General features: G+C 57.2%; 446 protein-coding genes, 12 tRNA genes, 1 other RNA gene and 2 pseudogenes (2 of these 461 cut by a window edge). 230 read left to right on the top strand and 231 right to left on the bottom strand.

Features of this window, described 5'->3' with window-relative positions:
• From argS to scpB, 5 genes are all read left to right on the top strand, one after another.
• Positions 1-878, top strand: the 3' portion of a protein-coding gene (gene argS / locus ACR0ES_RS03105; protein WP_480772822.1) for an arginine--tRNA ligase. The gene continues 868 nt to the left of window position 1, outside the view; the window shows 878 of its 1,746 coding nt (coding positions 869-1,746); the start codon falls outside the window, past its left edge; the stop codon is at positions 876-878.
• Positions 879-966: 88 nt separating this feature from the next.
• On the top strand, positions 967-2,031 hold the full coding sequence (locus ACR0ES_RS03100) for an SPOR domain-containing protein (protein ID WP_480772821.1): 1,065 nt from the start codon (positions 967-969) through the stop codon (positions 2,029-2,031).
• Positions 2,028-3,035: a beta-N-acetylhexosaminidase gene (nagZ, locus tag ACR0ES_RS03095; RefSeq protein WP_480830647.1), complete on the top strand. Its 1,008-nt coding sequence runs from the start codon at positions 2,028-2,030 to the stop codon at positions 3,033-3,035. The genes ACR0ES_RS03100 and nagZ overlap by 4 nt, the downstream gene beginning before the upstream one ends.
• On the top strand, positions 3,025-3,819 hold the full coding sequence (locus tag ACR0ES_RS03090) for a segregation and condensation protein A (protein ID WP_480480526.1): 795 nt from the start codon (positions 3,025-3,027) through the stop codon (positions 3,817-3,819). Before nagZ ends, ACR0ES_RS03090 begins: the two co-directional genes overlap by 11 nt.
• A complete protein-coding gene (gene scpB / locus ACR0ES_RS03085; RefSeq protein ID WP_267363960.1) occupies positions 3,812-4,459 on the top strand; it encodes an SMC-Scp complex subunit ScpB in 648 nt (215 codons plus the stop codon). Before ACR0ES_RS03090 ends, scpB begins: the two co-directional genes overlap by 8 nt.
• A 93-nt stretch (positions 4,460-4,552) precedes the next feature.
• Here scpB and ACR0ES_RS03080 read toward each other — a convergent pair whose 3' ends face one another.
• The 8 genes from ACR0ES_RS03080 to ACR0ES_RS03045 all read right to left on the bottom strand — a co-directional run bounded on the left by ACR0ES_RS03080 (position 4,553) and on the right by ACR0ES_RS03045 (position 9,910).
• Positions 4,553-5,632, bottom strand: a complete 1,080-nt coding sequence (locus ACR0ES_RS03080) for a 2'-deoxycytidine 5'-triphosphate deaminase (RefSeq protein WP_480869452.1) — start codon at positions 5,630-5,632, stop codon at positions 4,553-4,555.
• Positions 5,633-5,693: 61 nt separating this feature from the next.
• Positions 5,694-5,770, bottom strand: a tRNA-Pro gene (locus ACR0ES_RS03075).
• A 61-nt stretch (positions 5,771-5,831) separates the two neighbouring features.
• The gene (locus ACR0ES_RS03070; protein WP_480538040.1) at positions 5,832-6,437 is read right to left on the bottom strand and encodes a MerR family transcriptional regulator; all 606 of its coding nucleotides are present in this window, start codon (positions 6,435-6,437) and stop codon (positions 5,832-5,834) included.
• 18 nt (positions 6,438-6,455) lie between these two features.
• On the bottom strand, positions 6,456-6,758 hold the full coding sequence (gene ihfA / locus ACR0ES_RS03065) for an integration host factor subunit alpha (protein ID WP_209503673.1): 303 nt from the start codon (positions 6,756-6,758) through the stop codon (positions 6,456-6,458).
• Between the two features lie 96 nt (positions 6,759-6,854).
• A complete protein-coding gene (locus ACR0ES_RS03060) occupies positions 6,855-7,826 on the bottom strand; it encodes a beta-ketoacyl-ACP synthase III (protein ID WP_480772817.1) in 972 nt (323 codons plus the stop codon).
• A 22-nt stretch (positions 7,827-7,848) separates the two neighbouring features.
• Positions 7,849-8,937 (bottom strand): phosphate acyltransferase PlsX, encoded by a 1,089-nt coding sequence (gene plsX / locus ACR0ES_RS03055; protein ID WP_480480536.1) that lies wholly within the window; start codon positions 8,935-8,937, stop codon positions 7,849-7,851.
• Positions 8,938-8,961: 24 nt separating this feature from the next.
• Entirely contained in the window at positions 8,962-9,168 is a 207-nt protein-coding gene (rpmF, locus tag ACR0ES_RS03050; RefSeq protein ID WP_008756996.1) for a 50S ribosomal protein L32, read from the bottom strand.
• A 205-nt stretch (positions 9,169-9,373) separates the two neighbouring features.
• Positions 9,374-9,910 (bottom strand): YceD family protein, encoded by a 537-nt coding sequence (locus tag ACR0ES_RS03045; RefSeq protein ID WP_480480538.1) that lies wholly within the window; start codon positions 9,908-9,910, stop codon positions 9,374-9,376.
• 85 nt (positions 9,911-9,995) lie between these two features.
• Here ACR0ES_RS03045 and ACR0ES_RS03040 point away from each other — a divergent pair, with 85 nt between their 5' ends.
• The 3 genes from ACR0ES_RS03040 to ACR0ES_RS03030 all read left to right on the top strand — a co-directional run bounded on the left by ACR0ES_RS03040 (position 9,996) and on the right by ACR0ES_RS03030 (position 13,187).
• On the top strand, positions 9,996-10,469 hold the full coding sequence (locus tag ACR0ES_RS03040) for an outer membrane protein assembly factor BamE (protein ID WP_480545467.1): 474 nt from the start codon (positions 9,996-9,998) through the stop codon (positions 10,467-10,469).
• A gap of 100 nt (positions 10,470-10,569) precedes the next feature.
• A complete protein-coding gene (locus ACR0ES_RS03035) occupies positions 10,570-11,310 on the top strand; it encodes a GNAT family N-acetyltransferase (protein WP_480869450.1) in 741 nt (246 codons plus the stop codon).
• A gap of 68 nt (positions 11,311-11,378) precedes the next feature.
• The gene (locus tag ACR0ES_RS03030) at positions 11,379-13,187 is read left to right on the top strand and encodes an ABC-F family ATP-binding cassette domain-containing protein (RefSeq protein WP_480869448.1); all 1,809 of its coding nucleotides are present in this window, start codon (positions 11,379-11,381) and stop codon (positions 13,185-13,187) included.
• Here the strand turns inward: ACR0ES_RS03030 and ACR0ES_RS03025 are convergent.
• Both ACR0ES_RS03025 and ACR0ES_RS03020 read right to left on the bottom strand, forming a co-directional pair.
• A complete protein-coding gene (locus tag ACR0ES_RS03025) occupies positions 13,184-13,732 on the bottom strand; it encodes a sugar O-acetyltransferase (protein ID WP_480869446.1) in 549 nt (182 codons plus the stop codon). The two genes, ACR0ES_RS03030 and ACR0ES_RS03025, sit on opposite strands and share 4 nt — an antisense overlap.
• A gap of 9 nt (positions 13,733-13,741) precedes the next feature.
• The gene (locus tag ACR0ES_RS03020) at positions 13,742-14,497 is read right to left on the bottom strand and encodes a 3-hydroxyacyl-CoA dehydrogenase (RefSeq protein WP_267363947.1); all 756 of its coding nucleotides are present in this window, start codon (positions 14,495-14,497) and stop codon (positions 13,742-13,744) included.
• Positions 14,498-14,717: 220 nt separating this feature from the next.
• Between ACR0ES_RS03020 and ACR0ES_RS03015 the strand changes: the two genes are divergently transcribed.
• Positions 14,718-15,479, top strand: coding sequence for a hypothetical protein (locus tag ACR0ES_RS03015; protein WP_480869443.1), 762 nt, complete (start codon positions 14,718-14,720; stop codon positions 15,477-15,479).
• A 78-nt stretch (positions 15,480-15,557) separates the two neighbouring features.
• Here the strand turns inward: ACR0ES_RS03015 and tyrS are convergent, their stop codons facing one another.
• Positions 15,558-16,850 carry a tyrosine--tRNA ligase gene (gene tyrS, locus ACR0ES_RS03010; protein ID WP_480869440.1) on the bottom strand — a complete coding sequence of 431 codons (1,293 nt, stop codon included), beginning with the start codon at positions 16,848-16,850 and terminating at the stop codon, positions 15,558-15,560.
• Positions 16,851-17,155: 305 nt separating this feature from the next.
• Here tyrS and ACR0ES_RS03005 point away from each other — a divergent pair, with 305 nt between their 5' ends.
• Positions 17,156-18,250, top strand: a complete 1,095-nt coding sequence (locus tag ACR0ES_RS03005) for an anhydro-N-acetylmuramic acid kinase (protein WP_480517764.1) — start codon at positions 17,156-17,158, stop codon at positions 18,248-18,250.
• Between the two features lie 27 nt (positions 18,251-18,277).
• Here the strand turns inward: ACR0ES_RS03005 and ACR0ES_RS03000 are convergent, their stop codons facing one another.
• Positions 18,278-19,054 carry an extensin-like domain-containing protein gene (locus ACR0ES_RS03000; protein WP_480869438.1) on the bottom strand — a complete coding sequence of 259 codons (777 nt, stop codon included), beginning with the start codon at positions 19,052-19,054 and terminating at the stop codon, positions 18,278-18,280.
• Between the two features lie 90 nt (positions 19,055-19,144).
• Entirely contained in the window at positions 19,145-19,564 is a 420-nt protein-coding gene (locus ACR0ES_RS02995) for a cupin domain-containing protein (protein ID WP_480564409.1), read from the bottom strand.
• 85 nt (positions 19,565-19,649) lie between these two features.
• Here ACR0ES_RS02995 and ACR0ES_RS02990 point away from each other — a divergent pair, with 85 nt between their 5' ends.
• The 7 genes from ACR0ES_RS02990 to ACR0ES_RS02960 all read left to right on the top strand — a co-directional run bounded on the left by ACR0ES_RS02990 (position 19,650) and on the right by ACR0ES_RS02960 (position 25,887).
• Complete coding sequence (locus ACR0ES_RS02990; protein WP_480869436.1) at positions 19,650-21,068, top strand: protein adenylyltransferase SelO; 1,419 nt, start codon at positions 19,650-19,652, stop codon at positions 21,066-21,068.
• Positions 21,069-21,364: 296 nt separating this feature from the next.
• On the top strand, positions 21,365-22,069 hold the full coding sequence (locus tag ACR0ES_RS02985; protein WP_267364547.1) for an endonuclease/exonuclease/phosphatase family protein: 705 nt from the start codon (positions 21,365-21,367) through the stop codon (positions 22,067-22,069).
• A gap of 83 nt (positions 22,070-22,152) precedes the next feature.
• Entirely contained in the window at positions 22,153-22,566 is a 414-nt protein-coding gene (locus ACR0ES_RS02980; RefSeq protein WP_209503686.1) for a Fur family transcriptional regulator, read from the top strand.
• A gap of 135 nt (positions 22,567-22,701) precedes the next feature.
• Entirely contained in the window at positions 22,702-23,580 is an 879-nt protein-coding gene (locus tag ACR0ES_RS02975; protein WP_267364551.1) for a DMT family transporter, read from the top strand.
• 136 nt (positions 23,581-23,716) lie between these two features.
• Positions 23,717-24,994, top strand: coding sequence for a phosphopyruvate hydratase (gene eno, locus ACR0ES_RS02970; RefSeq protein WP_480772808.1), 1,278 nt, complete (start codon positions 23,717-23,719; stop codon positions 24,992-24,994).
• Between the two features lie 48 nt (positions 24,995-25,042).
• Positions 25,043-25,582 (top strand): GNAT family N-acetyltransferase, encoded by a 540-nt coding sequence (locus tag ACR0ES_RS02965; protein WP_480869433.1) that lies wholly within the window; start codon positions 25,043-25,045, stop codon positions 25,580-25,582.
• A gap of 140 nt (positions 25,583-25,722) precedes the next feature.
• A complete protein-coding gene (locus ACR0ES_RS02960; RefSeq protein WP_480480564.1) occupies positions 25,723-25,887 on the top strand; it encodes a hypothetical protein in 165 nt (54 codons plus the stop codon).
• Here the strand turns inward: ACR0ES_RS02960 and ACR0ES_RS02955 are convergent.
• Genes ACR0ES_RS02955 through mazG form a run of 3 tightly spaced genes read right to left on the bottom strand, consistent with a single transcriptional unit; the run spans position 25,884 to position 28,192 of the window.
• Complete coding sequence (locus ACR0ES_RS02955; protein ID WP_480772806.1) at positions 25,884-26,333, bottom strand: GNAT family N-acetyltransferase; 450 nt, start codon at positions 26,331-26,333, stop codon at positions 25,884-25,886. The genes ACR0ES_RS02960 and ACR0ES_RS02955 overlap by 4 nt on opposite strands.
• Positions 26,330-27,271 carry a nucleoside hydrolase gene (locus ACR0ES_RS02950; RefSeq protein ID WP_480772805.1) on the bottom strand — a complete coding sequence of 314 codons (942 nt, stop codon included), beginning with the start codon at positions 27,269-27,271 and terminating at the stop codon, positions 26,330-26,332. Before ACR0ES_RS02950 ends, ACR0ES_RS02955 begins: the two co-directional genes overlap by 4 nt.
• Positions 27,272-27,325: 54 nt before the next feature.
• A complete protein-coding gene (gene mazG / locus ACR0ES_RS02945) occupies positions 27,326-28,192 on the bottom strand; it encodes a nucleoside triphosphate pyrophosphohydrolase (protein WP_267364570.1) in 867 nt (288 codons plus the stop codon).
• Positions 28,193-28,258: 66 nt separating this feature from the next.
• Between mazG and ACR0ES_RS02940 the strand changes: the two genes are divergently transcribed.
• The 4 genes from ACR0ES_RS02940 to ACR0ES_RS02925 all read left to right on the top strand — a co-directional run bounded on the left by ACR0ES_RS02940 (position 28,259) and on the right by ACR0ES_RS02925 (position 31,931).
• Positions 28,259-29,422, top strand: a complete 1,164-nt coding sequence (locus ACR0ES_RS02940) for a M20 aminoacylase family protein (protein ID WP_209503692.1) — start codon at positions 28,259-28,261, stop codon at positions 29,420-29,422.
• Positions 29,423-29,452: 30 nt separating this feature from the next.
• On the top strand, positions 29,453-30,427 hold the full coding sequence (speB, locus tag ACR0ES_RS02935; RefSeq protein WP_480480570.1) for an agmatinase: 975 nt from the start codon (positions 29,453-29,455) through the stop codon (positions 30,425-30,427).
• 89 nt (positions 30,428-30,516) lie between these two features.
• Entirely contained in the window at positions 30,517-31,464 is a 948-nt protein-coding gene (gene speB, locus ACR0ES_RS02930) for an agmatinase (protein WP_480504872.1), read from the top strand.
• A gap of 65 nt (positions 31,465-31,529) precedes the next feature.
• A complete protein-coding gene (locus ACR0ES_RS02925) occupies positions 31,530-31,931 on the top strand; it encodes a DUF1499 domain-containing protein (RefSeq protein WP_480564421.1) in 402 nt (133 codons plus the stop codon).
• A gap of 15 nt (positions 31,932-31,946) precedes the next feature.
• Here the strand turns inward: ACR0ES_RS02925 and ACR0ES_RS02920 are convergent, their stop codons facing one another.
• Positions 31,947-32,228 carry a hypothetical protein gene (locus ACR0ES_RS02920; protein WP_480480576.1) on the bottom strand — a complete coding sequence of 94 codons (282 nt, stop codon included), beginning with the start codon at positions 32,226-32,228 and terminating at the stop codon, positions 31,947-31,949.
• 62 nt (positions 32,229-32,290) lie between these two features.
• Between ACR0ES_RS02920 and prfA the strand changes: the two genes are divergently transcribed.
• The 3 genes from prfA (at position 32,291) to ACR0ES_RS02905 (ending at position 35,021) form a co-directional block, all read left to right on the top strand.
• Entirely contained in the window at positions 32,291-33,346 is a 1,056-nt protein-coding gene (gene prfA, locus ACR0ES_RS02915) for a peptide chain release factor 1 (protein WP_480481653.1), read from the top strand.
• Positions 33,343-34,188 (top strand): peptide chain release factor N(5)-glutamine methyltransferase, encoded by an 846-nt coding sequence (gene prmC / locus ACR0ES_RS02910; protein ID WP_480869431.1) that lies wholly within the window; start codon positions 33,343-33,345, stop codon positions 34,186-34,188. Before prfA ends, prmC begins: the two co-directional genes overlap by 4 nt.
• Positions 34,189-34,427: 239 nt before the next feature.
• Complete coding sequence (locus ACR0ES_RS02905; protein WP_267364566.1) at positions 34,428-35,021, top strand: DUF4167 domain-containing protein; 594 nt, start codon at positions 34,428-34,430, stop codon at positions 35,019-35,021.
• A 55-nt stretch (positions 35,022-35,076) separates the two neighbouring features.
• Here ACR0ES_RS02905 and rsmA read toward each other — a convergent pair whose 3' ends face one another.
• The 5 genes from rsmA to lptG form a co-directional block, all read right to left on the bottom strand.
• Complete coding sequence (rsmA, locus tag ACR0ES_RS02900; protein WP_480772803.1) at positions 35,077-35,919, bottom strand: 16S rRNA (adenine(1518)-N(6)/adenine(1519)-N(6))-dimethyltransferase RsmA; 843 nt, start codon at positions 35,917-35,919, stop codon at positions 35,077-35,079.
• 85 nt (positions 35,920-36,004) lie between these two features.
• Complete coding sequence (gene pdxA / locus ACR0ES_RS02895) at positions 36,005-36,970, bottom strand: 4-hydroxythreonine-4-phosphate dehydrogenase PdxA (protein WP_480480582.1); 966 nt, start codon at positions 36,968-36,970, stop codon at positions 36,005-36,007.
• Entirely contained in the window at positions 36,967-38,220 is a 1,254-nt protein-coding gene (locus ACR0ES_RS02890) for a peptidylprolyl isomerase (protein WP_480480584.1), read from the bottom strand. Before ACR0ES_RS02890 ends, pdxA begins: the two co-directional genes overlap by 4 nt.
• Positions 38,211-40,373 (bottom strand): LPS-assembly protein LptD, encoded by a 2,163-nt coding sequence (locus ACR0ES_RS02885; protein WP_480869428.1) that lies wholly within the window; start codon positions 40,371-40,373, stop codon positions 38,211-38,213. The genes ACR0ES_RS02890 and ACR0ES_RS02885 overlap by 10 nt, the downstream gene beginning before the upstream one ends.
• The gene (gene lptG, locus ACR0ES_RS02880) at positions 40,373-41,473 is read right to left on the bottom strand and encodes an LPS export ABC transporter permease LptG (protein WP_480480588.1); all 1,101 of its coding nucleotides are present in this window, start codon (positions 41,471-41,473) and stop codon (positions 40,373-40,375) included. Before lptG ends, ACR0ES_RS02885 begins: the two co-directional genes overlap by 1 nt.
• A gap of 229 nt (positions 41,474-41,702) precedes the next feature.
• Here lptG and ACR0ES_RS02875 point away from each other — a divergent pair, with 229 nt between their 5' ends.
• The 3 genes from ACR0ES_RS02875 to ACR0ES_RS02865 are packed head-to-tail and all read left to right on the top strand — an operon-like array spanning position 41,703 to position 44,708.
• Positions 41,703-43,169 carry a leucyl aminopeptidase gene (locus ACR0ES_RS02875; protein WP_480869425.1) on the top strand — a complete coding sequence of 489 codons (1,467 nt, stop codon included), beginning with the start codon at positions 41,703-41,705 and terminating at the stop codon, positions 43,167-43,169.
• Positions 43,170-43,173: 4 nt separating this feature from the next.
• Entirely contained in the window at positions 43,174-43,632 is a 459-nt protein-coding gene (locus tag ACR0ES_RS02870) for a DNA polymerase III subunit chi (RefSeq protein ID WP_480869423.1), read from the top strand.
• A 29-nt stretch (positions 43,633-43,661) separates the two neighbouring features.
• On the top strand, positions 43,662-44,708 hold the full coding sequence (locus tag ACR0ES_RS02865; RefSeq protein ID WP_480772801.1) for an aldo/keto reductase: 1,047 nt from the start codon (positions 43,662-43,664) through the stop codon (positions 44,706-44,708).
• A gap of 67 nt (positions 44,709-44,775) precedes the next feature.
• Here ACR0ES_RS02865 and ACR0ES_RS02860 read toward each other — a convergent pair whose 3' ends face one another.
• The gene (locus ACR0ES_RS02860; protein WP_480772800.1) at positions 44,776-45,762 is read right to left on the bottom strand and encodes a GlxA family transcriptional regulator; all 987 of its coding nucleotides are present in this window, start codon (positions 45,760-45,762) and stop codon (positions 44,776-44,778) included.
• Between the two features lie 133 nt (positions 45,763-45,895).
• Between ACR0ES_RS02860 and bcoG the strand changes: the two genes are divergently transcribed.
• From bcoG to ACR0ES_RS02845, 3 genes are all read left to right on the top strand, one after another.
• Positions 45,896-46,810: a 3-dehydrocarnitine:acetyl-CoA trimethylamine transferase BcoG gene (gene bcoG, locus ACR0ES_RS02855; protein WP_480869420.1), complete on the top strand. Its 915-nt coding sequence runs from the start codon at positions 45,896-45,898 to the stop codon at positions 46,808-46,810.
• Positions 46,811-46,894: 84 nt separating this feature from the next.
• Positions 46,895-48,361 (top strand): carnitine 3-dehydrogenase, encoded by a 1,467-nt coding sequence (locus ACR0ES_RS02850; RefSeq protein ID WP_480869678.1) that lies wholly within the window; start codon positions 46,895-46,897, stop codon positions 48,359-48,361.
• Positions 48,358-49,116, top strand: coding sequence for an SDR family oxidoreductase (locus tag ACR0ES_RS02845; protein ID WP_480869418.1), 759 nt, complete (start codon positions 48,358-48,360; stop codon positions 49,114-49,116). Before ACR0ES_RS02850 ends, ACR0ES_RS02845 begins: the two co-directional genes overlap by 4 nt.
• A 1-nt stretch (position 49,117) precedes the next feature.
• Here ACR0ES_RS02845 and ACR0ES_RS02840 read toward each other — a convergent pair whose 3' ends face one another.
• Positions 49,118-49,300 carry a hypothetical protein gene (locus tag ACR0ES_RS02840; protein ID WP_267366128.1) on the bottom strand — a complete coding sequence of 61 codons (183 nt, stop codon included), beginning with the start codon at positions 49,298-49,300 and terminating at the stop codon, positions 49,118-49,120.
• A 79-nt stretch (positions 49,301-49,379) separates the two neighbouring features.
• Positions 49,380-50,249 (bottom strand): helix-turn-helix domain-containing protein, encoded by an 870-nt coding sequence (locus ACR0ES_RS02835; protein WP_480869415.1) that lies wholly within the window; start codon positions 50,247-50,249, stop codon positions 49,380-49,382.
• Positions 50,250-50,354: 105 nt separating this feature from the next.
• Here ACR0ES_RS02835 and ACR0ES_RS02830 point away from each other — a divergent pair, with 105 nt between their 5' ends.
• Genes ACR0ES_RS02830 through ACR0ES_RS02820 form a run of 3 tightly spaced genes read left to right on the top strand, consistent with a single transcriptional unit; the run spans position 50,355 to position 52,377 of the window.
• Positions 50,355-50,558, top strand: a complete 204-nt coding sequence (locus tag ACR0ES_RS02830; RefSeq protein ID WP_480869675.1) for a DUF2061 domain-containing protein — start codon at positions 50,355-50,357, stop codon at positions 50,556-50,558.
• Positions 50,551-51,453: a fatty acid desaturase gene (locus ACR0ES_RS02825; RefSeq protein WP_480558033.1), complete on the top strand. Its 903-nt coding sequence runs from the start codon at positions 50,551-50,553 to the stop codon at positions 51,451-51,453. The genes ACR0ES_RS02830 and ACR0ES_RS02825 overlap by 8 nt, the downstream gene beginning before the upstream one ends.
• A gap of 21 nt (positions 51,454-51,474) precedes the next feature.
• Positions 51,475-52,377 carry an EamA family transporter gene (locus tag ACR0ES_RS02820; RefSeq protein WP_480869413.1) on the top strand — a complete coding sequence of 301 codons (903 nt, stop codon included), beginning with the start codon at positions 51,475-51,477 and terminating at the stop codon, positions 52,375-52,377.
• Here ACR0ES_RS02820 and ACR0ES_RS02815 read toward each other — a convergent pair.
• From ACR0ES_RS02815 to ACR0ES_RS02800, 4 genes are all read right to left on the bottom strand, one after another.
• Positions 52,374-53,720 (bottom strand): DEAD/DEAH box helicase, encoded by a 1,347-nt coding sequence (locus ACR0ES_RS02815; protein ID WP_267366133.1) that lies wholly within the window; start codon positions 53,718-53,720, stop codon positions 52,374-52,376. The genes ACR0ES_RS02820 and ACR0ES_RS02815 overlap by 4 nt on opposite strands.
• Before the next feature lie 186 nt (positions 53,721-53,906).
• Positions 53,907-54,836, bottom strand: coding sequence for a glycosyltransferase family 2 protein (locus ACR0ES_RS02810; protein WP_480564456.1), 930 nt, complete (start codon positions 54,834-54,836; stop codon positions 53,907-53,909).
• Positions 54,833-55,576 (bottom strand): hypothetical protein, encoded by a 744-nt coding sequence (locus ACR0ES_RS02805; protein WP_480564459.1) that lies wholly within the window; start codon positions 55,574-55,576, stop codon positions 54,833-54,835. The genes ACR0ES_RS02810 and ACR0ES_RS02805 overlap by 4 nt, the downstream gene beginning before the upstream one ends.
• Before the next feature lie 49 nt (positions 55,577-55,625).
• On the bottom strand, positions 55,626-57,230 hold the full coding sequence (locus ACR0ES_RS02800) for a peptide chain release factor 3 (protein WP_267366522.1): 1,605 nt from the start codon (positions 57,228-57,230) through the stop codon (positions 55,626-55,628).
• A gap of 109 nt (positions 57,231-57,339) precedes the next feature.
• On the opposite strand from ACR0ES_RS02800, the gene ACR0ES_RS02795 reads away from it, so the two are divergent.
• The 8 genes from ACR0ES_RS02795 (at position 57,340) to ACR0ES_RS02760 (ending at position 64,779) form a co-directional block, all read left to right on the top strand.
• Positions 57,340-57,702, top strand: coding sequence for a SnoaL-like domain-containing protein (locus ACR0ES_RS02795; protein WP_480480611.1), 363 nt, complete (start codon positions 57,340-57,342; stop codon positions 57,700-57,702).
• Between the two features lie 72 nt (positions 57,703-57,774).
• Positions 57,775-58,554, top strand: a complete 780-nt coding sequence (locus tag ACR0ES_RS02790; RefSeq protein ID WP_480869410.1) for an SDR family oxidoreductase — start codon at positions 57,775-57,777, stop codon at positions 58,552-58,554.
• Between the two features lie 2 nt (positions 58,555-58,556).
• On the top strand, positions 58,557-59,669 hold the full coding sequence (locus ACR0ES_RS02785; RefSeq protein ID WP_480869409.1) for a hypothetical protein: 1,113 nt from the start codon (positions 58,557-58,559) through the stop codon (positions 59,667-59,669).
• Between the two features lie 106 nt (positions 59,670-59,775).
• Positions 59,776-60,825, top strand: a complete 1,050-nt coding sequence (locus ACR0ES_RS02780) for a methyltransferase domain-containing protein (RefSeq protein ID WP_480869407.1) — start codon at positions 59,776-59,778, stop codon at positions 60,823-60,825.
• Positions 60,826-60,932: 107 nt separating this feature from the next.
• Positions 60,933-62,000 (top strand): ABC transporter ATP-binding protein, encoded by a 1,068-nt coding sequence (locus tag ACR0ES_RS02775; protein ID WP_480869672.1) that lies wholly within the window; start codon positions 60,933-60,935, stop codon positions 61,998-62,000.
• Positions 62,001-62,114: 114 nt separating this feature from the next.
• Positions 62,115-62,897, top strand: coding sequence for a 5'/3'-nucleotidase SurE (gene surE / locus ACR0ES_RS02770; protein ID WP_480869405.1), 783 nt, complete (start codon positions 62,115-62,117; stop codon positions 62,895-62,897).
• Positions 62,894-63,544, top strand: coding sequence for a protein-L-isoaspartate(D-aspartate) O-methyltransferase (locus ACR0ES_RS02765; protein WP_209503723.1), 651 nt, complete (start codon positions 62,894-62,896; stop codon positions 63,542-63,544). Before surE ends, ACR0ES_RS02765 begins: the two co-directional genes overlap by 4 nt.
• A 62-nt stretch (positions 63,545-63,606) precedes the next feature.
• Positions 63,607-64,779, top strand: coding sequence for a peptidoglycan DD-metalloendopeptidase family protein (locus ACR0ES_RS02760; RefSeq protein ID WP_480869404.1), 1,173 nt, complete (start codon positions 63,607-63,609; stop codon positions 64,777-64,779).
• A 62-nt stretch (positions 64,780-64,841) separates the two neighbouring features.
• On the opposite strand, the gene ACR0ES_RS02755 is transcribed toward ACR0ES_RS02760, so the two are convergent.
• Positions 64,842-65,513: a helix-turn-helix transcriptional regulator gene (locus ACR0ES_RS02755; RefSeq protein ID WP_480869402.1), complete on the bottom strand. Its 672-nt coding sequence runs from the start codon at positions 65,511-65,513 to the stop codon at positions 64,842-64,844.
• 21 nt (positions 65,514-65,534) lie between these two features.
• Entirely contained in the window at positions 65,535-65,840 is a 306-nt protein-coding gene (locus tag ACR0ES_RS02750) for a hypothetical protein (protein WP_209503726.1), read from the bottom strand.
• Positions 65,841-66,062: 222 nt separating this feature from the next.
• On the opposite strand from ACR0ES_RS02750, the gene ACR0ES_RS02745 reads away from it, so the two are divergent.
• The 4 genes from ACR0ES_RS02745 to ACR0ES_RS02730 all read left to right on the top strand — a co-directional run bounded on the left by ACR0ES_RS02745 (position 66,063) and on the right by ACR0ES_RS02730 (position 68,578).
• Positions 66,063-66,278 (top strand): twin-arginine translocase TatA/TatE family subunit, encoded by a 216-nt coding sequence (locus ACR0ES_RS02745; protein ID WP_209503727.1) that lies wholly within the window; start codon positions 66,063-66,065, stop codon positions 66,276-66,278.
• 6 nt (positions 66,279-66,284) lie between these two features.
• The gene (gene tatB, locus ACR0ES_RS02740; protein ID WP_209503728.1) at positions 66,285-66,743 is read left to right on the top strand and encodes a Sec-independent protein translocase protein TatB; all 459 of its coding nucleotides are present in this window, start codon (positions 66,285-66,287) and stop codon (positions 66,741-66,743) included.
• A complete protein-coding gene (gene tatC / locus ACR0ES_RS02735; RefSeq protein ID WP_480772793.1) occupies positions 66,740-67,618 on the top strand; it encodes a twin-arginine translocase subunit TatC in 879 nt (292 codons plus the stop codon). Before tatB ends, tatC begins: the two co-directional genes overlap by 4 nt.
• Positions 67,619-67,735: 117 nt before the next feature.
• Positions 67,736-68,578 (top strand): ATP-binding protein, encoded by an 843-nt coding sequence (locus ACR0ES_RS02730; protein WP_267364184.1) that lies wholly within the window; start codon positions 67,736-67,738, stop codon positions 68,576-68,578.
• 60 nt (positions 68,579-68,638) lie between these two features.
• On the opposite strand, the gene ACR0ES_RS02725 is transcribed toward ACR0ES_RS02730, so the two are convergent.
• The 10 genes from ACR0ES_RS02725 to alr all read right to left on the bottom strand — a co-directional run bounded on the left by ACR0ES_RS02725 (position 68,639) and on the right by alr (position 77,774).
• A complete protein-coding gene (locus ACR0ES_RS02725; protein WP_267364183.1) occupies positions 68,639-69,283 on the bottom strand; it encodes an SDR family NAD(P)-dependent oxidoreductase in 645 nt (214 codons plus the stop codon).
• A gap of 42 nt (positions 69,284-69,325) precedes the next feature.
• A complete protein-coding gene (locus ACR0ES_RS02720; protein WP_209503732.1) occupies positions 69,326-69,574 on the bottom strand; it encodes a hypothetical protein in 249 nt (82 codons plus the stop codon).
• A 298-nt stretch (positions 69,575-69,872) separates the two neighbouring features.
• On the bottom strand, positions 69,873-71,396 hold the full coding sequence (purF, locus tag ACR0ES_RS02715; protein ID WP_480869401.1) for an amidophosphoribosyltransferase: 1,524 nt from the start codon (positions 71,394-71,396) through the stop codon (positions 69,873-69,875).
• A 651-nt stretch (positions 71,397-72,047) separates the two neighbouring features.
• Positions 72,048-72,641, bottom strand: coding sequence for a CvpA family protein (locus tag ACR0ES_RS02710; protein ID WP_267364181.1), 594 nt, complete (start codon positions 72,639-72,641; stop codon positions 72,048-72,050).
• 39 nt (positions 72,642-72,680) lie between these two features.
• Positions 72,681-74,042 (bottom strand): DNA repair protein RadA, encoded by a 1,362-nt coding sequence (gene radA / locus ACR0ES_RS02705; protein ID WP_480772792.1) that lies wholly within the window; start codon positions 74,040-74,042, stop codon positions 72,681-72,683.
• Positions 74,043-74,109: 67 nt separating this feature from the next.
• Positions 74,110-74,559: a paraquat-inducible protein A gene (locus tag ACR0ES_RS02700; protein WP_480869399.1), complete on the bottom strand. Its 450-nt coding sequence runs from the start codon at positions 74,557-74,559 to the stop codon at positions 74,110-74,112.
• A 77-nt stretch (positions 74,560-74,636) separates the two neighbouring features.
• Positions 74,637-75,119 carry a cytochrome b gene (locus tag ACR0ES_RS02695; protein ID WP_267364177.1) on the bottom strand — a complete coding sequence of 161 codons (483 nt, stop codon included), beginning with the start codon at positions 75,117-75,119 and terminating at the stop codon, positions 74,637-74,639.
• Between the two features lie 98 nt (positions 75,120-75,217).
• Positions 75,218-75,964 (bottom strand): ABC transporter ATP-binding protein, encoded by a 747-nt coding sequence (locus ACR0ES_RS02690; RefSeq protein WP_480869397.1) that lies wholly within the window; start codon positions 75,962-75,964, stop codon positions 75,218-75,220.
• Positions 75,961-76,743 (bottom strand): MlaE family ABC transporter permease, encoded by a 783-nt coding sequence (locus tag ACR0ES_RS02685; RefSeq protein WP_209503739.1) that lies wholly within the window; start codon positions 76,741-76,743, stop codon positions 75,961-75,963. Before ACR0ES_RS02685 ends, ACR0ES_RS02690 begins: the two co-directional genes overlap by 4 nt.
• Positions 76,740-77,774 (bottom strand): alanine racemase, encoded by a 1,035-nt coding sequence (gene alr / locus ACR0ES_RS02680; RefSeq protein ID WP_480869395.1) that lies wholly within the window; start codon positions 77,772-77,774, stop codon positions 76,740-76,742. Before alr ends, ACR0ES_RS02685 begins: the two co-directional genes overlap by 4 nt.
• A gap of 240 nt (positions 77,775-78,014) precedes the next feature.
• On the opposite strand from alr, the gene ACR0ES_RS02675 reads away from it, so the two are divergent.
• Positions 78,015-78,554, top strand: a complete 540-nt coding sequence (locus tag ACR0ES_RS02675) for a GNAT family N-acetyltransferase (protein WP_480538004.1) — start codon at positions 78,015-78,017, stop codon at positions 78,552-78,554.
• A gap of 155 nt (positions 78,555-78,709) precedes the next feature.
• Here ACR0ES_RS02675 and ACR0ES_RS02670 read toward each other — a convergent pair whose 3' ends face one another.
• From ACR0ES_RS02670 to ACR0ES_RS02620, 11 genes are all read right to left on the bottom strand, one after another.
• The gene (locus ACR0ES_RS02670; protein ID WP_267366870.1) at positions 78,710-80,200 is read right to left on the bottom strand and encodes a replicative DNA helicase; all 1,491 of its coding nucleotides are present in this window, start codon (positions 80,198-80,200) and stop codon (positions 78,710-78,712) included.
• Positions 80,201-80,459: 259 nt separating this feature from the next.
• Positions 80,460-81,137 (bottom strand): orotate phosphoribosyltransferase, encoded by a 678-nt coding sequence (locus tag ACR0ES_RS02665; protein ID WP_480485449.1) that lies wholly within the window; start codon positions 81,135-81,137, stop codon positions 80,460-80,462.
• A 148-nt stretch (positions 81,138-81,285) separates the two neighbouring features.
• Positions 81,286-82,278 carry a type II secretion system F family protein gene (locus tag ACR0ES_RS02660; protein WP_480538002.1) on the bottom strand — a complete coding sequence of 331 codons (993 nt, stop codon included), beginning with the start codon at positions 82,276-82,278 and terminating at the stop codon, positions 81,286-81,288.
• 13 nt (positions 82,279-82,291) lie between these two features.
• Complete coding sequence (locus ACR0ES_RS02655) at positions 82,292-83,260, bottom strand: type II secretion system F family protein (protein WP_480480649.1); 969 nt, start codon at positions 83,258-83,260, stop codon at positions 82,292-82,294.
• On the bottom strand, positions 83,257-84,645 hold the full coding sequence (locus ACR0ES_RS02650) for a TadA family conjugal transfer-associated ATPase (RefSeq protein ID WP_480504939.1): 1,389 nt from the start codon (positions 84,643-84,645) through the stop codon (positions 83,257-83,259). The genes ACR0ES_RS02655 and ACR0ES_RS02650 overlap by 4 nt, the downstream gene beginning before the upstream one ends.
• 12 nt (positions 84,646-84,657) lie before the next feature.
• Positions 84,658-85,884: a CpaE/TadZ family protein gene (locus tag ACR0ES_RS02645; protein ID WP_480869394.1), complete on the bottom strand. Its 1,227-nt coding sequence runs from the start codon at positions 85,882-85,884 to the stop codon at positions 84,658-84,660.
• Positions 85,884-86,531, bottom strand: a complete 648-nt coding sequence (locus tag ACR0ES_RS02640; RefSeq protein ID WP_480869392.1) for a TadE/TadG family type IV pilus assembly protein — start codon at positions 86,529-86,531, stop codon at positions 85,884-85,886. The genes ACR0ES_RS02645 and ACR0ES_RS02640 overlap by 1 nt, the downstream gene beginning before the upstream one ends.
• The gene (locus ACR0ES_RS02635; protein WP_480772786.1) at positions 86,528-87,025 is read right to left on the bottom strand and encodes a TadE/TadG family type IV pilus assembly protein; all 498 of its coding nucleotides are present in this window, start codon (positions 87,023-87,025) and stop codon (positions 86,528-86,530) included. Before ACR0ES_RS02635 ends, ACR0ES_RS02640 begins: the two co-directional genes overlap by 4 nt.
• A 13-nt stretch (positions 87,026-87,038) precedes the next feature.
• Positions 87,039-88,577, bottom strand: coding sequence for a pilus assembly protein TadG-related protein (locus ACR0ES_RS02630; protein WP_480869390.1), 1,539 nt, complete (start codon positions 88,575-88,577; stop codon positions 87,039-87,041).
• Between the two features lie 8 nt (positions 88,578-88,585).
• On the bottom strand, positions 88,586-89,545 hold the full coding sequence (gene cpaB, locus ACR0ES_RS02625) for a Flp pilus assembly protein CpaB (protein ID WP_480480662.1): 960 nt from the start codon (positions 89,543-89,545) through the stop codon (positions 88,586-88,588).
• A 135-nt stretch (positions 89,546-89,680) separates the two neighbouring features.
• A complete protein-coding gene (locus ACR0ES_RS02620; RefSeq protein ID WP_267367933.1) occupies positions 89,681-89,845 on the bottom strand; it encodes a Flp family type IVb pilin in 165 nt (54 codons plus the stop codon).
• Positions 89,846-90,491: 646 nt separating this feature from the next.
• Here ACR0ES_RS02620 and ACR0ES_RS02615 point away from each other — a divergent pair.
• Positions 90,492-91,208, top strand: coding sequence for a helix-turn-helix transcriptional regulator (locus tag ACR0ES_RS02615; RefSeq protein ID WP_480869388.1), 717 nt, complete (start codon positions 90,492-90,494; stop codon positions 91,206-91,208).
• A gap of 889 nt (positions 91,209-92,097) precedes the next feature.
• On the opposite strand, the gene ACR0ES_RS02610 is transcribed toward ACR0ES_RS02615, so the two are convergent.
• Entirely contained in the window at positions 92,098-93,144 is a 1,047-nt protein-coding gene (locus ACR0ES_RS02610; RefSeq protein ID WP_480485465.1) for a hypothetical protein, read from the bottom strand.
• A gap of 209 nt (positions 93,145-93,353) precedes the next feature.
• On the opposite strand from ACR0ES_RS02610, the gene ACR0ES_RS02605 reads away from it, so the two are divergent.
• The 3 genes from ACR0ES_RS02605 to ACR0ES_RS02595 are packed head-to-tail and all read left to right on the top strand — an operon-like array spanning position 93,354 to position 96,006.
• Positions 93,354-93,953, top strand: a complete 600-nt coding sequence (locus ACR0ES_RS02605; RefSeq protein WP_480485466.1) for a PepSY domain-containing protein — start codon at positions 93,354-93,356, stop codon at positions 93,951-93,953.
• Between the two features lie 38 nt (positions 93,954-93,991).
• Positions 93,992-94,651: a response regulator transcription factor gene (locus tag ACR0ES_RS02600; RefSeq protein ID WP_209503754.1), complete on the top strand. Its 660-nt coding sequence runs from the start codon at positions 93,992-93,994 to the stop codon at positions 94,649-94,651.
• Positions 94,651-96,006 carry an ATP-binding protein gene (locus ACR0ES_RS02595; RefSeq protein WP_480869386.1) on the top strand — a complete coding sequence of 452 codons (1,356 nt, stop codon included), beginning with the start codon at positions 94,651-94,653 and terminating at the stop codon, positions 96,004-96,006. Before ACR0ES_RS02600 ends, ACR0ES_RS02595 begins: the two co-directional genes overlap by 1 nt.
• 125 nt (positions 96,007-96,131) lie before the next feature.
• Here the strand turns inward: ACR0ES_RS02595 and ACR0ES_RS02590 are convergent, their stop codons facing one another.
• The 4 genes from ACR0ES_RS02590 to ACR0ES_RS02575 form a co-directional block, all read right to left on the bottom strand.
• The gene (locus tag ACR0ES_RS02590) at positions 96,132-97,313 is read right to left on the bottom strand and encodes an ammonium transporter (protein ID WP_480480673.1); all 1,182 of its coding nucleotides are present in this window, start codon (positions 97,311-97,313) and stop codon (positions 96,132-96,134) included.
• A gap of 209 nt (positions 97,314-97,522) precedes the next feature.
• Entirely contained in the window at positions 97,523-97,990 is a 468-nt protein-coding gene (locus tag ACR0ES_RS02585) for a CinA family protein (RefSeq protein WP_480480675.1), read from the bottom strand.
• Positions 97,987-98,484 (bottom strand): phosphatidylglycerophosphatase A family protein, encoded by a 498-nt coding sequence (locus ACR0ES_RS02580; RefSeq protein WP_480480677.1) that lies wholly within the window; start codon positions 98,482-98,484, stop codon positions 97,987-97,989. The genes ACR0ES_RS02585 and ACR0ES_RS02580 overlap by 4 nt, the downstream gene beginning before the upstream one ends.
• On the bottom strand, positions 98,481-99,611 hold the full coding sequence (locus tag ACR0ES_RS02575) for a bifunctional 2-C-methyl-D-erythritol 4-phosphate cytidylyltransferase/2-C-methyl-D-erythritol 2,4-cyclodiphosphate synthase (RefSeq protein WP_480537996.1): 1,131 nt from the start codon (positions 99,609-99,611) through the stop codon (positions 98,481-98,483). Before ACR0ES_RS02575 ends, ACR0ES_RS02580 begins: the two co-directional genes overlap by 4 nt.
• Positions 99,612-99,792: 181 nt before the next feature.
• On the opposite strand from ACR0ES_RS02575, the gene dusB reads away from it, so the two are divergent.
• The 7 genes from dusB to ACR0ES_RS02540 all read left to right on the top strand — a co-directional run bounded on the left by dusB (position 99,793) and on the right by ACR0ES_RS02540 (position 108,868).
• The gene (dusB, locus tag ACR0ES_RS02570) at positions 99,793-100,776 is read left to right on the top strand and encodes a tRNA dihydrouridine synthase DusB (RefSeq protein WP_480869384.1); all 984 of its coding nucleotides are present in this window, start codon (positions 99,793-99,795) and stop codon (positions 100,774-100,776) included.
• Positions 100,773-101,861 carry a two-component system sensor histidine kinase NtrB gene (locus tag ACR0ES_RS02565; RefSeq protein WP_480772779.1) on the top strand — a complete coding sequence of 363 codons (1,089 nt, stop codon included), beginning with the start codon at positions 100,773-100,775 and terminating at the stop codon, positions 101,859-101,861. The genes dusB and ACR0ES_RS02565 overlap by 4 nt, the downstream gene beginning before the upstream one ends.
• A complete protein-coding gene (locus ACR0ES_RS02560; protein ID WP_480480683.1) occupies positions 101,861-103,228 on the top strand; it encodes a response regulator in 1,368 nt (455 codons plus the stop codon). The genes ACR0ES_RS02565 and ACR0ES_RS02560 overlap by 1 nt, the downstream gene beginning before the upstream one ends.
• Positions 103,229-103,351: 123 nt before the next feature.
• Entirely contained in the window at positions 103,352-105,616 is a 2,265-nt protein-coding gene (locus tag ACR0ES_RS02555; protein WP_480869669.1) for a sensor histidine kinase NtrY-like, read from the top strand.
• On the top strand, positions 105,613-107,022 hold the full coding sequence (gene ntrX / locus ACR0ES_RS02550; RefSeq protein ID WP_480480685.1) for a nitrogen assimilation response regulator NtrX: 1,410 nt from the start codon (positions 105,613-105,615) through the stop codon (positions 107,020-107,022). The genes ACR0ES_RS02555 and ntrX overlap by 4 nt, the downstream gene beginning before the upstream one ends.
• Before the next feature lie 42 nt (positions 107,023-107,064).
• Positions 107,065-107,658 (top strand): helix-turn-helix transcriptional regulator, encoded by a 594-nt coding sequence (locus ACR0ES_RS02545; RefSeq protein ID WP_480869382.1) that lies wholly within the window; start codon positions 107,065-107,067, stop codon positions 107,656-107,658.
• Positions 107,659-107,701: 43 nt separating this feature from the next.
• Positions 107,702-108,868: an MFS transporter gene (locus tag ACR0ES_RS02540; protein WP_480869381.1), complete on the top strand. Its 1,167-nt coding sequence runs from the start codon at positions 107,702-107,704 to the stop codon at positions 108,866-108,868.
• A gap of 41 nt (positions 108,869-108,909) precedes the next feature.
• Here the strand turns inward: ACR0ES_RS02540 and ACR0ES_RS02535 are convergent, their stop codons facing one another.
• Positions 108,910-109,389: a hypothetical protein gene (locus tag ACR0ES_RS02535; protein ID WP_209503766.1), complete on the bottom strand. Its 480-nt coding sequence runs from the start codon at positions 109,387-109,389 to the stop codon at positions 108,910-108,912.
• Between the two features lie 96 nt (positions 109,390-109,485).
• Here ACR0ES_RS02535 and trkA point away from each other — a divergent pair, with 96 nt between their 5' ends.
• The 5 genes from trkA (at position 109,486) to ACR0ES_RS02510 (ending at position 114,372) form a co-directional block, all read left to right on the top strand.
• On the top strand, positions 109,486-110,862 hold the full coding sequence (gene trkA, locus ACR0ES_RS02530; protein WP_480504979.1) for a Trk system potassium transporter TrkA: 1,377 nt from the start codon (positions 109,486-109,488) through the stop codon (positions 110,860-110,862).
• Positions 110,862-112,400: a TrkH family potassium uptake protein gene (locus ACR0ES_RS02525; RefSeq protein WP_480869379.1), complete on the top strand. Its 1,539-nt coding sequence runs from the start codon at positions 110,862-110,864 to the stop codon at positions 112,398-112,400. The genes trkA and ACR0ES_RS02525 overlap by 1 nt, the downstream gene beginning before the upstream one ends.
• A 132-nt stretch (positions 112,401-112,532) precedes the next feature.
• On the top strand, positions 112,533-112,772 hold the full coding sequence (gene hfq / locus ACR0ES_RS02520; protein ID WP_005982826.1) for an RNA chaperone Hfq: 240 nt from the start codon (positions 112,533-112,535) through the stop codon (positions 112,770-112,772).
• Positions 112,772-114,043: a GTPase HflX gene (gene hflX, locus ACR0ES_RS02515; RefSeq protein ID WP_480504981.1), complete on the top strand. Its 1,272-nt coding sequence runs from the start codon at positions 112,772-112,774 to the stop codon at positions 114,041-114,043. The genes hfq and hflX overlap by 1 nt, the downstream gene beginning before the upstream one ends.
• A 20-nt stretch (positions 114,044-114,063) precedes the next feature.
• Positions 114,064-114,372 carry a putative quinol monooxygenase gene (locus ACR0ES_RS02510; protein ID WP_480557980.1) on the top strand — a complete coding sequence of 103 codons (309 nt, stop codon included), beginning with the start codon at positions 114,064-114,066 and terminating at the stop codon, positions 114,370-114,372.
• 1 nt (position 114,373) lies between these two features.
• On the opposite strand, the gene ACR0ES_RS02505 is transcribed toward ACR0ES_RS02510, so the two are convergent.
• From ACR0ES_RS02505 to hemB, 4 genes are all read right to left on the bottom strand, one after another.
• The gene (locus ACR0ES_RS02505) at positions 114,374-114,769 is read right to left on the bottom strand and encodes an SgcJ/EcaC family oxidoreductase (protein ID WP_480557978.1); all 396 of its coding nucleotides are present in this window, start codon (positions 114,767-114,769) and stop codon (positions 114,374-114,376) included.
• A gap of 108 nt (positions 114,770-114,877) precedes the next feature.
• A complete protein-coding gene (locus ACR0ES_RS02500; protein WP_480869377.1) occupies positions 114,878-117,340 on the bottom strand; it encodes a penicillin acylase family protein in 2,463 nt (820 codons plus the stop codon).
• Between the two features lie 165 nt (positions 117,341-117,505).
• Positions 117,506-118,078: a lipid-binding SYLF domain-containing protein gene (locus tag ACR0ES_RS02495; protein ID WP_209503773.1), complete on the bottom strand. Its 573-nt coding sequence runs from the start codon at positions 118,076-118,078 to the stop codon at positions 117,506-117,508.
• A gap of 143 nt (positions 118,079-118,221) precedes the next feature.
• Complete coding sequence (hemB, locus tag ACR0ES_RS02490; protein ID WP_480485484.1) at positions 118,222-119,220, bottom strand: porphobilinogen synthase; 999 nt, start codon at positions 119,218-119,220, stop codon at positions 118,222-118,224.
• Between the two features lie 119 nt (positions 119,221-119,339).
• Here hemB and ACR0ES_RS02485 point away from each other — a divergent pair, with 119 nt between their 5' ends.
• Positions 119,340-119,864, top strand: coding sequence for a component of SufBCD complex (locus ACR0ES_RS02485; protein WP_480486469.1), 525 nt, complete (start codon positions 119,340-119,342; stop codon positions 119,862-119,864).
• 21 nt (positions 119,865-119,885) lie between these two features.
• The gene (gene mfd / locus ACR0ES_RS02480; protein ID WP_480564523.1) at positions 119,886-123,344 is read left to right on the top strand and encodes a transcription-repair coupling factor; all 3,459 of its coding nucleotides are present in this window, start codon (positions 119,886-119,888) and stop codon (positions 123,342-123,344) included.
• A gap of 145 nt (positions 123,345-123,489) precedes the next feature.
• Here mfd and ACR0ES_RS02475 read toward each other — a convergent pair whose 3' ends face one another.
• From ACR0ES_RS02475 to ACR0ES_RS02460, 4 genes are all read right to left on the bottom strand, one after another.
• Positions 123,490-125,148 carry a tetratricopeptide repeat protein gene (locus tag ACR0ES_RS02475; RefSeq protein WP_480869375.1) on the bottom strand — a complete coding sequence of 553 codons (1,659 nt, stop codon included), beginning with the start codon at positions 125,146-125,148 and terminating at the stop codon, positions 123,490-123,492.
• A 57-nt stretch (positions 125,149-125,205) separates the two neighbouring features.
• Positions 125,206-126,414, bottom strand: a complete 1,209-nt coding sequence (locus ACR0ES_RS02470) for a multidrug effflux MFS transporter (RefSeq protein WP_480564529.1) — start codon at positions 126,412-126,414, stop codon at positions 125,206-125,208.
• 76 nt (positions 126,415-126,490) lie between these two features.
• Complete coding sequence (locus ACR0ES_RS02465; protein ID WP_480584548.1) at positions 126,491-127,150, bottom strand: DsbA family oxidoreductase; 660 nt, start codon at positions 127,148-127,150, stop codon at positions 126,491-126,493.
• Entirely contained in the window at positions 127,147-128,664 is a 1,518-nt protein-coding gene (locus ACR0ES_RS02460; RefSeq protein WP_480869667.1) for a class I adenylate-forming enzyme family protein, read from the bottom strand. The genes ACR0ES_RS02465 and ACR0ES_RS02460 overlap by 4 nt, the downstream gene beginning before the upstream one ends.
• A gap of 65 nt (positions 128,665-128,729) precedes the next feature.
• Between ACR0ES_RS02460 and ACR0ES_RS02455 the strand changes: the two genes are divergently transcribed.
• Complete coding sequence (locus tag ACR0ES_RS02455; RefSeq protein ID WP_209503779.1) at positions 128,730-129,353, top strand: helix-turn-helix domain-containing protein; 624 nt, start codon at positions 128,730-128,732, stop codon at positions 129,351-129,353.
• Here ACR0ES_RS02455 and ACR0ES_RS02450 read toward each other — a convergent pair.
• Together ACR0ES_RS02450 and ACR0ES_RS02445 are read right to left on the bottom strand one after the other, a co-directional pair.
• On the bottom strand, positions 129,342-129,581 hold the full coding sequence (locus ACR0ES_RS02450) for a hypothetical protein (RefSeq protein WP_209503780.1): 240 nt from the start codon (positions 129,579-129,581) through the stop codon (positions 129,342-129,344). The two genes, ACR0ES_RS02455 and ACR0ES_RS02450, sit on opposite strands and share 12 nt — an antisense overlap.
• 553 nt (positions 129,582-130,134) lie before the next feature.
• The gene (locus ACR0ES_RS02445) at positions 130,135-131,952 is read right to left on the bottom strand and encodes an extracellular solute-binding protein (RefSeq protein ID WP_480772769.1); all 1,818 of its coding nucleotides are present in this window, start codon (positions 131,950-131,952) and stop codon (positions 130,135-130,137) included.
• A 300-nt stretch (positions 131,953-132,252) separates the two neighbouring features.
• Between ACR0ES_RS02445 and ACR0ES_RS02440 the strand changes: the two genes are divergently transcribed.
• Both ACR0ES_RS02440 and ACR0ES_RS02435 read left to right on the top strand, forming a co-directional pair.
• Positions 132,253-133,026 (top strand): 3-hydroxybutyrate dehydrogenase, encoded by a 774-nt coding sequence (locus ACR0ES_RS02440; RefSeq protein WP_209503782.1) that lies wholly within the window; start codon positions 132,253-132,255, stop codon positions 133,024-133,026.
• A 64-nt stretch (positions 133,027-133,090) separates the two neighbouring features.
• Complete coding sequence (locus ACR0ES_RS02435) at positions 133,091-134,116, top strand: patatin-like phospholipase family protein (RefSeq protein WP_480584540.1); 1,026 nt, start codon at positions 133,091-133,093, stop codon at positions 134,114-134,116.
• Here ACR0ES_RS02435 and ACR0ES_RS02430 read toward each other — a convergent pair whose 3' ends face one another.
• The 3 genes from ACR0ES_RS02430 to ACR0ES_RS02420 form a co-directional block, all read right to left on the bottom strand.
• A complete protein-coding gene (locus ACR0ES_RS02430; RefSeq protein WP_480869373.1) occupies positions 134,117-134,797 on the bottom strand; it encodes a DUF502 domain-containing protein in 681 nt (226 codons plus the stop codon).
• Positions 134,798-134,862: 65 nt separating this feature from the next.
• Positions 134,863-135,774, bottom strand: a complete 912-nt coding sequence (locus tag ACR0ES_RS02425) for a pseudouridine-5'-phosphate glycosidase (RefSeq protein ID WP_480528362.1) — start codon at positions 135,772-135,774, stop codon at positions 134,863-134,865.
• On the bottom strand, positions 135,771-136,664 hold the full coding sequence (locus ACR0ES_RS02420) for a PfkB family carbohydrate kinase (protein WP_480772767.1): 894 nt from the start codon (positions 136,662-136,664) through the stop codon (positions 135,771-135,773). The genes ACR0ES_RS02425 and ACR0ES_RS02420 overlap by 4 nt, the downstream gene beginning before the upstream one ends.
• Positions 136,665-136,834: 170 nt before the next feature.
• On the opposite strand from ACR0ES_RS02420, the gene ACR0ES_RS02415 reads away from it, so the two are divergent.
• Positions 136,835-137,977 carry a HupE/UreJ family protein gene (locus ACR0ES_RS02415; RefSeq protein WP_480772766.1) on the top strand — a complete coding sequence of 381 codons (1,143 nt, stop codon included), beginning with the start codon at positions 136,835-136,837 and terminating at the stop codon, positions 137,975-137,977.
• Here the strand turns inward: ACR0ES_RS02415 and ACR0ES_RS02410 are convergent.
• The gene (locus tag ACR0ES_RS02410) at positions 137,974-138,594 is read right to left on the bottom strand and encodes a thiamine phosphate synthase (RefSeq protein WP_480564552.1); all 621 of its coding nucleotides are present in this window, start codon (positions 138,592-138,594) and stop codon (positions 137,974-137,976) included. The genes ACR0ES_RS02415 and ACR0ES_RS02410 overlap by 4 nt on opposite strands.
• Positions 138,595-138,748: 154 nt before the next feature.
• Between ACR0ES_RS02410 and ACR0ES_RS02405 the strand changes: the two genes are divergently transcribed.
• The 4 genes from ACR0ES_RS02405 to yghX all read left to right on the top strand — a co-directional run bounded on the left by ACR0ES_RS02405 (position 138,749) and on the right by yghX (position 143,131).
• On the top strand, positions 138,749-139,492 hold the full coding sequence (locus tag ACR0ES_RS02405; protein WP_480480728.1) for an RNA methyltransferase: 744 nt from the start codon (positions 138,749-138,751) through the stop codon (positions 139,490-139,492).
• Positions 139,493-139,551: 59 nt separating this feature from the next.
• Positions 139,552-140,697 carry a heme A synthase gene (ctaA, locus tag ACR0ES_RS02400; RefSeq protein ID WP_480480730.1) on the top strand — a complete coding sequence of 382 codons (1,146 nt, stop codon included), beginning with the start codon at positions 139,552-139,554 and terminating at the stop codon, positions 140,695-140,697.
• 4 nt (positions 140,698-140,701) lie between these two features.
• Positions 140,702-142,171, top strand: a complete 1,470-nt coding sequence (locus ACR0ES_RS02395; protein ID WP_480545539.1) for a carboxypeptidase M32 — start codon at positions 140,702-140,704, stop codon at positions 142,169-142,171.
• A gap of 63 nt (positions 142,172-142,234) precedes the next feature.
• The gene (gene yghX, locus ACR0ES_RS02390) at positions 142,235-143,131 is read left to right on the top strand and encodes a YghX family hydrolase (RefSeq protein ID WP_480537976.1); all 897 of its coding nucleotides are present in this window, start codon (positions 142,235-142,237) and stop codon (positions 143,129-143,131) included.
• A 42-nt stretch (positions 143,132-143,173) separates the two neighbouring features.
• On the opposite strand, the gene gyrA is transcribed toward yghX, so the two are convergent.
• A complete protein-coding gene (gene gyrA, locus ACR0ES_RS02385) occupies positions 143,174-145,894 on the bottom strand; it encodes a DNA gyrase subunit A (RefSeq protein WP_480564555.1) in 2,721 nt (906 codons plus the stop codon).
• A 192-nt stretch (positions 145,895-146,086) separates the two neighbouring features.
• Between gyrA and ACR0ES_RS02380 the strand changes: the two genes are divergently transcribed.
• On the top strand, positions 146,087-146,356 hold the full coding sequence (locus tag ACR0ES_RS02380) for an usg protein (RefSeq protein ID WP_267366492.1): 270 nt from the start codon (positions 146,087-146,089) through the stop codon (positions 146,354-146,356).
• A 111-nt stretch (positions 146,357-146,467) separates the two neighbouring features.
• Here the strand turns inward: ACR0ES_RS02380 and ACR0ES_RS02375 are convergent, their stop codons facing one another.
• Positions 146,468-147,421 (bottom strand): radical SAM protein, encoded by a 954-nt coding sequence (locus ACR0ES_RS02375; protein ID WP_480517191.1) that lies wholly within the window; start codon positions 147,419-147,421, stop codon positions 146,468-146,470.
• A gap of 163 nt (positions 147,422-147,584) precedes the next feature.
• On the opposite strand from ACR0ES_RS02375, the gene zwf reads away from it, so the two are divergent.
• The 4 genes from zwf (at position 147,585) to ACR0ES_RS02355 (ending at position 153,125) form a co-directional block, all read left to right on the top strand.
• Complete coding sequence (gene zwf, locus ACR0ES_RS02370) at positions 147,585-149,039, top strand: glucose-6-phosphate dehydrogenase (RefSeq protein ID WP_480517189.1); 1,455 nt, start codon at positions 147,585-147,587, stop codon at positions 149,037-149,039.
• Positions 149,036-149,707 carry a 6-phosphogluconolactonase gene (gene pgl, locus ACR0ES_RS02365; RefSeq protein WP_480564561.1) on the top strand — a complete coding sequence of 224 codons (672 nt, stop codon included), beginning with the start codon at positions 149,036-149,038 and terminating at the stop codon, positions 149,705-149,707. The genes zwf and pgl overlap by 4 nt, the downstream gene beginning before the upstream one ends.
• Before the next feature lie 4 nt (positions 149,708-149,711).
• Entirely contained in the window at positions 149,712-151,322 is a 1,611-nt protein-coding gene (pgi, locus tag ACR0ES_RS02360; protein WP_480869371.1) for a glucose-6-phosphate isomerase, read from the top strand.
• A gap of 183 nt (positions 151,323-151,505) precedes the next feature.
• Positions 151,506-153,125 (top strand): long-chain-fatty-acid--CoA ligase, encoded by a 1,620-nt coding sequence (locus ACR0ES_RS02355; protein ID WP_480869369.1) that lies wholly within the window; start codon positions 151,506-151,508, stop codon positions 153,123-153,125.
• Between the two features lie 22 nt (positions 153,126-153,147).
• Here the strand turns inward: ACR0ES_RS02355 and ACR0ES_RS02350 are convergent.
• The 3 genes from ACR0ES_RS02350 to ACR0ES_RS02340 form a co-directional block, all read right to left on the bottom strand.
• Positions 153,148-153,222, bottom strand: a tRNA-Asn gene (locus tag ACR0ES_RS02350).
• 128 nt (positions 153,223-153,350) lie between these two features.
• A tRNA-Asn gene (locus ACR0ES_RS02345) sits at positions 153,351-153,425 on the bottom strand.
• A 76-nt stretch (positions 153,426-153,501) separates the two neighbouring features.
• The gene (locus ACR0ES_RS02340) at positions 153,502-154,416 is read right to left on the bottom strand and encodes an MBL fold metallo-hydrolase (protein WP_480869368.1); all 915 of its coding nucleotides are present in this window, start codon (positions 154,414-154,416) and stop codon (positions 153,502-153,504) included.
• 44 nt (positions 154,417-154,460) lie between these two features.
• On the opposite strand from ACR0ES_RS02340, the gene ACR0ES_RS02335 reads away from it, so the two are divergent.
• On the top strand, positions 154,461-155,780 hold the full coding sequence (locus tag ACR0ES_RS02335; RefSeq protein WP_480869366.1) for an ATP-binding protein: 1,320 nt from the start codon (positions 154,461-154,463) through the stop codon (positions 155,778-155,780).
• Positions 155,781-156,053: 273 nt separating this feature from the next.
• Here ACR0ES_RS02335 and ACR0ES_RS02330 read toward each other — a convergent pair.
• A tRNA-Ile gene (locus tag ACR0ES_RS02330) sits at positions 156,054-156,130 on the bottom strand.
• A 107-nt stretch (positions 156,131-156,237) separates the two neighbouring features.
• On the opposite strand from ACR0ES_RS02330, the gene purM reads away from it, so the two are divergent.
• The 3 genes from purM to rnd all read left to right on the top strand — a co-directional run bounded on the left by purM (position 156,238) and on the right by rnd (position 159,149).
• Positions 156,238-157,284 carry a phosphoribosylformylglycinamidine cyclo-ligase gene (gene purM, locus ACR0ES_RS02325; protein ID WP_480772757.1) on the top strand — a complete coding sequence of 349 codons (1,047 nt, stop codon included), beginning with the start codon at positions 156,238-156,240 and terminating at the stop codon, positions 157,282-157,284.
• Positions 157,281-157,877: a phosphoribosylglycinamide formyltransferase gene (purN, locus tag ACR0ES_RS02320; RefSeq protein WP_480564576.1), complete on the top strand. Its 597-nt coding sequence runs from the start codon at positions 157,281-157,283 to the stop codon at positions 157,875-157,877. The genes purM and purN overlap by 4 nt, the downstream gene beginning before the upstream one ends.
• Positions 157,878-157,991: 114 nt before the next feature.
• On the top strand, positions 157,992-159,149 hold the full coding sequence (gene rnd / locus ACR0ES_RS02315) for a ribonuclease D (RefSeq protein ID WP_480557946.1): 1,158 nt from the start codon (positions 157,992-157,994) through the stop codon (positions 159,147-159,149).
• A gap of 6 nt (positions 159,150-159,155) precedes the next feature.
• Here rnd and ACR0ES_RS02310 read toward each other — a convergent pair whose 3' ends face one another.
• Positions 159,156-159,686, bottom strand: a complete 531-nt coding sequence (locus ACR0ES_RS02310; RefSeq protein WP_480564582.1) for a hypothetical protein — start codon at positions 159,684-159,686, stop codon at positions 159,156-159,158.
• 138 nt (positions 159,687-159,824) lie between these two features.
• On the opposite strand from ACR0ES_RS02310, the gene ACR0ES_RS02305 reads away from it, so the two are divergent.
• The gene (locus ACR0ES_RS02305) at positions 159,825-160,235 is read left to right on the top strand and encodes a SufE family protein (RefSeq protein ID WP_267367543.1); all 411 of its coding nucleotides are present in this window, start codon (positions 159,825-159,827) and stop codon (positions 160,233-160,235) included.
• Positions 160,236-160,237: 2 nt separating this feature from the next.
• On the opposite strand, the gene ACR0ES_RS02300 is transcribed toward ACR0ES_RS02305, so the two are convergent.
• The 4 genes from ACR0ES_RS02300 to ACR0ES_RS02285 form a co-directional block, all read right to left on the bottom strand.
• The gene (locus tag ACR0ES_RS02300) at positions 160,238-160,897 is read right to left on the bottom strand and encodes a DUF1638 domain-containing protein (RefSeq protein WP_480869364.1); all 660 of its coding nucleotides are present in this window, start codon (positions 160,895-160,897) and stop codon (positions 160,238-160,240) included.
• A 77-nt stretch (positions 160,898-160,974) separates the two neighbouring features.
• Positions 160,975-161,457: a Hint domain-containing protein gene (locus ACR0ES_RS02295; protein ID WP_480869362.1), complete on the bottom strand. Its 483-nt coding sequence runs from the start codon at positions 161,455-161,457 to the stop codon at positions 160,975-160,977.
• Positions 161,444-162,013 (bottom strand): hypothetical protein, encoded by a 570-nt coding sequence (locus tag ACR0ES_RS02290; protein WP_480869360.1) that lies wholly within the window; start codon positions 162,011-162,013, stop codon positions 161,444-161,446. The genes ACR0ES_RS02295 and ACR0ES_RS02290 overlap by 14 nt, the downstream gene beginning before the upstream one ends.
• A gap of 145 nt (positions 162,014-162,158) precedes the next feature.
• Positions 162,159-162,857 (bottom strand): corrinoid protein, encoded by a 699-nt coding sequence (locus ACR0ES_RS02285; protein ID WP_209503809.1) that lies wholly within the window; start codon positions 162,855-162,857, stop codon positions 162,159-162,161.
• A gap of 270 nt (positions 162,858-163,127) precedes the next feature.
• Between ACR0ES_RS02285 and ACR0ES_RS02280 the strand changes: the two genes are divergently transcribed.
• Positions 163,128-164,195 carry a PA0069 family radical SAM protein gene (locus ACR0ES_RS02280; protein WP_480493089.1) on the top strand — a complete coding sequence of 356 codons (1,068 nt, stop codon included), beginning with the start codon at positions 163,128-163,130 and terminating at the stop codon, positions 164,193-164,195.
• 93 nt (positions 164,196-164,288) lie between these two features.
• On the opposite strand, the gene gltA is transcribed toward ACR0ES_RS02280, so the two are convergent.
• Both gltA and gltX read right to left on the bottom strand, forming a co-directional pair.
• On the bottom strand, positions 164,289-165,584 hold the full coding sequence (gene gltA, locus ACR0ES_RS02275; RefSeq protein ID WP_480485519.1) for a citrate synthase: 1,296 nt from the start codon (positions 165,582-165,584) through the stop codon (positions 164,289-164,291).
• 121 nt (positions 165,585-165,705) lie between these two features.
• Positions 165,706-167,106: a glutamate--tRNA ligase gene (gene gltX / locus ACR0ES_RS02270; RefSeq protein ID WP_480481665.1), complete on the bottom strand. Its 1,401-nt coding sequence runs from the start codon at positions 167,104-167,106 to the stop codon at positions 165,706-165,708.
• 78 nt (positions 167,107-167,184) lie between these two features.
• Here gltX and ACR0ES_RS02265 point away from each other — a divergent pair, with 78 nt between their 5' ends.
• Positions 167,185-169,233 carry a ComEC/Rec2 family competence protein gene (locus ACR0ES_RS02265; protein WP_480869359.1) on the top strand — a complete coding sequence of 683 codons (2,049 nt, stop codon included), beginning with the start codon at positions 167,185-167,187 and terminating at the stop codon, positions 169,231-169,233.
• On the opposite strand, the gene lexA is transcribed toward ACR0ES_RS02265, so the two are convergent.
• The 6 genes from lexA to ACR0ES_RS02235 all read right to left on the bottom strand — a co-directional run bounded on the left by lexA (position 169,227) and on the right by ACR0ES_RS02235 (position 174,052).
• Positions 169,227-169,925 (bottom strand): transcriptional repressor LexA, encoded by a 699-nt coding sequence (lexA, locus tag ACR0ES_RS02260; protein ID WP_480472970.1) that lies wholly within the window; start codon positions 169,923-169,925, stop codon positions 169,227-169,229. The genes ACR0ES_RS02265 and lexA overlap by 7 nt on opposite strands.
• A 78-nt stretch (positions 169,926-170,003) precedes the next feature.
• On the bottom strand, positions 170,004-171,176 hold the full coding sequence (locus ACR0ES_RS02255; RefSeq protein WP_480869357.1) for a molybdopterin molybdotransferase MoeA: 1,173 nt from the start codon (positions 171,174-171,176) through the stop codon (positions 170,004-170,006).
• A complete protein-coding gene (gene moaC / locus ACR0ES_RS02250; RefSeq protein WP_480869355.1) occupies positions 171,173-171,646 on the bottom strand; it encodes a cyclic pyranopterin monophosphate synthase MoaC in 474 nt (157 codons plus the stop codon). Before moaC ends, ACR0ES_RS02255 begins: the two co-directional genes overlap by 4 nt.
• Positions 171,646-172,458 (bottom strand): indole-3-glycerol phosphate synthase TrpC, encoded by an 813-nt coding sequence (trpC, locus tag ACR0ES_RS02245; RefSeq protein WP_480869353.1) that lies wholly within the window; start codon positions 172,456-172,458, stop codon positions 171,646-171,648. The genes moaC and trpC overlap by 1 nt, the downstream gene beginning before the upstream one ends.
• Entirely contained in the window at positions 172,455-173,474 is a 1,020-nt protein-coding gene (gene trpD / locus ACR0ES_RS02240; RefSeq protein WP_480869351.1) for an anthranilate phosphoribosyltransferase, read from the bottom strand. The genes trpC and trpD overlap by 4 nt, the downstream gene beginning before the upstream one ends.
• Complete coding sequence (locus tag ACR0ES_RS02235) at positions 173,471-174,052, bottom strand: anthranilate synthase component II (protein WP_480869349.1); 582 nt, start codon at positions 174,050-174,052, stop codon at positions 173,471-173,473. Before ACR0ES_RS02235 ends, trpD begins: the two co-directional genes overlap by 4 nt.
• A gap of 199 nt (positions 174,053-174,251) precedes the next feature.
• Between ACR0ES_RS02235 and ACR0ES_RS02230 the strand changes: the two genes are divergently transcribed.
• Entirely contained in the window at positions 174,252-175,679 is a 1,428-nt protein-coding gene (locus ACR0ES_RS02230; RefSeq protein ID WP_480869347.1) for a divergent polysaccharide deacetylase family protein, read from the top strand.
• A 46-nt stretch (positions 175,680-175,725) separates the two neighbouring features.
• On the opposite strand, the gene trpE is transcribed toward ACR0ES_RS02230, so the two are convergent.
• From trpE to fabI, 5 genes are all read right to left on the bottom strand, one after another.
• The gene (gene trpE / locus ACR0ES_RS02225) at positions 175,726-177,237 is read right to left on the bottom strand and encodes an anthranilate synthase component I (protein ID WP_480869345.1); all 1,512 of its coding nucleotides are present in this window, start codon (positions 177,235-177,237) and stop codon (positions 175,726-175,728) included.
• Between the two features lie 11 nt (positions 177,238-177,248).
• Entirely contained in the window at positions 177,249-179,090 is a 1,842-nt protein-coding gene (locus tag ACR0ES_RS02220) for a SurA N-terminal domain-containing protein (protein WP_480869343.1), read from the bottom strand.
• 80 nt (positions 179,091-179,170) lie between these two features.
• On the bottom strand, positions 179,171-180,346 hold the full coding sequence (locus tag ACR0ES_RS02215) for an aminotransferase (protein ID WP_480869341.1): 1,176 nt from the start codon (positions 180,344-180,346) through the stop codon (positions 179,171-179,173).
• Positions 180,347-180,367: 21 nt separating this feature from the next.
• Positions 180,368-180,877 carry a xanthine phosphoribosyltransferase gene (gene gpt, locus ACR0ES_RS02210; RefSeq protein ID WP_267365342.1) on the bottom strand — a complete coding sequence of 170 codons (510 nt, stop codon included), beginning with the start codon at positions 180,875-180,877 and terminating at the stop codon, positions 180,368-180,370.
• Between the two features lie 4 nt (positions 180,878-180,881).
• Positions 180,882-181,688, bottom strand: coding sequence for an enoyl-ACP reductase FabI (fabI, locus tag ACR0ES_RS02205; protein ID WP_267365343.1), 807 nt, complete (start codon positions 181,686-181,688; stop codon positions 180,882-180,884).
• Positions 181,689-181,823: 135 nt separating this feature from the next.
• Here fabI and pdxH point away from each other — a divergent pair, with 135 nt between their 5' ends.
• The 4 genes from pdxH (at position 181,824) to ACR0ES_RS02185 (ending at position 183,673) form a co-directional block, all read left to right on the top strand.
• Entirely contained in the window at positions 181,824-182,429 is a 606-nt protein-coding gene (gene pdxH / locus ACR0ES_RS02200) for a pyridoxamine 5'-phosphate oxidase (RefSeq protein WP_480869339.1), read from the top strand.
• Between the two features lie 142 nt (positions 182,430-182,571).
• Positions 182,572-183,078: a cold-shock protein gene (locus ACR0ES_RS02195; RefSeq protein WP_245220458.1), complete on the top strand. Its 507-nt coding sequence runs from the start codon at positions 182,572-182,574 to the stop codon at positions 183,076-183,078.
• A 7-nt stretch (positions 183,079-183,085) separates the two neighbouring features.
• Positions 183,086-183,553, top strand: a complete 468-nt coding sequence (locus ACR0ES_RS02190; RefSeq protein WP_480869337.1) for a DUF192 domain-containing protein — start codon at positions 183,086-183,088, stop codon at positions 183,551-183,553.
• 43 nt (positions 183,554-183,596) lie between these two features.
• Positions 183,597-183,673: transfer RNA gene (locus tag ACR0ES_RS02185), tRNA-Pro, on the top strand.
• A gap of 14 nt (positions 183,674-183,687) precedes the next feature.
• On the opposite strand, the gene ACR0ES_RS02180 is transcribed toward ACR0ES_RS02185, so the two are convergent.
• Positions 183,688-184,122 carry a hypothetical protein gene (locus ACR0ES_RS02180; RefSeq protein ID WP_267365347.1) on the bottom strand — a complete coding sequence of 145 codons (435 nt, stop codon included), beginning with the start codon at positions 184,120-184,122 and terminating at the stop codon, positions 183,688-183,690.
• A 541-nt stretch (positions 184,123-184,663) separates the two neighbouring features.
• Between ACR0ES_RS02180 and ACR0ES_RS02175 the strand changes: the two genes are divergently transcribed.
• Positions 184,664-188,284, top strand: coding sequence for a vitamin B12-dependent ribonucleotide reductase (locus ACR0ES_RS02175; RefSeq protein ID WP_480564615.1), 3,621 nt, complete (start codon positions 184,664-184,666; stop codon positions 188,282-188,284).
• A gap of 541 nt (positions 188,285-188,825) precedes the next feature.
• The gene (locus tag ACR0ES_RS02170; protein ID WP_480472945.1) at positions 188,826-189,071 is read left to right on the top strand and encodes an EF-hand domain-containing protein; all 246 of its coding nucleotides are present in this window, start codon (positions 188,826-188,828) and stop codon (positions 189,069-189,071) included.
• Positions 189,072-189,123: 52 nt separating this feature from the next.
• On the opposite strand, the gene ACR0ES_RS02165 is transcribed toward ACR0ES_RS02170, so the two are convergent.
• Positions 189,124-190,668 carry a trimethylamine methyltransferase family protein gene (locus ACR0ES_RS02165; RefSeq protein WP_480480795.1) on the bottom strand — a complete coding sequence of 515 codons (1,545 nt, stop codon included), beginning with the start codon at positions 190,666-190,668 and terminating at the stop codon, positions 189,124-189,126.
• A 414-nt stretch (positions 190,669-191,082) separates the two neighbouring features.
• Here ACR0ES_RS02165 and ACR0ES_RS02160 point away from each other — a divergent pair, with 414 nt between their 5' ends.
• Entirely contained in the window at positions 191,083-191,601 is a 519-nt protein-coding gene (locus ACR0ES_RS02160; RefSeq protein ID WP_480480797.1) for an outer membrane protein, read from the top strand.
• Positions 191,602-191,607: 6 nt separating this feature from the next.
• On the opposite strand, the gene ACR0ES_RS02155 is transcribed toward ACR0ES_RS02160, so the two are convergent.
• Both ACR0ES_RS02155 and ACR0ES_RS02150 read right to left on the bottom strand, forming a co-directional pair.
• Entirely contained in the window at positions 191,608-192,792 is a 1,185-nt protein-coding gene (locus ACR0ES_RS02155) for a pyridoxal phosphate-dependent aminotransferase (protein ID WP_480869335.1), read from the bottom strand.
• Between the two features lie 56 nt (positions 192,793-192,848).
• The gene (locus ACR0ES_RS02150; protein ID WP_480564624.1) at positions 192,849-193,193 is read right to left on the bottom strand and encodes an MmcQ/YjbR family DNA-binding protein; all 345 of its coding nucleotides are present in this window, start codon (positions 193,191-193,193) and stop codon (positions 192,849-192,851) included.
• 222 nt (positions 193,194-193,415) lie between these two features.
• Here ACR0ES_RS02150 and cysS point away from each other — a divergent pair, with 222 nt between their 5' ends.
• The 3 genes from cysS to ACR0ES_RS02135 are packed head-to-tail and all read left to right on the top strand — an operon-like array spanning position 193,416 to position 197,226.
• Complete coding sequence (cysS, locus tag ACR0ES_RS02145) at positions 193,416-194,813, top strand: cysteine--tRNA ligase (RefSeq protein ID WP_480869334.1); 1,398 nt, start codon at positions 193,416-193,418, stop codon at positions 194,811-194,813.
• Positions 194,813-196,447, top strand: coding sequence for a citramalate synthase (gene cimA / locus ACR0ES_RS02140; RefSeq protein WP_480472933.1), 1,635 nt, complete (start codon positions 194,813-194,815; stop codon positions 196,445-196,447). Before cysS ends, cimA begins: the two co-directional genes overlap by 1 nt.
• Positions 196,448-196,449: 2 nt before the next feature.
• Positions 196,450-197,226, top strand: coding sequence for a squalene/phytoene synthase family protein (locus ACR0ES_RS02135; protein ID WP_480558322.1), 777 nt, complete (start codon positions 196,450-196,452; stop codon positions 197,224-197,226).
• Here the strand turns inward: ACR0ES_RS02135 and ACR0ES_RS02130 are convergent, their stop codons facing one another.
• Positions 197,227-198,453: an MFS transporter gene (locus ACR0ES_RS02130; protein ID WP_480869664.1), complete on the bottom strand. Its 1,227-nt coding sequence runs from the start codon at positions 198,451-198,453 to the stop codon at positions 197,227-197,229.
• Between the two features lie 97 nt (positions 198,454-198,550).
• Between ACR0ES_RS02130 and ACR0ES_RS02125 the strand changes: the two genes are divergently transcribed.
• Complete coding sequence (locus ACR0ES_RS02125) at positions 198,551-199,183, top strand: DNA-3-methyladenine glycosylase family protein (RefSeq protein WP_480869332.1); 633 nt, start codon at positions 198,551-198,553, stop codon at positions 199,181-199,183.
• Positions 199,180-199,845, top strand: a complete 666-nt coding sequence (locus ACR0ES_RS02120; RefSeq protein ID WP_267364470.1) for an alpha/beta hydrolase — start codon at positions 199,180-199,182, stop codon at positions 199,843-199,845. The genes ACR0ES_RS02125 and ACR0ES_RS02120 overlap by 4 nt, the downstream gene beginning before the upstream one ends.
• Positions 199,846-199,888: 43 nt before the next feature.
• Here ACR0ES_RS02120 and ACR0ES_RS02115 read toward each other — a convergent pair whose 3' ends face one another.
• Positions 199,889-200,314 (bottom strand): VOC family protein, encoded by a 426-nt coding sequence (locus ACR0ES_RS02115; RefSeq protein ID WP_480869330.1) that lies wholly within the window; start codon positions 200,312-200,314, stop codon positions 199,889-199,891.
• 32 nt (positions 200,315-200,346) lie between these two features.
• Complete coding sequence (locus ACR0ES_RS02110) at positions 200,347-200,952, bottom strand: rRNA large subunit pseudouridine synthase E (RefSeq protein WP_480485546.1); 606 nt, start codon at positions 200,950-200,952, stop codon at positions 200,347-200,349.
• 213 nt (positions 200,953-201,165) lie between these two features.
• On the opposite strand from ACR0ES_RS02110, the gene ACR0ES_RS02105 reads away from it, so the two are divergent.
• Complete coding sequence (locus ACR0ES_RS02105; RefSeq protein ID WP_480485548.1) at positions 201,166-201,753, top strand: HNH endonuclease; 588 nt, start codon at positions 201,166-201,168, stop codon at positions 201,751-201,753.
• Here the strand turns inward: ACR0ES_RS02105 and ACR0ES_RS02100 are convergent.
• On the bottom strand, positions 201,750-202,220 hold the full coding sequence (locus ACR0ES_RS02100; RefSeq protein WP_480584452.1) for a disulfide bond formation protein B: 471 nt from the start codon (positions 202,218-202,220) through the stop codon (positions 201,750-201,752). The genes ACR0ES_RS02105 and ACR0ES_RS02100 overlap by 4 nt on opposite strands.
• Complete coding sequence (locus tag ACR0ES_RS02095; RefSeq protein ID WP_480869328.1) at positions 202,217-202,795, bottom strand: YqaA family protein; 579 nt, start codon at positions 202,793-202,795, stop codon at positions 202,217-202,219. The genes ACR0ES_RS02100 and ACR0ES_RS02095 overlap by 4 nt, the downstream gene beginning before the upstream one ends.
• A gap of 145 nt (positions 202,796-202,940) precedes the next feature.
• On the opposite strand from ACR0ES_RS02095, the gene ACR0ES_RS02090 reads away from it, so the two are divergent.
• The 4 genes from ACR0ES_RS02090 (at position 202,941) to ACR0ES_RS02075 (ending at position 207,597) form a co-directional block, all read left to right on the top strand.
• Positions 202,941-203,026: transfer RNA gene (locus tag ACR0ES_RS02090), tRNA-Leu, on the top strand.
• A gap of 463 nt (positions 203,027-203,489) precedes the next feature.
• Positions 203,490-204,458, top strand: a complete 969-nt coding sequence (locus ACR0ES_RS02085) for a TAXI family TRAP transporter solute-binding subunit (protein WP_480564643.1) — start codon at positions 203,490-203,492, stop codon at positions 204,456-204,458.
• Between the two features lie 101 nt (positions 204,459-204,559).
• A complete protein-coding gene (locus tag ACR0ES_RS02080) occupies positions 204,560-207,169 on the top strand; it encodes a TRAP transporter permease (RefSeq protein ID WP_480869326.1) in 2,610 nt (869 codons plus the stop codon).
• The gene (locus ACR0ES_RS02075) at positions 207,166-207,597 is read left to right on the top strand and encodes a universal stress protein (RefSeq protein WP_267364463.1); all 432 of its coding nucleotides are present in this window, start codon (positions 207,166-207,168) and stop codon (positions 207,595-207,597) included. The genes ACR0ES_RS02080 and ACR0ES_RS02075 overlap by 4 nt, the downstream gene beginning before the upstream one ends.
• A 58-nt stretch (positions 207,598-207,655) precedes the next feature.
• Here the strand turns inward: ACR0ES_RS02075 and ACR0ES_RS02070 are convergent, their stop codons facing one another.
• From ACR0ES_RS02070 to ACR0ES_RS02060, 3 genes are read right to left on the bottom strand one after another with little or no spacing between them, the layout of a single operon-like run.
• Complete coding sequence (locus ACR0ES_RS02070) at positions 207,656-208,696, bottom strand: lipocalin-like domain-containing protein (RefSeq protein ID WP_480772737.1); 1,041 nt, start codon at positions 208,694-208,696, stop codon at positions 207,656-207,658.
• Positions 208,686-211,100 (bottom strand): FtsX-like permease family protein, encoded by a 2,415-nt coding sequence (locus ACR0ES_RS02065; protein ID WP_480772736.1) that lies wholly within the window; start codon positions 211,098-211,100, stop codon positions 208,686-208,688. The genes ACR0ES_RS02070 and ACR0ES_RS02065 overlap by 11 nt, the downstream gene beginning before the upstream one ends.
• Positions 211,097-211,744: an ABC transporter ATP-binding protein gene (locus ACR0ES_RS02060; protein WP_480772735.1), complete on the bottom strand. Its 648-nt coding sequence runs from the start codon at positions 211,742-211,744 to the stop codon at positions 211,097-211,099. Before ACR0ES_RS02060 ends, ACR0ES_RS02065 begins: the two co-directional genes overlap by 4 nt.
• A 171-nt stretch (positions 211,745-211,915) precedes the next feature.
• Between ACR0ES_RS02060 and ACR0ES_RS02055 the strand changes: the two genes are divergently transcribed.
• Positions 211,916-212,350 (top strand): ion channel, encoded by a 435-nt coding sequence (locus ACR0ES_RS02055; RefSeq protein WP_267366422.1) that lies wholly within the window; start codon positions 211,916-211,918, stop codon positions 212,348-212,350.
• Here ACR0ES_RS02055 and cls read toward each other — a convergent pair.
• The 3 genes from cls to ACR0ES_RS02040 form a co-directional block, all read right to left on the bottom strand.
• The gene (gene cls / locus ACR0ES_RS02050; protein WP_480772734.1) at positions 212,347-213,759 is read right to left on the bottom strand and encodes a cardiolipin synthase; all 1,413 of its coding nucleotides are present in this window, start codon (positions 213,757-213,759) and stop codon (positions 212,347-212,349) included. The genes ACR0ES_RS02055 and cls overlap by 4 nt on opposite strands.
• A 24-nt stretch (positions 213,760-213,783) precedes the next feature.
• Positions 213,784-214,755, bottom strand: a complete 972-nt coding sequence (locus tag ACR0ES_RS02045; RefSeq protein ID WP_480485564.1) for an HAD family hydrolase — start codon at positions 214,753-214,755, stop codon at positions 213,784-213,786.
• Between the two features lie 93 nt (positions 214,756-214,848).
• Positions 214,849-216,468 carry an arylsulfatase gene (locus tag ACR0ES_RS02040; RefSeq protein ID WP_480772733.1) on the bottom strand — a complete coding sequence of 540 codons (1,620 nt, stop codon included), beginning with the start codon at positions 216,466-216,468 and terminating at the stop codon, positions 214,849-214,851.
• Between the two features lie 205 nt (positions 216,469-216,673).
• On the opposite strand from ACR0ES_RS02040, the gene ACR0ES_RS02035 reads away from it, so the two are divergent.
• Entirely contained in the window at positions 216,674-217,342 is a 669-nt protein-coding gene (locus tag ACR0ES_RS02035) for a Crp/Fnr family transcriptional regulator (protein WP_480564661.1), read from the top strand.
• 99 nt (positions 217,343-217,441) lie between these two features.
• Here ACR0ES_RS02035 and ACR0ES_RS02030 read toward each other — a convergent pair whose 3' ends face one another.
• Complete coding sequence (locus tag ACR0ES_RS02030) at positions 217,442-218,530, bottom strand: AI-2E family transporter (RefSeq protein WP_480869324.1); 1,089 nt, start codon at positions 218,528-218,530, stop codon at positions 217,442-217,444.
• Between the two features lie 171 nt (positions 218,531-218,701).
• Between ACR0ES_RS02030 and ACR0ES_RS02025 the strand changes: the two genes are divergently transcribed.
• The 3 genes from ACR0ES_RS02025 to ACR0ES_RS02015 all read left to right on the top strand — a co-directional run bounded on the left by ACR0ES_RS02025 (position 218,702) and on the right by ACR0ES_RS02015 (position 221,745).
• A complete protein-coding gene (locus ACR0ES_RS02025; RefSeq protein WP_480869322.1) occupies positions 218,702-219,568 on the top strand; it encodes a YihY/virulence factor BrkB family protein in 867 nt (288 codons plus the stop codon).
• Positions 219,565-221,466: a tetratricopeptide repeat protein gene (locus tag ACR0ES_RS02020; RefSeq protein ID WP_480869321.1), complete on the top strand. Its 1,902-nt coding sequence runs from the start codon at positions 219,565-219,567 to the stop codon at positions 221,464-221,466. The genes ACR0ES_RS02025 and ACR0ES_RS02020 overlap by 4 nt, the downstream gene beginning before the upstream one ends.
• A gap of 87 nt (positions 221,467-221,553) precedes the next feature.
• On the top strand, positions 221,554-221,745 hold the full coding sequence (locus ACR0ES_RS02015; RefSeq protein ID WP_480869319.1) for a hypothetical protein: 192 nt from the start codon (positions 221,554-221,556) through the stop codon (positions 221,743-221,745).
• Positions 221,746-221,747: 2 nt separating this feature from the next.
• On the opposite strand, the gene ACR0ES_RS02010 is transcribed toward ACR0ES_RS02015, so the two are convergent.
• The gene (locus tag ACR0ES_RS02010; protein WP_209503858.1) at positions 221,748-222,464 is read right to left on the bottom strand and encodes an RlmE family RNA methyltransferase; all 717 of its coding nucleotides are present in this window, start codon (positions 222,462-222,464) and stop codon (positions 221,748-221,750) included.
• Entirely contained in the window at positions 222,464-223,576 is a 1,113-nt protein-coding gene (locus ACR0ES_RS02005) for a Ppx/GppA phosphatase family protein (protein WP_209503859.1), read from the bottom strand. Before ACR0ES_RS02005 ends, ACR0ES_RS02010 begins: the two co-directional genes overlap by 1 nt.
• Before the next feature lie 178 nt (positions 223,577-223,754).
• Between ACR0ES_RS02005 and ACR0ES_RS02000 the strand changes: the two genes are divergently transcribed.
• From ACR0ES_RS02000 to ACR0ES_RS01970, 7 genes are all read left to right on the top strand, one after another.
• Positions 223,755-225,641, top strand: a complete 1,887-nt coding sequence (locus tag ACR0ES_RS02000) for a PhoX family protein (protein WP_480869317.1) — start codon at positions 223,755-223,757, stop codon at positions 225,639-225,641.
• 249 nt (positions 225,642-225,890) lie between these two features.
• The gene (locus ACR0ES_RS01995) at positions 225,891-226,187 is read left to right on the top strand and encodes a virulence factor (RefSeq protein ID WP_480869315.1); all 297 of its coding nucleotides are present in this window, start codon (positions 225,891-225,893) and stop codon (positions 226,185-226,187) included.
• Between the two features lie 25 nt (positions 226,188-226,212).
• Positions 226,213-227,139 (top strand): methylenetetrahydrofolate reductase, encoded by a 927-nt coding sequence (locus tag ACR0ES_RS01990; RefSeq protein WP_267365938.1) that lies wholly within the window; start codon positions 226,213-226,215, stop codon positions 227,137-227,139.
• Between the two features lie 9 nt (positions 227,140-227,148).
• The gene (locus ACR0ES_RS01985) at positions 227,149-228,204 is read left to right on the top strand and encodes a methyltetrahydrofolate cobalamin methyltransferase (protein ID WP_480545562.1); all 1,056 of its coding nucleotides are present in this window, start codon (positions 227,149-227,151) and stop codon (positions 228,202-228,204) included.
• Positions 228,205-228,330: 126 nt separating this feature from the next.
• Positions 228,331-229,158, top strand: coding sequence for a polyphosphate kinase 2 family protein (locus ACR0ES_RS01980; protein ID WP_267365940.1), 828 nt, complete (start codon positions 228,331-228,333; stop codon positions 229,156-229,158).
• Between the two features lie 69 nt (positions 229,159-229,227).
• Positions 229,228-229,301, top strand: a tRNA-Gly gene (locus ACR0ES_RS01975).
• Positions 229,302-229,491: 190 nt separating this feature from the next.
• Positions 229,492-231,084 (top strand): trypsin-like peptidase domain-containing protein, encoded by a 1,593-nt coding sequence (locus ACR0ES_RS01970; protein WP_480869313.1) that lies wholly within the window; start codon positions 229,492-229,494, stop codon positions 231,082-231,084.
• Here ACR0ES_RS01970 and ACR0ES_RS01965 read toward each other — a convergent pair whose 3' ends face one another.
• The 3 genes from ACR0ES_RS01965 to ACR0ES_RS01955 form a co-directional block, all read right to left on the bottom strand.
• Positions 231,085-232,701 (bottom strand): MFS transporter, encoded by a 1,617-nt coding sequence (locus ACR0ES_RS01965; RefSeq protein ID WP_480869661.1) that lies wholly within the window; start codon positions 232,699-232,701, stop codon positions 231,085-231,087.
• Positions 232,702-232,749: 48 nt separating this feature from the next.
• Complete coding sequence (locus tag ACR0ES_RS01960) at positions 232,750-233,970, bottom strand: APC family permease (protein WP_480869311.1); 1,221 nt, start codon at positions 233,968-233,970, stop codon at positions 232,750-232,752.
• Positions 233,971-234,340: 370 nt separating this feature from the next.
• The gene (locus tag ACR0ES_RS01955; protein WP_480772725.1) at positions 234,341-235,363 is read right to left on the bottom strand and encodes a LacI family DNA-binding transcriptional regulator; all 1,023 of its coding nucleotides are present in this window, start codon (positions 235,361-235,363) and stop codon (positions 234,341-234,343) included.
• A 134-nt stretch (positions 235,364-235,497) separates the two neighbouring features.
• Between ACR0ES_RS01955 and ACR0ES_RS01950 the strand changes: the two genes are divergently transcribed.
• The 11 genes from ACR0ES_RS01950 to ACR0ES_RS01900 all read left to right on the top strand — a co-directional run bounded on the left by ACR0ES_RS01950 (position 235,498) and on the right by ACR0ES_RS01900 (position 244,507).
• Positions 235,498-235,683, top strand: a complete 186-nt coding sequence (locus ACR0ES_RS01950; protein ID WP_267366030.1) for a hypothetical protein — start codon at positions 235,498-235,500, stop codon at positions 235,681-235,683.
• A 23-nt stretch (positions 235,684-235,706) separates the two neighbouring features.
• Positions 235,707-236,852, top strand: coding sequence for a TRAP transporter substrate-binding protein (locus ACR0ES_RS01945; RefSeq protein WP_480772724.1), 1,146 nt, complete (start codon positions 235,707-235,709; stop codon positions 236,850-236,852).
• A gap of 107 nt (positions 236,853-236,959) precedes the next feature.
• The gene (locus tag ACR0ES_RS01940) at positions 236,960-237,472 is read left to right on the top strand and encodes a TRAP transporter small permease (RefSeq protein ID WP_480505117.1); all 513 of its coding nucleotides are present in this window, start codon (positions 236,960-236,962) and stop codon (positions 237,470-237,472) included.
• 11 nt (positions 237,473-237,483) lie between these two features.
• The gene (locus tag ACR0ES_RS01935) at positions 237,484-238,812 is read left to right on the top strand and encodes a TRAP transporter large permease (RefSeq protein ID WP_267366028.1); all 1,329 of its coding nucleotides are present in this window, start codon (positions 237,484-237,486) and stop codon (positions 238,810-238,812) included.
• 12 nt (positions 238,813-238,824) lie between these two features.
• Positions 238,825-240,132, top strand: a complete 1,308-nt coding sequence (hisD, locus tag ACR0ES_RS01930) for a histidinol dehydrogenase (RefSeq protein ID WP_480869309.1) — start codon at positions 238,825-238,827, stop codon at positions 240,130-240,132.
• Positions 240,125-240,886: an SDR family NAD(P)-dependent oxidoreductase gene (locus ACR0ES_RS01925; protein ID WP_480869308.1), complete on the top strand. Its 762-nt coding sequence runs from the start codon at positions 240,125-240,127 to the stop codon at positions 240,884-240,886. The genes hisD and ACR0ES_RS01925 overlap by 8 nt, the downstream gene beginning before the upstream one ends.
• Entirely contained in the window at positions 240,883-241,863 is a 981-nt protein-coding gene (locus ACR0ES_RS01920; protein WP_480772722.1) for an alcohol dehydrogenase catalytic domain-containing protein, read from the top strand. Before ACR0ES_RS01925 ends, ACR0ES_RS01920 begins: the two co-directional genes overlap by 4 nt.
• Before the next feature lie 23 nt (positions 241,864-241,886).
• Positions 241,887-242,297: a universal stress protein gene (locus ACR0ES_RS01915; protein ID WP_209503875.1), complete on the top strand. Its 411-nt coding sequence runs from the start codon at positions 241,887-241,889 to the stop codon at positions 242,295-242,297.
• A gap of 46 nt (positions 242,298-242,343) precedes the next feature.
• Positions 242,344-242,850: a sulfopyruvate decarboxylase subunit alpha gene (gene comD / locus ACR0ES_RS01910; protein WP_209503876.1), complete on the top strand. Its 507-nt coding sequence runs from the start codon at positions 242,344-242,346 to the stop codon at positions 242,848-242,850.
• Positions 242,847-243,401, top strand: coding sequence for a sulfopyruvate decarboxylase subunit beta (gene comE / locus ACR0ES_RS01905; RefSeq protein ID WP_209503877.1), 555 nt, complete (start codon positions 242,847-242,849; stop codon positions 243,399-243,401). The genes comD and comE overlap by 4 nt, the downstream gene beginning before the upstream one ends.
• On the top strand, positions 243,401-244,507 hold the full coding sequence (locus tag ACR0ES_RS01900; RefSeq protein WP_480485593.1) for an alpha-hydroxy acid oxidase: 1,107 nt from the start codon (positions 243,401-243,403) through the stop codon (positions 244,505-244,507). Before comE ends, ACR0ES_RS01900 begins: the two co-directional genes overlap by 1 nt.
• A gap of 53 nt (positions 244,508-244,560) precedes the next feature.
• Here the strand turns inward: ACR0ES_RS01900 and ACR0ES_RS01895 are convergent, their stop codons facing one another.
• Positions 244,561-246,606 (bottom strand): ASKHA domain-containing protein, encoded by a 2,046-nt coding sequence (locus ACR0ES_RS01895; RefSeq protein ID WP_480869306.1) that lies wholly within the window; start codon positions 246,604-246,606, stop codon positions 244,561-244,563.
• Between the two features lie 217 nt (positions 246,607-246,823).
• Between ACR0ES_RS01895 and guaB the strand changes: the two genes are divergently transcribed.
• From guaB to ACR0ES_RS01880, 3 genes are all read left to right on the top strand, one after another.
• Positions 246,824-248,272 (top strand): IMP dehydrogenase, encoded by a 1,449-nt coding sequence (guaB, locus tag ACR0ES_RS01890; protein WP_480485596.1) that lies wholly within the window; start codon positions 246,824-246,826, stop codon positions 248,270-248,272.
• Between the two features lie 93 nt (positions 248,273-248,365).
• On the top strand, positions 248,366-249,523 hold the full coding sequence (locus ACR0ES_RS01885; protein ID WP_480772719.1) for an RsmB/NOP family class I SAM-dependent RNA methyltransferase: 1,158 nt from the start codon (positions 248,366-248,368) through the stop codon (positions 249,521-249,523).
• A gap of 108 nt (positions 249,524-249,631) precedes the next feature.
• On the top strand, positions 249,632-251,923 hold the full coding sequence (locus ACR0ES_RS01880) for an ATP-binding response regulator (RefSeq protein WP_480869304.1): 2,292 nt from the start codon (positions 249,632-249,634) through the stop codon (positions 251,921-251,923).
• A gap of 4 nt (positions 251,924-251,927) precedes the next feature.
• Here ACR0ES_RS01880 and ACR0ES_RS01875 read toward each other — a convergent pair whose 3' ends face one another.
• Positions 251,928-252,521, bottom strand: a complete 594-nt coding sequence (locus tag ACR0ES_RS01875; protein WP_480480866.1) for a sulfotransferase family protein — start codon at positions 252,519-252,521, stop codon at positions 251,928-251,930.
• Positions 252,522-252,713: 192 nt separating this feature from the next.
• Here ACR0ES_RS01875 and recA point away from each other — a divergent pair, with 192 nt between their 5' ends.
• The 4 genes from recA (at position 252,714) to ACR0ES_RS01855 (ending at position 257,908) form a co-directional block, all read left to right on the top strand.
• Positions 252,714-253,781, top strand: a complete 1,068-nt coding sequence (recA, locus tag ACR0ES_RS01870) for a recombinase RecA (protein ID WP_267366220.1) — start codon at positions 252,714-252,716, stop codon at positions 253,779-253,781.
• Positions 253,782-253,950: 169 nt separating this feature from the next.
• Positions 253,951-256,623, top strand: coding sequence for an alanine--tRNA ligase (gene alaS / locus ACR0ES_RS01865; RefSeq protein ID WP_480772717.1), 2,673 nt, complete (start codon positions 253,951-253,953; stop codon positions 256,621-256,623).
• Between the two features lies 1 nt (position 256,624).
• Positions 256,625-256,912 carry a DUF1330 domain-containing protein gene (locus tag ACR0ES_RS01860; protein ID WP_480480870.1) on the top strand — a complete coding sequence of 96 codons (288 nt, stop codon included), beginning with the start codon at positions 256,625-256,627 and terminating at the stop codon, positions 256,910-256,912.
• A 411-nt stretch (positions 256,913-257,323) separates the two neighbouring features.
• The gene (locus ACR0ES_RS01855; RefSeq protein WP_480505139.1) at positions 257,324-257,908 is read left to right on the top strand and encodes a transglutaminase-like cysteine peptidase; all 585 of its coding nucleotides are present in this window, start codon (positions 257,324-257,326) and stop codon (positions 257,906-257,908) included.
• 217 nt (positions 257,909-258,125) lie between these two features.
• Here ACR0ES_RS01855 and ACR0ES_RS01850 read toward each other — a convergent pair whose 3' ends face one another.
• The 6 genes from ACR0ES_RS01850 to ACR0ES_RS01825 form a co-directional block, all read right to left on the bottom strand.
• Positions 258,126-258,764: a hypothetical protein gene (locus ACR0ES_RS01850; protein ID WP_480772716.1), complete on the bottom strand. Its 639-nt coding sequence runs from the start codon at positions 258,762-258,764 to the stop codon at positions 258,126-258,128.
• A gap of 301 nt (positions 258,765-259,065) precedes the next feature.
• Positions 259,066-260,883: a translational GTPase TypA gene (gene typA, locus ACR0ES_RS01845; protein ID WP_209596307.1), complete on the bottom strand. Its 1,818-nt coding sequence runs from the start codon at positions 260,881-260,883 to the stop codon at positions 259,066-259,068.
• Positions 260,884-260,959: 76 nt separating this feature from the next.
• Positions 260,960-261,295 carry an SMR family transporter gene (locus tag ACR0ES_RS01840; RefSeq protein ID WP_209596305.1) on the bottom strand — a complete coding sequence of 112 codons (336 nt, stop codon included), beginning with the start codon at positions 261,293-261,295 and terminating at the stop codon, positions 260,960-260,962.
• Positions 261,296-261,658: 363 nt separating this feature from the next.
• Entirely contained in the window at positions 261,659-262,828 is a 1,170-nt protein-coding gene (locus ACR0ES_RS01835) for an HD domain-containing protein (RefSeq protein WP_480480879.1), read from the bottom strand.
• A complete protein-coding gene (locus ACR0ES_RS01830; RefSeq protein ID WP_209503892.1) occupies positions 262,825-263,070 on the bottom strand; it encodes a hypothetical protein in 246 nt (81 codons plus the stop codon). Before ACR0ES_RS01830 ends, ACR0ES_RS01835 begins: the two co-directional genes overlap by 4 nt.
• Positions 263,070-263,723, bottom strand: a complete 654-nt coding sequence (locus tag ACR0ES_RS01825) for an alpha/beta hydrolase (RefSeq protein WP_209503893.1) — start codon at positions 263,721-263,723, stop codon at positions 263,070-263,072. The genes ACR0ES_RS01830 and ACR0ES_RS01825 overlap by 1 nt, the downstream gene beginning before the upstream one ends.
• 179 nt (positions 263,724-263,902) lie before the next feature.
• On the opposite strand from ACR0ES_RS01825, the gene iscR reads away from it, so the two are divergent.
• From iscR to ACR0ES_RS01775, 10 genes are all read left to right on the top strand, one after another.
• A complete protein-coding gene (gene iscR, locus ACR0ES_RS01820) occupies positions 263,903-264,361 on the top strand; it encodes a Fe-S cluster assembly transcriptional regulator IscR (protein WP_209596301.1) in 459 nt (152 codons plus the stop codon).
• A 51-nt stretch (positions 264,362-264,412) separates the two neighbouring features.
• A complete protein-coding gene (locus ACR0ES_RS01815) occupies positions 264,413-265,492 on the top strand; it encodes a cysteine desulfurase family protein (protein ID WP_480480881.1) in 1,080 nt (359 codons plus the stop codon).
• Between the two features lie 18 nt (positions 265,493-265,510).
• Complete coding sequence (gene sufB / locus ACR0ES_RS01810) at positions 265,511-267,031, top strand: Fe-S cluster assembly protein SufB (RefSeq protein WP_267365773.1); 1,521 nt, start codon at positions 265,511-265,513, stop codon at positions 267,029-267,031.
• On the top strand, positions 267,031-267,234 hold the full coding sequence (locus ACR0ES_RS01805; RefSeq protein ID WP_267365771.1) for a hypothetical protein: 204 nt from the start codon (positions 267,031-267,033) through the stop codon (positions 267,232-267,234). Before sufB ends, ACR0ES_RS01805 begins: the two co-directional genes overlap by 1 nt.
• A 48-nt stretch (positions 267,235-267,282) precedes the next feature.
• Positions 267,283-268,038: a Fe-S cluster assembly ATPase SufC gene (gene sufC / locus ACR0ES_RS01800; protein ID WP_267365769.1), complete on the top strand. Its 756-nt coding sequence runs from the start codon at positions 267,283-267,285 to the stop codon at positions 268,036-268,038.
• On the top strand, positions 268,038-269,318 hold the full coding sequence (sufD, locus tag ACR0ES_RS01795) for a Fe-S cluster assembly protein SufD (protein ID WP_480869302.1): 1,281 nt from the start codon (positions 268,038-268,040) through the stop codon (positions 269,316-269,318). Before sufC ends, sufD begins: the two co-directional genes overlap by 1 nt.
• Positions 269,318-269,803, top strand: a complete 486-nt coding sequence (locus ACR0ES_RS01790) for a YIP1 family protein (protein ID WP_267365776.1) — start codon at positions 269,318-269,320, stop codon at positions 269,801-269,803. Before sufD ends, ACR0ES_RS01790 begins: the two co-directional genes overlap by 1 nt.
• Positions 269,800-270,366, top strand: coding sequence for a YIP1 family protein (locus tag ACR0ES_RS01785; protein WP_480480889.1), 567 nt, complete (start codon positions 269,800-269,802; stop codon positions 270,364-270,366). Before ACR0ES_RS01790 ends, ACR0ES_RS01785 begins: the two co-directional genes overlap by 4 nt.
• Before the next feature lie 13 nt (positions 270,367-270,379).
• Positions 270,380-271,600 (top strand): cysteine desulfurase, encoded by a 1,221-nt coding sequence (locus tag ACR0ES_RS01780; protein WP_480564735.1) that lies wholly within the window; start codon positions 270,380-270,382, stop codon positions 271,598-271,600.
• Between the two features lie 77 nt (positions 271,601-271,677).
• A tRNA-Arg gene (locus ACR0ES_RS01775) sits at positions 271,678-271,754 on the top strand.
• A 276-nt stretch (positions 271,755-272,030) separates the two neighbouring features.
• On the opposite strand, the gene mepK is transcribed toward ACR0ES_RS01775, so the two are convergent.
• The gene (mepK, locus tag ACR0ES_RS01770; protein WP_480480893.1) at positions 272,031-272,600 is read right to left on the bottom strand and encodes a peptidoglycan L,D-endopeptidase MepK; all 570 of its coding nucleotides are present in this window, start codon (positions 272,598-272,600) and stop codon (positions 272,031-272,033) included.
• 353 nt (positions 272,601-272,953) lie between these two features.
• Between mepK and ACR0ES_RS01765 the strand changes: the two genes are divergently transcribed.
• From ACR0ES_RS01765 to ACR0ES_RS01750, 4 genes are read left to right on the top strand one after another with little or no spacing between them, the layout of a single operon-like run.
• On the top strand, positions 272,954-274,561 hold the full coding sequence (locus ACR0ES_RS01765) for a L,D-transpeptidase family protein (RefSeq protein ID WP_480480895.1): 1,608 nt from the start codon (positions 272,954-272,956) through the stop codon (positions 274,559-274,561).
• Positions 274,562-274,595: 34 nt separating this feature from the next.
• Complete coding sequence (locus ACR0ES_RS01760; RefSeq protein WP_480485621.1) at positions 274,596-275,687, top strand: UDP-3-O-(3-hydroxymyristoyl)glucosamine N-acyltransferase; 1,092 nt, start codon at positions 274,596-274,598, stop codon at positions 275,685-275,687.
• Between the two features lie 32 nt (positions 275,688-275,719).
• Positions 275,720-275,977, top strand: a complete 258-nt coding sequence (locus ACR0ES_RS01755; RefSeq protein WP_171723262.1) for an acyl carrier protein — start codon at positions 275,720-275,722, stop codon at positions 275,975-275,977.
• A 9-nt stretch (positions 275,978-275,986) separates the two neighbouring features.
• On the top strand, positions 275,987-277,195 hold the full coding sequence (locus ACR0ES_RS01750) for a beta-ketoacyl-[acyl-carrier-protein] synthase family protein (RefSeq protein WP_267366704.1): 1,209 nt from the start codon (positions 275,987-275,989) through the stop codon (positions 277,193-277,195).
• A 48-nt stretch (positions 277,196-277,243) separates the two neighbouring features.
• On the opposite strand, the gene ACR0ES_RS01745 is transcribed toward ACR0ES_RS01750, so the two are convergent.
• A complete protein-coding gene (locus ACR0ES_RS01745; protein WP_480869300.1) occupies positions 277,244-277,822 on the bottom strand; it encodes an invasion associated locus B family protein in 579 nt (192 codons plus the stop codon).
• Between the two features lie 432 nt (positions 277,823-278,254).
• Here ACR0ES_RS01745 and ACR0ES_RS01740 point away from each other — a divergent pair, with 432 nt between their 5' ends.
• Entirely contained in the window at positions 278,255-279,802 is a 1,548-nt protein-coding gene (locus ACR0ES_RS01740) for a helicase HerA-like domain-containing protein (RefSeq protein WP_480537880.1), read from the top strand.
• 32 nt (positions 279,803-279,834) lie between these two features.
• Here ACR0ES_RS01740 and ACR0ES_RS01735 read toward each other — a convergent pair whose 3' ends face one another.
• From ACR0ES_RS01735 to ACR0ES_RS01720, 4 genes are all read right to left on the bottom strand, one after another.
• Complete coding sequence (locus ACR0ES_RS01735) at positions 279,835-280,089, bottom strand: hypothetical protein (protein WP_209503910.1); 255 nt, start codon at positions 280,087-280,089, stop codon at positions 279,835-279,837.
• A 181-nt stretch (positions 280,090-280,270) separates the two neighbouring features.
• The gene (locus tag ACR0ES_RS01730; RefSeq protein ID WP_480480904.1) at positions 280,271-281,584 is read right to left on the bottom strand and encodes a branched-chain amino acid ABC transporter permease; all 1,314 of its coding nucleotides are present in this window, start codon (positions 281,582-281,584) and stop codon (positions 280,271-280,273) included.
• Complete coding sequence (locus tag ACR0ES_RS01725; RefSeq protein WP_267366195.1) at positions 281,581-282,591, bottom strand: branched-chain amino acid ABC transporter permease; 1,011 nt, start codon at positions 282,589-282,591, stop codon at positions 281,581-281,583. The genes ACR0ES_RS01730 and ACR0ES_RS01725 overlap by 4 nt, the downstream gene beginning before the upstream one ends.
• Positions 282,592-282,806: 215 nt before the next feature.
• The gene (locus ACR0ES_RS01720) at positions 282,807-283,136 is read right to left on the bottom strand and encodes a hypothetical protein (RefSeq protein ID WP_480564750.1); all 330 of its coding nucleotides are present in this window, start codon (positions 283,134-283,136) and stop codon (positions 282,807-282,809) included.
• A 561-nt stretch (positions 283,137-283,697) separates the two neighbouring features.
• Between ACR0ES_RS01720 and ACR0ES_RS01715 the strand changes: the two genes are divergently transcribed.
• Entirely contained in the window at positions 283,698-284,051 is a 354-nt protein-coding gene (locus ACR0ES_RS01715) for a hypothetical protein (RefSeq protein WP_480480909.1), read from the top strand.
• 138 nt (positions 284,052-284,189) lie between these two features.
• Here ACR0ES_RS01715 and ACR0ES_RS01710 read toward each other — a convergent pair whose 3' ends face one another.
• From ACR0ES_RS01710 to ACR0ES_RS01700, 3 genes are all read right to left on the bottom strand, one after another.
• The gene (locus ACR0ES_RS01710; protein ID WP_480869658.1) at positions 284,190-285,020 is read right to left on the bottom strand and encodes an ABC transporter ATP-binding protein; all 831 of its coding nucleotides are present in this window, start codon (positions 285,018-285,020) and stop codon (positions 284,190-284,192) included.
• Positions 285,021-285,028: 8 nt separating this feature from the next.
• A complete protein-coding gene (locus tag ACR0ES_RS01705; RefSeq protein WP_480553517.1) occupies positions 285,029-285,817 on the bottom strand; it encodes an ABC transporter ATP-binding protein in 789 nt (262 codons plus the stop codon).
• Positions 285,818-285,923: 106 nt separating this feature from the next.
• Positions 285,924-287,105, bottom strand: a complete 1,182-nt coding sequence (locus tag ACR0ES_RS01700) for an ABC transporter substrate-binding protein (RefSeq protein ID WP_480869298.1) — start codon at positions 287,103-287,105, stop codon at positions 285,924-285,926.
• Between the two features lie 154 nt (positions 287,106-287,259).
• On the opposite strand from ACR0ES_RS01700, the gene ACR0ES_RS01695 reads away from it, so the two are divergent.
• A complete protein-coding gene (locus ACR0ES_RS01695; RefSeq protein ID WP_480869295.1) occupies positions 287,260-288,363 on the top strand; it encodes a PQQ-dependent sugar dehydrogenase in 1,104 nt (367 codons plus the stop codon).
• 2 nt (positions 288,364-288,365) lie between these two features.
• On the opposite strand, the gene ACR0ES_RS01690 is transcribed toward ACR0ES_RS01695, so the two are convergent.
• Positions 288,366-289,370: a GlxA family transcriptional regulator gene (locus tag ACR0ES_RS01690; protein ID WP_267365697.1), complete on the bottom strand. Its 1,005-nt coding sequence runs from the start codon at positions 289,368-289,370 to the stop codon at positions 288,366-288,368.
• Positions 289,371-289,539: 169 nt separating this feature from the next.
• Between ACR0ES_RS01690 and ACR0ES_RS01685 the strand changes: the two genes are divergently transcribed.
• The gene (locus tag ACR0ES_RS01685; RefSeq protein ID WP_480485626.1) at positions 289,540-290,910 is read left to right on the top strand and encodes a class II 3-deoxy-7-phosphoheptulonate synthase; all 1,371 of its coding nucleotides are present in this window, start codon (positions 289,540-289,542) and stop codon (positions 290,908-290,910) included.
• A gap of 70 nt (positions 290,911-290,980) precedes the next feature.
• On the opposite strand, the gene ACR0ES_RS01680 is transcribed toward ACR0ES_RS01685, so the two are convergent.
• Positions 290,981-291,655: a PAS domain-containing protein gene (locus ACR0ES_RS01680; protein ID WP_480772698.1), complete on the bottom strand. Its 675-nt coding sequence runs from the start codon at positions 291,653-291,655 to the stop codon at positions 290,981-290,983.
• Positions 291,656-291,900: 245 nt separating this feature from the next.
• Here ACR0ES_RS01680 and ACR0ES_RS01675 point away from each other — a divergent pair, with 245 nt between their 5' ends.
• The 11 genes from ACR0ES_RS01675 (at position 291,901) to ACR0ES_RS01625 (ending at position 302,337) form a co-directional block, all read left to right on the top strand.
• Positions 291,901-292,791 (top strand): YicC/YloC family endoribonuclease, encoded by an 891-nt coding sequence (locus ACR0ES_RS01675; RefSeq protein WP_480869294.1) that lies wholly within the window; start codon positions 291,901-291,903, stop codon positions 292,789-292,791.
• A 17-nt stretch (positions 292,792-292,808) separates the two neighbouring features.
• Positions 292,809-293,450 carry a guanylate kinase gene (gene gmk, locus ACR0ES_RS01670; protein WP_480485630.1) on the top strand — a complete coding sequence of 214 codons (642 nt, stop codon included), beginning with the start codon at positions 292,809-292,811 and terminating at the stop codon, positions 293,448-293,450.
• Positions 293,447-293,971 (top strand): gamma carbonic anhydrase family protein, encoded by a 525-nt coding sequence (locus ACR0ES_RS01665; RefSeq protein ID WP_267365705.1) that lies wholly within the window; start codon positions 293,447-293,449, stop codon positions 293,969-293,971. Before gmk ends, ACR0ES_RS01665 begins: the two co-directional genes overlap by 4 nt.
• A gap of 28 nt (positions 293,972-293,999) precedes the next feature.
• Positions 294,000-295,046 (top strand): ATP-binding protein, encoded by a 1,047-nt coding sequence (locus tag ACR0ES_RS01660; RefSeq protein ID WP_480772696.1) that lies wholly within the window; start codon positions 294,000-294,002, stop codon positions 295,044-295,046.
• A gap of 185 nt (positions 295,047-295,231) precedes the next feature.
• A complete protein-coding gene (locus tag ACR0ES_RS01655; protein ID WP_267365708.1) occupies positions 295,232-296,272 on the top strand; it encodes a substrate-binding domain-containing protein in 1,041 nt (346 codons plus the stop codon).
• An 88-nt stretch (positions 296,273-296,360) separates the two neighbouring features.
• A complete protein-coding gene (pstC, locus tag ACR0ES_RS01650; protein ID WP_480564768.1) occupies positions 296,361-297,833 on the top strand; it encodes a phosphate ABC transporter permease subunit PstC in 1,473 nt (490 codons plus the stop codon).
• Positions 297,830-299,161, top strand: a complete 1,332-nt coding sequence (pstA, locus tag ACR0ES_RS01645) for a phosphate ABC transporter permease PstA (RefSeq protein WP_267366511.1) — start codon at positions 297,830-297,832, stop codon at positions 299,159-299,161. Before pstC ends, pstA begins: the two co-directional genes overlap by 4 nt.
• Before the next feature lie 12 nt (positions 299,162-299,173).
• Positions 299,174-299,971: a phosphate ABC transporter ATP-binding protein PstB gene (pstB, locus tag ACR0ES_RS01640; RefSeq protein ID WP_267366513.1), complete on the top strand. Its 798-nt coding sequence runs from the start codon at positions 299,174-299,176 to the stop codon at positions 299,969-299,971.
• A 16-nt stretch (positions 299,972-299,987) separates the two neighbouring features.
• Positions 299,988-300,689: a phosphate signaling complex protein PhoU gene (gene phoU / locus ACR0ES_RS01635; protein WP_267366515.1), complete on the top strand. Its 702-nt coding sequence runs from the start codon at positions 299,988-299,990 to the stop codon at positions 300,687-300,689.
• Positions 300,690-300,701: 12 nt separating this feature from the next.
• Positions 300,702-301,391 carry a phosphate regulon transcriptional regulator PhoB gene (gene phoB, locus ACR0ES_RS01630; protein WP_480480935.1) on the top strand — a complete coding sequence of 230 codons (690 nt, stop codon included), beginning with the start codon at positions 300,702-300,704 and terminating at the stop codon, positions 301,389-301,391.
• Positions 301,392-301,569: 178 nt separating this feature from the next.
• Positions 301,570-302,337, top strand: coding sequence for an SDR family oxidoreductase (locus tag ACR0ES_RS01625; protein ID WP_480830913.1), 768 nt, complete (start codon positions 301,570-301,572; stop codon positions 302,335-302,337).
• Here ACR0ES_RS01625 and ACR0ES_RS01620 read toward each other — a convergent pair.
• Both ACR0ES_RS01620 and ACR0ES_RS01615 read right to left on the bottom strand, forming a co-directional pair.
• A complete protein-coding gene (locus ACR0ES_RS01620; RefSeq protein ID WP_480564774.1) occupies positions 302,334-303,203 on the bottom strand; it encodes an acyl-CoA thioesterase in 870 nt (289 codons plus the stop codon). The two genes, ACR0ES_RS01625 and ACR0ES_RS01620, sit on opposite strands and share 4 nt — an antisense overlap.
• A 51-nt stretch (positions 303,204-303,254) precedes the next feature.
• The gene (locus ACR0ES_RS01615) at positions 303,255-304,469 is read right to left on the bottom strand and encodes a serine hydrolase domain-containing protein (protein ID WP_480564777.1); all 1,215 of its coding nucleotides are present in this window, start codon (positions 304,467-304,469) and stop codon (positions 303,255-303,257) included.
• An 85-nt stretch (positions 304,470-304,554) separates the two neighbouring features.
• Between ACR0ES_RS01615 and ACR0ES_RS01610 the strand changes: the two genes are divergently transcribed.
• The gene (locus ACR0ES_RS01610; protein ID WP_480869292.1) at positions 304,555-305,310 is read left to right on the top strand and encodes a DsbA family protein; all 756 of its coding nucleotides are present in this window, start codon (positions 304,555-304,557) and stop codon (positions 305,308-305,310) included.
• Positions 305,311-305,317: 7 nt separating this feature from the next.
• Here ACR0ES_RS01610 and ACR0ES_RS01605 read toward each other — a convergent pair whose 3' ends face one another.
• Both ACR0ES_RS01605 and ACR0ES_RS01600 read right to left on the bottom strand, forming a co-directional pair.
• The gene (locus tag ACR0ES_RS01605; RefSeq protein ID WP_480564783.1) at positions 305,318-306,352 is read right to left on the bottom strand and encodes a phosphotransferase family protein; all 1,035 of its coding nucleotides are present in this window, start codon (positions 306,350-306,352) and stop codon (positions 305,318-305,320) included.
• Between the two features lie 14 nt (positions 306,353-306,366).
• A complete protein-coding gene (locus tag ACR0ES_RS01600) occupies positions 306,367-307,185 on the bottom strand; it encodes an SDR family NAD(P)-dependent oxidoreductase (RefSeq protein ID WP_480564786.1) in 819 nt (272 codons plus the stop codon).
• 151 nt (positions 307,186-307,336) lie between these two features.
• On the opposite strand from ACR0ES_RS01600, the gene ACR0ES_RS01595 reads away from it, so the two are divergent.
• The 3 genes from ACR0ES_RS01595 (at position 307,337) to ACR0ES_RS01585 (ending at position 309,663) form a co-directional block, all read left to right on the top strand.
• Complete coding sequence (locus tag ACR0ES_RS01595; RefSeq protein WP_480869290.1) at positions 307,337-308,338, top strand: NADPH:quinone oxidoreductase family protein; 1,002 nt, start codon at positions 307,337-307,339, stop codon at positions 308,336-308,338.
• 123 nt (positions 308,339-308,461) lie between these two features.
• Positions 308,462-308,911 (top strand): type II 3-dehydroquinate dehydratase, encoded by a 450-nt coding sequence (gene aroQ, locus ACR0ES_RS01590; protein ID WP_480869289.1) that lies wholly within the window; start codon positions 308,462-308,464, stop codon positions 308,909-308,911.
• Positions 308,908-309,663 carry an autoinducer binding domain-containing protein gene (locus ACR0ES_RS01585; protein ID WP_480772690.1) on the top strand — a complete coding sequence of 252 codons (756 nt, stop codon included), beginning with the start codon at positions 308,908-308,910 and terminating at the stop codon, positions 309,661-309,663. Before aroQ ends, ACR0ES_RS01585 begins: the two co-directional genes overlap by 4 nt.
• Before the next feature lie 354 nt (positions 309,664-310,017).
• Here ACR0ES_RS01585 and tsf read toward each other — a convergent pair whose 3' ends face one another.
• The 5 genes from tsf to ACR0ES_RS01560 all read right to left on the bottom strand — a co-directional run bounded on the left by tsf (position 310,018) and on the right by ACR0ES_RS01560 (position 313,801).
• Complete coding sequence (gene tsf, locus ACR0ES_RS01580) at positions 310,018-310,893, bottom strand: translation elongation factor Ts (protein ID WP_480564795.1); 876 nt, start codon at positions 310,891-310,893, stop codon at positions 310,018-310,020.
• Between the two features lie 77 nt (positions 310,894-310,970).
• Positions 310,971-311,753 carry a 30S ribosomal protein S2 gene (rpsB, locus tag ACR0ES_RS01575; protein ID WP_209503940.1) on the bottom strand — a complete coding sequence of 261 codons (783 nt, stop codon included), beginning with the start codon at positions 311,751-311,753 and terminating at the stop codon, positions 310,971-310,973.
• 166 nt (positions 311,754-311,919) lie between these two features.
• Positions 311,920-312,795 (bottom strand): lyso-ornithine lipid O-acyltransferase, encoded by an 876-nt coding sequence (gene olsA, locus ACR0ES_RS01570; protein ID WP_480772689.1) that lies wholly within the window; start codon positions 312,793-312,795, stop codon positions 311,920-311,922.
• Positions 312,761-313,516, bottom strand: coding sequence for an L-ornithine N(alpha)-acyltransferase (gene olsB, locus ACR0ES_RS01565; RefSeq protein WP_480480957.1), 756 nt, complete (start codon positions 313,514-313,516; stop codon positions 312,761-312,763). Before olsB ends, olsA begins: the two co-directional genes overlap by 35 nt.
• 102 nt (positions 313,517-313,618) lie before the next feature.
• On the bottom strand, positions 313,619-313,801 hold the full coding sequence (locus ACR0ES_RS01560) for a DUF3553 domain-containing protein (protein ID WP_267364751.1): 183 nt from the start codon (positions 313,799-313,801) through the stop codon (positions 313,619-313,621).
• 42 nt (positions 313,802-313,843) lie between these two features.
• Here ACR0ES_RS01560 and ACR0ES_RS01555 point away from each other — a divergent pair, with 42 nt between their 5' ends.
• Entirely contained in the window at positions 313,844-314,440 is a 597-nt protein-coding gene (locus ACR0ES_RS01555; protein WP_480537855.1) for a histidine phosphotransferase family protein, read from the top strand.
• Here the strand turns inward: ACR0ES_RS01555 and ACR0ES_RS01550 are convergent.
• The 9 genes from ACR0ES_RS01550 to ACR0ES_RS01510 form a co-directional block, all read right to left on the bottom strand.
• The gene (locus tag ACR0ES_RS01550; RefSeq protein ID WP_480869287.1) at positions 314,437-315,699 is read right to left on the bottom strand and encodes a glutamate-5-semialdehyde dehydrogenase; all 1,263 of its coding nucleotides are present in this window, start codon (positions 315,697-315,699) and stop codon (positions 314,437-314,439) included. The genes ACR0ES_RS01555 and ACR0ES_RS01550 overlap by 4 nt on opposite strands.
• A 32-nt stretch (positions 315,700-315,731) precedes the next feature.
• Positions 315,732-316,838 carry a glutamate 5-kinase gene (gene proB / locus ACR0ES_RS01545; RefSeq protein WP_480869285.1) on the bottom strand — a complete coding sequence of 369 codons (1,107 nt, stop codon included), beginning with the start codon at positions 316,836-316,838 and terminating at the stop codon, positions 315,732-315,734.
• Positions 316,826-317,860: a GTPase ObgE gene (gene obgE / locus ACR0ES_RS01540; protein ID WP_209596239.1), complete on the bottom strand. Its 1,035-nt coding sequence runs from the start codon at positions 317,858-317,860 to the stop codon at positions 316,826-316,828. The genes proB and obgE overlap by 13 nt, the downstream gene beginning before the upstream one ends.
• Before the next feature lie 37 nt (positions 317,861-317,897).
• Positions 317,898-318,434 carry a GNAT family N-acetyltransferase gene (locus ACR0ES_RS01535; protein ID WP_480472732.1) on the bottom strand — a complete coding sequence of 179 codons (537 nt, stop codon included), beginning with the start codon at positions 318,432-318,434 and terminating at the stop codon, positions 317,898-317,900.
• Positions 318,431-319,039, bottom strand: coding sequence for a LysE family translocator (locus ACR0ES_RS01530; RefSeq protein ID WP_480485662.1), 609 nt, complete (start codon positions 319,037-319,039; stop codon positions 318,431-318,433). Before ACR0ES_RS01530 ends, ACR0ES_RS01535 begins: the two co-directional genes overlap by 4 nt.
• A gap of 96 nt (positions 319,040-319,135) precedes the next feature.
• A complete protein-coding gene (gene rpmA / locus ACR0ES_RS01525; protein WP_050602452.1) occupies positions 319,136-319,405 on the bottom strand; it encodes a 50S ribosomal protein L27 in 270 nt (89 codons plus the stop codon).
• An 11-nt stretch (positions 319,406-319,416) separates the two neighbouring features.
• A complete protein-coding gene (locus ACR0ES_RS01520; RefSeq protein WP_480480969.1) occupies positions 319,417-320,028 on the bottom strand; it encodes a 50S ribosomal protein L21 in 612 nt (203 codons plus the stop codon).
• A 220-nt stretch (positions 320,029-320,248) separates the two neighbouring features.
• The gene (locus tag ACR0ES_RS01515; RefSeq protein WP_480869283.1) at positions 320,249-321,052 is read right to left on the bottom strand and encodes a DUF2059 domain-containing protein; all 804 of its coding nucleotides are present in this window, start codon (positions 321,050-321,052) and stop codon (positions 320,249-320,251) included.
• Positions 321,052-321,894, bottom strand: a complete 843-nt coding sequence (locus tag ACR0ES_RS01510) for a DUF2059 domain-containing protein (protein WP_480545580.1) — start codon at positions 321,892-321,894, stop codon at positions 321,052-321,054. Before ACR0ES_RS01510 ends, ACR0ES_RS01515 begins: the two co-directional genes overlap by 1 nt.
• A gap of 123 nt (positions 321,895-322,017) precedes the next feature.
• On the opposite strand from ACR0ES_RS01510, the gene ACR0ES_RS01505 reads away from it, so the two are divergent.
• The 9 genes from ACR0ES_RS01505 (at position 322,018) to ACR0ES_RS01465 (ending at position 330,810) form a co-directional block, all read left to right on the top strand.
• A tRNA-Ser gene (locus ACR0ES_RS01505) sits at positions 322,018-322,107 on the top strand.
• A gap of 249 nt (positions 322,108-322,356) precedes the next feature.
• A complete protein-coding gene (locus ACR0ES_RS01500) occupies positions 322,357-322,911 on the top strand; it encodes a hypothetical protein (protein ID WP_480545581.1) in 555 nt (184 codons plus the stop codon).
• 209 nt (positions 322,912-323,120) lie between these two features.
• Positions 323,121-324,149: an alcohol dehydrogenase catalytic domain-containing protein gene (locus ACR0ES_RS01495; protein ID WP_480869281.1), complete on the top strand. Its 1,029-nt coding sequence runs from the start codon at positions 323,121-323,123 to the stop codon at positions 324,147-324,149.
• A gap of 75 nt (positions 324,150-324,224) precedes the next feature.
• The gene (locus tag ACR0ES_RS01490; RefSeq protein WP_480480979.1) at positions 324,225-325,100 is read left to right on the top strand and encodes a branched-chain amino acid ABC transporter permease; all 876 of its coding nucleotides are present in this window, start codon (positions 324,225-324,227) and stop codon (positions 325,098-325,100) included.
• Between the two features lie 3 nt (positions 325,101-325,103).
• A complete protein-coding gene (locus ACR0ES_RS01485) occupies positions 325,104-326,201 on the top strand; it encodes a branched-chain amino acid ABC transporter permease (RefSeq protein ID WP_480545583.1) in 1,098 nt (365 codons plus the stop codon).
• Positions 326,198-326,962 carry an ABC transporter ATP-binding protein gene (locus tag ACR0ES_RS01480; protein WP_480480983.1) on the top strand — a complete coding sequence of 255 codons (765 nt, stop codon included), beginning with the start codon at positions 326,198-326,200 and terminating at the stop codon, positions 326,960-326,962. Before ACR0ES_RS01485 ends, ACR0ES_RS01480 begins: the two co-directional genes overlap by 4 nt.
• A complete protein-coding gene (locus tag ACR0ES_RS01475; RefSeq protein WP_480480985.1) occupies positions 326,959-327,732 on the top strand; it encodes an ABC transporter ATP-binding protein in 774 nt (257 codons plus the stop codon). Before ACR0ES_RS01480 ends, ACR0ES_RS01475 begins: the two co-directional genes overlap by 4 nt.
• A gap of 5 nt (positions 327,733-327,737) precedes the next feature.
• Positions 327,738-329,624 carry an AMP-dependent synthetase/ligase gene (locus ACR0ES_RS01470; protein ID WP_480772684.1) on the top strand — a complete coding sequence of 629 codons (1,887 nt, stop codon included), beginning with the start codon at positions 327,738-327,740 and terminating at the stop codon, positions 329,622-329,624.
• Positions 329,625-329,649: 25 nt separating this feature from the next.
• A complete protein-coding gene (locus ACR0ES_RS01465) occupies positions 329,650-330,810 on the top strand; it encodes an ABC transporter substrate-binding protein (RefSeq protein ID WP_480480990.1) in 1,161 nt (386 codons plus the stop codon).
• 68 nt (positions 330,811-330,878) lie between these two features.
• Here ACR0ES_RS01465 and rpsI read toward each other — a convergent pair whose 3' ends face one another.
• From rpsI to ACR0ES_RS01450, 3 genes are all read right to left on the bottom strand, one after another.
• Positions 330,879-331,364, bottom strand: a complete 486-nt coding sequence (gene rpsI / locus ACR0ES_RS01460; protein ID WP_209503959.1) for a 30S ribosomal protein S9 — start codon at positions 331,362-331,364, stop codon at positions 330,879-330,881.
• Between the two features lie 6 nt (positions 331,365-331,370).
• On the bottom strand, positions 331,371-331,829 hold the full coding sequence (gene rplM / locus ACR0ES_RS01455; RefSeq protein ID WP_209503960.1) for a 50S ribosomal protein L13: 459 nt from the start codon (positions 331,827-331,829) through the stop codon (positions 331,371-331,373).
• A gap of 161 nt (positions 331,830-331,990) precedes the next feature.
• Complete coding sequence (locus ACR0ES_RS01450) at positions 331,991-333,394, bottom strand: aminotransferase-like domain-containing protein (RefSeq protein ID WP_480772683.1); 1,404 nt, start codon at positions 333,392-333,394, stop codon at positions 331,991-331,993.
• A 99-nt stretch (positions 333,395-333,493) separates the two neighbouring features.
• Here ACR0ES_RS01450 and ACR0ES_RS01445 point away from each other — a divergent pair, with 99 nt between their 5' ends.
• Complete coding sequence (locus ACR0ES_RS01445; protein ID WP_480472702.1) at positions 333,494-333,721, top strand: DUF1127 domain-containing protein; 228 nt, start codon at positions 333,494-333,496, stop codon at positions 333,719-333,721.
• A gap of 60 nt (positions 333,722-333,781) precedes the next feature.
• On the opposite strand, the gene ACR0ES_RS01440 is transcribed toward ACR0ES_RS01445, so the two are convergent.
• Entirely contained in the window at positions 333,782-334,225 is a 444-nt protein-coding gene (locus ACR0ES_RS01440; protein WP_480480994.1) for a PaaI family thioesterase, read from the bottom strand.
• A 58-nt stretch (positions 334,226-334,283) separates the two neighbouring features.
• Between ACR0ES_RS01440 and ACR0ES_RS01435 the strand changes: the two genes are divergently transcribed.
• From ACR0ES_RS01435 to gluQRS, 4 genes are all read left to right on the top strand, one after another.
• On the top strand, positions 334,284-335,069 hold the full coding sequence (locus tag ACR0ES_RS01435) for an enoyl-CoA hydratase (protein WP_480772682.1): 786 nt from the start codon (positions 334,284-334,286) through the stop codon (positions 335,067-335,069).
• Positions 335,070-335,324: 255 nt separating this feature from the next.
• Complete coding sequence (trmFO, locus tag ACR0ES_RS01430; protein WP_480772681.1) at positions 335,325-336,665, top strand: methylenetetrahydrofolate--tRNA-(uracil(54)-C(5))-methyltransferase (FADH(2)-oxidizing) TrmFO; 1,341 nt, start codon at positions 335,325-335,327, stop codon at positions 336,663-336,665.
• A 37-nt stretch (positions 336,666-336,702) separates the two neighbouring features.
• Positions 336,703-337,317 (top strand): class I SAM-dependent DNA methyltransferase, encoded by a 615-nt coding sequence (locus ACR0ES_RS01425; protein WP_480772680.1) that lies wholly within the window; start codon positions 336,703-336,705, stop codon positions 337,315-337,317.
• On the top strand, positions 337,314-338,195 hold the full coding sequence (gene gluQRS, locus ACR0ES_RS01420; protein ID WP_480772679.1) for a tRNA glutamyl-Q(34) synthetase GluQRS: 882 nt from the start codon (positions 337,314-337,316) through the stop codon (positions 338,193-338,195). The genes ACR0ES_RS01425 and gluQRS overlap by 4 nt, the downstream gene beginning before the upstream one ends.
• Positions 338,196-338,198: 3 nt before the next feature.
• Here gluQRS and hisI read toward each other — a convergent pair whose 3' ends face one another.
• A complete protein-coding gene (hisI, locus tag ACR0ES_RS01415; protein ID WP_480772678.1) occupies positions 338,199-338,588 on the bottom strand; it encodes a phosphoribosyl-AMP cyclohydrolase in 390 nt (129 codons plus the stop codon).
• 48 nt (positions 338,589-338,636) lie between these two features.
• Between hisI and ACR0ES_RS01410 the strand changes: the two genes are divergently transcribed.
• Both ACR0ES_RS01410 and ACR0ES_RS01405 read left to right on the top strand, forming a co-directional pair.
• A complete protein-coding gene (locus tag ACR0ES_RS01410; RefSeq protein WP_267366385.1) occupies positions 338,637-339,089 on the top strand; it encodes an iron-sulfur cluster assembly scaffold protein in 453 nt (150 codons plus the stop codon).
• A 58-nt stretch (positions 339,090-339,147) separates the two neighbouring features.
• A complete protein-coding gene (locus ACR0ES_RS01405) occupies positions 339,148-339,786 on the top strand; it encodes a MarC family protein (protein ID WP_480553457.1) in 639 nt (212 codons plus the stop codon).
• Positions 339,787-339,970: 184 nt separating this feature from the next.
• Here ACR0ES_RS01405 and ACR0ES_RS01400 read toward each other — a convergent pair whose 3' ends face one another.
• The 5 genes from ACR0ES_RS01400 to sciP form a co-directional block, all read right to left on the bottom strand.
• Complete coding sequence (locus ACR0ES_RS01400) at positions 339,971-340,093, bottom strand: hypothetical protein (RefSeq protein WP_480772677.1); 123 nt, start codon at positions 340,091-340,093, stop codon at positions 339,971-339,973.
• A 112-nt stretch (positions 340,094-340,205) separates the two neighbouring features.
• The gene (gene recG, locus ACR0ES_RS01395) at positions 340,206-342,296 is read right to left on the bottom strand and encodes an ATP-dependent DNA helicase RecG (RefSeq protein WP_480869279.1); all 2,091 of its coding nucleotides are present in this window, start codon (positions 342,294-342,296) and stop codon (positions 340,206-340,208) included.
• Positions 342,293-344,545, bottom strand: coding sequence for an NAD-dependent DNA ligase LigA (gene ligA / locus ACR0ES_RS01390; protein WP_480869277.1), 2,253 nt, complete (start codon positions 344,543-344,545; stop codon positions 342,293-342,295). The genes recG and ligA overlap by 4 nt, the downstream gene beginning before the upstream one ends.
• 123 nt (positions 344,546-344,668) lie before the next feature.
• The gene (ctrA, locus tag ACR0ES_RS01385) at positions 344,669-345,385 is read right to left on the bottom strand and encodes a response regulator transcription factor CtrA (RefSeq protein ID WP_267364745.1); all 717 of its coding nucleotides are present in this window, start codon (positions 345,383-345,385) and stop codon (positions 344,669-344,671) included.
• 85 nt (positions 345,386-345,470) lie between these two features.
• Complete coding sequence (sciP, locus tag ACR0ES_RS01380; RefSeq protein WP_480558432.1) at positions 345,471-345,764, bottom strand: CtrA inhibitor SciP; 294 nt, start codon at positions 345,762-345,764, stop codon at positions 345,471-345,473.
• Positions 345,765-345,892: 128 nt separating this feature from the next.
• On the opposite strand from sciP, the gene mnmA reads away from it, so the two are divergent.
• Positions 345,893-347,038 (top strand): tRNA 2-thiouridine(34) synthase MnmA, encoded by a 1,146-nt coding sequence (gene mnmA, locus ACR0ES_RS01375; RefSeq protein WP_480505229.1) that lies wholly within the window; start codon positions 345,893-345,895, stop codon positions 347,036-347,038.
• Here the strand turns inward: mnmA and ACR0ES_RS01370 are convergent.
• The 19 genes from ACR0ES_RS01370 to ACR0ES_RS01280 form a co-directional block, all read right to left on the bottom strand.
• On the bottom strand, positions 347,035-347,580 hold the full coding sequence (locus ACR0ES_RS01370) for a carboxymuconolactone decarboxylase family protein (protein WP_480772674.1): 546 nt from the start codon (positions 347,578-347,580) through the stop codon (positions 347,035-347,037). The two genes, mnmA and ACR0ES_RS01370, sit on opposite strands and share 4 nt — an antisense overlap.
• 98 nt (positions 347,581-347,678) lie before the next feature.
• On the bottom strand, positions 347,679-348,254 hold the full coding sequence (locus ACR0ES_RS01365; RefSeq protein WP_480472675.1) for a hypothetical protein: 576 nt from the start codon (positions 348,252-348,254) through the stop codon (positions 347,679-347,681).
• A complete protein-coding gene (gene lpxB, locus ACR0ES_RS01360) occupies positions 348,247-349,413 on the bottom strand; it encodes a lipid-A-disaccharide synthase (protein WP_480558438.1) in 1,167 nt (388 codons plus the stop codon). Before lpxB ends, ACR0ES_RS01365 begins: the two co-directional genes overlap by 8 nt.
• Positions 349,413-350,207: an LpxI family protein gene (locus ACR0ES_RS01355; protein ID WP_480558440.1), complete on the bottom strand. Its 795-nt coding sequence runs from the start codon at positions 350,205-350,207 to the stop codon at positions 349,413-349,415. The genes lpxB and ACR0ES_RS01355 overlap by 1 nt, the downstream gene beginning before the upstream one ends.
• Positions 350,208-350,211: 4 nt before the next feature.
• Positions 350,212-350,997, bottom strand: coding sequence for an acyl-ACP--UDP-N-acetylglucosamine O-acyltransferase (lpxA, locus tag ACR0ES_RS01350; protein ID WP_480558442.1), 786 nt, complete (start codon positions 350,995-350,997; stop codon positions 350,212-350,214).
• Positions 350,994-351,467 (bottom strand): 3-hydroxyacyl-ACP dehydratase FabZ, encoded by a 474-nt coding sequence (fabZ, locus tag ACR0ES_RS01345; RefSeq protein ID WP_480558444.1) that lies wholly within the window; start codon positions 351,465-351,467, stop codon positions 350,994-350,996. Before fabZ ends, lpxA begins: the two co-directional genes overlap by 4 nt.
• Positions 351,468-351,540: 73 nt before the next feature.
• Positions 351,541-352,119 carry an OmpH/Skp family outer membrane protein gene (locus ACR0ES_RS01340; RefSeq protein WP_480772671.1) on the bottom strand — a complete coding sequence of 193 codons (579 nt, stop codon included), beginning with the start codon at positions 352,117-352,119 and terminating at the stop codon, positions 351,541-351,543.
• A 6-nt stretch (positions 352,120-352,125) separates the two neighbouring features.
• Complete coding sequence (gene bamA, locus ACR0ES_RS01335) at positions 352,126-354,486, bottom strand: outer membrane protein assembly factor BamA (protein ID WP_267364733.1); 2,361 nt, start codon at positions 354,484-354,486, stop codon at positions 352,126-352,128.
• Positions 354,487-354,614: 128 nt separating this feature from the next.
• Positions 354,615-354,743 (bottom strand): hypothetical protein, encoded by a 129-nt coding sequence (locus ACR0ES_RS01330; RefSeq protein ID WP_267364732.1) that lies wholly within the window; start codon positions 354,741-354,743, stop codon positions 354,615-354,617.
• 79 nt (positions 354,744-354,822) lie between these two features.
• Positions 354,823-356,175 (bottom strand): RIP metalloprotease RseP, encoded by a 1,353-nt coding sequence (gene rseP / locus ACR0ES_RS01325; protein WP_480584175.1) that lies wholly within the window; start codon positions 356,173-356,175, stop codon positions 354,823-354,825.
• A gap of 4 nt (positions 356,176-356,179) precedes the next feature.
• On the bottom strand, positions 356,180-357,352 hold the full coding sequence (dxr, locus tag ACR0ES_RS01320) for a 1-deoxy-D-xylulose-5-phosphate reductoisomerase (RefSeq protein WP_480772670.1): 1,173 nt from the start codon (positions 357,350-357,352) through the stop codon (positions 356,180-356,182).
• On the bottom strand, positions 357,352-358,134 hold the full coding sequence (locus ACR0ES_RS01315; RefSeq protein WP_480564848.1) for a phosphatidate cytidylyltransferase: 783 nt from the start codon (positions 358,132-358,134) through the stop codon (positions 357,352-357,354). The genes dxr and ACR0ES_RS01315 overlap by 1 nt, the downstream gene beginning before the upstream one ends.
• Positions 358,131-358,862: an isoprenyl transferase gene (locus ACR0ES_RS01310; protein ID WP_480472659.1), complete on the bottom strand. Its 732-nt coding sequence runs from the start codon at positions 358,860-358,862 to the stop codon at positions 358,131-358,133. Before ACR0ES_RS01310 ends, ACR0ES_RS01315 begins: the two co-directional genes overlap by 4 nt.
• 9 nt (positions 358,863-358,871) lie before the next feature.
• A complete protein-coding gene (frr, locus tag ACR0ES_RS01305) occupies positions 358,872-359,435 on the bottom strand; it encodes a ribosome recycling factor (protein WP_480481034.1) in 564 nt (187 codons plus the stop codon).
• A gap of 180 nt (positions 359,436-359,615) precedes the next feature.
• Positions 359,616-360,611: an acryloyl-CoA reductase gene (acuI, locus tag ACR0ES_RS01300; RefSeq protein ID WP_480869275.1), complete on the bottom strand. Its 996-nt coding sequence runs from the start codon at positions 360,609-360,611 to the stop codon at positions 359,616-359,618.
• A gap of 106 nt (positions 360,612-360,717) precedes the next feature.
• Entirely contained in the window at positions 360,718-361,821 is a 1,104-nt protein-coding gene (locus ACR0ES_RS01295; protein ID WP_480772668.1) for a dimethylsulfoniopropionate demethylase, read from the bottom strand.
• Positions 361,822-361,956: a hypothetical protein gene (locus ACR0ES_RS01290; RefSeq protein ID WP_480869273.1), complete on the bottom strand. Its 135-nt coding sequence runs from the start codon at positions 361,954-361,956 to the stop codon at positions 361,822-361,824.
• Positions 361,957-362,088: 132 nt separating this feature from the next.
• A complete protein-coding gene (locus ACR0ES_RS01285; RefSeq protein ID WP_480553439.1) occupies positions 362,089-362,793 on the bottom strand; it encodes a DUF1326 domain-containing protein in 705 nt (234 codons plus the stop codon).
• 4 nt (positions 362,794-362,797) lie between these two features.
• A complete protein-coding gene (locus tag ACR0ES_RS01280) occupies positions 362,798-363,562 on the bottom strand; it encodes a DUF2182 domain-containing protein (protein WP_480556357.1) in 765 nt (254 codons plus the stop codon).
• A 115-nt stretch (positions 363,563-363,677) separates the two neighbouring features.
• On the opposite strand from ACR0ES_RS01280, the gene ACR0ES_RS01275 reads away from it, so the two are divergent.
• From ACR0ES_RS01275 to ACR0ES_RS01235, 9 genes are all read left to right on the top strand, one after another.
• Entirely contained in the window at positions 363,678-364,409 is a 732-nt protein-coding gene (locus ACR0ES_RS01275; RefSeq protein WP_480869271.1) for a FadR/GntR family transcriptional regulator, read from the top strand.
• A gap of 117 nt (positions 364,410-364,526) precedes the next feature.
• The gene (locus tag ACR0ES_RS01270) at positions 364,527-365,927 is read left to right on the top strand and encodes a selenium-binding protein SBP56-related protein (RefSeq protein WP_480869269.1); all 1,401 of its coding nucleotides are present in this window, start codon (positions 364,527-364,529) and stop codon (positions 365,925-365,927) included.
• 13 nt (positions 365,928-365,940) lie between these two features.
• Positions 365,941-366,591, top strand: a complete 651-nt coding sequence (locus ACR0ES_RS01265; RefSeq protein ID WP_480869267.1) for a hypothetical protein — start codon at positions 365,941-365,943, stop codon at positions 366,589-366,591.
• A gap of 65 nt (positions 366,592-366,656) precedes the next feature.
• Positions 366,657-367,019: a DUF4345 family protein gene (locus tag ACR0ES_RS01260; protein WP_209596172.1), complete on the top strand. Its 363-nt coding sequence runs from the start codon at positions 366,657-366,659 to the stop codon at positions 367,017-367,019.
• Positions 367,020-367,055: 36 nt separating this feature from the next.
• Positions 367,056-367,402, top strand: a transfer-messenger RNA (tmRNA) gene (gene ssrA, locus ACR0ES_RS01255).
• 99 nt (positions 367,403-367,501) lie between these two features.
• Positions 367,502-367,933 (top strand): ester cyclase, encoded by a 432-nt coding sequence (locus tag ACR0ES_RS01250; protein ID WP_209503996.1) that lies wholly within the window; start codon positions 367,502-367,504, stop codon positions 367,931-367,933.
• 131 nt (positions 367,934-368,064) lie between these two features.
• Positions 368,065-368,880, top strand: a complete 816-nt coding sequence (locus ACR0ES_RS01245; protein ID WP_480869265.1) for a chromate resistance protein ChrB domain-containing protein — start codon at positions 368,065-368,067, stop codon at positions 368,878-368,880.
• Complete coding sequence (chrA, locus tag ACR0ES_RS01240; RefSeq protein WP_480869263.1) at positions 368,877-370,130, top strand: chromate efflux transporter; 1,254 nt, start codon at positions 368,877-368,879, stop codon at positions 370,128-370,130. The genes ACR0ES_RS01245 and chrA overlap by 4 nt, the downstream gene beginning before the upstream one ends.
• Positions 370,131-370,206: 76 nt before the next feature.
• Positions 370,207-370,668 carry an SspB family protein gene (locus ACR0ES_RS01235; RefSeq protein WP_480481054.1) on the top strand — a complete coding sequence of 154 codons (462 nt, stop codon included), beginning with the start codon at positions 370,207-370,209 and terminating at the stop codon, positions 370,666-370,668.
• A 27-nt stretch (positions 370,669-370,695) separates the two neighbouring features.
• Here ACR0ES_RS01235 and ACR0ES_RS01230 read toward each other — a convergent pair whose 3' ends face one another.
• Positions 370,696-371,259 carry a hypothetical protein gene (locus tag ACR0ES_RS01230; protein ID WP_480869262.1) on the bottom strand — a complete coding sequence of 188 codons (564 nt, stop codon included), beginning with the start codon at positions 371,257-371,259 and terminating at the stop codon, positions 370,696-370,698.
• A gap of 206 nt (positions 371,260-371,465) precedes the next feature.
• Between ACR0ES_RS01230 and fumC the strand changes: the two genes are divergently transcribed.
• From fumC to ACR0ES_RS01210, 4 genes are read left to right on the top strand one after another with little or no spacing between them, the layout of a single operon-like run.
• Positions 371,466-372,860 (top strand): class II fumarate hydratase, encoded by a 1,395-nt coding sequence (fumC, locus tag ACR0ES_RS01225; RefSeq protein WP_480481058.1) that lies wholly within the window; start codon positions 371,466-371,468, stop codon positions 372,858-372,860.
• Positions 372,860-373,036: a DUF4169 family protein gene (locus ACR0ES_RS01220; protein WP_480481060.1), complete on the top strand. Its 177-nt coding sequence runs from the start codon at positions 372,860-372,862 to the stop codon at positions 373,034-373,036. Before fumC ends, ACR0ES_RS01220 begins: the two co-directional genes overlap by 1 nt.
• A complete protein-coding gene (locus ACR0ES_RS01215; RefSeq protein ID WP_480772662.1) occupies positions 373,033-373,254 on the top strand; it encodes a ribbon-helix-helix domain-containing protein in 222 nt (73 codons plus the stop codon). Before ACR0ES_RS01220 ends, ACR0ES_RS01215 begins: the two co-directional genes overlap by 4 nt.
• 59 nt (positions 373,255-373,313) lie before the next feature.
• A complete protein-coding gene (locus ACR0ES_RS01210; protein ID WP_480869260.1) occupies positions 373,314-373,916 on the top strand; it encodes a DNA-3-methyladenine glycosylase I in 603 nt (200 codons plus the stop codon).
• A 3-nt stretch (positions 373,917-373,919) separates the two neighbouring features.
• Here the strand turns inward: ACR0ES_RS01210 and ACR0ES_RS01205 are convergent, their stop codons facing one another.
• The 4 genes from ACR0ES_RS01205 to ACR0ES_RS01190 form a co-directional block, all read right to left on the bottom strand.
• Complete coding sequence (locus tag ACR0ES_RS01205) at positions 373,920-374,801, bottom strand: fructose bisphosphate aldolase (RefSeq protein WP_480537813.1); 882 nt, start codon at positions 374,799-374,801, stop codon at positions 373,920-373,922.
• Positions 374,802-374,874: 73 nt separating this feature from the next.
• On the bottom strand, positions 374,875-376,224 hold the full coding sequence (locus tag ACR0ES_RS01200; RefSeq protein ID WP_480869258.1) for a cytochrome P450: 1,350 nt from the start codon (positions 376,222-376,224) through the stop codon (positions 374,875-374,877).
• Positions 376,221-377,423 carry a hypothetical protein gene (locus ACR0ES_RS01195; RefSeq protein WP_480505280.1) on the bottom strand — a complete coding sequence of 401 codons (1,203 nt, stop codon included), beginning with the start codon at positions 377,421-377,423 and terminating at the stop codon, positions 376,221-376,223. The genes ACR0ES_RS01200 and ACR0ES_RS01195 overlap by 4 nt, the downstream gene beginning before the upstream one ends.
• 62 nt (positions 377,424-377,485) lie before the next feature.
• Positions 377,486-378,238 (bottom strand): cytochrome c biogenesis CcdA family protein, encoded by a 753-nt coding sequence (locus tag ACR0ES_RS01190; RefSeq protein ID WP_267364596.1) that lies wholly within the window; start codon positions 378,236-378,238, stop codon positions 377,486-377,488.
• 106 nt (positions 378,239-378,344) lie between these two features.
• On the opposite strand from ACR0ES_RS01190, the gene ACR0ES_RS01185 reads away from it, so the two are divergent.
• Entirely contained in the window at positions 378,345-378,578 is a 234-nt protein-coding gene (locus tag ACR0ES_RS01185; protein WP_480481072.1) for a sulfurtransferase TusA family protein, read from the top strand.
• 43 nt (positions 378,579-378,621) lie between these two features.
• On the opposite strand, the gene ACR0ES_RS01180 is transcribed toward ACR0ES_RS01185, so the two are convergent.
• The 7 genes from ACR0ES_RS01180 to purC all read right to left on the bottom strand — a co-directional run bounded on the left by ACR0ES_RS01180 (position 378,622) and on the right by purC (position 388,077).
• Positions 378,622-381,414 carry an Rne/Rng family ribonuclease gene (locus ACR0ES_RS01180; RefSeq protein ID WP_480869256.1) on the bottom strand — a complete coding sequence of 931 codons (2,793 nt, stop codon included), beginning with the start codon at positions 381,412-381,414 and terminating at the stop codon, positions 378,622-378,624.
• Positions 381,415-381,916: 502 nt separating this feature from the next.
• Positions 381,917-383,251, bottom strand: a complete 1,335-nt coding sequence (locus ACR0ES_RS01175) for a sigma-54-dependent transcriptional regulator (protein ID WP_480476731.1) — start codon at positions 383,249-383,251, stop codon at positions 381,917-381,919.
• Positions 383,252-383,263: 12 nt separating this feature from the next.
• Positions 383,264-385,009: a sensor histidine kinase gene (locus ACR0ES_RS01170; protein ID WP_480481076.1), complete on the bottom strand. Its 1,746-nt coding sequence runs from the start codon at positions 385,007-385,009 to the stop codon at positions 383,264-383,266.
• 69 nt (positions 385,010-385,078) lie between these two features.
• Positions 385,079-385,747 (bottom strand): phosphoribosylformylglycinamidine synthase subunit PurQ, encoded by a 669-nt coding sequence (gene purQ, locus ACR0ES_RS01165; RefSeq protein WP_267364602.1) that lies wholly within the window; start codon positions 385,745-385,747, stop codon positions 385,079-385,081.
• Positions 385,748-385,758: 11 nt separating this feature from the next.
• Positions 385,759-386,802: a zinc-dependent alcohol dehydrogenase family protein gene (locus tag ACR0ES_RS01160; protein ID WP_480772659.1), complete on the bottom strand. Its 1,044-nt coding sequence runs from the start codon at positions 386,800-386,802 to the stop codon at positions 385,759-385,761.
• Positions 386,803-386,805: 3 nt separating this feature from the next.
• Positions 386,806-387,036: a phosphoribosylformylglycinamidine synthase subunit PurS gene (purS, locus tag ACR0ES_RS01155; protein ID WP_480485730.1), complete on the bottom strand. Its 231-nt coding sequence runs from the start codon at positions 387,034-387,036 to the stop codon at positions 386,806-386,808.
• A gap of 285 nt (positions 387,037-387,321) precedes the next feature.
• Complete coding sequence (purC, locus tag ACR0ES_RS01150; RefSeq protein WP_209504015.1) at positions 387,322-388,077, bottom strand: phosphoribosylaminoimidazolesuccinocarboxamide synthase; 756 nt, start codon at positions 388,075-388,077, stop codon at positions 387,322-387,324.
• 186 nt (positions 388,078-388,263) lie between these two features.
• Between purC and ACR0ES_RS01145 the strand changes: the two genes are divergently transcribed.
• Together ACR0ES_RS01145 and bmt are read left to right on the top strand one after the other, a co-directional pair.
• Positions 388,264-388,584 (top strand): DUF1476 domain-containing protein, encoded by a 321-nt coding sequence (locus ACR0ES_RS01145; RefSeq protein ID WP_209596151.1) that lies wholly within the window; start codon positions 388,264-388,266, stop codon positions 388,582-388,584.
• A gap of 125 nt (positions 388,585-388,709) precedes the next feature.
• Entirely contained in the window at positions 388,710-389,723 is a 1,014-nt protein-coding gene (bmt, locus tag ACR0ES_RS01140; RefSeq protein ID WP_480869255.1) for a betaine--homocysteine S-methyltransferase, read from the top strand.
• 6 nt (positions 389,724-389,729) lie between these two features.
• Here the strand turns inward: bmt and ACR0ES_RS01135 are convergent, their stop codons facing one another.
• The 10 genes from ACR0ES_RS01135 to ACR0ES_RS01090 form a co-directional block, all read right to left on the bottom strand.
• On the bottom strand, positions 389,730-390,506 hold the full coding sequence (locus tag ACR0ES_RS01135) for an enoyl-CoA hydratase-related protein (protein WP_480869253.1): 777 nt from the start codon (positions 390,504-390,506) through the stop codon (positions 389,730-389,732).
• A 76-nt stretch (positions 390,507-390,582) separates the two neighbouring features.
• A complete protein-coding gene (locus ACR0ES_RS01130) occupies positions 390,583-391,038 on the bottom strand; it encodes a cytochrome c-type biogenesis protein (RefSeq protein ID WP_480505293.1) in 456 nt (151 codons plus the stop codon).
• Positions 391,035-392,999: a heme lyase CcmF/NrfE family subunit gene (locus ACR0ES_RS01125; RefSeq protein WP_480869252.1), complete on the bottom strand. Its 1,965-nt coding sequence runs from the start codon at positions 392,997-392,999 to the stop codon at positions 391,035-391,037. The genes ACR0ES_RS01130 and ACR0ES_RS01125 overlap by 4 nt, the downstream gene beginning before the upstream one ends.
• A gap of 75 nt (positions 393,000-393,074) precedes the next feature.
• A complete protein-coding gene (locus ACR0ES_RS01120; RefSeq protein ID WP_480584121.1) occupies positions 393,075-393,653 on the bottom strand; it encodes a holin family protein in 579 nt (192 codons plus the stop codon).
• Positions 393,644-394,255 (bottom strand): holin-associated N-acetylmuramidase, encoded by a 612-nt coding sequence (locus ACR0ES_RS01115; RefSeq protein WP_480869251.1) that lies wholly within the window; start codon positions 394,253-394,255, stop codon positions 393,644-393,646. Before ACR0ES_RS01115 ends, ACR0ES_RS01120 begins: the two co-directional genes overlap by 10 nt.
• Positions 394,256-394,371: 116 nt before the next feature.
• Positions 394,372-394,818, bottom strand: coding sequence for a cytochrome c maturation protein CcmE (ccmE, locus tag ACR0ES_RS01110; protein ID WP_209504023.1), 447 nt, complete (start codon positions 394,816-394,818; stop codon positions 394,372-394,374).
• A gap of 7 nt (positions 394,819-394,825) precedes the next feature.
• Complete coding sequence (gene argC, locus ACR0ES_RS01105; protein WP_480869249.1) at positions 394,826-395,854, bottom strand: N-acetyl-gamma-glutamyl-phosphate reductase; 1,029 nt, start codon at positions 395,852-395,854, stop codon at positions 394,826-394,828.
• Between the two features lie 94 nt (positions 395,855-395,948).
• Positions 395,949-396,758 carry a glutamate racemase gene (locus tag ACR0ES_RS01100; RefSeq protein WP_480869248.1) on the bottom strand — a complete coding sequence of 270 codons (810 nt, stop codon included), beginning with the start codon at positions 396,756-396,758 and terminating at the stop codon, positions 395,949-395,951.
• 8 nt (positions 396,759-396,766) lie between these two features.
• Entirely contained in the window at positions 396,767-397,645 is an 879-nt protein-coding gene (locus ACR0ES_RS01095) for a lysophospholipid acyltransferase family protein (protein WP_480564909.1), read from the bottom strand.
• Between the two features lie 78 nt (positions 397,646-397,723).
• Positions 397,724-401,143, bottom strand: a complete 3,420-nt coding sequence (locus ACR0ES_RS01090; protein ID WP_480869246.1) for an indolepyruvate ferredoxin oxidoreductase family protein — start codon at positions 401,141-401,143, stop codon at positions 397,724-397,726.
• A gap of 169 nt (positions 401,144-401,312) precedes the next feature.
• Between ACR0ES_RS01090 and ACR0ES_RS01085 the strand changes: the two genes are divergently transcribed.
• From ACR0ES_RS01085 to grxD, 6 genes are all read left to right on the top strand, one after another.
• Positions 401,313-402,221 (top strand): LysR family transcriptional regulator, encoded by a 909-nt coding sequence (locus ACR0ES_RS01085; protein ID WP_480481095.1) that lies wholly within the window; start codon positions 401,313-401,315, stop codon positions 402,219-402,221.
• Between the two features lie 269 nt (positions 402,222-402,490).
• Positions 402,491-404,737, top strand: coding sequence for a mechanosensitive ion channel family protein (locus tag ACR0ES_RS01080; RefSeq protein ID WP_480481097.1), 2,247 nt, complete (start codon positions 402,491-402,493; stop codon positions 404,735-404,737).
• 180 nt (positions 404,738-404,917) lie between these two features.
• Positions 404,918-407,077 (top strand): phosphoribosylformylglycinamidine synthase subunit PurL, encoded by a 2,160-nt coding sequence (gene purL / locus ACR0ES_RS01075; protein WP_480869245.1) that lies wholly within the window; start codon positions 404,918-404,920, stop codon positions 407,075-407,077.
• A 135-nt stretch (positions 407,078-407,212) separates the two neighbouring features.
• Positions 407,213-407,449 carry a BolA/IbaG family iron-sulfur metabolism protein gene (locus ACR0ES_RS01070; protein WP_267363417.1) on the top strand — a complete coding sequence of 79 codons (237 nt, stop codon included), beginning with the start codon at positions 407,213-407,215 and terminating at the stop codon, positions 407,447-407,449.
• 235 nt (positions 407,450-407,684) lie between these two features.
• On the top strand, positions 407,685-407,975 hold the full coding sequence (locus ACR0ES_RS01065; RefSeq protein WP_480558487.1) for a hypothetical protein: 291 nt from the start codon (positions 407,685-407,687) through the stop codon (positions 407,973-407,975).
• Positions 407,962-408,324 (top strand): Grx4 family monothiol glutaredoxin, encoded by a 363-nt coding sequence (grxD, locus tag ACR0ES_RS01060; protein WP_480481103.1) that lies wholly within the window; start codon positions 407,962-407,964, stop codon positions 408,322-408,324. The genes ACR0ES_RS01065 and grxD overlap by 14 nt, the downstream gene beginning before the upstream one ends.
• Before the next feature lie 6 nt (positions 408,325-408,330).
• Here grxD and ACR0ES_RS01055 read toward each other — a convergent pair whose 3' ends face one another.
• The 3 genes from ACR0ES_RS01055 to ACR0ES_RS01045 are packed head-to-tail and all read right to left on the bottom strand — an operon-like array spanning position 408,331 to position 409,813.
• Positions 408,331-408,678 (bottom strand): MliC family protein, encoded by a 348-nt coding sequence (locus ACR0ES_RS01055; RefSeq protein ID WP_480869243.1) that lies wholly within the window; start codon positions 408,676-408,678, stop codon positions 408,331-408,333.
• Entirely contained in the window at positions 408,675-409,070 is a 396-nt protein-coding gene (locus ACR0ES_RS01050; protein ID WP_209504034.1) for a cell division protein ZapA, read from the bottom strand. The genes ACR0ES_RS01055 and ACR0ES_RS01050 overlap by 4 nt, the downstream gene beginning before the upstream one ends.
• Positions 409,070-409,813 (bottom strand): hypothetical protein, encoded by a 744-nt coding sequence (locus ACR0ES_RS01045; protein ID WP_480481109.1) that lies wholly within the window; start codon positions 409,811-409,813, stop codon positions 409,070-409,072. Before ACR0ES_RS01045 ends, ACR0ES_RS01050 begins: the two co-directional genes overlap by 1 nt.
• Before the next feature lie 236 nt (positions 409,814-410,049).
• Between ACR0ES_RS01045 and tkt the strand changes: the two genes are divergently transcribed.
• A complete protein-coding gene (gene tkt / locus ACR0ES_RS01040; RefSeq protein ID WP_480485748.1) occupies positions 410,050-412,074 on the top strand; it encodes a transketolase in 2,025 nt (674 codons plus the stop codon).
• Positions 412,075-412,131: 57 nt separating this feature from the next.
• On the opposite strand, the gene ACR0ES_RS01035 is transcribed toward tkt, so the two are convergent.
• Complete coding sequence (locus ACR0ES_RS01035) at positions 412,132-413,091, bottom strand: DUF808 domain-containing protein (protein ID WP_480537784.1); 960 nt, start codon at positions 413,089-413,091, stop codon at positions 412,132-412,134.
• 181 nt (positions 413,092-413,272) lie between these two features.
• Here ACR0ES_RS01035 and gap (ACR0ES_RS01030) point away from each other — a divergent pair, with 181 nt between their 5' ends.
• From gap (ACR0ES_RS01030) to gap (ACR0ES_RS01020), 3 genes are all read left to right on the top strand, one after another.
• Positions 413,273-414,274, top strand: coding sequence for a type I glyceraldehyde-3-phosphate dehydrogenase (gap, locus tag ACR0ES_RS01030; protein ID WP_480869242.1), 1,002 nt, complete (start codon positions 413,273-413,275; stop codon positions 414,272-414,274).
• A gap of 71 nt (positions 414,275-414,345) precedes the next feature.
• The gene (locus ACR0ES_RS01025) at positions 414,346-414,489 is read left to right on the top strand and encodes a hypothetical protein (protein ID WP_209596120.1); all 144 of its coding nucleotides are present in this window, start codon (positions 414,346-414,348) and stop codon (positions 414,487-414,489) included.
• Between the two features lie 82 nt (positions 414,490-414,571).
• Complete coding sequence (gene gap / locus ACR0ES_RS01020) at positions 414,572-415,576, top strand: type I glyceraldehyde-3-phosphate dehydrogenase (RefSeq protein ID WP_480558493.1); 1,005 nt, start codon at positions 414,572-414,574, stop codon at positions 415,574-415,576.
• On the opposite strand, the gene coaD is transcribed toward gap (ACR0ES_RS01020), so the two are convergent.
• From coaD to ACR0ES_RS01005, 3 genes are all read right to left on the bottom strand, one after another.
• A complete protein-coding gene (gene coaD, locus ACR0ES_RS01015) occupies positions 415,568-416,059 on the bottom strand; it encodes a pantetheine-phosphate adenylyltransferase (RefSeq protein ID WP_209596116.1) in 492 nt (163 codons plus the stop codon). The genes gap (ACR0ES_RS01020) and coaD overlap by 9 nt on opposite strands.
• An 85-nt stretch (positions 416,060-416,144) precedes the next feature.
• Complete coding sequence (locus tag ACR0ES_RS01010; RefSeq protein ID WP_267363439.1) at positions 416,145-416,582, bottom strand: CBS domain-containing protein; 438 nt, start codon at positions 416,580-416,582, stop codon at positions 416,145-416,147.
• A gap of 60 nt (positions 416,583-416,642) precedes the next feature.
• A complete protein-coding gene (locus tag ACR0ES_RS01005) occupies positions 416,643-417,524 on the bottom strand; it encodes a LysR family transcriptional regulator (protein WP_480869655.1) in 882 nt (293 codons plus the stop codon).
• Between the two features lie 125 nt (positions 417,525-417,649).
• Between ACR0ES_RS01005 and ACR0ES_RS01000 the strand changes: the two genes are divergently transcribed.
• Both ACR0ES_RS01000 and ACR0ES_RS00995 read left to right on the top strand, forming a co-directional pair.
• Entirely contained in the window at positions 417,650-419,149 is a 1,500-nt protein-coding gene (locus ACR0ES_RS01000) for a CoA-acylating methylmalonate-semialdehyde dehydrogenase (RefSeq protein ID WP_209596112.1), read from the top strand.
• A gap of 239 nt (positions 419,150-419,388) precedes the next feature.
• Positions 419,389-419,934, top strand: coding sequence for a L,D-transpeptidase (locus ACR0ES_RS00995; RefSeq protein ID WP_480517736.1), 546 nt, complete (start codon positions 419,389-419,391; stop codon positions 419,932-419,934).
• Between the two features lie 68 nt (positions 419,935-420,002).
• On the opposite strand, the gene ACR0ES_RS00990 is transcribed toward ACR0ES_RS00995, so the two are convergent.
• Together ACR0ES_RS00990 and ACR0ES_RS00985 are read right to left on the bottom strand one after the other, a co-directional pair.
• A complete protein-coding gene (locus ACR0ES_RS00990) occupies positions 420,003-420,479 on the bottom strand; it encodes a fasciclin domain-containing protein (RefSeq protein ID WP_480869240.1) in 477 nt (158 codons plus the stop codon).
• 71 nt (positions 420,480-420,550) lie between these two features.
• Positions 420,551-421,402: a class I SAM-dependent methyltransferase gene (locus ACR0ES_RS00985; RefSeq protein WP_480772647.1), complete on the bottom strand. Its 852-nt coding sequence runs from the start codon at positions 421,400-421,402 to the stop codon at positions 420,551-420,553.
• 137 nt (positions 421,403-421,539) lie between these two features.
• On the opposite strand from ACR0ES_RS00985, the gene ACR0ES_RS00980 reads away from it, so the two are divergent.
• From ACR0ES_RS00980 to ACR0ES_RS00960, 5 genes are all read left to right on the top strand, one after another.
• Complete coding sequence (locus ACR0ES_RS00980; RefSeq protein ID WP_480485758.1) at positions 421,540-422,655, top strand: carboxylate-amine ligase; 1,116 nt, start codon at positions 421,540-421,542, stop codon at positions 422,653-422,655.
• Positions 422,656-422,765: 110 nt separating this feature from the next.
• Positions 422,766-423,908 carry an acyl-CoA dehydrogenase family protein gene (locus tag ACR0ES_RS00975; protein WP_209596109.1) on the top strand — a complete coding sequence of 381 codons (1,143 nt, stop codon included), beginning with the start codon at positions 422,766-422,768 and terminating at the stop codon, positions 423,906-423,908.
• Between the two features lie 7 nt (positions 423,909-423,915).
• Positions 423,916-424,956 carry a 3-hydroxyisobutyryl-CoA hydrolase gene (locus tag ACR0ES_RS00970; RefSeq protein ID WP_480869238.1) on the top strand — a complete coding sequence of 347 codons (1,041 nt, stop codon included), beginning with the start codon at positions 423,916-423,918 and terminating at the stop codon, positions 424,954-424,956.
• Between the two features lie 3 nt (positions 424,957-424,959).
• Positions 424,960-425,832 (top strand): 3-hydroxyisobutyrate dehydrogenase, encoded by an 873-nt coding sequence (gene mmsB, locus ACR0ES_RS00965; protein WP_480869236.1) that lies wholly within the window; start codon positions 424,960-424,962, stop codon positions 425,830-425,832.
• Between the two features lie 108 nt (positions 425,833-425,940).
• Complete coding sequence (locus ACR0ES_RS00960) at positions 425,941-426,264, top strand: hypothetical protein (RefSeq protein WP_480481119.1); 324 nt, start codon at positions 425,941-425,943, stop codon at positions 426,262-426,264.
• A gap of 16 nt (positions 426,265-426,280) precedes the next feature.
• Here ACR0ES_RS00960 and uvrA read toward each other — a convergent pair whose 3' ends face one another.
• The 3 genes from uvrA to ACR0ES_RS00945 all read right to left on the bottom strand — a co-directional run bounded on the left by uvrA (position 426,281) and on the right by ACR0ES_RS00945 (position 429,515).
• Positions 426,281-429,139, bottom strand: a complete 2,859-nt coding sequence (gene uvrA, locus ACR0ES_RS00955) for an excinuclease ABC subunit UvrA (protein WP_480481120.1) — start codon at positions 429,137-429,139, stop codon at positions 426,281-426,283.
• Positions 429,140-429,316: 177 nt separating this feature from the next.
• A tRNA-Asp gene (locus tag ACR0ES_RS00950) sits at positions 429,317-429,393 on the bottom strand.
• Between the two features lie 45 nt (positions 429,394-429,438).
• Positions 429,439-429,515, bottom strand: a tRNA-Asp gene (locus ACR0ES_RS00945).
• 181 nt (positions 429,516-429,696) lie between these two features.
• On the opposite strand from ACR0ES_RS00945, the gene ACR0ES_RS00940 reads away from it, so the two are divergent.
• Positions 429,697-429,771, top strand: a tRNA-Val gene (locus tag ACR0ES_RS00940).
• 138 nt (positions 429,772-429,909) lie between these two features.
• On the opposite strand, the gene lon is transcribed toward ACR0ES_RS00940, so the two are convergent.
• The 3 genes from lon to ACR0ES_RS00925 all read right to left on the bottom strand — a co-directional run bounded on the left by lon (position 429,910) and on the right by ACR0ES_RS00925 (position 434,703).
• Positions 429,910-432,318, bottom strand: a complete 2,409-nt coding sequence (gene lon, locus ACR0ES_RS00935) for an endopeptidase La (RefSeq protein WP_480869234.1) — start codon at positions 432,316-432,318, stop codon at positions 429,910-429,912.
• A 279-nt stretch (positions 432,319-432,597) separates the two neighbouring features.
• Positions 432,598-433,728, bottom strand: coding sequence for a tRNA guanosine(34) transglycosylase Tgt (gene tgt, locus ACR0ES_RS00930; RefSeq protein ID WP_480869232.1), 1,131 nt, complete (start codon positions 433,726-433,728; stop codon positions 432,598-432,600).
• A 63-nt stretch (positions 433,729-433,791) separates the two neighbouring features.
• Positions 433,792-434,703 (bottom strand): nucleoside hydrolase, encoded by a 912-nt coding sequence (locus ACR0ES_RS00925; RefSeq protein ID WP_480537774.1) that lies wholly within the window; start codon positions 434,701-434,703, stop codon positions 433,792-433,794.
• 175 nt (positions 434,704-434,878) lie between these two features.
• Here ACR0ES_RS00925 and ACR0ES_RS00920 point away from each other — a divergent pair, with 175 nt between their 5' ends.
• The 3 genes from ACR0ES_RS00920 to ACR0ES_RS00910 all read left to right on the top strand — a co-directional run bounded on the left by ACR0ES_RS00920 (position 434,879) and on the right by ACR0ES_RS00910 (position 436,504).
• Positions 434,879-435,769 (top strand): SPFH domain-containing protein, encoded by an 891-nt coding sequence (locus ACR0ES_RS00920; RefSeq protein WP_267364498.1) that lies wholly within the window; start codon positions 434,879-434,881, stop codon positions 435,767-435,769.
• Complete coding sequence (locus tag ACR0ES_RS00915; protein ID WP_267364499.1) at positions 435,769-436,047, top strand: NfeD family protein; 279 nt, start codon at positions 435,769-435,771, stop codon at positions 436,045-436,047. Before ACR0ES_RS00920 ends, ACR0ES_RS00915 begins: the two co-directional genes overlap by 1 nt.
• A gap of 94 nt (positions 436,048-436,141) precedes the next feature.
• Positions 436,142-436,504 (top strand): SUF system Fe-S cluster assembly protein, encoded by a 363-nt coding sequence (locus tag ACR0ES_RS00910; RefSeq protein ID WP_267364500.1) that lies wholly within the window; start codon positions 436,142-436,144, stop codon positions 436,502-436,504.
• 229 nt (positions 436,505-436,733) lie between these two features.
• Here ACR0ES_RS00910 and ACR0ES_RS00905 read toward each other — a convergent pair whose 3' ends face one another.
• Entirely contained in the window at positions 436,734-437,075 is a 342-nt protein-coding gene (locus tag ACR0ES_RS00905; protein WP_480505341.1) for a hypothetical protein, read from the bottom strand.
• 217 nt (positions 437,076-437,292) lie between these two features.
• On the opposite strand from ACR0ES_RS00905, the gene ACR0ES_RS00900 reads away from it, so the two are divergent.
• Entirely contained in the window at positions 437,293-437,658 is a 366-nt protein-coding gene (locus tag ACR0ES_RS00900) for a HesB/IscA family protein (RefSeq protein WP_480505343.1), read from the top strand.
• Positions 437,659-437,807: 149 nt separating this feature from the next.
• Complete coding sequence (gene tpiA, locus ACR0ES_RS00895; protein WP_480537770.1) at positions 437,808-438,557, top strand: triose-phosphate isomerase; 750 nt, start codon at positions 437,808-437,810, stop codon at positions 438,555-438,557.
• 9 nt (positions 438,558-438,566) lie between these two features.
• Here tpiA and ACR0ES_RS00890 read toward each other — a convergent pair whose 3' ends face one another.
• The 7 genes and pseudogenes from ACR0ES_RS00890 to ACR0ES_RS00860 form a co-directional block, all read right to left on the bottom strand.
• A complete protein-coding gene (locus ACR0ES_RS00890; RefSeq protein ID WP_480869231.1) occupies positions 438,567-439,013 on the bottom strand; it encodes a nucleoside deaminase in 447 nt (148 codons plus the stop codon).
• Positions 439,014-439,078: 65 nt separating this feature from the next.
• Positions 439,079-439,390, bottom strand: coding sequence for a DMT family transporter (locus tag ACR0ES_RS00885; protein WP_480505348.1), 312 nt, complete (start codon positions 439,388-439,390; stop codon positions 439,079-439,081).
• A gap of 153 nt (positions 439,391-439,543) precedes the next feature.
• Positions 439,544-440,920, bottom strand: coding sequence for a TRAP transporter large permease (locus ACR0ES_RS00880; protein ID WP_480869230.1), 1,377 nt, complete (start codon positions 440,918-440,920; stop codon positions 439,544-439,546).
• Positions 440,920-441,597, bottom strand: a complete 678-nt coding sequence (locus ACR0ES_RS00875; RefSeq protein ID WP_209504065.1) for a TRAP transporter small permease — start codon at positions 441,595-441,597, stop codon at positions 440,920-440,922. The genes ACR0ES_RS00880 and ACR0ES_RS00875 overlap by 1 nt, the downstream gene beginning before the upstream one ends.
• A gap of 116 nt (positions 441,598-441,713) precedes the next feature.
• A complete protein-coding gene (locus tag ACR0ES_RS00870; protein WP_209504066.1) occupies positions 441,714-442,715 on the bottom strand; it encodes a DctP family TRAP transporter solute-binding subunit in 1,002 nt (333 codons plus the stop codon).
• Between the two features lie 286 nt (positions 442,716-443,001).
• Positions 443,002-444,231 (bottom strand): sigma-54-dependent transcriptional regulator, encoded by a 1,230-nt coding sequence (locus ACR0ES_RS00865; RefSeq protein ID WP_480505351.1) that lies wholly within the window; start codon positions 444,229-444,231, stop codon positions 443,002-443,004.
• Positions 444,228-445,962 (bottom strand): annotated as a pseudogene (locus ACR0ES_RS00860) (sensor histidine kinase). The gene ACR0ES_RS00865 and the pseudogene ACR0ES_RS00860 overlap by 4 nt, the downstream one beginning before the upstream one ends.
• A 46-nt stretch (positions 445,963-446,008) precedes the next feature.
• On the opposite strand from ACR0ES_RS00860, the gene ACR0ES_RS00855 reads away from it, so the two are divergent.
• The gene (locus ACR0ES_RS00855; protein ID WP_480869228.1) at positions 446,009-447,190 is read left to right on the top strand and encodes a cytochrome P450; all 1,182 of its coding nucleotides are present in this window, start codon (positions 446,009-446,011) and stop codon (positions 447,188-447,190) included.
• 45 nt (positions 447,191-447,235) lie between these two features.
• Here ACR0ES_RS00855 and ACR0ES_RS00850 read toward each other — a convergent pair whose 3' ends face one another.
• Positions 447,236-447,718: an Lrp/AsnC family transcriptional regulator gene (locus tag ACR0ES_RS00850; protein WP_267365581.1), complete on the bottom strand. Its 483-nt coding sequence runs from the start codon at positions 447,716-447,718 to the stop codon at positions 447,236-447,238.
• Between the two features lie 174 nt (positions 447,719-447,892).
• Between ACR0ES_RS00850 and cobA the strand changes: the two are divergent.
• From cobA to infC, 7 genes and pseudogenes are all read left to right on the top strand, one after another.
• A pseudogene (cobA, locus tag ACR0ES_RS00845) lies at positions 447,893-448,639 on the top strand (uroporphyrinogen-III C-methyltransferase); the annotation flags it as partial.
• Positions 448,639-448,953, top strand: coding sequence for a DUF2849 domain-containing protein (locus ACR0ES_RS00840; RefSeq protein ID WP_480485783.1), 315 nt, complete (start codon positions 448,639-448,641; stop codon positions 448,951-448,953). The pseudogene cobA and the gene ACR0ES_RS00840, both read left to right, overlap by 1 nt.
• A gap of 65 nt (positions 448,954-449,018) precedes the next feature.
• Entirely contained in the window at positions 449,019-450,683 is a 1,665-nt protein-coding gene (locus tag ACR0ES_RS00835; protein WP_480869226.1) for a nitrite/sulfite reductase, read from the top strand.
• Positions 450,673-451,434 carry a phosphoadenylyl-sulfate reductase gene (locus ACR0ES_RS00830; RefSeq protein WP_480831033.1) on the top strand — a complete coding sequence of 254 codons (762 nt, stop codon included), beginning with the start codon at positions 450,673-450,675 and terminating at the stop codon, positions 451,432-451,434. The genes ACR0ES_RS00835 and ACR0ES_RS00830 overlap by 11 nt, the downstream gene beginning before the upstream one ends.
• Positions 451,431-451,838 (top strand): DUF934 domain-containing protein, encoded by a 408-nt coding sequence (locus ACR0ES_RS00825; protein ID WP_267365587.1) that lies wholly within the window; start codon positions 451,431-451,433, stop codon positions 451,836-451,838. Before ACR0ES_RS00830 ends, ACR0ES_RS00825 begins: the two co-directional genes overlap by 4 nt.
• Before the next feature lie 107 nt (positions 451,839-451,945).
• Entirely contained in the window at positions 451,946-452,779 is an 834-nt protein-coding gene (locus ACR0ES_RS00820) for a ferredoxin--NADP reductase (RefSeq protein ID WP_480869224.1), read from the top strand.
• Positions 452,780-452,895: 116 nt separating this feature from the next.
• Entirely contained in the window at positions 452,896-453,486 is a 591-nt protein-coding gene (gene infC / locus ACR0ES_RS00815) for a translation initiation factor IF-3 (RefSeq protein WP_480492811.1), read from the top strand.
• A gap of 57 nt (positions 453,487-453,543) precedes the next feature.
• Here the strand turns inward: infC and ACR0ES_RS00810 are convergent, their stop codons facing one another.
• Together ACR0ES_RS00810 and ACR0ES_RS00805 are read right to left on the bottom strand one after the other, a co-directional pair.
• Positions 453,544-453,933, bottom strand: a complete 390-nt coding sequence (locus ACR0ES_RS00810) for a hypothetical protein (RefSeq protein ID WP_480869222.1) — start codon at positions 453,931-453,933, stop codon at positions 453,544-453,546.
• A gap of 76 nt (positions 453,934-454,009) precedes the next feature.
• Positions 454,010-454,180, bottom strand: the end of a protein-coding gene (locus ACR0ES_RS00805; RefSeq protein WP_480869221.1) for an aspartate aminotransferase family protein. It continues 1,146 nt past the right edge of the window; only the last 171 of its 1,317 coding nucleotides appear in the window; the start codon falls outside the window, past its right edge; the stop codon is at positions 454,010-454,012.

Raw genomic sequence — 454,180 nt, 5'->3', positions numbered from 1 at the left:
AGCCGCCGAAAGGCAAAAAGCCCGAGGATTGGGAGCCACGCGAACAGACGCTGTTCAAATCGACCGAACATGGCGACGACGTCGACCGCCCTGTCAAGAAATCGGATGGTAGCTGGACTTATTTTGCCCCGGATATTGCTTATCACTATGACAAGGTGACCCGTGGTTTTGACGCACTGATCGACGTGTTTGGCGCCGACCATGGCGGCTATGTCAAACGGATGAAGGCGGCTGTTTCGGCACTGTCCGACGGTAAGGTGCCGCTTGATATCAAGCTGACACAGCTGGTGAAGCTGTGGAAGAATGGTGAGCCGTTCAAGATGTCCAAGCGGGCAGGGAACTTTGTCACTCTGCGCGATGTGGTCGATCAGGTGGGCCCGGACGTGACGCGGTTTGTTATGCTGACTCGCAAGAACGATGCGCCGTTGGATTTCGATTTTGACAAGGTGCTGGAACAAAGCCGCGAGAACCCCGTGTTCTACGTTCAGTATGCACATGCCCGTGTCATGAGCGTGCTGCGTCGTGCGGCCGAGGCTGGGATTGCGGCTGATGATGCGACCCTTGAGGGCGCTGACCTGAGCAAGAACGATCATGCCTCGGAACTGGTTGTTGCGAAGAAGCTGGCAGAATGGCCACGGCTGGTCGAGATTGCGGCCCGAACCAATGAACCGCACAGGGTCGCCTTTTATCTCTATGAACTCGCAGGCGACTTTCACGCGTTGTGGAACAAGGGCAATGACGAGACGCAACTGCGTTTCATCCAGGATGGCGATGTTGCCACAAGCCAGTCAAAAATCGCTTTGGCCCGGGCCGTTTCTGTTGTGATTTCAGCGGGCTTGGGTATTCTTGGCGTTACTCCGGCGCAGGAGATGCGGTAACGAATATCGCCCGAACCGCCGGTACGAGGTAGGCAAGAAATGACCCGCGGGCCTTATTTCCAGGCGCGAAACGGGCAGTGAGGCGGACATGGCGAGTTACGATTACTCGGGGCATCAACGCCCCGGGCAGATTCATTACCCGAATCAAGCGCATTCTGATGATGTGTATGATTTTCCCGAAGACATGCAGGAAGATGACGCGCCGCGTGGCTCGTTTGGTCTGGGCAGGGCGGTCAATTTTCTGGGGGCTGTTGCATCCTTGGCGCTGGTCGCCGGTGTCGGGGTCTGGGGCTATCAACTGATCATGCGCGATGTCAGCGGCGTGCCGGTTGTTCGTGCCGCCGAAGGGCCGATGCGTGTACAGCCAGAAAATCCGGGTGGAACTCCGGCCGATCATCAGGGCTTTGCCGTGAATGCCGTCGCCGCCGAAGGCAGTGCTGCGGCGCCGGCCGACCGGTTGATCCTTGCGCCGCGCCCGGTGTCCTTGACGGACGAAGATCTGCCCGCCGGAGAACTGAAGCCGACCCCTGCGCTGCATGTGGTCGAAGAACCGATCACCACGCAGGAGGCCGCGCGCTTGCGCCAGAACGCAGTAGATGCGCTGGTTGCGGAATTGGCGGGTGCGGCGGCAGAAACGCAGCAAGAGTTCGAAGATGGTGTGCAACTGGCATCGCTGACCACCCCTGATGAAGAACCCGCCATTGACCCGGCAGATTTTGCTGCGGCCTTGCCGGACCCGAGCTTCGCCGAGTTGCCGGGCGTGCGCCGATCATTGCGCCCTGTGACGCGTCCGGCACGGTCCACCCGCAGTCAGGTCGCGCCCAGTGAGACTTCCGAAGACGCCATCAATGCAGCGGTGAAAGCCGCGGTCGGGGTGGATGTTGATCCGGATACACTGGCCAAGGGAACCCGGCTGGCGCAGCTTGGAGCTTATGACAGCACGCAAGTGGCACAGGCCGAGTGGGACCGTTTGAATGGTCAATTTGGTGATTATTTGTCGGGAAAACAGCGGGTTATCCAGAAAACTTCAAGCGGTGGACGGACCTTCTACCGCCTTCGTGTTCTGGGGTTCGAAGACCTGAGCGACTCGCGCCAGTTCTGCGCTGCTCTGGTCGCGCAAGGCGCTGATTGTATCCCGGTGGCCGTGAGGTGAAGTTCGGAGCAGCGATCACAGATGCTGAAGGACTGCGCCTGACGCAGGAGGAAAGAGACCTGTTTCGCCAGATGAACCCGTTTGGGTTTATCCTGTTCTCCCGCAATATTGAAAGCGCCGATCAGGTGCGGGCCTTGTGTGATGATTTCCGCGAGGCCGTTGGGCGCAACTGCCCCATTACCATCGATCAGGAAGGTGGGCGCGTGCAGCGTTTGCGCGCACCCTTGGCCCGCGAATGGCTGCCGCCGCTGGATCATGTGATCAGGGCGGGTGATCAAGCGGAACGCGCCATGTACCTCAGGTACCGCCTGATTGCGGATGAGCTGTTTGGTCTGGGTATCGACAGCAACTGTGCCCCCATGGTCGATGTGGCGCGGCCCGAGACCCACGCGTTTTTGAAAAACCGCTGTTATGCCTTTGATCCTGAGCAGATTTCCAGGATCGGCAGGGCCGTGGCACAGGGTCATCTGGATGGGGGTGTTCTTCCGGTTCTCAAGCACATTCCCGGCCATGGCCGTGCCACTCTGGACAGTCACCATGACCTTCCGCACGTTGATTTGCCGCTGGAAGAGTTGGAATACAGCGATTTCGCGCCGTTCCGCGCCTTGAATGACCTGCCGATGGGGATGACAGCACATCTGGTCTTCGATCAGATCGATCCCCGGCCAGCCACTATTTCTGCGGCCATGATGGGCCTGATCCGAGACAATATCGGCTTTGGCGGGCTGATCATGACCGACGATATTTCGATGAGAGCGCTCAGTGGGGCGTTGACGGACCTCACACGGCAATCTTTGCAGGCGGGCTGTGATGTGGTCCTGCATTGCAATGGCAGTTTTTCTGAACGTGCCGCTGTGTTGGAAACTGCCGGTGAGATGTCGGATGTGGCACAAGCCCGCGCAGAACGGGCGCTGGCGATGCGGAAACCCCCGCGGGAACTTGACATCCAAGCCGCCGAAGCGGAACTATCTGCCCTAATGGGCGGGCAGGTATATGAACGATAATCTTTTTAGCGAAGACCCTGTCTCGGTCGCGGATCGTCTTGCGGCCGAAGCGCTGATTGTTGATGTCGACGGCTTCGAAGGCCCGTTGGATGTTCTGCTGACCCTGTCCCGCACGCAAAAAGTGGATCTGCGCAAGATCTCGGTTCTTGCGCTGGCGCAGCAATATCTGGCCTTTGTTGAAAAGGCGCGTGCGCTGCGCATTGAACTGGCCGCCGATTATCTGGTCATGGCGGCGTGGCTGGCCTTTCTCAAGTCCCGTCTACTGCTACCGCCAGACCCCGATGACGACGGGCCATCGGGTGAAGAGCTGGCCGCGCATCTGGCGTTTCAACTTGAACGCCTGCAGGCGATGCGTGACGTCGCTGCACGGTTGATGGCCCGCGACCAACTGGGGCGTGATTTTTTCAAACGCGGGCAGGGCGAGGACGTCACCCGCATTCGCACCGTGACTTATTCTGCCACGCTGCTGGACCTGATGCAGGGTTATGCCCGTATCCGCACCCGTGACGAATTCCGCCCCTTTGTGATGGACCGCGATGCGGTGTTCACGATGGAGCAGGCACTGGAGCGGATGCGCCCGCTGATCGGTTTTGCGGGGACGTGGACCGATATGGAAACCTATCTGCCCGATGGTTGGGATATTGACCCGGTGCGCCGCAGATCGGCGACGGCTGCGACCTTTGCGGCCTCGCTGGAACTGGTGAAAGAAGGACATATGGAGATCAAGCAGAGCGAGACATTCGCGCCGATCCAATTGCGCAAGAGGACCCAGACACGTGACTGACGCCCCAGAAGAAACCGGCACCCTGTTCGAGGCGCCACCGCTGGCGGAACAGGAGCGTATGGTCGAGGCCGTTTTGTTTGCCAGCGCCGATCCGGTGACGATTGCCGACCTTGAGGCGCGGATGCCGCATGGAAGCGACGCCGCGCAAGCCGTTGAATTGCTTCAGAGACGTTACGAAGGGCGTGGCGTGCGCGTGGTGCGCGTTGGTGAGGCATGGGCGATCCGTACGGCCCCTGATCTGGGCTTTCTGATGCAGAAGGAAACGGTTGAGACTCGCAAACTCAGCCGCGCCGCGATTGAGACATTGGCGATCGTGGCCTATCACCAGCCCTGCACCCGCGCCGAGATTGAGGAAATTCGCGGCGTATCAGTCTCTCGCGGGACGATTGATCAATTGCTAGAGATGGAGTGGATCAGGTTGGGCCGACGCCGCATGACACCGGGTCGTCCGGTGACATTTGTGGTAACGTCCGAATTTCTGGATCATTTTGGACTGGAGAACGCCCGCGATCTGCCGGGTCTCAAGGAATTGAGGGCTGCGGGATTGTTGGAAAACCGGCCTCCACCGGGGGCTATCCCACTGGGCGAGGGGCGCGAGGACGAAGTGGACGAGGACCAGTCGGAACTGTTTGAGGAGTAATAACCCGGACAGGTCACTACAGGTCAGGCGCGGAACCTGCGGCAGTAAACGCGGGTTATCCGACACATGCACCGTTGAAAGAAATTCTGAGGATTAGACGGCCGCTTTGAAGTGCTTGGACAGTTTCAGGCCTTGCCCCTGATAGTTCGATGCAATCCCGGCACCATATAGCTGCGTGGGCATCTCAGCCATTTTCTCATAGACAAGACGCCCGACCACCTGTCCGTGTTCCAGCACGAAAGGCGCTTCGTGGCATCGCACCTCAAGCACACCGCGTGACCCGGCACCGCCTGCTGCGGCATGGCCAAAGCCGGGATCGAAGAACCCGGCATAATGCACTCGGAATTCACCAACCATCGCCAGATAAGGTGCCATTTCGGCGGCATACATCGGCGGGATATGGACCGCCTCGCGGCTGACAAGGATATAGAATGCACCGGGGTCAAGTATGATGCGACCGTCCTTGGTGCGCACTTCCTCCCAATAGTCCTGGGGGTCGTATTCGCCAATTCGGTCCAGATCGATTACCCCGGTATGGGGCTTGGCGCGATAGCCGACCAGATCGGTATCGGGCAGTTGCAGATCGACCGAAAAGCCAAGACCGTCCTGAATTACAGCAGGGCCATCTACTAACGGCGATTCGGCGTGCAGGGCGGTCAGTTCCGCGTCAGACAAGACGGCCTGACCTTGACGGAAACGGATCTGGTTCAGACGCATACCGGGTCGGACCAGAACCGAAAACGAACGTGGACAGATCTCGGCATACAGCGGGCCTTTGTAGCCTGCGGGCACGCGATCGAACTCGGTGCCACCATCGGTGATGGTACGGGTCAGAAGGTCAAGCCGCCCGGTCGAGCTTTTGGCATTGGCGACGGCGGTTATATCGCGGGGCAGGGCAAGTGATTCCATCAGAGGCACCAGATAGACGCAGCCCTTTTCCAGAACAGCGCCGTCCGAGATGTCGATGCGGTGCATTTCAAACTCGGCCAAGCGATCCGTAACAGTCCGTCCTTCGCCCGCGAGAAACGAGGCACGTACTCGGTAAGCAACTGTTCCTAAACGCAAATCAAGGCTGGCCGGTTGAATTTGCGCTGGCAGAACATCGGGGTTGGCGGCAATCTCTCCGCGCGCGATCATCGCTTCGATTTGCTGGTTCGCGCAAACACCTGTCATCTCGATCCCCTCGTGTGCCAGAGCGGGATCTGGCCTTTGTGCCATAAACGTCGGTGTGATTTGGTCGGGCTAGCAGGACTCGAACCTGCGACCTTCCGTCCCCCAGACGGACGCGCTACCAGGCTGCGCCATAGCCCGACGTTGGGCCGTTCATAAAGATTTTCCCGGCAGGGGCAAGAGGAAAACACTGCCTTTTTTCCTAACCCGTCGCCTGTGTTTCGACCCGATCCAGCCAGCGGCGCAGGTCTTTTGCAATTGGTGCAATCCGGCGCAGAAGTTCGTCGTCAAAGTCGGCGCACTTCCACGCCAGCGAAGCAATTCCGCCCATCAGGGGCGCTGTGTTCAGGTCAGACTCTGGTTCTTGTTCTGACACAGCCGCGGGAAGTGCTTCGGCCTGCACACCTTCATTCACCGGCTGCTTGGCCGGTTCGTCCAGATCCATAGGGATTTGTTCGGTGGCTGCAGCTGGTTTGGGTTCGAACGGCACCACAGTACCTTGAACGGGTTCAATCAGGGCAGGGCCCGGTTCGTCCAGAGGCGGAGACAGTGCTGCGACATGTGCGACGCCTTGCTCGCGCAGGATGCGCTGCACGCCCTTGATTGTGGTCCCGTCTTCATGAAGCAGTTTCTTGATGCCCCCCAGAAGACGCATGTCATTGGGGCGATAATACCGGCGCCCGCCCGCGCGTTTGACCGGTTTGACCTGAGTGAAGCGGCTTTCCCAGAATCGCAAGACATGGGCCTGGACACCAAGCCAATCCGCTACTTCACTGATCGTGCGAAACGCGTCGCGGGATTTGCTCATATCCGCGTGACCCTGGGGTTACTTGCGATTCCCGACGGCGACGCGATCTTTCATAAGATGCGACGGGCGAAAGGTTAGTACACGGCGGGGCTGTATCGGAACCTCTTCGCCGGTTTTGGGGTTGCGGCCGACTCGCGCGGTCTTGTCGCGAACACTGAACGTACCGAAGGACGAGATTTTCACCTGCTCACCACGCACCAGAGCGTCGGACATGTGGTTCAGAACGCTTTCGACCAGCTGCGCACTTTCGTTGCGCGAAAGCCCAACTTCGCGAAAGACGGCCTCGCTCAGATCCATTCGAGTCAGTGTATTGTCGCCCATGTCATTTCCCCTGTTGCTGTCAAAGCATACGGGTACGGCAAATTCGCTGTCAATATCAATGAATTGCAAGAAGCTGTGTAAGCTGGATTGCGCCGGTTACCAGCGCAGAACCACCGCGCCCCAGGCCAGACCGCCGCCAATCGCTTCGGTCACGATCAGGTCGCCGGGTTTGATCTGCCCGCGTTGTTTACCAACCGACAATGCCAATGGGATGGATGCAGCCGAGGTGTTGCCGTGATCCTGAACGGTCACAACTACGTTTTCCATTGGCAGGCCCATCTTTTTGGCCGTGCCCTGAATGATGCGAATATTTGCCTGATGAGGAACAATCCAGTCTACGTCAGCGTTGCTCAGCCCCGCGCGGCCCAGGGCTGTCTCAGCGGTTTTGGTAAGCTTTTCAACGGCATGTCGGAAGACCTGATTGCCCTGCATACGCAGATGCCCGGTGGATTGGGTCGAAACCCCCCCATCGACATAAAGAAGGTCCTTGTAGCGCCCGTCCGAGTTCAGATCGGTTGCGAGTATGCCGCGATCCGCAGCGGTGCCTTCGCCGTCCTGCGCTTCGAGTACCAATGCGCCAGCACCATCCCCGAACAGAACGCAGGTCGAGCGGTCGGTCCAGTCCATAATCCGGGAAAAGGTTTCGGCACCAATGACCAGCACGCGTTTGGCCTGACCTGACAGAATCAAAGCATTTGCGTTGCTGAGGGCGAAAACGAATCCTGCGCAGACAGCCTGTACGTCGAAGGCAAACCCTTTGGTCATGCCCAGCCGGGCCTGAACCATGGTCGCGGCAGAAGGAAAGGTCAGGTCCGCGGTCGAGGTCGCCAGGACGATCGCGTCGATATCATCCGCTGTCAGGCCCGCATCGGCCAGCGCAGCTTCGGCAGCCTTGGTGGCCAGGTCCGACGTCGTTTCGTCATCGGCGGCAAAGTGACGGCGTTCGATCCCCGACCGGGTTCTGATCCACTCATCCGTCGTGTCCAGCGTTTTCTCGAACTCGGAATTTGGAACAATACGTGCCGGCAAATAATGCCCGACACCTACTACAACTGAACGGCCTGCCATTTTTGAGGTACTGCCTTTTTTGTTATTTATCGGTCTGCGGCGCAGCTTGCGCGGCATCTTGTGCAAGCTGGGCCGTGGATGCAACCCGCGCAGCTAATTTTTCGGCAAAGCCGGACTGTGCCAGGGTAAAGGCCAGTTTGATCGCCGCCGACACTCCGGTCGCATCTGCCCCGCCATGGGATTTAATAACTGTCCCGTTCAGACCCAGAAACACGCCACCGTTTACGCGCCGCGGATCAATGCGCTTTTTCAGGCGCTGTAGCGACGTGATGGCCAGGACCGAAGCCAATCGGGACAACGGAGAGTATTTGAACGCCTCGCGCAGAAGATCTCCGATCAGGCTGGCGGTGCCTTCACCCGTTTTGATCGCGACATTGCCGGTAAACCCATCGGTAACAATGACATCTGCCTTGTCACCGGGAATGTCGCTGCCTTCGACAAAGCCAACAAATTCGAAATTCGCCTGTTCCGCGAAATCCGAGATCAAGGCGTGTGCTTCTTTCAGTTCCGCGCGGCCTTTATGCTCTTCTGTGCCAACGTTCAGCAGCCCGATCCGGGGTCGGTTCAGGGCCATGCCGTTGCGCGCATAAGACGCGCCCATCAGGGCGAATTGCAGCAAGTCCTTGGCGTCGGCGCGCACATCGGCGCCCACGTCCAGCATCACATTGAACCCCTGCGGGTTGCGCGAAGGCCACAGGATCGCGATTGCGGGGCGGTTGACACCCGGTAATTTGCGCAGCCGCATCATCGACAGGGCCATCAGGGCGCCAGTGTTGCCGCAGGATACCGCGCCATGGGCTTCGCCCTGACGAACCGCTTCCAGCGCGGACCACATCGAGGTCTGCTTGCCGTTGCGCACAACCTGGCTGGGCTTGTCCTCCATCGTGACAACGTCGGGACAATCACGAAAAACGACGCGCCCTTCAAGGACACGTCGTTTGGCAACCAGCTTGCGCAATACCTGTTCGGGCCCGTGCAGCAGGAACCCGATATTCGGGTTCTTGCCAGCCGATTTTGCCAGACCTGCAACGACGACAGCGGGGCCTGCGTCCCCTCCCATTGCGTCAACCGAGATGGTGATCCGTCCGGCGTGCGTGGGCTGATCGTTCATGCCTTGGCCTGTGCTCGATCAGGCTTAGGCTGCGTCTTCGTCCAGATCGATTTCGTCGGCCTGTGCGACGACTTCGCGATCGTCATAGTGGCCGCAAGATGCACAAACGTGGTGCGGGCGTTTCAGCTCGCCGCAGTTCGGGCATTCGTTCGGGTTTGCAGCAACCAGAGCGTCGTGTGCGCGGCGGTTGTTGCGACGCGACTTGGAAACTTTGTTCTGTTGGACGGCCATGGTCTCAACCTTTGTCTGACTGGGGGCCGCAGATTCGCTGCCGACCCGGGTTTCGTAGTTCGTTTATCGTGGTTTGACGCGCGTTTAGGCGACGAGCCCCGCAATGTCCAACCCAAAATCCGATGAGCGCGCGAAAATACTGCGATTCTCGGCATGTTCAAGCGATTTTTCTGACCGCCTGCTATGACAGGAAATCCGGCACCTGTCACTCGTCTTTTTTTAGCACATCGCGCAATCCTGCCAATCCTGCAAAGGGTTTGGCATCGTCATCCGTCATCGCCTGTTTGCCCGGTTCTGTGTAGGCAGCCTGACCCAGTTCCGCGCCGTCTTTCCGTGGATATTGTGGCAGAGCCAGAGACAGGGTCTCGATCATGACAAGGGCCGGATCGATTTCAGGTCCCAAAGGTTCAGATTCGTCATCTTCCGGGATCTCGAACTCTGGATCATCAGGGTCCGCCCAATCCGCAAGAAATGTCCGGTGCACTGGAATGTCGATCCTTGTCGTCACCGGTTCCAGCGTCACCACGCAAGGTTGGGTGACAGTTGCGCCGAGTTTGCCGTTCAATACCCAGTCCCGTTTGCCTTGTGCCCGCAGTTCGCCGGAAAAGCTGAGCTTTCGCAGCCCCAGCAGCCCAAGGTCTTGCCTGATTTGCTCAAGCACGGTGGTTGCAGGGCGCAGATCAAACCGTGTCGGGGCGTTCTGCGGCAGGTCAGACACCCGAAATGATGTCGTGTTGCTCATTCGTGAGCCTTTCTATGTGTTGAACCGTGGCAACGGTTTATGTAATCGGATAGAAGCCGAAGAAGGCCAAGGCAAGAGGGTGCAGATGTTGAAGGTAGTGAACCGGTTGAAACCAGCTGCGAAATCGCTTGTGTTTGTTGCCTGTCTGGCTGCGACCGGAGCTTGTACGGCTGTCTTCAAGAATCACGGCTATGTGCCACCGGCCGAGGAACTGGCGGAAATCAAAGTTGGCGTAGATACGCGTGACAGCGTGCAAGAGGCCATCGGCGCGCCGGGCGCATCCGGCGTGGTTCGGGATTCGGGCTATTACTATGTCCGCTCTCGCGTGCGTCACTACGGTCCGAAACGGCCCGAGGTGGTATCGCGCGAACTGGTTGCCATCAGTTTTGATCAGCGCGGTGTTGTCAGAAACATCGAACGCTTTGGTCTTGAAGACGGGAATGTGATTGCTCTGGAGCGCCGCGTTACCGATTCCAACGTTCAGGACAAGGGCTTCCTGCGTCAGCTGCTGGGCAATATCGGCAACTTCAATCCGGCCAACATTCCGGGCGCCAACTAATTTGCGCCAAAACCTTGCGGTGGTCACAGGGCAGTCACATGTCTTGTGCTAACGGTGTCGTACCGACGCCTGAGGGTCGGTAACCGTGGAGGACGCGACCGTGGCAACGGCAGTTTTGTTAAGCAAGGGGCGCTATCGCGCCAGACTGGCGCAGTCGCCCGAGGATATCAGAACAGCTCAGGCATTGCGGAGCTTGGCGTTTGGCACAGAGCAACCGGACTGCGACGAGTTTGATGCACGCTGTAGCCATATCCTGATCGAGGATATGCGCTCGGCAGACCGGCTGGTCTGCTGCTTTCGGATACTGACCATGGATAGTGGCGGCGAAATCGGACAAAGTTATTCGGCACAGTTCTACGACCTGACCTCGCTCGAAGGCTTCGAAGGCCGGATGGTCGAAATGGGACGATTTTGTATCCACCCCAATCACAGCGACCCCGACATCCTGCGTGTAGCATGGGGGGCAATGACGGCCTACGTTGACCGGAACAACGTCGAGATGCTGTTTGGATGTTCCTCTTTTGCCGGAACCGCAACTGAGCAGTATCTGGATGCGTTTGCGATGCTCAAACACCGCCATCTGGGCCCGAAACGTTGGTTGCCGCGCGTGAAGGCTCCGGATGTGTTTCGTTTTGCCGCGCGTCTGCGGCGCAGACCGGATGTGAAAAAGGCAATGCTGCGGATGCCACCCTTGTTGCGGACCTATCTGATGATGGGCGGTTGGGTCAGCGATCATGCAGTGGTGGATCGCCACATGAACACGCTGCACGTTTTCACAGGGGTGGAAATCGGTGCGATCCCCCCGGCACGCAAACGTCTGTTGCGGGCGGTGGCCGGGTAGATTGAGTATTTTTCAAAAGGTGAAGACGGGGCGTTGACGCAATGTGTCAGCCGGTTTAGCTGGCGCACATGGCGAGAATTCCTTTGTTGCAGATGTCCGGCATTTCCCTGACTTTCGGGGGTGACCCGGTGTTTTCCGAACTGGATCTGGTGGTTCAGCCCGGTGATCGTGTTGCGCTGGTGGGGCGAAACGGGTCCGGAAAATCCACGCTGATGAAAGTGATGGCCGGTCTGGTCGAGGCGGATCGGGGCGAGATTGTCGTGCCGCCCGGAAAATCCGTTGGCTATATGGAGCAAGATCCGACGATGGAGGGCTTTGCCACGTTGGGGGATTACGCGTCCAGCGGGTTGGAGCCGGGAGAACTTTACAAGGTTGAACGGGCCGGTGAAGGGTTGAAGTTCGATCCTTCACGGGCAGTTGAGACGGCTTCGGGCGGAGAGAGGCGGCGGGCTGCGCTGGCCAAGCTGATGGCCGAAGCACCGGATCTGATGTTGCTGGACGAGCCGACCAACCATCTGGATATCGAAGCCATCGCGTGGCTGGAACGCGAACTTGGCGCGACCCGAGCGGCCTTTGTGCTGATCTCGCATGACAGGGCCTTTCTAAGGGCGCTGACGCGGGCAACACTTTGGATCGACCGGGGGGTTGTTCGGCGACAGGAACAGGGCTTTGAAGCCTTTGAGGCCTGGCGGGACAAGGTATGGGAGGAAGAAGACCAGCAACGCCACAAGCTGAACCGCCTGATTAAGTCAGAAGCGAAATGGGCGGTTGAGGGCATTAGCGCCCGACGCAAACGTAATCAAGGCCGGGTGCGGGCCTTGCAGGCGTTGCGGGCCGAAAAGGCGGCGCAGATCAAACGTCAGGGTTCGGCTGCAATGGCATTGGAGGCCGGGCCAAAATCAGGCCGTAAAGTGATTGAGGCCAGGGCGCTGGCCAAAGGGTTTGGCGACAAGCAGATCGTTCGGAACTTTGATCTGCTGGTACAGCGCGGCGACCGGGTGGCCTTTGTCGGGCCGAACGGTGTTGGCAAAACAACGTTGCTGAAGATGCTGCTGGGGCAGGTGGAGTCGGACGAGGGCTCGGTTTCCTTGGGGACGAACCTTGAAATCGCGGTGTTCGATCAGACCCGTGCCCAACTGGACCCCGAGATGAGCCTGTGGGACAGTCTGACCGGCGATCCGGAAATGCGGGTGTCGGGCAAGGCCGATCAGGTAATGGTGGGCGGGCAGCCCAAACATGTTGTAGGGTATCTCAAGGAATTTCTGTTTGACGAACGGCAGGCCCGAGCAGCCGTCAAATCCCTGTCGGGTGGGGAAAAAGCCCGGTTGTTACTGGCCAAACTGATGGCGAAACCCTCGAACCTTCTGGTGCTGGACGAACCGACCAACGATCTGGATGTCGAGACGCTGGACCTGCTGCAAGAGCTTTTGGATGATTATGACGGCACCGTTCTGCTGGTGAGCCATGACCGGGATTTTCTGGACCGCGTGGCGACAACCACCATCGCGATGGAGGGGAACGGACGGGCGGCAGTCTATGCTGGCGGCTGGTCGGATTACATCGCGCAGCGTGGCGACGTGATCCAAAAAAGCGTAGAAAAAGCAAAAGCTTCAAAGCCAAAGATCAAGCAGGAAGAAAAGCCGAAATCCGGCCTATCCTTCTCGGAAAAGCACCGGCTGGAGAAACTGCCTGCCGAGATCGCGCGCCTTGAGGCCGAGATTGCCAAGCTGGAAGAGCTGATGTCCGATCCCGAGCTGTTCACGCGTGAGCCGGTGAAGTTCCAAAAAGCGACCGAGGCGCTGGTTGAGAGGCAGGAAAAACTCTCGGCCGCTGAAGAGGAATGGCTGACGCTCGAAGAGAGGGCTGAAAGCGCTTAGCGCGCCAGACGTTTTGCCGGATTACCTGCCACGGTTTCTCTGGCGGGGACGTCTTTGGTGACGACGCTGCCTGCGCCGATTGTGGCGTAGTCGCCTATGGTAATGCTGGGCAACAGGATCGCTCCGCCGCCAACCCAAACCTGCCTGCCGATGGTGACGGGCAGGCCGATTTCCAACCCTTGTGCCCGATCAGCCGGGTCTTTGGCATGATGAGCGCAGTAAATCTGAACATTGGGGCCAAACATCGTGTCGTCGCCGACCCGAACGAGGGCCGTGTCCAGAACCACGCATCCGGCATTGAAGAAAACCCGGCTGCCCAGATGGATGTTCATTCCATACGCGCAGTGAAAAGGGGCTTCGAGAAAACAGTCCTCGCCGACATGGCCCAGCAGCGCGTGTAGTTCCGGGGCCATCGCGCCGCGTGTGTCGGGCGGACAGGTGTTGTGAGCGTGAACAGCCCGTCGTGCCCGCGCGCGCAGATCGTCCAACTCAGGATCGAGACAGCAATACCACTGCCCGGACTGCATTTTCTGGCGCTCCAACATAGAGCTGTCTTATCGCATCCGCAGAGCGCCGTCGATGCGGATGACCTCGCCGTTCAGGTAGCCCATTTCAACGATGAAACCGGCCAGCCGCCCGTATTCCTTAGGGTCGCCCAGGCGGGCCGGGTTCGGGACGTCGGCGGCCAGTTGTTTCTGCACGTCTTCGGGAAGGCCCGCCAGCATCGGGGTCATAAAGATACCCGGCGCGATGGTCATGACGCGAATCCCGGTCGAGGCCAGATCACGGGCCATTGGCAGGGTCATGCCAACAACCCCGCCTTTCGATGCAGCGTATGCCGCCTGTCCCTTTTGGCCGTCGAATGCGGCAATAGATGCAGTGTTGATGATCACACCGCGCGCCCCGTCCGGTTCGGGTTCGTTCTTTGCCATCTCGGCAGCGGCCAGCCTTGAGACGTTGAATGTGCCGACAAGATTGATGTCGATCGTACGCTGGAACGCGTCCAACGGGTGGGGCCCATCCTTGCCGACTGTCTTGATTCCATAAGCGATACCCGCGCAGTTCACAGTCGCGGTGATCTTGCCCATCTTGTCCATGCCGTGGCGCACGGCAGCAGCGACCGAGGTTTCGTCGGTTACATCCGTCAGCGCAAAATATCCGCCGATTTCGGAGGCGACTTGAGCGCCACGGTCCGCGTCACGGTCCAGAATAGTGACTTGCGCGCCCTGCGCGGCAAAGTGACGGGCGGTGGCTTCGCCCAGACCGGATGCGCCGCCGGTGACAAGAGCGGCTGTGGTGGACAAGTGCATCGGAGCTCCTCCCTGGGATATGAACAACTGTTCAATAACTGCTTTGCAGGGGCGGTGTCCACATCTTTGAGCCTGAACGCCAAAAGGGGCGGGGCGGACTGACCGCCGCCGGGTCAATACGCATCTTTAAGGCATCTTAATCCGCGCTTCACGAAAACGCGCCTGTTCGTGAACGAAGTAATCACAGCCATTGCGTGTTTTTTCGTCAGGAGGTTCCGATATGGTAAATAGTAAGAAACTAACACTGGGCGCTGTTCTGGCCGCGCCTGTCTTTGGGATTGTGGTTGCCGGTAATGCTTTTGCAGCGCCGGAAACCTGTAATTGGCAAACGGCTCGAAGTCTTGCCAATGCAGGCGACTACGCCGGGCTTTGCGATTGTGTTCAGGTGACCCCAAGCTTTCTGGACAGACTTCAGAAGAGACCGGATTTTGAGACAACGCTGCGCGTTACCGGGGCGCAATGCCCGGGCCTGGCCGCTTTGCTGACAGATGTGCCAACGGCAAGCTTGTCCGGTCTGGCAGAGAATCGGGGTGAAAGTCGCGGTTCAGAACCCGGCGGGGCGGGATTTGCGAACGCGGCTGGTCCAGACGGCCTCGGTGGTGGCGGAGAACCTGACAACGGCGGCCAAGAACCCGGTGGTGGCGGTGGACAGCCCGGCGGCGGTGACGGAGAGCCCGGCGGTGGCGGTGGAGAACCTAGCGGTGGCGGTGGAGAGCCCGGCGGTGGTGGCGGAGAACCCGGCGGTGGCGGTGGAGAGCCCGGCGGCGGTGGCGGGGAACCCGGTGGTGGCGACGGTGAACCCGGCGGTGGCAAAGGCAATAACGGCGGCGGAAAGGGCCATAACGGCGGCGGCAAAGGTGGCGATAAGGGTAACAATGGCGGCGGCAACGGCGGCGAGGGCAGCAGTCCGGGTCGCGGAAACAACGCCAATGACGACGAGGGCGAAAGCGACCGGCCCGGTCGCGGAAAGGGACGTCAGTAGCCTTGCCCATTCCAAAATAGATACGGCCACCCAATCGGGTGGCCGTTTCCTGCTTTGCAATCAAAGGTGAAAGGGGCGTCAGCCCAGTTGCACCAATGCGTGGCGTTTCTTGCCTGCACTCAGCTTGATCGGGGATGACAATGCGCCCGCGTCGATCATCAAACCTGCATCCGTCAGCGGAGCGTCGTCCAGTTTGGCCCCGTTTTCAGCAATCAGGCGCTTGGCCTCTTTGCCGGATTTGGCGAGGCCTGATTTGACAATGATCTGCACGATGGACATGCCGTCGCCCAGTTCTTCCTTAGTTAGAGTCAAGGTAGGGAGCGCGCTGATATTTCCGGTTGCGTAGAGGGTATCCTGACCTCCTTCACGAACAGACATGGAGCCAAAAATACCTTCCGATGTTGATCGGGCAGCTTTGGATGCGTCAGCACCATGAAGGAGTGTTGTAACTTCGTCAGCAAGTATCTTTTTGGCCTCATTGATCTCGGACCCGGCAAGCGCGCCAAGACGGTCACATTCATCCACTGGCAATTCGGTATAGAGCTTCAGGAACCGACCGACATCCGCGTCGGTGGTGTTGCGCCAGAACTGCCAGAATTCATAGGGCGAGCGCATCTCGGCGTTCAGCCAGACCGCGCCATCCTGCGATTTGCCCATCTTCTTGCCGTCGCTGGTGGTCAACAAGGGAGAGGTCAGGCCGTAGATTTCGTGATCCAGCACCCGGCGTGTCAGGTCGATACCGTTGACAATGTTGCCCCACTGGTCGCTGCCGCCCATTTGCAGAACACAGCCATAGCGGCGGTTCAGCTCCAGAAAGTCATAGGCTTGCAGGATCATGTAGTTGAACTCGAGAAACGACAGCGACTGTTCGCGATCCAGCCGGGATTTCACCGATTCAAAGCTGAGCATCCGGTTGACCGAAAAATGCCGCCCGATGTCGCGCAGGAAATCGAGGTAGTTCAGATCATCCAGCCATTCGGCATTGTTCAACATCAGTGCCTTGTTTTCGGCGTCAGTGTCGTAATCGATATAGGCCGCGAACACTTTCTTGATGCCCGCGATGTTTTCGTCGATCTGTTCGGGTCCCAGCAGGGGGCGTTCATCCGCGCGGAACGAAGGGTCACCCACCTTGGTGGTGCCGCCACCCATAAGGGTGATCGGCTGGTGGCCGGTCTTCTGGAACCAGCGCAGCATCATGATCTGAATCAGACTGCCCACATGCAACGACTTGGCCGTTGCATCAAAGCCGATATAAGCTGGCTTGCACCCACTGATCAGCGCGTCGTCAAGGCCCTGATAATCGGTGCAGTCGGCGAGGAAGCCGCGCTCGATCATCGTGGCGATGAAATCCGATTTGGGGTGGTAGGTCATATCGTGCCCTCGGGGTTTGTGTTGCGGGGCACTGTATAGGCGGCGCTGCGGATGAGGAAAAGCCACCTTTTCACTCTAAAACCGCGTGCCGTGATATGCGCGCGCAACTTGATGGCCGGGGTGTTGATCATGAAACGCGACGTCGGAAAAAAACCGACGCCCCCAATCAGAAGGCTTGCCAAGGCGGCATAACAAAAGCACCTTGACCAAGCTGCAACCCAGAGGTGAAGTCCAGAACCCCGGGCACGGCGGAAACATTGCCAGATCAGGAGGCAGGCGTGGGCCAAACCATCAAGAAACACGGAATGGTTCGGGCATTGGGCGCAATGTCCGGTACGTCGCTGGACGGGGTGGACGCTGCGGTGGTGGAAACCGACGGGCATTCCATCGCTGGATTCGGGAAAAGCGGCTATCGCGCCTATACCGATGCCGAACGCGAAATTCTGCGGGCGGCTTTGGGGCAATGGCACGGTCCACAGGTCGACGCGGCGGCTGAGATGGTGACCTTTGCCCATGCCGAAGCGCTGTCCGAGTTCGAAGATGTAGACCTGATCGGCTTTCACGGCCAGACTTTGGCGCATGAACCGCGCGGGCGCGGGACATTGCAGGTGGGCGATGGTCTTGGGTTGGCGCAGGCGCTGGGGCGCCCGGTGGTCTGGGACTTCCGAAGCGATGACGTGGCTATGGGGGGCGAGGGCGCTCCGTTAGCACCGTTTTTTCACTTTGCCTGCGCCAAGTGGTTTGGCGCGGACCGCCCGTTGTGCTTTCTGAACCTGGGCGGTGTTGGTAATCTGACCTATGTGGACCCAAGCTTTGATGGTCCCGAGGCGCCGGGGGCGCTGCTTGCCTTTGATACGGGGCCGGCGAATGCACCGGTCGATGACCTGATGCAGGCCCGGCTGGGGCAGCCGATGGACCGGGATGGAGCAGTTGCGCGCAATGGCACCGTCGAAATGGGTGCGCTGGAGCTGTTTCTGGCTGAGCCTTTCTTCGCACGCATGCCGCCCAAGTCGCTGGACCGGAATGATTTCTCTGAGATGATCGATCTGGTGAAAGAACTGGGTGACGCTGACGCGGTGGCGACCCTGACCGGGATGTGCGCAGCAGGGGTGGTGCAGGGGATGGAACACTGTCCGCAACCGCCGTCTTGCGTGCTGGTTACAGGCGGCGGTCGGCGCAATCCGGTGTTGATGGAGATGCTGCGCGTGTCCCTCGACTGCCCGGTCGAACCGGTCGAGGCCGTGGGGCTGGACGGTGACATGCTCGAGGCGCAGGCTTTTGCCTATCTGGCCGTGCGCGTGGCGCGGGGATTGCCAACCTCGTGCCCCGGAACAACCGGGGTGAAAGCACTGGTGGGCGGCGGCATGGTCAGTTCAGTGAACGTTCAACCGGTGGGTTGAGGCTACATCCTGGTACTGGCTAACGCGTTATCGACACACAGGTTTGCCACTGCGTCGGGCTGTGTCGAAGTGAAAATGCCCTTTGTGATACCGGTCAGCATCAGGACCAAGAACAGTTCCGAACAGGCCACAGGCTCCGCTGTGCAACTCTCGCAACACGGCGCTTTGATCGGTATCGCTCCACCCGTCCTGAACGGTGATCTGCGTTCCGTCCTGCAACACGAAGGTCGAGATATCGATGGCCCGACCCCGCGCATGTTCGGAAATGCGCGCATAGGGCTGGCTGTTCTGCGTCTTGCAGGCATAGTGGCCAACAACGCGCATCCCCTTGAGTCCACCACCCAGATCAGCGAAGACGGGTTTGGCGACGTTTTCGATCCACGTTTTCAGCGTGACAGCTGTCTGACAGTCCATCAGCGAAAACTGGCTGAGCGCAACATCCGAAATTCTGTAAATCCGGACCGGGTTGGCGATGCCGCAACCCTGCGCTTTTCCAGCCAAAGACGCGCGGGTTTCGCCCAGAATGGTCCAGTCGCCACAGACCGCGCCGCGGTCGCGCATACGCTGACGACCCACTTCAAACCGGCGGAACTTGCAAGGGCGCAGCGCAGGGCGTTTCGAGATCAGCACCGCAGGTTCAACAGTCGCTGCAGGTTCGATGTGTTCGGTTGCGACTTCCTCCTCCAGATCGGGTAGTGCCAATTCGGATGAAAGGGGGGATTCTGCGCAGGCGGTCTCGGCGTTTGCAAGACCGGTGCTTGCGAACAGAAGCAGAAGGACCAGAAAGATGTGTTTCGCAATCACCCGATGCTCCGATACCTGCGGTAGCGTTTACAGAATGATAAATGTGTAACTTTCTGTAAACTCACCTTTTCAGAGCATCCCCAGACCAGCCTATCCCCGAGGGATATCAAACCCAGGTTCTGCCAGTTGGAACCCATCGAATTGAAATCCGGGAGACACTGTACAACTGACCAGCGTGTAATCACCGGTGCTGCGCGCGGCCTGCCAATGGCCGGTGGGAACAATCAGTTGCGGTGCGCCCCGAGACAAATCGAGTGACAGCACATGGTCAACCGCCGGGCCCTTGTCTGTTGCGCTCAAGGACAGGATTAATGGCGCGCCCGCGTGGTAGAGCCAGATCTCGGTCGCGTCGACCCGGTGCCAGTGGCTGCTTTCCCCCGCCTGCAGCAAGAAGTAGATACAGGTGCCGGTCGGGCGGCCCTTGTTCTCGGCGCGCCAGGTTTCCGCGTACCAGCCGCCCTCGGGGTGAGGTTGCAGGTTCAGGCGGTCGATGATCTCTTGTGCGGTCATGTGGCCCCCGTGTGTTTGGCGCAATTATGCACGGCAAGGTGTGATCCGCTATGGTATTCGTGCGCACGGGGAATATGTATGCCGCATGACACTGACCATTCCATTCGATAACTCATATGCCCGCCTGCCGGACGCGTTTTTTGCGCGACAGAATCCGGTGCCTGTACGCGCGCCCAAGTTGATCGCGTTCAATGATGATCTGGCACGGCTGTTGCAGGTCCATCCGGGCGACGTGCAAGAGATGGCGGAAGCCTTTGCAGGTAATCGCATCCCCGATGGTGCGGACCCCATCGCGCAGCTTTATTCCGGGCATCAGTTTGGCCAGTTCAACCCGCAGCTTGGGGACGGGCGCGCGGTGCTGTTGGGCGAAACTGTCGGAACGGATGGTGTGCGGCGGGATGTTCAGCTGAAAGGCTCGGGCCCGACGCCGTTTTCACGTAGGGGCGACGGCAGGGCGTGGCTGGGTCCGGTTCTGCGCGAATACGTGGTGTCCGAGGCGATGCACGCGCTGGGCATCCCCACAACACGCGCACTGGCGGCGGTAGAGACCGGTGAAACCGTGTTCCGGGAGGGTCCGATGCCCGGTGCGGTGCTAACCCGGGTTGCAACCAGCCATTTGCGAGTAGGTACCTTTCAGGTCTTTGCCGCGCGGGGGCAGTTGGACAATCTGCGGTGCCTGACAGACTACGCCATCGCGCGCCACTATCCCGGCGTCGAAGGGCCAATGGGCCTGCTGCGGGCCGTTCGGGATGCGCAGGCCCGCCTGATCGCTTGGTGGATGAGCGTGGGCTTTATCCATGGGGTCATGAACACCGACAATTGCTCGATCGCGGGTGAGACCATCGATTATGGCCCCTGTGCCTTCATGGACGTTTATCACCCCAATACGGTCTACAGCTCGATAGATCGGATGGGCCGTTATGCCTATTCCAACCAGCCAGATATAGCAGTGTGGAATCTGGCGCAGCTGGCAACTTCACTGATCCAGCAGATGGACAACAAGGACGCCGCTGTTGAGGAGGCGACCGAGATCGTGCATGCCATGCCGGACCTGCTGCAACAGAACTGGTTGACCCGGTTCCGGGCAAAGGTCGGACTGACGACCGCTGAAGAAGGCGATCAGGCGCTGATCACCGATCTGCTAAAACGCATGGCCGAGGGGCAGGCTGATTTCACCAACACCTTCCGTGCGCTGGGCAAAGATACCACGCGCGATCAGTTTATCGACCCGCAGGCCTTTGACAGCTGGGCAGAGGGCTGGCGTGCGCGTTTGGCGCGTGAGGCGTCACCGGATGAAGTGATGACCGCAGCGAACCCGGCCTATATTCCGCGCAATCACCGTGTCGAGCAGATGATCCAATCAGCGGTGGCGGGGGATTACCAGCCGTTCCATCGGCTGAACGCCGTCCTCGCGCGGCCTTACGACGATCAGGCAGATGCGGACGATCTGAAACGGCCCCCGACCGATAACGAGGTCGTGCACGCCACGTTCTGTGGTACGTGACGGTCAAACATCTCTGGTAGTCGCTCGGTGCGGTATGGTTTCGCGGGGAGGGGCGAATTGTTTTGTCCGGTCTAAATCGGTGTTGGATGCGCTGAAACTGCGGCACTTCCGTTCTGCCGCTCCCGGATGAAATGAGGGGAAATCCATTTGTTTCTGGCCGCGTCACGTGCCGGGTTTTTAAGCGATATACCATTCCAAGGCGACTTCCCCGGTTGCCGTTGCTGCGAAGTGAAACTGAAGGGTTGCGTCCGGCGGCAGGCGTGTCACTTTGGGTCAAGCCCACTGGTCAGATCTATATGCAGTCATCTTCCACCCTTCGCATTGCCAGCTATAACATTCAGAAATGCCTCGGGCTGGATTTCCGGCGCCAGCCGCAGCGCATTTTGCAGGTCATCGAACATATGCAGGCCGATATCGTTGTGTTGCAGGAGGCCGACAAACGTCTGCCGCCGCGACCGGCGGCCCTGCCGCATTTCATGCTGGATGAAGCGGGGTGGCAGATCGTCGATCTGGGCGGTGCCGGCAGTCTGGGCTGGCATGGCAACGCGGTGATCTGGCGTGGCGAGGGCCTTTCGGTCCGGCGGACCGGACATCACGAATTGCCCGGGCTTGAACCGCGCGGCGCGGTCCGTGTCGAATTTGATACCCATATCGGGCCGTTGCGGGTGATGGGTATGCATCTGGGGCTGTTGCCTGCATCGCGACGTCAGCAGATCTCGCATATCAGGCGGTTTGATAAAGAGCTGGAGCAGATGCCGACTGTCTGGGCGGGGGATTTCAACGAATGGTCCCGACAGCCGATTCTGGATCACCTCGCGCCGGAAATGCGTTTCCTGCCCCCCAAGCCAAGTTTTCCCGCGGCGCAGCCGCTGGGCGCGCTGGATCGGATCGCGCTGGGCGCGGGCGTCAGGGCCACTGCGCATGGTGTCCATGACGCGCGCCCTGCACATATCGCATCGGATCATTTGCCGGTTTGGGCTGATTTGGCGCGCGTGGCTTAACTTCAACGGAAAAGAAGAAATCCCTGTGGCGCAAAGTGCGCAGACATACTAAGACAGACACCCGAGCAATTCTGAGGGGCATCATGTCGGAAACGATTATTGGACGTTGTGAGGCCAAGGGTCTGCGCATGACCGGTCAAAGAAGGATCATCGCGCAGGTATTGGAACAAAGCGACGACCATCCGGATGTCGAAGAACTGTACGCGCGTGCTTCTGCCATCGACACAGGCATCTCAATTGCGACGGTGTATCGTACGGTCAAACTGTTCGAAGAGGCCGGTATTCTGGAGCGTCTGGAGTTCGGCGATGGGCGGGCCCGTTACGAGGATGCCGAGCGTGATCACCACGATCACCTGATCGACATGCAGTCGGGGGAGGTTATCGAATTTGTCGACCCCGAGATCGAAGCCCTGCAGGAAAAGATCGCCGCCAAGCTTGGGTACAAGCTGAAAGGGCATCGGCTGGAGCTGTACGGCGTACCGCTCAAGCAGGAGTGATCCATCACAAATCGCGAATGGCCCCAACACGTTAATTCATTGAACGTGTCGGGAAATGGCTTGCCAGACGTCGCTGGTTGCGGTTCATGTGCCCGGACACTGCACCCCAAGTACCCTTTTCCTGTGGACGCGCGCATGAATAACGTAAACGGCATCCTTTTGCTGATCGGCTCGATGGCGGCCTTTTCGCTTGAGGATATGTTCATCAAGTTCCTGTCGGGCGCTGTGCCGACCGGTCAGATCATGGTGTGTCTGGGTGTGTTCTGCGGGCTTGTCTTTGCGGTGATGTCGGTGGTCACCCGCAAACGCATCTTCGATCCCGTGGCGTGGAAACTGCTGCCGATGCTGCGCGCAGGGACAGAAGGATTCGGTGCCGTGACCTTTGTCACCGCGCTGTCGCTGATCGATCTGTCCACTGTCGCCGCCGTGTTTCAGGCCATGCCGCTTGCCGTGACCATGGGCGCGGCCCTGTTTCTGGGAGAGCAGGTCGGCTGGCGCCGCTGGAGTGCCATTGGTGTCGGCTTTGTCGGTGTTCTGATGATCATTCGCCCCGGATTGGAAGGGTTTCAGCCGGACTCGCTGTTTGTCGTGCTGACCGTGTTTGCGATTGCGGCGCGTGATCTGATAACCCGCAAGCTGGATGTTCGGGTGGCTTCATCCGTTGTGGCGATGCAGGCGTATATCGCAGTGGCGCTGGCCGGGTTGCTGTTGATGGTCGTTTCAGGAACACCCTTCGTGCCGGTACAAAGCGGCCAGGCAGGTCCGTATCTGGGGGCGATCGGTTTTGGTGTTCTAGGGTATTACGGCATCGTCACGGCCATGCGGGTTGGCGAGGCTTCGGCCATGATGCCATTCCGTTACACGCGTCTGGTGTTTTCGATCCTTGCCGGAATGCTGATGTTCGGGGAACGCCCTGACGCGCTGACAATGGCAGGGGCGAGCCTCATCATCGGATCTGGCCTGTATACCTTTATCCGCGAGCGACGTTTGGCGCGCAATCTGGTCCCGGCGTGAACCTGTTGGCGCAAACAGCAAACTGTTAGCCCTAAAGGTCGGTAAATATGCGTGTTAGCGATAACGGAACCGGTTTACTTTTGGCCGGTTGCTGCTATGACGCGTGCAACCGACTGCAGCCATAGGGACAGACCTCATGAGCACCATTATTGACATCCACGCGCGCGAAATTCTGGACAGCCGGGGCAACCCGACGGTCGAGGTCGACGTGATTCTGGAAGACGGCACCATGGGCCGCGCCGCCGTACCGTCCGGTGCGTCCACCGGCGCACATGAAGCCGTTGAAAAACGCGACGGCGACAAATCCCGCTATATGGGCAAAGGGGTTCTGGAAGCCGTGGCCGCCGTGAATGGTGAGATCGCCGAGGAACTGGTGGGTTTTGACGCGACAGAACAAGTGGCCATCGATCAGGCGATGATTGAACTGGATGGAACCAATAACAAAGGCCGTCTGGGTGCCAACGCCATTCTGGGCGTGTCGCTGGCCACCGCAAAGGCGGCAGCCGATTTCACCACGCAGCCCCTTTTTCGCTACGTCGGTGGCACCTCGGCCCGCGTGCTGCCGGTGCCGATGATGAATATCATCAATGGCGGCGAACACGCCGACAACCCGATCGACATTCAGGAATTCATGATCATGCCAACCTCGGCCGCGAATATTCGCGAAGCCGTGCGCATGGGGTCCGAAGTGTTCCACACCCTGAAGAAAGAGCTGTCGGCTGCCGGTCTGGCCACCGGTGTCGGTGACGAGGGCGGTTTTGCCCCGAACATCGCCAGTACCCGCGAGGCGCTGGATTTCATCCTGAAGTCCATTGAAAAGGCGGGCTACAAACCGGGAGAAGAAATCCACCTGGCCTTGGATTGCGCGGCGACCGAGTATTACAAGGACGGCAAATACGTTCTGGCGGGCGAGGGGATCACCCTGACGTCCGAGGAAAACGCAGCCTATCTGGCGGCGCTGGTCAATGACTATCCGATCATCTCGATCGAAGACGGCATGTCCGAGGATGACTGGGACGGCTGGAAAGCCTTGACCGACGCCATCGGCGACAAGGTGCAGCTGGTGGGCGACGACCTGTTTGTGACCAATCCGGCGCGCTTGGCCGAAGGCATCAAGCGCGGCTGCGCGAACTCGATGCTGGTCAAGGTGAACCAGATCGGATCGCTGACTGAAACCCTGCGCGCCGTCGATATGGCGCACCGTGCGCGTTACACAAACGTGATGTCGCACCGTTCGGGCGAGACCGAGGATGCCACCATTGCTGATCTGGCGGTGGCGACCAATTGCGGTCAGATCAAAACTGGCTCGCTGGCGCGGTCGGACCGGTTGGCCAAATACAACCAGTTGATCCGCATCGAGGAATCACTGGGCGAGGTTGCGGAATACGCAGGCGCGTCGATCCTTCGCAAGTAACGCGCGTGGTGCTAGGCTGACCCCCGGGTTTAATCCGGGGGTCGCATTGTGCTGAACATCATCGAACCGGAAACGCCGGACCAGTTTGAAGCGGTTCGGCGTTTGTGTTGGGATTACAGGGATTTCCTGCTCGCACTGGATGAAAGAACCGCCCAGATCGTTCGGGCCTTCTACCCAAGCGAAAAATACACCCGTGTAATGGACAACATCGACGCGGAACACACGCCGCCGAACGGTGGGATCAAACTGGCATTACTGCATGGGGAACCGGTCGGCTGCGGCATGTTTCACACGTACGAGCCTGGTGTGGCTGAAATCAAACGCGTATTTGTAACTGACGCAGCAAGAGGGACCGGCGCAGGCTGTGCCATCATGCTTTCGCTGATCGAAATGTGTCGAGATCTTGGGTTCGACTATATTCGAATGGACACCGGCAAACCCCTGGAAGCGGCGACTCGGTTATACCTGTCTTTGGGCTTTCACCTGCGCGACGCCTATTACCAAACTCCTGTAATCGCACGCGACCACCTGCTTTTTTTCGAGATGCCGCTATTTGAGAAACACACACACGGGCCTGAGAAAAGTTAAAGTTTTCAGGGATATATCCGTCTGTTTTGGAGGTATTTGACAATAAAGATGTGACTTATTTATTCTTATGTGTGAACTTGTTACTTATCACGTCCACACCGAATGCCGTAGTTTGTCTTCATTGCAGAAAGGAGACTACGATGTCTGTATCCAAATTCCTTCTGATAATCGCCACAACGTCCATCACAGTATTGTCCGCCTGCGCGGGTCCGGGAACGTATCCGATAACCGGAGAACAGGTTTCGTCGAATGACCCGGTTCAGGACATGAATCCGGCAAATATCTTCCGCGGCGAGTCGCGCTAAAGTACCTTGCTCATCAGCATATACCTGTCACGTTGTCTGAACCCGGTGCGCAGATAGAGCTTTTGGGCAGAATCATTGTTTCGGTCGACTTCCAGATGAAGAGCCATCAGGCCTGCCCCGGCAAGAGCTTTGGGCAGGTCCAAAAGAACCTCGGTGGCAATGCCGCGGCCCCGAACGGCGGGGCGTATATAGATCTCGTCCACGAAACCGTCCATGCCGCCGAACTCGACTGACCAGCCAAAGGTCAGGATGATATATCCCAACGGCGCGCGTCCGGGCCCGATCAAATAGACACAGCCATGAGGGATGCCATCCAGCATGGGGGCGAGGGCATTGCGTGTCTTGTCGGCGTCCTGTGTCAGTCCGGCCTCGGTATGAAAGGCGGTGACCAGCGTCATAAGGCGATCCAGATCTTCGGGGCGCGCAAGGCGGAGGGCGGCGCTCATAATCTGGCCAGCCTTTCTGTCAGCAAGGTGAAAAAGCCGTCAGCGTCGATTTCCCCCATGAACAACGCATTTGGTGCGCGGTTGGTGACACCCCACCAATCCGCAACGGTCATGCCCATGGTCAGGTCGGACCCTGTTTCAATCTCGATATTCACGTGGCGACCCGAAAACAGCTCGGGGCGGATCAGATAGGCAGTGACGCAAGGGTCGTGCAGGGGGGCGCCTGCGCTGCCGTATTTCTCTTTGTCGAAGCGTTCAAAGAAATCCGTCATCTCGGCCACGGCATGTCCAACCTTGCTGTCCAATGCGCGGAACGCGTCGTTTCGTGATTTGGTCACCAGCGCTTTGTGTGTGACATCCAATGGCATGACAACGATTGGCCTTCCGGATTTAAAAACGATATCAGCAGCTTCTGGGTCGACATAGATGTTGAATTCAGCGGTGGGGGTGATGTTGCCGACTTCGAAATATGCCCCACCCATCAAGACGATTTCCTGCACGCGGTCGATGATATCGGGGGCTTTGCGAAATGCAGTCGCGATGTTTGTCAGCGGCCCCAGTGGACATAGGGTCACCGTCCCAGATTCTTCAGCGCGCAGGGTGTCGATGATGAAGTCCACAGCGTGACCTTCAGCCAAGGGCACCTGCGGATCCGGCAGGACCGGGCCATCCAGCCCGGTTTTCCCGTGCACGTGTTCCGCGGTGACAAGTGGGCGGTTCAGCGGTTTGTCGCAGCCCGCATAAACCGGCACATCCGTACGTCCGGCCAATTCACAAACGATTCGGGCGTTCTTGGCCGTGAGGGCGAGCGGGACGTTACCCGCGACGGCCGTGATACCCAGAACCTCGATCTCGTCCGGGCTGGCCAGCGCCAACAGTATGGCGACGGCGTCATCCTGACCGGGATCGGTGTCGATGATGATCTTGCGAGGGGGCATAGGCGTCTCCGGGGGTCGTGAAGGTGGGACACTCGCAAGTGTCGGATCGCTTGTCTACCCGTTTCTGGTCGCCGCCAGTGCATCCGCCGGCGGGAGTTTGCCGTTGGCGCGATGCTCTTCCGTTTTGACCTCGTCCCACAGCGCATCCATCTCGGCCAGATCGCTTTGCGTGGGGGTCTTGCCCCGTTCGGCCAGCCGGGCTTCGACCTTTTCAAAGCGACGGGTGAACTTGGCATTGGTGCGACGCAGGGCGGCTTCGGGTTCGATGCCAAGATGACGGCCCAGATTGACCATCACGAACAGCAGATCGCCGAACTCGTCTTCCAGCGCGTCGGCATCCATTTTGTCGCGCGCCTCTTCCAGTTCGGCCGCTTCTTCGGTGATCTTGGCCAGCACATGGCTGGCGTCAGGCCAGTCGAACCCCACTCGAGCGGCACGTTTTTGCAGCTTATGCGCGCGCAACAGGGCGGGCAGGTTTGCAGCCACACCGTCCAGTGCACCTTTTTGTTCTTTGCCCGCCCGCTCGGCGGCTTTGATGGCTTCCCAATCTTTGGTTTGCTGGTCGGCCGACTTGTCGCGGGATTCATCGCCAAACACATGCGGATGGCGGCTGACCATCTTGTCGGACATGGTGCGCACCACGTCCTGAAAGGTGAAATGTCCTGCTTCTTCTGCCATTTGGGCGTGAAACACGGATTGGAACAGCAAATCCCCCAGCTCTCCCTTAAGCTCGTCATAGGCTTCGCGTTCGATGGCGTCAGCGACCTCATAGGCCTCTTCGATCGTATAGGGGGCGATGGTCGCGAAATCCTGTTCGATATCCCACGGGCAGCCGGATTGCGGATCGCGCAGGCGGCGCATGATTTCCAGCAGCCGTTCGATACCTGCATTGCTGTCATGGATCAGAGGATTTTCAGCCATTGCGAACCCTTTCATTCCGGTGTCAGATGCATCCATTCCGCAGTCCCGATCAGGAGTCCACCCCAGATGCCCGTCGTCAACCGAATTGCCGATTTCTCTGCCGACATGACCAGATGGCGCCAGTATCTGCATACCATCCCCGAGTTGGAATTCGAATGCCATGAAACGGCAGCCTTTGTGGCCGAACGTCTGCGTGAGTTCGGGGTTGATGAGTTGCATGAGGGGATCGCAAAGACCGGGATGGTCGCGATCATCAACGGGCAGGGCGACGGGCCGACGATTGGCTTGCGCGCCGATATGGATGCGTTGCCAATTACCGAGGAAACGGGCGTTGACTATGCCTCTCAGAACCCCGGAAAGATGCATGCCTGCGGCCATGACGGGCATACTACCATGCTACTGGGCGCGGCACGTTATCTGGCCGAGACGCGAAATTTCAGCGGTCGCGTGGCGCTGATCTTTCAACCCGCCGAGGAAGATGGCGGTGGTGCTGGTGTGATGGTCGAAGAAGGCATCATGGACCGGTTCGACATCTCACAGGTCTACGCGCTGCACAACGCGCCGGGATTTGCCGAAGGGACATTCTATACCACGCCGGGGCCGATCATGGCGGCTGTCGATACGTTCGAAGTGCATATTCAGGGAGTCGGTGGCCACGGTGCGATGCCGCATGAAACCCGTGATCCGGTTATGGCGGCCTGTGGGATTGCGCAGGCCATTCAGACCATTGTCAGCCGCAACCATTATGCGCTGGATGATCTTGTTGTCTCGGTCACGCAAATCCACACCGGCACGGTCAACAACGTGATCCCGGATACGGCCTATATCAACGGCACCGTTCGAACATTCGACCCGAACGTCCAGCAGATGGTGATGCGGCGCATGGCCGAGATTGTCGAGGGGCAAGCCAAATCCTATGGGGTCGAGGCGCGATTGGAATACAATGTAGATTACCCTGCCACCATCAATGATGCCGAAAAGGCGGGATTTGCGACCGAGGTGGCGCGTGAAATATCCGGAGACGACCGCGTCACCGGCAATACCGGGCGCGAGATGGGGGCCGAGGATTTCTCGTACATGCTGCAAAAGCGCCCCGGTGCTTATTTGTTCCTTGGGCAGGGCGAAGGCGCAGGGCTGCATCATCCGAAATACAACTTTAACGACGAAATCGCGCCGGTGGGCGCGTCGTTTTTCGCGCGGATCGTGGAAAAAGCGCAGCCGTTGAGCTGATAAAGGTTCGGGAAAGGGACTACAGAAGACATGGCACTGGAAGACGCAAGAAACCAGGTGGATGAGGCATTCACCAATCCGGACCTCAAAGGGTTGTCTTATGAAAATACGTTCGGCGGGGCGACGTCTTTTCTGCGGCGGCTTTACACCAAGAACCTGAAGGGTGTGGACATCGCCGTTACTGGCGTGCCGTTTGATCAGGCAGTTACGAACCGGCCCGGCACGCGCCTTGGCCCGCGGGCGATCCGTGAGGCCAGCGCGCTTCAGTCGCCCGATGCGCCTTATGGCTGGCCCTTTGATGCGCTGAGTGAACTGGCGATCGTGGATTATGGCGATATGGCTTATGATTACGCCAATATCCCGGCCTTTCCTGACACGCTGACCGACCACATCCGAACCATTCTGGCTGCTGATGTGGCGTCGGTCGCGTTGGGTGGCGATCACTATATCAGCTTTCCGATCCTCAAGGCCTATGCCGAGAAATTCGGGCCAATGTCCCTGCTGCAATTCGATGCGCATACCGACACATGGGCCGACGACGACATGTCCCGCGTGGATCACGGGACAATGTTCTACAAGGCGGTAAAGTCGGGCATTGTCGATCCGAAACGCTCGGTCCAGGTGGGTATTCGCACGACGAACGAGGATACGCTGGGCGTGAACATCATCGATGCGCGCGAGGTTTATGAATCGGGACCAGCTGCTGTGGCAGAGAAGATCAAGAACATTCTTGGTGACAGCCCCGTTTACCTCAGCTTTGACATCGACGGTCTTGACCCGGCTTTTGCCCCTGGTACGGGCACGCCAGTCTGGGGTGGATTAAGCTCGATTCAGGCGCAAATCATCCTGCGCGACATTGCCGGGATCAATATCAAGGGCGGGGACGTTGTCGAAGTATCGCCGCCCTTTGACACCTCAGGTGCGACAGCGATTGCTGGGGCCCATGTGGCGACGCAGATCATTTGCCTGTTGGGGTGGAACAAGCTGGATAAAGCAGATGGGTAAACCCGCAAGGGTTCACGTTAACCAACAGTTAGCCATGCTTAAGGTATGTGCTGGATCAAGTGACGAACAGGGACGGGACCATTACGCACATGACCGAATTCAACCAACCACTTAGCGGGAATGATCTGGCCCGGTTTTCCGGGCCGAACACATTCATGCGCCTGCCGCAGGCCTCCTCGCTTGAGGGGTTGGATGTGGCGGTGCTGGGGGTGCCGATGGATATCGGCACGTCGTGGCGGTCGGGCACGCGCTTTGGCCCCAAGCAGATCCGCGGCGAAAGCGCGATGATCCGGCCCTATAACATGGCCACCAGAGCGGCCCCGTTCGACAGTTTGCAGATAGCCGATATTGGGGATCTGGCGATCAACACCTTCTCGCTTGCGGACAGCCTCAGGATCATCAAGGAAAGCTATGACGCCATTTTGGCGAAAGGCGTGATCCCGATGGCCATGGGGGGCGATCATTCGATCACCCTGCCGATCCTGCGAGCCATCAAGGCAATACACGGGCCCGTGGCGCTGGTGCATGTGGACGCTCATGCCGATGTGAATGACGAGATGTTCGGTGAACGCGAAACCCACGGCACCGTTTTCCGTCGTGCATATGAAGAGGGGCTGATTGTTCCCGACAAGACGTTCCAGATCGGCATTCGCGGCTCGGGTTATGCAGCCTCGGATTTTACCGAGGCCAAGGACTGGGGCTTCCGCCAGTTCCCCGCATGGGAGCTGTGGCAGCAGAACCTGACCCAGATCGGATCGCAGGTTCGCAAGATCATTGGGGACCACCCGGTTTACATCTCGTACGACATCGACAGCCTTGATCCCGCATACGCTCCGGGCACCGGCACGCCGGAAATCGCGGGTCTTTCGACACCGCAAGCGCTGCAACTGATCCATGCCCTGCATGGGGTAAACGTGGTGGGATGCGATCTGGTCGAAGTCTCACCCCCTTATGATCCATCGGGCAACACAGCACTGACAGCAGCCAATCTGATCTATGAGATGCTGTGCATCCTTCCGGGTGTGACGTCGCGGTAAGACGCGGTGGAATGTCTTGCCGCCGGTTTTGTTCCGCTTAGGGTTCACAAAAGGGATGGAGCGGGATGAAAAAGATGGCTTTGTGGGCAGTGATTGCGCTTGTGGTTGGGGCGGGCGCCTATGTCCGGCTGGCACCGTCAGACCCTGCGCGGTGGCACGTCGCTTTGGTTTCGCCCGAAAGCCAGAACTTGCCGGGTGGTGCGTTGCGCGTTGTTGAAACCGGTCCCGACGGGTTGCAGCGTCTTGATGAGATTGCCCAAGCCACGCCGCGCACCACTGTTTTGGCGGGTTCGGTCAGTGAGGGCATGATCACCTATGTTACCCGCACGAAATGGATCGGCTTTCCCGACTACACCACGGTACAGCAGGACGGAGACATCTTGCGCATCCATGGCCGTTTGCGGTTCGGTCGCAGGGATTTCGGTGTGAACAAGGCGCGGGTCGATGGGTGGTTGGCACAATTCTAGTCGTTGCGCAAACGGTCAGGACGCATCGTCCAGATCTATGGGGTCGAAAGGCTCACTCTGTAATTTGGACGACAAACACCCCTCCTGAACCTCGCGCCACATGGGAACGTTAAGGGACATCTGGCATTGCGCGGTGAACATGCGTCCGTCGACCTGAAGGCAGATCATCTCACCCAGTTCGATGCGAGACCCGGATGTGTCGGTGCAATAGCAATCCCGCGTCTTGCCGTCAGGGCCGATGTAATCGGCGAGGGCAGGCGTGGTTGTCAGCAGCAGAGCAAGTAAAACCCGTTTCATGGCCGCGAGCTTAGCATGACGTTGCCCTTGACCAAAGCCCCCGGATGAGAGACACCGCCGGGATGATCCCCGAAGAACGTCTTGAACAGATCACCCAGCGTTTTCAGTACCTCGAAGCTGCCATGGCAGATGGCGCATCGGGTGGTGATATTGCGGCGCTGGCCAAAGAATATTCCGACCTTAAGCCTGTGGTCGATCAGATCATGGCCTGGCGACAGCTGGTGGGGGATCTGGCCGAAGCGCAGGCGATGCTGACTGACCCGGACATGAAAGAGCTTGCCGAGGAGGAAATCCCCGAGTTGCAGGCCCGCATCCCCAAGGCGGAAAACGCGCTCCAACTGGCACTGTTGCCAAAGGATGCGGCAGATGCCCGTCCGGCGATGCTGGAAATTCGCCCTGGCACCGGCGGGGACGAGGCCGCTTTGTTCGCAAGCGATCTGTTGCGCATGTATCAGCGTTACGCCGAGGCGCGTGGCTGGAAATTCGAGATTATCGAAGAGCAGGCCTCGGATCTGGGCGGCATCAAGGAAGTAGTAGCCCATATCAAAGGCGACAATGTCTTTGCGCGACTGAAGTACGAATCCGGCGTCCATCGGGTGCAACGCGTGCCCGAAACCGAAAGCGGCGGGCGCATTCACACCTCGGCGGCGACTGTGGCGGTTCTGCCCGAGGCCGAGGATGTAGACATCCAGATCGACGCCAATGATATCCGAATCGATACGATGCGAAGCTCGGGCGCGGGCGGACAGCACGTGAACACGACTGACTCGGCTGTGCGGATCACGCATCTTCCTACTGGATTGGTGGTGACAAGTTCCGAGAAGTCCCAGCATCGCAACCGCGAGATCGCCATGCAAGTTCTGAAGACGCGCTTGTACGATCTGGAGCGGCAGCGGATTGACAGTGAACGCTCGGCAGATCGTGCCAGTCAGGTTGGCTCGGGGGATCGCTCGGAACGCATTCGTACTTATAACTTCCCGCAGGGGCGCATGACCGACCACCGGATCAACCTGACGCTATATAAGCTGGATCAGGTGATGCAGGGTGATCTGGACGAGGTGATTGATGCGCTGACGGCGGATGATCAGGCCCGGCTGCTGGCCGAGATGGCACAATGACAGGTCTGCAAACAGCGGCACAGGCGATGGTGGCGGCGACAGCGCGTCTGCGTGCGGCCGGTGTGGACGATCCGGCACGTGACGCGCGTCTGTTGCTGGCCCACGCTGCACGGATTGAAGCCAGCCGCGTGACATTGATTGCCCCGGAAGAATTACAGCCCGAGATCGCCGAGCGTTATGACCAGTTGATCTCCTTGCGGGCCATCCGGGTTCCGGTGTCGCATCTGTTGGGTGAGCGGGAGTTTTACGGCCGCAGGTTCCGCGTCAGCCGGGATGTCCTTGATCCGCGCCCGGAAACTGAAACCCTGATCGAAGCAGCGTTGAGCGAACCATTTGATCATGTCCTCGACCTAGGGCTGGGCTCGGGGTGTATCCTGATAACCCTTCTGGCCGAACGCAGCAGTGCCACGGGCGTGGGTGTTGATCTGAGCGAAGCCGCCTGCCTGCAAGCCAGTGCCAATGCGGTTCAGCATCAGGTAGAGACGCGGATTGAGATCCTTCGATCAAACTGGTTCGAAAACATTGAAGAAAAATTCGACCTGATTGTTTCCAACCCTCCGTATATCTCAGTGTCTGAGATGGAAGAACTGTCGCCCGAAGTGCGTGAGCACGAGCCGCGCATGGCCCTGACGGATGAGGGGGACGGGTTGGGCGCGTATCGTCGGATCGCGGCGGCGACCCCGGATTTTCTGTTGGCGGGCGGGCGAATTCTTGTCGAAATCGGTCCGACGCATGCGGCAAAAGTGTCAGCCTTGTTCGATGCCGCTGGGTTGGTGGACGTCCGGGTAATCCCCGATCTTGACGGTCGCGATCGTGTCGTCGGCGCAAGAATGCCGGGATGAGTGGTGGGTTTGCGGCAAAAAACGCCGACCTGTAGAAAAAAGCTGGTGAAAATCCGAGATTCCTCTTGTCTGCGCCGTCAGGACATGCTTACTCAGGATTAGTCGGCGAGGTTGACGCTGTTGCAGCGCACCCCTGACGCCAAGCCCAAAAAGTCGACTTCCCGTCACGGCAAACGCCTTAGAGCAGTGCAAAACACGGGTTGAGCGACAGCGCATTGATAAGGCTGACGTAAAGTAAGATGAGATCTTCCAAACCCCGTTCGCGGGCCAAGAATAACCGCAATCGTCCTTCTGGCGGCAACGTCGTAAATCGGGTTTTTGACAGCTCGGGTCCCGAAGGCAAGGTCCGTGGCACGCCGCAGCAGATTATTGACAAATACAACCAGTTGGCACGTGACGCTCAGCTGTCGAATGACCGCGTGGCGGCAGAGAACTTCCAGCAACACGCGGAACACTACCTGCGGATGCTGAGCGAAGCGCAGCGCGAGATTGACGCGCGCCGTGAAGAGCAGGAGCGCCAGAACCGCGAACGCCAGGCCGAGCGCGACCGTGAACGTGCCGAACGTCAGGAACGCGAAGCGACCCGCCAGGCTGATCCGGCCGAAGCACCGCAGCCTGATGTGATGGACCTGTCTCAGCAAGTTTCAGAGCCCGATAGCGGTCTGGTGGAGACCCCGGAAAACAAAGAAACCCCGGCGGCTGAAACACCGGAAGAGGCTCCGCGCAAGGAAAAACCCGCGCGCAAGCCACGCGCCCGGAAGCCCAAAGCTGCACCCGAGGCAAAAGAGGATGCTCCTGCCGACACGGGGGACGCACCGGAGGCGGCAGAATAAAGCCGATGTCCAAAGAACCAAGCCCCGAGGTTTAACTCGGGGCTTTTTCGTTTGTTCAGGTTTTCTTAACTTCGCGCGCCAAAGCGCAGAACGCTTCCAGCGGGACTTGCTCGGCACGGTCCGTGGGCTTGATACCTGCGGCCCAAAGGCGGTCTTCGATATCCGGGGCAATGCCTTTGAGTGAGGCGCGCAGCATCTTGCGGCGTTGGTTGAAGGCGGCAGCCACGACGCGCGACAGGGTGGCGGCATCGGCGGGATAGCGTGGCTCGGGCAATGCGGTCAGGTGGACCACGGCGCTTGAAACCTTGGGCGGCGGAGTGAAGGCCCCGGGGGGAAGCAACATGGCGATACGTGCCTCTGCCCGCCATTGGGCAAGGATGGCAAGGCGTCCATAGGCTTTGCTACCGGGTTGGGCAACAATACGCTCGGCCACTTCGCGTTGGAACATCAGCGTCAGGCTCTGCCAGAATGGGGGCCATTCGGGCGGTGTCAGCCAACGCACCAGCAGCTCGGTGCCGACATTGTAGGGCAGGTTGGCGGCGACGCGGATTGGCGGTGTCAGATATTCAAGCGGGTTGATCTCCAGTGCGTCGCCGTTGATCACCTCAAGCCGACCCGGATACGCGGCGGCGATGTCGTTCAGGGCGGCAATGCACCGTGTATCTTTTTCGACGGCCACGACCTTGCGCGCGCCTTCGGACAGCAGGCCTCGTGTCAACCCACCGGGACCGGGGCCGATTTCAAGCACATCGCATTCTGACAAATCGCCGGCTTGTCGGGCGATCTTGGCAGTCAGGTTCAGATCCAACAGGAAATTCTGCCCCAGCGATTTGCGCGCCGAAAGCTGGTGGGTTGCGATGACCTCGCGCAGAGGGGGAAGCGTGTCTATAGCGCTCATGATCGGAATACCTTGGCGCCTGTGAAAGGGGCTGTGCCCGAGATTTTTGTGCCTCCGGCGGGGATATTTTCAGCCAGGTGAAGGATCAAGAGCTTTTTACCATGCGTTGGGCAAGTTTCAGGGCTTCGATAAGGCTGGAGGGGTTGGCGATGCCTTTCCCCGCGATGTCCAGTGCTGTTCCGTGGTCGGGTGAGGTACGGATGAACGGCAGGCCAAGGGTGACATTCACGCCCCGGTCGAAATCCAGCGTCTTGATCGGGATCAGGGCCTGATCGTGATACATGGCGATGGCGGCGTCATAGCGGGCGCGGGCGGCTGCGTGAAACAGCGTATCCGCAGGGTGGGGGCCTGTAATCGTCGCGTCCTCGGGGTTCAGATCAGCCAGCATCGGAGCAATCCAGTCGAGCTCCTCTGTGCCCATCTTGCCGCCTTCACCTGCATGCGGGTTCAGGCCTGCAACTGCGATCCGGGGATGCGCGATACCGAACTGATCACGCAAACCGCGTGCAGTGATTTCAATCGTTTCGCGCAGAAGATCAGGGGTAAGTGCCGCGGGAACTTGTGACAATGGAATGTGAATCGTCGCGGGAACGACGCGCAACTGCTCGCTGGCCAGCATCATGACTACCCGGCGGGTTCCGGAAAGGGCTGCCAGAAACTCGGTATGGCCAGGAAAGGTGAACCCTGCGCCGTCAATCAGGGCTTTCTTGTTGATCGGTGCGGTGCAAAGCGCTGCGGCCTCACCGGTCTGTACCAGTTCGGTACCGGTTTCGATGGCATCAACCACCGATGGCGCGTTGGCCGGATTCGGCTGGCCGAATACGTTCGCGGCGGGAAAATCCATCTGAAGAACGGGCAGGGCCCGGCCACAGGCTTCAGCAACCTGACTTGGGTGTTCGATTTTAGCAACGGGTGTGCCTGCTGGCAGGTGGCTGGCGTCCCCGATATAGAAGAACGGGCAGGCATCGCGCAGTTCAGCCCACGCCTTGGCCGCGATTTCCGGGCCGATACCGGCCGGTTCGCCGCAGCTGAGCGCGACGGGCCGTATCATTCCTGAGTAATGACAGCGTCAGCCCGCAGCTGCTCCACCAGACTGGCCGCAAAGGCCTGAAGACGTTGCTGCGCCAGCGCGTTGGCGACATCGCCCCGAGAGGTGTCTTCGCCCAGATCCCGCGTGCGGTTGCACAGCATCAGAAACACAAGCGTCTGACCATTGTTGCGGGTCAGAGTCGCCGACGCTTCGTTCCGGTCCAGCTTGGCCAGTTCCACGGCAATATCACCGGGCACCTCGGAAGGTGCGGCTTCGACCCGGTCCAGAACTTCGGCGGGCTGATCCTTGGCAATGCCATAGAGATCATCACAAGTGTCGATTTCTTCTTTCAACTTCGCGGCCCGCGAAAGGGTTTCGGCGCTGCGCCCGCCAGGCAGGTAATAGGCGGCATAATCCAACTTTGAAATGCGCGGAGCGCCGGTTGCGACTTCGCGCAAGCCCCGCATCTGAAACAGGGCAACCGCGTTCGGCAGGGTGATCGGGTCGGTGATCTCACCGGTCTGAAGCCCCAGGATGACAGGTTGAAGCGCCGGGGGCAGGTTCGAGATGTTCAGCCACTCCAGACGTCCACCCTGACCCCGTGTTGCGGCTGCGGAATACTGAGCGGCGGCAGCAGAAAACGCGTCCTGCCCTTCAAGGCGCGAGATTTCTTCGGCCAACAGCTCGGTCTGGGCAACCGTTTGCGGGTTTACCGGGATAATGATTTCGGACAGCAGGACCTGCAATCCGCCACCGCCCGTCTGGCCCAGCGCGCGATCAATCTCATCCTCGGTCGGGCGCGCCTGCGACAGATAGCGCGAGCTGATGTAGTCGCGCCATGCCAGTTGATCCGCGACATAATCCCGGACCGTTTCAGGGTCGACGCCCGCGTCGCCGAGAAGTTTCAGGAATTGTTCGGATGACAATTGTCCGCGCGAGGCGAATTCGTCGATGCCCAGCTGAACGGCCTCGGGCGTCGCTTGTACGCCGGCGCTGCGCATGACCTGCCTGCGCAGTTTTTCATCAATCAGGGCATCCCTGACGTCAGCTTCGTTACCACCGGGCAAACCCAGAACATTCAGGAATTGCAGGCGCTGTTCAAGCTCGTACCAGGTGACAATATCCTGATTGACGCGGATCGCGGGTGAGAACAGGCTTTGCGCGCTTCCCTGAAGAGGCGCGATTGCAAAAACTGCGGCAACCAGTGCCGGTGTGACCGGTTTAAGCCAACCGGAACGGAGAAACCTGGAGAAACCTGATATCAACTGCATGTTCTCTTGTATGTCTTGCCACCGCCTTCAAGGGCGTACCCTGTCAGAGAAAGGGTAAAGCCGAATTCTGTCGAAGGCTCAATAGTGGATGTTGAAGTAAAGCGCCGACTTACGGACATGTTAACCCGAACGCATTCGTTCTGATAGGTCACACCCAGACCCAACCGGATCGGCTCCGACTCAGCCAGATCGTAGCGCGCCAGGGCATTGGTCAGCCAGTTCTGATCGACCTGGTAGCGTCCGAGAAGCAGAATTTCCGAGATTTCTTCGGTGATGTTTTCCGCCGGGTCCGGTTCCTGCCAGATATAGCTGCCGGAAAGGCCGGCATTTTCGGATGCCCATGCGCCGCGCAGTTCGGCTTTGACAAAGCTGAAATCCCCGTCGATCAGACCGCGTCCGGCAAGTGACCAGCCATTGGCCGTGCTGATCTGCCCGGCCACCAGCAAATCCGACGATGTGCCCTGCAATCCCGATGTCAGCGTGAAGTTTGGATCGGCGTCGGCCCGAAACACTTGGCCCACAGTCGCTTGGGCCTGCCAGCCACCCGCGCCATACCGGGCCCAGTTCAGGCCAACCACACCAGTGGCACTGTTCTCGCGCTGATCTTCAGCAGGGAACCGCGAGAGGGACAGAAGGTTGCCCTGATCGAATTCCTGAAAAGTGCTTTCATCATTCGGAACATCGGTGTCCGATACATGTGTCCATCCGAACTGCGCAATCGGTTCGAGGAACTGAACAGCCCCCGATTCCTCGCGCCGGGTCATTGGATAACGGAGAGTCAAAGCCGCGCGCGGCGTAGATCGGGTCACGTTGTCGGGGTAGTTGCTGTCGTGACGAATGTTGAAAGTGTCAACCGACGCCCCAAGCGTGGTATCGACCCGCAACCCCGATGAGAAAGTCCAGCTGCGTAGCCATTCGGCATCGAAGGTGGCCCGTGCCATGTCGCGACCAACAACATCTGTATCGCTGGTGCGTTCGTGCGCATGACCGATGAATGCCAGCCGAACCTCGCCCCCTAGCGTGCTGGGAAAATAGCGTTTTTCATAGTTGAGGTCGAAGACGCGGGACGGGATTTCGTCCTGATTTTCGCTGTCCCGAAGTGTTTTGTAGTAGATCAGGCCGGTTTTGAACGCACTATCGCGCTTGATCCGCTCCAGTGCGATTTCGCTGCGCAAGCGGTCCAGATCCGGCAAGCCGTAATCGGCCAGGTAGGCATCGTCGGATGTAGTTTCCAGATTGAAGGTCAGACGGAAATCGTTCTTCAGATTGAACCAGCCGGTGGCAAACAGGTAGCCGCGATCCTGATCGGGTTGCACATCGTCCCGTGTATAAGCGCCTTCCACCTGAATGCGTCCGTTCACAAAGGCCTGACGATAGCGGTATCCCAGAGTTGTCGTCTTGGCTGAGACGTAAGGCGTAAGTGTCAGGTCCTTGTGATCGCCAAGTTTGAAGAAATACGGAACCTGAACGCCAGTGCCCAATTGCGAGGTGCTGCGGATAGAAGGAACCAGAAAGCCGGTTGCCCTCTCTAGCGTTGGGTCGGGCAAGCGCAGATAGGGAAAGTAGAATACCGGATAATCCAGGACCCGAAGCTGCGCGCCTTCGAAATATAGTTGCCGTTCCAGTTGATCATGCGTGACTTTGCGCGCCCTGATCTGCCACAGAGGCGGCCTGCCGTCGGTGCAGACATGACAGGATGTGGCTGAAACCTTGCTGAATTGTGTATAACGTCCTGCGGCCCGTTTCGCCTGAACCGAGGCGATCTGTACCTGCTGTTCAAACACCATGCGTGCACCGATCAGCAGTCCATTCTGAATTCCGCTGTCCAGTTGCCCTGAATCCGCCAGCAGCGTAGTTTGACCACCCTGATCGATACGAATGGGGCCTTCCAATATCAGCTCGCCAGTCTCGCGGTCATACGTGATACGATGGGCGGACAACTTGGTGTCGCCCTGAAAGGCTTCGACATTGCCTTCAGCCACAAGTTTGCGCTCAGGCGTGATGAATACCTTGTCGGCCACCAGCAAGGCGGGCTCTTGCTGCGCTTGTGTGCCCTGTGGTTGTGGCCGGCCTTGGGATGTCTGTGCTGCAGTTCCCGCCGGGACGGACAAAGCCAGTGCACTGGTAAGCAATACAGGAACGATATGCCGCATCAGCCGTCCTCCGCATGCAGTAGCAGACCAAGAGACAGCAGAATTGCGGCAAAGGGCGGTGCCCAGGCAGCGATATAGATGGGCAATTGTCCGTTTTCCCCGAGGATTTGCGCGAAATTGCGCACGAAATAGATGGCAAACCCAAGCAGGACGGCTGTCAGAACGGCGATCCCAGTACCGCCGAACCGAACGTGGCGCATGGTAAACGCGGCCCCGATCAGAACCATCGAGATCAGAAAGAAAGGCCGGGCCAGCTGTACCTGCAGCCAGACCTCATATTGTTTGGTCGAAAACCCCGCCTCGCGAAGGTCGCTGATCAACTGGGGCAGGTCATAAACTGAAACCGAATCCTGTTGCCCAAACGTATCCATGATCCGCTGTCGGGTCAGCGAGGTCGGCAGCTCCAGACGCTCGTGCACAACTGAATTGGATTCAGGGTTCTGCCCATCCTGCAAGGCCCAGGTTTTTGCCTGATACAGAACCCAGTTCCCGTCTTCCAACTCTGCCCGATCCGCAACAATTTGCTGGGTTGGTTTGCCATCCCGCCCAAAGGTGATGACGGTAACACCGTCCAGCCGCAGCTTGTCTTGGTTCGATGTTGCCCGGGCGTGGATAACGGCCTGCCCATTCTCGGCAGACTGGCGCAGCCACAGGCCCTCGCTGCTGATCGAAAGGGCCGAGCTGCCGTTGTTTCGGTATGAATCCGACAAGCGGCGGAACTCTTCAGATGTGGCCGCTGCGATGGGATTCAACAGTGCAACGGCCAGAGCGCCGATGATCAGCGACAACAGGACAGGGGCGACCAAAGCGCGGATGCCCGAGCGGCCAGTTGCACGGGTCACCACAAGTTCGGACGTACGTGCCAGCCCAACGAACAGCGCGATGGTGGACAGGATGACCAGCAAAGGCAGCATTTCGCTGATGGCGGCTGGTGTATTCAGCAGTGTGAGGTGCAGCAACTGGGCAAAAGACAGGTCGAAATCGTCAAAGCGGCGAATCTGTTCGATCAGATCGATGAGAATCATCAAGGTCAGGAAAATACCTCCGATGACCATGAAACTTTGCAGGAACCGGCGAGCGAAATAACGGTCCAGGATCATAGGCACAACCCCGCTGCGCCTGTAGTGCGGGGCGTCGGGCTGATATCGCGCCTGCGCAATGCTGTGCGCGACGGCGTATGCCTGCCCTCTCGTACCACGTCTTTCTCCCCCGAGCCTGCCGGTCATTTTTTCGGGACCTTAATGCAATTGAAAGGCGGGGAAAACTGCTATCTGGTCAATGCGTGCCCCGCGGGCTAGGTCTTGGGGAACAGAATTCGAGGAGTGTACAATGAGCAGTCTGATACCGATCCGTTTTCAGGAATTTGACCTGGAGGCTATGGCGCAGGCCAAAGGGCGCATCGCCATCATCATTCCGGATGACGGTAAGATGAGCCCGGCAGCCCGCCGGGCAAACCGTCTGACGAAGGGCGGCTTGGCGCGGCTTGTTGAAAGCGAGAGTTTCAGAAAGTCGAAGACAGGTGATGTCATCTCGATGGCATGGCCCACAGGGATGGCGGCAGAGGCGCTGGATGTTCTGGTTCTGCCACGTCGCCCCGAGGCCGGCGAAGCCCGTAAGGCAGGGGCGGCACTGGCTAAGCTGGCAGGCGGCAAGGACATGCTGGTGATGGTGGGCAATCAGGCGCGGGCCGAGGATCTGGCACTGGGGATTGTTCTGCGCAGCTATGAATTCGACGCGCATAAAACCAAGGAAAGCCAGAAGGCGGGCACAGTGACAATCAGCCACGCAAAGCCTGCGGAGGCCGAGGCAGATTTTGCACCTCTCTATGCAATTGCTGATGGCGTTCGGATGACGCGCGATCTGACCAATGAACCAGCAAATGTTTTGACCACCACTGAATTCGCGGACCGCCTGGTTGAGATGCAGGGGCTGGGTCTTGAGGTCGAAGTACTGGACGAAGACAAGCTGGCCGAGCTGGGAATGCGCACGTTGCTAAGCGTCGGGCAGGGCTCGGACAGCCCTTCGAAAGTGGTGGTGATGCAGTGGAATGGCGGGGCCAAGGATGACGCGCCTTTGGCACTGGTCGGAAAGGGCGTGGTGTTCGACACGGGTGGTATCTCGCTCAAACCCGCTGCTGGCATGGAAGAGATGACCATGGACATGGGCGGCGCCGGCGTTGTTGCGGGCACCATGCGCGCGCTGGCCAAGCGCAAGGCAAAAGCCAATGTCGTGGCGCTGGTCGGTCTTGTCGAGAATATGCCATCAGGTAACGCCACCCGTCCGGGTGATGTGGTCAGGTCGATGAAGGGCGATACGGTCGAGATCATCAACACCGACGCCGAGGGCCGCCTAGTTCTGTGTGACGTGATGTGGTACGCGCAGGAACGATTCAAGCCGGTCGGTATGATTGACCTGGCAACTTTGACCGGTGCGATCATCATCGGGTTGGGCCATGAAAACGCTGGTGTCTTTTCGAACAATGACACGTTTTGTGATGCCTTCCTGAAATCTGCCAAGGCCGAGGATGAAGGCGCTTGGCGGATGCCATTGGGCGACGCCTATGACAAGTTGCTGAAATCGCGCATTGCCGACATGAAGAACGTGGGCGGTCGCCCCGCCGGTTCAGTCACCGCCGCGCAGTTCCTCCAGCGGTTCGTAAAAGAGGAAACACCGTGGATTCATCTGGACATTGCGGGCGTCGCATCGGTGTCTGAAGAGACCTCTTATGCGCCCAAAGGCGCCACCGGCTGGGGCGTGCGCGCGCTGAGCCGGTTTGTGCAGGACAATTTCGAGTAAGCATATGGGCGCTGTCTATTTCTACCACCTGACCCGCCAGCCGCTGGAGCACACCTTGCCCGTGCTGCTGGACAAGGCGCGGCAAGCCGGGTGGCGGATAGCCGTGCGGGGTACTGACCCTGCGCGGATGGACTGGCTGGATGAAAAGCTGTGGCTGGGCCCCGAGGAGGGATTCTTGCCGCATGGTCGCGCTGGCGGCCCGCACGACGCGGACCAGCCGATCCTGCTGACCACCAGCGCCGTGGCGGGAAACGACGCGACCTGCATCATGGCTGTGGATGGCGCGCCGGTCGAAGCGGAAGAAGTCGCCGCGTTGGAACGGGTTTGTATCCTGTTCGATGGCAATGACGACATGGCTGTACAACAGGCGCGCGGGCAGTGGAAAGCGCTGACGGATGCCGGATGTTCCGCACAATATTGGTCGGAGGAGTCCGGGCGATGGGAGAAGAAGGCTGAAGCCTGACCGGCCCGCAATTTTCAGGAGATACGACAATGCAGAAGAAGCCCTTGGGCCGTACCGGAATTATGGTGAGCGATCTGTGCCTTGGCACGATGACATTTGGCTCTCAAACGTCTGAAACGGATGCGCACCGGCAGATGGATATGGCGTTGGACGCGGGGATCAACTTTGTCGATGCGGCCGAAATGTATCCGGTGAACCCTGTCGCGAAAGAAACGATCGGGCGCACCGAAGAGATACTGGGAAACTGGAACGCGGCCAATACTACCCGCCGGGGAGATTATGTTTTGGCGACCAAGCATTCCGGCGCGGGGCTGTCCTTTGTCCGCGATGGTGCGCCGATCACTGCCCGCACAATACCCGAAGCAGTTGAGGGGTCTTTGCGACGTTTGCAGACCGGGTACATTGACCTCTATCAGTTTCACTGGCCCAATCGGGGCAGCTATATGTTTCGGCAGAACTGGGATTATGCGCCGTCTGGCGAAAACACAGATGAAGTGCTGAGCAACATGCTAGAATGCCTTGAGGCATTGCAGGCTCAGGTAGACAAGGGCAATATCCGTGCCTTTGGCCTGTCGAATGAAAGCGCTTGGGGAACCGCGCAATGGCTGCGGCTGGCCGACCAGATGGGGGCACCGCGCGTGGCATCGGTGCAGAACGAGTATTCATTGCTGTGCCGCCATTTTGACACCGACCTGGGTGAGTTGAGTGTGCATGAAGATGTTGGGTTGATGGCGTTTTCCCCTTTGGCAGCAGGCTTTCTGACCGGAAAGTACCAAAATGGCTGTGTGCCTGACGGATCGCGTATGTCCTTTGTGCCTGAGATGGGTGGCCGGAGATCAGGTCGTGTTTTCGAAGCGGTTGCAGCTTATCTGGACATCGCCGCACGGCATGGTCTGGATCCGGTGCATATGGCGTTGGCGTGGTGCCGGACGCGCCCGTTCATGATGTCGGCAATCTTCGGGGCCACGACCGTTGCACAGCTGGATCATATTCTGGCGGGCGTGGATCTTGAATTATCCAAGGATGTGTTGGCCGAGATCAGCAGGGCACATCGGGCGCACCCGATGCCGTTTTAGGGGCTCTGCCCCCGTCGCCTTTGGCGACGCCCCCGGGATATTTTTGGCCAGATGAAGAAGGATCCGGTCAGTGATGGGTGGGATGCGCGCGTTCGTGTCTCAGGTCGCGGGCCGATTGACCGTGGGCGGTGCGGAAAGCGCGGGCAAAGCTGGATTGCGAAGCAAAGCCGGTGGCGAGCGCCACATCCATCAGTGGCATGTCGGTGTCGGTGACCAGACGGCGGGCCTCGGCCAGGCGCAGTTGCAGATAGTGGTCCTGCGGCGTCGTGTTCAGGCGCAGTCGGAACTGTTGTTGCAGCGTCCGTGGGCTGGTGCCCAGGCGGTCTGCGATAAAGGCCAGCGGCAGGGGATCATCAAGTGACGCCTGCATCATCGAGTTGGCCTTGGCGGTCAGTGCTGTGTGGCGATGGGGTGCGCCTGTGCGGCTTTGCGGTTTTCCAGGGTCCGGAGCACCATCGTAAAGGAACAGGCCCGCAACGCGCGCGGCGAAACTTGCGCCATGACGGGCGGTGATGATGTGCAGCATCATCTCGACAGCCGGAATTGCGCCACCCGAAGTCAGTCGATTGCCCGAAACGGTGAAGCGGTCGGTGCGCACATCAACTTCGGGAAACCGCGTGGCGAAATTTTCTAGGTCTTCCCAGTGGGTTGTTGCCAGATGGCCATCCAGTAGCCCGGCCTCGGCCAGGAGCCACGGGCCGCCATCAATGCCTGCCATCGTTGCGCCTGTGCCCGCGATGCGCCGCAGACCAGCCAGCAGGCTTGGGGTGGCGTGGCGGGCCAGTTGGAACCCGGCGACCACGATCATCAGGTCGCAGGATTGCAACCGGGCCAGTGGAATACCGGGCACTTGCAACGCACTGGTCAGAATCGCGGGTTCTGGCGTCGCGGTTACATAGTCCCAATCAAAGGCCGGGCGGTCCGCCAGACGGTTCGCGGCCCGCATCGGGTCCACCGCAGAGGCAAAGCTGAGCGTGTTGCATTCGTCCAGTACAAGCACCGCAGTTTTTAGGGCGCGGTGTTCCGGTTGCAGTATGTTTTTTGCGGATTTCATCAAGTTTGATTCGCATATTGCCAAGTGGGTTTCCCAAAGCTGCGCCAGAGTCGGGTCAGAACGCAAATCGGAATCCGGGGAAAAGCCTGGGGAAAACCCAAGGCAGAACCGGGTATAACTTGGGGAAAACACCATGCCTCTGGAAATGAACCGCGAAGTCTTCATTACCTGTGCCGTAACCGGCTCGGGCGGAACGCAGGACCGCAGTCCGCATGTGCCGCGTTCACCGCGGCAGATCGCCGACAGCGCAATCGCTGCCGCCAAGGCCGGGGCGGCAGTGGTACACTGCCACGTGCGCGACCCTGAGACCGGTGCGCCAAGCCGCCAGTTGGATCTGTATCGCGAGGTGACAGACCGCATCCGCGACGCTGATGTGGACGTCGTATTGAATCTGACGGCCGGGATGGGCGGCGACATCGTGTTCGGCGGTGTTGAAAACCCGTTTCCCGTGGCCGCGGGCACGGACATGGTCGGAGCATCCGAACGTGTGGCGCATATTGCCGAATGTTTGCCCGAGATATGCACCCTGGACTGCGGCACAATGAACTTTGCCGAGGCCGATTATGTTATGACGAATACGCCCGGTGCATTGCGCGCCATGGGCAAAATGATGACTGATCTGGGTGTCAAACCCGAGATCGAAGCCTTTGACACTGGCCACCTGTGGTTTGCAAAGCAACTGGTGAAGGAAGGGATTCTGGCACCAAACGCTTTGGTCCAGCTGTGCATGGGGGTACCGTGGGGTGCGCCGGATGATCTGAATACCTTTATGGCGATGGTGAACAACGTGCCAGATGACTGGACCTTCAGCGCGTTTTCACTGGGACGGAACGAGATGCCGTTTGTCGCGGCTTCGGTTTTGGCGGGCGGCAATGTGCGCGTTGGGCTTGAGGACAACCTCTGGCTGGATAAGGGTGTAATGGCCGAGAACTGGCAACTGGTGGAACGTGCGGGATCCATCATCGAGAATATGGGCGCGCGCGTGATCGGCCCTGACGAAGTCCGTGCGAAGCTGGGGCTGACCAAGCAGGCACCTGTTGCAAAATAATGGACACGCGGGTTTTGGGGGCCAGCCCCCAAGCCCCCGGAGTACTTCTAAAAAGATGAAACATGCGCAGCCAGTAGGTGGGAAATCATGAAAACGGCAGCAATTATTGGGGGCGGAGTTATCGGCGGTGGATGGGCCGCGCGGTTCCTGCTCAATGGCTGGGATGTGCGGGTGTTTGACCCTGACCCCGAGGCGGAACGCAAGATTGGCGAGGTGCTGGACAACGCAAGACGGTCCTTGCCGGGGCTGAGTGACGTTCCGTTGCCAGCCGAGGGCTCGCTGAGCTTTCACAGCGATATGGCCGAAGCGGTTAAGGGTGCGCGTTGGATACAGGAGAGTGTGCCAGAACGACTGGATTTGAAACTGAAGGTTTACAAAGGCTTGCAGGAGGCTTGCGATCCGGGCGCGATCATTGGATCCTCGACCAGCGGGTTCAAGCCGTCCGAACTTCAGGATGGAGCGCTGCGCCCCGAGCAGATCGTGGTGACGCACCCCTTCAACCCGGTTTACCTGTTGCCTTTGATCGAGCTTGTACCAACGGACAAGAACCCGCCCGAGATGATCGAACAGGCGCAGGACCTGTTGAAATCGCTCGGGTTTTTCCCGCTGCACGTCAAGAAAGAGATCGATGCGCATATCGCCGACCGGTTCCTGGAAGCTGTCTGGCGCGAGGCGCTTTGGCTGGTCAAGGATGGCATCGCGACAACCGAAGAAATTGACGAGGCCATCCGTATGGGTTTCGGCATCCGCTGGGCGCAGATGGGTCTGTTCGAAACCTACCGCGTGGCCGGTGGCGAGGCGGGGATGCGGCATTTCATGGCGCAGTTCGGGCCTGCCTTGAAATGGCCGTGGACCAAGCTGATGGATGTTCCCGAGTTCACTGACGAACTGGTCGATTTGATCGCCAATCAATCTGACGCACAATCCGGGATGCATTCGATCCGAGAGCTGGAGCGTATTCGCGACAACAACCTTGTTGGCATGATGCGGGCCCTCAAGGCGCAGAATTACGGTGCGGGTGCGGTGCTGAACCAACATGACGCACGGTTGAAACCCGGTGCGCTGCCGACGCTGGATCAAGCGGATCTTAGCCAGCCCATCCTGACCCTGTCGCGGGCTGTTCCACTGGACTGGACGGATTACAACGGCCACATGAACGAAGCGAGATATCTGGAGGCCTTTGCCGCCGCCACCGATCGGTTCATGGAAATCATCGGATGCGATGCGGATTACATTGCCTCAGGCGGCAGCTACTTCACAGCGGAGAACCACATTCGCTATGTGGATGAAGCTCATGCCGGTGCAAAAATCGACGTGCGCACGCAGATGCTGTTGGGGCAGGGTAAGAAGCTGCATGTGTTCCACAGCATGTACGAGGGTGACAAGCTGCTGGCCACGGGTGAAAGTTTTCTGCTGCATGTCAGCCTGGAAACCCGCCGCCCCAGCGCGCCATCTGCTGAAATCGAAGCGGCTATGGCGCGGGTTGCAGAGGCTCAGGCCGGATTGCCTTATCCCGAGGGCGCAGGCGCAGCGATCAGGAAGCCTTCATGACGCGCCGGGTTCTGGTGACGGCTGGCGCGTCAGGCGTCGGCCGGGCCATGGCCGAGGCGTTTGACGCGGTTGGCTATGACGTCCGGGTTACTGATATCGATCAGGCGGCGTTGGATACTTTGCCCGAACATTGGACCAGGCACCGAGCCGATGTTGCGGACGAGGCTGACATGCGCACGGTATTTGACGCCGTCCGTTCGACGGGCGGGTTGGATGTGCTCTGCGCCAATGCCGGTATTGCCGGCCCGACAAATGCCATTGAGGATATTGATCTGGACGCGTGGCGTGCTTGTGTCGCGGTCAATCTGGACGGTGCTTTTCTGGCGGCAAAATATGCAGCGCCGCTGATGAAAACGGCGCGGGCGGGCAGCATCATTCTGACCTCGTCGACAGCCGGGCAGTATGGCTACCCGTTCCGGGCGCCCTATGCGTCGGCAAAATGGGCGGTCATCGGGTTGATGAAGACGCTGGCGATGGAGCTGGGGCCCTATGGCATCCGTGCCAATGCCATTTGTCCAGGCGCAGTTGAAGGCCCTCGGATGGAGGGCGTCCTGACCCGCGAGGCCGCAGCCAAGGGCATGACCCGTGACGAGGTCTATCGGGGCTATGCCTCGGGCACCTCAATGGGGCGCTTCGTCGAAGCGCAGGATGTCGCCAATATGGCAGTCTTCCTTGCCTCAGATGCGGCGCGTCTGGTTTCAGGTCAGGTGATCGCGGTGGATGGCCACACGGTCAACCCGGACCCGAAATTGTAACTCAGCCCTGGTTTGGACCACGGATCTGGCGGATGGTCTGACGGACCGCCTGCCAGTCCTGGGCTTCTTGCCGATTACCGGCAGCTTCGCAGTCGCGCATTTTTTGCGCGGCTTCGGCCTCGGCTTGGTCTCCATGGGCGGCAAAAAGTGCACGTGCGTATTGAGCGGTTTGAATTGCGTCCATTCCTGTGCTCCTCCGTCTGTGTTCGGAATGCCTTATGGTTCGCGCCAAAGTAGAATAGCACAGGTTGAGCGCTGCTGCATCACCCGTCGCGGGAAACCGCCGTTCTGAGGCGACGCAGGTGGTTTGGAAAATCCCGGGCGGCCACGTCGGCCTCGCGTACTAGTGTGTCGAAATGGCGTGAGAATGTCTCGATCCGATCCCGGTCGCGGAAGGCCATATAGTGACTTCCTGCGTAAAATACACAAAGCAGCGGGCCGAAAATCGTTACGGGTGCGGAATAAAGCCGTTTTGCGTCAAACAGATAGATGCGCATCCGCGGATAGAGCTGTTCGCACAGCGCCAACAAGTGATCGATCTGTTCCAGCCGAACCTCGGGGCTGAGACCCTGATAATACCCAGTGGCGCTTGCAAAGCTTTCGATTTCGAATAACGGCATGGCGATCTCATAGTCTGACTGGGCGCTACGCATCCATGCCAGACGATCGGCCGACGCGCCGATGGCTTGGTCAGCGGTCCGGCCCAGATGCGGGGCGTATTCCCATTCCAGTATCGAACGCGTCTTGAGCATGTCGGGCAGGGTGGCCGGGACATAGCGGATTTTGTACCCGGCGGCCTCCTGATGCCACTCGAAGATACGTTCATCGACAAGGGCGCGTGGGGCCTCGGTAAAGGTCAGCGAGCTAGCCAGAAGCTCAGCCGCGCTTTCCGGCCTGTCAGATAGGCTCAGCAACCAGTCGACCGAAACGCCGAGCGCCGCTGCACATCCGCCAACAACATGTGCGTTGGGCAACCGCGCGCCATGATCTGTCAGCAATTGGGAAACGGTCGAGCGGTCAACGCCAATATTGCGCGCAAGGGCACTTTGGCTGACATGGCGCTCTTCCATCGCGCGGGCGAGGCGGAGACGAAATTGCGCGGCACGGTCGCGCTTGTCGATATTTTCCTGCATGCCGTGATTTTTATCACATTTGATTAGTTTTGTTAATCATATTCAGAATTTTCAATGCCGGGGTCCGGATGTAACGCTTTGAGTAAGAAAAAAACGGGGTTCGGAATGGAAACGCGGCGAAGATCAGTCGTGAAAGCAATCGTTTGGAATGCGATGGGGTTGGCGATCATGACAATGGTGGGCCTGTTGGCAACAGGCTCGACCGCTGTAGGAGGGGCGCTGGCGCTGGTGAACACGGCCATCGGCCTGACGATGTACGTGATTTACGAAAGAATTTGGGCGAACATTTCGTGGGGCCGAAATGGCTGACCCCACGACACCCAAATCGCCCGAATGGGGCACGTTTTTCCTGATAGTCTTGTGTTATGCTGCGTGGCTTGCCGGTCTGTTCTGGCTGGCAAACACATCCTTGTGGTTGGCTATCCCTGCTCTGGGTGTTGTTGCGGCTTTGCATTCGTCACTGACGCATGAGGCCCTGCACGGGCACCCATTTCGTGCCAAATGGCTGAACGAGGCGTTGATGGCACTGCCGTTGACATTGGCAATTCCGTATAACCGCTTTCGGGACCTGCATCTGGCGCATCATCAGGATGCCACCCTGACAGACCCTTATGACGACCCGGAATCGAATTATCTGGATCCGCATATCTGGTCGGGATTGCCGCGGCTGGCGCAGATGATCCTGAGCCTGAACAACACGCTGTTGGGGCGGATGGTACTGGGGCCTGTCCTTGGTCAGGTTCTGTTTATGCGTGACGAATGGCGTGGGTTGATGCGCGGGGACAGGGCGGTCCTGCTGGCATGGGCTGTGCACCTTCCCGGCGCGGTGGTGGTTCTGTGGGTAGTTGCGCAATCGGCCATGCCGGTTTGGGCCTATCTGGTCGCGGCCTATATGGGGCTGTCGCTTTTGAAGATCCGCACGTTTCTGGAGCATCGTGCACATGAAAAATCCCGCGCCCGCACGGTGATAGTCGAAGATCGCGGACCTCTGGCATTTTTGTTTTTAAACAATAACCTACACGTCGTTCATCACATGAATCCGGCGGCTCCGTGGTATCGCTTGCCTGCATTGTACCGCGACGGAAAGGACAGGTACTTGGCTTGCAACGAAGCCTATGTTTACCGGTCCTATGCACAGATACTCCGGCAGTATTTCGTTCGCGCAAAAGACCCTGTGCCACATCCTCTCTGGCCAAAGCCTTGAATTGACGACACAACGGGTGGCATGAGTCTCTGGATCCCCGTCACCATCGCCGCCGCCAGTTTTCAGACTGTGCGTTTCATGCTGCAAAAATCTCTGGCCAGCGTGAAACTATCTGCTGCAGGTGCAACTTTTGCGCGGTTTGCCTATTCCATGCCGTTGGCGGTTATCGGGCTATATGTTGCGTTGCAGATAACCGGGGCGAGCATGCCTCGGCTTGGCAGTTTGTTCTGGCTTTACGCGGTCATCGGAGGGACAGCGCAAATCCTTGCAACGATCTGCGTGGTGGCGTTGTTCAAACAACGTAATTTTGCCGTTGGAATTACCTTCAAGAAAACCGAGGTGATCCAGACCGCGATCGTTGGTTTTTTGGTCTTGGGGGACAGTGTGTCGCGGGGCGCATTGTTCGCGATCCTGTTGGGGTTGATGGCTGTTCTTTTGTTGTCAAAAACACCTGGAGGGGACGGACCCTGGTGGCGCCATCTGACCAATCGGGCTTCGCAATTGGGGCTTGGATCAGGTGTTTTGTTTGCGTTTTCCGCCGTCAGCTATCGTGGGGCTTCACTGCAACTGGGCGATATCGATGCGTGGTTCCGAGCGCTGGTAACGTTGACCGCAGTGGTGACATTCCAGTTCGCCAGCATGGGGATATGGCTGCTGTGGCGCGACCGGGCCGAACTGCGCGCAGTCTGGCAAACGAGAAAGACCGGGGTATTTGTCGGCCTGACCAGCCTCGGCGGCTCGTTTTGCTGGTTCTGGGCCTTCACCTTGCAGAATGCGGCTTATGTCAAAGCGCTGGGGCAGGTTGAGCTGATCTTTAGCCTGATGGCGTCGATCCTGTTCTTCCGCGAGACGATCACCCGGCGCGAAATCGCCGGGATGATGTTGCTTGGGTTTTCGATTTTAGCGCTTGTTCTGGCAATCTAGCTGGCGCGACGTTCGTCAAAGCTGAGCGCGATGAAGCTGGGCAGGTGATCTCCCATGCCCACGACGGCCGGACCGGTGTCTTCCTTGCGCCCACGACTGCGCCCCTTCGGTTCGCGAACCTTTTTGCCTTCTTTCGGGCTCTCGGGGGCTTTGGCCTTTTTCTCAGGCTTTGGCTGTTCGGGTCTGGGGTCGTCCTGAACCGGGTTGTCTATGCGCGGGATGTCTTTCTGGATCAGCTTCTCGATCGCAACCAGTGCTTTTTCGTCGCGTCCCGAACAGATTGTGATGGCTTTACCTTCACGGCCGGCGCGGCCGGTGCGGCCAATGCGGTGCACATAATCCTCGGGATGGCCGGGGACGTCGAAATTGAACACATGGCTGACGGCTGGCACATCCAGGCCACGCGCAGCCACGTCCGAGGCGACCAGCAGGCGCAATGATCCCTCACGGAAACCGTCCAGTGTTTTCATCCGCTGCGACTGGTCCAGATCGCCATGGATGGCGGCCGCGTTGTAGCCGTGTTTTTTCAGGGATTTTGTGCAGATATCCACGTCAGTCTTGCGGTTGCAGAAGATGATCGCATTTGTGCATTTGTCGCCTTCAGCATCGATCAGCGCACGCAGAACCTTGCGTTTGTTGCTGGCTTCGCGGTCCCGACGGCCGCCTTTGAACATGACCACGCCCTGTTCGATGGTCTCGGATGCGGTCGCCTGACGGGCAACTTCGACCCGGGCAGGGGCCGACAGGAACGTGTCGGTTATCCGCTCGATCTCGGATGCCATGGTGGCTGAGAAGAACAGGGTCTGACGGGTGAAAGGTGTTAGTGAGAAGATGCGTTCGATATCGGGGATGAACCCCATGTCGAGCATACGGTCCGCTTCATCCACCACCATGATCTGCACGCCGGTCAGCAACAGCTTGCCGCGCTCGAAATGATCCAGCAGACGGCCCGGCGTGGCGATCAGAACGTCGACGCCACGGTCAATCAGGGCTTCTTGCTCTTTGAAGCTGACACCACCGATCAACAGCGCTTTGGTCAGTTTCAGGTGTTTGGTATAGGTGTCGAAATTCTCGGCCACCTGAGCGGCCAGTTCCCGCGTCGGGCACAAAACCAACGAACGTGGCATACGGGCACGCGCCCGGCCACGGGCCAGCAGTGTGATCATTGGCAGCGTAAAACTGGCGGTTTTACCCGTGCCTGTCTGAGCTATGCCCAAAACATCGCGCCCTTCCAATGCGGGCGGAATCGCACCTGCCTGGATCGGAGTTGGGGTTTCGTATCCGGCTTCCTCAATGGCTTTGAGGACCTTCGGGTTCAGGTTCAGTTCGTTAAACTTTGTCATGTAAGTCCGGTTGAATGCGGACACTTGACCTGGCCCGCGCGTATAAGATGTGCCGGGCCCGGATGGCCATGCGCGTGATGCGACATTTCGGCTTGGACGCGGACATAACAAAAACGTTGGTCGGGGTCAAATGAAGACCGCTACATCAGGGTTTCATCGAGACAGGTTCGAGTTTTGCGCAACAATTCAGCAACTTCCGGGAAAGTGTTTCGCCAATTTCCCGTCCAGATTCAACACGCGGTGGCGGATCAGCCCTTTCTGCTCCAGCCGGGCGCGGACTTCTGGGTCAGCGCCGCTCATCTCGTTGAAGAACGCGCGCAGCCCGTCCTCGCCGTGTTCGCTTTCAATCCAGCTGAGCAATTCATTCTTGTTCAGCCCCCCCATCTCGCGCGGGGCATTCGGGGCCATGCCAGCCTGATACGAGCCGCGATCCAAGCGGAACGGATAATGTGCGATCCAGTGATCCCAGTCCGGCGCGTGGCGGTGGCATAGATCGACCTGCGCAAGTTCGTATTTACACGGCAGCAATTTCCCGTTCTGAAACAGGTTGTGGATACGAAAACTCAGACGTTTCAATCCCGTGCGCGCAAACAACTTGCCCTGTACATGGCTGAGGAACCCGCCAAGGACGAAAGCCCCATAGTTGGGATAAAGCATCTCAATCAGCTGTGTTCGGGCCGGGCTTTGTGGAACATGCGCCTTGTACAGGTCTTCGCCGCCTGCCAGCGCCTCGATTGGGCGGACCCGGGCGGCGTGAACCTTGTCCCCGATATCGCGCAACACATCCGAGATTGGGGTCGGCGACCACAGAAACTCGTCAACATCGATATGGGCCAGCCAATCCAGGTGCGTTTCACGATAGGCATAGGTGGCGTTGACCGATTGGCGAACCTGGTGCTTGTCCGGTCGTGTGCGTTTTAGCTTTTGCCAATAGGCATCATCGCAAACCTGTACGCAAACACTGGGATGTGCCTTCAGCGCCTCGAACGTGCGCGGGTTTGGCTCATCCAGATAGATATAGATGGTCTCGGCGCCCAGATCGATGTGATGGGCCACGAACCGAAGGACATCTTCGGTCGGGCCCCTGACCATCGACACGACACCCCATGTGGTCATGTGCGCTGCGCGCGTGCTTCGCGCATGAGTTTCAGGCGGCGAAAGACACCGCCGGGATCTCTGTTGAGCTCGGTCATCAAGTGATCGACCAGCGGCGCGATGGTGGTGTCGCTTAGGGCCTTGGTCCAGACCGGAGCAATCAGATTGACGTCCAACCCACCGCTTCCAAGGGAAAACCCTTTCATCTGATAGGGCAGTGGCACGCGATTCAATTTTTGATACTGAAACGGTGTTTCCGGGATCAGCCCGGAAAAGCGCCTCTCGAACTCATAAAGCTTCATCATGCCGAACAACATGCGCAACGCATGACCAACCTCGCGCTGGGTTGCAGTTTGGCCGTGGTCCGCAAAGGTCTGAACCGACGAGACCAGCCATCGCAGGTCAAGCGTGGACAAAAGGTGGTCAGACTGTTCGTCCCAAAGGCGGCAAAACAGAAGCGGGGCGTGGCGCGGGAAGGACCGCTTTCGCAGGTTCGAGATCAACTGGGCATTCAGGAAGGCAAGTTCCGAATTTCCGACAAATTCCCGCGCAATCTGAGCACGCTTGCGATCCCAGCTTGTATTAGGCTTCGGCGGGGGCACAGTCGCGCTTTCGGGCAATGTGCGACCGGCCAGTTCAATAAGGTCAATGTCAAGGTCAGGCAACGAGGTGGTGCCGAACTGAAACGGGCTGCGCCGGTTTTCATACCTGTCCAGCATGTCGGGCAGACCGCCGGGGAAAGTCAGTTCATCCTTGCTCATGCGCGCAGAATTGCACAGGCAGACTCGGCTGTGCAATCAGTGAGTTGGATCACACCATCATCTCTTTGGTGGCGGTCAGGTTCAGGGCGGGATAGTCCCGAACCACCCGGTCGATGTCCCATTGCAGCCGGGTCAGATAGACAATGTCGCCGTCATGGTCGTGCGCGATGTGCTGCTTGTTTGCATTCACAAACTTTTCGACCTCGGCCTTGTCACCGCTGACCCAGCGGGCCGAGGTGAACTGAGACGCCTCGAAACGCACGGGCAGGCCGTATTCCATCTCGATCCGGCTGGCGAGCACTTCGAATTGCAACGCGCCGACGACACCCACGATAAAGCCTGACCCGATCGAAGGTTTGAACACCTTGGCCGCGCCTTCCTCGGCGAACTGCATCAGGGCTTTCTCCAGATGCTTGGCCTTCATCGGATCACCCGCACGGACGCCTTGCAGCAGTTCCGGCGCGAAAGAGGGGATGCCGGTGACGCGCAGCGCCTCACCCTCGGTCAGCGTGTCACCAATGCGCAACTGGCCGTGGTTGGGAATGCCGATGATGTCACCGGCCCAGGCCTCTTCTGCCAGTTCCCGGTCAGATGCCAGAAACAGCACTGGGTTTGAAATCGCCATCGGTTTCTTTGACCGCACATGGGTCAGTTTCATGCCGCGTTTGAAATGGCCTGATGCCATGCGGACAAAGGCCACCCTGTCGCGGTGCTTGGGGTCCATATTGGCCTGCACCTTGAAAACAAAGCCCGCGACCTTCTTTTCATCCGGCGATATCTGGCGGGGTTCGGCGGACTGAACCTGCGGCTGTGGGCCATAAGCGCCGATGCCTTCCATCAGTTCCTTGACGCCGAACGAGTTGATGGCCGAGCCGAACCAGATCGGTGTCATATGCCCTTCAAGCACCGCCTGCGGGTTCAGCGCGGGCAGCAACTCGCGCGCCATCTCAACCTCTTCCAGCAGCTTTTCCAGCAGGTGCGCAGGAATATGTTCCGACAGTTTCGGGTCATCAAGCCCGTTAATCTCGATGCTCTCTGCCACCTTGTTGCGGTCGGCGCGGTCCATCAGCTCCAGCCGGTCGCGCAGCATGTCGTAGCAGCCGATGAAATCACGACCTACGCCAATTGGCCATGCGGCGGGGGTGACGTCGATGGCCAGCATCTCTTGAATTTCGTCGATGATCTCGAACGTATCGCGGCTTTCGCGGTCCATCTTGTTACAGAAGGTCAGAATCGGCAGATCACGCAGGCGGCAGACCTCGAACAGCTTTTGCGTCTGGCTTTCGACACCCTTCGCGCCGTCGATCACCATCACGGCCGCATCCACGGCCGTCAGCGTGCGGTAGGTATCTTCCGAGAAATCGCTGTGGCCGGGCGTGTCAACAAGGTTGAACCGGAAATTGCCATAGTCGAACGACATGGCCGATGCGGAAACCGAGATTCCGCGATCCTTCTCCATCTGCATGAAGTCCGAGCGTGTCCGCCGTGCCTCGCCCTTGGCGCGCACCTGACCGGCCATCTGAATGGCGCCCCCGTACAGCAGGAACTTTTCAGTCAGCGTCGTTTTGCCCGCATCCGGGTGCGAGATGATGGCGAATGTCCGGCGACGGGCAATCTCGGGCGGCAGGGCAGGTTGGTTCGAGGTATCAAGCATGAACGCGCGTATAGGCGGGGAATCCTGCCGAGGCAAGACAAAGGGGCTGGTTCGAATCACGGCCTTGTGGCTATAAGAACATATAGTGAACAAATAATGGAGTAATTCGATGGATTTGAAAGAGATTGCCAATGAATTGGTGGCCGGCTGCCGTGAGGACCGCGCCAAGGAAAACCTTGAGAAATTGTATGCGCCAGACGCGGTTTCGGTCGAAGCAGTCGATTACTCAGGCATGGGGCGCGAAGTACAAGGGCGTGACGCGATCCGTGGCAAACATGAATGGTGGGAAGGAGCCCACGAGGTTTCTGGCGCTTCGGTCAGCGACCCGTTTGTGCACGGCGAGGACCGCTTTGCAGTGATTTTCGAAGTGCAGGGTAAGGTGAAGGAAACGGGCGAAGCCTTTGATATGCGTGAAGTGGGTGTCTATCACGTCGCAGATGGCAAGATCGTGCGAGAAGAGTTCTTCTACTGATCCCAAGCCATTTCTGGTCTTCCCTGTCTGGCCGATGCTAGACATGCGGCAATGACTGACAGGGAGGATCCGATGGACCTTGGAATAAAAGGAAAGCGCGCGCTGGTCTGTGCCAGCAGCAAAGGGTTGGGTTTGGGCTGTGCCGAGGCTTTGGCTGAGGCTGGCGTAAACCTTGTGATGAATGCGCGTGGTTCAGACGCTTTGGAGAGTGAGGCAGCACGCCTCAGGTCAGAGCAAGGTGTCGAGGTACAAACAGTCGCTTGTGACGTGACGACTGCGGAAGGGCAGGCGCAGGTGATCAAAGCAGCGCAGGGCGTTGATATTCTTGTGACAAATGCCGGCGGCCCGCCGCCGGGTTTATGGTCGGATTGGGGGCGTGATGATTTCATCAAGGCGCTGGATGCCAATATGTTGACCCCCATTGCGTTCATGAAGGCGCTGCTTCCTGGAATGATGGACAAAGGTTGGGGTCGGGTTGTGAACGTCACCTCGCAATCTGTGCGCGCGCCAATTGCGGTGCTGGGGCTTTCGAATGCAGCCCGCACGGGTTTGACCGGATATGTCGCGGGAACTTCACGCCAGGTTGCACCGCATGGCGTGACCATCAACAACCTGCTGCCCGGCATTCACGCGACGGATCGTGCAGATGCGCTGGACAGCGGCGTGGCTTCACAGCAAGGCATCTCGATCGAAGACGCACGCGCAAACCGTTCGGCATCCATTCCCGCGCGACGCTATGGAAGGCGGCAGGAATTCGGGGCAGCCTGCGCGTTCCTGTGCTCTCAACATGCGGGGTTCATCGTTGGTCAGAACATTCTGCTGGATGGTGGCGCAACCAATTTGACGATGTGACCATGGCGCAAGGGTTTTCGTTGAAAGATCAGATGTTCAACGCTGAGAAAGTAAATTATCTCAGTGGTTTGTTTTCCGAGTCTCATGCAGAATTTGATGCCCCGGCATTCCGATCTGCGGTCATGTCGCGATTGCTGGATCTAGAGATGAAGGATCGGATCATCTGGATCGCCACTTGTCTGCAACAGGCGGTGCCCGGTGACTTGCCTGCTGTTGCCCCGACGATCCTGCGCGCCTTGCCTGCGCCTTTGGACCCAACGAAAACGGATGACGATTTTGGCGATTTCATCTTTGCGCCGGTCGGTGAGTGGGTAGCGGCCATAGGTCTTGAGCATGTTGATCTGGCTTTAGACGTGATGGAGGAACTGACACAGAGGTTTTCCATGGAATGGGCAATCCGTCCGTTCCTGAACCATGACCCGGACCGGGTGTTGCGGCGGATGCAGGACTGGTGCTCTCATGACAGTTACCATGTGCGCAGGCTGGTCAGCGAAGGGACGCGCCCCCGATTGCCATGGGGGCAGGCGGTCGCATTGGGTTTGCAGGACCCGCTGCCGTTGCTGGACAAGTTGCACATGGATTCGACGCGGTATGTCACCCGGTCCGTATCCAATCACCTGAATGACATCACCAAGAAAGACCCGGATCTGGTATTGGATCGCCTGACGGCGTGGCGCAGCCAGGGTCATCAGAATCAGGACGAGCTGGACTGGATGACGTCACACACCCTGCGCGGACTTGTGAAAGCGGGGCATCCTGAAGCGATGAAGATGTTAGGCTATGACCCGGAAGCGGAAATCGAGGTCGCAGTCAACCTGACCTCCGAAGCTCGGATTGGGGACGCTCTGGCCTTTTCGGTCACTTTGAACGGGTTTGGAGATCTGCCAGTTCTGGTTGACTATGTCATTCATTTTCAAAGACCTGGCGGGAAAATCTCAGCCAAGGTGCACAAGTTGAAGCAGGCGGCTTTGAAGAACGGGAAACTGACGTTGGAAAAACGCCACAAGTTGAAGGGCGACGCCACAACATTCAAGTTGGTTCCCGGCGCACACCGGCTTGAGGTTCAGGTGAATGGCAAAATTCGCGCGGGCGTGGACTTCGACCTGCTTGGGTAATACCGCGCAGGACCACTCACGCTTTCGTCAAAAGCGCCTTCGCCGGATTGCGAACACCCGGCGCTTGCATTAGCTCGGACATGACCATTTGCGAGGGAAAAGCGCGATGAAACATGAATCGGTGCAGAACTATTATGGTGAAGTCCTGCAAAGCAGTGCTGACTTGCAGACCAATGCATGCTGCACGCCTGACGACATGCCCGGTCATGTCAAAAAGATCCTTTCAAAGATTCATGACGACGTACTGACACGCTACTATGGTTGCGGTCTGATTGCCCCACTTGATCTGGAAGGCATGTCGATCCTTGATCTGGGGTGTGGGGCCGGGCGGGATGTATATGCCTTGTCCGCCATGGTCGGCGAGACGGGCCGGGTGGTGGGTGTCGACATGACGCCCGAACAACTGGACGTCGCCCGCGCGCATCAGGAGTATCACGCCGAAGCATTTGGATATGCCCGCAGCAATGTGGAGTTCCATCACGGCTATATCGAAAAACTGGATGAGCTTGATCTGGAACCCGGATCGTTCGATATCATCGTCTCGAACTGCGTAATCAACCTGGCCACGGATAAGAATGCGGTTCTGCGCGGCGCGCATCGGTTGTTGAAAGAGGGCGGCGAGATGTATTTCTCGGATGTCTATGCAGACCGCCGTATTCCGCAGGCGATGGCCGAAGACGAAGTTCTTTATGGCGAGTGCCTGTCCGGCGCGCTTTATTGGAATGATTTCCTGTCAATGGCTCGAACGGCCGGTTTCGGCGACCCGCGCCGCGTGACACATCGTCCGCTGACGATCGAAAATCCCGTACTGGAAGAGCGTGTTGCGCCGTTGAAGTTCCTGTCCGCGACATACCGTCTGTTCAAACTACCTGCATTGGAACCGGCTTGTGAAGATTATGGGCAAGCCGTGATCTATAAGGGAACCGTGCCGAACGCACCGCATGAATTTGTTCTGGATGACCATCACGTTATCGAAGCCGGCAAGGTGTTTCCGGTCTGCGGCAACACCTGGATGATGCTGAAAGACACGCGATTTGCCCGTCACTTTGACTTTGTCGGCGATTTTTCGACCCATTATGGCATTTTCGAAGGCTGCGGTGGCGAAAGCCCTTTTGAAGCCGTGGGTGCATCTGTCGCTTCTGGCGGGTGTTGCTGATCCCTTGCACCTGAGGGGCGGGGTTGCTATCCCCGCTCAAGCCCGATGGATTTGATCGGGAAAGGCAACGGGGTCCATCGGTGACAGGTAACGCAATTCCACCGCGTCTGGAAATTCGCAACATTATCCGTCGGTTTGAGGGGCGGGTTGTTGTGGATGATGTTTCGCTGACCGTTCAGGCAGGCAAGGTGACTTGTCTGCTGGGGCCGTCGGGCTGCGGGAAATCCACCACGTTGCGCATGATCGCCGGTGTCGAGATGCAGGACTCGGGTGAGATTTATGTTGATGGCAAGCTGATCTGCGACACCGTGTTCCGGGTGCCTCCGGAACGGCGCGAGATCGGACTGATGTTTCAGGACTTTGCACTGTTCCCACATCTGAGCGTGGCCAAAAACGTAGCCTTCGGCCTTAAGGGCAACAAGGACGAAAAACGCGCCCGGGTCGAGGAGTTGTTGCAGAAGGTCGACCTGATGCGGTTCATCGATGGTTTTCCGCATCAACTATCAGGTGGCGAGCAACAACGCGTGGCGTTGGCGCGTGCCCTGGCGCCGCGCCCCCGCATCATGCTGATGGACGAGCCGTTTTCGGGCCTCGACAACCGTTTGCGTGATGGTATCCGTGACGAAACGCTGGCCATTCTAAAGGAAGAAGATGCCGCCGTGCTGCTGGTCACGCACGAGCCGGAAGAAGCGATGCGCATGGCCGACGAGATCGCCCTGATGCGGCGTGGCAAGATCGTGCAACAGGGCGCGCCCTATAACGTCTATACGCGTCCCGCAGACAAGGCAGCGGTGGCTTTTTTCAGTGATGTCAACGTTTTACGGGCGCAAGTGAATGGCGCATTGGCGGACACGCCCTTTGGTCAGTTCCTGGCACCGGGCATTCCGAATGGTACGGATGTCGAGATCGTATTTCGCCCTCAGCACATCAAGCTGGACTTTGACCGCAACGGCAAGGGGCCACTGCCGACGCCGACAGATGGTGTTGCGGCCCGTGGTGTCGTTGAACGTGCGCGATTTCTGGGCAATGAGAGTCTGGTAGAGTTCCGCATGGACTATGATGGTTCGATCCTAAAGGCGACGGTTCCGAACGTGTTTGTCCCCAACCCGGGCCGGGTCATGTGGCTGACCATCCGCCGCGACAGGTGCTTCGTTTTCCCCGAGACAAGGCGCTGATCCATCGATTTCCACCAAAGTGGTGCGCGAAATCCTCAGATTGGGGGACCACGTCGCTTGCCGCAACGCAGGCCCGGGTCTATCAAGAGCCAAACGCGGGGGTAAATCGGGCACATGCGAATTCTTTTGACCAATGATGACGGGATCAATGCGCCGGGCTTGATCACGCTTGAGGCGATTGCAGCTGAGCTGGCCGGACCGGATGGAGAAGTCTGGGTGGTCGCGCCCGCGTTTGAACAGTCCGGGGTCGGGCACTGCATCAGCTATACCCACCCGATGATGGTCGCCAAGCTGGGAGAGCGGCGCTTTGCAGCCGAAGGATCGCCTGCCGATTGTGTATTGGCAGGGCTTCACGATGTCATGTTGGATACCCCTCCCGATCTGGTTCTGTCCGGCGTGAACAGGGGTAATAACTCGGCCGAAAACACGTTGTATTCCGGTACGATCGGCGGCGCGATGGAAGCGGCATTGCAGGGCGTCCCAGCGATTGCCCTGTCGCAATACTTTGGCCCTCGCAACCTGGGCCTTGACGACCCGTTTGAGGCAGCCGCCCGGTATGGTGCAGATCTGGTGCGCCGGATTCTGGACGCAACTCCGGCAGAACAAGGTGATTACCGGCTGTTTTACAACGTGAATTTCCCCCCGGTTCCGGCAGCCGAAGTGCTGGGCACGCGGATCGCGGCGCAAGGGTTCCGGCGCGACACACGGTTTTCAGTCGAACCGCACAGTTCGCCTTCGGGGCGGCGGTTCCTGTGGATCAAGGGTGGCTATCAGCACAATCCGACCGCACCCGGAACGGATGCGGCTGTCAATCTGGAAGGCTATATCTCGGTCACGCCGATGCGCGCTGACCTGACTGCACATGACATGCTGGAGGCATTGAAGGCGGTCGAATGAGCGGACTGGACCCTGAAACCGTAATGCAATTCCTGTTTGCCCTGCGCAAACGGGGGGTCACGGATGCGCGCGTGCTGGCTGCGATGGAGCAGGTGGACCGCGGTCGCTTTGTCACGGGCCTGTTTGCAGGGCGTGCTTACGAGGACATGCCGCTGCCGATTTCCTGCGGTCAGACGATCAGTCAACCCTCGGTCGTTGGCCTGATGACGCAGGCCCTGAACGTGAGGCCTCGGGACACGGTGCTCGAGATTGGGACAGGTTCAGGTTATCAGGCAGCGATCCTGTCTAAACTGGCCCGCCGGGTCTATACAGTTGAACGCCACAGGCGGTTGGTGAGCGAAACAAGCAAGCTGTTTGCCGACCTAGGCCTGACGAATATCACGTCGATGTTGTCGGATGGGTCATTTGGCCTGCCGGAACAAGCCCCTTTTGACCGGATCATTGTCACAGCCGCAGCCGAGGATCCTCCGGGCCCGCTCTTGGCGCAGCTGAAAATCGGGGGTATTATGGTTTTACCCGTGGGCCAGTCGGACGCGGTGCAGCAGTTGATCAAAGTGACGCGCACCGAAGATGGTCTGGACTATGACGAATTAACGTCTGTCCGTTTCGTGCCCCTTCTGGAGGGGCTTGGAAAGGACGAGGCGTAATAGGCTTAAAGAATTGGTCGCCGGAACTCCGGGTAACAGGGGCAGGCGTTGAGGACAGAATTATGAGAGCAGTATCCAAATCAGCAATGCGCCGCTGTGCGACCGGGGTGGCCGCTCTGGCCATTCTGGCCGGGTGCGAGGGGCCTCTGGATTATGACCTTCGCGGGCAGATCGGTGGATTTTCGACCACCAATGCAGCGCAATCCGCGACGGCATCCCGCCCGGCACCAGACAGCAGGGGTGTCATTACCTATCCGAACTACCAGGTGGTCGTGGCGCGCCGCGGCGATACGGTGCGGGACGTGGCAGCGCGGGTTGGCCTGCCCGAGGGCGAGCTTTCGCGCTTCAACGGCCTGCAGACAACGGACACGCTGAGAGAGGGTGAGGTTCTTGCATTGCCACGCACTGTTGGTGCTGGCAGCGGCGTGGACATCGCGTCGGTTGCCGGGTCTGCAATTGACCAGGTGCCGGCGTCGGGTTCGGTTCAGACCACAACACTGGAACCCGCGAAACCGGCAACAACGCCTGCGCCGATTTCAACAGGACCGGAGCCGGTCAGGCATAAGGTCAAGCGGGGTGAGACGGCCTATACAATCTCGCGCCTCTACCAGGTTCCGGTTGAATCGCTGGCGGAATGGAACGGGCTGGGATCAGATTTTACCATGCGTGAAGGTCAATACTTGTTGATTCCGGTCAAGAACCAGCCAGCGCCCCGGCAAAATGCGGCTAGTGCCGCGCCCGTTCCCGCCACAGAGGTGACGGAACCGGGGCAGGGTTCTCCGACGCCGACGCCACCCAGCGCTACGCAGCCCTTGCCGGACGAAAAAATCGAGCCGCTGGCCGAGGCCCCCGACGTAACCGCCGAAGCGCCAACCAATACGCGCACAACTGCGCTGTCCCTGCCGGTTGGCGGCACTATCATTCGCGGCTATGACAAGGGCAAGAATGAGGGCATCGACATCGCTGCCGCTCCGGGTACGTCGGTTACAGCTGCCGAAGCCGGTACGGTCGCGGCGATCACCGCGGACGCGGATCAGGTGCCGATCATTGTGGTCAAGCACAACAACGATCTTCTGACTGTCTATGCAAATGTCGACAAGATCACTGTCAAGAAAGGCGATAAGGTACGCCGTGGCCAGAAGCTGGCGCAACTGCGGGGCGGCGACAATGCCTATGTGCATTTCGAAGTCCGCAAAGGGTTCGAGTCCGTAGACCCGGAACCTTATCTGAAGTGAGACTAGATGGCCCGTACCGGGCCATGCCTTCGGCGAGAGTATTTCTGAAAAGATGAAGCCTGTCAGACGTACGGGTCATAGTCGCTCAGGCGCTTTCCGGGTTCGTCGGCGAAGATCTCCGGAAGGGGTGAAACAGCTTCGATCAGGTCAATTCGAAAAACACGAAATCCGTTGCGCTGCTCGCACCAGGCGGTAAGGGTCCAGACCCGCCCCCAGTATTCCATATGGAGCGGACGGATGATGCGTTCTGTCAAAACACCGTCAATGCGACGATAGGACAGGTGAAGTTTCTGACGAGATTTGATGGCTGCACGGATCGGGGCCATATGGGCAAGGCCCCTTGCGGCATCGGCAAACGGGTAGACCGCGAATTTCCAGCTGTCCGCCTCGGCCACGACCTGCGTTGGCAAAACAGCGTCGATCTTGTCGGCAAGCGATTGTGCGGCTGCTTTCAGGTCAGTATCCGCAGCCTCGGCCACGATGGCCATGCCAAGGTTCAGCGCCTCAAGCTCGGCTGGGGTCAGGTTCAACGGGGGCAGGGTGATCTGCTCGCGCACCATGTAGCCGACACCGCGCTCTCCCTCGACCGGAACGCCCGAGGCCACCAGCGTATCCATGTCGCGATAGATGGTGCGGACCGACACCTCAAGCCGGTCCGCAATGTCCTGCGCGCGGTGCAGTTTGCCGTTGCGCAGGATCTGGATGATATCGAACAGGCGGTCAGTGCGGCGCATGACGCGCCATTCTGACTGCGTTTAGGCAGTCATGTTCCATAATACTTTCTCGTGACGCATCTGGATGCTATCTGGATTGATGACCGCCATCATGCCTGCTGCACATTCCTGTTGCGGAAATTGCGCAGCAGCGTCCTGTGCCGCCTTCAAATCGGTCCAGACAACATAGTCGGTCCAGCGACCATCTTCGCCCTGGCTAAGCTGCCGATGGGCAAATCCCGGAGCGCTGCGCACAAAGGCCTCAGAGGCCTGACTGAGTTTCACGAACTCTTCCGGGGTGGTGCCATTGGCCAGCGTGAAGGTGACGATTTCAGCAACGTGGGTCATTTATTTCTCCATTGACCTTGTTTCGATGCCAAAGTCTTAGCGGACAACAACTGACATAAACCTGTCAGTTGAGAATTGCGACCCCTTAGATTCCTCGCGTTTTCCAAAATTTTTGCCCGCAACCCGTTGCAGATGCCTTTTGAGACCAGCGATCGAGGCGTAAAGACTGAGTCAGTTGATGTTCCCGGCGCGCAAACGTGCCGACGAAAAAGGAGAGAAGACATGCTCAACAATATTGGCCTTCCTGGCCTGCTGCTGATCGCCGTTGTGGTTCTGGTTCTGTTCGGACGCGGCAAGATCAGTTCGCTGATGGGCGAAGTCGGCAAAGGCATCACCGCGTTCAAGAAGGGCGTCAAAGACGGTTCGGAAGAGCTGGAAAAGGACGCTTCTGAGCTGGCCAAGGACGTCACGCCTGAAACCGAGAAAGACAAGGCGTAAGCGCGGATGTTTGATCTGGGCTGGACCGAGCTTCTGGTCATCGGCATCGTTGCCCTGATCGTTGTGGGGCCAAAGGACCTGCCGGTGCTGTTCCGCAATGTCGGACGTTTTGTCGGCAAGGCACGCGGAATGGCGCGCGAGTTCAGCAGCGCCATGAACGAGGCCGCCGATCAGGCCGGGGTGAATGAGATCAAGAAAGGTCTCAACGCTGCCGTGAACCCTGTGGGATCGGCCATGGACGGTGTCAAGCAAGCCGCGCAGGAGATGGCGAAAAGCATCGATCCTACAAAGTTCGACCCTGAAAGCGAAACGGGTAAACTGGCGGCCGAGCGGGCCGAGCAGGCCAAAAAGGTTCAGGCGTCAGCCGCCCGTGCCACCGCCGAGCGCAAGGCCAAGGAAGCAGCCGATGCACTGGCCAAGGCAGAAGAGGCCGAAGCCGCGCTGAACACTGAAAGCAAGACATGAGCAAAACCGACGAGATTGACGATTCTTCGGCCCCGTTGATCGAACATCTGGCCGAACTGCGCACACGGCTGATCCATAGCGTTGTGGCGTTTCTGGTCGGTATGATCATCTGTTTTTCAGTGGCGACGCCGATCTTCAATTTCCTGACCAATCCCCTGTGTGACGTTCTGGCTGAGCGCGGGCAGGATTGTGGCCTGATCTTCATCTCGCCACAGGAAGGGTTCTTTGTTGCGATCAAGGTTTCCCTATTGGGTGGGTTCATTCTGGCGTTTCCCTATATCGGGATGCAGATGTGGCGCTTTGTAGCACCGGGCCTCTACAAGTCCGAGAAAAACGCGTTCCTGCCTTTCATGCTGGCTTCGCCCTTTATGTTTCTCCTGGGCGCAAGCTTTGCCTTCTACGTCGTCACGCCTCTGGCCTATGACTTTTTTCTCGGGTTCCAGCAATTCGGGGCTGAGGGTGAAGCCGTGGCCGACGGGGTCAACGCGGCACCGCTGAGTGTGGTGTTCCAGGGCTCAGCCCAAGAATATCTGAACCTGACGATCAAGTTCATCGTGGCCTTTGGATTATGTTTCCAACTGCCGGTTCTCCTGACCCTCATGGGGAAGGCAGGACTGGTCAGTGCCGAGGGGCTGGGTGCTGTTCGGAAATATGCGGTGGTCGGCATTCTGGTTCTGGCCGCAGTCGTCACACCACCGGATGTCATCACACAAATCATTCTGTTTGTGGTGGTCTACGGCCTGTACGAGATTTCGATCTTCCTGGTCGCGCGAGTAGAAAAGAAACGCGAGGACCAGTTGCGCGCTGACGGTTATTACGATGATGAGCCGGAAGCGGATGATGACCTGATGCAGGAATTCGAAGACGACAAGTAAATCTGCCGACGAAAACAAAAGGGCGCGCCATCCATGGGCGCGCCTTTTTCTTTTGAAACTCTTGTTGTGCCAATTGGAACGTGCTTTGAACCCCTCAAGACAAAACCGGAGGCCCATATGGACGACCAAGCCCTGAACCGTATCGCCGAGGCGTTGGAACGCATGGCACCGGCTCCTTTGGCGGCGCCTGATTTTGCCGTTGCTCCGGCATTTGTGTGGCATGTCGAACCGGATCGACTGGAACCTGTTACACATGTCAACCGGGTCGATCTGGATCTCCTGGTCGGCATCAATCGCTCTCGCGACACGTTGATGGACAATACGCGCCGGTTTGCAGCAGGGTACAAGGCAAATAACGCGCTGCTCTGGGGGGCGCGGGGGATGGGAAAGTCCAGCCTTGTAAAGGCCGTGCATGGCTCTCTGAGCGCTGATTATGCCGACCTTAAACTGGTCGAATTGCAGCGCGAGGATATGGGAACGGTGGCGCGGTTGCTGAACCATCTGCGCGCAGCGCCCTACAGGTTCATACTGTTTTGCGATGACCTGTCGTTCAGCCACGATGACCAGCACTACAAATCTCTCAAGGCTGTTCTGGATGGTGGTATTGAAGGCAGGCCAGAGAATGTGGTCTTCTATGCCACTTCAAACCGTCGCCATCTGATGCCGCGGGATATGATCGAAAACGAACGCTCCAGCGCCATCAATCCTTCCGAGGCGGTCGAAGAAAAAGTCTCGCTGTCGGATCGCTTCGGCCTGTGGCTTGGGTTCCATCCCTGTGATCAGGACGAGTATCTTGCGATGATCGACCGCTATTGCGCCGCCTATGGCGTTTCTGTTGATGCAGAGATCTTGCGCGCCGAGGCAATTGAGTGGCAAGCCACGCGCGGGTCGCGCTCTGGCCGTGTCGCCTGGCAATTCTTCGTCGATCTGGCTGGGCGCAACGGCGTGCATATCGCCTGATCCAGGCTTCACCTGGCTGCAAATATCCCCGCCAGAGGCATGGCCCGTCAGGGCCATTTCCTAAAGCAGTGCCAGAATCCGCGCAGCTTCATCCTTGGTGCTGTTCAACACGCTCCGGTCTTCCCCGGGATGAAAACGCGCACGGACGGCCGTGGGCATCGGCGCGGGTTCGACAACCGAAACCCGAGGACCGGTGCGTTCGGTTTCGACGGCCCAACTGCGGGCCAGAGCCATCTGCGCGGCCTTGGTGGCACCGTAGATGCCATAAAACTTCTCGCCAGCTTTCGGATCGTCAAAAAACACCGCATGGCCACTCTCGCCCAGAAGGGGTGAGACATAGGGGATCAGAACCGAGGTCGCGTTTGCATTTGTGTTGATCGCCTTGGCCCATTCCTTGGGGTCAACAAAATGCACTGGCGTCAGTGCTGATGTGTGGATGGCTGTGTGCATCCACAGGTCAACCTTGCCCCAACGGTCATGGATGCCACGACACAGGGTCGCCATGGCGTTTGGATCGGTGATGTCCATGGGGGCCAGAGTGGCTGACCCGCCCTTCGCCTTGATACGATCGTCCAGCTCTTCCAGCCCGCCGGTGGTCCGGGCGACGGCGACGATATGGTATTCAGGTGCCAGCGCTTCGGCCAGCGCAGCGCCCAACCCGCGAGAGGCCCCGGTGATAAGGGCGATTTTTGTCTGATCGGTCATGGCTGCGGTTTGAACCCCTGCGCGAGGGGCGTCAAGTCGCGATTAGCTTCCGGGAATGGCGATCCGCTTGGTCTGGCCGCTTTGTCGCAGCATGATGCCCTGTTCGTCGATTGCTATCACCGTACCCGAGGCGACACGGCTTCCGGGTTCAACCTCTTTCACGCGGCCCGATGACAGGCGTACCAAGGCGTGCAGTTCGGTTTTGGGCCCGAACACCCCCAGAACAGAAACAGAGTTCTTGTTTAACGCGCCCTGCTGTGTGGCCGCGCTTTTGACATTGGTGTTTGACATGGTCCGTGGCCCGGCATGAGTTCCGAACCCCTTATTTCGAGTGAGTGGTTGCCGCCCGATACCAAAACGATCAGGTAAGCAAAAGACCTTCACATACTCCACGATTCACGACGTAGCGACCTTTTTGTTAGTCCCTGTGATCGTGCAAGAATCGCCGCCGGGTTGTGGCAGATTTCCACTCATCGGTGGAACAGTATAGATGCGAGCCACCCTGAACAGGGTTGTCCTATCTGCATGCCGAACGGTTTGATTCGCGGTCTGAACAGAAGCTGGACGTGCACTCGGTGGGCGGAGTCATTCAGCCTGAGGCGAGTTTAGCCGCATTCCACGACCCGCCCGGAACCTGCATATCCGCGCGTTTCTGGCTGACACGGCGGCTGTTTTCCAGACTGTCCAGGTAATCCGCGCTAACGCTGCCTGTAATGTAATTGCCATCAAAGCAGGAACAATCAAATCCCTGGATGTCCGGGTTGCCTTCCTGGGCCGCCCAGATCAGGTCCTCCAGATGCTGATAGAACAGTGCATCAGCGCCCAGCTCTTCACGGATCTCTTCGATCTCTTTGCCATTTGCGATCAGCTCGGCCTTGGTCGGCATGTCGATGCCATAGACATTGGGGTATTTGACCGGCGGCGAGGCGCTGGCCACATAAACCTTCTTGGCCCCGGCGTCGCGGCACATCTGAACGATCTTTTTGATGGTGTTGCCGCGCACGATGGAATCGTCGATCAACAGAACGCTGTGGCCTTCGAATTCCAGCGGAACGGCGTTCAGCTTGCGGCGGACGGATTTCTGTCGCTCGGCCTGACCCGGCATGATGAAGGTACGCCCGACATAGCGGTTCTTCACCAACCCCTCGCGATAGGGGATGCCGGTGATTTTCGCCGCTTCCAGTGCCACGGGGCGGGCGCTGTCGGGTACGGGAATGATCCGGTCGATTTCCAGGCCCGAGTCCTGAATTTGTTTCGCCAGCGTCTGTCCCATGCGCATCTGGGTTTTATAAACCGAGACACCGTCCAGCAGTGAATCCGGACGTGCCAGATACACATACTCGAAGATACAGGGCGTCAGCTTGCCTTCGACCGCCTGAAACTCGTGCATGTTGCCTTTCAGGTCGATCAGGATGGCCTCGCCCGGGCGCAGATCGCGCAGCTTTTCAAAACTGTTGATGCCAAAGGCTACGTCTTCCGAAGCAAAGGCATAATCGTCCCCCTGACCGTCGACATTGCGTTTTGCGACCGAAAGGGGCCGAATGCCAAATGGGTCGCGGAACGCCAACATGCCAACACCTGCCACCAGACAAATGACTGAATAGGCGCCCTGAACCCGCTCCATCGTCATCTTCACACCGGCAAAGATGTTTCGGATCGGGTCCGAATTGCCGTTCACCTTGATAGCGTCAGCCACTTTGTCGGCCAGCACGTTCAGCAGGATTTCCGAATCCGATGTGGTGCGCAGGTGGCGGCTGTATTTCCCGGTCACTTTCTCGCGCTGTTCCGCTGTGTTGGTGATATTGCCGTTGTGAACAAGATAGATACCGTAGGGTGCGTTCACGAAGAAAGGTTGCGCTTCGGCCGCGCTGAGTGATCCGGCCGTTGGATAGCGAACATGCCCCATGCCGATATGACCCAAAAGGGTTTCAGCATCCTGGGCGTTGAACACGTCCTTGACCAGACCATTGGCTTTCTTTTCCCGGAAGAATTCGCCGTTGTAGGTCACGATCCCCGAGGCATCCTGACCCCGGTGCTGCAACATCAGCAGCCCGTCATAGATCTCAGCAAAGACATCATGTGTCCGGCTTGCGATTCCTAAAATCCCACACATTCAAGGGGCTCCAACTTCTATGACGATTTCATTCGAGGATTGGCCGCAGTTCGGCACCGGACTTTCTGCATCTTCAAAGCGGAACTGTTCGCAACACAGGAACAAGACGCCGTTAGGGCGACCATCACTGCGATCAGCGCGCATTCATACAGAAAGGACAAGATCGGTGGCTCCGATTCCGTGGCGGGTTGGCCCCCACATAATGCCTATTGGCGTGGCTGTCATCAAAGGATCACAATAGCCAAATGCCGCAGGCCAAGTTTACGCATGTCGACGTAGAAAAACGAAGATGGTGACATGCGCAAACATATGTGCTGTCATGCATTTGATTGCATACATGAACTGCTAAAACTCAGCACCTCGGGGGGACCTGAATGTGGCAACATAAACCTCCTCACAAGAACCAAGAACGGATCAGGCAGCGGTGCCATCGGTGCAGGGGATTGGGGCGCGCGTCGTGCCAGATCTGTAACGGAGCAGGCGAGGTCGCCAAAAGCAGAGATATCTTTGGAAAACCGGTTTTCAGTCGATGTGACGGATGCTTTGGCTTGAAAACAATCCGCTGCACCGTGTGCGGTGGAGAGGGGTTTGTCTGATCTGCAACAAAAAAGCCCGGCAGCGCCGGGCTTTCATGAATTGGTGAACTGCCTATCAGCCGTTGGAAGGCGCAGTTGTTGCCGGTTCAGCGTTTCCTGCCGTGCAACTGGCGACCAGCTGTTCATACTGCGTCGTAACCCAGCCCAAAGCCGCCTCGGGGTTTTGTTCCTCAATCTGGCCGCTGAACTGTTCAAACACCTTGGCCGACCGGCTTTCATCAACAATTGTGTAAGACTGGCCGGTCATGACGGTGTCGTAAACGAAGAACGCAATCGCAACCAGAAGAATGCCACGAGCGATGCCGAAGAACAGCCCCAGAGCCTGATCCAGGCCGCCAAGGGCCGAGCGCTGAACCAGCGATGAAAACAGCGGCGTGAAGATACTGACCACGATCAGCGCCACCGCAAAGACCGCTGCAAACCCGGTGATCACAGACAGTTCGCAGCTGTCACGCAGGAAATCTCCGACGACCGGGATTTCCTTGACCAGAGGTACCGCCTGCGGGGCGAAGATGAACGCCAGAACGGCCGCTGCGACCCAACCCGCGATGGCCAGAACTTCGCGCATAAAACCGCGCGAATAGGCCAGCAAGCCTGACAGCACGATGATCAGGGCAACCACCCCGTCGATTATTGTAAAACCTTCCATGGCCCTCGCCTGTTCTTTTCTGCCCCTCAAGGCGGGACTTTAACCTGCTCCGAAGGTTTCGCCAACAAACCCTACCAAATCAGAGGGCCGGGTGAGTGTCAGACCTGCCACAGTACCGGTTTTGCCACCTGCCGGAGCTATTGCCGCTGTGAAACCAAGTTTTTGTGCTTCTTTCAACCTGTTTTCTGTCTGCGGAGCCGGTCTAAGTGCCCCGGATAGCGAGATTTCCCCGAAAACGACGGTGTCTGAGGGCAGGGCCGTGTCCTCGCGCGCGCTCAGCAATGCAGCGGCAACGGCCAGATCGGCGGCGGGTTCACTGACTTTCAATCCACCGGCCACGTTCAGATAGACGTCGAGACCCGCAAAGGGAATGCCGCAACGCGCTTCGAGAACGGCAAGGATCATCGCCAGCCGCCCGCTGTCCCATCCCACCACTGTCCGGCGCGGCTGTGAATGGGGGGACGGGGCAACAAGGGCCTGCAATTCGACCAGAACCGGCCGTGTGCCCTCAATCCCGGCAAAGACGGCAGAGCCAGGGCTGGGCTTACCTCGTTCCGACAGGAACAAGGCCGAGGGGTTGGTGACCTGCGCCAGCCCTTTGCCTGTCATCTCGAATACGCCAATTTCGTCGGCGGGACCAAAGCGGTTCTTGACCGCCCGCAGAATACGAAACTGATGGCCGCGCTCGCCCTCGAAATACAGCACCGTATCAACCATGTGTTCGACAACACGGGGCCCTGCGATCTGGCCTTCCTTGGTGACGTGCCCGACCATGATGATCGACACACCATGCCGTTTCGCAAAGGCGGTCAATTCATGAGCAGCCGCCCGGACTTGCGACACGGACCCCGGCGCGCTGTCGACATTGTCCGCCCACATGGTCTGGATCGAGTCGATGATCGCCAGACCGGGTTTCTCGGCTTCAAGCGTGGTAAGAATGTCGCGCAGGTTGGTTTCGGCAGCAAGTTGCACCGGCGCATTCTCCAGCCCAAGGCGGCGCGCCCGCATGCGAACCTGCGCACTGGCTTCTTCACCCGAGACATAGATCGTCTTGACGCCAGCACGGGCAAATCGGGCAGCCGCTTGCAGCAGCAGGGTGGATTTGCCGATGCCGGGGTCGCCGCCCACCAACAGGGCGGAGGCCGGGACCAGCCCGCCGCCCAGAACACGGTCCAGCTCTTCCACTCCGCAGAGTGTGCGGGGTGGCGGGGTTTCCTCGGTCGACAGGTCGGTGAGCGTCATCGACCGTCCGCGTTTCGAGCCCAGCGATTTCTTGGCTGGGCCTGCCGACAGAGGTACGTCCTGGATGATCGAGTTCCACTCGCCGCACCCGTCGCAGCGGCCCGACCAGCGGGAATGGGATGCGCCGCAGGCGGAGCAGGAGAAGGTTGGTTTTGCCATGACGTCTTGGTGCCCGAGGATGGGCGGTTCTTCAAGCCCTTGCTGGGCTTTCCTCGTCGTCAGCGCCCTATGTCCGGGCGTTGGTTTTGCAGTGGCGTTCGGTGAGAATGCCCAAAGCGATGGAGGCAAGGATGCAGGCCGTGAACAGGTAGAGACCCCATGCGGTCTCAACAGTGGCGTAAGAGATGCCCTTGGCCAATGTGATGTAAAGCGCGATCAGGAAGATATCCGCCATCGCCAGCTTGCCTAGGATACTCAGCGCAGGCTGCACACGGGCATCTAGCAGGTTCCACTGTATCAGCGCGGTGCCAATGGTTTTGATGTAGGGCGCGAAGAGGGCAAAGATGGTGACGACCAGCGCAAGGAAGATGTCGGAATTCCAAAGCGACTGGAGGCCGGTGATGACGCTGATTTCGCTAAGGCCAAAGATCGGCAGGAACCCCGCGCGCATCAGCGGGGCGAACCACGCGACGGGGTAGAAAACCAAAAGTGACAGTGTTGCGAAACGCAATATCATGGCGGCCAACGCTATTAAGTGTGACCGCCTGACATTACGGTGTTGGATCGTGGGTTCAAGGATGCTTGTTCAAAAGCTTATCCTGCGCGCTTCATACGAGCCATCAGGTTGGTTTTGAGAATGAACTGATGGAACAAGGCAGCCAGAAAATGCAAGACAATCAGAACAAGCATTAGCGTTTTCAGGATCTCATGCACTTCGGCGGACGCTGCTATCCCACCAAACCAGGCCAAGGCACCTGAGGCGGGCACCAGCACCATCAACGCATAGAGTGAGAAGTGCGTGATATGTGCGGCGAGCTTCATCGCGGCTGTTTCTTTTTCCGGTAGCGGCGGCGCGCCGCGGGTCAGACGTAGTGCAATCCGCCAAATCGCGAGCGCAAGGACAAGCAATCCTCCGAATACATGAAGAGCAACTGGTGCTTGAAAAGAGACAGGCAATCCGCGTTCGAATTGATCCCAGGCTTCAGACATCGGCTCGTGAAAGAGAAATTGAATTGCGATCAGAACGAAAATGACCCAGTGAAGGGCGATTTGCGCGCGAGAATACGAAGTAGGCATGGGGAAGCTCCGACAAACTTTAACGTTGCGCTGGTTTAACGCAAAACTGTCAGATTTCCGTCGATGATTTTTGATTTATTTGTCCAGCATCACTGCTATCAACGCACCGCCTCAATCGGCCCCTCAGCGCTCCCGCTGATGAACTGCTCCACATAGGGATCACCTGAGGCATCCATCTGGCTGACCGGGCCGGTCCACTGGATCACCCCTCCGTGCAGCATGGCCACGTTGTCAGCAATCGCGCGGACGGAGCTCATGTCGTGGGTGATGGTCATCGCGGTGGCGCCCATCTCAGTTACGATCTCGCGGATCAGGTCGTTGATGACGCCGGACATGATCGGGTCGAGGCCGGTGGTGGGTTCGTCAAAAAAGATAATCTCAGGCTCGGCGGCGATGGCGCGGGCAAGGCCCACACGTTTTTGCATCCCGCCTGACAGCTCTGCCGGAAAGCGGTCGGCCACGTCGGATTTCAGGCCTACGCGGCGCAGTTTTTCGATGGCGATCTCGCGCGCTTCCTCGGTGGGACGTTTCAGGGATCCACGCAGCAGGCGGAAGGCGACATTCTGCCAGACGGTCAGCGAGTCAAACAGGGCCGCGCCCTGAAACAGCATGCCAAACCGCGCCAGAAACGCGTCACGGTCGCCTTTGGTTGCGTCTTTGCCGTCGACATAGATCATGCCGCTGTCGGGTTTGATCAGGCCCAGGATACATTTCAGGGCAACAGATTTCCCCGTGCCGGAACCCCCGATGATGACCATCGAGGTTCCTTTGGGTATCTCTAGGCTCATTCCACGCAATACGTGGTTGTCACCAAAGGCTTTTTCTACGTTCTCCATTCGGATCATAGCGAGAAGAACACCCCTGTGAGAACAAAGTTTGCGGCCAGGATCAAAACGGCTGCGGCCTCGACCGACCCTTTGGTAGCGCGACCGACACCCTGTGCGCCACGGCCCGAGTTCATGCCGTAATAGCAACCCATGATAGCCGCGATCACGCCAAAGGCCGCGCCTTTGACCAGAGACGATACTATGTCGCGCATCTCAAGGAAATCGACCGTGTTTTTCAGATACGCCGCCGGGTTGAAGCCCAGATTCTGCGTAGCGACAGTGTACCCGCCCGCAATCCCGATAACGTCACCTACGGCGACCAGTGCAGGCACGGTGATCAGCGCGGCCAGCACACGTGGAGCAGTAAGGTATTTCATCGGATGGGTCGACAGCGTGACCAGAGCGTCGATTTGTTCGGTCACTTTCATCGTGGCGATCTCGGCCGCGATGGACGAGGTCACGCGCGCGGCGATCATCAGGCCGACCAGAACCGGGCCAAGTTCGCGCACCATGCCGATAGCGACGATCTGGGGCACGACGGCCTCGGCGTTAAACCGTGCACCGCCCGCATAGATTTGCAAAGCCAGCGCGCCGCCGGTGAAAATGGCGGTCAGGCCGACGACGGGCAGGGACAGCCAGCCGATATTCAGCAGGGCCATCCCGAATTCACGCGGATAGAAGGGTGGGCGCAGGATGTGCGACACTGCATCAAGCGCGAACAGGGCCACCCGGCCAAAGGCCGCAAGCAGGCCCAGCACGGTGCGGCCCAGCCCCCCCAGCGCGCTGATTGGGTTCATTCCACGTAGCCCCGCGAATAGCGACTGCCCATGGATGTCAGGATTTCATAGCCAATTGTACCAGCGGCCTCGGCCAGATCATCAACGGTTTGATGACCGTTGAGAATGCGCAGGCGCTCCGGGTCTTTCGGCAGGTCCGTGACGTCCACAGTGATCAGGTCCATTGAGATACGTCCAACAACCGGGCAGGGTTGGTCGCCCGCAAATGTGTCGATGCCGCCGCCAATTGCGCGATGCAGGCCATCTGCATAGCCGGCAGCAACGGTGGCGATCCGGGACGGCCGTCGCGCCACCCAGGTGTTTCCATAACCCACGGTCTCGCCCACGGCCAACTTGCGCACCTGAATAACAGGAAGGTCGACGGTTACGACAGGCTTTGCACCGGCAAAGGGCATTCCGCCATAAAGACCGATACCCGGGCGGCAGAAATCGAAATGAAACTCAGGTCCCAAAAGCATCCCGCCCGTCGCTGCCAGGGAGCGCGGCGCAGCGACCCCATCAGTCATGTCGCGGAAGGTTTTCAGTTGTTGCTGGTTCATCGGGTGTTCCGGCTCGTCCGAGCAGGCCAGATGAGACATGATGAGCGCCGGGTTCAAGGCTTTGGCCTTGGAACGCAACTCAGCCCAGTCAGCAGGTTCAAGACCAAGCCGGTTCATACCGCTGTCCAGTTGGATACCAAACGGGTGGTCGGGCAGGGCCTCTGTGTGGCGTTGAAACTGCTCTGGCGAGTTGATCAGCGGTATCAGGTCGTTGCCGCGCAGCAGGTCGGCATCGCCGTCCATATGTCCCGAAAAAACGAAAATCACCGGGCCGGGGCCAACTGCCTCGCGAACTGTTGCGCCTTCTTCTGCGGCAGCCACAAAAAACTTGCGAACACCTTCTTCTGCCAACGTGTCGCTGACAGGTCCTGCGCCCAGCCCATAGGCATCTGCTTTGACCACGGCACCGGTTTCGACCCCGGTTTTCGCGTCGAGTGCCCGCCAGTTTCTGGCGAGGGCCTGAAGATTGATCGTTAAACGTGCAGTACTCATGGGACTGTTCATGACATTGCGCCGTCCAAGGTCAAGAGGGAAAGGGCTTTTTCCGCGACAGATTGCGCCCATCAAACGACAGGTATGGCGGAAAACACCCAAAAAAGCAGACATTTTGGCGACTTACTGCTGTGCTAGGCCGTTTTCGGGATTGTCTTCACATAGGTGTTAAAGTGATCTTGTGAACAAGATCGTCCCATCGCGGCAAAAAACGGTGCGGCGGCATATCCCGAGGAAATCATGGATTTTTATACCGAACAAACGCCAGATCCGTCCGAAACAGCCCGGTTTTTCGCAGAAGTGTTTTCGGCGTCGGAAGGCCCGGACGAGGGGGCGATTATCGAAGCTTTCGTGCAAGAGATGATCGATACCACCCCACCACAGGACCTGATGGTGTGCACCGCGCGACGCGATCAGGTGCTGCTTGGTTGTGCCATCTTTTCCCGAATGCTGTTTCCACAGGATGCGCGCCGGGTATTTATCCTGTCGCCTATGGCTGTCCGAACAGACAGGCAAAAAGCCGGGGTTGGACAGGCTTTGATTGCCTATGGTCTGGATTGCCTGCGGGCATCAGGCGTGAACGTGGCACTCACCTATGGTGATCCCGCTTACTATCGAAAAACAGGTTTTGAGCAGATTTCTGAGGCCACTGCACAACCGCCGCTAAAGCTGAGCCATCCGCATGGCTGGCTGGGGCAGTCGCTGGATGGTCAGGCGCTTGCGCCACTTAGCGGCCCTTCGCACTGCGTGTCTGCGTTGAACAATCCGACGCTTTGGTGAGTGCGGGGTTCAATCTGTCAGAAAACAGGCGGGCGGACCTCATTCTTGGTTCGCGCACCAGATCCTGAATCGCGCGAAAAGCTCAGAGAACGTTATTGCTTTGCCAACAATCAAAGGAAAGTCGGGAAAACCCAAGTAAGGCTGTCCTTTCGCGATCAATAACCTTCGATTTCACCACCCTGCTGCCAGGGTTTGACAAGATTACCGAACCGGGTGAATTGCGCCTCGAACGATAGCTCGACCGTGCCGATAGGACCGTGGCGCTGTTTGCCAACGATAATCTCGGCCTTGCCGTGCAGGCGTTCCATGGCCTGTTTCCATTCTTCCATCTTCTCAAGCTCGTGATCGCCGGGTTTTTCACGTTCTTTGTAGTATTCCTCGCGGAATACGAACATCACAACATCGGCGTCCTGTTCGATCGATCCTGATTCACGCAGGTCTGACAGCTGCGGACGTTTGTCGTCTCGGTTTTCGACCTGGCGGGAAAGCTGCGACAGGGCAATCACCGGAATGTTCAGTTCTTTGGCGATTGCTTTCATGCCCATTGAAATCTCGGCAATCTCGTTAACCCGGTTGTCGGACATGCCGCGGCACAGTTGCAGATAGTCGATCACCAGCAGGTCCAGCCCATGTGTGCGTTTCAACCGTCGCGCGCGTGCGGCAAGCTGAGAAATCGGAAGGGCGGGCGTGTCGTCGATAAAAAGCGGGCAGGCTTCAAGTTCTTTGGCCGCATCCACGAAACGGCGGAATTCGGCCTCGGTCATGTCGCCCTGACGGATCTTGTGGCTAGAGATTTCGGACGCCTCGGCCAGAACGCGCCCGGCCAGCTGTTCAGCGCTCATCTCAAGTGAGAAAAAGCCGACGACCCCGCCGTCAATTGCGCCTTCGGAACCATCCGGTTTCAGACCGCGTTTGTACGCTTTGGCCACGTTGAAGGCCACGTTGGTCGCCAGCGAGGTTTTGCCCATCGATGGACGACCTGCGAGAATGATCAGGTCCGAGGGGTGAAGACCACCCAGTTGTTTGTCGAGATCGACCAGACCGGTCGAGATCCCAGCCATGCCGCCACCGCGCTGGTAAGCTTCGTTGGTGACATTGACGGCTTCTGTGACCGCCTTGAGGAAGGACTGGAACCCCTGTTCGGTCTGGCCCTGCTCGGAAAGCTGATAAAGCTGTTGTTCGGCCTCGACGATTTGTTCTTTCGGTTCGCTGGCTACATCGACCCGCGCGGCCTTGTCGGAGATGTCGCGGCCCAAGCGGATCAACTCGCGCCGGATGGCGAGGTCATAGATCATCTGGGCGTAATCATGTACCGCAAAGGCACTGATCGACGCGCCGGCCAGTTTGACCAGATAAGCGGGCCCGCCCAATTCCTTCAGGCCCTCATCCTCGGCCATGAAGGATTTCAGCGTCACAGGCGAGGCCAGCGCGTTCTTTGCAATGCGTGCGGCCGCGACCTCATAAATGCGGGCATGAACCGGGTCATAGAAATGCTCGGACCCAATGATCGAAGCGACCCGGTCGTAAAGGTCGTTATTCGTCAAAATTGCACCCAGAAGCTGCTGTTCAGCCTCAATGGAATGCGGCATGGTTTCGGCGTTCTGAATATGCGCCGCTGCCTGCTCGATACTGCTGATCTCGTTCATAATGTCCCCGCTGCCCGTTCCGAGGTTCTACACGCCACGCCCCGGTTCAAGCTATCTGCAAATGAATGGGGGTAAGTTGGTATAACTGCCCCCCGCCTTGGGATAACTGCCCACCTCAATGGGGATAACTTAGCACCAGTTTTACACGGGCGCAGCGTTACCGCAACATTTGGTGTGTTGGCTGGATATCTTGACTAGATAGGCGCGCTTTGATGCGATTCGAAAATCAACTATCCCCAAGCCGTCCACAGGCTGAAAATCACGATTTTCGCGCGTCCTGCCAGCCTCGCGGGTCGTTCAGAAACGCCTCGACCCCGTCAAGTGTTTCCTGATCAAAGGCTTTTTGCGCCTTGGCCTCGGCCAGAACATCCCACCACGTGCAAAGGTGATGCAGCTTTACACCATGGTCGCCCAGCGTCTTCTCGGTTTCGGGGAAGATACCGTAGTAAAAAATCACAGCCGTATGCCCGCAGGTGGCACCAGTCTCGCGAATTGCATCGACGAAGGACAGTTTCGAACCGCCATCGGTAGTCAGGTCCTCGACCAGCAACACGCGTTCACCTTCGCTCATTGCGCCTTCAATGCGGGCGTTGCGCCCGTAACCTTTGGGTTTTTTGCGCACGTAGGTCATCGGCAATGCCATACGTTCGGCCACCATCGCGGCAAAGGGGATGCCCGCAGTTTCGCCGCCCGCAATGTTGTCAAAGGCTTCAAAACCCGCGTCCCGCATCACCGTAACGGTCAGAAAATCCATCAGCGTGGAACGAATGCGCGGGTAGGAGATCAGCTTGCGGCAATCGATATAGGTCGGGCTGGGAAGGCCACTTGCCAGCGTGAACGGCTCGCGCGCGTTGAAGTGGATGGCCTTGATCTCCAGCAGCATCCGGGCCGTCAGGCGAGCGATTTCAGTGCTATCGGGAAAAGAACTGGGGATCATGGCGGGACCTCGGCGATGAAATGATGTTTCGGGCTGATAGCCCGACCCTTGGCCCGGAGTCGAGAGCTGTTGGAACAAAAGAAAAGCGGACCCCCCTAAGGTCCGCTGTTTCCGGGTAGTCAGCTATGCGAACACCATTGTCGCTGCGTTACCCTTGCCCGAACATGTTGACCCACCGGATCAGCATTGGTGCCAGACAAATCAGCAATAGGACAGGCATCATGCACATGGCCATCACGGCAGACATCTGCACAGGCAGACGGTTTGCCTTTTCCTGGGCGCGAAGTTCTCGGTCAAGCCGCATGTCAGTGGCGAAGCGGCGTAACGATGCGGATATGCTGGTTCCGTACTGGTTGGATTGCAAAAAGGCGTTCGCGAACGAGTTCATCTCGTCGATACCGACCCGGTTCGCCATGTCCAGAAAGGCGGCCTGACGTTCTTTGCCTGCCTGCAACTCCAGTTGAAGAACCGAAAACTCCTGCGAGATTTCCGGAGCTGCCTTGGCCATTTCATGCGAGACCCGGATCATCGCCGCGTCAAAGCCCAGCCCGGCCTCGATAGCGACTTGCAGCAGGTCAAGCGCGTTAGGCAGGCTGTGTTCGATGGCCTGGCGGCGTTTCTTTATGCGGCGCCGCAACCACAGTGCCGGGCCATAAAAGCCCAGGACCATCAGTGCCGTCACGATCTGCATTGTGTTTATCCAGGTAACACCCTGCAAAAGGTCGGCGATCCCTAACTGAACTTGCGTTTCGATCGGCAATGCCATGGTTGCGACGAACGCGGCAGGCAACACAAATCCTAGGACGACCCGAAAGGTATAATAGGTGCGAATGGCGTGCTTTTGCCGAATCCCGGCCTGTTTCAACAGCTTCCCGATCCTGGAGCGTTCGCGTTTTGACGACGGGACGAAGGCCTTCAGCAGCCCGTGCGGGTCGCTATTGTCACCCTGGATAAGGTCAAAATCCTGCCCATGCCCTTGTGAAACCGACCCAACGCGCATACGGCGTGCTGCCGTGTTTTCACTTGCCGTAAATCCGGAAAGGCCCATGACGACAAAGAAAACACTAAGGGCAATTCCGACCAACAGGATCAACTGCGGTGTGATGCGCGGATCGTTTAGAATGTCCTGAAATATATCCATATCCCAATTCCCCTTAGAATCTGAATTTAACCAGCCGCTTCAGGATGAAACCCTGGGCAATTGTCAGGCCAATGATCACCTGGGCGAAATACGGAAACAGCGGATCGCTGCGTACGTCGCCGTAAAATGTTGGGGAGGAGACCTCGATCGAAAGATAAATGATGACCGGCAAAATCGTGAGGATAAGGCTGCTCAGGCGACCTTCGGCGGAAATTGCCTTGATCTTCTTTTGCATCGTGTGCCGGTCCCGGATGGTCTGGGACAGAATGCTTAGAACGCGGGACAGGTTGCCGCCAGTTCCATGCTGAATGCCGATACTTACAGCAAGGTATTTTGCATCCTCTGTTCCGACGCGGTGCGCAAAGTCGTGAAAGGCGGTCGCGACGTCATCACCATAGTTGATCTGGTCTTTGATGATGCCAAACTCTGACCCGATCGGATCCGGCAGATCAGAGGCAACGTTTCCAACCGTCACTGCAACGGGATGCCCCACCTTCAGCCCCCGGGCCATCAGGTCTAACGCGTCTGGCAGTTGTTTCGTCAGTTTCTTCGCGCGGGCGTCTTTCATGGCGACCAGCACGATAACCGGGCCGATGAGGCCGAACACAGCGCTCAGAATGACTGCCAGTTCCGGTGCAAGGAACCGGGAGGCCCCGAAAAAGATCATCAAAACCAGAAGGGAGACGGCGAGAACCACCCAAACCGGGTTGACCGCCAAACCGGCTTGCACAAGCAGACGACGAAACCGCGTAATCAGCCCGGCTTTTTCACCAGCAGCCAGCATTGCGGGATCGCGAAGCAGCTGCAACACCTGATCCGTCGAAGCCCCGTTCTGGATCAGTTTCATGCGGCGGTTTCTGGCTTCGCCATGCGTTTCCTTGCGCGCCAGAAGCTGGTGAACGCCTTCGTAGGCAAGCAGAATACCCAGAAAAATCGAAATATAGATCAGGATGTTCAGTATGTTGGGCTGAAGGTCAATCATGATGTCGTCACCCCATGAATAAACATGTTGGTGTCCACATCGACACCCGCCGCCACCAGCTGGTCGAAGCATTTTGGCCGTATTCCGGTTGGCAGGAACTCTCCCAGAACGTCGCCGTTTTCAGACTTGCCACGGCGCTTGAAGACAAAGATGTCCTGCATCGTGATCGTATCGTCTTCCATGCCCGTGATTTCGGAAATACTGACGACCCTGCGTGTCCCGTCGCTCAGACGGCTGAGTTGCAGGACGATCTGAATGGCCGAGGCGATTTGAGACCGGATGGTTCTGACGGGCAGGTCCGCCCCCAGCATCGTCACCATCTGTTCGACCCGGCTGAGCGCATCGCGGGCCGAATTCGCATGTACGGTCGTCATGGAGCCGTCATGTCCCGTATTCATGGCCTGAAGCATGTCAAAGCATTCGGCACCACGGACCTCGCCGACAATAATGCGGTCAGGCCGCATCCTGAGCGCGTTGCGCACCAGATCCCGCTGCGTAATCACCCCTTGACCTTCCGAGTTGGGGGGACGGGTTTCCAAGCGGACGACATGGCTTTGCTGCAACTGAAGTTCGGCCGCATCTTCGATTGTCACGATACGCTGCTTGCCGTCGATATAGGATGAAACGGCGTTCAGCATTGTTGTCTTGCCCGAACCGGTGCCGCCAGAAATCAGAATGTTCAGCCTGGCTTCGACCAGCGCGGCCAGAAGCTTGGCTGCCTGTTCGTTCATGCTGTCCCGCTGGACCAACTTGTCGATGGTCAGAGGATTGCGCGAGAATTTGCGGATCGACAGCGCCGGCCCATCAACTGAACACGGGCGGATAATCGCGTTGACCCGGCTTCCGTCTTCCAGACGCGCATCGACCCATGGCTGGGATTCATCAATACGGCGGCCGACCCGGCTGACGATCTTGTCAATGATCCGAAGCAGATGGCGTTCGTCGCGAAAGCGCACGGAGGATTGCTCCAGCAGGCCAAATCGTTCCACATAGACCTGATCATAAGAGTTGACGAGAATGTCGTTGATGGTCGGGTCTTCCAAAAGGGGTTCCAGCGGGCCCAGACCCATCACTTCGTGAATGAGCTCATCAACAAGGGCCGTAAATGCCTCGGACCGTAAATGAAGGCGTTCGGCCTCGATCAGCCCTGTGACCAGCGCGGCGATCTGACGTTTCAGTTCGGACCGTTCGACCTTGTCGATCACCGACAGGTTCAGACGGTCGAGAAGCTCGCTGTGCAGACGGCTTTTAAGCTCCAGATGCGCTTGCAGGTCAACGTCCACCGGCTCTGGTGTTGCTTTGGACTTTGACACCTCGATCGGCCGTTCCAGAACCAACACATTCGACTTGGACGCGGCCCGGCGTGATTTGTACTCGTTAAACACGGCGATCTCCCATTATGCAGTTTTTTGTGTGGCTGGCCGGGTGCCTTCGGACATGGACGCAGCCAGTTTCGTCAGGGCCTTGCCAAGGTCCGAATGCGGCTTCATGTCCACAATCGGTCGTCCCAGATCGACCGCGTTTCGCGCAATCTTGGGATTGTCCGGCAGCCAGTGCTTCAGTTTCGTTTCCAGCACTTTTTCGGCCTCGCGAACGTGTGCGGGTTTGATCAGCGTCTTCCGTTCGCGGTTCACGACAACCTCGACGGGCAGGGCCACGTTCGCCTCGCGATAGAAATCGATCAGGCGCCGGGTCTGGCGAACACACGGAACCGTGGTGTCAGTAACCAGTGCAAGTTGGTTCGCGCGTTTAAAGATGGGTTCGACCCATTCCACAACGGCACAGGGCAGGTCGATGACAACATAGTCGTACCGGCGCTGAAGCAGGTCGAGCATCCCCTCGATCAAGCCCGGTCGTATGGATTGAAGCGGAACCAGCGGCACGGGCGCGCACAACACATCAATGCCGAGCGTATGGTTCTGAAGGATCGACGTCAGGAAATGATCATCCGGCTCTTCCTGATTTTCGATGAGTTGGAGGCATCCCCCGTTATCTTCTAGATCCAGAAACACGTTCGCGTTTCCGAATTGCAGATCAAAATCCAGAAGCGCGACGCGGTTTTTCGCCTTTTTCCTCAGGAAGGATCCTTTCCCGCCCACCAGTGAGCAGGCAAGGTTGACTGCGACCGTTGACGCTCCGATTCCACCGCGGGATTTTGCAACCGGGATCACCGTGCCAAGGGCAGAGGGGCCATTTCGAATGAACCCTTGCGGAAGTGATCGGGAAGAGATTTTTTCTGCTACTGCAGCTTTCAGCCCATCCTCGTCAATGGACAGGGGCAGAACCTCGTCGATGCCGATTTTCCGCAGTTCGCGGGCGACCGAGATCGAAACATCATTCTGCGTCAGCGCGACAAACAAGGTGTCGTCTTGTCGATGGGTCAGCAGGTCTTTGACAGCCAGAACCTCGCCCGCGTCGCAGGGGTCGATTTCGAAAATAACCAGGTCATGCTTGAATGCCAGATTGCGTGCTGTTCCGTTCAAAGCTTTGAAAGAACCCGCATTCTCTGAGATTTCGTTATTTTGACCGGCGGGAAAGGCATTGGCGACCACCTGAGCGACGGTTTCGCTTTCAGATACAAGCATGACAGAATGTGAATTGAGATTGGAAACGTTCTTAACCATTAACCTGACTCTCCTGATGCCAGGTCTTCGGCAGGCAGCGAAACGCTGAAATTGGAAAACCCGGCTGTTGAAGGAATTGTGCTGCTGGTCGCGCCCGCGGCATTTGCAAGCGCGGCCAGCGGCGACACGAACTGAAAATCATTCAGGTTCAGCTCAACCGTGACCATGGGCGTGTAAGGGCCACCCAGGAAGCCCAGATTGGAATTGAAATCATAGGCAAACTGCAAGGCGTCAATCGTCGTGCCGGGGGGCAGCAACGGGTTGATGCGCCCCCAGATTTCAGATGCTGTGGTGTTGGTGGCGTCACCCACACAAGCTGGCGTTACGGGGTCGGCACATACGCCAGCCGACGCACTGCATGGGGTGCCAAAGCGAGGGGACAACGCGGATGTTCCCCGCGTGTGGGTTTGTGGCACACCCGGACAGGCCGCAGGGCGCACCACAGCGATGCGCGCCGCCAACTGTGCGGCTTTTTGCGCGTTCACTCCGCTGTATGATAGCCGGCCAAAGTCCAGCAATGCCAGGAACAGGAAGGAAAACAGGGACACAACCAAGGCAAACTCAACAAGAACCCCACCATTTTGGTCGCGCAGCATCTTGTCCGCGACCTGGCGCAAGATGGCGCGGTTATTTCGCAACCGTGTCATTGGCCAAATATCCGCGATGTGTCAGCGACGTCGGTGGTTATCGATGACGCGCCGCTGCCGAAAAGCTTCAGAATGCCCCCCAGCGGGAACTGAACGGTGATATTGGCGCTTACCTGACCGACGGGTGCCGGGTTTATGCGATACGTGCCCGACACACAGGACAAGCTGGGCGTTACTGAGTTGACGGTTATTCTGGGCGGAAACAGGCTGTTGCCGTGAATGTCACGCTCGACGATCCCTTTCAAAGTTGTGCTGAGCCCCGCGACAGTTCCGCCAGACGAACAGATATCCGAGGGCGTGACGCGCGACATATAGCGGCTGGCATCCCGGACACCGGCAATGACCGACTGGTACGACCACATAAGGCGTGCGGATTCCAATGTCACCGCCAACAGCAGCAGCATAATCGGCATGACGAGGCCGAACTCGACTAGGATCGCTCCATCGTCGCTTTTGGCGAAGCGCTTGAAAGGGGATTTGAGGCGAATACACATGAACCCTCAGCCCCTACCGATACAACTGTACGACGTCGCGAAAGATGCCGCCAAACCCGTTGCCGCCGCTGCCAACGCCGGTCACATCGGGGAAACCGACGACCTCTCCGTGGATGTCGAAACTGGGGGGGGAGCCACCGTCATCACCGACCGGTTCAGTCAGGAACACGGCAACAAATTTGGTGACCGGAACCCCAGTTGTCGAACCAGATACTGGGTTCAGCGCGCAATCAATACCGGCAGCTGTTACAACGCGCCGTGCCGGGTCGTTGGACATCTGGCTGGAACACATTGGACGGCCGGTTTCGGCAAGTGAAGGGTCAAGAATGGAATTTGCGTTCGGTGCCGCGTAGGGGTTCGTGTTCCCGTAGGCTATTTCCCTCAGATACATTCCATACCGCGTCCCGGAAAAAACGGTATCCGACCCGGACAGTGGTGGCAGATGTGTGTCGCTGCCGATGCCGTCGGCAATCCCATCTGCCAAATCGTGGTTTCGATTAAGGTACCCGGTTCGATCCCAGTTGCCGTCACCGAAACGGTTGTTTCCACCGCAGGTGCCTGCCGTCATGCACAGGTCGCGCCCTAGACCGGTTGTATCAGGGGTCGTCTGTTCATTACCCTGAATGCAAGCGCCGCCACCGTTGCTTTCAATCCCCTTGATCACATTTGGTGCGGGCGCGAAATCGATATTGTTCTTCTCACCGTTGAGAACCGAGCGGTAGATGTCAAAGCGGACGTTGAATGCAGCGTTGGTAATGCCGTTTTTCTGGCCGGGTTCGGTGTTCAGACCATTGGTCAGAACACATTGGGTGATCTGGCTTTGCGCCGCGATCAGACAGGCCAGCTTATTGCCCCCTTCGTCGGCACATACACCCGAGCTGTCTTGGAAATTCGCCAGATCAATAAAGCCGAAATTGCCCGGACCCCAAGCCGTTCCGTTGCCGCCACTGCGCAGCAATATCTGGTCGCCTACGGTCAAAGTGGATTCCCAATTCGGGGGCAGGCAGAACATTAGGGGTGAGATATCGCACGCCGCTTTCGAGTATCCGGCCACTGCCTCGGCTGAAACGCTGGCAGCAGAAAACCCAGCCCCACCAAGCATTTTGTCCAGCGCCGAAGCCAGGCTCATCGTCAGGGATTTAGGTGTCAACACGATCTGCGCGAACCTGGCCTTTCGTGGATCGGTTGTAATATCTGCGCCAAGCGGGGTCAGATCCGATGCCGGAAGCGCCGAGTGAAACAGGAGGGTATAATCCGAAGATCCTGAAAGCGTGGTCGCCCCGTTTGCGAATGTCTGGCTGTCGCTGACAAGATTTGCTGCTGCATTTGTGGCTCGCGTAATCGCGTCCGGTTGGCCGTCCAACTCTCCCGCTGCGGCCAAAGCTACGTTGTCGGCGAATGACTGAAGCTCTGCATGTGTCGAATTCAACCGGCCAACGTCCAGTGTGATTGCAAAGAACCCAAGGAATGCGACCAAAGCAGTGCCCCACAGGATCGCGACGGTGCCGTTCTCCTCTTGGGCGAATGCGGATATGATAGCGCGAGTTGGCATGGCTGAACTTATTGACCGGGTGTCTGACTGACTTTGATTGGGCGAATGCGGGGTTTGACGCGCGGAGTCGCGGACGCCGGCGCAAGCTGCGCATCTTTTTGGGTATCAGGTTGCAATTCGGCGGCGGGCGCAGTTTCTGTTGCCTGTTCCGCTTCTTCCTGTTGCCGCTGGATGGTCACAACCTCAGTCTCGGTTCCCCGGCGCAGCTTTACAGTGGGTTGAATATCCACCTTTTCTACCGGTCCTTCCTCCTGCAACAGATCGCGCAGGCGAACCATCTCCATGGGTTCATCCTCGACGCTGTCCAGGGTGCGCAGTGTCAGGCTCAGGGTTCCGGCCTTTTGAGCCAGGGCCAGACGTTGACCTTGCTGCGGGGTCACTTCCACCGTAATCGTGCGGGCGACCTCCGGCTGATCGCTTAATTCTTCCGACTGCTGGTCCACGCCAATGACGCGAATATTCTGCAAGATGGTGACCGCGCGCAGGTCCTGCTTGGCACCTTGGGTCAAGACGATATCAACGTGATCGCCTGGGGTAACAAAACCGCCCACGGCTGTTACAGCATCGACCTCGATCGCCATGGCGCGTGTGTTTTCACCCAACTTCTGAACAAGGGTGACTTTTTCTCCAAAGTTCGAAACCTTGGAAAGAAGCATTACTTCGCCGGGATAGAACCGGCCCTTGGCGCGCCGCAGCTGACGGCGATTGTTTGGAACAAGTACATCAATGTCCGTGAAAACTCCGGCCGGGAGCGCCTCGCGCGGCCAGGGGTGAATTGTGACGTCGTGCGCTTCGATCGTTTGACCAAACGCGATTTCTGATCGGGCCACGTAGATCTCAACCAGATCGGCATCTGGCGAGACACCGGCAGTGCTTGTCTTAAACTGAATGTGATCTTTCGCCAGGTAAACGGAACCGGACGCTATCGCAATTCCAAACAGTGTAGAAATGATTGGCCTGATACGCATCACTCTCTCCAACAATTACGTTCTGAAATATGGAACTTCGGTCGTCTTGTTTTCGCGAAATTCCTGGCGGTGAACTCTGCGCCGCAACAGTGGCGCGGCGGCACAGAGCTCTGTATTTTGGTAAGTGTGTTTGGGTCAGCAGGTCGCGCTACCCAGAGCAGCGCATGCACCAGTCACGTTTGTGTTGGTAGTGGTGCCCAGATACGAGAATGCGCCAACTGCAATCGACGCCACGACCAAAAGAGCCAGGCCATATTCGACAATTGCTGCACCGCTTTCATTCTTAACAAACTTCTTCATGAATTTAGTCATTATTTCCCCCAAATAGGTTAGACGTTATCAGCGCTCCGTATTCTTGAGCGCAAGCCAGGCGAAAATGCATTAGCTCGGGAATCAGAATAGGAACGGGGGAAATGCGTGCCTTCCTTCAAAGGTAATTGAAATACACCTTTTGGTTGAATCAATTGAAGAAAATCACCCTTTTGGGCGAATACATTTAACCCTGCGTTAACAACGTATTAACGTTCAGCGAATCGCCCTTTTTCGGAAACAATGAATTGAGCCGGGTCGCAATTGTGAGCGGGATGGTGGTTGATTTTTACTGACCGGTCTGGCGTTTGCGGATTGGCATCGTGCGGTTCAGTGATGACAAGACTTAGAAAAGCATATTAAAAACAGATATATAAAGTTTCTTAAAAGCCTTTGTTTGAAAACTTCCCGCGCAGACAAGCCGATAATTCCGGTTGCTGTGACTTCGAAAGGAACACAAATTTGTTGTAGTAACCCGAACCTGTTTGTTTGGTCGGTCTGTTTAGTTGAATGGTTAATTGTTATGAGTGTGAGTTTTTTAAAGAGCGCTCAGGCGAGGGAGAGTCTGGACTTTGTAGTGGAGTGGACTCAGGCCCTATGCGGTAATGGCTCCGTGTCTCGATCCGTAAATTGTTTAATGCGCCTGGCAAATGCTGATGCGGTTCTAATTGTCAGAATGCAGAAAAAGGATTGGAAGGCAAAGCATATTGCGCGCTGTTGTGTCCAGCAGGGGAAAATCTGGCCTTCACAGCCGCAAACGCAGGCAGAGTTGGTTATTGGAGAATGTATATCAACGGCAAGGCCGGGTTCAGTCTGGAAACTATCAGACTTGGTGTTATCCGACGCATCATCAATGTCACACTATCGGCTTCAAAAGCCTGAAGGGCTGGTGGAGGTTATCCTAATTCCGCTGGACGTAACCGGGGCGCAGGTTGATTACATTGAGCTGCATTACAGTATACGCCCGCAGGCCTGCGAACTGGATCTGCTAACTGCTCTGGCACCAACACTATCGTCTGGCTGGGGCAAACGCTTGCCCGGAACGGTTGCTGCCTGTTCCGAGGTTCTTCGGAGTCACCGGTCCAAATTCAACAGCAACAATCGCTTTGTCCCGATCCTTGATCCACACAATCCGGCCGACCTCAGCAGATGCGAGTTTCGGGTGTGCGCGATGATGAAAGAGGGAATGACTGTGAAGACGATTTCGGAGACTCTGTCCATTGGCCCGACAACAGTTCGTTCGCACCTAAGTTCTATATTTTCCAAAACAGGGGCAACGAGCCAGGTCGAGCTTTTGCATCTGTTAAACCGAAACGTTGATGCTGACAGGGGTTTTGCTCAGATCGCGGGTTAGTTAACCGAATGTATTGCTACCGGGACGACCTGAAGACCGTTTTGGTTTTCAAAGGATCCATCCGCCGTCATGGTCCTGCCCTTTATGGTGCCGCGCAGGTCGACCAACCGCTGAACTGTGTCGCAATTTCGTCGGCTGTTTCGTAGATTTCTTTCTTCGGCCGCAGTTTTACCCCCAAATTCGGTGTAAGAAACCTGACTCGCTCGCCATAGACGTATGTCGCTTTTCCTTGGGTTAAACAACCTTACGGAGTAGGGAGAGAGTGCCCTATTTTTTTATCCATCTGGCCTGATTGTATCTGTTGGCGAAATAATATCCTTTTTTGTTAATTACTTAGTCGTTGTTCATGATTTCGCGACAACATTAACATAATGTGAACAATGTATTCTCTGAGTGTTCAACTGGCTCGGGGCATACTGATCGCACAGGCCGGGCAAACCACGTCCGGTTGAATGGAAGGGGAACAGCATGATTAAGACTGCTATTGAGGTTGCGCCGTATGCATGTGCGACAATGCAACCCCATAATCCCGTCATGAACGGCGAAGTTTCAAGTAATACAAATTCGAGCAGCAGTCGCTTCCCTCCTATCGAAAATGCACTGACAGAAATCGTAAATAACAAGCGACTAGAAGAGGCAAACCGGGACTTCTGAAAATCAGACGTCCGATGGATTTCCGGATCAACTTGATCAGGGAAAGATAAAGCCCGCTCCGAATTGGAGCGGGCTAAATTTTTTCTCAGTAACCTTTGCCAACTTGCGTCGGGCATAAGCGCAATACAACCTGGCGGTCAGGATCTTAATGAGAAAGTCGGGCCAGCCAAACGGCTGGTAATCACTTAGCTGGCCCGGTCTTTTGCCCACTTCATAAGAATGAAGGCAAAAGCTGTTAGCTATCCAGTCCGAGCATTGCCTTTACAGCAGCCTCGACCTCGTCGGTGACGGGTTTGTTCGCAGCGTCTTCCAATGCCGCGCGCTCATCGAGTGACTGCTGCTCAACGGCGTCTGCCAGGTCTTCGACGTCTTGCATGGCTTCCTCGTACTCCAAGGCTGCCTGTTTTTCGGCATTCAGGCTGTCAGCGGCATCTTTGGAAGCTTGCAGATCATCGTTTGCGTCCTGAAGTGCGTCCTCGATATCAGGATTGGTGCCTCCCGCATCTGCCAGTTGCTGTTCGAGATCATCGACGATGTCCTGCTTTTCCTGAACATCGGCCAGCGCATCCTCAAGGTCGTCATTGATTTCAGCGCTGGAGCGCTCCGGCGGGGTCATATCATCCAGAAGGTCTTGTTTTTCGGCAAGCTCAGCTCGGATGCTGTCGCCAGCCAAAACCGTGTCGCGATAGGTTGCAATGCGACCGACGCGCGAATTCGGGGCAGCGTTCTGGAGGGCCTTCTCACTTGCGTTGGCTGCGTTCAGTGCGCCCAGTTCCGAAGGGTGGACGCCCAGCGCGGCAGCCAGTTTATTCCCCTTCTTGTGGGAATCGGTCAGGTCCGTTTCCTCGACCTGAACCTTAGATTTTGTCGCGTGCGCTGACGGTGCGGTCTTGGTCTGAGTTTTCGTGGACTTCTTACCGGTAAACAGTTCTTTCAAAGAGAACGATTTTCCCTTCGAAGATTTTGACTTCGAACCCTTTGCGCCAGAGGTAGTGCGCCCTGACTTGCCGGCGGATTTTGAGCCGCCACCTTTGGTCGCGCCATTACCGCCGCTGTTGCCTTTGCCCTTTCCGGCACTGTCGCTGTTTCCTTTGCCACCACCGTTACCACCGCCGTTTCCGTTACCACCACCATTGCCACCGCCGTTTCCTTTACCGCCGCCTTTGCCATCTTTTGCATAAGCCACGTCAGGAAATGCAATCGCGCCAACAATTGCGGTGGAGCCTAACATTGCGATTGCGAGTGCAGAGGCTTTCAGCAAGCCGGTCATATTGGTTTTCATAGCGTTCCTCGTAAATCGAAGGCGTGTTTCAGTGGTCCGACATAGTTTTCCAAGATTCGCACACAGGCAAACCGCTTGCCGGAATCAAGATCTGACAGGTGCTATCTAAACCGATCATCATTGAACCCACGCCAAACTGGTCGTTCATCCCCAGTTCATGTTGAAATCGGTAGATTATGTAGGTGGTTGCGCAGTAAAGAGTGCCGAAGATGAGAAAGCTCTTAACCATTATGTTTCTTATTGTCTTTCTCCAGCCCGGAGAAGGCAATGCAGCCGTTCGTGAGCTGAAGCAGGCAGAACTGCGCAAAGCAACAACCTCGGGCAACGCAATCCGGTTGCAGAAAGTCATCAAAGGGGTCGAACAGGTCTTTGGCGGTACGCCTATTGATGCGCGAGCTTTTCAGGCCGACAAAGTTTACTACCGCGTACTGGTCAAAAAGCCGAACGGGAAGATTGTCAGTGTTATTGTTAACGCAAAAACCGGCGTTGTCGTTTCCAACGGGTCCAAGATCGGCAAACAAATCTCAGAAGCGGCCAAATCTGCGCCCGGAAACTCGGCCAATGCGAAATCTCAAGGCAAGTCTTCAGTCAAAGCAAATGGCGGTCAAAGCGGCAACCGCGGGAACAGCGGTGGCGGTCGCGGCAACTCTGGTGGCAATGGCGGAGGCAACTCCGGAGGTAACGGCGGCGGCAACTCCGGTGGTAACGGTGGTGGCAATGGCGGTGGTAACGGTGGTGGCAATTCTGGTGGCAATTCTGGCGGCAACGGTGGTGGAAACGGTGGCGGCAACGGCGGTGGTAAAAAGTAATGGTTAAACTGCCATTCGCACGCCTATAATTCCCAAGTATGAGAGTCTTACTGGCAGAAGACGAACCGCACCTTTGCGAGCAGATCAAGAAACTGTTGAACGCTGAAGGTCGGGTCGTGGACATTGTGAACAGCGGCCTGGAAGCTTTGCATCTGGGTGCAACAGAACCCTATGACATGATCATCCTCGATATTGGATTGCCGGAACGCGATGGCATTTCAGTTCTGCGGGAATGGCGCAGTGCGGGCATCAAGACTCCGGTGCTGATCCTCACGGCCCGCGATGGCTGGAGCGAAAGGGTCGACGGATTGGACGCAGGCGCGGACGACTACATGACCAAGCCGTTCCATATGCCCGAACTGGCAGCGCGGGTCCGTGCCATACTGCGGCGGCAGAGCGGTCAGTTGAATCCCGTCGTCGAAATGGGAAATGTTGTGCTGGATACCCGCAACGGGCGTGTAACGGCGGATGGCGTGCCCATCGACCTGACCGCGCAGGAGTTGGCTGTTCTTACATATCTGGCCCATAATGTTGGGCGTATGATCTCAAGGACCGAGTTGTCGGAACATATCTACGAATACGATGGAGACAGGGACTCGAACACCATTGCGGTCTTCATAACCCGTCTGCGCAAAAAACTTGGCCCTGATCTGATCACAACGATTCGGGGCCGCGGATACATGATCGACTCTGCCTGATGTTATCTCTGCGTCAACGGGCTCTACTGGGGGGGATCGCGTCGGGTGCCCTTTCAGTGGGTGTTGGTACGCTGGCCGTGTTCTCGTTCATCAATGCCCGCGTTTCGGACAGGTTTGATACCGCACTACTTGATCGTCACACGCAACTGGTCGTTGGGTTGAGCGTTACGACCCATGACCCGGATGCGCTGCGCGATCTGATGTTCGATCCGGCCTATGGCACACCGTATTCTGGCCGATACTGGCAAGTCAGCAACAGCGAAGGCGAAATCTTTACGTCGGCTTCCTTGTTTGATGAAGTCATTGCCGAACCCCTTGGCACCCCTGATGTAACGACGCTTTGGAACACTCCCGGTCCGGAAAGCGAAGCTTTACGAGGAGCCTTTCAGAAAATTACCTATGAGGATGGCACGGTCTGGGGGGTCAGCGTTGCCGAAAGTCAGGCCCAGCTTGTCGCGGAACGCCGCGCTGCACAACAAAGCCTGCTTCCGGTTTTTGCGCTGGTTGGTCTGATCGGTGTCGTTGGGTCGCTACTTCTGACGTCAATCATCCTGACGCCACTCAGAAAGCTTCGGTCAGATGTGGCGCATCGTTGGGATCGGGACGAAGACCTTAGGCCAGGCGATTATCCAGAAGAGGTGTCTCCTCTGGTCGAGGATCTGAACCAGCTCTTGCGTCGAAACCGGGAAATCGTATCGGGATCACGTCGTCAGGCGGCAGATTTGGCCCATGCCCTGAAAACGCCTACTGCAATCATGCGCAATGAATTGGTGCTGTTGTCCGAAGCGGGAGGTTCTACGGAAACCGCTGTGGAAGCTCTCGACCGCATTGACGCGCAACTGGGCCGGTCTTTGGCCAGAATGCGGGCGCTGAACACTGCAGATTTGACCCATTCTCGTGCTGATCTGTCTCATTCGATTGATCGACTGGCGCGTCTGTTCACCACCATGGCCGAGCGCGAAGGAAAGTCATTGGAAATCGAACGCGACCCGGGTCTTTGGGTGCGTATGGACGCGCAGGATATCGAAGAAGTTTTGGGCAACCTGCTGGATAACGCGGTCAAATGGTGCAAACATAAGGTCCGCGTGACGGCCATGAGAACCTCGAACGGGATCGAAATTGTGATTGACGACGATGGTCCGGGAATTCCTCAGGACGCTCACCGCGAGGCGCTGCGATCGGGGGGGAGGCTGGATACCTCTGTTTCGGGCAGCGGCCTTGGGCTGGCCATCGCGGTTGATTTGTTAAAGGCCTATGACAGTCGACTTGATCTGGGTGCATCCAGCTCGCTTGGCGGTCTGGAATGCCGGATCGTAATTCCGAAGGGAACCAATGCGCATCCTGCGACGGGCTGATCATTTGCCCTGAAGGTTCAGGGTGCTTTGGGTGTGACGTAGGTGGACAAGGCGCCAAAACAAGAAAAGCGGACCCATGACAGGTCCGCTTTTGCCCTTGCGGGCGATAGGCAGCCAAGGTGGGCTTAGCTGCTCATGTCATAGGCCCGCTCACCATGTACCGAGAGGTCGAGGCCATTTGTCTCGGTCTCGGCGTTTACGCGAAGTGGTGTGATCAGTGCAACCAGTTTGACCAACACAAACGTGACAGCTGCCGCAAAGACACCCACGATAACCAGCCCGCCCAACTGTGCGGTCCATGTGCCAAGGCCGAACAGGGCGATCATGATGGTGCCGAAGATGCCTCCGACGCCATGTACCGCGAACACGTCCAATGTATCGTCGATATTCAGCTTGTTGCGCACCAGACTGACGGCTTCCTGACACAGAATGCCCGCGACAGCACCGATGATGAGGGCCTGAACCGGACCCACAAAACCCGAAGCGGGCGTGATCGAGGCCAGACCTGCAATTGTCCCGGTGACAAGACCCACCATCGAGGCTTTGCCAAAGCGGATGCGTTCCCAAAGCGCCCATGTCAGTGACGCAGTTGCGGCGGACAGGTGGGTAACGGTCATCGCCATCGCAGCGCCACCGTCCGCGGCCAGTTGCGAACCGCCATTGAAGCCGAACCAGCCGACCCACAGCATCGCGGCGCCGACCATGACATAGCCGGGATTATGCGGCGGGGTCGTTCGGTTTCGGCGCGGGCCAAGGATGACGGCGATGATCAGGGCTGCCAGACCAGCGGTTTCGTGCACCACGATACCGCCAGCGAAATCACGCACGCCAATGTCACCCAAAATACCACCATCGGACAGCATTCCACCGCCCCAGATCCAGTGAACCACCGGCGCATAGCACAGCAGCATCCACAGCGCCGAGAAGGTGAGCACAAAGCCAAAGCCCACCCGTTCAACATATGCGCCCACGATCAGGGCCGGGGTGATGATGGCAAAGGTCATCTGAAAGGCAAAGAACAGGATTTCTGGGAGAGTGCCAGCAAGGCTGTTCACATCAACACCGTTGAGGAAAGCCTTGCCCAAACCACCCCAAAGCCCACTTTCACCGGGTCCAAAGGCGATGGAGTACCCGGCCACCAGCCACAGAATGCTCATCAAACAGGCAATGGCAAAGCAATGCATAAAAACGCTGAGCACGTTTCGGGCACGTACAAGCCCGCCGTAAAACAAGGCCAGACCCGGTAATGTCATGAAAAGGACCAGTGCTGTAGCAACTATGATCCAGGCTGTATCGGCTCCATTCATGGGCCGCTCTCCTTTTCCCTGCATGGTTTCCCGGGCAGGTCATCTGACAACGCCCGGGATCGAGTGAGTGTATGTGCAGAGCCTTGAAGCGGAGGGCAGGTGAGGAAAAAAGAGGCAATACCCGAATTGGTCGCCTATTTTGTCGCCTTTTGTTCAAGTGATGACAGTTTTGGCGGCTATGGGCAGATAATGCCTAAAAAAGGTGCGCGTTATGAAAGCCCGGTCAGAAGCAACGCCAGCGCATGATCCCGCGCGGCGCGGCGCACCGCATCCCGCCCTTGCGCGCCAAACTCAATCGTTTCTGTTCGGGTTTCCCGGCCTTCTCTGGCCAGTCCGAAACATACGCGCCCTTCGGGTTTGAATTCAGACCCGCCCGGCCCGGCAATGCCGGTAATCGCGACGGCAAGCTGCGCTTGTGAGTTGCGCAATGCGCCTTCGGCCATTTCGCGAGCGACCTGCTCGGACACTGCGCCGAAAGCCTGCAGGGTTTCTGCCAGCACACCCAGCATGTCCTGCTTGGCCCCGTTGGTATAGGTAACAAAACCCCGATCCACGACGGCCGAGCTGCCGGGTATATCCGTCAGGGCCGCAGCGACCATACCGCCGGTGCAGCTTTCCGCAGTGGCGATCATAACGCCCTGCGCTTTGGCGCGGTTCAGCAGGTCGGGCACGTTCATAGGCCCAGAACCCCGTGCGTGATGCCAGCCAGAACCATCACGCCAACGGCTGCGAAAATACCCGCAATCACGTCGTCCAGCATCACTCCCATAGGATCGCCGCGACGATCTGCCCAACCGACGGGGCCGGGTTTGGTGATGTCGAACAGGCGGAACAGAGCGAACCCGGCAACCCAGCCGGGCCAGAGGGCGGTAATGTCGATCCCATGCGCCCAGGACGGATATGAGATCGCCCAGAGGGCAATGAACTGGCCCGCGACCTCATCGATGACGATTTCCGACGGGTCGTGATCGTCCTGGCCGTCGGTCATCACGCGCGTGGCCCACAGGCCGCCTGCGAACACCACGAGCGTTGCGATTGCCAGCAATGGGAATCCGCCCAGCGTGTGCAGGACCCAAGCCATCGGCAGCGCGGCCAGCGAACCCCAGGTGCCGGGGGCAGGGCGTATATATCCGACGCCGCCAACGGTGCCAATCAACTGCGCCGCGTTCATGATTTCACCAGACAGGCCGTCGCAATCGATGCGATGCCTTCACTGCGACCGGTGAAGCCCAGACGCTCGGACGTGGTGGCCTTGATCGAGACCTGATCGGCACGCAAGCCCATGATTTTGGACATTTCTTCGCGCATAACAGCGGCGTGAGGGCCAATCTTCGGGTATTCACAGACCAGCGTACAATCCACGTTCGAGATGCGATACCCCATCTGTCCAGCCAGTTCGACCGCGTGACGCAGAAAGATCTCGCTGGCGGCCCCTTTCCATTGCGGATCCGAGGGCGGAAAATGCTGTCCGATATCCCCTTGCGCCAATGCGCCATAAATCGCGTCGGTTACAGCATGCATCCCGACATCCGCATCCGAATGCCCCTGCAACCCGCGATCATGGGGAACCTTCACACCGCAAAGGACCACATGATCCCCGTCGCCAAATCGGTGCACGTCATAGCCGTTGCCAAGTCTTACATCCATATCCATTCCCATGATACGTTCCGCCCGGGCAAAATCCTCGGGGCGGGTGATCTTCAGGTTGTCCGCATCGCCCGGTACGATGCAGACATCTACCCCCGCCGCGCGTGCAACCTCAACATCATCAGCAGCACCGCCCGGATGCGCCGCATGGGCGGCGGTGATGGTGTCATAGTGAAAGCCTTGCGGTGTTTGCGCCGCAAACAGGTTGCTGCGGTCTTGTGTGCCAGTCACGGCCCCGTCTTGTCCTATCCACAAGGCGTCAGTCACCGTCAGTCCGGGGGCGGCGGCCTGATGTGCATCCAATGCGTTCAAGACGTCCTGAATGGTGCGCGACGAAACGCAGGGTCTGGCAACGTCATGAATCAGGACGCGCTTCACGTCGAGGTGCGCCAGGGCCTTCAAACCGTTGCGTACAGAACCCGTGCGATCTGTGCCGCCCGAGGCGAGGATCAGATCGGTATCACGAAACTCCTCCCAGACCAGAGTGTCTTCGTCGGATAAGACCAGAACGATATGGGCGACCTGTCCGCGGAACCGATCGATTGTCCAGTCTGCCACGCGACGGCCTGCAAGGCCGCGCCACTGTTTTGGGACGTCGCCCCCTGCGCGCAGGCCGCGGCCTGCGGCGACTATGATGGCAGCTGTGGTCATGCCGCGCGCCCTCCATTTTGTTGCGTTTGTTTAGGCGGCGGTGATTGCAGTGGCAATCACCTATGGTCGGGTGATTAAAAAATAGGCAGATGATGGTTTTGCGGGCTTGTTGCGCGTCGTTTTGTTGTTCATATGCGTGGAATTCGATATCAGAACTGCAACTGCCCAAGGATTAAGCACGTTGACTTTGCGCTTCGATGACAAATTCGTAACATCGCCGGTTTTGCTGGCCCCGATGGCCGGAATCACAGATCGCCCGTTTCGGGATCTGGTTATGCGCTTTGGTGCCGGCATGGTCGTCAGCGAAATGGTCGCCAGTCAGGAGATGGTGCAGGCCAAACCCGGAGTGCGGGAGCGCGCCGAACTGTCCGCCGATGTGGAAAACACAGCTGTGCAACTGGCAGGGCGCGAGGCGCATTGGATGGCCGAGGCCGCGCGTCAGGTTGCTGATCGTGGAGCGCGGGTGATCGACATTAACATGGGGTGTCCTGCCAAAAAGGTAACAAATGGGTATTCCGGTTCGGCCCTGCTGAAAACACCGGACCACGCACTGACGCTGATCGAGGCCGTTGTCAGTGTAGTCGACGTTCCAGTGACATTGAAAACCCGTCTGGGGTGGGATGACACCCTGCTGAATGCCCCCGAGGTTGCGCGCCGTGCACAAGAGGCAGGCGTTCAGATGGTTACGATCCACGGACGCACGCGATGCCAGTTCTACAAGGGGCGCGCTGACTGGAGCGCAATCCGGGCCGTGAAACAGGCCGTGTCGATTCCGGTTATTGCGAACGGAGATATTGTAGACACAGCAGCCGCACGAACCGCATTGGAACAATCTGGTGCAGATGGGGTCATGGTCGGGCGTGGCGCACAGGGTAAACCCTGGCTACTGGCGCAGATCAGTCACGACCTTTACGGGGCGGATGCGCCGGATATTCCGGTCGGGAATGACCTGATCGACATGGTGCGCACGCATTATCAGGCGATGCTGGGATTTTACGGTGCCGATCTGGGCCTGCGTGTCGCCCGCAAGCATCTGGGATGGTACATGGATCAGGCCGCAACCCCTGCGCCGCTGCGGCGGGCGGTTCTGACGTCGCGCAGCACGGATGAAGTCCTGCGTCTGCTTGGGGACGCACTTGCCGAAACGGGCGAGGTGGCGGCATGAATTCCAACGCCAACATCTGGAACTCATTGCCGGTTCCGGCTTTTATTATTGATGAAAACGACCGCATCGCAGATGTGAATTCGGCGGGCGAGGGGTTTTTGAATGCCTCGCGCCGGTCGGTAATCGGGCATCCGGTATGGGACCAGATCGCCGTTGACGCACCGCTGGAGGAAGCATTCCTGCGCGCCCGCTCGCAAGGCACGCCACTGTTTGTAAACGATGTGGATGCGGGTTCTGGGAATCGCGCGCCGTTGCAATGTGCGTTGCAGATCGCGCCTCTGGTCGGCCATCCGGGGTCGATGATCATGATCATAACGCCTCGTGAACTGGCGGGCAGGATGACCTTGGGCAACACGGTCAAGTCAGCGGCGCAGTCGGCGATTGGCATGGCCGAGATGCTGGCGCACGAGATTAAGAACCCGTTGGCAGGGATTACCGGTGCAGCGCAACTGCTGAGCATGAACATTTCGTCACAGGATCTTGAACTTACAGACCTTATTGTGGCCGAAAGCCGAAGGATCGTGAAGCTTCTGGAGCAGGTCGAGCAATTCGGCAACTTGCAGAAACCGGACCTCAGGCCGGTCAACATCCACGATGTGCTGGACCGTGCAAGGCGGTCCGCGCTGCTGGGATTTGGCGCGGATATGACAATCATCGAGGATTACGATCCTTCATTGCCGCTGGCCTATGGCGATCCGGACCAGTTTCTTCAGGTGGTCCTGAACCTGCTGAAAAACGCATCCGAGGCTGCGGGGCCGCAGGGCGGTACGATCCGTCTGCGCACTTATTTCGAACACTCCTTCCGCCTGCGCCGAAGCGACGGATCGGGTCATTCCCTGCCGTTGCAGATCGAGATCATCGATGACGGTCCGGGCCTGCCCGAGGATATCCGGGGTGATATCTTTGACCCGTTCGTGTCGGGCAAGGAAAACGGCACTGGTCTGGGGCTGGCGCTGGTCAGCAAGATCGTTTCCGACCATGACGGCTGGATTTCCGCCGACTCCGTGCCCGGCCGCACCGTATTCAAACTGTCGCTGCGCCGCGCGCCGCGAGATGCAACCGAACACAAGAAGGAGAGCACCTGATGGATGGCACCGTACTGGTTGCGGATGACGACCGCACAATCCGCACCGTTCTGACTCAGGCGCTGACGCGGGCCGGATGCAAGGTGCACGCAACATCTTCGCTGACCACCCTGATGCGTTGGGTCGGCGAAGGCAAAGGCGACGTGGTGATCTCGGACGTTGTCATGCCCGATGGCAACGGTCTGGAGATGCTGCCGAAGATAGCAAAGGATCGCCCTGGATTGCCGGTTATCGTGATTTCCGCGCAAAACACGATCATGACCGCAATTCAGGCGGCTGAGGCTGACGCATATGACTATCTGCCCAAACCGTTTGACCTGCCGGATTTGATGAAACGCACGGCGCGGGCGCTGGATCAGAAGCAGCGCGCACAGCCGGAACCCATACAGGCAGGTGGCGAACGCCCGGATGAGCTGCCTCTGGTCGGCCGCACGCCAGTTATGCAGGCCTTGTATCGTTTGGTCGCACGCGTGATGAATACCGACCTGCCGGTTATGATCTCGGGTGAAAGCGGAACGGGTAAGTCGCTGATTGCCCGGGCAATTCACGACTTTTCGGATCGGCGTACATTACCCTTTGTCACAGTCACCGCAGCCGACCTAAGCGATCTGGAGGGCCCGGCCCGCGTGATGGCGCGGGTGCGTGGCGGTACGCTGCTGATAGATGAAATCGCGGATATCGGCGATGAAATTCAAGCCCGCGTGGTGCGTATGATGGATACGCCCGGTGATCATGTTCCGCGTTTCATGGCAACCAGCCAGACAAACTTGACCGATGGGATGGAAAACGGTCGTATCCGTCAGGACCTGTATTATCGTTTGTGTGGGGCGACGATCCACGTGCCCTCATTGCGCGAAAGGGTCGACGATATTCCGCTGCTGGCCGAACATTTTCTGGCCCGGGAGGAGAAGGAAAATGGCAACAAGCGGTGGCTCAGCCCGGAAGCGGTTGAGTTGGTGCGGCGCTATTCATGGCCGGGGAATGTGCGGCAACTGGAAAACGCCGTTCGCCGTTTGGGGCTGACCAGTCGGGCAGATGAGATTTCAAAGGCCGAGGTGGAAATGGTGTTGGGCAGCCAGCCCGAAGCTGCACCGGTTCTGAGCGGCGGCGAACGCGAGAAGCTTTCAACCTCGGTCGAGCGTCACCTGCGACGGTATTTCGATCTGCACGGCAATATATTGCCGCCACCGGGCCTTTATCAGCGGATATTGCGTGAAGTTGAGGCCCCGCTGATCGAAATCGCACTGGATGCAACTGGTGGGAACCAGGCAAAATGTGCTGATTTACTGGGGATTAACCGAAATACGCTGCGAAAAAAGATTACAGATCTCGATATTCAGGTGACACGGCGCCGCAAACTGATGTAATATCGCCACACAAACCGTGGCATCCCGGCATCTGTCGGGAAAAGACCACGAAATATGGCGGTAAGCCGCACAAGCGGCACATCAGGATGAGGGCAGACGGTGGCAACCCGAGCACAGAGCGGGATGATCCCATCGATTGGTCGATGGCGTAAATCACGGAAACTGCGCAATTTCGGCACCTTTGGGCTGGTCCTCATGGGGCCTGTTCTGGCGCTTGCCACATATCTTGTCATTGGTCCCTTTGACTTGGGTGCGACCGCGCCGACATTGCGGCTGATTCTGCTGGCCGATCTTGTCTATGTTTTGGTCGTTGCGGCTTTGGTGCTCAGTCAGTTGGGCAGCCTAATTGCGGCCAGACGGGCCAAGTCGGCGGGCTCGCGCCTGCATTTGCGCCTGATCGGGGCGTTTACGCTGCTTGCGCTGGTTCCGACCGTTACGGTCGCCATTTTTGCCGGACTGACCGTGAATATCGGCCTGGAAGGCTGGTTTTCGGATCGCGTGCGCCAGGTTGTCGGGTCTTCCCTGACGGCGGCAGAGGCTTATGAGCAGGAACATCGCAGCGGTCTGACGCAGGACGCTACGGTTCTGGCGCGGTTCCTGAACAATGCACGTTCGGTGGAGTTTTACATTTCTGATGCCGAACTCCGCGAGGTTCTGGCGCAGGGGCAGGCCCGGATTCAGCGCGGGTTGCGCGAAGCCTATGTCATCGACGGCACGGGCGAAATCCGGTCGCGCGGGGATCGGTCCTATCTGTTCAACTATGAGGCACCAACAGCCGAGCAAATGACGGAAGCGGTAGATAAGGGGCTGTTGATCATTGCCGACTGGCCGAATAATGAATTCCGCGCGCTTGTACCTCTTACCGCTTATCTGGACCGCTACCTCTATGTCAGCCGCGAGGTGGATGGGCAGCTGTTGACACTGCTGGATGACACCAAGGAAACGGCGCAGTTCTATCAGCAGCTGGAAAGTGAACGGGGCAGGGTGTTGTTCGAATTCGGTCTGCTTTATCTGGGCTTTGCGCTGATCCTGATCCTGGCTGCGATGTCGCTGGGGATGTGGTTTGCCGAACGCCTGTCGCGCCCGGTCGGACGTTTGACCACAGCGGCGCAGCGGGTCGGCGCCGGAGACTTGAGCGTTCAGGTCATCGAAGAGGCCAGCGACGACGAAATTGCGATGTTGGGCCGATATTTCAACCAGATGACCCGACAACTAAAAGGGCAGCGGGACACGCTGCTGGAAAACACCCAGCAAATCGAAAGCAGGCGTCGCCTGTTTGATTCCGTGCTCAGTTCGGTCACGTCCGGTGTTGTCGGCGTGGACCCCGATGGATGCGTTACGTTTGTCAATCGCTCGGCTGAACGCTTGCTGGACTGGTCGCGTGGTGAAGAACACCTGGCTATCGGCATTGCGGTTCCCGAGTTTTTGCCTTTGTTTGAAAGCCTCAAGGACAGCGGGCAGGAGGCTGTTCAGGGTGAGGTTAAGGTCACACGTAAGGGGCAGCTTGAAAACCTGCTGGTTCGCATGGCTATCCGTCGTGGAGAGGATGGCGGGCTGGAAGGTTATGTGGTTGCCTTTGACGATGTAACCGATCTGGTCAGCGCGCAGCGAATGGCGGCGTGGGGTGACGTGGCCCGCCGCATTGCACATGAAATCAAGAACCCATTGACGCCGATCCAGCTCAGCGCAGAGCGCATCAAGCGCAAGTTCGCCCGCAAACTGGATGAGGAAGACAGCGGCAGCCTTGAATCGATGACCGGCGTCATCGTGCGGCAAACCAATGACCTGCGGCGTATCGTGGATGAGTTTTCCAAGTTCGCGCGGATGCCCGAGCCCGTTCGACGGGAGGAAGACCTTGTCGAACTGGTGCGCGAAGCCGTACTTTTGCAACAGGCGGGACAGCCGGACGTACAGATTGATGCCGACCTGCCGCAGCAGCCGATCATGGCGGATGTAGATGCGACCATGCTTAATCAAGCGTTGACGAACCTGATTAAGAATGCCGGAGAAGCCATTGCAACTCTGAAAGAAAAAGGGGCCCCGGAAAACCTGGTGCCGCAGATCAAGGTGGCGGTTTCAAGCGATGATGCGGGTACAATCATCACCATTGCAGACAATGGGATAGGTCTGCCGGAAGACCGGGCGCGTTTGTTTGAACCTTATGTAACGACACGCGACGAAGGGACCGGGTTGGGTCTTCCGATCGTCAAGAAAATCATAGAAGAGCATGGCGGCGCGCTGACCCTTGAGGACGCGCCCGTATTTGACGGACAGGACCATTTTGGCGCAATGGCTGTGATCCGTTTGCCTGGGGCAAGTATGTCCCCAACCGTTGCGCCGCAGAAGCAGGCAATTAGAACCAACAAACTGAAAGCAGGCCAAAGATGAGCGACATTCTGATCGTAGATGACGAGCGCGATATTCGCGAGCTGGTGTCCGACATTCTGGAGGACGAAGGCTATTCAACCCGGCTGGCAGCCAACTCGGACGAGTGCATGGCGTCGATCAATTCCGAACCGCCGGGTCTGTTGATCCTGGATATCTGGCTGAAAGACAGCCGCATGGACGGGATTGATATCCTCAAGACGGTAAAGCGCGATAACCCGGATGTGCCGGTGGTGATTATTTCGGGCCACGGCAATATCGAAATCGCTGTAGCGGCTATCAAACAGGGTGCTTACGACTTTATCGAGAAACCGTTTAACATTGACCAGTTGATGGTGGTGATCCGCCGCGCGATGGAGACGTCTCGTCTGCGGCGCGAGAACGCGTCGCTGAAGCGGAAAGAGGTCAACAACTCGGACATGATCGGCAAATCCGCGTCGTTCCGGGCCATGCAGGGGCAGTTGGACAAGGTGACCAAATCAAACGGTCGCGTCATGCTGCGTGGACCTGCGGGTTCGGGCAAGGAAATTGCTGCGCGTTATATCCATGCCCACTCCAACCGTGCGAACGCTCCGTTCGTGACCGTCAACTGTGCCGGGATTGAGCCTGAGCGTGTGGAAGAAGTTCTGTTTGGCCGGGAATCGGCCGAACGCGGTGTGGAATCCGGATTGCTGGAAGAAGCCCATGGCGGCGTGGTCTATTTTGATGAAGTTTCCGACATGCCTTTGGGCACACAGTCCAAAATCCTGCGGGTGCTGGTGGATCAGCAATTCCAGCGCGTGGGTGGCTCGGACAAGGTGCGCGTGGATCTTCGGGTGATCTCATCAACCAACAAGGATCTGGATGATGAAATCGCCGCCGAGCGTTTCCGGGAAGAGCTGTATCACCGTCTGAATGTGGTTCCGATCTCCGTTCCCTCACTCGAGGACCGGCGCGAGGATATACCGGTACTGGCCCAGCACTTCATCGAAATGTGCAACGAAACCCAAGGGTTGCCTATGCGGGAGCTGTCGGACGAGGCGGTCGCTTTGCTGCAGACAATGACCTGGCCGGGTAACGTGCGCCAGTTGAAGAACCTGATCGAACGTGTTTTGATTCTGGGTGACGGCACCGGCCCGATTGAGGCGCGCGAGCTGCCCAATGAAGAAGACAAGGCCGAAGAGTCGGGCCGCGTTGTCTTGTCGGGTGCGCTGGCCACTTTGCCGCTGCGCGAGGCCCGCGAAGCGTTCGAGCGGGAATATCTGCTGACCCAGATCAACCGCTTTGGCGGCAATATCAGCCGCACCGCCAGCTTTGTCGGCATGGAACGCAGTGCGCTGCATCGCAAGCTAAAGTCGCTGGGTGTTGTGACCTCGAACAAATCCGGTGCGCGGGTCGCGCAAATCGACGAACCCGAACCGGCAGAATGAGTCTGGGGTCATAGTTCACGGGCAGACGGATGTGTGGAACTGATGGCGAGAACGGTAAACTCTGATCTGACTGGCCGGTTCATCGAAGGCTACCCGGCTTTTGGCAGACGTTTAAAGCGTCTTCGACGGTCGATCGGGTTGAAACAAGCCGCGCTGGCCGAGGTTCTGGAGGTCGATCAGACCACGGTTTCCAGATGGGAGAACGGGGTTCAGCTTCCAACGCCTGATCTGCAACACTCAGTGTTTGCTGCGATGGCTCCTTTCAGGGCGGATGACAACGCGTTAAGACGGCTTGTCGTGAATTCGGCCGACTGCATCCATCTGGTTGAGGAGGCCAGCCACATGTGCCTGGCCTATTCCCGCCGGCGGGCGCGGGATTGGAAAACCTCCCAACGGGCACTGCTTGGCGTATCCCTCTGGCAATTTGCGACGGACGAGATCCGCCAAGCTGAGGCCGAGCTGCAGGACGAGGGATGGTGGGATTTGCAAGCGCCCAACCCCAAGTCGTTTGTAACCTCCGAAGCGCGGCACGACCGTATCCGGATCAGCGCCGGACAGATCACCTGGGAACGGTTGTACCTGTCGGATGGAACGCCGGTCCGGCTGGTCAGTGGGGCACGGTCGGGACGCGCATAATTTATGCGTATTCCTGTGCGGTCGGGTGCAGTAGAACCGGCTTATGCCCCATCCATTACGCATCTTGTTACAGGTTTTGTTGCTTTGGCTTGCCGGGCTAGGTGCGGCGACCCAATTCGCCAAGATTGCGGTTCCTTTTGCTCAGGTCGCAGCCCTCTATCCTGCGCACGCGGACAAGATTGGCTGGCTTTTGTCAGTCATCAGCCTGATTGGTGCGATTCTTGGTGCATTGTCCGGCGCGATAGCGGGGCGAGTGGGGCCTGTCCGGCTGCTGATGTTTGGCTTGATCCTTGGCGGGGCGGTGTCCCTGTTTCAGGCCAGTATCCCCGGTTTGGGCCTGATGCTGGTCAGCCGCGTTGTCGAAGGGGTCTCTCATCTGGCTATCGTTGTCGCAGCACCAACACTGATTGCGCAAATCACGATTGGAAAATGGCGCAACGCGGCAATGGTTTTGTGGAGCAGTTTCTTTGGCGTCGCCTTTGCCCTGAACGCATGGCTTGGGCTTCCATTGATCTCTCGGGTCGGGCTGCCGGTTTATTTTGCTACCCATGGCGTGCTGATGTTTCTGATCGTCGGCTTGATCGTGTCTTTCCGTCCCAACAGTGCGTCGGCTTTGGCGAACAATCCTTTTTGGAACGTTCGAACACTGATTGACATACACGTAGAGACCTATCGTTCTGCGTTTGTGTCGGCCCCGGCGCTCGGGTGGTTCTTTTACACGCTGACCTTCGTCTCGCTGCTGGCCATTCTTCCGGGAAGATTGCCGGACGATGTCAGTGCGATGATTGCTGGTCTGATGCCGTTGGCCGGGATCGTGATTTCCTGGATTACCGTCCCGGTATTGCTGAACGTTTGTTCTGCTGTTTTTGTTGTTACCCTCGGTTTCGGGTTGTCTATCCTTACGATAGGCGCCCTGTTTCTTGGTGCATCGTTACCGGTTGTCTGCATAGCGCTTTTTGCGGTGCTGGGGCTTGTTCAGGGCGGCAGCTTTGCGGCGGTGCCGCAGTTGAACTCGACACCCGAAAACCAGGCGCTGAGCTATGGTGCCATGGCGCAGATGGGGAATGCGGGTAACCTATTGGGCACACCTGTTTTGCTTGCATTACTGTGGCGGACCAGTGAAGCAGGCATGTTGATTGCCGTGGTCGGGTTCTATGCTGTTGCCATGGCGCTTCATTTGTGGCTTGCCGCGCGGCGCAAACGCGCTTGAACCGGACTGGAATGATCAATCGCGCGGTACCGTGGTTTTGCTTACCCGGCTTGCCCCGGAGTGATGATCTGAAACGACCCGTCATCGAATTTCACAAAGCATGAGGCACTGTTGAGGGGCGGCAATGTTGTTGTTCGCGCCAATGGTACCCGCGATTTCACATTTTGCTTGCAGGGCGGCAAACTGACAGGGCGAAATCCCTTTTCGGCCATGCATTGCGCCTCAACCGTGTTTCGCAGACCCTGATTCACATCGACGGTATAGACCCTGCCGGGCTGCCACCAGCCCGGGGATTGATAGCAACGACCTCTGCCGTCGCAATACGTGCGCCCGGGCCAATATGTCGGCGGGCTTTGGCGGATCTGATTGGCAACTGGCACCTCTTTGACCGCCCTAAGCTGGCACTGGGTGGTCTCTTTTTGCAGACGTGACACGGTTTCACCCTCGCGATAGTAAAGCGAGAGCGGCCCGCACGAGGACAGCACCATCAGCGGCACAAGCATAGGAAACAGCGTTTTCATATGCTTATCTTGCCGCAGCTGATCGGCGATGACAATTCAATTGACCGCTTTGGGGGCATCTGTCATTCAATCCTTTCAGGCAGAAGGGCCAGAAACATGAAGGTCATTATTTGCGGCGCGGGTCAGGTCGGCTGGCAGATTGCGCGGCACCTTTCGGGTGAATTGAACGACGTCACCGTTGTCGACAACAATCCCGACCTGGTTCGGCGGGCGACCGAAACGCTGGACGTGCAGGGGATCGCCGGGTTTGCAAGTTATCCCGATGTGCTTGAAAGGGCAGGCGCGCGCGATGCGGACATGATTATCGCTGCGACCCATTCGGATGAAGTGAACATGGTCACTTGCCAAATGGCGCATTCGGTCTTTTCGATCCAGCGCAAGATCGCGCGACTGCGGTCAAAATCCTATCTTGAGGCGATCCACTCGGACCTTTACCGGCGCGATCATCTGCCGATTGATGTGGTGATCAGCCCCGAACGCGAAGTGGCCGCAGCCGCGATGCGCCGACTGTCGGCCCCGTCCGCCTTTGACACCGAGATTTTCATGGACGGCAAGGCGCAGCTTTTGGGTATTCGCGTGGATGAAGACTGCCCGATTGTGAACACACCTTTGCGGCAATTGACCGATTTGTTCTCGACGCTCAGTTCGATCGTAGTCGGGGTGCGTCGCGATGGCACACTGTTTGCACCAGAATCCGAGGATCAGCTGTTTGTGGGCGACGAATGCTACGTCTTTACCAATGTAAAAGACGTGGATCGCACCATGGAGGTGTTTGGCAAGACCCAAAAGCGTCAGGATCGTGTGGTGATCGTGGGCGGGGGCAATGTCGGGCTTGAAGTGGCGCGAACTCTGGAAGAACAAAAAAGCCGCGTGCGCGCCAAAATCGTCGAGCGGGATCGCCGATGCGCCGAGATCGCCGCCGAGGCGCTGGAACGAACGATTGTGCTGCACGGTGATGGCCTTGATGCCAGTTTGTTGAGCGAAGCCGGTATCGACAGGGCGGATGCAATGCTGGCGGTTACGGATGACGACCGCACGAACATGCTGGCCGCTGTACGCGCCAAGGCCGAGGGTTGTGCCCTGGCGATCGCTTTGATCAATGATCCCAGTATGGTGGCCCTGATGGGACCTTTGGGGATTGATGCGTATATCAATCCACGGGCAACCACCGTCAGTTCGATCTTGCGCCACATCCGTCATGGCCGGGTGCGACAGGTCTACTCGATCGGAGATGCTGAGGCCGAAGTGATCGAGGCTGAGGTTCTTTCAACCTCTCCCATGGCCGGTCAAAAGCTGCGCGATATCGATTTTCCCGAGGGCGTACTGGTGGGGGCCGTACTCAAAGGAGATGAAGTTATGCGACCGACGGGCAGCCTCAGGATCGATGAAAAGGATGTCGTCGCGATCTTTGCCATGGCCAACGACGTGCCTGAGGTCGAACGCCTGATGCAGGTTTCAATCGATTTCTTCTGATGGCGCATGCGGGGATACAACAGATCGGGCTATTGCGGCGGTTGCCGCTGTTTCTTCTGATCTGGGCTATTGCGTCACTGGCCATGTGGATTCCGGCAGTTTACGCGCTGGCGCTGGATGATCACGATACATCGCGGTCGTTTTTGTACTCCGGTATCATAGGGTTGTTTCTGGTCGTCAGTGTCGCACTGGCCTCGTCCAACCGTGTGCCAAGGCGCGGAACTTTGGGACAATTGGCGGTGATGCTTGCATGTTTCACCATTCTGCCTGTCTTTCTTGCGATTCCATTTCACGATGCGCTGGGAACGACCACATTCCTGAACGCCTATTTTGACATGGTCAGTGCCCTGACAACCACGGGGGCGGATCTGTTTCCGGATCCAGACCGCCTGACGGCCCCGCTGCACCTGTGGCGCGCCTTGGTTGGATGGATGGGCGGTTTGCTGATGTGGATTGCCGCCGCGGCAATCCTTGCGCCTTTGTCGCTGGGTGGGTTCGAGGTCACGGCCCGCGGTCAGCCGGGTCGCCCGGTATCGGGTGTTGCGCAAAGCGAACGCGTTGATCCGCGCGGTCGACTGCTCCGTGTGGCAAAGGGACTGACCCCGGTCTATGCCGGGCTGACGGCTGTGATCTGGATCCTTCTTCTGATCGCAGGCGAAACCGGACTGACAGCCGTTTGCCACGCAATGTCGGTCATGGCGACGTCCGGAATTTCTCCGGTGGGCGGCATGGAAGGCGCGCAGGCGGGCTTCACGGGTGAGGCGATCTTGTTTTTGTTCCTGTTCTTTGCCCTTTCGCGCCTGACATTTTCGACCGACACGGCAACATCCGGTTATTCCCGCCTGGATACGGACCCGGAGTTTCGCATTGGCCTGATGATTGTGCTGGCCGTTGCTGCGTTACTGTTCTTTCGCGTTATTGCAGGCGTTACGGAAATCGGCGGGCAAATCGAACCTTTGCAGGCATTGCAGGTCATCTGGGGTATGCTGTTCACTGTTCTGGCCTTTCTGACAACCGCCGGGTTTGAAAGCGCAAACTGGGATGATGCGCAGCAATTGTCTGGTCTGGGAACGCCCGGATTGTTGCTGATGGGGTTGGCCTTGATCGGTGGCGGGGTTGCGACCACGGCTGGCGGCGTGAAATTACTGCGGGTCTTTGCCCTGTACCTGAACGGTGCGCGCGAGATCGACCGGTTGATCTATCCCTCGTCGGTCAGCGGGGTTGGGGGCGGCAACCGACGCATTCAAAGGGACGGCGCGTTTATCGCCTGGATCTTTCTGATGCTCTTTGCGCTGACACTGGCGGTGTTCAACCTTTTGCTGGCCGCAATGGGGGCTGGGTTCGAACAGGCCATGGTGCTCAGCGTCGCAACGCTCAGCACGACGGGTCCGCTGATTGAATTGGCCACTGATGTTCCAATCCGGTTGATCGACCTGTCCGCAGGGTCCAAGCTGACACTGTGCGCGGCGATGGTCATTGGCCGGCTCGAGACGCTTGCGATCATCGCCCTGATCACCCCTTCGCTGTGGCGGGATTGAACCGGTTGGATCCCTTCGTCTTTAGTGCTTAATTTTTCGTCTGGAATATCTTACCGCGGCACTCCATACTTACCGGGAGGGAGCGCGTTGGTCCGCAACGCGTGGCAAGAACAATGGCGAGATTATCAAAATATGGCTTCGGACAGACAGAATCTTCAGGATGCTTTCCTGAACAATGTACGGAAAGCTAAGGTTCCGGTTACAATTTTCCTGATCAATGGCGTGAAATTGCAGGGTGTGATCACCTGGTTCGACAATTTCTGTGTATTGTTGCGCCGCGACGGACAGTCGCAGCTGGTGTACAAACACGCGATATCAACCATCATGCCATCTCAGCCGATCAACCTGTATGAGGGCGAAGACGCCTCTTGATGGAACATGACCGGACGCGCACCCGGGCCTGGGTGCTGCATCCCGAAATCAAATCAGATGAACAGCGCCGCGTTCCTGAACCAGCGCTGGCCGAGGCGGTTGCGCTGGCTGCTGCTTTGCCCGATCTGGATGTGATCGGGTCTGAAATCGTACGCCTGCAACGTGCCCAACCCGGCTATTTGTTTGGCAGTGGCAAGATCGAAGAACTGGGTGAGCGGCTTCGTGAAAACGAGGTTGAGCTGGTTCTGATCGATGGGCCAGTGACTCCGGTTCAGCAGCGCAATCTGGAAAAGGCATGGAAGGTCAAGATCCTCGACCGGACCGGGCTGATCCTTGAGATTTTCAGCGACCGTGCGCGTACCCGAGAAGGGGTGTTGCAGGTCGAAATGGCTGCGCTCAGCTATCAGCGGACACGGCTGGTGCGGGCCTGGACCCACCTTGAACGTCAGCGTGGCGGCTTGGGATTTGTCGGCGGACCCGGCGAGACCCAGATCGAAGCCGACCGTCGCGCCATTGACGAACAACTGGTGCGTCTGCGTCGCCAATTGCAGAAAGTGGTCAAGACCCGCACATTGCATCGTGCCGCGCGGGCCAAGGTACCATACCCGATCGTTGCATTGGTTGGATATACCAATGCCGGGAAATCTACCCTGTTCAATCGGCTGACCGGGGCCGAAGTGTTGGCCAAGGACATGTTGTTTGCCACGCTGGATCCAACTATGCGCCGCGTGCAACTGCCCGATGGCCCAGAAGTGATCCTGTCGGATACGGTGGGTTTTATCTCGAACCTGCCGACCGAGCTTGTGGCGTCTTTTCGAGCCACGCTTGAAGAAGTGTTGGGCGCTGATCTGATTGTTCACGTGCGCGATATCAGCCATGAAGAAACCGAAGCACAGGCGCAGGATGTCGAAGCAATCCTGACCTCGCTTGGTGTCGACGAAGAACGCCCCCGGCTTGAGGTTTGGAACAAGACTGACTTGCTGAGCACGGAAGAAAAAGACGCCGCGTTGGCGAGGGCGGATCGCGATCCTGCTATATTTGCCATTTCGGCAGTTACCGGCGAAGGCGTGACCCCTTTACTGTCCGAGATTGCAGCAATCCTGCAAGGGGCCCGGCACGAGGTTGTTCTGAACCTGACCTTTGCGGAAGGGAACAAGCGGGCGTGGTTGTTCCGGCAGGATGTTGTACAATCTGAAGAGCAGACCGAAGAAGGGTTCCGTATCACTGTCCTTTGGACAGATAAGCAGGCCGCCCAATTCGACACACTATAGATACAGTGAAATTGCGGAAGATGGCTGATACATTGGATCAAAGAGTATTCCTGACCGGATTTATTGATGTCCCGGCGGACCGCCTTGAAGATGTGCGCGCCGCTCTGCCCACGCATATCGCCCTCACAAAGGCGGAAGAGGGTTGCCTGTCGTTCGACGTTGTCGAGGATCAGATCACACCCGGACGGTTCACTGTTTCAGAGGTTTTTGTGAATCAGCAGGCCTTTGATGCGCATCAGCAGCGGACGAAGGCATCCGAGTGGTTTCTGATTACACAAGGAATACCGCGGAGTTACAATATTGAAACCGCTGGCAAAAAGACGACCTAAGTCACACGCCTTCAAGTTGTCGCTGTAAGTCATCGGTGTCGAACCAGCCGACTGACGACTGTACAAGATGATCGGGCGCAAGTTCCCATTCATCCCATCCGCGTGCGATAACATGGTTGCCGGTCTGAGCATGATGCCCCTCACGTGTCCAGACAAATAGGGCATGAGATCCGGCCCATCGCATCATGTCGCAGCGCACCTCCAGATCAGGAAAATCGGCGTAGAAACCCCGGGCCATATCGGCAATCGCTGCGCGCCCTTCGATTGGGTCACCTCTGTTGATTGTAATCTGTCCGTCCAGCGAGAAAAAGCTGGCGACGGCATCTGCGTCACCTGAACTCCAGGCGATTGCGTAATCCCGGGCAAGGTTGTTCAGAGTATCCCGAATGCTGGCCATAGTTTCCCCCTGGTCCGAAACAGTTCGCTCGGTGATGGTAGGCGAAACTGCCGCATGTCGTCCACGGTCCGGGCAAAAAGGGGCGGGGAGTCGCCGAAACCCTGATGCTTAACGTGGGATCAGATTGGTCACTCCGACAGCAGCGGCGCGGGCAAGGTCAAGGTCCAGCGACATGGGAATATACTCGCCACGCCGCCACAGCTGCGCCTGATCGTCGTAATAGCGCGACAGGAAATGGCCCGATTGGCCGGTAGCGGTGATAAAGACTGAGCTGTTTGGATCGGCAAAGTCATACACACCGCGATACCCGGCCCCGTGCACATTCTGAAACGGGTCGAGCCCTTCGCCGGACGTGCGCCCGCGCAGCAAGGTGTTGTCGCCGCCACTGGTCGATTGGCGAATGTTCACAAAATACCGAAGTATAGGCACGTTCCCCAGAACCGGGTGGTCGTGGGTTGCCTGATGGGCATCACCCCAGCGCAGGGATTCCAGTGCGCTGCCGTAGCGTTCGGTGATCCAGATCAGCGCGTCATCCAGCGCAAGTCGTGCCATTTCGGTACAGGTTTCAACCGGCGCGCTTTGTCGTACATCGCACCAGACACCGGCGCCATCAATGTCACGATAGACCCGTTCGATGAACAGGGGCTCGACATGTTTGAATTCGCTGGCCAGCGGCCCAAGCTCGTCCGAAATCAGGCGGATCTGAAGCGCCCGCACCCAGGCTGCATAGATCAGCGGTTCGGGCAGGTGCTCGTTCATCTCGCCGTTCCAGTCCGCCAGCAGCGACAGCGCAATCTGGCGCTGTCGTTCGGGCGTCCCTTCAGGGGCCGAGGCACCGGTGTACCAAAGGTCAGCACCGATCAGCGGCAGCAGAGAGCGCGCGGTGAAACTGACCGTATCCAGTTGCGCCTCAATGAAACTGTCGCGGGTATGCACCTCACGCGATTGCATCAGGCGTTCCCAGCGATGTACGCGCTGAGTGTCACCCCACTCGTAGGACACATGATCCGGGAACGGGCGGTCGATGATCTTGTTGTTGGTGTTGCCCAGAACGCCACCGGCTGGGGCCACGAATTCCGGGTTGTTGGCGTAGGGCAGGCGGCCTTGCCAGCGGTTTGCTTCGATCCAGCCGGGTGTCGGAATGCGTCCGCGGCTTTGGTTTTGCAGATCACGCCGGGGCATGGCGCCAATCAGTTTCATCCCTATTGTCGTTTTGTCGACCAGTGACAGGTTTTGCGAGGGCGCAATGAATTGCCGGGCCACGGTTACGGCGTCCTGCACGTTGTCCGCGTTCATCAGGGCCATGGACGCCGTCATCGAAGTGTCTTGCGGGCTGAGCGCCGTCCAGGACAAAGACGCAACATGGCCCGGCGGTGTGATGGTTTCCAGCTTGTAATCCGTACCGGGCAACACTGGCCCGTTTTCAGTCCAGCGCAGCGTCAGTGTAACCGGAGCTTCCCCTTTGATTTCAATGATCGAAGGACGGGTCTGGAATTCCTTATAGCCATCCGGGGTCAGGTATTCTTCGGGGTTTTCCGGGTTCAGCTGCTCAATATGAATGTCCTGATCGTCAAGATAGGATGACGTCACCCCCCAACCCAACCGGTCACTGCGGCCGGTCATGATTGCGGGAATACCTGGGATCGAGGCCCCAATGACGCTTCCCTTTGCCAGACCAAGATGCGCCAGATACCACACGCCGGGTGCTGTGAAGCCCAGATGTGGGTCGTTGGCCAGCAACGTCCCACCGCTTGCCGAGCGCGAAGGCGCAGCAGTCCAGGCGTTTGATGCCCCCGCCAGCCCGCGTTTGGGAAGGGGTGACAGAGGCGTTTCAGGAAAACTCGTACCAGCGGCATAGCGCGGAAGGTTGGGAAACAGCGAAGCGTATTCAGGCAGCGCAGCAATGCCGGGGCCGGGAACATCGGGCAGAATGTCTGCCAGTCTGTCAGGATTGCTCAGCATCAAAGACGTACGCGCGCGCAGAACCTCGTCTGTCAGGTGACCGGACAGTTGCAGTGCCATAAGCTTGATCACGGCAATACTGTCGCCCGGTTGCCAGGGCGAGACGGGTGCATTGAACAGGAACATCTCAGGCGCGCCGCGCCCCAAGGCCTCGTCGTTGATCTCGGTCAGGCGTGCGTTGACCCCGGCCGCATAAGCACGAAGGGCAGCCTTGGTATAGTCGTCCTGCACTTCGACCGAGCGATGGGCAAGGCCGTACAGATCCAGCCGGCGCAAAAGCTTGTCAACGCGCAAGGTGCGCGGTCCAAAGATCTCGGACAAGCGGCCCTGCGCGGTGCGGCGCATGACCGTCATCTGCCACAATCGATCCTGCGCGTGGGCATATCCAAGACCGAAAAACACATCCGGGTCATTTTGGGCCAGTATGTGCGGCACATTGGCGGTGTCGCGCACGATCTCAACCGGTGCGGTCAACCCGTTGACTTCGAGTTTCTGGTCATAATCCGGCAGGGATTGGCTGGCCAGAAAATAGACAAGGCCCATTGCGGCGAGGATCAGCATGATCAGACCCGACACGATGCGCACCAGCCAGCGGAAAACAAGACCCATTACTGCCCCAAATTCTAGTACATGAAGGTTGCGCGGAGATTAGTGGATGGCGGGTCCAACCGAAAGAGGAACGCGGCAAGAACCTGTGCAGAAAGGATGAAAACAAATACCCCACCCCAGCATTCCGCTGTGATGGGGTTTGTCAGAAGAAGTGGGAAGCCCGAATTATGGAATAATGCGGGTGTATTTCGTGCCTTCCACGGTCGCACCGATCTGAAGCCCAGCCTGTCCGAAGATGGCGGCCAGAACGGGCGAGCGCAGTGTCGTTGTGTCTGTCGACAGGGAATCGCCCTGATCGCTGACCACATAGCCAATATCTGCTCCGGCTGTCCAACCACTGGAGCGCCGGAAATCGTTCAGGGCGTCTTCGGTCATGAAAAACAGAACATGCGCATATTGCTGCGCGCCGATCTGTAGCCCGGCCGTGCCCTTGACCGCCGAATAGAAGTCAACTGTTGCACCGCTGATGCGCAGTGCGCCGCGACCGTAACCGCCACCGAACACGAAACCGGCTTCGGTAATCAGCGGCATGACCAGCATGCCGTTGGCCTTGTTCGCAATTTCAACCGTATTGGGATAGCGGCTGTACATCTCGGTCAGCGTTGCGTCGACACGGGCATCGATTGTTGCTGCGTTGGAATTGCCGACACCGTTGCCGCAGGCGGCGGTCAAGCTCAGACCTGCCATGCCCAAGGCAAAGCCGCGACGATTCAGTCGGGGGGAGTTGGAACTGCTCATGGTTTTATATCTCTGTAACTGTGCCTGATATGCCGGGTGATCCCGGTCTTGGCGGCAAGGATACGCCGATCAGGGCGATGTGTCACGGGAAAGCTGCCCGATCGGGCAATCTTATCGGCGAAATATCGCGAAACTTGCGGGCTTTATCCCTGCAGGATGCGCGCAACCTGAGGAGAGAAATAGGTCAGAATTCCATCGCAACCGGCGCGTTTGAAGGCCAGAAGGCTTTCCAGCATCACCTTCTCGCCATCGATCCAGCCGTTCTGAGCTGCGGCCTGAATCATCGCGTATTCGCCCGATACCTGATAGGCATATGTCGGCGCACCGAAACTGTCTTTCACGCGGCGGCAGATATCCAGATATGGCATGCCCGGCTTGATCATCACCATATCCGCGCCTTCAGTCAGATCGCGTTCGATCAGGCGCAAAGCCTCGTCCGAGTTTGCGGGGTCCATCTGGTAGGTCTTCTTGTCGCCCGTCAGGGCCCCCGATGCGCCGACCGCATCGCGGAAGGGTCCGTAAAATGCACTGGCATATTTTGCGGCATAGCTGAGGATCATCACGTTGTGATAGCCTGCACCTTCCAGCGCGCGACGCATTTCCCCGATCCGGCCATCCATCATGTCCGACGGGCCGATGATATCCGCACCGGCGTCGGCCTGTGCCAGCGTCATCTTTACCAGTGCCTCGACGGTCTGGTCGTTGACGATTTCGCCGTCAACGACATATCCGTCGTGACCGTTGATGTTATACGGGTCAAGCGCCACATCCGTCATTACGGCAATGTCCGGAGCCGCTGCCTTGATTGCCCGAATGGCCCGGTTTGACAGGTTGTCGGGGTTCCATGCCTCGGCACAGTCTTCGGTTTTCAGCGCAGGGTCGGTGTAGGGAAAGAGGCAAATCGCAGGAATCCCAAGGGCCTGGGCCTCGACCGCCGCTTTGGCAATCAGGTCAACCGATCTGCGAACCACACCAGGCATCGAGGGCACGGGCTCTTCAATGCCTTCGCCTTCGCGTACGAAAACCGGCCAGATCAGGTCATCCGTTGTCAGAGTGTTCTCACGCACCAGCGCACGAATTGCCTGTGATTGACGGGCGCGGCGAAAGCGGGTCATGGGAAATGGGGCAATGGTCGGTTTCATGGCGCGTTCTCCTTGAACATTCGTGCATTGGGTGGCATGAATTCACAAAGGTCTCAAGGGTATCAATGGACGCGCGCCTAGATGGAACCCCCCTGAGTAGTGTGAATAAAGGGTTGGGTTTGGACTGGTACTCTTCGATCTTTGAACTCATCGATATGCGCAGCTTTTCGAATCTGTGGTTCTGGATCGTACTGGCGGTACTCTGGTCGTCGGCCAGCCACTGGGTGATGGGCATCCCATATGATCTGGTTGTCCGTGCCCGCCGGATCGGAGGTCAGGTTGAAACCGATCTGCTCGACATCGTTCGCATCCATACAAATCGGATTCTGCTGATTGTCGACATGTCTGGCACCATCCTTTTGGCGTTTGGGTGTTTTCTGTTCACCGGGATGGCCACGCTTGGGTTCTATTATGACGTCGAATTCGCGCAGGCCCTGTTTTTGCTTTTGTTCCCAATGACCTTGGTGCTTTTGGTCAATATCGTGCATGCAAGGCGTCTTCGGCGGCAGGAATTGACTCTCGAAACTGTCTCAAAAACAATTTCCCGCTGCCGACTGTATACCCAGATCATCGGCATGATCTCGATACTGGTCACTTCGTTCTGGGGCATGTATCAGAACCTTTCGATTGGCGTTCTGGGATAGAAGATTCTGAAAGGCGAGGCGATGAAGGCTCCGAACCACGTGACAGTTGGCGGCGCCCCCGAAGGGTTTGACGCGCAGCTGGTGCTGAACGAGATTGCCCGCAGCAAGGGGCCGGTGGCCCATGTCGCACGCGATGACAAGCGGATGGAAGCGATGCGTTCCGCACTGGCGTTCTTTGCGCCTCAGATGCCTGTCTTTGTGTTTCCGGGCTGGGATTGCCTTCCTTATGATCGGGTCTCGCCCAATGCGGATATCTCGGCGGCGCGCGTGGCCACACTGGCGGCGCTGGTTCACCAGATGCCCCAACAGTATGTATTGCTGACCACGCTGAACGCCGCGACCCAACGCGTCCCGGCACGAGAAGTTTTGCGAGAGGCGGCGTTTACTGCCCGAGTTGGCCATCGCATAGATGAAACCGCTCTGCGAAACTTTCTGGTGCGTATGGGGTTCACACAAAGTCCAACGGTGATGGAACCCGGCGATTACGCCATCCGTGGCGGCATCATCGACATCTTCCCTCCGGGAGAGACGGGCCCGGTTCGGCTGGACCTGTTCGGTGACGTTCTGGACGGTGCGCGACGCTTTGATCCGGCGTCCCAGCGAACAACCGAAAAGCTGGACATCGTTGAACTTGCACCGGTGTCCGAAGTCATCCTGGACGAGGCCGCCATAACCCGGTTCCGTCAGAACTATCGCATCGAGTTTGGTGCCGCCGGTACAGATGACCCATTGTATGAGGCCGTAAGCGTGGGCCGCAAACATCAGGGGATCGAACATTGGCTGCCGTTCTTCCACGAAAAACTTGAGACGTTATTCGACTATTTGCCGGATGCGGTGATCACTGTCGATGATCAGGTGACGCCCGCGCGTCTGGCGCGTTGGGATACGATTGCCGATCAGTACGAAACCCGGCGACTGGCGCTGGAAAACCGATCCCGCATGGACACGGTCTATAAACCCACACCTCCGGGGTTGTTGTATCTTGACGATACCGCCTGGGAGGCGGCGGTCGCGGATCGTCGGGTTTTGCAGTTCAGCCCGCTGCCGCAAGCCTCTGGCCCCGGTGTCATCGATGCGGGCGGACGCATCGGGCGCAACTTTGCACCGGAACGCCAGCAGGAAAGCATCAGCCTGTTCGGTGCTTTGGCCAGTCACATCACTGCAAAGCTCGACAAAGGACCGGTGCTGATCGCCTCATATTCCGATGGCGCGCGGGAACGCCTGACCGGCCTGATCGAAGACGAAGGGTTGGCCGAGGCGATACATGTGGCCAATGGCACCCGCATTGGTAAACGCGGCTTGCACCTTGCCGTCTGGGCGTTGGAGCACGGGTTCGAAAGTCCTGATCTAACGGTGATCGCTGAACAGGATGTGCTGGGCGACCGGCTGATCCGTCAGCCCAAAAAGCGCCGCAAGGCCGAAAACTTTCTGACCGAAACCCAATCGCTCAGCCCCGGTGATCTGGTTGTTCACGTGGATCACGGCATAGGTCGTTACATGGGCATGGAGGTCGTCACCGCAGCTGGTGCTGCCCATGAATGCCTGTTGCTGGAATATGCCGAGCAGGCAAAGCTGTACCTGCCGGTCGAAAACATAGAATTGCTGTCGAAATACGGACATGACGAAGGTCTGCTGGACCGTTTGGGCGGCGGTGCATGGCAGGCAAAGAAGGCCAAGCTGAAAGAGCGCATCCGCGAGATGGCCGATAAGCTGATCCGCATCGCCGCTGAACGCGCGCTGCGCAAAGCCCCGGTCATGGATCCGCCGCCCCACGCGTGGGAAGAATTCAGCGCGCGGTTCCCATATCAGGAAACCGAAGACCAGTTGCGAGCGATCTCGGATGTGATGGAAGATATCCATTCCGGCGCACCAATGGATCGTCTGATCTGCGGTGACGTCGGCTTTGGCAAGACCGAGGTTGCCATGCGCGCCGCATTTGTCGCCGCCATGTCGGGCGTTCAGGTTGCGGTTGTAGCGCCCACCACCCTTCTGTCCCGCCAGCATGCCGCGAGTTTCAGGGAGCGCTTTCGGGGATTCCCGCTGGAGGTGCGGCAATTGTCGCGCTTTGTTTCGTCGAAAGAAGCCCAGAAAACCCGTGACGGGCTGGCCCGCGGGACAGTGGACATCGTGATCGGAACGCATGCGCTTTTGGCCAAGAACATACGGTTCAACAATCTGGGGCTTTTGATCATCGACGAGGAACAGCATTTTGGCGTGGGTCATAAGGAACGGCTGAAACAGCTGCGCTCAGACATTCACGTGCTGACCCTGACCGCGACACCGATCCCACGAACGCTGCAACTATCGTTGACCGGCGTGCGCGACCTGTCGATTATCGGAACACCTCCAATCGACAGACTGGCGATCCGCACCTATGTCAGCGAGTTCGATGCCGTTACAATCCGAGAAGCGCTGCTGCGTGAACACTATCGTGGGGGGCAGAGTTTCTATGTTGTACCGCGCATCTCGGACCTGCCTGAGATCGAAGAATTTCTGAAAGATCAACTGCCTGAGCTCACTTACGTGGTCGCCCATGGCCAGATGGCAGCGGGTGAGCTCGATGATCGGATGAACGCGTTTTATGACGGGAAATTCGACGTGCTGCTGGCCACGACAATCGTCGAAAGCGGGCTGGATATTCCGACGGCGAATACGATGGTCGTGCACCGCGCGGACATGTTTGGCCTTGCGCAGCTCTATCAAATCCGGGGCAGGGTGGGGCGCTCGAAAACCCGTGCCTATGCTTACCTGACCACCAAACCGCGTCAGAAATTGACCGCTGCCGCCGAGAAACGCCTGCGTGTTCTGGGCTCGCTGGATACGTTGGGGGCCGGGTTCACTCTGGCCTCGCAGGACCTTGACATACGTGGTGCGGGCAACCTGTTGGGTGAAGAACAATCCGGCCAGATGCGCGATGTCGGCTACGAGCTTTACCAATCCATGCTGGAAGAGGCGATTGCCAAGATCAAAGCCGGCGAGATGGAGGGGCTTTCGGATGCGGACGATCAATGGGCCCCGCAGATCAATCTGGGTGTGCCGGTTCTGATCCCCGAGAACTATGTGCCAGATCTGGATGTGCGCCTGGGGCTCTATCGCCGCCTGTCATCGCTGTCGACAAAGGTCGAACTGGAAGGCTTTGCTGCGGAATTGATCGACCGTTTCGGTAAGTTGCCGAAAGAGGTGAATACCTTGATGCTGGTTGTGCGGATTAAGGCCATGTGTAAACGCGCCGGGATCGCAAAGCTTGACGGCGGGCCGAAAGGCGCGACCATCCAGTTTCACAATGACAAATTCGCCTCGCCGCAGGGACTGGTTGAGTTCATTCAGAATCAACGCGGTATGGCCAAGGTCAAAGACAACAAGATCGTCGTGCGCCGGGACTGGAAAAAAGACAGTGACAAAATCAAAGGGGCATTTGCAATTGCCCGCGATCTTGCTGAGAAAGCGGTTGTGGCGCAAAAAAAGGTCAAAGCAGGTTGAGATGTGAGAGGGGGCTCTGCCCCCGCTGCGCGTACCGCGCATCTCCCCCGGGATACTTACGGCCAGATGAAGAAGCGGATCCCTGCTTCATCTGGCTAAAAATATCCCCGCCGGAGGCATGGTGCGTCAGCACGATCAAGACGTTTTAGCTACGCATTGCCGCCTGCGCACAGAAGCAGGACGCAGCTACCATTCGGTCGGCGCGGGCCAACGTCAGGTCAAGCCGTTGTTTGACCTGTAGGATTTCAACATCTTCCCCGCGGGCTTTGAGACAATCGTACAGCCCCTTCAGGCTCCACACGTTGTCGGGATGGATCGAAGCGCGGCTGAGCGAGCCGCCAAGGCCAAGATCTTCGCGATAGACGGCCTCCGCTTCCGCCGCATGACCTTGTTCGAACAGCAACGCGCCAAGCGCGTGGCGGGTGGGCTGCATCCATCCCCAGGGTTCGTCATAGGGCAAGGTATCGTCCAGCTCGACCGAGCGGCGCAGATGGGCAAACGCGATTTCAAACTTGCCCTTGCGGTACTCGATCTCACCACGCAGCATTTCCCTCGCAATTTCCAGTAGGTCAATCACACGGTTGTTGTGCAGCCTGCGTGTTTCCGGAACGCATTCTTTGGCGGCAAGAAACAGATTTTCTTCGGCCTCGGCATTGGCGATATCACCGGTTGCTGCATGAGCGATGGCGCGCGCGTAGTGCGTTGTGGCGGTCAGAGTACGGAACAGGTCAGGATCTGAGGGCAGTTTCAGTGCCTTAGCCTCGTCCCAGCGGCCAAACCGGATCAGGATGTGAGGGCCCATGGACATGTAGCTTTCGAAGTAATCGGCCATCGGGGGGCTTTCGATGCGCAGCAATTCTTCGGGCGTTGTATCCCACAATCCCTGATTTGCACGTAGGGCGGGTTCGATCTGTCCAAGAAAAAGCGCACCGTAGATGGCAAAGTGATAATTGTGCTGGCGATAGCCTGTGTAAATGTTGAACGCGCCTTCGCGTTCGTAATACTTCTGGTCGGCTTCCGAGGCTTTCTCGTTCCAGTGCACAACGTTGTGGTAATGTCCGCAGAGCAAATCGATATGTGTCGGCATATGTACCAAGTGGCCTGCATCCGGAACCAATGTGCGCAGGACATCCCCTGCTTTCAGGGCTTTTTCTGGTGTTGGAGACATCTCCATCAGATGAACATAGAGGTGCAGCAGGCCCGGGTGAGACATCGCAGACGGATCGTTCGCCATGGCCCATTCAAGCGCATCTTGCGCTTCCTTCGTTGCCGCGCCCTGGGCGGGTTGACCCGTTTCCAGATCCCACATTTTCCACGGTGTCAGGTTCAGCAGTGCTTCGACATAGATGGTACGCAAGTCAAGGTGGTCCGGGTGCGCCGCAAATGCCGCGCGCATCGCGTCGGCAAAACCGTGGTCCCATTGGTGCATGTCCTCAACCGGACCGCGTTGCGGGTAACGCGCAGGCAAGGCCTGAATTAAGGCCTGTTCGACGGCAGTGCATCCTGCGAGCAGGCTAAGAGCTTTCTGCATCGCGTCGTAAGCCCGTGACAACGCTTCTTCCCGACCTCTCTCATCCAGCAGGTCCCAGGGGAGGTTGTAGTTTGGTCCGGCGGCATACGCGACACCCCAATGGGCCATCGCGCAGTTCGGATCATGCTCGGCCGCGCGTTGGAAACAGACAACCGCTTCTTCGTGGTTGTAGCCGTATGTCCAGTTCAGCCCTCGGTCGAACCACAGCTGAGCTTCGGGACTGGAAGTGGAAACTGGGCAGGAATAGCTGCCCAGATCGTAATAGTCGTTCATCGCAGTTCCTCCCGTAAGTTCAGGGTAGGATAGCGTGATTCACCCGCAATTCACAGGTCAGGCAGGCAGCCTTTCTTCGATGCGACCCATGTGGATCATCAGGCCAAACGCCAGAACGCACATACTCAGGATGCCAATTGTTAAAGGCGCGATGGACCCGTTGAACAGAAGCCCGATCGGGGCGGCGATTGCCGCGGCCAGTACGGTTGAAATCGACCCGACAACCGACGCGGCCATGCCCGCGATGTGGCCCATGGGTTCCATGGCAATGGCATTCAGATTGCCGATGGTTACACCAGCCATGAAAAAGACCATCGTCTGCCAGAAGACAAACAGGGCAAATGACATATCGGGCGAAAGGTTCGCCATGTTCAGGATGATGACGACAGACGTGATGGCAATCTGCGCGCCGAAGGCAAAAGTCACCATCCGGCGCATCCCGACACGCACCACCAAAGCCGCGTTCAAAAGGCTGGCCGAACCTGACATCAGGGCGACAAATCCGAACCAGAAGGGAAAGCTGTCGGCCCGATCATGGATCACATCATAGACCGGTTGCACCATAGTCAGCATGGTGAACAAGGTCCCCATGCACAAGGTTTGCACGAAGATAGACAAGCGCACAGTGGGATGCGCAAACATTTCGTTCACAGCCGCAATCATCAGATGCAGACGGAAGGGGCGGCGGTCCTCGACAGCCAGAGATTCGGGAAGTCGTGTGCTCATCCACAACACGACGATCAGAGCAAACAGGATAAAGGATACGAAGATCCCGCGCCAACCGAAGAGAACGATAACACCAGCGCCCAGCATCGGAGCCGCTGCTGGTACCAACGTAAAGATCATCATGGCAATCGAGATGATGCGTGCCATTTCCCGGCCCGAATACAAGTCACGCGTGATGGCCATCGCCACGACACGAGGCCCGGCAGCGCCCAGACCCTGCACAACACGCGCAATCAGTACCAGTTCCAGCGAAGAACTGGCCCAGGCAACAGCCGAAGCCGCAATGTACAAAAGCGCACCGCAAAAGATCACTGGCTTGCGCCCCAGCGCATCCGATAGCGGGCCGGTAAAGAATGTACCGATACCCATTCCCAGAACGAAGGATGTCAAGATCAGTTGGGCGCGATTGACGTCATCAGGGCTAAGCTGCGCGCCGATTTCAGGCAGGGCGGGCAGCATTGAATCGATCGAAAACGCGATAGTGGCGAACATCATTGCGATCAGCGCAATGAATTCCGCCTTCGACATGCGGTTGGCCATGAAGCACTCCTAACCTGTTCGCGCTATCATGGCGGGTCAGGTTAGACCAGACTGGAAATTCGCACAGACCTCTGTGCTATTCTGCAGGATAAGTGTCAAGTTGAGACATGATTTCAGCGATCACTTTCTCCCACATTTCAGGCGGTTGAGCACCCGGAACGGCATGTTGATTGGCAACAATGTAGGTCGGGACCGAGCTGACGCCCATTTCACGAGAATGAGTATCGCGGTTGCGAATATCCTCGCGATCAGCGTCGGATTTCAGCAGCTTCATGACCACCGCAGCGTCCATTCCGGCACTGTCTGCGATGTCGGACAGGACCTCGGGGTCGCCGATATCGCGGGCCTGAACGAAGTAGGCATCGAATAGCGCATCGACGACAGCATTCTGTTTGCCTTCGATCCCGGCCCAATGGATCAGGCGATGTGCATCCAGAGTATTGGGTGTGCGTTTCATGCCTTCGAAGTCGATCTTCAGACCAGCGTTTTCAGCGTGTTCAACCACGGGCGCATAAGCACGTACGGCACCGTCCTTGCCACCGAACTTGCGTTCCAGATATTCGCGACGATCCATACCTGCGTCCGGCATATCAGGGTTCAACTGAAACGGATGCCATTCGATGACAAAAGGGTGCTCGGGCACATTGGCCAATGCTTTGTCCAGATGCGTTTTGCCGATATAGCACCACGGGCAGATCGGATCGGACAGGATGTCGAGCTTGACGGTCTGGGTCATGTGGCTGGTGCCTCGAAATAGGCCGGCAACGCCCGGCGCAGGAGTTTGCCATTGCCACCGGTGGGCAGCGCAGACAGGTGGATGAAGGCGCGTGGTTGTTTGTAACGTGCCAAGTTTGCCTCGACATAGGTGCGCAGGGCTGCATCGTCCAGCTTTTCCGGGCCGGTATAGAAGGCTGCTATCACAAATGTGTCCGGTTTGACCTCGACCGCGGCCGCGCCGACCTGCGTGATGCCGGGAAAACGGGACAGGGCGGCTTCGACCTCGACCGGGGACACGCGGTAGCCTCCGGCATTCATCATGTCGTCGTCCCGGCCCAGATAACTGATCTGGCCGTCCACTGCCATTGCCCCTTGATCTCCGGTCAGGAACCATTCGCCTTGCATCCGGGTTTCAACTTCATCCGGTGCATTGAGGTAGGTCAGCATCAATCCAGCGTCAGACCGATGAATGGCGATGGTGCCTTCTTGCCCCTGCGGCACCGGGCCGTCCGGGCCCAGAATGGCCACGCGACGACCCGGTTGCGGGTGCCCCAATGCGTCGCCGCGTGCGGGATGGGCCGGGCTGGAGGATATGAAGGTCGAGCATTCAGACATGCCATAGGCTTCGAACAATTCCGTACCGGTGGCGCTTAGCCATTTCTCGTGCAGGGCGCGCGACAGCTTTTCCCCCGCGCATAAACCGTGGCGCAGGTCAGGTAAGTTGATTTGCTCATACTCTTGCACCAATTTTCGAAAGACCCCCGGTGCCGCCGCAAAGATCGTTGCGCGATGCTGGCGGAGCAGAGCGGGCAGGGCGGAGATGTCCGTGCCCGGTTCCGGGATCAAGGCGGTTGCGCCGATGGTCCACGGGTCCATCAGACCGGTGCCAAGTGTATAGGTCCAGTTGAACGCTCCGGCGTGACACAGCCGATCGGACGCGCGCAGACCATACCAACCATCGACCATCATCTGCCGCGCCCAGATTGCCCGATGGGCGTGGGCCACGGCACGCGGACTGCCCGAGGTTCCCGAGGTGTAGACGACATATGCCATGCGCTCGGGGTCGCCCAGGTCATAGCTGGCGGGTGGAATGTCGCGCATGGCCTTTAATGCATCCAACTCGATCTGTCTGGGATGAGGCGCGCATGAGACAGCGGGATCACGAAGAACCGCAGCCGGGGACAGATCGTCGATCATTCTGGCGGTTTCGGGTTCCGTCAGTTGCGACGAAGTCGGCACCGGAATGATACCCACTGAAATCGCGCCCAGATAGGCAATCGGGAAATCCACCGTATTGCCGAGCCGCATCAGAACGGTATCGCCGGGTGTCAGACCTGATTGCAGCAACCCCGCGCCTGTGCCCAACACGGCAGATTGCAGGTCGCGATAGGTCCAGTCCTGCGCGCCGTGGGGCATTAGTACCGACAACGCCACTTTGTCAGGGACCTGATCGGCACGGCCAAGGACATGCGCCGCCAGATTGAACGGTGCGGGGCAGGGCGCGGGCGCCCCCTGATCGAAGACAGATAACATGGCCATTGGCTAACGCGGTGTCTGGCGCGTTGCAAGCGCGGCTGGCCAAGCCTATAGAGAATGACATGAGCACCCAAGATCCCAAATCCCTGATCCGAATTGCCCGCGATTCCGGTGATCACACCGAAGTTGAACCGCTGGACCTTGGCGCGCGCGTGCGCGAATTGCGAAAAGCGCGGAAATGGACGCTGGAGCAGGCCGCCAGTCAGGCCGGTTTGGCCCGTTCTACGCTCAGCAAGATCGAGAACGGGCAGATGTCACCTACCTATGACGCGCTCAAAAAGCTTGCGGTTGGCTTGGAAATCTCGGTGCCTCAGCTTTTCACACCGCCGCAGCGGGACCAGGTCATCGGACGGATGGCGATTACCCGGATGGGCGAAGGGGCGGCCCACGCGACAACGACCTACGAGCATGAGTTGCTGGCCGAAACCCTGACCAAGAAACACATGCTGCCCTACCGCGCGCGGGTTCGGGCACGGTCCATGGACGAATTCGACGGCTGGGTGCGCCACGATGGCGAAGAGTTCATGTATGTTCTGACTGGTGTTGTCCGGCTCTATACCGAGTTCTATGAGCCGGTCGAAATGCGTAGGGGTGACAGCGCCTATTACGATGGCAGCATGGGCCATAACGTAATCTCCGTCAGTGACGAAGATGCGACAATCCTTTGGGTCACATCACTTGCTTAGCGACGCGCGGCAGAATTCTCTGTTCAGACCTTCGGTGAACAGGAAATCTTCGACCTCTTCATGAGCTTCGTTCATGGTTAACTGGTGACGCTCTGCCAGATAGGCTTCGAACCCTTTACGATCTTTTGATACGCGCATCATGTCTTGGTCACGCAAATTCGGAAAACGCCGCTTTGCACGTGCGTAGGCCGCATTCCAGTCTTGTGTCAGATCCGTCCAGTTCATCATGTATGAGCTTTCCTTATGTAGCGTTTAGGACTGCTCTCCCCCTCTTTAGGGTACGTAATGGGTGCCGTTAGGGAAGACATGACAAAATGTCGCAGCATGCCACTGCATTCCTTTTACAAGATTGTGCCTCTGCAATACCTGCCGCAACAGGGCGGCAGGCTTGAAACTGTTTAAAGCACCTGCGGATCAGGAGATCTGTTTGGTGCGGAACCGGGTATTCCCGGCGCGCGAGTTGTAAAGGCGACCTCCATCTTTGGGCTATGTCTAAATACCGCGATTCAATGCAGCTTTTAACGTTGACCGAAGCAGGCTGAAGGTGCGTCTCATGGGATCATCCGGCATCCGATATGGCCTGCATCTGATGCTGCGACCTGCTGTCGCGAAACGTATCCCTAGTGTGACGGCCATGTGCTGAATTCCGCCGACAGGCGTGGTTTTCCGGGGCCAATCGTGCTGGAAGCGCGAAGGAATCGCGTTTTTCAAGGGGTCCGCCAACACCGTGCGGAGAACAGCCGGTGTCGTGCAAAGCCCGGCTGCCCTGATGTTCAAGTGATTACCCGGCGTCGTACCACCACACTTCCGGCATGTATTGCGGTCCGTCGCCATAGATTGGCACAGTCTCAGGGAACTTGAGCTCGCGGATATGGGCAATCCGCCCGACATCAAAACTCCAGATCGGGATGACATAACGACCGGCCGTCAGAACCCGGTCAAGCGCGCGGGTTGCCGCGGTGAAATCTTCAGGTGTTTCCGAGGCAAGCATGGCGTCAATCATCGCATCAACAGCGGGCGAGGCCACGCCCATCAGGTTGCGTGTACCGGGTGTGTCCGCATTCTCGCTTCCCCAATACAAACGCTGTTCGTTGCCGGGAGACAGTGAAAGAGCACGCCGGAAAGGCGTAACATCAAAATCCAGCTCTCCGGTGCGCCCGACATACTGCGCGTTGTCGACCTGTTCCGCTGTGATCTGAATGCCAAGTCGTTCCAGCGCGCGGGAATAAATCTCGACCACCGACGCCATCTCGCTATCCCCCTGCTGTAGCAAGACCGTCATTTTGAACGGGTCACCATTCGTGTTGCGCAAAACCCCGTCCTGAACGGTCCAGCCCGATTCGGTCAGCAGTTTGGTGGCTTTGCGGATGTTTGCGCGGTTGCGGGCTGAACCGTCGCCCTTCGGCAGTTCATACCCTTCCAGCGTGCCGGGGATCAGATCCGAGGCAAAGGGTTCCAGCAGGGCTTTTACCTGCCCTTGGGCCGGTCCGGGCTGCATGGCCAGGTCTGAGCCCGAGAAGTAGGACGTGATCCTTGGCTGCGTCCCACCAGTGATCGTGTCGTTGATGAATTCGAAATTGAAGGCCAGCGTCAGGGCCTCGCGAACGCGCCAGTCGTTAAACGGGGCTTTGCGGGTGTTCATCACGAACCCGGTCATGCCTGACGGTTTGCCATGCGGTATCTCGGTCTTGATGACATCACCGCGCTGAACGGCGGGGAAGCTGTATTGCGTGTCCCATTTGTCGCCGTTGAACTCACGCACCGCTGATAGTTCACCGGCTTTGAAGGCTTCGAACAGGACGCTGCCGTCGCCGTAGAACTCGATCCGCATTTCGTCCAGATTCATGGTGCCGCGGCGGAACGGGATATCCTGCCCCCAATATTCGGGGTTGCGACGAAGGTTCACATAGCGCCCCGCCTCGTAGCTATCGATCACATAGGGGCCGGTGCCGATTGGGACATCTTGCAAGGCGGCGTCGGCAAAATCCTTGTCCTGCCACTGCGCCTTTTGCAGGATCGGACGCATCCCTGCGAGCAGGGCAAGTTCGCGATCAGGCACGTTGAAAGTAATCCGAACCGAACGCGGGCCGGTCTGTTCGATCCTGTCGACTTTGTCCCAAAAACCGCGATAGCGCAGATGCCCCTGAGTGCCGAGCGTCTCATATGACCAAATCACGTCGTCAATCGTGACCGGGCTGCCGTCAGAAAACCGGGCCTCTTCCCGCAGGGTAAATTCAACCCACGACCGGTCCGGCGCCGTCTCAACTGATTCGGCTAACAGCCCGTAAAGTGTGAAAGGTTCGTCCCAGGATCGCCCCATCAGACTTTCATGGGTCCAAAATGGCAATTGCCAAGGCGAGGTGCCTTTTTGCAAAAACGGGTTCAGGCTGTTATAGCCGCCGGTATTTCCGAAAACGACTTTGCCTCCTTTGGGGGCATCGGGGTTGGCATAGGGTAGGGACACAAAATCCGGTGGTAGGGCCGGGTCCCCATACATAGCTATGCCATGAGACGATTCTGCATGGGCGACAGAGATCATGAAAATGCTTGCGATTCCCGCCACAAGTGGTCGAAACGGTCGGAGAAAATCCGGGCTCATTTTGGAAACAATCCTGCTCTGGCCTTATTTTGTTGGGATTCACCGTAGTGATGATTTTTCATATTATCAAACTTTTAGCTTGGACGAAGGCGTGGAATTGCTTATAAAGGATGCACTGCTCGATAGGTTTCTTGCCTGTATGAAACCTGCCTCAATAACTTAACGCCCGCTTCGTGCGGGCGTTTTTTTTGACTGCTTGAGAAGTGTCAGGCTGGGATTTCGGACCGGTGTGTTTCCCCGTTTTCTTTGCAGGTGCAGCATGGCATTGTGCACCAAATCATCGCTTCAGGGAGAACGGTCATGAGCCTTTCCGGCAAAACAGCAATCATCACGGGGTCTAATTCTGGCATCGGACTGGGGGTCGCGCGCGAGCTGGCGAAGGCTGGAGCGGATGTCGTCCTGAATTCCTTTACGGACCGTGACGAAGATCACGCGCTGGCCGCTGAGATTGCCAAAGAGACCGGAACCAAAGCACGTTACATCAAGGCGGACATGTCAAAAGGTGAAGAGTGCCGCGCGCTGATTGAGCAGGCCGGATCTTGCGACATTCTCGTGAACAACGCGGGTATTCAACATGTATCCCCGATCGATCAGTTCCCGGTGGATAAATGGGATGCGATTATCGCGATCAACATGAACTCGGCCTTTCACACGACCGCTGCCGCGCTGCCGATGATGCGAAAGGCGGGTTGGGGTCGTATTGTGAATATCGCCTCGGCCCACGGCCTGACGGCGTCGCCGTTCAAGGCAGCCTATGTTGCCGCCAAGCACGGAGTGGTGGGGATGACCAAGACCGTTGCGCTGGAAACCGCGCAAGAACCGATCACCTGCAACGCTATTTGCCCGGGCTATGTGCTGACGCCTCTGGTCGAGGCCCAGATCCCGAACACAATGAAAGAATATAATATGAGCCGCGAGGAGGTTGTGAAAAACGTGCTTCTGGAACGGCAACCTTCCAAGGAATTCGCCACGGTTGAGCAACTGGGCGGAACAACCATTTTCCTTTGCTCGGACGCGGCGGCGCAGATCACGGGAACCACGATTTCTGTCGATGGCGGCTGGACCGCCTTGTGATTGGCCTTGGGGGCGCTGCCCCCAAACCCCCGGAGTATTTCTGAAAAGATGAAGGGTGAGGGCGGTGATACGGATCAATCTGGCTTTGCAGGGCGGCGGTGCGCATGGGGCATTCACCTGGGGTGTGCTTGACCGACTGCTGGATGAGGAAGACATCGAGGTTGCCGCGATCACCGGAACATCCGCCGGTGCGTTGAACGGTGCGGCGTTCAAATCGGGGATGGTTCATTCAGGACGTGAAGGTGCGCGCGCGCAACTGGACGGGCTTTGGAGGCGTATGGGTGCGATTGGAGACATGCGTATAGCCAATTGGTTTCGCGGGTTGGAACCGGCCGCAATCGCGCAGGCGATGGAATATTCGGTGCCGTTTTCAATCGGTGATGCCTGGTCGCGGATGGTGTCACCTTATGCCTATGGTCCATTCTACAGCAATCCGCTGGAGCCGGTGGTGGACAGGTTCAATTTTGCGGAAGTATGCGCCGATGCGGGACCCCGCCTGTTTGTGTGCGCCACCTGCGTGAGAAGTGGGAAAATCCGCGTCTTTACTGGCGAGGAGGTCTCGACAGATGCCATTCTGGCTTCAGCTTGCCTGCCGACCCTGTTCAAGGCAGTCGAGATATTTGATCCAAATACTAACCGGGTCGAAGCCTACTGGGATGGCGGTTATACTGGTAATCCGGCGCTCTATCCGCTGTTCAACAATGACCTGCCGGATGATGTAGTGATCGTGAATATCAACCCGTTGGAGCGCGACGCGGTGCCGGTCACACCGCAGCAGATCCAGAACCGGATCAACGAGATCAGCTTCAACTCATCCCTGTTTCGCGAATTGCGGGCAATCAGTTTTGTTCAGCGGCTTCTGAAAGAGGGCAAGCTGAAGGCCGGGGACATGAGCCGCGTTCTGGTGCATATGATTGCGGATAACGAGTTGATGAGCAGCCTGTCTGTTGCCACCAAAACCGTGCCCAACCCGGTTATTTTGCACAAGCTGAAACAGGCGGGGCGGGCGGCAGCGGATCGTTTTCTGACCAAGCACAAGAGTGATCTGGGCCAGACCAGTACAGTCGATCTGCCGACCATGTTCGGTTAATCACTCGGGTGGTTGCGTAGGGTCTTTTTCGTTGGGATAAACGAGCCCGGCCGAGATCACCAGTTTCGCGGCATCCTCAATTGTCATGTCCAGCAAAATTACGTCTTCCGCCGGGAAAAACAGCAAAAAGCCCGAGGTCGGGTTGGGGGTGGTCGGAACAAAGACGCTGAGCAGCTCTCCTCCGGTTTCTGCACGTTTGCTGATTTCGCCTTTGGCGGTTGTCGAGACGAACCCAATGGCCCAGATCCCGCGGCGGGGGTACTGGATCAGGCAAGCCTTTTCAAAAGAGCGTTCGGTTTGGGCAAATACGGTTTCCGAGATTTGTTTGATCCCGGAATAGATCGAGCGGACGACCGGCATCCGATCTACCACGCTTTCGGCGAACAGGATCAGGGACCGGCCCAGAATGCCTTTGGCGATCCACCCTACAATCACGGTAAAGATCAGGAAGATCACGACGCCCACACCGCGCAGGTTGATACCAACGTATTGTTCCGGTTGGAACTGATGAGGCACCAGTGGCAAAACGGCACTGTCGATCCAGCCGACTACCGACCAGATCAGCCAAACCGTCAGCCAGACCGGTGCAATGACAACGAGGCCGGTCAGGAAAGATGCGCGCAGCCGTGCCAGCATGCCAGGACGGCGATGATGCGGTTCTTCGTCGAACGGTGTATTCATCTTGGTTCCGAGTGGTTATCGGGATTTAGGTAGTCAATCGGTAGCCATGGCACAATAGGCTTGCGTTATCCCTGTTCTGCCAGTGCCCGTGCAATCGCCGCAGCAAGGCGCGCATTGTTGCGCACGAGGGCAATGTTGGCGGTAAGCGAACGTCCTTCGGTCTTTTCAAAGATACGTTGCAGCAGATAGGGCGTCACATCTTTTCCGGTGATCCGATGCGCATCTGCATCAGCCTGTGCCTCGGCGATGATGGGGGCCAGTATTTCGGAAGGGATCTGATCCGCGATCGGGATCGGGTTCGCCACAAGCTGCCCGCCGGGCAGGCCCAACGCGCGACGCGTTGCATGGGCCTTGGCGATAGCCTCAGGAGTGTCCATGCGCAGGGGGGCAGCATAGGGTGATTTTGCAGACCAGAAGGCAGGAAACGCATCCTGGCCATGGGCGATGACAGGCACCCCCAGCGTTTCCAGAACTTCAAGAGTTTTGGCCAGATCAAGGATGGCCTTGGCCCCGGCTGCGACGACGGTGACTGGTGTATGGCCAAGTTCGTGCAGATCAGCCGAGATGTCGAACGTGGTTTCAGCGCCCTGATGCACACCCCCGATGCCGCCGGTGGCAAATACCTCGATCCCGGCATAATGCGCGGCGATCATGGTGGCGGCGACGGTTGTGGCTCCGGTACCACCGGTCGAGATGCAGGCCGCCATATCTGCGCGCGAGATTTTGGCAACGCCTTGCGCCTGACCCAGCCATTGCAACTGGCCAGGCTCGAGCCCCACATGCAATTTGCCTTCAATCACCGCCATGGTCGCCGGAACCGCCCCCGCATCGCGGATGTCCTGTTCGACCTGCGCCGCAACTTCGACGTTTTGCGGGTAGGGCATGCCATGGGTGATGATGGTGCTTTCCAGCGCAACGATGGGATGACCCGCGTCCTTGGCAGCGCGGACCTCGGCTGAATATTGAATGTCGATCACAGTGGGGTTTCTCCGGAAACGTAGGTTGCTGCGGCATGCAGAGCGCGGGTCAGAGCCTCATCACTCGATGCGCCGCCGGATTCTGAGGCGATATGAGCCGCCATGAAGGTATCCCCGGCGCCGGTCACACGGGTGACCAGAACGGAGGGGGGTGTTTGGGTCAGAATTTCGTCCGAACTGCCGATCGTGGCCGAGCTGCCGCCATCGGTGACCAGCACGCGCAGTGCGCCACGATCCAGAAGGCCCTTTGCGGCAGATTCAGAATCGGTGAATTCACGCTGGCACAATATTCCTGCTTCTTCGAGGTTCACATAAAGCGTGGCGCGGGCATGTTTCAGGAAGGGCAACAGGCGCTCGGCCTTACCTGGCGAGGCCGGGGCAACACGCAGATCGGCACGGGCAAATGCAGGGCTTTGGGCGATTTCTTCCAGCAGGTTCAGGGTCAGGTTGCCGTCAAGCGCAATGGGCCCCTCAAAGGGCGTGTTTTCATAGCCTAGCGGGCCGTGCATCAGCGGACGCAGTATCTTAGCGCCAGCGGCTTCCAGCGAATGCGCGTCGGCAATGGCCGCGATCAACCCGTTGGCACCTTCGACGGCCATATATCGGTCGGTCGGCAGGTCCTGCGAGCGATAGATGTGATCCGTGACCATACCGAGGCGGGAACAGGCATGAATCAGCTCGTCGCCCTCGGGGTCGCGGCCAATGGCGGTCAGCAGGGTTGGCGTCATACCAAAACGCACCAGCGTCATGGCTATGTTCATCGCAACACCACCCGGCAGACGGGTAATCCGGCCAGGCACGTCCGAGCCTTGCCGCATGGCACTGGCCGATCGTCCGATCACGTCCCACAGGACCGAACCGATACACAGGATATTACTGTTCTGAGTCATAAAGGACGTCATGCCGCAGCGGTGATGCCCATGCAAGTCAGAACGTTACCGCAATCAGAGATTTACGGTGCACAGGTCCGATATGCCCTTTGGGCTTGCGATCTGCGGCCTTCGCGGGAACAATCGATAGCAATGATTGGTGATTTGATTTTCCTGTTGGAGCTTTTCGTATGAATGGCCCTGTTTTCCGCGCCATCTTTCGAACCCTCAAAACCTGTGCCCTGAGTTTTTTTGTTCTTGTAGCTTTGCATCCCGGATCCGGCAGAGCGCAATCCGCCCCGCCGACCGTCGTTGATTTCTGGGTCAAGTCCGACACTTTGTTTCTAGAGTTGAAATGGAATGCCGAGGCCATATTAACCGGGAACAATCCCGCGCAGCCCGCTGCGTTTTCCGACGATCCAAACTACAAATCCTTGCGGCGGCTGGTTTCCTCTGAGCTGGAACCCCAGATCAGAGAGTTCGTTCAGCTCTGGAAACATAATCTTATCGTGGAGGCACCAGAGCGATTGAGTTTGTCTTATGAAGGTGTGCGTATTCCTGTTGTAGGAGAAACGGAGAAAGTGCGGGTTTCCAAACTGTTGCTGACTGCTCCTTTGCCCGATCAGGCGTCAAACCTGCGTCTGACCTGGCCGTCAGAAAGCGGACCCATCGTTCTGCGACAGCAAAATGTCGCGGCCCCATACACCGGGTATTTGGCTGCCGGTGAAGCCAGCCCGCTGATCCCCTTGCAAGGCGGGGCGTCTCTGACAACGCAACAAACATTGCAGACATATTTCACAAAAGGGGTCGATCAGTTTCTCCGAAACCCAATTAAGGCATCCATTCTTGTTTTGGCGCTAGTGTTTCTGTCTTTGAAATTGCGCCCAGTGGTATCTCAACTGGTGTTCCTGTCAGCGGGCGCTCTGATCGGGCTTGGGCTGGGTTTGCATGGCGTATTGGATGCAGGAAAAGTGAGCGAGGCCCCGGTTCTGGTGGCTTCGACCATCGTTCTGGCGCTGTGGAACCTGGTTGCCCGGCGATTGCAGGTCTGGCGTTTGTTGGCGGTTCTCGCCATTGGCGGTCTTCAAGGTCTGGTATTTGCCTCGGCCCTGATCGGGATCGGAGTGCCGCCAGATCATCTGCCCCCGGCCATCTTGGGCTTTGGCGCCGGGAATATTCTGCCGCTTTTTGCCGTGGCCCTTGCCGGGCTTGCTCTGGCGCTTTTGTTTTCTGGCGGCTCACACCGTATACGAGGCCGGGTATCGGTTCTGGCCTCGATGCTGATTGCAGGTGCCGGGGTCTACTGGATAGTCGAGCCTTGGGTGCAGGGTTAAGGCAACGCGGCCAGCAGCATTTTCAGTGCGCCAAGCGGATCGTCACTGCCCCAGATCTCATCGCCGATGCCAAAGAAATCGGTGCAGGGGGCCAGATCGCGGATCAATTCGGGCGTCAACCCACCTTCGGCCACAACCGGAACCTCGATCATCTCGGACCACCATTGGAACAGGTCCTTTTCGGCGCGGGTCCCATCCCTCAGTTTGGCCGAGCCGACAGGACCGAAAGCCACATAATCCGCCCCGTTTTCACCAGCAGTCATGCCATCATGGCTGGACGCGCCGCAAAAGCTTCCGACGATTGCATCGGCGCCCAGTTCCTTGCGCGCGGTGCGGACCGAGCGTGCAGCATCATCCAGGTGCACCCCGTCCAGCCCCAAACGCTGCGCCAGCAATACATGGTTCGAGATCACGATGGCCACGTCGCGCGAATGGGCGACTTCGCGACAAGCGTCCGCTGCACGGGCGATGGTATCTTCGTCGCTTCCGGCCAACGCGAGGCGGATACAGGCAATCTCGACCCCGTCCAGCACAGTCGCCAGCTTGTTCGTGAACGTGCTCAACTCGATGGTCGGAGGCGTGATCAGGTAAATCTGCGGCTGCTCGGGGGTGTCCATGGGCGCGTCCTTCGGCTTTCAGTCTTTGGCGCGGTTTAGCGGATTGCGGCTGGGAAGCAAACTTTTATGGATCAGAGCCTGCAAATAACGCCCCTGCGCCTTGCCCTGCAAGAGCCTGCCAATTACAGCAGGCCAAGTTTTCTTAAGGTGAGCCATGCCCAGCGACAAACCCCAGCCTTCCTTCGTGCTTGTGCGCCCGCAAATGGGTGAAAACATCGGTGCTGCTGCGCGGGCGATGTGGAACTTTGGGCTTGACCGGATGCGTATCGTGGCCCCGCGTGACGGCTGGCCGAACCCCAAAGCGGTGGCAATGTCCAGCGGCGCAGGGCGCTTGCTGGATGAGGCGCAGCTGTTTGACGACTTGGCCGGGTCGCTGGCCGACAGCACGTTTGTCTTCGCCACGACAGCCCGTCAGCGGGGCTTGACCAAACCTGTCTACAGCCCAGAACACGCAATGAAGATTGCCGCCGGAAAGATCGCGGCAGGCGAGAAGGTTACCGTTCTGTTCGGCCCTGAACGCGCGGGGCTAGAGAATGAAGACATCGCCAAGGCCAACGCGATCATCTCGGTGCCGGTGAACCCGGAATATGCCTCGCTGAACCTTGGTCAATGCGTATTGCTGACCGCCTATGAGTGGATGCGCCAGACCGGGGATGTGGTGCATGAATCGACCGACCTGGGCAAAGGTGACTGGGCCACTGGGATCGAGGTCGAAAAACTTGTCGAGCATTACGAGGATAGGCTGGAGGAGGCGGGGTTCTTCTACCCTCCCGAAAAGGCCGAAGGGATGAAGGTTAACCTGCGCAACCTGTGGTCGCGGATGCGAATGACACGGGCCGATGTGCAGATGTTGCACGGGATCATGCGTCAGATGGTCCGCTGGAAGGATAAAGGCTGAGGCTGGACCTATCTTCACCCAAGCCCTAGCTTGCGACAAAATCAGGACATGAGGACAGCATGAGCGGTAAGCGCAGCATCTTCGAAGAGGTCACGGACACCAAAAAACAACAGGCGGTTCAACCCGGTATGATCGACCGGGGGCGCGGCGGCGCGCGCAATGCGATCCGCGTCTGGCTGATGATCCTGTTTGCTCTGGTCGTTGTGATGATCGCGGTTGGCGGCTTGACGCGCCTGACTGACAGCGGCCTCTCGATCACCGAATGGCGCCCGATCACCGGAGCTTTGCCGCCGATGACCGAAGCGGACTGGCAGGCAGAGTTCGACAAGTACAAGCAGATTGACCAATGGCGCATCCAGAACCAGTGGATGGAACTGGGTGATTTCAAATCCATCTATTGGTGGGAATGGGGCCATCGTCAGTTGGGCCGCATGATCGGTTTGGTCTGGGCCGTTGGATTTCTGACCTTTCTTCTCACCCGCAAGATCCCGACAGGGTGGATGGGAAAGCTGATCGTTCCGGGTCTTCTTGGCGGTCTGCAGGGCGCTGTTGGTTGGTGGATGGTGGCCTCGGGCGTCACCCAGGGTGAAGGCATGACGGCTGTTGCAAGTTACCGTCTGGCAACGCATTTGGGGCTGGCTTTTGTGATCCTGGGAGTCCTGGCCTGGTACATCTTTGAACTCGGCCGGGAAGAACGTGACCTGATGCAGGCGCGCCGGGCCAAAGAGGTCAGGCTGTTTTCATTGTCCACAGGGCTGATGCACTTCGCCTTTTTACAAATACTCATTGGCGCGCTTGTCGCCGGGATCGACGCCGGGCGGTCTTACACCGACTGGCCGCTGATGGGAGGGCAGTTGCTTCCACCGGATGCGACTATGTTGGAGCCGATGTGGCGAAACTTCTTTGAAAGCCCCGGTCTGGTACAGTTCATCCACCGGTGTGCAGGGTATCTGCTGTTCATCTTCGCCGTTGTCGTCTGGCGACGTGGCAGCGGCAGCGCGCATCCGCAGACGCGTTTTGCCTTCAACGCTGCTTTCGCCGCGCTTTCGTTACAGGTCGTCGTCGGCATCGTGACCGTGGTTTACGGCGCGCCATGGCAGGTCGCTATCTTCCACCAGTTTATGGCCGTCATCGTTTGGACGCTGATCCTGCGCGCGCGGTTCCTCACGGCTTATCCAATCGCAACATCTGTGCGCGGAGTTTGAAATTATGACCGCTTTCAATGAACTGATGACCTTTCAGCGGGAAACTTCGGCTTTGGGCCAGATCGCCGGTCGGCTTGGCTGGGACCAGGAAACCGTCATGCCGCGCGGCGCTGCGCCACAGCGCGCCGAAGAAATGGCAGCTATCGAATCTGTCCTGCACGCACGTCGTTCTGATCCTCGTGTTGCCGAATGGCTGGATCAGGCCGCGCCTCAGGATGAGGTCGGCAAGGCGCAGATGCGTGAAATCCGGCGCGCATATGATCGCGCGGTGAAGGTGCCTGCCGATCTGGCGACGGCGATTGCCCGTGTGACATCCGCTGCGCAGGGAAAGTGGGCGCAGGCGCGCGCGGACGAAGATGTCTCGGCCTTTCTTCCGGTTCTGGAAGAGGTCGTATCGCTGAAACGACAGGAAGGCGAGGCGCTGGCGCAAGGGGGCGACGTATACGACGCCATGGTCGAAGATTACGAGCCTTACACGACCAGCGCACAGATTGCGGATATCTTCGACCAGATGCGCCCACGACTGGTGGCCCTGCGCGCCGCTGTGCTGGAGCGGCCCGAGCCCGCTGCCCTGAACCGCAGTTTTGATGAGCAGACCCAGATGCGTCTGACACAAAAACTGGCGGTCGCCTTTGGCTATGACCTGAACAATGGCCGCGTGGACAAGGCGGTTCACCCGTTCAGTTCAGGCAGTGGTCTTGATGTCCGCATCACCACGCGAACCAGCGAAACGGACCCGTTCAATTGTTTCTATTCCACCATTCACGAGGTGGGCCACGCCGCCTATGAACAGGGGATCGACAGGAAATACCTGCTGACACCGCTCGGGTCTGGTGTGTCGATGGGCGTGCATGAAAGTCAAAGCCGGATCTACGAAAACCAGTTGGGTCGGTCGCGGGCCTTTACCGGTTGGTTGTTCGAACAAATGAAAGAGGCGTTCGGCGAGTTCGGCATTGCCGATCCGGATGCGTTTTATGCGACGGTCAACCGCGTCCACAACGGCTATATCCGCACCGAGGCGGATGAGGTTCAATACAATCTGCACATCATGCTGCGGTTTGATCTGGAACGCGCGCTGATGGCCGGAGACTTGCAGGTCGGCGATCTGGAAGCCGCCTGGAATGATCGATTCAAGGCAGATTTCGGTTATGCGGTCGACAAGCCCTCGAACGGTTGTTTGCAGGATGTGCACTGGTCGGTTGGGCTGTTCGGTTACTTCCCGACATACTCGCTGGGCAATGTCTATGCTGGGTGCCTTTATCAAGCCTTGCGCGGTTCAGAGCCCGATCTTGATGCGCAACTGGCTCGCGGCGACACCACCGGCGCAACCGGCTGGTTGCGTGAGCATGTCCAGCAGCATGGCGGCCTTTATGCACCGCGCGAGGTGATAGCCCGTGCAAGCGGCATCGAGCCCGGACCGGACCCATTGCTAAGCTATCTCGAGACCAAGTTCGGCGCGCTCTACGATTTGTGAGTTTCCGAATTGCAGCTCAGGCGTTAGAATCGGTGCACCGATACCATCGCCTGGGAGGCAACGATGACCGGAAACGCCCGCAAGAAAGCCAGTGATTTTGATCCGCGTATCCTCGAGATATTCGACGGATATGTGCACGGCACGATGTCCAAGCGTGAGTTCATCTCAAAAGCCGGTAAATACACGGCTGCCGGAATGACAGGCGCAATGATCCTGGACCAGTTGCAACCCAATTACGCCTGGGCGCAACAGGTGGCCCCGGACGATCCCGCGATCCAAACCATGGTGGTCGCATATGACAGCCCGGATGGGCATAGCGAAACCAGCGGCCTGATGGCGATGCCGGCAAATGCCGAAGGTAAACTGCCTGCGGTGTTGGTCGTGCACGAGAACCGGGGTCTAAACCCTTATATCGAGGACGTTGTGCGCCGCGCGGCCAAGGCCGGTTTCCTGGCTTTTGGACCTGATGGGTTGTCGCCCCTTGGCGGCTATCCCGGTACTGATGAAGAAGGGCGCGAGATGCAGCGCTCGATGGACCGGGAAAAACTGATGGCGGATTTCTTCGCCGCCTTTGAATTCCTTCGTGATCATGAACTTTCGACAGGCAAAGTTGGTGCTGTCGGCTTCTGCTATGGCGGAGGTGTTTGCAACGCGTTGGCCGTAGCCTATCCGGACCTTGCTGCCTCGGTGCCATTCTACGGTCGGCAACCACCAGCCGAAGATGTTCCGTCCATCGAAGCACCTCTTATGATTCACTATGCCGGTCTGGACGAGCGTATCAACGCTGGATGGCCTGCATATTCAGAGGCGTTGAAAGCCAATCAAAAGAAATTCAGCGTGCACTTCTATCCGGACGTCAATCACGGTTTTCACAACGATACGACGCCCAGGTATGACGAAGCTGCGGCATATCTGGCATGGAGCCGGACCATCGCTTTTTTCAATGCCTACCTGACATGAAGTGAACTCCGGGAACCGTCGAACCGGTGCCCGGGGTTACTGTCATTCTTCCTCGTCGGCTTGGTCGGCGATCCAGGCGACGCTGACGACTTCTTCGCCCTTGCCGGTATTGAACACTTTCACGCCACCTGCGGAACGTGAGCGGAAAGAGATGCCATCGACCGGCACCCGGATAGATTGGCCTTTCGATGTGGCCAGCATGATCTGATCGTCGATCTCGACCGGGAATGATGCAACCAAATCCCCACCGCGCATCGCCTTGTCCATCGCGGCTACGCCCATGCCGCCACGTCCGCGCACGGGGTAGTCGTGGCTTGAACTCAACTTGCCTGCACCACCAGCGGTGATAGTGAGGATAAGGTTTTCGGCAGCCGACATCTCGGCGTATTTCTCCTGACTGAAATCGCTGCTTGCTGCGGCTTCCTCGTCTTCACCAGCGTCTTCTTCGGTAAGCCCCGCAACCGCACGCCGCATCTTGAGATAGGCCACACGATCTTCGGGTGTCGCCTCGAAATGACGGATCACGGACATCGAAACGACGCGGTCACCGTTGGTCAGCCTGATCCCCCGGACACCTGTGGATTCGCGCGAGTTGAAGACACGCACGTCAGTTGTCCGGAAGCGGATCGCGCGGCCGGAATTGGTGACCAGCATCACGTCTTCGTCTTCCGAACAGATGCGCGCATTCACCAGTTCAATGCCGTCGGGCAGCTTCATGGCAATCTTGCCGTTGCGCCGGACATTGGTGAAGTCCGACAACCGGTTACGACGCACGTCACCTGCGCTGGTGGCAAAGACGATCTGGAGGTTTTCCCATTCCTCGTCCGGTACATCCACGGGCATTATCGCGGCGATGGAAACGCCAGTTGGGATCGGAAGGATGTTGACGATGGCCTTACCTTTGCCGGTGCGTCCGGATTGGGGCAAGCGCCAGGTCTTGAGCTTGTAGACCATCCCGTCCGTCGTGAAGAACAGCAGCTGTGTATGGGTGTTCGCAACGAAGAGGTTGGTCACAACATCCTCTTCCTTGGTTTGCATCCCCGACAGGCCCTTGCCACCGCGTTTCTGGGCGCGGAAATCTGCCAGCGGTGTGCGTTTGATGTACCCGCCCGAAGTGACGGTCACGACCATGTCTTCACGCTCGATCAGGTCTTCGTCTTCCATGTCACCGGACCAGTCGACGATCTCAGTGCGGCGGTCGACCGCGAACTGTTCACGCACGCTGCGCAGCTCATCAGCGATGATGCCCATGATCCGTTCGCGTGAGGACAGAATATCAAGGTATTCCTTGATCTTGGCCGCCAGTTCTTCCAGCTCGTCCGTGACCTCTTTGACACCCAGTTGGGTCAGGCGTTGCAAGCGCAACTCCAGAATGGCACGGGCCTGAACCTCGGTCAGATTATAGGTGCCATCGTCATTCATCTTGGACAGAGGATCATCGATCAGGCGCAGATAACTTTCGATTTCTGAGGCAGGCCAACGGCGGGTCATCAGTTTTTCGCGGGCCTCGGCGGCGTCCGCCGACGACCGGATCGTTGCGACCACTTCATCGACATTGGACACGGCCACAGCCAGACCACACAGGATGTGGCTGCGTTCGCGCGCCTTGCGCAGGTCATAGGCCGTACGGCGGGCAACGACATCTTCACGGAAGTCGATGAACGAGGTCAGGAACCGGCGCAGGGTCAGCTGTTCGGGGCGGCCACCATTCAGCGCCAGCATATTGCAGCCAAAGGAGGTCTGCATCGGCGAAAAGCGGTAGAGCTGGTTCAGCACCACCTCGGGCGTCGCATCGCGCTTGAGCTCGACCACAACGCGCACGCCGTTGCGGTCGGATTCGTCCTGTACATGGGCCACGCCTTCGATCCGCTTCTCGCGAACCGCCTCGGCGATCTTTTCGATCATCGCGGCCTTGTTCACCTGATAGGGAATCTCGTCGACAACGATGGCATAGCGGTCCTTGCGAATTTCTTCCACCCGGGTCTTGGCGCGGATGATGACGCTGCCGCGGCCCTCCAGATAGGCCTTACGCGCACCTGAGCGCCCAAGCATCACACCGCCGGTTGGAAAGTCGGGGCCGGGGACGTATTCGATCAACTGTTCTGATGTAAGGTCGGGATCGTCGATCAGCGCCAGAGTCGCATCGACTACTTCGCCAAGGTTGTGCGGTGGAATGTTTGTCGCCATCCCCACGGCGATTCCTCCGGCACCATTGACCAGCATGTTCGGGAAACGGGCCGGCAGAACTGTCGGCTCCCGGTCCTTGCCGTCATAGTTGTCCTGAAAATCGACCGTTTCTTTTTCGATATCAGCCAACAGGGAAGCGGCGGGCTTGTCCATCCGCACTTCGGTATACCGCATAGCCGCCGGGTTATCGCCGTCCATCGAGCCAAAGTTGCCCTGACCATCCAGCAGCGGCAGCGACATCGAGAAATCCTGCGCCATCCGCACCAGCGCGTCATAGATCGCACTGTCACCATGCGGGTGGTACTTACCCATCACGTCGCCCACCGGGCGTGCCGATTTGCGGTACGCCTTATCGTGGGTATTCCCCGTTTCGTGCATTGCATAAAGGATACGCCGGTGAACCGGTTTCAGCCCGTCGCGCAAATCAGGGATCGCGCGGCTGACGATGACCGACATGGCATAGTCCAGATAGGACGTGCGCATTTCGGATTCGATGGAAACCGTCGGGCCGTCATAGACTGGGCGCTCGGGCGGGGTTTCATCCATGTTTTCAGGAATTTCTGGCGTATCGCTCACGTAAACTGCCCGTGTCTTGTTCTGGGTCTATATCTTGTGGGTGTATCTTATCAGACCCGGCACATAAGGTGCAAGCAAGCAGCGCCTTTACGGGGAAATTCCCCGGTAATACTCAAGTAACATATTGTTATATAAGTATTAGAAGGTTTTCGTGATATCTTGAACAGGCCTTGTATCAAACAGGAGGTCTGCATGAATCCAAGCGAAACCGAATTGATGCTCAAGGGGTACGGGCTGACAACGGCTGAGTTTTTCTATCATATGCCCGACTATATCCACGTCTTGAACACGTTCATCTGGCAGGATTACGACCTTGCGCCGGATCATCCGAAACTGTTCAAATTCATCGACTTCTGGCAGCGCGAAATCGAAGGCCCGCTGCATTCGGTCAAATTCACCCATCGCAAAATGATCGCACCGGGTGAGTGGCGCAACATGGTGGGCGAGTTTCGTGTGAACTGAGCGAGAGGCAGGTACGAGTTCCGTTGGTGCATGCTCTTCAATCATTGAAGCGAAATGGTCGGCGCGTGTCTGATGATCCGTCCGAAGCGAAATCAGGAATTCCTGAATCGTTCAGCCAGAGCAACTGGCACCGCCCAGCACGCAGAATTTGGCACAATGGGGGTGGTTCAGGTGAACGTCAGCCTCGGATTCGGCCAGAGAATGCCCCATCTCGAACTCCGACTCGTAGGGCAGCAGGGTGCAGGCCAACACGGCAGGCCGGTCAGCGCCTTTCCGTTTCACCACCATGCGGGCGCTGGCGCACATCAATGCATCGGGTGATTTGTTCAGTATTCCCCAGCAAGCCGTTGTAATCTCGGGAACTTCGACAGTTTCGTCCATTTCCGGGAACAGGACGGTCCGAGCCGGGTTATGCGGGTCAATGTCAAAGCCGTGCTCTGTAAAGAATGCGGCATAACCCGCGCGACTTTCCGTGTCAGACTCACCCCAAACGGTGCGCCCGGCAACAGCCATGTTAAAGCCGTGATCGCGCAGCCACTTCATACCCGTCAGGGTTTTTTCAAAGCTCCCCTTGCCGCGTTCAAGGTCGTGCAGTTCTGCGCGGTAATGATCGACGGAAACACGCAGGGTCAGCTTGTCATTGAAAGTCCTTTGCAATGCCAGTAGCCCGTCGCGCACCTTGCGGCGCATCATCGGGGCCATCGCGTTGGTCAGGATCAGAACTTCGTATCCACGCTCCAGCGCGGCGCGGGTCATATCGATCATCTCGGGGTTCATAAAGGGCTCGCCGCCCGTAAAACCGATTTCACGCACAGGCCAATTGCGGGCTTCGATCTGATCCAGGTAGTCACGAACCTCGTCTGCAGTGATATAAACCAGTGCGTCATTGGTCGGGCTGCTGGCGATATAGCAGCTTACGCATTCAATATTGCACAGCGTGCCGGTGTTGAACCACAGGGTCTGAGGGTTGGTCAGGGAAACCTTTGCGCGGGTCTGGCCATCGGCCGTTACCAGTTTACGCTGAAACTTGCCGATATTGGCAAGCTGAGGGGCGTTGTCTTTCATTCCCGCATCCGGTTCGTTGAAGTCATCAGACTGATCTAGCCCTTTGTCGCGGATTTGGTAAGTCTGGTGCAGGGGTTCTGACAGAGTTTTGATCAACAAGATTTATTGAGCTTTGGTTGCGCTAACATTGGACATGCCGGAAGGGTCAGGGTAAGGACAACTCATGGTTTCACGTGTCATCCCTGTTGATCCATTTGATCTGATCATTTTCGGCGGCACCGGTGATCTGGCGCAGCGTAAGATCCTGCCTGCGCTTTTCCGTCGGTATTGTGCGGGTCAGTGGCACGAGGATGCCCGGATTATCGCAGCGGCGCGCGCCGGTCATTCGGCGGACGCCTTTCGTAAGATGGTTGCTGAGTCGCTGCAACGGCACGCTTCGGAACGCGCCCGGGATTCGCAAGCCCTGACCCGGTTCCTGCAACGGGTCGACTATGTATCGCTGGATGCCTTGACGTCGGAAGGTTGGGATGTACTGGGCGAAAAGCTCTCGCCGGACCGGGTTCGCGCTTTCTATTTCTCGGTCGGTCCCAGCCTGTTCGGGCCATTGGCCGAACGGGTTAGGGCGTATGATCTGGTGACAGAAGAAACCCGCATCGTGGTCGAAAAGCCGTTTGGACATGATTTGGCAAGCGCGCGGGACTTGAATGCCACGCTGGCCGCGCATTTTAATGAAAATCAGATCTACCGGATCGACCATTATCTAGGCAAAGAAACCGTCCAGAATCTGATGGCGGTCCGCTTTGGCAATATGCTGTTCGAACCGCTGTGGAACAGCCAGTATGTCGACCATATCCAGATAACGGTTGCGGAAACTGTCGGTATCGCGGGGCGCGAAGATTATTATGAGCGCGCGGGTGCGATGCGGGATATGGTGCAGAACCACCTGATGCAGCTGCTCTGCCTGATTGCGATGGAACCTCCGGCCAAGTTCGATCCTGACGCAGTTCGGGATGAAAAGCTCAAGGTGATCCGGGCGCTTAATCCTGTTGAACCGCATCACATCGTGCGGGGGCAGTTTGCGGCCGGATCGGACGGGCCGGGATACCGGGACTGCGTTGGCAACCTGCGATCAACCACCGAAAGCTATGTGGCGTTAAAGGCCCATATCAGCAATTGGCGTTGGGCAGGTACACCGTTCTACCTGCGCACCGGCAAGCGTCTGGTGGCGCGCTCGTCGGTGATCAACGTGATGTTCAAGGACGCGCCGCATTCGATTTTCGGGGAAGAAGCGGGGCGTCACGCCAACACGTTGTCGATCCGGTTGCAGCCGAATGAGGGGATCACGCTGAAGGTGACGATCAAGGAACCGGGGCAGGGCGGGATGCGTCTGATCGATGTTCCCTTGGACATGAGCTTTGCCGAAGCCCTCGGCCCCGAAAATCAGGACCCGCCAGATGCGTATGAACGACTGGTGATGGACGTGATCCGTGGAAACCAGACCCTGTTCATGCGCGGGGATGAGGTTGAGGCCGCCTGGGCCTGGACCGATCCGATCATCGCTGGATGGTTGGCGCGCGGGGACGTGCCGAAGCCTTATGACAGCGGCAGCACGGGGCCGGGCGACGCTGAACTGCTAATGAAACGTGATGGACGCCACTGGCAAGGGATAAAGCCATGAAAATTCAGGAATATGCTGATCGCGAAATGCTTGCCATCGACGTGGCCAACGTGTTGGCGGGCGATCTTGAGGCCGCATTGCTGCACCATGATACCGTTGCAATGGCCGTCCCCGGGGGAACAACTCCGGGCCCGGTATTTGACAGCCTGTGTGCCGCCGATCTTGAGTGGGATCGTGTGCGTGTGTTGCCAACGGATGAACGCTGTGTGCCAGCGGATCATGACCGCTCTAACGAGCGTTTGATCCGCGAAAGGTTGCTGACCAGCAGGGCCTCTGTGGCGCAATATATTCCGCTTTATGTCCCTGGTGCAGAACCTGAGGCAGCGTTGCCTGAAATCGAGTCGCTGATTGCGCCGGTATTGCCATTGTCGGTGCTGGTACTGGGAATGGGCGAAGACATGCACACGGCCTCATTGTTTCCGGGAATGGAAGGGCTGGACGAGGCATTGCGCAGTGATGCACCTACGTTGATCGTCGCCCGGACCGAAACGCAGCCAGAGGCGCGAATTTCCCTGACCGCTCCGGTCCTGGACGGGGCGCTGTCGAAACATCTGATCATCTATGGACAGGCAAAACGCGCCGTTCTTGAAAAAGCCATGTCGCTACCACCGGAAGAGGCACCGATCGCCGCAGTTCTTGGTGGCATGACCGTACACTGGGCGGAGTAAAGCAATGCATCTGGATGCTTTGAAAACACTGGCTCAGACGACAAGTGACCGTCGTATCCTTGACCTGTTTGCGGCAGATGCAAACCGGGCCGAAGTATTTTCAGCCTCAACCGGGGATGTGGTATTCGACTATTCAAAAACACAGATCGATGATGTGGTGCGATCCGCGCTCATTCAATTGTGTGCAGAGGCTGGTCTTGCGTCTCGGCGTGATGCGATGTTCGCGGGCGAGAAGATCAACGAGACCGAAGGGCGCGCGGTGTTGCACACGGCCTTGCGCAACCTTGATGGCGGGCCGGTTGAAGTGGACGGTCAGGACGTTATGCCCGAGGTTCTGGATACGCTGCAACGGATGCGCGTGTTCGCTGAGGAGGTGCGTGGCGGTGCTATCGCTGGAGCGGGGGGCAACTTTACCGATGTGGTCAATATCGGCATCGGCGGGTCAGACCTCGGCCCTGTCATGGCCACATTGGCGCTGGCACCTTATCACGATGGACCACGGGTGCATTACGTCTCGAACGTGGATGGGGCGCATATCGCGGATACGTTGCGGCAGCTCGACCCGACGCGCACGCTGGTCATTGTCGCCTCAAAAACCTTCACCACAATCGAAACAATGACCAATGCACGCACCGCCCGCGCGTGGATGTCCGAAGGCGGGGGCGATCCGTCGCGCCAGTTTGCCGCCGTTTCCAGCGCTTTGGACAAGACGAAAGCCTTCGGTATTCCCGAGGCGCATGTCTTCGGATTCGCCGATTGGGTCGGTGGGCGTTATTCGGTTTGGGGTCCGGTCGGCTTGCCGGTCATGATTGCAGTTGGTTCAAACGCATTTGACGCGTTATTACGCGGCGGGCAGGCGATGGACCTGCATTTCCGCTCGGCTGACTGGGATGAAAACATGCCTGTGATGCTGGCATTGGTTGGCATCTGGCATCGTCAGGTTCTGGGGCATACCAGCCGTGCGGTGCTGCCTTATGACCAGCGGCTTTTGCGCCTGCCCGCATATTTCCAGCAGTTGGAAATGGAATCGAATGGCAAATCCGTGGCGATGGATGGCTCAACCCTCGCCATGCCTTCAGGTCCTGTCGTCTGGGGTGAGCCGGGCACCAATGGACAACACGCGTTTTATCAGCTGATCCATCAGGGTACTGATGTCATTCCCTGCGAATTCATGGTTGCGGCCGAGGGGCATGAACCCGAACTGACCCATCACCACCGTCTGCTTTTGGCCAATTGTCTGGCGCAGTCCGAGGCCCTGATGCGTGGCCGTTCGTTCGAAGAAGCGCGCCAACGCATGACGCAGCAGGGGTATCTGGGTGATGAACTGGACCGGCAGGCCCGGCACCGGGTTTTCCCCGGCAATCGTCCCTCGACAACATTGATTTACCCCAAACTCACACCGTTTGTGTTGGGTCAGATTATTGCGCTTTACGAACACCGGGTGTTTGTCGAAGGCGTGTTGCTGGGCATCAACTCTTTCGACCAGTGGGGGGTTGAGCTGGGCAAGGAACTGGCCAATTCGCTTGGCCCCATCGTGGATGGCGAAGAAAGCGCCGAGGGCAAGGATGGGTCGACCGCAGCATTGGTCGCCTACGCGCTGAAACACCGGGATTAGGCGACGGGATGTATTCCGCTACCGGTGTGGGCTGCATTCTCTTATTGTCAGACAATTAAATGATTGGCAGGGTTCCTTCTAGGAAACGGCTGGACTGACGTGACGGGGAACACCCCTGCCTGTCAGTGCCAGACGGAACAGGCAGGGGCCAGGCAAGGTCCCGCCCATGACGGGAGGATGTCCATGCTGGGACAGATGATGACGCAGCCTTTGCTGATTTCGTCGCTGATTGATCACGCACAGCGCTACCACGGTCAGACTGAGATCATCTCGGTCGAAACGGATGGAACTGTGACCGAAACCAATTGGTCCGAGATAGCCGTGAACGCCCGGCGTTTGGCGTCGGCCCTGACGCAGCTGGGTCTGGAGCCGCAGGACAGGGTCGGGACGCTGGCCTGGAATAATCGTCGCCATCTGGAGATCTATTATGCCACCTCGGGTGCGGGATATGTCTGTCACACGGTCAATCCGAGGCTTTTTCCTGAACAACTGACGTATATCATCAACCATGCTCAGGATCGGGTGTTGTTCTTTGATGCAACCTTCGTCCCGCTGGTTGCCGCTTTGCACGGTGCGCTGACGGATGTTCGCCATTTTGTTCTGATGGGCCCTCGCAATGATGACGCTGCAACAAAGATACCCGACCTGAAATTTTATAACGAGCTGATCGAAACCGGTGACGCGGCCTTTGATTGGCCTGAGCTGGATGAAAACACCGCGTCAGGGCTGTGTTACACGTCGGGTACAACCGGCCATCCCAAGGGGGTTCTTTATTCCCACAGATCGACGGTCCTGCACAGTTTCGCGTCGAATACGCGCGACGTGATCGGCTTTTCGGCGATGGATGTCGTGATGCCCGTCGTTCCTATGTTCCACGTTAATGCATGGGGCTCGCCTTATGCCTGCGCCATGTCCGGATCGCGACTGGTTTTACCCGGCCCGGATTTGCATGGCGAGGCGCTGGTTAATCTGATCGACACCTATGGCGTGACGCTGGCCATGGGGGTGCCAACCATCTGGCAGGGACTGTTGGCGCATGCGGCCAAATGCGGGACGAGTTTGAAAAGCCTCAAACGGACCGTGATTGGAGGTGCCGCTTGCCCACCTTCGATGATGGAGACTTTCCGGAATAAATATGACGTAGATACGGTACATGCGTGGGGAATGAGCGAGATGAGCCCACTTGGTACGGCCAACTACCCATTGGCCAAACATCTGGTGCTGCCGCTTGAAGAACAACACCTTATCCGTCTGAGTCAGGGTCGGCCACCGTTTGGGGTTGAACTGAAAATCGTGGATGATGATGGCAAAGATCTGCCACATGACGGTGAAACGCAGGGCGATCTGATGGTGCGGGGGCATTGGGTACTGGACAGCTATTTCCTGATGCAGGATCAGGATCTGTTGCAAGACGGTTGGTTCGCCACAGGCGATGTCGCAACGCTGGACGCCGATGGTTACATGACCATCCGGGATCGATCCAAGGACATCATCAAGTCCGGAGGGGAGTGGATCAGCTCGGTCGAACTTGAAAATATCGCTGTTGCGCATCCGAAACTGGCAACTGCCGCCGTGGTCGGTGTTCCGCATCCGAAATGGGACGAACGCCCCTTGCTAGTTGCAGTAAGGGCCGAGGGCGAAAACCCAAGCGAAAAGGAACTTCTGGCCTTCTTCGAAGGGAAAATTGCCAAATGGCAGATTCCGGACAAGGTTGTTTTTGTTGACGCGCTGCCGCTGAACGCAACCGGAAAGGTGCTGAAACGCAACCTGCGTGCGGATTTCAAGGATGCCCTTGCGGGGTGAGATGTGATCTAGCGGGGTAAATTGGCTCCGGCGGTAGGGATCGAACCTACGACCAATTGATTAACAGTCAACTGCTCTACCGCTGAGCTACGCCGGAACGGTCCGCGCCGTATAGCAACCGGAGTATCCGGCGTCCAGAGGGCGGATATTATTTTTTCAACGAAAAAGCCCCAGAATACCGATGTGGTTTCTGACCCTGACAAAAGGTTGAATATTGGGAAGTTTTGGCTCCGGCGGTAGGGATCGAACCTACGACCAATTGATTAACAGTCAACTGCTCTACCGCTGAGCTACGCCGGAACTGAGGGGCGTATAACAATCCGGATTCCCGGCGTCCAGAGGGTAAGCGCATCAACCACAAAAATTTTTGGCGGTATTAAGAAACTCTGCGAAAAACCGCTGTGGCAGATAGTTCGCCGAGCGGTGACACCTGTTTTTTTCCCGTCAGATCAACGAGGTGGGCAAAAACGTTCCGCTCCGCGGCTGGCAGCAGGGTTGCGGGTGTGTCGGTGTAGATACGCTTGGCCAATTGCCGCGCCGTTCCGTCTGCATCCTCCAAGGCAGTCAGAATCTGAGCTTCGCGGTTTTGCCTGTGTCGGATCAGCCAGTCCAATCGCGCGGCAGGGTCTGAAATTGGCGCACCGTGGCCCGCGTGAAAAACCGACCAGTCGCGCGCGCGCAGGCGGTGGCAGGCTGTCATGAAATCGGTCAGGTCTCCGTCCGGTGGTGACACCAGCGAACTGGCCCATCCCATCACATGGTCGGCGGTGAAACAGGTATCCTGCCATGCCAGGGCAATGTGGTTTCCCAGATGCCCCGGAGTGTGAATAACCTCAAGCTGCCAGTCATCGCCAAAGATGACCTCACCATCCGCAACCTCGATATCCGGACGAAACGCGGTGTCGATGCCTTCGCCACCTCCGGCCAATCCACGCGCTGCAAGGGTCGCCATAACAGCGCTGCGACCGGATTCGGGACCACCAAACGCATAGATCGCAGCTCCCGTTCGCGCGGCAAGGGGTGCTGCCAAGGGTGAGTGATCCAGATGTGTGTGCGTGACGACTATGTGGCTGATTCTCTGGCCAGGTCGCAGTTCATTCAGGATCGCGTTCAAATGCTCTTCGCTTGCGGGGCCGGGATCAATGACGGCAATGTCACGATCGCCCAGCAGATAGGTGTTGGTGCCGCGATAGGTCATCGGAGACGGGTTGGGGGCCAGAATGCGCCGAAGACCCGGTTGCAATTCTGTCGCAACACCCGAAGGCGGATTGAATTCGTCAGGTGCCTGCATTCTGTGCTCTTCCTCTTGTACGGGCAGCCCGCTAGGTTTAGCGCATGTCCACGCACTGGCTCAAACCCTATATGCCACGCAGCCTTTACGCCCGGGCAGCATTGATTCTGGTTCTTCCTGTGATCGTGCTGCTTCTGGTCGTTGGAGTTGCTTTTCTTCAAAAGCATCTGGAAGATGTCACTGACCAGATGACTCGCGCAGCCTCAAGGGAAGTGATGCTGATCACCACCATGATGGATGGGGCCGAGACGCAGCACCAGGCATTGGCCGAAGTGCGCCCGGATCTTCTGGCGCTGGAAATGCAGGCCAGATTTCTGCCCGCCAACGAAACTCCCAAAATTGACCGTCCACGGTGGTACGACTTCATAGCACCGCAGGTCGAGGCCGAACTTCGTGCAAGGTTGCCAGAGCTGAGTGCTGTTGCGTTGCCAAGCAGCCGCGAAGCGCGTCTGTACCTGGATACACATCTGGGGGTGCTGGAACTGACCTTTGACCGGCGCAGATTGTCGCCAGCGGCGCCGCATCAGTTGATCGTGACGATGCTGTTTTTCGCGATCATAATGACCTCGATTTCATTTCTGTACATGCGAAACCAGTTGCGCCCTATCACACGGCTGGCCAATGCGGCGCAGGCGTTTGGACGAGGGCGGAGCGTACCATATTCACCGGGCGGTGCCATCGAAGTACGCGCGGCGGGGAATGCGTTTTTGGATATGCGGTCACGGATCGAACGTCAGATCGAACAACGGACGCTGATGTTGTCCGGCGTCAGTCATGACCTGCGCACGCCTCTGACGCGCCTGAAACTTGGACTGGCAATGTTACCTGAGGATGAGGCACGACCTTTGCTACAGGACGTGGCGGAAATGCAATCCTTGGTTGATGCATTCCTCGAATTTTCGCGCGGGGCGTCCGAAGGATCGCCCGAGGAAATCAACCCGGCGGAATTTGTTCGACAGATTGTGGATGACGCCAATCGGGCAGGGCATCGGGCCGAGTTGGTCACTGTCGAGGGTGAGGGAACGGCAATGCTGCGCCCTATGGCTGTTCGTCGGGCCGTTGAAAACCTGATCGGCAACGCCGTGCGCTACGGCAGCCGTGCTGAGGTCAGCCTGTCGCTGAACGCCAAGTCGATGCGCATCCGTGTCGAAGATGATGGCCCTGGAATTCCCGCAGAGCAGCGCACAGAGGCGGTCAAACCCTTTACGCGGCTCGACCCAGCGCGCAACCAGAATCAGGGCAGTGGCGTGGGTTTGGGGTTGGCGATCGTGGCGGACGTTGCGCGCGCCCATGGTGGAACTCTGAGACTGGCCAAAAGTGAACGCCTGGGCGGTTTGTGCGCGGATATAATTATTGGCCGGTAAAAGCCTGGCACCTTTGCCGCTCCAAACCTGCGCCAATATGACGATGTTCTGAGCCGAGGCGCTGGATTTCTCGCGAGATGATTTCGGAGTTTTTAGTAAGACCTGTCATCCCACGGCGATTAAACCGAAAGCGAAAATCGATGAACTGAATAAATTCTTCTGATTTCCAAGCGTATGTGGACAGGGTACGCAAGACGTGACGAACGCCTGAGGTCATAAATACAAACAAAACCAGCAGGATGGGCGGTGTGTTCAAGGAACGTGGCGGTGATTTGGTAGGCCCGGAGGGACTCGAACCCCCAACCAAAGCGTTATGAGCGCTCTGCTCTAACCAATTGAGCTACAGGCCCGCCTAGGCGCATTGCGTATCACGGTGAACAGCCGCGTCAAGCCTGACCGTTGCAACAAACGCCACAATCGAATAACCCGCCCGCAAAGCATTCAAAAGGAACTGGCCATGACAGCGGGCAAGAACGGAATCACCTATGCCGATGCAGGCGTGGATATTGACGCGGGCAATGCTCTGGTTGACCGGATCAAGCCCGCAGCAAAGCGAACCAACCGCCCCGGCGTGATGAGCGGTCTGGGCGGTTTCGGCGCATTGTTCGATCTGAAGGCTGCCGGGTATCAGGATCCCATTCTGGTTGGTGCCACGGACGGGGTTGGTACAAAACTGCGAATTGCGATCGATACCGGCGTCGTGGATGGGGTTGGCATCGATCTGGTGGCCATGTGTGTCAATGACCTGATCTGTCAGGGGGCCGAGCCCCTGTTTTTTCTCGACTATTTCGCGACAGGCAAGTTGGACACAGATACAGCCGCGCGGATCATTGAAGGAATTGCCGAAGGCTGTGCACAATCCGGTTGTGCTCTGATTGGTGGCGAAACTGCCGAGATGCCCGGCATGTACCCTGATGGCGATTTCGATCTGGCCGGATTCTCGGTCGGGGCAATGGAACGCGGTGCCGATCTGCCTTCGGGGGTGCAGGCGGGGGATGTGCTGCTTGGTCTGGCCTCGAACGGAGTGCATTCCAACGGATACTCACTGGTACGAAAACTCGTCGAACTGTCTGGGCTGGGCTGGGAAGCACCGTGCCCCTTTGGTGAAAGTTCGTTGGGCGAGGCGCTGCTTACACCGACGCGCCTTTATGTCAAACCGGCCCTGTCCGCGATCCGCGAAGGTGGCGTTCACGCACTGGCCCATATCACCGGTGGCGGTCTGACCGAGAACCTGCCGCGCGTATTGCCGGAAGGGTTGGGGGCCCAGATTGATCTGGACAGCTGGCAATTGCCGTCTGTTTTCAGCTGGATGGCGCAGATTGGCGGTATCGCGGAAGCCGAGATGCTCAAGACCTTCAACTGTGGCATCGGTCTGATCATGGTGTGCGATCCTGATAAGGCCGATCAGCTTTCGACCTTGCTGGCCGAGGCTGGCGAGACCGTGTCGCGGATCGGTACGGTCACCGAAACGCCCGGAGTTGCCTATTCGGGCAAACTGCTGTGAACCACAAGCGCGTCGCGATCCTGATTTCTGGGGGCGGGTCCAACATGGTGTCGCTTGTCGACAGCATGACCGGTGATCACCCGGCGCGGCCCTGTTTGGTCCTGTCCAACGATGCGCAGGCGGGTGGGCTGAAAAAAGCTGCGGACCGTGGCATTCCGACCGCAGTGGTCGATCACCGGCCATTCAAGGGCAATCGCGCAGCCTTTGAGGCTGAGTTGCTAAAGCCTTTGGAAGACGCGCGGCCGGATATTGTCTGTCTGGCCGGGTTCATGCGGGTCCTGACCGCGGATTTCGTAACGCGCTTTCAGGGGCGAATGCTGAACATCCACCCCTCATTGCTGCCCAAATACAAGGGGTTACATACCCACGCCCGCGCAATTGAAGCGGGTGATGCGAAACATGGCTGCTCGGTCCATGAGGTGACGGCGGCGCTGGATGATGGCCCAATTCTGGGTCAGGCACGGGTGGATATCGAACCAGCGGATACCTCGGAAACTCTGGCTTCAAAAGTTCTGATCCGGGAACATGAACTTTATCCAGCGGTGCTGCGCCGCTTTGCCGAAGGCAACAGGTCACCCGTTCTCATGCAGTGAGGTTCCGAGGGTGATTTACACTCGCCTGAAAATCGTCCTATGGTCGTCGGTATCGCTTGGGGGCGAGGGAAATTACGGGCACTCACAAGAGCAAGAGCAAAACTAGTACGGCGCATGAAAACTCTGACGACGACGCAAGAACTGGCTGATTTCTGCAAGGCGGCCGCAAGCTATCCATATATCACAGTCGATACCGAGTTTCTGCGCGAGCGGACCTATTATTCGAAACTGTGCCTCGTGCAACTGGCGCTTCCCTCTGATGATGAAGACAGCGCGGTTCTGGTTGATCCGCTGGTTGATGGCCTGTCTCTCGAACCGCTGTATGAGCTTTTCCGAAACGAGAACGTGGTCAAGGTGTTCCACGCCGCGCGTCAGGATCTTGAGATTTTCTGGGTCGAGGCCGGTGTGTTCCCCAACCCGTTGTTCGATACGCAGGTTGCTGCGATGGTCTGCGGGTTTGGCGAGCAAGTCGGCTATGAGACACTGGTGCGGAAAATCTGCAAACAGGGCGTCGACAAGACGTCGCGGTTTACCGATTGGTCCCGTCGTCCTTTGACGGAGGCGCAGAAAACATATGCATTGGCGGATGTGACGCATCTTCGCAAGATCTACGAATATCTTGCTGCGGAACTCAAAAAGACGATGCGCAGCCACTGGGTGGCTGAAGAGCTGCGTACGCTGACGCAGCCTGCCACGTATGACATTCGCCCCGAAGAGGCGTGGAAGCGGGTCAAAACGCGAACGAATTCGGCCAAGTTCCTGGCTGTTGTACGCGAGCTGGCGCAGTTCCGTGAAAGGTATGCGCAGGAAAATAACGTACCGCGCAACCGGGTCTTCAAGGATGACGCCTTGATCGAACTGGCGTCGACCAAGCCCAAGACAATCGCCGATCTCGGTGGATCGCGCCTTTTGTTGCGCGAGGCACGCAAAGGTCCGATTGCCGAAGGTATTCTTGCTGCGGTGACGAAGGGCACAAATTGTCCGCAGGAAAACCTGCCGAAGATCGACAATTCCCGTGACAACCTGAAGGTCAACCCGGCTTTGGCCGACTTGCTTCGGGTTCTGCTGAAATCCAAAACCGAAAGTTCGGGCGTTGCGGCCAAGCTGATCGCAACAAGTTCCGAGTTGGACCAGATTGCCGCGGGCGAGCGAGAATTGCCCGCGATGTCAGGTTGGCGTTACGAAGTCTTTGGTGAAGACGCGTTGAAACTGTGCGAGGGGAAAATCGCGCTGGCGGCCAAAGGGCAGGCGGTCAAGGTCGTCTCACTTTAACGGCGATTACCGCCGCCGCGATTCCAAGGTGTTCTGTTGCCCGACGACGCGGATCAGGCGAATGCCTTCAAGATCCTGAGTCGAGACATTTATTGCATCCGACACCATTCTTGTGCGTTCAGATCCTTGTGGGGTCTCTGAGTTGGGGTAGTTCACGCGAAATACAAATTCCAGAATCCCCTTTTCTTTGTTTTCTTCTGAATTAACCGAAACCAAGCGTGCGTTATAGGCACCCTGCCGAAGCGCGGTGCCAGAGGAATAAATGATCGCGCCTGACGGTATTGGCTCGATCCGCAGCTCATCGATTTTGGCGATTGGAACACTGGTGTCTTCGGCATCTGGGCGCGAAAACAGGCCGCTTCCCTCTCTTGCCTTGGGAACCAACGCATCGGCGGCATTTGGGTCCGGCGGTGTTTCAGACTTCACAGACTTGCTGGAGCCAAACCAGTTTGACGGATTCACCCGCGAGTCGCGCCAGCTGCCGCAGGCAGTCAGGGTCAGCATGGCGATGATAAGAACGGACAGAGACTTTTGCATGGACCCACTGCTTTTCACACGAATTCAGACAATGGGTTAGCGTATATTCTTCGCGTTGAAAAGCCACAGCTGGGGCTGGACAGCAGGTGGTCGTCGGCATAGGTCACATTGTGATTTCAACGAAAGGATCACTGCGCCATGGCCACGCCTGCCTTTGAAGACATTGTCGAGGATTTCGAGTTTCTCGAAGACTGGGAAGACCGGTATCGCCATGTCATCGAACAGGGCAAGGCGATGGAGCCTTTGGATGACGCGTTGAAAGTTCCGGCGACAAAGGTTCACGGCTGCGCCAGTCAGGTCTGGCTGCACCCGATGATCGAAGCAGGCGTGTTCAAGTTTGATGGCGACAGTGATGCACTGATCGTTCGCGGGCTGATCGCCGTGCTTCGGTCCCTATACAACGGGCTGCCGGTGTCCGAGGTGCCTCAGGTCGATGCGGCAGCGGAACTGGCCCGATTGGGCTTGAACGATCATCTGTCAGCGCAGCGGTCCAATGGTCTGCGGGCCATGATTGAACGCATCCGCCAGGTCGCGCAGGAAAACGCCTGAGGTCACTCGGGGCGGTTTGCCCAGTCTGACAAAGTGGTTTCCAGATCGCCGTAGCCGGTGAAACGCCGTTCGAACGCCAATCCCATGCGGTCCGCGCATTCCCGTGCGCGTTCGGTCAGTTTCGGATCGTCGATCTGGGCCTGATAAATCAGTTTGGTGTAATTGCCGAAATACATGTCCCGCAGTTCCGGGTGGCGATCCAGACCCAGTGGTTTCCAGACAAATGCGTCGAACTGGCGGGCCAGAAAATCAGTCAAGTAGAAGGCAGTTGTTTCGTCCTCGCCGCGTTCTTGAAAGGCCTGATTGCCTTCGAAGAACGAATAGCAATGAGGGCCTTTTACCATCTCGACGCCCAGTTTTGCGCAGGCGGATTGCAGCAGACCTCCGGTTCCGCAATCGGCGTAAACCACATAGATTTTTTCGAACCTGTCGCGGTGTTTGGCCACGGTGTCTTCAACTGCCTGCGTGATCCGTTCCGGATGAACATGCAGAATTGCAGGCAGGCAGGTCAGAGCCATGTGATCCCAGCCGTTGCGCGTTTTGATATCCAAAATTTCGCGCGCAAGTGCCCCGCAGGCGATCAGCAGGATGCTAGCGTTTTCCACGCCGTCATAGCCTTTGGTTGTCAGGCTTGCATCATCCGGTAGCGTATCGCTTGGCATAGGTCGGCTTCCTTATGGGCTCATGGCACAAGAGAATGAAAACAGCTTGCAGGCAAGCCTTCTTCCGACATCTCGTGTCAGGCTGCCGACGTTCGTGTTTCGAATGCCGATAACAGAGGCCAAGCGGGCGGGCCGTAGGCGACAGTACCTTGCTTTGATATCTCGGGGAACAAGGACAGGATCTCTTGTCGGGCTGACTGTTCAAGGGCGTTCCAGCTTTGGGCACCGGGATGAAAGCTCTCGCTCAGGCAGCCTTCCGACCAGAGCAGCTCATGCTGATCAAACAGAATGTGAATGTAGGTTACGACCCCGCCGGGTTTGAGGATGATGTCATGTCCGTTGATCAGGTGTTTGGCGGGGGCCAGTGCTTCGTTTTGGCCGGTATGCAGTTCCAGGCGCCAGCTCTGGATCAGCATCCTGTGTTGCTGCGACACCAGAAGATCGCGGGTGTTCCCAAGCGCGCCTGCCTTGAACAGGACCGGCGCGAACGCGCCAACCGCCTGAACCCGCCGCAGCCCGACCCAGCGCACCGTTTGAAACCCGTGATCAAGGGTTTCCACCCAGTCTCCGGGGCGCAGCGTTTCCACTGGGCGTTCCCCTTTTGCGGGTTCTGATCAGCGTGCCAGAGGTAAAGCAGGGGACCAGATCCCAGTGTTCACGGCTGGACACCATGCCTGAATATCGATTGCCAGCAAGGCTGTTGAAGGTGATCGAATGTATAGGCCCCGCTTCCAGAGCGGCTTGATCTGCATTGGCCGAGAACTCAGGCACCAAATATGTGTTGCCATCCACATCCTGCGCGACAACGGCAGTAATGTTTGCACTTGTGCCGTCGAAAAAAATGACGGTGGCGTGGTACACTGATGTGACATCAAAGGTTTGCGGCGCGCCGCCGTTGATCGAAAACCGATCATTGGCAGACATGATGTTCATGTCATAGGCAGAGCCGGAGTTTCCAACCACGTTCCACGTCACGCTGTTATGCGCCAGCGGCGCGTCCGCGTGACCGAAGGTTTGCCCAACCAGGGCAGAGGCGTTTTCGGCGACATTGTTGCCCTCGGCGATATCGATATCGGCAAGTTTGCCCAACGAAATGGCTGTGAAAGACTGCGGCACGGAACCCCCGAAACTTGGACGTTTCGGTTTTTAACCGCACTTTCGTTTACAAACGGATAAACGATACACCTCATGAAGGGGCGGAGCGCTAAAACGAAAAAGACCGCCCGAAACGGGCGGCCTTTTAAGAAAAACCTTAAAGGTCTTAGCCAGCCAGTTGGTTGTGCTTGCGGCCCACGAAATCCTTGGCGGTTTCCACTGCAACCGCAGCGTCACGGCAGTAGGCGTCTGCACCGATGGCTTTGCCGAACTCTTCGTTCAGCGGCGCGCCACCGACCAGAACAATATAATCGTCGCGCACGCCCTGTTCGACCAGGGTGTCGATAACGACTTTCATGTAGGGCATCGTGGTGGTCAGCAGGGCGGACATACCCAAAATGTCGGGCTGTTCCGTTTCCAGTGCTTCCAGGTAATTCTCGACCGGGTTGTTGATTCCCAGATCGACAACCTCGAATCCTGCACCTTCCATCATCATCGACACAAGGTTCTTGCCGATATCGTGGATGTCACCCTTCACGGTGCCGATGACCATCTTGCCAACACGCGGAGCACCGGTTTCGGCCAGCAGCGGCTTGAGGATCGACATGCCGCCTTTCATCGCGTTGGCTGCCAGCAGAACCTCGGGAACGAACAGAATGCCGTCGCGGAAGTCATGGCCCACAATGGTCATGCCGCCAACCAGAGCTTTGGTCAGGATGTCATACGGCGTCCATCCGCGTTCCAGCAGGATATTGGTGCCTTCTTCGATCTCTTCTTTCAATCCGTCATAGAGATCGTCGAACATCTGATCGACCAGTTCGTCATCATTCAGTTCGGACAGGACGATATCTTCTTCGTCGGACATGGGGTATTCCCTGTGCTGGGCGGGCCATCGGCCCGTGGTGGCATTTTTTCCGTTTTGGCCAAAACGTCGCATTCTGACTGTGACGATTGCGACGTTGGTCGTTTCGGGACCGACCTATATGCCAAAAATGGCACCGGCTCGATTGAAAAGTCTGCAATATTATCCTGTTTATTTTTCATCAATGCTTCCCGGTTTCTTCGCGGTGCTGGCTTGCACAGGATTCGTTTCAGGCTTATCGTGAGATAGGAACAAAAAGGGAACATATGTGCCGTGAGCATCGGGCATATCATCAAAGCAAGGGGGGTGACGTCCAATACGACCGGGCGGTTTGAACGGTTTGCAACGCAGGCTGTTGATGACGGGTGGGACATCGATGAAGACTTACCGCCCTTGCGAACCGAGACGCGGGATGAGGTGGCGCGCAGTGCTATCACCTATAACCGTTCACCTGATTTGCCTTTTGATCGTTCGATCAACCCATATCGGGGGTGTGAGCATGGCTGTGTCTATTGTTTCGCCAGACCAAGCCATGCCTATCTGGGCTTGTCCGCAGGACTGGATTTCGAAACCCGCCTTATTGCGCGCCCCAACATGAGCATCGTTCTGCGCAAGGAACTGTCGGCAAAGTCCTACAAGGTCGCCACGCTCGCGATCGGGACAAACACTGACCCTTACCAGCCCATCGAAAAAAACCGCCTGATTACAAGGTCGTGCCTTGAGGTCTTGCAAGAATTCAACCACCCGGTCGCAATCGTGACCAAAGGAACATTGATCGAGCGTGATCTGGATATTCTGGCTGACATGGCCAGCCGGGGATTGGCGCGGGTTGGTATATCGCTCACCACGCTGGATGCAGGTCTGTCCCGGCGGATGGAGCCTCGCGCACCGTCTCCGGCGCGTCGGTTGCAGACGATCAGAGCGTTGACCGATGCGGGCGTTCCGGTTCGCGTGATGACCTCGCCTATTGTGCCTGGGCTGACAGATCATGAGTTGGAGAGCCTGTTGGACGCTGGAAAAGAGGCGGGCGCAGATGCGGCAAGCTGGATCATGTTGCGATTGCCCCGCGAAGTCTCTCATCTTTGGCAGGACTGGCTGGCAGAGCACGAACCCGCCCGTGCAGAAAAGGTCATGTCCAAGCTGCGTGAAATGCATGGCGGGCGCGACTATGATCCGCGCTGGGGGCACAGGATGCGGGGTGAGGGGGAATACGCCGAGCTCATCGCCCTGAGGTTTGCTAAAACCTGCAAAAGACTGGGGCTTTCGATCAAATCCGCTCCGTTAAGATGCGGCCTGTTTGCAGTTCCGCCGCAACCCGGGGATCAAATGAGCTTGTTCTGAAACCAAATGCCGAACCGTCCGCTGCTTCAGTAACGAAAGCAAAAGACCCCGGTTTAACCGGGGCCTTCTGGATTGATTGCGAACCCTAATGGCTCAGCGGTTTTCGATGTCCACGTAGTCGCGCAGTGTCTCACCCAGATACAGCTGACGCGGACGGCCGATTTTGTTCTGTGGATCTTCAATCATCTCTTTCCACTGGCTAACCCAGCCAACGGTCCGTGAAAGTGCGAAGATTGGTGTGAACATTGAGGTCGGGAAACCCATCGCCTCGAGGATGATACCCGAATAGAAGTCAACGTTCGGGAACAGCTTTTTGTCGGCGAAATACGGGTCTTCCAGCGCTTCGCGTTCCAGCTCTTTAGCGACCTGCAGTTTCGGGTTGTCTTCAATGCCCAGAAGATCCAGAACCTCGTCGGCCGACTGCTTCATCACCTTGGCCCGTGGGTCAAAGTTTTTGTACACGCGGTGGCCAAAGCCCATCAGGCGGAACGGGTCGTTCTTGTCTTTGGCGCGGGCGATGAATTCGGGAATGCGATCAACGGTACCGATCTCTTCCAACATCTCCAGACATGCCTGGTTGGCGCCACCATGGGACGGTCCCCACAAGCAAGCAATGCCGGCGGCGATGCATGCAAACGGATTTGCGCCCGATGACGATGCCAAACGCACGGTAGACGTTGACGCATTTTGCTCGTGGTCCGCGTGAAGCGTGAAGATACGGTCCATCGCGCGGCTGAGGATCGGGTTGACCTCATATTCTTCGGCGGGAACGCTGAAACACATGCGCAGGAAGTTCGACGCATAATCCAAATCGTTGCGCGGATACACGAAAGGCTGCCCTGTGTGGTATTTGAAAGCCCATGCTGCGATTGTCGGCATTTTGGCGATCAGGCGATGCGAGGCGACCTCGCGCTGGTGCGGGTCCGCGATATCGGTCGAATCGTGATAGAAGGCCGACATTGCGCCGACAACACCGACCATGATGGCCATCGGGTGCGCGTCGCGGCGGAAACCACGGTAGAAATACTGCATCTGCTCATGCAGCATGGTGTGGCGTGTGATTGTGGTTTCGAATTTCTCCAGATCTTTTGCGACCGGCAGCTCTCCGTAGAGCAGCAGGTAGCAGACCTCAAGAAAGTGCGATTTTTCGGCCAGTTGGTCGATTGGATAGCCGCGGTGCAGCAACTCGCCTTTTTCACCATCGATAAAGGTTATGGTGCTGTCGCAGCTTGCTGTCGAAGTGAAACCGGGGTCATAGGTGAATACACCTGCCTGACCGTAAAGCTTTCGAATATCAATGACATCCGGACCGGCGGTCGGGGAATGAACCGGCAACTCATACTCTTTGCCGTGAACGGTCAGAGTGGCTGTTTTGTTGCTGTCAGTCATGGTTATCCCTTCTTCATTCATGCGCACGCCAAAGGAACCTCGGGCAGTGCGGGCAACGACTGCGCGCTTTCGCGCAGTCCGGGTGTTAGCGGAGCAGCGTTACCCGTTTATGAAATTCGGGTTACTTCGCTGCTTCTGAAAGCCGCGCCAGGGTTTCATCCCGTCCCAGCACAAGCATCATGTCAAAAACCGAAGGCGTGACGGCCCGACCAGCCAACGCGGCCCTGAGCGGGCCAGCCAGCTTGCCGAACGTGAGCTCCTTTGACTCGGCAAAGGAATTCAGGGTCTCCTCCAGTTCGTTCCGAGACCAGCTAGCATTTTGCAGCTGCGGCGTCAATTCTCCCAGTATACCGTCGGATACAGATGCCAGCGCCTTTGCCGCTTTCCCGTCGGGAACAATCGGGCGACCTGCCAGAACAAAATGAGCCTTTTCAAGGAGTTCAGGAAAAGTCCGTGCCCGATCCTTGAGGCAATACATCGCACGTTCCAAATCACTGGATTGTGAATCTGTCAGGGGCGGTAAAGCGGCTGCGGCCAAGTACGCTTCGATTTCACGCCGCAGCGCAGCATCATCAGAGATGGCGATGTGTTGACCACACAGGTTTTCCAATTTTTTCAGATCAAACCGGGCAGGGCTTTTGCCGATGCCGTTCAGATCAAACCAGTCCTTTGCCTGTGCATCCGTAAAGAATTCATCGTCACCATGACTCCAGCCCAAGCGGGCCAGATAGTTGCGCATTCCAGCGGCGGGATAGCCCATGGCCTGGTATTCCTGCGCGCCAAGCGCGCCATGGCGTTTGGACAGTTTCTTACCGTCTGGCCCGTGGATCAGCGGAATATGGGCCCAGACCGGAACATCCCAGCCCATCGCCTCGTAAATCATCATCTGGCGCGCCGCGTTATTGAGGTGATCGTCGCCGCGAATGACATGGGTAACACCCATATCATGATCGTCGACCACCACCGCCAGCATGTAGACCGGTGTCCCGTCGGAACGCAGCAAAACCATGTCATCCAGTTGGTCGTTGCGAATGGTCACGTTGCCCTGAACCTGATCGCGGATCACTGTTGTGCCGTCCTGCGGAGCCTTGATGCGAACGACAAATGGCAGGTCGGGATGTGCTGAAGGATCAGCGTCACGCCAGGGGCTGCGGAACAGGGTCGACTTGCCCTCGGCCCGTGCCTGTTCCCGAAAGGCGGCAATTTCGTGCTGCGTCGAGAAGCATTTATATGCCTTTCCCTCGGCCAGAAGCTGGTGCGCGACTTCAGCATGCCGGGCAGCTCCTTCGAACTGGCTGATTACATCGCCATCATGATCCAGTCCAAGCCATTCCATGCCCTGAAGGATCGCGGCGGTCGCCTCGGGGGTCGAGCGTTCCCGGTCGGTGTCTTCGATCCGCAGCAGGAACTTTCCACCACGTCCGCGGGCGTAAAGCCAATTGAACAATGCGGTGCGCGCGCCACCGATGTGCAGAAAACCTGTGGGCGAGGGGGCAAAACGTGTGACGACCTGTTCGGACATGTTGAGGATTAACCTTTTGGTAACCGTATCTGGCATAGTTTGACGCCTGTCTAACGAGCCCGAAGGACGGGGGCAACCATGCGTGTTCTTGCACGGGTCGAGGCCGCGCTGCTGCACCAGACAGGGTACCTGTTTCCGTGGACGCCAGTCATGCTGGCAACGGGGATCGGTCTCTATTTCGGTGCCCGGAGCGAGCCCGGCTGGCCGGTATACGCAGGTCTGTTTTGCTTGTTCCTGGCTCTTTTTGCCTTAAGCCGCCGGCTGCCACCGGGGGTGGGAACGTTAGCGACCGGGGGGGCGCTGATTGCGGTCGGTGTTATACTGGCAGGTACTCGCGCCCATATGGTGGCAGAACCGGTTCTGTCCTGGCGGTACTATGGCCCTGTCGAGGGGAGGGTCGTCGCCGTGGATCGGTCTGCCTCGGATGCGTTGCGGTTGACGCTCGATCAGGTGCGCGTAGGGGACGTACCGAATGAGCGCAGGCCGCGACGCATCCGTCTTTCTGTTCATGGCACGACAGACCCTTTTGCGCCTGGCCAACGGATCATGACCACAGCGCATCTTTCGCCGCCGCAGGGCCCGGTTGAACCTGGCGGGTTCGATTTTCGTCGCCATGCCTGGTTTCAGGGGCTGGGTGCAGTCGGGTATACCCGCGTTCCTGTTTTGACGATTGCGCCAGCCAAAGACGGTATTGGCGGTGTTCGGATTACCGCAATCCGAATGGCGATATCGCGGCGAGTGAAACAAATCCTGCCCGGAGAAATCGGTGGGTTTGCTGCTGCCGTCACCACAGGTGATCGCAGTGGTATGGGGCAAGAGACTCTCTTGTCCCTGCGCGCGTCGAACCTGGCGCATTTGCTTGCCATTTCCGGGCTTCACATGGGGTTACTGACGGGTTTTGTTTTTGTGGCCTGTCGCATTGGTTTGTCACTGATCCCCTACGTGGCATTGAGGCTACCTGTTCGAAAAGTTGCGGCTGTCTTCGCGCTGGTCGCGGCAACGCTTTATTTGCTGTTGTCCGGTGGGAATATCGCAACCGAACGCGCCTATGTCATGGTCAGTGTGATGCTGGGGGCCGTGTTGATCGACAGGCGTGCGATTTCATTGCGTGCGGTTTCCGTAGCCGCGCTGATCGTTCTGGTTCTTTGGCCCGAGTCGCTGCTGAGCCCGGGGTTTCAGATGTCCTTTGCTGCAACGACAGCCTTGGTCGCCGTCTTCGGTGCATTGCAAAAGGTGGGTCCGTTACCCGGCCCGAACTGGTTGAAACCGATTGCTGGCGTGGTGATGTCCTCGGCGATTGCCGGGCTTGCTACGGCCCCAATTGGCGCTGCGTATTTCAATACAATGTCTCACTATGGATTGCTGGCGAATCTGCTGTCCGTGCCCGTGATGGGCCTTGTCGTTGTACCTGCGGCAGTTGTCGCCGCACTGGCGGCCCCGTTTGGGTTGGAAACTTTTCCGCTGACCGTTATGGGCTGGGCGCTGCATTGGATCCTTGGGGTTTCAAACTGGGTGTCGCACCTGGATGGTGCTCAGGGTTTCGTCGTCAGTCCGCCCTGGTATGTATTGCCACTTGTTGCTGTTGGAGCTTTGTGGCTTGCCTTGTGGCAAGGGCGCGCGCGTTGGTACGGGGTCGGGCCCGTCATTTTGTCGTTTTTGCTTTGGAACTCCGGCCACAGGCCAGATGTTCTGATCGCGGAAAACGGGGGGTTAGTTGGCGTGATGACCTCTCAGGGCCGGGCCCTGAGTAAAAGCAAAGGCAGTGGGTTTGTTGCCAGCGTCTGGCTAGAGAATGACGGCGACGGTGCCGATCAGATCGCGGCAGCAGGCAGATGGCCTGATAGCAGCACCGTTCGTCGGTACCCTTATCAGGACAAGGAAATTATCCATATCCCGGGCAAAAGGGCTGCGCGCAAGTTCGACGAATGCGAAGGCAACCAGATCATTATTTCGACAGTTGCGCTGCCACTTGAGGGCGCGTGCGCCATCTTCGATCCGGATCACCTGTCCAAAACCGGCAGCCTGTCATTGTCGGATGGAAAGCTGACGTCAAGCGCAGAACTGACAGGTCACCGTCTCTGGTCCCCGAATCCTGTCGGGGACCGTCATTTGAAGCTGGGTCAATAGGTGCGGATCAGACCGACTAGGCGACCCTGAACCTTGACCTTTTCTTCGGGAAGAACGCGTGTCTCATAAGCCGGGTTGGCCGCTTCGAGCGCGATAGCGTTGCCGCGGCGGAAAAAGCGTTTCAGCGTCGCTTCTTGATCTTCTACCAGTGCAACTACGATATCACCGTTATCAGCAGTCGCGGTTTCGCGGATAACAACCACATCCCCGTCATTGATGCCCGCGTCAATCATCGAGTCGCCGCGAACCTCAAGCGCATAGTGCTGGCCCTTCCCGGACACCATGGGGCCGGGGACCGCCACGTGATGCGACACGTGGCTGATCGCCTCAATGGGGACACCCGCTGCGATCCGGCCCATCACCGGCAATTCCAGCGCGTCCACCGCAACCGGCTCAATATTGGCCGGGCGGGGGCCTTTGGGTCGGTCGCCTTCGATCACGCGGGGTGAAAATCCAGCAGTTGGTTCACCGCCTAGGCTTTCGGGAAGCTTTACGATTTCAATCGCGCGGGCACGATGCGCGAGGCGACGGATAAAGCCGCGTTCTTCCAGCGCAGTGATCAGCCTGTGGATGCCGGATTTCGACCGAAGATCAAGCGCGGCCTTCATTTCATCGAAACTGGGCGGAACACCGTCCGCCTGCACGCGTTTTTGGATGAATTTCAACAAATCCAATTGCTTCTTGGTCAGCATTGCTCACACCTCGTCGCTCATGCGTTTTCTTTTGTTCTACGCATGTTCACGTTTTGTGTCAATGAATTTGGGCGAAGTTCAGATAGGCAGGTACTGAACCGTTTCCCCGGTCTTGCGGGCGGGATCGTTTGGGGGACGGACCAAAAGGGCGTTTGCCTGCGCCAGAACGCTAAGGAGAGAGCTGTCCTGATCTGCACAGGCCTGGATGCCTGTTTCGCCCAGAACCGCGCGCATGTAATGCTCGCGCGGACCGTTTTCTGTCAATGGTTCGGTCAACCGGGCAGAGCGAAACGGCGGCAGAACCATTTCCAACCCCAGCATCCGGCGCACCATCGGGGCAAGGAACAGATAGCCACAGACCATCGCGCTGACCGGGTTCCCAGGAAGTCCGACCATCGCGGTGCCACCCATGCGACCAGCCATCAGGGGTTTTCCGGGGCGCATTCGGATCTTGTAGAAAGACCGATCCATCCCCAAACCCTGCGATACATCAGACACAAGGTCGTAGTCACCAACCGACGCACCGCCAATCGTCACGACGAGATCGGCCCCTCGCGCCAGATCAAACGCAGTCTCAAGCGATGAAACCGTGTCCCGTGCAATCGGAAGGACACGAACCACAGCACCGAGCCCCTCAAGCAATGCCCGCAATCCAAACGTGTTCGACGCGACAATCTGGTCCGGTCCCGGTTCTTCGCCGGGCATGACAAGTTCGTCGCCGGTCGAGATCAGGGCAATCACGGGTTTTCCAGAAACCGAGACCTGCGCGATATTCATCGCAGCCATCAGGGCAACGTCTTCGGCGCGGATCATACGTGGTGCCGTGATGGGCGTGCCTGCCATAAAATCCACACCGGCAGGGCGGATGTTCGTTTTGGGGCCGGGGTCGTCTGTGATCGTGATCAGATCGCCACGCCGGTCGGTATCTTCCTGAATCACAACGAAGTCTGCACCCTCGGGAACCGGAGCGCCGGTAAAGATACGTACGGCCTGACCGGGGCCTACTGAGCCGTCGAAACGACGGCCCGCGGCGGATTCTCCCACCACTTTGAACATGGCATGAAGCTCGACTTCGTCGGCTTTGACGGCGTAGCCATCCATCGATGATGCGGCAAATGGCGGCTGGTCGCGCGTTGCCACAACCTCGTGTGACAGAACACGTCCCGCAGACTGGGCCAGTGGAACCTGTTCCGAAGGTAGAGGGCTGACAAGATCGAACAGCAGGGCGCGCGCTTCTTCGACAGTAATCATTTCGCCTCGTAACGTCCTGATTTTCCGCCGTCTTTGAGGCTTACATGAATGCCGCCAATTTCCATCGCTTTGTCGACCGCCTTGGTCATGTCGTATACAGTCAAGGCTGCGGTGGAAACGGCGGTCAGGGCCTCCATTTCAACTCCGGTTTGACCTGACGTCTTGACTGTCGCTTCGATCTGAACACCCGGCAGATCCGGGTCGAGGGTCAGCTCAACGGCAACCTTGGTCACTGGCAAAGGATGGCAGAGCGGGATCAGATCCGGTGTCTTCTTTGCACCCATGATACCGGCCAGGCGGGCAACGCCCAAAACATCGCCCTTTGCCGCGCGTTGTTCTGAAATGATTTCATACGTTTCCGGTGCCATCTTCACGTGACCTAAAGCTACGGCAATGCGATCTGTGACCTCTTTGCCCGAGACGTCGACCATGTGCGCCTGACCTTGAGCATCGAAATGGGTCAGCGGCATCACATCACTCCGGGGATAAGCGGATTGGACAGGATGTGGCGGGTGGCCGCTTCGACATCGTCCTGGCGCATCAGGCTTTCGCCGATCAAAAAACACCGGGCGCCGTAGCGCGCAATATCCCGCAAATCTTCTGGCGTGCCCAACCCGCTTTCACACACGATAGTACGGTCTGCCGGTACCAGTTTGGACAGGCGTCGTGTTGTATCAAGAGTGGTCTCGAAGGTCTTGAGATTGCGGTTATTTATACCGATCAATGGGCTTTTCAGTTGGGCTGCGCGTTCAAGCTCGGCTTCGTCGTGCACCTCAATCAGAACATCCATCTCCCAATCAAAAGCGGTCTGTTCCAACTCGGCTGCCTGATCATCGCTGACAGATGCCATGATGATCAGAATACAGTCGGCTTCCAAAGCACGTGCCTCGACCACCTGATAAGGGTCAAACATGAAATCCTTACGCAAAGCGGGCAGAGATGTCGCGTTACGCGCTTGTGTCAGATATTCCTTGGCACCCTGAAAGCTGGGCGTGTCGGTGAGCACGGACAAACACGCAGCACCGCCTTCTTCATATGCCTTGGCCAAGGCAGGTGGATCAAAATCAGGCCGAATCAAACCCTTGGAGGGACTGGCTTTCTTGACCTCAGCGATCAGGCCGTAACCTTGCCGGGACGCAGCTTGAAGCGCTGCGGCAAACCCGCGGGTTTCCGAAGCGGCACGTGCGTCACTTTCCAGCGTTTCCAAGGACTTCTGAGCCTTGTCTGCTGCGATTTCTTCCAGTTTGTAGGCTTTGATCTTGTCCAGAACGGTTTCGGTCATGCGGCCTCCTGAGTCTTGGCGGCCAAGGCCGTAATTTTGTTTTTGGCTTCACCGCTGTCGATGCTCTCGGCGGCCATGGCCACACCTTCGCGCAGATCACTTGCCGCATCAGCGACAACCAATGCCGCGGCAGAGTTCAGCAACACTGCGTCACGATACGCGGACGGGGTGCCGTCCAGCAGCGCACGAAATGCGATGGCGTTCTCTTCAGGGGTTCCGCCGAGGATGTGTTCGAAAGGGTGCACAGGCAGGCCAGCATCCTCGGGGTGCAGCTCGACCTCTTTGATCACGTCATCTTCCAAAGCGGCAACCCAGCTGATACCGGTGATCGTCAACTCGTCTGTCCCGTCCGATCCGTGTACCAGCCACGCGCGGTCTGACCCCAGCAAGCCTAGTGTTTCAGCCATGGGGCGGATCAGCTCGCGGCTAAAGGCACCCGTCAGTTGCCGTTTGACACCGGCAGGGTTGGTCAGCGGGCCCAGGATATTGAAAATCGTGCGCGTTCCCAGTTCCTGCCGCGAGGGCATAACATGCGCAATGGCCGGGTGATGCATCGGTGCCATCATGAAACCGATACCGACATCTTTCAGAGCACTTTCAACAACTTGTGGTCCAACCAAAACGTTGATACCCATTTGCCCCAGTGCATCCGCTGCGCCGGATTTGGAGCTTAGGTTGCGGTTGCCGTGTTTGGCGACTGTCACGCCAGCGCCTGCGACGACAAATGCAGTCGCGGTCGAGATGTTCAGGGTGCCTTTCCCGTCTCCGCCCGTGCCAACGATGTCGATCGCCCCTTCGGGCGCCCGCACGGCATTGCACTTGGCGCGCATCACAGCCGCGGCTGCGGCATATTCATCAACCGTTTCCCCCCTTGTGCGCATGGCCATCAACAGCCCGCCGATCTGGCTTGGCGTGGCTTCGCCGTTGAACAGGATGCCAAAGGCAGTCTCGGCCTCTTTACGGGTCAGCGGACGATCGGCGGCTGCTCCGATCAGCGGTTTCAGCGCGTCGCTCATGCCGGGACTTTCAGTTCTTGAAGGAAATTCTTGAGAAGGGCGTGACCATGCTCGGACGCAATCGATTCAGGGTGGAACTGAACACCGTGAATAGGCAGTTCCTTGTGTTGCAGCCCCATGATCGTACCGTCTTCCAGCTCGGCTGTGATCTCAAGACAGTCGGGCAGCGTCTCGCGCTCGACCACCAGCGAATGATAGCGTGTGGCTTCAAAGGGCGATGGAAGGCCAGCAAAGACGCCTTTTCCCGTGTGGTGCATGATGCCCATCTTGCCATGCACAATTTCGTGGCATCTAACAACCTTGCCACCGAACGCCTGTCCGATGGTCTGATGCCCAAGACAAACCCCCAAAAGGGGCGTTTTAGTCTCGGCCGCGGTTTCGGTCAGAGCTAGACAGATGCCCGCCTGATCCGGGTCGCAGGGGCCGGGGCTTAGCAAGATGCCAGCCGGGTTCATGGCCATTGCTTCCTGTACATCCAGCGCATCATTGCGGCGAATGACCATTTCGGCACCAAGTTCGCCCAAATAATGTACCAAATTGTAGGTAAACGAGTCGTAGTTGTCGATCAGCAGCAGCATATGGGCACTTATCTTCGCTTGGGCATTTCGGGCTGGCGATGCAACCCCGGGCCACGGTATAATGTCCGCACATACATGCTCAGGCTTGGGCGGCAGCGTCAAGAGGACATACGGTTTCTGACGCCTCCAATTGACCGAGCGCCACACCAGATGGCGCAGAGCAGGGCGAGGCAGGGAAAAGAGGCGAAAGGCAGGAAATATGGGCGGATTTTTCGGAGGAATGGTCGCAGGGGCGATCGTTGTTTTGATCTTGGGTGCGGTCGTGTCGCTCAACACGCCGATGGTCAACACACCGGTTGTCGCGACCGAAGCACCAGCGCCGACGATTTCAGAAACACCAGAGGCGCCTACTGAACTTGCCGAGGATGTTTCTGATGCCGATCTGGTGGAACTGGCCCCGCGTGCGCCAGAAGCCGCCGATAATGCCAGCGAAGATCTGGCCGACCTGTCCGGGCTGGAAGCGTCATCCGAGCCGCAGCCCGAGGTTGGTAAAGCGGCTGAGGCCCCGAACGAGCCCACTGCAACGGTGGCGACCGAAGTGTCTGTCATGACCGAAGCCCCCGCTGCGCCGCCCGAGCCTAGCCAGGTGCCCGCAGTTCAGCAGGAACAGTCGTTGCCGGTTGTAATTGATGAAACCCCCACACCGCCGATCGAGTCCGACACAACCGAGGTCGCAGTTCTTGAGCCCGAACCAAATCCGTTGCCACAGGTCGAGGCTGAACCACAAACAAAAGACACTACGACTGATAATTCATTTGAAAGCAGTCCGATTGCGGTGGAAGGGGATGAAGATACCTTGCCCCGTGAGCTTCCGCGTATTGCTGCGCTGCCTCAGATCGGGGGAGAACAGGAAGAAAGTGCCAGTTCGATTGTCGGAAAACGTATCCTGCCGTTGACGGAACGCGATGATGAGCCTGTTGCAGAACAGGCGATTTCCGAACAGCCATCTGCGGAAAAACCGATTGAACGTTTTGCCGCCAAGTTCGAGAACCCGGAATCTAAGCCGCTGATGTCGATCATTCTGATTGATGACGAAGGCGCATTCGGCGCTGAAGCGTTGCAGGATTTCCCTTACCCGATCAGCTTTGCCGTGAACCCGTCTGATCCGGATGCGGCGGAAAAGATGGCACGGCACCGCGCGGCCGGGTTCGAAGTTCTGGCCCTTGCGGACTTGCCCAAGGCAGCAAGCGCGCAGGATGCCGAAGTTTCGCTGTCTGTGTGGCTGGATACATTGCCTGAAACAGTGGGTATTCTGGAAGGCGTGAACAGCGGCATTCAGGGAAATCGCAAGCTGGCCGATCAGGTCGCGGCGATTGCCGCCGGAACCGGACGAGGGTTGATCACTCAGGACAATGGGCTGAATACTGTCCAGAAGTTGGCGGTTCGCAATGGCATTCCGTCCAGCGTTGTGTTCCGCGATATCGATGGGGCGCGACAGGATCCCAGAATCATGCGCCGGTTCCTGGATCAAGCCGCGTTCCGGGCAGGTCAGGAAGGAACCGTTGTCATGCTGGGGCGGGTGCGGCCCGAGACAATCTCGGCCCTGTTGCTGTGGGGTCTTGAGGATCGCGGCAGCCGGGTAGCGATGGCGCCGATCTCGGCCGTCTTGATGAAACAGGTACAGTGACAGCTTGAGACAGGGCGGTGATCAATTGATCAGCCGCCCTTGTTTTTTAACTGTTGCCGTTTCCGGTGAACCGAGCGGCATCTTCCGCCGCGCGCCGAATGGCGTTTGACTTGTGGACAGTCTCCATGAACTCGGCCTCGGGGTCGCTGTCATAGACAACACCGCCGCCAGCCTGAATATAGAGTTTCTGATCCTTCACGATGGCGGTGCGCAGGGCAATGCACATGTCCATGTCACCGCCCGCACTGAAATAGCCGACACCTCCGCCATAGACGCCGCGTTTTTCCGGCTCAAGCTCGTCAATGATCTCCATCGCCCGCACTTTCGGCGCACCCGAGACGGTGCCCGCAGGCATCCCGGCAAAGAAGGCGTCCAGCGCATCTTTGTCTTCCGCCAGCTCACCCACCACGTTCGACACGATGTGCATCACATGGCTGTAGCGTTCGATCATGAACTCTTCGGTCGGGCGAACTGTGCCGATTTTGGACACGCGGCCGGTATCATTGCGCCCGAGGTCCAGAAGCATGAGATGTTCGGCCAGCTCTTTCTTATCGGCCAGCAGGTCAAGCTCGTTCGCTTTGTCTTCCTCGGGGGTCGCGCCACGGGGACGTGTGCCTGCAATCGGGCGAATGGTGACTTCGCTGCCGAACACCCGCACCAGAATCTCGGGGCTGGCCCCAACGACCTGAAAACCGCCGAAGTTGAAGTAGAACATAAACGGCGAGGGGTTGGTGCGCCGCAGCGAACGATAAAGCGCAAAAGGCGGCAGCGGAAATTCCTGCGTCCAACGCTGCGCTGGAACTACCTGGAAGATATCGCCAGCACGGATGTATTCCTTGGCCTTTTCAACCGCTTCCAAATAGCCGGATTTGGTGAAGTTCGACACCGGCGCCGCAATTTCGCGCGCGTCGCCCAGATCACGGGTTTCGGCGGGCATCGCACGTTCCAGATCGCGGACCGCATCCATCACACGCTCGGCCGCCTGCGCATAGGCAGCTTTGGCAGATTGACCGTCGCTGGCCCAGGCGGGTGAAACCACCGTCACCTCACCTTTGACGCCATCCAATACTGCGACAACAGACGGGCGCAACATGATCGCATCTGGCAGTCCCAGCGGATCGGGGTTCACGCCCGGCAAGTATTCGACCAGCCGGACCATGTCATAGCCCAGATATCCAAACAGCCCGGCGGCAGCCTGAGGCAGGTCGTCTGGCAGTTCAATACGGCTTTCGGCCAGCAAGGCACGCAGATTGTCCATCGGATTGCCGTCCTGCGCGGCAAAGGCGTCGGCATCGAACCGCGCCGAACGGTTCAACTCGGACGTTTCACCGTGGCAGCGCCAGATCAGGTCCGGTTTCATGCCGATGATCGAATAGCGGCCACGCACCTCACCGCCCGTAACCGACTCCAGCATGAACGCATCTTTCTGCGCTCCCGTCAGTTTGAGCATCAACGATACGGGTGTGTCCAGATCGGCGGCGAGACGTGTGTAAACCACCTGGTTTTCGCCCGCTTCATAGGCGCGTGCGAAGGTATCGAAATCGGGTGTCAGGGCCATCTTGGTCTCGCTTAAAAGCTCGCCTGCACGGCGTTTAGCGCCTGCTGATCCACGACCGGGCGGGCGCGGGTCTGAGCGTCCCGTACGTATGCGTCAAAAATATTCTGCGACAGCGCCTGATCCATCTGCGTTGCCAGTGCGTCGCGCAACCGGCGCAGCTCGTCGGAATCCTCGGGGGGCAGAACCTCGTCCAGACGCACCAGCAAGGCTGCACCATTTCCTCCAATGACGCGCAACTCACCGAGTTCCATCTGAAACACTTCATTCATGAAACTGGCGGGGACGTCATCAAGAAACGCGGTACGCGTCAGTGCGTTTTCAACGCGGAAGGGCAGGCCAGTCGCAGCGAAGTCACCATCAGTGGCCAGTTGGCTCAGTGCGGCGTTTGCTTTGTCCAACAGGGCTTTATTGGTCTCTGCCTGTACCCAAGCCGCAGCGACACTGTCGCGTGCGCTTTCCAGCGGTTCGGGGCGACGCGGCAGAACGTCGTTCAGGCGCAAGGCAAAGATCGATCCGTCTTCGAGAAATGCGATTTCAGGGAAATCTCCTTCTTGCACGGCTTCGGCGGCCGTGCGGAACCCGTCATAGGCCGCTATGTCCTCGGCGCTGTCTCGGGTCCAGTCGATCTGACCCAGTTCCATTTCGGTTTCATTTGCCAGTTCTTCGAGAGTCGCGCCGCCAGCCAACATGTCGTTTATGTCTTCGGACTGTGCCTCGATCAGGCGGCGGGCGCGTTCTGTCGCCAGTTCTTCGCGCAGGGCCGGTTCGGCCTCCTCAAAGGGAACGCTGTTTGCAGCCAGGGATCCGTTGACACGGAACAGGGCGGGGCCAAATACCGAAGGCAGAGGGCCAACAACAGCGTCAAGCTCTGCCGCGAACACGGCGTCGGCGGCCTCGCCCAGATCCTCACGTGTCAGGTCGCCTAGATCGATATCGGAAAGTTCCAGATCACGATCGCGAACCAGTTGTTCAAAGGTCGTTCCGCCGACCTCAAGTTGCGCCTTGGCGTCGTTGGCTGCTTGTTCATCCGGGAAATTCAGGCGCTCGACCAGACGGCGTTCCGGTTGATTATATTCGTCCGACCGCTCTTCAAAAAGTTTGCGAAGGGATTCTTCGTTAACCTCAACCGTGTCCACCAACATAGCCGGAGACAGAATCGCATACGTCAGTTGTTTCGTGCGGGGCAGGGTGAACTGTTCAGCGTTTTCGTCATAGTAGGTCTGAATCTGTGCGTCAGTCGGCTCGGCTACGGGGGTTTCCAATGCCTCGGCCCCTGCCGTCGCAACGGTAAAGCTGCGACGGGCGCCAATGTAGTTGGCCATCGTTTCTGTCACGGTGGCAGGCATTTCCACACCCCCCATGATCGCACCTTGAACGATCGTACGGGCAGATTCTTTGCGCAGGTCCGACTCGAACTCGGAATCCGTCATGCCGACCTGTTCAAGCTGAAAGCGGTATGCCTCGCGGTCGAAATTGCCGTCTACGCCCTGAAAGGCCGGAACTGACACGATCTCTTTTTGCAGGTTCTCATCCCCTATGGAAATCCCAAGCTGGCTCACCTCGTTGTCCAGCGACGCCAAGGCCGTCAGGCGGGCAAGCGCGTTTCGGTCCAGCCCCAGATCGCGTGCCTGCGACATTTGCAGGGGCTGACCCGATTGCGCCTCAACCGCTCGGATCTCGCGCTGCAACTCGCGGACAAAATCATCGATCGAGATGCTTTCATCACCAACTTGCGCCACTGTACGGACTGTACCGCTCAGGTTGACGGCGCCGAACCCCGCAAGCCCCAGCATCAGCATGCCCATCAGAATCCAGACAAAGGTTTTCGAAAGACTTTTAGCGCCTGCGGCCATGGTGCCCTCTTGTTATTACGGCAGCGTTCTGCCCTGTCGGTTGCCGCCTTGAATACGACGCACACCGCCGGGGGGCAAGCTTAGAAGGACAGGCCCTGCAACCGTTCGAACAATTGGCCCAAACCTGTGCGGTCGAGGTTGGCAAAGGCAATGCGCACTTGCCGTTTCCCGTCCGGGTGGTGATCGGGCATGAACATGGTGCCGGGCAATAGCAGAACACCGGCTTCACGCACCAAACGCCGGGCAAGTTCGTCGGACGGAATGTCAAACGGGTGCTCCAGATAGGCGAAATACGCCCCAAGTCCCAAAAGACGCCAGCCTTCGGTTTCCAGTGCGGGTATCCTCTCAAGGATGACAGCGCGACGGTCGAGTATTTCGTCGCGTTCCCCTGCCAGCCATTGCGACAAGTTCTGCATACCCCAAAGCGCGGCGAACTGTCCGATCTGACCGGGGCAAATGGCAACAGTGTCGAGAAACTTCTCGACCTCAGCCAGAAGTGCGGTGCCCGTTGCAATTGCGCCGACCCTGTGGCCCGTCAGCCTGTAGGCCTTGGAGAAGGAATAAAGGTGGATCAGCGTCTGATCCCAGTCTGGTTGCTGGAACAGGTCATGTGGTGGCCCGCTGCGACTGTCGAAGTCACGGTAGGTTTCGTCGACGATCAGGTGAATCCCGGTTTCGCTCGCAAGCTCAAAGAAGGCGCGGACAAGGTCTGCCGGGTATTCAACGCCGCCGGGATTGTTGGGCGTGACCAGAGCGATGGCGCGTGTTTTGTCCGTGATCAGCGCGCGTGCGCGCTCAGGATCGGGCAGCAAATCGTCGCCGGTCTTCAGGTCCACAGCGTGGACACCCGACATATCCAGCCACATTTTATGATTGAAATACCACGGGGTTGGTAGAATGACCTCATCCCCTTCGCCGGTGATGGCCGATATCACTGCTGAAAACGCCTGATTGCAGCCTGAGGTGATAGCAACCTGAGGTGCCCCAACCCTTGCTGCGTAGTGCGTGCTGATCTGCGCAGCCAGTTCCGCGCGAAGATTGTCGTTTCCCAGCACAGGGCCATAAAGATGCGCATGGTCTTCGCGCACGGTAAATTCGGCCATAGCCTCGCGCAAGGCCAGTGGCGGCGGGTCAACCGGCGCCGCCTGGCTTACGTTGATCAGCGGGCGTTCGGGTGGGAACGCAACGCCCTCGAGCCATCGGCGCGCTTCCATCACTGGCGGCGCGAATGTTGCGGCGGTCCGGCTGAGCGTCATGTGCTGCCTACTGATCTGATTTCAATCGGTGCCGCGATAGGGCTCGACATATTGAAGGGCCATGTCCCACGGGAAAAAGATCCATGTGTCCTGACTGACTTCGGTGATGAACGTATCCACCATAGGGCGTCCCTTGGGCTTGGCATAAACCGTCGCAAAATGCGCGTTCGGATACATCTCTCGAACCAGTTCCAGGGTTTTCCCGCTGTCCACAAGATCGTCGATGATCAGAATTCCGGTTCCGTCGCCCATTAACTTGGCATCGGGTGCTTTCAGAACTTCCGCCTCACCCTGAGCTTGATGGTGGTAGGATTTGACGCTGACCGTATCGACAGTACGAATATCCAGTTCCCGGCTGACGATCATCGCAGGGGCCATGCCGCCACGGGTGATCGCCACAACAGCACGCCAGCTGCCATCATCGGGGCCTTGCCCGTCCAGACGCCACGCCAATGCGCGCGAGTCGCGGTGGATCTGGTCCCAGCTGATGTGAAATCCTTTTTCGTGCGGCAGGCGGTCCTTAGCGCTCATGTTCTTAACCTTTTTCCACGTCAGGGGCGTCAACGGCCTTCATTCCGACAATATGGTAACCCGAATCCACGTGCAGATTCTCTCCGGTGACGCCGCTGCTGAGGTCCGACAACAGGTACAGGGCCGACTTGCCGACATCGTCAATGGTCACGTTGCGGCGCAGCGGAGAGTTGTACTCGTTCCATTTCATGATGTAGCGAAAATCGCCAATGCCGCTGGCAGCCAGGGTTTTGATCGGGCCGGCCGAGATCGCGTTCACGCGAATACCGTCCTTGCCCAGGTCCTCGGCCAGATACTTTACTGACGCCTCCAGCGCGGCCTTGGCAACACCCATCACGTTATAGTGGGGCATCACCTGCTCGGCTCCGTAATAGGTCAGTGTTATGGCACTGCCGCCTTCGGACATCATCTTTTCCGCGCGCTGCATAACCGCGGTGAACGAATAGACGGAGACATCCATTGTCAGCGTGAAGTTGGCCCGGCTGGTATCCACATAACGTCCACGCAATTCGTTCTTGTCAGAAAACCCGATGGCGTGAACGATAAAGTCCAGCTTGCCCCATTTCTCTTCCAGCGCCGAGAAAAGCCCATCAATTGAAGCCTCATCGCTCACGTCGCAGGGCAGAACAATTTCGCTGCCCAATTGCGCAGCCAGCGGGTCCACACGTTTTTTTAAAGCGTCACCCTGATAAGAAAAGGCAAGTTCAGCTCCGGCTTCGGACAAGGCGCGGGCGATTCCCCATGCGATTGATTTGTCATTGGCCAGTCCCATGATGAGGCCACGTTTGCCGGCCATCAACTGATTTGACATGTTTGGTTCTCCGCCTGTCTTCGCGTTAGATTGGCATGGTTTATGCCATTGGTAGCGCTGCATCAAGGCCGTGCGCTCTTGCTCGCAGCGGGTTCTCGCCTTAGGCTCGTCATTAATACTTTCCAGGGGATGGAAATGACCGAGCGTGATGGCATCTTTGCTGGCTCCGATCCGTTTGAAATTGCGGCCCGGTGGTTAGCTGAGGCTGAAGAAACTGAATCGAATGATCCGAATGCGATTGCGCTTGCAACCGTTGACCCGGATGGTTTGCCAAATGCACGCATGGTTCTGCTGAAAGAAATCGAAGCGGATTCATTTGTATTCTATACAAACTACGAAAGCGTCAAAGCGAGTGAGCTGGATACGTCGGAAAAAGCTGCATTTGTAATGCATTGGAAATCTTTGCGGCGTCAACTTCGTGTTCGTGGTACAGTATGTCGTGAAAACGGGCCCCAGGCTGATGCGTATTATGCATCAAGGTCATTGAAAAGCCGGTTGGGTGCCTGGGCTTCAAAGCAGTCACAACCGCTTTCAAGTCGGACAGCTTTGATGGCAGAGGTCGCGAAGGTGACCGCTAAACTTGGGCCGAATCCACCTCGTCCTCCATTCTGGGGCGGGTACCGATTAACGCCGACAGAGATTGAGTTCTGGGCTGATGGAGCATTTCGCTTGCATGACCGGTTCAGATGGAAACGAATTGAGCCGGGATCGGCATGGCATGTTGAAAGGTTGAATCCATGACGTTCACGTGTCGTGAAATGCAACAAGCAGAAAGTAAACAATTTTTTCGGCTTGAAATTGTCTGCCAATCCCATAAACAACAGACCCTTAACGAACTGCTAAAATTCGCGATGGGAAAACCGTGCCAGAAGACCTGAACAACATGTATCGCGTCCGTGGACACGTGAAATGGTTCGATCCCGCCAAGGGATACGGCTTTGTTGTGTCTGACGAAGGCGGCCCGGATATTCTGTTGCATGTGAACGTATTGCGCAATTTCGGTCAGAGTTCCGTCGCGGACGGAGCGGGTATCGAGATCATGACACACCGCACGGACAGAGGTGTTCAGGCGGTTGAGGTTGTTGCAATTGACCCGCCAGCGCGCGCCGAGTCGATGATGTTGGCCGATTTCGCCGAGTTGGATCCGGACGCTATCGCAGAAGCCCCTCTGGAGGCCGCGCGGGTGAAGTGGTTCGACAAAGGCAAGGGCTTCGGGTTCGCAAATGTTTTTGGGCGCGGTGAAGACGTGTTCTTGCATATCGAAGTGTTGCGGCGCTCGGGGCTTGCTGACCTCCAGCCCGGAGAGGCGCTTGCGATGCGCGTAATTGATGGCAAGCGCGGCCGAATGGCGGCGCAGGTTCTCGCCTGGGAAGCCGCGCTGGACGGCTGACACTTCGATGACTCGTTTTCTGGTATTCTGGACACTTCTGATCACACTGTGGACAGGGGGGGCATTTGCTGCGTGCAGCGTTGATCATATCACTCTCAGAAACGACAGCGCGACAATCCGATTTGACGTGGAATTGGCGGTTACGCCTCAGGAACGGTCAAAAGGGTTGATGTTTCGCGAGTCGTTGCCGAATCGATCCGGTATGCTGTTCGTGTTCGATCCACCGCAACCTGTCGCGTTCTGGATGAAGAACACACTGATTCCGCTCGACATGATATTTCTGGACCGTACGGGCACAGTGACACATGTGCATGAGAGTGCGATTCCCGGCGATCTGACACCGATTGAAGGTGGGGATGCCGTTTTTGCGGTACTGGAAATCAATTCCGGATTGTCCGCGCGCTACTCTATCGGCGTCGGCACTCAGATGCAGCACGAAATTTTTTCGCAAGGTCCTGCGATTTGGTCCTGTTAGGGCTTTTCAAATCAGATTGTCATCGTTAGGAAGGCGCACGGTCCGGGGCGTGGCGCAGTCTGGTAGCGCACCTGTTTTGGGTACAGGGGGTCGTAGGTTCGAATCCTGCCGCCCCGACCACTTCCTTCACATTCTCATGTGGGCGTTCCGCCCATCGCCAGATACAACGAGCTGATCGCCTGATCCAGCGCGTCACTTTCCAGTGGAACCTCAACGATTGCTCCGGTTTTCTGCGGCACTTTAAAGTACGATCGTGCGTCGACGCGATAGCCGGAACCTGTTTTTGACGATGTCAGGCGCATGACACTCTGGGGCAGGTCCTGCGGAAATCCGTCATAGTTCAGAATCAAATAGGCTGCCGCTTTTGGGGGCAGGTATTCGCTGCACTCAAAAGCCTGTTTGCCGATTTTCTCAAATACCTTGCCGGGTCCAGAACAACTGGATTCAAATGCCTCAAACAACCTTTGAGGCTGCGTTTCGAACAGCGCGCTACGTGACGGGGTGGGCGTTTCTTGTGGCGTGCAGGCCACGATACAGGCCAACGCGGGGATAAAGCGAAGCAACTTCATTCATTTGGCCTTTCTCATTCCGAAGTGAACCTTTGGTCGTTCAGCGTGGGTTCGACAGACCTGACGAAGATGATTCCTTTACAGCCTAACCAGCGCGGCGTTGGTTGATCAAATACAGATAACTATGCTGGTAAAAACGGTAATTCGATTTGAGACTTCGAGATGTGACCGAGAATTTGCCGAAGGCGAGCCTGTGGAGGAATCGGACCTTGAGTTTCACACCCCTCGTGTCTGGGTCTGGTCAACAAAAAAGATTTCAAATTTGGCTGAAAAAGGGCGTTGACCTTCTATGGCAATATACGTCAAATTGTATGAGCCGAAGAGATTGCCACAATATCTGGTGTTCAAGCCGGGACGGCAACAGGCGAGGGTCGGATAAGCACAGTCTATTAACGTGCAGCCGTTGTAACGGTTTTTTCGCTGTCCAAAACAGCGACCAGTACCTTTGCGCGCTTCTGTCGGCGTTGCGGGTGGTGCTCCGCAACTCAAAATGTAGTGCCGTGAACCGAAAATTAGGCGGAATTTAACTAGGGCTGCGGACATGAAGATTGAAAGAAAATTCACCAAACCAGATCAGGATGCCTATTCGGAACTGGATTTTGTGTCTGCGACATCTGAAATCCGAAACCCCGATGGAACCATTGTGTTCCGCCTGGAAGGGATCGAAGTTCCGTCAACCTGGTCGCAGGTGGCAAGCGACGTGATTGCCCAGAAGTACTTTCGCAAGGCTGGTGTCCCGTCCAAACTGACCAAAGTTAAGGAAAAAGACGTTCCTGAATTCCTGTGGCGGTCGGTTCCCGCTGAAGATGCTGAATTCGACGGCGAAATTTCCTCCAAGCAGGTCTTTGACCGGCTGGCCGGTGCGTGGGCATACTGGGGGTGGAAAGGTGGCTACTTTTCGACCGAAGAGGATGCGCGCGCCTATTTCGACGAAATGCGGTACATGCTGGCGACTCAGCGCGCCGCCCCAAACAGCCCGCAATGGTTCAATACTGGCCTGCACTGGGCCTATGGAATCGACGGTCCGGCGCAAGGGCACCACTATGTCGACTACAAGACCGGCAAACTGACCAAATCCAAATCCGCCTACGAACATCCGCAGCCACATGCCTGCTTCATCCAGTCCGTCGATGATGATCTGGTGAACGAAGGCGGCATCATGGATCTGTGGGTGCGCGAAGCACGGTTGTTCAAATACGGCTCGGGCACCGGGACCAACTTCAGCCATCTGCGTGCAGAAGGTGAGGCACTGTCGGGTGGCGGCAAATCCTCGGGCCTGATGGGCTTTCTCAAGATCGGCGACCGCGCCGCTGGCGCGATCAAATCAGGCGGGACAACCCGTCGGGCAGCAAAGATGGTTATTGTCGATGCGGATCACCCCGATATCGAACAATTCATCGAATGGAAGGTAATCGAAGAGCAGAAAGTGGCCTCGATCGTTGCCGGATCGAAGATGCACGAGAAGATGCTGAACGGTATTTTCGAGGCCATTCGCTCATGGGACGGTGCTGCCGAGGATGCCTATGATCCCAACAAGAACGAAGCGCTGAAAAAGGCGATCCGCGAGGCGAAAAAGGTAGCAATCCCCGAGACTTACATCAAACGTGTGTTGGATTATGCCAAGCAGGGTCACGACAGCATCGAATTCCCGACATATGACACGGACTGGGACTCGGAAGCCTATAGCTCGGTTTCGGGCCAGAACTCGAACAACTCCATCCGCGTGACCAATGCGTTTCTGACCGCTGTTGAGAAAGACGCCGATTGGGAGCTGATCAACCGCACCGATGGCAAGGTTGCCAAGACGGTCAAGGCGAGGGACCTGTGGGAGAAAGTCGGCCACGCTGCATGGGCCTGTGCCGATCCAGGTATCCAGTTCCACGACACGGTCAACGAATGGCACACATGCCCCGAAGATGGTGAAATTCGCGGATCGAATCCGTGTTCGGAATACATGTTCCTGGATGACACGGCCTGTAACCTGGCCTCGATGAACCTGCTGACCTTCCTCAAGGATGGTGAGTTCCAGGCAGCCGACTACATGCATGCCTCGCGCCTTTGGACCCTGACGCTGGAAATCTCGGTAACCATGGCGCAATTCCCGTCAAAGGAAATCGCGCAGCTGTCGTACGACTTCCGCACTCTGGGCCTGGGTTACGCAAACATTGGCGGCCTGCTGATGAACATGGGCTACAGCTATGACTCGGACGAGGGGCGGGCGATCTGCGGTGCCCTGACCGCGATCATGACCGGTGTGGCATATGCCACTTCAGCTGAAATTGCCGGTGAGCTTGGCCCGTTCAAGGGATACAAGCGCAATGCCGACCATATGCTGCGCGTTATCCGCAACCATCGCCGCGCGGCGCAGGGTGTGACCGAGGGGTATGAGAAGCTGGCCGTCAAGCCGGTGCCTCTGGACCATGGTAACTGCCCCGACAAGCGTTTGGTCGATCTGGCCATGTCGGCGTGGGATGAGGCGCTGAGCCTTGGCGAGCAGAACGGTTACCGCAACGCACAGGCCACTGTGATTGCCCCCACCGGCACCATCGGTCTGGTGATGGACTGCGACACCACGGGAATCGAGCCCGATTTTGCGCTGGTGAAGTTCAAGAAGCTGGCAGGCGGCGGTTACTTCAAGATCATCAACCGCTCGGTACCTTCTGCGCTGGAAAAGCTTGGCTATTCCTCGTCGCAGATCGAAGAGATTGTATCCTATGCGGTCGGCCACGGCACCATCGGCAACGCGCCGGGGATCAACCACACTTCACTGACGGGTCATGGCTTTGGCCCGAACGAGTTGGCCAAGGTGGATGCCGCGCTGGAAAGCGCCTTCGACATCCGGTTCGTCTTCAACCAGTGGACACTGGGCGAAGATTTCTGCACCGGTGTTCTGGGCATTCCAGCGACCAAGCTGAATGACCCAACGTTTGATCTGCTGCGCCATCTGGGCTTTACCAAGGCGGATATCGACGCGGCGAACGATCATGTCTGCGGAACCATGACTCTGGAAGGTGCACCGCATCTGAAGGAAGAACACTACGCGATCTTCGACTGCGCCAACCCGTGCGGCAAGAAAGGCAAGCGTTTCCTTGGGGTTGACAGCCACATCACCATGATGGCGGCGGCACAAAGTTTTATTTCGGGCGCGATCAGCAAAACGATCAACATGCCGAATGATGCGACAATCGAGGATTGCCAGAAGGCCTATGAACTCAGTTGGTCGCTGGGTGTGAAGGCCAATGCGCTGTACCGAGACGGCTCGAAACTGTCTCAGCCCCTTGCGGCTGCGCTGGTTGAGGATGATGACGAGGCGGCCGAGGTGCTGGAAAGCGGCTCAGCACAGGAAAAAGCCGTCGTTCTCGCCGAGAAGGTGATCGAGAAAGTTGTGGTCAAGGAAATCATCCGCAGCCATCGCGAGAAACTGCCGCATCGCCGCAAGGGGTATACTCAGAAGGCAATCGTTGGCGGCCACAAGGTGTACTTGCGCACGGGTGAGTTTGAAGACGGTCAATTGGGCGAGATTTTCATCGACATGCACAAGGAAGGCGCTGGCTTCCGGGCGATGATGAACAACTTTGCCATCGCCGTGTCGGTCGGCCTGCAATATGGCGTGCCGCTGGAGGAGTTTGTCGACGCCTTCACCTTTACCAAGTTCGAACCGGCAGGGATGGTGCAAGGCAACGACTCGATCAAGAACGCGACGTCGATCCTGGATTACATCTTCCGCGAACTGGCCGTGTCCTATCTGGACCGTACCGATTTGGCTCATGTGAAACCCGAGGGCGCGACCTTTGATGATCTGGGCCGCGGTGAAGAGGAAGGCGTTTCTAACGTCTCGGAAATTAGTGAAACTGCGGCGTCCAAGTCATTGGAAGTGTTGAAACAAATCAGCTCGACAGGGTATCTTCGCAAGCGTCTGCCGCAGGATCTGATGGTGTTAAACGGCAGTTATGGCGACGTGGCCGGAATGTCGGAAACGGCAACTGTGTTCGAAGCGCCTGCCACCGAAACGGCAGTGGCAACCGGGATGGACGCCCGCACCAAAGCCAAGATGCAGGGCTATGAGGGCGACCCCTGTGGCGAATGCGGAAACTACACGCTGGTGCGTAACGGCACTTGCATGAAGTGCAATACCTGCGGCGCGACAAGCGGGTGTAGCTGACTTTAGCGCCCCGGCGCCCCGGGGCGTAGGGGTCGGACGCTGCCCTAAGTAACCGACCCCGACGAATAAGGAGAACAGGTCTGAGACTTACAAAGTGACCTTTCTCCACTCGGCCGACATGCCCGTGTTGGCCGGGAACAGGGTGGGGCGGAATATTTGCTCCCTCCCACTCTTTCACGGGGCGGGTGCGCTCGCCCCATGCGCAGTCCAGGCCGCAGGCAAAAAAACACCGGGCGGTCAACGAAATGAGCCTGGAAGGCGAAACTGACAGGGGGCTTCGGCCCCCTTTCTTTTTACCCGCCGAGTCGTCCCGAATAAGCGCCACATTGCCGGATTGAGGTGGTCCTGTCGGGCAAGAGCCGCCGATACAGGTTTTGCCGCCTTCTTCAGGCGGAGGGCCGCAAACCCGACTCGGGCAAACACGCGAAGATTGGCGTGAAATCACGAAACTCTACCAAAGCGCGTGACGCGCCGGGGTGTCCATGTGCTTCTGGGCGCTGTCCGGACGTAAACACAAACACACCTTTCAGGAGGCACTGAAATGAAATCGCATTATTTGATCGGGCTTTCCGTGGCCGTTCTGGGCTTGCCCGGCGTTGCTTCGGCCCAATCCTCAGCCGATACCAACGGTGATGGTCTTTTGACCATCGAGGAAATTCAGGCAGTCGTACCGGAAATCAACGCTGACACTTTCTCGGCCATGGATGCCAATGGTGACGGAGCGTTGGATGCAGACGAGGTCGCGATCGCGCAGGAGGCAGGATTGCTGCCGCCCAGCGACGGGTAGGCATCGAGTGAACAGGCGGCCCGATCCATTTCGGGCCGCCTTTTCCATCACCTTAGGCGGGAAGATGGATTTTGAATTTTTTCCGAATCTCGGCGTCCAGAACCGGGTCGAACCTTGCAGGGGAAGGGGTGGAAAGGATTTCCTCTTTCCGGGCTACGGCTTTTTCCACCAGATCGGGCTTGCCAAGCTCCACCCACTCTTTCGGCGAGGAGCGATCTCCGAATGTTGGATAGACGTAATCTGACTGCATCCGGCTCAGCGTTGCGTCAGTTCCCAGATAGTGGCCTGGGCCGCCCATGCATACCGCCGCCATTTGATCCAGTGCCAGCGTGTCATCCGTCACCTCGATCCCGCGTACACAGCGTAGCGCCTGTCCGATCAGATCGTCGCTGAGGATCAGGCTTTCCAGGCAGAACCCCAGCAACGAGGCATGCATCCCGGCCGCCTCATATACCATGTTCAGACCGGACAGACCTGCCATGACATTCGAACACATCTGTTCCCAGCCGGCCTGCATATCGGGCAGTTTCGAATCCGATGCGCCAGCCGCAGCACCGCCCGGAAGGTCATAGAACCGGTGCATCTGGGCACATCCGGCAGTCAGAAGGGCCTGTTCCCCTGACCCGATCGACATGGCACCGGTCCGCAGGTCCAGACCAAATGGCCAGGTGCCAAAAATCGCCGGGGCACCGGGACTTACGGCATTAACATAAACCAATCCCGCCAGGCATTCCGCAGTTGCTTGCGTGATCGCACCGGCGATGGTCGACGGCGCTGTGGCACCGGCCATACCGGCAGATAGCAACAAGACAGGCATACCGGCCTTGATGCATGCTTCCATCACTTCGCAGCTTTCGGTTGCGAATTTCATTGGAGGAACAACAAAGCAGTTCGAGTTCGAAATGAAGGGTCGCTCGCGAAATTTGTCTTCACCGCCCGCAATCATATAGATCATCTCCATCGCCGGAGCGACGTGGCTTGGCTCGGTGAAGGATGTCCCGACATGTTTGAAGGACCCCGAACAGCAGGCGTAAATCGTGTTGAGGTCCATTTCGAGGTTGTCGGCGATGTCACGACAGACCATTGGCCGTTGCACAAAGTGAATGTTATCAAGCTGTTGGCAGATACGTGCGGCATCGTGCAGATCTTGCACGGTGGAATGGCGATATTCCCGACCGTGCACGTCAACCATGGACACGGCGGCTCCGGCCGTACCGTAGTGCACTTTGGTGCCGGACAATTCCAGATCGGTGTTTCCATCCCGGCTGTACAAAGTGACCGAGCGGTTCGCCTTTGCAATCGTGTCCTCGACAAGGGCGCGCGGGAAACGGATACGGCCATCGTCGCCCAAGGTGCAGCCCGCACCGACCAGATAGTCAATGCCACTTTGCGGGGCGTCCGCCAGGCCAATGGTTTCAAGCGCGGTCAGTGCTGCTTCGTGGATGCGTTCGATCTGCGCCTGCGTCAGTACATTCAGGACGCCGCCTTCCATTCCGGGGCGGACTGGTCGCAGGTGTTCGGGCAGCGCGGTTGCACGGGCAGCACGGCGCGCGGCGCGGCCGCCACTGCGCGATGAATTGCGGGGTTGGTCGTTCATTTCAAGAATCCGGTCGTTGAGTGATGTCTTAAGGTGTCAGCAAGCACACCTTTACGGCCGTCCTCGTGCGGCACGACCGCGATCTGCCCCAATGGTGCGGCTGATCAGGCTGATTTTCCAGTCGTCGTCTGCCATTTTGCCCCTCAACGTCTTGCGCGACCATTCCAAAACGCGGCGACACAATCTGTTCTATTTGCGACCTTTGATAATTATTCACATGGACAATTCTCACGGCTTTTGGGGTCAGAGAACCAAACGCCGAGATTTTCACACGTTTTGGAAGAAATCTGTTATACTGCATTCACTTACTTCCAAGGTCTGCTGAGCGGAGTTGAATTATGACCAGCAGGTCACAGATTGAATTGAAGTCATGCCTCTGATCGAAACCAGAGCGGTGTTGCATTGAGCCCGACTATGAACCCTTTTTCCGTCCTTGTTGTTGCGATATTGATCGCCGGAGCTAGCCCTGTTGCGGCTGAGGATTGGACTGGCGGGTATGCAGGCTTCAGTTTTGGATTTGCAGATGCCGACGGTCCGGGCGGTGCGAATGGCGATGATACGGCCTTTGGTGCGCATCTGGGCTATGATCAGGACTTTGGGAATTTCGTTCTGGGCGGTGAGTTGGAATATAACCGGCTGTCCCTGAACCTTGGCCAGTCTCAGGGCAGTCTCGACAGCATGACCAGCTTGAAACTGCGTGGCGGATATGAATTCGGTAACGCTCTGGGATACGTGGTCGTAGGCGCGGCGCGGGCTGATACGTCGATCGACAGTGACACGGCAGCGGTTTACGGAATCGGATTGGCCTATCCGATTGGCGAGAATTTCGTTATCAGCGGTGAAGCGCTGCGGCAGAATTTCGACGATGTCACCCGATCCAGCGGCAGTCTGGACACCAATGTTTTCAACCTGCGTACGACATTTCGGTTTTAGATGCGGCTATTCAGCCGCGTGTCGCTTGGCGAGCTGCGCTGAAAACGCGCACAGGGTTCTCAAGGCACTGACAAATTTCTCATCATCCACGGTCATGGCAACCCGAATGTGACCCGCTGCGGCTTTGCCAAAGCTTTCGCCCGGCATGACGGCAATCGCATGAGTGTCCAGCAGGGCGTTCGCAAACCCTTCGCCCGTCAGCCCGGTCGCCCGTATATCCAGCATCAGATACATAGAACCCTGCGCCGGGACGAGCCCCACTGTGTTCTGCGCCGCCAATATGTCCATCGCCAATGAACGGCGGCGACGGAATGGCGCGGCGATCTTGTTTTCAAGTTCGTGTCCTGCGGTCAGTGCAAAGCTGGCCGCGTCCTGAATGAACCCCGGAACGCCATAAGTTGTATGAGTAGCCAGATCTATCAGGTGGCGGATCACGTATTCCGGACCAACGATCCACCCGCATCGGGACCCGGTCATGGCATGTGATTTGGACATTGATCCAACCACTAAGGTACGGTCGGCCATTCCGGGCAGCGCGCGGGCAGACAGGTGCTCGCCCTCCCAGATCTGGGTGTCATAGACTTCGTCTGATATCAGCCACAGGTCACGGCGTTGGCAAACATCGGCAATGGATTCAAGTGACTGACGGGAATACACCACTCCGGTCGGGTTGTTCGGCGTGTTGATCAACAGCGAAACCGCGCCTTCCGCCGCTGCATCAATCAAATCTGCGCGCGGTTGAAATGCATCTTCTGCGGTGGTTCGAACAGCGCGGGCAATGGCCCCGGCACCGCGAATCGTTCCGGGGTAGGTGGCATAATACGGGTCCAGATACAGCCCGGTGTCGCCGGGATCGCACACCGCCATATGCGCGGCGAAAAGGGCGGACTGCCCACCGGGCGTGATCAGTACATTGTTACGCGTCGTTGGGATACCTGTGCGGGACTGAACCCGGGCAGCAACCGTATCGCGCAGCAAATCTGTTCCGGGCACCGTGGCATAACCGGTGTGACCGTTGCGGGCCGACAGGTCCATAGCGTGCAGGATCGACGAGTCGGTACGAACGTCATGCTCGCCGATTGTCAATTCTGTCACAGCATGCCCTTCATTCAGCATCCGTCGCGCCCGATTGAACACCTCCCACCCGTCGCTGCCGCCGGTGATCTGCGTGATGCGCTTGGACAATTCCATGACAAGGGCCCCGGTTACTCTGCGCTGAATGGGACAGAGCGGCAGGCGTTTGTCAATCAGCTTCGCGGCGCTATCGAGGCCTGAAGTTTTTTGGTCAATGATGCGCGGACAAGGTCATAGGACACAGTCAAACGATGGCGCATTTCGTCTGCACCGGTGTCAAACGGAAGACGCACCCAGCTGCGGTGGAAATAGGGGGCTTTTATGCCGATCCCAGTGTCTATCAGCATCTGCGCCGTTTCGATATCGGGCGTTTTTACGGAAACACCGTCATTTGCGATCCCGATACAGGCGAACATTTTGCCACCAATTTTCCAGGCGTCATGGCCACCGCCCCAGGGATCGGACAGTTCAGCGCCGGGCAGCGTTTTGCAGATGGAGTTGACGAAATCTCGGTCCATGTTCGGCACTGTGCCGAACGGGGATGGCAAACTCAACACTTGGCTTGGGAATGATCCCATGCTAACCGATGTCCCATGAACCCGGTGACCTGCACCATTATTATCTGCTGCATTACCTGCTGATTTATCAAGCGGGCCGGTTTCTTTCGTTTTCATCCCTGAGACAAGTTGCTAAGCCCGCGCCAACGCGCAAGTCTTTGCTGTTTCTTAGGAGCCCGACCGATGACGACGATCAAGCTGCACAACACACGGACGCGGACGAAGGAAGATTTCGTTCCGATTGACCCTGAAAATGTGCGGATGTATGTCTGCGGTCCGACCGTCTACGACCGCGCGCATCTTGGCAACGCCCGCCCGGTGGTTGTGTTCGATGTGCTCTACCGCCTGCTGCGTCACGTCTACGGCACAGATCATGTGACCTATGTGCGCAACTTCACCGACGTGGACGACAAGATCAACGCAACGGCATTGGCGCGCAAACAGGCGGGCGCAGAAGGCACGCTTGAGCAATTGGTGCAGGAGCGGTCGGACGAGACCATCGATTGGTACTTGCACGACATGGGCGCGTTGGGAGCGTTGGAACCCAACCAGATGCCACGCGCGACCCAGTATATCGCCCAGATGATCGCGATGATCGAAGACCTGATTGCAAAGGGTCACGCCTATGCCGCCGAAGGTCATGTTCTGTTCGCGGTCGACAGCTGGAAAGAAAGTTATGGCAAACTGTCTGGCCGGTCGGTCGATGACATGATCGCAGGTGCGCGGGTCGAGGTCGCGCCATACAAGAAAAACCCGATGGACTTCGTGTTGTGGAAGCCTTCGACTGATGATCTGCCGGGCTGGGACAGCCCGTGGGGCCGGGGACGTCCGGGCTGGCACATCGAATGCTCGGCCATGAGCTATGAACTGCTGGGCGAGAGCTTTGATATCCACGGGGGTGGCAATGACCTGATGTTCCCGCATCATGAGAACGAGATCGCCCAGAGCAAATGCGCTCACCCGCATGGAGAGTTTGCGCGGATGTGGATGCACAACGAGATGTTGCAGGTTGAGGGCAAGAAGATGTCCAAATCGCTGGGCAATTTCTTTACCGTGCATGATCTGTTGGAGCAGGGTGTGCCGGGCGAGGTAATCCGCTTCGTCTTTCTGCAGACGCATTATCGCAAGCCAATGGATTGGACCGAAAAGAAGGCGCGTGAGGCCGAGGCGACGCTGCGCAAGTGGCGGGCGCTGACAGCGGGCATCGAGCCCGCAGCCAACGCGGCACCTGAAGTCATCGCAGCACTAAGTGACGATCTGAATACGGCAGGTGCCATGAGCGAGCTTTATCGTCTGGCTTCAGACGGTGACGCCGCAGGTCTGCTGGCCAGTGCGCAACTGCTGGGTTTGCTTTTACCTGAGATGAGCGACTGGGCAGATACCGCATCTGTCGATTTGACCTCTCATGCGGACCGTTTAGCGAAGGCACGCGAAATCGCGATGCAAAGCAAGGACTTCTCAGAAGTTGATCGCTTGAAGGCAGCATATGTAGCGGCGGGGCTTGAGGTTCGAATGAGCAAGGACAGTGTCGAACTGGTGCCCGGCGCCGGTTTTGATGCTGCCAAGCTGGAGGAGGTCTGATGGCTAAGGAACGCCTCTACCTCTACGACACAACCCTGCGCGATGGGCAGCAAACGCAGGGCGTGCAGTTTTCGACCGCAGAAAAAGTGCAGATCGCGCAGGCGCTGGACACTTTGGGCGTGGACTACATCGAAGGCGGTTGGCCCGGTGCCAACCCGACCGATAGCGCGTTTTTCGAGGTGGCCCCAAAGACCGCGGCCCGGTTGACGGCGTTCGGCATGACCAAACGCGCAGGACGATCAGCCGAGAATGACGATGTGCTGGCAGCCGTGATGAATGCGGGAACGCAGGCTGTTTGTCTGGTCGGCAAGTCGCATGATTATCACGTCACCCACGCGCTTGGTATTTCACTGGAAGAGAACACAGAAAACGTGCGCGCCTCGGTCGCGCATATCGTCGCGCAGGGGCGAGAAGCGCTGTTTGATGCGGAACATTTCTTTGACGGCTACAAGGACAATCCGGAATATGCCGTGGATGTTTGTCGCGCAGCGCTTGAGGCTGGCGCGCGGTGGGTTGTCCTGTGCGACACAAATGGTGGCGCTTTGCCGTCCGAGGTCGGGCGGATTGTATCCGAGGTGATCGCAGCCGGGCTGCCCGGTGATCGGCTGGGCATTCACACCCATAACGATACCGAAAATGCCGTTGCCTGTTCTCTGGCTGCTGTTGAGGCCGGTGCACGGCAAATTCAGGGTACATTGAATGGTTTGGGCGAACGTTGCGGCAATGCGAACCTGACCGCTTTGATCCCGACGCTGTTGTTGAAGGAACCCTATGCGTCGCAGTTTGATATTGGTGTCAGCCGTGAGGCTTTGGCTGGTTTGACCCGGATCAGCCGGATGCTGGATGATGTCCTGAATCGGGTGCCCAGCAAGCAGGCGGCTTATGTCGGGGCGTCGGCTTTTGCACATAAGGCCGGACTGCACGCCAGCGCGATCCTCAAGGACCCATCGACATATGAGCATGTGGATCCCGCAAGCGTCGGGAACGCCCGCATCATTCCGATGTCGAACCAGGCTGGTCAGTCAAACCTGCGCAAGCGTTTGACCGAGGCCGGTTTGCGTGTTGAGGCAGGTGACCCCGCACTTGGCCGCATCCTTGACCAGATAAAGGCCCGCGAGGCGGATGGATATTCCTATGACACCGCTCAGGCCAGTTTTGAACTGCTGGCGCGGGAAGAGCTGGGTCAATTGCCCGAGTTCTTCGAGGTTAAGCGTTACAAAGTCACCGTTGAACGGCGTAAGAACAAATACAACAAGATGGTCAGCCTGTCCGAGGCCGTTGTTGTCGTAAGAGTGGATGGCGAAAAGAAGCTGTCTGTCAGCGAATCCATGGATGAGTCAGGCAGCGACAGGGGGCCGGTGAACGCCTTAGCCAAAGCCTTGGCCAAGGATCTGGGCCAGTATTCACAGGTGTTGTCAGATATGCGTCTGGTCGACTTCAAGGTGCGGATTACGCAAGGCGGCACCGAAGCGGTCACGCGTGTCATCATCGACAGCGAAGACGGGCAGGGGCGGCGCTGGTCCACCGTGGGCGTCAGCGCGAATATAGTCGATGCGTCTTTCGAGGCGCTTCTGGATGCGATTCAGTGGAAACTGGTGCGCGACTGTGATCCGAAAAAGGCAGCAGCCGAGTGAGCGTGGTCTTTGACCAAGACGTCAAGGCCTGCGCGGAACTTGTGCAACGGGCTGATCCAGATCGTTTCCGCGCTGCGATGGCTGCACCGGTGGCAGACCGTGTAGTCCTGTTCCCGATTTACGCGTTGAACGTCGAAGTTGCCCGCGCGCCCTGGGTGACGCAAGAGCCGATGATCGCCGAGATGCGGCTGCAATGGTGGCGTGACGCGTTACAGGAAATTGCTGAAGGGGCAACCGTACGGCGGCACGAGGTGGTAACACCCTTGTCACAGGTTCTTTCGCCCCATCTGGCTGGTGTTTTGGATGAATATGTGGCCGTAAGGCGTTGGGATATATATCGTGATCCGTTCGAAGATCAGGAGCACTTTGACGCCTACATCGATCAAAGCACGGGCTCATTGGTTGTTGCATCAGCCCAGGCGCTGGGGGTGGCCGATGAAACTGTGTTGCGTGACTTTGGATATGCGGTTGGGGTGGCGAATTGGCTCAGGGCTATTCCTGAACTGGAACAACGCGGGCGGATACCGCTTTTGGACGGTACCCTTGAAGGGGTGCGTGCCTTGGCCGGAACCGCCTTGAATCGCCTGCAAAAAGCCAGATCGCATCGGGCTGAGATTTCGGCCAAGGCACGGCCGGCATTATATTCCGGTTGGTTGGCCGAACGGATTTTGAAGCAAGCCATAGCTAGCCCAGAACGTGTTGCCACAGGTGCGCTTGCACCGGGAGAAATACGGCAACGACTGTCCTTGATGTGGACTGCGGGCAGCGGGCGCTGGTGATCAGGCCCGTTCCGGGTCGGCCGGTCGCAGAACCAGCCACAACAGGGCCCCGCCTGCCAGTGTCAGCAATGGGATCATTGCAAGGTTGACTGCTGTCCACCCTTCGACCGGGGAACCGCCCGAGCAGTTCATCAATCCACCCGAAGCCAGCGAGGCCATAGTCACTCCGCCAAACACCAGCAGGTCGTTGAGGCCCTGCATCCGGCCGCGCTCCTGCGGCTCATGCGATGCGGCCAGCATCGTGGTCGCGCCGATAAAGCCAAAGTTCCACCCAACACCAAGAAGAATGAGAGCGACGAAAAAGTTCCCTAAATCAACGCCCTGCAAGGCGACCAGTCCAGCGGCTGCAAGAATTGCCAGACCCAGCGCCACAATCCTTTCGATGCCAAACCGGGCGATCAGGTGACCCGTAAAGAAACTGGGCACATACATGGCCAGCACGTGGCTGGTGACGATGTCAGCCGCGTCATTAGCCGAGTAACCACAACCTACCACGGCCAACGGCGTCGAAGTCATCACAAGATTCATCAGCGCGTAAGATACCATGGCACATATGATGGCCACGGCGATGCGGGGTGTTTTCAGCAATTCCAGTCGCGACCGCCCCTTGGGCTCGGTGCCGGTGGGTTTTGCAGGCGTTGGGATATCAAGGAAGAAGAACAGGGCGGACCCCAGAACATTGATCCCAATGACAGCCAGATAGGTGCCCAGAAACGGGATGACGTAGGCTTCGGATGTGAGCTTGACGATCTGCGGGCCAATGATCGCAGCCGCGAGTCCACCAGCCATCACGTATGAAATCGCTTTTGGACGGTAATCGTCTGATGCGGTGTCTGCCGCTGCAAAGCGATAGAACCCGTGCGCGCTCATGTAGATGCCGGTCAGCAGGCTGCCGACAAGGAAGACGGGGAAAGAGCCAAGGAACAGGCCATAGGCTCCGATCAGCCCGCCCAACGCACCGGATGTTGCGCCAACAAGGAACCCGACCCGACGCCCCCATTTTTGCATGATGGCCGAGATTGGCGTGGCTGCCAGCATCGATCCCAGAACAATCAGCGAAATAGGCAATGTCGCCAGGCAGGGATTGGTCGCCAGAGACTGACCTGCCAGCCCTCCGACGATGAACATCATTGGCATCTGCGCGCCCAGAATGGCCTGCGCCGCCACCAAGACGGCGACGTTGCGTTTGGCCTGACGGTCATCGGGAAGGGTCGAGATCATGGTCATGGCCGAATGGTTATCGGCTAAGTGTTTGCGGCACAACCCGGTTGCATCTGCGGCACATGCGCCTAACGTGCCAGTAGCAACCGAGCAGGGAGACCAGATGCCTGTTGGCCGCATCATCGAAACGCCGGATTGTGTGGCGGAAGGGGCTGAATGGCTGGCCCAGAGCTGTCCGCGCATGGCCTATGCAATGGAACAGACTGGCCCATTGCCGTTACGTCGCCGTCCCGACGGGTTCGCGCAACTGCTGAGTGCCATTGTCAGCCAACAGGTCAGTGTGGCTTCGGCCAATGCAATATGGAAACGCCTGCAAGAGGCCAAACTGACGGGTCCGCGTAAGATCATGTGGGCAACGGATGACGATCTGCGGGCCGTAGGGTTAAGCCGTCAGAAGATCCGCTATGCAAAGGCTCTGGCAGAAGCGCGTATAGATTACAAAGCGTTACGTGATGCCTCTGATGCAGAAATTGTGGCCACGCTGACGCAAGTGTCAGGCATTGGCGTCTGGACTGCGGAGATATACGCCATGTTCTCGCTTGGTCGCGCTGATGTGATCGCACCTGGTGATCTGGCGCTGCAAGAGGCCGCGCGCATCCTTTATGACCTGCCCAACCGCCCAACGGATAAAGAACTGCGCAAGATGGCCGAGGCCTGGTCGCCCTGGCGCTCGGTTGCGGCGCGGGTGCTGTGGGCCTATTACCGGGTTGCAAAGCAAAGAGAAGGGATCAGATGACACGGGTTTTGAATGCGCTCCGGAAAGAGCCTGTTTCGGGCGACACGCGCTCGGTTGTGGTGTTCGTGCACGGCTATGGCGCAAACGGTGCCGATCTGCTGGGTTTGGCCGACCCGCTGGGTGAACATCTGCCCGACACATTGTTCGTGGCCCCGGACGCGCCCGAGCAGATCCCCGGAATGCCCAATGGTTTTCAGTGGTTTCCGATTCCCTGGATTGACGGGTCGTCCGAAGAAGAGGCGCGCAGGGGCATGGAAATGGCGGTCGAGGATTTCAACGCCTTTCTGGATGCTCTGATGGTGGATGAAGACCTGTTGCCAGAACAGGTTGTCCTGTTTGGTTTCAGCCAGGGCACGATGATGAGCCTGTATGTCGCGCCCCGCCGTGAAGACCCCGTGGCCGGAATTGTCGCTTTCTCAGGCCGTTTGCTAGAGGCGGACCTTCTGGCAGACGAAACCGTCAGCCGGATGCCTGTACTGCTGGTGCATGGCGATGCCGACGACGTCGTCCCGCCGCAATCCTTGCCCGAAGCGGCAGAGGCCCTGCAATCCGCCGGTTTCAAAGAGGTCTATGCTCATGTCATGAAGGGCACCGGGCACGGAATCGCCCCGGACGGGCTGAGTGTGGCTCTGGCCTTCATGCGCGACAAGCTGAGCCTTTAGCCAGTAAGGTCAGTTCAGCGGAACACGGTCGTTTTGTATTGGTTCAAGACCAAAGATGGGCTTCCGCAAATTCGACTGAGTTTCCGGCCGGGTCGCGCACGTACAAGGAACGTGCGCCTCCGGGCCAGTCAAACTCTGCATCTACGGGGACATTCCAGTCCAGAAGGTGCTTGCGCATTACCGCGATTTCATCTCGGGTCAGTACAAGACACACGTGTCCTGCACCACGGGCGCCGTGGGGCGGAACAGGCATGTCCGGGTTGAGGGGCGGCTGTTCCGTCTGTTCCGGGTTAAAGACCAGCAGGACCGATCCGCCAATTCGGTAAAACACGTGGCGGTCGGCGACACGCTGAATGCGTTCCAGGCCCAGTACTTCGCCGTAAAACTGTTCCGCTGCGTCCAGATCATCGACATAAAGCGACGCTTCCAGAATCGCCGAAGGGGCCGGTATTCCGGGGGTTAGTTTCATGACCCGAGTTTAGCAGATCAGGGTAGGGTATGTCACCGGCGCGGTCGACGGTCGCGTTTTCGTTGCGGTGTGGAGTTCAGGGACGGCATGGGCAGGCTGTCCCACTGGCCCGGTTCCAGATCGTCCAGTGTCCAGTCACCGATGCGGCAGCGGATCAGGCGCAGGGTCGGCAAGCCCACGGCGGCCGTCATTCGACGCACCTGACGGTTTTTGCCCTCGCGTATGGACAGTTCTATCCAACTGTCTGGAACAGTCTCGCGTTCGCGGATTGGTGGGGTGCGGGGCCACAGATCGTCCGGCTCGTCGATCTGCCGCACCTTCGCCGGACGGGTCAGGCCGTCTTTCAACTCGACGCCGTTTCGCAGCGCTTTCAGGGCGGTTTCGTCCGGAATACCTTCGACCTGAACCCAATAGGTTTTTGCCATCTTGTGCTTGGGGTCCGAGATCTGCGCCTGTAACTTGCCGTGGTCAGTCAGCAGCATCAAACCTTCGCTGTCACGGTCCAGTCGACCGGCGGGATACACCCCGGGCAGATCGATGAAATCGGACAGTGTACTGCGCGGAGTATCCGCATTGTCGCGGTCGGTGAACTGCGGCAGCACATCGTAAGGTTTGTTGAAGCGAATGAACCAGGACATGACGTGCGCATACCCCGAAGAGTACAGCCCGCGCAAGCTGTGGATAACTGTCATGTGCCTGTTACGGATTCGCATTACCCAGTTTGCGACATATTGTGGAAAATCAGGGCTTGTCAGAGTATTAACACGATATATAGTTATATTAAGGCCGGGGCGGGTGTTCCCCGCTCTGATGTCAAAAACGGGCAGAGCAGAGCGAGGAGCGATTCTGATATGGACGGAGACTTCAGGACCGAATTTGTCAGGGAGCCAGGTGCATTGAAGCATCATCCGGCATTGGTTTTGAACGCCGATTATCGCCCCCTGTCTTATTACCCGTTGTCCCTGTGGCCCTGGCAAGAGGCGATCAAGGCCGCCTGGCTGGACCGGGTCGACATCGTGGCCGAATACGACGAAGTGGTTCGCAGCCCGAGTACGCAGATCCGAATACCTTCGGTCGTTGTTTTGAAAGACTATGTAAAACCCAGAAAGCGCGTGGCCTTCACGCGCTTTAATTTATTTCTGAGGGACGAGTTCCGATGCCAGTACTGTGGCAGTCGCGGTGATCTGACCTTTGATCATGTGGTGCCACGCGCCGCTGGCGGGGTGACCAGTTGGCAGAACGTTGTGGCGGCGTGCAGCCCGTGCAACCTGCGCAAAGGGTCGAAATCACTGCGTCAGGCAGGAATGAACCTGCGTAAGCCGCCCCGCCAGCCTGACGCCGAAGCACTGCGCAATGTTGGTCGGAAATTCCCCCCCAATCACTTGCACGAAAGCTGGATCGATTTTCTGTATTGGGATGCGGAACTGGACGAATTCTAGGCCCGGCCTGACCGCCACGCCACGAGCCAGATCAACACCAGAACAGCCGAGGCAATGGCATTCCACCCAGCCATCGAGATGTTGAACAATTCCCACGGGATATCGTCGCAGCGAACCAAAGGCGCAGACATAATCTGATCGAACAGATCGTCATTCGACATCCCACTGATGCTGCCGGATGTGCAACTGGTCGGACCTTCCCACCACCCTTGCTCAACGCCAGCGTGATAGAACCCGATGCCCGAAGTGGCGGCGGCGGCCATTGCGCCACAGAGGGGCAGGAAACTTAGCCTTGGTAAGGCCAGCGCCAAAACGCCAATCGCGATTGCGACCCCATGCGGGTAGCGCTGCCAGATACACATTTTACACGGGGCAAGGCCGCCCAGATGCTGAAAGCCAAAAGCTGCCAGCAGAAGGGCCAGGGACCCAAGACTTGCCAGTGCGATAAGTTGTGAACGTCTCGTCATAGGTATTTCACCACCAGGAAGCCGCCAAACAACAGGATGATGAACAAGGTGAACATCAGCCCCAGGCGTTTTTCGATAAACTCACGGATCGGCTCGCCAAAGCCCCAAAGCAGGGCCGCAACAAGAAAGAACCTGAGCGCGCGTGCCAGTATCGACGTTGCGATGAATGTTCCAAGCGGCATTCCTGTCCAGCCGGACATAATGGTGATGACCTTGTACGGGAAAGGCGTCACACCGGCGGCCAGAACCGCCCAGAACCCGAAATCGTTGAAGCGGGTGTTGAATTCTTCCATCGCATGAGCCTTGCCCATGGATTCAAGAATGGGCTGCCCCAGACTTTCATAGAAATACGCACCAATCGCGTAGCCCAGCATCCCGCCCAGAACCGAAGCCACCAGGGCAACAGATGCAATCAGCCAGGCGCGCGAGGGGCGCGCAAGGATCATCGGAATCATCAGAACGTCGGGGGGGATTGGAAAGAACGAGCTTTCGACAAAAGCCACTACGGCCAGCGCCCACAGCGCATGAGGGTGTTCCGCCAGACGAATTGTCCAGTCATAAAGCGATCGCAACATTTAGCACTCAAATCCCGTTCTCGACCCGGGAAAGCCAAACCACGCACCTGACGGCCCGTCAACCATCGTAGTGGAAACAAATGGATTATTGGATGATTTTTGCCTCTGGACCTTCCCTTTGATGGGCGCTAATCCAGTGTCCGTGGCCCAAGTGGCGGAATGGTAGACGCAGGGGATTCAAAATCCCCCGGTAGTGATACCGTGCCGGTTCGAGTCCGGCCTTGGGTACCAAAGTAAAAACAGGGAGTTAGGGGAACCTGCTTCCTGTTTTTTCTTTTCGGGCCACTTGCGTGTTCGCACACTTAATTCTTACTTTTCGATCTGGTCTGGTTCCTTTCAGTCCTCTGGTATCAACTTCTCCCTGCGAAAGGGCACCATATACGACCCGCTGTTGAACCGACCTGAACATATTTGGGAGCAAAGACCAGGAAGACCGATCTGGCGGGTATTGCTGTGTGCCAGAGGGGAAAATTCGAAATCTGCGCTCATATATGCGGATTGATGCGAGTCAGGCTGGCGCTGGCCTTGACATTGATAGTATCTGAATGAACCCTCAAAGGGGTTGGGAGAAACTGGAAAATTCAACAGGTTGCACCTGCTGTAAGGCGGGCCGATTATCGTTATCGGCACAGTTTTATGGGCAGATGATCGATTTGAATTCCAACTGCCAGACAAAAAATGTGGGAGTATTGAAATGAGAAACAGCAGCAAATTGAGCCTCGGCGCGTTTGTAACCGCAGCCATGTTGGCTCCGGCGGCGTATGCCGAAGAGTTCATTACAATCGGTACCGGCGGCGTGACCGGTGTTTACTATCCGACAGGTGGCGCGATCTGCCGTCTGGTAAACAAGGGCCGGAAGGAACACGGTGTCCGCTGCTCGGTCGAATCGACCGGTGGCTCGGTCTACAACATCAACACAATTCGCGAAGGCGAGCTGGAATTCGGTGTTGCCCAGTCCGACTGGCAGTATCACGCGTATAACGGCACCTCGAAATTTGAAGAGGCCGGTCCTTTCGAAAACCTGCGCGCCGTCTTCTCGGTCCACCCCGAGCCCTTTACCGTTGTGGCCCGCGCCGATGCAGGCATCACAAACTTTGAAGACCTGAAAGGCAAGCGCGTGAACATCGGGAACCCCGGTTCCGGTCAGCGGGGCACCATGGAAGTTCTTCTGAGCGAAATGGGCTGGTCAACCGATGATTTCGAACTGGCGACAGAGCTGAAAGCGGCTGAACAATCGGCTGCCCTGTGCGACAACCAGATCGATGCTATGGTTTATACCGTTGGTCACCCGTCTGGTTCGATCCAGGAAGCCACCACAGCCTGTGACTCGGTTCTGGTGAATGTCAGCGGTGAAGCCGTGGACAAGCTGGTCAACGACAATTCGTTCTACCGTACTGCAACCATCCCCGGTGGCATGTACCGTGGTTCTGACGGCGACACCCAGACGTTTGGCGTAGGTGCGACTTTTGTGACTTCGGCAGATGTGTCGGACGACGCGGTATATGCGGTGGTCAGCTCGGTCTTTGAAAACTTTGAAGACTTCAAAAAACTGCACCCGGCGTTTGCCAACCTCAAGCCCGAAGAAATGATCGCGGACGGCCTGTCGGCGCCGCTGCATCCGGGGGCCGAGAAGTATTACAAAGAAAAAGGCTGGATTCAGTAAACCAGACCTGAAGCAGGGCGCTTTTTAGGGCGCCCTGCACAACGCCTGTACCAAGCAGGTGAGTTAGAAGGTCAAAAATGGCCGCGACGGGGAGACATTTGATGAATTCCGACACTCAATCCAATCGTCCGCTTTCCGAAGAAGAGCTTCAGGATCTGGTCGCATCATCCGACGCGGGCGGGCGTAATCCGGTCGGGAATGTAGGTGTCTTCCTGGCGATTGTAGCCGCGATCTGGTCGATTTTTCAGGTTATCCTGGCGTCGCCGCTCGCAAACTACGTGTTGCCAGGTAGCGTGGTAAACAATGCGCGGCAATTCCATCTTGCCTTCGCTCTGTTTCTGGCCTTTGCAGCTTATCCGGCACTAAAGTCCAGCCCGCGCGGCTATATTCCGGTTCAGGATTGGATCATGGGCTTGGTCGGTGCGTTCGTCGCGCTGTATGGCTATTTTTTCTATGACAAGATCGTAAATGCGGGCGGTTTGGCCGACGATACGGACAAATGGGTCGCGTTGCTTGGCTTGGTGCTACTGTTCGAGGCCGCGCGACGCGCGCTTGGCCCGGCCATGGCAATTATCGCGACGATCTTTTTGGCCTATGTCTTCTTTGGCGCATCTGAATGGGTGCCGGAAGTGATCCGCTGGAAGGGTGCAAGCCTGAAAAAGGCGATGAGCCACATGTGGATCACGTCAGAAGGCGTGTTTGGCATCGCATTGGGCGTTTCCACGAAGTTTGTGTTCCTGTTCGTGCTGTTTGGCGCGTTACTCGATAAAGCCGGGGCAGGGAACTATTTCATCAAGATGGCCTTTGGTGCGCTCGGGCATCTGCGCGGTGGTCCGGCAAAGGCGGCCGTTGTTGGTTCTGCTGCAACCGGCCTGATCTCGGGCTCGTCGATTGCCAACGTTGTGACGACCGGAACATTTACCATTCCGCTGATGAAGCGTGTGGGCTTTAGCAGTGAACAGGCCGGATCGGTCGAAGTGGCCTCATCGGTCAACGGTCAGATCATGCCACCTGTGATGGGCGCGGCTGCCTTCCTGATGGTGGAATATGTGGGCATCTCATATGTCGAGGTGATCACCCACGCCTTCCTCCCTGCGGCGATTTCTTACATCGCGCTGGTCTATATCGTGCATTTGGAAGCTGTGAAGCGAAACATGCCGACTTTGGGCGACCGTGACGTGCATCTGGCGCGAACCGTTGTGGGTATGTTGGCTTTCTTCCTGTTGTTTGCAGGGCTTTGTTACGGCTCGCAATTCCCGGTCGATGCTGTAACAAGCTGGGTACCGTCTGCGGCAGGCCTGGTGCTGAGCTTGATCGTCTGCGCGGTTTATGTCGGATTGCTCTATCTGGCCGCTCAGGTGCCGGACCTTGAGCCGGACGACCCGAATGCAAAAGAGGTCACGCTTCCTGTTATCGCTGATATTTATAAGGCAGGTTTGCATTACCTGCTGCCGATCATCGTTCTGGTTTACTTCCTGATGATCGAACAGAAATCGCCTGGACTGTCGGCGTTCTGGGCGACCGCTTTGCTGTTCGTAATCCTGCTGACGCAGAAACCGCTCAAGGCTCTTTTCCGGGGGCAGAGCAATCTCAAGAACACCTTTGTCGATGGCGTCGCTGACCTGTGGCAGGGGTTGATTGATGGTGCACGGAACATGATCGGTATCGCGCTGGCAACTGCCACTGCGGGCGTGATCGTCGGCACAGTGACTTTGACGGGTGTTGGTCAGGTAATGGCTGACCTGGTCGAGTTCCTTTCAGGCGGCAATCTTATCCTTATGCTGGTCATGGTTGGGCTGCTCAGCCTGATTCTGGGCATGGGTCTGCCGACCACGGCGAATTATATCGTAGTCAGCTCGTTGATGGCCGGGGTAGTCGTTGAACTGGGCGCGCAAAGCGGGCTGATTGTACCGTTGATCGCTGTGCACCTGTTTGTGTTTTACTTCGGGATTATGGCCGATGTTACACCGCCTGTTGGGCTTGCAAGCTTCGCGGCGGCGGCTGTGTCCGGCGGCGATGCGATCAAAACCGGTTTCACGGCGTTCTTCTACAGCCTGCGCACCGTGGCACTGCCTTTTGTGTTCATCTTCAACACTGATCTTCTTTTGATCGACGTTACATGGCTTGAAGGGATCACGGTGGCCGTTTTCGCGACCATAGCGATTCTGGTCTTCACGGCGGGTACGATGGGGTATTTCCTGACCCGCAGCCGTATCTATGAAAGTGTCGCGCTCGTTCTGGTGGCATTTGCCCTGTTCCGACCGGACTATTTCATGGATCGCATCTCGCCTCCGTTCAAATCGGTTGAACCTGCTGCATTCGAAGAAACCATTGGTCAGACACGGCCGGGAACAGATGTCCGCCTGGTCGTCGCGGGCCCCGATTTCGATACGCTCGAGATGGTGGATACAACCGTTGTTGTCACTGTGGGCGACGAAGAAGGAGGGGCCGCGCGAGTCGAGGCGATGGGCTTGCTGCTGGTCCCCGAGGACGGACTGATCAAGCTTGACGAGCCGCTGTTCGGCACGCCGGTGGCCGACGATCTGGGCATCTTCGACTACTATGGCGATGAACCCGTACGCCTGGCCTCGGTCAGCTTACCGTCCGACCAGCTGCCCAAGCAGCTTGTGTATATCCCAGCGATGATCCTTTTGGGTCTCATCGCGTTCCTGCAACGCGGCCGTGCCGCCAGACAAGGGGTGCCCGCATGACACGTTCTGTTCTGTGTGCCATTGATATCAGCAATGGCGAGATTGATGCTCCGGTCCTGCAAAAAGCCGCTGCTTTGGCGGATCTGGAAGGGGCACAGTTGGATGTTGTGACTGTGTTGCCCGATTTCGGAGAAAGCTGGGTGTCCGGGTTCTTTGAATCCGATTTTCACGACAAGGCGTTGGCTGAGGCGCAGGCCAAACTGACGGCGCTGTGTATTTCGGCATTGGGGGCCGAGCGCAATGAAAGCATCCGCCATGTCGTTGCGACAGGCACAGCCTATCAGGAGATTCTGAAAACCGCCGAAAGCGCCGGTTCCGATCTGATTGTGATCGGCGCGCATAAGCCGGATTTTAAGGACTACCTGCTTGGCCCGAATGCCGCGCGAGTGGTGCGGCATTCCAACGTCTCGGTGTATGTCGTTCGCTGACTGATTTTCCAGCGCGCAAAAGATCGCGTCGCTGGTCGTGAACAAATATCGGGTGGGTTCAGTAGCCTGTCATCTCAAGATAGCCAACGCCTTCATGGCTGCCGGTTACGGTGACAGGGCCTTCCCAGTATTCGAAACTGGTACCCATCCACGCATCAGGTGTCAGGGCTGAGACCTGAATATCTATGCCCCGGTCCACAAGATCGACTTGCCAGTGTGTCGGGATGTCACGCCCGGCAACCTCGTTGGTACTCAGCGGCAAAAGGCTGATTGAGCCTTTGGGGATGGCCTCAGTACTGCCGTCTGAATTGATCCAGGTGGCCGAAGTGAAGTCGCCTCGGTCCCCGCGCAGGCGAAAAGCCATCAACTTATCGCCGCCCTCAAAACTGAGCGAGAACCAATCCCAACCCCTCTGATCTGCCGCCAAGGGTTGTGAGGACCATTCCCGATCCAGCCAGCCCTGACCGGTTACACGGACTTCACTATCCGGCAAATGCAGCACGCCTTCGACAGAATAGAAGGGCTGCGAGTAATAGTAACTTGCCTGCCCATCAGAAGATTTGACCGAATAGCCCGCGTCTCCGTGAAGAACCAATGGCCCTTGCGCAGTCAGCGAAAGGTCATAGCCGAAGTCTTTACCATTTGCCGTCAGCGACAGGCTGTCCAGATCCGATCCGGCCATGCGCCATTCATCAATCCAGGCCTCAAACGGTTGTGCAGTTACACCGGCCTGGCCAATCCCCCCGCGTGACAATCGCTCGGTGAAAAAATGAGCCTTGGGGGTCGTAACAGCAGCATGACCCATCCAAAGTTGCGGGCTTTGCCATCCGTCATTGTCATAGGGTTTTAGGGCTGACCGGAACAGGGTCCATTGAATGCCATAGTCCAGACCGTCGTCCCCTTGGAGATTGGCGGTCAGATACCACCATTCGATGCGGTAGGCCGGGTGGGGGCCGTAGTCTCTTGGGAAATCAAACTCATACCCGGCTACTGGCACGTCAAAGCCTTCGGCCGACCCGCCGAGACCTGCGTAGCCCTGCGCCCAAAGCGGTATCGGGTAGAGCCACATAAGAAGGAACAGGAGGGTCCTAACGTTCATTGGCGAACACTCTCAGCAGATCGGCGGGTGGCAGGCGCAGCATCCGTAGCGCGGGCAGGGCGGCGGCAAGCAGGGCAGCAAGAAGGGTCAGTAGAAACAGCCACAGCCAATCCCAGGGGAAGACGAACATCGGCAGGCGCCAACCAAAAGCCTGAACGTTGATCACCGTCAGCAGAACCCATGCCAGAACAAGCCCAAGTGGCAACGCCAGACAGGCGGTCAATGCCGCCAGCAATAGGCTGCGCAACAGTTCCAGCCCTGCAAGTTGCGCCCTGTTCAGCCCCAGCGCCCAGACCGGTGCGATCTGTGGCAGGCGCTGGGTCCACAGGGTCAGCAGACTGGTGAGAATGGCAAATCCCGCCACGCCGAGGGTCAGCACATTCAAGGCCGAGGTCACGACAAAAGTCTTCTCAAATATCGACAACGACTGCGCCTTCATTGCAGCTTGCTGTACGACAGACTGACGTGGAAGGTTGAACCGTTCCCTTAAGGTTTGCGCCATTTCGGTTGCGTTTTCGGGGTTTAGACGAATGCCAAAGCGGCGGGCCTCCGTACCCGGAGCGATCCGGTTCAGTTGGTCCATCGAGACGATGGCTTGCCCGGTAGGATTCCCATAATCCGAATAGACCCCGGCGATGGTCAGGATGTGGTCCGGCGATAAGGCCAAAGCACCGCCGGGCCAGAGATCGGCACGCCGGGCCAGTTGCTCGTTGATCAGAACCGCACGCCCGGCCATGACGTCATCCCATGCATTCGGCGTTGAGGTGATCACTGGCCAGTTCTGCCGATAGACCGGATCATCCACGACACCGTAAAGAAACAGAGGCCCCGTTTCGTGCGACAATTCCACATTTCGGATTGGCAGAATGGCTTCGACCTGAGGGCGCAGCCAGTCGGTAATCTCCTGCCCCTGATCGTCGTCGCTGGCTGTCAGGTAGAGTTCTGACGTCAGGCGCTGGTCAAGCCACCCGACGAATGTCAGCCGGAAGCTGGACACCATCGTGCCTACGCCGACATTCGCTGCCAAAGCCAGCAACAGGGCCATCAGGGCAAGTGACAATCCGGGCAGTTGTGCCCGCATATCCGCCCAGATCCATTGGGCAACAGGCCCCCGCGCTGTGCTGGCGCAGAATGAAAGCATTACTGACAAAAGCGCAGGCAGCACCAGCGCTGCACCGGTCAGCAAGCCAGCCAACAGGGCAAACCCGGCGATCAGCCCCCCGAAACTGACATAGGCCAAACCGCCACCCAGGATCATCACCAATCCGAATGCCGCTGCAAGATTGCGCGCGCGGGGGTCGCCCCGCCACGCTTGAACGCCCGGACTTGTCAGCAGGGGCATACGCGACAGGCGCCACAATGCGTGGCCGCTGGCCAGCAATGTGCCAAAGACTGCCATGGCAATCCCAGCCAGAACCCATTCCGGTTGCAGCGTCAGTTGCCCTGTTACCGGTGCGCCGTAAAGGCCACGCAACGTGGCCGCGACATCGGGCAGAAGTGCTCCGGCCAGAAAGAAGCCCAAAAGCAACCCGACGAGCCCACCGATCAAGGCCAGAAATGTCAGCTCGGCAAGGATCAGCCAGACCAGTAATCGCATCGAGGCGCCCAGTGCCCGCAGCGTGCGGATAATGCCCCTGCGTTGCGCAAATGCCAGCCCGACTGTGCCGTTCACGATAAAAAGGCCGACCGCGAAGGACAGCAATCCAAAGGCTGACAGGTTCAGGTGGAAACTGTCGGTCAGTCGAGCAGTGTCGATCTTTTGTGACGGGCTGATGCGTTCCAGCTCTGGCGCGATCGTGGTCAGGGTCTGAAGCCTGCGGGGTTGATCGGGCAGAATAATGAGCCGCGAGACTGAACCGGGCTGATTCAGAAGACGTTCGGCAACGCCGATATCCGTCAGGATCACATCCGGCGGCAGCGCTGAGGTACTGAGAACCGGGGGCAGAGTGCCCTGATCGCGCAACAAGGGCTCCAACTCCGTCGAAACCAGCAGGCGGCCCGGAGCAGTCAATATGTCCGCCGGGCCGGGCGGCGCACCGCTTTGCTGGGCCTCGGTAATTGCGGGCAAGGCGCGATAGGCCACCATATCCACGCCCATCAAACGCAACGTACGTCCAGCGACCCGATAAGGGCCTTCCAGTACGGCGGCCACCTGCCATCCCGCGCGACGCAGATCGACATAGCGGGACATGGGGATGAAACCGGCTGGATCGCGCAACTCGTCAAACTGCCCAAGTGCCAGCTGGGCGTTGGCACGGGAATAGCTGGCGCGGGCCTCGGCGTTGATGGCCTGAACAGCGGACCACAAACCAGTTGCCAAGGCGATACCGATTAGCAGTGTTGCCAGTTGCAACCGGTGCACCCGCCAATGGGACAGCAGGGCCTGGACGACGGCCAATGTCATTGGATGCACCCGCCGCTCAGGCGTAGGTGCGTGTCCAGACGGGCCGCGATCTGCGGGGAATGCGTCACCAGCAGCAAAGCTGCGCCAGTATCAGACACAAGTGACAGCATCAGGTCCAGCACTTTGGCTCTGGCGGTTTCGTCAAGATTGCCCGTCGGCTCGTCCGCCAGCAACAGTTTCGGGCGCGCTGCCATGGCGCGTCCGATGGCCACCCGCTGCTGCTGTCCGCCCGACAAGCTTTCAGGGTAGCGGTCCAGCAGATCCAAAAGCCCAAGCCGTTCGGCCAGTTGCCCGGACCAATTGACATCCTCGGTACCTGCAAGGCGGGCATGAAAGGACAGGTTTTGCCCCACGGTCAGCGATGGGATGAGGTTGAACTGCTGGAACACCAACGAAACCTTACTGCGCCGCAACCCGGCCCGCCCGGCATCGTCCAACGGGGACAGTGGCGTGCCATCCAGCGTGATCTCGCCCCCGTCGAAATCGTCCAGGGCGGCTGCCAGGTTCAACAAGGTGCTTTTTCCGCTGCCGCTTTCACCGGTCAGTGCAAGCGTTTGTCCCTGATCCAGTGTCAGAGACACATCGCGCAGAACGGGCCGCCCGCCGGGATAAGTCTTTTGAACTCGGTCGATGATCAACAGCATGAAGCGCCCTTTTTGCACAGGATGTGCGTCGGACTTCCCAACTGTCCAGTGCAGACCTTACTCCGGTTCCTTTCGCCGCAGGCTACTTCATCTGGCGGCGGGGTTGTGCCTTGTGGTTCTAAAGGTCATTGTGCCCGGGCAATCCATGGTCGAAATTCAGGGTGAGAATACATGACGTTGCTGCATCAGATCGTTTGGGGCAGTACCTTTCTGGGTATTTGCATCCTGATCGAGATTCTCTTTCTGACCTGGTGCACGATATTCATTATCAAGATGGACAAAAAATGGGTCACACGCGGGGTGTTTGTGGCAACGGCGGGGCCGATTTCTGTTGCCCTGGGGTTCATTATCGCGACGCATACCATTCAGGTCTGGATCTGGGCTATCGTCTGGGTATTGCTGAATGTGCTGCCGGACTGGAACTCGGCCATCTATTTCTCTTTGGTGACGTTTACGACGCTCGGATACGGCGACATCGTTTTGGGTGAAGGGCTGCGCATCTTCGGCTCGTTTGCCTCGGTCACCGGGCTGTTGGCGTTTGGATTGTCGACCGCGTATCTGGTCGCACTGATGACACGCGTTTTTCAGGAGAAGTTCTTTTCCTAAAGGATCGGTGCAAACAACCGCGCCAGCGGCGCACCAAAGCGGATGTGGGCCGGTTGTTGACGCAACCTGCGGGTCAGTTCGTAGCTAGATTCGAAATCTTCTTGTAGCATCTGGTCGACGGCCTGCGCAGCCCGGGCATCAAAGAACAGCGCCATTGCTTCGAAGTTGAGGCGGAAGGATCGGTTGTCGAGGTTTGTTGTTCCAACAGCGGCCAGCGTCTCGTCAACAACGAACGCCTTTTGATGCATGAACCCACCGGTATAGCGGAACACGCGTACGCCGCAGTCGCGGATTTCATCGAAATAGGCAAACGCGGCCAGCCAGGGCAGGCGATGGTCGATCATGTCAGGAACAAGGATGCGTACATCCACACCGCGCATCGCGGCATGTTGCAGGGCTGTCATGACATCGATGTCGGGTACGAAGTAAGGCGACGCAATCCACAACCGTTCTTTTGCCTCGGCGATTGCCGCAAAGAACATCATGGCGCCAGTTTCGGTTTCGTCTCCGGGCCCGGTCGCAACCAGCAGGGCATTCATGTTCTGTTCGGATTCACTGCCCGCCCAGTCAAGTTCATCGATCAGGTCTTCGTTATGTGCCCAATGCCAGTCTTCGGTGAAGATAAGCTGCAATTGCCGGACGACATGACCGGACATCATGATGTGAGTGTCGCGCCAGTGGCCGAAATGCGGGTGTTTGCCCAGATATTCCTCGCCTACATTGTGCCCACCGATAAAGCCTGTCTCGCCATCGATAATGACGGTTTTGCGGTGGTTTCGGTAATTCAGCTGAAACCGAAAATTCGGGCCGCGTTGTTGACGAGGGTCGGCGACATCAATCCCGGCTTCACGCATGGTATCCAGATACGCGCGCGGCAAACCATAACTGCCGACTGCATCGGTCATGAAACGGACGTGAACCCCACGTTTCGTCGCCTCGATCAGCTTGGATTGCAGTTTGCGGCCCAGTGCGTCGTCTCTGATGATGTAGAACTGAATGAGGATATAGTTCTTGGCCTTGTCGATGGCGTCGAAAATGGCGTCGAATGTGGCGTGCCCGTCAACCAGCAGCCGGGCACCGTTTCCGCTGGACACAGGAAGATGCGCCAGAAACTCGAATGGGCGCGGATTGATGGACATTGTGGAGGGATCGGGCCTTGAGTAATCGGCAAAGGTTTTGATCCCTTCAACAACCCGCTCACTTTTCTGGCGCGCGATGCGATATCCGTGAAAGCGATGGTGTCCCAGAAAAAGATACAACGGCACCGCCAGGAAAGGTGCTGATACCAGAAAGACCACCCACCCAACTGCACCTTGCGGTGTTCGCGCGGTTTGTGCTGCTCGGATCGAAAACACAAATGCAGCCACGTACAACGTGAATACAAAGATAGATACCAGCGCTGTCCACATGGGGTCTTACATCTTTCGGGCCGTTCAGTTTGCCCCAGTGTAGATGCGTGACCAGTCTTGCGCCATATCGACAATGATCCATCCCTTGTCAGAACCCTGATCCAGCCCGTCTGCTAGCTTTCCTATTGGGCTTTCGCGGTCATAGGCCCATTCGCGTTCGGCGTCCGTGTGGTGGATCAGAATTCCCAAACGCGGGCCATCACCCGACGTTGTCCAATCCAGCATAGCGAAATCTCCGTCCGAGTTGCCTGCGGCCAGAATCGGGCGTCTGCCAATCGTACGTTCGATGTTGATCGGCTTGCCTTCCTTGTCGTCGATGAAGGCTAACCCCGGTGCCTTGATGATCGTCGGGTTGCCGTCGATCACCTTATAGGTGCTGTCTGCATAGCTCCCCAATATCTGTTCCGGCGGGATACCATATGCATCCTCGGCAAAGGCGCGCATGAAATGAATGCCGCCGCCGGATACGATGTAGGTTTTGAAACCCTCATCACGCAAGTAACGCAGCAACTCGACCATCGGCTGATAGGTCATCTGGTCATAGGGCAGGCCGGTGCCAGGGTGGCGTTCGGTTTCCAGCCACTGCGCAACACCTGCCTGAAAGTCATCGACGCTGGTGCCAGAATGCGATGCGTTGACAACTTCGATCAGCGCCTCATGCCCGCCTTCAAGAACGGCCGCTAGATCACCCTTTGCTGCAGCTTCCAAAGCAGGAGTTGCCAGGATCGACGGGTCCCGCTCGGCCAGATCGGCCAGTCGGTCCATGGCAAAAACAAACTGGAAATACACGGGCTGTTCGGCCCAAAGCGTTCCGTCATTGTCGAATACGGCGATCCGGTCATCGGGCGTCACGTAGTGAGCTGAGGCAGGGTCGGTCACCTCGTCAACAAACGAAACGATTTTCGCTTTGGATTCTAGATTGTTCCAAGAGGGCAAGGGGTCGGCGATGGCGACCGTCGCTCCTAGCACACTGCACAATATCAAAAACAGACGCACGGATTATTCCTCAATTTTCAACTGCCAATGAGAAGCGCCGGGCCCCGGTATCGGGACTCCGGCTTTGTCGTGTCTTGGATCAAACGGCCAGCATCACGGTGCGCCCGGGGGTGACGTCAACTTCTCCATCACCTTGTCGAGGCTGAAGCTCGCGGCTTCTTGCCGGGGAGGGTACTCCTTGAAGGTTTCAAGGAACTGCGCGACATAGGCTTGCGCAGGTACCAGCATGTAGGCACGGTCGAGCATCCAGTCATAGTAGGTGTTCGATGTGCGATAGCCACGCTCGTATGGGTCGCGTCGCAAGTTGGCGATCAATGGCACACGCAGAGGGGTCAGAGGCTCCATCCAGGCGCGCAAGGTTGCCCATGCCTTTTGTTCAAGGAAGGTGATCTTCCAATCACCGAAGCGCAGTGCCGCAAGGTCACCATCGTCGGTGAAATAGAAGATTTCCCTGCGCGGGCTCTCATTTGTTTCGCCGGTCAGCAACGGCAGGATGTTGTAGCCATCCAGATGCACGCGGTAGTCACGCCCGCCGCCAACTTCGGCCACGGTGACGCCTTCCAGAAGATCTTCTTTCACGGTTTCGTTGCCAGCCGCCGCTAGGAATGTTGGCAACCAATCCATATGGTGCACGATCTCGTTCGACACAGCGCCTTCGGCAATCTTGCCGGGCCACCGAACCATGGCGGGTACGCGCCATGCGCCTTCCCATTGGGTGTTTTTCTCACCCCAGAACGGTGTCATCGCGGCATCTGGCCACGTATTCATGTGCGGACCATTGTCGGTCGAATAAAACACGATGGTTTTATCGGCGATGCCCAGCTCGTCCAGCGCAGTAAGGAAGTCACCGATATGCATGTCGTGTTCGATCATGCCAGCCGTATACTCATCCACCTGCTTGCCCACGATTTCATTGGCTTTTGCCCATTTCTCTTCGGAAACATGCGTGCGGAAATGCATCCGGGTGCCTGACCACCAGACGAACCACGGTGTGCCGCTTTCCTCTTGTTTGCGGATGAATTCAATCGCTGCCGCTGCGGTTTCATCGTCGACTGTTTCCATACGCTTCTTGGTCAGCGGGCCGGTATCCTCGATCTCACCACCTGCTGTCGACTTGATCACGCCACGCGGTCCGAAAGCTTGTCGGAAGGTTCTGCCATCGGGCAGATTAGCATCATTGGGATAGTCAATGTTTTCCGGCTCCTCCTCAGCGTTGAGATGGTAGAGATTGCCAAAAAACTCGTCAAAACCGTGGTTTGTTGGAAGATGTTCATCCCGGTCACCCAGGTGGTTTTTTCCGAACTGACCTGTGGCATAGCCTTCTGCTTTCAGAAGGCCTGCAATGGTCGGGTCTTCGATCTGCATGCCTTCCTCAGCGCCGGGCAGGCCAACTTTGGACAGGCCCGTACGGAAAACGGATTGCCCCATGATGAAAGATGATCGCCCGGCCGTGCACGACTGTTCACCGTAGTAATCCGTGAACATCATGCCTTCTTCGGCAATACGGTCGATATTGGGTGTCTGATACCCCATCAGACCCCGCGTGTAGGCCGAGATATTGGACTGGCCGACATCGTCGCCCCAGATCACAAGGATATTCGGTTTCTGGTCCTGCGCCCAGGCGGGTATGGCCAGTGTCAATGTGGCGGTTACCACGGCAAGTCGGCGCAAGTTACTGCGCCAGGTGCCGGATAGCGAACATGGAGGTAACATGGTTTGCTCCTGATTTGAGAGGATCTTAGTGACCCTTGGAAAATTAAATCTCCGGCGTTCAAACGCATGAACAACACGGCAGCAATGTGTTGATTCCCATGTCGAAAATATCAGATCCTGGGAATCGAACGTTTTCAGCATAGGTCAGTTCTTGCGTTGGAAACTCATCATATGATTATATCTCAAAGTACAAATGTGAGACAAAATGAATAATCTGAAGCTATTACGAAACACCGGATGGTTCAGTGACCGCTCGTCAGAGTTTCAAGCCGATTTGGCAGCTCTTGGCATACTGAAATTGGTTGAGGCGGGTGAGACACTGTACCACTACGGTGATACGGCAAATGGAATCTACGCGATCCTCAGCGGTGGTGTGCAGATAACGGCCCCTGCGGATGACGGTCAGGAGTTCGTTTTGCACCGCGATGGCGCTGGGTTCTGGATCGGCGATCTTGCGTTGTTTGCAGGTGCACTGCGTCTGGTCAGTGTTGTCACGACGCAAGCCACTCAAGCCTTGTTTTTCCCTAACCTGAGCATCTCGCGGTTGATTCAGAACAATCCTGACTACATCCGGGATTTCTATGCGTTAACGCATGAGAATATGCGGACCGCATTGCGCATCATGGCAAATCTGGCCGTGACGGGAACGGAAAAGCGGCTGGTCCTGAGGTTGCTTCACTTGGACGAAGGGACCTCAAAAACCGAAGGCTGGATTGATGTTTCGCAAGACGATCTGGCGGCGATGATTGCTGTATCGCAGCCGACTTTGCACAGGAACCTTCACCGGCTTGTGGATTTGGGGTTAATCGAACTGGGGTATGGCCGGGTTCGACTGCTGGATCGGGGCGCATTGATAGCCAGTTGTCAGACCTGAGGTTTCGGGTCGCGACACCGCTATGCGGTCCAATATTCGCGGACAGGCTGGCCGCGGTGTACGGTGCCCGACGAGCTTAAATCAACGCTGCGTCTTGGTTCAGTTTTTCGCACGCGCCTGACCGTCCTCTTCGCCCAATTGGCCGTCCAGAGACATCATGATTGCGACCGGGCGTAAAGCAGGGATGTGGCTGAACACGATCAGGATGCAGACCGTCAGTGGCACGCTCAGGAAAGCGCCGATCAGGCCCCAGACAGTTGTCCAAAAGGTCAATGCCAGAATAACTAGGAATGTCGACATGTTCAGCGAACGTCCCAGCATGGCCGGATCAAGGAAGTTACCGATCAGGAATTGAAGGGTGCCGCACCCAAATAAGATAATCAAAAACGGAACGATCGTATCAAACTGAACAAGCGCGATCATGGCTGGGAAAAACACCGCTATGATCGACCCGATCGAGGGAATGAAGTTCAGAGCAAAGGTCAAAACGGCCCAGGTTTCCGCATATTCCAAACCAAGGACCCTGAATACAAAGTAACTGATGCCCGCTGTGATCAGGCTGATCAGCGTCTTTACCCCAACATATCGTTGCAGGCTGATCGATATGGCATCAAGCATGGTCGCAAAATCTGCGCCGGTTTGGGGGTCGCCAGCCGCAAGTTGAATTTTCTTGCGAAAGGCCAGACGCTCGGCCATCAGAAACGCGACATAGAGGCTGATCAGAAAGAACTGGTTTAGCAGGGACGTAGCGCTGCCCAGCAACAGGCGTGCGACATAGGTCATGTCGATGCTGACCAGATTGTCGCGGATGAAAGTGGTGACATCGTTGCCGACAAGACCGGTTATGCGCTCAACCGCCCCGTCGAACTGGTTTTCGTACGTGCTGACGGACCGAGCAAACTGCGTTGCCTGACTGCCCAGCACGTACATGATCATGAACAATCCCACCAGAACCACGGTCACTCCGGCGATATTGGCCAACCAGACCGGAGCACGGGACAGCGCGGTAACGCGGTCGCTCAGCGCAATGATCAGAACATTGACCAGCAGCGCCATGGCAAGTGGGATCAGGAAGTTCGCCCCGGCATAAAGCCCCAACACTATCAGCGTCGCGATAATGCAGGTGTCGCGGACAACAGACAGTTTTAGCCTGGGGCGAGCCGTGAAATCTTCCTGATCCGGGATCATTCAGTATCCTGTTTATCTGTTCTTACGCAGGCTGGTGATCGCCCCGCTTTACCCAATCCTGCACCTGCAATCCGTTTTTAGCAATGCAGTCAGCCGTTTGCAGATCGGCATTTGTCACTTTGATACCGATGACGGGTTCTGTGTTTTATTTCGGCAGGTTAGGGTTGCAGGATGACAAAGCCTACGATTCCCCCGTTTGGCCGCCCGCTTCAGGCACTGTGGCTGGCACTTCGCCGGTTCGTCAGGAAAAACGGACCTGTCATGAGCAGCCACGTCGCCATGTCGCTGATGATGGCCCTGTTTCCCTTTGTGTTGTTCACCGTGGCGCTGGCCGGGGCATTGTCGCAGGACTATGTCACTGACGAGTTGATTGATCTGCTGTTCGGGGCATGGCCCAAGGATGTTGCGGACCCTATCGTGGCCGAATTGCGTGCCGTTCTGGCCGGGGCAGGGTCGGGTGTGATTACGCTGGGTGGCTTACTTGCGATCTACTTTGCCTCCAACGGGGTTGCCGCAGTACGCGCCGCGATGAATCAGGCCTATCACGATCAGGACAGTTGGCCTTTTTGGAAAACCCGGCTTTTGTGTCTGATCCTGGTTATCCTTGGCGGTTCGGCAATCCTTGTTATTGCAACGGTCGAGGTGGTCTTGCCGGTCTACACGAAACTGGTGGCAGAGCATACCGAAGCTCCGGTAGCGGACTGGCTGTCCGTAGATCGCCTGCGGTGGACGTTTACCGTGGCCGTTCCGGCAGGCACCGTCCTGCTGGCTCATCTAATCCTGCCAACCCGCAGGCACAGCCTGACCCAGATCCTGCCCGGCGTCATACTGACATTGGTTTTGTGGGCAGCTGGCGGATGGGCATTTTCAGTCTATATCAGCCAGTTCGCCACCTACAGTGCCACATATGCGGGTTTGGCCGGGGCAATGGCTGCGCTGATCTTCCTGTATCTGTGTTCTGCGATGCTGATCCTTGGCGCTGAATACAACGGCGCATTAATCGACCTTCGGAACGCCGCTGAAGGAGATATGGCATGAGATTTGCCATTCTGGCGGCTTGCTTAACCCTCGCAAGTGAAGGGCAGGCGCAGTCACTGGAATATGTCGGGTCGGATCAATGTTCGGACTGCCATCAACGCGAGGCCGAGGCATGGGCTTCGTCTCATCATGCCTTGGCCTGGACGGAAGTTGGCGACGGCCATCTGGTCGCCGATTTCGATGGAACCCGGTTCGTGCAGAACGGGATGACGGTTGAATTTACTAAACAGGCAGACAGGTTCACAGCTCGTGTAACTGAAAAAGACGGTGCGACGACGGCATATGATGTGCATTCCGTCGTTGGGATTACGCCTCTGCAACAATTTCTGTTTGAAACCGAACCGGGGCGGTTGCAAAGTTTTGATGTGGTCTGGGATACCGAGCAGAAGCGCTGGTATCACTTATACCCCGATCAGGATCTGCCGCCAGAAGACGGGCTGCACTGGACGGGCCCTTACAAGAACTGGAACGCGCGCTGCGCCGAATGTCACGCCACAGGGTTTGAAAAGAACTACGACGCGCAATCCAGAACATACTCTTCCCGACAGGCTGAGATTGGAGTTGGCTGCGAAGCTTGCCATGGACCGGGGTCGGCACATATCGATTGGACCAAAGGGCAGGGTGTTGCCGGGGGGCTGAGTGATAGAGGCTTCTCGATGAGCTGGGGCAAGGGCCAGACCGAGGCCGAGATCCAGCAATGTGCCGGATGTCATTCGCGGCGCGAGGCGCATGGCAACGGAAATCCTTTGCCGGGAACCCTGTATCATGATGCCTATAACCTGGCTGTGTTGCGGCCCGGTTCGTATCATCCGGACGGGCAGATACTGGATGAGGTCTACGTTTACGGCTCATTCCTGCAATCCAAAATGTATGCCCGAGGGGTCGGATGCATGAACTGCCACGAGGCACATAGCGCGCAGTTGAAGGCCGAAGGCAACGGTATTTGCACGCAATGTCATTCCACGGCCGGAAACCCAGATTTCCCGACGCTAGCGAAAAGGGAATACGATACACCCAATCACCATCATCACGTCATGGATAGCGCGGGCGCCCAGTGCAAAAGCTGCCACATGATCGAACGCACATATATGGGTGTGGACGGTCGCCGGGATCACAGCTTTCGCGTGCCGCGACCGGATCTGGGATTAGGGACTGATGCCTGCACTGATTGCCACCAGAATAAGGATCAGGCCTGGGCTGCCAGCCGGATCAACGGCTGGTTTCCTGACACAGACAATAGGGGCGCGCATTTTGGTACGGTATTCAGAGCTGCTGCCGATCGTCAGTTGAATTCGCCAGAGGGTTTGATTGCTGTCACAATGGATCCCTCGCAACCCGCTATCGTGCGCGCAACAGCGGCGTATTTGCTGCAACCCTTCGGCTCGCCCGAGGTTGCCGCGCATACAGCGCCACTGTTGCAGGAAGACGATCCGCTGATACGCGCAAATGCAGCAGCCTTGCAGCGTCAGGCGAGCCCTACGGATCGTGCGCAAAGGTTAGAGCCACTTTTGTCTGATCCTTTTCGCAACGTTCGCATAGCCGCCGCCAAGGAATTTCTGAGTATTCCTCCTCAAGCTCTGACATCTCAGCAACAGGATTTGGCCGGGGAAGGGATGGCCGAGTGGCAGGCGGCGATCTCGAACAGGCTGGATGCCCCGGAAACCCATCTGGTTCTGGGGGGCATGGCGTTGACGCTGCGCAACGCCTCGGCCGCCGAACGGGCATTTCGTGAGGTTGTCGCGCTGGACCCTCAACGCGCCGAAGCGTGGCCCATGGTGGTACAGCTGGCGCAGATCAACAGCGGCCCGGAAGCCGCACGTATCGCCTTGCGCGAAGCCTTGATCAGGTTGCCCGATGACCCGGCTTTGCTGCAATTGTTGCAACAACTGGGCCCCTGATCCGGCACAGGCTTGCCCGATTTGTTCCATCTTCACGGCAAGATTTTACGCTAACAGCATTTCGGAACTGTTGTTTTGAGGTGATGCATGTCCGCTGAGTCAACAAGACAGAAAGCAACCGGAACGAACCCCGCTACGCTGGCGCAGCGCATTGAAGAGCTGCGCAATCGCGAGCCTGTATATGTTTCGCATGGGGACACACTGATGTTGCAGGGTATGGCCGCCACGTCGTTGCGCGAACAACGTCTGACCGGAAACCGTATCCGTTTGGAAGATTAAGTTCAGCCGCGAAATCCGGTTGCCACAACGAATTTTTCCGAACTGTCCGAACGGGATGCGGGCGGTTTCACATGCGCCACTTTCTGAAATTTCTGCTTCAGAAGTTTTTGCAAATCGCCTTCAGCACCGCCGGCAAGAACCTTGGCTACGAATGTGCCACCTTCTTCCAGCACGTCAAACGCAAAATGGGCCGCAGTTTCACACAGTGCAATGATCCGAAGATGGTCGGTCTGCTTGTGACCCGAGGACGCCGCGGCCATATCCGACATTACCACATCCGCCTTGCCACCCAGCCAGTCTTTGACCTTCTGGTCGGCGTCATCCTCCATGAAGTCCAGAACATGGGTATCGGCACCCGCAACCGGTTCCACTTCCTGCAAGTCGATACCCAGCACCGTTCCGACCCGTTTTCCTGACTTTTCGCCAAGCGCGTTTACCCGTTTGACTGCAACCTGGCACCAGCCACCAGGCGCGCACCCCAGATCAACAACCCGTGCTCCGGGAACGAGAAAGCGGAACTTGTCGTCAAGTTCCAAGATCTTATACGCGGCGCGCCCACGGTATCCTTCGGTCTGGGCGCGCTTGACATAGGGGTCGTTCAACTGCCGTTCGAGCCAACGGGTCGAACTCAGCTTGCGACCCCGTGCGGTCTTTACCTTTACCTTCAGGTCACGCTGCCCGCGCCCCGAGTTGTTTTTGCCAGTTGGTGTCTTCGCCATCAGAACGGTCCGTCTTCCAGTACCCCGTCCGCGCTCATCTGCGCATAAAGCAGGCCCTCGCGCAGGCCCCGATCTGCCACGGAAAGGCGATCAGTGGGCCAACAGCGCAACAATGCCTGCAAAATGGCCGAGCCGGACATGATCAGGGCCTGCCGGTCTTCCCCAATCCGAGGATCCCGGCGGCGCCCATGAGGGCCGAGTTCTAAATACCCGCGTATCACTTTGTCAATCTGGTCACTGGTCATACGCAGCCCGTCAACTTTGGTCCGGTCATACCGCTTGAGGCCCAGATGCGATGCCGCAACCGTAGTGACAGTTCCGCTGGTGCCGACGATCTGAAAACCTTCACGGGTTTGTTCATCTTTGTAAGGTGCGAAATCGGCCAGGTTTTCTTCGAAAAACCAGCTCATCAACGCAAACCGTGCCGCGTCGTTTTCGACGTCATTGAACTGATCCCGCAACGTGGCAACACCCAGCGGCACGCTGATCCAGTCCACAACTTTTGCGGCAGGAAAAGGGCTGTCGACCGTGTGAAATCCGTTATGCAAACGCATAATCGCAGCCGGGCGGTCACGGCGAGGGACGGACGAAATGTCGATCCAGACCAGCTCGGTCGAACCGCCGCCTATATCGACAACCAACAGCTGTTCGGTCTTGGTGGACACCAGCGGGGCGCAGGAGATCACCGCCAAACGGGCTTCTTCTTCGGGTTGAATGATTTCAAGCGTCAGCCCGGTTTCGCGTTTGACCTGTCGGATGAATTCGCGGGAATTCTTGGCGCGGCGGCAGGCCTCGGTTGCGATCAGACGCATCCGTTTTACTTTGTTCCGCTTCAGCTTTTGTTGACAGATTCGCAGCGCCTGAACGGTGCGTGCCATCGACGCCCGCGACAGACGTCCGGTGCGTTCCAGACCCGCGCCCAGCTGCACGGACTTGGAGAAGCTATCAACCACATGAAACCCGCTGCCCTTGGGCTGGGCTATCAACATGCGGCAACTATTTGTTCCCAAATCCAGAGCCGCATACAGGGCATCCGGATCGGGTCTTGCCGGCGCGGGGCTTTCGACCGCTTTCGGGAACGCGCCCGCACCTTTGGGACGCTTGGGCGCCATCGTAACGCCCTCCGATTTTCGAGTTGATTTGACCCTAGGCGGGGCGTCGTCGTCGTGCAAGCGATTTCCATTTCAAATTTGGTTTGGATGTCACACGCCGTTCATACTGAGGTGCGATTTGATCTTTGATCCCGGTTGAGGGATTCTTGATCGCAATTAGCCGCAGACGGAGCCTGCCATGAAAGATGAACGTGTCCTGACCTTTGACGAATTCGATGAAATGGTGAACCCGCGCCCCGAAGAATGTGAGTTTGACCGCGTCGTTGAGCGTGCCCTGTCACGTCGGGGATTTCTGGGCGGCGTATTGGCGACGGGAAGTTTCACGGCTTTGGCTGGGTCGCTGCTTCCGACTGGTGCGCGCGCAGCCGCAGATCGTTTTGCGTTCGAGGCGATTCCGGCGTCAACTGCCGACGACGTCATCGTGCCGCAGGGCTACAAGGCCGAGGTGTTGGTGCGCTGGGGCGATCCGCTTTGGTCTGATGCGCCCGAATTCGATCCGGCAACCCGTGGAACTGCCGCCAGTCAGGAGCGTGCATTCGGTGACAACACCGACGGACAGGATGTGTTTCTGCACGAGGGGCACGTTCTGCTGGTCGTGAACAACGAATATACCAATCGCGATATCCTTTGGGGAAACAATCCGGATGCCAAAGCCGCCTCGGATGACGATGTTGCCAAAGGCATGATGGCGCATGGTGTGACGGTGGTCGAGATTGCAGCTACCGATGGCAAGTGGGGCATTGTTAAGGATAGCCCGTATAACCGCCGCATCACGCCGCAGACAGACATGTCACTGACAGGACCTGCTGCGGGCCATGATCTGCTGAAAACTCACGCTGATCCGACGGGAACCGCCACTAAGGGCACCTGGAACAACTGTGGCAACGGCATGACCCCATGGGGGACGTATTTGGCCTGTGAAGAGAATTTCAACGGCTACTTCTCGGCTGAAGACGAAAACCACGAGGTCAGCGCCGAACTTCAGCGCTATGGCGTTTCGACCAAGGACTGGGGATACGGATGGGCCGGAATTGACGAGCGTTTCGATGTCTCGAAAAACCCCAACGAGCCGAACCGCGCTGGCTATGTTGTCGAAATCGACCCAACCGATCCGGCCTCGACGCCTCGCAAGCTGACTGCGCTTGGTCGGATCAAGCATGAAAACGCCGAGGCCATTGTGAACAATGACGGTCGCGTCGTCGTCTACATGGGTGATGATGAACGGGGTGAGTTCCTGTATCGCTTCGTCTCGGAAGGTGTTTATGCCGCTGGTGTGGATACGAAAGCGCTGCTTGAGAACGGTACGTTGTCGGTTGCAAAGTTCAACGACGACGGGACTGGTGAGTGGCTGGACCTGACCCCCGAAACAACTGGTATGACGTCGCAGGCCGAAATCTGCATCCATACGCGACAGGCAGCGTCGGCCGTGGGCGCGACCACTATGGATCGCCCGGAATGGGTTGCAGCCAATCCGAACGCGCCCGAGGTCTATTGCTGCCTGACCAACAACAAGAACCGCGGTGTGAAACCGAATGCCGGTGGCGACGACACTTCGGTCAACGGGCCGAATCCGCGCGAGTCGAACAAATACGGTCAGATCGTGCGCTGGCGTCCTGAAGGCGGAGACCATGGCGCATCGGGTTTCGGATGGGACCTGTATGTACTGGCCGGAAACCCGACCGTGCATCAGGATGCGTATGGCGGTTCGGACAATGTCAACGCCGACAACATGTTCAACTCGCCCGATGGGCTGAAGTTTGACAGCAACGGCCTGCTGTGGATCCAGACCGACGGCAAATACAGCAACGAGGGCGACTTCGAAGGGCAGGGGAATAACCAGATGCTGGCAGGCGACCCGGTTACCGGTGAAATCCGTCGTTTTCTGGTTGGCCCGAACGAGTGTGAGATCACTGGGCTCAGCTGGTCGCCGGATCGCCGCACCATGTTTGTTGGTATTCAGCACCCCGGTGAAGACGGCAACAGCCACTGGCCCGACGGTGGTAACTCGGTTCCACGTTCAGCCATTATTGCGGTTACTCGTCAAGACGGCGGGCTGGTCGGTTAACCCTGGCAAGACGCGCTGAATCAAGCCTCGGGCGGGTCATGCCGTCCGGGGCTTTTTGTTCATTATGCAGCGCTCTCATAGTGACAATGAGAATTTTGGTATGCGTTTTCGCCGCGAGACGGGTTAAAACCCCGCCACGCCACCGTGGGCGAAAACGTCGCTTGAAAAGCGCCGGGTGTCGAAAACCGACCGACCCATCCCCACATTGAAGTTTAGAACCGGCCCATCGGGTTAGGAGGAATCACAGTAATGCCTGACGTCACCATCGTGTACTGGCGCGACATTCCCGCTCAGGTCATCGTCGGCAAAGGCCGTCGCGGCGCGAAGCGGCAATTGGAAGAACGGTTCGAGCAAGCCATCGACCGCGCCGCCATGAAGGTAAACGCCAAGGACAGTGATGCCTATCTGGCCGAATGGCGCAAGGCCGAGCCTTTTGCGGTTGATGGCGACCCGGCAGAAGTAGCCGAGGCCGAGGCCCTGCGTCTGGAAAAGGAATACGATCAGAACCGCATCAAAGCGCTGATCGCAAATGACGGTTGGGCATAAGCCCGGATCTTAATGGGAGGCCTCAATGGCTTTGCTGAACTTCAAGAAACGTGATGTGGTCGAAAACAGCCCTGTGAACCCGACCGTCGAAGCCTTCCTGCAAGGCTATTCGATCGAGGTCATGCCGCGGACCGCCGAAAAGGTCGAGGATTTCCGCGCGCTGCTGCCCGAAGGCACACGCGTCTACATTGCCCATATCGAAGGCACCCCGATTGAAGATATGGTCAAGACAGCCAAGCGGATTGCAGCCGAAGGCTATCCTGTCATGCCCCACTTCCCGGCGCGGATCATCAAGGATGCGGCGACGTTGGAAAACTGGATCTCGATGTACCAGGGCGAGGCGGGCGTCGAACAGGCGCTGTTGCTGGCCGGTGGCGTGACAAAGCCGCATGGCGATTTCGACAGTTCCATGCAGCTGATGGAAACCGGTCTGTTCGACAAGGCAGGGTTCAAACGTCTTCATGTTGCCGGTCACCCCGAGGGGAACAAGGATATCGATCCCGATGGGTCCACCAAGAATGTCGATGACGCCCTGCGCTGGAAACAGAAATTCAACGAGACCACGGATGCCGAGATGGCGCTGGCAACCCAGTTTGCCTTCGATGCCAAACCGATCATCGCCTGGGCAGATAGTCTGAAAGAGGCGGGTATCGACCTGCCCATCCACATCGGTATCGCCGGTCCGGCCAAACTGCAGACCCTTATCAAGTTCGCAATTGCCTGCGGCGTCGGCCCGTCGCTGAAAGTTCTGCAAAAGCGCGCCATGGATGTGTCGAAGCTTCTGCTGCCCTATGAGCCGAATGATGTTGTGACTGAATTGGCCAACCACAAGGCGGCCAACCCGGATTTCAACATCACCAACGTGCACTTCTTCCCGCTGGGCGGGATCAAAACCAACGCCAACTGGGCGATCAATAATGGCGGCGCCTCGGCGCAGCCTGCAAACTCCTAAGGAACGGACATGACCCGTACAGTCGTAGAATCAAAAACAAAAACCGCCGTTCTGGGCTTTGACGAACCGTTCTGCGTGATCGGCGAGCGGATCAACCCGACCGGTCGGAAAAAGCTGGCGGCCGAACTGGAAGCAGGCGATTTCTCGACGGTTGAGAAAGATGCGCTGGCACAGGTGATGGCGGGCGCAACCGTTCTGGATATCAATGCGGGCGTCGTCTACAACTCGAACCCAAACCCGAACGAGACCGAACCGCCGCTTATGCGCAAGATCGTTGAGCTGGTGCAGGGTCTGGTTGAAGTTCCGCTGTGTATCGACTCGTCGGTTCCCGGTGCTCTGGAAGCGGGTCTTGAGGCGGCGGAAGGTCGCCCGCTGCTGAACTCGGTCACAGGTGAGGAAGAGCGTCTGGAACTGGTTCTGCCGCTGGTCAAAAAATACAATGTTCCTGTTGTGGCAATCTCGAACGACGACACAGGCATCTCGGAAGACCCCGATGTCCGTTTCGAAGTGGCCAAAAAGATCGTTGAACGTGCCGCTGATTTCGGCATCCCTGCGCACGACATCGTTGTTGATCCGCTGGTCATGCCGATCGGTGCGATGGCAACTGCCGGTCAGCAGGTGTTTGCTCTGGTCCGTCGCCTGCGCGAGGAGCTGGGCGTTAACACCACCTGTGGCGCGTCCAACATCTCGTTCGGTCTGCCGAACCGCCACGGCATCAACAATGCCTTCCTGCCGATGGCAATGGGTGCCGGCATGACCTCGGCGATCATGAACCCGGTGGCTCTGCCAGTGACGCAGGCAAAAATTGCCGAGAAAAAAGAAGCCGTTGCCGCAGCTGGCATCATCCTGCCCGAAGGCATGGATGACGAGGCGTTCGTTCAGATGTTCGGCTTGGGCTCCACAAAGCCGCGCGCCGGTAAGGAGATGGAGGCCATCCGCGCCGCCAACCTGCTGACCAACAACGACCCGCATGGTGGGGAGTGGATCAGGTTCAACAAATCACCTGACGAGGCCGGTGGCGCAGCCGGTGGTCGTCGCGGCGGTGGCCGTCGTCGCCGCGCCTGATTACATCAACAAAGACAGCTAAGGCCGGGCACTGTGCCCGGCCTTTTTCGTTTGACTCTGATCAATGTCGATTTTGCGCAAGGGTTCAGGATATCCTGATCCGGGACGCAACGATCAGGTGGCACCATGCGTAAACATCACCCCCCGAAACTCTCAGAAGCGGATCTGACCAAGCGGTTGGGCAAAAAGGAGTATTTCGAGCAACTGATTGATCTTCAGGCCAAGCTGGCCAGGATTCAACAAGCGTATCTGTTTCACGGGCTCAAGGGTGTGCTGGTGTTCGAGGGTTGGGATGCGGCAGGCAAGGGGGGAACCATTCGCAGGATCAGCCAGGCTCTGGACCCGCGCAGCTTTAAGGTCTGGCCAATTGGGGCGCCCCGGAACTACTACCTCAACCGGCATTACCTGCTGCGGTTTTGGGAACGTTTGCCACCGTCCGGAGCGATATCCGCTTTCGACCGCAGCTGGTACGGGCGCGTGTTGGTCGAGAGGATCGAGAACCTGACCCCGGAAACACGCTGGCGCGCTGCTTATCAGGAAATCAACGATTTCGAACGCATGCTGGTCGACGATGGTGCCCGGATCGTCAAGCTGTTCTTCCACATCTCTGAAGATGAACAGATGCAGCGGTTTACTGAACGACTAAGAAACCCGTTGAAGCGCTGGAAATTGACATACGAGGATTTCAGGAATCGCGAGAAATGGGATGATACCGAGATCGCCGTGGATGAAATGCTGGCCCGGACGTCGACCGATCTGGCACCGTGGCACGTGATACCGGCCAATAACAAAAGATACGCGCGCATCAGCGCCATGAAGGCCATTGTCAAAGCCTTTTCAGCCGGGGTCGATCTGAACCCGCAACATCTGGACAGCCGCACGCTTGAGGCGGCCATCCAGGCTTTGGATGTAGATGACTCGCTGATCGACAGTCTTCGTGCGCGGACCGAGTGACTTTTTCCGGGCAACCTGAAACGATCCGGCTTGCGTGTCAGGGAACTCTGGTTATATCTCAGGGGTGCGGCGGGTATGATGTAATGGTAGCCTGTCAGCTTCCCAAGCTGAACGCGCGGGTTCGATTCCCGCTACCCGCTCCAGAACTTTCAGGTCAGACGGCGATTTCCGGTGAAGGCCTGCTCCGGCAGGCATGGGGGTCGTATCGGGACGTTCCACCAAATTGACTTGTGCCAGTGGATATTTCCGGTTTTGGGCATCCCTCTCGCGATTGGTAGGATTCCGGGCGTCTTATGATAGAGTGACCCCATCACTGTTGAGCAGAGCCCAACTATGCGGGAAATTGATCAGACCGGCACGAGTACACCCCAAGAGCCTTGCGCAGGTGATGTTCATGCCTTTCTGGAGAGCCTGACCGGCCCGTCCCGTGGAACGGTTTCCTGGCTTGTTGACAGCGCATTGACTGTTTCTGTTGGCGAAGGCCGTGCGCTAGGTCTGCGCCTGAAAGACAACACACCACCCCATGACGAAGATATCGCAACGCTTCAGTGGTCCGAGGGGGGCTATGTGCTCAACGCGCTGGCAGGGCAAGACATCTGGGTCAATGGCCACAAGATTGTGTCGGCAACGCTGAAACACGGCGACATGATCGAGTTTGGCGAATTGGGCCCGATCTCCCGATACCGCATATGTACTCAGAGGTTTCCCATCCGTCATACGGTCGAGGATATCCTGAGCGACGCCTATGCTTATGCGCGGTCAAGTCGCCGGCCCTTTGCCCAAAGAATGTCGGGTGCGCTGCGTGAGAGTGGGCGACGGCTTGTTTCTCAAACCACTATGTTCTTCAGGATTACGGTGGTTGCCGCGATTGCGCTGATCGCAGGTCTGCTGTTCCTGCTTTATCAAAACGACCGGAGACTGGCCGACAGCCTGCAACAGGAAGCCCGCAAGATCGAAGCGGTGTCGGCCATGCTTAGCCAGACGCGGGAAGATGTGCTGACTCCAGAAGACCTTGTGGCGTTGAGGGATGCCTTTCAGAACCAGCTGATATCAACCGAGCAGCGGTTGGGTACCCTTGAACAGCGCGCGGGGGCGTCCACCCGGGTTATCACCGCCTCTACTCAATCCGTGGCTTTCATTCAGGGCGCCTACGGATTACGTCATATCGAAAGCGGTAAACTGCTGCGCCATGTGTTGGGGCCAAACGGAGAGAAGTTGCAAACACCCTTCGGTCAACCCTGGATCGAACCGGAGGCAACAGGTGAGCCCGCAGAGTTCCAGTTCACAGGCACCGGATTTCTGCTGGAGGGTACACCGCGGTTGGCCACCAACCGCCACGTTGCCTTGCCCTGGACATCCGGCGACAAGGCTCAGGCACTGAAAAACGCAGGTCTTGAGGCCGAGATGCTGCGGTTGCTGGCCTATCTGCCAGGTCAGGCCGACCCGATCGAGGCCACTTTGGACCGGTTCAGTGAGACCGCTGATCTGGCGCTTTTGTCGGTTGATCCAAACCGTATCGAGGGGCTGGGATTACGACTGGCCGATGACCTTCCTCGCAGCGGTGACGAAGTCTTTCTTCTGGGGTATCCTACTGGCCTGAAAGCGTTAATTGCGCAGGCGGGGCCGGAATTTCTGAAAACGCTCGAGAAAGACGGGTCCGTCAATTTCTGGACGATCGCCGCACGGTTATCTGCGCAAAACCAGGTTCAACCTCTCGCCAGCCGAGGAATCGTGGCGCAGACAAGCCCGGGTGCAGTCGTTTACGACGCAGAAACAACGTCAGGAGGAAGCGGAGGGCCGGCCCTGAACCGCAAGGGAGAGGTGGTCGCGATTAACGCCGCGATCCTGCCAGAGTTCGGGGGTTCAAACATCGGGGTTCCGGTTTTGCACCTGAAAACCTTGCTGAATGAAACTGTCAGCCAGTGATCAATCACTGGTCTGGAAAGGCGATTTTTGAACAAAGAATACGACCGTCAACGGAACGATCACAGAAATCAGGGCCACGGCGATCAACAGGTGTCCAAGTTGGCCGTAATCGGCAATCGATGTGACGACACCGGTTTCCGGGTCGGTTACTGCGCGCGACACCACGAAAATCTGGTTCAGGTATTTCGTTGCCAAACTGCTGGCCGACAAGGCCATGTTGGTGAATGACGCCATGACGGCAAAAAAAGTTGCCTTCAGATGCACAGGAGCATTACGTGCGATCCAGGCCAGCATCGGAACCATCGCGATTTGACCCAGCGGGGATTCAACTGCGGTGTCGAGGATTGCAATGAACCTCGCGTCTACGATCCCGCCGGTATGCGCAGATGTCCATTCATGCACGCCGTAATACAGCGCAAGGTTGGGCAGGGCGAGGACCCCCGACGCGATGGTCAGAATGATAACGACCTGCGCAATCGAGCGGTTGGCCATAAACGGTCTCAGAACGATGAGCCCGACCAGTGCAAGCAGGGACGTCAGAAGCGCCAGGATTGCCAGGAACTGCTCGTCAAACCCCAACTCGTCGATTTCGAACCAGGTCAGCCCCGGCCCGGGCAAAGGAACCGCACGAAACACGAAAATGATTATCGCCGTACCAATCAGAGCCTTTGCCTGATTTGGGTTCAGTTCCTTCACCAAGCGCGACATCAGGTACAAGATCACACTCAGTGAGACTACAAAAATAGTTTCCTGGGCGAGTTGGAAATTCGATGTTCCCAACACGATACTCAGTACAACAAAGGCGAGACCGCCCAGCAGGATTGGCCATTTGACCTCGGTGGTTTCGTCAGGAGTATGCGGGGGATGACCTAGGCGAAGATGTTGACGCTGTATCAAACCGTGCAAAACCACACCGCTGACGGACAACAGGGGAATGACAAGCGCGATCAGATAGACGTTGCCATACAATGCAAGACGGTCTGATTTCTGCATGCCCTCGGTTCCCGAGAACACCCAGATATTGACCGCGGCTACGGCTGCGAATCCCGAGAAAATGGCGATCCTGCCCAGTGTTTGCATTGTTGTATGCTGCGCACGGGTTTCCTCGGGCGAAAACGGCTGCCCGTGGGGATTGATCTTTGGAACGGCCTCGACCGTCATCGCGTCGGCGACGACATCCTGAATGGCATAGCCGGAAGGCGCCAAGAGCAGGGCAATGATATACCAGTGTTCCAGCGGTATGACATCAACCATATGTCCGGGAAAGGCCACAAGCCCGTACATGGTGAGCAGGGACAAGGTGATCAGGGTTGCCCCCAATAGGATCAGCAATGACTTCCACCGCCAAAACAGATCAACGATATGACCCAGTGGCATTTTCAAGATCCAGGGAAGCCCGGCCCAAAACGCCAACCCGGCTACAAAGGAAGCGGATAGGTTAAGATAGTCCTTAAGAAAAAAAGCGCCGACGACCGATGTCAGGCCAGAAACCCCGGCGGCAAAGTAGACCATGAGCGGTGGCAGGTAGGACCATCGCATCTGTCGCGCCAGATCAACAAAGGTTCTTTGCCACCATGCAGAAAGCGGCGCTCCTGTAGAAGGCTGGTCAGTGGTCATGTTCACGTAAATCGCATCGCAGGATTTCCTTGACCCAATGATACAGGCTTACAGAAACGCGGACGCAAAAAGCAACAAACTGGTCACCACCCCAAAGAGGGGAACAACAAGAGGCACGCGGAACTGCGGTTCATCGGTTTCAGCCCGGGTCTTCAAAAGGATCAGTGAAAGATTGACCAGCACAAAGACCCCCAGAACAATTTGCGACGTGCGCTCGGCCAGAATGGCGATTGGAAGCGTTTGGGTCAGCAACAGGATTATCGCCGTGACCATGATTGTCGCTACCGTTGGCGTCTGAGTGACCTGAGATACCGTAGCCAGAAACTTAGGCAAATGATCCCGATCCGCGAGCCCGTAAATCACGCGGGATGCCATGATCATCTGGATCAGAACACCATTGATCGTGGCTACGATGGCAATGGTCGAAAACCCCTGCTGGATAACCTCGGGCGCGTCCGTAAAAATCAGGGCCAGCGGTGCGGCGGACGTCGAAAGGACATCGATCGGCACCACATACAGAACAGTCATGGACGTACCAAGATACAAGACCGTGGCCAGAACAAGCGTCAACAGGATCGCTTTCGGGATTGTTCCGGCGGGGTCTTTAACTTCTTCAGCGACATTTGCCATGTCCTCGAAACCCACGAAGGCGAAAAACGCCAGAAGCGAAGCGGCCAAAATCCCTCTCCAGGCGTTTGGGTCCAGCCCGGGAACCATCTGGGTGAGCGCATAGCCCTGAGGCTCAGGAAGGGACAGGCCCCAACCAATAACGACAAGTAGCCCGCTGATCTCTATGATGGTAATGACTGCCGCCACCATTACCGACTGCGTGATCCCCCATAGGGCGATCAGCCCCATGATCAGAACTACACCGATTGTCAGACTTGAAATGCCTAAACCTGTAAGCGTTTGAAGGTACGACGCGGCCCCGATAGCCACGGCCGAGGCCGAGATGATGCCCGAGGCGGCCACCGCGAGACCAACCAGAACGGCCATCCAGCTTTTCTGAAACCCTGCTTCGACATAAGCGGCTTCACCCGCACTCACAGGATATCGGGTTGCCAGTTCTGCGTAGGACAGGGCAGTCAGCGCAACAACAAGCGCGGCAATCAGGAACGAAACAGCGGCATACGGGCCCGCTATCCCGGCCGTCGCACCAACAAGCACGTAAATTCCAGCGCCCACGGTTACCCCAAGCCCATAGAGCGTGAGCAGCGGGGTCGTCAGCGCCCGCCGCAGCTTTGGTGTCTTTTGTTCAACGATGGACATCATCTATCCGCCAATTGGAATGCGTTGCGTGTCTTGGTTTGACATTAAAGTTTCTATGCTTGGTCCCGTTGCCTCGATCATATGAGTGACTGACGTGCGGTTGGTCCCGAGAAGCCAGAGCGTAGTCGGCAGAAGAGCGCGCCTCGCATTTGCCGCGCCCGTGGAGTGAAACCTTCGCGCCGTTGAAGTACTGATCACCGGTAAATTTGCTTGGGGTCAGGCAGGTGAGCGTCGGGCCCGTTGATATATTCGTACTTCACTATGTGGTCACTTTGCGTGCTTTGACTCAGGTCAATGAAAGCGGATCGTCACACTGAATCGTAGACCGGTGCGCCTTTTACACGCAATGAACCGCCGAACTTTCTGAGCCTTAAGGAATGCGGTCAAGCAAGGAGTCTCGGGTGACCAAATGGGTCAAAAGCTCCAAAGACTGGCCCGCAGAGTTCGTTTCGATCATTCGTATCAACTCCTGCGCAGCCTTTTGACCCATTTCACGGTGGGGCACGTGAACCGTTGTCAGGGCAGGGCTGACAATGCGCGCGATTTCGATGTCGTCAAAGCCTGTAACCGACACGTCTTCGGGCACTCGGAGCCCCATTTTCTGCGCCTGCCTCAATGCGCCGACTGCCAGAACATCGTTTCCGCACAAAACTGCGGTCGGCGGCATGTCAGTCGCCATGAGATCCCTGAATGCCGTCGCGCCATTTTCGAATTCATACGTGGTTTCGATCACCATTAGGTCATCCGGCTGCAGGCCGTGTTCAGCCATGGCGCTTTTTATCCCAGCGATCCTGAGCCGCGCCCGGTCATTACCCGAACTGATACCCGATATCGTCGCAAGACGCGTATGTCCCTGTCTGATGATCTGGTCTGCCAGCGCTTTCATGGCCTTGCGGTTGTCGAACCCAACTGACGGCACAGGTTTATCCGGCAGAAAGGACCAGGCAACCAGCGCGGGCACTTTCCGTCTGTCCAGATAATCGTAAATATCTGCGTCCCTGTCATGACCGATCAATAACAGCCCATCCGCACCCCGTGCGACCAGGGTTCGGATCTGATCCTTTTCCGCTTCGGGCTCATAGGCTGAACTGGAGACCAGCAGCGTGTAACCACGCTGATGTATCTCTTCCTGAAACGCCTGCAACCCCCTTGCGAATATCGCGTTTTCCATGGTGGGGATGATGGCGCCAATGGTAAATGACCGCTTGGCCGCCATCACGCGGGCCGCGAAATTTGGCGTGTACCCCAATTCCTCGACCGTCGACAGGACACGCTTGCGCGTTGCTTCAACAACTTGTTGCGGGTTGTTCAGACACCGGGACACTGTCGCGGTCGAAACACCCGCGGCCTTGGCAACGTCATCCAGTGTCGGAGCAGACCGATGTTTTGACATTCTCGAACTCTCAATTCCAGTTGGCTTAAGTTAATCGCATTTTTCAAATGATGAAAGCACCAATGTAAGCGCTTGCAATATTGATGTAAGCGCTTACAAAGGTGTTGAGCCGATTCTGAACGGGAGTCCCGGAAATGGTCCTTGCTGCATCTGTCGTCGTTTTCGCGATCTATTTCGCCAACGTTGCTTTGGGTGCTTTCGCAGGCCGCGCGTTTCTTGGTGACGTAGGAGAGATGTTGGTTCTGTTCGCGGCGTCGATTTTGTTCGTTGTCGCGATTCTGAAAAAGGAAGCTGACCGAAACGCAACAGACGGCAGCTGAACTTTTGCTTGGGAGGGCAATTCATGAACAACGACGAGATTGAACTGACGTCAACAGAACGTCGCAACTTTCTGAAGCTGAGCGCGAGTGGCGCGTTCACGGCCGCATTGGTTGCTGGAGCAGGGGGTGTTTTGTGGTCTTCCGAGGCTGCCGCGCAAACCGCAAAAGAAGAGAGTGAGCGCGAAAAGGCCGCAGACCACGTTATGACGGTGGCTACAGCCTACGTGCTGGGCGCGTCGCGCAGCTATCCGATCATGCAGCTGGACCTGAAGGAAAACATCCAGAATGCTACCAACGGCAAGGTCTATGTCAAATTGGCCCCCGGCGGCCAGCTTGGCGCAGGCGGCGCGCTGGTGCAGAAAGTACAGGGTGGAACCATTCAGGCCGCGCAGCACTCGCTGTCGAATTTTGCACCTTTCGCGTCCACGGTCGACCTGATCAACATGCCGTATCTGTGCGGATCGAACCAGCGCTTCACCAACCTTGTCCATTCGGACACGTGGAAAAGCGAAGTCCACCCCAAGGTCGAGGCGGCAGGCTTCAAGGCCTTGTTCTATGTGAATATCGATCCGCGTGTTGTCGCTGTCCGGCAGGGTGGCAATGCGGTCATAACCCCGGGCGACATGAGTGGGATCAAGTTCCGTGTTCCCGGATCGAAGATGCTGCAACAATACTATCGTATGGTCGGTGCCAACCCGACGCCTGTGGCATGGGGTGAAACACCTTCGGCGATCAAGCAGGGTGTTGCCGACGCGCTCGATCCGTCGGTCGGGGCGCTTTATGTTTTCGGTTTCAAGGACATCCTTAGCCATGTGACCTTCACGCAAGCCGTTCCGGACAGCCAAGTGTATTCCTGTAATCTGGAGTGGTTCAACTCGATGCCTGCAGACGTGCAGGAAGGCATCATGTGGGGTGCCGAGATGACCGGGCATCAGAACCTGTCCAAAGTTCCGTCGGCCCGCGCCTATGCCATGGCCGAGTTGAACAAAGCTGGTGTTGAATTCCATTCGCTCAGCGATGATCAGCTGGCGGAATGGCAGGATGCCGGTGGGTATCAGCGTTCGGAATGGGATCCGTTCAAGACGGAACTGGCCGGTTCGATGGACAACTTTGAGAAGCTGGTCGAAGCGGCTGGTACGCAGGGCAAATACTACGTCCACGACGCCTAAGGTGAAACCCGTGGGCGCCTGCGGGCGTCCACGATCTTGTACTGCGCGGCCGACAGTGGCCCGTCAAGGCAGGTGCGGACTTGGCTGTTCCATCGCCGGAGGATCAGATGACCGTTCTTCAGAACATTGACCGAAACGCCGAACGCTGGTTGCTGCTGGTGTTCTACGTGATGCTGGTGATCACCATGGCCATCGAGGTGCTGCGGCGCGAGATATTCGCCTATTCCTCGATCTGGGGCGAAGAAATCGTACGGTATTCCTTTATCTACCTTGCCTGGATCGGTGCGGCTGCCGCGGTGAAAGAGCGCGCCCATATCCGGATCGACGTGATCATGCACTACGTCGGGCCGCGCCCCAAAGCACTGCTTTATATCTTCGGCGATCTGGTGATGTTCATGGTGGCGATCATCGCACTCTACTGGTCGTATGAAGCGGTTCACGTTTCGGCCAAGTTTGGTTCCGTTACGGACGGTTTGCGAATTTCCAAGGTTTGGTTCCTGATGGCTGTGCCGACCGGGTTTGCCCTGATGATCTGGCGGCTGATCCAATCCCTGTTACGCGATCTGAAATGCCTTCGCGACGGCACGCCCGTCTTCGAAGGCGACAAACTGTTTGACTGAGGAGAGACCGGATGCTTTGGAACTCCCTCAATCAAACCGTTGAACTGGGCTGGGATTTTTATCTGCCGGTGATCCTGTTTGTTGCCCTGATCGCTTTGGCCGTACCGGTTTGGGCGGCCATTGGAACGGCTGCGATCGTAATGCTGATCATGTCCGGTGACCTTCCGCTCAGCCTTGTCGGAGAGAGCCTGTTTACTGGCATCGACGCTTTTGCCCTGACTGCTGTGCCCTTGTTTATCCTGACCGGGGATGTTTTGGTTCGGACAGGGTTGTCACGCAAGTTTCTGGATGTTGCCGAGGCTTTGACATGCTTCGCCAAGGGGGGCTTTGGATCGGCCACGGTGCTGGTCTGCGGAATGTTTGCCGCGATTTCGGGGTCGGATGCTGCGGGGGCTGCTGCGGTGGGTCGGATGACCATCAACCGGTTGGTGGAAAGCGGGTATCCGCGCCCCTACGCCTGTGCTCTGGTCGCGGCCGGTGCCTGCACAGGCATCCTGATACCGCCCTCAATCGCCTATATCATCATCGGCCTTGTGCTGGGCATCTCCGCATCAACGCTTTTTCTGGCCGCTCTGATCCCGGGTCTGGCTATCCTGGTCTCGATCCTGATCACCAACATCATCATGAACCGCCTATATGCATACGAAGGCGGCGGCATGATGACCATGGGGGAATGGTTGGCCAATCTGGGCAAGGCGCTCAGGTCCGGCTGGTATGCCTTTATCGTACCGGGGATTATCTTTTACGGTATCTTCTCGGGGCGCCTGACGCCGACTGAGGCTGGTGCCACGGCTGTTGTCGTCACCATCATCATGGGCTTCATCTTGCGTACACTGACACTGGCCGACTTTCCGTCGATGCTGGTCAGTTCTGCCAAGGTGAACGGGGTGATCCTGCCGATCATCGCCTTTTCGGCACCGCTGGCCGAGGCGCTGGCGATCATGGGCGTTCCGCAAGGGTTTGTCACTTCGGTGACCTCGCTGACAGACGATCCGTATCTGCTGATCCTGCTGATGATCGGCATCCTGATCGCAGCGGGCTGCGTCATGGAGACGACACCGAATATCGTGATCCTGGCACCGATCCTGAAACCACTGGCTGACAATATCGGCATGAACGAGATCCAGTTCTGCATCATGATGATCACCGCGCTGGGAGTGGGTTTTATCACCCCGCCGCTGGGGCTGAACCTGTTCGTCGTATCTGGCATTACCGGTGAATCCATTCTGAAGATTGCCGCCCGAGCCGTGCCTTTCGTATTGACCATGCTGATCGTGGTGATCCTGATCGCCTACGTGCCAGCCGTGTCGACAACATTGCTACCTGAAATCTACCAATAGGACCTGCTGAACATGCCTCGTGAATATCTAAAAAAGGCAACTTTAACGGCTCAATCACACGCCTCAGAGGTGCATGATACGGTGAAGACAATTCTGACCGATATCGAGGCGGGCGGTGATGCAAAGGCAAGAGAATACGCCGCCAAGTTCGACAAGTACGAAGGGAATGTCTTGCTGACCCCGGCTGAGATTGAGGCCGCCTGTGCAAAAGTTTCCGAAAAGCTGAAGGCCGACATCCGTTTCGCCCACGACAATGTGCGGCGCTTTGCCGAGACGCAGAAAGCGACCGTATCTGACGTTCAGACCGAGATCGTTCCGGGCTTCGTTGCTGGGCAGAAGGCAATTCCAGTGGATGCTGCAGGGTGTTACGTGCCAGGGGGGCGATACAGCCACATCGCCAGTGCGATTATGACAGTGACCACCGCGAAAGTTGCCGGATGTCGCCACATCACGGCCTGCTCGCCCCCGCGTCCCGGCGAAGGGGTCGCGCCTGCCATCGTTTATGCGGCGCATATCTGCGGGGCCGACAGCATTCTGGCCATGGGGGGCGTGCAGGGTGTTGCCGCCATGACCTACGGCCTGTTTGGTCTACCGCGCGCCAACATCCTTGTGGGCCCCGGCAATCAGTTCGTGGCCGAAGCCAAGCGCATCCTTTACGGCAAGGTTGGTATCGACATGATCGCAGGTCCGACCGACAGTTTGATCCTTGCCGATCAGTCCGCCGATGCGCATGTCGTCGCCACCGATTTGGTCAGTCAGGCCGAGCACGGATACAACTCGCCGGTCTGGCTGGTCACCGATGATCGCGACCTTGCGCAAAAGGTGATGGAACTGGTGCCTGCGCTGATCGCAGATCTGCCGGAACTGAACCGCGAAAACGCCTCGGCCGCATGGCGCGATTATGCTGAGGTTATCGTCTGTTCCAACCGCGAAGAGATGGCCGCCTGTTCCGACGAATACGCACCTGAGCATCTAACGGTTCAGGCTGAGGATCTGGATTGGTGGCTGGAACGGCTGACCTGTTACGGATCGCTGTTTCTGGGCGAGGAAACAACCGTGTCATACGGAGATAAAGCGACCGGTACGAACCATGTTCTGCCAACCTCGGGCGCGGCCAGCTATACTGGCGGGCTGAGTGTCCATAAATACATGAAGATTGTGACGTGGCAGAAGGCCACGCGCGAAGGGTCGAAGCCCATTGCCGAAGCGACCGCGCGGATATCGCGGTTGGAAGGAATGGAAGGTCACGCCCGTGCCGCAGATGTGCGTCTTGCAAAGTATTTCCCGGACGAGCAATTCGACTTGACCGCCGATGGATGACCCGCGCTCATTGTTTGACCTGACTGGCCGGGTGGCGTGTATCACCGGTGCCAGCTCGGGACTTGGGCAGCAAGTGGCACGGACTCTTGCCGCAGCAGGTGCGCGTGTTGTCGGTATAGCCCGGCGCAGCGAGGCATTGGCGCAGATGCAGGCCGAGATTGGCACGCGCGCTGCAACGGTTGTTGCAGACGTTGCAGATCGAGATGGGGTAAATGCGTTGACACAGGCCGTCGCTTCCAAGTTTGGCCCTCCGGACATACTGGTCCATGCGGCTGGGGTGAACACGCGTGAGGCTGCGGATGATGTTACTCCTGAGGGGTGGGATGCCACGCTTGCCCTGAACCTCAGCGCACCGTTCTTCCTTAGCCAAGCCATGGTGCCGACAATGAAGGAAAAGGGGTGGGGGCGAATTGTCAATTTCGCCTCGCTGCAAACAACGCGCGCTTTTCCAGGTGGTATCGCCTATGGCGCGTCCAAGGCGGGGATCGGGCAGTTGACACGCGCCATGGCCGAGGCGTGGTCGCCCTTTGGCATAAACGCCAACGCCATCGGACCGGGGTTCTTTCCCACCGAACTGACGCAGGCTGTGTTCGACGACCCCAAGCGCGCGGAACGGAACGCCGCGCAAACCTGTATCGGACGCAATGGGCGGATGCAGGATATCGACGGGCCGATCCTGTTCTTATGCTCTCGGGCATCTGACTATGTCACGGGACAGGTTCTGATGGTTGACGGAGGGTTTACTGCCAAATGAAGGCTCTGGTTTACAAAGGTGTTGAACACATGGTTTTTGACGATGTGCCGAATGCCGAACCGGGCGCATCGGAACACCTGATCCGGGTCGAGGCGGTTGGCATCTGCGGATCGGACATGCACGCCTATCTGGGCCATGATGCACGTCGCCCAGCGCCCCTGATCCTCGGGCACGAGGCAGCCGGTGTCATAGCTGATGGTATCCGCGCCGGTGACCGGGTGACGATCAACCCGCTGGTAACCTGTGGCCAATGCGCGGCATGTCGGGCGGGTCGCGAGAATCTGTGCCCGGACCGCCAGATCATCTCGATGCCACCGCGCGAAGGGGCGTTCGCGCAATATGTCTCGATGCCAGGCAGAAATCTTGTCGACGTGCCCGATGATGTCCCTTTCGCCAAGGCTGCGCTGGCCGAACCTCTGGCGGTAAGCTGGCACGCAGTCAGACTGGGGATCGAGGCTCAGCATTCTGCGATGGACCGCCGCGCCTTGGTGATTGGCGGAGGGGCTATTGGCCTTGCGGCGGCCTTGGCCCTGCGGGCGCAGGGTATTGAAGACGTTACAATCGCGGAACCAAACGCGTTGCGCCGGACTTATCTGGCGGAAATCGAAAGTTTTGCACTTGTGGATGCGCCCAATGGGTCTTTCCCGTTGGTCATTGATGCTGTTGGATATGCCGCGACACGGTCGGTCGCTTCGGCCCTGGCCGCGCCGGGTGGCGTGATCGCGCATGTCGGATTGGGTGAAGATGCCAGAGGTCTGGACGTGCGTCGCATGACCTTGCAGGAGATCACCTTTATCGGAACCTACACCTACACCGCGCAGGATTTCCGCGACACGGCTCAGGCGATCTTTGACGGCCGTCTTGGCGCCCTGAATTGGGTTGATGAGCGTGCACTGGCCGATGGCGCGCAGGCGTTTCGCGATATCCGCTCTGGCTCTGTAGCCGCACCGAAGATTATCCTGAGACCCTGGGGATAAACCTGACAGAACTGGAGGCCACCATGTATAAGAAAATTCTGGTCCCGATGGCTTTGGATCACGGCATTTCACAGCATACGCTGGAAGTCGCGCGTGCCTTGTCCGAAAACGGGGCCGAGGTCATCGGCTTGCATGTCTACGAAATGCCACAGGGATCGGTCAGCGCCTATCTGGACAAATCCGCAGTAGCCGAAGGGTTCGAGCGCGCGAGGCAGGCCTTGTTGCAAAAAGTTGACGGGCTGGATGGTGTGAAAGCCGAAATCATCAAAGGGCACACCGCCCGCACCATCATTGACTACGCGACCAGCAACAATGTGGACTGCATTGTCATAGGTTCGCATAAACCGGATCTAAGCGACTACTTTCTGGGATCGACAGCGTCACGCGTTGTTCGTCATGCCCCCTGCGCTGTACATGTGCACCGCAGAACCTGATTTCCTTAATCGCGCCAAGCGCCCCAACAGGACCAACAGCCCGACCATGAACATAGACAAGAAGATAACCGACGACCTGGTGGCCAACGATATCTCGTTCGTCACCACCGTCCCCTGCAAGCAACTGGCAGGCGTCATCGCTGAAATCGACCAGCGAGAGGACATCTATCACATCCCGTCCAACAAGGAAGACGAGGGGATGGGCCTGTGCGCCGGGGCATGGATGGGCGGCAAGCGTCCCGCGATCATCATGCAAAACACCGCAATCGGTGTGACGATCAACACGCTGGCGACACTGATCCAGTTTTACCGCATGCCATTGCCGATGCTGATTTCCTATCGCGGAGAGCTGCGCGAACCGGTTGCCTGCCAGGTTGAAATGGCCGTGCATACCAAAGCGCTGCTGGCTCAGCTGAATATCCCGACTTATCATTTCCACCATCAGTCAGATGTTGAGGAGCTCGACACGATCCTCAAATACACCTTTATGTGCAATAAACCGGTCGCCATTCTGACCGATGCCAGTTTCTGGGGAGGCTATGGCGACCAATGATCCGTTCTGAGATTCTGAAAGAAATCGCTCCGATCCTGCGCGATCAGCTTGTTGTTTGTAACATCGGCATTCCAAGTCAGGAACTGCATGCCATCGACGACCAGCCCACCAATTTCTACATGCTGGGCACGATGGGGCTGGCCTCATCCATCGGTCTGGGTCTGGCCTTGTCGCAGCCCAAGCCGGTTATCGTGATCGATGGGGACGGGTCGGTTCTGACCAATCTGGGTACCTTGCCGACCATCGCCAACAACGTGGCGGACAACTATATCCTGTTGATCGTCGATAATGGGTCGTACGGGTCCACTGGGGATCAGCCGACGTATGCCGGGCAGAAGACCTCTCTGGCGAAAATGGCGGAAGCCGCAGGATGCGAGCGCGTAATCGAATGTCAGGCCGAAGACACCGGCCGCGTGCTGCAAGAAGCGCTGGATTCGAAACAGATGACCATCATCGTGGCTAAGTGCGAAAGCGGAAATGCCAAGATGCCTGTTATCACGATGGATCCGGTGGTGATCCGCGACCGGTTCATGAAGGCCGTACAGGCCTGATGTTATCCAGCGCTATCCACAGTTCCGAGGACGCCCGCCGCCTCGCGCGGCGGCGTCTGCCGTGGATGGTATTTGACTATATCGACGGTTCCGCCGGGTCCGAGGTTGGTGCAGCCCGAAACAGGGCTGCACTGGATGCGCTGACCCTTCGCCCTAGAATTCTGAATGATGTCAGCGAAAGGTCGCTTACTTGTTCCGTCTTTGGCAGGTCGACCCAACGCCCGTTTGGCATCGCACCGATGGGCATGTGCAATCTGTCGGCCCCCGGTGCAGATCTGATGCTGGCACGTCTTGCGGCGCGGTACGAGGTGCCGCTTGGGGTATCAACCGTCGCATCAACCCCGATGGAAGACCTGATTGTCGAGGCAGAAGGACATGCCTGGTTTCAACTGTATTTCAGCGGTGATGGCTGTGGTACGTTCAAGCTGGTCGAGCGCGCAAAGGCTGCGGGGTACGAAACGCTGGTGCTGACGGTGGACGTGCCCGAAGTGGGACGTCGCCCGCGTGAATTGCGCCATGGGTTCAGGATGCCATTCAAAATGGGGCCAAAACAGGTGCTTGATTTTGCCCTGCACCCCCGGTGGTCGCTATCAACGCTACTGCGGGGCAAGCCCGAAATGGCGAATTTCCTGATGGACGGATATGATTTTGATCGACGGGAAAGCCGGGCCAAGGCGACTTGGGAGACTTTGGACCGTCTGCGCGACCAGTGGGCCGGGAAACTGGTGGTCAAGGGCGTTCTGGATGCAGAGGACGCGCTGAACCTCAAGTCGGCAGGTGTCGATGCCATTCAGGTCTCAAGCCACGGTGGCCGCCAGTTGGACAGTGCGCCCGCGCCGATTGCCGTATTGCCTGAAATTCGGAACGCCGTCGGTCCGGAATATCCGCTGTTTTACGACAGCGGTTTGCGCTCGGGCGAGGATGTTTTGAAAGCCTTGGCAAACGGCGCAGATTTTGCCTTCTTCGGCCGCATCCTGCAATTTGCAATCGCGGCAGAAGGGGAAGAAGGGCTTGAGCAACTGTCGTCTGTGCTGAGTGATGAAATGAGTATTGCCATGGCGCAGATGGGCGTTTCGTCGCTGGACGAGGTGCGTCTCGAAACCTGAAACCAGTTTGGGGAACGACCCGAGGCGTACTTGCGAGTCGTTCCTATGCTGGTCTAACCGCGGCGTCTGCGACGGCGCCCACCGCCTGTTTCGCTCTCTCCACCTGTGTTGAAGCTTGGATTGGGCAGCGTGACAACCTGCGCCAGTTCCGGAAACGGATCGGTTTTGTGCGGGATCGCGTTGGCGGCCACGAAATGATCCTGGAACTTCGGCTCAATTGCGGTTTCGATCTTGGTGATCTCGCGCACGACGCGTTCGATTTCAGCGCGTGATCCGATATTGCACAGCGCAATCCGCGCACCTGTACCAGCGGCGTTACCCGCGCTGGTGACCTTGTCCAGCGGTGCATCAGGGATCATGCCCAGAACCATGGCGTGCTTGGTCGAGATATGAGCGCCAAAGGCACCGGCCAGAACCACACGATCCACCTTGTCGACTTCCATCTCGTCCATCAGAAGGCGCGCACCGGCATAAAGCGCGGATTTGGCCAGTTGGATGGCGCGGATGTCGCCTTGCGTGACAGTGATGCGGGGGCCACCTTCGGCGCTGGCATCGTGAATCAGGTAAGCGTGTGTGCGGCCTTCGGGGATGCAGCGGGCCGTTCCAGTCTGCTCGGCCGATCCGATCAGGCCGCTTTCATCCAGAAGGCCGGCCATACGCATCTCGGCCACAGCTTCGATAATGCCCGAGCCGCAGATACCGGTGATACCAGTGGTGGCGACATCAAGGTCAAAGCCGTCTTCGTCCGACCACTTCTCGGACCCGATGATGCGAAAGCGGGGTTCCTTGGTAAGGGGATCGATTTCGATCCGCTCGATCGCGCCGGGTGCTGCGCGCTGGCCAGAACTGATCTGAGCGCCTTCAAACGCAGGCCCGGTAGGTGAGGAACAGGCCAGAACGCGGCTGGTGTTGCCCAGCAGGATTTCGGCATTGGTGCCCACATCGACGATCAGAACCAAGTCCTCGGATTTGCCGGGTTCTTCGGACAGGGCAACCGCCGCACAATCCGCGCCCACATGGCCCGCGATGCAAGGCAGGATATAGACCTGCGCGCGGGGGTTCATGGTGGTCAGTTCCATCTCACGTGCGGGCAGGGACATCGACTCGGACGTGGCCAGGGCAAAGGGCGCCTGACCCAGCTCGACGGGATCCAGACCCAGCAGTAGATGGTGCATGACCGGGTTGCAGACAAACACCGTTTCAACGATCAGCGTGGTGTCAATGCCGGCTTCTTCGGCGATTGAGGTGGTCAGATCATTGATCGCCTCGCGCACGGCTTTTGTCATTTCCCGATCCCCGCCGGGGTTCATCATGGAATATGAAACACGGCTCATCAGGTCTTCGCCAAAGCGGATTTGCGGGTTCATCAGACCTGATGACGCTTTAACTTCGCCGGTTTCCAAGTCGGTCAGATGAGCCGCAATCGTAGTTGAGCCGAGGTCGATGGCCAGCCCATACAGCCCGCCTTCGTGCAGGCCGGGCCAGATTTCGACAATGCGTGCGACGCTGTCCTTGTGGCTTTTGTGAACTGCCACAGTGACTTCCCATTTGCCTTTGCGCAGAACCGGTTGCAGCTTGGACAGAAGCGATAGGTCCGCTGTGACCGCGTCAATTTTCCATTGCTCGCGCAGCGCGCGTTCAAGGCGCTCCAGATCGCCGGTTGGCGAATGCATGTCGGGCTCTTCCACCACCACGAAATACAGACGCGTTGCCGGATCCATGATGATGGCGCGTGCCGTGGCGGCCTTGCGAACGACCTGACGATGCACCTGGCTTTCCGGCGGCACGTCGATCACGACATCGCCCTGAACCGAGGCCTGACAGCCCAGACGACGACCGGGTTTCAGGCCGCGCTTGTCGTCATAACGTTGCTCGACCGCGTTCCATTCGCTCAGCGCATCCTGGGCCACCGTGACGCCGTGCTTGGGAAATTCGCCATAGCTTGGGGTGATCTGACACTTTGAACAGATACCACGGCCCCCGCAGACCGAATCCAGATCCACTCCCAATTGGCGGGCTGCGGTCAGAATGGGCGTGCCGACAGGAAAATGCCCGCGTTTGCCGGACGGGGTAAAGACGACAAGTGGGTCGTTGGTCATGAGTGACATGCCTTTTTGTGTTCGCGCGTTTTCCCGGCAAGATATGGGTTTGAGCGCAAAGGGAAAGGGCTATCAGCGGCACGATTTGCACGGCATGCGTCGTTTTCATCGGCTGTATAGTCAACTAGAGCCACAGAGTTGCCCTCAAGGGCTTTTCCTTTGGTTCAATCCATGCAATAGGGTCACCGCCAAACGGGCTTTTGCATGGGGTATTCAGATGCAGATTCGTGAGGCACTCACCTTTGACGACGTTCTTCTGGTTCCGGCCGCATCTTCAGTGCTGCCGGCAACAGCGGACACCACCACGCGTGTCACGCGTGAGATTACCATGAACATCCCGCTGCTGAGCTCGGCCATGGACACGGTGACCGAGGCGCGCATGGCCATTGCCATGGCACAGGCAGGCGGTATCGGGGTCATCCACAAGAACCTTTCCGTAGAAGAGCAGTCTCGCGAAGTTCGCCGCGTCAAACGGTTCGAGTCGGGTATCGTCTACAACCCTGTTACCTTGCGCGCGGATCAAACCCTGGCCGATGCGAAGGCTCTGGTCGAGCGCTATAATTTTACCGGTTTCCCGGTAGTTGACGCGGATGGCCGCGTTGTTGGTATCGTGACCAACAGGGATATGCGCTTTGCCAATTCCGACAACACTCCGATCAAGGCGATGATGACCTCGGAAAACCTGGCAATGCTGAAAGAACCCGCCGATCTGGAAGAGGCTAAAAGCCTGATGCGGGCCCGTCGTATCGAAAAATTGCTTGTGGTCGATGGCACGGGAAAACTTACAGGTCTGCTAACGTTGAAAGACACCGAACAGGCTGTTCTGAACCCAACAGCGTGCAAAGACCGGCTTGGCCGCCTGCGAGTGGCTGCCGCGACTTCGGTTGGAGACGCGGGTTTTGAGCGGTCCGAGCAGCTGGTGGCTTCGGGCGTTGATATCATTGTCGTCGATACGGCGCATGGTCACTCTCAGGGCGTGCTGGATGCGGTGAGACGGGTCAAAACCCTGTCGAACGAGGTTCAGATCATTGCCGGAAACGTTGCTACAGGCGAGGCGACAAAGGCGCTGATCGACGCAGGTGCTGACGCCATCAAGGTGGGTATTGGCCCCGGTTCGATCTGTACAACACGCATGGTGGCGGGCGTTGGTGTCCCTCAGTTGACCGCAATCAGTGATTGTGCCGCCGCGGCGGGGGATGTTCCGGTCATTGCGGATGGTGGCATCAAGTTTTCGGGCGATTTTGCCAAGGCAATTGCCGCCGGTGCGTCGTGCGCCATGGTGGGTTCGATGATCGCGGGCACAGACGAAAGCCCGGGTGAGGTCATTCTGTATCAGGGCCGGTCGTTCAAATCCTATCGCGGTATGGGCAGTCTTGGTGCGATGGCGCGCGGATCGGCGGATCGGTATTTCCAGAAGGACGCGGCAAATGACAAGCTGGTACCCGAAGGGATCGAAGGGCAGGTTCCTTACAAAGGATCAGCCAGTGCAGTGATCCACCAGCTTGTTGGTGGTTTGCGCGCTGCGATGGGATACACCGGCTGCGCGACCGTCGAAGAGATGCGCAGAAACTGCCAATTCGTGAAGATCACGGGCGCAGGTCTGAAAGAGAGCCACGTACACGATGTTCAGATCACACGTGAAAGCCCGAACTACCGGGTGATGTAAGCCATTGCGCATGACATACGGCACCCTAGCACGGGGTGCCGTAGTGATTTTGGATTGGCCTGTCACGGCCTTTTTCAGCCAAGGTAATCCGTGATGACACCTGCTGCCCGCGTTCAGGCCTCGATTGAAATTCTGGATGAAATTCTCGCCGGGGCCCCGGTTGAAAAGGCGCTGACCGGCTGGGCGCGGCGCAGCAGGTTTGCGGGCTCCAAGGATCGGGCAGCTATTCGCGATCATGTGTTTGACGCTTTGCGGTGCAAACGCTCGTTTGCTGCGTTGGGTGGTTCCGGAACTGGTCGCGGCCTGATGATCGGCGCCATTCGCGCATCGGATGAAGACCCTGTTGAGTTGTTTACCGGCGACCGCCACGCGCCCGAAGCCCTTCAAAATGACGAAGTATCAAGGGATTTTGCATCCGAAGCCGAGAGATATGATTTTCCCGACTGGCTGTGGCCAAAGCTCGTCGCATCCTTGAACGATGCCGCCGTTCCTTGCGCATTGGCATTGCAGGAACGCGCCCCGGTTTTTCTGCGGGTCAATTTATTGAAAACGGATGTAACCTGGGCGATTGATGCTTTGGCGACCGACGGTATTTCAGCCCGTCCAACGCCGATTTGTGAAACCGCTCTGGAGGTGACAGAGGGCGCGCGTCGGATTGCGCAAAGCCAGGCATACGCTCAGGGTTTGGTCGAGCTTCAGGATGCGGCAAGTCAGGCGGTTGTTGCTTCCTTGGATCTGCGCTCTGGAATGCGCGTTTTGGACTACTGCGCCGGGGGCGGTGGCAAGTCGCTTGCGATTGCTGCGAACAAGGGTGTCGAGGTTTACGCTCATGATGTGAACGCGCGCCGAATGAAGGATATTCCAGCGCGGGCAGAACGGGCCGGGGCCAGAATAACCATCCTGAACAGCGCAGATCTTGCCAATCACGGGCCTTTTGACGTCATTTTGGCCGACGCCCCGTGTTCCGGCAGCGGTTCGTGGCGGCGCGCACCGGCAGGTAAATGGGCATTGACTGAAGACCGTTTGCAAGATCTCACGGTCATCCAAGCTGACATTCTTGCACAAATCACGCCGTTGGTCCAAGCAGGTGGAGTGCTGGCATATGCAACATGTTCGGTTCTTGCCGACGAGAACGATGCGGTTGTCGACAGGTTTCTGGCGCAACATGCGGGCTGGCGTGAAACCTTCCGGCAGGCATGGCAGGTAACTCGCGGGTCCGACGGGTTCTTTACGTCACACTTGACGCGCTGATCTTTCGGTAAATACAACCTTGGGTAGCTAACTTGTTTTTTAACGCCGTTAGGCGAGTGTTAACCAATTCTACCTGTTATTACCGCAAAACCTGTGCCCGAGCCGTTTATGCCTGACATCACTGAATTTGTTCCAGCCCCTTCAGCCGCTAATACTCCATCGGTGTTTCGGATCGGGTCGTTAGTGTTTGTGGCGCTGTTGATCAGCCTGGCACCTGCGGTTGGGTTTCTGCCGTCGGATTGGACAAAAGGTTTGCTGGCAACAGGCATTTCCCTTTTGGTTGTGGCGCTCTTGTTTGGGATCAAGGGGGCGATTACGAACAGGCATTTGCAACAGATATCAGCCCTTTTGGCCGCTTTCGCAGAGCGCGAGGATGCTCCGGTCGTGATCTCAAACGGGTATGGTGACATATTGGCCGCGAACGTCCTGGCGGACAAAAAGCTGGGGGCCATACGAGGCGAAAACCTAGCCCGCTGTTTGCGCTCCAGGTTTGCTAACCCTTCGGCGATCTTGTTGAGCCTACAATCGCGGGCGCAATCCACAGGAAGCGCCCAGAGCGAGTTTCCCGGTGGCGATCGGACTATTTCGGTTTCCGTGCACCGATTGCGGCCGGGACTGTTCTACTGGAACTTTAGCTGTGTTCAACAGGATAGCTGGCAAACCCTTGGCTTGCCGGTCGTAACCCTTGGACGCGCAGGTGACGTATTGCGCGTCAATGCCACGGCCGAGCGTTTGTTTGGTGCGCACCCTGCCAGGGCGCAGGATATTTTCAGCGAAGCCGAACCGCGGACCGGGGCTGTCAACGCAGTCAGGACCCGCGATGGTCATATTCTGGCAGCCGTGTCCGAATTTTCTCAATCCGTGTCGGAACGAAGCCTTTGTTTGTTACCGATTACGCAGGTGCCCGCACAGGATGCGGTCATGTCCTTCTCTGACCTTCCGGTTCCAATCCTCAGACTTTCCGAGGACGGCATCATTCTGGACAGTAATCGGCTGGCGGCGAAACTGTTGGGAAAGAAGCAGCTTGAAGGCGGTAACATCAGCGACATCATGCGGGGCGTGGGGGGGCCTGTGCTGGATTGGTTGAAACGAACCGAGGCGCATGAAGAAACGCAGCGATCAGAGTTTTTGCAGTTCATTAGGGACGACAAGGAAATCTTTGTTCAAGTCACCCTGAGCCGTGTGTTTGTCGATGGAAAGATATGCCTGATCGCGGTTCTGAACGATGCGACTGAACTGAAGACGCTCGAAGCTCAATTCGTTCAGGGCCAGAAGATGCAGGCCGTGGGGCAATTGGCCGGAGGTGTTGCACATGATTTCAACAACCTGCTGACGGCCATTTCCGGTCACTGCGATCTGCTGCTGTTGCGCCATGACCAGAATGACCCGGACTACGGGGATTTGGTGCAGATCAATCAGAATGCCAACCGGGCCGCCGCGCTGGTCAGTCAGCTTTTGGCGTTTTCGCGAAAACAGACCCTCAGGCCCGAAGTGTTGGATCTGCGTGACACGATATCGGATCTTATTCACTTGCTGAACCGTTTGGTTGGCGAGAAGGTGCAATTGACGCTGAGCCACGATCCGGTGCTCAAACCCGTGCGGGCGGACAAGCGTCAACTTGAGCAGGTGCTGATGAACCTTGTCGTTAACGCACGAGATGCCATGCCGGACGGTGGTGAAATTCGCATTGAAACCAGTGTGTTGACCCTTTTGCAGCCTCTCATGCGGGACAGGGCAACCGTACAACCGGGCGACTATGTGACAGTCAAGGTTGTGGATGGCGGTGTTGGTATCCCAGCAGATAAGCTGCAGAAGATTTTCGAACCCTTCTACACCACGAAACGAACTGGTGAGGGCACCGGGTTGGGGTTGTCAACGGCCTACGGGATCGTAAAGCAAACCGGTGGGTTTATCTTTGTCGACAGCGCAATTGGACGGGGCACCGAGTTCACTGTCTTTCTTCCGGTTTGCGCGACGACGTCCGAGGTCGAAACTGAATCGCCAGTCCAGCCCGAAGCCCAGAGCGCCAGGCAGGGCGAAGGCGTGGTGCTGCTGGTCGAGGATGAGGCGCCTGTTCGCGCCTTTGCGACCCGCGCCCTGCGGCTGAAAGGTTACACCGTGCTCGAGGCGGACTCGGCGGAAGAGGCGCTTCGACTGCTTGAAGATTCCGCGTTAAGTGTTGATGTATTCGTCACAGATGTTGTCATGCCAAGAATGGACGGGCCCACTTGGGTGCGCAAGGCCATGGAGACGCGCCCGGATGCGCGTGTGATTTTCGTGTCCGGGTATACCGAAGGCGTTTTCGGCGATACCGGTCCGGATATTGCCAACTCAACCTTTCTGCCCAAACCGTTTTCCCTCACCCAACTGACAGAGGCCGTGTTTCAACAACTCAACTGATGGATCACAATGCGGCTTTGTGCAGCGCAAATTCTTCCGGGCAGGCATTTCGAAACTTCTGTTCGGTAGCAGGTGACAGATGCAAATCTCCCGGAGGCGATACGTTTTCGCGCTTCAGGTCGATCTGCATGTCCAGACGTGTTTGCAGAAAGTCCAACACCTTGTCCTGATGTTCGTATTTGAAGATATGACGAGCGCCAGCACTGTCGTTGCGGGTACGGAAGAATTGCGCCTGGCTGCCGACATTTGCGAACTCGGGACGTGTGTCCAGCAAATAGGCTTGAACGAATGCGTCAAAACTCATGTCACGTGTCGAGCGCGGTTGACCTATCAAGTCTTCACGACTGCGAAACCGGTACCAGCTGCCCAGCCAATCCAACGGCTCGCGCACAACGGCCATAATTTCCATCTCGGTATCAAACAGTTTTCGAAACATGGTCTGGAAAAACCGGTCATACCGACGCACCGGGGCGTGTTTCAGCTCTGGCGGATGTGTCACGATGAGATCGGCCCGGTCACGCAACGCCGTGTGATAAGCCGTGCTTCCGGTCTTGGGGACTGAAAGAAAAGCAAGTCGTTCTTTATAAAAAACAAGCATTTATCGGTTCCCGAGGTTGCCATGTTACTTGTGCAGATTGTCGTAAACGACTCTTTAATACAATTGCAGAAGACTGATTTCTGTAAGTTTTAGTTGAAATGTTCTCTTTTTGATCTCATAAGGAACAAGAGGCGAACAAAGCAGCGATTGCCGCCCGATTAAGGGTGTGACAAAAGGGAAGGCGACAGGACAATGGCGGATCTTCTGACAATGAGCGACAAGAAAAACGCAGACAAGCAAAAGGCGCTCGACAGTGCGCTGGCCCAGATCGAACGGCAGTTCGGCAAGGGGTCGATCATGAAGCTGGGAGAAGATGCCCGGCAGGATATCGAGGCGAGCTCGACCGGGTCGCTGGGTCTGGATATCGCGCTGGGTATCGGCGGGCTGCCGATGGGGCGTATCGTTGAGATTTACGGGCCTGAGAGCTCGGGTAAAACCACTTTGACCCTTCATTGCATTGCTGAGCAGCAAAAGCGCGGCGGAGTTTGCGCGTTCGTAGATGCGGAACACGCTCTGGACCCGCAATATGCCCGCAAGCTGGGCGTTGATCTGGATGAGCTTTTGATCTCGCAGCCTGACACCGGTGAGCAGGCGCTTGAAATCACAGATACTCTGGTACGCTCGGGCGCAGTCAATATGGTTGTTGTCGACTCGGTCGCTGCCCTGACGCCGAAATCGGAACTCGAAGGGGACATGGGCGACAGCAGCGTGGGTGTTCAGGCCCGGCTGATGAGCCAGGCAATGCGCAAACTGACAGGCTCGATCAGCCGTTCGAACTGCATGGTCATCTTCATCAACCAGATCCGTATGAAGATCGGCGTGATGTTCGGCAGCCCGGAAACCACAACCGGTGGTAACGCGCTGAAATTCTACAGCTCGGTTCGGCTGGATATCCGCCGGATTGGCGCGATCAAGGACCGGGATGAAGTGGTCGGGAACCAGACCCGCGTCAAAGTTGTGAAGAACAAGGTCGCACCGCCGTTCAAACAGGTCGAGTTCGACATCATGTATGGCGAAGGCATCTCGAAGATGGGCGAATTGCTGGATTTGGGTGTCAAAGCCGGCGTTGTTGAAAAGTCAGGATCCTGGTTCAGCTATGGTGATGAGCGGATCGGGCAGGGGCGCGAGAACGCCAAACAATACCTGCGGGAAAACAGTCGGGTGGCGCTGGACATCGAAGACAAGATCCGCGCGGCGCATGGGCTGGAATTCGATATGTCGCCAGGCGTTGCCGAGGATGACGATATTCTGGAGGCGTGATGTCCTGAGGTGGGTAACCCCTGACATCTGCGCAAAGACTATAACACTTGAAACAAGGCGACCTGATCGGGTCGCCTTGTTTCGTTCCTGTGTGCCTCTGCTGTGGACACTCACCTGACAGGGGGCTAAACCAACGGAGACCAAGATATATGTGCGCCGAGAGAGCCCTATGCCAACCCTGAACGACATCCGATCGACTTTTCTGAACTACTTTGAAAAACAAGGGCATGAGGTCGTCGCGTCCAGCCCGCTGGTGCCGCGCAATGACCCGACGCTGATGTTCGTGAACTCAGGCATGGTGCAGTTCAAGAACCTGTTCACCGGTCTGGAAACCCGCGATTACAAACGCGCCACTACGGCGCAGAAATGTGTGCGTGCGGGTGGCAAGCACAACGACCTCGACAATGTTGGCTATACGGCGCGTCACCATACGTTTTTTGAGATGCTGGGAAACTTCTCATTCGGGGATTATTTCAAACATGAAGCGATCCCTTTTGCCTGGGAACTGATCACCAGGGAATTCGGTATCGACAAGACTCGCCTGTTGACCACCGTCTATCATACCGATGATGAAGCCTTTGAAATCTGGAAAAAGGTCGGTGTGCCCGAGGACCGGATCATTCGTATCGCCACCAGTGACAATTTCTGGCAGATGGGTCCGACCGGACCTTGCGGCCCGTGCACCGAGATCTTCTATGATCACGGCGATCACATCTGGGGTGGCCCTCCGGGATCACCCGAGGAGGATGGCGACCGATTCATCGAAATCTGGAACGTCGTTTTCATGCAAAACGAGCAGTTCGAAGATGGCTCGATGGTCGAACTTGACATGCAGTCGATCGATACAGGTATGGGGCTCGAACGGATTGGGGCGCTGTTGCAGGGCAGTCATGACAATTATGACACCGACCTGTTCAAGACCTTGATCGAGGCTTCGGCAGATGCGACCGGTGTCGACCCGTATGGCGACCAGAACGTGCATCACAGGGTGATCGCGGATCACCTGCGGTCGACCTCGTTCCTGATTGCAGACGGTGTGATGCCCAGCAATGACGGCCGGGGATATGTTCTGCGCCGGATCATGCGCCGCGCCATGCGCCATGCGCACCTGCTGGGCGCCAAGGATCCTGTCATGCATCGCCTGGTACCTACGCTGGTGCAGCAGATGGGCGGGCATTATTCTGAACTGAAACAGGCGCAACCGCTTATCGAAGAGACGCTGCTGCTGGAAGAAACCCGGTTCAAGCAGACACTGGACCGTGGTCTGAAGTTGCTGGATGATGAGGTTTCAGGGCTTTCTGAGGGGGCACCCCTGTCAGGTGAAGCGGCCTTTAAGCTTTACGACACGTATGGCTTCCCACTGGATCTTACGCAGGATGCGCTGCGTGAAAAGGGCCTGAGCGTCGACACGGACGGTTTTGACACCGCGATGGCTGAACAGAAGGCCAAGGCACGTGCTGCATGGGCCGGGTCAGGTGAAGCAGCGGATCAGGTTGTATGGTTTGATGTGCTGGATACCGCCGGTGCGACGGATTTTCTGGGCTACGATACCGAGAAAGCCGAAGCGCAGGTTGCCGCTTTGGTTGTTGATGGCGCAATGGTCGACAAGATCGACGCGGGCAGCAGCGGTTGGGTCGTCGTGAACCAGACCCCGTTCTACGGGGAGGCCGGCGGTCAGGTCGGCGATACTGGCGCGTTGCGTAGGCTGGAGGATCGCGATCACCTGAGCCGCGTGGAGGACACGAGGAAGTTTGCCGACGGCAAGGTCTATGCTCATAAGGTGGCGGTTCAAAGCGGCGTTGTTTGCAAGGGCGACGCGGTAGAGCTTGAGGTTGATCACGCCCGCCGTTCCGCCATTCGCGCCAATCACTCGGCCACGCACCTGCTGCATGAAGCCCTGCGCGAAACGCTAGGTGACCACGTAGCACAACGCGGTTCGCTGAACGCAGCGGATCGTCTGCGGTTCGACTTCAGTCATTCCAAAGCGCTGAGCCTAGAGGAAATCCAGAAAGTCGAACGTGAGGTGAACGATTTCATCCGCCAGAATTCGACTGTTGAAACCCGGGTCATGACACCCGACGACGCGCGCGCATTGGGCGCGCAGGCCCTGTTCGGCGAGAAATATGGTGACGAGGTTCGTGTCGTCTCCATGGGCAAGGCACCAACAGGCAAAGGCCATGACGGCGATACGTGGTCGATAGAACTCTGTGGCGGCACACATGTGCGCCAGACAGGTGATATCGGCACCTTTGTTGTGTTGGGTGACAGCGCCAGCAGTGCAGGTGTGCGCCGGATCGAAGCGCTGACCGGGGATGAGGCCTTCCGCTATCTTTCGGCACAGGATCAACGTCTGGCTCAGGTGGCATCGGAACTGAAGGCGCAACCGGACGACGTGGTGGCGCGCGTGAAAAGCCTTCTGGACGAACGCAAGGCCTTGCAGAACGAAGTGGCTCAGTTGCGCCGGGATCTGGCTATGGCTGGCGGGGCCGGTCAGGGCGGTGGTGCCGAGGCGCGGGATGTAAACGGTGTGAAATTCCTGGCACAAGCGCTCAGCGGTGTTTCAGGCAAGGACCTTCCCGCGTTGATCGACGAACACAAAAGCCGCCTTGGATCGGGTGCGGTGTTGCTGATTGCGGATACGGGCGGCAAGGCGGCCGTTGCGGCTGGTGTGACAGAAGACCTGATCGGACGGATTTCGGCGGTGGATCTTGTCAAAGCTGCGGTAATCGAGTTGGGCGGAAAAGGCGGCGGCGGTCGTCCTGATATGGCCCAGGGCGGCGGCAAGGATGCATCAAATGCAGATGCGGCAATCAAGGCCGCACAACAGGTTTTGGGAGGTTAATATGGCTGCTCTTTGGATTGCGCATGTCACGGTGACGAACACTGAGGCTTACGGCAAATACGCGGAACTGGCCGGACCGGCCATCGCCAAGCACGGGGGCGAGTTTATCGCCCGTGCTGCACGGTACGTTCAGCTGGAAGGTAAGGAACGTCCACGAAACGTAGTGGCGCGCTTCCCAACGCTGGAGGCTGCGGTTGAATGCTATAACTCGGATGAGTACCAGCAGGCCCTGAATCACGCGCGCGGCGCAAGTGAGCGTGAACTGGTTGTGGTGGAAATCACCGAGTGACATATGGGCCTTGCGTCCAAGGCGCTGATATTTCCAAGAAAACCGGCAGTGAATAAGCAAGATTCGGCTTATGTCATGTTTGGTTGATACTGATTAGCCCGCGACAGCGGGCTGTTTTTTGTTTAATTGTTTTAATTCAATCACTTACCCTTTGATGCTCCTGTTCTGTCGAATGGGTCCTGGCAGAATTGTGGCCCCGCCAACAAAATTCTTACGTGAAATTGTCAGATTCTCGGACGAATTTCTGCCCTGTTTCCTTTGCAAGGTCTCAAAAGATTGCGCGTAACACCTGATCACAGATAGTTTCAAGAAACAGAATGTGGTGCAGGTGGCCATGTAATCATTCGAAGAACATCGGATCGGGGAACTCGCATGATTTCATTAGCGAATTTAACCAAGAGGTGTGTTTCCGTGCCTGCATCGGTTGCGGCGCGCGCATTGGGTATCTGCACCGTGTGTATCGGCGTAATCGCCTCCGCACCTGTCGCGCAGGCATCCGACGGCGTCTTTATCCCAATCGTTGCGTCTTCACCTCCGCCCTCAGGCGCAATCAACCTATGCAACCAATATAACTGGGCTTGCACTGCAAAACGCTCGGTCACGTTGTCCAGCCACCAAGAGCTGACGGTGGTAAATCAAGTGAATCGCCGCGTAAACGCGTCGACCCGGGAAGTTACGGATCAGTCCCAGTACAAAACGCGTGAGCGATGGGCCTTGCCAACACCCAGAGGCGGTGATTGTGAAGACTTTGCATTGTTGAAGAAAAGGGATCTGATCCATGCCGGGGTTGATCCAAGTAAGCTTTTGATTGCGACCGTTCTGGACACACGCCGGACGCCTCATGCGGTTCTGGTCTACCGCTCGGCGCAGGGCGACCTGATCTTGGACAATCTCACAAACCGGATCAAACCCTGGACAGCTACGCGCTATTTGTTCCTGCGCATGCAAGATCCGAAGCGACCCAGTCAATGGGTCGGCGTTTACGGGCGCAGTTGACCTCAGCGGTATATTTACCTACCCAAAATCTTACCCTTGGACGCAGATTTGGTCTGCGCCCAAGAGTGTAGTCTTTGACCTTACGCTTGGACGGATTAATCCGAACGTTTTGCGTATCGACGTATTCCAGCCCCGAAGCCTCGACCAGCAGAGTTTTTTCTATCGAATATGCTCCGCGTTCCTAGGGCCGGTTCGCTGGTATTCGGTTTCGTCTTTATCAGTCTTCTTCGTGCTCTTCACCACCGGGCTCTTCACCACCGGGTTCTTCCCCACCGGGTTCTTCTCCACCGGGCTCTTCGCCACCAGGTTCTTCACCACCGGGCTCTTCTCCACCGGGCTCTTCGCCACCGGGTTCTTCTCCACCGGGCTCTTCGCCACCGGGTTCTTCGCCACCGGGCTCTTCACCACCGGGTTCTTCACCACCAGGTTCTTCGCCACCGGGTTCTTCACCACCGGGCTCTTCGCCACCGGGTTCTTCACCACCAGGTTCTTCGCCACCGGTTGGGTTACCGCCGCCACCATTGGGGGGCGTGCCATTTTCCTGGGAAGGTCCGTCGCCGGATCTCTGGTCTGAGACACCGATCGATGCGGTCGGGAAGTCACTTAGCAGACCTGCCAGCGGGGCGCATTCTGCACCGACGCGCGCCAGGATCTGATCGAAGTCATGACGGCGTTGAATGTAGCGGATCATGCCGGATGTCACAGTATCGCATTCGCACAAAACCTGCGCGGACGCAGCGGATTGCCGTGCTGTTGCAACCGTACATGTCCCAGCGGCAAAGGTTTCACCGGCAGGTGAAAGCAGAAAAGTTGTCGCAATAAAAAACAGTGGAAACTTGCGAGCTCTATTACCCATTTTGAACTCCTTGGAACTCGATAACTAAACTACGTCCTTCTATGCACCATTCCCGTATCGGTGTTTGTGAAGGACGTCACACTTCTGACGTGTTTTGACCATAATTCGAGGGCGCCTACAATATCTTGTTGGTGAGGCCCGGGGCGGAAATTTTCAACCATGCGGAGAAAGGTGTTAGTTTTCAAATAAAAACCGGGCAGTGAGCCCGGTTTTTCTGATTTCGTCTTTTGTCGTATTGGAAGCAAATATGCCACACTATTGCCATTGTTTCCGTTTGGTCAGTTTGCAACCTGAGGGTGTTCTAGGCAGATTTGGCCATCCGCTTACGCTCGTGCGGGTCAAGAAAACGCTTCCGCAGGCGCACCGCGTTTGGTGTAACTTCCACCAGTTCATCATCGTCGATATAGGCAATTGCCTCTTCCAGTGAGAACTGAATATGCGGCGTCAGGCGGACCGCGTCGTCGGATCCACTGGCGCGCACGTTTGTCAACTTCTTGCCTTTGAGCGGGTTCACTTCCAGATCGTTGTCTCGCGAGTGTTCGCCGATCACCATACCCTGATATACGTCTGTTTGCGGACCAACAAACATACGGCCACGTTCTTCCAGGTTCCACAGCGCATAAGCCACAGCCTGACCTTTCTCCATCGAGATCAGAACGCCTGCGCGACGGCCCGGAATCTGCCCCTTATGTGGCGCCCAGTCATGGAACACGCGGTTAAGTACACCCGTACCGCGCGTGTCGGTCAGGAATTCGCCGTGGTAACCGATCAGACCGCGGGACGGGACATGGGCGATGATCCGCGTCTTGCCCGTACCGGCCGGGCGCATCTCGACCAGTTCACCCTTACGTGCGCCGGTAACCTTTTCAATAACGGAACCAGAATATTCGTCATCCACGTCGATGGTGACTTCTTCGATAGGCTCAAGCCGCTGCCCGTCTTCTTCACGGAACAGAACCTGCGGGCGCGAGATGCTGAGCTCAAAGCCTTCTCGGCGCATATTCTCGATCAGAACACCCATTTGCAACTCGCCGCGGCCCGCAACCTCGAACGCCTCACCGCCGGGGGTGTCGGTGACACGGATGGCGACGTTCGACTCGGCTTCCTTCATCAGCCGGTCACGAATGACGCGAGATTGAACTTTTTTGCCGTCACGGCCTGCCAGCGGAGAATCATTAATACCGAAGGTCACGGTAATGGTCGGTGGATCGATGGGCTGCGCGGGCAGGGCCTCAGTGACCTGAGGGGCAACCAGCGAATCCGCTACGGTGGCTTTGCTCATGCCAGCGATGGTCACGATGTCGCCTGCTTCGGCCACATCAATGGGCTGCTGGGCCAGTCCCCGGAACGCCAGGATTTTCGTGGCGCGGAAGTTTTCGATGACCGAACCATCGCGGCTGAGCGCCTTGAGGTTGTCGCCAGCCTTCAGCGTGCCACTTTCCACACGACCGGTCAGGATACGACCGATGAAGGGATCGCTGCCCAATGTCGTGGCCAGCATCCGGAAGGGTTCATTTTTGTGTTCGACCTGCTTCGGGGCAGGGACATGATCGACGATCAGGTCGAATAGCGCGCTCAAGTCTTTGCGGGGACCGTCCAACTCCATATCCGCCCAGCCCGAACGGCCCGAGGCGTACATTGAAGGAAAATCCAACTGGTCGTCATCCGCGCCGAGATTGGCGAACAGGTCAAAGCATTCGTCCAGTGCGCGGTCAGGTTCGGCATCCGGCTTATCGACCTTGTTCAGAACCACGATCGGGCGTAGGCCCAGCGCCAGTGCCTTGGACGTTACAAACTTGGTCTGGGGCATCGGGCCTTCTGCGGCGTCCACCAACAGAACAACACCGTCGACCATGCTGAGAATGCGCTCGACCTCGCCGCCGAAATCGGCGTGGCCAGGGGTGTCGACAATATTGATGCGCGTGTCTTTCCACTCAACCGAGGTGGCCTTGGCCAGGATGGTGATGCCGCGTTCACGCTCCAGGTCGTTACTGTCCATGGCGCGTTCCGCGACGGCCTGATTTTCCCGGAATGCACCGGATTGTTTGAGCAGCTCGTCCACCAGGGTCGTTTTGCCGTGGTCCACGTGAGCGATGATTGCGATGTTGCGCAGGTCCATGAGAGGTCAGCCTTTGAACGGGAAGTTGCCGCGCGCATAACGCGGCGCGGCAAAATATACCAGCCCTAACCGGCCTTCAGTGCCCGGCAGTCTTTGAAAAGAGGTGAATGATCAGGATTCCCGCCAGAATCATCGCCAATCCGAGTATTGCCGGCCAATCCAAACGCTGACCGAAAACGATAAAACCGATGAGCGCGATCAGAAAGATGCCTAGTCCGGACCAGATAGCATAAACAATGCCGACAGGCATGACCTTCAACGTCATCGCCAAAAGGTAGAATGCAAACGCGTACCCAACGATAACGATCACGGATGGCCAGAACCGCGTAAACTGCTGGCTGGCTTGCAGGGCCGTTGTGCCAATGGTTTCAGCCAGCACAGCCAGCAACAGATACAGATAGGCTTGGGGCATTTGAATACCTCGGAAAAGGGTGCGTCGGGTGGCCTGAGGGTGATTTGTGTGAGTGAAATACGCGGGCCGTCATGTTGTCTACAAGATTACCTTGGGTCAGGTATACCTGACTGTTTTTTCAGTCGAATGAATGTAATATTCGCTGCATATTTTTTCATTTTGTTAACGAGTTTTGAGCGATGACGTTATTTGCGAAATCAATCATATTTGCTTCGGGTCTGATAGTGGCGATTGGGTGGCTTGCTGACGGGGGGTCCGTCGAAGTGAATGCAGCCAACTTGGTTCAACAGTTTGATGGTAGTAGTGTTTTTTGAACGCCGCTAGAAACCAAGCAAGAAAGAAGGAGCCTTCAGGCTCCTTTTTTTATGCTTGAGGATCGGCTGTTTTACCATTTTCGAAATGCGCAACCAGTTGCGGTTGCAGCCAGTCCCATAGCTGAGGCGCTCCCGCTGCAATAGCTGGTCGGACACGCGTTACAATCTGGTCGAATTTCACTTTGTATTCGACCCATGACCCGCCACCTGTTTCCAGATTTGCTATGGGTGTCTGAAAGCGGTCAACAGCCTTTGCAAACCTGGCTTCTGCGGTCTCAGCCGCCTCAAACTCGTGCCAAAGTTCAGTAAATGGCCTGTGTTGACAGTCAGGCAAAAGGCCAAACAATCGCTTGGCGGCGGCCTGTTCCTTGGCTTCCTGTTCCGCGTGGTCGACATGTCCGTGGATCGGGTGGTCGCCCGCGTCGATTTCGACAACATCGTGCAAAAGCAACATCTGGAGGGTTCGGTCCACTTGAACGTCCGAATGCGCGTATTCTGACAATACCCATGCGTAGAGCATGACATGCCACGAATGTTCCGCCGAATTCTCGAACCTGTCACTGGCCATCAGGCGTGACGCGCGCAGAACGGATTTCAACTGGTCCGCTTCTGTAAGAAACGCCAATCTTTTCGTGAAGGCGTCATCCTGAGGGTCCGAGTTGGTCAAGAGGTTTGTGGCATGCTGGTGGGCCAATGGAAACGCATGGGCCAGATACGCTGCGCGACCGTCTGCCAGATTCGACCGCGCAATCTCCACATGATCCTCTCGTGGGTCGGCGGCGCACAGAACCTGAAACAGCGGCTGGCAGCGATCCAGAATCTTGGCAAACCGGGCATCCGGGGTTTGGTCCGCCTCGAATTCGTGCCAGAGCGAAAGAAATTCCTGCGCCTGTTCGTCGGGCAACAGGCCAAACAATTCCTGTGCGGCGGCCTGTTCAGCCTCGGCCACGGTGTCCCAATCCGTGTTGAGGTGAATCGGATGATCACCTGTCACGATCTCAACCAGATCATGCAGCAGCAACATGCGGATGACCCGGTCGACCGAGATGTCCGGCCCGGCCAGTGGTGCCATGACCATTGCCCACAAAGCCAAGTGCCAGCTGTGTTCGGCGGAGTTTTCGGGCCTTGACTGGTCAAGCAGGACATTTGCCCGCTCGACCAATTTCAGATTGTCGGCTCGCTTCAGAAATGCGACCTGCGCAACCAGGCGATCGGTCATTGCTTTTCAATCGCCTTGAGTTTCGCGCGATGCGTGGCGAGGCGCTTGATCACGAATTGTCTGGCCTTGCGTTCAGCCAGACGCACGCGGATTTCTGTCAGGAAAGCCTCTTCCAGAGATTGAGACGCCGCACCAAGCACTTCACCTACCTCCACGAAGAACCGGTCTTCGCCAGTTTCGTCCATGACCTTCATCGTATCTTCGGCCAGTTTGGCCGCGAGCGATGTGATGGTGTCGGACATTAGCGGGTGTTCTCGGTCAGCCGACGTTTCACATAGTCGCTGACATCTGTGATCAGCGTGTCCATGTGGCGTTCCTGGAAGAAATGATCCGCGCCCTCAACCTCGTTATGGGTGATCGTGATCCCTTTTTGCTCGTGCAGCTTGTTGACCAGCGCGGTGGTATCCGCTGGTGGTGCCACACGGTCAGCCGATCCGTTGATGATCAGGCCCGAAGACGGGCAGGGCGCAAGGAAGGAAAAGTCATACATGTTTGCAGGCGGCGACACGCTGATGAAACCCGTGATTTCGGGGCGGCGCATCAGCAACTGCATTCCAATCCACGCCCCAAACGAAAAGCCCGCAACCCAACAGTGTTTCGAGTTGTTGTTCATGGATTGAAGGTAATCCAGCGCAGATGCCGCATCGCTCAGCTCGCCTACGCCCTGATCGTATTCGCCCTGGCTGCGACCGACGCCGCGGAAGTTAAAGCGCAGCACGGTGAAGCCCATGTTGTAAAAGGCATAGTGCAGGTTATAGACCACCTTGTTGTTCATGGTCCCGCCGAACTGAGGATGCGGGTGAAGCACGATAGCGATCGGTGCGTCTTTTTCCTTTTGCGGGTGGTAGCGGCCTTCCAGGCGGCCTTCGGGTCCGGGAAAAATCACCTCGGGCATGTGTGCTTTGGTCCTGTCATTTTCGTGCGGGTATCCGGATATACTTGACTATAATCGTCGGACACCTTAGAACGGTTCTAATTACATTGCTTGGCGCAATCGCGCTGTCAGTCGGAGATACGCACTGGCAGCGTCGGCGTCAATGATTTCGCGCAGATCCGGCTAAAAGGGGGCAGGGAATGAAGCTTTCGACCAAAGGGCGTTACGCAATGGTCGCTTTGGCGGATATTGCGCTTCAGCCAACAGACCGGCTGGTAACCCTGGGCGAAATCTCGGAACGGCAGGACATTTCTCTGCCGTATCTTGAGCAGCTTTTCGTCAAGCTGCGTCGCGCGGAACTGGTTGCTTCTGTCCGTGGGCCCGGAGGGGGGTATCGTCTTGCACGCCCCGCGTCCGAGATTCGCGTGGTCGAGGTTCTGGCCGCTGTGGATGAGACAGTTGATGCGCTGCAAAAAGGGGCCGGAGCATCCGGTGCGTCATCGGGTAGCAGGGCGCAATCCCTGACGAACCGCTTGTGGGAAAGCCTGAGCGCGCATGTTTATGTCTTCCTGCACCAGACGCGCCTGTCGGATGTGATCAGAAACGACCTTGCGCCTTGCCCGGCAGTTCCAAGCCTGTTTTCCGTCGTCGATGAATGAGCTGGGTAAGTCGAACATGCATATGAGTTCTGTGCAGGAAAAGATGTATCCATGAAACGTGTTTATCTGGATCATAACGCGACTACGCCGCTGCGACGCGAAGCGCGCGAGGCAATGATCGCGGCGATGGATGTGGTCGGGAACCCGTCATCTGTTCATGCGGAAGGACGTGCCGCAAAAGCGCTGGTCGAACGCGCGCGGGCGCAGGTCGCCGAGGCCGTCGGTTGCCGTCCGCAAGAGGTCATATTTACCTCTGGCGCAACTGAAGCGGCGCGGGTTCTGCAAAATCGCCCCGAAGGCTGCGACGTCTTTGTCGACAGCACTGCCCACGATGCGCTGTGGTCGCATTTCGATCTGACCCATTGTAGCGAGCATCCCTTTGGCCCTGGGCACATATTGGCGATGGGGCTTGCGAACTCCGAAACCGGAGTCATCACGCAGCCGCCACAGAAAGTTGAGAACCAGTGGCCCTATGGCGCGCGGCGCGCGGACTGGCTGTTGCTGGATATTACGCAGGTTGTCGGACGCATTCCATTTTCCTTCGCCTGGAGCGGCGCTGATATGGCGATCCTGTCGGCGCATAAGATTGGCGGGCCAAAAGGTGTTGGCGCTTTGATCCTGCGGCAAGGTATCGATATCGAACCTTTGGCCAGCGGTGGCGGACAGGAAATGGGCCGAAGATCTGGTACTGAAAATGTGGTGGGCATTGCCGGATTTGGCGCGGCTGCCGAGGCTGCTCAGCGCGATCTGGCGGATGGAGTATGGGAAAAAGTCAGAGAACTTAGAAATATTCTAGAAAACGCCCTTGAGGCTGGTGCAATATCTACTATTTTTGTCGGGAAAGATCAGGAGCGACTCCCGAATACCCTGTGTTTCGCGACGCCCGGCTGGAAAGGCGAAACGCAGGTGATGCAGATGGATTTGTCTGGCTTTGCCATCAGTGCGGGATCCGCCTGTTCCAGCGGCAAGGTCAAAACCAGTCGGGTTCTGACGGCAATGGGATTTGATGAGACGGTGGCGTCATGCGCAATCCGCGTATCGCTGGGGCCAGAGACGACTGAAGAAGATGTGCTGCGTTTCGCCGAAACGTGGCTTGAAAAAGAGAAAAAGCATCGCGCGCGGGCTGCGTGATCTGACGGAGGGTAAGTCATGGCCGCTTTGGACCAGACCCAGGTAAAAGAAGGTGTCGATCAGGAAACCGTGGACGCGGTTCGCGAGGTCGGCACATACAAATATGGCTGGGATACCGATATCGAGATGGAATACGCGCCCAAAGGCGTGAACCCGGATATCGTCCGTCTGATCTCGGGGAAAAACGATGAGCCCGAGTGGATGACCGAATGGCGTCTGGCCGCGTTCGAGCGTTGGACCAAAATGGAAGAACCCAAATGGGCGATGGTTCACTATCCGCCAATCGATTTTCAAAACCAGTATTACTATGCCCGCCCCAAATCGATGGAAGAGAAACCCAAATCTTTGGATGAGGTTGATCCAAAGCTGCTCGCCACTTACGAGAAGCTTGGTATCCCTCTGAAAGAACAGATGATTCTGGCTGGTGTTGAAGGGGCTGAGGATGCACCTGCCGAAGGCCGCAAGGTGGCAGTCGATGCAGTGTTTGACTCGGTTTCCGTGGGCACGACTTTTCAGGCCGAACTGAAAAAGGCAGGCGTGATCTTCTGCTCGATCTCTGAGGCGATCAAAGAGCATCCTGAGCTGGTCAAGAAGTACTTGGGAACCGTGGTTCCCGTATCGGACAATTTCTATGCAACATTGAATTCAGCTGTATTCTCGGATGGCTCATTCGTCTACATCCCGCCGGGGGTTCGCTGCCCGATGGAACTAAGCACCTATTTCCGGATCAACGCCGAGAACACGGGCCAGTTCGAACGCACCCTGATCATTGCTGATAAGGGCTCGTACGTCTCATATCTGGAAGGCTGTACCGCACCCCAGCGCGACACGGCGCAACTGCATGCCGCTGTGGTCGAGATCATCGTCGAAGAAGATGCTGAGGTGAAATACTCGACCGTTCAGAACTGGTTTCCGGGGGATGAAAACGGCAAGGGTGGTATCTATAACTTCGTGACCAAACGCGCCGACTGCCGGGGTGACCGGTCCAAGGTGATGTGGACACAGGTGGAAACCGGATCGGCCGTGACATGGAAATACCCGTCCTGCATCCTGCGCGGCAATGAAAGCCAGGGTGAGTTCTATTCGATCGCGATAGCCAACAATTATCAGCAGGCCGACACCGGCACCAAGATGATTCATCTGGGCAGGAATACCAAGTCGCGCATCGTGTCCAAGGGCATCAGCGCGGGCAAGGCCCAGAACACCTATCGTGGACTTGTGTCGATGCACCCGAAAGCCAAGGACAGCCGGAACTACACGCAGTGTGACAGTCTGCTGATCGGCGACAAATGCGGTGCACATACGGTTCCCTATATCGAGGTCAAGAACAACTCGAGCCGCGTTGAGCACGAGGCGACGACGTCAAAAGTGGATGACGATCAGCTGTTCTACTGCCGTCAGCGCGGCATGGACGAAGAAGAAGCCGTAGCGCTGGTGGTCAACGGGTTCTGCAAAGATGTGCTTCAGGCGCTTCCAATGGAGTTTGCGATGGAAGCACAGCAGTTGGTGGCCATCTCACTTGAAGGTTCGGTTGGGTAATGACGCGGTCACCCGGAACCCGCATCCGTAAGGATGATGTGCTGACCTGGCTTGGGTACGCATTGCCGGTTCTGGGCGGTCTGCTTGGCGTGGCCTACGTCAACACCCATTACATGGAATTCATCAACCCGGTTTGGGCAGTAGGTGGCGGGGCAATCCTGGGTTGGATCCTCGCCAGACTGATCCGCAGATTACTGGGCTAGAACAATGCGGGGCCACGGCGCCCCTTGCGATACGCAAAAGGACAAAAAATGCTGGAAATCAAAAACCTGCACGTACAGCTTGAAGAAGAAGACAAACAGATTCTCAAAGGTGTGGACCTGACGGTCGAGGCTGGCAAGGTACACGCGATCATGGGGCCGAACGGGTCGGGCAAATCGACCCTCAGCTATGTTTTGTCGGGGCGCGACGGGTACGAAGTGACCGAAGGTTCGGCCACTCTGGACGGTCAGGACCTGCTGGAGATGGAACCGGAGGAACGCGCGGCAGCGGGTGTTTTCCTTGCTTTCCAATACCCGGTTGAAATCCCCGGCGTTGGCAACATGACGTTCCTGCGCACCGCAGTAAACGCGCAGCGCAAGGCCCGTGGAGAAGAGGAACTGTCTGCCGCAGACTTCTTGAAAGAGGTGCGTGCCAAGGCCAAGACGCTGAAGATCGACGCAGAAATGCTCAAGCGTCCGGTCAATGTTGGTTTTTCGGGTGGTGAGAAAAAGCGTAACGAAATCCTGCAGATGGCCATGCTTGAACCCAAGATGTGCATCATGGACGAAACCGACTCGGGCCTTGATGTGGACGCGATGAAGCTGGTGGCCGAAGGCGTGAATGCCCTGCGGGACGAAGGCCGTGGGTTTCTGGTGATCACGCATTATCAGCGCCTGCTGGATCATATTAAACCGGATGTTGTGCATATTATGGCCAATGGTCGCATCGTTAAGACGGGCGGACCTGAACTGGCGCTTGAAGTTGAAAACAACGGTTATGCTGACATTCTGGCCGAGGTGAACTGATGGCTTTGCCGCAAGCGAAACAATCCGCAACCGAGGCGCGTCTGGCTGCGCTGACCATGCCCGACGCGGGCTGCACCCGTGGTGCACGCGAAGACGCTTTGGCGCGTGTTCTGGAATCCGGGCTGCCGGGGCGCCGGGATGAGTATTGGAAATACACTCAGCCCGACAGTCTGATTTCTGCCGAGGCTTTGCCTGCGGCGGTGTTTATCAATGATGAACCGGTACTTTTCAACGACCTCGACCGTTTGAAAATAGTCTTTGTCGACGGGGTGTTCAGCGCCGAGGAATCCGATGAGCTGTCGCTGGACGGTGTCAAGATCGACCGGATTGAAGACATCTGCTGCAAAGACATTCATTGGGCAAAAGACCTGTATGGCGTTCTGGAAGCGCGTGGCCAGTCCCCGGTTCAACGTCCGTTGGCTGCATTGAACACGGCCTTTGCGTCGGACGGTGTCGCCATTCACGTTACGGGCAAACCCTCTAAACCGATCAACCTGATCTATCGTCATGCCTCACCGACATCCGACGCGATCCTGCATCACGTTATTCGTGTGGAAAGCGGGGCCGAGGTGACAATTCTTGAATCCGGTCCGGCGGCGTCGCGTTTCAACAAATGCATGGAGATTGAAATCGCCGACAAGGGGACGCTGCATCATGTGCGGGCACAAGGCAGGGACCATGAACGTCGCGCCGCGACCCATATGTTCACGCGTTTGGGGGCAGAGTCGGTCTACAAGTCCTTCACCTTGACAGCGAATGGGGTGCTGACCCGTAACGAACAGGTCGTTGAACTGACCGGCGACAATGCTGTGGCGCATGTGGCCGGGGCCTGTGTCGGGGATGGTGATTTCCACCATGATGACACGGTGTTCATCACCCATGACGCGGTGAATTGCGAAAGCCGTCAGGTCTTTAAGAAAGTGCTGCGCAACGGTGCGACCGGAGTGTTTCAGGGCAAGATCCTTGTAAAGGAAGGGGCCCAGAAAACCGATGGGTACCAGATCAGCCAATCGCTGCTTTTGGATGATGACAGCCAGTTCCTCGCCAAACCCGAACTTGAGATCTACGCCGATGACGTGGCGTGTTCCCACGGCTCAACCTCGGGGGCGATTGACGAAACAGCGCTGTTCTATCTTCGGTCACGGGGTGTTCCGGTCAAGGACGCGACCAACATGTTGACGCTGGCATTCCTGGCAGAAGCAGTGGACGAGATCGAAGACAGCGCTTTGGCAGATGAAATCGTAAGCCGTCTGGAAGGGTGGCTGGCGCGCCGAAGCTGATGGCCCTTTCGTCGGATATCCTGGCAACATACCGGGGGCCGGGGCGCGTGGTGCGCAGGCTTTTGGATATGGGCCAACGAGAAGACCGGGCGCTGATCTTTGTCATGGCGTTTTGCGTGGTGGCATTCATCGCCCAGATGCCTGGCCTTGCGCGCAAAGCGCATCTGGAAGGCGTTGAACTGAACATGCTATTGGGTGGCGCTCTGCTTGGATCAGTGTTCATTCTGCCCTTGGTTTTTTACACGCTGGCACTGGTATCTCATTGGGCGGCACGCCTGTTTGGCGGGCAGGGAAGCGCTTATGGTGCGCGCCTGGCACTGTTTTGGGCGCTGTTGTCCTCTGCGCCGCTGGTTCTGCTGAACGGCCTTGTCGCCGGATTCATCGGGCCAGGGCCTACCTTGACGTTTGTAGGTCTCGCCTGGGTTGCTGTTTTTGTCTGGTTCTGGGTATCCGGTCTCAGACAAGTGCAAAGGTCCGTCGCATGAATTCGAGTTTTCTGGGAAATCTGGCGGTCTTGACGATCAAGAACCCGGCCGAAGCGGCGCGACGGCTGATGGCGCTCAAGCTGGGACGAGAAGTGCTTTGGTTGGCATTTGCGCTGGCGGTCGTTTTGAACTGCGTTGTCCAATTGGGAATTGATCTGTCGATAACAATGGCGGCGGGTCAACCCTCTCCTGCGCTCGAAAGCATTCCCATGGTTTTGGTGCGCTCGGCCGGGGCCATGATGCTGAGCATTGTCGCGTTCCTGCTGGTCGGGCGAATGCTTGGAGGTCTGGCGAGGTTCGATGATCTGATGGTTCTGACGATCTGGCTGCAATTCCTGCAAATAGCCGCCTTGGTCGTGACGCTGATCTTGAGCCTGACCCTACCGTTCCTGATGATGATGACCTTGTTGGCGACAGCAATCCTGAGCCTTTACGTCACGCTTCATTTTCTGAACGAAGCGCATCAGCTCGGGTCGCTCTGGAAATCCTTTGCGGTAATTGTGTTGTCAGCCCTTGTCGCCATCCCTTTTGTTCTGTTTCTAAGCCCAACCGGGCCCGTCTAGGAATACCACTCTTATGTATGATGTGCAGAAAATCCGCTCTGACTTTCCGATCCTGTCGCGTCAGGTGAATGGCAAGCCTTTGACGTATCTCGACAATGGTGCTTCGGCTCAGAAACCTCAGGTGGTCATTGACGCGGTGACGCGGGCCTATGCCGAGGAGTATTCGAACGTCCATCGTGGCCTGCATTTTCTGTCCAATCTTGCGACAGAGAAATACGAGGCCGTTCGTGGCACGACCGCGCGGTTTCTGGGGGCATCGAACGAGAATGAGATCGTCCTGAACTCTGGTACCACCGAAGGGATCAACCTGATCGCCTATGGCTGGGCTATGCCGCGACTTAAAGCGGGGGATGAGATCGTTCTGAGTGTGATGGAGCATCATGCAAACATCGTACCCTGGCATTTCCTACGCGAACGACAGGGCATCGTGCTGAAATGGGTCGATGTCGACGCAGAGGGCGGGCTTGACCCTCAGGCGGTAATCGATGCAATCGGGCCGAAAACCAAGCTGGTTGCTGTGACACACTGCTCGAACGTGCTGGGTACGGTCGTGGATGTGAAAGCCATAACTGACGGTGCCCACGCCAAGGGCGTCCCGGTTCTGGTTGATGGCAGTCAGGGTGCCGTTCACATGCCGGTAAATGTCGAAGAGATCGGGTGCGATTTCTACGCGATCACTGGCCACAAGCTTTATGGTCCGTCAGGGTCGGGTGCGATTTTCATCAAATCCGACCGCATGGCCGAAATGCGCCCCTTTATCGGTGGCGGCGACATGATCAAAGAGGTCAGTAAGGATCAAGTCATCTATAATGACCCGCCTATGAAGTTCGAGGCCGGCACGCCGGGGATCGTTCAGACCATCGGTCTTGGCGTAGCGCTGGAGTATATGATGGACTTGGGGATGGAAAACATCGCTGCCCATGAATCCAGCTTGCGCGATTACGCGATGCAACGTCTGACAGGGCTGAACTGGTTGCAGGTTCAGGGCACTCGCCCGGACAAGGCCGCGATTTTCAGCTTTACGCTGGACGGTGCTGGCCATGCACACGACGTCTCAACCATTCTCGACAAGAAGGGTGTTGCGGTTCGTGCCGGTCACCACTGTGCCGGGCCACTGATGGACCACCTGGGGGTGACGGCAACGTGCCGCGCCAGCTTTGGTCTCTATAACACTACCGATGAAGTTGACACGCTGATCGAAGCGCTTGAATTGGCGCATGATCTGTTTGCCTGATTTTGGTCTTGATTGGGGTGCGGCAATCGCGATTTGCAGTTGCACCCGGATTGGAACAAGGTTAGCTAACGGCCAAGGCACCTGTAGCTCAGCTGGATAGAGCGCTGCCCTCCGAAGGCAGAGGCCAGAGGTTCGAATCCTCTCAGGTGCGCCACCCAATATTCAAAATTGGATCGAAGTCGGGAGCCCAGAACTGTAGGCTTGTGAATTAGCTCGCTTTGCGCGTTGATCGTGCAGTCATCACAACGGCCCGCAAGCTAATAACCATAGCCGAGTTGTAGTGCTTGAGAGAGGGATACCCTGCCAGGTACCGAGAAATTCAAATTAGCAGACTTGGCGGCTCTGCCGCCAATCGCCACGAAAACTATAAAACCGACCGGAATAAACAGTCAGCTAAAGTTCTGAACAAACCGGGAGGAGCGTCAAGGTGTTACCCGCGCCAGGTGCGAACTACGCCGCAATCCATGTGTACGAAGTTCGATCCATAATACTGACCAACACCGCCTGCGCGGCACGACATCGCCGCCTTGGCCATCTGCGATACCGAGCGGGAGGCAAGGCGCAAATCAGCTGCTTGCCCTTCCATGTGAAGCGAGTTGCGCGCCACACGGCGGGACCGGGAACGCAGCATTGCGTTGGTCTGAGGAGAGCGGTAGCCGGACAACAGCATATAGGGTTCGTTGACATCCAGCAGGCTGTGTGATGCCGCCATGATATCAATCGTGCGTAAATCGATGGATTTTACCTGATCTGTGCGCCAATCACGCATGAAGTTGTTCACTTCTTTGACAGCGTCCTTGATATACTTACCATCGACCCAATAGATCATATCCAACCGTTCGCCAGTGCGACCGGAATACATACGAATGCGACGAATATCGCCGCCACCGCGTAAAAAGCCTGCTGCGTTGGAGTAGGTGGGTGCTGCTACGACTGCCGTTGCTGCAAACGCTCCCAATAGGGCACGCCGGGTCAAGCCCGAGGAACTGCTCTCTGTCATTTTGGTTTCGTCCCGTACTGTTCCTGCCTGCACACGATGTTACGTGCACTGTCTTAATTATTCCCATCCCAGATGCGGGATTTATGGCACAATCGGAATCGACGGCCAAGAAGTGTTTCATTTTCACCTTTTCAAGGGGGAATTTTCGGCAGTTTTTTGCGCATTTGCCACAGAGCATCACAAATATTTCGCAGTTGTGGGCTTTGGGCCGCGCAGCCGATGCAAACGCGCATCAGGCCCACGAAGAAGCGATTTGGTAAGGATATCGTGAGTGGACAAGCGTTCTGGCACGACTGCATAGTTGATCGACGTATAAATCACCAGTTCAAACTATTGAATTCCAAGGCCATCCTATGTTTTCTGTTCTCCGCACCAGTACCAGCATCCTGTTTGCCGCGTGTTTCGTGGCTACCGCATCCGTCGCCAATGTGTCGTCTGAAGCTACGCCAGGAACTGCGTTTCAGATGGCGATGGCTGAACATACTCAGCAGGCGCCGCAACTGGTTGAGTTCTACCGGGCAAACGGGTTTTTGCCGCTTTGGGTCGGCGATACGCCTGAACACACTCAACGCCGGGCGGCGCTGATCAATGCGCTTACGAATGCGCATCTGCACGGCCTTCCACAGGCCGAGCCGACTGTTGCCGCCGTGATGGAGAAGATGGAAAAGGCCCGTTCGGTGCGCGATCTCGGTGCGGTTGAAGCAGAACTTAGCCGTATCTTTGTCGAATATGCCGACGCGCTTTATGCGGGCGCAATCCGGCCCGGCAGTGTGGATGATGGGCTGGTTCGGTCCGTAGAACGACGCAGCACTGTTGAGCATTTGCTGGGAATAAGCACTCTGGGCGCGGCCTACTTTACAGTCTTGGCGCCGCAATCACATCAATACCGCGCATTGATGAAGCAGAAGCTGTCCTTGGAAAAGCTGGTATTTCAAGGGGGATGGGGGCCAACAGTTCCCGAAAGCAAACTGGAATACGGCGACACGGGACCGAATGTTGTCAAGCTGCGCGACCGTCTGGTGGTGATGGGTTACATGAAACCGTCCGCCAGCCCGTCTTTCGACAGCGCGTTGCTTGAAGGCGTTCGTGCCTTTCAATCCGCGCATGGGCTTGAAACCGATGGTGTGGCGGGCAAGGGGACGATTGCCGAAATTAACCGTCCAGCCACAGACCGGTTGAAAGCCGTTTACGTTGCGTTGGAACGCGAACGCTGGCTGCCTCGGGAACGCGGCACGCGTCATATCCTTGTGAACCAAGCCGACTTCACGGCCAAGATCGTGGACGAAGGGCAAGTCACTTTTGAAACCCGCGCAGTCATCGGTAAAAATGTGCATGATCGAAGAAGTCCGGAATTTTCGGATGAGATGGAGCATATGGTGATCAACCCAAGCTGGCATGTTCCCCGCTCGATCGTGACCAAGGAATACCTTCCGAAACTGCAATCAAACCCGAATTCCGTGGGACATATTCTGATAACTGACAGAAGCGGCAGGCAGGTCGATCGGGGTGCGGTGGACTTTACCCAGTTTACGACCAGCAATTTTCCCTTCGCAATGCGTCAACCGCCCAGCCAAAGCAATGCGCTGGGTCTGGTGAAGTTCATGTTCCCCAATAAGCACAACATCTATCTGCATGATACTCCACAGAAAAACCTGTTCTCGCGCGAAGTTCGGGCCTTTTCACATGGGTGTATCCGCTTGGCCCAGCCATTTGAATTTGCTTACGCCTTGCTGGCCAAACAAGAGGAAGATCCAAAGGCATTCTTCCATCGCGTTCTGAACACCGGAAAAGAGACCAAAGTCAATTTGGAACAGAAAGTTCCGGTGCATCTGATTTACCGCACGGCCTATATCGGGCCCAAAGGCGAAGTGCAGTATCGTCGCGATGTCTATGGGCGGGACGGCAAGATTTGGGATGCCCTACAAAAGGCAGGGGTGGCCCTGCCGGACGTTCAGGGGTAAGCACAGGGCAAATCCTGCCAAAAGGAAGCCCGCCATGCAGTTTACCGTACAACAGATTGCCGAGTCTCTGGGTGCCGAATGTCAGGGCGATGGCGGCCTGACGATTGTGCGCGCCGCCGAACCGGGCGATGCAGGCCCGACAGATCTGGCGATGGCTATGTCTCCGAAGTACGCCGAGGCGCTTACCAACGGAGCCGCTCGTGCGGCCGTCCTTTGGGAGGGCGCCGACTGGCAGGCGATGGGATTGCGTGCGGCGATTTTTGTAAAACGTCCCCGTATGGCGATGGCTGGCATCACTTCCATGCTGGACCGTGGGCAAGGAGTTGAGCCGGGGATTCACCCCTCGGCCGTGATCGATCCAACAGCTGAAATCAGTTCTGACGTGGCGATTGGACCGTTGGTTGTTGTAGGAGCGCGCGCCCGGATCGGCGCAGGCTCTGTCATAGGGGCACATTGCACCGTGGGAATGGACGCCATATTGGGCGACCAGGCAGTGTTGCGCGAAATGGTCAGCATTGGCGCACGGGCGCAGATCGGAGATCGTTTTATTGCGCAACCCGGTGCCCGGATCGGAGGGGACGGGTTCAGTTTTGTTACCCCCGAAGTCTCGGGCGTCGAAAATGTACGCAAGACAATGGGCGATCAGGGTGAGGCCAAAGCTCAGAGCTGGCTGCGCATTCACTCGCTGGGTGCTGTGGAAATCGGTGACGATGTCGAAATTGGCGCGAATTGCACAATCGACAATGGCACGATCCGAAATACGTATATTGGCCACGGTTCCAAGTTGGATAACCTGGTCCATGTCGGGCACAACACCCGAGTCGGTCAGGACTGCCTGTTGTGCGGTCAGACTGGTGTGTCGGGTTCGGTTGAGATCGGAAACAACGTGGTTCTGGGCGGTCAGACCGGCGTTGTCGACAACATATTCATCGGGGATGGGGTTATTGCCGGTGGCGGCACCAAGATACTTTCCAACGTGCCTGCTGGTCGCGTGATCATGGGGTATCCCGGCGTCAAAATGGAAACGCATACGGACATCTACAAGGCACAACGGCGTTTGCCCCGTATGGCACGCGACGTCGAGGCATTGAAAAAGGCTGTTTTCAAACAGACCCCGAGCGATTAAATCAACCTCAAACTGATAATCAGGGGATCGACATGAGCATCAGCGACCGCGTCATCGCGATCATTGCAGAGCAGGCCGTTCTGGAGCCATCGGATGTAACACCCGAAAGCACGCTGGAAGATCTGGGTATCGACAGCCTAGGGCTGGTCGAAAGCATATTTGCCATCGAGGAAGAGTTCGACATTTCGATTCCTTTCAATGCCAACGAGCCCGAGGCCAACGATTTTGATATCTCCAATGTGGCTGCGATCATCTCTGGGATCGAAAAGCTTGTGTCGGAAAAGGTCTGACACACGCTCATGAAACGCGTTGTCATTACCGGAGCAGGTACGATCAACTCGCTGGGCCATTCGGTCCCTGACACGCTGGAAGCAATGCGCGAAGGTCGTTGTGGTATTTCGGAACTTGAATTCCGGGATGTTGATCGGTTGGCCATCAAGATCGGCGGACAGGTTCGGGGGTTCGAGGCGGAAGGGCGGTTCAACCGACAGCAGATGTCGCTGTACGACCGCTTCACCCAATTCACCCTGACGGCAGCCAAAGAGGCGATTGAACAGTCGGGTATCGAATTTCACGGCGAACTGGCGGCCAGATCAGGCGTCGTTCTGGGGACCGCAGGCGGTGGTGTTTCAACCTGGGATGACAATTACCGTTCCGTTTATGAGGACGGGAAGAACAGGGTACACCCCTTTGTCGTTCCAAAGCTCATGAACAATGCCGCCGCCAGTCATGTTTCAATGGAACATAACCTAAAAGGCCCCAGTTTCACCGTGTCGACGGCATGTGCGTCATCAAACCATGCGATGGCTCAGGCCTTTCAGATGGTGCGTAGTGGCGCGGCTCCGGTCATGGTTACGGGCGGGTCCGAATCGATGTTGTGTTTCGGCGGTGTAAAAGCCTGGGAAGGTCTGCGCGTGATGTCGAAAGACGCGTGCCGCCCGTTCAGTGCCAACCGCAACGGAATGGTGCAGGGTGAAGGGGCTGGCGTCTTTGTCTTTGAGGAATACGAACACGCCCGCGCCCGAGGGGCCGAAATACTGTGCGAAGTTGTCGGCTTTGCCATGTCATCGGATGCCTCTGACATTGTGATGCCCAGCAAACAAGGGGCCGCGCGTGCCATGGCCGGTGCCTTGGCCGATGCGAAGCTGAACGCAAAAGATGTAGGTTATATCAACGCGCATGGCACCGGAACAGCTGCAAATGACAAGACCGAATGCGCAGCCGTGGCCGACGTATTTGGCCCACACGCCGACGATCTGATGATCTCGTCCACGAAATCCATGCACGGCCACTTGATTGGAGGGACCGGCGCGGTGGAATTGCTGGCCTGCATCATGGCACTGCGGGACGGTGTCATTGCACCGACGATTGGATATGAGGAACCGGACCCGGAATGCGCGTTGGACGTGGTACCGAACGAAGCACGCGAAGCAAAGGTCGACGTCGCGCTTAGCAACGCATTCGCCTTTGGTGGGTTGAATGCCGTACTGGCCCTGAAGCGGGTTTAGTGAAAAAGCCGCCGTTAATAATACGGCGGCTTCCACGGATGTTTTTTCTTAGTTTGTGTTGACGTTCAGAGCGTCAAAGCCCGATGTGAAGCCGGAGAGCGACATGTCCATTTCAAGAACCTGATCCGGGAAACGGGCGGGAACCAGTGAAAACGTCGCTTTGGTTCCAGCTTTCATCGCATCGATATCCCCTTGGCTAAGACCCAGTTGCGCGATGCAGCCCACGGGAACGCATTGGTGATAGTTGTACAATTTACGCGGCGCGCCATCGATTGACAGGGCCAGCTGAGCTTGCAGCAGAGTTTCGAGGGGTACGATCACATTTGCCCAAGCAACGGCTGCCCCACCTTCCGGCAGTTTCCCGATGGATACTTCTGCGATCGGATCCCCATTTTTACCCTCCAGAACCTGAACGATGGCGCAAGGATCCTCGCCTTCCGGTGCCTTGATACAGGATACGTCCCAATCGCCGAATTCTTCCTTTACGAACTGTTCTCCGACCCGGGGGCCTTCCTGACCAAGGTCCAGACCGGCGTCTGGCGCGGTTGTGGTTGTGTCTTGTGCATACGCTGCGCCGGATAGCAGAACAGCGGCGACCGTGTTGAACGAGAGGATTTTCTTGAACATGAATGCCTCGGGTTGATGATTGATCTTTTTGCTTCGTTTAACACTCTTCTGAACCAGTGTCAGGCACTAACAGAACAGCCTTTGCGAACGTGAACGGATTCTTGCCTGAGGCCTGGAACCGCACCTTCGGAGATTAGAAAAAGGGAGCTGTTCGACCAGCTCCCTTCCCCATAAGTTTCTCCCCGTCGGACTGGCCGACTTATTTATGCGCAAACCCTACGGAAGGGGCGCACACGGGTCAACAGCTATCCTCATTTTTTAATCTATGCGCCAGAATAATAATCCGATGGCCAAACCAAAAAGGCCGTGCCAGCAGGCACGGCCAGTCGACAGGGAGGAAGTCTGCCCCGCACTGCAAGGCAAATAGACTATCGCAGTCAAAGGTTAACTTTGTATGCTGGCGGCAGATCGGTGAACAATAAGGCAATGTTAATGGGCACGAATATCTTTTTGGGCGGTGGCGGTGAAAACTATGGCCAGCCGCAGGAACTGGCGTTGAAATATGCCAACCGCCACGGGTTGATTGCCGGGGCAACCGGTACCGGCAAAACCGTGACATTGCAGATTCTTGCAGAAGGTTTTTCTCAGGCGGGTGTCCCGGTATTCCTCTCGGATGTGAAAGGGGATCTGTCTGGTCTGGCCCTTCCCGGAAGCGAGGCCCACAAACTGCATCAGGCCTTTCAGGACCGGGCCAGTCGGATCGGGTTCGAGGATTTTGCCTATTCTGCCTGCCCGGTGACATTCTGGGATTTGTTCGGTGAACAGGGCCATCCAGTGCGCACGACGGTGACGGAAATGGGTCCGCTGTTGCTGTCGCGGTTACTGGAGTTGAGCGAGGCGCAGGAAGGTATCCTGAATATCGCATTCCGCGTGGCCGACGAAGAAGGGATGCCGTTGCTGGACCTCAAGGATCTACAGGCGCTGCTGGTCTGGATCGGAGAGAATCGGGCGCAACTGTCATTGCGATACGGCAATGTATCCACGTCCTCGATTGGGGCGATCCAGCGACGTCTGTTGGTTCTCGAGAATCAGGGCGGAACAAAACTGTTTGGCGAACCGGCGCTGGATTTGGCCGATCTGATGCGAACTGACGAAAACGGGCACGGAATGGTGAACATTCTGGCATCAGACCAGCTGATGGCAGCCCCACGGCTATATGCAACGTTTCTGTTGTGGCTGTTGAGTGAACTGTTCGAAGAGCTGCCAGAGGTCGGAGACCCCGAAAAACCAAAGCTGGTGTTCTTTTTTGACGAAGCCCATCTGTTGTTCGACGATGCGCCAAAGGTTCTGGTGGACAAGGTCGAACAGGTCGCCCGCCTGATCCGTTCAAAGGGTGTGGGTGTATACTTCATTACTCAGAGCCCCGCCGATATCCCGGAAGATATTCTTGGACAGCTGGGCAACCGTATACAGCACGCATTAAGGGCATTCACGGCGCGGGACCGAAAGAACCTGCGGCTGGCCGCTGAAACCTATCGCGAGAACCCGACTTTTAACACGGAAACGGCAATTCGCGAAGTCGGTGTGGGGGAGGCCGTCACCTCAATGCTGCAAAAGAAAGGTGTTCCGGGCGTGGTCGAGCGTACGCTTATTCGTCCGCCGGGATCTCAGCTGGGGCCAATTTCAGATGCCGAACGCCGGGATATCCTTGCCGCCTCGGCGATGGCAGGAAAATACGACAAGAGCGTAGATCGAAAATCTGCCTTCGAGATTCTTCAGGCGCGGGCCCAAGCTGCGGCCAATGCCGCAGAACTGGCCGAATCCGACGAAGTTCTTGAAGCGCAATCGCCGATCGAACGCGAATATTCTTCGGCCCGCAGATATTCGGGCAGCCGGGTCGGCCGGTCCTCCTCCCGGGTTGAGCGCAAGCAGGACACGTTTGCCACGGCAATGACCGAAGCGGTGATCAAAGAGCTTAAGGGCACAACCGGGCGCCGGATCGTGCGCGGTATCCTCGGCGGATTGTTTCGCAACAGGTAAAAACGTAGCGTCCTTGGTGGGCGCTACAGCGTTTACTTCAGTCGGCGTTGGCCTTCCTGGCGACAATAGGCGTCAGCCTCGGGAACAGACATCTTCGTGGCTGGGAAGTCGATTGCACGGTCCCAGGTCACGCGATCCTGACGATACAACTGACAGGTCACGACACCTTTAGGTGTCTGAACCTTGACGGGCGTCGTCTCAAGATCTTCGGGGCTGGGGACACAAGCGGATACCGCAACCGCAATAGCCGGAAACAGAATGAGTGATTTCAGATGTGGTGCTTTCATTTTCTACTCTTGTCTACTCGTCTTGTTGATCGATTGAAACGGCATAGGCGAGGGTGAGTGCCAGCAACCTGCCGCAAATCGAAAACACTGTGGTGGGTTCGTTTATTCAGAAAAACCTTAAGAATCAAGAAACCGCGCCAGATAAGTGGCGCGGTTTTGCGCATTGGAACGTGGCGCGGACCTATTTCTCGGGGATCAGACCCCTTGGGCTGAATCTGAGAACAATCAACAGGATCAGGCCCATCGTGAACAGGCGCATATGTGCGGCACTATCAATAAGATGTGCCTTCAGCGCGCTGCCATCCGGCAAGCCTGCAGTGATAACACTCATCAACCACAAGCCAATCGGTTCGACCTGAACCCACAAGAACCATATCAGGAACGCACCCAAAACGGCCCCGAAGTTGTTGCCCGAACCGCCAACGATCACCATGACCCAAACCAGGAAGGTAAAGCGCAGCGGATTGTAAGTGCCCGGCGTCAGCTGTCCGTCCAGAGTGGTCATCATCGCGCCTGCGATGCCGCAAATGGCCGACCCTAATACGAAAATCTGCAAGTGGCGACGGGTGACGTCCTTGCCCATCGCTTCGGCTGCAATTTCATTGTCGCGGATTGCGCGCATCATACGGCCCCACGGGCTTTTCAGCGCCATTTGCGCCATCCAGAGCAGCACCAGAAGAACCAGCATGAACAGCAGCGAATACCCAAGTTTCACCGAGAGGGTGGATGCAGTGACCGGATCCAGCCCCAGCCATTCGGCGCGGGCAAGAAAAGCCGGATCTTGCTGCAAGTCAACTTCATACCCGACAACCGGGGAGGGACGCGGGATGCCATAGACGTTCTTCACGCCGCGGGCCAACCAGTCCTCGTTCTTCATGACGGCGATGATAATCTCGGCGATACCCAGTGTGGCAATTGCCAGATAATCTGACCGCAGCCCTAGCGCGGTTTTGCCAATCAGCCACGCCGCCCCGGCAGCCAGCAGACCTCCGGCAGGCCAGGCCAGCAGAACGGGCAGGTTCAGTCCACCGATGTTACCGGCAATCGCCGGGTCAATGGCCTCGACCGCGGCAACATTGGGGTCGAACACGGCCCGGTAGAGGAAGAAGCCGACGATAAGGACAGTGATTATTGTGAGCGTTTGCACCCGGCCTTTGGGTATTCTTGTTGCCACCAGTACGGCTGCAACAACGGTGGCAGCCCCCAGTAGCAAGGACAGAACGATACCATAACCGCCTGCGCCCCAGGCGCCCGGAGTAGGCTCTGTCGAAACCAGAACCACGGCCAGACCACCCAGCGCGACGAAGCCCATAACCCCTACGTTAAACAGGCCCGCAAAGCCCCACTGCAGGTTCACACCGATCGCCATGATGGCCGAGATCAGCCCCATGTTCAGGATCAGAACGGCAGTGTTCCAACTTTGCGTGAAACCGGTCAGCAGAATCAGACTGCCAACAGCTATGAAAAGCAGAGTGTTTTTGACAGATTCGGTCATACTGCTTTTCCCTTGAACAGGCCCGTGGGCTTAAACAGAAGCACGATCAGCAGGATGACAAAGCTGACAGCGAATTTGTAATCGGTGGACAGGAGCTGGACCAATCCGGACGGCTCCAAGTTTTCGGGGGCCACATAGGTCAGTACTTTTTTCCAGGCATAGGTGATCGTCACCTCGGAAAACGCGATGATGAACCCGCCGGCAATTGCGCCCAGTGGGTTACCAAGGCCACCCACGATGGCCGAAGCGAATATCGGCAGCAGAAGCTGGAAATAGACGAAGGGTTTAAAGCTCTTGTCCAACCCGTAAAGAACACCCGCTGTGGTCGCCAAGGCGGCCACGATGATCCAGGTGATCATCACAACACGTTCAGGGTTGATGCCGGACAAAAGCGCCAGATCCTCGTTGTCGGAATAGGCGCGCATCGATTTCCCGGTTCGTGTTTTATTGAGGAACCAGAACAACAAGGCCACGGCAATAACGGCCACTATCAGTGTAATCCCTTGCGAGGTCTTGATAGCCAGCCCCTCTTGTAGGCCTGTCATGGATTTGAAGTCCCGCGCGGATATCAGGAATCTTGCACCGTCCGAAAACTTTTGGTCATCCGGCCCGATGATAAAGCGCACCAAACCGTTCATGATGAACATTACACCCATTGATACGATCACAAGGATAACCGGCTTGGCCTTTTGTTCGCGGTAAAAGCGGTAGACCAGCCTGTCCGTGACCAACACCAGCAGGATGCAGCCAAGGATGGCAAAGGGCAGGGCGAGCAGGGCAGTCGGCAACGGCCCAAAGCTGACACCAGCGGCCTGTAAGCCCCAAGTGACAAGCACAGCGATCATCGCCCCAAAGGCCATGGTGTCACCATGGGCAAAGTTCGAAAACCGCAGGATGCCGTAGATCAGGGTCACGCCTAGCGCTCCCAATGCCAGCTGGCTGCCATAGGCAATCGCAGGCACGATGACAAAGTTGGCCAGTGTGACCAACGCGTTCAGTAAATCCATGAATTCTTCTCACTGTCCGGGTGCGGCTTTATGGCATGTGTACCATTGGTAATTCAACACACGGCTATGGTTTTCAACGAATTGGACGAACGTTTTTTGCCTGGATAACGCGGAACCAGAAAGGCTTGTGAGATTCCGAGAACCAAACCCGCAGGTGAAGCCGCGCGACTTTTGAGGTCAGCGTGGCCACCCGGCAGTATTGCTTGGATGCAAAGTCACGCCTGAACGTCTTGGCATTTGCCGAAATCCTCGTCGGCATGGGGACCTTTGACAGACAGATCATAGGACATGTCGTCAAGTTGAACCACCAGCGTCATCACGTTCTGACCTTCGATATACATGAACGTCATGCTGCCCACGCCTTTGAGGATCACAGCATCGCCTGCGGCTATTGGGGTTTCAATGCTACCTTTGTCACCGTCCGCGGCACGGCTAAGGCGGATTTCGCTGCCGTCGCGGTCGGAGGTGCACAATAGGTGGCGTTCTTCGGCTACTGCCTGAGTGGCCGAAAATAGGGCAAGCGGCAAAGCGATCCAGAGTTTCATAGTCTGCGGGTCCTTGTCTTCGATTTTGCATTCGCCTTCGAACTGTCGAGCCATTGGTTCAGTAATATGGCCCGACCGGCGTGGATGGCCCGCCTAAAGCTCCATTATGTCACAAATTGAACTTAAGCGTGTTTTTTGCCCTTTGAATCACGCGTGAAAATAACCGATTTGGTCTCGTGAAAGAGCCATTAAAACAAATAAATAATAGTCATGTTTAACGTCCTCAAATTTAACGCACCATTATCCTGACATATTGAAAACACAATCAGACATGGGTTGAGCGATTCAGGTTCAAAGTGACCCGCGCCGGGCCGTTTTGTCTGCCAATCTAGGGCCCCAGATTGTTTTTGTCTCAAGCTGAGCGCACACCACCTCACCTGGCCTCAAGTTCCGGTGAAATAGCTGGTTCAGGTCTATGATACGAAAGGGTTTTTCCTAAGTTCACTTCGTTGAGCTGCGGAAGATGTGATTGTCGAGCGCAGCCAGTACCGAAATATAAGGCTGATCTCGCGAGCGTAATAGCGCGCGAGGGCAGGCATAAGTAACCGAAGGAAGAAACTCATGAGATTTACCGCGCTGATCACGGCTGGCCTGTTGATGCCCACATTCGTACAAGCTGCAATCGACGACCCGCTGAATGGCGCGGATTTTGTCGTCAATTGCCTCTCCGACAAAAACGGGGGATCGGTGACTCTGGCGCGGTCGGGTGAGACGGACAAGGGGTTCATCGTGGCCGAAAACATCAAGGGCGAGGCGCAGATTATTCCCGGTCTGAACTCGCTCACCTTCCTGCATATCATGGATCAGGACGTGGTGACCTTTGTGGTGGATTTCGATAACCTGCACTATGACATGTCGGTCAAAGGTCCACATGCCGCGAATGACTCCGGATATTGTAGCAATCCGGCGGGGTGAGAATTAGGAAGGCGGTTGCACTTAGTTATGCAGTGATTTTCTGCACTGTTTTCCTTGAAGCAACGTGTTTCTGCGAACCCACTGCTAGAATGAGGAGGACGGTGCGCACCAAAAGGGAGTTTGCGCTCCGTCTCATCTTCAACCGCCCAAGAAACTCTTCCGCACTTCCGGATCGGCCAGCAATTCCTTGCCCGTACCAGAATAGGCGTTTCGCCCCTGAACCAGCACATATCCCTTATCGGCAATCTCCAGCGCCTGGCGGGCGTTTTGTTCAACCATCAGGATCGGCAGGCCGGTGCGTGCGACCTCAATGATGCGGTCAAAAAGCTCATCCATCACGATGGGTGAGACACCCGCGGTCGGCTCGTCCAGCATCAGGACCTTGGGTTGCGTCATCAGCGCGCGACCCACGGCAACCTGCTGGCGCTGACCGCCAGACAGTTCTCCGGCGGGCTGGTTGCGTTTGTCGCGCAGGATCGGGAACAGGTCATAGACCTGCTCCATCGTGTCCGAGAAATCGTCGTGCCGGATAAAGGCACCCATCTCCAGATTTTCCTCGACAGTCATCGAGGTGAAAATGTTCGATGTCTGAGGAACAAAGCCCATACCGCGGATTACGCGGTCTTGCGGGGTGAGGCTGGTGATATCCTCGCCGTCCAGACGTACAGAGCCCGCGCGCACATCCAGCATCCCAAACACGGCCTTCATCGCCGTTGACTTGCCCGCACCATTGGGGCCGACAATGACTGCGATCTCACCCTTGTCCACGGCAATGGTGCAGTCGTGCAGGATGTCCGGGCCTTTGCCATAACCGCCGGTCATGGTGTCGCCAATCAGAAACGGGCCGCCTTCAACGCGATGAGTCGTCCCGCTTTTCCGATGGGCAGGCGTCATAGTACCGATACCTTGCGTGTTGGTAATCGATGCGTCCTTGTTGCCCTTGTCGTCCTGATAGGGGTTGTCGCTTATGCCAGCGGTCATGTCTGGGCCTCCAGCTTGTCTTTGTTTTTGAGGCCGGTGCCAAGATAGGCTTCGATCACGTGCTCGTTTGCCTTGATCTCATCCAGAGTACCCTCGGCCAAAACCTTGCCCTCGGCCATGCAGATGACCGGGTCGCAGATCTTGCCGATGAAATCCATGTCGTGTTCGATAACGACGAACGTATAACCACGCTCTTTGTTCAGGCGCAGGATCGTATCGGCGATGGTCATCAGCAGGGTGCGGTTCACGCCTGCTCCGACCTCGTCCAGAAATACGATCTTGGCGTCCACCATCATGGTACGTCCAAGTTCCAGCAGTTTCTTTTGACCGCCCGAAACCTGACCGGCCTTGTGATCGGCCAGATGTTCGATGGTCAGAAATTCCAGTACCTCGTCTGCCTTGGCTTTCAGCGCGCGTTCTTCATCAGCAATGCGCTTGCGTCCGAACCAGGTATTCCACAGCGCCTCACCCGACTGCGAACCGGGCACCATCATCAGGTTTTCGCGGCAGGTCATCGACGAGAATTCATGCGCGATCTGGAACGTGCGCAGCAACCCCTTGTGAAACAACTCATGCGGGGGCAGGCCGGTGATATCTTCACCATCCATGACCACCTTGCCGCTGGTCGGGGGCAAAACACCGGCGATCACGTTGAACAGAGTGGTTTTTCCGGCCCCGTTGGGCCCGATCAGGCCGGTGATCGACCCTTTTTGGATTTCCAGCGACGCCCCATCCACCGCGTGAAATCCGCCGAAATGCTTATGCACGTCCTCGACGACGATCATGGTATCCCCTTGCCTTGTCCCCGTGAAACGAGGTGCAGCCTTTTGTCATTGAAACAGCCCGGGCACAAGGCCCGGGCTGTTTGATTTTATGGTTTGATATGCGGGATCAACGGAAGTTGACGGTCTTGTTTTCGCCGTTGGTCACTTCGATCTCGCGGTACGATCCTGCGCTTTCGCCGGGGCCGATCAACTCGACACCGGACGCGCCGACATAATCGATGTCCTGACCGGCGGCCAGCAGTTCCAGACCTTTGGCCAGTTCACCCGGATAAATCTTTTCACCCGGTGCGTTGGCGACGTCCATTACTTTGCCCGCGTAATCTGCCGGGTTGGTCGAACCGGCGGCTTGCATGGCGAACATGAACAGCGCTGCCGCGTCATAGGATTCGGGCGAATAGGGCGACGAGCCGTCAAACCCGGCTGCTTCGGCCAGTGCAAAGTACTTTTCTGCACCTTCACCACCCGACCCGGCGATCTGACCGAACGAGCCGTTCAGGTCGGGGCCGACATTTGCGGGCAGCGAGTCGCCAATCATGCCACCGGGCAGACCAAAGGTGTCAAACGCACCGCTGTCCAGCGACGACTGGATGATGCCCAGACCACCCTGGTCCAGATAACCCGCGACAACCAGAATGTCGCCACCGGCCGAGGCCAGCGCGCCAACTTCAGCCGAATAGTCGGCCTTGCCGTCTTCATGCGCCGTAACGATGGTCACTTCGCCGCCAACCGCTTCGAAGGACGTCTGGATCGCATCGGCCAGACCTTTGCCATAGTCGTTGTTGGTATAGGTCAGCGCGATCGAGTTGATGCCGCGATCCTTGAGGATATCAGCCATAACCTGACCTTCGCGTGCATCCGATGGCGCGGTGCGGAAGAACAGGCCGTTGTCCTCCATGGTCGACAGGCCGGGCGAGGTCGCCGAAGGCGAGATCATGACCATGCCGTTTGGAATGGCAACGTTTTGCAGAATCGCGCCGGTAACACCCGAACAGTCGCCGCCGATGATGCCTGCAACGCCGTCAGCGATCATACGCTCGCCGTTCGAGGTGGACAGACCATTGTCGATACAGCCGGTATCGGCACGTACACCAGCCACGCTGGCACCGTTCATGAACTTGCCGGATTCGTTGACTTCGGCGATTGCCAGCTCAGCACCCGACCCCATGGCAGGGGCCAGCGATTCAATGGGGCCGGTAAAGCCGATCAAAATCCCAAGTTTGACATCTTCGGCCATGGCTGCGCCGGCCAGCAATGCAGTTGCTGCAGTTGCAGTAAGCAGCTTTTTCATATGGTTACTCCCAGTTGTGAACGTATTCGTTCTGGCGACGACCCTAGGCAAGCTGTTCGGAAAAGAAAAGTCCTAACGCAAACGTGTCTTTTTCGGTTGAAAATCTATCTGTTTTGTTGGGACTCACCCCTGATTGTCACCGAAAGGGACCAGAATGCTCAGAACGGCGATGATTCTGTCTTTCTCACTCTGCGCCTTGAATGCCGCAGCTCAGACGTTGTCGGTTTCCACCGGGATGATCGAACTGGAAGAAATGATCGGCGGGCTAGAGACCCCATGGGCGGTTGGCATTTTGCCCGATGAAAGCTTCCTCGTCACGGAACGGGATGGAAGGTTGCTGTATGTGCGAAATGGACAAGTTGGGGATGTTTCAGGCGTTCCAAAGGTTGCCGCTCTGGGGCAGGGCGGATTGCTGGACGTCACGATTTCGCGCAATTTCAATCAAAGCCGAGAGATCTTTCTGACCTTCGCAAAACCTCAGGGCGACGGTGCAGGGACTGCGGTTGCGGTTGCGGTTGCGCACCTATCCGAGACTGGCAAAAACCTTCAGAACTTCCGAGTAATTTTCGAGGCATCGCCCGGTGGTACGGGTGGTCGGCATTTTGGCAGTCGTGTGGTCGAAGCGCTGGACGGGACATTGTTCGTGACCCTCGGTGACCGTGGGCATGCGGAGAATGCACAGGATCGGTCCAATCCCATGGGCTCGGTCATCCGTATCAACCGCGATGGGACGGTTCCGGCAGATAACCCCTTTGTCGGGCAATCGAATATCGAACCCGAAATATGGTCATACGGTCATCGAAATCCACAGGGCGCGGATTTGGACGCGCGTGGCCGACTTTGGACCTCGGAACACGGGGCGCGGGGTGGAGATGAAATCAACCAACCCCGCGCAGGCCGGAATTATGGTTGGCCTCTCATCTCCTATGGTACGCATTATTCGGGTGAAAAAATCGGAGAAGGTACAGCCAAAGAGGGGCTGGAACAGCCAGCTCACTACTGGGATCCTTCCATCGCGCCGTCTGGCCTGCTGGTTTATTCCGGCAAGCTCTGGCCGCAATGGGCAGGTGATGTTTTCGTAGGATCTTTGAAATTTGACTATATCGCCCGACTTCAGGGCCATCCAATGCATGAAGCCGAACAGATCAGAAGCCCTGAAACCGAGCGCGTCCGCGATATCGTCGAAGCGCCAGACGGGTCGATCTGGTTTATTTCGGTTGGGAAGGGGGCAATTTACAGAATATCTCCGGCGGAGTGACCTTAAACCGATAGCCGCCCGCTTTGCGCTCCGCGTTCGCGATAAGGTGTTGTGTTGTAATGCGCGCGGTAGCATTTTGAGAAATGGCTGGGCGAAGCGAATCCACAGGCCAGCGCTACGTTGATGACGCTCATATCCGTTTGCATCAGCAGGTTCCGCGCCTTGTGCAAGCGAAGTTCCATATAGTACCGCTTGGGCGAGCGGCTGAGATAGCGCCTGAACAGACGCTCAAGCTGTCGGGTCGACATGCCGACTTCCTTGGCCAGAATCGAAGGTGAGATCGGCTCTTCTATGTTCTTTTCCATCATCAGGATGACCTGACTCAACTTGGGGTGACGTACGCCAATCCGTGTCGGTGTAGATAGGCGCTGCGTGTCCTGATCTGTCCGGATAGACGAATAGATCATCTGATCCGCCACCGCATTTGCCAGGTCTTCGCCGAAATCGTCTGCAATCAACTTGAGCATCAGATCGATAGACGAGGTCCCTCCAGCCGTCGTCATACGACCGCCGTCAATCTGAAAGACAGCTTTCGTCAACTCGACCTCATCGAATTCTTCGATGAAACTGTCTGAGTTTTCCCAATGTATCGTGGCGCGTTTGTTATCTAGCAGACCCGCCTTGGCCAAGGTATAAGCAGCCGTGCACAGACCGCCGATCCGCAATCCGCGCCGTGCCTCGCGCCGCAACCAGTTCAGAATGCGTTTGGTGGTCGCGGCTTGTACGTCAACGCCCCCGCAAATCAGAACGACATCGTCGCGTTGCAGTTCGTCCAGGTCACGATCCAGTTTGAATTCGGTTCCGGCTGAACATGAAATCGAATCTCCGCCTTCACCTGAAAGCGTCCATGTATAAAGTTGTTTGTCGGCCATGCGGTTTGCGATGCGCAGGCTGTCGAGCGCCGACGCAAAAGACAGCAGCGAAAACTTGTCCAGCAGGACAAAAACGAAATGGCGGGGTGTGGCCCCAGCATTTTCCACCGTGACTGCTTGGCGTTGCACTTGCATGACAAAATGTCCTTAATTCTGCGCGGGAAAACCTGGTATCCGGCGACGTATTTGGCAGTCACCATGATCAAAGCTTGTTTGCGGCGTCAAGAGGCGCAAATGGGATATGGTCACTCTTCATTGCTTTTTGTATAGAGGCGACCTGAACACTTCAGCGGAGATCAAAGCTATGACCGAATGGCAAAAGTCGAACTGGCGCAACAAGCCCCGGGTTCAGATGCCAGACTATACCGATGCGGCCGCATTGGCCAAGGTCGAGGCCCAGCTTTCGCAGTATCCCCCGCTGGTCTTTGCCGGTGAAGCGCGGCGCCTCAAGCAACATCTTGGTGCCGCCGGTCGCGGCGAGGCCTTCCTGCTTCAGGGCGGGGATTGTGCTGAAAGCTTTGAACAATTCAGCGCCGATGCGATCCGTGACACCTTCAAGGTGATGCTGCAAATGGCGATGGTTCTGACCTACGGTGCCAAGGTGCCCGTGGTAAAGGTCGGTCGCATGGCCGGTCAATTTGCAAAGCCGCGCAGCGCCCCGACCGAGGTTGTGGATGGTGTAGAACTGCCCAGCTACCGGGGTGACATCATCAACGAACTGGCGTTCACGCCCGAAGCGCGGATTCCGAATCCCGGAAAGATGTTGCAGGCCTACACGCAGGCGGCGGCCACGTTGAACCTGCTGCGTGCCTTCTCAACCGGTGGCTTCGCCGACATGAGCCGTGTTCATTCGTGGACGCTGGGCTTTACCGACGAACAGGACGTTCAGAAGTATTCCGAAGTTGCGGACCGCATTCAGGACACCATCGACTTCATGGAAGCGGCTGGTATCACGGCAGACACGACGCACGAATTCTCGACCGTTGAATTCTACACCAGTCACGAAGGTCTGTTACTGGAATATGAAGAGGCGCTGACCCGTCTGGATTCGACCTCGGGCAACTGGCTGGCCGGGTCTGGCCACATGATCTGGATCGGCGACCGTACACGCCAACCTGACGGCGCACATGTCGAGTTCTGTCGTGGCGTTCTGAACCCGATCGGATTGAAATGTGGTCCGACGACGACGGCAGAAGATCTCAAGGTTCTCATGTCGAAGCTGAACCCTGAAAATGAAGAGGGCCGTCTGACCCTGATCGCGCGCTTTGGTGCAGGCAAGGCGGGTGAACACCTTCCGCGTCTGGTCAAGGCCGTGAAGGAAGAAGGCGCCAAGGTTACTTGGGTGTGCGACCCGATGCACGGCAATACGATCAAATCGGCCACGGGCTACAAAACCCGCCCGTTCGATTCTGTCCTGCGTGAGGTGCGCGATTTCTTTGGTGTGCATCAATCCGAGGGCACGATCCCTGGCGGTGTCCATTTCGAGATGACCGGTCTCGACGTTACCGAATGCACCGGTGGTGTGCGGGCCGTGACCGAAGAGGATCTGTCGGATCGTTACCACACCGCCTGCGACCCACGCCTGAACGCGTCTCAGTCACTGGAACTGGCGTTCCTTGTGGCGGAAGAACTGACCAACCTGCGCCGTAACGGATCAAAACGCGCCGCAAGTTAAGCGTGCGAAAAGAGGGAAAAACAGCGGGCCAACGGTCCGCTGTTTTTTAGTTCCGGGTGTTCAAACTGGTTCAGTCATCGCGCGACACGACCAGACGAAGGTGTTTGGCCGCGCGTTTGAAATCCGTTTGGTCTTCGGCAAAACCGTCAACGGTTTGAGGCACAGCAGGAACTGGTGCCTGAACTTCCGAAAACGATTTGATCCGCGTATCAGTAATCGAAAATCTGCGTGGGGTTTTACCAATCGCACCATCCGCAACCATGACGCCCAGAACCCGGCTGACGTCGCCCAGATCGCTTTTGAGCGGCAAAAGGATCATGCAGGCCTGCATCCGGGTACGTCCCAGTATCCCGTTCGACTCCAGACCCAGTTCTGCGACGGCGGGTGCTGCAAATACCTGCTCCAGAACGTCCTTAATCCTGGCGCGGTCATCAGGTTGAAAAAAGGCCGTCACAGGCATGCCGCGAACCTCCATCCCCGCAAGCGCGTTCAAGTGGCTTCCGGCAAGACGAAACCGGGCCAGTCCGGGCGCGATCCGTTCAAGAATGAAAGTATATTCAAGTATGTTTTCCAGTCCACGCGGGTCGACCTGAGACCGCATCGGAACACCGTCACCGCTCAGCAATGCAGTCCAATACGCCTCGGCCTGGCGGATCGGCGTAAGGCTGCGCCCACTGTCAAAGCGATCCATTGCGACGATCTTTCCAAAATCTGACCCGGAACCAGTCCCGAAAAAGGTTTTCATTTTCTTCACCCGAACGTCAATTGGCCGCCATTTTCATAAAATGCAACACAACCGGAGCATTTGTGGCCTGCAAGCCATTACCAGGGGTAGTTTGACTCGGGTTTATTCAATTTTGGAGTAATTCTTTAACGAATGGTTAACTTACGCCAAACAAATGCTGCCTCAGCAAACTCTTGCTCTGCACCGGCCAATCGCATTAGGTGCGGCACACATCCAAAAGGGTGAGGTCACAGGAAAGGACAGTCATGATCAGATCCATGACCGGGTTTGCCTCGGGGAAAGGGGAATACGGACCGCACAGCTGGACGTGGGAGTTGCGCAGTGTCAACGGCAAAGGCCTTGATATGCGCTTGCGCGTCCCTGATTGGCTGACCGGGCTTGAGGTGGTCCTTAGGGCCACGCTGTCAAAATCCCTGAGCCGTGGGAATGTGACCCTGTCAATGCGTCTGACCCGCGAGGACTCTGCCTCGGAGCTGGCCTTGAACGAGGTCGCTATGGCCGCTGCCCTGAGCGCATTGGATCAAACACACAAGATGGCAGCTGCGCGCGGTATCGCTCTGGAACCGGCGCGGGCTTCGGACCTTTTGACACTGAAAGGCATGTTGGATGCAACCGCAGATGCGGATGATCCCGCGCCATTGGTGGCGCGCCTGACCGAAGATTTCAACGACCTGTTGGCCGCTTTTGTCGATATGCGCCGGGCCGAGGGCGAAGCGTTGGCTACTGTGCTGAACACACAGCTGGACCAAGTTGCGGCGCTGACAGCTCGGGCAGCTGATCTGGCCGTGCATCGTAAGGACAAGATGGCCGCGACATTGCGGGACAATCTGGCGCACGTACTGGACAACGCGCAGGGCGCGGACCCGGATCGCGTCGCGCAGGAACTGGCATTGATCGCGGTTAAAGCCGACATTACCGAAGAGATTGACCGCCTGTCTGCACATGTCGTCGCAGCAAGAGAGCTGCTTGGGCAGGAAGGGGCTGTCGGACGCAAACTTGATTTCCTGATGCAGGAATTCAACCGCGAAACCAACACGCTGTGTTCCAAGGCTCAGAGTACGGAACTGACGGCTGTCGGGCTGGAACTGAAGGCGGTGATCGATCAGATGCGCGAACAAGTGCAAAACGTAGAATAATGATGGGAACGACTGATATGGCGGATCGCCGAGGCCTTTTAATCATCCTGTCTTCCCCGTCCGGGGCAGGCAAATCCACCCTGGCAAAGCGGCTGATGGACTGGGACAAGGACCTTGAGTTTTCGGTCTCGGCCACAACCCGCGCCCCGCGTCCGGGAGAAGAACATGGGCGGGATTACTATTTTCTTTCAGAGGACGAGTTCAAGCAGAAGGTCTCCAATGGCCAGATGCTGGAACATGCGCATGTTTTCGGCAATTTCTACGGCTCACCCGCTGATCCGGTGCGTAGCTCGATTCACGCGGGCAAGGACGTTCTGTTCGACGTGGACTGGCAAGGTGAGGTTCAGATCCGCAATTCGGACTTGGGTAAACACGCGCTGTCGATCTTCATCCTGCCGCCGTCGATCCCTGAACTGCGCCGCCGTCTGGAATCGCGTGGACAGGATAGCGATGAAGTTATCGCAAGGCGGATGCTCAAAAGCTGGGACGAGATCAGCCACTGGGGCTATTACGATTATGTCCTGATCAATGACGATCTTGAGGCGACCGAAAAGAAGCTGAAGACCATCGTCAGCGCCGAACGGATGCGCCGTATTCAACAGCCAAATCTGCAACAGCACGTGCGCAAACTTCAAAACGAATTCGAGGGGCTGTCATGACGATCTACGCGTTAGGCGAGCACATGCCCGAAATTCACGAGGACACGTGGGTTGCGCCCGATGCCAACCTAATCGGCAAGGTCGTGCTGGAACAGGGCGCCTCGGTTTGGTTCGGCTGCACGATACGCGCAGATCACGAGGAAATCCGCGTTGGTGCAGGCAGCAACGTTCAGGAAAACTGCGTCATGCATATCGATGCCGGGTATCCTTTGTCGATCGGTTCGAATTGCACCATCGGACACAAAGTGATGCTGCACGGGTGTACGATCGGAGAAAATACTCTGATCGGAATGGGCGCGATTGTTCTGAATGGTGCCCGGATCGGCCGGAATTGCCTGATCGGGGCAGGGGCCCTGATCACGGAAGGCAAGGAGATTCCGGATAATTCCCTTGTGATGGGGGCTCCGGGCAAAGTGGTACGCCAGCTGGACGAGGTCGCAGCAAAACGGATTACCCTAAGCGCGCTGCACTATCAGGAAAACATGCGCAGGTTTCGTGACACCCTGAGAGCTGCTCAATAAGGCGCGTGGATTGATCGGGGTTTGAAGCATGTCAGATGACCTTCTTGATGGATTTGTCCAGGCCATCCCTATGCCCGCGCTGATGGTGGATCAGACCGAACGGATCGTTGCCGCCAATACGGATGCGAAAACCCTTTTGGGGCAGAATATCGTGGGGCGGCATTTTGCGACCATCCTGCGGCAGCCACAGGTTCTTGAAGCAATTGAACAAAGCCTTCAATCGAAGGGAACTAAGACGGCGCGTCATCTTTCCAATGATGGTGCACAGGACACAACATTTGATGTGCAATGCCGGTATATGAACGGGGTCGGAGCCGTGTCGGGCGGGGCCGTTCTGACCACTTTTCAAGATGTCACGCATCTGGAACAGGCAAGTCAGATGCGCCGCGACTTTGTTGCCAATGTCAGTCACGAATTGCGGACGCCTTTGACGGCACTGATGGGCTTCATTGAAACCCTGCGCGGCCCTGCACGCAACGATCCGGCTGCGCGTGACCGGTTCCTGCAAATCATGGCTGATGAAGCCAACAGGATGAACCGGCTGGTTGGCGATCTTTTGTCCCTGAACCGCGTGGAAAGCGAAGAAAGAGTACGCCCAAATCAACAGCTGGAGCTGACAGGGCTGCTGCAATCCACCCTGAACTCGTTGCGCCCCCTGGCGGAAGAGGCGGGTGTGACGCTAACGCTTGACGCACAGGACGGCCCACTTTCCGTGACCGGAGACAGCGATCAGTTACGGCAGGTATTCACCAACCTGATCGAAAACGGAATCAAATACGGTGCCAGCGGTGGCAGCGTCACAGTCAGCGTTCTGTCATCAGAGCGTGACGCGGCGATGCGTGGACCTGGGGTGCGGGTGAAGGTCATCGACAAGGGGCCAGGAATTGATTCCGTGCATTTGCCACGTCTGACCGAGCGATTCTATCGCGCCGACAATCACAGATCCCGGCAGTTGGGTGGAACGGGGCTGGGGCTGGCCATCGTCAAGCACATCGTCAATCGCCACCGCGGACGGTTGCGCGTGGAAAGTGAGTTGGGAAAAGGTTCCGTCTTTACGGTCATCTTACCACGGTAGCCCTTCCCGCATTACCGCCCTTCAAAATCTGCCTCGTTACGATTTTTTGACCCGAAATCTCCGGATAAACGGAGGTTGTCATAAAAGCGTTACACACTTGTCACAAAAGGCTTACGCACGGCCCCTAGGGGTGCACGCAGGATCATCATGGGGGTGATCAATCATACCTTTTCAAGGAGACTGAAATGTCCTTTGTAAAACTGTCGGCTTCTGCGCTGGCAATCGCCACCGTCTCGGCAACCACCGCTGCTGCCCGTGACAACGTTCAGGTTGCCGGTTCGTCGACCGTTCTTCCATATGCCTCGATCGTTGCGGAACTGTTTGGTGAGAACACCGACTTCCCGACCCCGGTTGTTGAATCGGGCGGTTCGTCAGCCGGTTTAAAGCGTTTCTGTGAGGGTGTTGGTGAAAACACCATCGACATTGCAAACGCATCACGCGCGATCCGTGAAAAAGAAATCAAAGCCTGCGCCGAAAACGGTGTGACTGACATCATGGAAGTCCGCATCGGTTATGATGGCATCGTTTTTGCAAGCCAGCAGACCGGTCCTGCCTTCACCGCTTTTGAACCTGCTGACATCTTTAACGCTTTGGGCGCAAAAGTTTTGAAAGACGGCGAAGTGGTTGATAACCCTTACACCACCTGGGCTGAATTCAACCCCGAACTGCCTGATGTAGAAATCGCGGGCTTTATTCCGGGTACAAAGCACGGCACCCGTGAAGTGTTCGAAGAAAAAGTTCTGCTGATCGGGTGTGAAGCAACCGGCGCGATGGAAGCCATGATTGCTGGCGGTATGAGCGAAGACGACGCAGAAGATGCATGTCTGGCTGTACGTACCGACGGCAAGGCGGTCGACATCGATGGTGACTACACCGAAACGCTGGCGCGTATCGACACCAACCCCAATGGCATCGGCATCTTCGGCCTGGCGTTCTACGAGAACAACACCGACAAGCTGAAAGTGGCCACCATGTCGGGTATCGCTCCTTCGACCGAAACCATCTCGACCGGTGAATATCCGGTTTCGCGCCCGCTGTTCTTCTACGTGAAGAAAGCCCATATCGGCGTGATCCCCGGCCTGAAAGAATATGCCCAGTTCTTTACCCACGACGAAATCGCAGGCGCTTCGGGTCCTCTGGCAAACTATGGTCTGGTTGCGGACCCTGAGCTGGCAAAAACTCAGGATGCAATCGCCAACGAAGTCACCATGGGTTCGGGCAGCTAATCCCGCCTTTGGTTCGAAATACCGGGGGCGGCATTTATGTCGCCCCCACATTTTTCAGCTTTCCCGGCCAAGACCAAATGGGGGTTTCATGCCGATAGTATGGCTCGTTCTGATCGTGCTTGCGATTGCTTCAGTCGGTTACGTGTTGGGGCGCACACGCGCCCTGCAAAGCGCCACAGGAGATACCCGGGCTTTGCACTCGCTGCCGTCGTATTATGGCGCAAATGTCGCTCTCAAGACGATCGTACCCGCATTTGGCCTTATGATCCTCTGGTTGCTGGTACAACCGCTTTACGTGAACTCTCAGGTTTCTGAAACGATCTCGGGTTCCGCCATCCAAGACGGCTCGTCCCTAAATCTGGTCATGGCCGAGGTCCGTCGCACCGCGTACGGTCTGGATAACGCGGTTGCCGCCGGGCAGATACCCGAGGAACTGGCGCGCAACGCGCGCGCGGATGTAATCGACATGACCCAGCGTCTGAAGGATGCCGGGCAGGTGGTGACGTCGGATATCACGCAACCTGTGCTGCGCGCGGCGCAAAGTTATCGGATCATGAATGCGACCGGCTATTCGGTCATGACTGTCGCCGTCATACTGACGGCACTCGCCGGTGCTGCAGCCAGCTGGTTTCAAACTCACGCAGAATACCGCGCGCGTAATGTGGTCGAGCAGGGCGTGCGTTTTCTGTTGCTGGCGGCCGCATCCATCGCAATTCTGACCACTGTCGGGATCGTCCTGTCTCTGGTTTTCAATACTTGGGAATTCTTCAAGCTCTACCCTGCTACCGATTTCTTTTTCGGCACGACATGGGCCCCCAGTTTTTCGGGACGCGGCGGGTCGTCTGAGCTTGGTATTATTCCCTTGTTGTGGGGGACATTCTATATCTCTATCGTTGCGCTGCTGGTGGCCGTCCCGATCGGGTTGTTCGCCGCGATTTACCTCAGCGAATACGCCTCCCCCCGTGTCCGCGCCGTAGCAAAACCGCTGCTCGAGATTCTGGCCGGTATCCCGACCATCGTTTACGGCCTTTTTGCGCTGCTGACCGTTGGTCCGCTTTTGCTTGGCCTGTTCGGGGATGAGGGGCTTGGCTGGATGAAAGCTGGCACGGCAGTCATGACCGCTGGGTTGGTCATGGGCATCATGCTGATCCCGTTTGTGTCCTCTTTGTCCGATGACATCATCAATGCGGTGCCGCAGGCCATGCGTGACGGTTCTTACGGATTGGGCGCAACGCAATCGGAAACCATCCGTCAGGTCGTTCTGCCAGCTGCGCTTCCGGGTATCGTGGGGGCGATCCTGCTGGCCGCATCGCGCGCCATCGGTGAGACTATGATCGTGGTCCTTGGGGCAGGGGCGGCAGCACGGCTGAGCCTGAACCCGTTTGAAGCCATGACGACGGTAACCGCAAAAATCGTGAGCCAGCTAACCGGAGACGCGGATTTCGCATCGCCCGAGGCGCTTGTGGCCTTTGCACTGGGCATGACCCTTTTCACCCTCACGCTTGGGCTGAACATCTTTGCCCTCTACATCGTGCGTAAGTATCGGGAGCAATACGAATGACCGACGCCAGTATGCAAAGTCCTGAAACAGGTCATCGCTCTGTCTCGCTGACTGTAGCGGATGCACATACCAAAAAACGCGCAAATGCAGAGAAACGATTTCGGGCCTACGGGATTGTCGCGATTGCAACGGGCCTGTTCTTCCTGATCGTTCTGTTCGCCTCGATCCTGTCGCAGGGTATTCCGGCCTTTCAGCGCACTGTTGTCAGCGTGGATTTCACCTTGTCCGCTGCGCAGCGAGACGAGGCGGAAAGTACGTTGTTCAAGACTAAGGCCTATTCCAACCTGTTCATCGCTCAGTTGAGCAAGGAACTGGAAGACCAAGGGATCAGCGTTGATTTCGACGAAGCGGCGATCGAACGTCTTCTTGGTAAAATCGGCGGTACAATCCGAACTTACTATGCCGATAACCCCGGCAAGCTGGGTGATCCGGTCAAGTTTGATCTGGCCGCCTCCAGCCGGGTCGACGGGTATTTCAAAGGCCGCGTGTCCCGTGACACCTTGCAGGACAGCCGGTTTCTGCAGCTTAGCGATCTGGATCTGGTTGATGCGCTGGAACAGGCGGGCATCATCAAGCAGGCTTTCAACTGGCCGTTCATCACCGGTGCGGATTCTGGCGTTGACAACCCGGGCGGTGCCGGCATCGGCGCCTCGGTCATTGGGTCGTTTTTCATGATGCTGGTGGTTTTGGGCCTGTCACTGCCTATTGGTGTGGCAGCGTCGATTTATCTTGAAGAGTTCGCTCCACAGAACAGGTTCACCGACCTGATTGAAGTGAACATCTCGAACCTTGCAGCCGTGCCGTCGATTGTGTTCGGTATTCTGGGTCTGGCCGTGTTCATCCAGTTCATGCACCTGCCACAATCGGCGCCGCTGGTTGGTGGTCTGGTTCTGACCCTCATGACATTGCCGACGATCATCATCTCGACCCGCGCCTCGCTGAAAGCGGTTCCGCCGTCGATCCGTGATGCAGCGTTGGGGGTAGGGGCCTCGAAAATGCAGGCTGTGTTCCACCACGTGCTGCCTTTGGCCGCGCCGGGCATTCTGACCGGCACCATCATCGGTCTGGCACAAGCCTTGGGTGAAACCGCGCCGTTGTTGCTGATCGGCATGGTAGGCTTTGTGGCGCGGGGATATCCCGACGGGTTCCTTGCCGGCTTTACCGAGCCGAACTCGGCAATGCCCGCCCAGATTTACACTTGGGCCGCACGCGCTGATGTCGGGTTCTACGAAAAGGCCTGGGGCGGAATCATCATCCTTTTGATGTTCCTGCTGACCATGAATATCATCGCTATCATCCTGCGCCGCCGCTTTGAACGCCGCTGGTAATTGGGGGCAATAATGAACGACATGACACGAGTGGAGAGAACCGTGGACTCCAAAGACATCAAGATCAACGCGAAGAAGGTTCAGGTATACTACGGTGATACCCACGCCATCAAGGACGTGAGTGTTGAGATCGAAGACAAGACCGTCACGGCCTTTATCGGTCCTTCGGGTTGTGGAAAATCGACCTTCCTGCGGTGTCTGAACCGGATGAACGACACCATCGATATCTGCCGTGTCGAAGGTGATATCCTGTTGGACGGCGAAGACATTTATGACAAGCGGGTCGACCCCGTTCAGTTGCGCGCCAAAGTCGGCATGGTGTTCCAAAAACCGAACCCGTTCCCCAAGTCGATCTACGACAACGTGGCCTATGGTCCGCGTATCCACGGCTTGGCCAAGAATAAGGCGGAACTGGATGAGATCGTTGAGAAATCACTGCGTCGAGGCGCAATCTGGGATGAGGTCAAGGACCGTCTGGATTCGCCTGGCACGGGTTTGTCAGGGGGGCAACAGCAACGTTTGTGTATCGCGCGCGCCGTGGCAACTGAACCGGAAGTCCTGTTGATGGACGAGCCGTGCTCGGCGCTGGACCCGATTGCAACCGCACAGGTCGAAGAGTTGATCGACGAATTGCGTTCCCGATATTCGGTTGTGATCGTCACCCACTCGATGCAGCAGGCCGCGCGCGTCAGTCAGAAAACGGCCTTTTTCCACCTGGGTAATCTGGTGGAATTCGGTGAAACCGGTCAGATTTTTACCAATCCGGTCGATCCGCGCACGGAAAGCTACATTACAGGCCGTATCGGCTAAGCACAGGTATCAAACAATGAGCGAACAACATATTGCATCTGCTTTTGACCGCGACCTCGAAACAATCCAGGCGCATATCATGAAGATGGGCGGTCTGGTTGAGGCCGCTATCATGGGCGCGGCGCGCTCGCTTGAAAGCCGTGACGTTGAGCTGGCCCAGGAAGTACGACAAGGTGACAAGGCCATCGACGCGTTGGAAGACCTGATCGACGAGGAAACCGCGCGTCTGATTGCGTTGCGCGCGCCCACGGCCAGTGACCTGCGACTGGTTCTTTCGGTCCTGAAAGTATCCGGCAATCTTGAGCGGATTGGCGATTACGCGAAGAACATCGCCAAGCGTACGACCGTTCTGGCCAATGCGGGCGAGATCAGCGGCAGCGCAGCTGCCTTACGCCGCATGGCGCGCGAAGTTGAACGTATGCTGCGCGACGCGTTGGACGCCTATATTCAGCGCGACGCGGAACTGGCCACCGACGTCATCAACCGCGATGAAGAGGTCGACCAGATGTATAACGGCCTGTTCCGCGAATTCCTGACCTTTATGGCCGAGGATCCGCGCAATATTTCGGCCTGTATGCACCTGCATTTCATCGCCAAGAACATCGAGCGTATGGGCGACCATGTAACCTCGATTGCCGAGCAGGTGGTGTATCTGGTTACAGGCGACCGCCCGACCGAGGCTCGGCCCAAGGCCGATATAACGTCGCAAACAGCGTAGGAGAGGCTTGAGATGTCCGCAGATCAACCGACGGTTCTGGTGGTCGAGGATGAGTTGGCCCAACGCGAGGTGCTGGCCTACAACCTTGAAGCCGAAGGTTTTCGCGTCTCAAAGGCGGCCAACGGTGACGAAGCTATGCTGCTGGTCGACGAAGACTGCCCGGATATCATTGTTCTGGACTGGATGATGCCCAACCTAAGCGGGATTGAGGTTTGCCGCCGGCTCAAAAGCCGTCCGGACACACGTTCGATCCCGATAATAATGCTGTCGGCCAGATCAGAAGAGGTAGACAAGGTTCGCGGGCTGGAAACTGGTGCCGACGATTATGTGGTCAAACCATATTCGATCGTCGAACTGATGGCGCGTGTCCGAACACAACTGCGCCGCGTCCGACCTGCAACTGTTGGCTTGCGACTGGAGTACGATGACATCATTCTGGATTCGGAAACCCACAAGGTCAGCCGTGACAGCAAGCCCTTGAAACTTGGTCCAACCGAATTCCGGCTTCTTAGCACGTTCATGGAAAAGCCGGGCAGGGTCTGGAGCCGTGAACAATTGCTGGATCGGGTCTGGGGACGCGACATCTATGTCGATACGCGTACCGTTGATGTTCACATTGGACGACTGCGCAAAGCCTTAACGCAACACGGCGGGGATGATCCGGTTCGAACAGTCCGCGGTGCAGGTTACGCGTTGGGATAAATCGCATCAGACCTGTGTTGATCGCATTGGTCTGATGACTGATTGCAGTGGAATCTGAGTATATCTCCGCTACTTTCAATTAGCGTGTAATTGGTATTATGGTAAAAACGTAATACTTGTAATACGGAAGGCAAGCCAACACATTGAAAACACTGTAACGAACCTGTCCGGAATACGCATGGAGCTTAAGAACAAAACTGTCGTTGTCACCGGCGCTGCCCAAGGTATTGGTCGTGGTCTTGCAGAACGGTTTTCCCAAGAAGGTGCACGTGTAATCTGCTCGGATGTCGACATCGCTGGCGCAAATTTGGTCGCAGAGCAAATTGGTGGTCAGGCGTATCCCTGCGACGTTTCCAGCGAAGCGCAGATCAAGGCTCTGATTGATTTTGTTGAAGAAACTGTCGGTCCAATTGACCTGTTTTGCGCAAATGCCGGAATTCTGACGCTTGGCGGTCTCGATGTTGCGGACGAAGATTGGGATCGGATCTGGAAGATCAATGTCATGTCCCATGTCTGGACTGCTCGCCATCTGGTTCCACGCATGGTTCGTCGCGGCGGCGGATATATAATGATAACTGCGTCTGCGGCAGGTTTGCTGAACCAACCTGGTGCAGCCCCATATGGGGTTACCAAACACGCGGCTGTAGGATTTGCCGAATGGCTTTCGCTGACATATGGCGCTGAAGGATTGAAACTCTCGGTCCTGTGTCCGCAGGCGGTACGTTCGAAAATGACCGAAGGCCATGAAATCTCAGTAGCTTCGATTGATGGGATGCTTGAGCCCAGAGATGTGGCTGAATCCTGTGTGCAAGCTATTCGAAATGAACGGTTTTTGATTCTGCCTCATCCACAAGTCGCTGATTATTTGCAATTCAAAGCGGCTGATTACGATCGGTGGCTTAGCGGAATGCAGAAGTTAAATCAAAGGTTTATTGGCAATACTTAAGGTCGTGCGCGAATTCTGCGCATCAATCCTTCCTGTGCGACAGATGCAACAAGGGTACCGTCCTCGGAATAGATCGATCCACGGTTAAAACTGCGTCCCTGCCCCGTCCACGGCGAGTCCATTACGTACAGATGCCAGTTCTGAAAATTTACCGGTGCGTGAAACCATAGCGCGTGGTCCAGACTTGCGCCGTTGAACTCTCCGCTAAACCAGCTCAGACCGTGTGGCCGCAATCCAGAGGACATCAGGTTCATGTCAGACGCATAAGCCAGCAGTAAGTGCTGCGTTCTGGCGTCAACGGAAGCGGCTGCAGGCATACGGAACCAAGTCTGGTTTCGATCGTCAGAGACTTTCGGTGTGAATGGATCCAGGTGATCGACTTCCCGAACCTCTATCGGGCGCTCGCGCAGCAATTCGCCCCTCAACCTTTCGGGAACACGTTCAACGTATGTTTTACGCAATTCAGATCGGGACGGGTACGCTTCCGGTGCGTTCACGACGGGCATCGGATGCTGATGGTCCCAACCTTCGTCCCGGACATGAAAGGATGCCGACATGTTCAGGATTTGCTTTCCATGCTGAATCGCAACCACACGGCGGGTTGTGAACGAACCTCCGTCTCGCGCGCGATCAACTTGATAAATAACGGGTTTCTCTGGATCTCCCGGGCGAATGAAATAGGCGTGTAGCGAATGGCACAACCGTTCTTCAACAGTCCGATACGCCGCAGCGAGCGCTTGCGCGATGACCTGTCCGCCAAAGATGCGTGTGGGGGTTTCACCGCCCGACCCTGTCCCGCGAAACAGATCGATCTCAAGCCGTTCAATATCCAGAAGATCCAGTAAGATACGTTCCGCTTCGGTCATCGTCTGCTCGCAAGTTGTGTCGTCCGGCACCGGGTATCAGTACAGAGGAAATCATTCAATCATGGCCGCATGAACCAGTGCCTTGAGTTCGGCGCGGGATGGGTACGAACTTGAGGGGGACAGTTGGGTAAAGAAAATCGCCGTCAGGTCATTCTGCCAGTCAATCCAGAAATAGGTCGACGCCATTCCACCCCAGCTGAAATCCCCGATAGAGCCGGGAACCCTTACCAGACCGGGATTCAGAACAACCGCACCGGCTAGCCCAAAGCCCATTCCTTCCATCGGTTGCTCTGCGAAACTCTGCGGACCCATTGAAGCAATGTCCCCGGGAAGGTGATTGCGCATCATGAAATCGACGGTTTTCGGGCCAAGTATGCGGTACCCGTTCCCGGCCCCCCGATTTCGAAGCATGTCCGCGAATTTGGCATAATCATCGATTGTCGAAATCAGACCGCCACCGCCGGAAAAGGTCGTCGTGTTTTCGAACGGGGATTCTATGTGGGAATCGAACAGTCTAAGGCTTTCGCTACCGTGATCCGCGGAATTCAGCGCCATCGCGTCGCCAGCCAATGGGGTGTAAAGCGATGCGAAACGATCCCCTGCCCCAGCGGGTACGGAAAAACCTGTTTCGCGCATGTCCAGCGGCTCAAGGATTTCGCTTCGAAAGAACTGCTCCAATGACTGGCCCGAGACCAACTCGATCACACGACCCAGCACGTCAATCCCGACCGAGTATTCCCAGCGAGCACCGGGTTGGAACGCCAGTGGCAGCCCTGCCAGATCGCGCACAAGATGTTCCAGAAGCCCCTGATTGGGTTTGAAAATAAGGTCCTGTTCATCCATCGCTTGGGGCAAAAGCCCGGGGTTGAACGGGTAGCTTAGCCCACTGGTATGCGTCAGTAACTGATGTAGCGTTGGAGGCGGTGCAGCCTCGGTCTGATCCAGTTTCTCCGCCCCCGGGACCAGCGCCTGCATATCTTTGAATTCAGGTAGAAACTCAGACACAGGCGCGTTCAGGTGAACAAGCCCGCGTTCGACCAATGTCATCAACGCGACCGATGTGATCGGTTTGGTCATGGAATAAATGCGCACCAGCGTGTCGCGTTGGAATTGCCGGCCAGTCTCGAGGCTGCTGACACCACAGGCATGAAAAAAGGCCTCACTCCCTTTGTGGCGCAGCAAAAAGGATGATCCGGCATATTTGCGCTGCTCAACATAGTTTTCCATCCAATGGCTAAGCCGATCCAGCCGGGTTTGATCAAACATGGATTGCCTATGGGACATTTGGGAACTTCCGTGAGGTACTAAACTGCGACTGTTTGAGCTTGTGACCTGAAATAGCAGCAAAAAGTTGCGTGTTGCAGAGAAATTCGTGAATGGGCTTCATCAGCGTGCCTCACAATGGAATGTTAGACTGATTTCGACGCAGATTCGCCTGAAGTTCAATGAACAAGATTTCAAGGAACCGAAAGGGAGGAACCCCATGACGCAGACCATAGACTTCATTTACGATTTTTGCAGCCCGAACGCGTTTCTCGCCCATAAGATGCTCCCCGATCTTGCCGAGCGCTATGACGCAAGCATTACTTATGTTCCTGTCCTGCTGCCTGCGGTGTTCAAGGCGACGCATAACCAAAGCCCATTTCAGGCGTATTCCGAAAACCGCCAAAAGACAGCCTATTTGACGCATGATCTGCACCGGTTTGCCCGCCGTCGTGGGTTGAGCTTTCATATGAGCCCGCATTTTCCGATCAACACAAAACTTGCCATGCGCGGCGCGTGTTTTGCCAATGGAAAACCTTGGGAAGTCAGATATATAAACGCGGTTTTTGATGCGATATGGGTACATGGTCAGAAGGCGGACGAGATCGGTGTCCTAACGGATATCCTGCATGAAAACGACTTGCCCGTTCGCAAAATTCGCGAAGCCATGGCGAGCCCCGACGTTAAACTGAAACTGAAAGAGATGACCAAGTCGTCGGTTCGGCGAGGTGTGTTTGGGGTTCCCAGCATGTTCACCGGGGCTGAGCTGTTTTTTGGAAAGAACAGTCTGCCAAATCTTGAGGTTGAACTTTCAAGGCAAGATAGTGACATAAAAACAGCTTGATAGGTCGTCACTCTAATGTGGACTCAAGTGCTTTCAGGCCGTGCTGGGCGAATATAGGAACATATGCGCCAAAAGCCTTTGCGCGGTCGGGGTCTGACGCATTCCCATCCAGCGCGCGTTTGTAGACACCCTGTAGGATGCCTGCCATGCGAAAGAAATTGAAGCCGAGATAAAAGCCGAAATTGTCTATGCCATCCAGGCCTCGACGTTTGCAGTATTGGGCAATGAATGCCTCATCGCTGGGCAGGCCCAGGCTGTATCGATCCACACCCGCCAGCCCCCGGCCCTGTTTTCCCGGCGGCAACTGCCATTGCATGATTACTGCGGCCAGATCCGCATAAGGGTGACCGATCGTCGACAGTTCCCAATCCAGCACCCCGATACATTCCGCCCGGTTCGGCGCAAACATCAGGTTGTCGATGCGGTAATCCCCATGCACCAGCGTGCGCTGCCCGTCATCGGCCGGTACCGAGGTCTCGAGCGCTGAAGCCAGCGCATCCATATCCGCAATGGCCGAGGTCTCGGACGCGCGGTATTGCTTGGTCCAGCGCGCGATCTGACGCTCGTAATAGTTGCCAATCGGCCCATAGTCAGACAGGCCAACGGCATCGATATCCACCATGTGCAATTGGGCAAGAACCCTGTTCATTTCGTCAATGATGGCGGCGCGGGTTTCGTTGCTTTCTTTGGGCAGCGTTGGGTCCGGAAACACCCTGCCCTGCAAGCGTTCCATCACATAGAAGGCCGAGCCGATGACGTTGTCGTCTTCACACAGCAGATACATCTTGGGCACCGGAACCTCGCTCCCGGCAAGGGCGCTTTGAACCCGAAATTCGCGATCAACGGCATGTGCCGATTTCAGCAATACGCCGGCGGGCTTTCGGCGCAGCACATAGGCTTTCTCTGGTGTGCGTAACTCAAACGTCGGGTTGGATTGCCCGACATCAAATTTCCTCGCATCCAATGGCCCGTTGTAGCCGGAAAGATGCGCGCTCAGATACGCATCTACCGCCGCCAGATCCAGATTGATTTCGGTTTTCATTGGCTGTCTTCCCGTCACAGGGCCTCGGCAAAGATGTTTCCGGCGGTCACCACGTTGATCCCACCCGAAACCGGGATCACTGCGCCTGTCACATAGCTGCCGCCGCGACCGCACAGGAACAACATACAGCCTGCAATATCCTCGTCCCGTCCGACGCGACCCAGAGGTACAGACTTGCCAACCCGTTCTCTGGTATCCTCATCGGCTGTCGCAAAGGCAGTCATGCGCGACACAAACGGCCCCGGAGCGAGTGCGTTAACCGTGATGTGGTGCGGTGAAAGTTCCTTGGCCAAGACCTTGGTCAGGTGCAAAACAGCAGCCTTTGAGGCCGAATAGCTGTAGGCCCCATCGCCCATTGGGACTTCACCCATGACTGACCCCACATTGACAATGCGCGCCGGGTTTTCGGCGGTGCCTGATTTCATTAGCATTGGCAAAAGCCTCTGGGTCAGTTCGAATATCCCTGTCACGTTGACAGACATAACCTTTTCCCATGCATCGTAGGGAAACTGCCCCATGGGAGCACCCCAGGACACCCCCGAGTTGTTCATCAGGATGTCCAGTTTGTCCGTACGCTCCTGAATGTCAGAGACCAGCTTGCCTATACCGGCTGCGCTGCCAATGTCACCGGCAAAGCCTTCGGCGCTGCCCGGCGCGTCCAGCGCGTTCAGTTCTGCAGCGACCGTGGCACAGGCGTCTCCTTTTCTTGAGGCAATGAGCACGCGCGCGCCTGCCTGAACCAGCGCCTCGGCTGCCATGCGGCCAATACCTGTCGCCCCACCTGTTACCAAAGCGGTTTTGCCGTGAAGCGAAAAGAGGGTGTCGGGGGTCATTTTGTGCTCCTCAGTTTCTTTGTCGCCAGTTCATCCTGATACAAATTGCGTTCCTCTTGCCGTCGCGGCAGGCGTTGGACCGTAGCGTTGACAAAAAACCATGCTGCACCAAAACTTCCTCGACACAAAGTACAGGCAGATCAGAGGCGGTATGCAAGCATTACTCAGCGTCGCACCGGGCGGTCCCGAAACCCTGGAGCTTACGACCCTACCAGATCCGCAGCCGGGCAAAGGTCAGCTTTTGATCAGTGTGAAAGCAGCGGGCGTGAATTTTCCGGACACGTTGATTATCCGCGATCTGTACCAGATGAAGCCGCCACGGCCCTTTGCTCCGGGCGGTGAAATTGCGGGTGAAGTTCTGGCTGTGGGCGAAGGCGTCAATGGATTGAAGCCAGGCGACCGTGTTTTGGCCCTAACCGGGCATGGTGGGTTTTCGACCCATGTCACGCTCATGGCGGACACTGCAATCCGAATTCCTGATGCGATGCCCTATGAAGATGCCGCCTGTTTCATTTTCACCTACTGCACGTCCTACCACGCGTTGAAGGATCGGGCGGAGATTCAACCCGGTGAAACCCTGTTGGTACTGGGTGCCGCCGGAGGTGTGGGGTCAGCCGCCATTGAACTGGGCAAAGCCATGGGTGCCAGGGTGATCGCAGCCGTTTCATCACCTGAAAAGGCCGAATTCTGTAGCCAGATTGGTGCCGATGACGTGGTGATTTACCCGCGCGACATGGACAAGGATGCGCAAAAAGCCTTCTCAGCCGAAGTTAAGAAACTTGCCGGTCTTGACGGCGTAGACATCGTCTACGACGCTGTTGGCGGTACGCTGGCCGAACCGTCCCTGCGCAGCATGGCCTGGAAAGGTCGTTACCTTGTCGTCGGTTTTCCAGCGGGCATTCCGCGGATTCCCTTGAATTTGGCCCTTTTGAAAGGATGTCAGATCGTTGGTGTGTTTTGGGGCGCGTCAGTTTTCCGCGACCCAATCGGCCATGCTGACAACGTCAAGAACCTGTTCGATCTTTACACAGCCGGCAAAATCAAACCGCGAATTAGCGCGCGGTTCCCGCTTGCCCGCGCGCACGAGGCGCTTGAACAATTGTCACAACGTTCCGTTCTGGGAAAAATCGTTGTCACCATGGCGAAAAGTTGAAGCCGTGAACAAAATAGCGACCCGCTTCGCACACCGGTTTTTCGACTGTACTCGATCCGGCAAAGGCAGGTAGACAACCCAACCTTTAGGCGTCTATGTACCATTAATGGGGATCGTGAAGACATGCACAACGTTTTGGTATTGAATGGCCCAAACCTCAACCTGCTTGGCACACGGCAGCCCGAGGTTTACGGCAGCACCACTCTGAAGATGATCGAGGAGGAGTGCCAGCGCCATGGCGCGTCCATTGGCCTTGAAGTCTCGCATCTGCAATCCAACCATGAGGGTGTGTTAATTGATGCGATCCACGGCGCACGCGGTGTGCAGGATGGCCTTGTGATCAATGCGGGGGCATTCACACACACGTCGGTTGCGCTGATGGATGCCATCGCGTCAGTTGACCTGCCGGTTGTCGAGGTTCACCTGTCAAACATCCATGCAAGGGAAGCATTCCGGCACAAGTCCTATATCGCGCCTGTTGCTTCGGGGCAGATCTGTGGCTTTGGCGCCCAAGGCTATGTTCTTGCTCTGGACGCGCTTGCCGCCCATCTGAAAGCAGGTGACACGGCATGACCCTCAGGGATTATCTGCGGTTTGTCAGCTATGCCAAGACCCTGGAAGACCTGTGGGATGCGCATTGCCGACAGATGGCGAAATTCGGGTTCGATCGCCTTATCTACGGCCACACGCAATACAGGACGGCAACCTCATTGGGTGATCCAGAGGACTTTGTCATTCTGACTAACCATAACCGTGCCTATGTGGATGGTTTCATCAAGGACGGTTTGTATTTTCACGCCCCCATGTTGAAATGGGCGCTGGACAATGAAGGCGCCGCCAGTTGGAAAATGTTGCTGGACATGCATTCTCGAGGGTCGATGAGCGACAAAGAGCGTGAGGTTTTCGAGTTCAACAAGTCCATGGGCGTCGTTTCTGGTTACACCGTCAGCTTCAACTCGGTCTCTGTGCGCTCGAAAGGGGCGATTTCCCTATCCGCCAAGGAAGGGATGAGCCAGGAAGACATTGACGCGATCTGGCAAGAGCATGGCGAAGACATTCTTTTGATGAACAACGTTGCGCATCTGAAGATCCTGACATTGCCTTTCAACCCACCGAACCGGGCCCTGACAAAGCGTCAGCGCGAGGCGTTGCAATGGGTTGGTGACGGAAAAACCACGCAGGACATAGCCTTGCTGATGGGCCTGACAGCGGCAACTGTCGAAAAGCATCTTCGACTCGCCCGTGAGGCGTTGTCGGTTGAAACGACGGCTCAGGCTGTTTTGAAGGCATCTTTGCATAATCAGATGTTCATTATGGAAGTTTAGGAGTGTTTTTATGACGCCATCCCGCGTCAGTTTACCCTAGGTAAGGAAATCACTACTTTTCAAATCTAACCTAAAAGTTGCAAAGTGAGAGTGTTCCGTGAGTGGTGGCTTTAGCCAGGGAACATTCGGTTGGATCTTTGCGATTTCAAAGCTCTCCAATCACTCTGACAAGGGGGCGCCTATTCGTCCGCGTACCTGTGTCGGAATTTTGGGGGGCCTCGACCATCCCCATCATGCGGGGCCCTCCAATCCTTCACTTCTTTGCCAATTCTCTGATGTGCCACCAACAAAAAAGGGCTACGCGACGCGTAACCCTTTCACTTTGTTCAGCAAGGCCCCTGTCGGAGCCTTTCTTTAGCCCTGAGCAGCTTTTGCGACTTCGGCAGCGAAGTCTTCTTTTTCCACAACGATGCCTTCGCCAACTTCCAGGCGAACAAAGCCGGTGATGGTTGCGCCGGCTTCTTTTGCAGCGGCTTCAACGGTCAGATCAGGGTTCACAACGAATTGCTGGCTCAGCAATGTCGATTCGGCGACGAATTTTTTCATGCGACCTTCGATCATCTTTTCGATCACCTGCTCCGGCTTGCCGGATTCGCGGGCGATGTCCATCTGAACCTGCTTTTCCTTCTCGACAATTGCCGGGTCCATGTCGGCCTCGGATAGGGCAGCCGGGTTCACAGCGGCGATGTGCATCGCAACCTGCTTGCCGATAGCTTCATCACCACCCGACAGTGCAACCAGCACACCGATTTTGCCCATGCCGTTGGTCGCAGCGTTGTGCACATAAGACACAACAGTGTCGCCCGACAGTTTGGCCATGCGGCGCACTGACATGTTTTCGCCAATAGTGGCGATCTTGTCAGTCAGGGTGTCGGCAACGCTTTTGCCGCCCAGATCAGCGGTCAGTAGCGCTTCGATGTTGTCCACACCTTCAGCCGCGTTTGCAATTTTGCTGACCATTTCCTGGAATTCAGCGTTTTTCGCAACGAAATCGGTTTCCGAGTTCACTTCGACAGCAACACCGTTGCCACCGTTGACGTGAACAGCAACCAGACCTTCTGCTGCGGTACGGCCTGATTTCTTGGCCGCTTTGGCCAGGCCTTTGGTGCGCAGCCAATCAACGGCGTCGTCCATGTTGCCGCCGGTTTCGGTCAGCGCTTTTTTTGCGTCCATCATGCCTGCGCCGGTCGAGTCGCGCAGTTCTTTAACCATTGCTGCTGTGATTGCCATCTTTTGGCTCTCCTCAATTCAAACGGAATTGGGGCAGGTCATACCCTGCCCCATATGTCATTTACGTGACGGGCAGCTTACGCTTCGGCAGGGGCTTCTGCGGCTTCTTCCGCAAGAGCTTCTTCAACCGGAGCTTCTTCGAATGCGCCCAGATCAACGCCTGCTGCACCCATCTGCGCGGTCATACCGTCCAGAGCGGCGCGTGCGGCCAGATCGCAGTACAGAGCGATTGCGCGAGCTGCGTCGTCGTTGCCGGGAATGATGTAGTCAACGCCATCGGGCGAGCAGTTGGTGTCGACAACAGCCACAACCGGGATACCCAGTTTGTTGGCTTCTGCGATGGCCAGTGCTTCTTTCTTGACGTCGATGACGAACAGCAGGTCCGGAACGCCGCCCATTTCGCGGATACCACCCAGCGACGCCTGAAGTTTGCCCTGGTCACGTTCCATGCCCAGACGCTCTTTCTTGGTCAGGCCTTCTGCGCCCGATTCCATGGCTTCGTCGATCTGGTTCAGACGGTTGATAGACTGGGAAACGGTTTTCCAGTTGGTCAGCGTGCCGCCCAGCCAGCGGTGGTTCATATAGTACTGAGCCGACTTTTCGGCCGCTTCAGCGATCGGGCCAGCGGCCTGGCGCTTGGTACCAACGAACAGAATGCGGCCACCTTTTGCGACGGTGTCACGAACAGCCTGCAGAGCCTGATCCAGCATCGGAACGGTCTGGGTCAGGTCCATGATGTGGATACCATTGCGCGAGCCGTAGATGAACGGGCCCATGCGGGGGTTCCAACGCTGTGTCTGGTGACCAAAGTGAACGCCAGCTTCCAGCAGCTGACGCATGGTGAACTCGGGAAGAGCCATGCAATTTTCCTTTTCCGGTTTACGCCTGGGCGGGGGTGAAAGAAGCGGACGCTCCAACCGGCGGTCTTGATGAGGATGTCTCCCTCAAAAAGGCCAAACCCCGCCTGCGGGTTTGAATGGCGCGCGTATAAGGCAGGTTTGCGCGCTACGCAAGGGCCAATCGCCCCTATTTTTCAAGCTGCGCCAATGCGTGCGCATGCCTGACGGCGTCTTCACAATGGGCGGCCAGAGCCTTTCGGTTTTCAAAGTCGCTGACCCGCGCTGGCGCATGATAGATTAGTTCAACCGTTCCTTGCCGACGTGCGCCAAGGGTCTTCAGCAAATGTGGCCCGAACTCCATATCCCCCCACCAGCCATAAAAGCGTTTTGGCTGGCCTATGGGCGCGTGAAACACCACAGAAACGGGTTGGATATACATGAAATCACGCAACTCATCTGCAAAGAACGCGGCGAAAAGCGTTGTTTTGAAAGGTAAAATGCGAAGCCCGTCGGTTGAGGTGCCTTCGGGGAAAAACAACAGTTTGTGACCCACTTTCAGGCGGGTTTCAAACAGCTTGGTTTGTTCCTTGGCTTTCTTGCGATCCCGTTCGATAAACAGTGTCCCGGTCGCACGGGCCAGCCAGCCGATACCGGGCCATTTGGCAACTTCTGCCTTGGAGACAAAATAGACCCGCTTGCGCGCGTTCAGAGCAAAGATATCCAGCCAGGACGTGTGGTTTGCCACCACCGCCCCCCTCTCTTTCATCAGCGCGCCTGATGCGCGGAACCCGATGCCAAGAATTCGAAACGCGTTGCGGCAGACAAACTGTGTGATGAACGGCGTCACAGGTCGCCGGACGCCGAAAATCGGATACTCGATCAGGCGAACGGCCAGAAGGATGATCAGGCCACCAAAGACAAGGGCCGCTAGTGGTACTCCGCGCAGAATGACCAGAACCCATCCGGTAACGCCCAGCTCGATCGGATCGGGCGCGTCTTCACTATTCCAGAGCGGGTCGTTCACAGCGTCACGCCCCGCCATAAATTCGACGCTGCCGTTCATTCATGCGCGTCGTGTCGAGGATCAGGCACACATCCGTTGTGTTGAAGGTGTGGTCGATAAAGGCGCCCTCGCCCACGAAACCACCCAAGCGAAGGTAGGCTTTGATCAATGCTGGCACCTGAACCATGGCGGCGCGGCGGTCCAAAGCCTCTGGTTTCACAAGGTCCATCGACTGAAAAACATCGGGCTGCGCCCGTACGCGCAACTCTGGCGGAGCCAGATGGTTGTGGTGAAGCATCGACAAGGGCTGCGCCAATGTGGCCACGTCTGTTCCGTGAAAACTCGCAACGCCGAACAGCACCTCAATGTCACGTTCCGCTACATAAGCGGCCAAACCGTTCCACAGGTGGTACATTGCCGTACCCCCACGGTAGTCGGGGTGCAGGCACGACCGTCCCAACTCCAGCAGTTTGCGCCCACTGTTCTTGAGAACGGTCAGGTCATATTCATCTTCGGAATAGAATTGCCCTAGTTCCGCGGCACGTTCGCCCGGTAACATCCTGTAGACGCCAATAATTTCGCCGGTGTGATCATCATAGGCCAACATATGATCGAAATACGGGTCGAAACGGTCTTTCTCGAGGCCAGCATCGTGATCGACCATCTCTCCGCCGCCCCCCAACTCACGCACGAAGACGTCATAGCGCAGGCGTTGAGCTGCTTGCAGGTCGGCTTCGGTCTCGGCCAGTTTTACGGTGAAAGAAGGGCCAGTATCCGGCATATGGGGTGATCCGTGTTCTTTTGGCTGCTGATACCGCAGTTTTTCAGCCAAAGGCAACAAGCCCCGCTTCGGTCAGCGTTGTTAACCTTTCCTAAACCACTTTCACAGATCAAAGACCGGCATCAGGGCGATGCGCGTTCCGTCGATCACCACTTTTCCCTGCTCGCGAAAGTTCACGGTGATCTTGCCTGCAATGTTGGACTGAACCTGTCCGACGCCCCATTCGGGAAAATCCGGGTGGCGGACAAACATGCCCGGTGCAAGTATAGCATTCATGTCTGTCATAGGGGCCTCCGGGACGTGCGGCAGATACAGTCGGAGGTACGCATGGGCGAGAGCAACGTCAACCTGGCCGAATTGATCGGTTCGCGGATTTGCCATGATCTGATCAGCCCGATCGGGGCGATCACCAACGGGCTTGAGCTGTTGGATATGGTGGGCGCCGTACAGGGCCCCGAGATGGAACTGATCTCGGGCAGTGTCGGAAGTGCCGGGGCACGTATTCGCTTTTTCCGCGTTGCCTTTGGCTCGGCCAGTGATCAGCCGCTTGGTCGGACCGAAGTAACCGAACTGCTGAAAGATATCGAGCGTGCCGGGCGGATACGGGTCAACTGGAACCTGACCGGGCCAGTGCCGCGTAATCAGGTCAAACTGGCCTTTCTGGCGCTTATGTGCTGCGAAAGTGCCATGCCGCTGGGCGGCGCAGTCGAAATCGTCAATCAGGGCAACAATTGGATAGTGACCGGGGTTGCAGACCGGTTGAATGTCGATGGTGATCTTTGGAAGAACGTCGTGACAGGTCGGTTTCCCACCAAGATCACGCCCGCGCACGTTCAGTTCGCGTTGCTGCCTGAAACGGCAGCTGCGATGGGTCGGCGGATTGCCGTTGAAACCTCGGCAACCCGCGTGTCACTTCGGTTTTAAGCCCGGATCGTTCCGTTCCCGCGCACGAGATATTTGAAACTGGTCAATTGCGCCGCCCCAACCGGTCCGCGCGCGTGCATCTTGCCCGTCGCGATTCCGATTTCTGCCCCCATGCCAAACTCGCCACCATCCGCAAACTGAGTCGAGGCATTGTGCATCAGGATTGCGCTGTCCAGACGCTCAAAGAAACGGGCCGCTGCTGCGTCATCCTCGGTCATGATGCAATCGGTGTGGTTCGAGCCGTATTGCTGAATATGAGCAATCGCGGCATCAATATCGGCAACGGGCTTCGCCGCGATCACGCTGTCGAGGAACTCTTTTCCCCAGTCTTCCGCCGTAGCAGCAACTGTACCCTCCCCAGCGAGGACACCGTCGGCGTGAACCTCGACGCCTGACTGGACCAGTGCCGCAACCACGTCACGCCCCAGTGTGTCGGCGATATCCTGATGAACCAGCAAGCATTCAGCGGCTCCGCAAATACCAGTGCGGCGAGTCTTGGCATTCAGTACCACTTCCAGCGTTTTCTGCGGATCAGCAGCCTTGTCGATGTAAATGTGCACGATGCCTTCGAGATGGGCAAAGACCGGCACACGGGCCTCTCGTTGTACAAGGCCCACCAGTCCCTTGCCTCCGCGTGGAACGATGACGTCGACATAGTCGGTCAGCGTCAGCAGCTCCTGCACCGCGGCGCGGTCGCGTGTGGGCACAAGTTGAATGGCGTCTTCAGGCAGGTTCGCGGCCTTCAGCCCTTCGACCAGACAGGCATGGATCGCGGTTGAGGAATGAAAGCTTTCGGATCCGCCACGCAGGATTACCGCATTGCCCGATTTCAGGCACAGCGCCCCGGCATCCGCAGTCACGTTGGGTCGGCTTTCGTAGATCACGCCAATAACCCCCAACGGTGTCCGGACGCGCTGGATGTTAAGGCCCGTGGGCATATTCCACTCAGACAGAACCTCACCCACCGGGTCGGCCTGATCCGCGACGGTTCTCAGCCCGTCTACCATGCCCTGAACGCGCGCCTCATCCAGCATCAGGCGATCCATCATTGCGGGGCTCAGTCCCTTGTCGCGGCCGAATTCCAGATCTTTTTGATTAGCTTCGATGATCCGTGCCCGGTTGGCCCAAACCGCGTCGGCGGCTGCAATCAGCGCCGCGTGCTTTCGTTCAGCTGTTGCGAAAGCCAGTTCACGCGAAGCGGCTTTGGCACGTTTCCCAAGATCTTCCATCAGAGCAGGAATGCTGTTGAAGTCTTTCATATCGCGTGCCTTTCAGATCATCTTATTGAAGGTTAAAGGGCCAGGTCGTCCCGGTGGATCAGGGCTGCGCGACCGGGATAGCCCAGCGTCGCTTCAATCTCAGAAGACTTACGCCCCTTGATCGCATCGGCTTCCTGCGCCGTATACCGGCTGATCCCCTGAGCCAGACGGCGGGATTCCAGATCAAGGACGGCGACAGGATCGCCACGACCGAAATCTCCGGTCACTTCCACAATCCCGGCAGGGAGCAGGCTTTTGCCATTGGCCAGTGCCTTGGCCGCTCCCTCGTCCACTGTGATCTCACCCCGAGGTTTCATTGCCGAAATCCAGCGTTTGCGGGCTGCATGTGGATCCAATGTCGCAGTAAACCATGTGGAATTGGCACCGTTTTCGAGCGTTTTCAGAGGGTTCAGAACCGACCCTTCAGTAATTGCCATGGCGCAACCACCAGCGGTTGCCATCTTGGCCGCCAACAGCTTTGTCTTCATCCCGCCTTTGGACAGGCCCGATCCCGCATCACCAGCCATAGCTTCAATCTCAGGTGTGATCCTGTCGATTGTCTCGAAGCGCGTCGCCGAGGAATCTTCTTTTGGATTACCGGAATAGAAACCATCCACATCCGACAGCAGAATCAGTTGGTCGGCCCCTACTGTCACGGCGATTTGCGCGGCCAGACGGTCATTGTCGCCATACCGGATTTCGTCCGTTGCAACCGTGTCGTTTTCATTGACGATCGGAACGACGCCCAACCCAAGCAGAGTTTCCAAGGTTGCGCGTGAGTTTAGATACCTGCGGCGATCTTCGCTGTCTTCAAGCGTCACCAGAACCTGCGCCGTGGTGATCCCATGGGGTGCCAACGCTTCTTCATAAGCGCGTGCAAGCCGGATTTGCCCAACCGCAGCAGCAGCCTGTGACTGTTCCAAGGGCAGTGCCGCCATCGGCAGGCCCAATACTCCGCGACCCAGTGCAATCGAACCGGACGAAACAAGGATTACATCTTTCCCCTGCCCCTTGAGCCAGGAAACATCCTGCGCCAACGACAGCAGCCAGTCAGACCGCAGCAGGCCAGTGTCGCGATCAACCAGCAAAGCCGACCCGATTTTTACCACCAGACGGCGTGCCGAGGTCAGGGTTGCCAAGGCTGTGCCTCCTCAGCGGGTTTCTGACGCACACGGTTGTCGTCAATCTGGCTGCGCAGCGCCCGCAGAACTTCGGTTACACCCAGATGTGCCACACCGGACATAGTCATGACAGGGCCGCCCACGGCCTCCTCAAGCTCAGCGACGGCAAGGGCACGTTCTTCGTCATCCAGCGCGTCGATCTTGTTCAGAACAGTGATCCGGGGCTTTTCAGCCAGTTCACCGCCATAGGCTTCTAGCTCGTGAATGATCGTGCGGTAATCATCGGCGACCGTCGCAGAGGTGCCGTCGACCAGATGCAACAACACGGCACAGCGTTCCACGTGACCCAGAAAACGGTCACCAATGCCACGGCCTTCATGAGCGCCTTCGATCAGGCCCGGGATATCGGCCACAACAAATTCGACGTTGTCCACGCCGACAACGCCAAGATTGGGGTGCAGCGTGGTAAACGGATAGTCGGCAATCTTGGGCCGCGCATTCGACGTGGCCGCCAGAAAGGTCGACTTGCCTGCATTCGGCATACCCAAAAGACCCACATCGGCGATCAGCTTGAGCCGCAGCCAGATTGTGCGGTCAATCCCCGCCTGCCCCGAATTGGCGCGGCGCGGGGCCTGATTGGTGGCGGACTTGAAATGCAGGTTGCCAAAGCCGCCATTGCCGCCCTTGGCCAGCAGAACGCGTTGCCCGACTTCGGTCAGGTCGCAGATGACGGTTTCTTCGTCTTCGTCCAGGATTTCAGTGCCAACCGGAACACGCAGAACGATATCGTCCCCATCCTTGCCGGTGCGTTGCTGCCCCCGGCCCGGTTGCCCGTTTTTGGCGAAGAAGTGTTGCTGATAGCGGAAGTCGATCAGGGTGTTCAGCCCATCCACAACTTCGGCCCAGACAGACCCGCCTTTGCCGCCGTCCCCGCCATCGGGGCCGCCGTATTCGATAAACTTTTCGCGTCTGAAGCTGACGCAGCCGCTACCGCCGGCCCCGGACCGGATGTAGACCTTTGCGAGATCGAGAAATTTCATGTGTGTCCCCTACTGCAAAGGCCCCATCGGCCACAAGTCAGAGTTTTTTACTGTATGTCCAGGTGGGCACATTCGCATCGCGCGCCACCGAATAGCTTTCCGCATCGCCCAGATACTGGAACCCGCAATGGGTCAGGACCCGGGCCGAGGCCGGATTATCCTGAAACACACTGGCAAACATCGTCGCGTTTTCCAGCGGGTTGGCGTTAACAAGCGCTTCCACAGCCATCGAGGCAATGCCCGTGTTCCAATAGATCGGCGCGACCCAATAGCCGACTTCAGACTGATTCCGATCAAGCCGTTTCAGCGAAATCACACCGATCAGTTCCGGGCCACCGTCCTTGGTGGCATCCATGACCCAGACGTCCTCGTCCCGGTTGTCAGCCATCGAACGGGTTACAAAGGCTTCGATCGAACCGGGGGCCAGTGGATGTGCAATACTGGTGGTCATCCGCGCCACGCGCTCATCACCTGCGTAATGCTCGATAAGGCCCATATCCGACCGGCGCAGGGGGCGCAGGTCGAACCGCTCGGTTTCAATGACCGGCTGATTTATTATTGTCTCAAGCTTCATTGGTGTGTTCCTCCTCCGAACAACACGAATAGTACGGACGCGACCGTAAGACCCGCCAACGTCCACATCAGATATTTTTCCGCCGGGCGACCTTCAACCGCATGCGCGATTCTATCCCCCGCAAAAGTCCAGATCGGGTGCAAAAAAATCTGGCAGATCAACAAACTAAGAGCGATCGTGAGCGTTGCGTCAAAGCTGGACGTCCCCGCCGCGACAAAGCCCGTAAAACCTGCAACAATCATGGCCCAGGCTTTTGGATTCAGCGGATGCACGATCAACCCCGCCCAGAATCCCGGAACATCACCAACCGCAGTTTCGCGCGACAGTCGCAAATTCGCGATCTTCCACGCCAGCCAGCAAATATATGCAGCCGAAGCATATTTCAGCGCCGCAAAGGCCGTCGGAACCTGTTCCGCCAGTTGCAGCAAACCAAAGCCCACGGGCCAGATAATCAGCTGCTTACCAAGCACGACACCGGCCACAAAAGGTAATGCGGCACGAAACCCATAGCGCGCACCCGTTCCCAGCAGGACCATGTTGGCCGGCCCCGGCGTACCGACCTGAGAGGCGGCAAAGATCAGGAAACTGGTGGTTGCGACTGTCATCGGTTCTTTCGGTCACGACTGCGTTAAAACGAGAAAGGGGACCGGCACTTTGTGCCGGTCCCCCATGAATTTTTCTTAAACCTTCTGGGTCTCGGCTTACTCTGCGGCCTCCGCCACTGGCAGGACCGAAATAAAGGTGCGGTTTTTAAGTCCCTTGTGGAACTTCACGGCGCCATCGACAGTTGCAAAGATGGTGTGATCTTTGCCAATGCCTACGCCTTCACCCGGCCAGAACTTGGTGCCGCGCTGACGCACGATGATGTTGCCTGCGATAGCGGCCTGGCCACCATACAGTTTTACGCCAAGGCGACGACCAGCTGAGTCGCGACCGTTACGGGAGGAACCGCCAGCTTTTTTATGTGCCATTCTCTCTCTCCTTAGCCTTTAGCCAATTCTTTGGCTTGCTCAACCCATTCGGGTTTCACTTTGACCGTTTCGATAGCAGCAATCTGCTCATCCGACAAGGCGGCCAGAGCGGCAAAGCTCTCGATACCGGCCTCAACCAGCTTCTTGGCGGCGGCAGGGCCGACACCGTTCAGTTGGGTCAGATCGTCAGCAGCGGCAGCAGCGGGTGCTTCAGCCTTGGCTTCGGCTTTCTTGGCAGGCTTTGCAGCGGGTGCCGCTTCGCCAGCCGGAGCGGAACCGGTTGCAGCTTTGATGCCCGATTTGTCGGCGCCCGACGCCAGAATGTCGGTGATTTTGACCAGTGTCAGTTTCTGACGGTGGCCAACGGTACGCTTCGAGCTGTGCTTACGACGGCGTTTGACGAACTTGATGACCTTGTCACCTTTGATCTGTTCGATCACTTCGGCCTGAACGCCTGCGCCTGCAACGAAAGGTGCGCCAACAACCGGAGCGTCACCGCCCAGCATCAGAACATCGTTGAATTGAACTTTTTCACCTGCGTCGGCAGCCAGCTTTTCAACGCGGAGGATATCGCCCGCCTGAACCTTGTACTGCTTGCCGCCAGTCTTGAGGACCGCAAACATGCGTTTTTCCTTTTCTAACCCGCGTTCTGTGGTCCCCTTTGCGGGTGTTTTGGCCCCAAGAAACTTGAATGCCACCTCGAACAGCGCGCCCTTTTCGGGCTGTGTGAATGACCCCTGACAACGTCATGCAGGCCAAATAATAACGATACCCGGCGCGGAAAACCGGCCGGGATGCGCGCTTATCCATAGAATGCAGGTAAAAGTCAACACCAAAGCGGCGTTAAAGATCGGACGCCCTCAGCGCCTGTGCAACCGCCTGCCCCAGGCGATAGGAAATATCATTGAACATGCGGTCAAAGCCGTCAAACACGGCGTCATTCAGGGCCCGTCCCGTTTCGGTTCTTGAAAACGCGATATTTTCGCGCATCTGAGCCTCATCCAACGGGCGGTAGGCCATAAGAAGAAACGAGAAAAGCCACTCTTCGGTGTCCTCGCTCCGACTGTCCTTCTGCAACAAAAGCTCGGCCAGCAGTTCCTGATCGTCGGTCCGCGCATCAACATCAAGACCCCGAAAGAAGCTGTAGTCTGACGTCAATGCCCCCTGAACATTCTTTTCAATCAGGTTATTTGCCTCGATATATTCCTTGACCAAAGCAAACTGAGCGGTGCTGCGTTCTGCGGATTTGTAGGATTCTCGGGCCATGTCTTCGATTGCCTGATCCGACATGGCGCGCCGGGCCGAGTTTTCCAGTGTTACGATGGTCTGGCCAAGATCGCTTTCAAAAAACAAGATGGCCTGATCAAGCTGAACATCGGACATACCTTCTTTGAAGGCGTCCGTCAGATGTTCCCGCATCCAAAGGGGATCGTAGATACGATTGACCTGCGACTCGAAAAAAGCGCCACCCTTGTTATCCAAAAAAGTATCGTCAAGAGTTTCGCGATGGCCCTGCCCCTCGTGAACAAGGATTTCCATCACCTGTGTCAGACGCATGGCTTGTGCCAGCCGATCGACTTTTCCATCGGCATACAGCGGCAGTGCCCAACACAGGGCGACCACAAATGCCAGAATTACGCGCTGCATCAAATGTCCTGTGCCGGGTGCAACTCGGCCATCCGTGCGGCCAGAACCTCGAACCTCATGGCCATGATCTCATATTGGATGGCGTTCAACAGCTCGTAAACTTCCTGCATCAGCGGCTGTTCCAGCGCGTCAACATATGTATCGACATCAGCGTCGGAAAAACCCTGATAGGTGTAAGCAGCGCCCGCCAGATTGGACAATTGCAGTGACTGACGCATTGCCGGTTCATTTTGCTTCATCAATTCACGCAGTTCATCCCCGTCCAGCTGTAGCTCGATGACTCCCGATGCGCTGGCCGCCAGCAGGAAGCGCACCTGAATTTCCTGCAAGGCACGCAACGCCGTACCTGTGGAATCGATCGCGGCGTTCATGCGTTTAAAACTTTCGACCCGTTTCGACCCGTTCTTGATCAGATCAGAAATGATCCTTTGGCCTGCCAATTGCTTGACGTCATCGTCTTCTTGCATGTGTGAGGCATTTTCGGCCACGACCAGACGTTGACCAAGGTTAGACGCGTAAAACTCGACAGCGTGTGCCAGAGCCTCGTCACTTAGGGTCTGTTCCAGAATGGAAACTGCGGTGTCGTGCATTGCACCGACTTCAAAAACCTCGTCCGTCAAACGGGTCCAGTCCGAGCCGAAACCCTCTGGGTCAACACCCAACATCTGCGGCGCGGACCGTGAGCTCAGGGCGATGCTTTCAAGAGCTACGTCAAAACCGGTCGTCGTCAAAAAAGCCTCAATCCGATCCCGGTTCGCCGCAGAAAGCTCCAAAGGAACCAGAACAAGTGCCAGAAACGGGGCGAGAAACCAAAAGGCGATGCGGTGTGCAAACTGTGTCATACCTTTCAGAGTAGGTGTTTTGCGCTGGCAGGCAACGGAAAATCCCGGCAATCACGATTTCCGGAATTTTCTGCTTGCGCCCCCGTTCGTTCCTGACTAAATCCCCCCCTCACAGACCCCCGCGGAGAGGTGCCGGAGTGGTCGAACGGGGCGGTCTCGAAAACCGTTGTGGGTGCAAGCCCACCCAGGGTTCGAATCCCTGTCTCTCCGCCACAATCCCAATATCGAAGGCTGTCAGAAAACGTCTTCCGGTCTGATTTGGGTTCTCAACAAAATTGCAAGTGGTCCGCTGTCAGAAACTGTAGTGGCCTGGGTCACCCGGCGTGTTCTTGCCGTGAAATCTGGTGCAATCAGCGTAGCACGGCCCAAACCTGTATTCTGCTGAGAATTCACAGGAATTCCCCTTTGTATCCCCGCTACATTTAACGCATCCCAGCGACACATTTTCCAAAGGAGACACACATGTCGCGTATTCTTATCCTGATCATCATCGCCGCTGTTGGTGTTGGTGGTTACTACTATCTCAACCAGTCCGAACAAACCCCGGCTGAACAAGTGCAATCCGCAGCGCAGGAGGCGGGCGATGCAGTGGCTGATGCCGCGTCAACCGCTCAGGAAGCTGCGTCTGATGCGCTGGAAGGTGCAACAGAACAGGCCAGCGAGGCAGCTTCATCCTTGACCGAACAGGCGCAGGAAGCCGCATCGTCGGTTGCCGACCAAGCCAGTGAGGCAGCTTCGTCTGTTGCGGAACAAGCATCCGAGGCAGCGCAGCAAGCCGGTGATCAGGTGGCGGCGCTGGCGGGTCAGGGACAGGAATTGCTGAGCTCCTGGATTCAGGAAGGCAAGCTGGACCCCACCAATTTCGACTATGAAGGTATCATGAGCTCGATTCAGGACAGCACATTGGCCACGGATCTGAAAGAACAGGCGATCAAGATTGTAAATGACATTAAAGAGTCGCCTGAAACCATCGCCTTGAAGATTCAGGAACTGACCGCGCTGTTGACGCAGCAATAACAAAGAAGGGGCCGGTTGCCAGTTCCCGGCCCCTTCCTCTCACGCCAATTTTCCAGTCGTGCCCTTACGTTATCGTTTCTCTGAATTGACCCAGTGTGCGGCTTTTGATTGGCTGCCCCGACAACACATCCTCACCCCGAGGTCGCCCGTTGGCAATCTTATGTTCAAGGGGGTGTGCGCATTGAACAAGCCATCTTGAGGACGATCCCATGACTGACCTGCCCCAAACAATGAAAGCTGCCATCCTGAAACACGGCGGGTACTCGGCCACTTCGACCGGACCAGTCATCGAGAATGCGGCTGATTGGCTTGAAGCCGCGGAACTGCCCGTTCCCAATCCCGGCCCCGGTCAGGTTTTGATCCGCCTGCGCGCGTCGTCGGTCAATCCGTCCGACCTCCACTTCATCAAGGGTGAATACGGCCAGCCGCGCGTCAAAGGTGCCGCGGCCGGATTCGAAGGCTGTGGCGACGTCGTTGCAGCCGGAAAAGGTGCCGAAGCGCTGAAGGGACAGCGCGTCGCTTTCGTGGCCGCAGGTTCCGGCGCCTGGGCGGAATACATCGTGACGCAGATGCAAATGTGTATTCCCTTGCGTCCGGATATTTCAGATGATGACGGTGCCGCGCAAATCGTCAACCCTCTCACCGCGATGGCGATGGTGGACATGGCAAGGGAAGACGGCGATGCATTTGTGATATCCGCTGCGTCCAGCCAATTGGGAAAACTGATGTGCAGCCTTGGGCGTGATCTGGGGTTGAAACCCATTGCGCTGGTGCGCCGGGCCGAGACAGTCGATACGCTGAAAAGTCTTGGAGCAGCCGAAGTGCTTGTGACGTCCGATCCTGAAATCGTCGAGAAGTTTGCCGCGATAAGCGCCACGCTGAAGCCTCGGGTCTTCCTTGATGCTGTGACGGATCAACTGTCCGAGAAACTGTTCTGCGCCATGCCCAACCGGGCGCGCTGGGTTACCTACGGCAAACTTTCGACCGAAGCGCCAACGCTTTCTCAGACCGGCCAGCTGATCTTCATGGGCAAACGGATCGAAGGTTTCTGGCTGACGCAATGGATGATGTCGACACCGCACGCTGACCAGATGCGGGTTGTGGCCGAAGTTCAGGCCCGCTTTGCCGATGGTCGCTGGAAAACGGATGTTTCCGAACATCTTACACTCGAAAATCTTGTGTCGAATCTTGCCGATGCGCTGAAAAAGAGTGACGGAAAGGTGATTATAACCCCATAGTAGAACTCACCTGCGTTACCGGAGGATACACGCGGGCGGACGAAGACGCTGGAAAACCGGTGGAGGGAGGACAGTGTGGATAACGCGCAGCTGCTGATTAGCGGGCTGGCGAACGGGTGTGTCTACGGCCTGATCGCGCTTGGCTTTGTACTGATCTACAAGGCTACCGAAGCGGTGAACTTTGCGCAGGGCGATATCATGATGCTGGGCGCATTTGTGACCATCGGCCTGACAAATACCGAACACATGGGGTTGCCGTTCTGGCTCGCTCTGCCGGTATCATTGGGAATCATGGGCGCGCTTGGTTTTCTTCTGGATCGCCTGATCATTCGCCGCTTGTTCGGTGAAAGCCAGACCGCCGTTGTCATACTGACCATTGCTTTGGGCTTTGTGATCCGTTTCATTGCCGGTCTGATCTGGGGGCACGAGCCGCAAACGCTGCAAAACCCGCTTGCGGGCAAAGAAGTGCGCATGGGCGGTCTTGTACTGGGGATGGAGGATGTCGCGATAATCGTTGTTACGGTGCTGCTGACATGGGCACTCTATGTTTTCTTCAGCCGCACCAAGCTGGGTCTGGCGATGCAGGGCGCCTCGCAAAACCAGCTGGCAGCTTATTACATGGGCATTCCCGTCAGGCGTGTTCAGGGATGGGTCTGGGCTTTGGCCGGAGGCGTTGCAGGAATTGCCGGAATTCTCTTTGCTGCAAAAGGGGCTGTGGATCCGACAACAGGATTGCTGGGCATCAAGGCGTTTGCCGCCGCCGTTATCGGCGGGTTCGGCAGTTTGCCGGGTGCATTGGCCGGAGGGCTGATTGTCGGCATTATCGAACCCTTCGCCAGCCGGTACATTGCGGCAGGTTACAGCCAGGTCGCACCATACGCTTTGCTGCTTGCCGTCCTGATCTTCCGGCCAAACGGGCTGTTCAGTCAGGTCCGGGTCAAGAAGGTCTGAGCCATGCGGATCGTTTTCAAAACCGACTACATACAGGATATCCGCCCCTGGAAAGACGGGTTCCAGCTGTGCCTTTATCTGCTTCTATTGTTTGTCGTCGCGGCCGCGCCTTTCGCACTGGACGATTTCTATCTGGGTGAACTGACAAACGTTCTGATCTGGGCCATCGCCGGTCTGGGTCTGATGATACTGACCGGACATACAGGGCAAGTCAGCCTGGGCCATGCGGCCTTTCTGGCCTTTGGCTGTTACGCCAACGTGGCCCTGATTGAGGCAGGCGTTCCTTTTCTAGTCGCGTTTCCGCTGGCCGGAATTCTGACCGGGATCGCGGGTGTGACCGTCGCGGTCCCTGCCCTGCGGCTTCACGGTATCTACCTGGCGATCTTTACCATGGCGCTGTCCATCCTGATGGATGACATCATCGTTCTGTCCGAGCCGATCACTGGTGGTGTCGCTGGTAAATATATCGGCGGGGTCGAGATCTTTGGCCTTACGGTTGACCGCTGGGGGACGCCTGATCTTTTTTACTGGCTGGTTCTGTTCGTCACCGTTCTGGTCACGTTGGGATATATAAACCTGCTGCGGGCCCCATTGGGTCGCAGCTTCATCGCCGTGCGCGACTCCGAGGTTTCGGCGCAGGCGATGGGTATAGATATCGCGCGAACAAAGATGATTTCATTCGCCCTGTCCTGTGCGGTTACAGGTTGGGCCGGCGCGTTGATGGGTCTGTTTGCTGGTGCGTTTAACAATGAAACCTTCAGCGTCCTGATCTCGATCCAATTGCTGATGATGATTGTTATTGGCGGGCTGGGCTCGATCCATGGCGCGTTTCTGGGTGCAATCGTCATCGGGTTCTTACCGCAGTTTCTATCGATTTCAAAGGAATATGTCGGCGCGATTATCGGTGGAAACACCGTTGCCATTCCAGGGCTGGAGTTCGGCATCTTTGGCATGATCCTGATCGGCTTCATCCTTTTCGAACCCATGGGCATCTATGGCCGCTGGCTAAAAATCCGCACCTGGTTCGAACTGTTTCCTTTCTATCGCAAGGACATGTTCAAACGGCAGAAATCCTATCTCAAGACGGAGCGTCTGAGATGAGCTTGCTGGAATTTGAAAACGTTACCCTGAAATTTGGTGGTCTGACGGCCGTGGACAATTTGTCCTTCGAGGTTCAGAAGGGCGAAGTTTTTGCCATAGTCGGGCCGAATGGCGCGGGCAAATCGACGGTCTTCAACCTGATCTCGCGCTTTTACGAACCGTTTTCAGGGTCGATTAGGTTTGATGGTCACGATCTGCTTCAGGTCAAACCGTCTGGCGTGGCGGCCTTTGGTGTGGCGAGAACCTTCCAGAACATCGAGCTCTTCGAACACGCAACTGTCCTGCAAAACCTTTTGGTCGGACGACACAGGCATCGGACTACGAACCTGATTTCAGAACTTTTGTTCACCCCTGCAGTTCGACGGCAAGAGCTGGAGAACCGGGAAAAAGTTGAAAAAATCATCGATTTCCTCGACCTGCAGGCTTATCGCGACAAGATGATTTCAGGGCTGCCTTACGGCGTGCGCAAAGTGGTCGAAGTGGCACGTGCCCTGGCGACTGATCCCAAGCTACTGTTGCTGGATGAACCGGCGTCGGGGCTGTCGGTGGAAGAGACGACCGATATGCGCTGGTGGATCGACGATATCCGGCGGCAAATGGGAATTACCGTGCTGATGGTCGAACACGACATGGGATTGGTATCAGGCGTGTCCGACCGGGTCCTGGCCATGGCAGATGGGGCAAAGCTGGCCCTCGGGCCACCTGCAGACGTGCAATCGCATCCGGCCGTGATCGAGGCATATCTGGGGAAAGCCTCATGAACGCTCCGATCTTGCAAGTTCGCAATATCGAAAGTTTCTACGGTCCGATCATGGCCATTCGGGGCGTTTCTCTGGATGTGCACGAAGGAAAAATCGTGTCGATCCTTGGCGCAAACGGCGCAGGCAAAACCACTTTGATGAAAACCATATCTGGAGTGATGGACCCGGAAAAGGGAACGATTACCTTTGACGGCGGTGACATCCAGGGCTGGGAGCCGCACAAGGTTGTCCAGCGCGGGGTGGTCCACATCCCGGAAGGGCGCGAAGTGTTTCCTCTGTTAACGGTTGATGAAAACCTAAGCCTCGGCGCCTACACCCGCAAAGACAAAGACCAGATCGAACAGGATCGTGAGCTGGTTTTTCGTTATTTTCCGGTTCTGAAAAGCCGTCGGTCGCAAGAGGCCGGAACCCTTTCGGGTGGGCAGCAACAGATGCTGGCCATAGGGCGCGGATTGATGGCCAGACCTCGTATCATGTTGCTGGATGAGCCGTCTTTGGGCCTGTCCCCTCTGCTGGTGCAAGAGATATTCGGCATTCTCAAGCGCTTGAACGAAGAGCAGAATATGACGATGTTGCTGGTTGAACAGAATGCCAATGCGGCGCTGGAACTGGCGCATCACGGCTATGTCATGGAGGTGGGTCGCATCGTCATGGACGGGGCCGCGGACGCGCTTTTGCGATCCGACGATATCCAAAGCTTTTATCTTGGAAAACAGGAAGAAGGCGCGCGCGAAAGCCGCCGCTGGAAGCGGAAAAAGACGTGGAGGTAAAACGGATGGACGCCACGCCCCTACCCCCTCAGGTCGTGATAAACGGCGTTCAGTTCAACGCAACAACGGGTCAGCGACCGGTACGAGTTGATGGCTGCATCACCATTGCCGAGTTGTTCCAAGGCCGATGTGCCGAACTGGGCAGCCGAACGGCGCATCGCGAAAAAGACCTGGGTATCTGGAAATCCTATTCCTGGGCCGATTACTGGCAGCATGCCAAATGGATCGGGCTGGCCTTGCGAAAGCTGGGACTGGAACGCGGCGATGTGGTTTCAATCCTGTCCGAAGATCGCAAGGAATGGGCTTGGCTCGACATGGGTATTCAGGGTGTTGGCGGTATCGCTTCCGGCGTCTACACCACGGATTCCGCCAGTCAGTTGCAGTATCTGATCAACGACAGCGGCAGCCGGTTTCTGATTGTCGAGGACGAAGAACATCTGGACAAGTTTCTCGGAATTGAGACCGAGGTTCCCGATCTGATCAAGGTAATCATCCTTGAGGACGAAGGATTGCATGACCTGAACCATCCGCGCTGCATGATGATCGACGAGCTGTTCGCCTTGGGCCAAAAGGCAGAACTGGCCGAGCCCGGGCGCTTCGAAGCGGAAATTGCATTGGCCAAACCGCAGGACACTGCCTTGCTGGTCTATACGTCGGGAACAACGGGTCAGCCGAAAGGCGCAATGCTTAGCCATGAAAATATTCTGGCGGCCATCGAATCCGCGGCACGGGCGCTGCCAGCGCTGCCCAGCGATGAACAGCTGTGTTTCCTGCCTCTGTGTCACATTCTGGAACGTAATGTCTCGGTCTATTTTCCTTTGGCGGCCCGCTGCACTGTCAATTTTGCCGAAAGCCCTGAAACCGTTTTTGCAAACCTTCAGGAGGTCTCGCCCACAACCTTCACAGCGGTGCCAAGGGTTTGGGAAAAGATCTACTCACACGTCCAGATCCTAACGCAGGAAGCCACACCTTTGGGGCGGCTGGCATTCGGTTTGGCATTGAAAGCTGGTGCGCGCCGTGCCGGATATCTGAGCGCAGGCCAACCAGTTCCATCCGGCGTCGCCACCAGATTCTGGTTCTGGGATCAGCTGGTTTTGAAAAACCTGCGCCGGATGCTGGGTCTGGACAAACTGCGACGAGGCGGAACAGGTGCCGCCCCAATCTCGACTGATCTGCTGAAATGGTACTGGTCCATCGGCGTGCCGTTGGTGGAAGGGTTCGGGATGACCGAAACTTCGGGCCTTGCCACACTCAACACCACAGACAGTAATAAGATCGGAACCATAGGCAAAGCCGTCGAAGGGTGCGACATCCGTATCTCGGGCGATGGCGAAATCCAACTGAAGGGCCTGAACATTTTTCAGGGATACTGGCGCAACAACGCGAAAACGGCAGAAACCTTTACCGCCGACGGCTGGCTGCGTACCGGAGATATGGGGACATTAGATAAGGATGGCTATGTCACCATCACGGGCCGCCTGAAGGACATTATCATCACCGCAGGTGGTAAGAACATCACCCCAGCCGAGATCGAAAGCCGTCTTAAGTTCAGTCATTATGTCGCGGACGCAATCATCATCGGGGACAGGCGCAAATTTCTGACGGCTCTGATCATGATTGATCAGGAAAATGTCGAAAAATACGCGCAGGGCCATAAAATCCCCTTCTCGAATTTTGCCTCGCTATGCGCGGCACCGGAAATCAGGCAGTTGATCAGTTCGGAAATTGCCGCTGTGAATGCAGAATTTGCGCGGGTCGAGCAGATCAAGGATTTCCGTCTGATTGATGTCCTGCTGACCGCTGAAGACGACGAGCTTACAGCCACGATGAAGCTGAAACGCGGATTGGTTGAAAAGAAACACGGGCATCTGATCGAAGACATGTACACTTGACCAAAAGATTAACGGGAGGAAAGAGATGAAGAAATTACGCAACAGGCTGGCGGCTGCATCACTGCTGACAGCATCGGCAACACTTGGTTGGGCGCAAACACAGGGCGTGACCGATGATGAGATTGTCATTGGTTCGGTCAACGACCTGAGCGGGATTTTCGCCGCGGTGGGTGTTCCGGCAACCAAAGGTGCAAATGTTGTCTTTGATCGGGTGAATGCGGCTGGCGGCGTGCACGGGCGCAAAATTCGTTACGTGGTCGAAGACAATGGCTATCAGATGCCGCGAGCCATGCAGGGCTATAACAAACTGCTGAATCGCGACAAGGTATTTGCCATGTTGCAGTCGCTTGGAACGCCGATGAACATGGCGGGGTTCAAGCTGTTGGATCCCAAAGGCATTCCCAACGTGGCGCCTCTTACTGCTGCGCGTCAGATGTTGCAGGAACCTATGCGGAACAAGTTCACCTCCTTCTCGACCTATTTCGATCAGGCGCGTGTCGGTGTGAACTATCTGGCTGGCGAGTTTGGATCAAAGACGGTCTGCACCATGTACCTGCCGACAGATTTTGGTGAGGAAATTCTAGAAGGCAGCAAGGCCGGAGCCGAAGAAGCCGGGATCACTTTTGGATCAGAAACCACCCACAAACCGGATGAGACGGATTTCGTTGGATCGCTGAGCAAGCTCAAGGAAGAGGGTTGCGATATCGTCACCATGGCGCTTGGGGTGCGGCAGGCGATCACTGTCGTGGGCACCGCTAAGAAAATGGGCCTGACCGATATGAAATTTCTCGGCACCTCGGCCAGTTTCCTGACGGTCGTGGCGCAGGTGCCCGGTGGCGTGACTGATGGATTCTACGCGGCAGCTTCGTGGCAGGATCTTTGGGCGCGTGCGGATCAACCTGCTCCGGCCGCATTTATCGAGGAATACAAGGCAGCCACGGGCGAAGATCCGGTCGGATTTGCCATGCTGGGTTATTCGGCGGCTGAGATGATGGTCAAGGCGTTAGAAGCCGCAGGCCCCGATCTGACGCAGGACAGTTTCATCGCAGCGATGGAAACGCTGGATTATCAGGACGATCTGGTTGGCAACCATATCACCTATGGCCCTGAAGACCATCAGGGCGCGGATACTGTGTTCGTCAACGTTGTTGAAAACGGTGCGTGGAAACTCGTTCACGAAGAATGAATCCCTGACCCGCGCAAAGCAAAAGGGCTCGCAAGTGCGAGCCCTTTCTTTTGGGTATTCCCGGCGAATTAACGCTTCGAGAACTGGAACGAACGGCGGGCTTTGCGCTTACCGAATTTCTTACGTTCCACAACGCGGCTGTCGCGGGTCAGGAAGCCAGCGGCTTTCAGGGCACCACGCAGGTTCGGATCATAGAGTTGCAGCGCTTTCGAGATGCCGTGCTTGACCGCACCGGCCTGACCGGTCAGGCCACCGCCTTTGACGGTTGCAACAACGTCGAATTCACCTTCTACGCCGGCAACCTGGAACGGCTGGCGCAGAATCAGCTGCAGAACGGGGCGTGCAAAATAGACGTCCTGATCTTTGCCGTTCACGGTGACCTTGCCGGAACCCGGCTTGATCCAAACGCGGGCAACAGCGTCTTTACGCTTGCCAGTGGCATAGGAGCGGCCCAGCTCGTCACGTACGGGTTCACGCACGATGACTTCTTCGGCCACGGTTTCAACGCCTGCGACGGCGCTCAGCTCTTCGAGAGTATTGATCTGATCAACCATCGGTCATTAGCTCCGGGTGTTTTTCTTGTTCATGGACTTGACGTCCAGAACTTCGGGGGCCTGGGCCTCGTGCGGGTGCTCGGCACCGGCATAGATACGCAGGTTGGTCATCTGCTGGCGCGACAGGCGGTTGCCTGGCAGCATGCGCTTGACGGCCTGGAAGACCACGCGCTCGGGGTGCGCACCTTCCAAAATCTGCTGTTTGGTGCGCGACTTGATGCCGCCCGGGTGGCCAGTGTGCCAGTAGAAGTTTTCTTCGCGCTTCTTGCCGGTCATCTGGATTTTGTCAGCGTTGATCACGATGACGTTGTCGCCCATGTCCATGTTCGGGGTGAACGACGCTTTGTGCTTGCCACGCAGGCGCATGGCGACGATCGAAGCAAGACGGCCCAGAACAACGCCCTCGGCGTCGATCAGGATCCACTTCTTGTCGATGTCTGCAGGTGTTGCAGAAAAGGTTTTCATGGCAGGATAGTCCTGTTTGATGTGAAAGACCGCCCCAGCGGAGCGGCCCGAATTCGATGGACGGGTTTTATGAGGTGCCTGCACGCAGGTCAAGCGGCACTTGTCTTATTTATGCACGTAAAAACAAATACTTAAAAAATAGGTATTATTTTACCCCATCTTCAAACGCTGATTTGTTCAGGCGGATTGTCCAATAGAACCCGCAGGCGCTGCATCGCGTCCTCGAACCGTTCCAGCGACACATGGCCATTCATGGCAATACGTACCGCGTTCGGCGCGCGCCCATCGCGCAGCGCGAATTCGTCGGCGGATCGGAGCTGTATCCCTTCCCTCTCGGCTGCGCGACTGAATGCAGCCGACCGCCAGCCAGACGGAAGGCTCAGCCAGACAAAGGGAACGTCCGGGCCCCAGTTCAAATCAAACCCACCCAGGGTATTGACGGCGACGCGTAGATAATCCCCCATCCGTGTGCGCACATCCTTGGCGATCTGGCGCGTGCGCGGATCGGACAACAAATGACGGGTTAATTCCGCCAAGGGTTGGGCCAATCCGAAATATCCGTATTCAGCGGACCGGCGCAAATCGACACTTCTTTCTCTGGGGGCGATAGCAAAACCCACACGCAATGCCGGTGTCAGAATCTTCGAGATTGATGACACGTGCCATCCCCGTTCAGGCGCCAGCGCCCGAAAGCTGGGCTCTCGGGCATCGCCCATGCGATAGCAGTCATCTTCAATGATCTGCAAATCAAAGCGACGGGCAATCTCAACGATCTCTTTCCTCCGCTCCAACGGTGTGTGCGCGCCCGTTGGGTTCTGAACTTCTGGCGACACACAGACGGCCTGCGCTGTGGTCTGGCGCAGAACATGCTCCAACGCTGCGGGATCGACACCCCATTTGTCCATCTTCACACCGACCACTTCCGCGCGCATCAGTTCGCCTGCGCGACGGAACCCGGCATAAGACAGGTCCTCGACCAGTACGACAGGTTTGGGCCCACGCAGGATCGTCTGAAACACAACGCAAAGCCCGTTCTGGCCACCATGTGTCAACACAATATCATCATGGGTCAGTGCACCCAGCGGAAGATCTGACAACCAGTCCACAACCGCCTGTCGCACGGGCTGGTACGCATCGCGCGTCGGGTAATTCAGAAACAAACCCGGATCGGCTTGCGACACTTTTTTCAGACATTCACGGATCAGGGACACCTGCCCCATATCCGCCAACCTTGGGCTGAACAGGCTTACATTGGCATTGTACTTGTCGTCGCGAAGATGCAGTTGCCGCGCCCAAACGTCGTCAAGAATGGGCGATTTCGGCGGCGCAACAAATGTACCACGTCCGACTTCGGCTTGTAACAACCCCTCATCTGTCAGGATTGTATAGGCGCGCGCGACTGTACCAGGTGTTATTTGCAGACGATACGCCAGTTCGCGCACCGGAGGGAGTTTGACACCGACTTCCAAAGATTTGTTATCTATGGCTTTTCGAATTGTGTCAGCAACCAGAGTGTATTTCGGTCCTTTAGATTTTGACAGCGCCTCTGGCCAAATTGTATCCATTACAATTCTTCCTTTGCTTTTGACACAATTTCGAATGTATCAGTCATGTGTACCAAGTACAGCTAATTTGTGTCAATACAATTTGAAAGGAATTCCGAGATGACACGCACAATGCACACCCCCGCCCTTCTGCTGCTGACCGACAGCCCCCGGCTGCCTCTGGCCGCTGCACTGGCCGTGCGGTTTGCGGCAGCGGTCACTCAATGGGAGCGTCGTCGCCGCAGCCGCGTCAATCTTAGTTATCTGGATGACCGCTTGCTGAAAGACGTCGGTCTGACCCGTCATGATGCGCGCCGCGAAGTAAAGCGCCATTTTTGGCAGATTTAACTGATCCCCAGTCCCATTATTGGGACCTCTTCCTGGGCCGGGGCTTGTCCCCGGTCTTTTTTATCCGAATTTCGCGGCTGCAGACCCTGCAGGTGGCAGGGAATAGGTCATCGTCGCTCTGGCAACTGGGTCTTCTGCGCCATCGGAATACATAAGCACGTCACCGACGGCCAAAGTCCGGCCCAGTTTCAGCAGGCGACATTTGGCGATCATGTCCGTGTTGCCTTCTGGTTTGCGCAAAAAATCCAGGGAACTGTTCGTTGTGACCGCCAGGGATTGACGCCCTTTTCGCGCCAGAACCATTGCGTATACACAAACATCGGCCAACCCAAACATGGATGGCCCCGAAACCGTGCCCCCCGGCCGCAAATGCTGATCCTGCACAACAAGGCGCATGGTGATTGTATCTTCGGTCAGGTCCTCGACGACAAAGTCTTTGTGCACCTGCGGGAAAACCTGCTTAAGGTATTGTGACAGTTCGTCCCGGTTCAATGCCAAAGCCATGCTTTCCCTCCTGCTCATACCGACCTAGAGTTGGCCCAACATGGGATCGGAGGGCAAGATGGCAATTCTGGAACGTAACGACACTGGCGCTGTTGCGCGGCTTACAATGAACGCCCCAGAGCGGCTGAACGCGCTGAGTGACGAGATGCTGTCGGCGTTTCAGGCTGAACTGGACACGTTGCGTGAAGACACGTCGATCCGGGCAGTGATCCTGGCGGGTCAGGGCAAGGCTTTTTGCGCCGGTCACGACCTGAAACAGATGACGGCCGGACGCCAGTCCGAAGATGGCGGCAAAGCTTATTTCAATGACCTGTTTTCTCGCTGCGCGAAGGTGATGATGTCAATCCAGTCCCTGCCCCAGCCCGTCATCGCACAGGTCCACGGCATTGCAACCGCCGCCGGGTGTCAGTTGGTGGCCACCTGTGACATGGCCGTCGCCGCCGAAGACACGCGGTTTGGAGTGAACGGCGTTAATATCGGCTTATTCTGCTCCACCCCAATGGTGGCCCTCAGCCGCAATATCCCCAAAAAGCAGGCATTTGAAATGCTGACAACAGGAGAGTTCATATCAGCTGAACGTGCTGCCGATTTGGGTTTGGTCAACCGCGTTGTCCCCATGACGCATCTTAAACACGAAGCCAATGCGCTTGCAGAACAGGTTGCCTCCAAGCTAGGAGCCGCTGTCAAAATCGGTAAAGAGGCGTTTTATCAACAGCTTCTGATGCCGCTGGATCAGGCCTATGCCTATACCGGCGACGTAATGGCGCAAAACATGCTGTACCGGGATACAGAAGAAGGCATTTCAGCCTTTATCGAAAAACGCCCCCCAAATTGGTCCCAATAATGCAATTGTTTTGCACATTTTTCGCCACTGTTTTGAATTTTGCACTTTTCAAAAGGGCGACACTGTGGCAAAGCTGGGTCGAGGCCAAGGCCTCAGGACACTTTTGGGTCGCCGTGGGCGGAAGGTCCCTCCAGCTGGTCTCTCTCACCAGCGCTGACAATCCCGCAGCGGCGGCCCCAAGACCCCTTCGATAAAATTCGCGAAACCGCTTCGCCTCAGTTGCGCCCGATTGTGGTCTGCCCTATGTGGCATCGCATGACACAAGTTTTGCATATTGTAGGCGGCGGCATGGCCGGGTCAGAAGCGGCCTGGCAAGCTGCTGAAATGGGTGTGGGTGTTGTGATCCACGAAATGCGTCCGACCATCGGCACCTTTGCACATCAGACCGGCAATCTGGCGGAAATGGTGTGTTCGAACTCGTTCCGCTCGGATGATGATGAGCAGAATGCCGTGGGCCTGCTGCATTGGGAAATGCGCGCCGCCAATGGGTTGATCATGACAACGGCCGATGAACACCGCCTGCCAGCCGGTGGCGCGCTGGCTGTGGATCGTGACCCGTTTGCAGAAAGTGTGACCGCAAAACTTCGCACCCACCCGCGCGTGACGGTAACCGACGAAGAAGTGACGACCCTGCCCGACGAAGGCCAGTGGATCTTTGCGACCGGCCCCCTGACGTCGCCCGCGCTGGGCCAGGCCATCCAGACCGAGACAGGGTCTGACGCACTTGCCTTTTTCGACGCCATCGCACCGATCGTCTATGCCGAGAGCATCGACATGAGCAAAGCGTGGATGCAATCACGCTACGACAAGGGCGAGACCGAAGAAGAACGCACAGCCTATCTGAACTGTCCGATGGACCGGGATCAGTACGAAGCCTTCATAGACGCGCTTCTGGCAGCAGAAAAAACTGAATTTCACGAAGGAGAGACAGCAGGTTACTTCGACGGTTGCCTACCCATAGAGGTTATGGCCGAACGCGGTCGCGAAACGCTGCGCCATGGACCGATGAAACCGGTCGGGCTGACCAACCCGCATGAGCCCGACGTGAAACCTCATGCGGTGGTGCAGCTGCGCCGTGATAACGCTTTGGGCACCTTGTTCAACATCGTGGGTTTCCAGACCAAGATGAAATATGGTGCCCAGACCGAAGTGTTCCGTAAGATCCCGGGCTTGGAAAATGCCAGCTTTGCCCGGTTGGGTGGCATCCACCGCAATACGTTCATCAACTCTCCCACGCTTTTGGATTCGCAAATGCGGTTGAAATCCAAACCCAACATCCGCTTTGCCGGACAGATCACGGGTGTCGAAGGCTATGTAGAAAGCGCCGCGATGGGGTTGCTGGCCGGTCGGCTTGCCGCCGCTCAGATTTTGGGGCGTGACCTGCCAACCGTTCCGCAAGACAGCGCAATGGGTGCTTTGATTCACCACATAACGGGCGGTGCCGAGGCCAAGACCTTTCAGCCGATGAACGTGAATTTCGGCCTGTTTCGCCCCGTGGATGGTCTGAAAGGCGGGCGTCGGGGTCGTAAAGACCGGTACAAGGCCTATACCGACCGGGCCAAAGCCGAATGGAGTACCTGGTTGGAGCATTGCTGACTGGACGCGTAATGCGGTCTCGGCCTAGCATGCTGGAATGAACGACACGTTTCTGAACAGCACATACAATCTCGGCACGCCTGAAGCGACTGAAGCGCACTATCAGAACTGGGCTGCAACCTATGAAAAGGAAGTTGGTGAACACGGTTACGCCACGCCGGGCCGTGTTGCAGCGGCTTTGTGGTCTTTCGCACCGAAGCCTCAGACACCCATTCTGGATTACGGCTGCGGCACCGGGTTGTCGGGGCTTGCCCTGCGCGCAGTTGGCTTTGAGGTCATCGATGGGATGGATCCAACAGAGAACATGCTTCAGGAAGCCGCCAGCAAAGGCGTTTACCGAGCATTGACCGGATTCGATATCGCCAAACCCGCGCCGTTGAAGCGTGGGGAGTACACGATGATCACAGCCATAGGAGTGATCGGAAAAGGTGCTGCCCCGCCCGAGACACTGGATTTGTTGATGCACGCACTGCCCAAGGGCGGTTTGCTTGGCTTTTCGCTGAACGATCATGCGTTGGCGGACCATCAATTCACTTGCCGTCTGACGGATTGGGTCGACATGGGGGCAGCACGTTTGTTATTTCGTGAACACGGTCCCCACCTGCCTGGTATCAACCTTAACTCTGACGTGTATGTATTAGAAAAAGCGTGACTCTTGTAACGCGCTTTGCGCCATCCCCAACAGGCCCCCTTCACCTTGGGCACGCGTATTCTGCGTTGGTTGCCAGCGATAGGGCCGCATCTGAAAGCGGCCGGTTCTTGCTGCGAATTGAGGATATCGATCGATCCCGCTCACGACAGCTATGGGAGGATCAGATATACAGCGACCTCAGATGGCTGGGGCTGACATGGCCTGAACCCGTAATGCGCCAATCGGATCGTATGTACGTTTACCATAAGGCGCTGGACCAGCTATGGGCGCAGGGGCTTTTGTATCCGTGCACGTGTAATCGCAAAGATATCGCAGCAGCAGCCAGTGCGCCGCAGGAAGGCGCACCCATGCTTGGACCCGACGGGCTTGTTTATCCCGGGACCTGTCGAAAAAGGTTTGCTGGCAAAGATTTATCGAACCTTCCTCGTCCAACTCAGGACCCCTTGCGATTGGACGTGGTCAAGGCGTGTCAGGCGGTCCGCAACCCGGACAGGTACCAATTTCTTGAGTTAGGATCGGGTCCGGGCGGCGAAACCGGCATTATCACTTTCACGCCTGATGAGGTGGTCACCACCATAGGTGATGTAGTTCTGTCCCGCCGCGACATGGGGACGTCGTATCACTTGTCCGTTGTGCTTGACGATGCTGCTCAGGGCGTAACACAGGTGGTTCGAGGGAGGGACTTGTTCGAAGCAACCCGCATCCACGTTCTTTTGCAGGCGTTGTTGAACCTGCCGACACCCGTGTATTTCCATCATGATCTGATCCGCGATGATGCAGGCAAACGGCTGGCCAAACGCGACGATGCCCGCGCAATTGCAAAGTACCGGGCCGAAGGGGCCAGCCCAAATGACATACGCCGAATGGTTGGGCTTTGACCCCTATTCCATTGGCGCCATCAGTTCAGTTTCGTCCCCATCCCGAACGGCGGTAAAAAAACAGGTTCGTCGGTTGGTATGACAGGCTGCTCCGGTTTGACGGACAAGAACCAGTAGGCAGTCCCGGTCGCAATCGATCCGGAAATCCACAAGTTCCTGCACATGGCCCGAGGTTTCGCCCTTGATCCAGAAAGCCTGCCGCGAGCGTGACCAATAGGTCACCCGCCCGGATTCGAGGGTCTTTTCAACTGCCTGTACATTCATCCAGGCCATCATCAGAACCTCGCCTGATGTTTCATCCTGCGCAATCGCCGGGATCAGACCCGCCTCATTAAATCTCAAAGTAGAGGGATCAAACACGACTGGGTCAGACATCTCAAAAACCTTTTGCATCCGGTGGGCTCGCCACTATGTATGGGTAACACACGACGAGGGAAAGCCATGAGCGGCGAGAACGACCTGATTAAGCTGTACTCTGGGCGCATTCTGGCGCTGGCTGCGGATATTCCGCATCTTGAGCGATTGGAAGATCCCGATGCAACCGTCAAGAAACGCTCACCTTTATGCGGATCGACTGTAACTGTGGACATCAAGGTTCGTGATGGTCAGATCAGTGCCTTTGGTCAGGACGTCAAAGCCTGCGCTTTGGGGCAAGCGTCCGCCTCGGTCGTTGGGGAAGCGATAATTGGCGCGTCGCGGGCGCAGGTCGAAGCTGCGCGCGATCAGTTGGCGGCCATGCTCAAGACTGGCGGCCCTGCACCTGATGCGCCGTTTGATGGGCTTGAGGTGCTTATGCCCGCACGGGATTATAAAAACCGCCACGCGTCGATCCTGCTGGTTCTGGATGCCACGGCTGAGGCCATGGCGCAGGCTGAACAGGCAAACTGCGCCTGATTATAGCTATTTGGTGTAAACCCGTTTACCCTCTGCCCAGATTTCAGGAGGGATGGGTTTGAATAATTTGCTCGAGCATTTCGTTACGCTTTGGGTCGTTATCGACCCGATTGGAACAATTCCCGTTTTCATTGCAGTTACTGCCGGATTGGACGCGGCAGGCCGGCGGCGGACAGCGATGTTAGCAGCCGTGATAAGTGCTGCCGTATTGCTGTTCTTCCTTGTATTTGGTCAGGTGCTGATCGAAGCGCTGGATATCGGGTTGAATTCTTTTCAGGTCGCTGGCGGCATTATCCTGTTTCTGTTTGCCCTGACGATGATCTTTGGTGAAAGCAAACAAGAGGTCGAACAACGGCAAGCCGAAGAAGATCGTGAAGACGCGTACCACCAGCAGAACCCGGCGATTTTCCCGCTTGCCGTGCCTTCACTGGCATCCCCCGGCGCAATGCTGGCAATCGTTATTCTGACAGACAACCACCGCTATAGCATCGCGGATCAGGGTATCACAGCGCTTGTCATGCTTTCTGTATTGCTGGTTGCGTTTGTGCTGATGCTTTTGGCCGAGCCCATCATTCGGCTGATCGGTCATTCAGGCGCGGCAATCATCAGCCGTGTCATGGGGATGATCTTGGCCTCGGTTGCCGCCAACTCAGTCCTGTCCGCGCTGTTGGAAATCTTCAAAACCGGCCAATTGTAAAAAAAGCCGCCGCGCTTTCCGGGCGAAAAGGCGGCGGTAGGTATTGCGTGTCTCGCGTGGGGTCCGGTGTACCGCGCGGGGCCGAGGCATGGCCCCTCAAGGGGTTTGGGACAGGCAGGTCACCCTTGACTGAAATGGGGATGACAGCGCGGATTTTTCGGCACGAGATCGCAGGCAGAAAGGCTTAGAAACCAACCGGCAGGTGAAGGGCCACCATCAGCATCACGACCAAAGACACCACGCCAACGGCATCCTGCAGGATAGTCGATTGCGCGCGGCTGAAAGCGGTCTTGATCTGGGTCAGCATAGGGTCACCTCCGGTCAGAGTTTTAATCCTTTGTTGACCTTTTGTTCTCATATTTCCAAGCGCAGGTAAAGAACTTTTTGAGAACATTTGTGAACTTTAGGGGACGTTAAAGCTAACCCACTGAAATCAAACGGATCGCCTGATCCTGTTTCATCAGCCAAAGCAGAACACGCGCGGCCTGTCCCCTGTCCGAGGTCAGCTTGGGATCGGTCGTCAGCAACGCCCGCGCATCGGATTGGGCGACTGCCATCAATCCTGCCTGACGTTCCAGGTCCGCGATATGGAATTTTGGCAACCCGGATTGCGCAGTACCAATCAGATCGCCCGCGCCTCGCATCTTAAGGTCAGTTTCCGAGATTCGGAAGCCATCCTCTGTCTCGCGCAGAACCTCCAGCCGCTTGCGCCCTCCGTCGCTGAGCGGTGGTTGATACATCAGCAAACAGGTGGATTCCGCATCCCCGCGCCCAACGCGCCCCCGCAACTGGTGCAATTGCGCGAGCCCAAAGATCTCGGCCCGTTCAATGACCATGATCGTTGCGTTGGGTACGTTCACGCCGACCTCGATCACCGTCGTGGCAACAAGGACCTTTGTTTGCCCGTTCTGAAATGCGCTCATTGCGGCGTCTTTGTCGGCTGGTGGCATCTGACCATGAACCAGCCCCACAACGCCCTCACCCAAAATGGTCCGCAGGCGTTTGAAGCGTTCCTCGGCCGCTGTAAGGTCTGAAACTTCGGATTCGTCGACCAGAGGACACACCCAGTAACACTGTCGCCCCTCATCAATCGCGCGCCGCAGGTGGGCTATGACTTCGTCCATACGCTGTGTGCTGACAATTGCCGTTTTGATCGGTTTTCGCCCCGGAGGCTTTTCATCCAGCACCGAAACATCCATGTCGCCGTATTGCGCCAGCGCCAGACTGCGCGGGATGGGGGTGGCAGTCATTACCAGAACATCTGCCCCCTTGCCTTTTTCCGACAACTCCATCCTCTGCCGAACGCCAAACCGGTGCTGTTCGTCGACGATGGCCAATCTCAGCGCCTGGAATTCAACATCGCTTTGAAACACTGCATGTGTGCCAACCAGTATGTGAATATCGCCTTGTTTAAGCGCCTCAAGCTTGGCACGCCGCTCCGCGCCCTTGTCACGCCCGGTGAGCAGTTCCAGAACCACTCCAGCTTGCTCCGCCAGGGGGCGCAATCCTTCCAGATGCTGGCGCGCCAGAATTTCGGTCGGGGCCATCATCACGCCCTGCCCGCCTGCCTCAACCACGATCAGAAGGGCCATGAAGGCCACCAGCGTCTTACCGGCGCCGACGTCGCCCTGTAACAGCCGGTTCATTCGGGCGTCAGATGCCATATCAGCCGAAATCTCATCAATGGCGCGCGTTTGTGCGCCGGTCGGGCGATATGGAAGGCTTGCCAGCACTTTCGATTGCAGTACCCCGGTTCCCACGCTGACGATTCCCCGCGACTTGCGCTCTCGCTGCCGGGCCAAAGCGAGCGTCAGCTGATGCGCAAACAACTCGTCATACGCCAACCTCTGACGTGCAGGGGCAAACGGCGCTACATCATCCGCGCCGCGCGGATTGTGACCGGCGTGAATGGCCGCGGACCAGTTCGGCCAGTTTTGCTGCGACACCTGCGCCGGATCGATCCATTCCTCAAGTTCGGGTGCGCGTGCCAATGCGCTGCGGCTGGCCTTGAACGCTGTTTTCTGCGTCAGCCCTTGCGTCAGGTGGTAAACCGGTTCGAATTCCGGGATATCTCCTGCTTGTTCAACGGGCAGCATGTGGTCCGGATGCACCATCTGCGCCATACCGTCGAACAGTTCCAACTTGCCGGAAACCACGCGGCGTGATCCTTGTGGCAACACTTTCTTCAGATACTCACCACGTGCGTGGAAGAAGACCAGCTGGAAATCGGCCTGACTGTCTTCGACATGAACGCGATAGGCACCCCCCTTGCTGCGGGGCGGTCTGTGCGGGCCAACTGTCACTTCCACGGTCAGAGTGGCCGGCAGGTTCACCCCCTGTATTGAATCCCGCCTGCGCCGATCCACCACGGCATAAGGCAGGCTGAACAGAACATCGCGCGGGGATTCCACCCCGGTCTGCGCCATGGCCTGCGCTGTCTTGGGGCCGACGCCATCCAACGTTTCCAGCCCCGCAAATAGCGGGAAAAGCTGTTCGGGCCGTCCGCTCATGCGCCTTCTATCAGCTGAAGCCAGCCATCCTCGTCCAAAGTTTCGATCCCAAGTTCCGCTGCCTTTTTCGCCTTTGACCCGGCCCCGGGACCCGCGACCAGAATATCGGTTTTCTTGCTGACAGATCCGGAAACCTTGGCGCCCAACGCCTCGGCCCGCGCTTTGGCTTCGGCGCGGGTCAATTTTTCCAGCGTTCCGGTGAACACTACGGTTTTACCCGCGACCGGACTGTCCGAGGCTGGCGCGTCGGGGGCGATAACCGTCAATTCGCTGCGCAGCGTGTCGAAAGCCCGTCGTTCCTCTTCATTGGCAAATGCGTCCGACAGTGAAAGGCCAAGCGTTGCGCCAATTCCGTCGATGCCAATCAGCTCTGCCCAGGCGGCATTGGCATCGGCTGCGACATTGGCCTCCGCGATGGCTGCGTCCCGCACTTCTTTCACGCGTGCGCGACGCCCTTCAAGCTGCGCTGCCGCACGCTCTGCGTCTTCCGCCTCATCCGCCCGCCGTTGCGCCAGTGCAGCCGGTCGTGCAGTGTCCAACGCGAGCGCCATCGCATCCCAATCACGATAATACAGTGCCAGATCGCGCGCACCGACTTCGCCCACATGTCGAATGCCCAGTGCAAACAACAAGCGCGCAAAAGGAATTTTCCGCTTTTCATCAATGGCTTCGAACAGGTTCCTGGCGGATGTTTCGCCCCACCCGTCCCGGTTTTTCAACCGCGTCAGACTGGCTGCGTCCCGCTGTTCCAGCGTGAAGATATCAGCTGGCGCATTGATCGGAAGGGTTGGATCCCCATAGAACATTTCAATCTGTTTTGCACCCAGCCCTTCTATATCAAAGGCTTTGCGCGACACGAAATGTTTCAGCTTTTCAACGGCCTGCGCAGGACAGATCAGGCCGCCAGTGCACCGTCGAACCGCGTCGCCTTCTTCGCGGATCGCATCGCTCTCGCATTCGGGGCAATGTGTCGGAAAGGCAAAGGGGCGTGCATCGGCGGGGCGTTTGGACAAGTCGACATCCGACAGTTTGGGGATCACGTCGCCCGCGCGATAGACCTGAACCCAATCGCCCACTCGGATATCTTTTCCATCACGGATCGTGCCGCCTTTGGCGTCGCGCCCAGCGATATAATCCTCGTTGTGCAAAGTGGCATTGGAGACGACCACCCCGCCAACCGTTACAGGATGCAACCGTGCCACAGGGCTGAGCGCCCCTGTACGACCAACCTGAATGTCAATCGCCTCCAATCTGGTCCAGGCCAGTTCGGCTGGGAACTTATGTGCGATTGCCCATCTTGGCGTCGTCGAACGGAAACCCAAACGCGCCTGCAATGACAGATCGTTTACCTTGTAGACGACCCCATCGATATCATACCCCAAAGTCGCACGCTGCGCTTCGATATCCCGGTAATGAGCGATCATGTCCTCAGTCGTGGCACATAGGCGCGTCAAGGAATTCGTGGGGAACCCAAGCGTAGCAAGACGCTCAATCGCTCCCATCTGGGTATCCGCCAAAGGCTCTGACAGTTCACCCCAGGCATAGGCGAAGAAGCGCAATGGGCGGGATCGGGTAACTTCCGAATCCAGCTGGCGCAGTGACCCTGCCGCCGCATTGCGCGGGTTGGCAAAGGGTTTGCCCCCCCGTTCAGCCTGCCGCTCATTCAACGCTTCGAAATCAGAGTGAGACATGTAAATCTCGCCCCGGACCTCAAGAATTTCGGGCGCGTTTTCAATCTGCTGTGGAATATCAGAGACGGTGCACGCGTTGGCCGTCACGTTCTCGCCAACTTCACCGTCGCCCCGCGTTGCGGCCTGAACCAGCTGTCCGCTCTCATAGCGCAAGGACAAAGACAGGCCGTCAATCTTGGGTTCGGCTGTGAAAGCCAGCGGCGCGCCTGCATCAAGGCCCAGATATTTGCGAATCGAGGTGTCGAAATCGGCAATGTCCCCATCGTCGAACGCGTTGCCCAGTGACATCATTCGGACGGCATGAGTAACTTTCGAAAACCCGTCCGCCGGTTTGGCACCGACTTGCTCTGTTGGGCTGTCAGCACGTTTCAAGTGGGGGAAACGCGCCTCGATCTCGGCGTTTCTGCGTTTGAGGGCATCATAATCCGCATCCGACAACTCGGGCGCATCTTCTGCGTGATACAGAGTGTTGGCTCGCGACAGGATGTCCGCCAACCGCGCCAGTTCGGCACGCGCCTCATCATCCGTCAGGTCTGATATGGGAATGGAATTGCTCATGGCCTCGCCCTGTCACGCGTTCTTGGACCTCAGTGATAGGGCGAGGTCATGGCCAGGTCCAGATGTGCTGAGCCGTGAGTGCAACGTGCCGCCCTGGACTACCAGCGACACAAACGGTTCAAATCAGAGGCCGACCGCCATTCTCGTCTCGTCCAGAGTGTTGCTTTGCGGATCGCGCAACACGTAACCCCGGCCCCATACGGTTTCGATATAATTCTCGCCACCCGTTGCGTTGCTGAGCTTTTTGCGCAGTTTGCAGATGAAGACGTCGATGATTTTCAGCTCGGGTTCATCCATGCCGCCGTATAAGTGATTCAGAAACATTTCCTTGGTCAGAGTCGTACCCTTACGCAAGCTGAGCAATTCCAGCATCTGGTATTCTTTTCCTGTCAGGTGCACGGTTTTTCCGTCCACCTCAACGGTCTTGGCGTCCAGATTTACAGCCACGCGACCTGTGTGGATGATGGACTGCGAATGCCCTTTCGACCGGCGAATTATGGCATGAATGCGGGCCACCAGTTCTTCGCGGTGGAAGGGTTTGGTCAGATAGTCATCCGCGCCAAACCCGAAACCTTTGATCTTGCTGTCCGTATCATCTGCGCCCGAAAGGATCAGGATCGGTGTTTCCACACGGGCAATCCGTAGCTGGCGCAACACTTCATGCCCGTTCATGTCCGGCAGGTTCAGGTCCAGCAAGATCAGGTCGTAATCGTAGAGCTTTGCCAGATCGATACCTTCTTCGCCAAGATCCGTTGCATAAACGTTTAGGTTCGCATGCGTCAGCATCAGTTCGATGCTTTTAGACGTGGTCGGATCATCCTCGACAAGAAGTATACGCATTTTCACTGCTCCAATTCGGGTCAATAATTCCAATTAAAATCAAACCTGACCAAGAATGGTTAATCTGACGTTACCGTTGAATCATTTATTCTCGCTCGCCTTTAGGTTGTCTATACTTTTTTAAGGCCGTGGCTTTCAAAGCCTCGGCACCGTGTTCCGCGACCAGGGAAACCCAGCCGTTGAATTCTTCGTCGCTGATGCCGTATTTCTGTTTTGCCTCAGACAGGCTGATCAGCCCGTAAAGTACCCCACGCACGACCAGAATCTTGCGTGAAGCTACCCACCGCCTAGTGCTTGTCGGCGGCAGATCGGCGCGCGTCAGTATGGATCCATCCGGCAGAGAAACAGACCTTGGCCCTTCCACTTTGTGCAAATACATCGCTTTACCCTTTTTGCTGCATCAAAGCTGGCACCAGCCTACTTAAGGTCGTATGAAACCGCCCCTTGAGAGTGTGTAGAATTTTCCTATATTCTGCCGGTCTTTCTTAACCCGGACAGGAACCGCCAATGGCCCTCGACACCGAGACCCCGCTGAACTCGCTTGGCTTTGCCAAACCGCCCTCGGAAACGCGGGTGGTTGTGGCCATGTCAGGGGGCGTCGATAGCTCCGTCGTCGCGGCTTACTTGGCCGATCAGGGCTATGATGTGGTGGGGGTGACACTGCAACTCTATGACCATGGCGCGGCTTTGGCCAAGAAAGGGGCGTGCTGTGCCGGGATCGATATCCACGATGCGCGCCGCGTAGCGGAAGAGCGTGGATTTCCCCATTATGTTCTGGACTATGAAAACATCTTCAAGGACGCGGTGATCGATGAATTTGCGGAAAGCTATCTGGCAGGCGCAACACCCGTCCCCTGCATTCGCTGCAACGAGCGCGTAAAATTCAAGGACCTTCTGGAAACCGCCAAGGATCTTGAGGCCGACTGTATGGCCACCGGGCACTATATCCAACGCAAGATGGGGCCAAACGGCCCGGAACTGCACAGCGCCGAAGACGCTAACCGGGATCAATCCTATTTCCTGTTCTCGACAACGCCCGAACAGCTTGATTTCCTGCGCTTCCCGTTGGGTCATTTGCCGTCAAAAGACGCGACCCGCGAAATGGCGGCTCAATATGGGTTGTCTGTGGCGGACAAACCCGACAGTCAGGACATCTGCTTTGTGCCCGACGGCAACTATGCCAACGTCATTGAAAAGCTGCGCCCCGGTGCTGCGGAACCGGGTGAGATTGTTCATGCCGATGGCCGCGTTCTGGCGCAGCACAACGGGGTGATCCAATACACGATCGGCCAAAGGCGCGGCTTGGGCATCGGCGGCCTGAGCGAGCCGCTTTATGTGGTCAAGCTGGACGTGGACAAAAAACAGGTCGTTGTCGGCCCCAAAGAGATGCTGGCAACGCGTGTCGTTCCCGTGCGTGAGATCAACTGGCTGGGCGATGAAGCCTTCACATCGCGCGAAGAATGGCACCTGTCAGTCAAGGTCCGTTCGACCCGCCCCCCGCGCGAGGCCATTATTCGACCGCTGTCCGACACCGCTGCTGAGGTGGAATTGCTGACACCCGAAGAAGGCATCTCGCCCGGTCAGGCCTGCGTCTTCTATGCCTCAGAAGGCAGCCGCATCTTTGGCGGTGGCTGGATCTGGCGCGGATACTAGGCTGAAACGGGTTCAACCACGGGTTCGATCTGGATCTGAAGCGCATCGTTGAACCGGTTGAATGCACCGCACAATGCGATGCGCCAGGTTAACTCGACAATCTGGGCATCGCTGAACCAGTCCCGCAGGTTGGAAACCTCAGCGTCGCGCATGCGGCCTGATCGTGTCGTCACCGCCTCGGCGTATCGCACGACTGCCTTGTCGCACGCGTCCAGTTCGGGGTGGTTGTCGACATCTGGCAGGCGCGCCGCGCCTTCGGGGCTGAGACCTGCAACCGTCAACAGCGGAGTATGATGCGAGACGCAGTAGTCACAGGCGTTCAATTTGGAAACCGTCACCATGGCCAGTTCCAGCGCACGACGCGGCAAGGTTTGCTGTTCCCGCAACGCCGTCAACATGCCCGCGACATGTTCCAGAACCGGTGGACAATGTGCGGCAACCCGGGCCCAATTGTCGAACGGGCCATAAGCACCCAAAGCCGCATGTGACGCGCGTGTCTCGTCTGCCATCTCAGGGTCTGACAAAGGGGGGATGCGGGTCATGATGAAATCTCCTTTTCAGCGAGGATATCTTAAGTCCGCACCGCTGCAACAGACGGTCTCGGATAACAAACCCGAGACGGAATGCCGAAACAGGCCTGTTACAGGGCATCCGTGGGCGAATTGAAGAGGATGTAAAGCCCGACGCAGACCATGATATATGGGGCGATCCGATCCATACGGGCGACGCGTGGCCCAAGGCTTTTGGCCCGAGGTGCGCCCCAGGCGGCAACTACGACCAGAACTGAAGCGGCCAGTGCTGCGCCGATCAAGGCGGCAACACGGTATGAAGGGGCAGACTCCGCCAATAGCGGTGTCATGACCGCGAAACTGTCAATCGACAGGCTCAGGAACAGGGAAACCACCGATGTTACGGCCCCTTTTACCTCGGTTCCTTCAGAATTGGCCCCGAAAAACTGCCGCCAGATTCCGCGCAAACCAAAGGCCAGTGGTACAAGACCCAGAAACCCGATCCAAAACGGTGCGCCGCTCTGGTCAACACCCAATGCGACGGTCATGGCCAATGTCAGAACAATTGTCTGCGCGACGGCAAAGCCAATGATGGCGCGGCGTTGCTCGATCACCAATATCAAACCCAGTAGGACGGCCAGATTGTCCAGATTGGTGGATATCATGGCAACCCCGGCTGAAGCGGCGAACAGCGTGTGATCAAGCATGCTTAATCTGCATTCTGTCCAGCACAGCTCGTGCCGCCCGCAACCCCGGAGCTTCTCCTCCGCGCCCCAACCGTTCCATTGTCAGGTTCATCGCGAGTTGCTGAGCGTCAGGGGCATTGGTCACATCATGCAGGGCTTTGGCGATCTTGTCTGGCTGGCAATCGTTCAGCAGGCATTCAGGCACGGCGCGTGTTTCAGATACCAGATTGACCAATGTAACAGTGTCCAGCTTGACCATGCGTTCGGCCATTTTCTGGGTCAGCCAATTGAGTTTGTAGGCGATCACCATAGGTGTATTCTGCGCCGCCAGTTCCAAAGAAACCGTACCCGAAGCGGCCAGCGCGATACATGCCGTGCCAAAAGCCGCGCGTTTTTCGACCGTGGCTTGCCCGGCCCCCATTTGTCGCGGGTCGAGCACTATTGGTGCGCCCGGCCAGCTTTGCGTCAGAGCGTTGACCAGGTCAGTTGTCGCACCCACGGTTGGAACCACGACACGATAACTGGGATGGTCCGTCAAAAACAGCCGCAATGCCTCACCGAACGTGTCTGCCAGACGTTCGATCTCACCCCGGCGCGATCCGGGCAGAGCCAGCAGGACAGGTGCATCCCCTAGGTCGTACCTGCTCCGGAAGGCCGCAATCTCGGCCTGTGTTGCCGTCGGTTCGCTGGCAACAGGGTGGCCGACAAAGTCGCACTCCATCCCTGCCCGCTCCATGTATGGCGGCTCAAACGGAAGCAGTGCCAGCACATGGTCGATGACCTTTGCCATTTTGTCCGCTCGCCCCGGACGCCAGGCCCAGACACTGGGCGCGACGTAATGCACGGTGCGGATATCACTGGCGACTTTGACGATTTTGGCGACACGCAGGCTGAAATCGGGGCTGTCGATGGTGATCAGAACGTCCGGCCGCGTGTCCAACACTGCTTGCGCGGTCTCCGAGATTCGACGCTTGAGGTGGAAAAACTTCGGCAGAACCTCGATCAAACCCATCACCGAAAGTTCCGACATCGGAAACCGGCTGGTCAGCCCCTGAGCCGCCATCAATGGTCCGCCCACGCCGTCGAATTCAATATCGGGGATCAGTGTTTTCAGCCCCTCCATCAACGCGCCGCCCAGCCGGTCGCCCGAAGGTTCACCGGCGACCAGAAAGACGCGCATCAGACCGCCCGCTCGCGAATATACAGGAACAGCCCAAGGCGGTTACATTCGGCGATGACCTGTTCTTTGTCCAAAACCAACACACCGCCCTTTTCCAGAACGATGCCAGACAAGCCTGCCGCGACCGCATCCGTGACGGTATCTGGCCCGATGGCCGGCAGATCAGCACGCCGATCTTGATCGGGCTTTGGGCCTTTGAACAGTATGCCGCCCCCCGCGTCCGGGCGTTGCGTCAGGGATTGAAGCATCCAGGCGGTTCCAAAGATGCCTTCGATTGCCAACACCTGCCCTTTTGAGACTGCACAGGCCTGACCAATATCCACAGCCCCCATGGCCCGCAGAATTCCGGCAGCGCGGTCTGCATCTGCCATATCACTCTCGGATGGGTGCACATCAGTCAGACAGCCCAAAGGCGGCAACAGGCCAGGGGCGATTTCATGCGCGGCGCACACCCGCAATCCTGCGCCTTCCAACAGGCCAATGACAGCCCGCAATGCTCCGTCATCACCCGACAGCATGGCCTGCTGGATCACCGGAACCAATGGCATCGTCGCCGCGTCAATACGTTTAGGATCAACCTTCGGGCGCCGAACTGCGCCGGCCATACAAATCTCGGTCACGCCCTTCGCCTGAAGCCCGGCAATAAAACTGCCAAGCTGTTCAAGCGGAAACACGATATCTGCGACCAGATCATCCGGCAGGAACCCTTCCATCGCGCAGATCAGCGGACGTTCCGCCAGTTGGGCAACCAATTCGGTCGGCAGTGCCCCGGTTCCCGCAATCAACGCAAGCATGTTCCTATTTCCTCGGTGTCAGGAACGACCGATCGCTGTGTCCGGTGACAAAATCAACGATCCGCTGCACATAGTCGCTGTCGTTACCCTGACCAAGACGGTAGGCGCGATCCATGAATGTTCCATCGCCTTCAGACAGCTCCTTGAACGCGGCACGCAACGCCGAGATGTCTTCGCGCGAAACACCTTTACGCTTGAGACCCACGAGGTTCAGACCTTCAAGCTCACCCCGGGAGGCTTGTACCAAACCGTAGGGAATGACGTCCTTTGGCACCATGGTGAGCGCACCGATGATCGCCCCGCGACCAACACGCACCCACTGGTGCAGGCCCGAAATGCCACCGACGATCACATCATCCTCGACGATGCAGTGACCAGCTGCCCCTGCGTGGTTCACCATGATAACCCGGTTGCCGATCTGCACGTCATGGGCCACATGAACACCTGCCATCAGCAGGCAATCATCCCCGATCCGGGTTACACCGCCGCCACCTTCGGTCCCGGTATTGATCGTCACGTGCTCGCGAATGCGGTTGCGCTGACCGATTTCAAGGCGCGTGTTTTCACCGCCAAATTTCAGGTCCTGCGGAATCTCACCGATCACCGAAAAATTAAAGATCACGGTGTCTTCGCCAATCGATGTGTCACCGGTCACAACGACATGAGACTTCAGTTCGACCCGATCAGCCAGTTTTACATTGGCGCCCACATAGCTAAAAGGACCGATGACGCAATCCTGCCCGATCTGCGCCCCGTCTTCGATAATCGCGCTGGGGTGGATACCGCTCATGTTGTTTTTTCCATATCCCAATCGACATAGGCCGAGAATTCTGCCTCGGCGGCCACTTCACCTTCAACAGTTGCGCGGCCGTTGAATTTGAAAAGCTTGCCACCTTTCTTGCCGCGAACCGTTTCGACATGCATTTCCAGGACGTCGCCAGGAACAACTTTCCTGCGGAATTTGCATTTGTCGATGCTCATGAAATAGATCAGCAACTCGGTGTCGATGACATCCATACCCACGCCCAGCATTACGCCTGCTGTCTGCGCCATCGCCTCGACGATGGTAACACCCGGCATGATCGGTGTTCCCGGGAAGTGGCCCTGGAAATGCGGCTCGTTCATGGTGACGTTCTTGATACCTCGGGCTGATTGATAGCCAGAGATGTCCACCACCTTGTCGACCAGCAAAAACGGATAACGATGCGGCAGGATCCTTTGGATCAACTGAATATCGGCGCTTTTGGGTTCCGTTGTCATGATTCAGGTATCCCGTTCTGAATGTTTCTTTTTCAGCGTGGTTAGCAATACAGCCTCGCAAGGGCAAGCGAACCTATTCGCTTGTGTCCTTTTGCAACCCGCTGCCATCGCCAATTGCCGTGTTCACGCGGATTATCGCGGCCTCGGTGATATCTGACGTGCTTACAACGACATTGGAGCGTTCGATGATCACGCTGGCCCCGAATTCGCGTAGCAAATCAACAAGGATCGGGCGAACAATTTCAAAAAACGTTTGCTGCGCTTCCTCGCTACGACGTGCCAGCGCGTCCAGCTTTGCCCTTTGTCCGTCTCGATGGGACTGAACCTTGACATCGAACGCTTCGGCCAGCGGGCGAAACTCCTCCGCTGGCATGGTCGCACGCTTTTCGGTCAGGTCTTTTTCTTCTCGGCTGAGTTCCGCGACAATCCGTTCATTTTCTTCCGCAAGCATTGCGCTTTCTTTTTCGATCTCGCGCAACACACGTTGCCCAAATGCGGAATTCTTGAACAGCTGCTCACCGGACAACGTAACCACGCTGGCTTGCGGAACACCCAGCTGCTGCGCATCAGCCGAAAGGGCCTGAAACAGCATCATAAATGCACACAGGGCCCAAAGCGGGCCCTGTATCGAGGTAAAGAACCTGTTCGTCATCGCAGATCAGAACCGGGCCTGAATGGTCAGGTCAAAGTTCTGTTCCTTGTCGAACGTCTCCTTTTTCAGAGCCTTCGAAAAGTTGAACTGCAAAGGTCCAAACGGCGTTTCCCACAAGACCGAGATACCGATAACGTGACGAATGGACCCGTCTGCGCCAACGATATTTGCCCCTGCGGTGTTCACATCGTTGATGTTGTAAAGGTTTCCAACGTCATAGAACAGACCGCCCCGCAGGCCCAGTTCCTCGGGCAGACCCAAGGGAAAATCGGTTTCAAAACGCGCGACCCAGTAATAGTTGCCGCCGATGGCATCGTCCTGACCATTGGACAAATCACGCGGGCCAAGACCCGCAGGCTCAAAACCGCGGAAAGTACGAGGCCCCAACACAAAACGGTCGACGGTGCGGCTGAAGTCATTTCCACTCCAATTCAACGCACCCAGCTCCAATGTGGCCCGTAGTACCACTTCTTCATTCCAGACCCGCGTTTGAGCGATACCGCGCGCAGTGGTTTTGAAATACTTGTTATCACCGCCAAGGCCTGCCGCGTCGACGCCTACCTCGAACAGAACACCAGAATTCGGGTCCAGACCACCAATCCGGCTGTCATAAATGTAGGACAGTCCCAGTGAACTGGACGTCCGTTTGCCTTGTGCGATCTCGGATGCGATCACTGCGCCATTGGTCTGATTGCTTTGTTGCGTCATCTCGCTGCGGTCCCAGCCATAGCGCAGACGAAGAGCGGACAGTTCACCGATTGCATAGGTCAGCTGAGGTGTGAAGAACAACGAGCTCGTGTCGTAGCTGGCAAAGCCGGAATTGGTTGCCGACAGTCCCAGTCCAAGATCGAAACGCAGCTTTCGGCCCAGCAAATAGGGTTCGGTAAAGTTAATCGTGTACTGTTCTGAATCCTGTGCTGTCGAGATCGAAACACCAAGATTCTGACCGCGTCCCAGGAAGTTTGCCTCGTTCAGGCCGATTGCAATCCCGAAGCCGTCTGTGACCGAGTAGCTGCCGCCAAGGCTCAGCGAACCTGTAGGCTGTTCCTCGACATCCACATCCAGAATGACCTGGCTGGGTGACGATCCTTCCCGAGGCTCGACCTCCGCAACTGCAAAGAACCCAAGCGCATTGATGCGTTCCGCGGCCTGACGGATTTCACGCGGGTTGAAGGGGTCACCTTCTACAGTGTCAAACTGGCGGCGGATCACACGGTCCAGCGTGGTGGTGTTGCCTTCGATATCGATCCGTTCAACAAAAATCCGCGGACCTTTCGTCAGAACAAATTCAATGTCCAGGGTAAGATCACGGTCATTGCGCGTCACACGCGGTTCAACCCGCAGGAAATCGACACCCTGTTTCAACCCAAGGCGTTCTTGCCGCGCGATCGAGTTTTCCACCAGCGTCGGCGTATACGTCACGCCCGGTTTGATTTTCAGCACATCCTGATAAGGCGCTGCATCAACGCCGGCGATTTCACTAACCGTCGTGATCTTTCCAAACGAGAACTTCTGACCTTCGGTGACGTTCATCACCAGAAAGAACGCATCCCGTTCGCGGGTAAATTCGACGTTGGCGCTGTTCACACGGAAATCGATATAGCCCCGCGAAAGGTAGAAATCGCGAATGACCTGTTTGTCGAATTCAATGCGGTCGCCGATAAACGTGTCGTTGCGGAAGAATGTCCGCAGGAAGGTTGCCTGCTTGGTTTCCAGAACCCGGCGCAACCGGCGGTCCGAATAGGCGCGGTTGCCGACAAAGCTGACGCGCTCGACCTCAATGGTCGTGCCTTCTGCCACTTCAAAGACCAGATCAACCCGGTTGTCGCTGCGACGGATAATGCGAGGAATAACGGTTGCCGCGACGCGACCCTGGGCGGAATACACTTCGGCAATGGTGTCGGCGTCTGCTTCGGCCGCCTGTGGCGTAAAGACCCGGCGGGGTTGCGACGAGATCACGTCCAGAAGAACGTCGTCTTTGACGCGAGCGTTCCCTTCGATGCTGATCTGGTTGATCGTTGGATATTCCTGGACCTGAATGACCAGAGTCGTGCCGCGCGGCGTCAGTTCAACTGTCTCAAATACACCACTGTCAAGCAAACGCTGATAGGCATCGTTAAGCTGCCCGGCAGTTACAGTCTGGCCCGGTTCGATTCCGGTCCGAGCGATAATTGTTCCGGTTTCGATCCGGCGGTTCCCTTCAACATCGAACGAGTTGATTGTGTAGTTTTGCGCCGATGCCGCATGCGGAAACGCCAGTAAACTTACCGCAACAAAAAGGAAAAAAACCGTTAGCGCCTGCCACAAAATATTGTTTGTCGGCATATGCCCCCCGCAGGATGTGCCTGCGTCTCGCCTGTCAGTCATTTTATGCTCTACCCAGAATTTTGAGACTTTAATGCTGAGTAACGGGATTGAATGAGCTTGTCAAAAGGCGATATCGAAGCAGTTAGGCAGACGGCTTCGCGACAACAGACCTACGATTTTCCCGAGAATCACATTCCCGCCAGATAGGCGGCCCCAGCCATCGCCAACGCTGTAACGGCAAAACTCAGCATAACATCCCAATTCAACATGAACAGGAAGCTAAAGCTTTGATACGATTTTTTCAGCGTTTTGGACATGACTGTTCCCTTTAGACGGGAATGTTGTAGCGCTAAAATATGGCGGTAATGCGGCTGGAATCTGCTCCAGCCGCCACATTCAGCAGAACAGGTCGTTGCTGACCGAAAACAGCATCAGGGTTAGAATGATCGAGATTCCAATGCCCATGAGTATTCGCAACGCCCGATCGCTGGGCGGTTTCCCGGCAATGGCCTCATAGGCGTAGAAGACGAGATGTCCGCCATCCAGCGCGGGAATGGGAAACAGGTTCAACAACCCGACCGCCGTCGACAGGACAGCAATGAAGAAGATAAAATTCTGTGCCCCCTGGCTGGCCATCGCCCCCGAAGTTTCGGCAATTCCGATTGGCCCCGAGATGTTGCAGGTGCTGATTGCACCTGTCACCATGTGCCACATGCCGGACAAGGACCCTTCGATGATGCGGCCAGTCTGGATGACACCGCCCTTTAGGGAATCAAAAAGACCAGCCGGTACGGTTGCAGGCTCCAGCATCATGCCGCCGACGATTCCGATGCGCCAATGGGTGACAAAACCACCATCAGGCTGCGGTTCATCCGTGCGCCGGGGCGCCAGGGCAAATTCCAACTCGGACCCATCCCGCCAGACTTCAAGCAACAAGACGCGGCCGTCCGATCCTTCGACATGATCCTTTAGCTGTTCGAAAGCAAAGATCGGTTCACCATTGACCGAGGTGATGACATCCCCTTGCTTCAGTTGGATATCCATAGCCGCGCTACGCGGAGCAACCTGACGGATCAGCGGCGGAAGCATCCAGGGGGCCTGAACCTCAAGGGGTTGGCCATCGCGGATCACGGAATAATCCAGAACCGGTTGAACAGGCAGCTGGTCGATGAATTCCTTCCATGCGACTTCTTCGTCATAGTCCGGTGTCGGACGACCGGCGATAGCCGTAATCACATCTCCCTCGCGCAATTCCTGCACGGTGCCTGGCAAAGGCTGCAACGCGCCAACGGTCAGGGGTTCACGCGAAACGCCCTGTGACCAGAAGATCAGGCCAAAAACCAGAATGGACATGGCGAAATTAAAGACCGGGCCAGCCGCGACAGTTGCCGCCCTTGCCCACAGCGGGGCGCCGTGCATGGTGCGGCGCAACTCCTCAGGATTTTGGGTCGCGATGTCTTCCATTGCCTCTTCATCCTTGCCCGAGGCCGCATTGGCGTCGCCCAGAAATTTCACGTATCCACCAAAAGGCAACGCTGCGATCTGCCACTTGGTTCCGCGCTTATCCTTGCGGCTCCAGAGCACCGGCCCAAACCCGAGCGAAAAGACTTCGGCATGGATACCAGACCACCGGCCCACAATGTAATGGCCATATTCATGCACGGCCACAATGACCGACAGCGCAATAACAAATGCAACAATCGTCCACAGCAGATTGCCGAATTGCGGGATCAGCGAAAGTACGTCCAAATTTCTATCCTGCTCGTTCCATCAAAGTGTTATCGACCCACTGACGTGCCAGATGGTCGGTTTGCTGCACGTTATCAAGTGTCATCGGGGCATCAATAAGGCCGCCCGTTGCGTCAAACCTGTCCAATACGGCAGAAACGGTATCCGCCATATCAAGAAAGCCGATCCGGCCCGCAATGAAGTGATCCAGCGCGCGTTCCTTGGCGGCATTGAATACTGCGCCAGCCAGCCCACCACGCTGCATCACGTCCCAGGCGAGTTTCAGGGCTGGATAGCGTGTCAGATCCGGTTCGTAAAAGCGCAGCTGTCCCAGCTTTGCCAGGTCCAGCCGCTGAACCGGCAGCTCCTGCCTGTCGGGCCAGTGCAACGCATACCCAATGGCGTGGCGCATATCGGGGGCCCCCATATGTGCCATCATCGCGCCATCCCGAAACCCGACCATTGCATGGACAATGGATTCGGGATGAACCAAAACTTCGATCTGGTCCGGGGAAACTCCGAAATATTCTTTTGTTTCTATAACTTCCAACGCCTTGTTGAACATCGAGGCACTGTCGATCGTGATCCGCTGGCCCATATCCCAATTCGGATGGCTGGACGCTTGTTCGACGGTGGCGTTTGCCAGATCTTTCAGCGGCCAATCGCGGAACGCTCCGCCACTTGCGGTGATAATCACCCTCTCGACAGCGTCGATATCTTCACCAACCAATGCCTGAAACACCGCCGAATGTTCACTGTCGACAGGAAGCAAACGCGCGCCATGGTTTTTTGCAGTGTCCAGAACCAATGATCCTGCGCAGACCAATGTTTCCTTGTTGGCCAAGGCCAGTGTTGTTCCTTGTTTCAGGGCTTCGATCCCAGGCGCAAGGCCCGCTGCTCCGACGATGGCTGACATGACCCAATCCGCCGGGCGCGCTGCGGCTTCGGCGATCGCACGCGGCCCGGCCGCCGCTTCGACCCCACTTCCGGCCAGTGCGGCGCGCAAATCCTCCAACCTGTCTTCATGTGCCGTGACAGCCAAATCGGCACGCAACCGACGAGCGTCATCAGCAAGTTGTCGAATATTTGCGCCGCCGGTAAGGGCCACCACATCATAGTCTTCGGGTTTACGTGAAATCAGATCAAGCGTGTTTTGCCCGATCGAACCCGTGGCCCCAAGAACGGAAATCCGTCGCATTACATCTCACCCGGCGTGTACAAAAGCCCTGCGATCAGAACAAACACCGCAGCCCCCATCATGCCGTCGAACCGATCCAGAAAGCCGCCATGGCCGGGGATCAGATTTGAACTGTCCTTGACCCCGAATTTACGTTTGATCGCGCTTTCGATTATGTCACCCGCCTGACTGGCCATTGATGCGAGAACGGAAACAACAACAAAGGCAAAGCCGAAACCCGCGTGGCTTGCAAAGGCGATACCGACACAGGCCGCAGCAGCCCATCCGCCTGCCGTTCCCGACCATGTTTTCTTAGGGCTGACCTTTGGCCAGAACTTGGGTCCACCGACCATTTTACCCACAAAATAGCCCGCCACATCGGTGGCAACCACCACCGCGATCAGCCAGACCATCCAGCCAAAACCCGAGTTTTCGCGAATGGATATGAAACCCAGACCAGCCGCAACAATCCAGACCGCGAACAAGCCGTACAGGGGTTTCGAACGGCTGATCTGTCCCATGCCCACCAAAGCCGGCGCAAGCACGACCGGGAGCGTGTACAGCGCCGGCAGGTGGTAGCTGAGGATAACCGCAATCGCAGTCAGAACGCCCAACTGGACGGCCACACCCTGGCTTTCAGGGTCAATCATCCGAACCAGTTCCCAGGTCATCAGGCCACAAGCAGCCGCAATGAAGACCTCGAACCAGAGACCGCCAAGCCAGACTTCGATGGCCCCTATCGCAACCAGAACGGCGGCAGAAAGGACCCGGCTCGTCAGATCAGACCACCGGCCATCACTCATGCCAGAACCGCCCCGTAACGGCGTTCTCTGGCCCCGTAGTTGCGACAAAGCCTTTCGAGTTCCGCCGCAGTGAAATCCGGCCACAAGGTATCTATGAATTCGTACTCGGAATAGGCGGACTGCCACAGCAGAAAGTTCGAAATCCGTGCTTCGCCACTGGTCCGAATGACAAGGTCAGGATCCGGAAGAACGCGTGTATCCAGATACTTAGGTAACGTTTCTTCATCCACATCCTCGGGTTTAAGCCGCCCGTCGGCCACATCCCGCGCAAGACGTTTGGTCGCGCGCGCCACCTCGTCCCGACCGCCATAGTTCAGGGCGACCGTTAGATGAACAAGGTCGTTGTCCTTGGTTTCCTCTTCCAGTGAATCCATCAATTCGATCAGTTTCGAATCCAACCGTACCCGATCACCTATGAACCGAACCCGGATGCCATTGTCCGCCAGGGTCCGTGTCTCCTTAATGATGTAGCGCCGAAACAGGCTCATCAACCCGGCCACCTCAACCTGCGTTCGCTTCCAGTTCTCGGTCGAGAATGCAAATACAGTCAGGTACTTGATCCCCAGGTGCGGGCAGGCCTCGACAACCTCGCGAACACGCCGCGCACCGGCATGGTGCCCAAACAACCTGGGGCGACCGCGCGCCTGCGCCCAACGGCCATTGCCATCCATGATGATAGCGACATGGCGCGGGCCGCAGACCGGATCGGTTTGGGGATCTTTCGGCATCAGACCAGATCAGACCTGCATGATTTCAGTTTGCTTGGTTTCAAGCGCCGCATCGACCGCCTTGATCATCGCATCCGTGAGATCCTGCACTTCGCTTTCCCAAAGCTTCTGGTCGTCTTCAGACATACCATCCGCTTTTGCCTTCTTGATCTGATCCATGCCATCCCGGCGCACATTGCGGATCGCGATCCGGGCGCTTTCCGCATATTGGCCAGCGACCTTGCCCAGTTCACGGCGACGCTCTTCGTTCAACTCAGGAATCGGTAGCATGATGATGGTGCCGTTCAGCTGCGGGTTGATGCCTAGGCCGCTTTCTCGAATGGCTTTTTCAACCTTCCCGACCAATGACTTATCCCACACATTTATAGTGACCATGCGGGGCTCAGGCACGTTGACGGTGCCCACCTGGTTGATCGGTGTCATCGAGCCATACGCGTCGACCATGACAGGTTCCAGCATCGAGGCCGAGGCGCGCCCGGTTCTCAGCGAGGCAAATTCGGTTCTCAGATTGGCCATTGCGCCATCCATACGGCGTTTCAGGTCATCGGTGTCCAGTTCGAAGTCGTCAGACATGCTGCTCACTCCCCGTATTCAGGTACTCTTTGGATGGGTCTTACGCCATCACATTTGGGATGTATAGCAATCATGAGATGGTTTTGTACCAATGGCCAGAGGTGTTGCGATCATTTTGTACCAAACCGCCTGCGCAAAACCCGACACGGCATCGTATCGGGTTCAGGCTGTCAACTGCGCTCAGGCATTCACATCGACAACAACGCGCCCTTTGACCTGCCCTTTCAGGATATCAGCACCCAGTTGCGGAAGGTCGGACAAGGCCGCTGGTTGAACCATCGACTCAAGCTTGTCCATGGGCAGGTCGGTTGCAATCCTTTTCCAGGCACGAACCCGGTTTTCATAGGGCTGCATCACACTGTCGATGCCAAGAAGGTTCACGCCGCGCAGCAGGAAGGGAATCACCGTTGCAGGAAGCGCCGCACCGCCCGCAAGTCCCACGGCCGCAACCGAACAGCCGTATTTCATTTGCCCAAGCACACGCGCCAGCATCGCACCGCCCACGGCATCCACGCAACCCGCCCAGGTTTCACTTTCCAGTGGGCGCTTGGTTGTCTCATTCAGCTCATCGCGGGGCACTATTGTCGTTGCGCCCAGCGATTTCAGATAATCGCCGGTTTCAGGTCGCCCGGTCACGGCGGCCACCTCATACCCGAGATGGCCCAGAATGGCTGTCGCCACCGACCCAACACCACCGGCCGCCCCGGTTACCAGAACCGGGCCGCGATCGGGGGTCAGCCCATGATCCTCCAGCGCCATCACGGCCAGCATCGCGGTGAACCCGGCGGTGCCTACGGCCATCGCCTGCCGGGCATCAAGCCTATTCGGCAGAGGCACCAGCCAGTCCGCCTTGGCACTGGCTTTCTGCGAATAACCACCCCAATGCGCCTCGCCTACCCGCCACCCGGTCAGAACAACCTTGTCACCCGGCTTGTAACGCGCATCGGTCGATGCCTCGACGGTACCGGCATAATCAATTCCGGGAACATGCGGGTACGCCCGCACCAAACCGCCCCCCTTCGGGGACAGGCACAAACCATCCTTGTAGTTTACCGTGGAATATTCAACCGCGACCGTGACGTCGCCATGCGGCAGATCATCCAGCGTAAGCTGCCTGACCGACGCGCTCGCCAAACCGCTTTCTTCATCCTTGTCCATCACAAGTGCATTGAACATCTCTCAATTCCTTTCGTGTTTCTGTAACCGGCCCGTTGCTTCACCTGGCCCTAAATATCCCGGGGGAGTCGCGCAGCGACGGGGGCAGCGCCCCCAAAACCCCCCTTTAAATCCAGAAATGCGACTGCACGGTCGCGCGGCGCATCCCATCTGGCGTTTCCACGTCCAGCTCCGTTCCCGCATCCCAATGGCTCAGGCGTACCATGCCAATGGCTACGTTGGTGTTGAAATCGGGTGACCACGCGGCCGAGGTCACCTGCCCCACACGCTTGCCGTCGGCGTAAAGGCCCCATGGGCGGTCGCAGCCAGGCACCGGATCGCCCGCAATGGCGATGGGGCGGATTTGCTGAACGGGCCCCTCCTTGGCCACACGCAGCAACGCGTCCCTGCCGATACAGCCAATCGCGGTATGTGTGTTGCAGAACTTGCCCAAACCGCACTCATGCGGTGTGTTGTCGTCGGTCATGTCATTGCCATAGGACAGCAGACCGCCTTCAATCCGTTCGATCAGGTTCGGGCATCCGGCGCGCACCTGCAAATCTTCCCCTGCCGCAAACAGAGCGTTCCACAGGGGCATGCCGATATCGCTGCCTTCCACATAAATCTCGAACCCGCCCTGTTTGGAATAACCGGATCGCGCCACAGCCAGATCGCGACCTTCAAACTGGAACATATCGAATTTGAAGAACCGGATGTCGCGCACCCGGTCGCCAAAGACACGCGCCATCAGATCGTCAGCTTTGGGACCCTGAACAGCAAGAGGTGACACATCCGGTTCGTCCACCAGCACATCCAGACGATATCCAACGGCGATTCCCTTGACCCACAACAACAGATCGCTGTCAGCGATAGAAATCCACCAGCGGTCTTCGGACAGTTTTACCGCAACCGGGTCATTCAGCATGCCGCCGGTTTCATCCACAATGGGGACATAGAAACATTGCCCCGGCAGCATCCCCCGCAAATCGCGCGGGGTCAGCATCTGCATCAGGCGCGCGGCGTCCGGTCCACGCAGCTCGATCTGCCGCTCGCACGCGACATCCCAGACCTGCACATGGGATTTCAGATGCCGGTAATCGGCTTCGACGCTTTCGAAGACCGTGGGCAACAGCATACGATTATAAACCGTGTACCCCTTGACCCCTGCGGCTTCGACCCCGTCTGAAAACGGTGTGCGCCGCAAGCGGCGCGAAGCGGAAATCTGCGGCATTCAAACCTCCTCGGGCATAAAGACGATGTCGCTAACGGGCGCTTGCGACCGAACTTCGGTCAGCACTTTGAGCAATGGACCCCCATGGTGGGTCTGATGGTTGAAGAAATGGATCACATAGTTTTCGTAAGGCATTGTGACATCGACCTCTTTTGCGGCGAAGCACCAGATGGGTGTCCTTGGGATCAGGTCAGATCCAGATATGACAATGCTCGCTTTGCCAGCGATTAAAGCGCGCCATCTCTTGCGCATAAGCGCCGGTGATCATCACTTGGGCCCGTGCCAATCGATCGGACAGATTTCAGCGGACTTGCCGCCAAAATCCCAAACGCGCCCGTAGTCGCGCACTTTCGACTTGGTGCCGCGCGCCACGATGATGTCAGGACCCATCCAGTATTTGGAGTTTGAAACCATCACGGGATGTTCGGGGTCTTTGCCCGCCAGCATCTCGATCTCACCCTGAATCTTGCGACCTATCATGATGCGGCGCTTGGTGCCGTCACGCTCGATCTGAACAGGCGCCCGTTCGGCCCCGATGATTTCGCTGACGAGCATGGTGAACAGACCGGTGGTACCGCCCGCCTGCCCGCTGAAGATTTGCAGCAGCCCGTTATAGGCTTTGCCGCTGGCGCGCTCATCTACGTAAGCCGCCACTTTCCACTGGCCTTCGCCCATCCGGCCGGGAATATCGACCAGCAGGCCGACATTCAGACCCGACAGGTCCTCGCCCTCGTAATGGCCCTCATCAACGACAATACCCATCCAGGCATGACAATGCCCTTCGGTCGGAGGGTGCGCGCCCAGTGAAACGACGCAGGGACAGAACACATCGCACGAGCAGTTCAGGATCAACTCCCCCTTGATGGCCCAGTCCGTCGGGCTCATCTCGCGACGTTTGGGATTGGGCATCCGGCTGTCGATACGCTGGCTGACGGGCAACCGATCGGCATCTGGTTTTCTGTTCTTAGCCATTGGCTTATCCTCCGTAGCTAATAGGGTAGACGAGCAGGAAAAGACCGCCCGCAATCAATGCAACTCCCACCGGTCGGGTTACAGCATGCCCGATCTGGGGAAGTTTTTCCAAAACCATGAACAGGGTCGCAAGACCCATCCACAACAGGCTCATGACGCCGCCTACAAAACCCAGCGCCATGAAACCCCAGCAGCATCCGACGCAGAAGGTACCAAGGCCCAGTCCCATGCGAACGCCGCCCGCAAATCCGGTTTTCCAATGGCCCAGGAAATAGGTCATCGGGGCGTGGCACACGCCATGGCAGACCTCTTTGACGCGCGAGAACTGAAACGCGCCAACCGCTATCATCAACCCGCCCGCAACCCAGCCGGATCTGGCAATGCCTAGCATGTCGATCACGTCACCAAACAGCAAAGCCAGTTGCGTTCCCGCGATCACAGCCGCAAACCCGACCCAAACCAAGGAATACCCTGCAAGCACACCCAGCCACCCGGCACGGGTGCCATTGGCGCTGCGGATCAGGTCGTCATAACTGCGCAGGGTTGGCACAAGCGTCGGCAGCATCATGGCGGCCATCATGATCGCCCACATCCAGAACAGCGTGCCAAACTCGGCCATGGGCATGTACATGTCCATGCGCGGGTCCATCGCAGCCATCGCCTGCCCCATAGGCCCCGGACGACCGATCAGGTCCAAGTCCATGTCGCGGCCCATCGCGAACATGACCCACCATGCCCACAGGATCAGGACATAAAAGCCCAGCCACATTCCGCTGCGTAGCCAAGTACGACTCACTTCGGCCTCCCGACTCAACTCTCTTGCTTTTCAAATGTCAGACTTTTAAATGTCAGACAAATAAAAATTTGCTCAGGGTCTTCTGAACATGAAAACCGCGCCTCGGAAAACCGCCGACCTGTCTGCCCAGATTGCACATGCCATCCGGGACGCGATTGTCTCAGGCGAGTTGATCGTGGATGCGCGCCTACCCTCGGAAGCGGAACTTTCCGAGCAATTTCAAGTCTCGCGCCCAACTGTGCGTGAGGCTTTGAAACGACTGGCGGCGCAATCCCTGATCCGCACGCAGCGTGGCGCAACCGGAGGTGCGTTCGTAAACCGTCTGAGTTTCGAAGATGCCTATTCGCAGCAGATCACGACCTCGACCCTGCTGCTGTCGATGAACGCGGTCAGCTTTGATACGGCCTGCGAGGCCCGCTATGCGCTGGAACGGGCCTGTGCCCCCCTGTCTGCCCAAAGACGAACGGCGGATCAGCTTGCCACGATGCGGGCGGAAATCTTTCGCCAGTCCCAGCCCGGTCTGACGGATGAGGCGTTTTGTGCCTCAGACGTCACCTTTCACAGGGCCCTGGTAGACGGGGCCGACAACCCGGTCCTGTCCTATCAACTGGCTGGCGCGGTCGAGGCGATGCAACCTTTGATGAACATGATTACCTTCACAGCTCGGTCGCGCGAAGAAATCATCGCATTGCACACCAGAATTGCAGACGCGCTTGAGGCCAGAGACGCAGATACCGTCGACACGGCGTTGGTCGACCTGGAGCATTACACACAGCAACTGGCCCACGATGTGGCCGTACGCAAACGCAAACCGGCCTGAAGACTTAGACGGAAACATACTATCAAAGGCAGAGGTACGAGCAGGCAGAATGTCATCCGGCGCCAAGACCGGAACTCTCAATAAGAATTGAATGACAATGATTTACGGGAGGACGTTATGAACAAAAGACCGGACCCAACCTTTTATCCGTCGGCCAAGCTGGCGATGGAAGGCCCCGCTGAAACGCTTGCATTCACGCTGATGCTCAGCCCCGATTTTTCGCAACCTGACGGGCTGGCAGTTGTGAATGTCGATCCGACCTCGGCCGATTTCGGGAAGATCGTGCATCAGGTGATCATGCCCGAAAAAGGCGACGAATTTCACCATTTTGGCTGGAACGCCTGTTCTTCTTCCCTGTCGCCGCTGAGCGGTCATGCGTTTCTGGAGCGGCGCTATCTGATCATCCCGGGCATCCGGTCCAGCCGGATTTATGTCATTGACGTGAAGAACCCGCTTGAGGCCAAGATTCACAAGATCATCGAACCCGAAGAAGTCTTTGCAAAGACAGGGTATTCCCGCCCGCATACGATCCATTGCGGGCCCGAGGGCATCTATGTCAGCACCCTTGGTGGCGGCGGCCCTGACGGCACAGATGGCCCTCCGGGCATATTCATCATGGATTGCGAGACCTTCGATATCATCGGGCGCTATGAGATCGAGCGCGGCGTGCAGGACAAACACTATGATTTCTGGTGGAACCTGCCGCGTGACTACATGGTCAGTTCCGAATGGGGGCTGCCGCCGCAATTCGAAAACGGGCTGGTGGCCGAGGATCTGTTGTCCAACAAATACGGCCACCGCATCCATTTCTGGAACCTTCGGAACCGGACGAATATTCAAACCATCGATCTGGGCGAAAACCATCAGATGGCCCTGGAAATCCGCCCCGCGCATGATCCCGTAAAACAATACGGGTTCTGCGGCGTTGTTGTCGATACGACCAACCTGCAAGGGGCGATCTTCACCTGGTGGCGCAATGATGACGGCACGTTCGAAGCCAAGAAGACCATAACAATCGATCCGCAACCCGCTGATCCTGATGATCTTCCTGACCTTCTGAAGGGCTTCTCTGCCGTTCCGCCGCTGGTCACTGATATCGACCTGAGCCTGGACGACAAGTACCTCTATGTCGCGTGCTGGGGAACCGGCGAGATGCATCAATACGATGTATCCGACCCGATGAACCCAACCCTGGCAGGCAAGGTCGAGATCGGCGGAATCGTCAAAAAGACAAAGCATCCAAATGGTCAAACCTTTGGCTATGGTCCACAGATGGTCGAAATCAGCCGCGACGGCAAACGCGTCTATTGGACCAATTCGCTTTATTCCACGTGGGACGACCAATTCTACCCCGAGGAAGGTGGTGCGGCCATGGTCAAGGCTGATGTCGGTGAAAATGGTGGTCTGACACTGGATCCGAAGTTCTGGGTAGAGTTTCCCAAGGGCTATCGCAGCCACCAGATCCGGCTGGAGGGCGGAGATTGTTCAACCGACAGTTTCTGTTACCCCTCGGTCTGAATTGGAAATCCTGATGTCATCAACGGCTGGCCTGTGGCTGGCCGTTGTTCTGAGCGGCGCGTATCACGGGCTGAACCCCGGGATGGGCTGGCCGCTGGCGGTTTCGTCAGCCCTGATGGAGCAGCGCCAATCCGCCCTCTGGCGCGCGCTGGCAGCTTTGGCCGGCGGGCATTTTGTTGCTATGCTGGGTGTCCTTCTGCCCTTTGCCCTGATGGCCGTTCTGGTTGATTATCAACGGGAAATCCGCATCGGGGCTGCGTTGATTGTCATCGCGATGGGGCTTTACGTTGCGATCACCCGCCGTCACCCCCGTTTTCTGTCGCGCATACCACCCAGCAAACTGGCGCTGTGGTCGTTTCTCGTGGCGCTTGCCCACGGGGCCGCCCTTATGCTGGTTCCGATCTATCTTGGTCTGTGCCAGTTGGATGAACTGGATGCCGGTCATCAGGCGATCTCCAAAATCATGACAACAAACGGTCTGCTGGTTCTGGGAGTTGCGGCCTTGCACACCGCCGCCATGGTTCTGGGCGGAGGGTTTCTGGCCTTCGCTGTTTATCGTTGGCTGGGGCTGCGTTTCCTGTCCCGCAGCTGGTTCAACCTTGAACTCATCTGGGCGCTCAGCCTTGTTTTGGTCGGTCTTTTGGGGCTGTGGTCGGCGGTTTAATCGCTTTCCTTTGGGTCGCAACACACTATCCTTAGGTGCTGATACCGCAATTCAATGAGGCCCGGATGATCACGACCCTGAATGTCATTGCCGCGTTGCTGACAATCGGTTTTGGCCTGTTCGGCTTTCTGGCACCAGCTCATACCGCCAACGCGCTGGATCTGGCACCCACCAACAGCACCATGGGTCTGAGCGAACTGCGCGCTTCGGTCGGAGGGCTGTTTGTCGTCTCGGGCATTGCTGTCATCTGGCTGAATTCTCCGATGGCCTACACGATGTTGGGCATTGTCTATGCCGGTGCCGCACTGGGCCGCTTCCTGTCACTGGCGCTAGATAACCCGCCTTTTTTGAAGGCAGCGACTTTTGGAGGAATCGAACTGGTTCTGGCGACATGGTTGATCGCCGCCAACTTCAATAGGGCCGCGTAACGATCTGTAATTAAAGCTAACAAAGATGTGCAATCCGGGTTTGCATCCGTCGCTGACCTCACCTATATATGAGGTGTCCTTCGGGACTATGGACATAAACGCGCTCGTAATAAGCGGATCGGACCCGGGGGCGGTACCCGGCGGCTCCACCAAAATCCTTCGTTTGAGGATCACGGGGCCGAAACAGGATCGACGAACGTCTAAAGGGGTAAGCTTTGTCTCGGCTGTCTGCCACCGTTACCGGCGAAAACAGTACAATTGCAAACGACAATCGTGCTCCGGTTGCAGTTGCTGCGTAAGCAGTAACAAGACCGAAACTTAAGTCCTTGCGCCTAGCCGCGTAAGGCGGGGTTCGCAGGTACCTGGCAACAGAAACCTGCACTTCCCCCCAATATGTCTGAGATTTATGCCGCCTTTGCGCAGATTCAGAGTTTGTTCATTCCTTTTTGCCATCGTGTTCGCAGTTGGACAGGAGCGTTGGGATGACGAATTCAGAGATACTCAGATCCTGGTATTCTGAGGTTTGGGAAAACGGAAACACCGAGGCGATCGATCAGTTCTTTGCGCCCGAAACCATGGCCGAGGGGCTGATCCCCGAAATGCAGGTGGGTGCAGACGATTTTCGGGATCTCGTCACGGCATTTCGCCATGTCCTGGGGGATATCAAGGTGGATTTGCCCAAGATCATCGAGAATGGCGATTGGGTATCCGCAATCCTGCATGTGCAGACGTGCCGGGCCGATAACGGTGCCCCTTTGGAGGTGACCGGTCAGGTCATGGCCCGGTTCAAAAACAATAAGATGGTCGAAGCGTATAATCATTTCGATTTCATCTCGTTCTTTGAAGAGATGGGTCAGTTTCCCGCCGACACCCTTCCCGTGTGTATGACCGGTCAGCGGCTCGACTGGGCCTGACGGTTCAAAACGCAAACTTGACCCCCTATGTTCTTGCAAGGTAGCACTGGCGCAGGGGGTCAGCTTGCGAACACCCCGTGAGGCGTCAGCCCAAGCTTCGCATGGATCCGAACGACTAAAGGAGACATGCTATGGCTGCTCTTAACGCCATCACACCGACCCAATTGAGCCGGTTAATCGGAACGCCTCGGGCGCCGGTTCTGATCGATATACGCACCGATGCGGATTTCAGCGACGATCCGCGGCTGATTCCGGGGTCAATTCGCTGCCCGCACACGGAAATCGACGCAATAAGCCGTCTGATTGGCAACGACCCTTGCGTAGTAATCTGCCACAAGGGCAAAAAGCTCAGCCAAGGGGTGGCCTCCTGGCTGCGCGGGATGGGCAAAAACGCCGAACATCTGGAAGGCGGGTTTGAAGGGTGGCACGAACAGCGCGAGGCGCCGTTGGTCCCCCAATCGATTTTGCCGGCGCGCATTGACGGCAGCACATTGTGGGTTACGCGCCAAAGGCCTAAAATTGACCGGATCGCCTGCCCCTGGCTGATCCGCCGGTTTGTTGACCGCAATGCACGGTTCCTTTTCGTCGCGTCGGAAGAAGTTCAGGGAGTCGTTGATCATTTTGATGCCACCCCCTTTGACGTTCCGAATGCATTTTGGACACATCAGGACAGCGGCTGCACATTTGACACGATGATCCGGGCATTTGACCTGCGAACCGAGGCGCTTGAGCGTATGGCCCGGATCATACGCGCTGCGGATACCGACCAGCACGATCTGGCCCCGGAAGCCGCTGGGTTGCTGGCGTTCTCGGTTGGTTTGTCCCGCCAGTATCGCGATGATCATGCTCAGCTTGAAGCCGGGTTGCACCTTTATGATGCCCTGTTCCGCTGGGCACGCGACGGGTTTGATGAAAAGCATGACTGGCCATCGGGTCATGGCGCATGAGACCTACGGCACTGGACCTTTTCAAGGTATTTGGACGGATCGGCCTGTTGTCGTTTGGGGGGCCCGCTGCCCAGATCTCGCTGATGCATCAGGAATTGGTCGAGCGCAGGCCCTGGCTGGATGAACAGACCTATCTGCGCGCGCTTTCCTTGTGCATGTTGCTGCCCGGTCCCGAGGCAATGCAATTGGCAACCTACGCAGGCTGGCGCTTGCGCGGCGTCGCGGGCGGGCTGATTGCGGGTAGCCTGTTCGTTTTGCCAGGGGCGTTTGTCATTACTGTCCTGGTCGCGCTTTATTCAGCATTCGGCGACATTCCACTGGTGCAATCCGCATTTACCGGCATCAAGGCGACCGTCATTGTGATCGTCCTGCAAGCCCTGCGCAAGCTGTCAGGTAAGGCGCTGACGGATACGGAGCATCGTGTCATCGCGGGTCTGTCGTTTCTGTCGATCTTTCTGTTCAACCTGCCCTTCCCCCTGATCATTTTGATCGCGGCCCTTTGGGGGTATTTGCGTTATAATGGACCCATCGGGAAAACCGCGGCTCAGGACACGCCGCACCTTGCCCGCTCGGCCCGGACGATAGCGATCTGGTTGCCGCTTTGGCTGGGGCCACTTGTCGCGTTAACACTCAGCGGCCACCAATTGCTCAGCGATCTGGGATGGTTCTTTGCCCGGCTGGCTGTTGTGACCTTTGGCGGCGCCTATGCCGTTCTGGCCTATATGTCGCAAACGGTTGTGGATCAGTACCACTGGATCAGTGCAGACCAGATGATCGACGGATTGGGGCTGGCAGAAACCACCCCTGGACCACTGATACTGGTTACGCAGTTCGTCGCCATGCTGGCGGGCCAGATCAACGGTGGGTTCTCATTGGCGCTTGCAGCGGGCGCTGTCGCGCTATGGGCAACGTTTGTGCCCTGCTTTCTGTGGATTTTCCTGACGGCCCCTTACCTTGACCGTCTGGCCACACTCCCCCGCCTGTCTGCCGCCCTTCACGGCATTACCGCCGCTGTTGTCGGAGTGATTCTCAACCTTTCCGTGTGGTTTGCCCTGAACGTTCTTTTCGAATCGGTGCCAGACATGAATTTGGGTCCGGCGGCAATACCCGTGCCCCAAGTGTCTTCGCTCAACATCCCGGCGCTTGCGTTAACCTTTATTGCTGGAATATTGATATTTCGACTAAAATTGGGGATCGGAACAGTGTTGGTTCTGATGTCACTGGCAGGGCTGGTTGCGCATAATATCTGATCAATCCGATCATACCTGCCCTTTCGTTTCCGAACAAAACCCCTATGCTGAGCTTAACCACTTTTGAGGATGACACATGTCGCAAGGCATCGACTATGGCAACCTGATGCACACCGCCATGCGCGGGCTTATCAAGACTGTGCTGACGGATGTATCGAAATCCGGTCTGCCCGGAGCGCATCACTTTTTCATTACCTTCGACACACGCGAAGATGGCGTGGATATCGCCGATTGGCTGCGCGACCGGTATCCGGAAGAAATGACAATCGTCATGCAACACTGGTTTGAAAACCTCGAGGTCGGAGAGAACGGATTCGCCATTACCCTTAATTTCGGAGACGCGCCGGAACCGCTTTACATCCCCTATGGCGCGATCAAGACCTTTGTCGATCCATCGGTGGAATTTGGACTGCGGTTCGAAAGCCCGGACGACGAAGATGAGGACGATTATGTTGCAGAGGACTTGATCGAAGTCGAAGAGGAAGAACAGGCGCATCACGACGCCGATGTCGTGTCGCTGGACAGCTTCCGCAAATAAGCCTTTGAGCCCCGCCCTGCGCGGGGTTCAGCGTTTCATCAGAAATGTTTCGACAGATCGGGATTTCTGACCGTCTATGAAGCGCGAGAATGACAGGTTCAGCCCGTCTTCGGCCAGGGTTCGGTCGAACTGCTGCAATTCATATCCGCCGTCAACGTCAATGAACAACGAAAACACCGTCAGCGTATCGCCTTCGATACGCCCCCAGACGAAGGGTTCACCTTTCATCGGATCCAGCGGAACCTCATGACCGAACACGTTGCGTTTCATTGCGGCCGAAAATACATCCGGGCGGTCCGAGTGCACGAAGTCGATGGAAAACTGCTGTTCTTTTACCCGCCCGTCCAGCTTGTAGGTCGTGGTTTGCCAGCTGACGTTGAACCCGTTTTTGGTCTCGAAAATGGAAACGCTCATATCCCGCGGGGTTGAGGTTCCGTCCGCATCCACGACATTTGCCGAGCCCACATAATCCCCCAGGAACGGGGTAATGTCCGCGGCGCGCGCAGATGCGCCCAGAACAGACAGCCACAAAGCACAGACAGCAAATAACACGATCGCTTTTTCAAGCGTAATGCGATGGAAATTCGACATCTTGTCCTCCAAGGCGGCTACGAACCTATTGTAGCTGAGAGGGGGCCGCGCACAATGGCACATTCCCCGACGATAACAATAAAAGTGACGCACCCCGCGCCTATACCTTTGACGCCCTTGGGTTTAAGGTGCGCGCAACTGGCCGATTGCGTCACAGCTTGGCTGCGGCTAAACGGCATACAACAGCATACCAGACGGAGTGACAGATGTCTCAGACCCGCACCGAATCCGACAGCTTTGGCCCGCTCGAGGTTCCTGTCGACAAGTATTGGGGCGCGCAAACGCAGCGTTCGATCATGAACTTCCCGATCGGTTGGGAGAAACAACCCATTGCCATTGTGCGTGCGCTGGGCGTGATCAAGCAAGCCTGCGCGATGGAGAACAAGGCGACCGGAAAACTGGATGCCAGGATTGCCGATGCCATCATTCAGGCCGCGGGTGAGGTGATCGAAGGCAAGTTTGACGACAACTTTCCGCTGGTCGTCTGGCAGACGGGTTCCGGCACCCAGTCGAACATGAACTCGAACGAGGTCATCGCGAACCGCGCCATCGAAATTCTGGGCGGTGTCATCGGTTCAAAAGACCCCGTGCATCCGAACGATCACTGCAACATGGGTCAGTCGTCGAATGACACCTTTCCCACCGCGATGCACATCGCCACAGCGATGAGTGTTCGTGACGTCCTTCTGCCTGGGCTTGAAAAACTGGCCTCTGGTCTTGAGCAGAAGGCTGATGAGTTCAAGGACATCATCAAGATCGGCCGGACTCATACGCAGGATGCAACGCCTCTGACACTGGGGCAGGAATTCAGCGGTTATGCCCACCAGATTCGTCAGGGGATTGCACGCGTTCACGCAGCGCTGCCCGGCATCTACGAACTGGCGCAAGGCGGCACCGCCGTAGGCACCGGCCTGAACACCCAAAACGGTTGGGGCGAAGCGGTTGCGGGCCATATGGCGCAGATCACCGGCCTGCCCTTCGTGACCGCGCCGAACAAGTTCGAAGCGCTGGCCGCCCATGACGCCATGGTCTTTATGTCCGGGGCTTTGGCGACCATCGCGGGCAGCTGCTATAAAATCGCCAACGACATCCGTTTCCTGGGCTCTGGCCCGCGTTCGGGGCTTGGAGAACTGATCCTGCCCGAGAACGAGCCCGGCTCGTCCATCATGCCCGGCAAGGTGAACCCGACCCAGGCCGAGGCTCTGACACAGGTTGCTGCGCACGTGATGGGCAACAACGCCGCGATGAATTTTGCAGGCAGTCAGGGCCATTTCGAGCTGAACGTCTATAACCCGATGATGTCCTACAACCTGTTGCAATCCATCCAGTTGCTGGGCGACGCTGCCGACAGCTTTACCGAGCGGATGTTGCTGGGCATCAAGGCCAATGAGCCGCGCATCGACAAGCTGATGAAGGAATCGCTGATGCTGGTGACGGCGCTGGCCCCGACCATCGGCTATGACAACGCCACCACGGTCGCCAAGACCGCGCATAAGAACGGCACAACCCTCAAGGAAGAAGCCATTGCGCTGGGGTTTGTGGACGAGGCAACCTTTGATGCCGTTGTGCGCCCCGAACAGATGATCGGCCCGAAAGACTGATGGGCAAGCCGGTCAACCTGAACCGGTATCGAAAAGAAAAGGCGCGGGCCGAAAAGAAGGCCCGCGCAGACCAGAATGCCGTCGCCTTTGGGCGCACCAAGTCCGAGAAAACAATCGTCAGGCTTCAGCAGGACAAGCAGAGGCGTGACCTTGACAATCACGAGCTGGATGAATGAGCGGCCGCCCGGTAAAACGTTCATTGACCCTCAAAGGACACCGGACATCTGTCTCGCTTGAAGATGAGTTTTGGCGGGCATTTCGCGACATTGCGAAAGAAAAAGATCAGCCAATCAATGCACTGGCCGCGCAAATTGATGTTGACCGCGACCCGGAAGCCGGATTGGCCTCGGCTATTCGCGTGTTTATTCTGAACTGGTACCGAGACAAGGTTTAACGCTTGTCAGATCTTGGCTGTTGGGTATAACGTCCTCTAGGAACAAAAGGGGTACATTCATGGGTAGCACGGTATTGGGACCTGACGGTCAACCTCGGTGTTCCTGGTGCCAGGCAGCGCCGGAATTCTTTGACTATCATGACAACGAATGGGGGTTTCCGGTCTCGGATGATCAGCGATTGTTCGAAAAACTGTGCCTGGAAAGTTTTCAATCGGGTCTTAGCTGGCGCACGATCCTGAACAAGCGCGAGAATTTCCGAGAAGCGTTTTACGGATTTGATTTCAACAAGATGGCTGAGTTCTCTGAAGCCGATGTTGAACGTCTGCTGCAAAATGATGGGATCATTCGCCACCGGGGCAAGATCGAGGCGGTGATCAACAACGCCCGCCGCGCGCAGGAACTGGTGGCGTCAGAAGGATCGCTGGCAGCCTATGTCTGGCGGTATGAGGCGGAAACCCCGCCGCCCCCGCAATCGGCATCAACATCGCCCGAGTCGGTGGCCATGTCGAAGAACCTCAAGAAACGGGGTTGGAAATTTGTTGGCCCCACGACGGTGTTTGCGTTCATGCAGGCCATGGGGCTGGTCAATGACCATGCCAAAGGCTGTATCAGCAGAATAAAAGCGGCACAGTTGCGCCGCTCTTTCACGAAACCTGTCTGAGGATCAGACAGAGGCTTTGAAGATCTTGTCGATATTGCCGCCCAAAGCGGCGTTGAATTCGGCGTCCGACTGCTGTTTCGAGAGACCTTCGGTCAGTGCGCGCGAGAAAGACGCGATCATTTTGCCGTTCTGTTCCAACAGGTTGCAGGCCTCTTCGGTCGAATACCCGCCTGACAGCGCGACAACGCGCAGAACGCGAGGATGGTCGGCCAGTTCGTCATACAGGTTTGCCTGTGTCGGGATCGTCAGCTTCAGCATGACCTCCTGCCCCTCACCCAGCTGGTCGAGGTTCTTCAGGATTTCAGCTTTCAGAATCTCCTCGGCCTCAGCCTTGGTTTCTGAATGAATGTTGACCTCAGGCTCGACGATCGGAACCATTCCGGCGTCAGTCACTTCACGGGCAACGTCGAATTGCTGGGCAACCACGGCCGCGATGCCTTCGGCATTGGCCTCGTGGATGACCGAACGTTCTTTGGTACCGAACACGCCTTCTGCCTTAGCCAGCGTGTCGGCCAGACCGGGGATCGGTTTCATCAACTGAACACCGTTGGCCTGATCCTCAAGGCCCTTGTCGATTTTCAGGAATGGCACGATTCCTTTGACCGACCAGAGGTAATCAGCGACTTTGCGGCCCTCGATCTCTTCACCAAGGGTGCGTTCGAACAGGATCGCACCGATGACTTTGTCTTTGGTGAAGTCATTTGCCAGAATGATCCGCGCGCGCATCTTTTGAATTTCGCCGAACATCTCAGCGTCCGAGCCGTAGGTCGACGCGTCAACGCCGTACAACGCCAGAGCTTTCGGGGTCGAGCCGCCGCTTTGATCCAATGCCGCGATAAAGCCTGCGCCGTTGATCATCTGCGCGCGCTGTTCTGCTTTGGCCATAATGTTTTCCCGTTCAATGATGATTCCGATGTCTTCCCCCGCATACATCACAGTCAGGACCGATGGTAGTTTGTTAGCGCTCAACCAGCCGCAACCATATGCCATCCTTGGATCGAACGGTCAGATGGGCCACCGGAACCGGCGTTTTGCCGCTGATTGTTTCGAATTTGAAATTCCGCACCAGCATCGACAGGATCAGCGGCCCTTCGACCATGGCAAACCCGGCCCCGGTACAGACGCGGGGACCTGCGGAAAACGGGATATATGCCTTACGCTGGCATGTTTTGCCGTTTTCACTGTTCCAGCGGGTCGGGTCAAAGCCATCGGGATTGTCCCATAACCGTTCGTGACGGTGCAGGTGCCAGGGGCTGATTACGATTTGTGACCCGTTGGGAACGTCTCTGTTTCGGAACTGGTGTGGGCACTTGGCCTCTCGCACCATCATGGGAACCGGTGGGTACAGGCGCAGTGCCTCGCGAAACACGTCGCGGCTGATCTTGAGTTTGGAAACCGAGGCAAAGGTCGGGTCGTCCAGAGCGGCAGCTTCGTCAGTAATCCTTTCCTGCCATTCGGGATAAAGCGCCAGCAGATACAATGTCCACGCCAGGGCCGATGCGCTGGTTTCATGGCCTGCCAGAAAGAAGATCGCGACCTGATCAACCATTTCTTTGGGCCCGAAAAACTGACCGGTTTCAGGGTCAGCGGTTGTCATGATCTTGGTTGCCAGATCATCGGGGGCGGTTCCGGCCTTGATCGCCTCTGCCCGCTCATGGGTCAGGTCAGTGATCAGGTTACGAATGTCTTCGGCGTTTTTCCGTGTCGTCCGGGAGTGGAACCGAGGCATCCATTTGGGCAGCGGAACGAAAGCTGCAAGGTTCAGCAGAGGTTGTTCGCGCTGGTAGTTGCGGAACTTTTCAAACACCTTGCTGGCTATGGCGTGGTCGATCGGCACCGAAAACAAGGTGCGAAAAATCACATCTGCTGCGGCGTGGCTTGTCTGTTCTTCGACTTCGATCTGTTTGCCGACATGGGGGCGCAACCGCTCAACACAAGCGTCTGCTGCGGCCAGCATGGCGGGAAACGTGTCTTTCAGCCGCCCGCCCTCAAATGCCGGGTCAATGATGCGTCGCTGACGTTTCCACGTCTCTCCATTGGTTAGAAACACCGAATTTCCAAGCAAGGGGCGCAGGCCTTCGCTGATCCGGCCCGATTTAGGAAAATCTTCGGGGCTTTTCCTGAGGACGATGTCAATCAGGTCCGGTTCATTGACCAGGAAGGACCGGAAGAAGGGTGTCCTGAATTCGGCCATCCACGCGCGATAAAGGCGCGCTGGCTGTGCAGACAGCAGATCCTGACGAAACAGTTTCAGGTAACGCAGTAGGGAAACCTTGTCTGCGCGCGGCTGGGGCTTGGGCGGGGTCATGGACGCACCGACGTGTATTTGGACACTGGCGTCTCAATCCGGCTGCGCGAAGGTGTGCGCCCAAGGAACCGCTGTTTCAGCGTCAAAGGGCCTGCCGTAATTCGGAAATAGTCGTACGGACCCGGCTTATCGAATGCGCAAAGGTATTGAAAATGCAGCCGGAAAAACCGCCAGCGCAGGGCTTTCCAACGTTCAGGCGCCAGGGTTTGGGTAAAGGCCGCCGACAGGACAAGCGGCCAGCGTTTGTCCGGCCTGGCCACCCCTGTAACGGCCACCGGATCACACAGCGCAAATGCGCAGCCATCCCCGGGGGCCGAGACATCGACCCATGTGATGGCTGAACTGGAGGACAGGAATTGAAGGTCGGACCGAAGGCCATGCGCTTTTGGCAGAAAGGACACCATAGGCATCACCTGCCCCAGGCTGAGGAACGACAACTCTGCCCCCTGTTGCGGCACGGCCCTGTCGCGGATCAGGTCGGCCAGAACAGACACCCCCAGATGCGCACCCGAACTGTGGCCCACCACCAGAACCTCATCCACACTGGATATCAGCGCGGCTTCAATCGCTTTGCGGAATGCGGCCAGCCTTTCCTTCAGTTTTAGCGGAGTTTCCCCCTTTAACTGTGCGGAATAGGCGTAATCATGCATCAGGTAGTAGGCAAACAACCGGTTGTCGATCTTGCGGAACCACAGCATCAGCGCAACCGCAACGGCGATACCCGGAAACAGACCCCACCAGCCAGCCATCGCCACGGATGCCCACACGACTGCAAACGCAACCAGCAGCTGAGACACCAACATCGCCACCGGATAGAGCGCCGCAATCACCGGGCCTTTGCGCAACCGCATCAGGCGCCACAAAGCACCGGTCGAAATGTATATCCACGCCGTGTGGGCCAACTGCGCATAGGTGGCAGGGATCGACGCGGACATGCTGTCGCGCACGATGTCTGACCAGACCAGTACTTCAATTTCAGTCTCGACGGACGCACCGTCCTGAATGGACGTCACGGACCAGCCGAACAGACCCTCCGCGGACTTGGGAGCCATGGCGATCTCATATCCCGAAATCCGGGCCTGCGCTTGCGACTCGGTTCGGTAAAGCTCGCGATATCGTCGCGGCGGCATCGGGTCATAACCGGGGATGTAGAACACCCGGCGTTTGCGCACCTGTGACTGATTTCTCTGACTGCTCATGCCTTTACCTTCTGCCGCGCAGGTTAACGCAGGCTTTAGGTCAAGGTAAGGGGGTCAGACGCTCAGCCGAAATTCGCAAGTGCCGGGAAGGTTTCCAGCAACCACCAGCTGAAGCGGGTGAACAGGCCTGTGACCAGCATGATGCCCACGAACAGAAGCAGCCCCCCCATGACCTTTTCGATCACACCCATATAGGGCTTGATCCGGTTCATCACCGTCATAGAGCGGTTTAGGAACATGGCTGCGAGCAGGAACGGAATACCCAATCCGGCTGCATAGACACCCAGCAACAGCGTGCCCCGCGCCACCGAGGCTTCGGTCGCCGCAAGGGACAGGATCGCGCCCAGTTGGGGCCCGATACAGGGCGTCCAGCCGAATGCGAAGGCCAATCCAAGAATATAAGCACCAAAGACCGAGCCACCGGAATCACCGGTTTCGATCCGCGCTTCGCGGTCCAGAAAGGGGATGCGGAAGACATTCAGGAAATGCAGGCCAAAGACAATGACAACGGCCCCCGACAGCTTGGCAAAAAGTACCTGATTTTGCAGCACGAACACTCCAAAAGCAGAAGCGGTAAAGCCCAACAGCAGAAAAACCGTCGACAGGCCCAGCACAAAGAACAGCGCTGACATGGTTGCCTTGCGCCGGGCGCGGGTCTCATCCTGCATTTCGTTGATCGTGACGCCGCTCATATATGCCAGATAGGGCGGCACGATGGGCAGCACACAAGGCGACAGAAAGCTGATCAGGCCACCCAGCAGGGCAACAAACATGGCGGGCAGCAGCCCCGCGTCTATGATTTCTATTCCGAACATGTCTAAGCACATAAGTGATGATTGGCGGTCCGTCACGGGGCCAATGAGTCACATCCTCGTGCTTGGAATCTGGACAATATTACAACTACGCCCTATCCCGAAAATCATGTCAGAGATTACAGATACGCTGGATGCGCTGGGCCTTCTTTGCCCCCTGCCCGTCCTCAAGGCCCGCAAACGGCTGAAATCCATGCCGCAAGGTTCTGTGTTGCGTGTACTGGCTGATGACCCGGCAGCCATCATCGATGTCCCGCATTTTTGCGCCGAAGCTGGCCACACATTGCTGTCTCAGGATTTGGATGGCGAACATCAGGTCTATCTGATCCAAAAATCCGACTGACTTAATGATATAAAAAAGGCGGGCAAATCTGCCCGCCCTTTCATCAGTTGCCCAACGACCACCATCCGCGCCGTTTGGGCCTGTCGGATTCTGGCTCAGGTTCATCTGCCACAGTTTCAAGCACCGGTTCAGGTTCTGCTGCCACGGGTGTTTCTTCCACGGGCGCGTCTTCGACCGGCTCATCGGCAGATTGAACTTCAGGTTCTTCCATCGCAACGATCGCTTCAGCTTGCGCGACTTCCTCAGTCTGCTCGGCCACCTCTGTTGCTTCCGGCTTAGCTTCAGCAGCCTCAGCCGCTTCGCTTTGCTCGGCGACAACCGCCTCGGCAGGTTCGGATTCAGCGTCTGAGGCCGCCTCTTCAACTACCGGTGCATCAGCCGCGGTATCGGCATCAGTTGCTTCTGTCTGTTCCGAAGCCTCTTCTGCCACCGCATCTTTCTTACGACGGCGCGGAGCGCGCTTGCGTTTGGGCTTGGCGGGTTTTTCCTCTTCCGTCGCTTCGGCTTCGGTTGCCTCGACAGCGGTCTCGGTTTCAGCGGATTCGCCTGCGGCATCCTCCTGCTCTGTCCCTTCACCGTCATCCGCGCCCTGTTCCGGCGCGTCACCATTGCCCCCGCCCTTCTTGCGACGACGACGGCGGCGCTTGCGCTTGGGTTTGGTGTCATCTTCGGTCGGCGCGATATCCTCTTCGGTTTCTTCCTCGTCCGAAGAATCGACCAGATCCATCAGCGAGGCATCGACCGACACGACAGGTGCTGTCGCTTCGGGAACAATGCGGCTGGCGGTCTTGAATTTCTCCATCGAGAAATCCGGGCTGACCAGATGCACATCGCCTTCGATCCGTACAGACAGGCCATAGCGCGATTCGATCTGTGCAATATGCTCGCGCTTCTGGTTCATCAGGAAGTTCGCGATACTGACCGGGCAGCGCACCAGAACCTCGCGCGAGCGGCGGCGGGTGCCTTCCTCTTCGATCTGACGCAGGATCGACAGTGCCATGTTGTCGTCCGAACGGATCAGGCCGGTGCCGTGGCATGCCGGGCATGGCTGCGTGGTCGCCTCGATCATACCGGGGCGCAGCCTCTGACGGCTCATCTCGAGCAGGCCAAAACCTGAAATCCGGCCGACCTGAATGCGGGCACGGTCGGTTTTCAGCTTGTCCTTCAGACGCTTTTCAACGGACGCATTGTTCTTGCGCTCGTCCATATCGATGAAATCGATGACAATCAGACCGGCAAGGTCACGCAGACGCAACTGGCGGGCCACTTCTTCCGCAGCCTCAAGGTTGGTTTTCAGCGCCGTTTCCTCGATCGAGCCTTCTTTCGTGGCCCGGCCCGAGTTCACGTCGATTGCCACCAGCGCTTCGGTCACGCCGATCACGATATACCCGCCAGATTTCAGCTGAACAGTCGGGTTGAACATCCCCGCCAGGTAGCTTTCCACCTGATAGCGTGCAAACAGCGGCAGCGCGTCCTCGTACCGTTTCACATTCTTGGCGTGCGACGGCATGATCATCTTCATGAAGTCTTTGGCGATGCGGTATCCGCCCTCGCCCTCGACCAAAACCTCATCGATATCGCGGTTATAAAGGTCCCGGATCGACCGTTTGATCAGATCGCCTTCTTCATAGATCTTCGCAGGTGCGATGGATTCCAGGGTCAGTGCCCGGATCTGCTCCCACAGGCGTTGCAGGTATTCATAGTCGCGCTTGATTTCCGATTTGGTGCGCTTGGCGCCCGCAGTCCGGATAATCAAACCCGCCCCCGTGGGCACATCAATATCCGCGGCGATTTCTTTCAGTTTCTTGCGGTCAACCGCGTTGGTGATCTTGCGGCTGATCCCACCGCCACGCGCGGTGTTTGGCATCAGAACACAATAGCGACCGGCCAGCGACAGATATGTCGTCAGGGCTGCCCCCTTGTTGCCGCGCTCTTCCTTGACGACCTGCACCAGCAACACCTGGCGCACTTTGATCACTTCCTGAATCTTGTACCGGCGCGGGCGTGGCTTGCGCGGAGGGCGGATGTCTTCGCTGTCGTCTTCCTCGGCCACGGATTCAATCGTGTCATCTTTCGCGGCAGCGTCTGCGTGTTCTTCATCCGCGTCGCCATCATCTTCGTCCTGGTCATCTTCAGACAATTCAGACGCTTCATCGCCATCGTCAGCGCTTGAAACATCCGCCGCGTCATCAGAATCCCCTGCTGCGTCGTCTTGTGAAGACTCAACTGTTTCAGCCTCTGCCTCGTCTTCCGAAGCCGTTCCCTCTACAGTTTCATCTGACACAGCTTCCGGCGCTTCGTTGTCCTCAGGCTCCTCAACAGGGGTCTCAGCGACGACTTCCATTGGCGATGTCCCCTCGGGCACCTCCATGTCCGCTTCGTCACTGTCGTCAAAATCGATGGTTTCCATACCGGTCGGCTCGGTCGAAACTTCCATCGTTTCGACCAAATCGTCCGACTTCAGATCCGCGGCCTTTGATCGGGACCGAGAACGCCGCTTTTTCGGCTTGCCCTCGTCGGCCTCATCCCGCGCCTTCATGGCCTCGGCATAAGCGCGCTCTTCCTCCATCAACGCCTCGCGGTCGGCGATGGGGATCTGGTAATAGTCCGGGTGAATTTCCGAAAACGCCAGGAAGCCGTGCCGGTTCCCGCCATAATCCACAAAGGCCGCCTGAAGCGACGGCTCAACCCGTGTTACTTTTGCAAGATAGATGTTGCCAGCAAGCTGGCGCTTGTTTTCGGATTCAAAATCGAACTCCTCGACCTTGTTTCCGTCGACCACCACGACGCGGGTTTCCTCCGCGTGGGTGGCATCGATAAGCATTTTCTTAGCCATGTGTCCTTGGTGCACCGCGCCAAACGCGTTATCCTGACCCGTCCAGGTGGACAGGCACATTTGGGGAGGTGTCTTGTCAGGGCGATATTGGACGGCGCGCGGCAGGGTCTGGCGCTGTGGCCCCCTGCCCGGTCACTCAATCGTTGCGCGCGCGTCATCGCGGTTCTTCTCCGACAGGCGCGTTAGCCGCAGCCTGCCCATTATTCCTTTCGCCCGACATGTCGGACTCAGGTACTACATTGCCCCAAATGAGGCACAATCGGTCTGCTTTGCGGCGAACAATCCGTCATCACCATCAGCAAAGCAGCGAAACTCAATGATTCGGGGCTTATGGACACAAAACTGGCCCGGCCCGTCCGGACACAATAAAAGCAGTCCTGTGGAAAAGACAATGGGCAAACTGCACCGCCCCTGCGACGGCGTGCGGGATCGCCTTCATCTGGCCAAAAACATCCCGGGGGAGTCGCCAAAGGCGACGGGGGCAGAGCCCCCGCCACAAAGTTTACAGATAGTCCGACCGCTGGAGGCCGTATTTGGCCATCTTTTCATTCAGCGTCCGGCGCGGCAGGCACAGCTCATCCATCACAGACGCGATTGAGCCTTTGTGCCGCCGCATAGTGTTATCGATCAGCATCCGTTCAAAGGCTTCGACATATTCCTTCAGCGGCTTGCCTTCAGTGGTCATGACCGGCTGCATTTCCTCGTGATCCGACATCAACAGCGAGGCGATCGTTCCGGACCCACGGCGCGATTGCAGCACCGCGCGTTCGGCAATGTTGATCAACTGGCGCACGTTCCCCGGCCAGGGTGCCTGCAACAGCTGCGCGGCTTCCTGAGCGCTTACCTGAGGCGCATCGCAGCCGTATTCTTCGGCGAACTGCTCGCTCAGACGGGTAAACAGGGTCAGAATATCCTCGCCCCTCTGGCGCAGGGGCGGCATGGTGATGCGCAAGGCGGCCAGTCGGTAGAACAGGTCCGGCCGTAAGACATCTTCGGAGGTTTTTCCCGCCTCTTGCAGGTTCGAGATCGCTACGATGCGTGTCTCGGCCGGCGTGCCCTGCTCGTTCATCACGCTGAGCAGCTTGGCTTGCAGGGAATCGTTGAGCGCTTCGACATCTTCCAGAACCAGCGTTCCGCCCCGCGCCTCTTCGATGGCGGGCAATTGGGCGTCTTCAGGCATCATCGGCCCAAACAGACGTTTGGCCAACGCGTCTTCCTCGTGCGCCGCGCAGGACACCAGCACGAATTTCTTGCCGGCACGGCTTCCAACCGCATGCAGGGCGTGTGCGACAAGCGTCTTTCCGGTCCCTGTCTCTCCGTCGATCAGCACATGGCCATCCGCCTGACCTAGATCGAGGATATCCTCGCGCAGGCGTTCCATAACCGGGCTGGCACCGATCAGTTTGTTCATGATCTGGGTGCCGCCGGACAATTCCCGGCGCAGCGCGCGGTTGTCCAGCGTCAGACGCCGCGCATTGCTGGCCCGTTTGGCCAGTTCAGACATGCGGTCGGGGTTGAAGGGTTTTTCAAGGAAATCGAATGCACCGACACGCATCGCCTCGACAGCCATCGGAACATCGCCGTGACCGGTGATCATGATCACGGGCAAGGTGCTGTCAGCGCCCATCAGCTTTTTGAGAAGCTGAATGCCGTCCATTCCGGGCATCTTGATGTCCGAAATCACTATCCCCGGATAATCCGGACCCAACACCTTGAGCGCATCTTCCGCGCTGGCGAAGGTTTCCGTGTCATAGCCGGACAAAGCGAGCCACTGGCTGATCGATTGGCGCATGTCCTGTTCATCGTCAACAATGGCAATTTTCATGGCTTGTGCCATAGTCATTCCTCGTTATTCCGCGGCTTCAAGGCCGTCGCTTCCCAGTGCAGGCAACTGCATTTCAAACACCGCACCGCCATATTGGCCGTTGCGTGCAGTCAGCCGTCCCCCATGGTCGTTCACGATCCCCGACGAGATGGCAAGCCCCAGACCAACACCGTCTCCGGGCTGTTTGGTTGTGTAGAACGGCTCGAACAGGTTTTCGATATCCTCGATTCCGTGCCCGTTGTCGCGTACGGTCAGCACAGCCGTGTCACCAGCTGCCAGGATGATTTCCACATCTGGCTCCGCCACTGATTTGGTGGCGTCCAGCGCGTTTCGCAAGAGGTTGACCATGACCTGCTCGATGCGCATTCGGTCCCCCATCACGATCACGGGTTCCTCTGGTACGATCTGTGTGATCTTCACGTGTCGCTGACGCAATTGCGGCTCCATCATCGACAGGGACGAGGCCAGCGCTTCACCAAGATTTACTGGTGAAAACGCATCCGCACCCTTGCGCGCATAAGACTTGAGCTGCCGGGTAATTGCCCCCATCCGTTCGATCAGACCATCAATGCGGCCAAAGCTGGCAAGGGCCTCTTCCGGGCGGTTGCGGCGCAGCAACAGGCGGGCCCCGGCCAGATAGGTTTTCATCGCCGCCAGTGGCTGGTTCAGCTCGTGACTGACCGCCGCCGACATCTCGCCCAGGGCGGCCAGTTTCGAGCTTTGCGCAAGCGTCTGTTCCGCCAAATCCAGCGTCTTTTCAACCCGTTCACGTTCAGCGATTTCCCGCTGTAGCCGTGCGTTCAATGCGCGAAGCTCTGCCGACTCGCGCTGGAACAGGGTCATGCGCAACGTGGCGCGACGGCTCAACGCATAGAACGCAAGCGCCAGAAGAATCGCAAACCCCATGATTTCCAGCGCCAGAACGCTGTTCACCTTTTCCCGGATCGAGGCATAGGTCGTGAACGAGGTCATCTGCCAGCCGCGGAACGGAATGCGCGTCTCGATCCGCATTACCGCTTCGCCCTGAAGATAGGCATCAGGCGGCAGCGCGGTCCAATCGGTTGTAGCGCGGATGGCGCGCTGGATCGCACCTTGTGGAGGTTGGCGCAGCATCGCCGTGTTCTCATCCAGCCCGCGCCACCGGGGTTCCGTAGACAGAATGATGTTGCCGGTGCTGTCGGTAACCATCACTGCATCCGAGATACCGGCCCAGGCGCGTTCGAACTTCTGCAGGTCAACCTCGACGACGATCACCCCCAGAAACTCCGCCCCGTTCTCCAACCGGCGCGAATATACAAAGCTGTATCCGCCTGCATCCTTGGGAATAACGGAGAAGATCGTCGCGTTCGAGCGGATCGCATCCACAAAATAGGGCGTGTTCCGGTGCCCCTCGCCCAACCTGTTCCGGTCGGTCGCGGCAACTGTGCGCCCGTCGCTGTCCAGCAATACCAGTGAGGCCGCGCCGATCTCTTCTACGAATGAAATAAGGCGCTGTGTCGACAGGGTGTAATCGCCTGACTGCAATGCCGAAATCAATGTCGGGTCGCGGGCAAGCAATTGCGGAACAATCGAGTTGCGGCGCAGTTCACTCAGCAAGTTGCCCGAATACAGCGTCAGCCGCAGTTCCGCCCGGTTGCGCGTGGATTCGGTGAACCTGTCGGTCAACAGCCGGTTCGTGACCCACACCGTTGCAATTGTCGCGACCAGCAGAACAAGAACCGCCAGCCGCAACCGCCAGCCCAGCGGTGCACCACGAAACGGTTTCAACATATTTGACCAGCCAGATCGAACTTCGGGGTTCATGGCGAAAGGTTACGCCCCGGCGGGCGAGACCTCAAGTCACGCCGCTTCAAACACACCTGACAATGCGCGGAACAACGCCACCCCATCTGTGCCGCCATGGCCCTGATCTGCTGCGCGTTCGGGGTGCGGCATCATTCCAAGCACGCGGCGGTTTTCCGACAGGATCCCGGCGATATCCCCGACCGAGCCGTTCGGGTTTTCGGCATAGGTGAACGCGATCCGGTCCTGATCTTTCAAAGCGGCCAGTGTCGTGTCATCCGCAAAATAGTTGCCATCGTGGTGCGCAATCGGAATACCGATCACATCGCCTGCGTTGTAACCGCTGGTAAACGCGCTGTCGCTGGTTTCAACCCTTAGGCCAACGGTCTTGCAGATGTATTTCAGCCCGGCATTACGCAGCAAGGCGCCCGGCAAAATGCCGGTTTCGGTCAGAACCTGAAAACCGTTGCAAATTCCAACGGCATAACCGCCACGTTGCGTGTGTTCGACCACGGCCTTGCAAATCGGCGATTGCGCCGCGATTGCGCCGCAACGCAGGTAATCTCCGTAAGAGAACCCGCCCGGCACACCCACGATATCAATACCTTTGGGCAAAGCCGCGTCTTTGTGCCAGACCATATCGACCTGAAAACCGGCCTGCTCAAAGGCGACGGCAAGATCTCGGTCACAGTTGGATCCGGGGAATACGATTACGGCTGCACGCATGGCGGGCCCTCCTACGAGACAAAATCTGTGACAACCGCAACACCCGGAGGCGTTGGATGGTCAAAAGCGGCAAGCTCGGCGCTTACCTGGTTCAGGGTTATTTTCCGGGTCACCAGCGGGCTCAGGTCGACCCCTTGACCCGCGATCAGCGACAACAGCGACGGATAGCGCCAGCTTGGCATCCCGCGGGTGCCAAATACGGAGAGCTGACCAGAATAGAGCACATCCATCGGCAGCGACATCTGCGCATGGTCCCCTGCGGGCATTCCGATTTGCACCATGCGCCCCATTTTGCGCAGGGATCGCATGGCGGAAACGGTCGTGGCTTCGACGCCAAGTGCCTCGATCGCAACATCGGCGCCGCCACCGGTGATGTCCTTCACCGCCTGAGGGGCATCGCATGTCGCAGCGTTGACCACCGCATCGGCGCCCAGAGTTTCGGCATAGGCCAGCTTGTCCTCGGCGATATCGACAACGATTACACGCGCGCCAAGCGCCTTGCCCAGAAGAAGTGTTGATATTCCGACGCCGCCGCCGCCAAAGACAGCGATCCACTCACCACCCTGCACTTGCGCCCGGCTAACAAGCGCCTGCCACGCCGTGGTTACGCGGCACCCCAATGCGGCAGCGATTTCGGGCGCGATGCTGTCGGGCAAGGATGTCAGGTTGGCATCGGCATGAGCGACGGCAACATATTCAGCAAAAGCCCCGTCACAGGTAAAGCCGGGTACGACCTGGTTCGGACAGATTGTCTGATGACCCTGCGCGCAGTCCGGGCAATGCCCACAGGCAAGGATAAAGGGCGCAATCACCCGGTCCCCGACACGCCACCGTGTGACGCGCGCACCGACCGAGACCACCTCGCCGCAAAACTCGTGGCCGGGTGTCATGGGCAGGACAACGTCCGGGTCAGAGCCCGACCAGGCGTGCCAGTCGGACCTGCACACGCCGCAAGCCAGCACCCGCACCACAACACCGTCTTCGGCGGGAACCGGGTCGGGGATCGTCGACACCTCAAGCGGTTGACGATAGGTGATCAGACGCGCGGCCCGCATCAATCAGGCCAGTTCGATCTCGTAGCGTTCGATGACGGTGTTGGCCAAAAGCTTCTCGCACATCTCGGTCACGTCTGCCTCGGTCGCGCCATCGGCAAGCTCAAGATCGATGACTTTGCCTTGGCGCACGCCTTCGACCTGATCAAAGCCCATCGCACCCAATGCGTGCCGTACTGCTTCGCCCTGCGGGTCCAGCACCCCGTTCTTGAGCATCACATGAACCCGTGCTTTCATTTTGGCAACTCCACCTGAGGGCCGCATACAAGGCCCATTTCGTTGCGCGGGGGATAGCGCGCCTGATGGGTTTCGACAACCCTGTTTCAAACGCAGTTTGCCGCAGGCGGGTGACGATCCTGCGCCGTCAGATGGACCCGAGTAGTTGTGCTGGCACGGCGGCTGGAAACTTCGGAATAGTCATCTGATCAAACGGCCCGGCCACACGCAAACACCCTGCTCTGCCAATAACTTGGCAAAGGCAAAACGCCGCCCTGAGGGGGCGGCGCTGCTGAGATGGAATGTTTAGTTGATCAGCGTCGGCTTGGTGACATTACTGGCAGGCAGCACACCCAGCCTTCGGGCGACCTCGGAATAGGCATCTGTCAGACTGCCCAGATCGCGGCGGAATACATCCTTGTCCAGTTTCTGACCGGTCTTGATATCCCACAGGCGGCAGCTGTCCGGGCTGATTTCGTCCGCAACAACCAGCCGCTGATAGTCGCCTTCAAACACGCGCCCAATTTCGATCTTGAAGTCAACCAGACGGATTCCCACCGCCAGCATCACGCCGCTCAGGAAATCGTTCACGCGCAGCGCAAGGCTGAGGATGTCGTCCATGTCCTGCTGGCTGGCCCAGCCAAACGCGGCGATGTGTTCCTCGGTGACAAGAGGATCGCCCAAGGCATCATCCTTGAAGCAATATTCAACGATCGGACGAGGCAATTGCGTCCCTTCGGCAATGCCAAGACGTTTCGACATCGAACCCGCCGCGTAATTGCGCACGATCACTTCCAGCGGAATGATCTCGCAATTGCGCACCAGTTGTTCGCGCATATTCAGGCGCCGGATGAAGTGGTTCGGAATGCCAATCTGGGTCAGCCCGGTCATGAAGAACTCGGACAAACGGTTGTTCAGCACGCCTTTGCCGTCAATCACGTCCTTCTTCTCGGCATTGAACGCGGTGGCATCATCCTTGAAATACTGTACGATGGTGCCCGGCTCAGGGCCTTCATACAGAATTTTGGCCTTGCCTTCGTAGATTTTCTTGCGACGCGCCATAAGCGACCTTTCCAGACTGGCGAAAGGGAATGAGTCCCTTCACGTTGGCGTCCTCATAGTGCAAGCCCTGCGTTCCCGCAAGTTCGCTGCCCCGAGGGCCTTTGACGCAGCGCAAATACCTTGCACCCAGAGTGTCCTATTGTCATATCATCAGTGAGAAACGGTAATCCAAGGGGTCCCCAACCAATGACCACATTCGACGAACGTGAAGCCGCGTTTGAAAGCAAATTCGCCCATGACGAAAAGATGCAATTCATCGCACGGATGCGCCGCAACCGCTTTATGGCTGTCTGGGCATCTGCGCTGAAGGGCGAAACTGTTGAACAGGCACGGAAATACGGACAGGAACTGGTTCACACCGACCTGCAGCATGTCGGTGAGGACGACGTTGTTGAGGCGGTCAAGGCCTACCTGGGTGATCTTGCGGATGAAGCCACGATCCGTTCGAAGATGGCCGAGCTTCTGGTTGAGGCCAAAGAACAGGTGATGGTGGAAAGCGAGCACTGATTGCCTGAAATGCAAAATTCATGATCTTCATGAGTTTTATGAAATTGATTTGACGCCCTGGTCATGAGACATGGGGCGTCTCTGTTTTTTTTGCAGCGTTTACACGCTTTTTCTGGAATAACCCTATGACAAACGCGCTGAGCAAACTTCTGGACACCAAAGACGCCATCCTTGCGGACGGTGCAACCGGGACCAACTTATTTAACATGGGTCTGCAATCAGGTGATGCGCCTGAGCTGTGGAACGTGGATGCTCCGGACAAGATCAGGGCGCTGTATCAGGGGTCCGTCGACGCGGGCAGCGACCTGTTTCTGACCAATACGTTTGGGGGTACTGCCGCGCGTCTGAAACTGCATGATGCGCAGAACCGCGTGGGCGAGTTGAACCGTATCGGCGCAGAACTTGGACGTGAAGTCGCGGACAAAGCCGGGCGCCCTGTTGTCGTGGCCGGATCGGTTGGACCCACCGGCGAGATTATGGAACCGGTCGGCAGCCTGTCGCATTCCGAAGCGGTTGAAATGTTCCATGAACAAGCCGAGGCTTTGAAAGCGGGCGGAGTTGACGTTCTTTGGGTAGAAACCATCAGCGCACCAGAGGAATTCCGCGCAGCAGCCGAGGCCTTTGCACTGGCCGACATGCCCTGGTGCGGCACGATGAGCTTTGACACGGCCGGGCGCACGATGATGGGTGTCACCTCGGCCGATCTTGCGCTTTTGGTTGAAACCTTGCCAAACCCACCGATCGCTTTTGGGGCCAATTGTGGTACCGGCGCGTCGGATATCCTGCGCACGGTTCTGGGTTTTGCAGCGCAAGGCACCGAGCGCCCGCTGATCTCAAAGGGCAATGCGGGCATTCCGAAATACGTGGATGGCCATATCCACTATGACGGGACACCCGAACTGATGGGTCGGTATGCCACCATGGCGCGGGATTCGGGCGCAACAATCATCGGCGGGTGCTGCGGGACCATGCCCGATCATCTGCGCAAAATGCGCGAAGCGCTGGATACCACTTCGCGCGGCGAGCGTCCGACACTGGATCAGATCACCGAGGCACTGGGGCCGTTTTCGTCGGCTTCGGACGGAACCGAGGGAGACGCAGGCCCCGAACGCCGCACGCGTCGCCGTCGCCGCGCCTAACGTTTATCAACGCCCTTCGAATTTCGGAGGGCGTTTTTCCATGAACGCCACCACGCCTTCTGCAAAATCCCGCGACCGGCCACATTCACCTTGAAGATGCGCTTCGGTCGCAAGCTGCTGCTGCAATGTGTTTTCATACGTCCCGCGAATGGCACGTTTGATCGCGCCATAGGCGGCAGTTGGACCTTTGGCTAGATACTCTGCCCTTTTGTGCCAATGTGCGGCGAACGCATCATCGGGCACAGCTTCCCAGATCATGCCCCATTCTTCGGCCTGTCGGGCGCTGATCTTGTCAGCAAACAAGGCGGCCCCCATCGCTTTGGCCAAGCCCATCTGGCGCGGCATGAACCAGGTGCCCCCGGCATCGGGCAGCAGACCGATACGCGCAAAGGCCTGTAGGAAATACGCACTCTCAGTTGCAATAACCACATCCGCACACAGTGCAAGATTGGCCCCTGCCCCCGCAGCAGGTCCGTTCACAGCTGCAATCGTCGGAACCGGACAGCTGTGGATGGTTTCCAGCATCGGCTCGTATTCGTCGCGCAATGACCGTTCCAGATCGATCTTGCCAGTTGATGATGCATCGCCCAGATCCTGCCCGGAACAAAACGCCGGCCCTGCCCCGGTGATAACGATACAGCGCGCCTTAACCGCGGCGTCTTTCATCGCGTGGGTAATCTCTGCCCGCATCCGAGTGGTCAGCGCGTTCATCTTGTTCGGCCTGTTCAAGGTCAGAACCGCCAGACCGTCCGATATGTCCAATAGAACCGTTTCGTAATTCATGAAGACTTTTTCCCTCGCGCCACGTGTTTCAGCACATTTACTTGTCCGGGCAGGTTGGGAAAAGCAGAACCAAACGTCAGTCTTCAAGAATTTGGCGAAGGCGTTCCTGTTCTTCTGCGCTTAGAGCTTCGGTTTCATCTGAAACCTGCGCCCTAGCGCGTGTGCGAAGAAAGTTCAACCCGACTGCGGCAGCGATCAGCAACATGATTGGCCCGGCAAGCCACAACAGCAGATTCGAACCGCTGGTGGTGGGCTTGAGCAAGACATATTCGCCGTAGCGGTCAACGATAAACGCGACAGCCTCTTCGTCGCTGTCACCCGCAACCAGGCGTTCACGCAAAAGCAAGCGCAGATCGCGTGCCAGTTCAGCGTTGCTTTCGTCAATGCTTTCATTGCGACACACCAGGCATCGCAACCCGACACTCAGGTCGCGCGCCCGCTGCTCCAGAACAGGGTCGTCCAGAACTTCGTCAGGTTGTACCGCAAACACCGGCGCTGCCAGCAGCAGCAGGATCAATACAAGGCGTTTCATTCTGCGGGTACTCCGCCAGCGGGGGATTTGCGCGCACCTGCGGCGACACGGAACCGCCTGTCGCTCAGGCTAAGGACACCGCCGAGCGCCATCAGGATACATCCACCCCAGATCCAGTTCGCCAAAGGCTTGATATAGGTGCGCATGACCCAGCCGCCATCTGCCTGCTGATCCCCGATGACGACGTAAAGATCACCAAGAAAACGATAGTCAATCGCGGCCTCGGTCGTCGGCATGCGTGCAACGGGATAATCCCGTTTCTCGGGATGCAGCGTTCCGATGACGCGACCGCCCTTTTCGACCAGAACATCAGCCGTGGTTGAAAAATAGTTCGGCCCCTGTACCCGTCGCACGTCCTGCAATGTCAGTGTAAACTGACCCACTTCGAACGGCTGGTTCAGTTGCGCTACACGGATATCTTCCGCCTCCCACGCGGTCAGACCGGCAATCGCAAAGATCGTCACCCCAAGGCCGGTATGGGCAACTGCCTTACCCCAATCGGCGCCTGGAAGTCGGATCAGACGTATGAAGCTGCCATTGCGGCCTGTCCGGCTCCACAAATCAATGGCGGCACCGAATGTGATCCAAGCCCCCAGGAACAAGCCTACGGGTCCTAACGCGCTGCGGCCGGTCTGCATTGCCCAAACCAACAGCGCAATCGCCAGCGCCAGACCAAAGGCATAGCGCAGGGACCAGGCCGTTTTGCCCAGCCGACCGCGTTTCCACGGCAGCATTGCCCCGATTGGCAGGATAAGCCCCAGCAAAACCATGAATGGAGAAAACGCCGCGTTGAAAAACGGAGCCCCAACCGAAAGTTTGCGGTCAAACATCATCTCGGCCACCATCGGCCACATCGTCCCAACAAAAACGACGAAGCAACTGACCGCCAGAAGGACATTGTTCACGATCAGCGCGCTTTCGCGGCTGACCATGCCAAAAACGCCCTTGGCCTCCATCGCTTGCGCGCGTGCGGCAAACAAGGTAAGCGCGCCGCCGATGAAGAAGACCAGAATGATAAGGATGAACACACCGCGTTCCGGATCATTGGCAAAGGCGTGAACCGAGGTCAGCAGCCCTGATCGTACGATAAACGTACCGATGAGGGAAAATCCAAACGCGATGATTGCCAGCAGAATGGTCCAACTTTTCAATGCTTCGCGCTTTTCCACAACAATTGCCGAGTGCAACAGCGCCGCCGCCAGCAGCCAGGGCATGAAGGACGCGTTTTCGACCGGGTCCCAGAACCAGAAGCCGCCCCAGCCCAGCTCGTAATAGGCCCACCAGGATCCCAGCGCGATACCGATGGTCAGGAAAACCCAGGCCGCCAGCGTCCAGGGGCGTACCCACCGGCCCCAGGCCGCATCAATGCGCCCTTCGATCAGGGCAGCAATCGCAAAGCTGAATGCCATGCTCAAGCCGACGTAGCCGAGGTACAGAAACGGCGGGTGGAAGGCCAGCCCGGGGTCTTGCAGCAGCGGGTTCAGGTCGCGCCCGTCAAACGGAGCGATGGCAAGCCGGTCAAACGGGTTCGACGTGAACAGGATAAAACCGAAAAACGCCACGGCAATAGCCGATTGAACGGCCAGAACACGGGCTTTAAGTGTCGGTGGCAAGCCGCCACCAAAGAAGGCCGCCATCGCACCAAACAGGGTGACAATCAGCACCCACAGCAGCATAGATCCTTCGTGGTTGCCCCATGTTCCACTGATCTTGTACAGCATCGGCTTTGCCGTGTGGCTATTCTCGACCACAATCCTGAGGGAGAAGTCAGACGTTACAAACGCCCAGATCAATGCACCAAATGCAAACGCCGTCAGCAGGAACTGGACGATCGCGGCGGGCTCTGCAAAGCCCATCCAGCCGGTCCAGCGTTTTGAGGCGCCGATCAGGGGAACAACGCTTTGCACAATTGCGACAAAGAACGCGAGGATCAGGGTGAAGTGGCCAAGCTCTGTAATCATGCCCCGGAATATACGCCGGTGCGGAACCGGGGGCCATGACCTTTAGCTTGTTCTGCACGCACAAAGTGTCGCGGGTCAGATACCGCGTAGCTTTCGCCAATCGTTCAGCGCCTGGTTTTCCTCGGGACTTATGACATCGCTGTTCAGCACAGCATCCGGACCGGGATCAGCAACTCCCGGGCTGTCGCTCTGCATCGTGCGCAAGGCCTCGATATTGCTCATGACCGTTGGCAGTTGCGTCATGGTTGAGCGGATATCCCGCTGAAAATCCTGCATTTTACTTTGGTGACGCGCGCCAAAGTAAAACGATACGATCACGCCCAGCAACCACCAAAGCGGCTCTGGGACCAAGGCTATGCCCTGCATCCGTGCGGCAAACCATATTGGGTCGACCATGGCGGCAACAAACAAGCCAAGCGTTCCCAATGCCAGCGCCGGGCGCGGTAACCTGTTCACGCCGTCCATGACACGGTCAAAAAGACCCTTCTGAGGTGCCTGAAATTCAGAGCCAAACTGTAACATGGCTTGAGTTTGAATCTCATTGGCGCGTACTGCGCTTGCTTCGGTGTTTTCACGATAGAGTTCTGCGGTTTCCTGCAAGACGTTGCGCCCGTTACCAAACAAAAGCGCCAGCACACCTGAAATCAGCCCCATGCCGCGATCCTTCTGGTAAATTCGCTGTCCGAAAGATGATAACGCGGCGACAGAAACTCTTCGGCCCGTATTATCCAGCCACCTTTGCCGCCTGAACGGTTGCGCGCGTATTTTCTGGATGCAGGCCGCTGATCAGCAAGGCGAAAATAGTAGTTTCGCCGCGCAATCCCGTAGGCGTCGCGCAGGACATCGGGCTCTGGCTGCGCCGCGCTTTGGCAGGCCGCCACGGTTTGCGGGCCTATCACGCCGTCGGCGGTGACGTTAAACCCCATTTCCTGTAGCAGCCGCTGAAGGATCTTCACCGCCTGCGCACCGGCATTCACATACATGTCGAAAACCGAAGCATGCAGGGTTTCGGGAAGCTCCGCAATGTGCGGCTTGTCGAAATAGTGCTGCACAAAGATGTCGACCGCTTGTCGAGCGGACACTGCGCGCACATCCGCCTCGTCAACCCGACCGTCGCCAGTCAGATCCAAACCCAGCCTGCGCAGGGTGTGAATCGTGACCCCGAACTTGGTTGCCCCGCCCGGATCGTCGGGGTCATCAACAAAGCCCCCTTCACGGGCCACAATCTCTTTGGCAATTTGCCGAACCGTTTGCATACCACCCTCGTAACGTTAGGTGGCCACACCGTTTCCGACAGACATTAACGATTCAAAACGAAACGGAGCGCTGCATGCACCATGCACGCAACGCTCCGTAACAGAGTCAAACGGCTTCAGCTTTCTTCCGCGCCTTTGTAGACACCTTGCTCTTTCAGAGCGTCCATGACCTCTTTCGGCATGTAGGTCTCATCATGTTTGGCAAGAATTTCAGTCGCTTCAAAGACGCCGTTCACGTAACTTCCCGTGCCGATCATTCCCTGATTTTCCGAGAAAAGGTCAGGTAGAACACCTGTGAACGAGACCGGAACGCTTTCGCCGCCATCCGTTACAACAAAACGGATGGTTTCGCCCTGTCCGCGGATGATCGAGCCTTCTTCGACCAAGCCGCCAATCCGAAACACTTCGGTCGGTTTCGGCGGCTCTGCAATCACCTCGCTGGGCGAGCGGAAAAAGTTGATCCCGTCCTGCAATGCCCAACCAATCAACGCAGTTGCCGCCACCAAGGCAACAACTGCCACCAGAATGACTTGTACACGCCGACGTTTCTTGAGCGTTTTCATACCATCCTCACGGGAAAAGCGGGGCCATCATCAGGCCCAGAGTTTCATCTTCACCTAACATCAGGTTCGCGTTCTGCAAGGCTTGCCCACTGCTACCTTTTGTCAGGTTGTCCAGCGCCGCAATCACAATTGCGCGCCGCTCAATCCGATCGGCCACAACACCGATGTGACAGAAATTCGACCCCCGCACATGGTGGGTCGAAGGGGTCTCACCCATCGGCAGCATCTGGATGAACGGCTCATCCGCATAGGCTTTGGCAAGCGTTTCGTAGATGCTGTGCGGGTTACCCTTCACATAGGTTGTGGCCAGAATACCCCTGTTTGCAGGGATAAGGTGGGGCGTGAACTGCACATGCACAGCCCGACCGGCAAGTTTCGAAAACTCTTGATCGAACTCGCCAAGATGCCTGTGTGTCCCACCGACGGAATAGGCATTGCTGCCTTCGCTCAGTTCAGCGTGCAGCAGGTTTTCCTTCAGTGACCGCCCTGCCCCTGATACGGCGCATTTCAGATCAAGAACGATATCGTCCAGATCAATGACCCCGGCGGATATCAGTGGCCGCAGAACATATTGCCCGGTCGCCGCATTGCACCCGGTGCCCGCAACAAGCCGTGCCCCCTTGATGTCTTCGCGGTAGAACTCGGTCAGACCATAAATCGCCTCTTCCTGCTGTTTTAGCGCGGTATGCGGATTGCCATACCATTTTTCGTACTCGTCGGGGTCGGCCAGCCGGAAGTCGGCAGACAGGTCAATGATTTTCAGGTCTTTCGGCAAGTCCCGGATCACTTCCTGACTGGTTTTGTGCGGCAAGGCGCAAAAACACAGGTCGACCTGCGCAAAGTCGATCTCGGAGATTTTGCACAGATCCGGCAGATCCATGTGGCGCAGATGCGGGAAGACCTGCGCCATGGTCATGCCAGCCTTACGTTCGGCGGCCAGCGCGACGATATCCATGTTCGGGTGCTCGGCGATCAGCCGCACCAGTTCAGCGCCAGTATAGCCCGAAGCGCCCAGAATTGCGATTTTATGGGTCATGTCAGACCTCTTTCACTTGAGTGTCACATGTTTCGACCGCCGATGCGACGGCCTTGAAATAAGGGAAGCAGAGCGGCTGCGTCCTTGACCTAAGTCAGGCAGCCTGGAACGTGATTTGTCGTCGGAGGAACTGCGTCGCCCGGTCGCTGACAACATTGGGTTTGCCCGTTGTCAGAAAACCACTTGGGCCGTCGCCCAACATGGTGGGATGACGTTGCAGGTAATCTGCCAGACTGTCAGCAACAAGCGCACCCTGGCTGTAAACCTGCACATCGTCACCCAACGCCGCCTGGAATGCTTCGGCCATCAACGGGTAATGCGTGCAGCCCAGAATAGCAGCCTGAGGTTCTGGCATTTTGCGTTTCAGCGCATCCACATGGCTGCGCACCAAGGCTTCGGCCAGGATCATGTCACCGTCTTCTATGGCATCCACAACGCCGCCACATGCCTGTGCCTCGACATCTACTCCGATGGCCCGAAATGCCAGTTCCCGCTGAAAGGCCCTGCTGGACACGGTGGCAGGCGTTGCAAACAACGCCACATGTTTGACGGCCACTTCGCGCGGCGGAGAATTGTCGCCCCATTGCCGTTCGGTCAGTGCTTCGATCAACGGGACAAAAACGCCAAGAACGCGTTTGCCGCTGGGCACGCCTTCTTCCTGCATCCGCCGCAACGCTGCGGCGCTGGCCGTGTTGCAGGCCAGAATCACCAGATTGCAGCCACGCGACCACAGATCTTGAACCGCCTTGCGGGTCAGCTGATAGATATCCTCGGCATCACGCACACCGTATGGCGCGTGTGCACTATCTGCAAAATACAGGAAATCAACGTCCGGCAGACGTTGCTGTGCGGCACTCAGGACGGTCAGACCGCCCAAACCGGAATCGAAGATACCTACTGCCATTAGATCCTTCAGGCGCGATGCCGTTCCTCAAACTCATAGCCGTAATCATAAGACTTCAACGGCGTTGGAGACAGCTCATACGTGGCTTTGCGCAGGAAATCCATCATCTTGCGTGTATCCTTGCTGAGCGGGTCCAGAATGTCACGGCCTATCGGCTCTCCGATCACGACTTTCACCGGTGTATCAACGCGTTTCTTGAATTCTTTGATCAGCAGGCCCATCCGCAAAGTACTGTGCAGATGGCTGGCGATCTGAAACAGACGAGAGGTGTGGCCATCAAAGAAAACCGGAACAACCGTGGCATTCGATTTGGCCACCATCCGCGCGGTAAACCCGCGCCAACCCGGATCCATGGGGTGGGAGAACAGCTTAACCCCGGTGCTGACCGTCCCGCCGGGGAAAATGCCGATCGCCCCGCCTTCGCCCAGATAGTTGAGCGCGGTTTTTCGGGTCTCAAGGTTCAGTTGCATCGCCTCTTTCGTTTCATCAAACGAAATTGGCAAAATGATGCGATTCAGGTCTTCGGCCTTGCGAAACACCCGATGAGCCAGAATGCGGAAATCTCCCCGCGTCTCGGACAGGATATGTCCCATCATCAGGCCATCCAGAATTCCGTAGGGATGATTGGCAATCAGGATCAGAGGACCGTCTTTCGGAATATTCGAAAGCGATCCCCCCGCCACGTCCAGAGTCAGCCCATAGCGTTCGACCATCACGGCCCAAAAGTCGCGCCCATTGGCAACTTCTTTCTCGTACCCGTCCGCGCGTTTGATCAGGCGCATACGGCCCGTCGTGTTCTCCATCAGCTTGATAACCATCCGCCCGCCTTTGGTTTCGGCGGAATGCGCGTAGGAAATGTCGCGAACGGCATGACGACGAGAAGGCATATGGGTCTCCGGCTTGCTGCCTGCAAAATAAGTGCAAGTAACAATTTTGCCTAGCTATCGTGACACGCTTGTGACGTTTTATTCCGCCGCGGCCTGCAACCCTGCCCCTCCGCCGCGAATGACGGCCAGCAATTCCTCGCGCCGCTTGGCTGCTTTGGCCTCGTTCTCGCGCAATACTGGGCCAAATCCACGGATATCCAGCGGCAAACGGGCCAGGGCGGCAATCGCATCGCGTGTGGTCTGCGACACAAGCGGCAGAACCTCGCGCATGTCCTTTTCATATTGGCGGATCAATGCACGTTCCATCCTGCGTTCCGACGAGTAGCCAAAGATATCCAATGGCGTACCGCGCAGCACCTTCAACCGGGTCAAAAGCTTCAGTGGGCCAAGGATGGCTTCGCCAAACGCACGTTTGCGGGGTCTGCCGGTGCTGCCCGAACCCCCTAAAAAGGGTGGAGCCAGATGGAACGTCATCTTGAAATCGCCATCGAACTCGGCAGCCGCTTTGTCACGGCTTGACAGAAGAAGGCGCGCGACTTCGTATTCATCCTTGTAAGACAACAGCTTGTGATAGCCTTTTGCCACCGCCTCGCGGATATCCGCATCCTCCACACTGTCGACCAGCTTGCGATACCGTTTGGCCAGCCGCGCACTTTGGTAGTCGGTCAGATGGCTTTCGCGGAATTCGATCTTCTGATCCAGAGATTTGGGCATCTCGGTCACGGTCGGGGACAGAATGGACTGTACCTCTGCCGGATGCAGAACCGCCCAACGCCCGATATCAAACGCACGCTTGTTCCGTTCAATCGTAGTTCCGTTCAATTCGATGGCATCAAAAACCGCCTGATGGCTGACGGGCAACAACCCGCGCTGCCAAGCCGCGCCAAAGATCATCATGTTGGAATAGATCGAGTCGCCCATCACGGCGCGTGCCAACTCGGTCGCGTCAAACAGCGAGACATCTTCTTTCAGTCGTGCCTGAAGAGCCAGTTCCAGCTGGTCGGCAGGAATGCGGAACTCGGTATTGCGCGTAAAGTCGCCTGTTACCGTCTCATGGCTGTTCACAACGGCGCCTGTATGGCCTGTGCGCGTCAGGCCCAATGTTTTGGCTCCGGCGGATACCACCAGATCACCGCCGATCAACGCATGGGCTTCGCCGGTTGCGACGCGGATGGCGCTGATGTCTTCGGGTGCGTTGGCCAGACGGCAATGGATGTGTACCGCGCCGCCTTTCTGCGCCAGGCCCGCCATTTCCATCATGCCCGCGCCTTTGCCGTCAATCTGGGCAGCTTGCGCAAGGATCGCACCCAGCGTGACAACACCGGTTCCCCCGACACCCGTGATCACTATGTTATGCGTACCGCTGATCTTGGGCAGCACCGGCATTGGCAGGTCCGGCAAGTCGATTTCGGTTGTTGCCTCTTTGCGGATCTTCGCCCCCTCAAGCGTAACGAAGGACGGGCAAAAACCGTTCAGGCAGGAATAATCCTTGTTGCAGCTTGACTGATCGATGGCCCGCTTGCGCCCGAGTTCTGTTTCCTTGGGTACGATCGACACGCAGTTCGATTGCACCCCGCAATCGCCGCAGCCCTCGCAGACATCGGTATTGATAAACACGCGCTTGTCCGGATCCGGGAACGTGCCGCGTTTGCGGCGGCGGCGCTTCTCGGCCGCACAGGTCTGAACGTAGACAATGACCGAAACACCCTCGATCTCGCGGAACTTCTCCTGCACCTGCATCAGTTCCGCACGCTCGAACGTCTGAACACTCGACGGCAGAGCCTTGAAGTTCACGTCTTCTTTTTCGTCATAGACCAGAGCAACCTCACGGACACCCATGGCTTTGACTTCGGCAACGATCCGTTCTGCAGTCAGATCGCCTTCATTCTCCTGCCCGCCCGTCATGGCGACGGCATCGTTAAACAGGATCTTAAAGGTGATGTTCGTGCCCGCAGACAACGCCGCACGGATCGCCTGAACGCCCGAGTGGTTATAGGTGCCATCGCCAAGGTTCTGGAACACGTGTTTGGTGGTCGAAAACGGGGCCTCACCGATCCAGTTCGCGCCTTCACCGCCCATCTGGGTAAAGCCGGTGGTATTCCGGTCCATCCACTGAACCATGTAATGACAACCGATCCCTGCATAGGCACGGCTGCCATCCGGGACTTTGGTCGAACTGTTGTGCGGACAGCCCGAGCAGAAATACGGAAGCCTTGTTGCGATTTCCTGTGCGTTGTCGGCCCGGCGCGCCTCGGACAAAGAGGCCAGCCCGGCCCGAATACCATCGGTTTCACGCCCTTCTTCGATCAGGATTTCACCCAGCTTTTCAGCAATCATGATCGGGTCGAGCGCGCCACGGGTCGGAAACAGTTCGTCGCGGTGCAACGTACCGGCACCGCCCTTGTACCACCCATAAACCCGGCGGCCGCGACGGTCGTCAAAGATAGCCTCTTTGACCTGAACTTCGATCAGCTTGCGCTTTTCCTCGACGATCACGATCAGGTCCAGCCCTTCGGCCCAGTCGTGGAACCCGACCATGTCCAGCGGGAAGGTCTGCCCCACCTTGTAGGTGGTGATCCCCAGCCGTTCGGCTTCGGATTCATTGATATTCAAAAGCGACAGCGCATGGGTCAGGTCCAGCCAGTTCTTGCCCGCCGCAACAAACCCGATCTTTGCACCCGGTTTGCCCCATATCCGCCTGTCCAGCTTGTTGGCATGCGAAAACGTCTCGGCTGCAAACCTTTTGTAATCGATGACGCGCGTTTCCTGCAGGTGCGGCGTGTCCCCCAGGCGGATATTCAAACCGCCTTCCGGCATATCGAAATCAGGTACGACGACCTGCATTCGGTCGGGGCGACCATCCACAACCGAGGTAACCTCGATTGTGTCCTTCATGGTCTTTAGCCCAACCCAAACCCCAGCAAAACGGCTGAGCGCAAAGCCATATATTCCGTAGTCGAGGATTTCCTGCACACCCGCCGGGCTGACGACAGGCATATACATATCTACCAGTGACCATTCGGACTGATGCAACACGGTCGAGCTTTCGCCGGTATGATCATCACCCATCGCCATAAGCACACCGCCATGCTTGGCGGTACCGGCCATATTCGCGTGGCGCATGACATCACCGGACCGGTCTACGCCCGGCCCCTTGCCGTACCAAAGCCCAAAAACCCCATCGAACTTGCCGTCTCCGCGCAAGCCGGCCTGTTGGCTGCCCCACAGCGCCGTTGCCGCCAGATCTTCGTTCAATCCGAACTGAAACGTAACATCGCTTTGGGATAACTGCTTTTGCGCCCGCATCATCTGCTGATCAACAGCGCCAAGTGGCGAGCCACGATATCCAGTCACCAGCCCCGCAGTGTTCAGCCCCGCCTGCCGGTCTCTGGCCTTTTGCATCAACATCAACCGGACAAGCGCCTGTGTTCCGTTCAGAAGAACGGGGCTTTTCTCAAGATCGAACCGGTCGTTTAACGTAATCTGTGGCTGACTCATCAGACGTCTCCCCTCGCCAGATCAGTGTGCATGTTCGTAGTGCATTTTAGGTCATAATTTCTGACCTGTATAGGTTTTATGCACTGAACCGTAACGATTTCGGCCTTTGATTGTAGAACTTGTTACCTGTTTCATATAGGCGTTCGAAAAGATAACGAAAGTTGCGGCGATGGATTGGGACAAGCTTAGAATATTTCACGCGGTGGCCGATGCGGGCAGCCTCACACATGCCGGGGACAAGCTCAATTTGTCTCAATCCGCCGTGAGCAGACAGATCCGTGCGCTGGAAGAGTCGTTGGATGCCACCCTTTTTCACCGTCACGCCCGGGGGCTGATTCTCACCGAACAGGGTGAATTGTTGTTCGACGCCACATCCGCCATGTCAAAACGGCTGGACGCAGCTGCCGCACGCATTCGCGACAGTGAAGAAGAGGTCTTTGGCGTTCTTCGGGTCACGACGACCTTTGGGTTCGGCACACTGTGGCTCGCCCCTCGCCTGCCCAAGCTTTATGAACAATATCCTGATCTGAACATCGACCTGATGCTGGAAGAACGAGTTCTGGACCTTCCCATGCGAGAAGCGGATGTCGCCATTCGCATGAAGGAACCCAGCCAGGCAGATCTTGTGCGAAAACGCCTGATGACGGTTCAGATGGCGCTTTACGCGACGCACAACTACATCGAAGCCCATGGTGGAATGCTGAAATCTCTGGAGGATATCCAAAATCACCGGCTGATCTGTCAAACACCCGCGGCACCCCAGGTGGGCGCCAGCGCGGCCATGGTTCGCCACCTTATGACCTACAATCCCGCATCCCTGTTGACGGTAAACAACTACTTCGGCGTCCTTCAGGGAGTGTTGCACAATCTCGGCATTGGGGTTCTGCCAGATTACGTCACACAGGATTTCCCGCATCTTGTGCCAGTTCTGTCGGATGTCGAAACCGCTGACGTGCCGGTCTATCTGGCTTATCCCGAAGAACTCCGACACTCCAAACGTGTCGGGGCGTTCCGCGACTTTGTGCAGGACGAGATCATCGCACAGCGCAAACAACTGAAAAAGATGGGAAAACTTTAGCTATGCATAAATGGCATAGCGGGCATGAGGACATTTCAGGGTTAAATTCCTTGAACGTTTACAATCTGACCCCTAAATGAGCACTCGAAGGCGGTGATGCTGAAACGCTCATCATCTTCATACCTCCCTGTTGGACTACGGCCGAGCTTATTGCTCGGCCTTTTTTTTGCTCTAGGCGTTGCATCAAGTCAGCGAAAGCTCTGGGAAAAATACACGCATAGGCATATGATCCCAAAAAAACGAGATAATTTCGTGTTCGAGGGAGAATCATGTTCCACCCATTCCGCCTTATGTTGGCGATTGTCTGCACTCTATTTTTGGCGGTTCCGCTTTATGCGCAAGATACCGGCTCAACTTCTTCAGTGACCATTCCGGACGATCTAACACCTGAGCAGGTCGATGGTCTGGTTGCCCGCATGTCAGATGACCAGGTGCGCGCCATTCTGTTAGAGCGCCTTGATGCGGTCGCCGAAAAGCAGGCTGCCGAGAAGGCGAACGTGGAAGACCCGCTGACCGAAATCAGTGAGATATGGGCCGAGATGGTCTCGTCCTGGACACATGTTCTGACCACGCTTCCCAATATTGTCACGGCACAGATAACTGCGTTTGGCAATTTCAGCGACACGTTTGGAACGTCCGGCGTCCTTACCCTGTTTGGGCTTATTCTTTCTGTGTTGATTGCGGGTTTCATAGCCGAGAAACTGTTCATTTTCCTGACCCGTCGCTGGCATGAAGCGACCGAAGTTGGGGATGAGGCCGATCTCAGGGGCGCCATCAGTTACCTGTTCCGAAGGTTCTGCCGCGAAATTGCCGGGCTGATCGTGTTCTATGTTGTCATTCGCGCGATTGGTCGCGGGCTTCTGACACCCGAACAGATCACTTATGCCGCTCCGTTTGTTTTCTATCTGATCTGGATTCCACGCCTGGGGGCTGCGGCCTCACGTTTTGTTCTGGCACCGGAGAAGCCAAAATATCGGCTGGTGAGTATTGACGACCATTGGGCAAAATATCTGCATCGCAATCTGATCGGGCTGTTGATCCTGATCGGGTTCACACTGTTTGTTGTGCGATTCAACGCCCTAAATGGTATCACAGGGGACGACACACGCATCGCCTTCTGGCTGAATGCGGCAATCCATGTCTATATCGCCGTCATCGCTTGGACCGCGCGCGACGGGTTGTCTCAGATGATGCTGGGAACAGACCCGGACCGCACAAAATTCGATGAAGAAGTTGCGCATTATTATCCCTACTTCGCCATTGGCGTTTCGGTGACAATCTGGCTGCTGGTCGAATTCCTGGTCGCGCAACGCGATCCGTCGACGCTCAGATTGCTTGGAGGTGGTGCGCATTTCACAACCATGTTCTGGTTGCTGATTGCCCCTGCCCTCGACACTTTGATCCGCGGGCTGGTGCGCCACTTGCAGCCGCCAATGTCAGGAGAAGGCCCGCTGGCCGAACGCGCTCATCGCGCGGCCAAGCGCAGCTATATCCGGATTGGGCGGGTTATTGCGGGTTTGGTCGTGGTTTTCATGATCGCCCGCACGTGGCATCTTGACCTGCGCAATGTCGCCTCGGCCGGTGTCAGTGCCGAAGTTGGCGGCGCTGTTATTGAATTCCTTCTGATCATTGCGGTCGGCTACATCCTGAACGAGGTTGTTTCACTATGGATCAACCGCAGGCTGGCCAAGGAACAGACCGCAGCTGAAGCAGTCGACGAGGAAGCAAGCGGTGAAGGCGGCGGTGCCGGGGGCTCTCGTCTGGCGACGGTTCTGCCGCTGATGCGGATTACGGCCCAAGTCACAATTTCGGTAATCTTTGGCCTGCTGGCCTTGGGTGCGCTGGGTATCAACATCACACCGCTTCTGGCCGGTGCCGGTGTTCTGGGTCTGGCCATCGGCTTTGGTGCTCAGAAACTGGTGGCGGATATCGTCGGTGGTGTTTTCTTTCTGGTCGATGATGCCTTCCGCGTCGGCGAATATGTCGATGTGGGCGGAACCACCGGAACGGTCGAAAAAATCTCGATCCGTTCAATGCAACTGCGTCATCACAGGGGGCCTGTGCACACAATCCCTTATGGTGAAATCCAGAAGCTGACGAATTACAGCCGTGACTGGGTGATTATGAAGCTGAAGTTCACCGTGCCCTTCGATACCGATCCCAACAAGGTCAAGAAAATCTTCAAGAAGATCGGGGCCGAAATGATGGAGGACGAAACCCACAAAGAAGGCTTCCTGCAACCCTTCAAGTCTCAGGGTGTGTTCGACTTCGACGATGTGGGCATGATCATTCGCGGTAAATTCATGGCCAAACCGGGCAAGCAGTTCACCTTGCGCAAAGAAATCTTCAACAAGGTCAAGGCCGAGTTCAAGGCCAACGGCATCGACTTTGCCCGCCGCGAGGTGCGCGTTGCAATTCCCGGGCTGGAAGAGGTCGAGCATCTGACGCCCGAACAGAAGACTGCTGTTGGCGCCGCAGCTGCTGCCGAGGTCAACAAAGACCAGGGATCGGCGTAACCTTCGGGGTTTACGTCGGCGATTTGCAGCAGGACTGCTGTGCGGTTTAACGGAACCGGCCGTGATGCCGGTTCCGTTTTTCTTTGAAAGACGCGACCTGCGCCGTCTTGACCCTTTCCACACGCGCGCGCTTGCCCTACAAGGCGCGCAATCTCGGCCCACTTGGACACAGGACAGAAGATGCAAGAGCCCGCCATCACACCCGATCTGATTGCAGCACATGGGCTCAAGCCCGAGGAATACGATATGATCCTCGAGATCATCGGGCGTGAACCGACCTTTACCGAGCTTGGTATTTTCTCGGCTATGTGGAACGAACATTGTTCCTACAAGTCGTCGAAGAAATGGCTGCGCACTCTTCCGACCTCGGGGCCTCAGGTCATTTGCGGACCGGGCGAGAATGCCGGTGTCGTGGATATCGGCGATGGACAGGCCGTGGTTTTCAAGATGGAAAGTCACAATCACCCGTCTTACATCGAACCCTACCAGGGTGCGGCAACGGGTGTCGGCGGCATCCTTCGGGACGTGTTCACCATGGGTGCGCGCCCGATCGCTTCGATGAACGCGCTGTCCTTCGGAGAACCCGGCCACCACAAAACCCGCCAGCTGGTCAACGGCGTGGTCGAAGGTGTTGGCGGCTATGGCAACTGTTTCGGTGTTCCCTGCGTTGGGGGCGAGGTGCGCTTTCACCCGGCTTACAACGGCAACTGCCTTGTGAACGCCTTTGCCGCCGGTTTGGCCGACAGTGACAAGATTTTCTACTCTGCCGCGTCGGGCGTGGGCATGCCTGTGGTTTATCTTGGCGCCAAGACCGGACGCGACGGTGTTGGTGGCGCAACGATGGCCTCGGCCGAGTTTGACGATACCATCGAGGAAAAACGCCCCACTGTTCAGGTGGGTGATCCCTTCACCGAAAAACGCCTGATGGAAGCGACGCTGGAGCTGATGCAGACCGGTGCCGTGATCTCAATTCAAGACATGGGTGCTGCGGGCCTGACCTGTTCCGCGGTTGAGATGGGCGACAAGGGTGGTCTGGGCGTGCGCCTGGATCTGGAAAACGTCCCCCAGCGCGAAGAGAATATGACAGCCTATGAAATGATGCTGTCCGAATCTCAGGAACGCATGCTGATGGTTCTCAAACCCGAGCTTGAAGCCGAGGCCCGCGCCGTATTCGAGAAATGGGACCTGGACTTTGCCATCGTCGGCGAAACGATTGCCGAGGACCGTTTCCTGATCATGCATAACGGTGAGGTCAAGGCCGATCTCGTCCTGTCCAAACTGTCTTCGACCGCGCCCGAATATGATCGCCCTTGGGTGCCGACGCCCGAAGCCGAGGACCTGGCCGAAGTGCCTCAGATCGACCCGATTGACGGCCTGCGCGCCCTGTTGTCATCGCCCAACTACGCGGGCAAGCAATGGGTTTATGAGCAGTACGACACGATGGTGATGGCGGATACAAACCGAACACCGGGTCTGGGTGCGGGTATGGTGCGCGTCCACGGCACCGACAAGGTGCTGGCGTTTACCTCTGATGTGACCCCACGCTACGTCCGTGCCAACCCGGTTGAGGGCGGCAAACAGGCGGTGGCCGAAGCCTACCGCAACCTGACGGCTGTTGGCGCCAAACCGCTGGCCACAACGGACAACCTGAATTTCGGCAACCCGGAAAAGCCCGAAATCATGGGTCAGTTTGTCGGCGCCATTCAGGGCATCGGCGCCGCAGTCGGCGCGCTGGATATGCCGATCGTGTCAGGCAACGTGTCACTGTATAATGAAACCGACGGTCAGGCGATCCTGCCCACCCCCACAATTGGCGCTGTCGGGCTGCTGAAACACAGTGATGAAATCATCGGCAATGAGGTGCGCGAAGGCCACGTGGCTTTGGTGATCGGCGAAACCAAAGGCCATCTGGGTCAGTCCGCCCTTCTGGCCGAGGTCTTCAACCGAGAAGATGGCGACGCGCCACATGTGAATCTGGACGCCGAGAAACGCAATGGTGATTTCATTCGCGCCAATCGAGGTATGATCAAGGCTTGCACAGACCTGAGTGATGGCGGTCTTGCGCTTGCGGCCTTCGAACTGGCCGAGGCCGCCGGGGTTGGCGTTTGTCTCGATGATGCACCGACGGACTTCCTGTTCGGGGAAGATCAGGCACGGTATCTGATCGCGTGCAACTTTGATCAGGCCGAGGCGTTGATGATCGCGGCAGGTCAGGCAGGTGTTCCGCTGGCCTCTGTAGGTCGTTTTACTGGAGATACCGTCAGGATCGGCGGTTCGGAGGCCTCGCTAGAAGACCTGACGACCGTTTTCCGCAACAGCTTTGCCGACGCCGTCGCCTGATCAGGCTGAATAAATCTCGCTCGAAACCTGCGTTCTGAATAAGCGCAGGTTTCGTCGTTTTGGCATATTCATGTGCCCTTGCGCGCCCGGTTCAGGCGCTCTACATCTTTGGAAAGACCTTCAGGAGTTACCTACATGCCGATGAGCGCCCATCAAATCGAACACCTGCTGCGAGAAGCTTTTCCTGATGCGGATATTCAGGTCGGCGGCAACGACGGTGTTCATATGTCCGCCATGGTGGTGGACGAGAGCTTTCGCGGCAAAAACCGGGTGCAGCAACAACGCGCGGTTTATGCCGCGCTGAAAGGCAAGATGGATGGCCCAGATGGTGAGCTGCACGCGCTGGCGCTGACGACGAAAGTACCTGAGTGAGTGCAACCGTCTGGATATACGGCATTTGTGGACTGATTGCCTTTGCCGGCAGCGCCTTTATTATCAGATCGGCAATGAAAAATAGGCGCTCCGACAAAATTCGGGGTGTGAAACCTGGTCACGGAGACCAATTGATAGACCACGGAACCGTGTTGGGAGGCGGCGGTGGTCATGTAACCGTGTCTCGGGTCACCAGAGACCCACAGGCCTACGCCAAAGCGATGGTTCCCAAAAAATGAGTTCATGGCAGGTTTGGATATCAGCAATCGCAGCTTTGATAGTTGCCGCCGCGCTGATCGAAGCCTATGTGAAGCGGAACAGAAAACGCAACCTCGCCGACATGCGTCCAGATCCGGGTGAACTCAGCAAAGTGGGCGGCCTTGAGAGGTACGGGCTTGATCCGGTGGAAATGGCGCAGGCCGAACACCGGCGGCTTGAAACGGAAGGATGGGCACCCAGTTTGCCCAGTGATGGAACAATCCCCGCAGGTGCGGATGAAAAGGAAAAACAAGATGACCGACGTTAAGACCCAGATCGACCAAACCGTCAAAGCCAACGATGTGGTGCTGTATATGAAAGGCACCAAGGAAATGCCGCAATGCGGGTTCTCCTCGCGCGTGGCCGGGGTGTTGAACTACATGGGCGTTGAATACACGGATGTGAACGTTCTGGCCGATGAAGAGGTGCGTCAGGGGATCAAGGATTATTCCGACTGGCCCACTGTGCCCCAGCTTTACGTCAAAGGTGAGTTTGTTGGCGGCTGCGATATCATCACCGAGATGACTCTGTCGGGCGAACTGGACGCGTTGTTCGACGAAAACAACGTCGGCTACAACAAGGAAGCAGCCGACAAAATTCGCGAAGCAAACGCGTAATCCAGCCTAACGGCTGGAACAACCCCGGTAGATCTCCTGCTCAACGGCGGCGCCTGCCGCCAAATAGCTTACGGACGCGTCCCACCCTTTCGAACGCAGGATGTAGGTTCCACCATCACCAATGGATTCGTAGCGGATACCAGACCCGCTTTGGACCTGACGCATCACAACCAGAGAATTGTCCACCAAGGTTGCCGCTGCACCCGTACTGTCCGGCGCGTTGAAATAGGTGACAGGCAGCGGTATTCCGTTCTCGCAGGTGAAGGTGACAGACAGAATATCGATCTCAGCCAATGCTGTTGTCGCGGGCGCAATCAGCGCCACCGCACAGATGAATTTGCTCAGGAACCTCATCGTGCCTTTTTCTCCTCAACTACTGCGGCCAGCGCTTCGGCCCGTGCGGCCAGTTCGGCCAGCGTATCGGTAACGGATGGTGGAACCACAGCCACTTCAATGCGCTCAGGTTCGGGCGCCGGGGCGCTTCGCAGCGCCTGAAGCTCGGCTTCGGCTTCGGCCAGTTTCCCTTCGAGCGACTTGACCTTGTCCTCTGTCGCCGCAGTCTTGTCGGCCAGCATCAAACCGGCCATCAGCAACATGCGGGATTCCGGCATACGACCGATCTGATCGGACAGCACCTGCGCCTCGTCGTCCAACACTTTGGCGGCAGCGTGCAGAAAGGGCTCTTCCCCGTCCCGGCAGGATACGTCAAAACCGCGCCCGCCGATATGAATGGTCACTTCGGGCATTACTCTACCTCACCTTCAACAAGTTTCGCCTGCGAGAGCAGAGGTTCCAACCTTGCAAGAACGGCCTGCGCTTCGGCGGCGTCTGACGCCTGCGCCGCGCGCGTTGCTTCCAGTTCCGCGACGGTGGCCCGGTTCAGCAGCTCGGCATCTGCGACACCTTCTGCGGCGGCGGCGCGCAATTCGTCTATCGCAGTGCGCAACTGCTCGTTTGCCTTGCGCATCCGTTGCAGATCGTCGTCCAGCCGCGACATTGCAGCGCCGTGGCTGGTCCGTTCAGCGCGCAGCATCTCAAGCTCGGCGCTCAGGTCGTCGACGCGGACAGTGTCTGACAGTTCTTCCTTTAGACGGCTGTTTTCCGCCTTCAGCGCCTCCAGCTCGGTGCTATTGTCCAATGCGGCCTTGGCTTCGGCCAATTCAGCGCGCGCGGCTTCGACCGATGCGATTTTCGCACGGGCTTCTTCCAGCTCGGATCGCAGAGCGTCTGTTTCGGCTGTATCGGCCGGAGCGGTTCGCAACTCCTCAAGATCGGCACGCAACCCGTCCACTTCCTGTTCGTGCTGTTCCTTCAGGGTTCTCAGACGTTCCTGAAGCTGCGCGTTCGCAACTTTTTCATCTTCAAGCGCTGCCTGGAGGCCGTCATCTGGCCGGGCATCTACGGTCGCACCGCCCAATGCGTCGACGCCCGCTCCGATACGGTCCATCGCCGCAATAATGCGGTGCTGTAATTCCTCAAGTTGGCTCATGCCCCTGTCACCTCTTTATCAAGGTTCATTCTGTCGCGAAGCGATCCGAATCAAAATCGAATCCCGCCTGCCGCCAGTCTAACGGAATGCGACAGAAAATACCCACTGTTTGCTTTCAACCACTTGGGCCGCGCACTTCAAGCAATCCAAGCGGATAAACCCCGGTTCTGCTTGCACTTTGAGTGCTGAGTGGTATTGAGCCCGCAATCTGCTTTTTATCCAAAGGAACAACGCCCGTGGACCTGACTGCGCTGCGCAATGCCAACCCCGAACACTGGGACAAAGCTGCGGCCATCCGCACATTGACCCTTGATGCCGTCGCCGCTGCAAACTCCGGACATTCCGGTATGCCCATGGGCATGGCTGATGTCGCCACCGTCCTGTTCGAAAAGCATCTGAAGTTTGACGCCTCGGCCCCGAACTGGCCGGATCGCGACCGCTTCATCCTGTCCGCCGGCCATGGTTCGATGCTGGTCTATTCGCTGCTGTACCTTACGGGATATGCAGATGTGACGCTGGAGGAGATCAAGAATTTCCGCCAGTTGGGCGCAAAAACCGCAGGCCACCCCGAAAACTTTCTGGTCGCTGGTGTTGAGACCACGACCGGCCCGCTGGGTCAGGGTATCTCGAACGCCGTGGGCTTTGCGATGGCCGAAGAAATCCAGCGTGCACATTATGGCAAGAAGGTTGTTGACCACTATACCTATGTCATCGCGGGCGACGGTTGCCTTATGGAAGGCGTAAGCCAGGAGGCAATCACGCTGGCCGGCCGTCACGAGCTGAGCAAGCTGATCGTCTTCTGGGACAACAACAACATCACCATCGACGGCACCGTCGACATCGCGGACCGCACCGATCAGGTTCGCCGCTTTGCGGCGTCGGGCTGGCATGTGATCGAAATCGACGGTCATGACCCCAAGGCCATCGACGCGGCCATCGTTCAGGCGAAGAAGTCGAACAAGCCGACCATGATCGCGTGCGAAACCCACATCGCTTTGGGCCACGCGGCTCAGGACACGTCAAAGGGGCACGGTGCGCTGACCGATCCGGATCAGCTGAAGGCTGCCAAGAAGGCCTATGGCTGGACGCATGACGCGTTTGACGTGCCTGCCAATGTCAAATCCGCATGGGAAGCCATCGGTGCGCGTGGCGCTGCCGAGCGTGCGGAATGGGAAGCGCGTTTCGCACAACTGTCCGAGCGTAAGCAGGCTGAGTTCACCCGCGCCTATGCGTTCGAGACCCCCAAGCGACTGGCTGGCGCCATTCGTGCCTTCAAAAAGCAGATGTCCGAAGACCAGCCAAAACTGGCCACCCGTTCGTCGTCGGAGAAGGTCCTGAACGTTGTGAACCCGATCATGACCGAAACCGTTGGTGGTTCGGCGGACCTGACCGGATCGAACAACACCAAATCGGCCGATATGGGGGTATTCCTACCGGAAAACCGCAAGGGTCGCTACATCCATTACGGTATCCGTGAACACGGCATGGCGGCCGCGATGAACGGTATGGCGCTGCATGGTGGTATCCGTCCCTATGGCGGCACGTTCATGGCCTTCACAGATTATGCCCGCCCGTCCATGCGTCTGGCCGCGCTGATGAAGATCCCCAGCGTCTTTGTGATGACCCATGACTCGATCGGTCTGGGCGAAGATGGCCCGACCCACCAGCCGGTTGAACATCTGGCGATCTCGCGTGCAACCCCCAACACTTTTGTGTTCCGCCCCGCTGACACCATTGAAACGGCCGAGGCATGGGAACTGGCGCTGACCTTCAAGGAAAGCCCCTCGGTCCTGTCGCTGACCCGTCAGGGTGTTCCAACGGTTCGTACCGAGCACAAGACCAAGAACCTGACCGCTCAGGGTGCTTACGTTCTGGCCGAGGCAGAAGGTAAGCGTCAGGCGATCCTGATTGCAACAGGTTCCGAAGTGTCGCTGGCCATGGAAGCCAAAGCGACGCTCGAGGCCGAAGGTATCGGCACGCGTGTTGTTTCGATGCCCTGCATGGAGCTGTTCGCAGAGCAGGACGAAGCCTACCGCAAGCGCGTCCTTCCGGCAGGTCCGGTCCGCGTTGGTATCGAAGCCGCGGTTCGTGCTGGCGGCTGGGATCGTTGGTTGCTGGGTGAACGTGGCCGCGAAGCCAAAGCCGGGTTCATCGGCATGTCGAGCTTTGGTGCCTCGGCCCCTGCCGGTGAGCTATACAAGCATTTCAGCATCTCCGCCGAAGCAACCGTGGCCAAGGTCAAGGAATTGTTGGGGCTGTAAGCTTATACCAGAACAATCAACCAAAGGGCGGCTTCAGCCGCCCTTTTCCGTTTCTTTTCAGTGCGCTTTGGACTTGCCGAACAAAGGCATGATCACCTTGGTGGCCATTGGGATCAAAACCAGTCCCCAGGCTAGGCCCAGAACTCCGTCCATTGTCGCTTTGGCCAGCCATTTCACCGCAGCGGCCCAGTCCTCGGGCGCTGAATACGCAATCGCTTTGGCCCAGTCATAGATCTGATGCTGCAGCCAACCAAAACCAAGCACTTCCAGACCGTGGATGACAATCGAGCCACCGACCCAAAGCATCGCCGCAGTTCCGACGACCGACAAGGTTTTCATCACAGCCGGCATTGCCTTGACCAGACCGCGACCCAAGCCACGACCAACAGGCGTTGGAGCGTTACTCGCCAGATAAAGCCCAACATCATCCATCTTCACGATCAACGCCACCGAGCCATAAACCGCCACAGTCACGCCAATCCCCACAACGGCCAAAGTTGCGGCCTGCATCCAAAGGTTTGGCGCTTCGATCGCCGCCAGTGCAATGGTCATAATCTCGGCTGAGAGGATAAAATCAGTTTTGATCGCGCCCTTGACCTTCTGCTCTTCCAGATGGCCCGGATCCCGGTTTTTCATGTCTTCCTCTATGACGTGACTTCCATGAGGAAACAGAACGTGAAAAATCTTCTCGGCACCTTCAAAACACAAATATGATCCACCCAGCATCAACAGTGGGGTGATCAGCCACGGGGCGAAATTGGCCAGCAGCAAGGCTACCGGCAACAGGAGTATGATTTTGTTGAAAACCGAACCGCGCGCGATACGCCAGATGATCGGCAATTCGCGCGCCGGGGCAAAGCCTTGAACGTATTTTGGTGTTACCGCAGCGTCGTCGATGATCACACCGGCCGTCTTGGCCCCTGCCTTGCCCGCCGCGGCCACGACATCGTCCACCGATGTCGCCGCAACCTTGGCGATCCCGGCCACATCGTCCAACAAGGCCAAAAGACCACTCATTGCGTTTCCTTTCCCAATCACTGCCGCATCTGGACCCTACCTGATCCAACGGCTAGCGCAAGCGTTAGCGCAACCGTCGCAGGTTTGCGCTAACACCTTAAAAATATGCCGTTTTTGCCCTTTTGAGATTCCCATTTCGCCGCTATATGGCCCTCAACGCAAGCGCATCAGGAGACGTCACATGACCATCAAGGTCGGTATCAATGGTTTTGGCCGTATTGGCCGCTGCACCCTGTCGCACATCGCCGCGTCGGGGCGTAACGACATCGAAGTGATCAAAGTCAACGCAACCGGCCCATTGGAAACCTCTGCGCATCTGCTGAAATATGACAGCGTTCACGGGCGGTTCCCGCGCGAAGTTTCGATCGAAGGCAACACAATGGATCTGGGCCGTGGCCCGATGCAGATGTTTTCCACCTACGATATGAATGAACTGGACTGGGAAGGCTGTGACGTCGTTCTGGAATGCACCGGTAAATTCAATGACGGCAACAAGGCCAAAACACATCTGGATCGCGGTGCAGGTAAGGTGCTGTTGTCCGCTCCCGGCAAGAACGTGAACAAAACCATCGTTTTTGGTGTGAACCACAACACTCTGACCGCGAACGACAACATGGTGTCGAACGGCTCCTGCACCACCAACTGCCTGGCCCCGCTGGCCAAGGCGCTGGACGAGGGCGTCGGCATTGAACACGGTATCATGACCACCATTCACGCCTATACCGGCGACCAGCCCACGCTGGACCGTCGTCACAGCGACCTCTATCGCGCCCGCGCTGCCGCAATGTCGATGATCCCGACCTCAACCGGTGCGGCCAAAGCTTTGGGTGAAGTTCTGCCAAACCTGAAAGGCCGTCTGGACGGGTCTGCCATCCGGGTCCCTACCCCGAACGTTTCAGCGGTTGACCTGACCTTCCGCGCGTCGCGTGACACCTCGGTGGCCGAGATCAACGCAATCGTCGAAGAAGCAGCCAAGGGCCCGATGCAGCGCGTTCTGGGATATGAGCCCGCACCGCTGGTATCAACCGATTTCAACCACACCGAAGAAAGCTCGATCTTCGCACCTGATCAGACCCGTGTCGTCGATGATCGCATGGTGCGTGTGCTGGCCTGGTATGACAACGAGTGGGGTTTCTCGGTTCGCATGGCAGACGTAGCCGTCGCCATGGGCCGCCTTAACTGACCCTTCGGACTTCGCTTGTACGTTGGTGCCCGCTCAGGTTATCTGGGCGGGCATTTTCGTTCGGAACCGACATGAACAATCAAATCGCTATCTGGCTTGGCGTCCTGTTGCTTGGGGGCATGATGCTGGACGTAGCCTTGTATGGAACCGAGCACATGTTGTTCCTCGGTAAGAAGCTATACGACTTTCTGGACTGGCTCGCTTTTTGGCGATGACAGAGGTTTTTCTTGACATTTCGCTTGATCTGTAATTGTTAGCGCTAACTCATATGGCTGAGATATTTGTACGGAGCGAACCATGACCCTGAAACTAGCGATCAACGGATTTGGACGGATCGGGCGCGGGGTTCTGCGCGCGGTGATGGAAAGCGGACGTAAAGACGTTGAAATCGTCGCGATCAACGACTTGGGCAAGCCCGACATGAACGCGCATCTGTTCGAATTTGACAGCGTTCATGGCCGTTATCCCAACCCTGTCACGCTTACAGACGCCGGTCTGGATGTGGGCCGCGGCCCGATCCGCCTGAGCAGTGAGCGTAATCCCGAAGACCTGCCCTGGTCTGATATCGACGTTGTTCTGGAATGCACCGGGGTTTTCCGCACACGAGAAGCGGCTGAACGTCACTTCAAGAACGGATCACGGAAAGTCCTGATCTCAGCCCCTGCACGGGGTGACGGCGGTGTGAAAACCATCGTCTTTGGTGTCAACGATAGCGAACTAACCGCCGACGATCTGATCGTTTCGAACGCATCCTGCACCACGAATTGCCTTTCTCCGGTTGCCGCAGCGCTGGACGCTGGTCTTGGCATCAAACATGGCAACATGACCACCGTTCACGCCTATACCGCCAGCCAGCCTGTGCATGACACGGTTGGAAAAGACCCCTACCTGTCGCGCGCCGCAGCCCTGTCGATGATCCCTACCACAACCGGTGCAGCCGCCGCTGTGGGGCTGGTACTACCGCAACTCAAGGGCAAATTGACGGGTCAGGCCATCCGGGTACCAACCCCGAATGTTTCAGTCGTTGATCTGGTTGCCGAGGTTTCGCGCCCAACGACCGAAGATGAGGTCAATCAACTGTTCATTGATGCCGCGGCAAAGATCCCCGGTGTTCTGGCCGCGGAAAGCCGTCCTCTGGTCTCGGTCGATTTCAACCACGACTCGCACAGCTCGACGGTGTCACTGGCAGAAACCAAAGTCACCGACGGTACGCTGGTTCGCGTGCTGGCCTGGTATGACAACGAATGGGGCTTTTCAAACCGGATGCTGGATACGGCCGCCGCGATGGGCGCCCTAGCCTAACCGCTCACGCAGTGCGGCATTGACACGGGGCGTGACAAACTTTGACACGTCCCCGTTCAAGCGGGCAATTTCTTTCACCAGTTTTGAAGCAATCGCCTGATGGCGTGCCTCGGCCATCAAAAAGACAGTCTCGATCGAGTCGTCCAGTGCGCGGTTCATACCAACCATCTGGAATTCATACTCGAAATCCGCGACAGCGCGCAAACCGCGCACGATGATCTGTGCACCGACATCCCTTGCGCAATCGATCAGTAGATTTTCGAAGGGATGAGCGATGATTTCTGTGCCGGTTTGTTCGGTCAGTTCGGCGCATTCGGCCTCGATCATCGCGACGCGCTCTTCCAGCGAGAACAACGGGCCTTTGTCCCGGTTGATGGCGACGCCAATGACAAGTTTATCCACCAATGCAGCCGCCCGGCGAATGATATCGATGTGCCCTATGGTGATAGGGTCAAAGGTTCCCGGATACAAACCAACCCGCATCACGCCCTCCTGCGCAATAAAATTTCTGCGCAAGCAAACACAACTTTGCTGCAGGTGCAAGTGATTGCTTTGGCACCCCTTGCTGTTAGTGCCCCATTATCATGCCTTCCAGGGCATCTTTTTCCATCGCCAGTTCGGCCAGCTGGGCCTTTACCACGTCACCAAGTGTGACGATGCCGATCAGTTTACCGTCTTCGACAACCGGCATATGGCGAAAGCGCCCTTCTGTCATGCGGGCCATGATATCCTGAACCGAGGCCTGACGCGTCGTCGTGATCAGGTCCTGCGTCATGTAGGATTTTACAGGCTGGTCGAGACAGCCACTACCGCTGGCGGCAAGCTCGCGGACGATGTCGCGTTCAGACAGAATTCCAATCGCGGTTTCTCCGCCATCGTCAGAAACAACAACCGTCCCGATCCGCTTTTCCGCAAGAATCTTCGAGGCTTCTGAAACCGTCGCCATTGGCGCCACCGTTACAACGCCGTCTGTCGCTTTGGACGTCAGGATAGCCTGTACCAACATGAAGAATTCCTCCGGAATAATAACACTTATTCCAAAGCGTTGCGCGATTGTGGCGACCTGTCAAGCACCGGCATCTGCTTCCAATCGAAGCACTTCCTCGCGAATACCGCGCGTCAGGGCATCGGCAAAGCGGTTCAACCGTTCGTTGCGCTGATCTCCTTCATGCCGGACCAGATAGAAACTGCGCGTCAGACTCACTTGATCCGTCAGGATTTTCCGAAGCCCCTGATGGAAAGGCAACGTAAAGTCATGTGCCACGCAAACGCCAGTTCCCAAACTGACCTGCCGCAATTGCACCGAGACCGAGTTCGATGCAAGCGCGACACGGTCAACCCCAATATCGTTCAGGTAATCCAGTTCCCGGTCAAAGATCATGTCGGGAATGTAACCGATCAATCGGTGCCCCTTGAGGTCAGCGACCGAGTGGATTGGATCGTGACGTTTCAGATATTCATCGGTCGCGACCATGTGCAATTTGTAATCACTGACTTTCTTGACCAAAAGCTGCCCTGCGGTTGGCGCGCTGACGGTCACGGCCATATCGGCCTCGCGCCTTGAAAGGTTGATCACCCTCGGCAGAGCCAGAATCTGAATATCCAGTTCCGGGTTAGAATCGCTGATCCTGGCGCAGACCTGGGGCAACAGGTAATTTGCGCTGCCATCTGGCGCGCCGATCCGGATTTGCCCGCTGAGTGATTTCGTGGATCCGGCCACAGCTCCGGCGGCTGCCCGCATCGCCTCTTCCGCATGCAACCCATGCTCCAACAGGCGCTGACCTGCCGGTGTCAGGACATAGCCCTGCTGCGACTTGGTGAACAACGTGGAATCCAGCGTCGCCTCCAATCGCGCAACACGCCGCCCCACCGTAGCGGGATCGATTTTCAGGATACGACCTGCGGAAGAAAGACTTTCCTCGCGTGCCACGGCCAGAAAGATCCGCATATCATCCCAGTTTGGGGTCACACCATTTACCTTTGCATTTTTGCAAAACTCTTTTGAGATATTGCCTCTGTTCGCGGGATTTCTGCAAGCCTATTGTGCGCACAAATCTATCGGAGGAGTTATTGATGCAAGATCTGACCCATTTCCTGAACGGCGAAATGGTCGCCGGTACATCCGGTCGTTTCGACAACGTCTACAACCCGGCAACGGGCGAGGTTCAATACAAGTGCCCGATGGCCAGTGCTGCGGAAACCACGGCGGCGATTGAGGCCGCAGCCGCTGCCCAGCCCGAATGGGGCGCAACCAACCCTCAGAAACGTGCACGTGTCATGATGGCAATGGTCGGCCTGATGAACCGCGACATGGACAAACTGGCCGAGGCACTAAGCCGCGAGCACGGCAAGACCATTCCCGATGCCAAAGGCGACTTGCAGCGTGGTCTGGAAGTGATCGAATACTGCATCGGTGCGCCTCAGATGCTGAAAGGCGAGTTCACCGACAGCGCAGGCCCCGGCATCGACATGTATTCCATGCGCCAGCCGCTGGGTGTCGTGGGTTCGATCATGCCCTTTAACTTCCCTGCGATGATGCCCCTGTGGCATGTCGGTCCTGCACTGGCCTGCGGTAACGCCGTTGTTCTGAAACCGTCCGAGCGTGACCCCTCGGTTCCGCTGATGCTGGCCGAACTGTTTGTCGAAGCCGGCCTGCCCAAGGGTGTGTTCCAGGTCGTGAATGGTGACAAAGAGGCCGTTGATACGATCCTCGACAGCGAGATCATTCAGGGTGTCAGCTTTGTAGGATCTACCCCGATCGCTCAGTATATCTACAGCCGTGCCACCGCAAACGGCAAACGCGCCCAGTGTTTTGGTGGTGCCAAGAACCACATGATCGTCATGCCCGACGCCGATCTGGATCAGGCCGCCGACGCGCTGGTCGGTGCCGGGTTTGGCGCAGCAGGCGAACGCTGCATGGCAATCTCTGTTGCGGTTCCGGTTGGTGAAGAAACCGCGGACAAGCTGATCGAAAAGCTGATCCCGCGCGTCGAAAAGCTGAAAGTGGGCCCCTACACCGCTGGTGACGATGTCGACATGGGCCCTGTAGTAACCGCCGCCGCGAAAGAGCGTATCCTTGGTCTGATCAATTCGGGTGTCGAGCAAGGCGCAAAGCTGGTCGTCGATAACCGTGATTTCAGCCTGCAAGGTTATGAGGACGGCTTCTTTGTCGGCCCGCACCTGTTTGACCACGTCACTCCGGACATGGACATCTACAAACAGGAGATCTTTGGCCCGGTTCTGTCGACTGTCCGTGCAGGTTCCTACGAAGAGGCGATCGGTCTGGCGATGGACCACGAATACGGAAACGGCACAGCGATCTTTACCCGCGACGGTGACACAGCGCGCGATTTTGCCAGCCGGATCAATATCGGCATGGTGGGTATCAACGTTCCGATCCCCGTTCCGCTGGCTTATCACACTTTTGGTGGTTGGAAAAAATCCATGTTTGGCGATCTGAACCAGCATGGCCCGGACAGCTTCAAGTTCTACACCCGCACCAAAACAGTAACCGCACGCTGGCCGTCGGGCATCAAGGAAGGTGGCGAGTTCAACTTCAAAGCCATGGACTGATTTCAGCCTGCATGACTATGGAACCCGGCCCTATTCAGGGCCGGGTTTTTGCATTTTTCCGCCGAGCAGCGTTCAAATTCCCCACGTTCACAAGAAATTCAGGTGCGTCACTCTGGAAAATTGCGACCAATGGAAATATCTTGCCGCCAAATACACATTGAGCAGTGAATTTACCGGAGGCACCCTTGTCCCACTCCCGAATAACCCGTCGTTCCGCCCTGCTAGGCGTTGCATCCCTGATGGCGACCCCCGCCCTTGTTCGGGCACAAAGCACTGATGCTTTCCCGCAAACCGAAGACGCGATCAGCACACAGTTGCCGGTACGGCGCAATGTGTCGTCCTTCTCGCAGCAAAACTGGCAGGACCATTTTGATGAGCTGGGCGTAGGCTGCCTGTTGGCCGACATTACCAGCCGCGCGGTTCACTATTGGGCACCGGATGGCACCTATAAGCTGTACCCCAGCTCTGTGCCCATGAGCGAAGAGCTTACAAAACGCGGCTACACAAAAGTTGTGCGCAAGACCGAGTTTCCAAGCTGGACACCGACTGCCTCGATGCGCGAGCGTGACCCCAGCCTGCCTATTCGGATCGATGGCGGTGATCCCGGAAACCCGCTGGGCACACGTGCAATGTATTTGGACTGGCCCGCTTACCTGGTTCATGGCACGCATGACACCCGCAAGATCGGCCGGCAGAGCTCTTCTGGCTGTATCGGCCTTTACAACCAGCATGTCGAAGAACTGTATCCGCTGGTTAAGGTCGGCACACAGGTTCGTTTGATCTAATCTACCAGCTCAGAAAAGCAAAAGCCCCGGTCATACGCCGGGGCTTTGATCTCTTAAGGAACAGAGCGTCATTCCGGCAGGATAACAGCGTCAACCACGTGGATCACGCCATTGCTGGCTTCGATATCTGCCTGTATGACCTTGGCGTCATTCACTTTGACGCCGTTTTTGGCATTCACGCTCAGCCGATCACCCTGTACAGTCAGAACCTTCGCGCGCTTGCCAGCTATGTCGCCGGACATCACCTTGGCTGGTACAACATGGTACGTAAGGATTGACACGAGTTGATCCTTGTTCTCCGGCAACAACAACGTTTCCACCGTGCCTTCGGGTAAAGCGGCAAACGCTTCGTCTGTTGGGGCAAAGACGGTGAATGGACCTTTTCCTTTCAGGGTATCTACCAAACCTGCAGCTTGAACTGCGGCAACCAACGTGTTGAACGATCCGGCCGCTACAGCGGTATCAACGATATCTGCAGCCTGCGCCTTGACCGGCATGGCAAATGCAAATGCGGCGGCGGCGCCCAAAAAAGTACGACGAAACATGGCTGTCTTCTCCTCTCCAGCTTGTTATGGAAAGGGATACGGGGCTTTCGTCACGCCGGATCAGTCTGAGATCATTTTTCTTTTAGCTGCACCCAGATGCTTTGCGCGCGCCCTTCAGCCAAAAAGGGCAAATCGGCGACGGCATCGGGTCGATCCTGTTGCAGGTAATATCCCGGCCAAAGCATTGAATACGCGCCAGATTGCAGCAAAGCGTGCAGCATGTATTGCTCACCCCAACCCGGGCAGTCATAGAAGAACCGCTTGGGGTATTCGTAGGGCAGAAAAACATCGTGCACATGGATCACCACTCCGGGCTTCAGTGTTGGAATGATGCGGCAAAAAAGATGAGCGACGTCGTTGCTCATCCGCACGACGTGGCTGGAATCAATAAACAGGATGTCGCCGGCTTCCAGCTCTGAAAACAGCGCCGGATCGGCATCCTCCAGCCGTTTTTGTTCGAACCGATCAACAACTTGGGCGATGTCAGCGCGGGGATACGGATCAATTGCCGTAATGTTGGTGTCAAACCCGCCATCGATGACCGCCTGCCGGGTTACTCTGGTCGAGTTTCCGCATCCAACCTCAATAACCCGCCGGGGTTGAAAGCGTCGGATCATCAGATACAAGGCATCCGCGTCGGGGCTGTCGTAATAGCCGTTTCCAGCACGATAGCCGGTCTGATTGCGCTCAGGATCCTTCAGCGCGTCCAGCGCATGCTTATTCGCGGCGTATTCACTGACCAGTTGCGAAATATCAAACCCATCCATTCCCGGCGACAAAGCATAGACGGGGCGCGTCAGACCTCCGGCAGCCTCAAAAGCTTCCAGCCGCGCGCGCTCATCCTGTTCGGTGACCTTGTCGACCAGTTTCACACCCAGCTCATCCAGGGCGGCGTTGATCTGCGGGAATTTTCTGGGTTTCAAGTCGCTGGCTCCGTGGTCTTTGCTGCGTTATTCCATACCTTTGGTGGTCGTTCCTCTGCAAGGACAAGCCGGGCAAACCCTTGGCAAAAAGAAAATTTCCGTATTCACTGATCAAAATAACTACCGCGAGGGCCGCCATGCAGCAGGAATTCACGATCGGGATCGAAGAAGAATACCTTCTTGTAGACCGCGACAGCCTCCAATTGTCCGAAGCTCCCGAAGCGCTGATGGAAGCCTGTCAGAATGATTTCGAAGGACAGGTCAGCCCCGAATTCCTGCAATGTCAGATAGAAGTCGGCACCCGCCCGCATGCAACCGTTGCTTCGGCGCGCGAGGACCTGAAACGCCTGCGCTCCTGTGTATCGGAACGGGCTGCGGAATATAACCTGTCACCAATAGCCGTGTCGTGCCACCCTTTTGCGAACTGGAAGGATCAGCATCACACCCGAAAGGAACGCTATGATGCGCTGCAACACGCGCTTGGGGGCGTGGCCCGCCGGATGTTGATCTGCGGCATGCATGTTCATGTCGGGGTCGAAGACCGAGCCTTGCGTTCTGATCTGATGCCGCAATTGTCTTACTTCCTGCCGCATCTTCTGGCGTTGTCAACGTCCTCGCCTTTCTGGAACGGCGAGGATACGGGCCTGTCGTCGTACCGTCTGACCGTCTTTGACAATCTGCCACGTACCGGTCTGCCACCGGTCTTTGCAAGCTGGGGCGAATATGAGCGCACCACGGGTATTTTGATTGAACTTGGGGTCATCGAAGATACCACTAAGATCTGGTGGGACCTGCGCCCCTCGCATCGCTTTCCAACGCTTGAAACGCGGATTATGGATGTCCAGCCAAGGTTGGAACACACGCTTTCACTGGCCGCCCTTGTTCAGGCGTTGACCAGAATGTTGTGCCGCTTGAAAGATCGCAACTTGCGCTGGCGGCAATATGATCGCTTTCTGATAGGTGAAAACCGCTGGCGCGCGCAGCGATATGGTGTGGGCGAAGGATTGATCGATTTCGGCGATCGCTCGATCAAACCCATGTCCGACCTGATCGGTGATCTGATGGGATTGCTGGCCGAAGACGCCGAGGCACTGGGCACAATGTCGGAACTGGCCCGCCTGCGGCAGATCGCCGAAAACGGCACCTCGGCCACACGCCAGCGCCGCGTTCATGCCGAGGCTTCCGCGCGCGGGGAAGATCCTGGCAAGGCCGTCGTGCGCCACCTGATCGAAGAGTTCCACGCGGATCTTTAGACACTGGCGACAACAGTCCCCTGCCCAGAGCCATTGTTGAGCCTGCAAAATTTCTGTAAGAATTCAGAAATAAACAACTGTTCAATTCATTGCCGATGGGAGGGAGCGCCATGGATTTCGCACTCAGCGAGGAACAAACAGCCATTTTCGACATGGCACATGCCTTTGGTCAGGAACATATCGCCCCTTTTGCCCGGCAATGGGAGGCTGATGGAACGATCCCCAAAACCTTATGGCCCCAAATCGGAGAGCTTGGCTTCGGCGCCCTTTACGTGTCCGAGGCCAGCGGTGGGTCAAACCTGACCCGTCTGGATGCAACTCTGGTTTTTGAGGCCCTATCGATGGCCTGCCCGTCGGTCGCGGCGTTCCTGTCGATCCATAATATGTGCGCCAAGATGCTCGACAACTTTGCCGACGATGACCTCAAGGCGCGCATCATGCCCGATGTTCTAAGCTTGAAAACTGTGTTGAGTTATTGCTTGACCGAGCCCGGTTCTGGATCGGATGCGGCAGCGCTGAAAACACGCGCCGAACGGACCAACGAAGGCTATACGCTGAACGGAACAAAGGCCTTCATTTCAGGCGGCGGATATTCCGACGCTTACGTCTGCATGGTGCGTACCGGTCAGGACGGGCCTAAAGGGATTTCGACAGTTTACGTTGAAGACGGCACGCCCGGCCTCAGCTTTGGCGCGCTCGAGCAGAAGATGGGCTGGAAAAGCCAACCCACCGCGCAAGTTCAGTTCGACGATTGCAAGATACCGGCCGGAAACCTTGTGGGCACGGAAGGTGACGGATTCAAATATGCGATGATGGGGTTGGATGGCGGACGGCTTAACATTTCTGCTTGCTCGCTTGGGGCCGCTCAGGCCGGGCTGGATATGACGCTGCAATACATGTCCGAACGAAAGGCTTTTGGCCAGTCCATCGACCAGTTTCAGGCCCTTCAGTTCCGTCTGGCGGATATGGAGATCGAATTGCAGGCCGCGCGTACGTTCCTTCGGCAGGCAGCCTGGAAGCTGGATCAGGGCGCGCCGGATGCCACGAAGTTCTGCGCCATGGCCAAGAAGTTCGTTACCGAGACTGGATCGAAAGTTGTGGACCAGTGCCTGCAATTGCATGGCGGTTATGGCTATCTTGCGGATTACGGCATCGAAAAGCTTGTGCGTGATCTTCGTGTGCACCAGATATTGGAAGGCACGAATGAGATCATGCGTGTGATTGTATCACGACAATTGCTTGCCAATCGCTGAGGCGCCCATGTCAGATATCGATATCCGCACCACAGGCCGTGCCGGGCGTATCACCCTGACCCGTCCTCATGCGCTGAACGCGATGACCTATGACATGTGCATGGCTATCGACACAGCGCTGCGCAACTGGCGCGAGGACGATGAGATTGACCTGATCATCCTGGACGCCGAAGGGGAAAAGGCCTTCTGCGCGGGTGGTGATATTGCTGAACTTTATGAAACCGGCACCAAGGGTGATTTTTCTTACGGTCAGAAATTCTGGCGTGACGAATACCGTCTGAATGCCCTGATCTTCGAATATCCAAAACCGGTCATCAGCTTTCTTCAGGGGTTCGCGATGGGCGGCGGTGTTGGCATCGGATGCCATGGCAGCCATCGCGTTGTGGGTGAAAGCGCAAAGATTGCCATGCCAGAATGCTCCATCGGACTGGTGCCGGATGTCGGCGGCTCGTTGATGCTGGCCCTTGCGCCTGGACGCGCGGGTGAGTTTCTGGGAACAACGGGCTATCGGATGGGGCCTGCGGATGCGATCTATGCAGGGTTTGCCGACCTTTTCATCCCGCAATCACAATGGTCCGATCTGATCGAGTTGCTCGAAGCCTCTGGAAACGCTGAACTATTGGCTGACCATGCCGGTACACCGCCTGTTGGTGAATTGGCGAACTTGCAGGCCCAAATCGATCAGCATTTTTCCGGTGACACCCTTGGCGACGTTCTGAACAGTCTGCACAGCAACGACACTGAGTTTTCGGCGAAAACTCTGGGCATGCTGAGGAAAAACGCACCGCTTTCCGTGGCTTGCACAATCGAGATTCTTCATCGCCTGCGCTCCCCTTCTCTGACCATACGCCGAGCTCTGGAGATGGAGTATCGTTTCACACACCGCGCGATGGAGCATGGCGATTTTCTGGAAGGCATCCGCGCGCAGATCATCGACAAGGATCGCAACCCGAACTGGCAGTTTCCTGACATGAACATCCCTCTGGTTGCCGTGTCGAAAATGCTTCAGCCCCTGGGTGCGGACGCCCTGACATTCGAAGAGGATTAAGAGATGCAAATCGGTTTCATCGGACTGGGAAACATGGGCGCGCCAATGGCAGCCAATCTTGCAAAAGCCGGTCATAAAGTACTTGGCTTTGATACAGCAGGCGTGACGGTTGACGGGGTTACTCAAGCCGCAACCGCTTCGGAAGCTGTTGCAGCGGCCGATGCTGTCATCACGATGCTGCCAAACGGTGCGATTCTGAGGGCCGTTGCGGATCAGATCATTCCTGCAATGGCACAAGGTGCCGTGCTAATCGATTGCTCGACAGTTGATGTGGAAAGCGCGCGGGCAGTTGCGGATCAGGCCATCAGTGCCGGACTGTTGTCCGTAGACGCGCCAGTTTCTGGCGGCATCGGAGGTGCGGCGGCTGGCACGCTGACCTTCATGGCTGGCGGAACAGAGGCCGCGTTTGCCAAGGCATCCCCCCTGTTCGATATCATGGGGCAGAAAGCTGTTCACTGTGGTGAGGCCGGTGCCGGTCAAGCTGCCAAGATCTGCAATAACATGATCCTTGGTGTCACTATGATTGCAACCTGTGAAGCCTTCGCATTGGCCGACAAACTGGGTTTGGACCGGCAAAAGATGTTTGACGTGGTAAGTACGTCGTCCGGATACAGCTGGACAATGAACGCCTATTGCCCTGCCCCCGGTGTCGGCCCGCAAAGCCCTGCGGACAATGGGTATGCCCCCGGATTCGCGGCTGAGCTGATGCTGAAGGACCTGCGCCTCAGCCAGCAGGCGGCAGAGAGTGCAGATGCAGATACGCCAATGGGTCAGGTTGCCACCGCGCTTTATGAGCAATTTGTCGAGAACGAAGATGGCAAGGGACGCGATTTCAGTGCCATGCTGCCACGGTTCGAAAAGCGCAGACGTGACTAAGACAACTGGCGGCATCTTGCCCAACGATTTGACAGATGTTGGGCAAGCGACCATCTAGGCAGTCATGAACAAAAGGCCCCGGCTGGCCAAATCGCAAAGGACGGCGACATGACGAGATTTTTGGTGACGACGGCAACTCTGGCGGCTTTGGCCCTTTCCCCGATTGCCGCGGGTGCAAAGAACAAGGCCGGGCATTGCCCTCCGGGTCTGGCCAAGAAATCCGTTCCCTGTGTGCCGCCGGGTCAGGCAAAGAAAATCTATCGCGATGGTGACTTCATTACCAACGATTACCGCTGGATCAATGACCCCTATCGCTATGGGTTGAACCGAAACTACTCATATGTCCGTGCAGGTGACTACGTGTACCGGGTCGACCCCGAGACACGCAAAGTATTGAACCTGATTGGTGCGATCGCAGATATCCTGAACTGAGGCTGCGTCTGGGCACTTATTCTGCCGCGACGCGCGCCCCTTTCAGCATCGGCTTCAGGTATCGCCCGGTGTGGCTGCGTTCAACATCGGCTATGTCTTCCGGTGTTCCGGTGGCGACGATTTCGCCACCGCCATCACCACCTTCAGGCCCAATGTCGATGATATGATCCGCGGTTTTAACCACGTCCAGATTATGTTCAATCACCACGACCGTATTTCCTTGATCGACAAGTTCGTGCAGCACTTCCAACAGCTTGCGCACATCTTCGAAATGCAGACCTGTTGTCGGTTCGTCGAGAATATAGAGCGTTCGTCCGGTTGAACGCTTCGACAGCTCTTTGGACAGCTTTACCCGCTGCGCCTCGCCACCTGACAACGTCGTGGCTTGTTGACCCACCTTGATATAGCCAAGACCCACACGCGCAAGGGCGTCCATCTTGTCCCGGATTGAGGGCACGGCCTTGAAGAACTCCTGCGCATCTTCCACTGTCATATCAAGCACATCCGCGATGGATTTGCCCTTGAACTTGATCTCAAGCGTCTCGCGGTTATACCGCGCCCCCTTGCAAGTTTCGCAAGTCACGTAGACGTCAGGCAGAAAGTGCATCTCGATCTTGATGACACCGTCACCCTGACATGCCTCACACCGCCCGCCTTTGACGTTAAAGCTGAAGCGACCGGGTTTGTACCCGCGTGCCTTAGCCTCAGGCAGGCCGGCAAACCAATCTCGGATCGGGGTGAAGGCCCCGGTGTAAGTCGCCGGGTTTGAACGCGGCGTTCGCCCAATGGGGCGCTGGTCGATGTCGATGACCTTATCGAGGTGTTCCAGCCCCTTGATGGTTTCACAGGGTGCTGGTGTCTGACGCGCCCCGTTCAGCCGCATTGACGCGGTTTTGAACAATGTCTCGATCGTGAGGGTGGATTTACCCCCGCCCGACACACCGGTGACACAAACGAATTTGCCCAAGGGGAAGTCGGCTGTGACATTCTTCAAGTTGTTGCCCGTGGCTTTGACCACCGTGACTTTCTGCTTTTTGCCTTTACGACGCTGCACCGGAACCGCGATTTCACGCGTTCCCGCAAGGTACTGCCCGGTAATAGAGGCCGCATCTGCCGCGATTTCCGCAGGCGTTCCGTGACTGACCACCTGCCCGCCATGTACGCCTGCCCCCGGACCGATGTCGAAAACATAGTCAGCTTCACGGATGGCTTCCTCGTCATGTTCTACAACGATCACCGTATTGCCCTGATCCCTCAGGTTCTTGAGCGTATCCAGAAGCCTGTCATTGTCACGCTGATGCAGTCCGATCGAGGGCTCATCCAGCACATAGAGAACCCCGGTCAGCCCCGAGCCGATCTGACTGGCCAGACGAATACGCTGGCTTTCGCCACCCGACAGTGTTCCGCTTGAACGGGACAGCGTAAGGTATTCCAAACCAACGTTATTCAGGAAACCAAGTCGCTCGCGAATTTCCTTGAGGATGGCGCGGGCAATTTCGTTTTTCTGGGCGCTCAGGTGGTTGGGCGCATCTTCGATCCACGCCAGAGCCTCACGGATCGACATCTGCACCACCTGCCCCACATGCAGCCCGGCGATCTTTACCGCCAGCGCTTCGGCCCGCAGCCTGTAGCCTTCGCAGGCGCCGCAGGGGCGATTGTTTTGATATCGTTCAAATTCCTCACGAATCCACGCGCTGTCAGTTTCGCGGTACCGCCGTTCCATATTCGGGATCACGCCTTCAAAACTGCGGGTCACTTGATAGACGCGCCCGCCTTCGTCGTACCGGAACAGAATTTCATCATCCCCGGACCCTCGCAGAAAGACCTCCTGCACATTTTTAGGCAGGTCTTTCCAGGGCGTGTTCTTGTCAAATTCGTAATGGCGCGCGATGGCCTCGATGGTTTGCAGGAAATATGGTGATTTGCCCTTGCGCCACGGGGCCAAAGCACCATCGTAGAGTTTCAGCGTCTGGTCCGGCACCACCAAGCGTTCATCGAAAAACAACTCGACCCCAAGACCGTCACAATCCGGGCAGGCACCGAATGGCGCGTTGAACGAAAACAGGCGTGGTTCGATTTCGGGAATGGTGAAACCGCTGACCGGGCAGGCAAAATTCTCGCTGAATGTGATGCGTTCCGGATCACCTTCACGCGGGGCAGTTTCCAAAATGGCAATCCCGTCCGCCAAGTCCAGAGCGGTGCGCAGGCTGTCGGCCAGGCGCGTTTCCATTCCTTCCCGTACAACCAGTCTATCAACAACCACATCGATATCGTGACGGAATTTCTTATCCAATACAGGCGGTTGATCCAGTTCGTAGAACTCTCCGTCCACCTTGACGCGTTGGAAACCCTGTTTGCGCAGCTCCAGGAATTCTTTTTTGTACTCACCCTTCCGGTCGCGCACGATGGGGGCCAGAAGATAGCCGCGTGTGCCGTCTTCCATTGCCATGATCCGGTCGACCATGTCCTGCACTTGCTGCGCCTCAATCGGTTGCCCGGTGGCTGGGCTGTAGGGCGTTCCGGCGCGGGCAAACAGCAGACGCAGATAGTCATAGATTTCAGTTACCGTGCCCACAGTTGAACGCGGGTTCTTGGACGTCGTCTTTTGTTCAATCGAAATCGCCGGAGACAGGCCGCTTATATGGTCGACATCTGGCTTTTCCATCATATCCAGGAATTGCCGGGCATATGCCGAAAGGCTTTCGACATACCGGCGCTGGCCTTCGGCATAGATGGTATCAAACGCTAATGAGGACTTCCCCGAACCCGACAGTCCGGTGATGACCACCAACTGATCCCGAGGGATATCAACGTCTATACCTTTGAGGTTATGTTCGCGCGCGCCGCGCACCTCGATATTCTTCAGCTCAGCCATATGCGGCCCCCAACAAACAAGTGGTTAAGAGATAGGCGAGCCAGACCAAGACTCCAACAGAAAAGTTAGAACATTTAGTGAACAGTCGAAATTTCGCCGATTAGAACCTTCAATGATCAATGGATTGGGAAAAGGTGCCCGTAAAGGCGCAACCGTTGATCTGTTTGAGGAGGAAAATGGCGCGGTTGACGGGGCTCGAACCCGCGACCCCCGGCGTGACAGGCCGGTACTCTAACCAACTGAGCTACAACCGCGCATCTATTTTCGTGGCCTTTTGCCTGGACCAAGGTTGGCAGCGGTGGCGCGGTTGACGGGGCTCGAACCCGCGACCCCCGGCGTGACAGGCCGGTACTCTAACCAACTGAGCTACAACCGCCCGCTGCATGTTCATTGCTGAACGTTTGGGTGTATTATGGCTACGCTCGGGCAGCGTCAAGCGGCGTTTTCAAGTTTTTTGTCAGATTCCAGAATTTTGTATACGGCGCGATTTTTTGCGGATGCCGCAGGTTCTATTTCCCTTGCAGCCAACCTTCGGGAAAGATATCACCCCGTCCCATGGGTGATTAGCTCAGTGGTAGAGCGCTTCGTTCACATCGAAGATGTCAGCGGTTCAAATCCGTTATCACCCACCATTTTCCAGAGCACACCGATGCCCAAAATGAAACGCTGGTTTCATGCAACGTCTTGGCGCTGCATGGTGCGGTCTTCACTACATCCCTCAACAAAAAAGGCGAAGCTATTGCTTCGCCTTTTGTTGACTCACCAAAGACTTAATGCGCGGTCGCGGAAGGTCCGGTATTACCGGGCGACGCGGCCGCCGCTGCCGCGGCCTCTTCCGCGGCTTCGTCCCATTCGATCGGTTCCGGTTTACGCACCAAAGCATGTTCCAGAACTTCCGAGACATGTTTGACCGGGATGATCTTCAGCCCTTCTTTGACGTTGTCCGGGATATCCGCCAGATCCTTTTCATTCTCTTCCGGGATCAAAACGGTCTTTATCCCACCACGCAGCGCGGCCAGCAGTTTTTCTTTCAAACCACCAATCGGCATCGCATTCCCGCGTAGTGAGACTTCGCCGGTCATAGCAATGTCTTTCCGAACGGGAATACCGGTCAGAACCGAGACAATCGACGTGACCATAGCCAAACCAGCCGATGGGCCATCCTTGGGTGTCGCGCCATCCGGTACGTGAACGTGAATGTCGATCTTGTCGAACTGCGGCGGCTTTACCCCGATCTGAGGTGAAATCGAACGCACATAGGACGAAGCGGCGTCGATGGATTCCTTCATCACATCGCCCAGCTTACCGGTCGTCTTCATCCGCCCTTTGCCGGGCAGTTTCAACGCTTCGATATGCAACAGGTCGCCACCCACTGACGTCCAGGCAAGACCGGTGACAACACCAACCTGATCGTCCTGCTCGGCCAGGCCATAACGGAATTTCGGCACACCCAGGAAATCTTGCAGGTTTTCGGGTGTGACCTTAACGGTTTCCGCGTCCTTCTTGATGATCTTGGTCAGCGATTTGCGCGCAACCTTGGCGATTTCACGTTCAAGGTTCCGTACGCCCGCCTCACGGGTATAGGTGCGGATGATCTTTTGCAGCGCCTCATCGGTCAGTTCGAATTCCTTGGCTTTCAAACCATGGTTCTTGACCTGTTTGCTGATCAGGTGCTGCTTGGCGATCTCGCGCTTTTCGTCCTCGGTGTAACCGGCCAACGGGATGATCTCCATCCGGTCAAGCAAAGGCCCAGGCATGTTGTAGCTGTTCGACGTGGTCAGGAACATCACGTTGGACAGGTCATATTCAACCTCAAGATAATGGTCCATGAACGTGTTGTTCTGCTCCGGGTCCAGCACCTCAAGCATTGCCGATGCCGGATCACCCCGAAAATCCTGCCCCATCTTGTCGATTTCATCCAACAAAATCAGCGGATTCGTGGTTTTCGCCTTCTTCAGCGCCTGGATGATCTTGCCGGGCATCGAGCCAATGTAAGTCCGACGATGGCCCCGGATTTCGGATTCGTCACGTACACCACCCAATGAGATGCGAATGAACTCGCGCCCGGTTGCCTTCGCAACCGACTTACCCAGCGAGGTCTTGCCCACGCCCGGAGGGCCGACAAGGCACAAAATCGGCCCTTTCAACTTTTTCGAGCGCTGCTGAACCGCAAGGTATTCAACGATCCGTTCCTTGACCTTCTCAAGCCCATAATGGTCCGCGTCCAGAATCTCCTGCGCGCGGCCCAGATCCTTTTTGACACGGGACTTGGTGCCCCAAGGCAGAGCAAGAATCCAATCCAGATAGTTGCGCACGACTGTGGCTTCGGCCGACATGGGCGACATGTTCTTGAGCTTCTTAAGCTCACCCTCGGCCTTTTCCCGCGCTTCTTTCGACAGCTTGGTCTCGGCGATTTTGACTTCCAGTTCAGCAACTTCGTTGCTGCCGTCCTCACCATCGCCAAGTTCCTTCTGAATGGCCTTCATCTGCTCATTCAGATAATATTCACGCTGCGTCTTCTCCATCTGGGATTTGACGCGGGTCTTGATCTTCTTCTCGACCTGCAGAACAGACATCTCGCCCTGCATCAGGCCATAGACCTTCTCAAGCCGCTCGCTGACGCTGAGAGTTTCCAGAAGCTCCTGCTTTTGTTCGACTTCGATGCCCAGATGCCCCGACACAAGGTCAGCCAGCTTCGCAGGCTCGGTTGTATCGCCCACTGCGGTCAGTGCCTCTTCGGGGATGTTCTTGCGCACTTTGGCGTAACGCTCGAACTCGTCCGCGACAGTGCGCAACAGTGCTTCGGTCGTGGTGACGTCGCCGGGAATTTCGGTCAGGTATTCCGCGCGGGCTTCGAAGAACTCTTCGTTCTCCAGAAACTCGGTGATCTGAACGCGCGCCTGCCCTTCGACCAGCACTTTTACCGTGCCATCGGGCAGCTTCAGCAGTTGCAGCACATTTGCCAGAACGCCGGTGCGGTAGATGCCTTCTTCATCCGGATCGTCAACGCCGGGATCGATCTGGCTGGACAATAGAATTTGCTTGTCATCCTGCATCACCTCTTCCAGCGCGCGGACCGATTTGTCACGGCCTACGAAAAGCGGCACGATCATATGTGGGAACACCACAATATCGCGCAGCGGCAGGACGGGGTAGGAGGAATTCAGAGGCTCTTGCATGCTCTATCCTTATCATTGGCAAGACGGCGCTTGTCCCTCATCGAGGCAACATTTGTCCGTCTCCTGTCTTGGACGATAAAGGTGGGGCCTCATCGCCCATTTTCAACCTTACCGCCATGTATCACCAATCAGAATGAACCGAGGTTTGGCGGACTGCAAGGCGTGCCAGGAACATATCCACCAAAATAGTAGAATACGCCCCGGTCTTGCGCGATCAGTCGCCAGAAAACAGCCCTGCTGTGCAGAATTGCCCGTTTTCGCCTTAGAGGGGGCAAAACATCACAGCGGTTCGATATCCCCCTGCGCGCGCTGCGCGTGGAAATCGGCTTGCCAGACTTCGAACGCGCCCGCGGCAATCGCGTCGCGCATGCCGGCCATGATCTCCTGAAAATAATGCAGGTTATGCCATGTCAGCAACATGCCGGAAATCATCTCATTCGCACGGAACACGTGGTGCAGGTAAGCGCGGGAATAATTCGAACAAGCCGGGCAAGTGCAGCGTTCGTCCAGCGACCGCGGATCATCTGCGTGACGGGCATTCTTGATGTTCACCACACCGTAACGGGTGAAAACCTGCCCTGTACGCCCGGACCGCGAGGGCAACACACAGTCCATCATGTCGATCCCGCGGGCAACAGCACCGACGATATCGTCGGGTTTGCCAACGCCCATCAGATAGCGCGGCTTGTCCGATGGCAGGAAATCGGGGGCATAATCGAGGCAAGAGAACATGGCCTCCTGCCCTTCGCCGACGGCCAGGCCACCAACTGCGTAGCCTTCGAAACCGATAGATTTCAACGCCTCGGCGCTTTCTTCGCGCAGGTCTTTTTCCAGCCCACCCTGCATGATGCCAAACAGCGCATGCCCCGGACGATCGCCAAACGCATCGCGCGACCGTCCGGCCCAACGCATCGACAGGCGCATCGACTCGGCAATGCGGTCACGATCCGCTGGCAGCGCAGGGCATTCATCGAAACACATGACAATATCCGAGCCCAACAGGCGCTGGATCTCCATCGACCGTTCCGGCGTCAATTCGTGCTTTGACCCGTCAATATGGGATTTGAAGGTTACGCCCTTTTCAGTCAGCTTGCGCAAACCGGCCAGCGACATGACCTGAAATCCGCCGGAATCTGTCAGAATGGGCCGATCCCAGTTCATGAACTTGTGCAGTCCACCCAGTCGATCAATACGCTCAGCGGTCGGACGCAGCATCAGGTGATAGGTGTTCCCCAGCAGGATGTCTGCCCCCGTCGCGCGAACGCTTTCCGGCATCATCGCCTTGACCGTTGCCGCAGTGCCAACCGGCATAAAGGCAGGCGTTCGCACGTCGCCGCGCGGTGTGCTGATCACACCGGTCCGGGCTTTGCCGTCTGTGGCTTTCAGATCAAAAGAAAACTGTTGGGTCATGTCATCGCCTCGGGTCGCCGAACCGGGCAGGCTTTGCCCGATCCGGTCGGTCTTTGCAACCCGTCAGGGTAGCGAGGCAACACGGTCTGTAAACAGTTGAACAACCCCTGCCCCATCCACGTCGCGGCAGACCCGAACTGCGGGACGTTCCGGATCAGGTCGCGTCGCACCCTTCTGGTCGCCTTCGGTGACAACCCGCAGACCCGTTTCGACCATGTCAAACATAGCACCATGAGAACAAGCAATCACAGCCGTCGAATCGTGCAGGCCGCAGCCCTCCAGACCACCGACGTCCTTGTAGAACTTCAGGTAAAAGCGAGAGATATCTCGCAGAAAGGACCCCATGTCAGGTGATCGCATTGCCAGGCTTTCGAAATCTGCAGTCTCGTAGAGCGTTTTCAGCGTGACATCCAAGCCGACCAGTACGGTTTCCGGCGGTGTGGCAAAGACCTCTTCAGCGGCAATCGCATCATGATAGATGTTGGCCTCGGCATGTACTGTAATATTACCAGGGCAGTACACCGCCCCGCCCATAATCACCAAACGCCCCAGATTGTCGGCGAATTCCGGATCCAGACGAATGGCGTTGGCGATGTTGGTCAGGGGGCCCACGGCGCACACCACCAGCTCTTTCTTGTGGGTTCGCGCCATATCAACCAGAAATTCAGCAGCCGGCAGGGCGTGGTTGCTTCCAATTTCGGGAATTTCAGTCAGGTCACCGAATCCTTCGGGACCATGCACATGTTCGGAGGGCGAATGCGTATCGGCACCCAGGGCAACCGCAGCCCCTTCCGCGACAGGCAGATCCAGACCCAGCTTATCAAGCAGGAACCGGGCATTGCGGCTGGATTGGTGAACATGCGTGTTTCCGAACACGGTGGTCAGGCCGATCAGCTCGATCTCGGGCGCTGCGGCGGCATAGGCGATTGCCATGGCATCATCGATGCCAGGATCTGTATCGATTATCAGTTTCATCCAAGCCCGATACCGCAAACAATTAGGGATGCAAAGCGGTCACAGCACTATTTTTCGATACAGCGTTTTACTATTGGAGCATTTGCATGGGGCTGCTTTCCACTCATACCAGAGTTGAAATCGGGCGACTCAATCGCCACATGTATACTATAGTACACAAAAACAAGAGGACAGTATGACCGAAGACCAAATCATCGGATTGCTTTCGTCAAACATCATTTACCTGCTGGCTGCGGTGCTGGTAATTGTTATCATTTTCAAAGGCATCAAGATTGTGCCTCAGTCCGAAAAATACGTAGTTGAACGGTTTGGGCGCCTGCATTCCGTGCTTGGCCCCGGCATCAACTTTATTGTTCCGCTACTGGACATTGCGCGTCACAAGATCTCGATCCTGGAACGCCAGCTGCCAAACGCGACGCAGGACGCAATCACCAAGGACAACGTTCTGGTGCAGATCGATACATCGGTCTTCTACCGTATTCTCGAACCTGAAAAGACGGTCTACCGAATTCGCGACGTAGATGGCGCGATTGCCACCACTGTCGCCGGGATCGTTCGCGCCGAGATTGGTAAGATGGATCTGGATGAGGTTCAGTCGAACCGGTCCCAACTGATCACGCGTATTCAGGAAAGCGTTGAAACAGCTGTCGATGACTGGGGTATCGAAGTCACCCGCGCCGAGATTCTGGACGTAAATCTGGATCAGGCCACCCGTGACGCCATGCTGCAACAGCTGAACGCCGAACGAGCCCGCCGCGCACAGGTGACAGAAGCCGAGGGCAAGAAGCGCGCAGTCGAGCTGCATGCCGACGCCGAGCTTTACGCGGCTGAACAAACCGCCAAGGCGCGGCGTATTCAGGCCGAAGCCGAGGCGTTCGCCACCGGTGTTGTCGCCAAGGCCATTCAGGATAACGGCATCGAAGCTGCTCAGTATCAGGTTGCCTTGAAACAGGTTGAAGCCCTGAACGCGCTTGGAAACGGTACTGGCAAGCAAACCATTGTTGTGCCTGCCAACGCACTGGAAGCCTTCGGTGACGCGTTCAAAATGTTAAAAGGAGGAAAGTGATGGCTGACCCCTTCTGGTTGACCTGGTGGATCTGGCTGGCCGCAGCATTGGCGCTGGGTATCCTTGAGATTTTCCTGCCCGGTTTCATCTTTCTGGGCTTTGCAATCGGAGCCGCAGTCACGGGGCTTATCCTTGCCGTACCCGGAATGGCTCTGTCTTTGAATGTATTGGCGCTGATCTTTGCAGTGATGTCACTGATTGCGTGGCTTGTTTTGCGGAAACTGTTTGCGTTGCCGAACGGTCAGGTCAAAACTTTCAACCACGACATCAACGACTAAATTGCCGCGGCGCCCCAATCGGCGCCGCCGCCCTACTGGACCCTGTTGCTCCTATTCCCTATATAATCGCTCAGGCAACTGACCCGAGGCAAAGATGACTCACCCGAGCGAACAGTTTGAAGGCACACCGCTGATTGCGCCGTCAACCATTGAGCACCCCCTGTACGAGCCCGTGGTCGAGGCGTGTCGCACGGTCTACGATCCGGAAATCCCGGTGAACATCTATGACCTCGGCCTGATCTACACGATCGACATTTCCTCGGACAACGCCGTGAAGGTGATCATGACGCTGACAGCCCCCGGATGCCCGGTTGCCGGCGACATGCCCGGATGGATCATGGAAGCGATCGAGCCTGTTGCAGGCGTCAAAGAGGTTGACGTGGAACTGACCTGGGAGCCGCCCTGGGGTATGGAGATGATGTCAGACGAAGCACGTCTGGAACTGGGATTTATGTAGGCACCTGCCACAGTTTCCCGGGTACTTGTCACAAAACATTGGCGTTTTTGTTACCTGCTCGTGCTGTCCCTGTCACAATGTTGCAGGAAAAGACCTGTGGACGGCACCAATCAGTGTCGCCTCGGGCCAGACATGATTTGACCGCCCCCCCGAGTTCCGGCCCCGAAACACGGACCGTTCTTGCCCGAGAACGGTCCTTTTCTTACCCAGATAACCGAACGTCGGGTAATCAGTTCAAATTGCAGGTCTTTTTGATTTTCGCAGATCTGGCGTCAAGTTGATTGATGTAGTCCCCCGACAGCATTTGCAGCCGTTTGTGTTCCGTTCCTGTGACCAGCCCCAAAAGTGCCCCGGCAGGAGTAATGGCAGCAACACTTTCCAACTGTTGGTCCTGCGCGTGCTTTTTCTCGGCCGCGATGGCGCGCAAATCGCCCTCGGCGGTCGCGCAGTTTACTGGATGCCTCTCTCCATCATTGGTGGCCGCCGCATCATCCGGAACAAACAGAAGAACTGCAATGGTAAGCACCGCGCGCATCAAGATCGAATTAACAATCGCCTGTAACTCATTCACAATATTATCCTTTCTGATAGTATTTCAAAGCAAACCGAGTTAACGGCTGACCAACTTGAACCCATTCAGTTCCACGGTCTCACAGTTGGATATCTTCAGCGAACCCATTCTGAATGCCGGGTTGTTTCATCCGGATAAAACTCTTTATAACACACCGTCTTGAGCCTTGACCTCCTGAGCCCTAAATTAAACGCAACGCGCGACAACGGAGACTTACATGTTCGGCATTCCCGGCAAGCAGGCTGTGACCATGACGCCTAAAGCCGCAGAACAAATCATCCGCCTGATGAACTCGGGTGGCCACGCTGGCTTGCGCATTGGCGTCAAGAAAGGCGGCTGTGCAGGCATGGAATATACCATGGAATATGTCGATCAGGCTGATCCGCATGATGAAGTTGTCGAACAGGATGGAGCACGCGTCATGATCGCGCCAATGGCGCAGATGTTCCTGTTCGGGACTGAAATCGATTACGAGGTGTCGTTGCTGGAATCAGGTTTCAAGTTCAGGAACCCGAATGTTGTCGACGCCTGCGGTTGCGGTGAATCCATCAAATTCGATGAAAGCATCACGCAGCAATCCTAGTTTGCGCCGGATAATCCCGTGACACGGGCCCGCCCGAACGCCGTGTTGTCGATCAAAGCGCGTGAACCCACCCGATCCGTGGAATTGTAAGATCGCGTCGACAATGCTATCCGCATCCTAAATCATCGAATGATCAGGGAGATACGGGTATGCGGCGCAGGCTTGCGGCAGGAAACTGGAAAATGAACGGAACCGGTGCTGCGCTGAGCGAGCTTGAAGCACTGTGCAAGTCTCACCCAGACGCTTCGGTCGATATACTCATCTGCCCTCCGGCAACATTGCTCAGCCGTGCCGCAGACACCGTACGCGGGTCAGCAGTCACCGTTGGTGGGCAGGATTGTCACGCGGCAAGCGCGGGCGCGCATACAGGCGATATCAGCGCCGAGATGCTGCTGGACGCGGGCGCGACGTCAGTCATCCTGGGTCATTCCGAACGTCGCGTAGACCATGAAGAGCATGACGAGGATATACGCGCCAAGGCCCGTGCAGCGATGGACGCGGGGTTAAAAGCGATCATTTGCGTAGGCGAAAGTCTGGAGCAACGCGAGGCGGCCAATACGCTCGACATAATCGGCGGTCAGATGTCGGGGTCGATCCCGGATCAGGCAACCGGCGAGAACCTGATCATTGCATATGAGCCGATCTGGGCCATCGGCACCGGCAAGGTTCCGACGCTTGATGAGATTGGGGAAGTTCACGACTTCATCCGCGCCCGGCTAGAGCGCCGCTTTGGCGAAGGTGTGGGCCGCTCTGTCCGTCTTCTGTATGGTGGGTCGGTCAAACCCTCCAACGCGGCGGAGATCTTTGCGGTTTCAAATGTCGATGGTGCGCTTGTGGGTGGCGCCAGCCTGAAGGCCGGGGATTTCACGGGCATTATTCAGGCGCTGGAGAGCGTCTAGGATTCGCCTTTACTCGGCAATATCTTCGGCCCAAAGCTCTGGCTTTTCTTCGATGAACCGCTGCATCAGTGCGATGCAGTCAGGATCGTTGACTATCACCACCTCGACACCGCGTTCGCGCAGGAAGTCTTCGTTGCCACCAAAGTTCTGGGTATCGCCGATCACCACACGCGGGATACCAAACTGAACGATAGTGCCCGAGCACATCATGCAAGGTGACAATGACGTGTAAAGAACCGTATCCCGATAGGTTTTCTGACGTCCCGCTTTGCGCAAGGCATCCATTTCGCCATGTGCGATCGGATCCCCGCCCTGCACACGTTGATTACGCCCTTGTGAAACAATATCGCCACCCCGCGCCAGAACTGACCCGATCGGGCATCCACCTTCGCCAAACCCGGCTTTGGCCTCGTCATAAGCCACGCGTAGCAAGCGCTTGTCGGTCTCGGTCAACATTCCGGTCTCCATTTCCCGTGTTTCCTGAACCCTGCCCAAGCGCAAAGACTTGGTCAATGACGGCCTCACGACAACTTCATCACGATAAGACCTGACACGATCAGAAGGGCCGCGAGAATCCGCGCAGGGTATAGGGCTTCACCCAGAAACAGGATACCGACACAGAACGCCCCCACTGCACCAATACCCGTCCAGATGGTATAAGCTGTGCCCAACGGCAGGTCCCGCATCGCCAGCGCCAGAAGACCGAAAGACCCGATCATCGAAAGCACCATCAAGGCCGTAGGCCACAATCGGGTGAAACCAGCCGATTGCTTCATCGCTACGGCCCAGACGATTTCCAACAGGCCAGCAAATAGAAGGAATACCCAGGGCATAAGACAACCTCGTATCCGTTCGGGTCGTCCCGAATGATGTCCCGATATGGGGAGGTCGTCCTCTGAACCCGAGATATGAACCCGGTGCGCGGTTTCAAGATGCAAAAAAGCCGGACGGTCGAAACCGCCCGGCTTTGCACGTGGTCAAATTGCCTAGTTGGTCACGATTTCCGGCCCCATGAACGTGTTGGGCAGGAAGGTCGAAAGCCAAGGGATATATGTCACCATAATCAGGAAGACGAACAGGACAGCAAGGAACGGCAGCGCCGCCTTCACAACGCTCATCATCGGCATACCCGCAACGCCGGACGTTACGAACAGGTTCAGACCGACCGGAGGTGTGATCATCCCAATCTCCATATTCACAACCATGATGATGCCCAGATGGATCGGATCAATACCCAACTCGATGGCAATCGGGAACACCAGCGGCGCGACGATCACCAGCAAGCCCGACGGCTCCATGAACTGACCACCGATCAGCAGGATTACGTTGACCACGATCAGGAAGGTTACCGGTCCAAGACCCGCTGAAAGCATGGCGCTAGCAATGTGCTGCGGCACCTGTTCGTCCGTTAGAACATGTTTGAGGATCAGCGCGTTGGCGATCACGAACAACAGCGTCACCGTCAGCTTTCCTGCCTCGAACAGAGTATGCTTGGTGTCGGGATGAAAGAACGCCGTGACCAAAGCGTAGGGCTTTTTCAGCAGCGGCAGGTTCTGTGCGTCCCCTTCCGTACTCAGCGGCCCCATGTCCTTGTAGACGAAACTGGCGATGAAGAAGGCATAGACGGCAGCAACCGCGGCAGCCTCGGTTGGGGTAAAGATACCCCCATAAATGCCACCCAGAATGATAACGATCAGGAACAGGCCCCAACCGGCCTCGCGGGCCGAGGTAAAGACCTCACCCCACCCCTTCCATTCACCCTTGGGCAGGTTCTTGACCTTTGCAATGACATAAATGGTGATCATCAGCATGAAACCAGCCATCAGACCGGGAATAACGCCAGCCAGAAACATGCGCCCAACTGAAACTTCGACGGCGGCGGCATACACAACCATCACGATGGACGGTGGGATCAGGATGCCCAGCGTACCCGCGTTACAGATCACACCGGCGGCAAACTCCTTGGAATACCCAACCTGGCGCATACCTGCGATGACGATCGACCCGATAGCTACAACCGTGGCCGGGGACGATCCTGACAACGCGGCAAACAGCATACAAGCAAACACACCCGCAATCGCCAGACCGCCGGGCAGATGCCCCACGCAAGCAATCGAGAAACGGATGATCCGACGCGCCACACCGCCCGTCGTCATGAAGGACGAGGCAAGAATGAAAAACGGGATCGCCAACAGGGTGAAATGCCCCTCGAACGCCTCAAACAGCGTACCTGCGACTGAAGCCAGCGAACTGTCGGAATAGATCAGCAGGAACAGGGTCGAACTGAGGCCAAGTGCAACCGCAATCGGAACCCCGATCAGCAGTAGGCCGATGACCATCGAGAAAAGAAGGATAACGTCCATCAGTCATGCACCCCTTGTTGTGCGCGGACTTCCTCAATCTCGTCCTCGACTTCGTGGCTGGCGACAAGGCGATCGGTCTCACCACGCCAAATTTGAACGGCGACCTGCGTAAACCGGATCACCAGCAGCAGCATGGACACCGGCAGAACCAGGTAAGGTACGACCTTGGGCAGTTTTTCATACCCCTCGCCATAATTGATCAGGTCTTCCAGAAAGCGCAGCGGCGCGACCATGGGGATGTCGTCTACCTCGTAGAAACTCTGGCTGCGTGCGCCGAAATCAAACCCGGTAGGGAACCAGCGGCCCGATGTTGGCGGCAGATCTGCAAAGACGGCCCAATAATCATATGCCCCTTTGAGCATCAGCAGAGAAAACACCAGACAGCATCCAACCGAGACCAGCGCCATTAGGCGCCTCGGTGCTGGCGCCAGCATGTTCAGGATTGCATCCACGCCCAGATGAGCATGTTTCTTGACTGCGTAAGACGCGCCCAGCAGCACCAGCCAGCCAAACGTGAACACTGTCAACTCAAGTGCCCATAGGATATTTGAATTAAAGACAAACCGCGCGATCACGTTGGCAAATGTAACGACCGTCATAAGGCCCAAAAGCAACGCGATCAGGGTTTCTTCGATATGGTCGATCAGCCCGCCCTGGCCGGAGTTCGCACCAGACATCTTTCAGTCCCCGCATTTTATTGAAGAGAGAGTTGAGAATGGGGCGGGCCATTTCAGCCCGCCCGGCCTGCGCGTCGAATACTCCCCAGTCCCCTGACGCGCGGTCTTGAACGGGATCAGAATCCGGCGTTGATGGCCTGCGCCGCGTCGATCTTGTCTTGACCCACGTCACCGGCGAATTTGTCCCAAACCGGTTTCATTGCGTCGACCCAGGCCTGACGCTGTTCAGGGGTCAGTTCACGGATGACGCCGCCTGCATCGATGATCGACGCTTTGGCCGCTTCGTTCACAGCAAAGGCTTCTTTGTTCCGGGTCTCGGTAACTTCGGCCAGAATAGTCAGGAACTGGTCCCGCACCGCCGGATCAAGACTGTCCAGCCAATCCACCGATGTCACGACCAGATAGTCGATGATGCCGTGGTTGGTTTCGGTGATACCGTCCTGCACCTCAAAGAACTTCTTGCCGTAGATGTTCGACCAGGTGTTCTCTTGCCCGTCCACAACGCCCTGTTGCAACGCGCCATACACTTCCGAGAATGCCATTTTCTGCGGGCTACCACCGATGGCTTCCATCTGTGCCACCAGCACATCTGACGACTGCACGCGGAACTTCAGACCGTTTGCATCCGACGGATCAACCAAAGCCTTATTGGCCGACATCTGCTTCATGCCGTTGTGCCAGAACGCCAGCCCTTGCAGGCCACGGCGCTGCATGCTGTCTTTCATCGCCTGTCCTTCGGCCGAGGCCTGGAACGCGTCTACAGCGTCGACATTCTTGAACATGAACGGCAAGTCAAACAGGCGGAACTGTTTGGTGAACTTCTCGAACTTCGACAGCGAGGGCGCGGCCAGTTGCACGTCACCCTGCAACATCGCTTCGAGAACTTTGTCATCGTTGTAGAGCGTCGAGTTCGGGTAGACCTCAACACACATCGTGCCGTTCATTTCGTCGTTGACCCGCTGCTCCAGCAGCGATGCCGCGATTCCTTTGGGGTGTTTGTCGGTGTTCGTCACATGCGCGAACTTGACGACGATTTCACCTTCGTCGCATGCAGCCATACCAGCCGTTGCGGTTACTGTCAGAGCAAGCGCAGTTGCTGCCGTTGTCAGAAGCTTCATCTGATATCCTCCCAGAGTTCCTTGAAACTTGCAGTCGACGCCGGGTAAGCGCCGTATGGCGTGCAGTGAAGCGACTCAGGGTAAAGCACACAACTTTTGACTGCGATTGCGGAACGTGTCTGATTACCTGTTTAATACCAAAGTGTTACGTCGTTACTGGTTCAGGTTCTGCGCTTCACAGTCCCGAGCCGTGCGAAAACTCGCACATCCTCAGAGCGGCTTGTGCGGATTTCCGCACAATTTCCGAATCACTTCTTCGAATCAGATGCGCCAATCCGGTTCCTGCTTATCTGCGGTAATCCTCGGGACGAATCTGGTAGCGCGCCAGCTTGTCGTAAAAGGTCTTGCGCGGCAGCTTCAGCGCCTTGGCTGCATCTGATGCTTTTCCATTGTGGCGTCCCAAAGCTGCAATCAACAAAGATCGTTCAACCCGCGCCATCTGTTCGCTCAACCCCAGATCCGTAGCCTGCGTAACCTCCTCGGGCATTCCAAGAACAAACCGCATTGCTGCTGACATCAGCGAACGGGCGTTGCCCGGCCAGTCGCTGGCCATCAAGGCCGCCAGATGTTCGGACGAAATCTCGGGAATTGCGATGCCAGCCTGTTCGGCCGCTTGCGCCACATAGTGGCGAAAAATCACCGGAATGTCGTCGGGGCGTTCCGCCAATGAAGGAACACGCACCCGCATCACATCCAAACGATAAAACAGATCAGCGTTGAACCGCCCTTCCGAACTTAACGCGGATAGGTCGGCGGTTGTTCCTGCGATAATACGCCCCCCCGGACCGCGCTCGATGATCTCCAACGCCGCAAACTGCGTGGCTTGGGGCATGGCAGACACTTCGTCCAGAAACAGGGAACCACCCACGGCATCGCCACAGCTTTGGGCAAGGTCATCGGGGCTTAGACTTGAAGCCGGACGTTTGACAAAAGGCCCCTGACCAGCGGGCGACATCAGGTGGACCACTTCGGCTACTTTGGATATGCCGCTGCCCGGCGGGCCGGTAACAAGAACTTCGGCCCCTGTCGGTGCGACGGTCCGCACGCGATCCCGCAGCGCCTCAGCTTGCGGAGACAGGCCAAACAGCAAACGTGCGGCCGGGTCCCCCCTTTCAAGTTCGGATTTCAGGGCGCGCTGTTCCAACACTTGGGTGCGGGCTGCGAATGCGCGTTCAAGAACATCCATCAGGTCAGACGCAGCGCAGGGTTTTTCGAGAAAATCGAACGCTCCTTTTCCCATGGCTTCTACGGCCATTGGGATATCACCTTCTCCGGTCAAAAGGATCACCGGAAGCTCGGGGTCGATGTCCCGAGCATACGCCAACAAGTGGAAGCCATCCCGCCCGGGCATTCGAATGTCCGAAATAATCACACCGGGGAAATCCCGCCGAATATGATCCTTGGCCGCCACAAAAGAACCGGCTGTTGTCGGTGCGTAATCTGCAAGTTCAATGGTTTGCGCCAATGCCTCGCGAACAGCTGCGTCATCATCGACCAACAGAACCCTGCGCATCATGCAGCCTCTTCTTTTCCGTAGGGCTCCAGCTCGACGGTAAACACTGCGCCATCAGCCGTGTTTGCCCCGCGGATTTCACCCCCAAAGCTTTGAACAAGACCATATGATATAGAAAGACCAAGCCCCAGACCTTCAGATGATCCTACGCTTTTGGTCGAATAAAACGGCTCGAACACCCGGTCGGGGTCTTCAATCCCCGGGCCGGTATCCTGCACAGAAACGCGCAACCGGTCTTCTTCGTGCATCACAATCGAAATGTGCCGCTTGGGTCGCCCCAGCATCGCATCCGCCGCGTTATTGATCAGATTAACAAAGACCTGCACCAAGCGGACTTCCCCCCCCCCAAACATAAACCGCAGCCTGTCCCGGTTCCCATTCCAGCGTCACATCATCGTCACGCAAACGGGTTTCGGTCAATTCGACGGCAGTTTTCAGAACCTGCACCAGATCGACCCGACCCATCGGTTCGCTTTCATTGCGAGCGAACGCGCGCAGGTTCTTGATGATCCGGGCCATGCGGGCGGCCATTTCCGAAATACGCCCAAGGTTTTCACTGGCCCTGTCACCTTTGCCGCGTTCAAGAAAGGCCGTACCATTGTCGGCGAATTGCTGGATCGCCATCAACGGTTGGTTGAGTTCGTGGCTGATCCCCGCCGACATCTGCCCCAACGCGCTGAGCTTACCTGCCTGCACCAGCTCTGCCTGCGCTTTTTTCAGTGCTGCTTCGGCCTCCTGACGTTCTGCAACTTCGCGGCGCAATGCGGTGTTTGCTTGGGTCAAAGCACGGGTACGCTGCGCCACCCGGCTTTCCAGAACCGTGTTGGCATTCGCCAGCGTCCGTCGCCGTTCCATCGCAAGATACAGCATCGCACCAAACGCCAGACAGATCGCGGCGACCGCCGCCGCCTGCAACCCGGCAAGTCGCCGGGCCGGGGCCACGTCCACCAAAACCTCGGCGGTCATATCGATCACAGGCAACTCAAGCGTTAGGTGCAACGCATCGCGTGGCAAATACCGCCCCCAACTCAGCCGCCACAACTCATGCTGGCCGACCCGCGTCGCGGCAAAATCCACCGACGCACCCTCTGGCGGTGTCAGCCCGGACTGGCCAACCTCGCGGCTCCAGAACAGCAAGTCCGACCGGTTCGAGATGAAGACGACACCGTCAGAATCAACAAAGAAAACGGCTTCGGTACTGCCCCGCCAAGTTTGTTCAATGTCCTGGACATCGGCAACCACCATCACTGCACCTTCGACTTGCCCGGAGGCGGCAAAAGTCGGAGCGGCATAGGAATATATCCGGTCGCCACTGTCTGGAACCACTTCATGCGCGGTGCCCACCGCACCCTGCATGGCGCGCCTGAACGCTGGATGTGCGGACATGTCTCGCTGTGCCACTGGCTGTGCGGCGACCATAACCCGACCGCTGCGATCCAAGTACATCATGTTGACGGCCGCTGTCTTGTCGGCAACGTCCAGCAACATCGCTTGCGCGTCATGTATTTGTGTCGGTGTATCCAACGCGTGCAAGGCGGGATGTGTCGCCATCAGAACCGCCAGTTCCTGGTAGACCTGCATCTGGGTGCTGAGCCGATCCGCCGCCAGTTCAAGGTCTGCTTCGGCCTTGTCACTTAGCTGAGACAGCGCCTGACGATAGCCATAAGACCAAACAAAACCTGACAGCAGCCCGACAGCGGACAAAAAACCGACAATGATCCAAACTCTCTGCATAGACAGGGTCTTGCATTCAACGCGGCTCGTGGCAAGTGTGCGTCGCATGAAGTCATTCTCGCAATCCCCGACAGACCCGGGTTTCGTTCAGAACCCCTACCCTTTCTATGATCAGGCCCGCACTGCTGGTGATCTGTTCTATTGGCGCGACTACGACATGGTTGCTGCGGTGTCCCGCCGTGCCGTGCGGGCACTTCTTCGCGACCGCCGGTTTGGGCGGGAAGTTCCGCCTGAATGCGCGACACAGGGCCCTGCCCATTTGGCCCCCTGGCTGGCTATCGAAGCCCATTCGCTGCTTGAAGCTGAACCCCCGCGACATACCCGCCTGAGGGCGCTTGTTATGCGCGCTTTCACGTCGCGGGAAATTTCTGCATTGCAGCCTTCCATTGAATCGCTATGCCACAGTCTTGTCGAGGCGTTTCCGAATACACCTTTCGATCTGCTGAGTGCTTATTGCACTCAGGTCCCGGTGGTAACCATCTGCCGACTGTTGGGCGTTCCCGAAGACATGGCGCCCAACCTGTTGCAGTGGTCGCATGACATGGTCGCGATGTATCAGGCCAACCGGACACAGGCGACCGAGGATAAGGCCGCCAAGTCGTCTCAGGAGTTCACGGATTTCCTGTTGGGATACATTAACCAGCGACGCAACGATCCGCGTGACGATTTGATCACCCGGCTTATCAGCGCCGAGGAGGAAGGCGAAAAGCTGTCCATCGACGAACTGGTCGCAACATGCATCTTGCTGTTGAATGCAGGTCACGAAGCAACGGTGCATTCGCTTGCGAACGGTGTGAAAACCCTGTTGCAAACACATACCAGCCCCGACGTTCTGGCACCCGACCAGATCGACGCAACGATTGAAGAAATCCTGCGCTATGACCCGCCCCTACACATGTTCACACGGTATGCGTATGAAGACGTTGATATGTTTGGTCATTCGTTCAGGCGCGGTGATCAGGTCGCACTTTTGCTTGGCGCTGCAAACCGCGACCCTGCCGTCTGGGATGAACCCGACAGGTTTGTTCCGACTCGCGCGATTGAGGTCAACACAAGTTTTGGTGGAGGCATCCATTTTTGCGTCGGCGCACCTTTGGCAAGGTTGGAAATGCGCATAGCTCTGCCCATTCTGTTCAACAGCTGCCCGAACCTGCGGCTTGCCGATCCGCCGACCTATTCAGACAGCTATCACTTCCATGGTCTGGAACGGTTAATGGTTCAGGTCTGACCTGTATAAGGCGCGGATCGATCCGGCGCTGGCAGTACCTGCCTTCTATGCCCCTTCAACCAATGCGTTGAGGGGAAGCATCGTTGTGGACTTGATTTCTTCCATCGACAATAGCGCGGTCACATTGTGCACCCGTACCTCCGAAATCAGCGACTGGTAGAATTGATCATAGGCGCGCGCGTTCTTGACCCGAACCTTGAGAATATAATCAATGTCGCCTGCCAGCCGATGCGCCTCCTGCACTTCGGGATGTTCGCGCAATGCCTTAAGGAACTTGCGCTGCCACTCAGCCTCGTGTTCCGACGTGCGGATCAAAACAAAGAAAGTCGCCTCAAACCCTAGCGCTTCGGCATCCAGCAAAACCGTTTGCTGACCAATGATTCCCGCACTCTTGAGCTTACGAATACGATTCCAGACAGGCGTCTTTGAACTGCCGACCCGAGCCGCTATTTCGTCCAGTGACTGCCCTGCATCACGTTGCAGCTCGGCCAGAATTTTCCGATCCGTATCATCTATCCGCACCGACATTCCAATATTCCTTCCACATCGAAGCTTTCGTTCCAAAATTTTGTTTCGATGGAACGTTTGTCCTTATTTGAGCGCCCATATGGCGCTTTGGTGGGAATATTTCCTATATTGAGGGTCAAGTCAAACCACACCCGAGATGATCCGATGCAGGACGTTCGCACAACAGGCACCAAAGGGCATGTCGACTTTGTCGGCGCAGGTCCGGGCGACCCCGAGTTGCTGACACTCAAGGCGCTGACTGCGTTTGAGCAGGCTGATGTTGTGCTGCATGACCGCCTTATCAGTGAACCCGTTCTGGACATAGCCGGTCAAAGCGCCGCTTTGGTTGATGTCGGCAAAGCCGGATTCGGCCCATCCTGGAAGCAAAGTGATATCGACGCTCTTTTGGTCGAATATGCCCTGAAAGGTAACCGCGTGGTCCGCCTGAAGTCCGGCGATCCGACTGTCTTTGGTCGTCTGGATGAAGAGATTGAGGCCGTCGAGGCGGCTGGAATCACGTGGCAGATCGTTCCCGGTATCACGGCGGCCTCTGCCGCGGTGGCTGGTATCGGCCAAAGCCTGACTCAACGCGGCCGGAATTCCTCGGTGCGGTTCCTGACCGGGCATGACATGAAAGGTTTTGCCGATCATGACTGGAATGCCCTGGCACGGGCCGGTTCGGTTGCTGCGATCTATATGGGCAAGAAATCTGCCCGCTTTATCCAGGGTCGCCTGATCATGCACGGCGCCGATCGCGCTACTCCAGTCACACTGGTCGAAAACGCCTCGCGCCCGAACCAGCGGATTCTGGCCACCACACTGGATCAACTGCCCGCCGACCTGGCCACCGCCGAAATGGACGGACCAGCCCTGACATTCTATGGCCTTGCCCCGCGCGAAGCGACGCAGGCCGTAACCGAATTCAACAAGGAGCTTGCCTGATGGCCCGCGCTTTTACCCCCAAAGTCGTCACCGCAAATGATTTGCTGATAGGTGACGTCATTTACCAGACCGAAGATGACAGTTGGACGCGTGATCTGTCGCAAGCGGAACTGATCACTGACGAAGCACATGCACAGGTGCGTCTGCTGGATGCGGCGCGTCAGGCAAATAAAGTCGTGGGCGCTTATCTGGCCGATGCCGTTGCAGGCAAGAACGGCCCCGAGCCCACCCATTTTCGGGAAGATTTCCGCCGGACTGGTCCGTCCAACTATGCCCACGGCAAACAGGAAACTTCCCCGCAGCCCCGGGCCTGACCTCTGGCCATCTCTCTCCCCTTCAAGGCCCCTAGGTTCGGGGCTGCAAACAAGGACAGCTAGACATGTATCGCTACTCCGAGTTCGACACAGCATTTTTGGCAGAACGCAACGCGCAGTTCCGCGCCCAGGTGGAACGCCGCATTGACGGCTCGTTGACCGAAGACGAATTCAAGCCGCTGCGCCTGATGAATGGGCTGTATCTGCAGCTGCACGCCTACATGCTGCGCGTCGCCATTCCCTATGGCACGCTGAACAGTGCACAGATGCGCCAACTGGCCCTGCTGGCCGAGAAGTGGGACAAGGGCTATGGCCATTTCACCACCCGTCAGAACATCCAGTACAACTGGCCCAAACTGAACGACGTGCCGGATATGCTAGACGCGCTGGCCGAGGTTGGCATGCACGCCATCCAGACTTCAGGCAACACCATCCGTAACGTGACAGCCGACCACTTCGCCGGTGCTGCCGCGGATGAGGTTGCCGACCCGCGCCCCTATGCTGAACTGCTGCGCCAGTGGTCCACCGACCACCCGGAATTCCAATTCATGCCGCGTAAGTTCAAGATCGCTATCACCGGTAGCGAAAACGATCGCGCCGTGATCAAGGCGCATGACATCGGACTGCAACTGGTCGAGCGTGACGGCGTTCTTGGTGCCCGTGTTATCGTGGGTGGTGGTCTTGGCCGTACGCCGATGATCGGTAAAGAATTGTCCGAATTCGTCGCCTTTGACGATTTGCTGGCTTACCTCGAAGCCACCGTTTCCGTCTGGAACCAGATCGGCCGCCGCGACAACAAGTACAAGGCGCGCATCAAGATCACCGTGCACGAGCATGGCATCGACGCCATCCGCGCCAAGGTGAACGAGCGTTTCCTGAAAGTCCGCCCACAGTTCAAGGGCGCGGATATGAACCTGCTGGAAGAGATCAAGGGCCACTTCGCCCCGCCCACCTTCCGCGAAGGTTCGGTTGCGTCATTCGAAAGCGCCTATACCAACGATCCGGTCTTCCGCTCGTGGGTCGACACCAACATCGCGCCGCACAAGAATGCGGACCACGCGATTGTAACGATCTCGATCAAGAAGCATGGGGCAACGCCGGGCGATGCGACGGCTGAGCAGATGCGCGTTATGGCCGATCTGGCCGAAGAGTTCGCCTATGACGAGCTGCGCATCAGCCATGAGCAGAACGTGATCCTGCCGCACGTCCACAAATCGGACCTGCCTGCAATTCACGCCAAGCTGAAGGAATACGAGCTGGCAACCGCCAATATCGGTCTGATCAGCGATATCATCGCCTGCCCGGGTATGGATTATTGCGCGCTGGCGACGGCGCGTTCGATCCCGGTTGCTCAGGAAATTGCAACACGGTTCGAGGACCTGAAGCTCGAGCATGACATCGGCCACCTGAAGATCAAAATCTCAGGCTGCATCAACGCCTGCGGTCATCACCATGTTGGCCACATCGGCATTCTGGGTCTGGACCGCGCAGGCGTGGAAAACTACCAGATCACTTTGGGTGGCGATGCGACCGAAACTGCGGCAATTGGTGATCGCACCGGTCCGGGCTTTGCCTATGACGAAATCGTTCCTGCCGTGGAGCGCATTGTCGACACCTATCTGAACCAGCGTGCAAGCGCAGAGGAGACATTCCTGGAAACATATCGCCGGGTGGGCATGGCGCCGTTCAAAGACGCCCTCTACCCCGAGGCCCGCGCAAATGCCGCTTGACCTGATCCAGACGGAACTGGGCCGGGACAGACGCGAACTGACTGAACGTGTCGAAGGCTTGAATGCCCAGTTCCGGCACCACAGCGCTCATGATGTCATGCATGGAGCGATTGACGAGATCGACGAGCTTGCCTTGGTCTCGAGCTTTGGCGCGGAATCCGTCGTGCTGTTGCATATGGCGGCGGTGGTGAACAAGGCAACGCCCGTTCTTTTCGTGGACACGCAGATGCTGTTCACCGAAACGCTGGAATACCAGCAGGAGGTGAGCGAGCGTCTGGGGCTTACCAACATTCGCATCATCCGGGCCGAGGATGCAGAGGTTGAACGCGAAGACCCATACGGCGCATTGCGCCTGCGCGACACGGACGCGTGCTGCAACCTGCGCAAGACTTTCCCGCTGCAAAGGGCACTGGTGGGGTTCGATGGCTGGATAACCGGACGCAAGCGGTTTCAGGCAGGCACGCGCGCTGCGCTGGAATTCTTCGAGGTCGAGGACGGAACAGGCCGGATCAAGGTCAACCCGCTCGCCCATTGGGCGCCCGAGGATGTGCGGGCCTATATGGAAGAAAACAACCTGCCCCGGCATCCGCTGGTGGCCAAAGGATACCCTTCGATCGGCTGTGCGCCCTGCACCTCGCCTGTCAAAGAGGGCGAAGACCCCCGCGCCGGACGGTGGCGCGACCAGAACAAGGAAGAATGCGGCATCCATTTTGTCGATGGCAAGATGATGCGCATCGGAGAGAAAACATGAACGTAATCGTAACGGATGAGGGCTTTTCGCCTGATGACTGGACCGACGGCTTTGTCACTCTGGATGATGCCGCCAATGACGTGGTCGCGCTAGACGTGAGCTCGGAGACAGACCCGGACGAACTGTTTGACCGGTTGGGCGGCACGAGGCTGGTTCGGGTAGACTTCCCGTCTTTCGCAGATGGTCGCGGATTTACCATCGCTCGCACATTGCGCCTGAAGGGCTACAAAGGCCGGCTGCGCGCCAAAGGGCATGTGCTTGCCGATCAATACGCCATGGCGCGCCGCAGCGGCTTTGACGAGGTCGAGATCGACGGAGAACTGGCAGACCGCCAACCCGAGGATCAGTGGCTGGCCCGCGCGAACTGGAAAGAGAATAACTATCAGGCTCGCCTGCGCGGCTGATCCCGCGATTGCCAGCCTGTGACGCAAAGGGGGCAATCTGTCCCCTTTTCCTGACTTGGATCAAAGATTAAACGGAGATGTCGGTTTAGCAGACCGGCAGGTAAACGATGACAGAGATGAAGCCCGTGAGCGAAGCAACCGCCGTAAAAGTCCCCGTCCTGCCGGACGCGCAAACTGTAACCGATGTCAAACACTGGACCGACAGCCTGTTTTCATTCAAGGTGTCTCGCCCGGCCTCGCTGCGTTTCCGTTCGGGCGAGTTTGTGATGATTGGTCTGCTGGGTGACAACGGCAAGCCGTTGCTGCGCGCCTATTCCATCGCCTCGCCCTCGTGGGATGAAGAGCTGGAGTTTTATTCGATCAAGGTTCAGAACGGCCCGCTGACCTCGAAATTGCAACATATCAAACCGGGTGACCAGATCATCCTGCGTCCCAAACCGGTTGGCACATTGGTGCATGACGCCCTGCTGCCCGGCAAGCGCCTGTGGTTTTTTGCGACCGGCACCGGCTTTGCGCCTTTTGCCTCGCTGCTGCGTGAACCGCAGACCTATGAGGACTATGACGAGGTCATCATCACCCACACCTGCCGCGAAGTGGCAGAGCTGGAATATGGCCGTCAGCTGATCGACAGCATCCGTCAGGACGAACTGTTGGCCGAACTGATCGGTGAAGGATTTGCCGACAAGATCCGCTATTACCCGACCACCACACGGGAAGAGAGCCCAAAGATGGGTCGCATCACCACTTTGCTTCAGGACGGCACCGTGTTTTCCGACTTGGGTATTGACGGTGGCATCAAGCCCGAAGCCGACCGTGCAATGGTTTGCGGTTCGTTGGCTTTCAACCTGGATATCAAGGAAATCCTCGAAGGGTTTGGATTGCGTGAAGGTGCCAACTCGGAACCCAAGGAGTTCGTGATCGAAAAAGCCTTTGTCGGCTAAAGCAACCCTGCGTTCAGGGCTTTGCCACCCTGAACGCGAAAAACACCGGCAGAAAACAAGTTTTTTCGCATTACCCTGTATTTATGCCGCTTGAAGTGCGGCTCTGCCCGGTTTAAATTCCGGGCTCGAAATTCTGCAATCATCAAAGGAATGAACCCATAGCTCGCAGACCTCACAACGCGCCGCCACAGAGAGACACCGGCCCGCGCGTCAATGATAAGATCCGTGCCCCCGAAATTCGCCTGATTGGCGCCGAAGGTGAAAACGTCGGGGTGGTTCATCCCGCCAAAGCCATGCAGATGGCCGCAGATGCAGGTCTTGATCTGGTCGAAATCTCGCCCAATGCGAACCCACCGGTCTGCAAGATCATGGATTTCGGCAAGTACAAGTACGAAACGCAAAAACGCGAAAACGAAGCGCGCAAAAAACAAAAAGTCATCGAAGTGAAAGAGGTCAAGTTCCGACCGAACACCGATACGCATGACTATGACGTCAAAATGAAGAACGTCTTTAAGTTTCTGGAAAAGGGCGACAAGGTCAAAGTCACCCTGCGCTTTCGCGGCCGTGAAATGGCGCACCAGAACCTGGGTCGTGAATTGCTGGAACGTGTGGCCGAAGACATCAAAGAGGTCGGCAAGATCGAAAACATGCCGAAGATGGAAGGCCGTCAGATGGTCATGATGATCGGCCCGCTTCCGCATAAGTAATCTGCTTAAAAGACAGAAACGATCAAAGCCCCTTCGCTGCCGAAGGGGCTTTTTTGTTCAGGTCGCGCGTCTGCTTCGCAACCAGTTGACCGCATCTCTGAAGTCGAAAAGCAAGGAAATTGTGTCAACGATCAGAAGCACCCAAAGAAACTTGATAAAGGCAATGCTCAGGGTCGCATCGGAAAACAACAAAAGCGTTACGATGACAACCAGTGGAACCCAGCACAGAATGTGCGGCAAAGCCATCGCACCGCTCATCCCGCGCGCAACCGCCATGATGGGCATGTTCAGCGCCATACCGGTAATCGCCAGAACAGCGATGAGCATCCCCTGCGGCTGATCCAGGAAAGCAAGCGGAACCAAATTAACCGGCACCAATATTACGGCCACCCAGATCTGCACCCAAAGGGGAAGCGCGCGGAAACTGCGCCAAATATCCAGCGCCATTGATTTCGCTTTTTCAGATACTTCTCCCGCGACACTAACAAATAAGCTGCGGGCGAACAGTGCGCTCACGGTAATGTCAAAGCACGGCGGAAATGGCGCGTTCCAGTTTGCTGACGAGTTCGCCTATCTGTTCCTCTTCGATGATAAAAGGTGGTGCCAGCAGGACATGATCGCCGTTCCGGCCATCCCGCGTGCCTGCCATGGGATAGCAAATCAACCCTTCAGCCAGTGCTGCCTTTTTCACCTT

Source organism: Ruegeria sp. N7 (assembly GCF_056531345.1).
Note: the sequence above shows the minus strand (reverse complement) of the source record. Positions and strands in the feature narration are given on the sequence as shown.

Coding starts and splice junctions, on each gene's coding strand:
- ACR0ES_RS03100 (WP_480772821.1), top strand. CDS start 967: ATGGCGAGTTACGATTACTCGGGGCATCAACGCCCCGGGCAGATTCAT.
- ACR0ES_RS03090 (WP_480480526.1), top strand. CDS start 3,025: ATGAACGATAATCTTTTTAGCGAAGACCCTGTCTCGGTCGCGGATCGT.
- ACR0ES_RS03080 (WP_480869452.1), bottom strand. CDS start 5,632: ATGACAGGTGTTTGCGCGAACCAGCAAATCGAAGCGATGATCGCGCGC.
- ACR0ES_RS03070 (WP_480538040.1), bottom strand. CDS start 6,437: ATGAGCAAATCCCGCGACGCGTTTCGCACGATCAGTGAAGTAGCGGAT.
- ihfA (WP_209503673.1), bottom strand. CDS start 6,758: ATGGGCGACAATACACTGACTCGAATGGATCTGAGCGAGGCCGTCTTT.
- ACR0ES_RS03060 (WP_480772817.1), bottom strand. CDS start 7,826: ATGGCAGGCCGTTCAGTTGTAGTAGGTGTCGGGCATTATTTGCCGGCA.
- plsX (WP_480480536.1), bottom strand. CDS start 8,937: ATGAACGATCAGCCCACGCACGCCGGACGGATCACCATCTCGGTTGAC.
- rpmF (WP_008756996.1), bottom strand. CDS start 9,168: ATGGCCGTCCAACAGAACAAAGTTTCCAAGTCGCGTCGCAACAACCGC.
- ACR0ES_RS03045 (WP_480480538.1), bottom strand. CDS start 9,910: ATGAGCAACACGACATCATTTCGGGTGTCTGACCTGCCGCAGAACGCC.
- ACR0ES_RS03040 (WP_480545467.1), top strand. CDS start 9,996: ATGTTGAAGGTAGTGAACCGGTTGAAACCAGCTGCGAAATCGCTTGTG.
- ACR0ES_RS03030 (WP_480869448.1), top strand. CDS start 11,379: ATGGCGAGAATTCCTTTGTTGCAGATGTCCGGCATTTCCCTGACTTTC.
- ACR0ES_RS03025 (WP_480869446.1), bottom strand. CDS start 13,732: ATGTTGGAGCGCCAGAAAATGCAGTCCGGGCAGTGGTATTGCTGTCTC.
- ACR0ES_RS03020 (WP_267363947.1), bottom strand. CDS start 14,497: ATGCACTTGTCCACCACAGCCGCTCTTGTCACCGGCGGCGCATCCGGT.
- ACR0ES_RS03015 (WP_480869443.1), top strand. CDS start 14,718: ATGGTAAATAGTAAGAAACTAACACTGGGCGCTGTTCTGGCCGCGCCT.
- tyrS (WP_480869440.1), bottom strand. CDS start 16,850: ATGACCTACCACCCCAAATCGGATTTCATCGCCACGATGATCGAGCGC.
- ACR0ES_RS03005 (WP_480517764.1), top strand. CDS start 17,156: ATGGTTCGGGCATTGGGCGCAATGTCCGGTACGTCGCTGGACGGGGTG.
- ACR0ES_RS02995 (WP_480564409.1), bottom strand. CDS start 19,564: ATGACCGCACAAGAGATCATCGACCGCCTGAACCTGCAACCTCACCCC.
- ACR0ES_RS02990 (WP_480869436.1), top strand. CDS start 19,650: ATGACACTGACCATTCCATTCGATAACTCATATGCCCGCCTGCCGGAC.
- ACR0ES_RS02985 (WP_267364547.1), top strand. CDS start 21,365: ATGCAGTCATCTTCCACCCTTCGCATTGCCAGCTATAACATTCAGAAA.
- ACR0ES_RS02980 (WP_209503686.1), top strand. CDS start 22,153: ATGTCGGAAACGATTATTGGACGTTGTGAGGCCAAGGGTCTGCGCATG.
- ACR0ES_RS02975 (WP_267364551.1), top strand. CDS start 22,702: ATGAATAACGTAAACGGCATCCTTTTGCTGATCGGCTCGATGGCGGCC.
- eno (WP_480772808.1), top strand. CDS start 23,717: ATGAGCACCATTATTGACATCCACGCGCGCGAAATTCTGGACAGCCGG.
- ACR0ES_RS02960 (WP_480480564.1), top strand. CDS start 25,723: ATGTCTGTATCCAAATTCCTTCTGATAATCGCCACAACGTCCATCACA.
- ACR0ES_RS02955 (WP_480772806.1), bottom strand. CDS start 26,333: ATGAGCGCCGCCCTCCGCCTTGCGCGCCCCGAAGATCTGGATCGCCTT.
- ACR0ES_RS02950 (WP_480772805.1), bottom strand. CDS start 27,271: ATGCCCCCTCGCAAGATCATCATCGACACCGATCCCGGTCAGGATGAC.
- mazG (WP_267364570.1), bottom strand. CDS start 28,192: ATGGCTGAAAATCCTCTGATCCATGACAGCAATGCAGGTATCGAACGG.
- ACR0ES_RS02940 (WP_209503692.1), top strand. CDS start 28,259: ATGCCCGTCGTCAACCGAATTGCCGATTTCTCTGCCGACATGACCAGA.
- speB (WP_480480570.1), top strand. CDS start 29,453: ATGGCACTGGAAGACGCAAGAAACCAGGTGGATGAGGCATTCACCAAT.
- speB (WP_480504872.1), top strand. CDS start 30,517: ATGACCGAATTCAACCAACCACTTAGCGGGAATGATCTGGCCCGGTTT.
- ACR0ES_RS02925 (WP_480564421.1), top strand. CDS start 31,530: ATGAAAAAGATGGCTTTGTGGGCAGTGATTGCGCTTGTGGTTGGGGCG.
- ACR0ES_RS02920 (WP_480480576.1), bottom strand. CDS start 32,228: ATGAAACGGGTTTTACTTGCTCTGCTGCTGACAACCACGCCTGCCCTC.
- prfA (WP_480481653.1), top strand. CDS start 32,291: ATGATCCCCGAAGAACGTCTTGAACAGATCACCCAGCGTTTTCAGTAC.
- prmC (WP_480869431.1), top strand. CDS start 33,343: ATGACAGGTCTGCAAACAGCGGCACAGGCGATGGTGGCGGCGACAGCG.
- ACR0ES_RS02905 (WP_267364566.1), top strand. CDS start 34,428: ATGAGATCTTCCAAACCCCGTTCGCGGGCCAAGAATAACCGCAATCGT.
- rsmA (WP_480772803.1), bottom strand. CDS start 35,919: ATGAGCGCTATAGACACGCTTCCCCCTCTGCGCGAGGTCATCGCAACC.
- pdxA (WP_480480582.1), bottom strand. CDS start 36,970: ATGATACGGCCCGTCGCGCTCAGCTGCGGCGAACCGGCCGGTATCGGC.
- ACR0ES_RS02890 (WP_480480584.1), bottom strand. CDS start 38,220: ATGCAGTTGATATCAGGTTTCTCCAGGTTTCTCCGTTCCGGTTGGCTT.
- ACR0ES_RS02885 (WP_480869428.1), bottom strand. CDS start 40,373: ATGCGGCATATCGTTCCTGTATTGCTTACCAGTGCACTGGCTTTGTCC.
- lptG (WP_480480588.1), bottom strand. CDS start 41,473: ATGATCCTGGACCGTTATTTCGCTCGCCGGTTCCTGCAAAGTTTCATG.
- ACR0ES_RS02875 (WP_480869425.1), top strand. CDS start 41,703: ATGAGCAGTCTGATACCGATCCGTTTTCAGGAATTTGACCTGGAGGCT.
- ACR0ES_RS02870 (WP_480869423.1), top strand. CDS start 43,174: ATGGGCGCTGTCTATTTCTACCACCTGACCCGCCAGCCGCTGGAGCAC.
- ACR0ES_RS02865 (WP_480772801.1), top strand. CDS start 43,662: ATGCAGAAGAAGCCCTTGGGCCGTACCGGAATTATGGTGAGCGATCTG.
- ACR0ES_RS02860 (WP_480772800.1), bottom strand. CDS start 45,762: ATGAAATCCGCAAAAAACATACTGCAACCGGAACACCGCGCCCTAAAA.
- bcoG (WP_480869420.1), top strand. CDS start 45,896: ATGCCTCTGGAAATGAACCGCGAAGTCTTCATTACCTGTGCCGTAACC.
- ACR0ES_RS02845 (WP_480869418.1), top strand. CDS start 48,358: ATGACGCGCCGGGTTCTGGTGACGGCTGGCGCGTCAGGCGTCGGCCGG.
- ACR0ES_RS02840 (WP_267366128.1), bottom strand. CDS start 49,300: ATGGACGCAATTCAAACCGCTCAATACGCACGTGCACTTTTTGCCGCC.
- ACR0ES_RS02835 (WP_480869415.1), bottom strand. CDS start 50,249: ATGCAGGAAAATATCGACAAGCGCGACCGTGCCGCGCAATTTCGTCTC.
- ACR0ES_RS02830 (WP_480869675.1), top strand. CDS start 50,355: ATGGAAACGCGGCGAAGATCAGTCGTGAAAGCAATCGTTTGGAATGCG.
- ACR0ES_RS02825 (WP_480558033.1), top strand. CDS start 50,551: ATGGCTGACCCCACGACACCCAAATCGCCCGAATGGGGCACGTTTTTC.
- ACR0ES_RS02820 (WP_480869413.1), top strand. CDS start 51,475: ATGAGTCTCTGGATCCCCGTCACCATCGCCGCCGCCAGTTTTCAGACT.
- ACR0ES_RS02815 (WP_267366133.1), bottom strand. CDS start 53,720: ATGACAAAGTTTAACGAACTGAACCTGAACCCGAAGGTCCTCAAAGCC.
- ACR0ES_RS02810 (WP_480564456.1), bottom strand. CDS start 54,836: ATGACCACATGGGGTGTCGTGTCGATGGTCAGGGGCCCGACCGAAGAT.
- ACR0ES_RS02805 (WP_480564459.1), bottom strand. CDS start 55,576: ATGAGCAAGGATGAACTGACTTTCCCCGGCGGTCTGCCCGACATGCTG.
- ACR0ES_RS02800 (WP_267366522.1), bottom strand. CDS start 57,230: ATGCTTGATACCTCGAACCAACCTGCCCTGCCGCCCGAGATTGCCCGT.
- ACR0ES_RS02795 (WP_480480611.1), top strand. CDS start 57,340: ATGGATTTGAAAGAGATTGCCAATGAATTGGTGGCCGGCTGCCGTGAG.
- ACR0ES_RS02790 (WP_480869410.1), top strand. CDS start 57,775: ATGGACCTTGGAATAAAAGGAAAGCGCGCGCTGGTCTGTGCCAGCAGC.
- ACR0ES_RS02785 (WP_480869409.1), top strand. CDS start 58,557: ATGGCGCAAGGGTTTTCGTTGAAAGATCAGATGTTCAACGCTGAGAAA.
- ACR0ES_RS02780 (WP_480869407.1), top strand. CDS start 59,776: ATGAAACATGAATCGGTGCAGAACTATTATGGTGAAGTCCTGCAAAGC.
- surE (WP_480869405.1), top strand. CDS start 62,115: ATGCGAATTCTTTTGACCAATGATGACGGGATCAATGCGCCGGGCTTG.
- ACR0ES_RS02765 (WP_209503723.1), top strand. CDS start 62,894: ATGAGCGGACTGGACCCTGAAACCGTAATGCAATTCCTGTTTGCCCTG.
- ACR0ES_RS02760 (WP_480869404.1), top strand. CDS start 63,607: ATGAGAGCAGTATCCAAATCAGCAATGCGCCGCTGTGCGACCGGGGTG.
- ACR0ES_RS02755 (WP_480869402.1), bottom strand. CDS start 65,513: ATGCGCCGCACTGACCGCCTGTTCGATATCATCCAGATCCTGCGCAAC.
- ACR0ES_RS02750 (WP_209503726.1), bottom strand. CDS start 65,840: ATGACCCACGTTGCTGAAATCGTCACCTTCACGCTGGCCAATGGCACC.
- ACR0ES_RS02745 (WP_209503727.1), top strand. CDS start 66,063: ATGCTCAACAATATTGGCCTTCCTGGCCTGCTGCTGATCGCCGTTGTG.
- tatB (WP_209503728.1), top strand. CDS start 66,285: ATGTTTGATCTGGGCTGGACCGAGCTTCTGGTCATCGGCATCGTTGCC.
- tatC (WP_480772793.1), top strand. CDS start 66,740: ATGAGCAAAACCGACGAGATTGACGATTCTTCGGCCCCGTTGATCGAA.
- ACR0ES_RS02730 (WP_267364184.1), top strand. CDS start 67,736: ATGGACGACCAAGCCCTGAACCGTATCGCCGAGGCGTTGGAACGCATG.
- ACR0ES_RS02725 (WP_267364183.1), bottom strand. CDS start 69,283: ATGACCGATCAGACAAAAATCGCCCTTATCACCGGGGCCTCTCGCGGG.
- ACR0ES_RS02720 (WP_209503732.1), bottom strand. CDS start 69,574: ATGTCAAACACCAATGTCAAAAGCGCGGCCACACAGCAGGGCGCGTTA.
- purF (WP_480869401.1), bottom strand. CDS start 71,396: ATGTGTGGGATTTTAGGAATCGCAAGCCGGACACATGATGTCTTTGCT.
- ACR0ES_RS02710 (WP_267364181.1), bottom strand. CDS start 72,641: ATGGAAGGTTTTACAATAATCGACGGGGTGGTTGCCCTGATCATCGTG.
- radA (WP_480772792.1), bottom strand. CDS start 74,042: ATGGCAAAACCAACCTTCTCCTGCTCCGCCTGCGGCGCATCCCATTCC.
- ACR0ES_RS02700 (WP_480869399.1), bottom strand. CDS start 74,559: ATGATATTGCGTTTCGCAACACTGTCACTTTTGGTTTTCTACCCCGTC.
- ACR0ES_RS02695 (WP_267364177.1), bottom strand. CDS start 75,119: ATGCCTACTTCGTATTCTCGCGCGCAAATCGCCCTTCACTGGGTCATT.
- ACR0ES_RS02690 (WP_480869397.1), bottom strand. CDS start 75,964: ATGATCCGAATGGAGAACGTAGAAAAAGCCTTTGGTGACAACCACGTA.
- ACR0ES_RS02685 (WP_209503739.1), bottom strand. CDS start 76,743: ATGAACCCAATCAGCGCGCTGGGGGGGCTGGGCCGCACCGTGCTGGGC.
- alr (WP_480869395.1), bottom strand. CDS start 77,774: ATGAGTACTGCACGTTTAACGATCAATCTTCAGGCCCTCGCCAGAAAC.
- ACR0ES_RS02675 (WP_480538004.1), top strand. CDS start 78,015: ATGGATTTTTATACCGAACAAACGCCAGATCCGTCCGAAACAGCCCGG.
- ACR0ES_RS02670 (WP_267366870.1), bottom strand. CDS start 80,200: ATGAACGAGATCAGCAGTATCGAGCAGGCAGCGGCGCATATTCAGAAC.
- ACR0ES_RS02665 (WP_480485449.1), bottom strand. CDS start 81,137: ATGATCCCCAGTTCTTTTCCCGATAGCACTGAAATCGCTCGCCTGACG.
- ACR0ES_RS02660 (WP_480538002.1), bottom strand. CDS start 82,278: ATGGATATATTTCAGGACATTCTAAACGATCCGCGCATCACACCGCAG.
- ACR0ES_RS02655 (WP_480480649.1), bottom strand. CDS start 83,260: ATGATTGACCTTCAGCCCAACATACTGAACATCCTGATCTATATTTCG.
- ACR0ES_RS02645 (WP_480869394.1), bottom strand. CDS start 85,884: ATGGTTAAGAACGTTTCCAATCTCAATTCACATTCTGTCATGCTTGTA.
- ACR0ES_RS02640 (WP_480869392.1), bottom strand. CDS start 86,531: ATGACACGGTTGCGAAATAACCGCGCCATCTTGCGCCAGGTCGCGGAC.
- ACR0ES_RS02635 (WP_480772786.1), bottom strand. CDS start 87,025: ATGTGTATTCGCCTCAAATCCCCTTTCAAGCGCTTCGCCAAAAGCGAC.
- ACR0ES_RS02630 (WP_480869390.1), bottom strand. CDS start 88,577: ATGCCAACTCGCGCTATCATATCCGCATTCGCCCAAGAGGAGAACGGC.
- cpaB (WP_480480662.1), bottom strand. CDS start 89,545: ATGCGTATCAGGCCAATCATTTCTACACTGTTTGGAATTGCGATAGCG.
- ACR0ES_RS02620 (WP_267367933.1), bottom strand. CDS start 89,845: ATGAAGAAGTTTGTTAAGAATGAAAGCGGTGCAGCAATTGTCGAATAT.
- ACR0ES_RS02615 (WP_480869388.1), top strand. CDS start 90,492: ATGCGCCTGGCAAATGCTGATGCGGTTCTAATTGTCAGAATGCAGAAA.
- ACR0ES_RS02610 (WP_480485465.1), bottom strand. CDS start 93,144: ATGAAAACCAATATGACCGGCTTGCTGAAAGCCTCTGCACTCGCAATC.
- ACR0ES_RS02605 (WP_480485466.1), top strand. CDS start 93,354: ATGAGAAAGCTCTTAACCATTATGTTTCTTATTGTCTTTCTCCAGCCC.
- ACR0ES_RS02600 (WP_209503754.1), top strand. CDS start 93,992: ATGAGAGTCTTACTGGCAGAAGACGAACCGCACCTTTGCGAGCAGATC.
- ACR0ES_RS02595 (WP_480869386.1), top strand. CDS start 94,651: ATGTTATCTCTGCGTCAACGGGCTCTACTGGGGGGGATCGCGTCGGGT.
- ACR0ES_RS02590 (WP_480480673.1), bottom strand. CDS start 97,313: ATGAATGGAGCCGATACAGCCTGGATCATAGTTGCTACAGCACTGGTC.
- ACR0ES_RS02585 (WP_480480675.1), bottom strand. CDS start 97,990: ATGAACGTGCCCGACCTGCTGAACCGCGCCAAAGCGCAGGGCGTTATG.
- ACR0ES_RS02580 (WP_480480677.1), bottom strand. CDS start 98,484: ATGAACGCGGCGCAGTTGATTGGCACCGTTGGCGGCGTCGGATATATA.
- ACR0ES_RS02575 (WP_480537996.1), bottom strand. CDS start 99,611: ATGACCACAGCTGCCATCATAGTCGCCGCAGGCCGCGGCCTGCGCGCA.
- ACR0ES_RS02565 (WP_480772779.1), top strand. CDS start 100,773: ATGAATTCCAACGCCAACATCTGGAACTCATTGCCGGTTCCGGCTTTT.
- ACR0ES_RS02560 (WP_480480683.1), top strand. CDS start 101,861: ATGGATGGCACCGTACTGGTTGCGGATGACGACCGCACAATCCGCACC.
- ACR0ES_RS02555 (WP_480869669.1), top strand. CDS start 103,352: ATGATCCCATCGATTGGTCGATGGCGTAAATCACGGAAACTGCGCAAT.
- ntrX (WP_480480685.1), top strand. CDS start 105,613: ATGAGCGACATTCTGATCGTAGATGACGAGCGCGATATTCGCGAGCTG.
- ACR0ES_RS02545 (WP_480869382.1), top strand. CDS start 107,065: ATGGCGAGAACGGTAAACTCTGATCTGACTGGCCGGTTCATCGAAGGC.
- ACR0ES_RS02540 (WP_480869381.1), top strand. CDS start 107,702: ATGCCCCATCCATTACGCATCTTGTTACAGGTTTTGTTGCTTTGGCTT.
- ACR0ES_RS02535 (WP_209503766.1), bottom strand. CDS start 109,389: ATGAAAACGCTGTTTCCTATGCTTGTGCCGCTGATGGTGCTGTCCTCG.
- trkA (WP_480504979.1), top strand. CDS start 109,486: ATGAAGGTCATTATTTGCGGCGCGGGTCAGGTCGGCTGGCAGATTGCG.
- ACR0ES_RS02525 (WP_480869379.1), top strand. CDS start 110,862: ATGGCGCATGCGGGGATACAACAGATCGGGCTATTGCGGCGGTTGCCG.
- hfq (WP_005982826.1), top strand. CDS start 112,533: ATGGCTTCGGACAGACAGAATCTTCAGGATGCTTTCCTGAACAATGTA.
- hflX (WP_480504981.1), top strand. CDS start 112,772: ATGGAACATGACCGGACGCGCACCCGGGCCTGGGTGCTGCATCCCGAA.
- ACR0ES_RS02510 (WP_480557980.1), top strand. CDS start 114,064: ATGGCTGATACATTGGATCAAAGAGTATTCCTGACCGGATTTATTGAT.
- ACR0ES_RS02505 (WP_480557978.1), bottom strand. CDS start 114,769: ATGGCCAGCATTCGGGATACTCTGAACAACCTTGCCCGGGATTACGCA.
- ACR0ES_RS02500 (WP_480869377.1), bottom strand. CDS start 117,340: ATGGGTCTTGTTTTCCGCTGGCTGGTGCGCATCGTGTCGGGTCTGATC.
- ACR0ES_RS02495 (WP_209503773.1), bottom strand. CDS start 118,078: ATGAGCAGTTCCAACTCCCCCCGACTGAATCGTCGCGGCTTTGCCTTG.
- hemB (WP_480485484.1), bottom strand. CDS start 119,220: ATGAAACCGACCATTGCCCCATTTCCCATGACCCGCTTTCGCCGCGCC.
- mfd (WP_480564523.1), top strand. CDS start 119,886: ATGAAGGCTCCGAACCACGTGACAGTTGGCGGCGCCCCCGAAGGGTTT.
- ACR0ES_RS02475 (WP_480869375.1), bottom strand. CDS start 125,148: ATGAACGACTATTACGATCTGGGCAGCTATTCCTGCCCAGTTTCCACT.
- ACR0ES_RS02470 (WP_480564529.1), bottom strand. CDS start 126,414: ATGGCCAACCGCATGTCGAAGGCGGAATTCATTGCGCTGATCGCAATG.
- ACR0ES_RS02465 (WP_480584548.1), bottom strand. CDS start 127,150: ATGACCCAGACCGTCAAGCTCGACATCCTGTCCGATCCGATCTGCCCG.
- ACR0ES_RS02460 (WP_480869667.1), bottom strand. CDS start 128,664: ATGTTATCTGTCTTCGATCAGGGGGCGCCCGCGCCCTGCCCCGCACCG.
- ACR0ES_RS02455 (WP_209503779.1), top strand. CDS start 128,730: ATGAGCACCCAAGATCCCAAATCCCTGATCCGAATTGCCCGCGATTCC.
- ACR0ES_RS02450 (WP_209503780.1), bottom strand. CDS start 129,581: ATGATGAACTGGACGGATCTGACACAAGACTGGAATGCGGCCTACGCA.
- ACR0ES_RS02445 (WP_480772769.1), bottom strand. CDS start 131,952: ATGAGCCCGGATTTTCTCCGACCGTTTCGACCACTTGTGGCGGGAATC.
- ACR0ES_RS02440 (WP_209503782.1), top strand. CDS start 132,253: ATGAGCCTTTCCGGCAAAACAGCAATCATCACGGGGTCTAATTCTGGC.
- ACR0ES_RS02430 (WP_480869373.1), bottom strand. CDS start 134,797: ATGAATACACCGTTCGACGAAGAACCGCATCATCGCCGTCCTGGCATG.
- ACR0ES_RS02420 (WP_480772767.1), bottom strand. CDS start 136,664: ATGACTCAGAACAGTAATATCCTGTGTATCGGTTCGGTCCTGTGGGAC.
- ACR0ES_RS02415 (WP_480772766.1), top strand. CDS start 136,835: ATGAATGGCCCTGTTTTCCGCGCCATCTTTCGAACCCTCAAAACCTGT.
- ACR0ES_RS02410 (WP_480564552.1), bottom strand. CDS start 138,594: ATGGACACCCCCGAGCAGCCGCAGATTTACCTGATCACGCCTCCGACC.
- ACR0ES_RS02405 (WP_480480728.1), top strand. CDS start 138,749: ATGCCCAGCGACAAACCCCAGCCTTCCTTCGTGCTTGTGCGCCCGCAA.
- ctaA (WP_480480730.1), top strand. CDS start 139,552: ATGAGCGGTAAGCGCAGCATCTTCGAAGAGGTCACGGACACCAAAAAA.
- ACR0ES_RS02395 (WP_480545539.1), top strand. CDS start 140,702: ATGACCGCTTTCAATGAACTGATGACCTTTCAGCGGGAAACTTCGGCT.
- yghX (WP_480537976.1), top strand. CDS start 142,235: ATGACCGGAAACGCCCGCAAGAAAGCCAGTGATTTTGATCCGCGTATC.
- ACR0ES_RS02380 (WP_267366492.1), top strand. CDS start 146,087: ATGAATCCAAGCGAAACCGAATTGATGCTCAAGGGGTACGGGCTGACA.
- ACR0ES_RS02375 (WP_480517191.1), bottom strand. CDS start 147,421: ATGAAAGACAACGCCCCTCAGCTTGCCAATATCGGCAAGTTTCAGCGT.
- zwf (WP_480517189.1), top strand. CDS start 147,585: ATGGTTTCACGTGTCATCCCTGTTGATCCATTTGATCTGATCATTTTC.
- pgl (WP_480564561.1), top strand. CDS start 149,036: ATGAAAATTCAGGAATATGCTGATCGCGAAATGCTTGCCATCGACGTG.
- pgi (WP_480869371.1), top strand. CDS start 149,712: ATGCATCTGGATGCTTTGAAAACACTGGCTCAGACGACAAGTGACCGT.
- ACR0ES_RS02355 (WP_480869369.1), top strand. CDS start 151,506: ATGCTGGGACAGATGATGACGCAGCCTTTGCTGATTTCGTCGCTGATT.
- ACR0ES_RS02340 (WP_480869368.1), bottom strand. CDS start 154,416: ATGCAGGCACCTGACGAATTCAATCCGCCTTCGGGTGTTGCGACAGAA.
- ACR0ES_RS02335 (WP_480869366.1), top strand. CDS start 154,461: ATGTCCACGCACTGGCTCAAACCCTATATGCCACGCAGCCTTTACGCC.
- purM (WP_480772757.1), top strand. CDS start 156,238: ATGACAGCGGGCAAGAACGGAATCACCTATGCCGATGCAGGCGTGGAT.
- rnd (WP_480557946.1), top strand. CDS start 157,992: ATGAAAACTCTGACGACGACGCAAGAACTGGCTGATTTCTGCAAGGCG.
- ACR0ES_RS02310 (WP_480564582.1), bottom strand. CDS start 159,686: ATGCAAAAGTCTCTGTCCGTTCTTATCATCGCCATGCTGACCCTGACT.
- ACR0ES_RS02305 (WP_267367543.1), top strand. CDS start 159,825: ATGGCCACGCCTGCCTTTGAAGACATTGTCGAGGATTTCGAGTTTCTC.
- ACR0ES_RS02300 (WP_480869364.1), bottom strand. CDS start 160,897: ATGCCAAGCGATACGCTACCGGATGATGCAAGCCTGACAACCAAAGGC.
- ACR0ES_RS02285 (WP_209503809.1), bottom strand. CDS start 162,857: ATGTCCGACGAAGAAGATATCGTCCTGTCCGAACTGAATGATGACGAA.
- gltA (WP_480485519.1), bottom strand. CDS start 165,584: ATGACTGACAGCAACAAAACAGCCACTCTGACCGTTCACGGCAAAGAG.
- gltX (WP_480481665.1), bottom strand. CDS start 167,106: ATGTCCGAACAGGTCGTCACACGTTTTGCCCCCTCGCCCACAGGTTTT.
- ACR0ES_RS02265 (WP_480869359.1), top strand. CDS start 167,185: ATGCGTGTTCTTGCACGGGTCGAGGCCGCGCTGCTGCACCAGACAGGG.
- lexA (WP_480472970.1), bottom strand. CDS start 169,925: ATGCTGACCAAGAAGCAATTGGATTTGTTGAAATTCATCCAAAAACGC.
- ACR0ES_RS02255 (WP_480869357.1), bottom strand. CDS start 171,176: ATGATTACTGTCGAAGAAGCGCGCGCCCTGCTGTTCGATCTTGTCAGC.
- moaC (WP_480869355.1), bottom strand. CDS start 171,646: ATGCCGCTGACCCATTTCGATGCTCAAGGTCAGGCGCACATGGTCGAC.
- trpC (WP_480869353.1), bottom strand. CDS start 172,458: ATGACCGAAACCGTTCTGGACAAGATCAAAGCCTACAAACTGGAAGAA.
- trpD (WP_480869351.1), bottom strand. CDS start 173,474: ATGAGCGACGCGCTGAAACCGCTGATCGGAGCAGCCGCCGATCGTCCG.
- ACR0ES_RS02235 (WP_480869349.1), bottom strand. CDS start 174,052: ATGCTGCTGCTGATCGACAACTACGACTCGTTTACCTACAATTTGGTA.
- ACR0ES_RS02230 (WP_480869347.1), top strand. CDS start 174,252: ATGGGCGGATTTTTCGGAGGAATGGTCGCAGGGGCGATCGTTGTTTTG.
- trpE (WP_480869345.1), bottom strand. CDS start 177,237: ATGGCCCTGACACCCGATTTCGATACCTTCGCACGCGCCTATGAAGCG.
- ACR0ES_RS02220 (WP_480869343.1), bottom strand. CDS start 179,090: ATGGCCGCAGGCGCTAAAAGTCTTTCGAAAACCTTTGTCTGGATTCTG.
- ACR0ES_RS02215 (WP_480869341.1), bottom strand. CDS start 180,346: ATGACGCTCAGCCGGACCGCCGCAACATTCGCGCCGCCAGTGATGGAA.
- gpt (WP_267365342.1), bottom strand. CDS start 180,877: ATGAGCGCTAAGGACCGCCTGCCGCACGAAAAAGGATTTCACATCAGC.
- fabI (WP_267365343.1), bottom strand. CDS start 181,688: ATGTCAAATCAGTTGATGGCCGGCAAACGTGGCCTCATCATGGGACTG.
- pdxH (WP_480869339.1), top strand. CDS start 181,824: ATGACCGAGCGTGATGGCATCTTTGCTGGCTCCGATCCGTTTGAAATT.
- ACR0ES_RS02195 (WP_245220458.1), top strand. CDS start 182,572: ATGTATCGCGTCCGTGGACACGTGAAATGGTTCGATCCCGCCAAGGGA.
- ACR0ES_RS02190 (WP_480869337.1), top strand. CDS start 183,086: ATGACTCGTTTTCTGGTATTCTGGACACTTCTGATCACACTGTGGACA.
- ACR0ES_RS02180 (WP_267365347.1), bottom strand. CDS start 184,122: ATGAAGTTGCTTCGCTTTATCCCCGCGTTGGCCTGTATCGTGGCCTGC.
- ACR0ES_RS02175 (WP_480564615.1), top strand. CDS start 184,664: ATGAAGATTGAAAGAAAATTCACCAAACCAGATCAGGATGCCTATTCG.
- ACR0ES_RS02170 (WP_480472945.1), top strand. CDS start 188,826: ATGAAATCGCATTATTTGATCGGGCTTTCCGTGGCCGTTCTGGGCTTG.
- ACR0ES_RS02165 (WP_480480795.1), bottom strand. CDS start 190,668: ATGAACGACCAACCCCGCAATTCATCGCGCAGTGGCGGCCGCGCCGCG.
- ACR0ES_RS02160 (WP_480480797.1), top strand. CDS start 191,083: ATGAACCCTTTTTCCGTCCTTGTTGTTGCGATATTGATCGCCGGAGCT.
- ACR0ES_RS02155 (WP_480869335.1), bottom strand. CDS start 192,792: ATGGAATTGTCCAAGCGCATCACGCAGATCACCGGCGGCAGCGACGGG.
- ACR0ES_RS02150 (WP_480564624.1), bottom strand. CDS start 193,193: ATGGACCGAGATTTCGTCAACTCCATCTGCAAAACGCTGCCCGGCGCT.
- cysS (WP_480869334.1), top strand. CDS start 193,416: ATGACGACGATCAAGCTGCACAACACACGGACGCGGACGAAGGAAGAT.
- cimA (WP_480472933.1), top strand. CDS start 194,813: ATGGCTAAGGAACGCCTCTACCTCTACGACACAACCCTGCGCGATGGG.
- ACR0ES_RS02130 (WP_480869664.1), bottom strand. CDS start 198,453: ATGACCATGATCTCGACCCTTCCCGATGACCGTCAGGCCAAACGCAAC.
- ACR0ES_RS02125 (WP_480869332.1), top strand. CDS start 198,551: ATGCCTGTTGGCCGCATCATCGAAACGCCGGATTGTGTGGCGGAAGGG.
- ACR0ES_RS02120 (WP_267364470.1), top strand. CDS start 199,180: ATGACACGGGTTTTGAATGCGCTCCGGAAAGAGCCTGTTTCGGGCGAC.
- ACR0ES_RS02115 (WP_480869330.1), bottom strand. CDS start 200,314: ATGAAACTAACCCCCGGAATACCGGCCCCTTCGGCGATTCTGGAAGCG.
- ACR0ES_RS02110 (WP_480485546.1), bottom strand. CDS start 200,952: ATGTCCTGGTTCATTCGCTTCAACAAACCTTACGATGTGCTGCCGCAG.
- ACR0ES_RS02105 (WP_480485548.1), top strand. CDS start 201,166: ATGGACGGAGACTTCAGGACCGAATTTGTCAGGGAGCCAGGTGCATTG.
- ACR0ES_RS02100 (WP_480584452.1), bottom strand. CDS start 202,220: ATGACGAGACGTTCACAACTTATCGCACTGGCAAGTCTTGGGTCCCTG.
- ACR0ES_RS02095 (WP_480869328.1), bottom strand. CDS start 202,795: ATGTTGCGATCGCTTTATGACTGGACAATTCGTCTGGCGGAACACCCT.
- ACR0ES_RS02085 (WP_480564643.1), top strand. CDS start 203,490: ATGAGAAACAGCAGCAAATTGAGCCTCGGCGCGTTTGTAACCGCAGCC.
- ACR0ES_RS02080 (WP_480869326.1), top strand. CDS start 204,560: ATGAATTCCGACACTCAATCCAATCGTCCGCTTTCCGAAGAAGAGCTT.
- ACR0ES_RS02075 (WP_267364463.1), top strand. CDS start 207,166: ATGACACGTTCTGTTCTGTGTGCCATTGATATCAGCAATGGCGAGATT.
- ACR0ES_RS02070 (WP_480772737.1), bottom strand. CDS start 208,696: ATGAACGTTAGGACCCTCCTGTTCCTTCTTATGTGGCTCTACCCGATA.
- ACR0ES_RS02065 (WP_480772736.1), bottom strand. CDS start 211,100: ATGACATTGGCCGTCGTCCAGGCCCTGCTGTCCCATTGGCGGGTGCAC.
- ACR0ES_RS02060 (WP_480772735.1), bottom strand. CDS start 211,744: ATGCTGTTGATCATCGACCGAGTTCAAAAGACTTATCCCGGCGGGCGG.
- ACR0ES_RS02055 (WP_267366422.1), top strand. CDS start 211,916: ATGACGTTGCTGCATCAGATCGTTTGGGGCAGTACCTTTCTGGGTATT.
- cls (WP_480772734.1), bottom strand. CDS start 213,759: ATGTGGACAGCGCTGGTATCTATCTTTGTATTCACGTTGTACGTGGCT.
- ACR0ES_RS02040 (WP_480772733.1), bottom strand. CDS start 216,468: ATGTTACCTCCATGTTCGCTATCCGGCACCTGGCGCAGTAACTTGCGC.
- ACR0ES_RS02035 (WP_480564661.1), top strand. CDS start 216,674: ATGAATAATCTGAAGCTATTACGAAACACCGGATGGTTCAGTGACCGC.
- ACR0ES_RS02030 (WP_480869324.1), bottom strand. CDS start 218,530: ATGATCCCGGATCAGGAAGATTTCACGGCTCGCCCCAGGCTAAAACTG.
- ACR0ES_RS02025 (WP_480869322.1), top strand. CDS start 218,702: ATGACAAAGCCTACGATTCCCCCGTTTGGCCGCCCGCTTCAGGCACTG.
- ACR0ES_RS02020 (WP_480869321.1), top strand. CDS start 219,565: ATGAGATTTGCCATTCTGGCGGCTTGCTTAACCCTCGCAAGTGAAGGG.
- ACR0ES_RS02015 (WP_480869319.1), top strand. CDS start 221,554: ATGTCCGCTGAGTCAACAAGACAGAAAGCAACCGGAACGAACCCCGCT.
- ACR0ES_RS02010 (WP_209503858.1), bottom strand. CDS start 222,464: ATGGCGAAGACACCAACTGGCAAAAACAACTCGGGGCGCGGGCAGCGT.
- ACR0ES_RS02005 (WP_209503859.1), bottom strand. CDS start 223,576: ATGGCGCCCAAGCGTCCCAAAGGTGCGGGCGCGTTCCCGAAAGCGGTC.
- ACR0ES_RS02000 (WP_480869317.1), top strand. CDS start 223,755: ATGAAAGATGAACGTGTCCTGACCTTTGACGAATTCGATGAAATGGTG.
- ACR0ES_RS01995 (WP_480869315.1), top strand. CDS start 225,891: ATGCCTGACGTCACCATCGTGTACTGGCGCGACATTCCCGCTCAGGTC.
- ACR0ES_RS01990 (WP_267365938.1), top strand. CDS start 226,213: ATGGCTTTGCTGAACTTCAAGAAACGTGATGTGGTCGAAAACAGCCCT.
- ACR0ES_RS01985 (WP_480545562.1), top strand. CDS start 227,149: ATGACCCGTACAGTCGTAGAATCAAAAACAAAAACCGCCGTTCTGGGC.
- ACR0ES_RS01980 (WP_267365940.1), top strand. CDS start 228,331: ATGCGTAAACATCACCCCCCGAAACTCTCAGAAGCGGATCTGACCAAG.
- ACR0ES_RS01970 (WP_480869313.1), top strand. CDS start 229,492: ATGCGGGAAATTGATCAGACCGGCACGAGTACACCCCAAGAGCCTTGC.
- ACR0ES_RS01965 (WP_480869661.1), bottom strand. CDS start 232,701: ATGACCACTGACCAGCCTTCTACAGGAGCGCCGCTTTCTGCATGGTGG.
- ACR0ES_RS01960 (WP_480869311.1), bottom strand. CDS start 233,970: ATGTCCATCGTTGAACAAAAGACACCAAAGCTGCGGCGGGCGCTGACG.
- ACR0ES_RS01955 (WP_480772725.1), bottom strand. CDS start 235,363: ATGTCAAAACATCGGTCTGCTCCGACACTGGATGACGTTGCCAAGGCC.
- ACR0ES_RS01950 (WP_267366030.1), top strand. CDS start 235,498: ATGGTCCTTGCTGCATCTGTCGTCGTTTTCGCGATCTATTTCGCCAAC.
- ACR0ES_RS01945 (WP_480772724.1), top strand. CDS start 235,707: ATGAACAACGACGAGATTGAACTGACGTCAACAGAACGTCGCAACTTT.
- ACR0ES_RS01940 (WP_480505117.1), top strand. CDS start 236,960: ATGACCGTTCTTCAGAACATTGACCGAAACGCCGAACGCTGGTTGCTG.
- ACR0ES_RS01935 (WP_267366028.1), top strand. CDS start 237,484: ATGCTTTGGAACTCCCTCAATCAAACCGTTGAACTGGGCTGGGATTTT.
- hisD (WP_480869309.1), top strand. CDS start 238,825: ATGCCTCGTGAATATCTAAAAAAGGCAACTTTAACGGCTCAATCACAC.
- ACR0ES_RS01925 (WP_480869308.1), top strand. CDS start 240,125: ATGGATGACCCGCGCTCATTGTTTGACCTGACTGGCCGGGTGGCGTGT.
- ACR0ES_RS01920 (WP_480772722.1), top strand. CDS start 240,883: ATGAAGGCTCTGGTTTACAAAGGTGTTGAACACATGGTTTTTGACGAT.
- ACR0ES_RS01915 (WP_209503875.1), top strand. CDS start 241,887: ATGTATAAGAAAATTCTGGTCCCGATGGCTTTGGATCACGGCATTTCA.
- comD (WP_209503876.1), top strand. CDS start 242,344: ATGAACATAGACAAGAAGATAACCGACGACCTGGTGGCCAACGATATC.
- comE (WP_209503877.1), top strand. CDS start 242,847: ATGATCCGTTCTGAGATTCTGAAAGAAATCGCTCCGATCCTGCGCGAT.
- ACR0ES_RS01900 (WP_480485593.1), top strand. CDS start 243,401: ATGTTATCCAGCGCTATCCACAGTTCCGAGGACGCCCGCCGCCTCGCG.
- ACR0ES_RS01895 (WP_480869306.1), bottom strand. CDS start 246,606: ATGACCAACGACCCACTTGTCGTCTTTACCCCGTCCGGCAAACGCGGG.
- guaB (WP_480485596.1), top strand. CDS start 246,824: ATGCAGATTCGTGAGGCACTCACCTTTGACGACGTTCTTCTGGTTCCG.
- ACR0ES_RS01885 (WP_480772719.1), top strand. CDS start 248,366: ATGACACCTGCTGCCCGCGTTCAGGCCTCGATTGAAATTCTGGATGAA.
- ACR0ES_RS01880 (WP_480869304.1), top strand. CDS start 249,632: ATGCCTGACATCACTGAATTTGTTCCAGCCCCTTCAGCCGCTAATACT.
- ACR0ES_RS01875 (WP_480480866.1), bottom strand. CDS start 252,521: ATGCTTGTTTTTTATAAAGAACGACTTGCTTTTCTTTCAGTCCCCAAG.
- recA (WP_267366220.1), top strand. CDS start 252,714: ATGGCGGATCTTCTGACAATGAGCGACAAGAAAAACGCAGACAAGCAA.
- alaS (WP_480772717.1), top strand. CDS start 253,951: ATGCCAACCCTGAACGACATCCGATCGACTTTTCTGAACTACTTTGAA.
- ACR0ES_RS01860 (WP_480480870.1), top strand. CDS start 256,625: ATGGCTGCTCTTTGGATTGCGCATGTCACGGTGACGAACACTGAGGCT.
- ACR0ES_RS01850 (WP_480772716.1), bottom strand. CDS start 258,764: ATGGGTAATAGAGCTCGCAAGTTTCCACTGTTTTTTATTGCGACAACT.
- typA (WP_209596307.1), bottom strand. CDS start 260,883: ATGGACCTGCGCAACATCGCAATCATCGCTCACGTGGACCACGGCAAA.
- ACR0ES_RS01840 (WP_209596305.1), bottom strand. CDS start 261,295: ATGCCCCAAGCCTATCTGTATCTGTTGCTGGCTGTGCTGGCTGAAACC.
- ACR0ES_RS01835 (WP_480480879.1), bottom strand. CDS start 262,828: ATGACCGATCGCCTGGTTGCGCAGGTCGCATTTCTGAAGCGAGCCGAC.
- ACR0ES_RS01830 (WP_209503892.1), bottom strand. CDS start 263,070: ATGTCCGACACCATCACATCGCTCGCGGCCAAACTGGCCGAAGATACG.
- ACR0ES_RS01825 (WP_209503893.1), bottom strand. CDS start 263,723: ATGCCCGAGGTGATTTTTCCCGGACCCGAAGGCCGCCTGGAAGGCCGC.
- iscR (WP_209596301.1), top strand. CDS start 263,903: ATGAAGCTTTCGACCAAAGGGCGTTACGCAATGGTCGCTTTGGCGGAT.
- ACR0ES_RS01815 (WP_480480881.1), top strand. CDS start 264,413: ATGAAACGTGTTTATCTGGATCATAACGCGACTACGCCGCTGCGACGC.
- sufB (WP_267365773.1), top strand. CDS start 265,511: ATGGCCGCTTTGGACCAGACCCAGGTAAAAGAAGGTGTCGATCAGGAA.
- ACR0ES_RS01805 (WP_267365771.1), top strand. CDS start 267,031: ATGACGCGGTCACCCGGAACCCGCATCCGTAAGGATGATGTGCTGACC.
- sufC (WP_267365769.1), top strand. CDS start 267,283: ATGCTGGAAATCAAAAACCTGCACGTACAGCTTGAAGAAGAAGACAAA.
- sufD (WP_480869302.1), top strand. CDS start 268,038: ATGGCTTTGCCGCAAGCGAAACAATCCGCAACCGAGGCGCGTCTGGCT.
- ACR0ES_RS01790 (WP_267365776.1), top strand. CDS start 269,318: ATGGCCCTTTCGTCGGATATCCTGGCAACATACCGGGGGCCGGGGCGC.
- ACR0ES_RS01785 (WP_480480889.1), top strand. CDS start 269,800: ATGAATTCGAGTTTTCTGGGAAATCTGGCGGTCTTGACGATCAAGAAC.
- ACR0ES_RS01780 (WP_480564735.1), top strand. CDS start 270,380: ATGTATGATGTGCAGAAAATCCGCTCTGACTTTCCGATCCTGTCGCGT.
- mepK (WP_480480893.1), bottom strand. CDS start 272,600: ATGACAGAGAGCAGTTCCTCGGGCTTGACCCGGCGTGCCCTATTGGGA.
- ACR0ES_RS01765 (WP_480480895.1), top strand. CDS start 272,954: ATGTTTTCTGTTCTCCGCACCAGTACCAGCATCCTGTTTGCCGCGTGT.
- ACR0ES_RS01760 (WP_480485621.1), top strand. CDS start 274,596: ATGCAGTTTACCGTACAACAGATTGCCGAGTCTCTGGGTGCCGAATGT.
- ACR0ES_RS01755 (WP_171723262.1), top strand. CDS start 275,720: ATGAGCATCAGCGACCGCGTCATCGCGATCATTGCAGAGCAGGCCGTT.
- ACR0ES_RS01750 (WP_267366704.1), top strand. CDS start 275,987: ATGAAACGCGTTGTCATTACCGGAGCAGGTACGATCAACTCGCTGGGC.
- ACR0ES_RS01745 (WP_480869300.1), bottom strand. CDS start 277,822: ATGTTCAAGAAAATCCTCTCGTTCAACACGGTCGCCGCTGTTCTGCTA.
- ACR0ES_RS01740 (WP_480537880.1), top strand. CDS start 278,255: ATGGGCACGAATATCTTTTTGGGCGGTGGCGGTGAAAACTATGGCCAG.
- ACR0ES_RS01735 (WP_209503910.1), bottom strand. CDS start 280,089: ATGAAAGCACCACATCTGAAATCACTCATTCTGTTTCCGGCTATTGCG.
- ACR0ES_RS01730 (WP_480480904.1), bottom strand. CDS start 281,584: ATGACCGAATCTGTCAAAAACACTCTGCTTTTCATAGCTGTTGGCAGT.
- ACR0ES_RS01725 (WP_267366195.1), bottom strand. CDS start 282,591: ATGGATTTACTGAACGCGTTGGTCACACTGGCCAACTTTGTCATCGTG.
- ACR0ES_RS01720 (WP_480564750.1), bottom strand. CDS start 283,136: ATGAAACTCTGGATCGCTTTGCCGCTTGCCCTATTTTCGGCCACTCAG.
- ACR0ES_RS01715 (WP_480480909.1), top strand. CDS start 283,698: ATGAGATTTACCGCGCTGATCACGGCTGGCCTGTTGATGCCCACATTC.
- ACR0ES_RS01705 (WP_480553517.1), bottom strand. CDS start 285,817: ATGATCGTCGTCGAGGACGTGCATAAGCATTTCGGCGGATTTCACGCG.
- ACR0ES_RS01700 (WP_480869298.1), bottom strand. CDS start 287,105: ATGAAAAAGCTGCTTACTGCAACTGCAGCAACTGCATTGCTGGCCGGC.
- ACR0ES_RS01695 (WP_480869295.1), top strand. CDS start 287,260: ATGCTCAGAACGGCGATGATTCTGTCTTTCTCACTCTGCGCCTTGAAT.
- ACR0ES_RS01690 (WP_267365697.1), bottom strand. CDS start 289,370: ATGCAAGTGCAACGCCAAGCAGTCACGGTGGAAAATGCTGGGGCCACA.
- ACR0ES_RS01685 (WP_480485626.1), top strand. CDS start 289,540: ATGACCGAATGGCAAAAGTCGAACTGGCGCAACAAGCCCCGGGTTCAG.
- ACR0ES_RS01680 (WP_480772698.1), bottom strand. CDS start 291,655: ATGAAAACCTTTTTCGGGACTGGTTCCGGGTCAGATTTTGGAAAGATC.
- ACR0ES_RS01675 (WP_480869294.1), top strand. CDS start 291,901: ATGATCAGATCCATGACCGGGTTTGCCTCGGGGAAAGGGGAATACGGA.
- gmk (WP_480485630.1), top strand. CDS start 292,809: ATGGCGGATCGCCGAGGCCTTTTAATCATCCTGTCTTCCCCGTCCGGG.
- ACR0ES_RS01665 (WP_267365705.1), top strand. CDS start 293,447: ATGACGATCTACGCGTTAGGCGAGCACATGCCCGAAATTCACGAGGAC.
- ACR0ES_RS01660 (WP_480772696.1), top strand. CDS start 294,000: ATGTCAGATGACCTTCTTGATGGATTTGTCCAGGCCATCCCTATGCCC.
- ACR0ES_RS01655 (WP_267365708.1), top strand. CDS start 295,232: ATGTCCTTTGTAAAACTGTCGGCTTCTGCGCTGGCAATCGCCACCGTC.
- pstC (WP_480564768.1), top strand. CDS start 296,361: ATGCCGATAGTATGGCTCGTTCTGATCGTGCTTGCGATTGCTTCAGTC.
- pstA (WP_267366511.1), top strand. CDS start 297,830: ATGACCGACGCCAGTATGCAAAGTCCTGAAACAGGTCATCGCTCTGTC.
- pstB (WP_267366513.1), top strand. CDS start 299,174: ATGAACGACATGACACGAGTGGAGAGAACCGTGGACTCCAAAGACATC.
- phoU (WP_267366515.1), top strand. CDS start 299,988: ATGAGCGAACAACATATTGCATCTGCTTTTGACCGCGACCTCGAAACA.
- phoB (WP_480480935.1), top strand. CDS start 300,702: ATGTCCGCAGATCAACCGACGGTTCTGGTGGTCGAGGATGAGTTGGCC.
- ACR0ES_RS01625 (WP_480830913.1), top strand. CDS start 301,570: ATGGAGCTTAAGAACAAAACTGTCGTTGTCACCGGCGCTGCCCAAGGT.
- ACR0ES_RS01620 (WP_480564774.1), bottom strand. CDS start 303,203: ATGACCGAAGCGGAACGTATCTTACTGGATCTTCTGGATATTGAACGG.
- ACR0ES_RS01615 (WP_480564777.1), bottom strand. CDS start 304,469: ATGTTTGATCAAACCCGGCTGGATCGGCTTAGCCATTGGATGGAAAAC.
- ACR0ES_RS01605 (WP_480564783.1), bottom strand. CDS start 306,352: ATGAAAACCGAAATCAATCTGGATCTGGCGGCGGTAGATGCGTATCTG.
- ACR0ES_RS01600 (WP_480564786.1), bottom strand. CDS start 307,185: ATGACCCCCGACACCCTCTTTTCGCTTCACGGCAAAACCGCTTTGGTA.
- ACR0ES_RS01595 (WP_480869290.1), top strand. CDS start 307,337: ATGCAAGCATTACTCAGCGTCGCACCGGGCGGTCCCGAAACCCTGGAG.
- aroQ (WP_480869289.1), top strand. CDS start 308,462: ATGCACAACGTTTTGGTATTGAATGGCCCAAACCTCAACCTGCTTGGC.
- ACR0ES_RS01585 (WP_480772690.1), top strand. CDS start 308,908: ATGACCCTCAGGGATTATCTGCGGTTTGTCAGCTATGCCAAGACCCTG.
- tsf (WP_480564795.1), bottom strand. CDS start 310,893: ATGGCAATCACAGCAGCAATGGTTAAAGAACTGCGCGACTCGACCGGC.
- rpsB (WP_209503940.1), bottom strand. CDS start 311,753: ATGGCTCTTCCCGAGTTCACCATGCGTCAGCTGCTGGAAGCTGGCGTT.
- olsA (WP_480772689.1), bottom strand. CDS start 312,795: ATGAACGGCAGCGTCGAATTTATGGCGGGGCGTGACGCTGTGAACGAC.
- olsB (WP_480480957.1), bottom strand. CDS start 313,516: ATGCCGGATACTGGCCCTTCTTTCACCGTAAAACTGGCCGAGACCGAA.
- ACR0ES_RS01560 (WP_267364751.1), bottom strand. CDS start 313,801: ATGACAGACATGAATGCTATACTTGCACCGGGCATGTTTGTCCGCCAC.
- ACR0ES_RS01555 (WP_480537855.1), top strand. CDS start 313,844: ATGGGCGAGAGCAACGTCAACCTGGCCGAATTGATCGGTTCGCGGATT.
- ACR0ES_RS01550 (WP_480869287.1), bottom strand. CDS start 315,699: ATGAAAGACTTCAACAGCATTCCTGCTCTGATGGAAGATCTTGGGAAA.
- obgE (WP_209596239.1), bottom strand. CDS start 317,860: ATGAAATTTCTCGATCTCGCAAAGGTCTACATCCGGTCCGGGGCCGGC.
- ACR0ES_RS01535 (WP_480472732.1), bottom strand. CDS start 318,434: ATGAAGCTTGAGACAATAATAAATCAGCCGGTCATTGAAACCGAGCGG.
- ACR0ES_RS01530 (WP_480485662.1), bottom strand. CDS start 319,039: ATGACAGTCGCAACCACCAGTTTCCTGATCTTTGCCGCCTCTCAGGTC.
- rpmA (WP_050602452.1), bottom strand. CDS start 319,405: ATGGCACATAAAAAAGCTGGCGGTTCCTCCCGTAACGGTCGCGACTCA.
- ACR0ES_RS01520 (WP_480480969.1), bottom strand. CDS start 320,028: ATGTTTGCGGTCCTCAAGACTGGCGGCAAGCAGTACAAGGTTCAGGCG.
- ACR0ES_RS01515 (WP_480869283.1), bottom strand. CDS start 321,052: ATGCAGCGCGTAATTCTGGCATTTGTGGTCGCCCTGTGTTGGGCACTG.
- ACR0ES_RS01510 (WP_480545580.1), bottom strand. CDS start 321,894: ATGACACAGTTTGCACACCGCATCGCCTTTTGGTTTCTCGCCCCGTTT.
- ACR0ES_RS01500 (WP_480545581.1), top strand. CDS start 322,357: ATGTCGCGTATTCTTATCCTGATCATCATCGCCGCTGTTGGTGTTGGT.
- ACR0ES_RS01495 (WP_480869281.1), top strand. CDS start 323,121: ATGACTGACCTGCCCCAAACAATGAAAGCTGCCATCCTGAAACACGGC.
- ACR0ES_RS01485 (WP_480545583.1), top strand. CDS start 325,104: ATGCGGATCGTTTTCAAAACCGACTACATACAGGATATCCGCCCCTGG.
- ACR0ES_RS01480 (WP_480480983.1), top strand. CDS start 326,198: ATGAGCTTGCTGGAATTTGAAAACGTTACCCTGAAATTTGGTGGTCTG.
- ACR0ES_RS01475 (WP_480480985.1), top strand. CDS start 326,959: ATGAACGCTCCGATCTTGCAAGTTCGCAATATCGAAAGTTTCTACGGT.
- ACR0ES_RS01470 (WP_480772684.1), top strand. CDS start 327,738: ATGGACGCCACGCCCCTACCCCCTCAGGTCGTGATAAACGGCGTTCAG.
- ACR0ES_RS01465 (WP_480480990.1), top strand. CDS start 329,650: ATGAAGAAATTACGCAACAGGCTGGCGGCTGCATCACTGCTGACAGCA.
- rpsI (WP_209503959.1), bottom strand. CDS start 331,364: ATGGTTGATCAGATCAATACTCTCGAAGAGCTGAGCGCCGTCGCAGGC.
- rplM (WP_209503960.1), bottom strand. CDS start 331,829: ATGAAAACCTTTTCTGCAACACCTGCAGACATCGACAAGAAGTGGATC.
- ACR0ES_RS01450 (WP_480772683.1), bottom strand. CDS start 333,394: ATGGATACAATTTGGCCAGAGGCGCTGTCAAAATCTAAAGGACCGAAA.
- ACR0ES_RS01445 (WP_480472702.1), top strand. CDS start 333,494: ATGACACGCACAATGCACACCCCCGCCCTTCTGCTGCTGACCGACAGC.
- ACR0ES_RS01440 (WP_480480994.1), bottom strand. CDS start 334,225: ATGGCTTTGGCATTGAACCGGGACGAACTGTCACAATACCTTAAGCAG.
- ACR0ES_RS01435 (WP_480772682.1), top strand. CDS start 334,284: ATGGCAATTCTGGAACGTAACGACACTGGCGCTGTTGCGCGGCTTACA.
- trmFO (WP_480772681.1), top strand. CDS start 335,325: ATGACACAAGTTTTGCATATTGTAGGCGGCGGCATGGCCGGGTCAGAA.
- ACR0ES_RS01425 (WP_480772680.1), top strand. CDS start 336,703: ATGAACGACACGTTTCTGAACAGCACATACAATCTCGGCACGCCTGAA.
- hisI (WP_480772678.1), bottom strand. CDS start 338,588: ATGCAAAAGGTTTTTGAGATGTCTGACCCAGTCGTGTTTGATCCCTCT.
- ACR0ES_RS01410 (WP_267366385.1), top strand. CDS start 338,637: ATGAGCGGCGAGAACGACCTGATTAAGCTGTACTCTGGGCGCATTCTG.
- ACR0ES_RS01400 (WP_480772677.1), bottom strand. CDS start 340,093: ATGCTGACCCAGATCAAGACCGCTTTCAGCCGCGCGCAATCGACTATC.
- recG (WP_480869279.1), bottom strand. CDS start 342,296: ATGAGCGGACGGCCCGAACAGCTTTTCCCGCTATTTGCGGGGCTGGAA.
- ligA (WP_480869277.1), bottom strand. CDS start 344,545: ATGAGCAATTCCATTCCCATATCAGACCTGACGGATGATGAGGCGCGT.
- ctrA (WP_267364745.1), bottom strand. CDS start 345,385: ATGCGTATACTTCTTGTCGAGGATGATCCGACCACGTCTAAAAGCATC.
- sciP (WP_480558432.1), bottom strand. CDS start 345,764: ATGTATTTGCACAAAGTGGAAGGGCCAAGGTCTGTTTCTCTGCCGGAT.
- mnmA (WP_480505229.1), top strand. CDS start 345,893: ATGGCCCTCGACACCGAGACCCCGCTGAACTCGCTTGGCTTTGCCAAA.
- ACR0ES_RS01370 (WP_480772674.1), bottom strand. CDS start 347,580: ATGACCCGCATCCCCCCTTTGTCAGACCCTGAGATGGCAGACGAGACA.
- ACR0ES_RS01365 (WP_480472675.1), bottom strand. CDS start 348,254: ATGCTTGATCACACGCTGTTCGCCGCTTCAGCCGGGGTTGCCATGATA.
- lpxB (WP_480558438.1), bottom strand. CDS start 349,413: ATGCGCGTCTTTCTGGTCGCCGGTGAACCTTCGGGCGACCGGCTGGGC.
- ACR0ES_RS01355 (WP_480558440.1), bottom strand. CDS start 350,207: ATGCTTGCGTTGATTGCGGGAACCGGGGCACTGCCGACCGAATTGGTT.
- lpxA (WP_480558442.1), bottom strand. CDS start 350,997: ATGAGCGGTATCCACCCCAGCGCGATTATCGAAGACGGGGCGCAGATC.
- fabZ (WP_480558444.1), bottom strand. CDS start 351,467: ATGACAACGGAACCCAAAAGCGCCGATATTCAGTTGATCCAAAGGATC.
- ACR0ES_RS01340 (WP_480772671.1), bottom strand. CDS start 352,119: ATGACGAACAGGTTCTTTACCTCGATACAGGGCCCGCTTTGGGCCCTG.
- bamA (WP_267364733.1), bottom strand. CDS start 354,486: ATGACTGACAGGCGAGACGCAGGCACATCCTGCGGGGGGCATATGCCG.
- ACR0ES_RS01330 (WP_267364732.1), bottom strand. CDS start 354,743: ATGTCCAAAACGCTGAAAAAATCGTATCAAAGCTTTAGCTTCCTGTTC.
- dxr (WP_480772670.1), bottom strand. CDS start 357,352: ATGCGACGGATTTCCGTTCTTGGGGCCACGGGTTCGATCGGGCAAAAC.
- ACR0ES_RS01315 (WP_480564848.1), bottom strand. CDS start 358,134: ATGAGTGATGGCCGGTGGTCTGATCTGACGAGCCGGGTCCTTTCTGCC.
- ACR0ES_RS01310 (WP_480472659.1), bottom strand. CDS start 358,862: ATGCCGAAAGATCCCCAAACCGATCCGGTCTGCGGCCCGCGCCATGTC.
- frr (WP_480481034.1), bottom strand. CDS start 359,435: ATGTCTGACGACTTCGAACTGGACACCGATGACCTGAAACGCCGTATG.
- acuI (WP_480869275.1), bottom strand. CDS start 360,611: ATGTTCAATGCACTTGTGATGGACAAGGATGAAGAAAGCGGTTTGGCG.
- ACR0ES_RS01295 (WP_480772668.1), bottom strand. CDS start 361,821: ATGCCGCAGATTTCCGCTTCGCGCCGCTTGCGGCGCACACCGTTTTCA.
- ACR0ES_RS01290 (WP_480869273.1), bottom strand. CDS start 361,956: ATGCCTTACGAAAACTATGTGATCCATTTCTTCAACCATCAGACCCAC.
- ACR0ES_RS01285 (WP_480553439.1), bottom strand. CDS start 362,793: ATGGCTAAGAACAGAAAACCAGATGCCGATCGGTTGCCCGTCAGCCAG.
- ACR0ES_RS01280 (WP_480556357.1), bottom strand. CDS start 363,562: ATGTGGCTGGGCTTTTATGTCCTGATCCTGTGGGCATGGTGGGTCATG.
- ACR0ES_RS01275 (WP_480869271.1), top strand. CDS start 363,678: ATGAAAACCGCGCCTCGGAAAACCGCCGACCTGTCTGCCCAGATTGCA.
- ACR0ES_RS01270 (WP_480869269.1), top strand. CDS start 364,527: ATGAACAAAAGACCGGACCCAACCTTTTATCCGTCGGCCAAGCTGGCG.
- ACR0ES_RS01265 (WP_480869267.1), top strand. CDS start 365,941: ATGTCATCAACGGCTGGCCTGTGGCTGGCCGTTGTTCTGAGCGGCGCG.
- ACR0ES_RS01260 (WP_209596172.1), top strand. CDS start 366,657: ATGATCACGACCCTGAATGTCATTGCCGCGTTGCTGACAATCGGTTTT.
- ACR0ES_RS01250 (WP_209503996.1), top strand. CDS start 367,502: ATGACGAATTCAGAGATACTCAGATCCTGGTATTCTGAGGTTTGGGAA.
- ACR0ES_RS01245 (WP_480869265.1), top strand. CDS start 368,065: ATGGCTGCTCTTAACGCCATCACACCGACCCAATTGAGCCGGTTAATC.
- chrA (WP_480869263.1), top strand. CDS start 368,877: ATGAGACCTACGGCACTGGACCTTTTCAAGGTATTTGGACGGATCGGC.
- ACR0ES_RS01235 (WP_480481054.1), top strand. CDS start 370,207: ATGTCGCAAGGCATCGACTATGGCAACCTGATGCACACCGCCATGCGC.
- ACR0ES_RS01230 (WP_480869262.1), bottom strand. CDS start 371,259: ATGTCGAATTTCCATCGCATTACGCTTGAAAAAGCGATCGTGTTATTT.
- fumC (WP_480481058.1), top strand. CDS start 371,466: ATGTCTCAGACCCGCACCGAATCCGACAGCTTTGGCCCGCTCGAGGTT.
- ACR0ES_RS01220 (WP_480481060.1), top strand. CDS start 372,860: ATGGGCAAGCCGGTCAACCTGAACCGGTATCGAAAAGAAAAGGCGCGG.
- ACR0ES_RS01215 (WP_480772662.1), top strand. CDS start 373,033: ATGAGCGGCCGCCCGGTAAAACGTTCATTGACCCTCAAAGGACACCGG.
- ACR0ES_RS01210 (WP_480869260.1), top strand. CDS start 373,314: ATGGGTAGCACGGTATTGGGACCTGACGGTCAACCTCGGTGTTCCTGG.
- ACR0ES_RS01205 (WP_480537813.1), bottom strand. CDS start 374,801: ATGGCCAAAGCAGAACAGCGCGCGCAGATGATCAACGGCGCAGGCTTT.
- ACR0ES_RS01200 (WP_480869258.1), bottom strand. CDS start 376,224: ATGACCCCGCCCAAGCCCCAGCCGCGCGCAGACAAGGTTTCCCTACTG.
- ACR0ES_RS01195 (WP_480505280.1), bottom strand. CDS start 377,423: ATGAGCAGTCAGAGAAATCAGTCACAGGTGCGCAAACGCCGGGTGTTC.
- ACR0ES_RS01190 (WP_267364596.1), bottom strand. CDS start 378,238: ATGTTCGGAATAGAAATCATAGACGCGGGGCTGCTGCCCGCCATGTTT.
- ACR0ES_RS01185 (WP_480481072.1), top strand. CDS start 378,345: ATGTCAGAGATTACAGATACGCTGGATGCGCTGGGCCTTCTTTGCCCC.
- ACR0ES_RS01180 (WP_480869256.1), bottom strand. CDS start 381,414: ATGGCTAAGAAAATGCTTATCGATGCCACCCACGCGGAGGAAACCCGC.
- ACR0ES_RS01175 (WP_480476731.1), bottom strand. CDS start 383,251: ATGGCACAAGCCATGAAAATTGCCATTGTTGACGATGAACAGGACATG.
- ACR0ES_RS01170 (WP_480481076.1), bottom strand. CDS start 385,009: ATGTTGAAACCGTTTCGTGGTGCACCGCTGGGCTGGCGGTTGCGGCTG.
- purQ (WP_267364602.1), bottom strand. CDS start 385,747: ATGCGTGCAGCCGTAATCGTATTCCCCGGATCCAACTGTGACCGAGAT.
- ACR0ES_RS01160 (WP_480772659.1), bottom strand. CDS start 386,802: ATGCGGGCCGCGCGTCTGATCACCTATCGTCAACCGCTTGAGGTGTCG.
- purS (WP_480485730.1), bottom strand. CDS start 387,036: ATGAAAGCACGGGTTCATGTGATGCTCAAGAACGGGGTGCTGGACCCG.
- purC (WP_209504015.1), bottom strand. CDS start 388,077: ATGGCGCGTCGCAAGAAAATCTACGAAGGCAAGGCCAAAATTCTGTAT.
- ACR0ES_RS01145 (WP_209596151.1), top strand. CDS start 388,264: ATGACCACATTCGACGAACGTGAAGCCGCGTTTGAAAGCAAATTCGCC.
- bmt (WP_480869255.1), top strand. CDS start 388,710: ATGACAAACGCGCTGAGCAAACTTCTGGACACCAAAGACGCCATCCTT.
- ACR0ES_RS01135 (WP_480869253.1), bottom strand. CDS start 390,506: ATGAATTACGAAACGGTTCTATTGGACATATCGGACGGTCTGGCGGTT.
- ACR0ES_RS01130 (WP_480505293.1), bottom strand. CDS start 391,038: ATGAAACGCCTTGTATTGATCCTGCTGCTGCTGGCAGCGCCGGTGTTT.
- ACR0ES_RS01125 (WP_480869252.1), bottom strand. CDS start 392,999: ATGATTACAGAGCTTGGCCACTTCACCCTGATCCTCGCGTTCTTTGTC.
- ACR0ES_RS01120 (WP_480584121.1), bottom strand. CDS start 393,653: ATGGGGCTGATTTCAGGTGTGCTGGCGCTTTTGTTTGGTAACGGGCGC.
- ACR0ES_RS01115 (WP_480869251.1), bottom strand. CDS start 394,255: ATGCAAACGGTTCGGCAAATTGCCAAAGAGATTGTGGCCCGTGAAGGG.
- ccmE (WP_209504023.1), bottom strand. CDS start 394,818: ATGAAAACGCTCAAGAAACGTCGGCGTGTACAAGTCATTCTGGTGGCA.
- argC (WP_480869249.1), bottom strand. CDS start 395,854: ATGACCCATAAAATCGCAATTCTGGGCGCTTCGGGCTATACTGGCGCT.
- ACR0ES_RS01100 (WP_480869248.1), bottom strand. CDS start 396,758: ATGGCAGTAGGTATCTTCGATTCCGGTTTGGGCGGTCTGACCGTCCTG.
- ACR0ES_RS01095 (WP_480564909.1), bottom strand. CDS start 397,645: ATGCCTTCTCGTCGTCATGCCGTTCGCGACATTTCCTACGCGCATTCC.
- ACR0ES_RS01090 (WP_480869246.1), bottom strand. CDS start 401,143: ATGAGTCAGCCACAGATTACGTTAAACGACCGGTTCGATCTTGAGAAA.
- ACR0ES_RS01085 (WP_480481095.1), top strand. CDS start 401,313: ATGGATTGGGACAAGCTTAGAATATTTCACGCGGTGGCCGATGCGGGC.
- ACR0ES_RS01080 (WP_480481097.1), top strand. CDS start 402,491: ATGTTCCACCCATTCCGCCTTATGTTGGCGATTGTCTGCACTCTATTT.
- purL (WP_480869245.1), top strand. CDS start 404,918: ATGCAAGAGCCCGCCATCACACCCGATCTGATTGCAGCACATGGGCTC.
- ACR0ES_RS01070 (WP_267363417.1), top strand. CDS start 407,213: ATGCCGATGAGCGCCCATCAAATCGAACACCTGCTGCGAGAAGCTTTT.
- ACR0ES_RS01065 (WP_480558487.1), top strand. CDS start 407,685: ATGAGTTCATGGCAGGTTTGGATATCAGCAATCGCAGCTTTGATAGTT.
- grxD (WP_480481103.1), top strand. CDS start 407,962: ATGACCGACGTTAAGACCCAGATCGACCAAACCGTCAAAGCCAACGAT.
- ACR0ES_RS01055 (WP_480869243.1), bottom strand. CDS start 408,678: ATGAGGTTCCTGAGCAAATTCATCTGTGCGGTGGCGCTGATTGCGCCC.
- ACR0ES_RS01050 (WP_209504034.1), bottom strand. CDS start 409,070: ATGCCCGAAGTGACCATTCATATCGGCGGGCGCGGTTTTGACGTATCC.
- ACR0ES_RS01045 (WP_480481109.1), bottom strand. CDS start 409,813: ATGAGCCAACTTGAGGAATTACAGCACCGCATTATTGCGGCGATGGAC.
- ACR0ES_RS01035 (WP_480537784.1), bottom strand. CDS start 413,091: ATGAGTGGTCTTTTGGCCTTGTTGGACGATGTGGCCGGGATCGCCAAG.
- gap (WP_480869242.1), top strand. CDS start 413,273: ATGACCATCAAGGTCGGTATCAATGGTTTTGGCCGTATTGGCCGCTGC.
- ACR0ES_RS01025 (WP_209596120.1), top strand. CDS start 414,346: ATGAACAATCAAATCGCTATCTGGCTTGGCGTCCTGTTGCTTGGGGGC.
- gap (WP_480558493.1), top strand. CDS start 414,572: ATGACCCTGAAACTAGCGATCAACGGATTTGGACGGATCGGGCGCGGG.
- coaD (WP_209596116.1), bottom strand. CDS start 416,059: ATGCGGGTTGGTTTGTATCCGGGAACCTTTGACCCTATCACCATAGGG.
- ACR0ES_RS01010 (WP_267363439.1), bottom strand. CDS start 416,582: ATGTTGGTACAGGCTATCCTGACGTCCAAAGCGACAGACGGCGTTGTA.
- ACR0ES_RS01005 (WP_480869655.1), bottom strand. CDS start 417,524: ATGCGGATCTTTCTGGCCGTGGCACGCGAGGAAAGTCTTTCTTCCGCA.
- ACR0ES_RS01000 (WP_209596112.1), top strand. CDS start 417,650: ATGCAAGATCTGACCCATTTCCTGAACGGCGAAATGGTCGCCGGTACA.
- ACR0ES_RS00995 (WP_480517736.1), top strand. CDS start 419,389: ATGGCGACCCCCGCCCTTGTTCGGGCACAAAGCACTGATGCTTTCCCG.
- ACR0ES_RS00990 (WP_480869240.1), bottom strand. CDS start 420,479: ATGTTTCGTCGTACTTTTTTGGGCGCCGCCGCCGCATTTGCATTTGCC.
- ACR0ES_RS00980 (WP_480485758.1), top strand. CDS start 421,540: ATGCAGCAGGAATTCACGATCGGGATCGAAGAAGAATACCTTCTTGTA.
- ACR0ES_RS00975 (WP_209596109.1), top strand. CDS start 422,766: ATGGATTTCGCACTCAGCGAGGAACAAACAGCCATTTTCGACATGGCA.
- ACR0ES_RS00970 (WP_480869238.1), top strand. CDS start 423,916: ATGTCAGATATCGATATCCGCACCACAGGCCGTGCCGGGCGTATCACC.
- mmsB (WP_480869236.1), top strand. CDS start 424,960: ATGCAAATCGGTTTCATCGGACTGGGAAACATGGGCGCGCCAATGGCA.
- ACR0ES_RS00960 (WP_480481119.1), top strand. CDS start 425,941: ATGACGAGATTTTTGGTGACGACGGCAACTCTGGCGGCTTTGGCCCTT.
- uvrA (WP_480481120.1), bottom strand. CDS start 429,139: ATGGCTGAGCTGAAGAATATCGAGGTGCGCGGCGCGCGCGAACATAAC.
- lon (WP_480869234.1), bottom strand. CDS start 432,318: ATGCAAGAGCCTCTGAATTCCTCCTACCCCGTCCTGCCGCTGCGCGAT.
- tgt (WP_480869232.1), bottom strand. CDS start 433,728: ATGACCCAACAGTTTTCTTTTGATCTGAAAGCCACAGACGGCAAAGCC.
- ACR0ES_RS00925 (WP_480537774.1), bottom strand. CDS start 434,703: ATGAAACTGATAATCGATACAGATCCTGGCATCGATGATGCCATGGCA.
- ACR0ES_RS00920 (WP_267364498.1), top strand. CDS start 434,879: ATGACCGAAGACCAAATCATCGGATTGCTTTCGTCAAACATCATTTAC.
- ACR0ES_RS00915 (WP_267364499.1), top strand. CDS start 435,769: ATGGCTGACCCCTTCTGGTTGACCTGGTGGATCTGGCTGGCCGCAGCA.
- ACR0ES_RS00910 (WP_267364500.1), top strand. CDS start 436,142: ATGACTCACCCGAGCGAACAGTTTGAAGGCACACCGCTGATTGCGCCG.
- ACR0ES_RS00900 (WP_480505343.1), top strand. CDS start 437,293: ATGTTCGGCATTCCCGGCAAGCAGGCTGTGACCATGACGCCTAAAGCC.
- tpiA (WP_480537770.1), top strand. CDS start 437,808: ATGCGGCGCAGGCTTGCGGCAGGAAACTGGAAAATGAACGGAACCGGT.
- ACR0ES_RS00890 (WP_480869231.1), bottom strand. CDS start 439,013: ATGTTGACCGAGACCGACAAGCGCTTGCTACGCGTGGCTTATGACGAG.
- ACR0ES_RS00885 (WP_480505348.1), bottom strand. CDS start 439,390: ATGCCCTGGGTATTCCTTCTATTTGCTGGCCTGTTGGAAATCGTCTGG.
- ACR0ES_RS00880 (WP_480869230.1), bottom strand. CDS start 440,920: ATGGACGTTATCCTTCTTTTCTCGATGGTCATCGGCCTACTGCTGATC.
- ACR0ES_RS00875 (WP_209504065.1), bottom strand. CDS start 441,597: ATGTCTGGTGCGAACTCCGGCCAGGGCGGGCTGATCGACCATATCGAA.
- ACR0ES_RS00870 (WP_209504066.1), bottom strand. CDS start 442,715: ATGAAGCTTCTGACAACGGCAGCAACTGCGCTTGCTCTGACAGTAACC.
- ACR0ES_RS00865 (WP_480505351.1), bottom strand. CDS start 444,231: ATGATGCGCAGGGTTCTGTTGGTCGATGATGACGCAGCTGTTCGCGAG.
- ACR0ES_RS00855 (WP_480869228.1), top strand. CDS start 446,009: ATGAAGTCATTCTCGCAATCCCCGACAGACCCGGGTTTCGTTCAGAAC.
- ACR0ES_RS00850 (WP_267365581.1), bottom strand. CDS start 447,718: ATGTCGGTGCGGATAGATGATACGGATCGGAAAATTCTGGCCGAGCTG.
- ACR0ES_RS00840 (WP_480485783.1), top strand. CDS start 448,639: ATGGCCCGCGCTTTTACCCCCAAAGTCGTCACCGCAAATGATTTGCTG.
- ACR0ES_RS00835 (WP_480869226.1), top strand. CDS start 449,019: ATGTATCGCTACTCCGAGTTCGACACAGCATTTTTGGCAGAACGCAAC.
- ACR0ES_RS00830 (WP_480831033.1), top strand. CDS start 450,673: ATGCCGCTTGACCTGATCCAGACGGAACTGGGCCGGGACAGACGCGAA.
- ACR0ES_RS00825 (WP_267365587.1), top strand. CDS start 451,431: ATGAACGTAATCGTAACGGATGAGGGCTTTTCGCCTGATGACTGGACC.
- ACR0ES_RS00820 (WP_480869224.1), top strand. CDS start 451,946: ATGACAGAGATGAAGCCCGTGAGCGAAGCAACCGCCGTAAAAGTCCCC.
- ACR0ES_RS00810 (WP_480869222.1), bottom strand. CDS start 453,933: ATGGCGCTGGATATTTGGCGCAGTTTCCGCGCGCTTCCCCTTTGGGTG.